Raw genomic sequence first — 461373 nt, forward strand, 5'->3', positions numbered from 1 at the left:
TTAATCGACGAGAAATATGCGAAGTCTCCAATGGCTCAAATTTACAAGGAGTTCAATCCAACTCGCGGAATTCGCGGATGTGGAGAAGCTCAGACAGAATCTTGCACAACTGCATATTTTACAATAGAGAATGCTATAATGATAACAATAGGTAAGGCTATTTTGACTGTTAAGATACATGGAATCATTCTGAATTCACTGGGAGAAATGTGGATGAAATATGAAACATTAATAGAGAACTTTTCTAAGTTCGGGTTGTTGTTTATATAGTTCGCCTTTAAGAAGGCTATAATAGCTATTTATTTGATAACCTTAGAAAGCTTAGACCCTCATTATACCTTTTAACTATAACCAGATATTACTTTTAAGTGTTATGTAGATAATAATCCTCCATGCTAGAATCTAACCATTAGAGAAAGACATGTGGTTAATATGAGGAGGATTTTACATGTGCAATAGATTTCAAATCGTAGGCAGCCTGTTGCGTCCGTCGAATTTATTAGAATATAAACATCAGATTGAACATCGGGATGATATCAGTTACCCCTTTTACCAAGATTTCCAAGGGTATGAGCAGTGTGAAGCTGAGGCGATTCAGGCTGTAGTCGATAAAGAAATTAATAATGGGTTGTCCATTCTTACGGATGGAGAACATTCTAAATCTATGTGGCATTTGGACTTTGTCTGGGGCTTCCAAGGAATTAGCCGCTATATAGCGGATCATGGATATTTTTTCAGAGATACAGATGGGGCTTCAAAATATGAGACTCGAAAAGATATTGGTTTGCGCATCACAGGTGAATTAGGTGGGAAGAACCATCATTTTATTGATGTATTTAAGAAACTTCAAGCCCTTGCTGGCGACCGGGAAACCAAACTGTGCGTACCTTCTCCATCCCATATTTTTGGTGAGCTATCGTGGTCGGATAACATTGGCGGCACAGAAGCGGTTTATAAGGACAGACATGAGCTTAAAGACGGTCTGGTTAAGGCTTATAAGGAATTTGTTGCGGATTTTGCTGCTGCTGGAGGACAAATTCTTCAATTCGACGATTGCTTATGGGAGCTATTTGCAGATGATAACCCGAACTCTCCGTATACCGGCGAGAATATCAATCAAGAGGAAGTACAGGCTCTAGCTACAGAATTTATTGACATTAACAATACAATCATTGATTTTGGTCATAGCTTAGGCCTCAAAATGTGGACTCATAACTGCCGTGGTAACTATGATTCCCGTAATATGGGTGGTGGCTCCTATGCCAAAATTGCTAATCTGTTCTTGAAGCAGCTGAAATACGACCGCTTTTTCCTGGAATGGGATGATGATCGTGCAGGCTCCCTTGAGGCGCTTGCGGTGTTCAAAGATAAGCCTGAAACGGAAATTGTACTTGGATTGTTGTCTTCTAAGACCAATACGCTCGACGATGAGGCCCGTGTAGTTCAAATGCTTGATGAAGCCTCGAAAATTATTGATAAGGATAGATTATTACTTTCTCATCAATGCGGGTTTGCGTCCTGTGATGGCGGCAATGAATTAACGGAAGATGAACAGTGGGCGAAGATTAATCAAGGACAACAGATTGCCCAGCAATATTGGGGTAATTAATATTTAACTTAGTTAAAGAGGGGAGCAGGTCCCCTTCCTTAAGACTGTCGAAGATATTGTCGGCAGTCTTTTTATATTGGATTATCGGAATCCCGAAGGGATACTGTGTAAAAGGAAGCATGCTCCTATGGAACACAATGTCGCATTAATCCGGCTGCAATGTCGCAAAAGTACATGGAAACGAAGTGTGTGGATCGATTATACTCGCTTTATATAATATGATAATGAAAATCATTATCATACAAAAGGGGGAGTCAGCATGAACAGAGCAACAAAGAGGCAGGCAACCGGCAGCAGGATAAACGCCGCCCGAAAATGTGGACCATTAATGGTATGGATGCTGGCACTGGTACTTGTGCTGACGGCTTGCGGCAATGGAGGGGGCACCAATGCAGGCACAGCCGCACAATCGTCTGCTGCAGCTTCAGCCGAGCCGTCTCCAGCGTCGGAAACACAGGCTCAGACATCGCCGGAGGCGCAGGCTGCTGCAGCCTTCCCGGTTACCATCCAGCACATGAAGGGCGAATATACGCTGACCGGGAAACCGAAGGTGATTGCTGCGCTTGATGTGAAATTTGTCGATCAATTGATAGCGATTGGTGAGCACCCGGCAGGCAGCGTTGTGGCTGGAGGGAAGGACGCCAAGTTTCCAGAATATTTAAGCGACCAACTGGGTGAGGTGAAGGTCCTCGGTACACGCGATGAGCCCAATCTTGAGGCTATTGTGGCGTTGAATCCGGATCTTATATTGATGACCGACTTTCAGGAGCAGGTATATGACAGCGTCAGTAAAATTGCGCCTACAATAGTACTCGACTTCTACGAGGATTGGCGGGATACGTTGGCTACCATCGGTACGATAACAGGCAAGCAGGCGGAGGCGGAGGTAGTGCGTCAGGCTTACGAGGACAAAATCGTCGGACTGCGGGAGAAACTGTCGGCGAAGCTGGGCGACGAAACGGTAGCGCTGATTCGCCCGAGACCGGAAGGTATTCGGGTACATGGTCCCGAGCATCGGACTGGAAGCATTCTTTATGAGGATTTGGGGTTAAATGTCCCTGCATTCGTTCAGGAGATTAAAGATGACACCTCCGTTGAAATTTCGATGGAGAGAGTCGCTGATATCGGAGCAGATCACTATTTCCTGCTGTCGGATGAATTGTTTGCCAAAGAGGCAGAGGCTCTGTCGAGCAGTCCGGTATGGAAATCTCTTGATGCAGTCAAGAATAACCGTGCATATAACGTGAATTCAACGCTCTGGATCGCTTACTATGGTCCCATTGCTCTCAACATTATCGTAGATCAGGCCTCGGAAGCGCTGCTGGGATCGCATTGAAATGGACAACTATCTGTCGTCTGTCTCCTGGAAGCAAATGGCGGAAGAATACCGGCTGTGGCTAGGTGAGCCGCCTAAAGGCAGCGTCCGTACTATTGCTCTGAGCCAGTTGTATGAAGAAGCTGCATGCCGTGAATATGTAAGCTGGCTTAAGGATTATATCGGCGCGCCGGATATGCAGGTTGCCGCTTCCATGCTGGCCAAGCGGATCGGCTATCTGTGGATCGCGCCGCTTCTGACCGCTATGACCTTTCATAATCGGGAAGTCTCCTTCCCGCTGGACAACAGCTTCCTTTATCATCCGGCTTCCCCGGCTTTTAAAGTGGATACGCCTTTTCCTTTCCTGGCGCTGAACGGACTTCGGGCAGCGTCGCCACCGGAAGACAGGGAAGTGTGGCGGGAAGAGGTCGTAGAGGAGATTTTTGCGGTAAGACTTGCGCCGCTGCTGCAGACGCTTGCCGCCATTGGCCCCGTCTCTACAGCGGTGCTTTGGGAGAATATTATGGTGCGTATTGCTCCGCTGTATTCTCCTGGAGCAGACGAATCCAGACAAGAAAGGCAGCGGATACATGCAGATTTTACGTTCCTGACCCGGACGGCCCCCGGGCAACTGTTTGGCGAAAGGCGGAATCCGTTTACCCGTTTTACAGAGAACAATGATCGGGTTCAGGTTGCGAAGAACAAGCGTATCACCTGCTGCTTTTATTACCGGATGTCAGGAGAATATTGCGTAAAGTGTCCGAAAATTGACAATGAGAATGAATCTCAATTAAAATGACAATAGAAACATTGTCAGGAGATGAGAGGAATGCCGCTGCAAGAGCAGGCAAGTTTATGGAGTGATACGACAATCAAGACGCTTGACGTGCGCAGCGGTACTTTGCCGCCCGGCGGTGTTATGAGCGAAACGGGATTGGCAGCCAATCTGTTGCTGCTGGCAGGCGGCGGGGAAGGGGGGCTTGTGATGAATGGTGAGGTTTGCCATATCCGGGCCTCTTTTGCTTGTCACGCTGTCAAGGGATCAGCTTTTACTTTGACTGCCGGATCAGAAAACATTCATTATACCGTTATTATCTACAAGGCAATTCCTATGACGGGAGCCGCCCATGTTCTGTTCCCGCAGCGTAATCACCCGCTGCGCACTTCGTTTGTTCACTATCCTGTGCTCCCGGCGGAGCTGCATCAGGCGGCGGACAAGATCGTAGCCAAATGGGGTCGGGGAGAGGGACTGGAACGTTTCCATGCCAATGCGCTGCTGCAAGGAGTGCTGTATGAACTTATTATGGAGCATGAACGCGGCCGGGGCGGCGCAGAGCCGGACATGGTGGATGTTGTCGCTGCCTATATAGCGGGGCATTATCGTCAGGAGCTGAAGCTTAAAGAGCTGGCTGCGCTTGCCGGCTGCGGCGCGAGACAGCTGCAGCGGCGGTTCAAACAGGAGAAGCTGCTCGGACCGATGGAATATGTGATCCAGCTGCGGATGGAGAATGCAGAGCGGATGCTGCGTCATACGGACGCTCCCATCGGCGAAATCGCTGAAAGAACAGGCTACCACGACATGTATTACTTCAGCAGAGCGTTCAAGAAATATTATGGAGTTCCCCCACAGCTCTACAGGCGCACTGCCGCTTCCGGGACCGGTGCGCTCTCCGCTTGTTCCGGGCTGCCGGACCGCTTGGCCTGCTGGTACGAGTCGCTGCAGGGACCGGTGATATGCCATATGCGAGGCGAATATCGCGTTACCGCCTCTCCGCGGCGGATTGCCGTACTCGACGTTCAATATGCTGACCATTTGCTTGCGCTTGAGATGCTACCGGCAGGAAGTGTAGGACTAGGCAGTGCGGCTTTAAATTTCCCCCCATATATCAGGGACAGGCTTAAGGCAACGGAAATGCTCGGAACCTATGAGTACCCGGACCTGCAGGCTGTGGAACGGCTGCAGCCGGATTTGATTATCTGTACCGAGGTGCATGCTCAGCACTATGAACGCTTAAGCCGGATTGCTCCAACTATAATGTTTAAGCGTAATGAGAGCTGGCAGAGAATTCTGAGCCTGTTCGGCGAACTGACGGGCAAGCGGGCGGAGGCGGAACGTATTATTACGGATTACATTCGCCGGACGGCATTACTGTCAGAAGAACTTGCCCCGGTACTGGCGGGGAAGAGCGTGGCTCTGATCCGCCCGCGTGAGTCAGTGGTTCGGGTACATACTGCCTCTCATCGCACAGGCGCCGTGCTGTACCGGGACCTTGGTCTGCCTGCTCCGCTATTTGTCGCAGACACCTCCGATACGGCTTATCATATTTCAGTCGACAGACTACCGGCTGTGCATGCTAACCACTACTTTTTGCTTAGCAACGAGATGATGCAGGAGGGAATATCTGTGACAGAGCAAAACGTCTGGGGCATGCTGGATGCAGACAGGCGGCAGCATATATATCCGGTGGATGCCGCTACATGGATCGGCTGCTATGGACCGACAGGCATCAATTGCATTGTGGATCAGGTGGCCCGCGCCCTGCTGGCCTGAGCGGCAGCCAAGGAACCTCAGCTTAGTGCGGAGCCACGGAATAAATTTGTTATTCATTCACAAGCACCTGTCATTGGCAGGTGTTTTTGAGCTTCTCACATACGAACATTTGTGCTATGATACCATTTGTGAATATATGGAAAGCGGTGGGTTTATGACAAAAAGGCAATGGGTCACTAAATTTATGCTGATGCACAAATGGGTACTTGTATGCGGATTCATAATCACTACATTAATGACGATGATCAATCTTATTTATCCGTTCCTAAACGGGAAAATCATCAATATCGCTTTTTATGATAAAGACATGAGCGCCTTTTTGAATTTGTGCTTAATCTATGCCGGCATACTTATTTTCAATCAGTTTGTCGTTGCGACGTTAAACAATCTCATTTCCTCGCAATTGATGACGGGTTTTGTCTTTGATATACGGCGGGCTCTTTTCAAAAAGATATTACATAAAAAAGGAAAAGACCTCTCCGGGATGTACAGCGGAGATATGATCAGCCGAATGAACCACGACGCCGCGGATATTATGAATCTCATTTTCTGGAGCGGACTTTGGGGATACTCCAACTTTCTGCATATCCTATTCGCTGTCTGCTTCATGTTTTACTACAATATATTTCTGGGGGCTTTTACGGTCGTGCTGGTTCCCGTCGTGTTTTTTACCTCAAAATATTTCAAGGCAAGAGCGCAGAAGGTCAACAAAGACATTGCAGCGGAACAGGGTAAACTATCCTCTTACTTATTTGAGATTGTGAAAAATTTGCGGGAGATAAAAATCCTTAACGCAAGTAAAAAAGTAAGGAGCGTTTATTTAAGAAAAACGACATCCATCAATAAAATGAACGTAGAAAACGGAAGAATCGAAGTGACGACAGAAAGGCTTAATTCGTTCATCACACTTATCGCACAGCTGTTGATATTTGTGATCTGCGCCTATTTCATCGTTAAGGGCCAAATGCAGCTCGGCGTTTTTGTAGCCGCCATAAGCTATTTCAATATAGCCGTGAACTACTTCAGCTCCATCAACAGCAAAATTGTCGATGTCTGGGGACAGACCGTCTCCTTACAACGTGTCGTGGATATATTGAATGAAGAGGAAGAAGATTACAAAGAAAACCATCCTCCAAAACAAATAAAGGAGGGCAAGATTGAATTTAACAATGTCACCTTTGGATACACCGAAGATAGACCTATTCTGAACGGATTCAATCTCCGCGTGGATGCAGGAAGCACGATTGGCATTGTCGGAAAAAGCGGCGCAGGTAAAACAACGATGGGGAACCTGCTCTACAATCTATATAACGTTGACAGCGGCGAGCTTCTGATCGACGGAATGAATGTCAATGAGTATAACCTGCATAGCTTGCGGAGCCAGGTGGGGATTGTCCATCAGGAGACCATCCTTTACGATAATACCCTGCGTTACAATCTTTCATTTACCAACAACAAGGATAATGATGACGTATTAATGGAAGCTATTAAGAAAGCCGCACTTTATGATGTTGTCCTGACATTCCCTGACGGACTGGACACGCTGCTTGGGACTGAAGGGCAAGAATTATCCGGCGGACAGAAGCAGCGTCTGGCTATCGCAAGGATACTTGTCAAGAATCCTAAGATTCTGGTCTTCGACGAAGCCACAGCATTCCTCGACAGCAAGAACGAAGCGCTTATCCGGAACATGATGAGTGAGATGTCACAAGATCGGACGCTTATTATCATTGCCCACCGTTTTTCCACCATTAAAAGCTGTGATAAAATCGCGGTTTTAGCGGATGGCGTTGTCAAAGGCTTTGATACTCACGACGTACTGATTAGAAACAATAAAACGTATATAGACTTATTCAGCGAACAGTGTTTAGGAGGTGAAGCTGTATGAAACGATTGGACACATTTAAGGCATTAACCCGGGATATAGACGGTATTAACAAGCCGTTGATTGCGCTGGGATTTTTCAAGCTGTGGAACTTAATTTTCGGTCTTATCCCTCTGTTCTTGTACTCGTTTTTGGTTAATCGCGTTTTAGTAGATAAGAATATGAACGAGCTGTGGCCGGTCATCAGCGGTTATCTGGCTGTTTTCCTGTTCACGACAATCGGGATTGCAGTCAGTAAGCGGTTCTCAAACCGGTTAATCCTGAAATATGATGTGAGAATCAAGAATAAACTGCTGAAAAAGTATATCAGCCTTGATAATGATGTGTATAGCAAATACAGCATTGGCGACGTTAGAAGCCGGCTTGAAAACGATTCCACTGTCGCCGGAAAATTTTTTACGACCCATATATTAGATTTTATTTACTATGTCGTTTATGCTGTTGCGCTGGCGGTTATTTTGTTATGCTACGACTGGCGAATCGCGCTCCTCAGTTTTGTTTTTGTTCCGGTCTCTTTATTTACGGTTAATTTTTTGGGAGGTAAAACGAAGACAACCGGAGAGGAACTATGGAAGCTGCAAATTAAATATGAATCCTTCCTACACTCGAATTTTCAGAACTGGAAGGATGTTAAGACCAACAACCTTGAAGACGCACAATTGGATGAATTAAACGGACACTACAAGAAAATAAGGCATATTTGGTTTCTCAACCAGCTCTATTTGCATCTGGGGATTACCTATTCATTCTTCACGAAAAACTTCATTACCCAGCTGTTTATCTATTTTATTGGCGGATTATTTGTAATTAAGGGCTACTCACAAGTCGGTGTGCTGCTCGTTTTTATCAGCTTTTACGGGCAGTTCTTCGGGTACATAGAGAGCATTAGTAATTCCATGATGAATTATAAGAATGATTCGGTGAACATCGGAAAAGTGATCGAGATATTAAATTTAGAAGCAGGCAAGAGGCCCTATAAGAAAATTGACGGGACAGATCTAAACGTTGAAAATCTGAGATTTACCTATGAGGGGAACGAATCATTTGCTCTTGACGGTATTTCATTCTCCGTGAGTAAGGGTGAACATCTGGCCATCGTGGGAGAAAGCGGCAGCGGCAAGTCTACAATTGCAAAACTGCTGACCGGGCAGATTAACCCGCAAGGGGGGACTGTACAGATTGGCGGCATTGATATCTATACGGTGAACAGCGAGAGCGTGTCAGAAAAAGTTAGTATAGTTGTGCAGGAACCCGTTCTTTTCAATATGACGATCAGAGAAAACTTATTGCTGGCAAAGGCCGATGCAACCGATGCAGAATTGATAGAGTGCTGCCGCAGAGCTAGTATTTACGACTTCATTGAAACCTTGCAGAATAAATTGGATACGATAATCGGAGAAAAAGGTGTACAGCTTTCAGGAGGCCAGAGACAGCGCTTATCGATTGCCCGTGCTTTTTTACAGGACAGGGACATCATCATTTTTGACGAAAGTACCAGCGCTCTTGACAACGAAAATGAGAATGACATCATTACAGAACTCAAGAGCCTTTCGTCGGGGAAAACCATGATTTCCATTGCTCATCGTTTATCTACTATTCTGGACTGCGACAAGGTAATGGTTCTAAAAGATGGCAGGATGGTAGCTTTCGATACCCATGACAACCTATATAACAGCAACGAAACCTATGATTTGCTTTTCCAAAGTCAGTATATGGCAGGTTAATTTAAGGGAAATAGAAGCTTAAGTAATAGGAGCGGGTGTATGCCCGCTTCTTTAGGCTGTATTTTATCAGATTGTCATGTTGCAATTTATTTTCCATCCAAAATGATAGAGTAGTTGCACAACGCCAGAGGAGAACTTTCTTGTATTAACCATTGTCAAATTCAACCTCTGTTTAATATCAATAAACAACGGTTTTCCTACTCCCAAAATGACTGGGTGAACAGATAATCTAAATTCATCAACAAGCCCTAAATTTATAAAAGTTGTAATAAGACTTGCTCCACCATATAGCCAGATGTCTTTGCCAGGTGTGTTCTTTAATTTATTTACTTCTTCAAGAATATTATCATTTATGAATATTGCTTTATTGTCAGTCCCTTTTTGTGTCCTGGAAAACACGTATTTTTCTTTACTATGAATTAATTCCCAAGTTTCTTTTTCAGTATCATCTTGTTCAATTCCTGGAGTATATTGTCCCCATAAATCATAGCTTGTTCTTCCATACAAAATAGTGTCAATCTGATTTAAAAAATGAATAAACCCCATCTCAGAATCCATAATGCACCAATCAAGTTCCCCGTTTGCCCCTTCAATAAAACCATCTAAAGTAACTGCTAAATCTAAGATTATTTTCCGTTTCATGATTTGTTACTGAAGCATGGGACAAAGAGAGCATTCGGAATATTTGATTAAATGTGTCTAAATTTAATAATAATTGGCAGACAATTACTATAAAAACCATATATGAGATATAATTGTTTAATACAAAATTTAAGGAGGTTTTTTTGTGGTTTTTATAAGCTTTTTAGAAATAAGGTCATGTATAACTTAGCAGCTGAAATTGTTCCACAAAGGAATTGCATCGAAAGCTAACTCTGAATAGAAACCTTGAATCTACCAAACAACTTTTCAGTTGACCATCTCATCTGCTAATCGGAAAATAATCATTTCTTTCATATCTTAAAATGAAAAGAGGAAGTGTTTTATGGTTAAAGTGGCGATATGTGATGAAAGTTATTTGTGTGAAATGATAAGGTCTCGTATAGATTTCTTTTTTAAAGGTGAAAATACGAAATATGAAATTAAAGTATATAAAGACAGTTTTGATTTTTTAAAAGATAATCGAAAAAATGATTTTGATGTTTTTTTTGTTAACCTCATTGAATTGGATAATGTTTTGAAAACGCTAATGGATTTTCAGTATTTTTCAGATAATAAGATTTCAATAATAGCTTTCTCATTAAATAATGATTTCAATGTTGCATTTGAATTTGTTAAAACTGAACATACGCTTGATGGAGTAATAGAATTTCTACTTAATAAACTAGATACAAATAAAAAATATAAATTTGAATTAAAAGATGGTGTTCAATATGTAAAAGCAGAGGACATTATGTATGTTTATAAAGAAGGTAGAAATGTAGCAATTAAATTAAAAAAAGAGGTGTTGATTTTAAAAAGTAGGTCATTGGAGGAAATCTATAAAACACTCTATGGTCATAATTTTGCAATGATTCATAGAGGAATGATTATTAATTTTAATTACGTTAAAAACGTAAAAAAGGTAGAAAGATTATTGAGTGTAGAAATGGAGGATGGACAAGTATTTTTTGTTTCAAGGAATCAATGTGATCCAATTAAAAGATTAATAAAAGACATATAATTTGCTCCTTCATGTGAAAAAATGTACAATTCAGTCCACGAAAAAACCTTTATATGCCAAAAATGAAAAATATACTTTGTTTTGTGCTAAGTTTGAATTAGAAATAACGCCATGAATTATTTAAACATTAGTCTATAGATAGGAGGAAGTAATTGATGAAAGTAAGTTATAACACTAATGGGTTAAGGCATTTAACTATTAAGGAAGCGCTTAAAACAGTTAGAAATCATAATTATGATGGTGTTGAATTATCATTTCATGAAAACCATTTACATCCTTTAATGACTACAAGAAAAGAAGTGGAAGAATTAAAAAACTTCTGCTCAGACCACAATATTATTATTTCTTGTATTTCTGCTGGTGCGGATAATTTATTGGGCGAGATGCCTTTTGAACCATCACTCATAAATCCTAATAAAGCATGCAGATCTATTAGAAAAGACTTTTTAAAGAGATCTATAGAAATTGCTAATAATTTGAATTCACCTTACTTAGTTTTTGCTAGTGGTAAACTGAAAGACAATATAGACAGGGGTATGGCCTATAGTTGGCTAATAGAATCGACTGAAGAATTGCTCAGTGAATGTGGCGGTTTAACTATGTTAATTGAACCAGAGCCTGAATTTTTAATTAGCACTAGTACCGGAGCCATTCAATTAATAAAAGATATTAATCATGAACATTTCAAAATGAATCTTGACATAGGGCACGTAAATTGTTGTGAGGACGACTACTTAAATGCCATTGATAAAGCACTCCCCTTCACAAAACACATTCATATTGAAGATATTAAAGATCGTATTCATTATCATGAAATACTAGGACAAGGTCATCTGGATTTCCCACAAATTTTCAGCATTCTTAGTAAACATAACTATGATGGATTTGTAAGTGTTGAACTATATAATCACACAGGCGTTCATCAAAAGGCATTAAAAGAAAGTTATGAATTTATAAATAACCATATTGAATTAGTTCCAAAAGGACAGTTAATTTGATGTTCAATGACAAGATTATATTAATTACGGGTTCGTCAAGGGGCATAGGCAGGGAAGTTGCAATTGAATTTTCTAAAAGAAAAGCAATTGTAATTATGAACTATAAAAATGACACAGATATGGCACGCGAGACCTTCGAAATTATTAAAGCCTTCTCTCCAAATTCGATTCAAATCCAAGCGGATATATCCGATCCTGAACAAGTTAAGGCAATGTTCGAGAACATTAAAAAGAAGTTTGGGAGAATTGATATTTTAGTCAATAACGCTGGGATTAGTAACGATAAATTATTTATCAATAGTACAGAAGAAGATTGGATTACATGCATAAACACGAATGTTATAGGTTTGATGAGTTGTTGTCATGCGGCTATGAAACGAATGATCAGACAAAAGGCTGGGAAAATCATTAATATCTCTTCAGTAAGTATATATGATAGTAAAATAGGTCAAACATACTATGCGGCTTCAAAGGCAGCTGTAGTAGCCTTTTCAAAAGCTTTGGCTAAAGAAGCAGCAAAATGGAAGGTTAATGTGAATGTGGTAGTTCCGGGTTTGATTTCTACAGATATGACCGATCAGACTATAAAAGATATGGATTCGGAATTAAAGAAGATACCCCTTGGAAGAATCGGAACTCCTCAAGATGTAACTTCGTTAATTCTTTTTTTATCCGGTGACCAATCAGACTATATTACAGGAGGGGTGTTTACGGTGGATGGTGGGCTGTCCGCATGAAAAAAATGATTGGAGGATTTGTGTTTCATCCAGGTTACCACTGCATTTCCACAACTTTGCAAAACTATTTTAATTATTGGGGATTTAACTTTACAGAAGCAATGGCATTTGGTTTAGACAGTAGTTTAGGTTTTTGCTATAGAAAGCACGATGTGTTAACTAGCATACCGGCATTCTATACAGGAGGTAGAAATTACACTTGGGTCGATAATATTTGTGAAGTTCTTGAGTTGAGTCACAAAAAATTATTTGAAACGAATGGTGAGAAAGCATGGGAAGATACAAAGGCTTCAATTAATAATAACATTCCAGTTATTGTTGAACTTGATAAATCTAAGCTTGATTACTGGAAAGGAATATTGAGAGAAGTTCCTTTCCATATGGTGCTTCTCGTAGGGTATGACGATAAGCATATTTGGCTGGGGGAAGTTTATGACAAAAAAATCAACGACAAAAGACAGTCAAATAATTTACATGTTACCTCAATTGAATGTGTTAAAAAAGCTAGAGGTGCTGATCTATATTGGGGTGATATCCATAATGCACAGCACATAATTGATGTACCTCAAAATTATAAATTGAGACTGAAAGAAGCAATATATAAAGCGATTAAAAAAAATACCTTGAGTTACTTAAAAGATACAAATGAAGGAAGTTATAGGGAGCTTCAATTATTTACCAATGAGTTAGAGAGTTGGCCTGAAATTTTACCACTAAAAAAATTTGATAGTAATAGACAGGCTTATGTTTCTCCCTTACGAGCACAACTTATTATAACTGGTAAAATGTTTGACGAAGTTGGTACTGGTGGAGGGAATTTTAGATCATTATATTCTAAGTATTTATATGAAGTTTCAAAAATATTCTCAAATGATCACTTGTTATTGAAGGCTGCAAAAATGATGCACCAATCAAGCCTAAATTGGATAGAGATATCAAAATACTTTCATTATTCAAGTCGATTAGATCATTCGGGAATCTTCATACAATTATTGAAGGTTAAAAAGCTGCTTGAAGAGACTGTTGAACTAGAGGCGAAAGCGTTTTATTTACTTGAACAATGGGAGGGAACGTAATGTGAGACAAAAAGGCTTAAATAGTAATGAGATTATGAAAGAAATACGTGATATTAGAAAAGCAGATGTACAATGGCCATTTGTTTTTAATTCAATTTGTTCCGAGCCCTTACATATTGGTGTGGAAGCTTTTATTAAGGGACTAGATACTAATTTGGGAGATAATAGAATCTTTAAAGGAACTGCTAAAGTCGAGAATAAAGTAATAGAGCTCTTGAAAGAGGTATTTCACGGGCCAGACATGGTTGGAAATATTGTCTCAGGGGGAACAGAAGCGAATTTTCTAGCTCTCCAAGTTGCAAAAAAGATGCGGCCGGAAGTAGAAAAACCTGAAATCCTATTTACAGCAACTACTCACTATTCTGTATTAAAAGCGATAGAATTTATGGGACTAAAATACAAAATTGTTGAGACTGATGAAAATTTCTCAATGGATATTAGTGATTTGATTCACAAAATTGGAAAAGATACGATTGCAATTGTTGTAAATGCCGGGAGTAGTGAGTTGGGTTGTATTGATCCTATAGAGCAAATTGCTGAAATTGCACGCGAAAATAAAATCTATCTTCATGTTGATGCAGCTACAGGCGGTTTCATCATCCCATTTGCCAAAAAAATAGGATATTCATTGCCGGAATTTGATTTTGCTATAGATGGAGTTAGTTCAATCACAGTGGATCCACATAAATATGGACTTGCTCCCATTCCTGCTGGCGGTATTCTCTTTAAGAACAAAGATATCCAAAACTACTTAACTTTTAATTCATATTTTTATGGGACACAAGCACATACAACGTTATCTGGCACTAGAGGTGGGGCTAGTGTACTAGCGGTATATGCAATTTTGGAATATTTGGGAATGGAAGGGTTCATCCAGATAACAAAAAAAAATTATGAAAGTACGGAATATTTGATTAAACGATTAGAACAGTTGGGTTATACACTAGTCTGCACTCCTCAATTAAATATCGTTACTTTTTATGTGGATAATGCACATAATGTGATGAATCAACTAGAAACAAAAGGGTTTATTGTATCCGTTTCAAGAAGATTTAAAAATGCATTAAGAATAGTTATAAATAATCATTTGAGTATAGATTTAATAGATAAGTTTGTAGAGATGCTAATAACAATAGATGTTAAGGAGATGAGTCAATGAAAAAAGAAAACACTATAAAAAGTTATTCCTCTCAAGAACTGGAAAAAGTGATTCATTATTTGGATGGTCCTTTAAGAATCGCGTTAAAGGAAAATGAAGCTGTAATTTTACATGCGGATCTAAAAGAAGGTGATTGTGTCCTTGATATAGGATGTGGAACTGGCTTTTTAAGTTTGATAGCTGCTCAAAAGGTTAATGCAAGCGGAAAAGTGATTGGAATGGATTCGAGACAAGAAATGCTTGATGTAATGCAAAAAAAAGCAGAGAAGCGGGGGCTTGATCATATTATTAAGCCTTGTTTAGGGGATGCTTGTTCTTTGGAGTTTTCTGATAATTTCTTTGATGCTGTAGTTATGTCCTATGTACTTCATGAAAATAGTGAACGTACTGAGGTTATATTAAGCGAAATCTATCGTGTTTTGAAACCTGGAAAAAAACTAGTGATCTCTGATTTTATTAAAGTAGCAGATCCTGAACGTAATAAGGAAATCGAAGCTTGGCATAAAGGAACGGATCCTGAATCAGATGCAGATGAAGTGCACTTGAAATTTTCACTATCCGACTATATTAGCTTATTTGAGAAAAATAATTTTAAAGATGTAAAGGGTGAGGTTTGGATTGAGTTTCAGGGAATTGTTGAAGGGAGAAAATAAGAATGCCAACTGTTGATTCACGTATAGATATGTTGAAATACAGTTTGGAGCTAAAACTAGAAATGATTGAATCATTAGCATCAGGAATTAACGAAAAAAAGAAAACTAACTTTTATGATTTCGAAGCCACATTTTTAGAGGGAATAAATTATTTTATTAACAACTCTGACTTTTATAAAAAATATTATGAACTTGATGCAACTCAGATAGTAAAAATAGAAAATATAAAACAATTTCAAAAACTACCTTTACTTCCTCGAAAAAAACTTGAAGAATCCTACCCTTTAAAGGCATTGTCAGCTAAAGTTTCGGATTTAAGTCACTATTCGGAATCAGTTTCAGCAGATTGCCCTATTTCCTTTTTTTATTCCAGACAAAGTTGGTTTCACGATCATATTACCGTTTCAAACGAATTACTGGGTAAAATTACACCCAAAGATATAGTTGTAGTGGCATCACCATATGAACTGTCTATTGCAGCCCAAGAGTTAGAGCGAGTATTTGAGATTTTAGGTGCTACGATAATTTCTTGTGGAATATTTAACGAAGTTTGTCCATGGGATAGGTTTTTTAACTTATTAGCTTCAGTGAAACCTAATGTGCTGGTTTGTTCAGCTACTCACTCTTTTATAATAGCGGATGTTGCAACTAAAATGGGGTTTGATCTAAAAAGGGATTTCAATATAAATAAAGTTATTAACGTATCAGAAAATATATGTAAAGCAAAACGGAATAGAGTTGCGAAGATATGGGATGCAACAATCTTTGATTTGTATTCAGTTGATGGGCTTCCTCCATTGGGTGTTTCAGATGAATATGGAGATATTTTGTTGATGGATGAAAAGTTTTATTTTGAGATTATAGATATGTACTCCAATCAAGTGTTAGGTGAAAAGCAAGTAGGAGAGCTTGTCATAACGTCTTTAGATAATGAGGCATTGCCTCTAATCAGATATAGAACTGGCGAATTAGCATCTTTATCTTATAGGAAAGATGAATTTGATAATAGTCGGACTGTTCTCAAACGTTATGGTAAATCGAGCAATAAGATCTCGGTCCATAATCAAACGCTCACCTATCAGGAAATTGAAAATATTTTGTTTAGCAGTGAGCTCCAAGACAAGTATTATGATGTTGAATATAACGAAGATAGCATATCAATTTATATGGATGTTATTAATCCAGAGCTGTTCGAAAGTAGTAAAGAGGATATATTATACCGATTTCCAAGCTCATTGAGAGATTGTGTGAAGCTAAAAGCTTATACACAAGATGAGCGAGAATTAAAGTTAGCAAGTATGCAAAATATTAATTCTAATCAGAAGTCCTTTAATTTTCATAAAATTCATTAAAAGGAGCTTAAAGATGATTAAAGAAATTGTTTTAGAAACGTTTTTGCAGGAGTCAACCCCAATTTATTTAGGTAGTAAGATCTGGGAAAGTGTTTTGCCCGAAAAAATGAATGAGTTAAAAACAGATAAGTATTTCTTAATAACAGATTTCAATATACTGAATATTTATGGACAAACACTTTATAATTTTTTAAGTAAGAATTATCCAGTGGAGTTAATTGTTTTGCCTGCAGGTGAAGTAAACAAAAATAATATGACCTGCAATTATTTAATTGAGGAGCTATTTGAAAGAAACGTAACTAAAAGTTCAGTGTTGATTGCTTTTGGAGGAGGAGTAATAGGGAATATAGTTGGGTTAGCCGCTGCTTTAATTTTTAGAGGAATAAGATTTTTTCATATTCCTATTACTTTTATGTCACAAACGGATAGTATACTGAGCCGAAAACAAGCTATAAATTCTATGTCTGGGAAAAATATGATTGGATCTTATTACACACCACTTTTTAATTTTGTGGATACTTCCTTTTTGCTAAGTGAACCTGAGAGACTTGTTAGGGGGGCTTTGGTAGAAACAATTAAAAATGGATTGATATTTAATAGAAATTTCTTTTATGAGATGAAAGAGAGAATAAATAAGGGGCTGGTCTTTAATGAAGAGAACTTATTTGATCTCGTTAAAATAAGTATCTTGTCAAAATTACCAATTATTAAAAATGATCCATCTGAAAAGGCTCTCGGAATGATACTTGAATACGGCCATACCACAGGGCATGCGATAGAAAGATTATTAAAGGGAAAATACTCCCATGGAGAATGCGTATCTATAGGGATGATAATTGCTGCTCGTATTAGTAATAAATTAGGTCTTTTAAGTCATGATGAAGTAGAAGAGCATCTCGATATATTACAGGCACTGGGAACTCCAACGAAAGTTCCGGATGTGCTTAATTCTGAGACAATAATGAGACGTATGGAACTAGACAACAAAAAGGATATTCATGGTATTAGATTTGTTCTGCTAAATGAAATAGGCTCCTGCATTGAGGGACCGGAACACAGTTATATGGTAGAGGTAAACCCGGAGATTCAGAAAGAAGCGATCAATGAATCCTTTTAATTTAGGAGGGCGCTCGGCTGATGATTACTAAAAATAGCATAGATCAACTTAAAAGGGAATCTGAATTAAAACTGGACTCCTTGAAAAATCTGGAGGATACACAAGGTTTATCTAAAGAACAAAAAAAAACGTATATTGAGCAGAAGCTGATTAAAGAAATTCATTATGCTGCTGAAAACTCGCATTTTTATTCTAAATTCTACAAAGATAACCTTATTGATATTGATTCTATTCAAAAGGAATCAGATCTGGAAAAATTACCATTCACAACAAAGGAGCATTTACGGGAACAATATCCATTTGGATTGTTGGCTTCTAGTCTTGAAAAAGTTAGTCATTATGCGGAAAGCACCGGAACAACAGGTGTTCCGACCTCTGCATATTTTTCTCAGAAAGATTGGTTCCAAAATAATATTTATGTAGCCTACAGACTAATGGATTTATTCTCAGAGGACGATATCGCCATAATTTCAGCACCGTATGAATTATCTGTTCCAGCCCAGGATCTTGAGAAGACATTTGATTTAATAGGAATTACTCAAGTGGCATGTGGTGTACTTAATGAATTTTGTTCATGGGAAAAGACAGTAGATCTTATATATAAAGTTCAGCCTACAATTATGGTGGCTTCAGGAACTAGAGTGCTGCTGCTGTCAGAAGTTGCTCAAAAAATGGGATACTGTGCGAAAAAGGATTTTTCCGTTAAAAAGATTTTAAACATCGGAGAAACAGCGAATCAATCCAAAGCAAAGAAAATTAAAGAAATATGGGGAGCCGATGTTTTTAATGCTTATGGAATGACCGAAACTTGTTCTTTGGCAATTACTTGTCATCATGGAAACATGCATATTATGGATGATAGATATAATTACGAGGTTATTGATGTTCAGAGCGGACATAACATAAAAGGTGAGGGCAAAGGAGAACTGGTTATAACTAGTTTGGAAAATGAGGTGATGCCCTTAATTAGATATAAAACAAATGACCAAGTGAGTATTAGCACTCAGCCCTGCGAATGTGGCAACACAGCGGATATTATGGAGCATTATGGGAGGATCGATGATGTAATTCGTATAGGTGAATGGCAGATTTCATATTTGAAATTAGAAGAGCTAATTATGAGTTGTGAGAGCCATAATAAGTTCTATCGTGTGGAATATGATAATAAGCAAATGAACATAACGGTTGATTTGAAAGAAAGCTATAGTGTCGATTTTATATCAGAAGAATTACAAAGTAACTTTCCTGAATCTGTTAGAGACAACATTATAATAAATATCTTCGATAAGGAAGAAAGGGAAGAATATATTGAATACTTGAAAAAAAGTTTAAAGCCATTCTCGAAAATGTTTGTTAAGAAGTGAATGAGGTGATGAAATGGTTAATGTGGGAATAGTTCAGTTAAATATTAATACCTACAAACAAGAGGAATTCTTTAATAAATGTGAGATTTATATTGAGGAATGCTCACGGAATAATGTGCAATTAGTATGTTTTCCAGAGTGTTTTAATTATCAGCTTGAATTGGGAAATTCGCTTAATAATCAATTCGATTCAGAAGATTCAAAGGAGTGTATTGATTTTATCCTTAAAATGGCAAGGAAATACAAATTATATATAGTCTGTGGCACTTTAATTTCAGAAAATAGTAAATTGTACAACACCGCTATTGTAGTATCTCCTGAAGGGGAATTACTCGGTATGCACAAAAAAATCAATCTTACTTTTTTCGAGAAGGAAATTATTACTGCCGGCGAAAATGTACATTGTTATGAGACACATGTTGGAAAAATCGGGTTATTGCTTGGCAATGATATTAATTCATTTACAATATGCCAAAAATTGTTGGATGAAAATGTAGAGGTTCTGATTTGTCTAGTTCAAATTCCATCAGAATTTTCGGACTCGTATTTATCGATAGTAAAAGCAAGGACAATTGATTTAGATTGTTTTATAGTTGTCGCTTCTGGTTGTGGGATAAAAGATAATACAAATTTAACTTTTAAAGGGATAAGCAATGTTTATAGTAATCCGCATCTATCCGGCAATAATAAATTATTTGAAATGGATCATGGAAAAGATGCCTTTTTTGAAGGAGTAGTTTATGGAAATTATGATTTGGAGTCATTCAGAAATAAAAGAAATCAAGTGTATAGACCAAATAAAATAACGATAAGTTAGGAGAATATAATCCATGCAGAAAAATATGTTTTTTCTAAAAGAACAAGATCTCCCTACTCAATGGTTAAATATAAAATCTGTGCTGCCAGACAAACTTCCTCCATTAAAGGAACCGAATGATGACAGAGGGTCAAGGCTGGATGTTATCAAGAAAATAAGAACAAAAGCTATGTTAGATCAGGATGGTACTGAAGAGAAGTGGGTCGACATTCCAGGTGAAGTATTAGATAAATATATACAAGTTGGCAGATCAACTCCGTTAATGAGAGCGATAGAATTAGAGCAATATTTAGATACCCCAGCAAAAATATATATAAAAAGAGAAGATTTTTTACCTACACATAGTTTTAAATTGAATACGGCAATACCACAAGCATACTACGCAAAAAATGAGAACGTAAAAGGATTAATAAGCGAGACCGGTGCAGGTCAGTGGGGGTTAGGTCTGTCATATGCATGTAACATGTTTAATATTGAAGCCATTGTGTTCTGGGTGAGAATTTCAATGGAGCAAAAACCATTCCGGAAATACTGGAGTGAAATGCTTGGGGGGAAAATATATCCTTCGCCTAGCAAGTTAACAAGTTCAGGACGGATTTTGTTGGAAAAAGATCCTAATAGCTATGGCTCTTTAGGAACAGCAATTGGTGATGCAATTAGTTATACGTTGGAGAATGAAGAATACAAATATGCGTCAGGGAGTAATTTAAATCATGTATTATTGCACCAATCTATAATAGGGTTAGAAACCTATAGACAATTGGAGATAGCAGGGGATATGCCTGATACAGTTATTGCTTGCTGTGGTGGGGGCAGTAATCTCGGCGGAATTATGGCTCCATTCATACAGGCAAAAGTGGAGAACCCTTCAAATATTAAACTATTGGCTGTAGAATCGAATGCTTCTCCAAGATTAAGCAAGGGTGAATACAAATATGACTTTTCAGATCCATTAGGAATTACTCCACTAACTCTATCCTATACAATGGGACATGATTTTATGCCCCCATCCTCTCATGTAGGCGGACTACGTCAACATAATGGCTCCCCTATGGTAGGTATGCTCAGAAATAAGGGAATACTTGATGCAGTTTCTTATGATCAAGAGGAGATCTTTGAAGCGGGAAGGTTATTTACCAAATTGTATGGCAGCATTCCTGCACCTGAAACTTGTCATGCGATTAAAGCAACGATCGACGAGGCACTTTCTGCAAAAGTAAATAATGAAAAAAAGACAATCTTGATGTGTTTTAGTGGAAATGGACTACTTGACCTAAATGGGTACATTGAGAGTTCTGATAAAAAACGGTGAGGGGTGATAATGTGAATAACCTCTCTTTAGTGATAGAATCCAAACAACAGCTAAAATGTATAAATAAACCAATTGATGATCATTTACTTCCAGATGAAGTGCTTATCAAAGTTCATTATGTGGCTCTTTGTGGATCAGATATTAAATTATATAAGGGTCAATATACGGCTCCGCATCGATACCCTATAATTTTAGGCCATGAATGGATAGGAGAAGTAGTTGCAACTGGCATAAGTGCAGAATCAAAATGGTGCGAAAAAGATTTAGTTACTGGAGACTGCTCAATCTATTGTGGCAGCTGCGAGCAATGTAAAAAGAATAAAAATTTATGTGAAAGAGTTCAAAAACGGGGAATTACAATAGATGGGGCAGGCTCTCAATATGTTAAGATTTCTTCGAAATATTTATACAAATGTCCTAAAACTGCTGTTACCCGGCCCTATGTTTTAACAGAACCATTGGCGGTGGCCGTTGAAGGAATTAAAAAAATAGGCAGTCAAAAATTATCTGAAGCCAAAGAAGTTCTTATTTTGGGTGCAGGTGGCATTGGTGCACTGAGTGCAATTGCACTAATTGATCAGGGAGTCTCCAATATTACAATCTCAGATGTGGAAGAAGTGAATATTCGTACTATTCAATCGATGGGACTGACAAATGCAACCCCTATTCATACAGATATGACCAAGAATGTATCTGAGTATGTAAACCACTTTGATCTTATTATTGAAGCATCAGGCAACGAAAATGCTATAGTCTCTTCACTTCACTTATTGAGATCAGGGGGGACTTTGCTATGCCTTGGCCATCAGAATTCTATTCATATAGACTTTGGGATGGTTATAAAAAAGTCCTTAAATATTATTGGAAGTATTGGTGGGACAGGGGGATTTCAAGAAGCTATTAGAATAATTGAACGGAATGAGAAATGTATTACGAAGCTGATCACAAGAATGGTGCCGATAGATTTAGTACAGCATTTCTTTTCAAAGGAACTGGACTTGCAGAAGAATGTTAAAATTGTAATCGAAATGAACTGAGGAGAGATAGAAATGACAATTCTTGAGTTGTTAAAGAGGGGCGTTGAGACAAAGAAAAATAATCTTGCACTAGTATACAGGGATCAACATATAACCTATGGTCAACTTTATGAGTCTATTCAACAGACGATCCGGGAGTTCAGAAAATTAGGCCTTAGAAAAGGTGATAAGGTTGTTCTTCTTGTAAACAGTGACTACTCATTCGTGAATTACTTTTTTTCATTAACTTCTCTAGGTTGTATAGTTATCCCATTAGATTTAAATATTAGAGAAGAATTGTATTCTATTATTCATGATTCCGAAGCAACGGCAATTGTCATATATGAAACGCTAGTGGACGAAAGGGTCATTTCCAAGCTTAGTAGTTCCAAGCTTAGATATATAATCAATGAAAATTATATTCATAGCAACTATAAAGACTACCAGATTTTAGGAAATACACTGTTGACTCATGATGGTATAGGTGAATCTGAAGAAGTTGTATCGGATGATCTGTTATGTTTTATTTATACATCGGGAACAATTAAAGAACCTAAAGGCGTAATGTTAACACATCATAATTTATTATTTAACATACAAGAGCTCAGAGATGTAATAGATGTAGATGAAAAGGACGTTTTCTTTAATGTATTACCCTTCTTTCACTGCTATGGATTATGTACAAATTTATTATTACCATTATCCATAGGGGCAACAATTGTCCTACATGAGAATAAAAACTTAAATGATATCGTTAGACATATTCAGAAATGGAATACTACTGTCTTTTCTTGTGTACCTACAATGCTCGAAAAAATAAAAAATATGATTAATCAAGATATGAAGCACATAAAGTTTATCTCTTCCGGTGCTCCATTGCCATATAGTGTTGTGAAATATTATTACGAGAAAAATGATATTCAAATTATTAATGCATATGGTTCAAGTGAAACTAATACAATAGCAGTTAACAAAAACTGTTATTACAGTAAGCAACATTCAGTTGGTACGTTGTTACCTTCATTGCAAACGAAGATTGTAGATGAGGATGGAAATGAATTGGCCTATGGTCAAGAAGGCGAAATATTACTGAGAACACCTAAATTAATGAGGGGCTACTATAATTTAACGAAAGAGACTGAAGAAGTATTAAGAGACAACTGGTTTTACACTGGTGATATCGGTTATGTCTTGGAAACTAGGGAATTATTTATCACCGGCAGAAAAAAAGAAATGTTTTGTGTGGCAGGAAAAAAAGTATTTAAGCACGATGTTGAGGAAATTTTAATGCAGAGTGGATACTTCAAAGATGTATTAGTTGAGGCGGAAAGCAATGTTTCAAGGGGAGACTTAATAATCGCTAAAGTTGTACTTAACGATGAAACAACAATAAATGAGGAACAAATATTAAGGTATTGCCGCAGGAAAATGTCAGCACATAAAGTACCTAAAAAAATTATTATATGTGAACATCTCATCAAAAAAAAGACCTGGAAAATGATGGTTTGAGAAATGGAGTGATGTTTCTGGCATGGAAGAAAATATAACACTCAATTTAATGGAGCAAGATGAAATTTTGAAATTGATTCCTCATAGAAGTCCGTTCTTGTTTGTAGATAACATAGTTGGTTTTACTCAAGAGCAAATTGTATGTGAGAAATTGTTCAGAGGTGATGAACAGTTCTTTATTGGGCATTTTCCTGGTAATCCAATTGTTCCCGGCGTTATTTTAATAGAAACCTTGGCTCAAGCAGCTGCAGTTTTAAATGCGATTCGATGGAACAAAAGCCAAGAGGGATATTTGATGAAAGTAAATCATTTTACATTTAGGAAATTTGTTTTGCCAGATCAGTTACTTCGGATACAAGTAAAGCATGTAAGAAAAATTAGCAAAAGTGATGTTTTTAGTGGTGAGATATATCGTAACGAACAATTAGTGGCAGAGGGAAGTATTACTGTTGTAATGAAGGAGGATTAGAAATGGGAAGAGCTGTTGTATCTGGTTTAGGTGTAGTATCTGCTCTTGGGAATGATGCCGATACATTTTTTTCACGCCTGGCTCAAGGAGTTTCAGGAGTTACAGAGAAATCCATTTCCATTTTAGGAGAAACAAAAACTTTCTTGTGCGCAGCAACAGATTCAAATCCTTTAGAGGAGCCTCTTAAAGCATTCAAGCTTGCTGAAAGCGTACTTCAGGATGCACTCAAAATGAGTCATCTACTAGATTCTTACAAGAACGGTGAACGGGTGGGTTTGTTTATTGGTACTGCTACTGGAATTATTCCTGTATTAGAAAGTGAAAGAGGATTAATATGTCATATTAATCGTTTGAAGGACAATTCTTTAAAACCATACAATGGCATCGCTGAATACTTAACTGGGAAACTACCCTTTAAACCTATGTTTGTAACTACTTTTACGTCTGCATGCGCATCTAGTACGATTGCCCTTATTGAAGCGGCTAAAATGATCAGGAAAGAAATGTTGGATTGTGTAATAGTGATTGGCACTGAGGCGTTATCCTCCTATGATTTTTTAGGATTCGAGTCTTTGGGGATTATTTCCAAAACAAACATTAAACCTTTTGATGACGATCGGGATGGGATAGTTTTAGGGGAGGGTGCAGCGGCCATAATTATTGAGAATGAGGAGAGCGTAAAAAAAAGAAAGATACCTTATCTAGTAGAAATAGCTGGAGGAGGGATTAGTAATGATGCATATCGTTTGGCTACACCGGATCCAGAAGGAACAGGAGCAGCCAAGTGTATGAATGCCGCATTACAACAATCCAATTTGAGTTATGGAGCTATTGACTACATCAACGCGCACGGCACCGGGACAAAATTAAACGATCGGATGGAAACAAAGGCGATTAAACAAGTGTTTAAGGAAAATTCAAAAGAAATTCCAATAAGCTCTTCAAAGTCGATGCTTGGACATACAAGAGGAGCCTCTGGTGCATTAGAAGGGCTGATAAGTATTTTATCAATAGTTAATGAATTTATCCCCCCTACGATTAATTACAACACTCCTGATAAAGAGTGTGACCTTGATTATGTACCAAACATTGGTAGAGCAGCTCCAATTCAACATGTAATGTCAAACTCGTTTGGATTTGGAGGGCATAATAGTAGTGTTATTTTCTCAAAGGTTTAATATGAAGAAGTTGGGAGGATGAATAGGTTGCAGGACGAAAAAATAGTTGTCACAGGTGTCGCTGCAATTACTGCTTCGTACCCTAGTTTGGATGATCTTATAGATTTTTATTTAAATCGGATAGAGAAGAGATCGTTGAAAATAACGGAATCTATTAATATTGATAATTTGAATATTGATGTTGGAAAATATATAAACAAATTCAAAATAAAAAAAATGAGTAATGCCTCTGTGTTATCAGTTATTGCTGCAGGTCAAGCCATTCATGACGCTAATGTTAAAAAGGAAGTTTTGGAAAATAGCGGTGTTGTATTTAACTCGCTTTTTTCAACTTTTGATAAAGCTATGGAGTTTTACGATATGGCTTGTGAAACAAAGTGTGAGAAGATTAATTCATCAAAGTTTGCAAATTCGACTAGTTGTGCTCCAACCGGTGAAATATCTGCCGAGTGGGGGATGAGAGGTTCAAGTATGATGCTTTCCGGAGATAAGGAATCGTCTTTCAGCGCTATTCGTCTTGGTTATAATAACTTGAGAGATTGTGAACAAACCCCCTTTTTTTTAGTTGGAGGTGTTGACGTTTATTTTAACAACAAAAGTTATTTCTATTCCAATGAATCCGGTACTGAAAAGGAGGAGGGGGTTGCTGCAATTTTATTAGAGAAAAGTACTAATGCATTTTTAAGAAGTGCAAAAGTATATGGTGAAATTCAGATTATAAATTCGAGCCATATTAAGGATAAGATAAATAATGGTGACTATTCATATGTTATCAGTAATGATTTCACTCTTAATGGGAAACTGGATACTAATAAATTAATGATGCTGGAGGATTATGAAGGAGCGACGGCAAGTATAGCTGTAGTTATAGCTTGCAAAATCGTTGAATCAATTAAAGTGAAACGGACGGTAGTTCCAGATAAACCGCTACAAGTTCTAATTCATTTGAAAGAAGGAAATACATGTATTTTAATTAAAGAGGAGGTAAGGTAATGGAGAAAAGAGATGTTGTTAGCAAATTAAAACAAATTATTGTACGAACTCTTGATGTTGATGTGAAGGTGGAAAATATAAATGATGATTCTTTGTTATATGACGAACTGGGGATTGATTCGGTAGACTCATTGGATTTGATCGTCAATGTTGAAGAAGAATTCAAATTAGATCTATCAGAAGAAGGGAATGATTTTTTATATTCTATTGATACTTTTGCTGAAAAGATATTATCCGTTTTGAAACCGGAGTTGTAATGAATGATGGAGTTTAACAGGAAGGTAATTGAAACCTTTGATAATAAGCCCGGTCAGCATTGTATAAGCACGTCACTCAGGGATATTTTTCAATACAATGGTTTTAGTTTCTCAGAAGAAATGATATTCGGGTTGGATAGCGGTTTAGGTTATCATTTATGTGAAGACACCCATAAGTTGGGTTCGCTGTTTGTAGGAGGTAAAAGCAATCTCTTTGAAGGTAATATTTGTAATAACCTAGGGATTAAGCTAATACAAAATGAACCTCAGGATGATATGTCTGCTTGGTTAGAGGTAAAAGAATATATCGATAAGAATACCCCGGTTATGGTACTTGCAGATATGTATTATCTTGATTATTTTCAAAAGAAACAAAATCCCTTTGGTGGACATATGATTGTTATTATTGGGTACGATCTGGAAAAAGAAGAGGTTTATGTATCTGAAAGGTTGGATGATCAGCTTATTGAAAAAGATCGGAATGAACTACTATCTATTAGTTTTTCTAATCTACAATTAGCACGTTCTTCAGAAAAAGATTATATAAGCAGACCAAACAGAAGGTGGTTTGTTTTAGAGTTTCCCCCGGAATTAAACATCAAGTTAGGTATAAAGAAATCTATTAAACAAAATGTCGAACGTTTTTTAAATTCGGAAGAAAATGGTATTAAAAATCTACACTTATTTCCTTCGAAGCTTAGAATTTGTCTCGATAGAATTTTAGAGAGTAGTCTGTCGTATAAAGAGCTAATCTATGAAACTAAAAAGCAGTTACTCTTCATATATGCTTGTATAGAAAAGAATGGAACAGGTGGAGGACTATTCAGAAAAATGTACTCTGGGTTTCTAAGCGAAATTTATAAGAACTATTATACTGACCCACTCATATATAAAGCATATCATGATTTAGTTGTTGCATCTGAAAAGTGGTCTGAATTAGCTAGTAATATATATAAAGATGTGATGAATTTAAATGTTAAAATTCCAAGGGATACGTTAGGAAGTAGAATTAACTCTATTTGTGAAAGTGTAAATATTCACATACGGGATGTTGAGAACATTGAAAAGCAGGCTTTCCTCAGTTTAGCACAGTGGATAGGAGGAGATCAATGAAAACAAACCATTCACAATCAAGTTTAATGGAGGTCCTTGGAAATTATAAAACTATTAAAAGCTCCCATTGTATTACTAAATCTTTAGCAGAAATCATGCTGAATTGTTCAAAGCTTATTCCAGAAAAACTATGTAATGATGCTATGATGTTTGGTTTGGATAGCGGTTTGGATTTCGTATATAGAGTTCTCGGAAAAGACAAGTATCCTCCGGTTTTTATAGGGGGGAGATTTTGCAATTGGATAGACAATTTTGCTGACACAACTTCAATTAGAATTAATAAAAAATCTACGAATAATAATGCTCATGCATGGCAATCATTGAAGAACTCTCTTGATTCAGGAATTCCTGTTATGTTAGAAGTCGACAAATACTGCCTTCAATATTGGAAACAGAAAGTGGGGTATGAAGATTATGGTGGACATCTTGTAGTGGCTGTCTCTTATGATGAGAATTATGTTTATATTTCTGATGAATGTGGTAAAGAGGAGAAATTTCAGAAGGTTCCTCTCGATGAGCTATCAGCAGCGAGAAATTCAACTTTATTCTGGAAGAAGCCTAATAATATATGGTATGAATTCGATTTCCCAAAAGAAATCCCTAGTATAGAAACTATGATTAAAACCAGCATAAAAAAGAATGTTAAAAGAATATTGAATCCTCCTAGAATAGAAGCACAAACTGGAATAAACGCAATGAGACAGTGTGCAAAGGATTTGTTATCATGGGTGGATTGGTTTGATTTCTCCATATACGTTCATAAAGATAAGATTGAAGTTCCGGCATTAGACTACGAATTATTCAAGATCATGAAAATTATTCATGGCGGGAATATAGGTGGGGGAGGGAATTTTCGCTTCCTTTATGCAAACTTTCTAAAACAATCCGCCGATATTATTCAATCTGATCGGGTTAGAGAAGCTTCGTATGATTTTTCTTTGTCAGGAGAAAAATGGATAAAAATACATGATATGATTAATAGAAATGAAGTTAGACCTCTCTGTTATGAGTATAAGCAAGAGCTGCTTGAGTCCATTAGTCAAGTGATCTTGGAGATTGCAGATATTGAAGAGGGTGCGCTTTGGAAGTTAAATGAAAAAATCTAATTAGGAGGCTTTACGATGAAGGAAAGAATTATTGAAACAGTGGATGGTATACAGGATATTGGTAGTGTTCAAAAGTATAATTTAATGCAGAGAGAAACCAGAGATCGTGGAAACATAATGGAAAAGGTGGATCGTTTAGTTAAAAATGGTCTTGTTAGTGGGCATGCATTAGAAATCGGTCCGGGTCCAGGATATTTTGGATTAGAATGGTTAAAGGTAACCGATAACTCGACGCTAACCGGAATTGAAATTAGTCAGCCGATGATTGCAATGGCTGAAGAAAATGCTGCTGAGTATGGATTGCAAAATAGAGTTAAGTATGTGCATGGAGATGCTAAGCAAATGGAATTTGAAGATGAAACTTTTGATTTAGTTATTTCATGTTTCTCTTTGCATGAATGGGAATATCCAGAGGCTATTATTAAAGAAACAAGTAGAGTGTTGAAAAAAGGCGGCCATTTCTTTTCTCTGGATTGGAGAAGAGATGTTGATTTAAACGCTATTAGTTTTATACCTAACAGTGTAAAAGATGATAAAATGCGGGAAGGTTTATTTCGCTCTATAGATGCAAGTTATCATGTTGATGAAATCAAACAGTTCTTCTCGATTACAGATAATCAATTGAGATTAAAGGTGTATGCAGAATTAATTTATGGAATGTATGTAATTGCTCAAAAAGTATAATCTACCTGTCCAAAATATTAAGGAAGGGGATTTAATATCTATGAAATGGGATTTATTTATAGATAAGGGATGGATTCCTTTGACAGATGAGATTGAACAAACATGGGGCGATATCCTTAATAAAAACACCTGCAACATGCAATGCCATATTGACGAAGTAATCAAAGATGTTTTGGGGAAGGTTACTGAAGATATAGCAGGGTTATGGTCAGATGTCAATCACCTCGCTTTTTATATTGGTGATTATTCAGAGAATAGTCAGGTTTATGAATTTGCTTCTTGTCTGAAGAAAAAGAAGGATAAAAGAGAAATTGTTGATTTTGATTATGGAGCCTCTCATTTAGCAGTTAAATATCACGGAACACAGGGTTGGTGGTTTTCAGTTAATGTTGATAATAACATAAAGCTTGAGTTGTTTACTTTTTTAAGATTCGGTGATTGGGCTGAAATCAATCTAAATATGAAAAGCAAACATATTTCACATTTTGCAATCAATGTTTCTAGTAAAGAAAACTTAGATGAAATAATAAACAAATGTAAAGATCCGAATATTGAAATTATTAGTTATGTTATTGATGATGAAATAGGCCATACTTATGCGCACTTTAGAAACATAAATTCAAGTGAATTAATAGAGTTCGTATTTGAACAATAAAAGGGAAAAAATATGAATAAGGAGAGAAGTATGGAGATCCGTAAGAAAATTGGTGTTTTGGGTGTAGGGAGGATGGGAAGGTGCATTGTTCAAGCTTTACCCCGATGTGAAAAATTAATTTTAGTCGATAAAATTGTTACCCCGCAGTTACAAACTATAGCTGCAGAAAAAGCAGCTCTTCTTTCTAATGACATTAAGCAATTAGATGAAGTGAATATTCTGATTATAGCCATACCATACAGTGAATTTTCCTATATAAAAGAAGATTTGTTGATGATCTCAAATAATAAACAAATCATAAATATTGCTACTTTGCTGAGAAGGCAAGAGCTAGAGTCGGTATTTCAATTTAATGAAATCCTGAATATCAAAATTATTGGTGAATCAACAGAGATCGAAAATGGAAATAAGGCAATATTAGTTGTTCAGGATATTAATTTAAGCGATGAGCAGAAGTTCAATATTGAATGGCTGTTTAAAGATTTCGGTGACATTATATATTCTGAGAATGATTTTGTTTCAGAGATTAATAGTTTCGTAGCAGAACAAACAATTAAAATGATTCTTCATGTTGAAAAGAAACTTAGCTCTGAAGACATAGATCCCAAGATAGTGGAAAAGGCAGTCAAGAATGTAATGAAGGGAACATGTGCTACATATCCATGGGCGGCGGATGATGACTTTATCAACCAAATCAAAGCCAGACTACCAAAATGATTTGAACATTAATGAGGTTTATAGATGAAAATAGTCACCTGTAGCGAGCTATATATGCTCATACAGGTGACTATTAATTTGTGGTATTATCAGTCAAATATTCTTTATTATCCTAGGATATTTGTCTTTTTCTTTATAGGAAAACAAATTTCCGTTAATAAGTTGGCAGCTTCGTTGGCCTCTTCAGGGGAGATATGATAAATATTAAAAGGGGAGCCGTTCAGTTCATAATCATTATCTAATATCCATCGAGCGACTGTTTCATTCACTTCACTAAGTTTGTTATAATTTCCTTCATAGATAAATGAAGCCACGGTTTGTTCTTTTTCTATTTTAATATTTGCTTCTTGCAGATTTTCATAATCCCCTGAAATGCATTTTTGGACTTCAATATCAATCCTTTGATTTTGAACATCCTCTTCGTAAAAAACTGTTATATTAAAATGCGGATAGCTTAGTCGTACATTCTGGCCATGAACGATCCTGGATAGTCTTTTCCATAGCAGAGTTTCATCCTGGTACTGCTTGATCTGTGCACGTAAATAAATGACCCGTCGTTGTGGAATTTTCTTTGCCGTTACTGTATATTTTGATGACTCTTTCTGAGCGTTTAGGTGTTTAATCATGGAGTTTATCAACAATATTTTATCTTGCTTCTCATTTATTTCCTCCTGCAATTGTGCCGCTTGCATATTCAAGAACTTCATCAGATGAATATCCTCATCATATTCATATAAAATCTTTTTTATTAGATGCAGACTGAGTCCCATGGTTTTCAACATGTTTATTTTGTTAGCTACTGCTAGCTGGTGTTCATAATAATACCGATAACCAGTACTTTCATCAATAAAGCCCGGAGGAAGTAAATCAATGTCAGCATAATGCCTAAGCATCTTAGTGCTTAACTGCGAAAGAATGGAAAAGTCACTAATTCTAAGCACCGAAATCCTCCCTAACATTGTCTAATTTCTGGTTTTCAATAAATGTAAAGCGAGCAGAAATGCCGAAACGCCCAAGATCAGAAATAGTAAGAAAGTACCTAATATAGAGTTCCAGTTGATAGAGTTCTGTAAAATAAGATCCCTTATACTATTTATAACATATGTGAAAGGATTTAACGATACCGGGATTTTGAAAGCGGCCGGGATATATTCATAAGACATCAATGAAGTACTCACAAAAAAGATGGGAAGGGTGAATGTATTAACAATGGCTAAAAAGGAATTTTCCGTTTTGAAAATCATACTAAGAGCATAGGAGAGGCTTGCTACAAAAAAAACGCAAAAGAAGATTAAACAAATAATGAGTAGGCACCCGAGTATTCCAGTTGCTATTTTGACTGACAGGAAAAAAGAAAAAATAAGGAGTATAAAAACTTCGACAAAAGTTAAAATAGCTGCATCAAAAATATGTCCTAATACAATAGAGCTTCTTTTCACAGGAGAGATGAATATCCGATAAAAAATCCCTTCTGATTTCCAGGAGTAATTTGAAATTCCGCTCATACCGGATGATGTAAGTGTTACGAGAATCAGAATTCCAGGAAGCGTATAAGCCGTATAGTTATCTCCAACATATGTTTCCGATTGGAATATCGTTGTAAATAATAGCAGCCAAATTAACGGCTGTATGAGTGTCATAATTATAGTTTCCATATTTTTGAATCGCCATTTTACATTTCTTAAGACAATGCTGAAGGTTCTCATTTTAATTCCTCCCCGTATAATCATTCAAAAGCTCATTTCTTATGGGCTTACTAGTGAATTTCAGGAAAATATCGGATAATGAAGGATTTTGAATTTCTATGGCACAAAATCCTATATTATTCTCGGTTAATAATAAATTTGTTGTAGCAAAGCCTTCAGAACTGTCATCTACAGAAATATATAATGTCTTTTCCTCGACTCTTATATGTTTGAAAAAATTCTGAGCATTCAAACGTTCTACAATAGCAGCAATATTTTCAACGGTATTAAGCTCAACTCTAATAACAGGCTCGCTGAAATATTGTCTAAGTTCTTCCATGCTGCCTTGAATTAGAGGTTGCCCGTCTTTCATGATGCAAATTGTGTTGCTTAATAATTGAGCTTCTTCCAAATAATGAGTTGTCAAAAATATAGTCGTGTTAAACTTCTCTTGAATTGTCTTAATCATTTGCCACAAAATCTGTCTTGATTCTATATCCAAGCCAACGGTCGGCTCATCTAAAAATAAAACTTTTGGATGGGATATCATACTCATTGCAATATCGAGCCGTCTTGCTACCCCTCCTGAATATTCGGATACATTGAAATCACAATATTCGGTTAGGTTGAAGGCTTGGATTAGTTCTTCACTGCGAGCGTGGATGGCGGTAGAATCTAGACCGAACAGTCTGCCTTGAAATTCTAAATTCTCCTTAAGTGACATGTGTTTGTCTATGGATGTATGTTGAGCGACACAGGAGATGCAGTTTCGGATGTTTTGGCTTTCATTCTTTAAATTATGCCCCATAATTGTAATTTCACCGGAAGTTGGTAAGATGAAAGTGGTAAGGATGTTAATCAATGTAGATTTTCCCGCCCCGTTTTGGCCAAGCAGAGAAAAAATTTCTCCTTGAGTGACAGTTAAGTTGAAATTGCTTAAAGCCTTTTTTCCATTTTTAAATATCTTATTCAGTTCCTTCACTATAATAGCTTCCAATTATTCCACTCCCTTACTGGTTATGTAAAGCGATCATAAACTATCCTACAATGGGAAAGTCAAGGGTCTATTTTCTTTAGTGTATGTTTGGGGAATTTATGTTTTTTCGGGGTTTTTAATGTTGTTAAGCTCACAGACAAGCTGCGGCTTATTCCGATATGATGGTGGCCGAGGAACAACATAGGGTTCGGGAGGGCTAGTATGAGGGGAAAATCGCTTCGAGGCATATGGATCATGTTTGTCGTATTTGTTGTTATTTTTATTTTGAATATGAGTGTGGTATGGGATATTAATGCAACACAGCGGATGTGGCTTGTAATGGATGTGTGGTCGCTTGTCCTTTCGATTGTTCTGCTTTTCCGGCATCGGTTGCCGTCGGCCAAGCAAATTTGTATCTCGTTGATGTTGGGTGGACTGGTATCCTTATCCTATCTTCAAGGAAGTGCCTACTCCATAATCAGCAGCTTCCTGATTACCGTGATGGCTGCACTTGCTGTATTCAGCACATTTGCAGTATATCGGGAGAGTCCGGTTCAATTTTTGAGAGTGAATGGAAAGGGCGGGGTGACGGGCAGCATTATATGGGGGCTGCTCTTCGGGCTGGCTTTGGGTGCTGTAAATGTGGGACTGATGCTCTCCAATAATGAGCTCGATTTTCAGCTTTCGCTGTCACGCTTTCTCGTATCGCTGAGTCCGGCAGTTCTTGAAGAGATCGCTATGCGAACCTTATTTTTTGCCTTTTGCTACAGCCTGCTGCAAGGGAGAATTGCTACGAAGGGGCAGCGATTTACCTGCTGGTTTATGATGGTCATTCCGCATGTGCTGATTCATACGCCAGAGGCCTTTATGAGCCAAGGCGTGATTTCGGGTCTTGTTAGTGTCATACTGTACACGGTCATTTTCGGGCTGCCTTTTGCTTATTTGCAATGGAAGCGGGATGTGACTTCAGCGATGATTGCGCATGGCGTGGTTGATTTTATCCGGTTCTGCTTGTTCGGCCTGCCATTTTAATATTTCATCTGACACGAATGGTGGGAATGCCCTCTCTTTTCCGCAAGTAGAATCAAGCAATGCAATTTCCATTTCTCTAAAATGACTATAGAGCGGTTGAAACGAGGTGAACGACGAATGTACGAGTGGCACAAGCAAATCCAAATAATCGTTGATGAAATTGACGAGTGTATTAAAAATCGTAACTGTGAAGCAATAACGCTACGATTTCTTTCTCGCAAGTTAGGTTATTCCGAATTTCATACTACGAGAAAATTTAAGGAAATATCGGGTATGCAATTTAGGGATTATCTGCGGCATAGAAAATTAGCCTTTGCACTAAAAGAGGTTCGGGATAGTGAAAAAAGCATTTTGGATATTGCTTTTGATTATGGTTTTTCATCACATGAAGCCTTTACCAGAGCTTTCAAGGGAACATATGGTGTAACTCCAAGTGAATACCGAAAAAAGCCTATGCCTGTCGCCCTTCGTACAAAAATAAACCCGTTCGACCGCTACTTTTTCGGATTGGGAGAGATTGGTATGATGAAATCTACAGATGATGTTAAAATTTATTTTGTAACCATTCCCGCACACAAATTTTTGCACATTAAAAACTATGAGAGTAATGGGTATTGGGATTTTTGGCAAAAGCAAAGCCTTATTCCGGGACAGGACTGCGAAACCATTTGCGGCTTACTCGATAGTATCAAGGGCAAATTGGATGACGATGGTGGGAGCGAATCTAACAGCGGCAGCGGTCAGATTATGGCGTACATTAACGACCCGGACGGCAGACTCTGCGATTGGGGTATTCCACGTACAGAGTGTCATGGTGCACGTCTTCCTTTTGATTATAAAGGCGAAGTACCACCACAAATGCTTATGATTGATGTTCCCGAAGCCGAGTATATTGTTTTTGAACATGGGCCATTCGATTATGAGCAGGAAAATCGTAGTGTGGAGGAAAAGATGGAAAAGGCAATGGCAACTTTTGATTTTGCAGGCACTGGTCACTGCTTTGATACTTCCCCCGGTAGAATAATTTACTTTTATTTTAATCCGGAACGGTTTTTTAAGTATATTAGGCCAGTACGGAAGTCATAATCAATAAAAGGCACCTGTCCAAATGCGGTAGGTGCTTTACTACATATGATAACCTCCTGACACTGCTCCTTCACAGATAACCGAACCGGACTGAATACGGGGCATTATTGGAACGATCAGAACGGTGAGGATCTAGAGGCTCTGGGCGGCGGTTTTAATGCGAATTTAGACACGTTGCAGGACAATGAGAAGCGGACAACAATTGCGGCAAAAATCAGAGAGCGGCTTTTTCTTGTCGCATGAAAGTTATGAGGAGTTGTCACTCGGCTTTATGACAATGCTTCTGTTAGGTTGGGGATGGCCCGGGTTATTTCTTGCTCTGGATGAAAAGCGCTGTCCCATTCAGGAGACAATACACCGAGCTGGTCGGCTTCATGAATCCATGACGCATAAGGATGCCCATTCCCCACATCCGTATACACATTGGGTAATTTACATAGGGTGCGTTTTAGATTGAACTTTATTGAGCAAAGAAGTTGCCTTTCACTAGGCGCTGGGGTATACCTTATCTGAGAATATGTAAGTAAAAATATCCCAATTGCGCTATGCTACGTCTAGTATGTTTGAAGATTTGGAGGGGATGTATATGAGAACTGAAAAAGAAATGTTTGATTTAATACTAGAAGTTGCTCAAATGGATGAACGAATCCGTGCGGTATACATGAACGGTTCGCGTACCAATCGTAATGCTACCAAGGATATTTTTCAGGATTATGATATTGTTTACGTAGTAACTGAAACTTCATCTTTTATAAAAGACGAGACATGGGTAAATGTATTTGGTGAATTGCTTATGATTCAAGAGCCTGATAAAAATAACCAGTCTATGGGTATAGATATGGATTTCACTCGGTCCTACGGATATTTAATGTTATTTACAGATGGTAATCGTATAGACCTTCACATAGAAACTAAAGAATCTATGCTTGAAGGATATGTTAGTGATAAATTGACAGTTCCTCTATTAGATAAGGATAACTGCCTGCCAAGCATTCCTGCCCCCACGGATATCGACTATCATGTTAAAGAGCCTACAGAGCAATTATATTTGGGTTGTTGTAATAATTTTTGGTGGTGCCTGCAAAATGTTGCTAAAGGAATTTGGCGTGATGAATTACCGTATGCGAAACAAATGTTTGAGCACGTTATCAGACCTCACTTGGACGAATTGATTTCATGGTGGGTGGGTACCAAAAATGATTTTCAAGTTTCTACAGGGAAAATGGAGAAGTATATAAAGAAGTATCTTCCCGAATCATATTGGGAAATGTATAAGGAAACTTATTCCGACAGTAATTATGAAAATATGTGGAACTCGATATTCGCTTCGTGTGAATTGTTTAGGGTTCTGGCCAAGGATGTCGCTGAGTATTTTGGGTATTTTTACAATGCCAAAGATGATGCCAATATGACTAATTATCTTAAGCGTGTTAGGGAATTGCCTATTGATGCAAAAGGTATTTATTGAATGTCATTGAGCCCATTCAGCGGATGATCATGAATAATGGGCGTCCGTATTTCCGACAGAGAAACCATTATTCTTTCAACAAAATTCATTGAATCGCTGGATCCACATTATTACTTTATTAATTTGTCTGTGGTATAGTAAAGGCAGATAAGGCGTACAATGCAAAGCGAGCCGTGCTGGTAACACGACTCTCTGCGCAATAGCCGCTTTTAAGGGCGGAGGCTTAAAGGGTTTATCCATTGAAATAGGACCGCTACCTTTGAGCAGGGCGGCCTATTTCTTTTTGCTGCCCATATAGCCTTCTATCGCTTCTGCTATTATACCATGTTGTTAAGTGTAAAGAACGTCTTGATTAGGCGTTCTTTTTTTTGCACAATAGATCAAATCCCGTACTCACCAAAAATACCCGCATACTTCTTTTCTAATATCGCCCAGCGCTTTTCGGTTCCGTATTTCAATTGCAGCTGCTTCAGATATTGCCCGGCGGCTTCTGTATCACCTGCTTGCACATTGGGGTAAGAATATAGTATATCTGGAGAAAGGACGCGTTGATGGATGAAGAAGAATGCCATTGTTCTATTAGTTGTCTTTCTGTTTGCAGCCACTATGGTGCTGTTGTTCGGATGGGTCTTGCCTGCAGTTTTACGAATCTATCTACATAACTATTACATAAAGGGCCTTACTTTGCTGGTGATCTTTACTGGGGTGGTGCTTGGTAAACGGTTTACGTGGAGTAACCATATTGTCTATGTCATCGCCGTAGTTACATTGGTGGGCATGATGTTTGATACTTCAGGCAACCCCATGTACAATAAGCCGCTTGAATGGATCGTGTCTCCTATCGGGGAATTGCAGGTCATGCAGGACGTAAATAATTATGCACCCGGTGAATATGCCATTTCTGATAACATAGCGATTCTGAAGCAGGATGGGGGGATCATAGAGCTCAGCACGGCATGGCTGTATCTGTACCGCTTTGTGCAGTATTTGGCTCTCTATTCGATTGTCGGGACCGTACTTGGGGCGGTTAACAGAAGATTGCCGGAACGCGATTATAAGTTAATTCAGACGGTAGACGAGACGCTGCCGGCAGACCTGGAGCAGAAAGTAGCCGCTGAACTGAAACGCAGAGAGGAAGCAGCCAGCGCAGGACGGATTCTACCCGATGAGATCCAAGCCTCTGTATGGAAATTGAAGCAGGACGGTAAGCTCATTCCGGCAATCAAATTGGTTCGCATGCATACTAATCTGTCTCTGGGCGAAGCGAAGCAATATGTTGAGAAGTTATAGGGAAGCGTTGAATCTCCCGGTAAATGCCTGTGACGATCCGTTACGGGTATTTTGCCAGCTGTAATATATTTCACAAATTCCGTCCTTACCATTTTCATTCCTTATCATTTATACTGAATAAAGTTATTACACATCTAAGGAGCCGCCGAACCCATTATGAATAAAAAAGAAGTCGCACACATACGCAAGCAGTTTAAGCTGGATCATGATCTGATGAACATCTACGATATTCTTAACGTGTATATTATGAAGGAAAGCAACGAGATCTATCATTGGGAGCGCCTGCCGTTTGGCCTCGTGGACAGAGAGAAGCAGGAACTGTATATGGGCAATTTCAAAAAACTGCTCACCGGTGAGCTGGACCATAAGCTGTTCGAGCTGAAGTTTCAGGAGGAAGCGGAGGACCCGACGCGGGTAATGCTTCACCAAGGCCTGGTGACAGGTGATGCTGAAGAATGGCAGGATCTGATGATGCTGCTCGTGGACAAGATGCTGGTAGATGTCAAGTATGAGAAGGATATGGTAATCACTTTTGTTCGCGGGCAGTATTACCGGCCGACTAAGGCCAGGAATGATGAAGCCGAAGAGAGCGGGAAGGACGAGATGTTCGCGCATCCGTTTATTCTGTGCAGCGTGAATTCCACGGAACAGCAGCGTAAAAACCTCATGTTCGATTATGTGGAGCGGGAATTCAAGTACAATATCATCGTCGATCCGATCATCAAGCTGAGTTCACCGGAGCAAGGGTTCTTTTATCCGAGTGTGACAGACAACTATTCTGATGTGAACCGCATTCTTTATTGTACGGGAAAATCGAATTATCCGGACCCGCAGTTCATTGAGCAGGTCCTGAATGCTGAGAGATCTGTAACAGCATTGGAAGAGAGAAGCTTCTTCGAAGATATCGTGAAGGAATTGGCGGGTGAACAGCTCGATACGACCACTCTCGCCCAGGTGTATGAGGAAATCCAGCAGGTCATCGAAGATGGTGCAGAGGAGGAGGAAGCCCCCAAGCTGGATTATAAGGATGTGGAACGCGTCCTGAAGGTAAGCGGCGTAGAGAACGTGACGGCAGAAAAGGTGGAGCGGGCGTTCGAAACGGTCGTCGACGATAAGTACTACGAAATGAAGGCAAGCAGTGTTATACCGAAATATACTTCAAAATCGATCAAGATCGAGACAAAGGTAGCCACCATTTCCGTCAGCCCGCAGGATCTAAGATATGTGAAGCAGGTGAATTATCAGGGGAAACGCTGCATCATGATCGAGGTTGACGAGGAAGTCGTAATCGAGGGTTTTACGCTCAGTACGGAAACATTGTAGACTCGTTTGGCTGTGCGTTGCCCACTTTTTTGAAGCAGGGGTTATCCATAAAGTCTTAGATAAAGCCTTGGGATAGCCGCTGTTGTATTTGTATTTAGTTACTTTTGGTGCTTAAAGATATAGTTGATATATTCTTTTGCACTATTATTAATTTCTTCATCGCTGGCTTGAAATGAAGCTCCGAAGACAGCAAAGTAGGGGAGTGCGACTGCACCTACATGTCGAGCACTGGCTTTGAAAGACGCGATTACTTCATCCACGGTAAAAGAAACAGAGCCCTCCGGCAAGTAATTCTCCTTTTTATCGCCGATGGACATGGCAAGCCCTAACCTCTTCCCTTTAAGCTTGTCACCTTTTGAACCATAAGCCCACCCGTAAGCAAAAACATCGTCAAACCATTTTTTTAATAGTGGAGGATAGCTGTACCAATACAATGGAAATTGAAAGATAATATGATTATAGGCTTCTAATAAATTTTGCTCTCCAGGAACATCTATATTCCAGTTAGGATACTCTTTGTAAATCTCATGAACTGTAATATCGTTTGGATATTGCAGCAATTCTTCTTTCCAGCGCTGGTTGACCCTTGAAGCCTCAAGGTTCGGGTGTGCCAGAATCACCAGTGTTTTCATTGGGAATCTCCCTTCACAGGCCTGTGTTTTTTTGAATATCATCATTATCTTGCAGGCCCCAAAAAAAGAAAATACACACAATAAAGTAAGATGCTTACTTCAAGGTACGTACTGGACTCGGAAAAAAATATATGCAACAATGATTTTTTAGACCTGTGTTATAAGACCTTCATTAACGAGGTGTTATTCAATGAAGCAATATCATCTGGGCATAGAGGCAACACTTGAAATCATCGGTGGAAAGTGGAAATCTCTGATCATCTGCTTACTGATGCCCGGTGCGAAGAGAACAAGCGAATTACAGCGCAATATTCAAGGCATTTCACAAAAGGTTCTGATCCAGCAGCTTCGGGAACTTGAGGCGGATGGACTCGTCAGAAGATATGTATACCCGCAGATGCCGCCAAAAGTCGAATATAGCCTCACGGAATATGGAGTTACAGCCAATAAGATCGTTGACGTTATGTGTACTTGGGGAAAAGAGAACATTAAAATGAGACAACGGCAAGGAGAAGATATCGTCTTGCTGGAGGATAAGTCACCGGAACATTTTGAAGATCGGAAAGATTACTAAAACCATATACGCCCACCTCACACCCACCCCGTAAACTCCAATATCGATGCCTTCGCCGACTGCGCTTCGGACTGTGCCCCTTTACGCCATTGTTTGGGCGACTCTCCCATGAGCCCGGAGAAGCAGCGGTTGAAGCTGGAAATAGAACGAAAACCGACCTGCTCAGAGATCGAAAGAATGGAATCATCCGTGCTTTTCAGCTGCTTGCAGGCCTCTTCGATTCGGGTGCTGCTCAGGAAATCGAGAGGTGCCGTTCCCATGATTTCATGGAATTTTCTGCGGAAATGCGTTGTGCTTAAGTGGCATAAATCCGCCAGGAAATCGATGGTGATGGGGGTCATATAGTTTTTCGTGATATACTCCAGAGCTGGCGAAATGGCGAAATAGCCCTTCATACTGTGCTCAGTTTCTTGTTCGGCCAGCGTTTCATTTGTGGAATGAATTCTAAGCAATTCTATATAGAGAGACAGTAACAATCCGTAAGCGCTTTCCTGGTAGTAAGGCTTTTGCTGCTTGAGCTCCTCTACGACCGACGTGGCAAGGGAATAGACCTTGGGATATTGCTCCTTGTTCAAAATACAGTTCTTTCCCTGCACTCTCCACAGGTTCGGCTCGAAGCTGCTGTAAGCACTTTTGAAGGAATGCTGAAACAGCTCCTCCGGCGAAAAAAAGAGATAGGACCACAGACTCGCCGTATCAGGCGAACTGTACGTGGTATGGGGCAGGTATCTGGGGAGAAAAGTCACATCTCCGGCTTTAAAGGGGACAGCTTCTCCTTTGATCTCCATAATGCCGCTATCTGAATAGCAGATACCAATCTCCAAATGGTTATGGAAATGGAGATGTTCGCTTTTGATATCGGAAATCCTCCAGCGGTCCCCGCTTAACAGCAGGACAGGGAAATGGATAGGCAAGCTGTAATGGCGGTACTCGATGACAGGTTTCTTTTTTTTTGGCATATTCGCTGCTCCCATTCCCTAACGTGAATTTGTGTTGATTGAAGGTGAATAATAGGTAACTTCAACTATATAGATTGAATTTAAGAATATAAACTTAGGGAAAAGTGGCGGAAGGGAATTTTGGAACTGTAGGAGCGATAGCGTCCGCCTTTAGGTTTGGATTTCTACCGCGAATCGCGGTTAAATTCAGGAAATCCAAACCTAACAGCGGCCGAAAGTCCAAACATTCTCTGGAGTCACTGCTAACCCCAAAGTAGAAAAACCACAAGTTCAATCTTTATAGCTCTCTTCAACAAATGGTTGAAATTGCGCAGTTTTGCTGCGAATGTGCTTAGATGTATACCATTATACTGCTTACAATAGAGTATATAAAGCGTTTACAATAAGACGGACGGCTCTAAAGGCGCCTTTGGGGGCGTGTGCGAAGGAGAGGGGAATAGAGATGCTTCAAATCAATTATGACAGGGAAGAAATATTAAGCGTTATCGACAAAGTCACCAGAAAAACACTCGCGATGGATTTAACGTGGGACTGGCCTTGCGGGGTGGCATATTATGGGGTATCCAGAGCCTATCAGACCACAGGAAATAAAGAGTATTTAGATATGCTTGTCCAGTGGGCAGATGAATATATCGAGCTGGGCCTGCCGGACTGGACGGTAAACACCTGTGCCATGGGCCACATGCTGATCACCTTGTATGAAGAGACTGGCAACCAGAAATATTGGGATATTGTGATGAGTAAGGTGGATTATATCCGCAGCAATGCGCTGAGGTTTGGGGACAATGTGCTGCAGCATACCGTATCCGTGTCTAATGATTTTCCAGAGCAGGCCTGGGCGGATACGTTGTTTATGGCGGCATTTTTTCTGCTCCGCGTAGGAAGCAAGCTAAATGATCAGGAAATGATCCAGGATGCCCTGAATCAATATTACTGGCATATCAAATACCTGCAGGACCCTAGCAGCGGTTTCTGGTACCACGGCTACAATAACATCAAGCAGGATCACATGTCCGGATTATATTGGGGTAGAGCGAATGCTTGGGGCGCCTACACCATGTCGCAGGTCAAGCCACTTTTGAAGGACTGGTATTTGTATCCTCAGTGTATGGACGTGGAGTGTTCACTCCGGGATCAGCTGGCGGCGCTCAAGCTTGTTCAGACGGCGAACGGTTTGTGGCGGACCGTGCTGGATGACGAAGAGTCCTATGAAGAAGTATCTGCTTCTTGCGGGATTGCGGCGGCTATGATCAATAACGGCAATCCGCTGCATACCAAATATGTGCAAAAGGCCCTGAAAGGTATCTTGGACAATATCAGCGAAGATGGGCGGGTACTGGGTGTATCGGGCGGAACAGCGGTGATGAAGGACCGGGAAGGGTATCGCAATATCCCCAAAGACTGGATTCAGGGCTGGGGTCAAGGCTTAGCACTCGCTTTTCTGTCCGATATGCTTAAATAGGAGGGAACCAGGTTGTCCAATCTAACCAAGGGAGCCTTTACCCTGCCGGGAGAATCCGGTTATGAGGCACTGACCCTGAAACTCGCTGAACGGTGGGGTGCCGATGTCATCCGTGACAGTGACGGCACGCAATTGTCCGATGAGATTATAAATGCAGGATACGGTATCTACTCTACAATCTGTATCATTAGGGAACATAATGTGTGGGCGTCACAAAATCCGGATAAGCTGCAGCAGTGTTTTTTAGTTACGAATCCGAAGGTGGCTGTACAAGCTTATGTATCCATCTATCTGATGGAGGATTTTTTTGCTGAACAATTCAGAGTGAATGATTCCAAAGAGGCATTTAAATATTGGCAGGTTGTAGACCGGACGACCGGGGAGGAAGTTCCGAGAGAACAGTGGAATTATGATCGGGAATCGGGAAATGTAGTCCTTACCAGAATAGATCCTTGGCATAAATACACGGTCAGCTTCATGGCCTACCGGATCTGGGAAGAGATCTCCATGTACAATCATACGACGAACAACTGGGATAAAGAGCATTTGATGCAGATTGATCCCATCTATCCGGAAACGCAGGCATATCTGCTGGACTGGATGGAAGAATGGTGTGTACAGCATAAGGAAACAACGGTTGTGCGGTTTACTTCGCTTTTTTATAATTTCGCCTGGATCTGGGGCAGCAGTGAGCGCAACCGCCATCTGTTCTCGGACTGGGGTTCATACGATTTCACGGTGAGTTCAAGAGCGCTTGATCTGTTCACTAAGAGATATGGCTATTCGCTGACTGCCGAGGATTTTGTGAATGGCGGCAAATATCGTGTAAGTCACATCCCGGCTGAGCAGCGCAAGCTCGACTGGATGGCCTTCATCAATGATTTTGTAATCGGATTTGGCAAGCAATTAATTGACATTGTGCATCGGCACGAGAAACTGGCGTATGTCTTCTATGATGATAGCTGGGTTGGCGTGGAGCCTTACAATGACCGCTTTGAGGAGTTTGGCTTTGACGGGATGATTAAATGCGTGTTCTCGGGTTATGAGGCACGACTGTGTTCAGGTGTAAAAGTGGATACGCATGAGATCCGGCTGCATCCGTATCTTTTTCCGGTCGGGCTAGGCGGACTTCCTACCTTTATGGAGGGCGGCAACCCCACGCTGGATGCCAAAAAGTACTGGATCAATATCCGGCGCGCGCTCCTGCGGGAGCCTATTGACCGGATCGGACTGGGCGGGTATTTGCATCTGGTAGAGCCTTACCCGGATTTTTGCGATTACATCGAAAAGATTGCCAACGAATTTAGACAAATTAAAGAGCTGCATCAACAAGGCAAACCTTATCAAATAAAGACGAGAGTAGCCATTCTCCACGCTTGGGGTAAATTAAGATCGTGGACATTGTCCGGCCATTTCCATGAAACGTATATGCATGATTTGATTCATATTAATGAGGCTTTATCCGGATTGCCGGTTGACGTGCAGTTCATTGATTTTGAAGATATCCGTCAGGGCGTACTACAGGATTGTGATGTAGTAATCAATGCCGGATCTGCCGGATCTGCCTGGAGCGGCGGGGACTACTGGAAAGACAATAAGTGTGTGGACCTGTTGACCAAGTGGGTGTATGAGGGCGGTGCTTTTATCGGGATTAACCAGCCTTCGGCAGTCGATGGCTATGACAGCTACTTCAGAATGGCACATGTTCTCGGTCTGGATGAGGATACCGGCTCCAGGGTCGCTCATGGAAAATGGGCTTATGAGACTCGGGACGAGCACAGCCTGGTGCCTGAAGGGGCCAGCATAACACCCAAGAATAGCATTTATCTTACCGACGGGTCAGCTGCAGTAGTGGATGAAACGGGTGGCAGGATCACACTGTCTACTCATGCCTTCGGTAAAGGCCAGGGGATCTACCTTCCTTCGTTCGAGTTCAGCTTTGCGAATACAAGATTGCTGCTGAATCTGATCCGCTATGCGGGCAATGAGTTACATGAAATGAAGTACATTACGGATAACTTATTTACAGAGTGTGCCTATTATCCGGAAAGTAAAATGCTGGTTGTGATTAACAATAGTGATCAGCCTCAAAGCACTATGATTGATACAGAGTATGGGCAACAAATGATGGAATTAGCTCCGTATGACACGATTATCTCAACGATTGGCGAATAAATAACATTCAAAAAGCTCAAGTCTGCGGCTATATGCCGATGCTTGAGCTTTTTGCTGCAATGCAGCGGTTCACCAGTGCTTATAAATAGTAGGGAGGGTACCGTTTCGGTCAACATTATTTCTGCTGTATACTCAAGGATCGGGCTCTATGAGAGTGAATTGTGATAGGATAAGGGTACATTTATTTTCCCCACGGGGCAAGAAAAGGGAGCAACATGAGAATTATTATTTCGCCTGCCAAAAAGATGAAGCCGGACACGGATGTCTTTACTAGCCGCCAGATGCCGCAATTTATAAATGAGTCGGAAATTCTGCTGGCCACATTAAAAAAGCTGAACTATGAAGAAGCAAAATCCCTATGGAAATGCAATGATGCTATCACCACGCTGAATGTCCAGCGGATTGAGAATATGGATTTAACCCGCAATTTGGTGCCGGCTCTTTTTGCCTACGAAGGGATTCAGTACCAATACATGGCACCGGGGGTGCTACAAACGGAGGAACTGGAGTATCTTCAGCAGCATTTGCGGATCTTGTCGGGGTTCTACGGGATACTCCGGCCGTTTGACGGGGTTGTTCCATACAGACTGGAAATGCAGGCCAAGCTGGCCGGACCGGGCTTCAGTTCGATTTATGGATTTTGGGGCAGAAAACTGGCCGATCAGCTTTTTGCGGAGAGCGGCTGCATTCTGAATTTAGCCTCTAAGGAATACAGCAAATGCATTGCCCCTTATCTGGGCAGAGATGTTCGAATGGTTACTTGTGTATTCGGGCAGCACATCGGTGGTAAAGTGATCGAAAAAGCAACCCTGGTCAAGATGGCCCGAGGTGAAATGGTACGCTTCATGGCTGAGCGGCAAATCAGGTGCGTGGAGGATATCAAAGGGTTTACCGGGTTTGATTTCGAATTTGTGGATGAGTTATCAAATGAGAACACCTATGTGTTTATACAAAAAGTTACGACAACTGGTGGGAATAAAGTCTGTACAGGAACAGGAAATTGATTGAAGGAATTAAAACAGTTAAAAAGCTCAAGCCTGCGGCTATATGCCCGGTGCTTGAGCTTTTTGCTGCAATAGACCCGTTCACCCTTACTTATTTATAAGCGCTTATAATGGATGTAATAGTGTATAATTTTGGTAATCGATAAATACATAGATATTGGGGAATTGACAGATGAATAATGACTATATTAATAGAATTGATAACGTAATTAAATACATAAAGGAAAATAGCAATCAAAAACTCACTCTCGATAACTTGGCCGGCATTTCAAACTTTTCGAAATATCATTTTGCAAGAATATTTACCTCTATAGTCGGTGTGACTCCAGTTGCGTTTGTAAATCAAGAGCGTTTACAAAAGGCTGTTTATCTATTGGCTGAAACTAACAAGACCATTTTGGAAATATCGAATCAATGCGGCTTCGAATCGGTATCCACCTTCAATGCACTCTTTAAGAAGCACTATAGCAAGACCCCGAGTGACGTTAGAAATAGCGTAAAGAAGAATCGCAATATTCCATTACACTTCAGCAATAAGCAAGAAGAGTTCCCTCCTCTTGAGGCTTACAATGGGATTGGGAGAAATCACATTCTGAAGAGGGCGTGGGAAAACGTGATCACAATCAAAGAACTTCCTGAATATGAAGTGGCATATGTTAGGCATGTCGGGAGTTACTTGGATACTCATGTTGCATGGGACAAGTTGGGACGTTGGGCAAGCTGGCAGGGACTTACTCCGAACCATTATTATTTTATCGGAATATCGTTGGATGATGGAAATCTCGTAGAAGAATTTGCTTGCCGATACGATGCTTGTGTCACATTGCCAAGCGGATTCGATAGATCCGGACATACAAAACATGTGGAATTCAAAACATTATCCGGTGGAAGGTATGCTGTATATCCATTCTACGACACAATCGATAAATTTGTTCTCGCCTATCAAAATGTATTCAGTCTATGGTTACCGGATAGTGAGTATGATGCCGACGATAGGCCATGCCTCGAATTCTGTATGAATGATCCTGCTAAGGATAAGGAAGGGAAATGTAAAGTGGATTTATATATACCGGTCAAGAAGAGAATTTAAATAATCATATGGAAGGAAGATGATGATTGGGATCTCCTATAGGGATCGTGGATTGGGTAGAAAAAAATGAAAAAATGGAGGAATTATTAAATCAAGAGAATACCTTGACCATACAGGCAATGGATCATGGATTTGAAGCTGAAGTCATGAAGATAAGTTCGAATAAAGAGAGCTTTGTATTGAAAGTATGGAATAAGAGCTCCAAGCCTGATGTTAGTTTTCAATTTTGTTTATTGAATGCCCTTTCTACACGAGGGTTATCAGTCTCTAAGCCAATAGGCTGGGGGATCAACCCCAACGCAGATAAAGTGCTGCTGACAACCTTTGACGGAATGCCTGTTCTTAAAGTGAATGACAAGAAAATGACTGATATCTCGAGGATATTATCAGGAATACATCAAGTCCGAGTAGAAGAAATCGGGGATATTCAGCTTCCCAAATACGACTTTATTGAATATTTTTTTCCTGGAGTAAGGGGGCACGATGACATAAACAGTGCATTGTCTGCTCTTCTTCAAATCATTCAAATCAAGCAGGACCGTATCATTCATGGTGATTTCCATGTGGGAAACATTGTAGAGGATAATGACCGGTATACCGTAATAGATTGGACGAACGGACAATTAGGCGATTTCAGATATGATTTTGCATGGTCGCTTATGCTACAAAGGATATACCTTTCAGATGAACATGCACAGGTGTTTCGTTCCGCGTATCTATTGGGAAATGTAATTTTGCAGAAAGACCTCGAAGCTTTTGAAGCGTTGGCTTGTCTTCGGTGGATATTGCTTAACAGAAACGGTGGTGTACCCAAAGGGCCCAATACGATAGAAAGGGTAAAAGGGTTAACAGCCAACAATTCATTCTTAAAAGAGCTGGAGTTTAGAGATTTATCAATTAAAAAGAAAACATGGAGCGGTGATGGAATGAACATTGAAGCAGTTTATGAGCAGTTTCCTAGCCTGAAGTCAGATGAATTCGTATTGAAAAAAATTGAAGATCATCATTTTAACGAAGTCTTTGAAATCTATAACAATGTAAAAGTATTTGAATACTGTGGCATAATACCCAAACACAATAAAGATACTGTGAGAAACATGATCGGGCATTTCGAGAGAGACTATAATAAAAGATCAAGGGTTAAGTGGGGGATATTCGCTAACCCCGAACCCGACCGGTTGCTTGGAATTATTGAAGCTGCCGAATTTAATCAAAAGGTAAATACTGTGACGATTGGCTACTTTTTGTCGGAAGCACATTGGGGAAAAGGTATTGCTAGCGAAGCGTTAAAAATATTGCTTGATTTTTTGTTTGTGGATGTCAACATCAACAGAATTCAAGCGGAAGTGATGCCTCAAAATGAGACTTCAAAAAAGGTATTGTTGAAGAATGGCTTCATCAAAGAAGGGACATTAAGACAAGCGACACTATGGGCAGGGAAAGGCATTGTCGATTTAGAAATATACAGTATTTTAAAAGAAGACTATGTAAAATGATAAAAAGCTTCTTCATTCGGGTTCCATGCCAGTGAAGACAAGCGGAAGCACCGGCATTTATGGCCGGTGCTTCACTCTGAAGGCCTGAGCCCAATCCCAGGCGGGTTTTACACACTCGGAAGATACCATTTCCATTTTGCAGTATAATAGGATGGAAAATGGAGGGGAATGGCGATGAACGATGCGATATTGATTATAGAAGATGAAGCAGGAATTGCCTGCATGCTGGAACTGCTGCTGTCCAGGGAAGGGTATTCTTCCGTCCTTACCGCTTCTACCGGGGCGGAGGCGATGATCCTGATGGACAGCCGGGAACCGGATATAATTTTACTGGATGTGATGCTCCCGGACTGTAACGGCTTCGAGCTGTGTCTGGAGCTGCGCAAAAAAACAAACGCCCCGATCTTATTCCTGACTTCGCGGGCTGCCGATTATGACAAGCTGACCGGATTTGCGATGGGCGGGGACGATTATATTACCAAGCCGTTCAACTCCCTGGAGGTGGTGGCGCGGATCAAAGCCCAGCTTGCCAGAAGAAGACTGTATCAGCAGGAGGCCCCATCTGCCTGTTACACTTTTGCTGATTTTGAAATCAGCAAGGATACCGGCGGGCTGACGGTGCGCGGCCAGCAGCTTCACTGTACGGCTAAGGAGTTTGCGCTGCTGCTGTTTTTTGCCGAGCATCCGAGCCGCCTGTTCACAACGGCCCAGCTCTATGAACAGGTCTGGGGTGAAATGCAACTGGGCGATGAGAAAACGGTTGTTATTTATATTTCCAAAATCAGAAACAAAATAGAGCAGGACCCGAAGCAGCCTCGTTACATTGTCAATTTCCGTGGATTAGGCTACAAATTTATTCCGAACCCCGTACCGACTGGTCAAATATGAAAGGGGTCGTTCGTGTTGGCTTGCGGCTGCTGCTTTTTTTGCTTGCCCTGGGTATAGGTGTTATCGCCGCCTGGCTCGTTCTGTTTATCCTTTTTATTTTTATGCGGCAAATGGTTCCATGGCTGAAGGGACTTGAGTACATACAGTTTCAAATCTGGAGTTTCCTGATCGTGTGCTTGTCTGCGCTTGTCTTCTATCTGTGGAGCCTGACGAAATCGATTTTTTATATGCTGACCTGGCTGAAACTGCTGGCAAAAGGTCACTATGCCGAGCCTCCGCGGAGCAATTGGCTCGGCCGCCCCATTCCCGGAAATCAGCTCACGCTGCCCTATGCTCTCTTTAAAGAAATAATCGGACAGTTGTCCACATTGACCCTTGCACTGCAGCGCACGGAGAAAGAAAGACATGAATTGGATGAGAAGCGCAAAAGCTGGATTGCGGGCGTGCGGCATGATCTGAAAACCCCGTTGGCCTATATTCGCGGTTACAGCTCCATGATTGCAGCCGCTGATCAATATGCCTGGTCTACTACGGAAATAATTCAGTTCGGCTCCTTAATGGAACAAAAGACGATCCAGGTAGAGCAGCTTATTGAAGATATGAATGCTTTCTATCAACTGGACGGCAGCGAGGTTCCGCTCTCGCGGGAATCTACGGAGATGGCAGGATTTATCAGGCAGATCGTTACCGATGTCGCTGATCATCCGCTGGCTGCACAGCATACCTTTGCCTTCAATACGGACGGGGAGAAATGCCTTGATATCGATCAACGTATGATTCGGCGGGCGCTGCACAATTTGCTGTGGAATGCCGTGGTTCACAATCCCGCGGGGTGCCATATTGAAACCGGGCTACGCTGGGATCAGTACGGACTGACGGTTGAGATTCGCGACAATGGGTCGGGGATTGATGCGGCGGCGCTAGAGCAGCTGAACGTGGCGGAGGACAATATGCTGTCGGCGCGGGCCAGATTGGCGGGCTCCGGCCTGGGCATGGCGCTGGCAAAGGGTTTTGTAACAAGGCATGGCGGCAAAATGGCTGTACATAGCAAACCGCAGCAAGGAACGCAAATCACACTTTTTTTTCTTTATTGAATGCAGGCCGGACATCCGCTTTTTTGTGGTGTTGGCCTGTTTTTTTTACTTAATTTTTACTATTCTTTACCCCGCTGCTACTTCCAGCGCCTATTATTGTCCCTATATCAAAGATATGAGGTGACAGGAGATGCCACAACTTATAGTGGAGACAAAAGGGCTGACCCGCCGCTTCGGCGAGCAGGTGTCGGTGAATGAGGTAAACCTGGAGGTTCCCGAGGGGAAAATATACGGTTTTCTAGGGCCGAACGGTGCAGGGAAAACTACAACGATCAAAATGCTGCTGGGTTTGCTCCGGGCCGATAGCGGGACGATCCGCATTTTTGGACAAGAGATGCCGGGCAACAGTCAGGACATTTTGCGCAAGGTAGGATCATTAGTAGAGAACCCTTCCTATTACGGGCATTTGACCGGGTACAAAAATTTGAAAATACTGAGCACACTGCTGAAGCTACCCGACCGGCGCATCGGTGAGGTGCTGGAAATTGTGCGGCTGACGTCAAGTGCAAACCGCAAGGTGAGCGGATATTCCCTTGGTATGAAGCAGCGGCTGGGCATAGCAGCAGCTTTGCTGCGGGATCCGCAGCTGCTGATCCTGGATGAGCCGACCAACGGCCTGGACCCGGCCGGCATCCAAGAAATACGGCATCTGATGCTGTCACTGGCCCATGATCAGGGAATGACGATCATGCTGTCCAGCCATCTGCTGAGCGAGGTGGATACGATTGCAGATGAGATCGGGATTATCAGCAGCGGCAAACTCGTCTATCAGGGAGCATTGGAAATGCTGGAGCGGCGCAGGGGAAAAGTCATGGAATTTGCCGTGGAGCGCCCGGAGGAAGCGCTTCGCACGCTAATGCTGCAAGGATTTGCCGTGGAGCGGGAAGGAAATATGCTGTCAATTTCAGCAGAGAATGTCAGTATGTCGCAGGCAGAATTGTTCAAACTGCTGGGCCCTTACGGGATTATGAATGTACGGGAAAGCAGCAAATCGCTGGAAGAGCTGTTCATGGAGTTGACCGGAAAAGGAGTAAGCTTATGATGTGGCGGGCCTTGCGGGCCGAAGGCATGAGGCTCAAACCTGCGGCCCGCTGGCTGCCGGTTATCAGCGCCGGGCTGTTCATCGCATTTATGTCGCTGGAATGGTATCTCTATTTCAAAGGCCCGGCAGGGGTATACAGCGTATTTAATGTGATGTATATGTTTCTAGGTTTCGTATTGCTGCTAAATACCGCGTTACTCACGGGTATGATTGCCGGTTTGGAACACGAATCCAACAGTTGGAAGCAGCTGCTGACCCTGCCTGTTTCCCGCTCTGTTCTTTATTGGGCCAAGGCGCTGTGGGTTCTTTTTCTGCTGTTGTGTACGGCCTTGCTGATTATTGCCGGCCTGATCCTGCTCTGGATTTGCTACACTTCCGAACCGCTGCCGTTCCAGCTTCTAATCAAGCAAATTATGTACAGCTTTCTCGCATCAACTGCGGTGCTGGGGCTGCAGATGTGGCTGTCTGTCCAATTCTCGAACCCGGCCATTCCGATGTCCATCGGTTTTCTGGGCGCTGTTTCTGGCCTATTCATAGCGCGGGACAGCGGAGCAGCATTGTGGACCTGGCTGTGGCCATGGGCCTATCCGACGATGTCCAGTCCGTTCATGGCCCATCCTGAGAGGTGGATTGGCATAAGTGCAGGTCTGGGAGCGGTGCTGCTAGCCGCCGGGGCCCTGCATTTTAAAAACAAACAATTTTAATTAACAGGGGTGTGATTATGGAAAATTTGATGAAAGCCGAACGAATGAAGCTGCAGTATCCCGTCATCTTCATCCTGTTCCTCCTCGGTGCGCTGGGAACTGTGATGCTCGGAATGAATAGTTTAAATTCGGAGAATTTTGTCGGTTTTTTTGAGCGCGGATGGAAAACCTTTTATCTGCATATGGCCAGCTTTCACGGGTTGTTTTTTTATCCGCTTTACGCCGGGGTATTAGCTTCTTTTATTTGCCGTTATGAGCATACAAACGGGGGCTGGAAACAACTGTTTTGCCTGCCCATTCCCCGTTCCCGTGTCTATTATGCCAAATTGGGAACGCTGATGCTGCTGATGGGGTTGATTCAACTGCTTTTTGCCGGATCATATCTGCTCGCGGGAGAACTGCTTCAATTGGGGAACGATTTGGATTTTACCGAATTGATCATGGGTACGGTTGGGGGATGGCTGGCCATACTTCCGTTTGCGGCGCTGCAGTTATGGGTATCCATGCGCTTGAAGTCGTTTGTTTCCTCCTTGATTTTATCGGCTTCGATCGTGATAGCCAACATTGTGCTTACCGGGCTTCATGCCTCGATCGGCGCCTGGTTTCCTTCTACAACGGCCTACTACGCGATGTATCCAAGGGGGACGGCTTTGTCGCCCCGGCTGGATGTGATCCCGTTCATTCTCATTGTGGCCGTAACCTCTGCTGCGTACATCTGGGCGGGGCGCCGTTCGCTTATGCACAGGGCCTAGCTATAGACAAATCTTAACCGGAGAATGTAATGCTGCAACCCGATAATTGGAGCGATATACATGATACTGTAAATAGGAAAGAGGGGAATATGAACCCCTCTTTTTTGTCCTGTTATCGTACAATGTTGATTTATTGAACAAAAATATGAACGCCGTCTAGGTTTACGTGGTCATATCATTGTTGTACTAAATATCCGATAGTTCAGCTATTCTGCTTGCAGTGTTGGACTATGAAAGAACATCCGCGTCTGCAGTTGGTCCTTCTCCCCCCTTACAGCCCCAATCTTAATAATCAATAAGCACCTGACGGAAATGGTAGATCGCCTGCTTCTCAGGTTACGATCTTAATTTACTACAGATGAGGCGGGAGTATTGGATTGGGCCAAGGGTTACGATTTCATATGACGTTAACATCGCGAATCGGTTTTTATTTGATAATTTGGCACTTTGCTTCCAGAAAAAATAGTGGTAACATGGAAATTATTTAAAAAAATAGAATAATAGAGGTGAAAGAAGCTTGTATTCAGTTCGGAAGGCATCTGAAACGAATCAGTTTAACCAACATATTCCATCGACGGTCTCCCTGATTTGGACTCAGCTTCGCCCAAAACAATGGAGTAAAAATTTGCTAGTTTTTGCTGCTCTTCTTTTCTCTATCGATAGGATGGAGATAAGTGAAATAGCCCTCTCCACTATCGGTTTCGTTCTTTTTAGTTTGGTATCGAGCACCATTTATATCATCAACGATTTCATAGACCGCGAAGCGGATCGCGTCCATCCGACCAAATGCCACCGTCCGATGGCATCTGGACGACTCAAGCCTGCCTTGGCCTTGTCCGTCGGAGCTGTACTACTTTTGTTTGCGTTACCAGTCTCCTGGCTATTAAATCCGTTATTCACGCTTCTCCTTGTAGTGTACATTCTGCTAAATATTTCTTACTCTCTTTATCTGAAGCATGTGGTCATCGTAGACCTGATGATCATCGCGTCTGGATTCGTGTTGCGCGCCATTGCGGGAGGATTGGTTATCAAAGTACCATTAACGCCATGGTTTCTTCTCTGCACGCTGCTGCTATCTTTGTTTCTGGCCATTGGAAAAAGAAGACACGAGCTAATTCTGCTTCACGAAGGCAAAGGTACGCACCGCAAGGTGTTGGAAAGCTACTCCGTGCCATTACTGGACCAGTTAAACAACATCGTCACTACAGCGACTATTATAAGCTACTCGCTGTTTACCTTTACTTCGGGGCACACCGTTCAGCTGATGTGGACAATCCCTTTCGTCATTTACGGGGTTTTTCGCTACCTTTATCTTATTCATATCTGCAACAAAGGAGGTTCGCCTGATCGCGTTCTATTTGAGGATAAGCCGATTTTAATCACCGTCATGCTTTATGCGATTAGTGTTGTTGCCATCCTCATGATTTTTGAAACTTGACCGAGTTCGGGAGAATACTTTTATGAAAACAAAATTTGCTTTTTGGGATGTTGATCACACTTTGCTTCGCGGGGATTCCATGCTGCTCTTTTTATGGTATGGACTTCGTAAAAAACCACTGACCGCTTATCGGATTGCCGTAGTGCTGTGGAGAACCCTATGCTACAAGTTCGGATTAATAACCGCTGAGCAGGCCAAGGCCGCATTCTTTTACGCAGTCAACGGTTTTTCTGACTCTGATCTGGAACATTTTTTTGATACCCAGCTTCGAACACGTATCTATCAGGACGCTTATGAGGAACTCCACCGATTGAAAATGGAGGGTTTTCGAATCTTGCTCGTGTCAGCTTCTCCCTATGCATACCTGAAGTTTTTCAAGAAACTTCCGGAGGTCGATTTCGTAATTGGAACGGAACTGATGAGAAAAAACGGTTGCTATGTTCCACTTATACAGGGACTTAACTGCAAAGGGGAAGAAAAAGTCGAACGGATAAGGCGCTATTTAGAAGATAAGTGCCAAACTATTGATTTCGAGAACTCATGCGCGTACTCTGATTCGTTGTCAGATCTGCCTATGTTTCGTCTGGTCCGTAATCGGTATCTAGTAAACGGCCAACATCCTGAATTAGAGGCTCGCCAATGGGACAATGTGAAAACACCCTATCTACATGCAGGGAAAATATATATGGTCCTCTCTGCATTTTTGACGGCAACGGGCCAACTGTTTTGGAAATGGGGATGGGATGCTATATCTTACTTTGCTCTCGGTTTTCTTTGCTATGGGGGTGGGGCTTTTTTTATGATTCGCAGTCTTTCGCTAGAAAAACTCTCTGTGGCCTACCCACTGATGTGCCTCAGTTATTTTTTTGCACTGGGTTATGGGTATTGGATACTTCATGAGCCTATAACTTGGGATAGGTTTTTGGCCGTAGTGCTAATGGGAATCGGGGTGTGTCTGATATCGTATGAACGATAAATGGAACGTCGTCGTCCTCGTCGTCATGACTCTATTGGGATCGCTCGGAGGAGTGTTGTTCAAGCTTCGCTCCGTTTGGGGAAAGCCGGTATATCTACTTTTCGGCACCCTTCTGTATGGACTCGGTGCACTCCTCAATATCTATTTATTGAGGTCGTTGCCTTATACGGTGGTCATGCCTGCCAATGCATTGACCTTCCTCTGGACACTCCTGTTTGCCAAATACGTCTTCAGGGAACAGATTGGAGCAGCTAAGATTACAGGTGTTATCTGTATCGGGATTGGCATATGGCTGCTGGCAAGGTGAGTGATTTCAAAATTAAGTTTATGAAATGAGGTTGAATCATCACGTGATCCGTTACCTATTGCAAGACCGGACCGACAATAAAACCGCACTCGGTCTGTTTATCTTTTTTGTCGTCCTATACATCGCAATTAATACTCCATTTCTGCTACTCATGGATCGTCAAGCCAGCCTTATAGCCGCTCACAATCCATTTTATGGCGTAAAATTTGGGCTCAACCTTTTTAACTTTGATCCTTCCATGTATTACGGTTACGATAATGTCTCTGTCATACATCCCTATAAAAATATCATTGCGGGTCCCCTTGGTGCTCTGGCTAATAACGGTCCGGGTAATAGCTTGTTCCTCATCGTTCAATCCGTGCTGAATGCAGGAGGGACAGCACTTCTGTACTATATCTCACGACGGCAAGGAACGGGGAGAGGGCCATCCGCTCTGATTGCGTCCTTATTTGGCATCAGTTCTTATTCTCTCTTCACATCGTTCATTCCGGATTCTTATCCGTATGCGCAATTTGGACTGGTTATCTCGGTATTTTGTCTCCAGTATTACCGTGACAGTAAACAATCTCCGATATTGCCGTTAGCCATATTGGGAATAGTGAACTTTGGAATAACGGCTACAAACCTCATTCCTTATGCAGGTGCATTAGTCGTACAACAAATGGGACGCCGGGTCCGGGATGCTGTTCGAACTCTGCTGTTGGTTCTGTGTTCTTTTATTCTACTAGCTATCCTCCTCTTGTTGATTCAACTGCTGTTGCCGGGCGGTGTCACCTGGGTCTCTCATTGGCAGGACGGATTAAAAAACGGAGGGTTCAGTTATATCGCCCCCTTTTCCTTCTCCCACCACTGGAAATCCATATATATGTTGGGGATTAGTCCGCTGCTAACTCCCGACGTGACCCTGGTCCATAAAGGAGTTGCTGCTATTGCGACTGACTTGTCGCAGTCCTATCCTATATATGTGTCTGTGATCGGATTCCTATTTCTCACCAGCGCGTTAGCGGGATGGATATTGGGAATCCGAAAGCGGGAAGGTTGGATTCCGATAATGTTCATCGGTTTTGCCTTCTGCCTTCACGTAATTGTGGGTTACGGACTGGCAACCTTCAACTATGACCTATATCTGTACGCTGGTCATTTCTGGTTTGCCTTCTTCCTGCTGATTTCTGTGTCTGTGAGGTCCATCAGCAATACCAAACTGTATAAAGCCATCGTTGGGCTACTGGTGGTGGTTGTGCTTGTAACTGCGGGACATAACCTTCTACATCATGCCCGGGTGCTAAAAGCTGTTGAGCAGGGATATGTTACACTGTCTGAAGAGAAGTAGGCAATGAAGAAAGACAATTCAAATCTAGCCCGTTTTAAGTACTATTGCGAAAATATCAAAAAAACCAATCCCACTATCTAAAATATATTTTCAAATCTATCGTCGATCTGGATCGCAAACTCAAAACCGGACTCAAAAAAAGTCTGAGGGGTCTCCGGTAGATTGAAAAGCAAGTCGAAGATGACGATTCGGTAAAAAGCGAAGTGACTCGAGATTACTTAGCAGTCACTCGCTCGCTTCTTCTGGAGGAGGGAAATCCTACACTGGATTTGCCCAGGGTTTCGGATTTATGAGAAAAGCGAGCCGTGAAACGGTAGCAGATTCTGATTCAGGAAACCTCACAGGTACTTGCCCTGGACACGGACCTTTTACCTGTTATGATTTGCCCTGGGGCCCTCGCGCGAATAACGACCATTAACGTTTTTTTCGTCAAATGAAAACGAAATATTGGCGAACTACGGGACACCGCAGTTGGAACGAACATATCCTCCGCTGCGGTGAGTTTGGTGTTCGTCGATGATGCCTTAAGACCGGAGCATCTGTTGACGAGGCTACAACAAGTTCCGTATGAGGCGTTTGACAAGGAACAACGCCGCTGGGCGAAACTACGAAACGTCTTTAACGTACCTCAAACAGATTGAAAAAAAGCTGTGTTAGTAAATCACTCAATCGTATGAAAAGTGCTTTTTATAACTCTTTTATAAATAAAGGAAATTTATGGTTGACAGTTATTTGAGATAGATTTACATTATTGGTAGTGAATTGTAAAAGTATTCACAAAATTTATTTAGGAGGATTACTATGAAACGTACAACGAAAACAGTAATGTCAACAATTCTAGCTGTTGCAACAATCTTTAGCGCATCGCCAGTATTTGCTTCCAGCGCAGCTCCTAAGGAGCTTACTCCAGTCTCGGGCATTATTACTCCTTTCGATGTTGATTACCCTTTTGATCAGATACGAGTTCTTGGAAATCCTGGAGCTAATAGAACTTTTAACGTTAAAGCCAATTATGGCTGGGTAAAAGTATGGGTTGAAAATAATGGGAATGACACCATCACTGTTACAGTTACTCAAGGTACAGTAGCCGGGACCCAAAAAATGCAATTTCAGGTTCCTCCAGGTGAACACGATTTTAGAACTGCAGATGTCCCTTGGTCATCGGGAAATCATGTTGTTAGTTTGAGTCCGTCTCAGGGTAATCCAGTAAACGCTAAACTTTCTGTTAAGACTGCAACTTCTGAGCCTGAACTCTAAGTTAATCAGACCGCGTCAAGGACGCTTTGGAAAGAAAAGATTAAGCAGACGGGGCATACATGAAAAAAATCATTCCTGTATTTCACTAGGCCCACTGGATAAACAGTTTTTCATGAAAAGAACGTGAATCCAAAAGACGACGATTATTCTGATTTCACAGAATGAACCGTCGTCTTTTCGCTTGCTCTCCCCTTATGTGGCTCCTGTTTACTCCATCAGTTTCAATAATCGTTTTCAATTGACCGTGAATATCGCCATGGCCTCCTGAACCTCCATTCCTAACAGCCCCCGACTCGTGACTTTGTGCAGCATCAGGAAACGCCCGTCCTGTTCAATCAACGCGAGAAGCGTATAGAGTTGGACCAGTAGTTTTAATTTATAAATATTTATAAGAATGTTCAACAACGGGTAACAAACGGCTTCAGGGTTACCCTTATTCTTTTTCAACGGTAGATGTATATAACCATCCGGCTAGACAATGTCGAAATTTGATGTAAAATTATAGATTTTTTTAAAGGGTATGGATAGATATATATAGAATAAAGTTTGGATGGAACAAGAACAGGTGAAGGAGGAGGACTTATGATTTTCAAAAAAGATCCAATGGATAAAAAAAGTTTGCTTAAAGAATTAGACTCACTAGGCTATTCAGACAGAATCCATAAAATTGCCACTCTAGGCCGTGAAAATCATGGATCCACCCAATATTCAAAATTGCTCGCTTCATTACTGGAAGGCGGTGTCTATGAGGCACAGCTAGCCTTAATGGGGGCTATTGCCACACAGGATGCAAAGATTATTGTGTCAGCGTTAAAGCATCCTATGGCTACTATTAGAAATCAGGCAGCCGGTCTTTTGGCCAAAGTGGCTTCAGATATTGATATTGAACGTGAACTCCCGGAGCTATCCCATGATTGCCGCCGCAAAGTACTGCGAAGTATTTCATTTAATCATCGTCAAGAATTGGCGGAGCGTTTACTGCCTGTTGTGTATGCCCGGTGGGGGGCGGAGGAGGCCTCTATTCTGCTGCCTGCATGTTCTAAGGAAACGGTCAGTAAATGGCTTGTAGAGATTGGATATATCGTTGTGAACTGGAAAAAATTATCCAGCCGTCATCTTGATGCCGTTGCGGAGTATTTTAAAACAACGTTAGAAGGCATCCCCCTTAGGGAAAAGGGATATGTGTGGTGGAGATTTTCATCAGCTATCGAAGCTTTATGCAATGTAAAGCCGGATTTAATTCTTGAATGTGCCATGAATCATGGACCCATGGGTATCATCCATCCTGCGCTTAAAAAACATCTGGGTACTTTAGTCCGAATCCATCCTGAAGCAGTGTACATGCTGCTAACCCGGAAGGAGTCGCGAAGCGATCTGATCTCTCATGGTGTGCCGGATGGCGTTTTAAGAAGGAAAAAATATTTTTCCATAGCTCAATGGATTGAATTAGCCAAGCTGCTTGCAGATACCCCCATACATTTAGCGAAATTGCTTGAGTATATGGCTCCTTCAAAGCGTAAAGTGATTTTTGAGTCGGTCTATGAAGAGGACAAGCGTAAAGAGCGCATTTTTCCAGAGACATTACTGTATCAGTTACCGCATATATTGCGCGACAAGGAAGCAACCCGAATGCTTGGTCTGCGTGAAATCTATGATAGCCGGGACAAAATGATTAGAATTACGGCTTGCCGTTCTATTCTACATTCAAGAGAGCTGCTTGAAAAAGCGGCATATGCCTCTAATGCAGACGAACGCGCAATGGCACTTGTGCAGCTGGTTAAAAGTACTGCGCTATCAAGGCAAGGTATGGATGAGACTTTGGTGTATCTAGGCCGCATCAAAAATGATCAGGATCCTGTACGCTCTGCAGTGATTAGAGAGCTTGCAAACAGCCCGGCATCTATGTTTACGGATGAGAATGTAAAGGAACTTACTTTACTCGTTGATAGTGTTATTGAGGCTAGAGATACTTCCTATGCTACAAGGTCTGCCACACAGGAATTAGCATTTGTGATTATGCGGTTTAATGCGGTACATCCGGGAAGTGAGATCTTTAAGTTCGCTTTAAGCACGATTGTAAAATTAGCCAAGCAGAGCGGACAGCTTTCACTTCCATCCTTCCAGGAAAATATCCCCCGGGGTATAGAAGAGCATTTATTTGAAGTGATTTATCCGCTGGCTGCGGCGGCAAATCAAAGAGAAGACTACAATTTGGTGATCAGCCTGGCGAACTCGTTTGGAAAAAGAGGCTTTGGCATCTCTAAACTTCAAAATTTACTAAGCGATGCGGTACAGGAGAAAACAGCTTCTATCGCAGTACGGGCGGCAAGGCATTGGCTTGCATCTCCTAAAACACGGGATGAGAGAGTCAGAGAATTATTAACCCTGGATAAGTCGTTTATTACCGTAAACGAAGTGTTCCTGCATCTGCATCTGAAACGTCAAGAATGGCTGGATCCATTTATTTCGGGTGAGATTATTAAAGGCAGGTTTTTAACGGGGAAAACCGTTTATGTTGTGCCGGCTACGGATGGGTTCCATAGGTGGCTGCCGCGTCAGCAACAATCTTTTAGAACCTCAATAGAAAGCATCGCGTCAGATGCCAAACGCAGTTTTTATGAACGTTCAACAGCTATAAAGCTAATGGCAAAAATGCCTGATGTCAGTCCGGATAAGCTGGTAAAGTATTTAAAAGATAAGGAAGTAGCTGTAGTAGAAGCTGCACTTTATGCACTTTCATTGTTGGAAGAACCCGAAAAGGCACTTCCCGTTCTACTGGAGAATTTAGATGGAGACAGAGCCCGTGTAGCCATTTACTCGATACCCAGATGCATTCGTAGAGTGAATCCGGCTATATTGTCTTCAATACTTAAAGAACTGTTAAACCGGGACAAACTTAAAATCACTGTCAGAAAAGAGGCCATCCGGTTACTGGGTGCTTATAGAAGCAGTGACAGCATTCCGCTATTGATGAATGAGTTTGAAAAGCCTAATGCTCATAAGGACGTAATCATTGCCATAGGGCATGCAGCGAGACAGCTTTTAGATGATGAACGCGGCTGGAAGATTCTAAGCAACATGGCCACTTCATCACAAAGTGATATTGCGAAAAGTGTACTATGGCAACAACCCAATGAACTTCCGGTAAACTATAGATCCCGGTATTTAGAATTAATCATTAGAATTGCCGGTCATGCAGATCCGGATGTTGGAAGATATGCTTTGAACAGTATGGTCCGTTGGACAAATGGACATGAAGAAATCATTGCGGCTGCCGCTGCAAAGGTTATTCTGGATTTAGAAGATAACGCCAGATGGAATATTGCAATGAACACGCTGACAGAAACATGCCGTGATGGCAAGGTCAATGAGAGGGTAATTGGTGTGTTTAAGGATTTGGCCAGTGTTGAAATTATTGAGGAATGGAATGCTAATGCCAAAAGAGATTTGCCTCATCGGCAACGTCTGTTGAAATTTGCTGACCAACTGACCTCTTTGCCAAAGAACACTCGCGTAAACCTCGTGCCTCTGTATATGGGTATTATTGACTGTCTGGCAGCGGATGAGACCTTAAAGCAGGTTGTAATGAAATTGTATGTAGCCTCAATAGATTGGAATAATGTTCAGGAATCCGTTGCTTGCCTAACTAAAATAGTTCATTGCATTTCAAATCAGCCACATCGTTTAGGCGATGCCTATAAGCAGGTTGCACAAAATTTAAAAGACAGCAAAGGCTACTGGAATCCAGAAACCCTATTAGAAATTGTAGATGTTATAGGGTCGGAAGGTAGTTACGAATCTCAGTTAATGGGACTTTCATTGCTTGAGGTTGCAGGAAGTGTTTTATTGTGGAGTCCGGATTGTGCCCGGATTTTAAGATTATATAGAAATCACACGAACCTTGCGATTCGCTCCCTTGCGTTAGACATTTGGACAGCAATCGATTAATTATGAAAAAAGAAAGCGTAAGAAGAGGGGCGTCGTTTCACATGGAAAGTGTGAGTGTGGATTGAAATTCCCTCTTGCCATGTTATAATAAAAGCAGAACAAGCGTACAATGCAAAGAGAGCCGTGCTACCAACACGACTCCCCATGCAATAGCCGCTTTTAAGGGCGGTAGGCCTCAACAAACAGGACACGGCAAATAGACCGCAAACCTTTGCTGGGAGGGCGGTCTATTTGCGTTTATTGGACAGCAGCGCTACGATAAGTAAATGGATAAGGCCATGAATTTCTACGTCAGTAGAGCTCATGGCCTATTTGGATATCGTAGTTATTCGCCGGATTGCCTGGGGGAAAGGCATTGCTGTCTACCGCAGATTATTCCCCTGCACCGGAGGCTGGAGGTTTCGTGATCGGCAATCCCGAGGAGGAGCAGGTCTACAATATCGTGTTCTTTTCACCCAAAGAAGGCATCAACATCAGCTATAACAACGGCTCCGGCACAAAATTGCAGGAAACGCGGAAGCTCGGAAACGGGCTCTATCTGGTGGCTGCAAGTACGATTACTTATACAGAGAGTCCTGTATCTTTGCTGGGTGTTGTTGTGTTTTTGCTGCTTTTTTATCTTGGTGTCCGGGGGAGAATCCGGTATATGCGCACTCTCGAACGGGGCACGCATACGCTGTACGCGACTGATTTTCAGGCTCGTATCCCGTTAAAATACAACAACGAGCTTACCACCATGGCTACCGCACTGAATGATATGGCCGAGCAAATCGTCGCAAGCCGGAGCAAGGAGAAGGATTTTCTGCTTAATATTTCCCATGACCTGCGCACGCCGTTAACTTCCATCATGGGTTTTCTCAGTTTGCTCAAAGAGAAATCGTATAGCAGTGAGCTGGAAAGGGAGCGGTACGTCGAGGTTCTGGAGGAGCGGACCGGGTACTTAAAGAAGCTGATTGATGAGTTTTTTGAAATTTCGAAGCTGAAATGGAAAACGCCGGTGATAAATAAGAGCTGGGTGAATATGCAGGAGCTGCTGCGCCAGGTTGCGGAGGGATACCATCCCCAAAGCAGGGACACGCATATCGAGACGGTTCTGCAGCTGCCGGATCAGGCGGTTTATGTGGAGGTGGATGCTGACCTATTCGTCCGGGTGCTCGAAAATCTGTTGTCTAACGCCTTCAAATACAGTCGAGCAGATACAGAGCTTGTCATCCTCCTCCGGGAACCGGTGGCAGAGAGCCGCCGCCAACTCCCGGTACGGCTGGAATTGTGGAGCACGCCGGCCCAAGCGATGGACAGCGCGGAGCTGCAACGGTTGTTTGAACGGTTCTACAAGCGGGATTCGTCGCGGGCTGGCGAAGGCGCGGGGCTGGGCCTGTCCATTGCTGCCGAGATCATCAGGCTGCATGGGGGCAAGCTGGACGCGCGGATCGAGGGAGAACGCCTAGGGATGATTATTGAACTGGAGCGTTCGCCATGCAACAGCTGAACTACATGAACGCTGGAAGACGCTCGGGGAATTGCTCCCCGCAGCGTCTTTTTTTTTGGATACACAGGCACTATAGGGCTTGTGATAGGCGGGGGACTTCGCCCCTTCCGACTTTCATTTAATATTCAGTTTGGGTGTTTATAATACGTCTATGAATCGGGGCAAGAGAATATAAAGCTGTGAAACTATTACGCATAGGAGGTTTTCCATGGTAAGGGGAACTCAAAGAATACTGTATATCCTGCTTGCTTTCTGTATAGGACTTTTTATCGCATCCTCCTTGTTTATCCGGGCAAAGTATACCTACTCTGTGTACGGTGACACCACGGTTCTGGAGAAACAACAATGGGTTCTGTTTATCCTGGCGGCCGCGGCCGTTCTGGCTGTAAGCTTTGTTCTGTACAGAATGTGCTTAAAGCTTAACCGGTACAGCAGGAAAATCGTAATTCCGGCTGTGCTGCTGTTTTCGTTTGCGATCCAGCTCTTGATCATTTTCCTGTTCCCCCGGCTGCCGACGGATGATTCGCAAACGGTGCTGTCGCTGGCGATGGATATGCTGTATGAACAGGATTATTCCTCTTTTCAAACGGGGGGATATCTGTATATGTTTCCGTTTAATTTCTCCATGGTCCTGTACCTGAAAACATTGCTGTTCTTATTTCCGGATAATTATCTGGTGATCAAAATATTCAACATCCTGTTCTCGCTCGTTACAACTTTAATGGTCTATTTGCTGTATAAAGAGCTTAATGTCCGGTCGAAAGAAAATGATTATGGGGTTTTAATAATTGCCGCAACCTATATTCCTTCCTTGTTCATGAGCAATTTTATATATAACGATGTGATTGCTACAGCTTTTCTGACCAGCGCTTTATATTTTGCCGTCAGGTTCCTCCGAAGAATGTCCATGAAGGATATCCTGCTGGCTGCCATTCTGCTGGCTATCGGTAACTATTTTAGAAGCACCGGGATGATCTTTCTGATCGCAGTCCTGATCTGCCTGCTCTTCAGCATCCGGACCCTTGGGCTTAAGAAGGCCTTAGCTTCTATAGGCATAACAGTATTGCTGTTCAAGGTGCCCGGCTGGACCCAGAATGCTGTACTGCAGGCAACGCATGTCGTAGATGAGCCGGTGAACAAGAATTCCGCTCCCGTCTATATGTGGCTGAATATGGGCATCAATCTGGAGACCCTTGGGTTCTGGGACAATCAGCAGAGCTACAATATATACCAGAGAGAGGCAAACTATAATAAAGTGGACAGCGTAGAGCTGTTCAAGGCATCCATCGGCGATAAGCTCTCTGAGGCCACTCTGGGTGAACTCGCGGAAATGTATTATAAAAAGCTGGTGTGGACCTGGACAGAAGGGACGTACCAGATGGAGAGATACGGCATTGGAAATGACGGATCGTCCAGAACCGGAGGGAGAGCGGGGTTTGTGATGGACCGCTATAGTTATACTACCTTTGCCACGGATTTGTTTAAAGGAGATTCGAAGTATAGAAGCGGTCTGCTCTGGGTGCTGTATGTCCAGAATTTCCTGATGTATGGCTTTATTCTCATTCGATTGATAGGCGGAATAAGGGCTAAAAGGTTTGAGGAAACCTCTACAATTCTGGTGGTTCTGGGTTTTATCGCATTCTATCTGCTGTGGGAAATAAAGTCCCGTTATATCTATCCGGTGTATCCGCTATTGATCGTGCTGTCGTACATGGGATTCAAAGACGTATATGATTATATGTTGAACAGAAAGAGGTGATTGAAGATGCGAACCAAGAGATACTCAATCTTCTTGCTTGCAGCAGTGCTGGGTTGTTCACTGGTGCTCACCTCATGCGAGGCCATAACCGCTCAAAAAATCACAAAAACGGACTCCGGCTCAAGAATGAACGGGTTCCCGGGAGTGAACGGCGGCACGGACCGGGGTGGGGCCGGCCAGGGAACAAAGGGTGGAGGTCCGGGAAGAAGCGGCAGTCAAGGGACGGACGGCGGGCAAGGCGGGAGACAGTGAGCACTCCCTGCCTTGTACTGTCCGCTGCGGGAGGCCGCTGAAGTCTCAAGCGTGATCCCAAGGCCAGCTATAGGGTTCTTCGGATGTCCTTCTTCTTCAGGCCGTTCTTCTTGGCGGTGGCGTTCCAGAAAGAGTGGGTCGCGGCAAACTTCCAGGCGAAGCGCGGGAAGTTTGGACTGAAGAGCATAGATTCATCTATACTTTGCGAATGTACATTATGAGCCAGGCTTTCCATTGCCTTGCCCAGATTCTTAAGCGGGCCCGTTCCAAGGGGAACCTTCTCGATAAAGTCCATCATTTCACCGGCGCCTTGACCGAGACCCTGCCCGAAAATTAGACCGGAACGGATGCACCAGTTCTGAATGATCTCAAGGGCAATGTGATTCTGCTTCCCTTCAAAAAAACCATTATTCATCAGGGTATAAACGTAAATATCCTTCTCACGCCGCGTTTTCATGTATTCCTCAAGGGTAACAAGCATTCTGAATAGATGTGACGGGACTCCATCCACATAAAGCGGGAAGGCAATAATCAATATATCCATGCCGCACAGTTCGCTGTATTGCCCGGGGGTCAGCGGTTTTTTGTTAATGTTATAATGGGTGATTTCATGCCCGGTGCTTATGAGCGGCTCCAGTGTCTTCAGCAGGTGGTCTGAATTGCTTTTTCGTAGCTTGGGGCTTCCGTTGATCATTGCGATGTTCATGCCAGTACCTCCTTGACGGCTTGCAGCCCGTTATGAAAATAGACCGAATTCCCTGAGGAATACAAATTTAAGCTATTTGCTGCGACCAGTTTTTGTGCTGTTCCCTTCTCGGCTTCAGTGATGTCTTCACCGTAAAAATGCACGGTCAGGGCAAATTCATGGTCATAACGGTTGCGGTGATGGGTTTCACCGTTTTTGGTTACAAAATAAGGCAGCACGTAGGAAATGCTCCGGTTCAACACATTGAGGATGAAAGGACTGTAGCTTCCATATTCACATTTACTGATAATCGTCAGTTCATCGCATTTCGAGAGAAGTTCCCCCATGTTGTTATAGCCGTCCTTCAGAACACAGACTCCAGGCGTCCGGATCCAGCACCCGAAGCAGCCGATACAATGACGGATAGTACCATTGTCCGAGATTACAGTTACGTCGGGGGTGTTGTCTTCAACCAATGCCGCAAATTGTTGCGGATCCAAGTCGTGAATAATCATTTTCATGGGTTATCCTCCTAAAATACAGGTTTGAGCGTAAAGATATCCCGCCAATCTCCGGAATACCGGACCCCGTTATTGGTGAGCAGTGAGGCCATTCCGTGCACCATTGACCATAGGGCAACCAGCTGCTTCGCATATTCTTCTTCCGGCAGGCCAAAGCTCTCAAACAACTGATAGGCTGTTGTGCGGAATAGAGCAAACGGCGGATAATTATCCGAATTATAATGGTCCAGGTCAATGGTGATGTCCGAATGGTAGAAAAGAAATTGAAAATACTGCGGATGGTCAACGAAAAAGTCAATGTAGGCCTGCCCCAGCAAGGAAATCGCCTCCTGAGTGCCCTCCTTTCCGTGAATGGATGTACGCAGTGTGTCCATAAATTGCGCAGTGACATGCTCGCCCATAGCGTAAATCAATTCGTCAATATTCTTAAAATGGCTGTACGGTGCGGTATGGCTGACACTGCATTTCGCTGCGACCTTGCGCAAGGAAAAGCTCTTCAAACCATCTTCATTAATAAGTGTGATGCCGGCTTCTATAAGCTGATTTCGCAGATTGCCGTGGTGATAGGGTTTGTCTTTCATGTGATGGATGCATCCTTCCATTAATCTTAGCGCTGTAAAGATTGTAGCATATAATCTTTACAGTGTTAAGATGTAAAATCAGTTTTAGAATACAGCTGTGTCAAACTCCGCCTTTATGAGAGAGGAGCGTTCTATACCCATAAAAAAATCCCTTCCAGGTTGTGCCTGAAAGGGATTATGACAGCTATAGAATAATGTCTGAGTTTGATTTAGTGGCTAAGCTTCCATTTTCTGCGCCGTATAAAGCCGGTAATAGTGGCCCTTGCGTGCTAGAAGCTCGTCATGCGACCCGCTTTCCGCGATGCCTTTGTTTGCGACATACATAATGCGGTCGCAGTTTTTTACGGTGGACAGGCGATGCGCGATAATGAACGAAGTGCGCCCCTTAAGCAGCTCATTGAGGCCCTTCTGGAGCAGACGTTCAGTTTTCGCGTCGATTGAAGAAGTCGCTTCATCCAGGATCAGAATGCGCGGATCAGCCAGCAGCGTTCTGGCGAACGAAATGAGCTGCCGCTGCCCTTGCGAGAGCTTGGAGCCACGTTCGTTAACCTCGGTCAGGTAACCCTGATCAAACTCACGGATGAATTCGTCGGCACAAACGGTCTTGGCCGCAGCGATCACTTCTTCCTCAGTAGCATCGAGTTTGCCGTAACGGATATTATCCAGGATGGTCCCGGAGAAAATGAAGCTGTCCTGCAGCATGATCCCCATCTGGCTGCGAAGGGACTTCAGCGTAACCTGCGAGATATCCTGTCCGTCCATAAGAATCCTGCCGCCGGTAAGATTGTAGAAGCGGGAGATCAGATTGACGACCGTTGTTTTGCCTGCGCCTGTCGGCCCCACCAGGGCGATGCTTTGTCCTGCCAGAACATCAAAGGAGATGTTCTCCAGAATGTTAAGCCCTGGATCATAGGCGAAGGTTACGTTGTCGAAGGTGACGTGGCCCTGTACAGGCGGCAGTGTCTTCGCATCCGGAATATCGCTGACGGTAACCGGCTCATCCAGCGTTTCGAAGATACGCTCCAGGTAGGCGACGGCATTGATAAAGTTATTGTACAGGTTCGAGAGATTCAGAATCGGCTGCCAGAAGCGGGCGGCATAGCTGCTCATGGCAAGAATCACACCAAAGGTGACATTTACAGGGTCCAGCGTCAGGAGACCCACCAGAAAGATCATCGTTGTAACGATGGTGCTCAGGTTGTCGACGCTAAACGGGATCAGCATGTTGAAACGCACCGCTGTTATCCATTCCTTGCGGAAATTGCCGGCCAGACGCGTGAAAATTCCCTCATTGCGCTGTTCACGGTTGAACATTTGGGTGACGCCGATGCCGCTGATGCTTTCCTGCAGGTAGGCGTTCAGATTGGAGCTTTTGTTGGACACCGCCTGCCATGCCCGGCGCTGCCGGGTTTTGATCAGCAGCATGATGCCGAAGAATACGGGCAGTCCTGCCAGGATAACGAACGAGAGCCGTACATCGACGGCGAACATGAATGCGGCAATAAAGACCAGATTCACAATTTCCAGAACAAAGTTGATAATACCGTTGGACAGCACATCCGAAACCGAATTGACGTAATTCACGACCCGGATCAGGATCTTGCCCTGCGGCCGGTCATCATAATATTTGAAAGGCAAATCCTGCAGATGCTTAAACAAATCCGTGCGGATGTCAAAAATAATGTCCTGTCCGACGCTTGTCATGATGCGTGAGCGATAGGTAGCCAGAATAACACTGACTACGATGGTCACAAGCATCAGCGCGGACCAGCCCAGCAGCGGAAGTTTGGCTTTGGCGGGAATGGTCACGTCGACGACATGCTGCATGATCAGTGGAGCGGACAGTGAAATGGCCGCTGAAATCGCGCTGAGCACAAACGCAAAGATCATGGGCTTTTTCTTCCGTTTGATATACACCATTGCACGACGGAAGTGTTTGATATTAAACGGCGATTCCAGATTCTCATCGACGTCGAATTTATTCCTTGCCATTAGCGGTCACCTGCCTTCCAATACCTTCGTTCTGCAGCATAAACACATCGTAGTAGTAGCCCCGTTTCGCCAGCAGTTCGGCGTGAGTACCCTCTTCAATCAGGCGTCCGCCATCCAGAATGAGAATGCGGTCAGCCTGCGAGGTAGTAGACACCCGCTGCGCGATAATGATCTTCGTGCAGGGATAGTCCAGATCGCGCAGACTTTTCTGAATGTGTTCCTCCGTCTCAAGGTCAACGGCAGAGGTTGTATCGTCCAGAATCAGAATAGGACGGTGGACCGCCAAGGCCCGCGCCAGCGCAATACGCTGCTTTTGCCCTCCGGACAGTCCAACCCCACGTTCCCCGACAACGGTGTCATACCCTTCGGGCATTTTGGAGATGAAGTCGTGGGCAGCTGCAAGCCCGGCATAGGCCATGGCCTCTTCCTCCGGAAGATCGGGGTCGCCATAGGCGATGTTGCCGTCGATGGTATCGGAGAACAAGAGTACATCCTGGGTTGCCATGCCGATATTGTCGCGGAGCTCATCAAGCTCAAGCTGGCGGACATCCACGCCGTCTACCAGCACACGTCCTGCGGATACGTCGTAGAAGCGGGGGATCAGGTTGATGATTGTCGTTTTGCCCGATCCCGTCGAGCCCATGATCGCTATCGTTTCACCGGGTTCAACTGTAAAGCTGACATCGTCCAGCACGGTAGCGCTATCATATTTGAAGCGCACCTGATCGAACTCAATGCGGCCTTCGTAACGGCGTTTCTGTATGGACTTATGTTCGTTTACAATATTAGGCCGGGCATAATAGATGTCGATGATTTTAGTCAAGCTGGCAAAAAAGCGCTGAATGTCGTTGATAATAATCCCAATGTTGCGCATCGGGTTGGATATGGCCCAGATGAGCGAAGAGAAGGCAGCGAATTCACCAAAAGTGATCCGGCCTTCCATAAGGAACAGCCCGCCAGCCAGCATCAGGATGACGTTGAAGCCCTGAGCGAAGGATTCCAGATAAGGAAAGTAATCAAGCCATACCAGGGCAGCCTTTTTGTTAGCTGTTGAATAGTTGACATTCTTCTCTGTGAATTTTTCGATCTCGAACTCCTCGCGGGCGAAAGCCTTGACTACACGGTTGCCTGAAATATTCTCCTGTGTAGTGGTGTTAAGCTGGGACAGCCGCTCGCGCAGGTCAATATACATTGGACGGACGCGTTTGGCGAAAATGAAGGCCACGATAAAAATCGGTGGCGACAGGATAAGCATCCACAGCGTCAACTCCGCATCTATCGTGAAAAAATAGATAACGGCAGCAAGGAAAATCGTTAACGATTCGATGATCGTCTTGAAAATCCATGCCATGGAGTGCCGGACCATGTCCAGATCGCCGGTCATCTTGGTCATGAGGTCGCCGGTGCGGTTATGGTCGTAATATTCCCTGTCCTGTCCCTGAATCTTGTTGTACAAATAAATACGGATGTTGTACATCATGTTCTGCGAGGACTTTTCGTACTGCATGGTTGTCAAATAAGCAAGACCTGTGCGGAGCAGGGAAAAGCCGATCATGCCCAGGCAGAGCGCGATCAAGAGCCCCCGCTCTTGTGTGAGATTCTGCTGCGCATTATCGCCGGCTATGAACGTGTCGACAATGCGCTGACTGATGTACGGATTCACGATCGTAAGACTTGAGCCTACCACCGAGAGGCAGAGCGCCAGAATGTACCGCGTACGGTTTCCCTCCAGGTTCTGCCACAGCCATTTTAGTTCGAACATCTAATCACCTGTTTCTGAATGTTCTTTCACTCTTGCTGGAAAAAGAATGAATAAATCAAGGTGATTATAACATTATCAAACGGCCAAGTATCGGCTACTGGAATATTTTCTTGTTACAATCAATTGAACTCTTTCGAAGGGGGTTTGATTGATTTTGCGGAATTAGAGAAGGAACGGGTTGAATATGGGTCCTTGACTTTGACGTCGCGTCGCACTTTACAATGACCCTGAGAGGAGGAGTCGCATGGAGCTTCAGACCATTAGCCAGATATCCAAAAGCTTTAAGCTCTCTACGCGCACCTTGCGCTACTATGAGCAAATCGGACTGATCCAAAGTACAAAGGTAGCGGAATATGCATACCGGACCTATGATGCCCAAACGGTGCTGCGTCTGCAGCAAATCGTGGTGTTGCGGAAGCTTAGGATTCCACTAAAGCAAATCATTGTGATTCTGGAGAGCAAGGATTCGGCGGAAATCATCGCAACGTTTGAACAGAACCTGAAGCAGGTAGCGGATGAAATTACAGCGCTCTCTACCATACGCACCATTCTGAACACGTTCATCGTCCGACTGAATGAAAGTACTCAGCTGAATCTGAAGCGGAATCTGCTAGATGATGTGTCCATCCTGCCGCTGTTCGACTCCTTAATCACAAGCAAAATCCATTTCAAGGAGGACAAGACGATGGAGGATTTAAATCAGGCGAACGACCGGTTGGAGAAGCTGACGGACAGGGAGGTGCGGATTCTTTATTTGCCGCCGATGTCGGTAGCCGCACTGCACATTATTGGGAAGACAGCGGAGCTTGAGGGGAAGGAACCGATTTATGAGTTTATTCAAAAAAACAAGCTGCCGCAGATCAAGCCGGATTTCCGCCATATCGGGTTCAATCATCCGGATGGACAACTGCCAGATGGGAGTGATCATGGCTATGAAAGATGGATCACCATTCCGGATGAGCTGTCAGTGGAGGCACCCTTTGTCAAGAAAACCTTTGCCGGTGGCCTCTATGCCGCCCATATGATTCCCATGGGAGCTTTCGACGAATGGGAGCGGCTTGGCGAGTGGGTGAAGAACAACGAAATATACGAGTATGCGGGAGGAGATCCCGAATACATGAGCGGTCTTTTGGAGGAACATCTGAATTACATCCACAAGTACATGCTTGCGGCGGATGACAGCACGATCCAGTTGGATCTGTTGATGCCGATCAAAGAAAAAGTGCGTAAAAACGTATAGGCGTATGATGTAAAACCATATTGAGATATTTGCTGGAATCTATAATGTAGAAGAGATGGCTGCTAAACTCATTAGGCAGCCTCTCTTCTTTAGTTATCTTGAAACCGTTATCATTTGTTGTTTGGGGTAGTCATAGAAAAACAGGAAAATAAAGTTTGTTCACTAGTGTACGCCGCACAGTACTGTGTGGTATTATAGTAGTGTAAGGGGGGATGGCTTTGGATATGTCGGAATGGATTTCTCAGGTGCGCCGGGGGCTGCTGGAATATTGCATCCTGCAGCTGATCAGCAGCCAGCCCCGTTACGGTTATGAGCTTGTGACGGCGCTGGGTCAATGGGAGGTGCTGGCCGTTAATGAAGGTACGCTTTATCCTCTTTTGCGGCGGCTGCTTAAGGAGAATTATTTAGAAGCTTTTTGGAAGGAATCGGAGACTGGTCCGCGCCGCAAGTATTATTCGCTCACCCCGCCTGGACGCGAGCTGCTTGCTTCCATGACAGAGGAATGGAGCAAGGTTGTAGGTGCTATCGGGCAAATTCAGCTGTATTGATTAGGTAATCAGGTGCGGCAAATACATGTTCAGTTGGAGGGAAACACAAATGGAAACAAACTCGAATGATTATCTGCGCAGGTTTTATGAGGCATTGGATTTTTTGCCTGAGGAGGAACGGGTAGATGCTGTCCGGGAAATTGAAAGCAGCATAGCCGACGGCATGGCGAGCGGCCAGCCGGAGGCGGTCATATTAGCTCGACTTGGCAATCCGCGCAAGCTGGCCAAGGCTTACCAAAGTGAATATATGATGGGCCGGGGCAGGAGCCTGTCGCTGAAATCCCTGTGGCAGATGGTGACTTTTTATTGCACTACCGGATTGCTAAGTATCATGATTATTCCGATCCTGGCTACTATCGCTTATGGCTTTGGCTTTAGCGCAGTTTTGATCTTGCTGGCAGGGGTGATCCGCAGCTTCGGCGTTTCCTGGATCAATATGAACCTGGGTAACGGCTACGAAGTTCCCTACGCGTGGAGCATCCCTGTTGCCCTTCTGTTCAGCCTGTTTGTTGGTGGAATTGCCTTCATCAGCCGCAAATACTTGCTGATCTATATGAAGTTTCTCTCCAGGCAATACAGCCGGCTGATTCCCCGCTAAACAGCAGGAAACACCGGTTGCCAAGATCATGATCCCTAAGCCTCTGAGTCTATTCTGTTATGAAAGTATGCAGTAATCTGCGCAGCTATTTTGTCAGGGTACTCAATACCCTTAGCCTTGCATATTTCTGCCGCGTCCACTTGAAATAGGGCTATGCTTTTTTTGACAGCAGCTTCTAAATCTTGAAATTCTGCAGTTGTATAATAGGCTTTCAGATGTTCTTGCTTCTCCTCGGGCACACAAAGTTTTACTTTGCTCTCCCAAGCACCCCAGTCCAGCGTATCATACCAGCTTAACAACAGGTCTACATGCGAATGGAACAACACATCCATGTTCTTGATGATTTTAAATAAATCCTTTCGCTTAAAGTATTTAATCAACATCTCTGTATGTAACCAGTAAGTATCCATAGCCCTTACAGTGTCGGGAAGATTATTATCTGTACGATAACCCTGATCAAGGAATGCTGCTGTTTCACCGGCTCTGTCAAAAATAAGCTGATCTCTTGTACAGCCTTTGCAATGCTGCCTGCACATCCATTCTTCAGGATAATCAGCGTTAATAATGAAGAAATCGAACTGGTGCAGCTGGCTGCCTATACGAAGCACACTACAGTAATTTTTGAAATACTCATTATTAAAGCTTTCGCCCCAAAAAATTAAAAGCTCATCTGAAGCAGCGGCAAGAACTGTGGGCACATCTGCGGCAAAAGATTCAAAGTCCTTATCCGCTACCAGAAAAACAGGATCATAATCCGAATAAATATCTTCTGCCCTTCTGCTGATCGACCCATAGTGCCAGCCGCCTTTGCAGCGCTGATCTTTTTTTAAAATCTCTACGACTTTGTTAAAGGCTGCTTCCAGATCCTTGTGCATGAAAAAACACTTCCATTCTTGGTTTATGCTGCCATAATACCACGACCTGCCCCGGAATTATTGCACTATTCCAACCTGTTGTTGTTCATTTCAATCATCTAAAATTGTCGTGTTTTTCGAAAAAATTAATATGAAAAGGCAGTGTGATCTAAATGAAATATGGGAAGATCATTGGTGAGGGTAATACGGCGACCGTATATGAATGGGAAGAAGGGAAAGTGCTTAAGCTTTTCGCCTCGGGTTATCCCCAAAGTGCTGTGGAAACAGAGTTTCAAAACACCAGAATGATCAATGATATGAGCTTTGCAAAGGCCTATGAAATGATTAGCTGCGAAGAGCGCATGGGCATTATATATGAGAAAGTGGATGGTGAATCCCTGTTGGATTGGGTTTTGAGGACAGGCGACCTTCAGGGCTGTGCTGAATATATGGCAAGACTGCATAAGACAATTCTTCAGAACAAAGTCAGTGATGTATTGAATTACAAAGAATTTCTAAAATATCATCTATTAAATGTTCCGTCGTCTAAAAGAATGGATCACGGACAAATATGCGGGATTCTGGATAAACTTAAGGATGGAGACACCCTTTGCCATGGCGATCTTCATCCCGGTAATATATTGCTCGTAAGCGGGCAGCCCGTTGTTATTGACTTCATGAACGTGTGTCATGGAGATTTACTATATGATGTGGCTAGAACAGTGTTTTTGGTACAGTATACTCCCGTCCCCGAAGCTGCTGACGACCGGGAGATGCTGTTGCGGTTCAAAAAAACACTGGCCGATTTATATCTTAACGAAATGAATATTAGCCGGCATATGATAGAAGATTATCTGTCCGTTATTACCGCGGCCAGAGCGGGAGAGTGCCCCGACGAACAGCCGGGGGAGCACTCTTCATAGTCTACTGGCGGTCAGGTTCATTACTAACTCAGCTTACCGTTTCGCCCGGTTATTGCCTCTTCTAATTCCTTATATTCACTAGACTGGGAGTCCACATTGCTTCCTGACAGTCTGAGCTTCTTCAAATGAGGGAGGTTCAGGAGTAGGCTGGGATCCGAAAATGAGGTTTTGCATAAATCCAGTGTTTCAAGCCCGGTCAGGGTGGAGATGAATTCCCATGATTTTGGCTTGAGCATAGTCAGATCCAGGTTGATTAACGACGACATCCCGGTCAGTGCTTCCAGATTCTTTACTTTGGTTCCCCATATCCAAAGCAGCTCCAAATGGGGGAATTGCTCCCGTATGCCTTCGATGGAATTCAGTTTTGTTTTTTCCAGATACAATGTTTTTAGGTTTGGACAAATCCCCATTTCTTGAAAACTCTCCACAGATGAGCCTCTAAGCCGTATTTCCTCAATGCTGTCATGCTGGTAGAAGGGACTTAGATCACTTGCGGCAGCAAAATTAGCGTCCAGAACCTTCAGTTTCCTCAGCTGTGAAACATATGAAAGATCCACAAGCTTTTTAGGAGCGATCAATCTGATTTCCTCTACATTTGGAAAAACCCTGAAAGAATCTAGGCTTTCCAGCTGACAGGTTTGCCCTCCCAAAGAAACCTTCTTCACACCCGCGGCGGGTACAAAGCCTGGCACAGCCTCAATCTCATCAAAGCTCATACTGATAGTCTCCAGGCTGTCCGGGAGAACGGTTTGACTGTCATAATTATGCTTGGAGAAACTGACCGACTTTAAGGATTTAAGAGGGGACAGCAATTGATCGGGCAACGTGTGCTGGACATAGAACATTTGCAGAGATTCCAGATGTTCAAGCCGGGAAAGGGTCTCTATATTCTTTTTAATCGTTGTTTTACTTATGAAGCTTAGATGTTCCAGACTCGTGGCGGAGTCCAGACCGGCAAGATCAGGCAGGGTCAGCCTGGAATTTGTGGTGCCGAATTCAAGATTCTTGAGCTTTGCGAATTCTTTTAAAGGCTCGTAGGTTGTGATCTGTTTGACCTGGAGAAGTTTCAGTGTGTCCAGCTCATAAATGGAGCGGGGCTGATGAAACCATGCGTACTTTTTATAGTTCTCGACGTATGAAGCTGCTTCGTCCGCAAGGGCAGCTTTTGACTTGGCGTAATCCATTTCACGGCCTCCTAGCAAAATAAAATGATATAAACAGATATTGCTAACTTAGCATACGGCCTCTCCTATAACAAATCACACGATGCCGGATCCGGTGTTCCTGCTGAGGCCCGGCGGGCCTCAACTTTGTATTTATGATAAACTAAACCATATACAGCCGCACCGGACAGCGTATTGAAAATGTACATAGAGTGATAACTGGCTTGGTCCGGATAGAGACAGGAGGATGAGGCATGAGCTTTGTTGCCGTAAAGGGTGAGTACAAGCGTTACAAGATGGGCGAGAATGTGATTGTCGCCAACGACGGGATTGATTTTGAGATTAATAAAGGTGAATTTGCCGTCATTGTCGGTCCCAGCGGCGCGGGTAAATCGACCGTGCTTAATATTCTTGGCGGAATGGATTCCGCTGACGAAGGCCAGGTCATTGTGGACGGTACGGACATTGCCAAGTTCAGTGCCAGGGAGTTAACAGGCTACCGCCGCAATGACGTGGGTTTTGTGTTTCAATTCTATAATCTGGTGCCCAATCTGACGACGCTGGAGAATGTCGAGCTTGCTTCGCAGATTTCCCCGCGTGCCTTGGATGCACGTAAGGTGCTGGAGGATGTAGGACTGGGGGCGCGGCTGGATAATTTCCCGGCTCAGCTGTCCGGCGGTGAGCAGCAACGCGTCGCGATTGCCAGAGCGCTGGCTAAGCAGCCGAAGCTGCTGCTCTGCGACGAGCCGACAGGCGCGCTTGACTACAACACCGGCAAGCAGGTGCTGAAGCTGCTGCAGGATACCTGCCGCAATACCGGAACTACGGTCATCGTAATCACGCATAATCTGGCGATTGCCCCGATGGCAGACCGGGTCATTGAGATCAACAACGCTAAGGTACGGAAGATGGTAACCAATCCTTCGCCGGTATCCGTTGACGATATCGAATGGTAAGGAGAAGGCATCTATGAAAAAACGAGCGCTATGGAAAGATATTTTTCGTGAAATCGGGCACACCAAGGCCCGCTTTATTTCAATATTTGCAATTATTATGCTGGGCGTCAGCTTTTTCTCAGGGATCAAGGCAGCCGGGCCGGATATGCTGGATACCGCGGGAACCTTTTACCGGGAGACGGGGCTGATGGATCTGAAAGTGCAGAGCACCTACGGTTTGACCGAAGACAACCTTAAACTGCTGAAGGATGTGCCGGGGATCGGTGAGATTCAGCCGGGTTATAGCGCGGATGTGTTCGCCGGAGACAATGCTTTGATCCTTAAGGTCTTTTCGTACAATACAGATGCAACGCTTAACCAATACCGCATGATCGAAGGACATCTACCGGAGCATTCCGGAGAAATCGTGCTGGATGACGTGCTGGCCGGAGAATATGCGCTGGGAGACAAGATAACGTTTAGCGGAAACGGTAAGGATACGGAGCTGTCAGACGACTTCGGGACACTGGATTATACCGTAGTGGGCTTTGTGCGGAGTCCCCAGTTTATTGAGAAGAACAACCGGGGGACCAGTACGGTTGGCAAAGGCACGGCGGATGCGTTCGCCGCTATCCCGGAGGCAGACTTTAAGCTGCCGGTTTATACGGAAGCCTATCTGTCTTTCACGGATACTGCCGGGCTGAAGGCTTATTCGCCGAAGTATGAGGTGCTGATCGAACAGCATACTCAAGCGGTAGAGCAGGCACTATCCGGCGTGCCGGAAGCGCGGCTTGCGGAGCTGCGGGCGGAAGGCGGGAAGGCGTTGTCCGGCGGCCCCCTGGAGGTGGCTGCTGCCAAGCAGCAGCTCGCAGCGCTGGAGCTGCCCAAGATCTATGTCACAGACCGGAATGTAAGTCCGGGGTATACCGAATATAAAGACAACGCTGACCGGTTGTCGGCGATTGCGAGCGTATTTCCGGTGTTCTTTTTCCTGATTGCTGCGCTGGTCAGCCTGACGACCATGACACGGATGGTTGAGGAGCACCGCCTGCAGATCGGAACACTTAAAGCGCTTGGTTATGGTAACCGTGACATTATGGCCAAATTCATGGTCTATGGCACGCTTGCCAGTCTGGCGGCTTCGGTAGTTGGGCTTGCTGTAGGCTTCACCCTGCTGCCTACCATTATCTATAATGCGTACAGTTCACTCTATAACCTGCCGGATATCGTTAAAAGCTTCTATCCTTCGTATTCCATCCTCTCCGTTATTGTGGCGCTAATTTGCACTACGCTCACGGCTTGGATTGCTTCCCGGGTAGAGCTGCGCAGCAACGCTTCTGTATTGATGCGTCCGAAGGCACCGAAGAGCGGGCAGCGGATTATATTGGAGCGGGTATCCTTTATCTGGAAACGGCTGAATTTTGTCCAGAAGGTTACCGCACGGAATCTGTTCCGCTACAAGCAGCGGATGTTCATGACTGTGTTCGGTGTAGCTGGCTGTACGGCGCTGATCCTGACCGGGTTTGGCCTCAAGGACTCGATCGGCAGCATCGCCGGAGAGCAATTCGGCACGATTATGAAATATGATGCGCTTGTAGCGCTGCATGATGATGTGCCTGCCGGTTCACGGGATGCCTATGAGCAGTTGATCACCGGTGAGTCCGCCATTACTGGGACGCTGAATGTGGCGCAGGAAACGATGACCGCACGTGCCAGCGGTGTAAATGACCAGGATGTGAATTTGTTCATACCAGCATCCGTTGATTCTTTATCCGACTATGTGGAGCTGCGGGACCGGACAAGTGGAGAAGGGCGGAAGCTTACGGACGAGGGGGCTATTGTCTCGGAGAAGCTGGCTAAGCTGTACGGGGTTGAGCCGGGCGACAAGTTGACCGTCGTGGACAACAAGAACGAAACCTTCAAGATTCAGGTCGCGGGGATTACGGAGAACTATGTGATGCACTATGTGTACATGACACCGGCGTATTATTCTTCTGTAATCGGGAAAGAACCGGTATTCAACACAGAACTGCTGAACTATGGCGTGCAGGATGCAGCCTGGGAAGACGGACTCAGTGAAAAGCTGACGGCTAGTGAGCGTGTTGCTGCGGTCAGCTTCTCCAGCAGTGTAGGCTCCGCCTTCGACGATACCATGAAGAGCATGGACGTTGTAACCTTGGTGCTCATTGTGTCAGCGGCGGCACTGGCTTTTGTCGTACTTTACAACTTAACCAATATCAATGTGTCCGAGCGGATCCGCGAGCTGTCGACGATCAAGGTGCTGGGCTTTTATGATAAGGAAGTAACGTTGTATATTTACCGCGAGAATATTCTGCTAAGTGTACTCGGCATTGTGGCCGGTTCCGGGCTCGGCATATTGCTGCACAGCTTCGTTCTGAGGACGGCTGAGCTGGATGCGACGATGTTCGCCCCAATCATCAAGTGGCCCAGCTATGTGTATGCCGCGCTGTTAACCTTGTTGTTCTCGGGTATTGTTATGGTTTTCATGCATATCAAGCTCAAACGGATTCATATGATTGAGGCGCTCAAGTCAGTGGAATAACGCTTGATAACAATATGAGCAAAGCCAGCCGATATCGGCTGGCTTTTTGTCAAATAAGGGACGATAATTTCATATGCAGGATAGGAAAAGGATTTCCCTGCCCATCCAATGCAGACCGGTCAAACACTTGAAATCCCATATGCTCGTAGAACCCTGCAGCTTGGGGATTCTGCTCATTCACGTCCACCTCGTGTACATCCAGTGCTTCAATAACCCGGGCAACCAGCTTTCTGCCGATGCCTTGCCCCATCGCCTCAGGGGCTACGAACAGCATCTCAATCTTATGATCCTGCACCCCTATGAAGCCCAGCGGCTGCTCCTGTTCATCGGTGAACACAAGCAAATGGCCGATTTCCCGGAGTCCTTCAAGAACCACAGGCCGAAGAGCAGCGATATCCTGTTCGGAGAGAAAATGATGGGTAAGGCGTACCGATGCTTCCCAAATGTCCAATAGACCGGATAGCAGAGCTTCCGTTCTGGTTGTGATCCGGCGTATGCGCTCCCGATCTTCCCCTGTCATCAGCTTGACGAGGACACCGCGGCAGCCGAAGCAACCGCAGCTGCGGTGATTGCAGTCTGCTGGGCAATGATGATGTTGGTAATGCTGGTGGAGAGCACCGTGTTCAAGATACCGTTTTGCACTTCATCCACCCCTTTAATCGCTGCCAGCGCAGCAGACAGCAGCAGCAGCTCCTGCTCGGTGATCGACCATTTGCCGAACCCCTTTTGCGTGCGGAGAAATTCGAAGGTCCCGGAGACATCGTTCACAATGTCTTCCCTGCTTAGGGGAAGCAGGGACAGCACGCCAAGCGAAGAGAGGGTGAATTGCTTGTCCATGCGGATGTTTTGTGCAAGGAAGGCATCGCGTAAGGCCAGTACTCGGTCCGCCGCCGCCTTGGCTTGATTGCCAAGAACCAGTACTTGTGTCAAGGCTTGCACGCTGTTGCCGGACCGGAATTCGGGCTTAAGCGTGGCATAAAGCTGCTCCATCCGTTCCACGCCGCTTTCGATATCGATATCGGACAGGCCGAGCATGGCGGCGAAGATGTAATCATCCTGCCCCGTGAGGAAACGGTGCTTCGCCTTCATGTAGTCATAAAACCGCTTTGCCCGCTCTACCGTGCGCAGATATTGATCCGGCGCTTGGTTTGCGGCAATTTGATAAGCCGCCACGACCAGATAATCGGAGCCATAGAATTTGATATCCTTCAACATGTCATATACGGACAGCGTGTTTCTAAGCTGTCCTTCCCTGTCGGCAGAAAGGGAGAGCAGGGCAGAAATGCTGATTGCAGAAGACCCCCTGAATGAGGAGAAGAGGCCGGTGTTCTCCTTGATCAGCTCATAGCTGGCGCGGATCGCCCCTTCATCTGCAACCTTATCCTCTGTTGTGTACAATAATGCCGCTAACCGGCTGACCAGCGCATTTTGCCAAGGGAACTCCTTTTTGATACTTTGTGCGTTTTGTGCGAACAGCACAAGCCTTGCTGTATACGGCTCCTTCATTAGCTTCCACCTCTCACTAAACTGTGTTTTATTTCCTATTAGATATTTTACTATACCATGCAAAAATGAAGAAAAACGAAAGCAATAGATGACTATATTTAAAGTCTACCTTGCCGGGTGCAGTGTACTCAGTCAATATTGAATTAGGAAAGTAAGCGGTACCCGAGAAAATTGGAGGGCGATGCTAGTAATGAAGGACTTTGTAATCCGAAATCCGAAAGAAGAAGATGCGGAGCAGATCGGGAGCCTGGATTTTGTTCTTAATATGACCTATCTGTATCATGGCGATCTGGATAAGAGAAATATGTTATGCGCAGTGAGTGGGGAAGATAAAATTATAGCAGTTGCCCACCTGATGGAGCATGAGACCTTTCATGCGGCTGGACATGATGAAGATAAGGATTTCATCCGATATCTAAAGTTTCAAATCCTATTTGCGGACGGTGTTGAGGATGAACAGATCAAAGATGCCCTGACGGATGCGTTAATTATACGGTCCAGAGAAATTAAAGCCGAGCATCTGGACAAGCGCATTGTACTGGCTGAATATTTAGATGCGGATAATCTCAAGGATTTGAGCTACTACCTGGCCCGCGGATTTACCATCCGGGACACGATTGTCGTATTTAGATTCGACCTCAGTCAGGACATTCCCCGCTATCCTTTACCGGAGGGGGTGCAGGTGCTGCCATTTCTACTAGATAACAGCGAGGCTTTGGAACAGTACCATCAAGCTGAGCTTGCTTCCTTTGACGGTGTCGCGTGGAGTATGAACCATTTACGCTGGATGCAGGGATCGCCGGAAATGGTCAATTTTTGTGCGTTTGCTGGCAATCAATTGATCGGCAACACGTCCACATGGCGCATCACGGATGAACGGAGCGCAACGGAAAGTGTTTTTGTCATACCGGAATGGCAGAAACAAGGCGTCGCCCGGAGCATGATATGCACAGCTCTGGAGCATCTGAAGCAGCAGGGCAAATCAATCGCCACCTTGGGCACGCATGGAAACAATCGGAAGGCCATTCGACTATATACTCAGATCGGCTACGAGCTGTACGGGTTCATCCTGACGATCGGCTATGCAATCGATTAAAATACGTAAAAAGAACATCCTGAAATGGACGTTCTCTTTACGTCGTATAAGAGTTAGAGCGATTACGCTTCAAAGCTGAATTGTACAACTGGGAAGCTGCCATCGTAAAAGTGGAGCAACCAGGCAGCGTGGTGCTTCCAGCCCAGTTTTTCGTCGGGATCATCCAAATTGGTTGTTCAGCTGGATGCGCTGGAATACTTGTGGAGGCTGCGGTTGAAGAAGAGTGTCGCAACTGTAAAAAGGATGACCATAAGTACGGCCCCTGCCGCAAGCATGAGGGGCTCAGCTTTCTGGACAAGTGCTTCAGCCGGAACCGATACGATGAACCCGACAGGCAGCACCCATGTCAAGACCAACCGGAGCGGGCGCGGATAGATGCCGATCGGATACCTTCCCGCTTGCAGGATATCTTCCATAATCCACAACATGTAGGTCCCTCTGTACCAAAAAGCGACAGAGCTCAGAATCAGCATCACGGAGTACAGAATTCCGAGTGAAATAACTAGTGCAAGCAGAAACTGAGCAGCGGCTAGGAGGGTAATTTCGCTGTTCATGCCGTCTATCGCGAAAAGGATTACACCTGTGGCAACGGCGATATGCAAAATCGACCAGAGAGACCATTCCCGCACACTGATATAATATTGGGTCGATATAGGTTTCAATAGGGTGTAATCAAACGTCCCGCTTTCAATCTCGCCGTCCATGCCGCCAAGCTTATTCATGCTGGGGCCGATCACAACATTTTTTACGGCTTGCACCAGCATGTAAACGCCGAGTACAGCCAGAGTCTCCGGCATCGTCCAGCCGTTAAGGACCTCATTGTTGACGTAGAGAATATAAATTCCCCCAATACCGCCTGCCAGACCTAACACCGCACTTAAAAAATTCATAACAAAGTTCAGCCGATATGCTGACTCATTCTGAAACGCCGCCTTCATGAAGGTAAAGATTAGTCTGAAATATCTCATGATTATCCTCCCACTGCCGAATATTTACGCTGGCCGTACCGGTTTACACCATAACACACAAGCATCAATACAGCAGTCCAGAGCAGCTGCATGGTGAAGCCCCGGATCATGCTCTCACGGTTTAATGTGCCCATAAGCGCCTCCACCGGGAAAGAGATCATGTACCTGTAGGGCAGAAAATGCGTAAGCTGGTTAAGCTGTCCGGGGAACAAGGCAAGCGGAGCCACCTGTCCGCCGAACAGAAAGATGAAGGTATCGTTGACGCTGAGCAGTGCCGAGGAATGCTGTGTCCAAAAAGCGAGAAGGGACAGGATGTAGGCGAGCAGAAAGCGAATCATGAGTGCAAGCATAAGGGCCGCAAGGCCGGCAGCTACGGACACAAATGTAAAACTGGCCTGCACGCCCAGCAATAACCCGAGCAGCGTAACCACAACCGCGACAAACGGGATGCACACCATTTTGACAGCTGCTTCTTGTCCGACCGCTCCATAAATAAGAGGCAACGGACGCAGCAGCGCTGAGGATATCGAGCCATTATGTATCGCTTGAGCCGTTGACCAGTGTGTCGTCGGATACGTCATTTGATTGATAAGGATGAGGCACAGATAGTATAGAACAAAGGCATTCCTGTCATATCCCCCGATTGTGCCGGATGACGCAGCCGTCGACCAGACGATCATATAGATCACAGGTCCGATCATCCAGCCGAGTGCAAGCGTCCAGAAGAATCCTTTTTCCGACATGAAATTGAAGAGCTGGCCCCGAATCATCGCTATTCCGCCGCGGATATTCATACAGTGATCCCCTCTGCGTATATAGTGTCAATCACTGATTCAATGGGGGGATCAGCGATTCCGAAATCAATGAGGATATACCTGCTCATCAGCATTCCGCTGGCCCTGACGACATCCTCTTTCTTTACCCGGAGGGTGTGTTCATTCCCGCTATTCTCAATCCATTCTGCGGGAATTCCATCTATCTGAAGGCTCTCCGGGCTCAGCGGAGGATTCTCTTCTTCAAGGGTCAGCTTGATGATCCGGTATGGTGTGATCTTGTCCGTCAGGCTGGACAGCTTACCGTCATAGACCAAATGTCCGCCGTTGATCAGCATCACCCTGGAGCAAAGCGAAGTGATATCGGACATATAATGGCTTGTCAGAATAACCGTTGTACCAAATTTCTGGTTATATTCCTTCATATATTGCCGCAGCCTTAATTGCATTGTCACGTCCATCCCAAGTGTCGGCTCATCCAGATACAGGATTTCCGGCTTATGCAGAAGGGTGACAATAAATTCGCATTTGGACCGTTCACCGAGCGAGAGGTTGCGTGCTCGTTTTTGCATAAGCTTACCTACATCGAACATGTCCCCAAGCTCTACAAGATGTCTTTTGAAATCCGCTGTGGGCACTCCGTAGATCTCTTTGAAAATGTGCATCGTATCATACACGGTGTTATTCCACTGCATTTGGCTGCGATTGCCCATGAGCATGCTGATCTTCTTGAGATATTGGGGTTTGCGCTGCCAGGGGGTAAACCCCGCCGCCGTTGCACTGCCCGAAGTCGGGTAGAGCAGCCCGGAGAGCATTTTGAGTGTCGTGGTCTTGCCTGCGCCATTCGGCCCGATGAACCCGACCATTTCACCGCGTTCTATGGCAAAGCTCACCTCGTCTACAGCCTTAACTTCATTAAACTGCGGACGAAACAAGCTGCCGAACGCCGAACGAAGGCCGGCTTCCCTGACTGGAATACGATATGTTTTTGTTAGTCCATTTGCTTCGATATGATACGCCATAGATTCATCCTCCTTTGATGACAGGAGTTTATCATGCCGGGGGAGGGGTGGTGCAAAACTGGAGGGTTCTATTTGATAGCTGTTGTTTTCTGTGGTATAACAGATGTATCTTTTTTCCAGAGGGAGTGGTTGCATGCCGGAACAGTGGGGACACTTCGATATTATTCTTGGGTCAGTCATGAGCAGGAAAGGCATTGACAGCGGGAAGCTGGCTCAGCTTGCGCACGTTCAGAGAAGTCAGCTGAATCTGTATATCACCAATGAAATCAAGCGTCCCGATCTTGGCGTTCTGGCCCGGATTTGCACAGCGCTTGCTTGTGACATTGGAGAGATTATGAAGTTTATCCCCGGTGAATCAGCCGCGAAGCCCAAGCCGATTCTTAATACATCCGGTGAAGCATTTTATAGGACAGGACAAATCGCTCAGGAGCTGGGCGTACATCCCAATACGATAAGGTTTTATGAACGAATAGGGCTGATCTCACCGGTAGAACGCACGGAAAACCGCTATCGGCAGTTTACATACAGACATCTTACACAGCTTCGGGTTTGCCGATTGATCTTCGGTACCCCCTATACCAACCGCACTCTAAGAAACACCGCCTTTTCGGTTGCAGCTGCCCTTAAATCATGGGATGTGGAGCTGGCGTTAACCAATGCTGAAGCCTATCAGCATCTATTGGAGAAGGAATATGCCTCTGCACTGGAAACAGCGTCGCTGCTTAAGAATTGGACCGAAAAAGGCCGGCTGCCCGGCACAGGGAAGGTGTATAGCCATAAGGAAGCCGCCTCTTTGTTAGGAGTCACACCGGAAGTGCTGCGCAATTGGGAGCGCAACGGGCTGATCTATGTTCCGCGGCAGCCTGATCAATCCCGCGTCTATGGAGATGAAGAAATTGCAAGGCTACGCATCATCTATATGCTCAGGCAAAATCATTACAGCATATCCGCCATCCAGCGCAGTATGCTCATTTTCGACAGTGGCAACAGTGCCGGAGCCGTTCTTGCGCTTAACCAGCCTGCGGCGGATTTGGAAATTGAATTTGTCAGCGCAGGCGATCATTGGCTGGACACCCTTGCCAGCCTGACTATAAGCGCAGCTGCAATCAAACAAATTGTAGTGGAGATTAGATAGGAAGGCTCCAATTGTTCACCACCCGATAGCCATCTCAAGATAGCAACCTTCACTTGCTGAGATTCCCGTGAGGAATAAAATCCATTGGGAATACCGTTTTCCTCATTCAGCAGCTTCTCGTAGAAACCCAATCCAACCGGGAACAATAAACAAGCAGGAGCCCAAGGTCTCCTGCTTGTTTTTATCTACATTTATTTATTGGGTATTAATCACAAATTCCACGCCTTCTTTGCGGTTTTTTGCATATTCAGCGGTTGCTGTGAATAGTAAGTCGGAAGATGAGTTAAGCGCAGTCTCGAAAGAGTCCTGCAGAACACCGATAATGAAACCTACACCAACGACTTGAATCGCAATATCATTCGGAATGCCAAAGACGCTGCATGCTAGAGGAATCAGTAAGAGCGATCCTCCGGCAACACCTGAGGCACCTGCAGCAGATATAGCAGACAGCACGCTAAGAACAAGCGCCATACCAAAATCCACTTCAATGCCGACCGTGTGAACAGCAGCGAGGGTCAAGACAGAAATCGTAACAGCTGCACCAGCCATATTAATCGTGGCACCTAAGGGAATGGACACAGAATACGTATCTGCATCCAGATTGAGCTTTTCACATAATCTCATGTTGATGGGAATGTTTGCGGCTGAGCTGCGAGTGAAGAATGCGGTAATCCCACTTTCCTTCAGGCAATGGAAAACAAGGGGGTAAGGATTTCTACGAATATTCAGATATACAATTAACGGGTTAATCACAAGTGCCATAAATAACATACATCCAATGAGAACAAGAAGTAGTTTACCGTAATCAAGCAGGGATGAAAGTCCCTTTGCTGTAACAGAATCAAAGACAAGACCCATGATACCTAAGGGTGCCAAGCTGATTACCCACTTGACGATTTGCGAGACAGCATCTGAAAAAGAAGTAAGCGTGTCTTTGGTGTTATCATTAGCATTTCTAAGAGCAAAGCCAAGTAATATAGCCCATGTCAGGATACCGATATAGTTGGCATTCATTAGGGCGTTTACCGGGTTATCGACTACATTAAACAGCAAAGCTTTGAGTACTTCTGCAATTCCATCAGGTGGAGTCAGGCCGCTCACACCCGTTACAAGTGATAAGCGTACCGGAAACATAAAACTTACGATAACTGCAATCAGCCCTGCTAAAAATGTACTTAAACCATACAGAGCAAGAATCGCTTTCATATTCGTTTGTTGGCCTTTTTTATGTTTGGATATGGCCGACATGACTAAGAGCAAGACCAATACAGGTGCGACTGCCTTTAATGCCTGTACAAACAAAGAGCCGAAAATGCTGACCCCTGTTGCATCAGGAATGGATACAGCCAAAATTATACCAACTACAATCCCCACAAGTATTCTTTGTACCAGGCTCACTTGGTTCCACTTGAGCAATGCTGTTTTCATTACTTCCCCCCGGTTTCAATATGGAAATATAACTAAGCCCTGACTCCTGCTTTATCGCGGCAGTGTATGTAAGCTTATCACGAAAAATGTCGATTGTGTGCAACTGTAAAAATTTGCACACCGTTATCCGATTCTCCGCAAATTGATAGTGTTCCGCTGATAATGGGCGGCTTGTCAGGTGCAAATGTCCATTTAGCCACTTACCCGATTGGGGGGAGTAAACGGGACTCTATGGCTTGCTCCAATAACGAGCTTAACGCTCTTCCTTCAATATAAAATCCGGTTTCAGCAAATAGTCCAGCAGGTAGAGATCCTCTCTCGAAGTGATTAATGCTTTGGATGAGGCAATGGAGAATCCCGCAGCCTGATCCACAAGCTCAAGAATAACAAAGGTATCTTTATACATTACCCGGGTTCCCCGCCGCGCTGTGTTTCTTCCACTTTCTGATTTTGGCGCGGAAGTTGGTGAACGGGGCGACTGAATTGATGTGAATCCAGCGGGCCATCGGCCAGTTGTCCTTGCTGCCGGTCCATTTGCGGGTGCCTTGGGTGAACAGCTCTTCTTCGGTTAACGTACCGATCCATTCCAGCCACTCCTGCTCCTTCTGGCGGAATAGGTCTCGCAGCTCGGCGAGGGATAATGAGGCATATTGCTCGTAGAAGGACTGGTAAAGTCCGCCAAGCTGGTTCCATTTATAGCCGGGTGACGGCATGTGTACCTCATGGCCTTCCCGTTCATCCTTGTCCCAGCCCATGACAAGCGGAAGCCAGCCAAGCTGGTAGGCGATAATTTCGGCGGGTGTTTTATCCACCTCAGGTATTCTAGCATCCCTCTGGCTGTCGTCAATCCCGTCAAATTCTGCATCCAGCAGCACATATTTGGAATGAATGGTCTCGATTAGTTCCTCTTTGGACGAATATTCATAGCTTGCCACAGCACACACCTCGTTTTTATTCTAGTTATACCATAGAGCAGTGACGGCAGTATGTCATATTTAACCAAAACAGGATCATAGCAAAATCTATATTCGTATATAATGAAGTTCATAGTAGTATAAAAGCCAGATTAAGGATATCGGGAATCAGCTCCGGTGAACCGACACGGCAACACAGCGTGGAGTAATATAGAAGAAGATTATCCATTGGCAGTCCCCCAGTATGGGGACCGATTCCCAAAGCAGGATCTGTAGAGCATCAGCGGGATAATCTGAACGTGTTTGATTTCGCTCTGACTGAAGCGGAAATGCAGACAATTTCGGGACTAACCTCAGCATCCGGGCGTATCGCGGATCAAGATCCGGCGACCTATGAGGAATTCTAAACGTACTTAACGCATGTGCATTCACAAATGCTATAGATCGGACAACCCTATCCGCAGTAATGGATAGGTTTTTTTATGTGCAGGCGGGCAAAAGGGTTCGATTCATAATTAAGCGGGCGCGGGCATGTAACCGATAAATAAGTATAGTTGAAAGGACACGGAGGATTTATTGAACGTTGAAAAATATACTCAAAGTCGCATCCACGATCATACTGCCGTTTGCTCTGCTTGTACTGGCGTATTTCTTTGCCAATAATACACATACCTTGTCCCAGCCGCAGCTGGAGCTTGTGAGGCTTGCCCCCTATCCCATCTTTCTGATCGGAGGCGTCCTCTCCTGGAAATTCAACCGCAGCCGGGAGTTTTTTCTGCTCCTTATTTTTACGCTCAGTCTGGCCTCACTGCAATATTTGCGGGAGCTGCCCGGCGCGGGTGGCGAGGTGTCGGTGTCCGATCTTCACTCCATTCTCTGCCTGGTGATTCCTGTCAATGTCCTGATCTTCTCTTTCTTTAAGGAGCGCGGGATATTCAGTCTATGGGGACTTCTCCGCATTGCATTTATATTGGCTCAGGCAGCAGCAGCCGTGTGGTTGTTGAACCCGGACCAAAGCGCCATTCTGCACCGGATCGGCAAGGATCTGCTGCCTGTAACGCTGCGTGATCTCACCCCATTGTCGCAAACCTCGCTGATTGCTTTTGTGCTGGCGGGGATAAGACTTATCATCAGGCAGGTTTCCCAGAAGTCATCGCAGGATATTTCTTTCATTGCGGTGCTGGCGGGAATGTTATATGTGCTGTATAGCGAGTATGATCCTATCCGGTATGCCATATTATGGGGCGTGTCGGGGATCATTCTGATTACCTCGATCATTCAGGATTCGTATTCGATGGCGTTCTCCGATGAGCTGACCGGACTTCCTTCCAGGCGGGCCTTGAAGCAGGATATGATGAAGCTGGGGATGAATTATGCGATTGCCATGCTGGACATCGATCACTTTAAGAAATTCAATGATACTTATGGCCATGATACGGGGGATGAAGTGCTAAGGCTGGTGGCTTCTACCTTAAGAGAGGTTGCCGGAGGAGGAAGGCCCTTCCGTTATGGCGGTGAGGAATTTACGATCCTGTTCCCGGGTAAAAGCATTCAGGATGCTTTGCCGCATCTGGAAGAGCTGCGCGAGAAAGTGGCTAAGCGTGCTTTTACACTGCGGGGGAAGAACAGAGGAAAAGGCAAAACAAAGCGCAAATCGAAATCTGCAAGCTCAAGATCAGCCAAGCCCATATACATAACGATAAGCATCGGCGTTGCCCAAAAAAATGAAAAAAACAAAACGCCGGATACGGTCATGAAGTCTGCGGACACCGCCTTATACCGGGCCAAGAAAAAAGGGAGAAACTGCGTAAGTAAGTAAATATTCTATTTCATAAGGCACCAAAGCAACAAAAACATGCATAGCTTAGCGGTTCTTAGACCAAGCGGAAACGGGGGCATTCGGTAAGGTTTAATGTTGGAGCAGGCAGGAGTATTCTTAGCAAAATTATAGTGATGGAGGAAACAACGAATGAAAAAGCTATTTAGTCTGCTGCTTATATTGTTAATGGTTACACCAGCCTTTGGCAGCACAACCTTTGCGGACAATGCGGTGAAGGCTAAGGTGGCAGAGAGCAGCACATTTTTTAATGGAGAAGAGAAGCAGTCTAACGGATTCGCGATACTCGGCAATAATTATTACAGCTTGCGTGATATCGCCGAACATTTCTCGGGAACCTCCAGCCAGTTTGATATTACCTGGAATAAGAAAAACAACGCGATTGAGATCATAACCGGACAAGCCTATACGCCTGAGGAGGGCGGAGGCAGCAAATATTACAGCCAGAGCAGCAGCTATAGCGCTACACTGTCTAATTCCAAGGTGGTGCTTGACGGGCAGTTGCAGTCTATTAAGGCCTACACGATTGACGGCAGAAATTATTTTCAGTTGAGAGATTTGGCCGCCAAGATCCCCTTTGAGCTTGAATACGACAATAAGCTGAACCAGCTGGCGATGTTCTCTAAGGTTCCGGACCATGCGTACCGCGTGAAGGCGGGGACTGCGATGGAGAGCAATGCCGAATCGTCTGATTTTCCCAGATGGAAAAGTACAGTAGAGTCCTACCTTGTCAACAATAGCGACGGGACTGTAAGCGTCATTGAGGCGGGCAAGGAGGTTGCGATTGAAACGTACAATGCTAAATATGAACTGACAGCAACTCAAAAAGTAGCGAATGAGCTTCCGCTGTTCGGCGGCTTCTACAGTGGTGTGAAGTACAACTATATTGCGTTTGGACAAGAGAACCGTGAAGAGGATAACAGCAAAGAGGTCATTCGCATCGTCCGTTATGATAAAAGCTTCAACCGTATCGACAGTGTGTCCGTTAAAGGCGGGGAGAGCTACACGGTAGTACCTTTTGATGCAGCCTCCGGAAGGATGGCTGAGCAGGGAGATACGCTTGTCTTCCACACCAGCCGTGAAAGATACACGACAGAAGACGGATTAAACCATCAGTCGCAGCTCACAATTATCGTGAACACCGGCACTATGACCGTGACCAATGATATGGGAAGATTTCAGAAAAATCATGTCAGCCATTCCTTCGATCAATATGTGCTGTTCGATGGAAGCAGCCATGTGCTTGTGGATCATGGCGATGCCTATCCCCGTTCAATCGTCCTGAATAAAGGCGACGGCAAGAGTTACAGCGAGGTGGACCTGTTCCAGATTCCGGGGAGAACCGGGGCGAATGCCACCGGGGTTTCGGTTGGCGGATTCGAAATGTCCGCAGGCAATTATATTGTCGCTATGAACAGCATCGACCATTCCTTGGTTAAAGACTACACCTCTTATGAGATGGTTGGGCTGGAGAAGGATCAGCGGGATATTATGCTGAATGTATTGCCCAAGAACAGCCTTGCCAGCGCTTCCGTTAACCATATCACCCTGGCTAAGTATGTAGGCACCGATCGTATTGCCTCCATACCGAAACTGGTGAAGATAACGGATGACAAATTCATGGTGCTGTGGCAGGAATTTGATAAGGACAATCATCCGGGTGATTTGAAATATGTATTCATCGATGGTTCGGGGCAAGCCGCAGGTGCGATCCAGACGATTAAGCATTTTGTATTATCCGAATGCAATCCGGTCGTCAGCGGGGGCAATATTGTCTGGTACACCAACAGTAATGGTTCGCGGCTGTTCTATACGATTCCGGTGAACTAGGCAGCAAATTATAGCGGGACTCTCTCCCGGCTCTAACAGCATCAGGCCGCATCCTTATTCGTAAGGGCGGCCTTTTTGTTGTGCCTTTTGCATTGGAATGGAAACAATCTTTCGTTTAGAGAGCCCAGTTCTGGTTACATAAAGAGATAAGAGTTGAATCATTTTGGACTGAGGAGGAATTTACGATGAGTGATCAATATACGATTCAGGACCCTGTGAAACAATATCAGAAAGCCACGCCGGAGTTCCAGCAGCAGCAGCCCGCTCCAGGACTGGAGAAGGCGATGCATCCGAAGCCGGATGACGGTGCGGAAACCTACCGCGGCAGCGGACGGCTTACCGGACGCAAAGCGATTGTTACCGGAGCAGACAGCGGGATTGGCCGCGCGGTGGCGATTGCCTTTGCCCGCGAAGGTGCTGATATAGTCCTGTCCTACATGCCGGAGGAAGAGGCTGACGCGAAGGAAGTGGTCAAGCTTGTAGAGGAAGCGGGGCGCAAGGCCGTCGCCCTGCCGGGCGATCTCAAGGATGAGGGCTACTGCGAGCAGGTGATTGCCGCAGCGGTCGAACAACTGGGCGGTGTCGATATTCTGGCCAATATTGCGGGCAAGCAGCAATTCGTCACCGATATCGCCGATCTCACTACGGAGCAGTTCGACGCCACCTTCAAAACGAATGTGTACTCGCTGTTCTGGCTCTGCAAGGCGGCGATCAAACACATGAAGCCGGGCAGCACGATCATCAATACTTCTTCGATTCAGGCGTATCAGCCTGCACCGATTCTGCTGGACTACGCAACCACCAAGGCTGCGATTAATACATTCAGCAAATCCCTTGCCCAGCAGGTGGCGGGCAAGGGAATCCGGGTGAACGTTGTGGCTCCCGGCCCGGTGTGGACCCCGCTTCAGGTCAGCGGCGGCCAGCCGGAAGAGGTGCTGAAGGACTTCGGGGCGAAGACGCCGCTGAACCGTCCGGGCCAGCCTGCCGAGATGGCTCCGGCCTATGTATTCCTGGCCAGCCAGGAGTCCAGCTACATCAGTGGTGAAACGCTGAATGCCAATGGCGGGATGCCGACGCCGTAAGTAGGATAGTCCAAAAAGCAGACGCCGTTATGTAATGCGGCGTCTGCTTTTTTCGTTATTATAGCTATGAACAATGGGGGATTTCACTCCCGTCCGTACTCTACACCCCGAACCTTGGCAAATATCATAGTATGTCTTAAAGTACCCGTTACATCACATTTGTCGTTCCGCAGCGTTCCTTCCAAGGTAAAACCTGAGCGCTCAGCGATTCTGGCACTCTGCACATTGCGGGAATCACAGCGGATTTCAACCCGGTTCGCCTGCAGCTCCTGAATCGCGTATTTCGTAATGGCATCTACGGCTTCTGTGATGTACCCCTGTCTGGCGAAAGCGGAATGAACCCAGTATCCAATCTCGAACTTGCGTGACTGCCAATCGATCCGGTGCAGGCCGCTGCTGCCGATTAATTCCCCCGTTTCCTTCCGGAATAAGAGCAGCCTCAGATCTGTACGCTCCAGGAATTCCAGCCGCGAGCGGCGGATGCTTGCTTCAGATTCCTCAACCGTAGGCACTTTGTTTGCCCAAGGCATCCACGGACGCAATTCCTCAATGCTTTCTTTGACGGCCTCGTTTACAGCAAGACCATCTCCCCAATGGGGGGCGCGGATCAGCAGCCGTTCACTTTCAAAGCTTTCAGGTATGGATAACATAATAAGGCTGCTATCTGCGGTGCCCATAGGTCCAACTCCTTGATTAGATTTCACTAGACTATATTCTATCGTAATTGTTCTATACTATGAATTAATGCACTCGAAAAAAAATAGTAACGATAAAACAACTATATAGATTGAACTTAAGGTTTTAGAGTACAGGATCAGTCGCAACTACGGTGAATATTTGGACTTCCGGCCGCTGTTGTCGTAAGAATTTCTTGATTTTAACCACTATTAGCGGTAGAAATCTGAAGACAAAGGCGGACACTACCGCTCCTCCAGTTCCAAAATCCCCCTCCGTTGCTCCTAGGTATCCCCGATCATCACGGGATATCTTCCAGAGACCTCTTAGATTTCTTCACTGCGATCGAACAACGGGAGCTTGAGGTAAACCAGTTTATGCTGCTGCAGAACGGAGTGGTAACAGCTGAGTTCTCGCGGACACCGTATCGCCCGGATTGCCCGCAATTGCTGTATTCGCTGAGCAAAAGCGTCACCTCCATAGCTGTAGGCATCGCCTGTGACGAGGGACTTATGGAACTGGAGGCCCCGGTGATCTCCTTCTTTCCGGACAACTCCTTAATCGTTATATTTAGGGTGTTGCTTGTCTGGTGGCTGACTGAACAGGTTGCCGATACTATTAATTATAGTAAGCAATGGCCGAACAACAATCAACCGACGGCACTAACTATTCCCGGAAGCAGTAATATCGAACTGACTATCGACAGAGACATTTACTCTCACCGTCTTAGGAGCTCTCCTAGACGGTTATTTTCTGTGTGAAAATAAAATCCTGTCTTCCCTCAGACAAGCGATCGAAAACCCGTTAAGGTCAAAAGTGTTATTTTGTCCTACCACAAAAGTCTACTGAGGTCAATACGCTAAAGGATACCTAAAAGTAGTCTTAGGTGCTATTCACAATGAATGGCAATACCGTTATCTTATATATTAAGAAGTGTTCTTTATTAAGAACTATTAAAATATAAACGCTGGAAAACTCCTGCCGGGTTTTAAGAGCCGAGTGGAGATTTTTTATACAGGTGGAGGCCACAAAATGAGCGCAATCGCCGGTATCTGCCAATTGCAGCACCATAATCTGAATCCTGATCAGGGACCGAGTCTTATGCAGCAGCTGAGCCGTTATCCTGCGGATGATGCCAGGGGCTGGCAGGGTCAGGGGATTTTCCTTGGTTGCCGTGCGCAGTGGATTACACCACAATCCTTGAACGAAAAGCTGCCGTTTTATGATCCCGAGCGGAGGCTGGCAATTACAGCGGATGCCATTATCGACAACCGCAGCGAGCTGTTTGGGCAGCTTCAGGTGCCCTATGAAGACCGGGACACCATACCCGACAGCTTGCTCATCCTGCTCGCCTACGAGAAATGGGGAGATCAGACACCCGTTCATCTGGTAGGAGACTTTGCCTTCATGATCTGGGATGAGCGCAAGCAAATCCTTTTCGGAGCCAGAGATTTCTCCGGCAACCGGACGCTCTATTTTCATAGATCCACTGAAAGTTTCGCTTTTTGCACAGTTATTCATCCGCTGCTGTCTATGCCGGGTGTAAGCCATAAGCTGAATGAAGAATGGGTCTCAGAGTTTCTGGCTATTCAGAATAGAGTCGATGCCACGGACTGCTTTTCAACGGTTTATCAAGCTATTGAACAGCTGCCTCCTTCACATTCCATGACCATCAGCGGGGAGAAAATTACATTCTCCCGTTACTTTATATTGCAGGCACCGCCTAAACTGCGTCTTGGCTCCAACGGGGAATACGAGGAAGCCTTCCGCGAAGTATTCGGACAGGCGGTCAAAGACAGGCTTCGGACCCATCTTGCCGCCGGTGCCAACCTGAGCGGGGGGCTTGACTCCGGCTCGGTAGTCAGCTTCGCTGCTGAAGAACTCCGTCGCCGCGGGAAACCATTGCATACCTTCAGTTATTATCCTGTAGACAGCTTTACCGGTTTTAATCTGGGCAAAAGGGTAGCAGATGAGCGTCCCTTTATTCAGGAGACGATTGATCATGTAGGGAATATTGAGCCGAGCTTTCTGAACTTTCCCGAGCAGAGTCCTTATACCGAGATTGACGAATGGCTGGATATTCTGGAGATGCCCTACAAGTTCATTGAAAATTCTTACTGGCTTAAAGGCATATTTGAACAGGCACAACAGCAGGGACTTGGTGTTCTGCTGAGTGGACAAAGAGGCAATTGGAGTGTTTCCTGGGGACCTGCGCTGGATTATCAGGCCAAGCTGATTCGTGAATTCCGGTGGCTCTCTTTCTACCGTGAGAATAAGCAATATAATCAGTCGATGGAAGCGAACCGCAGAAAGGTGCTGCAGATCGTCGGCAAAAAGGCCTTTCCGTCGCTTGAGCGGCTGCTGCCCCGCAAACGGGAGATGCAGCTTGAGCTGATTCATCCCGATTTTGCCAAACGAACGGAGGTCCATGAACGTCTTCGGGAATTCAATATGGACCGTAGACCCTCCTCGCAGACGGTTTATGATATCCGCCAGAAGCATTTTGAGCAGCCGCATATCTGGAATGTCAATGGAACCGTGGCTACCAAGATGTCGCTGAAGTACCGGGTATGGGACCGTGATCCCACGAATGATCTGCGCGTGATCCGCTTCTGCCTGTCCGTGCCGGAGGGACAGTTTGTCCAGAACGGTGTGGACCGTTCCCTGATTCGCAGAGCCATGGAGGGACGTCTGCCGGATGGAGTCAGAATGAACCGGAAGCAGCGCGGGGTGCAGGGAGCAGACGGGATTCTCCGGATGCAGCCGCAGTGGGACAGCTTCCTCGGAGAGCTTCGGGAAATGATTAAGGACCCCCGGACTGCAGCCTACTTGAACAACAATGTGCTTGCGGGATGTTTGGACCGGATTAGTGAGCCTAAACCGGAGATGATTTACAATTCGGAGTTCCGCCTCCTTACACGGGGACTTGTATTTTACCGCTTTCTGAAATCATTATCCTGATAGCAAGACGCCTGAAAGGGGGTGAAAGAATATGAAAAAGGAATACAGCAAGCCTGCTTTGGAAGTGCTCGACGTTAAAATGACTATGGCTGGACCAGGATTTAAACTCGCCGACTCCTTCCAAGATGATCCGGATGAGATCGTGCACTACTCCTAAGACTGCTTTTGGTCGTGCGGCCCTCATCCCCCTATGCTTGCTGAAGGGGGAGAAGGGCTATCTTTTCATCATCACCTTTTAGAACATGTGAATTTACAGGATGGAGTGAATCGTATGGCGAGTATCGTTCAAGGCTTGGCTTATAAAGCATTTGGTCTGCAAATTCATAGTGAATTTCCCTTGCCGGAGCTTCCTCTTACTGACCAGCCGGGGTTGATCGGCAGTGTGTCGGTCATTCAAGAAGACTTGTCGGAGCGTTGGCAGGCCATTCCGAAGATCACACCCAGCCTGGGTGTATCAGGGAACGAAGTTATGTTTGAAGCCAAGGACACCGCTATTTTCTCCATTCGGGACGGCAGTACGATTACAGTGTCACCTGCACCAGGTGCGGACGGTGACTGTGTACGGCTCTTTATTCTGGGAAGCTGCATGGGCGTTCTGCTGATGCAAAAAAAAATTCTCCCTCTTCACGGCAGTGCGCTTGTACTGGACAACAAGGCTTACGCGCTGGTTGGGCGTTCAGGGGCAGGTAAATCGACACTCGCCTCCTATTTGATGGATCAGGGCCACCTGCTGATCAGCGACGACGTTATTCCCGTTATGGTGCAAAATGGACATCCATTAGCAGTTCCAGGTTATCCGCAGCAAAAGCTGTGGCAGCAAAGCTTGGACTATTTGGGAATGAATTCGTCCTCTTACCGCCCGTTATTCGAACGTGAAACTAAATTTGCCGTTCCTGTGCATGACCGCTTCCAGGCTGAACCGCTGCCGCTCGCAGGTGTGTTTGAATTGTCGGCGGCCGGAGAAAGCCCGGTAACCCTACACGCCATCAGCGGCCTGGAACGGTTCCATACTTTATTTAATCACACTTATCAAAAGGCAATGATTGACCGGATTGGGATCCGTGAATGGCATTTTGGCATGTTGGCCTCTTTCGTTAACCGGCTGCCGATGTACCGGCTTACCCGTCCTGAAGCAGGCTTCAGTGCCCCGGCACAAGCTTCGCTTATATATGAAACGATCCAACATCAAGTGGAGGAGAGATGAACCTATGAATACTACAAATATTTTGTCCCTCGAAACGGTCCTTGTGCAGCGTGAGGGCAATATCGCCAGCGACATGGACGGCGAGAAAGTCATGCTGAATGTGAAGAACGGCAAGTACTACAATCTGGGCGAGGTTGGCGGAGAGATTTGGTCGGCCCTGGCATCACCGGTTACCGTAAGACGGATTGTGGAGACCATCCAGGAGATTTTTGAAGTTTCGGCGGAGCTTGCCGAGCAGGATGTGGTTTCTTTTGTGCAAAGTCTGCTGGATGAGGATCTTGTCGTAAATGTTAGCGGATCATGACAACCCTCCGTCGCATCCGCCTGTTGCTGACCGTTGACAAGGCTGCTGTGGCGCTGATTCCAGAGGCATTATGGAGGCTTTTTCTGGTGAGAATCCAGCTGCTTTTTCCGTTTGCAAGAACGGCTCCGCGGCTGGGGATACAGTCCCAGGAGACTTCCGCGGTGTCCAATGCGGCCGATATTCCCCGGATTAAGCATATTACGAAAGCGATTCGTGTCATCAGCCGTTATACGCCCTGGAAGAGCACCTGTATGGTCCGTGCAGTGGCTGGACTACAGATGTTAGAGAGACGCGGGATTGAAAGCACACTCTATATGGGGGTTGCCAGAGATAAGCAAGGTCAAATGATCGCCCATGCCTGGCTGCGCAGCGGAGCTCATTATGTCTCCGGCGATGATGCCATGCAGGGTTTTGTAGTTGTGGAGAAGTTTGCCAAAGTGTTACAAGCCGAGTAATCGAGGTGGGACCATGCAAGCCATAATCTATTACATCCGGCAGCTTCAGCGCTTGTCCGGAGTCAAACTGTACCTTAACCTCCTTGGCATGGTCATAAGCGGACTGCTGGAGAGCTCAGCCATTCTGCTGCTTGTACCGATGCTGGGAATGGCCGGGATTCAGCTAGGCGGAACAGGAGCGGGGTACAGTATACCTATGCTCGGTTTTCTGTCAGAGCTGCCGCAGACGACGGCGCTTGGGATTGTGCTCGGCGGGTATGTCTTTATCGTGCTCTGTCAAAATTTGATTTCGCGTTTCGTCGCGGTCCGTAATGTAGAGATTCAGCAGAGCTACAGCCGGCAGCTGCGGTATGATGTTTACAGCGCACTTTTGCGGTCAGAGTGGGCCTTTTTCCTCAAAAAGCGCACCTCAGACCTTATCAACGTAATGACCACGGAAATGGCGAGGGTGCTCGCTGGAATCAGCTGTTTTCTGCAGTTTCTCACCTCGCTCCTGTTCACACTGGTGCAGATCGGCTTCGCCTTCTGGCTATCCCCTAAGATGACTCTCTCTGTACTGGTATGTGCGGTCCTGCTGTCCTTGTTCTCCCGCAGATTCATCCGCAAAGCCAAGAGGCTGGGCAGTCGCAGCTCCCAGCTCGGCCAGATGTATTTAGCCGGAATCACGGACCAACTGAACGGAATCAAGGATATCAAAAGCAATAATCTGGAGCATTCCCGGTTGGACTGGCTTCATGGGTTTACCGCTGAGGTCAAAAAAGAGCAGCTGGACTATACAAGACTGCGCTCGAATTCCCAGCTGCTGTACAAAATGTCGTCGACGCTCCTGATCGCTGCGTTTATCTTCGTGTCTTTCCGGTTTCTGCACGCAGAGGGCCCATCTTTCCTGCTGGTTATCCTCGTGTTTGCCCGGCTGTGGCCGACTTTTGCTGCCCTTCAGTCGCTGATGGAGCAGCTCGCCTCTGTACTGCCTTCCTTCAAGCAGCTTCAGGCGCTACAGGAAGAGTGCCTGAAGGCTGCTGAACACGGTGCGGAAGGGGAAAGTGCGAAGCAAGTTACACCTATGGCTTTGAAGCAAAGCCTGGAAGCCCGGAACGTGAACTTCCGTTATGATCCGCAGGAGCCGCAATATTCGCTCCAGGGGGTAAATGTGGTGATTCCGGCTAACAAGATGACGGCGATTGTCGGACGTTCGGGCGCAGGAAAAAGCACGCTAGTCGATCTGCTCATGGGCCTGATGCAGCCGGAATCGGGCGAGATCTTGGCCGACGGTCAGTCTATTTCAGGAGACAACCTGCTGTCTTACCGGCGCTCCATTGGTTATGTAGCGCAGGATCCTTTCCTCTACAACGCGACGATCCGTGATAATCTGACGATGATCAAACCGGATGCCAGCGAGGAAGAACTGTGGGAAGCGCTGGAATTTGCTTCTTCGGCCGATTTTGTCCGCAAGCTGCCGGAAGGACTGGATACGCTGATCGGTGACCGGGGCATCCGCCTGTCCGGCGGCGAACGGCAGCGTCTGGTGCTGGCACGCGCGATTATCCGCAAGCCTTCCATCCTGGTCCTCGATGAGGCAACAAGCGCGCTCGATACCGAAAACGAGAAGCGGATTCAGGAAGCGCTCGAACGGCTAAAGCATTCCGTGACGGTAATCGTGATCGCCCACCGGTTGTCCACCATCCGGGGAGCCGATCAGATTCTGGTCATCGACCAGGGTCGGGTCATCCAGCAGGGCGTATTCGGCGGTCTGGCCTCAGAAAAAGGCGGCATGTTCAGCCGGTTGCTCAGCAGTCAGGAAGAGGCGATGTAGGCGACGCACAGTTTCGGGTTGAAGCTGGCGAGGCCTGTTGACAACTGGATATCTTAGAGGGATAGATAGATGACAGGGCGAATAGACAAATAGATGAGTAGACGAATGGACGAATGGATGAATGAACGAATGGACGAATGGATGAATAGGACGAATGAACGAATAGACAAATAGCATGGCCCCTCTCTACCGAAATCGGCAGGGAGGGGCTTTTGGTGTCACATCTATCAGCCAACTTGGCATGAAGCTTGAAAATGATTGCACTTTGTACAGCAGAATTCAACCGAAAGCAGGTACATTTCGATTCTACTGCACTTTGTGCAGTAGAATTTCGCAGAACCGCCGATATGCAGCTATGTTTGAGAAATCTAGTGTACTAAATACAACGGAATGCTATTTGAGCTCCAAAAGAAAGGAATCTAGTGTATGAAGTACACCAGATTCCTTGATAGTTCTTACTAAAAATACTGAAAATGCTCTCTAAGCCCACTGACGCTATTAGCGGGCTTAACTGCCGCATACAGGCACTCGATGTTCGACCACCCATCCCGCACACGCGATGCTCGACTCGTCCAAACTCAGTTCGCCCAACATCCCGCACACGCAAAGCTAGACTTGTCCAAACTCAGTTCGCCCAACATCCCGCACACGTGATACCTAGCTCACTCAGTGCCAGCTAACCCAACGCCACACACATCCTTCTCTTGTGCCGTCCTCCGATTAAGCACGCGAAATCATCACTCCGCCGCAAACTCAAGGTTAGCTTATATAGATGAAGGTTTGATTTGGACAGCAGCCGAGTTAGATGTAGTTACTGCAGCTATTTGGTGCCACGGCGGTCGTTTCTAGGAGTTAGATGTAGTCTGTGCAACTAAAAACAGGAATTTGCTCACTTTTAGCTGAACTCCTCAAAATAGATGTAAAGAGTGCAATTATATCCATATCGAACACGAAAAGCTGGATTATAACTGTACGAAATAGAACTAACCAAAAAAAGGGGGCAACCCGCACCCGCATTATGAACTCGCACCCGCATTATGAACTCGCACCCGCATTATGAACTCGCATCCACACTATGAACTCGCACCCGCACCACCCAAACCCAAACCACAGGTGTGTATCTCCGTCCACGTTGTACAATTGTATTTGGCCCGCCTTGTAGCAGCTGCCTTATCACACTTATGTAAATATGTTAATTTTCTTTGCCGGTTAGTTTCCGCCAAGTCCATAAGAAGGGGCGTAGGGGGAAATAAAGAAAATGCAGTGGCTTCGGCAGGGGCAGCGTTTTCTCATCTACCGCGTAAGGATAAAAGAAGCCCGCTGCATACAGGAACTGATGCCACGGCGTAAGAATCGCCGGCTGATAATATTTGTTATGCCGCTCCACCTCGGGCTCCAGGGGCGGATTGTGCAGATTAACCATACGTGCCACATAAAAGAGTGCAAGCTGTGCCAACCGGCGAGCCTTCGGTTTGTCCGTCAACCCGGACAGACCGGGAGCAATCGGCGCCTCTAGCAAATCCGCCGCGAGGATCAAGGCTTGCCCGCCAACGCTGTCGTAATTATAACGCCGGAGCAGCCCGGTCAACACGCCGGCGTCGGGCTCTTGCAGAAGCAGCTGCTTGATATCCAGCAGCCATCTCAGCCTCGACCAGCCATGCCTTGCCCCATGCGCAGCCAGAAACAGGAATAAATCCTCCCTGCCCAAGTAATGGACGTTTTGTCCGAGCTGGCTGCTTGTCCGTGCATGCTTCCAAAGCTCATCAAAATCCGGCTCCTTAGAAGGCCCGGGACTTAATCGCCAATGAACCTCAACCTTGATGTTTTTGGCGGGGTGATTGAAGGTGTTGTGATGTTCGCGCCACTTCCAGTCTCCTAATATGCTCTCGAATTCCTCCTCTTTCACGTAACCGAGAGAGACCAGCAATGCTTCCGTCTCGGTCAGCTGTTCCATCGGCACAATAAAATCGAGGTCACGCGAGGTGCGCAGCGAGATATCACCGTATAAATCCTGTGCAAGCACCGGACCCTTCAGAAACAGAGAACGGATATTCAGCCGGGCAAGCGATTCGCCGATATTCCCCATTTCACCGCTGAGCTGAAGCATTTGGACGGTATTTCTGCGGTACTCCCATTTCAAACGCTGGGTAACCAACGACGGTACAGATTCACCTTGCATGCGGCTAAGCTTGGGATATAAAAAAGGATAAACGCGGTGATGCAGCGATAGCCGGATCATCAGCTCCCAGTCGATATCCGCGAACCGCTCCGGATCCCGCTCCGCCATATCATCGATGCTGTCAGCTTTAAGAAGTGCAAGAAGAAGTAATACTTCCTTAGATAAGCTCCTTTTATCAAGGGTATACCGGTCAGTCATAGAGACTCTCCTTAGTGGAATGTGAACAGATCCGTTGGCGGATTTGTTCTATTTAAAGAACGCATTGTGAGCGTAACACCGTCATCCGAAATTTGTCAATTTTTAAGTTGGAGATGCGCATTGCACTTACATTGGGCATGTCTTTAATTAAACATACAATGTGCAATAGAAGCATGTAAGAAACTCTAGGATTGCCCAAATCCACAATGAAAATTCAAACACTGGAAGCGGTCTGCCGGACGGATTGGCCATTCTTCATCTCGTTGTAGAGCACCCGGATGCCTCTTTATAGATGCCGATTTCCTTCCCGGGAAAAGAGGCCTGTTCTACCGTTTGCCCTAATCCCTTCGATCCATTGTGCGGTATGGTCCACGTTCCAGGCGGCAGCTTCTTCGTGCTCTCCATAGAGATAGCTGATACGGAGCAGGGAGGAACCCGCTTTTCCGGTTTTGCCCAGATGGGTACGTACGGCCTCTACCCTGTTTATCGTTTCGAGAGGAATGGTTAAGCTTTTGTCCGGAAAATACATCTTGAACATCAGGGAATCTTTGGTCAAGGCCAGCCAGCCGTTTCCGCGGAATTGACCTGGGCCTAGGGAAGAAAGACCATAGAAGTTAGCCAAACGCTCAGAAAAAATGATCTCACAGGCGCTCATCTGCTTCCGTACCTGTAGGAATCTCAAGACTAGTCCGGCCAATGCAAGGACCGCAATGCAACCTGCTGCAATAACTGCTGGAATGAGTATCACCTTCTCCTATTTCATATTTCGAACAGATTAGGACTGCAGTGAATCCGTCTGCGCAAGTATTTTACCACTTTCATCCATTACAGGGGAATGAGATCCCCCACTTTTCGAGTGGATAATTCTGATTTTGGCCAGTTAATACTGCATTTCCAGTAGCGTCCATTTATGCTAAGATATTTATCCGGTGCCACAAGATGTGGAGAGTGACACTGACGTTGCCCGAACTGAATAAAAAATAGTAATAAGTAGAAGCTTGTTTGGGGAATCTCTGACTTCTAGATCTTAAGGGGGAGAGGGAATTGCATGAGGAACTAAGCGGAATTCACGGGGCGGAATCGTGGACAATCATTGAACCGGTACTTAAGGGCTGGTCGAAGGATAAAAAGTATTATGTCGAGGATGAGGCCGGGCGTAAGCTGCTGCTGAGGATCTCAGGCATTGAAGCCTTCCAGCGGAAGCAGGCAGAGTATCAGGTTGTAAAGCTGTTTAATGAGCTTGATTTTCCGATGTCACGGGTGATTGATTTCGGAACATGCGGCCAAGGCAGGTATACCTATATGCTGCTGACGTGGGTAGAGGGGCGTCCGCTGGAGGACGGTCTGCTTACGCTAACGGCTAAGGAACAGTATGAGCTTGGCGTGGAGGCGGGAAAGATATTGAAGCTGATGCACTCCATCCCGAATAGCAATGACCTTCCTCAATGGGAAGTACAGATGCAGGCGAAGATTCTGGCCCGGATCAAAGAATACGAAGACTGCCCGTATCATTTGGAGGGCGATGAGCAAGCTATTGCTTATGTAAAAGAAAATATCGGGCTTATCGATAATGTGAAAAAGGTCTACCAGCACGGGGACTTTCACATGGGCAATCTCATCTACACTCCTGAAGGCGGGATTGGAGTAATTGACTTTAACCGCTGGGATAACGGAGATTATGTTGAAGAGTTCTATAAGCTGCAGTTTTTTGACAGAGACCGGAGCGTTCCGTTTGCCGTAGGCAAGCTTGAAGGATATTTCGAAGGAACGCCTCCAGAGGAATTTTGGAACAGGCAGGCGCTGTACGTGGCCTACAGCTCGCTTTTCTCGATTAAGTGGTCGATCCCCTTTGGGGCAACCGACATTGAATGCATGATGACCCGCGGCAGAATGGCACTGGAGGATTATGATTATTTCAGTAGAGTCATTCCGCGCTGGTATCAGGCATAAGACACATCGAAGATGCCCGCAATCTATAGAAGACGAAGGCGATTCTGCAGGATTTTTTTTACGGCGTATTAATGTTTGGCCAAAAGATTGAAATCAAGGAGTGCAGTACGGTAGAATTGCACTATCAGCAGATTTAACCAAGAAGGGGATTGTATCGTTTGAATAATGAAGAAGTGAACCAAGAGCTGCCCGAGAATTACGAGGAGCTGAAGAAAGCCGCCGGCCGTTCGGCGGATTGGAGAGCGCGTCTTGCTGCAGTGGAAGAACTGGGACAGACGAAGCACAAACAAATTATCGATATTCTGAATCGCCTGATGATTAGCGATCCTGTATATACCGTTCAAGAAGCTGCGTATGAGAAGCTGAAAGCCTTCGGCGAAGATGTGAAGGTGCCGTCGAAGAATAAGGCAGAGCTGTTCAGAGGCGTATCCAAGATTGCGCTGCGCATCAAGAAGAGCCTCCCTAAAGACCATTCGTATGAAGAGTTTAAGGAAAAGCTGAAGAAGATGAGAATCGACGTCTACGATGCTTACGAAGGTGAGAAGGGCGAGGGTTTCGATCAATGGCTGGAGAAGTTGTGGATTTCAGCGACGAAATAGTTAGCAGTAATATAGCGGGGAGCCAAGGACTGGACAAGCCCTTGGCTCTTTCGTTTTTAGTTCCAGCAGCAATCTTTTCCTATATCAATTACACAAAGGATGACAACATGTACACTAACCCATCAACCGAACCGCTCTTTGAGCAATTTCAGGAATTTCTTAAGCTCTCCGGGGAATTACGCCCCAATTATATTGCCAGCCTGGGAAGCCGTCCGGAAGACGGTAACTCTTCAATCAGCAGCATCGTACCCGAAGTGCCGGAGCTTCTAGAAGTAATCTACAGCACGGTTTCCGGTACCGGCAGCGATGAGGAAGAACCGAGCCTGATTGAGTTCATACCGGGATACAGGCTGATTCATATCAAGGAATATAAGCAGGAAATGCAGGTGCTGGCAGGCATTCTGGAGGAGAAGGGCCACCGGACAGACGGAGTGATTCTTCCGGTCTTGACCAATTACGGCAGCGACTTTATTTGCTACTACCGGTCCACTGACGGAACGGAGCGGATTTGCGACCTGCTGCATGACTACGGCGACCTGATTGTGATGTATGATTCACCGCAGAAATTTCTGGAGACGTTATGCGAATTCTATAAGCAGGAAGTTTATTTTTTGGATGAGGAAGGTTATCTCGACTGCGATTTGGTCAAAGAAGGCGAGGTAGGTGCTGCCCTCAATCCGGCTGCGGAATATTGGGCGGAATAATTCAAATCTGTTGCAGGGTTTCTTCCTTTTTTACGGTCTAATGGACAGACTGGTAAAGGGAAGGTGCAGGTTAGATGCATAATCTATTTAGAAATAAAAACCGCCAAATCAGAGCAGGATGGGAGATACTGCTGCTGACAGCGGCAATATTTGCTATTACAATGATTGTCTCATTTGGGGTCTCGCTGCGGGTGGATTCCCGGCAATGGTTCGACCAGGACGGCTGGGTGCGGATATTCAAATCAAATGGTCTTTATATGTTGATCACCGTATGGTTTACGGTACGTGTCCTGCATAAACTTCCCTTAACCTCTATCGGACTCCCGCGGCCTGACGGAGCCAGATTCATTCAAGGATTCATTAGCGGTGTGCTACTCTTGACATGCATTGCTCTGCTGCTGTGGGGCCTCGGCTCAGCAACTTTTCAGGGGGAGTGGGCCAATCCTCAATTTATGCGGCTAGATATGGTTGATCTGGTCATCACCGCAGTCCTAGCTGGAATCTGCGAAGAAATTCTGTTCAGAGGATTTATTCAGCATCTGCTGGCCAGTCGCGTGGGCCTTTATTGGGCCGTGGCCATCACCTCTGTACTATTTTCACTTGCGCATATAGCCAATCCGGGCTACAACTGGATATGCTTTCTTAACATTGTGTTGGTAGCTCTTATCTTCTCAACGATGGTCATCCGGACAGGAAACTTATATTTTGCGATAGCCCTGCACATCTCGTGGAATCTGTTTCAAGGGTACGTACTGGGCATCGCAGTCAGCGGAAATACACCACATGGGTTGTATTCGCTGAAATTAACGGGGGCCGATTGGATGACCGGAGGAGAGTTTGGAGTAGAGGGAAGTCTTGTAACAACGCTTGTACTTGGGTTGGGTTTTCTTTTTATGCTATTAGCTGTCAAACGCGGAGCGGGGATGAGGAATACGATGGGCAAGGGCTTCAGTTCAGTTACTCGTTGATGTCGCTGCTGCGTTAAGCAGTCCGAATGATAAAATAGCTACTGTACCTGCAACAAAGAGCAGCCCGGATCCGGGCTGCTCTTTGTTAGGTTCGCACACTGATACGAAACTTAGCTACTGTTATCCATTACCCCTGCACGGACCGCTTTTCCTGTTCCCGCAGCTCAATTCTCCGTATCTTGCCGGAAGTAGTCTTCGGAAGATCCGTGATAAATTCAATTTTGCGCGGATATTTATAAGGGGCTGTCATTTCCTTGACATGACTCTGCAATTCCTTAATCAGCTCCGGTGTGCCTGCGCTATTGTCCTTCAGCACGACAAAGGCTTTTACGATCGAGCCGCGGATCTCGTCAGGGCTGGCCACAACTGCGCATTCTTTAACCATGGCATGCTTCATCAGGGCTTCTTCCACTTCAAAAGGACCGATGGTGTAGCCTGAGCTGATGATGATATCGTCTCCCCGGCCTTCAAACCAGAAATAGCCATCCTCATCTTTGCGTGCCCGGTCTCCGGTGACAAAATACTCCCCGTGGGAGCAATTCGCCTTGCGTTCAGGGTCTTTGTAATAGTTCTGGAACAGGGCAGGCATGCTCAAATGCACGGCGATATCGCCGACAACACCTGCAGGGACCGGCTGCCCTTCCTCGTCAATCACCTCGACAATGCCCGGCGCGATGGATTGGCCCATGGACCCTACACGGATAGGCTGATCCTTCAGCGCAGCGATGATCAGCGTGCTTTCCGTCTGGCCATAGCCGTCGCGGATGGTAATGTCGAAATGCTGTTGGAAGGTGCGGATGACCTCCTCGTTCAGAGGTTCGCCGGCGGATACGGCACAGCGCAGTTTGGACAGGTCATATTGCGGCAGCCCTTCCGTTTTGGCCATTAGACGGTATTCCGTCGGAGTGCAGCATAATACCTGAATGGCTTGATCCTGAAGCAGCTGCAGATACCGGTCCGGATGGAATGGGCCATTGTAGACAAAACCAGTAGCTCCATTGCCAAGTACACTTAAAAACGGACTCCAGATCCATTTTTGCCAGCCCGGTGCTGCAGTTGCCCAGACGGTATCTGATTCGCGGATGTCCAGCCATAGGGACGAGGTGATCCGCAGGTGTGCATATCCCCAGCCATGTGTATGAACTACGGCTTTAGGGTTGCCGGTAGTGCCGGAGGTATAAGCAAGGATGGCAATATCGTCGCGGCGGCTGGCTACGGCCGGGAAAGTATCCGGCTTGTCCGCCATAAGGCTTTCCAAACTGATCCAGCCTTCACCAAGGTCATCTTCATTTCCGGATACGGAGAGACGGTAATCCAAGGCCGGCAGATCTTCGGCGATTTTGTTAACTTCTGTGGTAACTTCAGACCAGACGATTACAGCTCTCGCTTCCGAATGGCGCAGGCGGTAGGATAAATCCTTCGCCCGGAGCATCTCGGAGGAAGGGATAACGGCGAGCCCGAGCTTCAGGCAGGCGAGATAGATTGCGTAGGCAATAATGCGGCGCGGAACCATGACCAGCACGCGGTCACCTTGTTGAAGTCCGAGTTCTTTAAGGCCGCCGGCAAGCCGGTTAGCTTGTCCTAGCAGCTCCCCATAGGTAATTTCCTCGTACCCGCCATCCTCATGCAACCATTTAAGCGCAATCTTATCGGAAGGATGCTGTTCCATTTCCGAAGTCAGATTGTAAAATTCCGGTGCGATCCAATGCTGATTGTCCAAATGAACCTCTCCTATATAAACGTAATGGTATATCCATACTCTATAGTATAGCACTTTACTTAGTACCAGATGCTAATTAGAGGTAATGAGAAGGTGGGTAAGAGAAGGTTCTGTGACTATTTTGTTATAATGCCTATATAAAGGATGACGGCGTGAGAGAAACGATCATAGAATTAATGTTTGTGTATAGTACCTTGGGGCAGGGTGAGCAGGATTGTGATTCGCTTGGGGCCAGCAGAATATGCTCGGCATTTGTGCAGGCTTGAGAGTTATTCGCAGATCCGTGCTTTGGTTATCCCCTCCTGAGCGAAGCGGAAGCCTGGAATTAGGTGTATCGCCATCTGCAGTTGCATTACAAAGACATCTGAGAGGAGAAAAATGTAATTTATAGTCATATTTTGAGAAAAATCATCAAAATTGAGACCATTCAAGCTTTGGAAGACTTATAATATATAGATTAAAGAACTTCACGAAAGATAAGGAGACTCCTGCATGCTTTTTAAACCGATCCCTGTTATAACGGGATTCTTAGCAATGTCCTGCTTATTGTCAGCCTGCAGTAGCCGGCCTGCGGCTGCCGGTAATCTTTCAGCGGATTCTTCGTCCATTTCGTCACCTTATGTTTCCCGGGTGGCCCAAGCTACTCCTGGCGCTTCCGTCATTCCGGCTGTTCCCGGACCGTCTAACTCAGCGGCGGAATCAAATGCACTCTCTATTCAATTAAAAGGAACGACTTATTTCTTCCCAGGCCACAATGTTGCGACGAAGCGTTATAATTTTGCGGCAGCAACCTCAACCGGGATCGTCTGGTCACCTGCTCCCCCAATGGAGGGGGAAGGTACTGATCCGGCAGGTATCCCGCTGGAGCCTTTCACCATTTATCTTAGCGATCCGGCGGATATCGAGCTGAATGCTGCGAAGGCCCGTAAGCTTTGGACGCTGGCATTGCCGGAGGCTTCCGATGAATATACAAAGCTCAATAGTCTGCAGGGTGTAGGTGAATATGTAGTCTACCATACGTACACCATGTTCCGGGGGGGGCGCACAGGCGTTGAGGAACCAGGCTTGGGCGCTGAAGACCGGCGATCCGGCGGTTAATATTGAAATTCTCTCCTTTCGTGCCGCAGGCGGTTACTTCTATAGTTGGGGAATCGAGGAACAGGACAAGCTATATGTATCGGTGAGCCAGCGTCCTGATGGCGATGGCAGCTATGAATATGAGGTGTATGTATATTCCTTTGAACAGGAACGGAAGACGCAAATGAAACAGTTTATGTTAGATAACGATATGATTAAGTTTCAATATAATGGCAGGTCATATTCCGTCAAGCTGCAGCAGGGCTAGACCTTTTGAAGCAGTCTAAACGATACACACTTTATCAGAAAGCAGGCAGTTGATTATGGGCCCTACAACCTTTGATGAGATATTTGGTATTATGAAATCTTCTTTTCCAGTGAGTGAAATCAGAACCTACAGCGGGCAGCGATCTTTGCTGCATAACCCTAACTACCGCCTGTTCACTGAGCAGGATGCCAAGGGGAGGACGCTCGCCTTTTTGGCGGCGTGGGAGTTTCCAGCTCTGCGTTTTGTCGAGCATATAGCAGTAGATCCCGGCATCAGGGGAGGAGGGCTCGGCAAAAAGCTGATGCTCAATTATATCGGCCGTTCGGACATTCCTATTCTGCTGGAGGTAGAGCCGCCAAGCGGGGAACTGGAGCAGCGGAGAATCGGGTTTTATGAGCGGCTTGGCTTTCACCTCAATGCCTATGAGTATAACCAGCCGCCGCTCCGTACAGGACAGGCTGATCTGCCGCTGCGCATTATGACGTATCCCCGCCCGATAAACCGGGAGGAATTCCATAAGTACAGGGAAATCCTGTACACTGAGGTGTATAAAGTTACAGCACCAGACAGCCGTCCATACTGATTCTTCCCATAAACAGCCCGCGCTATCGCTAAGATAGGCGGGCTGTTCTGCTTGGAAATCCTTCTTTACAATCCGGATACAAGTTAGAAACAAGTTCATGATTAAATTGAACTATAGCAAAGGACATAACAAACCAACTCGCAAGGGAGACGATATTCAATGAAAAGCAAAAAAATGATCATAGCAACGATGGTATTCGGTATGGCGGTTACGGGCTCGGCAGGTGTGTACGCAGGAACAAATCTGCAAAAGATTAGTGCCTATCTGAACCACAGCATTGGCTTCCAAGTAAACGGAGCGGCTTATATGCCGGTAGACGGCAATGGCAAAACACTGGCTCCTATTACTTATAATAATACGACTTACTTGCCTGTACGTGCGATGGCGGATGTGCTGAAGGTGCCGGTGGCCTTCGACGCCTCATCCAACCAGGTGATCCTGGGTACCAATAACAGCTCAGCTGTTACGTTGGCCGCCGTTCCATACAGCGCTGCGCAAAAACAGGAGATCACCAAGGCATTCGCAAACTTCCATGGTTTTGAGACTGCTTATGCTCCACTCAAAATGACCAGCGGAGATACTTTCCAGAAAGTTGACGGCAGCGGGGATGGGGTAAGCTTCCTGTTCAAACATATGAGAGTGGTTATTTCTCCCCGCGATTACTCTGATTCGTATGATGGAACTACAGTGAAGCTGTCGAACGGAACGGAAGGCAAATGGTACACACCTAGTGATCTTGCGATGATGACCTTCAAAGTAGCTGACCGCTATGTCACCATCAGCTCCCCGGATAAATCATTGAGTAAAGCACAGTTGGAGAATGTAGCCGTAAGCGTGGCGAAACTTAGCAAATAAGCACCAGTCCTTCGGATCTAAAGTCAATAAAGACCCTCGGCAAAAAAAAGGGGATATCTGTCAAAGCCACCGGCTCTGCAGACATCCCCTTTGTCTATTTATTTGTACCATGTTGTTTAGTTGGCAACGCTGCTTCTGGTGACCCCTTACCCCGGCGTTTGTTCTTCTCCGCCTTCCGCTGATTCTCCTGAAACTTCTCCACAAATTCGTGAGTATTCATACTGAACCTCCTAAAAGTATTGTAAGCATCCGCTTCTCGGGTCCACTTCGTACATAACTCGCTTCGGAAGCATAGGCCTTAACCAAACTGCTGTTTGTTACTGTAACCATATAGGCATCAAATCATTCACGTTGGGCGGTAAGTGTCTGTTAAACATGCAGTCGGTCTTTTCTGGAGCAATCCAATGGTTGACAAAACATTTAAAATGAAGCAAAGTAAACTAATAGTTTACTTAACAGCACTGTAGTGTAATAGGGGGCAGCGAAACCATTGGGAATCGATCAACGCAGGGAGAAGGAAAAACAGATCCGCCGAAATGACATCCTGGAAGCGGCGGAGCATGTCTTTTTTGCCAAAGGATACAATCAGGCGACCATGGACGATGTGGCTAAAGCGGCTGAGTTCAGCAAAAGAACCGTATACGTGTATTTCAACAGCAAGGAGCAAATCTATTTTGAAATTATGATTCGGGGCTATAGGCTGATGATCGGTTTGCTGAAGCAGAAAATCCAGAATGCAGGTGCAGTTACAGCTATAGAGAGTCTGAGGCAAATGGGAGATGTTTTTTACAGCTTCAGCAGGCAGCATCCGGAATACTTCAAGGCCATTATTGAATATGAGACTGCAGAGATCGATTTTGAGAGTGGGGTGACGGACGAGGCGAGGGATGAATGTTATGCACTGGGTGAAGAAATGACGGAATATTTGGTTGGACTTTTGCGTCAGGGGATGGATGAGGGGGAGATCCGCAAGGACCTGGATGTGGTAAAAACAGCGCTTGTACTTTGGTCTTGTGTAATTGGTGTGCTGAATACTGTGCATAAGAAGGAAAAATACATCCGCCACATGCATTCTACAACACCGGATGAGTTGGTTTCGGCAGCATTTACTCTCATGCTTGAGTCTATCCGTAACTAAAGGGGGAGAGAACGTGAAAGGGATAAGGTGGAGAAGACGGATGATTCTCATTCTTTCAGCGATTGGCGTTTTGATTGTCATAACTTTTGCTTCATTAATGTTCATTAGCGGATTCTTCCGGGAGCAGAAGTATCTGCAGCCTTGGAAGCCAAGCTACTCTGCTGCAATCACGGACCCGAGGGTGCAATTGGCGGCGCATGGGCTTTTGGCTGCCAGCAGCCACAACATGCAGCCTTGGAAGATCAAATTGGACAGCAGCAATCCACTGAAGTTTGCTCTGTATGCGGATAGTGAACGTTTATCGCCTGCAGTTGATCCATATGCGCGGCAGTTCATGGTTTCGCAGGGGACTTTTTTAGAATATGTCAGGGTTGCCGGAAAAGAGCTGGGTTATGAGACAGCGATTGAGCTGTTTCCGGAAGGTGACTATGATGAGAAGAGACTTGTGCAGAGTATGCGTACCAAACCTGTAGCGGTCATCACTCTCACCAGAATGAACTCCGTGAGCCATCCGCTCTACCCGTATTTATTCCTTTCGGACACTAACAGAGGGGCTTACCGATCGGATGCACTGCGTGCTGAGCAGGTGGATGAGCTGCAGGGTCTTCAAGAGAATAAGGATATTTCCATAAAAATTGCTCAAGATCCGGATAATAAGAAGCGGCTCGCAACATACATAACAGAAGCATCTATTGTTGAGGCGGGCGTCGAGCCGGTCATGGAAGAGTCTGCAAAGATATTCCGCTCTAATGAAAAAGAGAAGAATAAATATCGTTATGGCTTCTCCGTAGAGGGGCAGGGAACGGATGGGCTTATGCGTCATATGCTGCAAGGTCTGGTTACACTGTTTCCTTCGCTGAACAAGGGAGAGGCTGCTTCCAAGCAATTCATCACATCGACTGAAACTTCCGTAAACAATACGCCTGCCTTTGCCATGATTCGTTCTGCCGACAACAGCCGTGTGACCCAGGTACGCAGCGGAATGTTATACAGCAGGCTGGTGCTGTCCGCTCACCGTTTGGACCTTGCCATACAGCCCTTAAGCCAGGCGTTGGAGGAATATCCCGAAATGAGCCGGCTATACAGCGATATTCACCGCAGTTATGCAGCGGATGGAGAGACCATTCAAATGCTCGTGCGTATCGGTACTCCAGTAAAGGGAGCGCCTTTAAGCTTGAGAAGAGATGTGCACGAATTGCTAATCAGCGAATCTTCAGAATAATAAAGCTGAAAAGGGGTAATATAAATAAAGTGTTGCAATGTTCTGAAATACATGATATATTCTATTTCCGGCCGCGAAACATCAACGCCGGGCTCGAAAAGAAGTTAAAAAAAGAGCTTGCATTGATCGGCTGGGTGTGATATATTATAAGAGTTGCTGGTGACGAGATAATCGACACTGACAACAAGCTTGATCTTTGAAAACTGAACAACGAGTGAGTATGGAAATCACGCAAGTGAGATCCAAAATGGATGAGTTTCACAGCGTATTTATACGCTTTAGAAATTTCATCGTGAGAATGTAAATTCTCGTCAGATGTTTCAAATTGAGCAATCGCTCTTTTCAATATCTTTTTCGGATGGTTATTTTCTCGGAGTAATTCGGGTGAAGTAACCGCTCGAAAAAACCAATTTGGAGAGTTTGATCCTGGCTCAGGACGAACGCTGGCGGCGTGCCTAATACATGCAAGTCGAGCGGAGTTATGAAGGAGCTTGCTCCGGATTAACTTAGCGGCGGACGGGTGAGTAACACGTAGGCAACCTACCTCTTTGACTGGGATAACTACCGGAAACGGTAGCTAATACCGGATAATTCCTTTGTTCACATGGACGAAGGATGAAAGGCGGAGCAATCTGCTACAAGGAGATGGGCCTGCGGCGCATTAGCTAGTTGGTGGGGTAACGGCTCACCAAGGCGACGATGCGTAGCCGACCTGAGAGGGTGAACGGCCACACTGGGACTGAGACACGGCCCAGACTCCTACGGGAGGCAGCAGTAGGGAATCTTCCGCAATGGGCGAAAGCCTGACGGAGCAACGCCGCGTGAGTGATGAAGGTTTTCGGATCGTAAAGCTCTGTTGCCAGGGAAGAACGTCCGGTAGAGTAACTGCTACCGGAGTGACGGTACCTGAGAAGAAAGCCCCGGCTAACTACGTGCCAGCAGCCGCGGTAATACGTAGGGGGCAAGCGTTGTCCGGAATTATTGGGCGTAAAGCGCGCGCAGGCGGCTATTTAAGTCTGGTGTTTAAACCTTGGGCTCAACCTGAGGTCGCACTGGAAACTGGGTGGCTTGAGTACAGAAGAGGAAAGTGGAATTCCACGTGTAGCGGTGAAATGCGTAGATATGTGGAGGAACACCAGTGGCGAAGGCGACTTTCTGGGCTGTAACTGACGCTGAGGCGCGAAAGCGTGGGGAGCAAACAGGATTAGATACCCTGGTAGTCCACGCCGTAAACGATGAGTGCTAGGTGTTAGGGGTTTCGATACCCTTGGTGCCGAAGTTAACACAGTAAGCACTCCGCCTGGGGAGTACGGTCGCAAGACTGAAACTCAAAGGAATTGACGGGGACCCGCACAAGCAGTGGAGTATGTGGTTTAATTCGAAGCAACGCGAAGAACCTTACCAGGTCTTGACATCCCTCTGAATCCACTAGAGATAGTGGCGGCCTTCGGGACAGAGGAGACAGGTGGTGCATGGTTGTCGTCAGCTCGTGTCGTGAGATGTTGGGTTAAGTCCCGCAACGAGCGCAACCCTTGACTTTAGTTGCCAGCAGGTAAGGCTGGGCACTCTAGAGTGACTGCCGGTGACAAACCGGAGGAAGGTGGGGATGACGTCAAATCATCATGCCCCTTATGACCTGGGCTACACACGTACTACAATGGCCGGTACAACGGGAAGCGAAGCCGCGAGGTGGAGCCAATCCCAGCAAAGCCGGTCTCAGTTCGGATTGCAGGCTGCAACTCGCCTGCATGAAGTCGGAATTGCTAGTAATCGCGGATCAGCATGCCGCGGTGAATACGTTCCCGGGTCTTGTACACACCGCCCGTCACACCACGAGAGTTTACAACACCCGAAGTCGGTGGGGTAACCCGCAAGGGAGCCAGCCGCCGAAGGTGGGGTAGATGATTGGGGTGAAGTCGTAACAAGGTAGCCGTATCGGAAGGTGCGGCTGGATCACCTCCTTTCTATGGAGAATCGTCACCTGCAACGGTGACATTCAAATCGGAAGCTCAGCTTCCAAAACTCAGGTTTAGGCCTGTTACTCACTCGTTGGTCAGTTTTGAGAGTTTAAGCTCTCAAGTAGTACCTTGATCCTTGAAAACTGGATACCGAAACGAATTTGCGTTTTAGAACATCTTTTAGCTGAAACTTGTGTGAACAAGTTTTAATTAATAGTGATACTGAGCGAAGGTTTTGGATTGTGAGCGACTTTTGGCTTTAAACAGACTGGCGGACAGAGCGATCTGGAAGCGCTGTTTAAAACAAGATGAGCGAATAAGCCAAATACCAGAGCGATTGGTTAAGCTAATAAGAGCACACGGAGGATGCCTAGGCGCCAGGAGCCGACGAAGGACGTGGCGAACAACGAAACTGCCTCGGGGAGCTGTAAGCAAGCTTTGATCCGGGGGTGTCCGAATGGGGAAACCCAGCTGTGGTAATTCGCAGTTACTTCTCTCTGAATACATAGGGGAGATAGAGGCAGACCAGGGGAACTGAAACATCTAAGTACCCTGAGGAAGAGAAAACAATAGTGATTCCGTCAGTAGCGGCGAGCGAACGCGGAACAGCCTAAACCAAGGGGCTTGCCCCTTGGGGTTGTGGGACGTCTCACATGGAGTTACAAAGGAATATGGTAGGCGAAGAGGTCTGGAAAGGCCCGCGATAGAGGTAAAAGCCCTGTAGCCTAAACTGTGTTCTCTCCGAGACGGATCCCGAGTAGTGCGGGGCACGTGAAACCCCGTATGAATCCAGCAGGACCATCTGCTAAGGCTAAATACTACCTGGCGACCGATAGTGAAACAGTACCGTGAGGGAAAGGTGAAAAGCACCCCGGAAGGGGAGTGAAATAGAACCTGAAACCGTGTGCTTACAAAAAGTCAGAGCCCGATCTAGGGGTGATGGCGTGCCTTTTGTAGAATGAACCGGCGAGTTACGTTTAACATGCAAGGTTAAGGTGAGAAGCCGGAGCCGCAGCGAAAGCGAGTCTGAATAGGGCGAATGAGTATGTGGACGTAGACCCGAAACCGTGTGATCTACCCCTGTCCAGGGTGAAGGTGCGGTAACACGCACTGGAGGCCCGAACCCACGTATGTTGAAAAATGCGGGGATGAGGTGGGGGTAGCGGAGAAATTCCAATCGAACTCGGAGATAGCTGGTTCTCCCCGAAATAGCTTTAGGGCTAGCCTCGGTGAATGGAGTGGTGGAGGTAGAGCACTGATTGGGTGCGGGGCCCGCAAGGGTTACCAAGCTCAGTCAAACTCCGAATGCCATTAACTTCTTGCCGGGAGTCAGACAGTGAGTGCTAAGATCCATTGTCAAAAGGGAAACAGCCCAGACCATCAGCTAAGGTCCCCAAGTGTGTGTTAAGTGGGAAAGGATGTGGAGTTGCACAGACAACCAGGATGTTGGCTTAGAAGCAGCCACCATTGAAAGAGTGCGTAATAGCTCACTGGTCGAGTGACTCTGCGCCGAAAATGTAACGGGGCTAAACACACCACCGAAGCTATGGCTAGATACGATGTATCTGGGGTAGGGGAGCGTTGTATGCAGGTTGAAGGTGTACCGTAAGGAGCGCTGGACAGCATACAAGTGAGAATGCCGGTATGAGTAACGAAAAGATCAGTGAGAATCTGATCCGCCGAAAGCCCAAGGTTTCCTGAGGAAGGCTCGTCCGCTCAGGGTAAGTCGGGACCTAAGGCGAGGCCGAAAGGCGTAGTCGAAGGACAACAGTTTGAAATTACTGTACCACCGTAATCCGCTATGAGCGATGGGGTGACGCAGGAGGGTAGTGACGCGGACTGATGGATGTCCGTCTAAGCAGTGAGGCTGGTGTGTAGGCAAATCCGCACACCATTAAGGCTGGGCTGTGATGGGGAGCGAAAATTGTAGTAGCGAAGGTCATGATCTCACACTGCCAAGAAAAGCCTCTAGCCAGGAGAAGGTGCCCGTACCGCAAACCGACACAGGTAGGCGAGAAGAGAATTCTAAGGCGCGCGGAAGAACTCTCGTTAAGGAACTCGGCAAAATGACCCCGTAACTTCGGGAGAAGGGGTGCCTCGGTAGGGTGAATAGCCCGAGGGGGCCGCAGTGAAAAGGCCCAAGCGACTGTTTAGCAAAAACACAGGTCTGTGCGAAGCCGCAAGGCGAAGTATACGGGCTGACGCCTGCCCGGTGCTGGAAGGTTAAGGGGAGCGGTTAGGAGTAATCCGAAGCTGTGAACCGAAGCCCCAGTAAACGGCGGCCGTAACTATAACGGTCCTAAGGTAGCGAAATTCCTTGTCAGGTAAATTCTGACCCGCACGAATGGCGTAACGACTTGGGCGCTGTCTCAACGAGAGATCCGGTGAAATTTTAATACCTGTGAAGATGCAGGTTACCCGCGACAAGACGGAAAGACCCCATGGAGCTTTACTGCAGCTTGATATTGAATTTGGGTACGATCTGTACAGGATAGGTGGGAGCCGTAGAGGCAGGAGCGCAAGCTTCTGCGGAGGCGCCGTTGGGATACCACCCTGATCGTATCTAGGTTCTAACCTGGTACCCTAATCGGGTACGGGGACCGTGTCAGGCGGGCAGTTTGACTGGGGCGGTCGCCTCCTAAAGAGTAACGGAGGCGTTCAAAGGTTCCCTCAGAATGGTTGGAAATCATTCGAAGAGTGCAAAGGCATAAGGGAGCTTGACTGCGAGACCAACAAGTCGAGCAGGGACGAAAGTCGGACTTAGTGATCCGGTGGTACCGCATGGAAGGGCCATCGCTCAACGGATAAAAGCTACCCTGGGGATAACAGGCTTATCTCCCCCAAGAGTCCACATCGACGGGGAGGTTTGGCACCTCGATGTCGGCTCATCGCATCCTGGGGCTGAAGTAGGTCCCAAGGGTTGGGCTGTTCGCCCATTAAAGCGGTACGCGAGCTGGGTTCAGAACGTCGTGAGACAGTTCGGTCCCTATCTGTCGTGGGCGCAGGAAATTTGAGAGGAGCTGTCCTTAGTACGAGAGGACCGGGATGGACGTACCGCTGGTGCATCAGTTGTTCCGCCAGGAGCATGGCTGAGTAGCTACGTACGGACGGGATAAGCGCTGAAAGCATCTAAGCGTGAAGCCCCCCTCAAGATGAGATTTCCCAATTAGTAAGACCCCTTGAAGACGACGAGGTAGATAGGTTGGAGGTGGAAGTGCAGCAATGCATGGAGCTGACCAATACTAATCGGTCGAGGGCTTATCCAACAATTTAAGACGCAGATTTGTTTCGGATTCAGTTTTCAGGAATCAAGGTTCCTGAAGCATTTACGCTGTAAATGCCCGTTTGGTGGCGATAGCGGAGGGGTTCCACGCGTACCCATCCCGAACACGACCGTTAAGCCCTCCAGCGCCGATGGTACTTGGACCGAAGGGTCCTGGGAGAGTAGGACGCCGCCAAGCGGACAACCACACACACTGTGGTATTTTTTTTGCCCTTAATATTTGTATACGGTAGAAGGGCCTTTAGCTCAGCTGGTTAGAGCGCACCCCTGATAAGGGTGAGGTCGGTGGTTCGAGTCCACTAAGGCCCACCATTTTCCCTGATAGCTCAGTTGGTAGAGCACTCGACTGTTAATCGAGTTGTCACAGGTTCGAGTCCTGTTCGGGGAGCCATTATGGAGAGGTGTCCGAGTTTGGCCGAAGGAGCACGATTGGAAATCGTGTAGGCGCCACAAGCGTCTCGAGGGTTCGAATCCCTCTCTCTCCGCCACAAATTTTCAACAAGCATGGCCCGTTGGTCAAGGGGTTAAGACACCTCCCTTTCACGGAGGTAACATGGGTTCGAATCCCATACGGGTCATATCATGGAGGCTTAGCTCAGCTGGGAGAGCATCTGCCTTACAAGCAGAGGGTCGGGGGTTCGATCCCCTCAGCCTCCACCATAACATTTCCCTAAGAAGCTGAAGCTTCGCAATGGATTCTAGGTGTTTTTCTGGGACCGAAAGGGAACAATAACTTTTACTGACGCGGGGTGGAGCAGCCCGGTAGCTCGTCGGGCTCATAACCCGAAGGCCGCAGGTTCAAATCCTGCCCCCGCAACCAATTTGGAACCGTGGTGTAGTTGGCCTAACATGCCTGCCTGTCACGCAGGAGATCGCGGGTTCGAATCCCGTCGGTTCCGCCATTAGTATGGCATCAGGGATCAGAAGTATAAGCTTCGCAAGAATTACTTTGCAATCTCGCAACGAAGTGCAGAGTATCCGCCCTGTTCCGTGTTTTTAGCTAATTATAAATATTGGGGATTAGCCAAGCGGTAAGGCAACGGACTTTGACTCCGTCATGCATAGGTTCAAATCCTATATCCCCAGCCATTTTCATGAGAGCCATTAGCTCAGTTGGTAGAGCACCTGACTTTTAATCAGGGTGTCGAAGGTTCGAGTCCTTCATGGCTCACCATTTCTTTAAAGTGTGCGCGTGTGGCGGAATGGCAGACGCACCAGACTTAGGATCTGGCGTTTTACGACGTGGGGGTTCAAGTCCCTTCACGCGCACCATGTTTTTGCGGACGTGGCTCAGCGGTAGAGCATCGCCTTGCCAAGGCGAGGGTCGCGGGTTCGATTCCCGTCGTCCGCTCCATATAGATTTTGCGCCCTTAGCTCAGCTGGATAGAGCGTTTGACTACGAATCAAAAGGCCGGGAGTTCGAATCTCTCAGGGCGCGCCATTTTTAATATTAACGGGATGTAGCTCAGCTTGGTAGAGCACCTGGTTTGGGACCAGGGGGTCGCATGTTCAAATCGTGTCATCCCGATTGTACACCTATGCGGGTGTAGTTCAATGGTAGAACTTCAGCCTTCCAAGCTGATAGCGTGGGTTCGATTCCCATCACCCGCTTAACAGAATGAACCACAAAAAAAGCCTGCAATATGCAAGGCTTTTTTTGTGCTGTGTGCTCAAGAGTCATGCAGCAGCTACAGTCTAGTGAAATTAGCAAAGTTAGAGTGGGACATTACCCAGCGAATCATACGATAAAAACATTAACGTTATTGCAATCTGTATGCATATAGAAATTAACGACTTAATACTATACATAATAAGTTCCAATAAACCGATTATAAGTTATAATTGCCCAATTTTTCATGGGATAGTAATAAAGTTGAAGGGACGTAGTAATGGTGGATTCGAAATTTAATTTAGATGTATTATCGGGCAGTTCTATTTCAAACGATACAGAGATACATAAAGCGTATGGGCACCAAACTGCTTACTTTACTTTATCTGAAAGAGTTGAGAATACATTTGATCAATAGCTAATAGTAAAGGGAAAGCAAACTAATTAATAGTAGCTTGACGAACACGTTGGGAGATAGTTCCTTCGTGTTTTTTTGTCTGCCGGAAAGTGTGTTTCGTGACAGCCAACAGGTCTGTGAAGCTGGTATATTAGATTTACGATATCGGGCTTCAATGATCAGGAAGTATTAAGGAGCAACTCAAATGACAGATAAAGTAATTCGAATCTTCAGAATTATTAATGCGATTCAATCTAATCCTGGTATTACGGCGACAGATTTGGCTTTCAGATGTGATGTGAACGTTAGAACGATCTACAGGGATCTTGAGATCATCAGCCATTTTGCGCCCGTTACGAATGAGGGGAGAGGCACCGGCTATAAGTTTCTTGGCAAGTTCTTTCTCTATCCGCTTGATTTTTCCGAGCAGGAAGCGTTGGCATTCTCTCTATTGCCTTCTGTACTCAATGAGGACAAAATCCCTCCGGGTTTCCATACAGCTTATGACAAAGTAATGGGTACACATATGAAGGAGAAATCCAGGCAGAACGGGATTCTGGAGAACATTGCTGACATCATTCAGATGGGCACACCCGCCTATCGTAAAGAAAGCCGGAATTTTCTACAGCCGATTATAGGGGCGATTCTGGAGCAGCGGCGGATCCGAGCTGTATATCACTCGCAGTCGCGCGATGCGACAACGGAACGTGAGATCGATCCCTATTATTTGATTCCGCGTGATCAGCGCTTTTACCTCATTGGGTATTGCCACCTTAAAAAGGCCATCCGAACCTTCAGAATCAGCCGTTTTCTGGATGTGGAGATAATGGAGGCGGGCTTCGACAAGGGCAACTTCAATATTAAGAAATATTTGAAAAATACCTGGTCCATCGACCGCGGCAATAAAAACATAAAGTTCAAGGTGCGGTTCCAGCCGGAGATTGCGCGTTATATTAAGGAAGAGGAACTGTTCGTTCATCCGTGGATGAGCGATGAGCCGGATGGCAGTCTGCTGTTCGAAGTGACTGTGAACAATGAAAAAGAATTCATGAAGTGGATATTGCAATACGGGCCAAATGCAGAAATCCTGGAGCCGACATCGGCCAGAGTGGAGCTAAAGCACCGGCTGGAGCATTGGATGAGTATTTATAGGGAATAGGAGTAAAGTATCCTCTTGATCCTGATCTAAACACCGTCATTTTTAGGGCAACAAGAAACCCCGAACCTCAAGGTCCGGGGTTTTGCATATGATTTTATTCAGCTAGAGGTACAGGCAATCCCAGACCTTCGGCGATGCGCTGACCGAATTCAGGATCGGCTTTGTAAAAGTGGCCGATCTGGCGGATTTTGATCTCGTCGAACTCGACAGGAGTCATGGCACCGACAATATTGCGGACAAGACGCGTACGTTCCTCTTCGCTCAGTAGCCGGTAGAGGTCGCCGGCTTGTGTATAATGATCATCGTGATCATAAGGGACACTGTCTGCCTGACCGGAAACGTTGTATGGAGCTGGTTTATGCTGCGGAGATTCCGTTGCTCCGCCGAAGCTGTTAGGTTCGTAATACACAGAGCTGCCGCCGTTGCTGCCAGAGTTCATTGCACCGTCACGCTGATTGTTGTTGACCTCGGCAATAGGCCGGTTGATCGGCAATTGGTTATGATTCGCACCTACCCGGTAGCGGTGGGCATCGGCATAGGCGAATAGGCGGCCTTGCAGCATTTTGTCGGGGGATGCTTCAATGCCCGGAACAAAAGAACCAGGAGAGAAGGTAGCCTGCTCTACTTCTGCGAAATAATTTTCCGGATTGCGGTCCAGGACCATACGGCCAACCTCAATTAATGGATAATCCTTCTGCGACCATACCTTGGTCACATCGAATGGGTCGAAACGGTACGTGTCTGCATCCTCTACAGGCATAATCTGCACATGCAGTCTCCATGCCGGGAAATCTCCTTTATCAATTGCGTTGAACAAATCCTCTGTATGATAATCCGGGTTCTCCCCGGCAATTTGTGCTGCCAGATTTACATCAAGATTTCTTACGCCCTGTTCAGTTTTGAAATGGTATTTCACCCAGACAGCCTTGCCTTCGGCATTCACCCATTTGAAGGTGTGGCTGCCGAACCCGTGCATATGACGGAGTGTAGCCGGGATGCCGCGGTCGGACATAAGAATGGTTACCTGATGCAGGGATTCAGGAGATAGAGACCAGAAATCCCAAACAGCATTTGGATTCTTCAAATGAGTCTGCGGGTGACGTTTCTGGGTATGGATGAAATCCGGGAATTTGATCGCATCGCGAATGAAGAAGACCGGTGTATTGTTGCCGACGAGATCATAATTTCCTTCTTCTGTGTAGAACTTTACTGCAAACCCGCGTGGATCACGGACCGTATCGGAAGAGCCCAGCTCTCCGGCAACGGTGGAAAAACGAATGAACATTGGCGTGCGTTTGCCGACTTCGGACAGGAATGCTGCCTTGGTATATTGTGACAAATCCTGAGTGACTTCAAAATATCCATGAGCGCCGGCTCCTTTGGCGTGGACAACACGTTCAGGAACACGCTCCCTGTTAAAGTGGGCCAATTTCTCCAGCAGATGAACATCCTGCAGCAAGGTAGGTCCACGGGAGCCTGCGGTCATTGAGTTCTGGTTGTCTCCGACAGGGGCACCCCAGCTTGTTGTAAGTTTGTTATTGCTCTGACTCATGAATACAATCACCTCGTAATTAAGATTTGATATTAGATTTAGTATAAGTTCTATAATAACAAAGAAAACGGGAAAAGCAATTCTTTTTTATAATAATTTTAATTAACAATATGCGGAAATGGGTAGAATCATGATACTGGGACCGCATACAAATAACTCCCATCCGCAACAGCGGACGGGAGCAGGGGAAAGGCAGGATAGGCGGCTAAGGCGTCAGAAAAGTAGTATAGCTAAAGATTGGCGCTGAAAAATACGCCGCTTAGCCTTTGATATACATTCTGCTGTAATATTCATCCAGCATACGTTTGCTCGCGAATTCAACACGGGTGGTCTCGATGCTCTTGCGCATCATTTGTACCCATTTCTCCCGGTTGTCATAGAAGGTAGGGAGCACGCGGTTCAAGAGGGTGTCGTAAAGCGCGTCGCTGTCATGCTTGTCGAGCACTTCGAAATCGGTGGTCTCGAAGCCGTCGCCAATCTGCCAGCCATTCTCGCCGTCGATGCAGGCTTCCGGCCACCAGCCATCCAAAATCGAGCAGTTGAGGACGCCGTTCATAGCCGCTTTCATTCCGGAGGTGCCGCTGGCTTCCAGCGGTCTGCGCGGATTGTTGAGCCAGATGTCGGAGCCGCGGGTTAGCTGTGCCCCGATGGTCATATCGTAGTTTTCCAGGAAAACGACACTTTTCGGATATTTTTTCATCATTGCCACGAGATTGCTGACAATTTTTTTGCCGTTGTCATCCAACGGATGGGCTTTGCCGGAGAAGACGATTTGGATTTTTCCGTCCCTCAGGTAAGGCTCAATGACTTCCGGCTGGGAGAAAATCAGGTCACTGCGTTTGTAAGGAGCGGCGCGGCGGGAGAAGCCGATAAGCAGATTGTCCGCATTCAGGGCGATGCCGGAGCGTTCCTCGATGAACCCGACCAGCTCATTTTTAATTTCTTTATGCGTGGCCCAAAGATCCCCGTTCTCCTCAAAGGTGCGGGTAATCCGTTCGTCCACCCAGGTAGGGGTATGAATGGCATTAGTAATGCCGATGATCTCGGATCTGCCGGCAACTTCCTTCCACATTATGTTCGCAGTATCAGCGTGAAGCTGGGCCACTGCATTGGAAATGCGCGACAACCGCAGACCGGCTACGGTCATATTGAAAGGATCTCCACCGATACGTTCCATTTGATCGCGGGTTAAGCTATTGAATGCGCCCATATACTCGAGGCGGTCGAGCGGATGCGTTTCATTGCCTTCCTTGATGGGTGTATGGGTAGTGAACACAACCTCTTCACGGGTAGCTTTCCAGGCTTCCTCAAAGGTACTGCCGCCGGACATTTTTTCACGGATCAGCTCGATGGCGGCCAGTGCCGCATGTCCTTCATTGAAGTGATAGACATCAATCGGAATTTGCAATGCACGCATCGCTTTAACGCCGCCAATCCCAAGAACAATTTCCTGAGCGATCCGTTCTTCGCCGAACCAGCCGTACAGTTGGCCTGTAATCCAAGCATCGCTGTTCTCAGGAATATCCGTGTCCAGCAGGTACAGCGGATTGTTGCCAAACTGCTCAGTCTTCCACACTTTACAGACAACATCGATTTTTCTTACTTTAACCGTTACTTTAACCCCTGTATCTTCAAGAAAATCATAAACATAGTTGTGATAGGAGTCATACGGATTGCCGTGGGCATCAATCTTTTGATCCGTGTACCCTTGCTTCCACTTCAACCCGATTGGAATGATAGGAGCGTTGATATCCTTCGCACCTTTGATGTAATCTCCGGCCAGGATGCCCAGGCCTCCGGCGTACATTTTGAAATCGGAATGCAGACCATACTCCATGCTGAAATAAGCAACTGACGGTAATTGGTTCTCGTTCACTTGATAAGCCTCCTAATACGAATTAGATTATAATCTGGTATTGCTGTAGGCTCAATCTAAGGTGCAAACGTTTGCTCAAAATGATGTGGTCTTCCCTGGAAGCGATTGCACACCTATTCTAGCACACTTGCAGTCAAAAAGCATAACGAAGTTTTTGTGAAGAACAAACATAAGGATTAAAGAAAATACTAAACAGAAAAGTTTGATAAAGACGGCTTCAGGCCATAAGATAAGGAAGGGACAATATCACCCTTTGAAGTGATTGCTGCTGAAGCGGGCTATATGGATGTGAGAGTGACAGTTCAGCATGGTTCCGGCCGGAAGGATATTCAGGTTCTATACCGAAAGCGGACAAATTATGGCCGCAGCGGCTTAAGATAAGTGTAGGTTATAAATCCCGATTGTTCAAAATAACTAATGGTGGTGTAAAGCTTGAGTATAGTGGTGATCGGAAGTTTGAATATGGATATGGTGGTACGCACCAGCCGGGCCCCTGAAGCCGGGGAGACTTTGTTTGGACAAGGCTTCGCCTTGTCACCGGGAGGAAAAGGCGCCAATCAGGCAGTAGCCGCAGCGCGTCTTGGTGCCGAGGTAGCCATGATCGGAAGTGTTGGCCGGGATGCCTTTGGCAGTGAGCTGCTGGAGATTATGCGGCAGGAGCATATTGATGTCCGGCATATTGCCCAGAGTAACTCGCAGGCTACCGGCGTCGCGTCAATTGTGGTCGAAGGAGAAGGGGAGAACCGGATTATTGTTGTGCCGGGAGCGAATATTGAACTTGGTCCATCGGATATTCAGGCGCTTGAGCACGTAATCAGCGGAGCTGAAATGATCGTGCTGCAGCTGGAGACGGATCTTCCGATGTGTGAACAGGCGGCTTCCATTGCGCAGCGCCACGGCATTCCGGTCATTCTGAATCCGGCTCCGGCCAGAGAGCTTAGTCAGGATATGTTGAGAAATGTGACTTATCTGACCCCGAACGAAACCGAAGCGGGAATCCTGTCCGGCATTGAAGTAAACAATACGGAGACGGCTGATCAGGCGGCGCGTATTTTGCTGGGGAAAGGGGTGCGGAACGTCATTGTCACTCTGGGTTCCAAGGGGGCGCTGATCGTGAATGAATCCGGCAACGCGCAGCATATTGCCGGATTCCCGGTACAGGCGGTCGATACGGTTGCGGCAGGCGATTCCTTTAACGGGGCGCTGGCTTACCAGCTGACCCGCGGTGTGGCCTTGGAAGAAGCGGTGAGGTTCGCCAATGCAGTTGGTGCGCTGGCTGTAGGCAAAGAAGGGGCAATTCCGTCGCTGCCGAAGCTGCCGGAGGTCGAGCAGTTCCTGAAAGAAACAGCTGAACGGTAAGCCGGGGATAGATATAGATCGGATAGATGAGGAGCTGAAGTAAATGAGTGGCACTGTAACGGTTAAGAATGTGACTCTGGGCGAGGGGATGCCCAAGATTTGCGTATCGCTGATCGGAGCAACATTGACCGAACTGAAGGAAGAAGCGGAGGCACTGAAAGCTCTGGCACCGGATGTGGTGGAGTGGCGGAGCGATTTTTTTGCCGGAGTGGACAATATTGAGGCAGTTACGGAAGTACTGGAAATGATCCAGGCTATTCTTCCGGACCTTCCGCTGATCTTCACGTTCCGCAGCGCCAGAGAAGGCGGGGAGCGGCAGATTGCCACGGAGGATTATATCCGGCTGAATAAGGCTGCAGCCGCAAGTGGATTCGTCGATATCATTGATGTGGAGCTGTTCAATGAGGAAGCTGATGTGCAGGCGCTTATCGCTGCCGCGCATGACTGCGGGGTGTTCGTGATTGTGTCGAACCATGATTTCCAGGGAACACCTCCCGAGGAGGAGATTGTGTCCCGGCTGCGCAAGGCTCAGGAGCTGGGCGGAGACCTGCCGAAGATCGCCGTTATGCCATGCAGCGCGGCAGATGTACTGACACTGCTGGCTGCGACAAACCGGATGCAGGAGTTGTATGCGGACCGTCCGGTCATTACGATGTCCATGGCCGGAGAGGGCATAATCAGCCGCCTAGCCGGGGAAATCTTCGGCTCTGCGCTTACCTTCGGTGCGGCCCATAAGCCATCTGCCCCTGGACAGGTGGCGGTTGCCGAGCTGCGGAAGGTGCTGGAGCTGCTGCACCGCAGCCTATAGAACCGTTCATTTATTGTCCGGCAGCAATATAGAAACAATTAGAATGGGGTGTTCTAAGCCAGTGAAACGGCGGGAACACCTTTTTTGGATAGTTAATAGTTAAACATATATATGGTTCACACTATAAATCATCTTCAAGGTGCGGCGGGTTTGAATCAGCGCCCGGTTATGCCCTACAATGAAGGCAGCCAAGTAGTTAAATCATCCACTTGCGGAACGAAGAAAGGGAGAACTGCCAATGACGGAATCCATCCTGGTCGTGGAGGATGAAGAAAAAATCGCCCGGCTGCTGCAGATTGAGCTGGAATGCGAGGGCTATCGCGTATTTATTGCGGGCAGTGGCCATCAGGCGCTTGAAATCTATCAGGCACAGCAGCCGGACCTCCTTCTGCTTGATGTGATGCTTCCCGGGTTCAGCGGAATTGAGCTGCTGCGCCGTATCCGGGTCAATGATGCGCTTACCCCTGTACTGATGCTGACTGCCAAAAGCTCGGTGGAAGACAAAGTATCCGGTCTTGACCTTGGGGCAAATGACTATATCACCAAGCCCTTTCAAATTGAGGAGCTTCTGGCGCGTGTCCGCGCTGCGCTGCGGCTTGCATCTACCCGAAACATTGAGGAGACAGGCAACAGGCTTAAAGCGGATGATCTTGAGCTGAACGAAACCACGCGTGAAGTTGTTCGGGCTGGCAGAACGATTGACCTCACCCCGAGGGAGTTCGATCTGCTGGTGTTCTTGCTGAAGAACAAGCGCCAGGTGCTGAATAGAGAGCAGATTATGACCGCGGTTTGGGGGTACGATTATTACGGTGATACCAATGTCGTAGATGTGTATATCCGTTATGTCCGTAAAAAACTTACCCGAGGGGATCAGAGTGAGCTTATTCATACCGTCCGGGGTATCGGGTATGTCCTGAAGGACTCCCCATGAAGCTGCGGAGCAAAATTTATCTGTATTCCAGCGTGCTGTTTGCTGTACTTCTTGTCATTATGAACCTCGTCATTTACTTTATGTTCAGCCGGTTGTCGACAGATAATCAGCTGGATCAGGCCGCTGCCGAGACTGCCAAAATCGCTGCCGATATGCGAAGAGTTGGAACCGGTGTGGCTGCCCCGGAGCTGCTCCGGGCGTACGTACCGATTGAGGGAATGCTCCGGCTGCTGGCTCCGGACGGAAGCGGACCGGCGCTCGTGACTTCGGCGTCGGAACAGGAGATCAGCCGGCTGAAGCCGGTATATTATAAAGACAAGCTTAGTGAGATTATCAAGGTGGATGGCCGTTCCTATGCTTTCGTGACGACTCCGGTCATCTGGATAGACGGGATCGTGATGAATGTCCAAATGACCAAAAGCCTGGAGAGTACGATGAATACGCTCCGCGTGCTGCGGGTTGTGCTGGCGGGGGCAACCGCCTTTGCACTGCTTCCGCTGCTGCTCTCCAGCCGTGTGCTGTCCGGGCTGATTATGCGTCCTATTGTGCAAATGACAGCTACGATGCGGGAGATCAAGAACAGCGGAAAATTCAGCAGACTAACGCTGGAAGATACGTCCAGAGATGAGCTGGTTGAAATGGGGCGCACGTTCAACGATATGATCGCTTTGCTGGAGAGTAATTATTTGAAGCAGGAGAAATTCGTGTCCGACGCCTCGCATGAGCTGCGTACACCGCTGACGGTGATTGAAAGCTACGCCAGCCTGCTCAAAAGGCGGGGACTTACCCATCCTGAATTGTTCAATGAATCCGTTGAAGCCATCCATTCCGAGGCGATTCGGATGAAAGAGCTGACCGAGCAGCTGCTGCTGCTGGCGAAGCACCACGAACAATGGGATCTATCCATGAAGGTTGTTGATCTGCAAGAGCTGGCCAACGCATCGGCCAAAGTCTTCCGCAATGCATATGGCAGAGAAGTCACCGTCAATGCACAGGGGGAGGTTAAAGGGTACAGCGATGAAGCGAAGCTGCGACAGCTGCTGTTCATATTTTTGGATAATGCCCGTAAATACAGCGATGAAGCCATAACCATCACGCTTGGAGCCTCCGGGCAGGAGAGTCACATTGTCATTACTGACCGGGGCATCGGGATTCCGAGCGGGGAGCTGCCCAGAGTGTTCGACCGCTTCTACAGAGTAGGTGAGGCAAGAAGCCGCCAAGGCGGAGGAGCAGGGCTGGGGTTGTCACTCGCTGCGGAAATTGCCGAAGCCATTGGAGCCAAGCTGTCCATGGAGAGTGTGGAAGGTGCCGGAACATCGGTTATGATCCGAATTGCGGCTGAGAGCAGGGGAAGACAATGAAAATAAACAAACCTGAGAGCAAAAAATTCATATACAAAGCCGTCATTATTATTGCTGCCGTGCTGCTTCTGTCCATTGCTGCGTTTAAAATGTTCACAAATGAATCCGCACAGCTGTTAACGAAAGAGCAGGCGAAGCAGGCTGTGCTGAAAGAGTATTCCGGCAGCGTAGAGAACCTGACCCTGCAATCCGGCAACTATGTAGCGGAGCTGAAAACCGGCCAGGGTCTCTATGAGCTGGAGGTGGATGGGGCAACAGGTGAGATTGTTTCCATTGTCCTGCTGGAGCCAGCCGCTTCCGCAGAGGTCCGGCCCACACCCTTGCCTTCTTCGAACCCTTCGGCAGGCGGCAGCGCCCTGCCATCCCCTTCACCGACTGCTCCGCGTGCAGTGTCAGAAGACGAGGCAGTCAAGCTGGCGCTGCAGGAGGTGCCGGGAGAACCGGATGATGTGGATACCGAAATTAACGAATCAGGAGCCTTTTATCTGGTGGAAGTGAATACAACGGATGGGCGTGAAGCGGTGGTCCAGGTGGACGCGATCTCGGGAAACATTATGTCCGTGGCTTGGGAAGAACCGGATGAGGATCATCCTTAAGCAGAATTCTCATCAATTTCTAATGTTACTGCCGCCTTTCTCTCATTTGGGCCGTGTATATTGAATACATGAGCAGCACAGATTGAACTTGAGGAGGCGGCAATAAATGATGAAGATGAAATTATGGAGCAGTGTAGCGGCGGCAGCCATTCTGTTCGGGGGTGCATACAGCATCAGCGAGGTTCAGGGTGCTTCCGCAGGGTCAACTGCTTCACAAAGTCAAAGCAAGACACTGATTGGCGTGGATAAGGCGGAGGCGTATGCGCTGAAGTCAGCACAGGGCCGAATAGAGAGCATTGATCTGAAGGAGAGAATCAGCGGTTCGTATTACGAGGTTGAGATCCGTCATAACCATCAGGAAATTGACGTTCGGGTTGATGCCTACACAGGTAAAATCTTAAGCGTGCGCAAAGAAACCGATGACGATGACGATGACGATGATGACAACTACGCAGCAGCCACATCACAAAGCGGAACGATGATCAGTGCAGCTAAAGCGGCAGAAGCGGCCTCCGCCTCCGCAAAGGGTACAGTTACTGAAATTAACCTTGATGGGGACAATGGAAGTTTCGTATATGAAGTGGAGATCAGAAACGGCAAAGTGACGACCGAAGTGGAAGTCGATGCCTATACTGCGAAGGTTCTGTATACGGATGTAGATTCTGATGACGATGAGGATTGAATCCATGAAAATGCAGATGAATTAACACTATATAAAAGCGGGGCAGCCGGATATCGGCTGCCCCGCTTTTATAGATCATACAACTGCTGTATCACTCGGGCAAGCGGAGTGGAAGACTACTGCTTTGTACCTGTATAGACGTGCACAGCATCTCTCAGAAACTCGGCCAGACCCGGACGCCGCTTGTCATAATAGGAGGTAAAGCGTTCGTCATCCACATACATTTGTGCTACGTGGGCGTGAGCTTCTTTAGTATAAGTGTCCCAGTAGAAGGTGAGCCACTGGCGGTGCAGCTCAGCGGCTTGCTGCGCCAGCCCGCTGGCGGAATCGCCTTCCTCCATCGCCTGCTCAAGGGCTGCGAACATGTCTGCTTCAAGCTGCTGGATGGCGGCATACTGCTCTTCGGTCATATTTTTCAGCTTGCGGTTAGACTTCTCTACAGCTTCCTCCCCGTATTTGCTGCGGGCTTCCTGTCCGTACGTACGCTCATTATCGTCAATCAGCTTTTGCTTAAAGCCTGCAAATTTCTCTTCATTACTCATGGTTATTCTCCCTTCACTTTGGGCCAGTGTTTTTTCGACGTTTGCGATTAATTGATCCAATTGCTCTCTCCGCTGAAGCAGCTGGTCATGGTGCTCCCGCAGTGCCCGGGTGCCGTCAAAGGACGGTGCGGTCACGATTTCTTTGATTCCTTCGAGGCTTAAGCCCAGTTCCCGGTAAAAAAGAATCTGCTGCAGCCGGTCGACCTCGGCCTGGCCGTAGATGCGGTATCCCGAGGAGTTGATTCTCGCCGGCTTGAGAATACCAACCTCATCGTAATAGCGCAATGTCCGCGTACTGATGCCCGCCAAAGCTCCCAGCTTCTGCACCGTGTATTCCATAGTGGCTGTACCTCCCATAACTTGTTTCAGCGTAGTATTATTGGACCCAATTCCACACTTGTAAGCTGCGGCTTGCTGCTTACAAGATCACTCTACACCTTTACGCAACGGCAATGTCAAACACTCTTTTGTGGGGAATATCGCTCAAAAAAACAGCAGCTCCCTATAGTATGTCCACTAAGGAAACTGCTGTTAACCTTGTATTACACATGAAGCCGGATTATTTCTTGCCGACCTGTGCCGTGAAATATTCCCGCAGCTCTGCCAGCTTCCGGGGATCCGCCAGCGCATCTTCACCCGGGAAGTAATGTTCGGCGACCAGTTCCCAGGTGGGAACGATTTTTTGGGAGATCATTGCCTTGATGGCGATCTTGACTGTCTTGCGTTCTCTGGCGTTGGAGAAGGTGTCCTTGTAATGCTGGGACCGCTCAAAATCCAGGTCGTTAAAGACAGCGCGGAAAATCTCCGCGGTCATCTTGGCATCGTCCAGCGCCCGGTGAGCGGAACCGGAAGGCTCAAGCTCGAACAGGGTCATCGCACCTTCGACGCTGATATCATTGCTAAGGCCGCGGGCACGAAGCACGCCCTTCAAGAGGTCAAAGTAGGTTGCAGCCATCCAGTAGGAATCATCCATTTTGTGCATCCGGATGTCCTGAATGATCCGCTTCATATCCTCGCCGCCCCAGGTCAGAAGCAGCACTCCGTCACTGCTCTGATCCAGCCAGGCTCTAAAGGCGGTAATGACCTTGGGAAAACGGTCAGCGACGTCGATATCCTCTTGGGGAATGCCGGTTTTTTTCTTAATGAACGAATTCAGGGTGGAGAAGTATATAGGTTTAATTAAGGCTGAGAACTCATCCTTAACTTGCAATGAAGCGTCTAACCGGACGGCTCCAATCTCAATGACCTCCATAGGATGCTCGCTGGCAAATTTGCGGCCGTTGAATTCGATGTCCAGAATAATATAATCCACAGGTAATGCCTCCGTTTCAGTGACTGGCGCCTTACAAGCTGAAGAATGCGCCGACCCTTCTATTTTAGCAAAAAAAGCGGAGGAATGGGAAATAAGACGGGGAATTGCCGTCCAGAGTGTGCGGCTAAGGCTCTTTTTGTATTGAAGAGTGATGAGGAGCTACGGTAAACGGGAAGAAGGATAAGGAAGGGGGTTGGAAGAATAAGTAAGCATGATGGCGTGAATTGGGAAATTGCAATTGAATACTCACGAACAAGTTAAACAGTGGGAGAACGGAGAAGGGGTTGCTTTATTTCAAGGCTTAGGACTTGCAGAAGATGCGGAAATTTTGGACTACGGTTGTGGCTTCGGACACTACACCTTTGCTGCATCAAGAGCTCTAAATGGCCGGGGGACGGTTTATGCTGTCGATATTAATAAAAAATGCATGAAGGCTGTGGGTAAGGTATCCAGTGACAGGACTACACTTTGAATTTTGAGGCTCTGGAGAGAGCGCAAATACTCAATTTTAGAAAGAACAGCTGAATGCACTGAACAATTTGTTTCAGGGAGGAAAATCTTAAGTTGGAGCAGTACTTCGGTTCCTGATGTTGATTTGTACATTAAACACTGATAGGCAGTATAGTTTAGCTATAATTGTTTTTCCCTAGCCATGGAGTCTACTAGAGAGATATGCTAAGCAATAGGACATTTTTCCAGGGAGGGATATATCATGGACAGCAATACTTATTATATTTCTGAAGAAAACACTTTTATCATTGACTGTAAGGATGTAATTTTAAGAGAATTCAAAGTTGCTGATTTAGATAAGTTTCATTCACTTACATGGCAGCCTGAAATACATGAATACTTGCCAGGTTGGAACGTATCAAAAGAGCAAAGAGAAGATTGGTTAACAAATTACGAAATTCCAGAGAACAAGCAGTTTCTACATGCTGTATCGGAAGGTGGAGACATTGGTGAACTCCGTCTTCGTTTGGGAATTATATTGAAAGAGACGGGAGAGCTTATCGGCTGGTGCTGTACGGGATTAAAGGATGAATTGCCGCCCCCAAACCGAGAGATCATGTATGCCATATCAAAAGATCATAGAGGTAAAGGTTATACAACCCAAGCTGCACAAGGGATAGTCAAGTATTTATTTGAGAATACGAACGTCGGGGTGCTTAATGCAATTGCTCTATTAATTAACTTGCCATCGAGTAGAGTCATACAAAAATGCGGGTTTGACTTTCAAGGTGTTATCGGGATTGATAACGATAGATTTAATTATTATAAACTTGATAAAAAGGATTGGACAATCAAACGCTAAAAGTCGAACGCAGAACTAGAATGATTTTCATTCAATGGCACAGGAGGCAGACGATGAGCGGAAACGGATATAGATTTGTAATTGACGAGGCTACGTTTCAACTGCAGGAGGCCTACTCTTTTGATTGGCTGACGGCAATGGGGCGGGTGTTCCGGGTGTTTGATGAGCAGGATTCCGGAAATATCAGCTTTGGGGTTGAGCAAGACGGATGCAAGTATTTTGTGAAGTTCGCCGGAGCGAAAACAATGCAATTCCATGGTGATCCTGCGGAAGCGGTTGAAAGATTGATTCAGGCGGTTCCTCTCTATGAGGAGCTGCGGCATCCGTCGCTAATCCAGTTGTTATCTCATGGTCCTGTGGAAACGGGATATGCAGTGGTTTTTGAATGGACGGAAGGCGAGTGCCTGCATTCGCATTGGGCTTTTGGCGGAGCGGCCAAGTATAGTGATCCCGAATCGCCTTTTTACCGCTATAGGGCCTTGTCGACGGAGAAACGGCTGGATTCTCTGGAGGTCATCTTTGGCTTTCATAAATACATAGAGTCTAAAGGATATGTGGCTGTAGATTTTTATGATGGAAGCATTCTCTATGATTTCACTAAGGACCGTACAGCGATTTGCGATATTGATTTCTATCAACCTAAGCCCTTCTTCAACGGCATGGGAGAGCAGCTATGGGGCTCCAAACGGTTCAAATCACCAGAAGAGTACCTTCTGGATGCCCCAATCGACGAAATCACCAATGTATATAATATGGGGGCTACTGCTTTTGTACTACTGGGTGGAGAAAGTGACCGATCCAGAGATAAATGGGAAGCGGAACCGGAACTGTACAAGGTTGCGCTGGGGGCCGTAGATCCAGAGCGGGCTCAGCGTTACCGGAGTGTCTCGGAGTTCAAGGCGGAATGGGATAAAGCGAGGAAGGAAGCAAACGATGGATAATAAATCCACCACAAAACAAAAAGTTTTTTCGATAGCAAAGGCAATTATTATCGGAGTTATTTTGGGGTTAGCAGCAAAACTTGTGGATAATCCGAATATAAACCCGATATTTGACAATCTCGGAGGACGTCTTGGTATATGGGTATTTGTTGCAACACTTTTATCAGTTTTCAGTTATTCTCCCAAATTAGCGGCTGTAAAAATATTTGCCTTTTTTGGGTCGATGCTTACTGTTTATTATCTTTACACAACGTTTGTGCTGCATTTTTTCCCAGAAAGAGAAATTGTTTTTTGGGGGTTATGCGCAGTGGCATCTCCTGTTTGTGCTTATGTTATGTGGTATGCACGCGGGAGCGGATTGTTTTCTAATCTTGTTTCGGCCCTTCCAATCACAGTATTACTGTCAGAAGGGTTTGAATTACGTAACGCTTACTTACCCGTTCACCATCATTACTATTTAATTCCATGGCTTATGGGGATATATCTAATAATGATAGTTGTTTTGTTACTTACCATTCCGAAAAACAAAATTCAAATTTTGTCCATTCTGCCTATCGCCCTTATATTATCTTTTATCATGATCTATTTTAATGTTTTTGGCCGGATATTTGGTGGAATGAACGGTGTATTGTAGGGCCGGATTTCGCCGGGTACGAATAGTCGCAGAAAGAAGGATTACCAGTGCTTGAAAAAAAGGCTTAGGATACAAGGAACTAAACGCAATGTCCAAGCAGATCTGTGAACTGGAAGAGAAGCTGCTGAACACCGAGGTGCGCACTTCGCCGGATGAACTGTCGCGACTGCTGGCAGACGATTTTTTTGAATTCGGAAGCTCCGGGAAGGTATGGCATATGCGGGACTTGATGGGCGAAGAAGGAGCGGGCGAGGTCCGAATGACCCTGAGCGGGTTCGAACTTCATCCGTTATCCGGGGAGGCTGTGCTGGCCACCTACCGGATCATGAACGAAGAGACGGGGGGAGAGACACTGCGCAGTTCAATCTGGAAATTCAGGGATGGGCAGTGGCAGATGTTTTTTCATCAAGGAACCCCGGTGAGAGGATAGGGTTAACGACCCTCTGTTTATAGGTTATCTATGCCTAGTCCCGGATCACATGCCCCTGCCCAAGGGTGACTTCCATAAACCCGGCCATCTGCCGGGCTTGATAGCGGATCGGCTTGCCGCTGCCCATGATGATGATATTGCGGATATCGGCGGTGCCTTCCGAAGGGAGGGCAAAGGCCTTGATATAGGCGAATTCCCCGGCTAAAGTCGTGTGGATGGCCCCTATCAGGCGGTCCTTTTCGCTTCTGCCCATCAGGTTCATGATGATGGAGCCGCGGCTGTTCAGCTTGGAACGGGCCAGGGCGAAGAACTCACCGGAGACCAGATGCCGGGGAGTGCCGTCAGCGGTGAAAGCATCCAGAAGAAGGAAGTCATAGCGGCGTTCCGGCTCGCCCTCCAGAATGCGCCGTCCGTCCCCGACAACGACATTATCCTGGCTGTAGCCAAAATGCTGCCGGCTCAGCTTCACGACCTCCGCATTCACTTCGGCCACTTTAAAGCGCTTCTCCGCAAAATAACCGGCAATCGTTCCGATCCCATGTCCAATCAGGAATACATCTTCGAAATAAGGTTCGCCAGCCTCCATTAGGTGGATCATCGCCCGCGGATATTCAAAGACCACCCGCCGGGGGTGGTCCAGATCAAGGGCGCCCTGAATGGCGTCTCCCGAAAACTGCAGTACGCGGAATCTGCCTCTCTCACCATATAATTCTGTCGTTTCGTACACCTGGATTTCGGGGTTGTTCTTTGAGTTCAGGAACTCTGGATGCAAGGTATCATTCTCCTTAAACAAGTGAAATGCGTTTATATTCGTTCGGCGTAACACCGACAACTTTCTTGAACAGCTTGTTGAAATAAGCAGGGTCGGGATAGCCGACCTCGGTGCCGATCTCGTGCACCTTCAGATCAGGCGCATTCTTCAGCAGCTGCTTCGCTTTGCGGATGCGGATTTCAATTACATAGTCGGTCAGTGTCAGCCCGGTCTCCTGCTTGAACAGCTTGCTTAAATAGCTTGGCGTCAAAAATACCATACCGGCCAACATGTTCAAATCGGCATGCTGATTATAATGGGCCGCTACCCAGCGCTTGACCGTTTCAACGGCTGTACCGGACATTTCCAGCCGGTGCTTGCGGATTTCGTTCAGCGCGACCGAGAAGGAGGAGGTGAAGAGTTCCTCAATTTCAGCAAAGGCCATGCAGGCTTCGATTTGCTCTTCCAGCCGCTGGCTGCAGTCTTTTCGGTAGACCGCTTCAAATTCCTGCAGCTCCTTGCGGGCAGTATCTTCAACCTGCCGGCAGGCGCGCAGGATCAAGTCGGGATAAGCCTGCTGCAGCTCCAGCACAGAGAACAGCTTGTGCAGTCCTTCCAGCACCCCGGCCACATTTAGAATCTGCAGCTCATGGATCAGCGGCTCCCGGAATGGAGGGAAGGGATCACAGACAGCCTGCACCGGTGCCTGGAGTTCTTTAATCGTAACATAATGCAGCGGCAGCGGACTATAAATCCCTGCATCGCAGGCGAGCTTGGCTTCAAGATAGGCTGTTCTAAATTTGCCGGGATCATCGTAGGAGCGGCTGGCCCCCGCATGGAGACGCTGGCCCTTGCTTGCAATGCCGATAATCTCTCCGATTTCGTGTGATTCTTCAGGGGGGAGCGGCTGTGCGGAATAACAGATCCATGCCTGCAGCCCTTTCTGCACTTCCAGCGTATCGAGGAGGAACGCCTTCTCTTGCCGCAGACTGTCTGCAATTCCGCAGACTTTTTCCCGGGAGCTTCCTTTAAGGACATAGACCGTGAAATAAGGCTGGGGCAAGGTAAGGCCGCTTAGAAGAACGGCAGAGGGCTCTTCGATATGCAGCAGGGAGTGCAGCAGGCCTGTGCGCTGGCATTCTTCTTTTTCCCGTAACAGCTTCTGCTCCTTCTCCAGACTATACAGCACTTCGAAGAGCTGTTCTTTGTTGATAGGTTTGAGCAGATAATCTACCGCTGAACTACGAATGGCTTCCCGGGCATAATTAAATTCAACGAATCCGCTCATCAGCAGGCTGCGAATCCCGGGGTGGTTCGCTTTAAGCTGCCGGATCAGCTCCAGCCCGTCGATCTGCGGCATACGGATATCGGTTATAACAACGTCAAGGTGGAGCGAGGGGAGCGCATCAAGCAAATGTTTGCCGTCCGGATAAATACCGGCGACAACGAAGGTGCTGCTCTCTTTGCTGATCATTCGTGCCAGACCTTCGCGAATCAGAACTTCATCATCTACAATCGCAATACGCAGCAAGCCGAGTCCCCCTTTTTGGAATGATATTATTCTTCGCTGTGATCGTCCGAAAGATCCTCGATTCTTAAAGTCACACGGGTTCCTGTGCCAATTTCACTCTGCACGTGTAATCCGAAGGAGCTACCGTAATGCAGACGGATGCGCTCATTCACATTTCGCAGACCGATTCCGAACATTTCACCGTCTGCCCCGCCCATCAGACTGTTATTCAAAGCGCGCAGGGTATCCTCATCCATACCTATTCCGTCATCCTCGACGCAAAATACAGTTTTACCGTCCTCCTCCCAAGCCGTAATGTTCAGTGTACCCGGCCCCTCCTTAGGTTCAAGCCCGTGAAAAACGGCATTCTCGACAATCGGCTGGAAGACCAGCTTGATCACCGGCAGCGGCAGGAATTCCTCCGGCACATGGATATTGAGCCGGAATTTATCAGGAAAGCGGATTTGCAGCAGATGCAAATAATTACGCACATGATCCAGCTCATGCCGGATCGTAACGGTTTCTTCACTGCGGACAATGCCGTAACGCATCTGCAGCCCAAGCAGATAGGTGAGCTTCGCGACGCGGGGGTCATCACTGCTCTCCGCCAGCATGCGGATGGATTCCAGCGTATTGTAAATAAAATGCGGGTTAATCTGGTTCTGCAGCGCCCGCATATCTGCCTTTTGTTTGCGTTTCTCCGTAAGGGAGACCTCCTGAAGCAGATCCTTGACCCGGATAATCATCCGGTTGAAGTGGCTGCCGAGCATCCCGATTTCGTCATTATATTTCGGATGCAGCCAGACATCCAGATTGCCGTGCTGCACCTGCTTCATCAGACGGACCATCGACTTCAGCGGTTTGGTCAGTGCATAGGAAATAAAGGTGGCAACGACGAGCGCGAAGGCAATAATCGACAGAGTAGTGAAAATCAGCCGGTTGCGGTTCTTCTCCACCGGGGAGAGGATACGGTCCAGCGGAATGGAAACAATGGTCGTCCAACCGGTCTTCTGGGATACCCTGTACACTGCAAGAACATCAAGGCCATCCAAAGTGATTTGAAAGTGGCCATTGGGAGCGGTAACTTTCTGCAGCAGCATCTGTGCATGTTCCCGCTGTTTCGGGGTCTCTTGGCCGTCCACATGCTCACCGTCGTACATTAATTCGCCCTTGTCGTCCACGATCAGGGTATTGCCCTGGGTGACGGCGTTTACAGGATCAACGATCCCCTTGAAGAGGTTGTTGATGTCAATGTCGAAGACAAGGATTCCGATATTTTTGAGCGTGCTGACCGAAGTAATGGTGCGCAAAACGCTGAACACCTCTTTGTGGTCGCCGGAGTTTACACGGATCGTATGCCTGCCTTGGACTACCGGAGCTGCACCGGCCCCCTCGGTGAGGCTTTGCCACTGCGCCAGCCGTTCCGCCGGGAATAATTCATTGATGCCGGGAGCCCTGTCATAAAAGGTGGAACCGTATTTGTCCACTAAGTATACGGCAATAATCTGTTCTTTCGTATGGTTCAAATAGCTCAGGAACATCGACATGCTGGTGTTCTTTTCCCAATCGGTATTACGCTGCTCCAGGTAGAACTGAACATCGGTATTGTACAGCGGCAGCGCCGTGTACCGCTTGAGATCAGCAACATACCGGTCTATGGTATCCGAAGCGCTGTCTGCCATCTGTCCGGCACTCTTTGTGGAGCTCGACAGCACCGAGTTGAAGGTGGAGCGTGAAGAAAGATAGCTGACGTAAGTGATTGGCAGGGAGATCAGAAAAATAAATACGACAATCAGCTTTCGCTCCATCGGCAGGTTGGCCAGGAACAGCCATATGCTGCGCACAATTCTCCGGATGTAAGAGACCACTATGGTTATTCCTTTCTGTACCCCCTATTTGACGGCGCCGCTGGTTACCCCCTCAAAGATATAACGCTGCAGGAAGAAGTAAAGAATGACTGTCGGCAGCAGGATAAGCAGAATGGCTGCACAGATCAAATTCCAATCGGCCGTATTGACCCCCTGAAAACGCATGAGGACGGTGGTAACGACGCCGAGGCTTTGTTTTGGCATATATAGATAGGGGATGTACATGTCATTGTAGATGCTGATCGTCTTCAAAATAATCAGTGTTGCCGTCGCCGGTGACAGCAGCGGGAAGATGATCGAACGGTAGATTTTGAACAGGGATGCACCCTCAACCATCGCATTCTCATCGAGATCAACGGGGATGTTGCGGATGAACTGTAAATACAGGATGATCTGAATGACGTCTGCTCCGATATAGAGTACGATCGGAGCACCCAAGGTGTTGTAGAGGCCCATACTTTTGATGATGCCAAAGGTCGCTACCTGAGTAGTAATGCTTGGAATGATGGTCGCCACAAGATAAGCGCCGAATACAACCGGCTTCAACTTGAAAGAGAACCGCCCCAGTACATATGCCACCATTGTCCCAAACAGAATGTTCAGGGTCAATGTAATAATGATAATAATCAGCACGTTGCCGAAGCCGCTGAGCAGTCCGCCGCGCTGAAACACAGTCACGAAGTTATCGAAGTTGAAGAAACTGCGCGGCAGAGCCATGGAACTGCTGCTGTTAAACTCTTCGGTTGATTTGAAGGCGTTGACCACCACGACATAAGGCGGAAAGAGTACGACGAATACGCCGATAAGCAGCGTGAAGTATTTAAAAATGTCTTTTAGGCTAAGTTTGGAATGTTCCATGGCTACTTATCTCCTCCCCGGTTAAGAACCAGTTGCTGCAGCAAGAGCACGACAACGACAATGAAGATCAGGATAACGCTCATCGCTGAGGCCAGGCCGTAGTTATTAAAAGCAAAGGCGGTATCCACTACCCGCTGAACATAAGTCTGGCTGGCACCCGCCGGGCCGCCCTTGGTCAGCACGAACGGCAGATCGAACACTTCCAGCGCGCCGGTTACGGTGAGGAATAAATTCAATTGAATGACGGGCTTCATATTCGGCAGTGTAATTCTCCACAACGTCTGAAACGAGCCTGCACCATCAATTTTGGCTGCTTCATAAATGTCTTTCGGAATCGCCTGCAGGGAGGCAATGTAAATGACCATGTTGTAGCCCATGAACCGCCAAAAACCAGTGGAAGCGAGCGAGTAGTTCACCAGTCCTTCAGTACCGAGCCAACTGGTCTGTCCTAGTCCGGTGAGGCCGATGCTGTTCAGGAACATATTGAGTGAACCGTTGGTAGTATCAAACACATAGCCGAACATGAAGGCCACAGCTACACCGTTCATGATATAAGGCAGGAAGAGCATAATCCGGAACCCGTTTTTACCCCGCAGCTTGCTGTTCAGCACAACGGCGAAATAAATGGCGACAATATTCTGGACTATCCCCATCGCAAAGTAGGCAAAGTTATGGGTGAACACCTTGAAAATATCAGGATTGCCAAAAACCTCGCGGTAATTGTCCAGACCGACCCAAGGCTTCTCGGGGCTGTACCCGTCCCAGTTGGTAAAGCTGTAATAGACCAGTTTAATGGCCGGATAATAAGTGAATGTCGCCAGCAGGAGCAGTGGAATCAGCAGGAAGGATACAATGATAATGAGCTTTTGCTTGTTATAGGATAATGTTCCGAACATCGCTTAACCTTCTTTCTGAATAGCGCTTTGGTCAATGACGACAAAATGGATTATCCGGAGAAAGCGATAATCCATTTTGCGCCGGGGGATTGCTAGGTTCTAACGTTGCTGGTCTTGCTAAAGATCAATAGCCGAGGTCTTTTTTGGCTTTGGCCCAGGCTTTGTTCCATTTGTCGAAGACAGATTGCGGGTCCTTGGCCAGGACGAATTCCTGTACCATAGCCGGCAGGTCGAGCTGTGCCTTATTGGTGATTTCTGTTACCTTGGCATCATCCACTGTCCCCTCTTGCAGGGTTACGCCAGTCGCCTGGAATTCCTTCAGTTGAGTCAGCTTGGATTCTTTGCCTTTCAGCGGGGAGATAAATCCGGCGAAATCCTCATAACCGGAATCCTCGATCATCCATTTCACGAACGCTTTGGCAGCATCCAGATTTTTGCTGTCCTTGGCTACAGCATAGAAGAAGTCAGGGCTGAGCGGTGCAGTAAGGGTGCCCGAGTTATCATAAGGAAGCGGGAAGAAACCTACATTGTCAGAAGTAGTGCCGGCGCCGATGACTTGATTGATGACCCAATTGCCAAGGAAGTACATGGCGAATTTGCCTGAGGCAATGTCCTTCTTCGATTGTTCCCAGTTGGTGGAGTTGATGTCTTTTTCCAGATAGCCCTTTTCGTTCAGATCTCTAAGCAGGTTGAGTGATTTTCCGTAGCCGTTATCCATAGTGAAAGGTGTTTCGGAGGTCAGCTTTTCGTTCGGGAAATCCGGGTTACCTGCAATCACGCGGGGAACAGAGTACACCCAATCGTTAAGCGGCCATTTGTCCTTGAAGTTGGAGGCGAGCGGAACGACACCTTTGGCTTTAAGCTTTTCGCAGGCAGCGAGGAATTCATCCCAAGTCTTCGGAACCTCGGTGATGCCTGCATCGGCGAAGGCTTTTTTATTGTAGACAATCCCAGTGGTGGAGTTACCTGTGGTAATTCCGTAAAGCTTGCCTTCATAGGATTTGAAATCTTTAAAGGTGATCTGATCATTCAGGCCGAGATCGTCCAGGGAAGCAAAATATTTCGGAAGATCGGAGTTCGGAATGGAAGGAATGAACATCACATCGGGAAGCTCACCACTGGCCATTCTGACCTTGGCTTGCTGGTTGTAGTCTGTTTGGGAAGCTTCGAACTCGACCTTTATGTTCGGATACTTCTCGTTAAAGCGTTTAACATATTCGTCATACTCTTTGCCGATCATATCGGTTCTGTTGGTCAGGAAGGTAATCTTTCCGCTAATGTCGGAACCGCTTCCAGCCGCCGGCTCAGTAGTTGCTTCACTGCCGGAATTCTCTGGTGCTTTGGTTGCAGCCGGCTCATCTGTGGCTTTAGCTGCGTTGTTATTATTGTTCGATCCGCAGCCTGTCAGAGATAAAGAGAAAGTCATTGTGATAACAAAAAATAACGAAAATAACTTGTTTCTCATTGCATTGTCCCCTTTTCGTTTTGATGTTAGCGTTTACATTATCATTATAACGTCATTGATTCTAGCATTAAATGTATTCAATTATTATTTATTGTCTTTATTTGTTTTCTTTCTGGGTTTATAATTACTTTGTTGCTAACAATAAGATAACAAAATATAATGAAACAAATGAATTTTGCTGAAATAGGGAGGATTTATGAAATCATATCATCTTGAATTGACAAACTGGGAATTTAGAGCCTGCGATGATGAAACGTGGCTTCCGGCGGTTGTGCCGGGAACGGTGCACACGGATTTGCTCCGCAATGGACTTATTTCGCAGCCCTTTTATGGAAAGAACGAGCATGAGCTGCAATGGATCGACAAGAAGGACTGGAAGTACAGAAGCAAGCTGCGGCTGGAAGAAGAATGGCAGAGCCTGGCCATTACGGAATTGGTCTTTGCGGGCTTGGACACCTATGCCGATGTTTTTGTGAATAATGTGCATGCGCTTTCAGCAGACAACATGTTCCGGGCCTGGACTGTAAATGTCAAAGGGCTGCTGGTAGCCGGTGACAATGAAATTCTCGTGAAATTCCGTTCCGTAGTTAAGGAAGACCTGCCGAAGCTGGCGCAGCTGGGGTATGATCTGCCGGCGCCCAATGATCAATCAGAGCTGGGCGGACTGCAAGAGCAGCGGATTAGCGTATTTGCCCGCAAAGCGCCTTATCATTATGGCTGGGACTGGGGCCCGAGATTTCTTACCAGCGGAATCTGGCGGGAAGCGGTGCTGCAAGGCCGGGATGCCGCAGCCATTACGGATCTCTATATCCGCCAGAATGAAGTTAAGAGGGAAGAGGCGCGGCTTACAGCTGTCGTGGAGATTGAAACTCCGCAAGCTTGTGAGGGAATGCTGCGGATCACGACTGCTAATGGACAGGAATGGATGCAAGCGGTTTCTGTTCCTTCCGGCAAGCACACTGTGGAGATGGATGTTGTCGTTGACCAGCCGGAGTTATGGTGGTGCAATGGGCTGGGCACGCCTCATTTAACTACCTTCCGGGCAGAGCTGCTGGATAGCGCAACGGTATTGTCCAGTGCAGAAGTAACTACCGGGCTGCGGGAAATCAAGCTGATCCGCAAACCTGATGCGAAGGGCGCTTCATTCCAGTTTGAGCTGAACGGCGTGCCGGTATTCGCAAAGGGCTCCAACCATATTCCGAACGACAGCTTTACCACGGAAATAACGGAGGAACGTTACCGGCACGAGATTGCCACAGCGGTAGAGTCGAACATGAACATGCTGCGGGTGTGGGGCGGCGGGATCTATGAGGAGGAAGTTTTTTACCGGCTGTGCGATGAGTATGGGCTGCTGGTCTGGCAGGATTTCATGTTCGCCTGCAGCATGTACCCCGGAGATGAGCCTTTTCTTGAGAATGTACGGAAGGAAGCAGAATACAACGTGCGCAGATTGCGCAATCATCCCTGCATCGCCCTATGGTGCGGCAATAATGAGATTGACTCCGCCTGGTCGCAATATGAGGATAACATGGGCTGGGGCTGGAAGGAAGGCTACAGCGCTGAGATCCGAGAGACGCTCTGGGGTTATTATGAAGAAATCTTCCACCGGGTTCTGCCGGAAGCGGTAGCGGCTTATCATCCGGGTGCTGATTACTGGCCATCCTCTCCGCTTCGTGAACTTACTACTGATCAAGATCAGCATGCGACGCGGATCATGGGTGAGGGCGATATTCATTACTGGGGTGTATGGCACGGGATTGAGCCTTTTGAGAACTATAACGTCAAGGTAGGCCGCTTCATGAGCGAATACGGCTTCCAGTCCTTCCCTGAGCTGAAATCGGTGCTGAGCTACGCGGAGGAAGAGGATATGGAGCTGGAATCGGAAGTGATGCTGGCTCACCAGAAGAATGGACGGGGCAATTTGATCATTAAAGAGTATATGGACATCTACCTGCCGCAGCCGAAGGACTTCAGGTCATTCCTATATATGAGTCAGATTCTTCAGGCAGAGGCGATGAGAATCGCTATTGAAAGCCACAGAAGAAACAAGCCGTATTGCATGGGAACGTTGTACTGGCAGATGAACGACTGCTGGCCGGTGGCTTCCTGGGCTGGCATGGATTATTACGGCCGCTGGAAGGCACTGCAATATACGGTGCGCAAAAGCTTCCAGGAACTTCTGCTCTCTATTGAAGAGATGGATGGGGAGAACCTGCAAGTGCATGCCGTTTCAGATCTTCAAAAGGCACTGGCTGGTGAACTGGTACTCCGGCTGTATGACTTCAGCGGCTCGCTATTGCGTGAATGGACACAGCCGGTTCAGCTGGAGGCCGATTCGGCGGCGGTGGTCTTCGCGGTGCCGACTGCGGAACTGCTGCAGGGCAACGATCCGAAGCAGGTGGTATTCGTGGTTTCTCTGCTGGAGAACGGCTCCCTACTGGAGCGTAAGGAGCATTACTTTGCTGCGGCCAAGGACAGCAAGCTGAACCGGCCGGTTCTTACGGTGACCGGGATTCCGGGCAGCCTGGACTTTACGGTCAGCAGCGACGTGCTGGCCAGAGGGGTGTACCTGACGGCGGAAGAGGAAGGTATCTTCTCGGATAACTTCTTTGATCTGCTTCCGGGTGAGCCGAAGACCGTGCAGTTTATGCTGCGGGGCAATGGAGATCGGGACTTCATTCCGGCAGCGCCAAAGGGGCTTGAGATTCATTCGATGGCTGACTATGTGAAGGAAGACTACCTGGGGTAAAAACAGTAGAGAGAAGGAACCGGACCATGGCAATTTGGGTGGTATATGCCGCAGACCTGGACCAGCGACGACACCGACGCCGCGGAACGTTTGAAGATCCAGTACGGCACCAGCCTGGTGTATCCGGTCAGTGCGATGGGCGCGCTTGTCTCGGCGGTGCCGAATCACCAGGTTGGACGCGTCACGCCGCTGTCCTTCCGCGGGGATGTCGCCATGTCCGGCAACTTCGGCTATGAGCTCGACCTGACGAAGTTCACGGACGAGGAGAAGGAGCTGGTGAAAGAGCAGGTAGCGAATTTAAAGAAATTCGCGGCCTGGTGCAGCATGGCAATTTGTACCGGCTGCAGAGTCCGTTCGAGGGCAACGAGACGGCCTGAATGTTCGTCTCGGACGATCAGCGCGAGGCGCTGGTCTATTACTTCCGGGTAATGGCTGTGCCTTACCCGCCGCGCCGCAGCCTGCTGCTCAGCGGCCTGAACCCCGACTATGACTACACGCTTACAGACAGCGGTGAAGTATACGGCGGTGACCGGCTGATGCAGGCGGGGCTGCCGCTGCCGCTGCCGGACATCCAGCAGGACTATGTGAGCGGATGTTTCCACTTAAAGGCACAAGCATAAATAGCATTTAGGAGAACAGGAGAAGCCAGGGGGGACTTGGCTTCTTTTGTTTTGTTTGGGGAATAATGCGGAGGTGAAGATGCATCTGAAATCGGCGCAGACGGGCAATATGGGGAAATGAGAGGTAGAAGTGCATCTGAATTCGGCACATTTTTCTGAACGGTTACCCGCTGGAAAGCGCTAATTGTTCGTGTTTAATGTAACTTTCATGTGAGTTATTGCTTTTTTGTTGCTGAAAATACGATATTTATGTATAATAACAATTGCTATCGAAGGAATTGTACGATATTCTGTTTTCAAAGGTGGTTTCATGGCAGAACTGGAAAACAGCGAGCAGAAGAAGAAAATGTGCCAGATCTACAATGAGGTCTCTAAGGATTTGTTTGGTTTCGGGACGACCCTGCTCCGCGTTACTGTCGATCAGCGGGTCATTACCTTTCACGCCAAGCACCGCAGATCTCCCCGGTCGACCGCCCTTGAAGGTGAGGCGCCTGAACTTAAGCAGGAAGTGGATTTTCGGATGTCACTGCTGTTTAAGAAGAGATTTAAGGAAAGACTTGAAGCAGAGATGGGACTAACGATTGAGGTTCTGCTCAGGGATTACGACGCACCAACGGGGTGGGCCTTTACGAATATGATATTGGCCGGAGAATGACAGATTCAACAGGATATCTGCGGATTTTCGTTTTTGATCTATCTTAAGCGAAGACCGTCCTTCTATTACGGGTAGCTCTTTGCTTTGTTTATACAAAGAAAAGTGTTCTTGTTCCTACAAGAATGCTTTTCTTTTTTTTATGAAAAAATAAGGGAAATCAAGATTTTACTACCAGATGGAGGTGCTGCCAAACCGTTTTCCGCCAGAAGCTCACTGGAATGAAGAGAACTGAATTTGCCGCAACTATAGGATGAAGACTGGATTTGTACAGCATATTACACTTGGGAGGTTATTTACTAATGAAAAAAATAATGAATGCGGGCCTTGCCCTTACACTAACTGCTGTGCTTGCTGCTTGCGGCAACAATACCTCGACGAACAACACAGGAACTAATAACGCAGCTGCACCCGAAGCGGCACAATCGGGCGAGCCTACGGAACTGGTTGTCTCCACCTGGGGCTTTTCGGAAGATTTCTTCAAGGAATCGGTCTATGCGCCGTTTGAGAAAGAGCACAATGTGAAAATTGTGGTGGAAATCGGCAACAACGCCGAGCGTCTGAACAAAATCCGTCAAGGCAGCTCCGATGTGGATGTCATTTATCTGTCGGACTATTATGCGCAGCAGGCAATCAATGAAGGGTTGTTCGAAACGATCGACAGCAGCAAGATTCCGAATCTCCAGAACCTTTATGATATCGCCAAAGCCCCGCTGGGTGCAGAATATGGTCCTGCGTACACGATCGGACGCCTGGGAATTGCCTATAATCCGGCACTGGTTAAAGGCGACGTAACCGGCTGGAGCGATCTGTGGACGAAGTTTGAGAAAAACCTGGCGATGCCGGCAATTACAGCTACAGCAGGTCCAATGGTTGTAGATGCGGCATCTCTTGCGGCGGGCAATGCGGACTTCAATGAGGATACAGCATTCACGAAGCTGAAGGAGCTGGACAGTAACGTTGTTAAATACTACGCCCAGACTTCCGAGTATGTGAACATGTTCGGCCAGGAGGAAATTGCCGGCGGTCCGATTATGGAAATGTACTTCAAGGATCTGCAGGCTGCTGTGCCTGACGCCAAATTTATCGCACCGTCTGAAGGTGCTTATGCCGTAATGAATACAGTCAACGTTGTCAAAGACAGCAACAATAAAGAGCTTGCCGAAGAATTCATCAACTGGCAGCTGAGCGATGAAGTGCAGGCGGCATCCGCCAAAGCGAAGGTCGATTCCCCAGTCAATATGAACGTAATGCTGACACCTGAAGAAGCTGTGGGCGTAACGTACGGACCGGATATCATCGGCAAGCTGCGCAAGCTGGATATGTCCTTCGTGAACGAGCACATTACAGAGTGGACGGACCGCTTCAACCGTGAGATTGGCGGCTAAGGATGACGGGGCGTAAAAAAGTCATTCTGGACGTAGATACAGGGGTGGATGACGCGCTGGCGATTATGCTGGCGGTGACGAGCGGACAGCTCGACATTCTCGGCATCACCACGGTCAGCGGCAATGTCTCGCTGGATCAGGCAACCCTGAACACCTGCAAAATTCTCCAGCTGCTCGGCGTGTCCGGGCAGATTCCGGTATACCGCGGAGCGGACAAGCCGCTGGCCCGCGAAGCGATTTTTGAGCACCGTGTGCACGGTGCAGATGGCATCGGCGGTGCATTGGGGGATATGCCGGTAACACAGCAGGCCGAAGCAGAGCCTGCGGAAGACTTCATCATCCGCCAGGTGCTGGCGCAGCCCGGCGAGGTCACGCTGATCATGACCGCGCCGCTGACCAATCTGGCGCGCGCGCTGCAGAAATGCCCGGAGCTTACGCAGCATGCCGCCGAGGTAATCGTCATGGGCGGCGTGGTGCAGGGTTTCGGTAATATCACGCCGACGGCGGAATACAACATGTACGTCGATCCGGAGGCCGCGAAGCAGGTACTGGCTGCCGGGTTCCCCCGGCTGACGCTGGTCGGGCTGGATGTGACCCGCCGTGCGCTGCTTAGCGCGGAGGACATTGCGAAGCTGCGCATTCCGGCAATCCGCGATTATGTGGAGCAGAGCACCTCCGGCTACCGGGAGCGTTATTATGAGCGCAACGGTGTGCAGGCCTGTGCCCTGCATGATCCGCTGGCGGTTGGCGTGGCACTGAACCGCGGGTTCGTCACCGTGCACGATTATTATGTGGACGTGGAGACCCGCAGCGAGCTGTGCGACGGCCAGACCGTCTGTGATTTCCAGAACCGGCTGGGCAAGCCGGTAAATGCCGCTGTCTGCCTGGAGGTAGACGCGGCTGCTTTTCTGGAGTGTTTCATGGATAGCTTGAACCAAGAGCCGAAGAAGGACGGGAGTCATTAGAAAATGAAGAACAAAAGAGCAATGTATCTGCTGCTGCCGGGCCTCTTGTTCCTGGCGGCCTTCATGCTGGTCCCGATCACGCTGACCATTGCCTCCACTTTCGTGCAGGATGGGAAGCTGACGCTGGAAGGGTATCTGCATTTTTTCCGCGACGGGTACTTTAACCGCATCCTGCTGACTACGCTCCGGGTAAGTGTCGTGACCACGCTGGTCTGCATGCTGCTCGGGTATCCGGCGGCTTATTATATTTCGCGGGCAAGCGCACGGAAGAAGAGCCTTCTGCTGGCGCTGTCGATCTTCCCGCTGCTGACCAGTCCCGTTGTGCGTTCCTTCAGCTGGATGATTATTCTCGGCAAAAAGGGGCTGATCAACTCCTTCCTGGTCAACACCGGGCTGATCGAGAAGCCCCTGGATATTCTCTATACGCCTACGGCAATGATGATCGGGCTGGTGCATTTATTCCTGCCGCTGATTATCATCACACTGCTGGGGGTTATGGAGAATCTGGATCATGAGCTGGTCCGGGCGGCGCGCAGTCTGGGCGCTTCCCCGTTTACGGCGTTCCGCAAAATCACCTTCCCGCTGACAGTGCCGGGGCTGATCATCGGCGGAATTCTCGTCTTCGTCGGCAGTCTGACGGCCTATACCACGCCGGCGCTGCTCGGCGGTAAGGAACGGGTGGTCTCCACCTTCCTGTACCAGAATGCCATGACGCTGAATGACTGGCAGGCGGCTTCGGTTATTGCCGTAATTATGATCGTCATTACATTTGTGGTCGTGGGGCTGATGAACGTCTGGGCCAACCGATTAAATCCGAAGGGGTGAGAACATGAAGGAAGGAAACCGCGCGCTGTCGCTGTATACGCTGTTGGTCTTTATTTTTCTGCTGGGTCCGCTCATCATCATTTCCGTTACTTCCTTTGAGCCGGGCACAGTCCTGAAATTCCCCCCTGAGGGCTTTTCATTGAAGTGGTACAAAAATATCTTTGAGGTCAGCGCGTTCATGGAGACCTTCAAGACCTCGATTGTGATCTCGCTGCTCGGCAATCTGCTGGCGCTTCTCCTGGGTGTGCCTGCGGCCTACGCGCTGAGCAGATACCGGTTCCGCGGACGGGATACGCTGAATGCGATTTTTCTGTCCCCCGTCCTGATTCCCGGCATTGTTCTGGGCTTCACGCTGCTGCGCTACCTGATTGTAGTGTACGGGCTGCCGATTGTAGCCGGACTGTTAATCGGACATACGGTAATCATGCTGCCTTTTATTATCAGGGTAATTGCCTCGAGTCTGGAGAATTTCGATTTCGCTGTGGAAGAAGCGGCGCAGAGCCTGGGAGCTTCCAGATTGTACACGTTCTTTAAAGTGGTCCTGCCCAATATCCGTTCCGGTATTCTGGCGGCCATTCTGATTGCTTTTCTGGAATCCTTCAACAATGTGGACATTTCCGTGTTCATGACCGGCCCGGGGATCAGTACCCTGCCGATTCAAATGCTGACCTATGTGCAAAATTATTTCGATCCCACGATTGCCGCGATTTCAGTCATTCTGATGGTGCTGACGGCGGCGTTGATGTTCGTCATTGAGCGTCTGATGGGATTCGCTTATTTTACCAAACGATAAACGGAGGCATAACGCAATGTCACTATTAAGTCTTGATCATGTATCGGTTGCGTATGACAACCGTTTGATCCTGGAGGATTTCAATCTGTCGCTGGCCAAGGGGCAGCTTCTCTCGCTGCTCGGCCCAAGCGGCTGCGGCAAAACGACCACACTGCGGCTGATCGCCGGTTTTCTGAACGCGGAATCAGGAGCATTCATGTTCGGCGGGAAGGACTATACCAAGATTCCCGTGGAAAAGCGGAATTTCGGTTTTGTGTTTCAGAGCTACGCGCTGTTCCCGCATCTGTCAGTCTATGACAATGTGGCGTTCGGCCTCCGGCTGCGCAAGCTGAAGGAAGCGGAGGTTAAGAAGCGGGTTACCCGGATGCTGGAAATTGTCAGCCTGGGCGGCTTTGAGAAAAGACTGCCCGCTGCCCTTTCCGGCGGGCAACGCCAACGGGTAGCGATTGCCAGAGCGCTGGTCATCGAGCCGGACCTGCTGCTGTTCGACGAGCCGCTCAGTAATCTTGATGCCAATCTGCGGGTGAATATGCGGGTGGAAATCCGCCGCATCCAGCAGGAGCTGGGCATTACGACCGTCTATGTCTCCCATGACCAGGAGGAATGCTTCTCTATCTCCGATCAGGTAGCCGTGATGAATAATGGCAAGATCGAGCAGCTCGACAAGCCATCGGCGATCTTCAAGTATCCGGCCAGTGAATTTGTGGCCCGGTTCATCGGGTTCGGAAACTTCATTTCCTTTGAGGGCAGGAATGACGAGGGAGCGGATATCGAGCTCAACCGGGGAGCGCTGAAGTTCCTGGCGGCCAAACGGCCGGGCGGGGAAGGCAATACCGGATTGCTTGGTGCCATCCGCCCTGACGATCTGCAGCTGCTCGGCACTGCGCCTGATCCAAACACCGCCGGCAACACACTGCCTGGCACGGTACAGATCAGCACGTATCTCGGCCGCAGCTACCAATACCAGGTGGAGACGGAGCTGGGTGTATTCACCGTTAATCAGGAAATGGAGCAGCCTTTCATTCAAGGACAGCAGGTTACGGTTTATTTTCCAAAAGAGAAGCTGGTGCTGGTGCAGTAGCGCTTCATAAGGAGCATACATGATGATTACAGATCAACTTATACTGAACGCTAAAGTGTACAACAGTTACTATAAACGGTTCGAGACGGCGAATGTGGCCGTGAAGGAGGGGCGTTTCCTCTATGTGGGGGCGCTCGGCGCGGAGACGTTCACAGCCGGGGAAGTCATTCAGGCGGAAGGCCGATATATGGTGCCAGGCCTGATTGATATCCATCTGCATATCGAGAGCACGATGATTACGCCGGAGACCTTCTCCTACGGTATTCTGCAGCATGGGGTAACTACAATTGTTCCAGAACCGCATGAAATGGCCAATGTATTCGGCGTAGAGGGTGTACATGAGATGATCCGGGCCAGCCGGGACTGTCAGGTGGACATGTTCTATGCGATTCCAAGCTCGGTGCCGGCGACTCCGCTGGAGACAACGGGCGGCTCAATTGAAATTGCCGATATCGACGAGCTGATGGAGACGGAGCAGATGATCTGTCTGGGTGAAGTGATGAATTATGTTGATGTCATCCGCGACCCTGATTGCAAAAGCAACCGCATCATCCAGCATGTCCGCAGCCGTTATCCCGGTCTTGTCATCGAGGGGCATACGCCGAAGCTGCTGGACCTTGATCTGCACCGCCTGATCTATGCCGGGATTGATTCAGATCACACCCACCAGAGCATCGAAGGGCTGACCGCACGGATTGCAGCCGGGATGTTCATCGAGATTCAGGAGAAATCGATGACCCCGGATGTGATGGAGTATCTGATCAGCCATGCGGTCAGCGAGCATTTCTGCTTCGTGACCGATGATGTGATGACCGATTCCCTGGTGCAGACCGGGCACCTTGATCATCTGGTACGTAAAGCCATCGCCATGGGCATGACCCCGGAGGACGCAGTCTATGCGGCTACGTTCACCCCGGCCCGGCGGATGAAGATGGCTGACCGCGGCGTGATCGCCCCGAACAAAGCAGCGGATTATGTGCTGCTGTCGGATCTGGACAGCTTCGCTATTGATAAGGTCTACAAACGGGGCGTCCAGGTCTACGACCGTATGCAGCCGCTGCCTCAGGTAGAGCGGGGGCCGCGGTTCCCGGCTCATTTCTACCGCAGCGTGCAGTTGGCTCCATTGGCTGCAAGCGACTTCGCGGTGTCATCGGAGCTGGCGGACGGCCGCTATGGCTGCCGGGTGATGATGGTCAACAACGTGTCCACGTTTACCGAAGAGAAACACGCTGCGGCCGAGGTTAAGGGCGGCCAGCTGCAGTGGCAGGAAAGCGGCTATGGCCTGATCGCCACCTTTGAGCGTTATGGCAAAAACGGCAACCGCGCCTACGGCCTGATCGGCGGCGACACGATTAAACGCGGTGCCATTGCGACTACGTATTCGCATGACAATCACAATCTGCTCGTCGTAGGTCATAACCCTGAGGACATGATCCTGGCGGCGAATACAGTGATAGCTGCACAAGGCGGCTTCTGCGTCGTATGTGATGGCGAGGTGCTCGCATTGCTGGAGCTGCCGGTTGGCGGTATCCTGACCGAAGCACCGCTTGCAGAGACGGCTGAGCGTGTGCTCGCGCTGCGGACGGCGATGGAATCGCTGGGTTATAATCATTACAACCCGATTATGTCGATCAGCACCCATTCGCTCCCTGTCAGTCCTGCACTCAAAATCACGGACCACGGCCTGATTGATGTCGGCGCCGGACGGGTGGTACCGCTGCTGTTTCCGCTTGGAGAAGAGTAGTCTGTTATTCCTTTTATTTAGTGTAACTGAATGTGCCGGAGAAGGGGTACCCAACAGGGGTATCCCTTTTCTTGAAATACAGATGGTATATTTTGGACTAAGCTTTTTGGGTGATTGCACTTTCTGCAATAGAATGCTCAATGTTTGCTGATAAATCGTATTCTGCTGTATTTCCTGCAGTAGAATTCTGAATTGTGGAGCAAAGGTACCCGTTTCGCTGAATTCTGTTGTGCAGAGTGCAATAGAATCTGGTTTCCGATGGTTACAAGGGCTATCTACTGTACAAATTGCAATAGAATACGGCTTTATCAGAACTTGATATCATTTGATCAGATTGGCAGCGTATGCATCCATCGACGGCTTTTTCCCATAAGATTCGGCTTTTGCGATTGACTTGCGTATGACACGACCCTATGATGATTAATAATATAAAATATAAGCGGAACTGGAAGAGGAGAGAGCGAACAGCATGGCTATGGAAATCGAACGCAAGTTTCTGCTCCCGGAATATCCGGAGCGGCTTATTGAGGACGGACAGCTTACGATACTCACCCGGCACAGCATAGATCAGACCTATCTCGCGATTGAAGACGGGCAGGAACTGCGGGTGCGCAAAATTACCGATTTGGATTCAGGAGAGGTTACCTTCACACATACCTTCAAGGATGGCAAAGGGATCAGCCGCCAGGAGATTGAATATTACATCTCGGAAGGAATCTATAATCAGATGATTGATGCGGTCAAGGCTATTCCGCTGGTCAAAACCCGGATTACCGGCGTATGGAACGGTACTACGGTGGAAATTGATCTCTACACCCAGTTGGAGCTTACGGTGCTTGAGGTTGAATTTGATTCGCTGGAGGAAGCAGAAAGCTTCACCGCCCCGGACTGGTTCGGCGAGGATGTCAGCGTAGAGAAGAAGTACAGCAACAAAACCGTCTGGAAGCAGCTGCAGAATAAATAGTGCAGCCGGTTTAGCCCTGATTTTTTAAAATATAAGAATTTATATGCTTCACGCTATAAATTATCCTTCTATTTCTCGCTGAAACGGATACCGTCCTTTTGAGGACGGCGAAGCCGTTTCCACTTGTCGCAAAAGTTGACACATAAATAACGGACTTTAACGCTTAAACGTGTTACTATATAGGTTAAATAAAGAGGGGATCAGGAGGATGAGACAGGTATGGAGTATATAAGCACAAGAGGAAATGTGGAAGCCAGAGGCTTTATTGATACGGTTCTGATGGGGCTTGCGGATGATGGAGGGCTGATGGTCCCTTTTAAGATCCCGGTGATTTCCCCGGAAACGCTGGAAGAGTGGAGAAGCCTCAGCTTCCAGGAGCTGTTCCTGGAGATTTTCTCCTACTATACCAACGACGAAATTCCCTATGAAGATCTAAAAGAAATGGTATACACCAGCTACGGAAATTTCCGTGCGCCGGAGGTTACGCCACTACGCAAGATTAACGATTCGCTACATGTGCTGGAGCTGTTTCATGGTCCTACGTTTGCTTTCAAGGATGTGGCGCTGCAGTTTATGGGTGAGCTGTATTCCTATATCTCCAAGGTGCGGGGCGAGATCATCCATATCCTCGGCGCAACCTCGGGCGATACCGGAGCGGCAGCCATTCAGGGCGTTCGCGGCAAGGAAGGGATCAAGATCTGCATCCTGCATCCGCATGGCAAAGTAAGCAAGGTACAGGAGCTGCAAATGACGACGGTGGATGACAGCAATGTGCTGAACTTGTCCGTGGAAGGCAACTTCGACGATTGCCAGAAGGTAATTAAGGAGCTGTTCGCAGATCTGGATTTCAAAGGGCGTTATCATCTGCGGGCGATTAACTCCATTAACTTTGTACGTATCCTGGCCCAGACCGTTTATTATTTCTATGCCTATCTGCAAATTGAAGGCAGCGACGAGAAGAAGATCAATATCAGCGTGCCTTCCGGCAACTTCGGCAACATCTTTTCAGGCTATTTGGCTAAAAAGATGGGCCTGCCAATCAATAAGCTGATTATCGCCACCAACGAAAACAACATTCTCGAACGGTTCGTACTGACCGGCGAATACAAGCCAGGCAGTTTTACGGGCACTTACAGCCCGTCGATGGACATCCAGGTGGCGAGCAATTTTGAACGTTATCTGTATTATCTGTTGGACGAGGATACAGTGAAGCTGTCTGCATATATGTCACAGCTGCAAACAGACGGCAAAATTACGGTGGACGGCGAGCTGTTCAACCAGGTGCAGGCTGATTTTGCCGCGCTTGGGGTCAAGAACCAGCAATGCCTCGATACCATCGGCAAATACGAGCAGGAATACGGCTATCTGCTGGATCCGCATACAGCCTGCGGCATCGCGGCTTATGAGGCCTTCAGCGGTCCAGGCGAAACGGCCATTACCTTTGCAACGGCGCATCCGGCCAAATTCGACGAGGCGATTGCCCTGACCGGTATCAAGCAGGACTTCCCGGCGCAGATTTCGGCCTTGTTCGAGAAGCCGCAGCATATGACGGTAGTCGAGCATGACAAGGCGGAGATTGTGCGGCAACTGCAGGCTTTTTACGGATAAACAAGCCAGCTGCTGGCTGAACTGGACACCTTTGATTCATAGAACGCTAGGAGCCCCTTTCTTCACCAGAAGAAGGGGGCTCTTGGCGTTCTTAAAATGTAAGAATTTATAGGCTTCACGCTATAAATTATCCTTCTATTTCTCGCTGAAACGGATACCGTCCTATTGAGGACGGCGAAGCCGTTTCCACTTGGCGAAGTACACATAAGGCTGTGATCTGCTCATGCTGGGTTTTAGGTTTATACGCCACGCACCGCTGCCAACTGCTGTTCCCTGGCTTTCTCGCAGAAATCAGCGACTTTGTAGGAGACGTAATAGGCCAGCATTTTTTCCGAATCGGAGAAATCGGTATCCAGCAGTCTCGCGATATGATCTAATTTATATCTGAGTGTATTCCGGTGAACATACAGCTCGTCGGAAGCGAGCTGCATGTTCCGGTTGTTTTTGAGATAAACAAAGAAGGTATGGTACAAGGTGGACTGATGGGCGGCATCGTATTCCTGCAGCTTGAGCAGCTCCGGATGACGGTACACCTGCTCCTCGCCGGACATCACCTCGGCAGAAAGCAGTTCATAGAGCTGGACATCGGCATAGTAGGTCAACTGCTGCCCGGGGCAGAGAATCCGGCTGATGCGGATTGCGCTTAAGGCTTGCAGATAGTGCATTCTGCACTGGGTCAGACTGGAGAACATGCTGCTGAGACCTATGGTGATGCCAGTCTGGTCCAGAAATTGCTGCAGCTGCCTGCTGCGGGCAAGCTCTTTGGAGAGGTTTCCGTCATGGATCATCACGATCCGGCCCTCGTAATAGCTGCAGGGACTGCCGGGGAAAAGCTGTTGTAAACGCTCTCTTAAATAGTCGTCATAACGGCCCGATCCCTCATAGCGGGTTAGATCGAACAGCAGCACAAGCAGTTGTGTGCCGAACTTTAAGCCTGCCGATAACATCCGGTCCCGGATACTGCCGGGGTCCTGAGGCTGCTGATCCAGCAGTCCGCAGATGAAATCCTCCACCTTTATATTTTTGGCGTTGCGGTAGTAGCTGCTCTTGCCCATTTCTTCTGCAAGGATGGTGGCGGCAATCGCCAGCAGTTCGGGATCTCTGGGCCGGAAAGTGCTCTTGCAGCCGAGCAGCAGCACGTTGCCGACTTGCTTGCCGCCTACTTTTATTTTGGAGATCAGCTTGGTATTGGCAGTCTCCTCGCAGGTAACTTCATACGCAGCATCCGTTTGTTTGCCCCGCCTTACACTTTCCATTCGGTTCACAGCCGCAATGAAGTCATAAGAGCAGTAGCCCTTGCGGATATTCTCGTTCCACAGATAATCGTCGATATCCTCCTGGCCGGAGTGGGCCACAATCTTGAAGCTTGCGTCAAACACAATCACGGGATTTCCCAGCAGCCCTGCGGCTGTGTTCACAATTGCCGAAAGGCCTGCGCCAGAAATGTATGCTGTGAACAAAGATGCGGTATAGTGCTCAACTTCGATTGTTTCACGCTGCAGCTCATTTAAGGTAACATCCATTGGTATCGCCCCCTAATTATCATAGTGCAATTTGCACTATAAAGAAGTGATTTTTGGCGCTTGTAAATATATTCACAAAGTATCTGGAGCCTTACACTATAGGTGGAGGTGCTAAGCAGATGAAATATGAGAAACTGTTTGCAGCAGGAAAAATAGGACGTCTTACCCTGAAGAACCGGATTGTAATGCCGGCGATGGGCACGTCACTGGCAGCGGCCAGCGGTGAAGCCTCGGACGAAATGATTGCCTTCTATGAAGAACGTGCCGCCGGCGGCTGCGGCCTGATTATTACAGAGATTACGCGGGTGGACAACGAAACGGGTGTGGGAACTCCCAACCAGCTGAATGCAAGCGATCTGTTGTTCGTTCCGCGTCTGGAGAAGCTGGCCAGAGCCGTACACCGCCATGACAGCAAAATCTTTCTCCAGCTGCAGCATCCCGGACGGCAGAATCACGGGCGGCTGATCGGCGGCAAGCAGATTGTGGCGCCTAGCGCAGTCATGTCATCAGCCATTGGCGAAATGCCCCGGGAGCTGACTACGGAAGAGGCTGAAGGGCTGGTGCGCAAATTCGTATTCGGCGCGGTTATCGCCCAGACTGCAGGGATCGACGGTGTGGAAATCCATGGTGCCCACGGGTATCTGATCGGGCAGTTTCTAAGCCCGCTGACCAACCTGCGGACCGACAAATACGGCGGTTCACTGGAAGGCAGAATGCGGTTCCTGAGTGAGATCGTTCAAGGAATCAAGCAGACCTGCGGGGCCGGATTCCCGGTATCCGTGCGGATCGACGGGGATGAATTTGTGCCCGGGGGCATTACGCTGGAAGAAGCGCTGCTCACAGCGAAACATCTGGAACAGCTTGGTGTGGACTGCATAAATGTAAGCGCTGGCACCTATGAGTCATCCAATACGATCATTGAGCCGATCTCCTATCCGCAAGGGTGGAAAAAACATCTTGCTGCGGCCATGAAGCAGGCCGTTCAGATTCCGGTGATCGCTTGTGATGTAATCCGCAAACCGGAGTTTGCCGAGAGCCTGCTCCAGGAAGGAAATACGGATTTCGTGGCGCTCGGCAGAGCCCAGCTGGCCGATCCGGAGTGGGGGAACAAGGCGGCAGAAGGCCGCGAAGCCGAGATCAGAACCTGCATTTCCTGCCTGTACTGTATCCAGGAAGTGATGGAGTGCAAGGTCATTAAGTGCGCCGTCAATGCGCGGGTAGGGCGGGAGCTTGAATTCGCCGAGCCGCCGCGGGATGGCGGCGGCAAGGTTGTAGCCGTGATCGGCGGCGGTCCGGCAGGCATGGAGGCTGCGCGGATTCTGGCGCTGCGGGAGTTCAAGCCGGTGCTGTTCGAAGCGCGGGATGTGCTGGGAGGCAGCGTGGAGCTGGGAAGCCGCCCGCCGCTTAAGGAGAAGCTGAACTGGTTCATCGACAATATGCAGCATCAGCTGGAGCAGCTGAATGTGGATGTCCGGCTTTCAACGAAGCCTACGCTGGAGCAGCTGAAGTCGCTGAATCCGTATGCGGTATTTATCGCTGCCGGGGCACAGCCGATTGTGCCTGCTATTCCGGGAGTGGATAAGGCAGCAGTCTGCACAGTTGTCGACGTGTTAAGCGGAGCTGCTGTAATCAAGAACAAGCGGGCGGTAGTGATCGGCTCGGGCATGACCGGACTGGAGACGGCGGAATATCTGGCCGGCCTCGGCAATCAGGTCACGGTAGTGGAAATGCAGCCGCGGGTTGGCCCGGATGCGTATCTCCCGAACCTGATCGACATTGTCACCCGGCTGAAAAAGAGCGGCGTGGAGCTGCTGGCTTCGACGAAGCTGGTAGAAGTGCGGGACGGGGCCATTGTGCTGGAGAACAGCGCCACGGGTGAAACCTCAGTGAGGGAAGCGGATGCCGTAGTGCTGTCCATTGGAGTTGCACCTGAGCGTTCATTCACGGAAGAGCTTAAGCTGGCCCTGCCGAAGGTGAAGGTAATTGGCGATGCCGGCAAGCCCGGCAGAATCGGGCAGGCGATTCAGTCCGGCTTCGAGACAGCGTTTGTACTGAATTGATACTAAATAAAGGAGGATTCAATGATGGGGAGTTTTGTGAAAAGTTTGGCGGATATCAAGAAGTATGGAGGCAGACCGACTACCTTCTATGATGCAGAGATGCTTACGGTGTATTGGGAGACGAAACCGGAGATTATCGAACGCCTGCTGCCGAAGCCGCTGAAGCCTGCCAGCCGTCCGCTCGTCAATGCGTTTGTGGCCGACTATCCGGCAACGAACTTCTGCCCGCCTTACCGAGAAGCCGGATTGTTCGTGCTGGCCGACTATAACGGACAGCTGGGCAACTACTGTCTGTCCATGCCGATTACAAGCGATATCGGTATGGCGATGGGCCGCGAGGTCTGCGGCCTGCCTAAGAAGATGGCCGATATCCGCATGAACAGCTCGGAACATACCTTCGAAGGGGCGATCAGCCGGCATGGCGTTGACTTTTTCAACATAAAGGCCACTATGGAGGACCGCTTCAATGACGGCAAGGCCGGAGGGATTCTGGAGGAGTATTACGGCAAGGACATTCCTTTATACAACATCAAATATGCCAATGCGGTTGACGGAAGCGGCTTTGATCTGATGCCTGCGCTGGTGACCCAGCGGCTGGTCAGTGACGTCAAGGTGTATAAGGCTGCCGAAGCTTCGATTACCTTCCAGGAGTCTGAGCATGATCCATGGAGCGAGCTTGAAGTCGTGAACATGCTGGGAGCGGTCTATACCGTCAGCACGAATGTGCTGGAAAAAGGCAAAGTGCTGGAACAGCTCAATCCGATGGAGTTCCTGCCCTATTGCTATCTCCGCTGGGACTGGTGGGAGAACAAGCTGCAGCCGGAACATACCCCATCGTCCATATAAGTCGAGAACACGGCATTCTCAGAACAGGCTTACAAAACTATTAGGAGGGTTTACGATGAACAATCTTTTTGACTTAACGGGGAAAACGGCAATCGTGTCGGGCGCATCCAGCGGGATCGGTGTGGAGTTTGCGGAAATGCTCGCGGATCAAGGGGCTGATGTGGCGATATTGGCGAGAAGATATGACAAGCTGAAAGCGGTGGCTGAGAAGATCACGGCGAAGTATCCGGATCGCCGGATTATCCCGATCGAATGTGATGTAACCAAAGAAAACCAGATTATTGCTGCGGTTCAAAAGGTGATGGCCGAGTTCGGCAAAATTGATATCCTGCTGAACAACGCCGGTATCGTCGATTCTGTGCCGATTGAAGCGCTGGAGGAGGAGGCCTGGGACCGGGTGCTTGATACCGATCTGAAGGGCGTGTTCCTGATGTCCAAACATGTTATCCGCCATATGAAGGAACGGAAATACGGCCGGATTGTCAATACCGCCTCCATGCTGGGGCTTACCGCTTCGGCATCCATCCCTACCCATTCCTATAACGCGGCTAAGGGCGGAGTGATTCACCTGACCCGGGGTGTGGCAGCAACGTATGCGAAGCACGGAATTACTGTCAATGCGATTGGACCGAGCTTGTTCAAGAGTGAAATGACGGAGAATACGCTCTTTTCGGAGCAGGCTTTGAAAATGTACAATGCCGTATGCCCGATGGGCCGTCCCGGAAATCCCGGTGAGCTGAATGGAGCCGTGCTGTATTTTGCCTCGGATGCCTGCAGCTACACTACCGGGCAAACGTTGTTCGTTGACGGAGGCTGGACGATTATATAATTTAAAAGTGTTGTGAGGAGAAGCGCCTGCATTTATGCAGGTGCTTTTTTTCACATAGTTATCCTATCAGAATTTGTCGGAAATTACCCGTTAAAAGTGGACATGACCACCCTGACAGTGAGAAAATAGCATATAGAGATTAGTGAGAACAAAAAAAGGACGGGATCATCATGACAATTCGATTCGGGGTCGTAGGCACCAACTGGATTACAGACCGCTTTGTTCAGGCCGGACTGGAAAATGAGGAATTTCTCCTTACAGCCGTACATTCCCGCACAGAAGAGAAGGGCCGCGCTTTTGCCGCCAAATATGCGGGAGCTGCCATTTACACAGATCTGGAGGAGATGGTCTCCAGCGGTGAAGTGGACGCCATATATATCGCCAGTCCCAATTCCATGCATGCCGAACAGGCGCTGGTGTGCATGAATCATGGCAAGCATGTGATATGTGAGAAACCGGCCGCTTCCAACAGCACGGAGCTGCGGGCGATGATTGAAGCTGCGAACAGCAATGATGTGCTGCTGATGGAGGCAATGAAATCAACCTTCATGCCGAATTTCGGCGTTATTAGAGACAACCTTTACAAGCTGGGTCAAGTGCGGCGGTATTTCGCCAGTTATTGTCAATATTCGTCGAGATATGATGCATACCGGCAGGGAACGGTGCTGAATGCTTTTAATCCGGAATATTCGAACGGCTCGCTTATGGATCTGGGCATTTATTGTCTGTATCCGCTGGTGGCATTGTTTGGTAAGCCTGATTCGATTAAGGCTACGGGCATTATGCTTTCTTCCGGAGTGGACGGGGAGGGGAGTATGGTTATGCGCTATGCCGATATGGATGCGGTTGTCATGCATTCCAAGATTACCGATTCCTATTTGCCTGCCGAGATTCAGGGGGAGAACGGAACGATGGTGATCGACAAGATCAACCAGCCCTATCAGGTCAAGATTCATTACCGCGACGGTACGGTCGAAGAGCTTACGCTGCCGCAGGTATTCGAACCGATGTATTATGAGGTGCAGGAATTCATCCATCTGCTGAGGAATGGACACCGCGAGAGCAACACCAACAGCCATGCCAATTCGCTCGCGGTTGCGGAGGTTATGGAGGAAGCCAGAGCACAGATCGGCCTCCGCTACGCCTCGGATCTATAGTTGAAACGGCTGGGATTACAGAGGGAAAAGGGGAGCAGAACTTGAAGACTTTCAAAAAGGTGTACATCGAGATTACAAGCGTCTGCAACCTGGCCTGCAGCTTCTGTCCGCCCACGGAGCGGCAGAAGAATTTCATGAAGCTCGACACCTTTAATACGATTCTGGACGAGATCAAGCCACATAGCAGTCATATCTATCTTCATGTCAAAGGCGAGCCGCTGCTGCATCCGAAGATCGGCGAGCTGCTGGACGCCGCCCACGCTAAAGGCTTCAAGGTCAACATTACGACCAACGGCACGCTGATCCATAAGGCGGGGCCGAAGATTCTCGGCAAGCCGGCGCTTAGGCAGATGAACTTCTCGCTGCACAGCTTCGACGGACATGCTGGCTCAGAGAACCGCGAGGGCTATCTCCGGGAGATCATTTCGTTCGTGCGCGAGGTTTCTGCGCAGGGTGTGATTATCTCCTTCCGGCTATGGAATTTGACGGAGGATAACCTGACCAATCTGGAACGAAGCCGCAACCGCGAGACATTGGCCTTGCTGGAGGAGGCGTTTCAGCTGGATTTCAAGATTGAGGAGAAGGTTATGCCGGGCACTGGCGTCAAAATCGCCCCGCGCATCTATCTCAACCAGGACCATGAGTTCAAATGGCCTGCCCTGCACGAGCCGGAGGACGACGGCAAAGGCTTCTGCCATGCGCTGCGCAGCCAGGCGGCGGTGCTGGTCGACGGCACGGTCGTGCCGTGCTGTCTTGATGGCGAGGGTGTCATCAACCTCGGCAACATCCATGAGAAGCCCTTCTCCGAGATTGTCGAGGGCGAGCGGGCGAACAACCTGTTCTACGGCTTCTCCCGCAGGGAAGCCGTAGAGGAGCTGTGCCGCAAATGCGGGTACCGGCAGCGGTTTGGAACTTAAGCTTTTGTAGTTGCTGTATGCAAAAAAGAGAACCGGGACTTTCCGGTTCTCTTTTTTGGATGGAACAAAGACGTTTAACTTATATCTGCTAGTCCCTAATGATCACATCTGCCTGTATAAGTGTTTTTTCATAACTCGTGCCTGGATTGAGGATTCTCCACAGCAGCTGATCTACAGCTCTTGTACCAAGCAGCTCCTTATTGACATTAACGGTCGCCAGGAAGGGTATGGAAGGGTGCGTATTGTCAAAACCGGTAAACACCAAAGTGTCGGGTATAGCCATGCCCATAAATTCGAACGTCTCCATGGCGAACAAGGCGTAAATATCGTTTGCGCATACAAAGACCTCGGGCAGTCCGTGTTCGGTAATGGCAGCCGCGAAGGTTTCCCTGAAGTTATCAATTTCGGGTCCGTTAAGTGAAGGGAGCTGCTTAAGTTCGATATCGTTATCTTCGAGTGCTGCCCGAAAGACAAGGAATCGTTCATAAAAACTATGGGCATCACGTATGTTCCCAAGGAATTGATAGTCCCGGTAGCCCTTATTAATGACAAAATTCATCATTTCTTTCATGCATGACGGATTATCGGTAAAGATGGAATCGCAATGAAAGCTGGGGTCGGAGTGATCCACCATCATGACCGGAATGCCCAGACTACGAATCTCTACCAGAATAGGTGTTGAAATGGAACCTACCGTAATCACACCCATGATCGCTTCAGGGTTAAGAAGAGAAAACATCGAGTCGTCTTTAGGTTCCGTTAATGTTAATACGTTAATGCCCCGCTGATTCAATCTGGAAGAGATACCGTTAAATACCGGTCCCCAATACAAAGATTCCGGGTTCTGGTAGCGGATGTTTGGAAATAAAACCAGAACTGTGCCGGACCATTTGCGGGCATCCAGATCGACCAGCTCGCCTGGAGTTTGCGCAGACTTAGAGTCTTTAAAGTAACCAAGCTGTCCGGCAGCCTTGAATATCGTATCTCTCGTCTGTGAACTGACTCCGGGTTTGCCGGATAATGCCCTTGACACTGCAAATTTCGACAGCCCCGTAAAATCAGCTATGGATTGGATAGTTACTTTACGTCGCATACAAATCATCCTACTTTAATCAGATTATTTTGTAATTCCCGAAGACAATTACATTACAATTTTACATGAAGAATGAGTGGCTAACACTTGTTTTTTTGAATTTGGTTATTTGCTTCCTTGGGGATGATTTTGTTATTTTGTTTCAGGACTATAATTTTGTTTAGTGTTTTTAGATATTGTTATTTTTGTTATGCTAAAGATAACATCATTATTTAAAATATACAAGCTAATGACTTATTTACGATATAACTTGTCCTATTTCATGGAAAAAGTGAGATTTCGGGTAAAAAATGATTGACCGTTTTCTTGGATAATGGTAACATTTGTTATGTTAAGAAAAACAAAATATAATAACAAAAAAGGCGGTGATCCAAACACACGAAGGCAATTGTGCTTCTGTTATTTTTTTATGCAATAGTGTAAGCGCTTTATTGAGAAGGGGACAGCACTAACGTATTCATATCATTAACGGGAGGTTGGAGGAATGAGAAAGATAAAGGGGTATTCAGTTTTATTATTATGTTTTGTTTTTTTACTTACAGCCTGCAGTGGCGGAAACAATACTGCCAACAATACAAAAGCAAATGCGACTACTGAGCCTGCAGCTACAGAAGCATCAGTAGAAGCAACCGCAGAAGCAACGGCAGCACCGGTTGACATGGGCGGACGTGTAATTAAGGTAGCGGCTTGGTGGGATCTGAAGCCTGCAGGCAATTCTGCTTCCGAGAAGGAACGGCTTGCCAAAATTGCTGAAGTAGAGAAAAAGTATAACTGCAAGTTCGAATTTGTAAACGTCCCCTTTGAAGAGTTTATGCCTAAATTCACGGCTACCGCACTTACGGGTGAACCCTTTGCCGATATCGTTATTATGGAATACAACTCGGCATGGCCTGCAATTCTCAAGGGACAGCTGCTGAAAGTAAGCGAATATACTACAGCCGCTTCCAATATCAACAATGAAGCTAATCTATTGGTTAAGGCACCTCAAATTGCCAACGAGTACTATGCCTTCGCTGAACCCGGAACCGGCGGTGCGGGCCTCCATTACAACCGCGATTTGTTCAAAAAACTGGGACTTCCCGATTTGCAGGAGCTTTATGCCAATGGACAATGGAATTGGGATAAATTCATTGAAGTTGCCAAACAAGCTACTAAGGATACGGATAATGACGGTAAAATCGACACTTATGGATTCTCGGGCTGGGCTATCGATATCCTGCGTAACTTCTCCGCAGCTAACGGTGGGAAGATTGTGGACGAAGCCACAGGTACACAAGGTCTGACTGATCCCAAAGTCATTGAAACCGCTGAATTTATAAACCGTTTGTACAACGTTGAAAACGTTGTCAAAGTCAAAGGATCAGACAAAGTTGGCTACGATGAATTCAATACCTTCAAAGATGGCGATGTAGCGATGTTCCCGGCTCCGATTTGGAATCTGGGAGATTTGACTTTCGATTTCGGTGTTGTTCCGTTCCCGAATGGGCCCTCTGGCTCTCCTGAGCTTACCTATGCTGATAACGGCAAGAATGCATTTTTCATTCCTAAAGGTGTAAAAGATCCACAGGCTGTCTACCAGGCTTTCGAAGATACCTATGATATTACTCAAACCGGAGATTTCCCGAGCCAAGAGTGGCTGGAAAGCATCTACACTCATGAAGAAGATGTAGCTATGATGCATGAGCATATCAACAACACAGGCCAGATTCTTTTGGAAACCGCTTACCCGGAATTCCCGACCACCAATTTCATGAAGGACATTATTGTAAACAATCAATCGGTTACAGCAACAGCCGAGAAATATAAGCCAGAGGCGGAGGCTTCCATTGCCAAGCTAGGCAAGTAACAGAAGCGGTTCGTATCGTCATAAGAACAGGGGGATGTCTTGGCGGCTCCCCCTGTTGTATGAATATAAGATTTCACCACAGCACGTAAGCTCTCCCGTAAAAGAGGGATAACCGCTTGCGCTTGTAAGGAGGACTTCTGGTGATAAGTAAAATGCGTCAATCCAAAATAGCCAAGAATATAACGCTTGCTGCAATGGCATTGTTGATCACGCTTCCGGCAGGCTTAAATGTACAGGTAGATGCAAGCGCGCAAGCAACGTCCGCAGTGGAGCAAGTACCCAATGAAACAACGGCTACAGTGGAGACAGCGGCTTTTAATGAGCATAAATACGTATCCTATTTAACCGAACATGAGGGGGCTTCCAGACCTGATCAAGAAATTGTACTGGAGGCAGCTAATTATAGTCATGTTGAGGGCAATGGCTTCGAGAAGCTGCCGGATTACGAAGGCATGGCAGGCCAATCTCTATTAACGGGGGAATCCGGCAGGGTCGAATGGAATGTTCAAGTTGCGGAAGAGGGCTTCTATAATTTATCCATGCTGTATTATCCCGTTGAAGGGAAAAGCTCAGCGATTGAGCGCGCCTTATATATTGACGGCAAGCTCCCTTTTCGGGAAGCAGCTTTCTTGCAGTTTGACCGTATTTGGGTTGACCAATTGGATCAGCTGGTTCAAGACAATCAGGGCAATGATCTGAGGCCAAGACAGATTGAGAAACCGGGCTGGAGTGAAAAAGCGTTCCAAGACTCCAACGGCTATGAGAATGAGCCCTTTTTATTTTATTTCTCTAAAGGCTCACACACGATAACTTTGGAATCTTCCAGAGAACCAGTCGTTCTTCAGCAGTTGAAGCTGTTTAAGCAAGCGGAGCCGCTGCCTTATAAGGAAGTAAAGAAGCAATTCGATGCCGATGGTGTTCAGGCCTCCAGCGGTCAGCTCCTGAGGATCGAGGGAGAGGATGCGGCTGCCAAATCATCGCCGACCTTGTACCCGCTTAGCGAGCGTTCCAGTGCCGCGGTTCATCCTTACAGTTCTTCCAAGATCAAGATCAATACCATAGGCGGGCTGAATTGGCGAATACCCGGCCAGTGGATTGAATGGGAAATTGATGTCCCTGAGACCGGATTATATAAAATGGCCTTTAAGACACAGCAAAATTATGTCAGGGGGATTTATTCCACCCGGAAGCTGACCATAGACGGAGTAGTGCCGTTTGGGGAAATGGCAAAGGTTCCTTTTCGATATAAAAGCTCCTACCGGTTGGACATTATGGGTGGGGATGAACCCTATTTATACAAGCTGGAAAAGGGCAAACATGTTGTGAGGCTTGAGGTAAGCCTTGGCGAGTTCGCCCCTTTAATTCGCGAGGTGGAGGACAGCCTGTACAATCTCAATTCCATGTACCGCAAGATCCTGATGATTACGGGAACCAAGCCGGATGAATACCGCGATTACCAGCTGGATAAAAAAGTGCCTGACATGCTTGAGGTGTTTGGTGCCGAACGGGACCGGTTAACCGGGATTGCCAAGCGATTGGTCCAGTTGTCAGGACAATCGAGTGATCAGGAAGCGCTGCTCAAAACAATGGCACAGCAGTTGGGCGAATTAATTGATGATCCGGACACCATTCCAAGAAGACTGGCCGCATATAAGACGAATACCGGAGGACTTGGAACATGGGTACAGACAGCAAGAGAGCAGCCGCTTGAAGTAGATGCGCTTTACTTAGCTTCTCCCGATAAGAAGTTTCCCAAGAAAGGGATGGGTTTTGGCTCGAAGTTTAAGCATGAGACCGCTACCTTCTTCGCTTCCTTCTTTACCGATTACAACCAAATCGGAAATGTGTCGGAAGAGGATGACCAGAAATCAGTAACCGTCTGGATCGGAAGCGGACGGGATCAGGCGAATACGATGAAGGCCATGATTGATGAGACATTCACATCCGCCACGGGCATTAATGTCAACCTGAAGCTCGTCAACATGACGACATTGCTTCCGGCTACCTTAGCCGGGCAAGGGCCCGATGTAGCGATGCAGATCGGCAATGATCTGCCTGTTAACTTTGCAATGCGCAATGCGGCGGCAGATCTGACACAGTTTGCAGACTTTGATGAAGTGAGCAGCCGTTTCCGGGAAAGCGCAATTGTACCTTACAGATATGACAGCGGAGTGTATGCCTTACCTGAGACCCAGACCTTTAATATGCTCTTCTACCGGAAGGACATTTTGGAGGAGCTTCATCTGCAAGTGCCTCAGACTTGGGATGAGGTATCCACATTACTTGCTGTGCTCAGTAAGAACCATATGCAGTTTGGACTGCCGGTTGTGGTTCAATCCGCAGTCCAAGGGCAGAACATCCCGCCTAACTCGATGTACGCCGCTCTCTTATTTCAGAATGGCGGACAATTTTACCGGGATGGCGGACAGGAGTCAGATCTCGATTCGCGGACCGGGATGGAAACGTTCAAGCAGTGGACGGAGTTTTACACCGATTACAAGCTTGAGCGTGAATATGACTTTGCCAATCGGTTCCGCACAGGAGAAATGCCTTTCGGCATCGCCGATTACACACTGTATAACCAGCTTTCTGTATTTGCTCCGGAGATTCGGGGGATGTGGGGCTTCGTGCCGATCCCGGGAACCGTGCAAACAGATGGCACCTTGGACCGGACGGTATCCAGCGGGGGAAGTGCTGTCGTGATGATGGATAAGGCCAAAGACAAAGAGGCATCTTGGGAATTTATGAAATGGTGGACGAGTGAAGAGACGCAAACGGTGTTCGGACGTGAGATGGAAGGGTTGATGGGGGCGGCAGCCCGTTATCCGACTGCTAACATCAAAGCGTTGGACAGCTTGCCTTGGCCCGTTGCCGATTATGAAAATTTGAAAGCCCAGTTCGAGTGGGCCGAAGGTGTTCCTGAAGTTCCGGGCGGGTATTTCACGGGCAGACATTTATTCAACGCTTTCTACAAAACGGTAGTCGGCGGCGTGGAAGCACGGGAATCCATTATGGACTATGTCCAATATATTCAGGACGAAATCACCACCAAACGGAAAGAGTTTGGTCTATAGCGGTAAGGAGGAGGGTCAAGCGTGCAAAATTGGTGGAGCCTGAAGTGGCGGGAAATGAGAGCCAATAAGCATTCGTATATTTTGATGGCGCCGTATATGATATTGTTCGCCGTATTTACGGTCTTGCCTGTTTTGGTCTCGATCGTGCTTAGCTTCACATACTTCAATATGTTGGAGTTCCCGAAGTTTATAGGCTGGCAGAACTATACCCGCTTATTTCTGGAAGATGATGTATTTCTGATTGCCCTCAAAAACACGCTGTTATTCGCAGTGATCACAGGGCCGATTAGTTATATCGCCTGTTTTGTTTTTGCCTGGATCATTAATGAGCTGTCTCCAAAGCTTAGAGCTGTAATGACACTTGTCTTTTATGCGCCTTCCATTTCGGGAAATGTCTATTTCATTTGGCTCATGATCTTCTCCGGGGACCGGTATGGAATCATGAACGGATTATTACTGAAGTTTGGCTTTATCCTGGAGCCGATCCAATGGCTCAAAACGGAAGGCTACATTATGCCTATCATCATCCTTGTTCAATTATGGCTCAGTCTCGGAACAGGGTTCCTCACGTTCATTGCAGGCCTGCAGACTGTTGATGGAACGTTATATGAAGCGGGAGCTGTGGACGGGATCAAAAATCGCTGGCAGGAGCTGTGGTACATCACCTTGCCTTCCATGCGCCCGCAATTGATGTTTGGTGCCGTTATCCAGATAACGACCGCGTTTGCCGTAGCTGATGTTTCGATTGCGCTGGCAGGGTTCCCGAGCGTGAACTATGCAGCGGAAACCATCGTCACACATTTGATTGATTTTGGCACAACCCGATTTGAGATGGGCTACGCTTCAGCTATTGCTACCGTGTTGTTCTTGATCATGGTTGGATCGAACCTGATTGTTCAAAAATTGCTTAGAAAGGTGGGTGAATAGAGGCATGAATATCCCCTTTCAAATGAATGCAAAACAACGGTTAAGCCGGTCGATCCGAATGCCGAAAAAGCGGGTGAACCGTTCAGCATGGGGCACTTTATCTTTATTCGCCCTGCTCACCGTATTTGGAGCATTTATGATTCTGCCGCTTGTCTACGCTATTAATAATGCGTTCAAGCCGCTGGATGAAATTTTTATCTTCCCGCCGACGTTATTTGTCCGCCATCCAACGATGAACAACTTTATAGATCTGTTTAACCTGCTCGGAAATTCCTGGGTTCCGTTCTCGCGGTATATTTTCAATACGGTATTTATTACCGGCACGGGTATTGTCGGTCATGTATTGCTGGCCTCGGCAGCTGCGTACCCTCTTGCTAAACATCATTTTCCCGGCAAAAAGATATTGTTCAGCATCGTTGTCTTGTCGCTTATGTTTACGCCGGCAGTAACCGCGATGCCAAACTATATGATCATGTCCTGGCTCGGGTTGATTGATACTTACTGGGCAGTCATTATTCCGGCGTTTGCTTATTCACTGGGTTTGTATTTAATGAAGCAATTTATGGAACAGATTCCGGATGTGCTGCTGGAAGCCGCCAAGATAGACGGGGCAAGCGAATACCGCATTTTTTGGTCCATCGTTATGCCTAACGTAAAGCCGGCTTGGCTGACGCTCATCATTCTATTATTCCAAATTCTATGGGGCAGTGACGGGAACGGGTTCATTTACAGTGAACAGCTGAAGTCGCTTCATTTTGCGGCGGGCCAAGTGGTGGCCGGGGGAATTGCCCGTTCCGGTGCAGCGGCGGCGGTAGCTCTCATTTTAATGAGCGTACCCATTACGCTGTTTGTTTTTTCGCAGAGCCGGATTATAGAGACAATGGCTACTTCGGGAATGAAGGACTAAGGGGGGGAAGACAGTTGATAGCAAAAAAATGGCTGCCCGCGATTATGGCAGCATCCCTGCTGTTAGGTTATGCAGCTCCTGCGCCGGCGTCTGCTGAATCTACGCCCTATGAGAGCTACAACTATAATTACTGGGAAGAAGCGGTACCTGCTCCTGCTGCTTATGTACCTGACCGTACCCTATCCGGAAAGGAACTCGGTGTGGGTGATTTTCTGGATCCCGGCGATATGGTCGTTGCGGCAAGCGGACTGATCTATATTGCTGATAGCGGGAACGGACGGATTATTTGTCTGGATAGCGACTGGAAGGTCAATAAGGTCATTAGCGGCTTCGATAACAAGGGCAAAGCGGAAAAATTCAAGAATCCAAGCGGATTATATGTTAATCAGGAAGGCAATCTGTTTATTGCCGATACGGATAACGGGCGCATTGTTGTTCTGTCCCCGGAAGGGGACTTGCTACGAATGATAGAGCAGCCGAAGTCCGATATTTTACCGGCTGACTTCAAGTTTATTCCTGTTAAAGTGACCGTAGACCAGGCGGAACGTGTCTATGTCATCGCTAAAGGGATATTCGAAGGGATTATGCAGTTTGATAAAAACGGCGACTTTATCGGTTATGTCGGTACGAACAAGGTGAAGCGTGACTATACCGAATATTTATGGCGGTTACTCTCCACCAAGGCGCAGAAAGCGCAGATGGCATTGTTTGTGCCTACAGAGTTTTCCAATATTGATGTTGATTCTAAAGGGTTTCTGTATGCCACGAATATTGATCCGGGCTCGAAGGAACCGATAAAACGTCTGAATCCATCCGGTGAGGATGTGCTGAAGCGATTCGGATACTTTGATGTTAAAGGTGATATCAGGTTCCGCATCTCTATAGGACCTTCTAAGTTCACGGATATTAAAGTTCTTGCCAACGGGATGTACAGTGCTCTTGATGCTAACCAGGGCAAAGTGTTCACGTACAACGATGAAGGTGATCTTCTCTATGTGTACGGCGGTAAAGGCAACCAGGTCGGAACCTTCAAAATACCGGCAGCCATAGAATTCTCTGGCGGGAACCAGCTTGTACTTGACCGCGGCAAAGGAAACATAGTCATCTTCAAGCCAACCCGGTTTGGCACAAGTGTCAATCAAGCGGTAGGGTTTCACTATAATGGCGAGGATGCCCGGGCTGTCCCGGTGTGGAAGGAAGTTCTGAAGCTGAATTCCAACTATGATATCGCTTATATCGGCATTGGCAAATCATTGCTGATGGACAAAAGCAATAAAGAGGCGCTGAAATATTTCAAGCTCGGAATGGACCGCGACGGTTATTCTGTAGCCTTCAAACGGTATCGCAGGGAAGTCATGCAGGAGCACTTCGGAACATTTCTAACCGTGATAATGATCCTGGTGTCAGGATGGCTTGCTTTCAGGCTCTTTCGCTTCTGGAGAAGAAAGCGGCTGTCAGGAAGATCCCGGCAGGCTTCGCAAAACCTTAAGGAGGGTAAAGCCCATGAGGCAGGATTTCATTAAATTCCCGCTGCACCTCATTGTGCATCCGTTTGATAGCTTTTGGGATATGAAGTATGAAGGAAAAGGTAAAATCCGGGTAACGTTGACGATTTTACTGCTTGTAGTTATTTCGATGATTTTAAAAAATCAGTTCGCAGGATTCCTTGTCAATTATAATGATCCGCGTCATCTGAATAGTATCATACAATTATTAACGATTGTATTTCCCTTCTTTCTGTGGTGCTTATCAAACTGGGCGATCACAACTTTAATGGATGGGGAAGGGAAATTCAAAGAAATAATGATGGCCACAGGTTATGCGCTTGTTCCCATCGTGATCATTTATACGCCGATGATTATTGCAAGCCGGTTTATGGCGGAGGAAGAAACGGCCTTTTATTATTTGATGATGTCGATCTCCTCCATATGGTTTGTAGCTCTTTTATTCGTTGGTATTATGACCGTCCATCAATATACCGTGCTCAAAACAGTGGTAACGATGCTGCTCACGGTTGTTGTCATGGGAATTGTCATATTTCTGGGGACGCTCGTATTAAGTATGCTCCAGCAAATCATCGAGTTCTTCGTTAACATTTATCGGGAATTAACATTCCGTACGTAAAGGAGGCCGCACCTGTGAAAAATCGTAAAATGCTGGTTGCGGTACTCGCCTGTGCCGCAGCAATTCTAATTCTTGCCGGTTCTGCCCTGTTCTTCACATCCCGCGGAGTAAAGGCTGTTGAAGCCTCCTCCTATATGGAAATAACTGCTGAACTGGAAGCCGGAAGCGAGCTAACTGCACTGTCTGATTCGTCCAAGGGTGTACCGGGAATGCAACTGGTAGCCGACGATACGGAGCTGTCTTTATACTACAATCCTGAAACCACGGAAGTAGCGGTTAAGGATAAACGCCAAGGTCATATCTGGTACAGCAATCCTGTCAACCGCGAAGAGGATGCTCTGGCTTCGGGGTTCGAGAAAGAACTGCTGTCGTCGCAGTTAACAGTGTTGTTCCGTGATGCTGTAGGCACGCTGGAATCCTATACCAACTTCGCCCAGAGCATCAGCAGCAAACAGTTTACTGCCGAAAGCATTAAGAATGGGCTTCGTATTGTGTATACGATTGGAGATACATCGATCGGAATCGACGCACTGCCTAAGTATATAAGCAAGACGAGAATGGAAGAAAAGGTTCTGTCCAAGCTCGATAAACCCACGGCAAAATACGTGGGGCTCCGCTACTACCCGAAAGAGGGCGACCCGGAGGTGCTGGAGCGCATAGATGCACAAGTCTCCAAACCGCTGGTGCTGAGCAAAATGACAGCGGCCTTTACCAAGTCCGGTTATTCTGCAGAAGACCTGACTTTCGATAATCAGGAGAATGGAGTAGGGGCCGGGGCCGGAACGGTCAAGCCGAATTTTGTCGTTCCGCTGGAATACCGGTTAGACGGGGGATCTCTGGTTGTATCCGTCCCTGTGAACCAAGTCAAGGAAAGCGGGGACTATCAGATTCGCAGCCTTGAGGTGCTCAATATGTTCGGTGCTGCCGATCAGCAGACCAATGGTTATATGCTCGTTCCTGACGGTTCCGGCAGCCTGATCCATTTGAATAATGGAAAAGTGAAGGAAGAGCAGTATGTACAGCGTGTGTATGGCCCCGACCCGAATGATAACAGCTATAGACGCGGGCAAGTCAGTGAGAATGCCAGAATGCCGGTGTTTGGATTAAAGGCTGGTGATGCTGCCTGGTTCGCCGTGATCGAAAAAGGAGATGCCATAGCCAGCATAGCCGCCGATATCAGCGGCAAGAAGAACTCGTACAATTTCATTCACAGCAGCTACACCTTACGGGGTGAGGATGAGCTTGAGCTGTACACCGGATCTACCATTCAGGAAATACAACTCCTGAATGAGGAAATTTACAAAGGCGATATTCAAGTTCGCTACAGCTTCCTGAACAATGACGAGGCCAGCTATTCAGGAATGGCTGAGCTGTACCGGAATAAGCTGGTGACGGAGAAATCACTGCAGCCTTTAGAGGAGGAGCAGGGCATTCCTTTTTATCTGGAAATGCTGGGGGCTGTCGACAAACAAAAGTCATTTCTTGGCGTACCTTACCGGTCCGAGGTGGCAATGACCTCCTTTGAGCAGGCTGCGCAGATTGCCGATCAATTGAAGCAGGACGGCATTGACCGGCTGCTTATGCGCTATACAGGCTGGTCTTCCAAAGGCGTAAACCATGCTACACCCAATAAGCTGAAGACTGAAGATGTGCTGGGAAGCAAGTCGGAGCTCCTTACATTAACGGAAAAGTTGGAGCAATCAGGTGGAATATTATTCCCCGATGTGGCCTTCCAGCAGATTTACCATAATGATAGCGGCTTTACACCTTCCTCCGACGCATCCAGATTCGTGACAAGGGAAGAGGCAGAGCTCTATCCATACAATCGGGCATACAACGGGATGGATATGACGCTCGGAAGCTACTATTTATTGTCCCCTGCCAAGCTGCCTTATTATGTTGACGAGTTTATGAACAAGTATAAATCCTTCGGGATGAATGGCGTATCTTTGCGGGATCTCGGCAATGTACTCAGCTCGGATTTCCGGGTTAGCCGTGTTATACAGCGGGAAACGGCCAAACAAATCGTGGAAGAGCAGCTTAGTAAACTCGACCAGAACATCGATCAAACCATGATCGCAGGGGGGAATGCCTACGCATGGCCTTACTCCGATCATCTGATCAATGTACCGGCATCCTCCAGCGGATTTTTGCTGACCGATGAAGAGATCCCTTTTTATGAAATGGTTGTTCATGGTTTTATCAACTATGCAGGGACTCCGGTTAATCTGAGTGATGAGCAGGATCTCAAGCAGCAGATGCTCCGCTCAATTGAGCTGGGTGCAGCACCCTATTTCTCGTGGTCCTATGAACCCTCCTCCAAGCTGAAGTTCACTCATTTTGACAGCAAGTATGCGACCTATTACAAAGATTGGTACGATCAGGCGGTTTCGATGTACAAGGAAGTCAATAAAGTACTCTCCCCCGTACAGAATGCGCAAATCGTGAACCATATACGCCATCAGGAGGGTGTTGTGGAGGTGCAGTACAGTAATGGTATTTCGATTTATGTGAATCACACAGATAAGGATGTCACCGTCCATGGGTTCGCAATCGGAGCCGGACAATATGGGATAGAAGGTGAGCAGTCATGAGGGGAAGTAAGCTCAGCTTAAATCACAAGCGCTCTTTTCTGGGGATAGCTTTTATTGCGCCATGGCTGCTTGGGTTCGTATTCATGTTCGCAACTCCGCTCATTCAGTCCATCAAATTCAGCTTCAGTAAATTAACTGTAGATCCATCAGGCTTCTCCTTAGATTGGGTAGGCTGGTCCAACTTCAACAATGCTTTGTTCGTAGATGCAACCTTTAACCGGGTATTAACCGAATCTGTCAGGGATATGGTGCTTAACGTTCCGATGATCTTGTTCTTCAGCCTTTTCTCGGCAACGCTGCTGAATCAGAAGTTTCGGGGGAGAATTCTGGCCCGGGCCGTATTTTTTCTGCCGGTCATTCTTGCCTCCAATGCGATATCGGCGGCAGAAGCGTCCGGACTGATCAATCTGGTTGGTGATGCGACGGCTGTCAACGAATTGGGCCAATCGGGCTCACAGTACAATGTCATGTCGATGGTTATGATTCTGAGTGATATCGGGTTGCCGCTGTCGTTCGTGGATTATATTGTAGACGCGATCCTGCGGATCTATGAGATTATTACGAGTTCGGGCGTACAAATTCTGATCTTTCTGGCCGCGCTGCAGTCTGTTCCCGGGGCGATGTATGAGGTGGCGAAGATTGAAGGGGCAACGGCCTATGAATCCTTTTGGAAAATCACATTCCCGCTAGTGAGCCCGCTCATCTTGACCAACGTTATTTATACCATTATCGACTCCTTCTCTGGTAGCAGCGTGACCCAAATGATATTCTCAACCGCATTCACCACACAAAACTTCGGTCTCAGTGCGGCGATGTCCTGGATCTATACGCTGATTATCAGCCTCGTCCTGATTATCGTTGGTTACGTGCTGTCTAAAAGAGTGCATTACAACTAATTAATAGCAAAGGAGGGTACGGCTATGCAATCTCCTCAACCCGTTCACAGAGAAGCGAATCACTATAGAGTTCAGAAGGCCAGAGGTAAGGCAGTTGATATTTTGTATGCATTGTTCCGGTACGCGCTTGTCATCGGGATTTCATTTATTATTATTTACCCGTTGCTTATGAAATTCTCGATCGCCTTCAAGGATAAAGCAGATATTTATAATCCGACGATTTATATGATACCGGTCCACTTTACGCTGGATAACATCAAGATGGCGATGCAGATTCTGGATTATTTTCCGCTGCTGGGGAATACCTTGCTCTTCGTCGTAGTAACAACGCTGCTGACTACGGCTTCCTGCGCCTTGGCGGGTTATGGCTTTGCCCGGTTCAACTTTCCGGGAAGCAACATCCTGTTCGCGCTCGTCATTCTAACCTTGCTTGTACCTACCAGCACACTGATGGTGCCTATGTACCTGCATTTCCGAAGCTTTGATATTCTGGGGATTATTCATCTGATCACAGGCAAAGAAGGCATCAACCTGCTCAATACGTATTGGCCTTCCATTATTACATCAGCGACAGCGATTGGATTAAAAGCAGGCTTGTTCATCTATATTTTTCGCCAATTCTTCAAAGGGATGCCGAAAGAAATTGAAGAAGCCGCTTTGATTGACGGCGCGGGAGGCGTTAAAACATTCCTGCGGATCATGCTGCCTAATGCAGTCTCCCCGATGATCACAGTCATTTTGTTCTGCTTTGTCTGGCAGTATAACGATACCTTCTTTACCTCGCTCTTCATGAGTGAAGTGGCGCTTATGCCTACGAAGGTCAGTTCGCTGGCGGCTCAGGCCAATGCCTTGCTTCCGGGCTTACTTGGGATAGGTGCAGGCGGGTCTAGTATTAAGGCGGATCCAAACCATGTGGCCATGATTATTGATACCGGCATCTTGCTGGCCATTATCCCGCTGATCTTGCTGTATATGGTGGTGCAGCGTTATTTCGTAGAGAGCGTTGAGCGCAGCGGTATTATTGGTTAACAGAATACATTGCTTAATGGAGAAATGAAATGCTGGAGACCCGCGTAATGTGCCTCCAGCATTTTTTATTAGGAAGGGAGCCGGATAATGAAGCCTAAACGTTTGTTCGTCATGATTTGTATGTTGCTGCTGGCCGTGACGGCGACGCTACGGGTGAGGAAACTTCATGGGGGAACCCGAGTACAACCCAGGCATTTATTGACCAAATTGCTGCTGAAGGCTACAAAAGCATCCGCATCCCCATTACCTGGAAGCACCGGATGGGCGACGCTCCTGATTATGTGATCCAGAAAGAGTTTATGGCACGGATTCAAGAAGTCGTCGACTGGTCGCTGGCTGCGGATCTTCATGTCATCATTAACCTTCATCACGATACAAGCTGGGTCCTGAATATGGAGACGGAGCATGATGAAGTGGTTGCCAGATTCAATGCGGCCTGGACGCAGATTGCGGGGCATTTCAAGGATTATCCGGACACGCTGATGTTTGAGAGCCTGAATGAACCGCGCTTTTCCGAGGATTGGAGCAAGGACACCCCTGAATATTTTGCGATGCTGGATGAACTGAATGTTTCTTTTCATGCTATCGTTCGTCATTCCGGCGGGAATAACAATAAGCGTCCGCTCGTACTTTCTACTCTTACGGCTGCTCCAACCCAGGCCAGACTGGATGAGTTAGCCAAAACCATTACGAAATTAAACGACGATAGGCTGATTGCAACGTTCCACTACTATGGATATTATGCGTTCAGTGTGAACCTTGGAGGTTCGACCACGTTCGATAACACGGCCAGGGAGGATCTGATTCAGGCGTTCGACCGGGCTTACGACACCTTCACCGCCAAAGGGATTCCTGTTATCATGGGGGAATTTGGCCTGCTTGGGTTCGATAAATCGCTGGATACTGTTCAGCATGGCGAAATTTTGAAGTTTTTTGAATACATCACCTACTATGCCCGGGAAAAAAAGATGCCGCTGATGCTGTGGGATAACGGCCAGCATTTCGATAGGCGCACCCTCAAATGGGTGGATGAGGAGCTTCATCAGGTGATGAAGCAGGGCTGGAAGGGCCGCTCCTCCAATGCGGAAACGGATTCGGTCTATATTCTTAAAGATTCGGAAATTAAGGATGTGGTCATTCCCCTGAATTTGAACGGGAATACCTTCACCGCTCTGCTCAATCAGGAAAATGCGTTAGTGAAGGGAACGGATTATGAGCTTGACGGAGAAAACTTAATCCTCAAATCTGCATTGCTGCAAAAGCTTGTCACGAAGAAGTATGGAATGAATGCGACCTTAACCGCTACGTTCAGTGCGGGTGCCGACTGGAAAATAAATATTATTTATTATGACACGCCCAGCCTGATTAGTGCGCAAGCCCCGGAGGGGATATTCACGATCCCGACCTGGTTCAACGGGGACAGCCTGGCGACACTGGAAGCCGTCTATACGGCTGGCGGCAATGCCGGTCCCAATGATTGGACTCCCTTCAAGGAGTACAAACGTACCTTCTATCCGGACTATACCACTGGAGAGATCAAGTTCACGGACGAATTCTGGAAGGAAGTGAAGGATGGAGAAGTGCGGCTGAAGCTGCATTTCTGGAGCGGCGCAGTGATCCCGTATACGATTACAAAAGCAAGCGGGAAGATCGTAGGGGTATCCGCAGAGGAAGCGAAGAAGAGAGAGGCAGTAGAACAACAAGCAGTGGAACAAGCAGCCGAAACACCGGCAGATACACAGGCAGACTCTGGCGATTCAGCAGCAACAGCCGTTTCAGCACAGCCCTCCGGCGATGACTCCTCATCAGATGAAGGAAATCATATCCTGAGCATCCCGGTAGCGGTAGCCTCACTCCTGGTCTTGGCAGGTGCGGGGGTGTACTGGTGGAGAGCAAAGAGGGGATAATATCGCGAATGGAATGTCATTTGAATACAGCACAAACAAGTCTTCTTGCCAGGTTTTACTCTGGCAGGTTAGAATACGATTATCCTGCAGAACCAGTATAAATAAACGATACGACAAGCAGCAGGCCTCTCTTTGGAAGCTTGCTGTTTGTTGTATCGGCAAATTCTTCGGGGGAATTTGAAGGGTGGTCCGAAATGGCGAATACCATAACAAGATCAGACGCAGAGACGGATCAGGAGATTAGGTGTTCAAACGGCTTGTTTTCCGTAGTGATATCCGTACTTACACTGAGTGGATCGCGGATTGCAAGAACATCGGATGAGAAGGATTTCATTATATGGCTGGCCGAGCATGATCAATCTGTACTGGGAAGTGGTACCTGCGGTTTTACGATCTCGGAAATGCCATGGTCAAGAGACCGGATGCAACTGGAGAAGAGCTTTTTAGACACAACCATTGAGGGGGCCATCCGCTGCTTGGGATGGGGCATGCTCGATTATACGCCCAATGTAACCATGCTCGAACCCGCACTTAATCAGTTTAGGACGCTTGTAAACGAATTGCAGGAGACGGAAATCGATTTTGCTGTTGGCCAGTTGTGGCGGGAGGAGCAAGAAGCGGAACGGACCCTTCCGGGTGAATATCCTGTATGTGGTCAACATCATGTTCTTTTATGCTGGCATGGGTGTGTTGTTTGTCATGAGAACGCCGGAATACTTCCTGCCGATTCTGATTCAAATGGCCGGTAGCAGGGCTATGGTATAGAGAGAGTTGTTCAATTACATAGGGAGGCACACACATGCTGAAATCATTACAAGCGATTGAATCGTACCGTGAAGGGGAAGAGTTGGCCGCAGAGGTGTTTCCCTGGCTGAAATATATTGTTCAGGCTGAGCAAACCATTGTCAATCTGGAGCGGGTGGAATCGCTGCGCGAACTGGATGAACAGAATCCTGTGCTGGATTATGTGGAGCGGAGCTTACGCCTGCTGGACAGCCTGCCTTTATCCTACTGGATCAAGGAACTGGCAGAGGAGACACTGGTCTGGTCGGAGACGGCAAAAGGCGGAACTTCCCGCCAGCGCCGGATGTGGCAGCTGGAGGGCATTAATTGTTTCGTACATAATATTGGCTCGGCACAGCTGTACTGGCGGTATGCCGGGGGAGATCCGGCAACAGAGCATAAACCGCAAGCGGGCCAGCTCACGGCGGCAGGGGTAGCAGATGCGGAGAAGATGATGATCGTACACCGGCTGATCGAGACTCACGGACTGATCGGGCAGCAGATTCGCGGTGAGGTTCCGCCATCCGCTAACCGTCCGCTGTCAGCCATGGTGGAGGAAGGGCTTCTGACGGCAGATGAGCTGGAACGGCTGCTGTTCGCGCTGAACCATTGCATCATTTCCGCCGTTTCCCCTGAGCTGTGGCAGGAGGTGCGCGCGGAGGTTATGGAGCTGATTGCGGCAATCACATCAGGCGCTCGGGATGTCCCGCTGCCGATGAAGGAACGGCTGGAACGGATGCGATCGGGGCCGATTGCCAAAGGGGAGGATTTCGGCAGCGAATGGAGCAGGCTGGAGTCCGAAGGATTTCGGCCTTCCTTGCTGGAACCGCTGCAGCCCCTTACCTTCTGGTATGTGGAGTCGGCACTCCAGACCTTCTCGCTGGAGCAATTCCTGAAAGTGATAGCTTTGACAGCCTGCGGCGCCGAACTTTCCGGTCTGAATCATATCAGCTTTGAGGCTGTCATGAATTCGCTCCATTATGACTACAAAGGTGTGAAGAAGATCAATGTGTACAAGAAGCGGATTATCGAGAAGTATTTGTCGGAATTAACCTGGCAGGATATCACGAGCGGAACCATGTCTTCCGGTAATCCGCATCTTGCCCACCGGCTCCGTAGGCAGGCTCACTTGCCGGATACGGTGTTCTTTGATTTTGAATTCTCACCTGCGGCGGAGAAGCTGATCGAATTCTGTATGGAAGCCGAGAAGTCGGCCTTGTATGAACGGGCGGTGCTGCTGCTGTTCGATCTGTTTGATCTGCGCCGCGATGCCTTTGACCGGTTCCATAACGAGGACAGCTATTTGAGCCAGATGAATGATACGGGTGATTATAAAGCAGTGATTCTGGAGTATGTCACCGGCAGCAAGGTGCTGGATATCGGACCCGGCGGAGGTGTGCTGCTGGATTTGATTGAAGAGCGTATGCCGGATGTCACTCCGGTCGGCATTGATATTTCCAGCAATGTGATTGAAGCGCTGCGGCAGCGCAAGCAGCGGGAAGGGCACCGCTGGGAGGTACTGCAGGGCGATGCGCTGAACCTGAAGGATTTCGTGGACACGGGCAGCGTAGACACCGTCATTTTCTCATCAATACTGCATGAGCTGTATTCGTATGTGCCGCTGGATGGCGTCAAATTCAATCACGGGACAGTGGCCGCAGCTCTGCGCAGCGCCTTTGATGTGCTGTCGGCCGGCGGTGTGATCATCATCCGCGACGGGATTATGAGCGAGCCGGAGAGTGATCAGCGCCGCGTACGGTTTCTGGAGGAAGACGGGATGGCCTGGCTTGCACGTTACGCCAAGGATTTTGCCGGACGCAACATTCAGTATTCGGTGACCGGTGAACAAGAGGTGCTGATGCCTGTAAATGATGCCATGGAATTTCTGTATACCTACACTTGGGGAGAAGAAGCGTATATCCATGAGGTCCAGGAACAGTTTGGCTATTTCACTCCCAGCCAGTATGCCGATTTTATCAAGCGCAGTCTGGGCGAACGGGCGAAGGTTGAAGTGTTCCGGCACTATTTGCAGGATGGTTATACGGAGGCGCTGCAGGGCAGGGTGGTCGTTATGGACGAAAGCGGTCAAGAGGTGGCGTTGCCGGACAGTACCTGCTTTATTGTGATCCGGAAAGCATAAGTGCATTGATCTCAGGAAGGCTGAAGCAACGTGTGCAGCGTGTAGGAATGATGCGGAACGAATTGCCTCGCAGTGATGATCTAACTTTACAGATGATGTATTCAGATAGTATTATAATCAGCGTATTGTTGTGATGATCATGACCGGTGAAGGAGACTGTGTATATGGGCAAGCAGAACCAAGCGCAAATTGCATACGACAGCATTCTTCGGGATATCAAAGAGAACCAGCTAACCCAAGGCCAGCCCATTATAGAAGAAGAATACGCCAAGAAGCTGGATATGAGCCGGACTCCGGTAAGAGAAGCGATCAGACTGTTGTCCGTAGAAGGATTTGTGACCGTGTACCCTCGAAAAGGTGCGTATGTCAGTGTACTGACAGCAGAAGATGTGAAGGAATGTTACGAAATGATGGAAGCCGTTGAGGGGATGATCGCTTATCTGGCTGCACAACAGCCTTCTACTGAGCATGTTAACCAGCTTACGGAACTGATCGGCAGAATGAATGAGCAAAAAAGTCTGTCTAACTTCCATCAGTGGAAGGAATATGACATCGAATTTCACCGGACCCTGCACCGCATGTGCCCTAATAAGCTGCTCATTTATCATGTGGAAAAGCTGTTCCACAAAACCTACCAAATTCAGACCCGGTTTGTGGCCGGAGTCAATTTGGAGAAGGCGACAGAGGAGCATCAATTCATACTCGATGCAATCATCGCTAAAGATTCCGAGAAAGCCAGGCATTATACACAGCAGAATTGGAACAGAGCCAGAAATGAACTGGTGAACTACGGATACAACGATAAGCTGTAGGTATCCTGAAAGGTTCATTTTGCAGCTTACAACACATTGGTATCGTATGGACAAGCCATTTGTTGCGCCCTCGATGGGCGTAAACAAGTGGTTTTTTTGTTGTGTGTCATGTTATATTACACTTAATCCGATAAAAATATCTTTTCATCCCCATGATGTAACTTTTGTTGACAAGAACCATCCTTGTACGTATTATTGTATACAATAACAAAAACAATTTGTTCACAAAAGATCAAGGGGGATTACCATGACGATTGATATCAGCCGCTTGCCCATCATTGACGACCATTGTCATCCATTCATGCCGACCAGAGAGAAGAAGAGTTTCGATAATTGCTTCACCCTCTCATTGATCCCCCCCAAGAGCCGCGACACCCGAAACACTCTGTTATTCAAAATTGTCCGTAAAGAGATGATCCAGCTGCTTGGGCTTGACCCCCGCGTGACGGATGACGAACTGATCCTGCAGCGCAATCAGCGTTATCAAGCCAATCCCAAAGAATATGTAGACATGCTTTTCAAGGATGTAGGATTGGAATCACTGCTGGTGGACTACGGTTTCCCGGTTATGGGGTCGCGGTTGGCCCAGGATGAGCTTGACTGGTTCCATCAGACCTCGTCGTCCATTCCGACCCGCCGCATTCACCGGGTGGAAGCTACCTATCACCGGCTGTTCGAGGAGAAGGTACCGTTCGGGGAATTGGAAGAGACCTACATCCGGGAGCTGCGGGACGAGGTGGAGAATCAGGGGACTATTGCTTTTAAGACCGTAATTGCCTACCATACCGGACTGAAAATAAACAAGATCAGCAAGAGCCGGGCCGCAGCCAGCTACAGCCGGTTCCTGGAATCGCCGGACAATACTGAAGCCGAAAAAGATGTCCGTGACTATCTCGTATTGCTCGCGTTCGAGCTGTGCATGGAATATGACATTCCAATTCAGATGCATTCGGGAGCAGGCGATGCCCCGCTGCTGGATGTGAAGCTCGCAAGTCCGCTGCTGATGCACAGTATCGTCAGCGATCCGCACTATCAGGCTGTAAAGATTATTTTCATTCATACCGCATATCCGTTTGTTGAAGAAGCCGGTTACCTGGTCAATCAGTATCATAATGTGTATCTCGACTTGTCCTCCATGATTCCCTTCAGCAGCATAGGCGTGCAGCCGAAGCTGCGGCAAATCTTTGAAATGGCTCCTTTTACGAAAGTGATGTACGGCTCCGACGGTTTTACGATTCCCGAAGTCAGCTGGCTGGGTGGCCGGATGATCAAGAAAGAGCTGGGTAAAATGCTAACGGATCTGGTGACAGATGGAATTATTGATGAAGAATATGCTTATACTGCGGCTGGCCTGGTTCTCTCGGAAAATGCACGCAATCTGTATATCCGCAACTGGAGTGAAAGATCAAACGGTTAAACCAAGGGAATATACCATCATCTGAACGATAAGGGGATATGTGCGATGCGGAAACGGTTCTATGGAAAAGCTGCGGCAGGTATATTGACACTTCTGATTACGGCGACAGCCTGCAGTTCGGGCAAGGATGCTCCAGCGGCGGCAGCCACGGACAAGCCTTCCGGCGGCAAGCTGGTGGTCACCTCTTTCGGCGGAGCAATTGAAGAAACCCAGCGTGCCTACATCAAACAATTTGAAGAGGAGTACAATGCCGAGGTTGAAGTTGTAACGTTGTATTCGGCAGATGCGCTGGCCAAGATTCGTGCGGAGAAGAACAATCAAACCATTGATGTGGTGCTGTTCTCAGGCGGACAGGAGCAGATTGCAGCCAAAGAGGATCTGATTATGAAGCTCGACCCGGAGCAGATGGAGAACCTGGACCAGCTGTACCCGGAAGCGCGCAGTGCTGATGGCTATGGACCTACCTTCGGCTATGAAGCTCTTGGCATGATCTATAACCGTGATGCAATCCCAACTCCTCCAGTCTCGTGGAATGATCTGTGGAAGGAAGAATATAAAGGACAAGTCGGTTTGGTTGATATCTCCAACACCTACGGCAATCAGTTCCTGGTAGCCCTCGCCAAGATGAACGGCGGCGGAGAAGATAATATTCAGCCAGGACTCGATGCAATCAAGACTTTGCTGCCCAATGCCGCGGCAATTGTGAAATCCAGTCCCGAAGTCGGCAATTTGTTCGCCCAGGATGAGGCGGTTATAGCCCCGTTCGATTCCGGTTATGCCTATACGTTTGGCAAACAGGGGATTCCCATTAACTTTGCGATTCCCAAGGAGGGAGCCGTCGGCATCTATATTACTGCCCAAGTGGTGAAAGGCAGCCCTAACCCTGAGCTTGCCCGGAAATATATAGACTTCCTGCTGCGTCCGGAGATTCAGAAGCTGACTGCTGAGGGTGGCGGCTATTCCCCGACCAATAGCCAGACAGAGTTGTCCGATGATCTGAAAGGCATTCTTCCGAATGGCGAAGATACGTTTAACGGCCTGATTCATCTTGATTTGGCGCAGGTGAACAACAACAAGGCAGATTGGATGGAGAAGTGGAGCAAATTGATTTCACAGTAGCACTGCATCATTACTATTTGAAGGGAGCTGCAATGCCATGCTGAAACGCATTCCCCCTTACTGGATTCTGCTGGCTCCCGGGCTGATAATTTTCCTGCTGGTGTTTGTCCTCCCGCTTGCCCGGCTGCTGATGCTCAGCTTTTATCAAACGGACTCATCCGGAGCCATGAAAGCGGCGTTCGTCTGGCAGCAATACGGAAGATTCTTCACAGATCCGTTTTATCTGCAAATGCTCTGGCGTTCGGTGTATATCGGGGTTGCCGTAAGCTTCATCTGTCTGATTCTGGGATACTGCCTCGCGTATGGGGTATCCCGGGCTCAGCCCAAACACCGTTTCCTGCTGCTTATCTTAATTGCGCTCCCTCTGTTGACAAGCGCTGTGATCCGCAACTTCGGCTGGATTATTATTCTGGGCCGCAAAGGAATTCTGAATCAATTCCTGCTCGGAATAGGGTTGATCCAGGAGCCGCTTGAGCTACTGTATACTCCTGCGGGTGTGATTATTGCTTTGGTGCATGTCATGCTTCCTTATATGGTGCTCGTTCTTTACTCGGTGCTGGAAGGCATGGACCGCAATCTCGAAAGTGCGGCCGCCAATCTGGGTGCGTCAAAAACAAAGGTATTCTGGTTCGTCACCCTGCCGCTCTCCAAACAGGGGATTATTGCTGGAACATTGCTTGTTTTCTCAATTACATTAAGCTTTTTCGTCACTCCGTCCCTGATCGGGGGGGCCAAGGTGAAGCTGATGGCTACAGAAATCTACAACCAGACAATTAACCTGCTTAACTGGCCTTATGCTTCTGCTATGGGCGTCATTTTACTGCTGACCATGCTTGGGGTAACCAGTCTCTACAGACGGATGCTTAGCGGCAGGAAGCCGGGAGGAGTCGTTTGATATGAGAAGGAAATTTCCGCTCCTTACTATAGTAAATACTCTAATCTATCTATTTATTATGGCACCGCTGCTTGTCATTCTCATTTCATCATTTAATTCCGGTGAGTTTCTGGTATTTCCTCCCAAAGGCTTCTCCCTGCGATGGTATGAAGAGGTGCTGACAGGCGGGAGGTACACCGGACCCTTCCTGACCAGTATTAAGCTGGCTGTTTTGACTACGCTGTTTGCGCTGCCGCTTGGGACGATGATTGCCTACGCCATACAGCGGTTTGAATTTCGGCTGAAGAATGCGCTGCAGGGGCTGTTTCTGTCCCCTCTGGTTATTCCGACACTGCTGTTCGGCATCGGCCTGCTGATTTTCTTCAGCTATCTGGGCATACGGATGTTCTTCCTGAGACTGCTGCTCGCCCATATCATCTTAATTATTCCTTATGTCGTGCGGACCATGCTGGCCGGATTCTCGCGGATGGAACGGTCGGTGGAAGAGGCTTCAATCATTCTCGGCGCTTCGCCGCTGAAAACCTTCTTCCTGGTGACACTTCCGTTCGCCAGAACCTCGCTGCTCGCCAGTGCGTTCCTCAGTCTGGTGCTTTCCTTTGATGAACTGGTTATCGCCTTATTCCTTACGGGTCCAGGCATCAACACGCTGCCGATGACCATTTATTCAGACATTCAGTTCAATCTGTCACCTTCGCTGGCTGCGGTATCGTCCATTATTATTACAGGCACGATTCTGATCGGGCTGCTGGGGATCGGCATTATGCGGTGGGGCAAAAAAACATAGCGGGGAGGCACATCATGAGCCAACTGATCATCGAAAATCTCGTAAAAAATTACGGGCAAAAACCCGTAGTCAACAATCTGAATGTTACTGTAGAGAGCGGTGAGATGCTGTCGCTTCTCGGACCGAGCGGGTGCGGGAAAACGACAACCCTGCGCATGATTGCAGGCATGCATGATCCGACCTCGGGCTCTATCCGGCTGGACGGCAGGGAACTCACAAATATTGCTCCGCATAAAAGGAACATTGGGCTCGTCTTCCAGAATTATGCCCTTTTCCCTCACTTAAGCGTTTTTGAAAATGTAGCTTTTGGACTGAAACGTCACGGTGTGCCAAAATCGGAAATCAGGGAACGCGTGGAGGCGGCTCTGCATTCCGTGCGGCTGAACGATTATGCAGAACGGTTCCCCGCGCAAATGTCCGGCGGACAGCAGCAGCGGGTTGCGCTGGCCCGGACTCTTGTGCTTAAACCGCCGCTCGTATTGTTCGATGAGCCGCTCAGTAACCTAGATGCCAAGCTGCGTCAGGCGCTGGGAATTGAAATCCGCGTGCTGCAGCGGGAGTATGGTTTTACCGGGATCTTTGTTACTCATGACCAGGAGGAAGCGATGGTCATTTCTGACCGTATTGCCGTAATGAACGGTGGGAATATTGTGCAGACCGGAACGCCGCAGCAGATTTATATGCATCCTGCCGACCCGTTCGTGGCTGATTTTGTGGGAGAATCGAACTTGTTTCCGATCACCAATGTCATGGAATCAGAAGGCATGTGGCGTTTCGAACTGACGAAGGGAAACCCCGTTTCTGCGGAGAAAACCGGGAACGGGAGCGCTCCGACATATGTTATGGTCCGGCCGGAGGCTGTTTCTGTGCGGCGTCAAAGTCCGGAACCCCACCCGGTACCCGGGCATGGGCTGAATACGCTGACGGGTGAAGTGGCCTTTATCAACTACTCCGGTTCTTCCTATCTGATCGGAGTTGTAATCAAGTCTCTGGACCAGCAATTTATTATCCGGCTGCAGAACACGAGAAGAGAGCTAGATCTGCGGGTAGGCGAAGAAGCAGTGGTTGAGTGGCCGGTTCACGAAACGCTTACCTTCTGATATGTCAGGAAGGGAGCCGCATATCGCATGGTTCTGTAACCTTCAACGAGGCTCATTCATCTCACGGATACAGCTGCGACTGCCCGGCACCCTGTACTGCCCCCTTGCGGAACTCTGAAGGCGAACATTTCATCGCCTTGCGGAACACCTTAATGAAATAGCTGACGTTATCGAATCCGACATCCATGGCGATGTCGGATATTTTGCGGTCGCTTTGCTGCAGCAGATCTGCGGCCTGGCGGATCCGGTAGGAATTGATGTAATCCACCGGCGTCTTGCGGGTCATTGCCTTGAAGAAGCGGCAGAACTGTCCTTCGCTCATGGGTATAAGCTCGGACAAATCGCGGGTTCGTATCGGTTCCTGGTAATTGTCCTGGATGTAGAGGATGACCTTCTTCAGCCGGTTGATCTTGGTTGTATCCGCACCCTCCGACTGGGTATGGTTCACGGAGCGGCCCTCGATCGCGATCTGCGAGAGCATGATAAGCAAAGTCCCTTTCATAAAGGACTCAAATCCGGGCAATTTATTAGCATATGCCTCCATCAAACGTTCGAGATGGTGGAGCAATTCCTGCTGCCAGGCAATCTCCGGTGTAAGATGTCTGGGAAAGCTTTGGCGTTTCTCCTGCAGCGGCAGAATCACTGTATGCTGAATGGCATCATACTGGGCGCTGGCGAGCAGATCAGGGTGAAAGACAAGGGCACAGAACCTGCAAGGGCCTTCCTTCAGCACATAGGCGGCATGAATATCACCGGATTCGATGAATACGGCCTCACCGGCCCGGAGAGGGAAATAATCGGTATCGACCTGAAACAGAATCTCGCCTTCCAGCAGCATAAAGAACTCAGCCTCCTCATGCCAGTGCGTATCCAGGACATGGGTTCCGGCCGGAAGTTCGATCCAATAGGCGGCTAGCGGGAACATAACATCACCATGCACACGGTCTTCTTTAAGCAAACGTTGTGATGTGCGGTCCATAATTGGGCTCCTTTCGGTAAAAACATCATAATAGTGTTATAAATTAGCTATATTATATTAGTTTTGTATTTTTATTATCGTTATAATGCAACTATAAACACCAAATTGAAGGGTGGCAAGTCACACATGAAATTTACAGACGGCCTCTGGCTGGTTCGCGACGGAATCAACATCAACGGCGCAGTACAAAACTATGTAGTGGAAAAAACTTCTGAGGGTTTGACGGCAATTACTCAAACCACTCCAATTACAGGACGCGCAGCAACCCTTAACTCCACGCTGCTGACCGTAAAATTCCATTCTCCGCTTCCGGGTGTGGTAGGCGTGAAGATCATTCATAATGACGGCGTAATTGACCGCGGTCCCGCTTTCGAATTGACCAAGGGAACCGGCGACCACGTAGAAATTGAAGAAACTGATTCGGAAACCGTGCTGATCAGCGGCGGGCTGCGCGTAGTCATCCGCAAGGGCGAGCAATGGGCAGTGGATTTCTACCGCGGCGACGAGCGCATTACAGGCAGCGGTTACAAATCCATGGCTTACATCACAGATCAGGACGGCAACACCTTCATGCGTGAAGAACTTGATATCGGCGTAGGTGAATTCGTCTATGGTCTGGGTGAGCGCTTCACTGCTTTTGTCAAAAACGGACAGGTTGTTGATATCTGGAACAAAGACGGCGGTACAAGCTCCGAGCAGGCATACAAGAACATTCCGTTCTATGTAACAAGCAAAGGCTACGGCGTATTTGTGAACCAGCCTGAGCTGGTTTCGTATGAAATCGGTTCGGAAAAAGTGAAAAAGGCCCAATTCAGCGTAGCCGGCGAAAGCCTGGAATACTTCGTTATCGAGGGACCTACGATCAAAGAGGTCATCAGCAAATATACTTCCCTAACCGGCAAGCCAGCGCTTCCTCCGGCATGGACCTTCGGCCTGTGGCTGACGACTTCGTTCACTACCGATTATGATGAAGCAACCGTTAACTCCTTCGTAGAAGGCATGGCTGAGCGTGATCTTCCGCTGCATGTCTTCCACTTCGACTGCTTCTGGATGCGTGAATACCAATGGACCGATTTCCAGTGGGACTCCCGTGTATTCCCGGACCCGGTTGGCATGCTGAAACGCCTGAAGGAAAAAGGCCTGAAAATCTGCGTCTGGATCAACTCTTATATCGGACAACGTTCACCGCTGTTTGAAGAAGGCAAAAAGAACGGCTATCTGATCAAAAAAGCAAACGGCGATGTCTACCAGACTGACCTGTGGCAAGCAGGCATGGGGCTTGTGGACTTCACGAACCCTGCAGCTTGTGAGTGGTATGCCGGATACCTGCGCGACCTGGTGGATATGGGCGTAGACAGCTTCAAGACGGACTTCGGCGAACGGATTCCGACGGATGTTGTGTACTTCGACGGCTCCGACCCGCAGAAAATGCACAACTACTACACTCAGTTGTACAACAAGGTTGTCTTCGATGTATTGGAAGAGAAGCTTGGCAAAAATGAAGCGGCAGTATTCGCACGTTCGGCAACCGCCGGCGGGCAGCAGTTCCCGGTTCACTGGGGCGGCGACTGCTACGCAGATTATGAATCAATGGCAGAAAGCCTTCGCGGCGGCTTGTCCCTCGGTCTGTCCGGCTTCGGCTTCTGGAGTCATGATATCGGCGGCTTCGAGAATACGGCTCCGGCGCATGTCTTCAAACGCTGGCTGGCGTTTGGCCTCCTGTCCAGCCACAGCCGTCTGCACGGCAGCACCTCGTACCGTGTGCCTTGGGCTTACGACGATGAAGCAGTTGATGTTACCCGCTTCTTCACCAAGCTCAAATGCAGCTTGATGCCTTACCTGTATGATGTGGCCGGTCAGGCGCATGAAGAAGGCTGGGCTTCGATGCGGGCGATGGTGATGGAATTCCCGGAGGATCCGACCTGCGAAGTGCTGGATCGTCAATACATGCTGGGTGATTCCCTGTTGGTGGCTCCAATCTTCCAGGAGAACGGCGAAGTGAAATATTATCTGCCTGCTGGACGCTGGACACACCTGCTTAACGGTGAAACTGTGCAGGGCGGATCATGGCGCAAGGAAACACATGATTTCTTCAGTCTGCCGCTGTTCGTCCGTCAGAATTCGCTGCTTGCAACAGGCAGTGTAGATACCCGTCCGGACTATGATTTTGCCGATGGCGTGAAATTCGGATTGTACTCACTGGAAGACGGAGCGGCAACGACTGCAACCGTCCGTGATATCAAGGGCGCTCCTGAGCTGACCGTGAAGGCTGAACGCAAAGGCAATACTGTAACGGTAGCTGCTGAAGGCAGCGGCAAAGCATTCACGCTGGCAGTGAAGGATCTGGGCACTATCGCTTCCGTAGAAGGTGCAGACCAAGCGGATGCGACTACAGTGAAGGTAAACGCCGGAAGCAAATCCGTATCGTTCACCATTACACTGAAATAGGTTTATACAGCATATAATTTAAGCTCTCTGATGACAGGGGACCTCCGTCCCCGATTTCATCAGAGAGCTTTTTGGATGCTGAGGGTTACGTGATCAATGATGTGAAAGATAGGATAAATGCTGTGAAGATAGGTTGAATGCTGTGAACACACGGTAATTAATTTAAGAGGATCTAAGATATGCTTAAATAATGGAGGATTACATATGACAAGGATAATAGAAGACAATGGAGTGTACAGCCAGCCGGACTACTCTTCAGCTACAGCATTATCGAGCGCGGCCAACTATATCATGAACTCGCCGGAGCCGTTCACCCATACCTTCCGGACATACATCCGTTTGCGGGAAAATGGCAGCCTGACGCTTAAATTCTGGCACAGTAACAGCGTGGATTCGACTTGGGATCTGGGGCAGGAAGCAAACGGAAGCGAGCCGGGCGGGGAATGGAGCATTGAAGCGGCATACATCTCAGACGGAGGAAGTGTTCCGGATGGAACGGTAACCGCCGGTAGTTCGGTGCCGCTAACCTTTGCGGGCAGCCGCACGAAGCAGGTTGAAGCTGGAGAAACCTTCTGGAGCGATGAAGCAAGCCTGGAACTGCCGGAGGGACATTATTTGGCGTTCACCTGGACGATTAAGACATTATCCCCCGGCAAAACGCTGCCCTACAACGTGGAGGGAATTCTGGTCTCAGCCTATGACGGGCCGGGGAATCTGGCCGGGCAGGAATCGGCAGAGGCGTTTAGCTTGTCGGACAAGCTGCTGGTGCTGCCAAGCTATATCGGCTACAAGAAACAAGTAGCGAAGAAGCTGGTGTTCCTGGGCGATTCGATCACGCAGGGGGTACGGACAGAGAAGGATCAATACAGCTATTGGGCTGCGCGGATTGCTGCGGGGCTGGGAACGGATTACGGGCTGTGGAATATCGGCTCCGGCTGGGGACGGGCTTATGATGTAGCCGCAGATGGCCCGTGGATGAACAAAGCAAAGCAGGGGGATGAGGTGCTGATCGTGTTCGGGGTCAATGATCTTGATATCGGCCAGCGTTCGGCAGAAGAGCTGCTCAGGGATTTAAGCGATATTATCGCCAAGATCAAAGAGGCCAATGGAGGGGCAGAGATTATTCTGAGCACCGTGCCGCCGTTCAACTTTGCGGAAGAGCGGGAGCAAGCGTGGCGTAAGGTCAATATGGCGATCCTGACAAATCCGCCTGCAGGTGTCAGCCGCGTGTTTGACATCGCGTCCGTGCTGGCTATGCCGGCCCCGGCTGAGCACAGAATCAGAGCGGAGTACATGAGCGGCGAATATGACCCGCATCCGAACGGCACCGCCGGGAAGGCCGTTGCTGAAGCCTTTTTGGCATGGTATTGAAGCGGGGAGCGGAGTACTCGTTCAGCGTTGTCCGTAAACGTAGACGTAAGATAGGACTACGGGTGATGGGTGTAGCTGACGGGTGGCCGCCGCCGGGACAACAGGCAGCGACTTGAAGGCGGGCCTCCGCCGGGCATACAGGCAGCGGCTCGAAGGCAGGCCGCCGCGGGCATACAGGCAGCGGCTCGAAGGTAGGCCGCCGTCGGGACTACAGGCGTGGACTCGAAGGCAGGCCGCCGCCGGGACTGCAGGCAGCGGCTCGAAGGCAGGCCGCTGCCGGGATAACAGGCAGCGGATCGAAGACAGGCCGCCGCTGGGACTGCAGGCAGCGGCTCGAAGGCAGGCTGCTGCCGGGACTGCAGGCAGCGGCTCGAAGGCAGGCCTCCGCCGGGCATACAGGCAGCGGCTCGAAGGCAGGCCGCTGCCGGGACTGCAGGCAGCGGCTCGAAGGCAGGCCGCCGCCGGGCATACAGGCAGCGGCTCGAAGGCAGGCCGCCGCCGGGACTGCAGGCAGCGGCTCGAAGGCGTGCCGCTGCCGGGACTGCAGGCAGCGGCTCGAAGGCAGGCCGCCGCCGGGACTGCAGGCGGCGACTGGAAGGTAGGCCGCCGCCGGTGAGTATGGCCGCATACAGCAGGCGGCGCTGCGGCCTGGGTGCGGATTGCATCTATTGCGGGAATAGTGCCCGCTATTTCTTTGACTATGAGGTTAACTCATAGTGGAGCGGGAATTTCTCCCGCTAAATTTGCTGATTCAAAGTATTTCAGGCAACTTGCTCAAATTACCGGTAAATTTTTCCACTAATGCTCCCAAAAAGGGCATTTCGAGCAAAATAGCGGGAGGATTCTCCGCTAAGTGTATCGTATAGCCGGTTTCCTTGGGTACCGTCATCCATGGTCTCCGAATCTCACTTGGAAATCACTTGGACCTGACTGGGAACTCACTGAAATCTCATTGGAGTCTCGCGGCAATCTTACGAGATCTCACATAGATACACATGGGTTCTTCCCAGTTTGCATATTCCCGTTAAAGCGCTGAGTACCGACACCGATCGCATGGACAGTCAGCATCCGGAATCGGGCGAAATTCCCGGATAATGGTAGCTACAAAGAGCAAAAAGCTACTAAAAGCTGCTAAGAGCTGCTACGGCAGCTCCCGCAATCTTAAATATTTTTCTGGATACGGTAGTCCTTCGGTGAGCTGCCGACCTGCTTCTTGAATACCTTGCTGAAATATTTTACATCATGGAAACCGACCATTTCCGAGATTTGCGACAGCTTCAGGTTGGGATTCTGCAGCAGCAGCTTGGCCTTCTCAATGCGGACGTTGCCGATATAGTCCGAGAAGTTGATGCCATATTCCTGTTTGAATTTGCGGGAGACATATTCACGGCTAACGTAGAATTTGCCGGCTACCTCCTGCAGGGAGAGGTCGGATGCATAGTTCTGCTCGACGTACCGGACGATGTCTGACATCGGATTGCTCTCTTTGACCTGTCTTGCTGAAAGCTCCTGCGACAGGCGCTGCATCAGGGCAAAGGACCAATCGCGCCAGGCAAACAGAGAGAAAGAATATCCGTTGGTATAAGGAGCCGGGTTCAACTGGTCGGCATGCTCCAGCTCTGCCAGAGCGGCGTCTGCCCGTACGCCCAAAGCGTCACGCACCAGCCGGGTACGGAACAGCAGGACATCGGCCTTCCAGGCATTTAGCATGTCGGGAGTAACGACGCCTCCGCGGCTTAGTTCATGGGTCCAATGCTGCGCCGCGTCTGACAGCGCTTCGTTGTTTCCGCTGATCACAGCCAATTTCCAATCCTCCTGAACATGGGCGAAAATGACGGGAGCTCCGTGGCTGGCGCTCCCATCCCCGGATGGACTAACGGTCTTGCCGTGTGCATCGGTTGAAGAAGAGAAATGGCAATAATCCTCATGACTTAACAAATTCCGCCGGAGCAATGCTTCGGCGGCTTCTGTGCGTTGCACCGGCAGCCGGTGCGGCAGGCTTCCTGTATTGCTGATGCCAAAGTGCATCCGGAACTGCAGGGTACGGTAAATCCCCTGATTGATCCGGCTGATCAGCTCCACTACAGATTCCTGCACATCCCACAGAATGATTGCGATCTCCGGAGGCCCGCCCCAATAGCGAAAGGCGATGCCTTTGTTTTGCGGGTGCAGGAATTCATTGCAGATGTTCACAATGGCGTAATAGAGCAGCTCGCTGTCACCGCCGAACCGTTTCAGCAGCGGATTGTTCCCGCAGTCTGTCTGTACGAGAATCAGCCGGGAGGATTCGGCATTCCCCGGAATAACCCCCTCGCTTACCAGTCTGCGCAGCGAAGCTTCGGAATTGATGGGATCGTCTATCAGTGCCGAGAGCAGTTTCTCCCCGTAAATCGGTTTGATCTCGTTCAGCCGGATGCTCTGCTGCTGCCGCTGGCTGCGTTCCTCTTCCTCGGACCGCCAGGCGGCTACCGCCTTGGAGACCGCGGTATTGATCGCTTCAGCTTCAATCGGCTTGAGGATATAATCAATGCCGCCGTTGCGGACAGTCTGACGTACGAAGTCAAAATCATTATGCCCGCTGACCACAATGAATTTGGTGTTTCCGGCGAATTCATTGACCCAGGTCATCAGCTCAACTCCGTTGCCCGATTCCATCATCATATCCATGATGACTAGAGCCGGTTTCGCCTCACGAATGACTTCAATCGCTTCATTGCCGTTTCCCGCCTCCAGAATCTCATCAATATGATGAGCGTCCCAGTCAACCAGGAGCCTTACCGCTTTTCTGACTCTTGCTTCATCATCTACTATAAGCGCCTTCATATCCGTTCACTCTCCACTAGAATTTCAATTTCCAGTCTGACTATTACTCCGCCACTCTCCAGATTGTCCACGGTCAGGACTGCGTCATCCCCGCATACCAGCCGCAGCCGCGCCAGCACGTTCCCCAGGCCGATGCCTGCGCCGGGAGCATCACGTTTGCTGTCACTGCTTTTCAGTGTGGCGACGTCCAGTGAACCGGGCTGCTGAAGCTCCTTGCGGAGCATTTCCAGCCGGGCCGGCGGGATGGAGTGGCCGTTGTTCTGAATATTAATTTCCATCCGCCCGGACTCCAGCTTCGCTGCTGTGATCTCAATGAATCCGTCACTGCGGGACAGATTAAAGCCGTGTTTGAAATAATTCTCCACAATCGGCTGCAGAATCATCTTCGGCATCAGGGCATGGAGCAGCGATTCTTCCATATCGTAGCGGAAACTGAATTTATTTTCAAAACGTTCCTTCTGCAGCTCAATATAGGCTTTGACATGGTCCAGCTCATTCTGGATGGTCACGATCTTTTCATCATTATACATGCTGTACCGCATCATTTTGGCCAAGGCCGAGAGCAGGCCATAGATTTGCGGCACCTTCAATTCAAGCGCAAGCGTGCCGATAATCTGCAGCGTATTGTTCAGGAAATGCGGGTTGATCTGTGCCTGCAGTGCCCTCAGCTCATTGGTTTTATTGGACAGCTCCAGCCGGTATTCCCGCAAAATCAGGTTGTTGATCGTATCCATCATGTTGCGGAAATGTTCAGTCACCACGCCGATCTCATCCTTGCCTGTTGGGCGGATGTCAATCTCAAGATTACCGGTCTGAACTTGGGTCATGTACCGGCTGAGCTGCTTGATTGGAGCCGTGATCCGGAAAGAGATGAGGATCGTCAAGGCGATTATCATAATCATCAGCAGGACCAGCAGGAGGATATTGATTTGTGCCGCCTCTTTAGCTTCGCGGAACAGGTAGGATACCGGAATTTGCTTCACCAGTGTCCAGCTAAGACCGGGGCTTTCAATTTTTTGATAAATAAATACAGCCCCGCCTTCTTCAAAATACCCTTGATCCCGGTCATTCGCTGCAATCTGCTTATTATACCAGGTAGCATTCAGCGGTTTGCCCAGAGCGGCGGTATCGTGGCTGTAGACCAGTGTTCCGCTGTCATCCACCAGATAGACGTTCTCCTGATTCTGCTCATACAATTGATCCACAATGTCGGTAAGTGCAGTCAGTCTCACATCCACCGACAAATAGCCGAGGACCTTGGAGGACGGGATTTTCTCAATTCTTCTATGCATCGTGAACACCGGCTCTGAAGTGAACTGCGGAAACGGTGAAGTCACCCCGTAGGCGGTGCTCATGTGAGTGCTCTGCACAGCTACCTGGGAGACGCCGGTGTTTTGGGAATCAGCATAAGGAGCGGTTGCCTGCCAGCGTTTGGGTGTCGTATTTTGTGTCACCAGTGTTGCCTTGCCGTCTTTGACGCCGTACAGATACACCTGTGAAATATCCGGCATGGAGGTCGAGATGTAATTGAGCGAGGAATAGACCGAAATATCGGCAGTCAAGTCGTCGTATCCGGCTTCAAGCAAGCGGTAAAAGTCGGAATCCGAATAGGCAATCAGAGACAGCCGGCTCACTTCTTGGATCAGACTATTAATATTTTTGTAGCCTTGATACAGCAGGTTTTTATTCTCATCCACGGCCCGGGTTCTTAGAGACTCCGTCGTATAAGAATAGCTGATATACATCGTAGCCATAATACAGACTAATGTTGGCAGGAGTAAAAAAACGATCAGCTTGGTGCGGATATTGTTCCATTTCATCGCTTCTTGTCACTTCCGATCAATATTTTACACCTCAAAGATCACTTGCGTAGGTGTAAGGAGTCCGCAAAAAAACGGATAATATGTTTAGATCATAAACAAGTAAGTGAGTAAAAGAAAGGGGGGCGGGTAAATGCGCGGCAATAAGTTGTCCCAATTTGGTCAACAGCTTTTTTTCGTCGGACCGGCCTTATTGTTCTTTACCCTGATTACGATTATTCCATTTCTAATGGGGATGTATTATTCCTTTACAGACTGGAATGGCGTATCTGGTAATGTAAGCTGGGTTGGCTTTGATAACTTTAAAGCGATTTTCACAAATGATCCGGATTTCTGGTCATCCTTCTGGTTTACAGTAAGATTTACTCTGCTGGGGGTTATATTGACCAATGTAGTGGGCTTTTTCCTGGCCTATCTGCTAACAAAACCTTTAAAAACACGTAATATGCTCCGTACCATTTTCTTCATGCCGAATGTTATCGGGGGATTGTTGCTTGGTTTTATATGGCAGTTTATCTTCATCAAAGGGTTCTCAACGCTCGGGGGAATGACCGGCTGGTCCTTCTTCAATCTTCCTTGGCTCGGTGATGCAACAACCGGCTTCTGGGCGATTGTCATGGTCTTTGTCTGGCAGTCTTCCGGTTATCTGATGGTAATCTACATCGCTTCGCTCAGCAATGTGTCGAAAGAGGTGCTGGAGGCGGCTGAGATTGACGGGGCTTCCCGGATGCAGGTGCTGCGCAACATTATAGTGCCGCTGATCATGCCTGCTGTAACCATCGGTTTGTTCCTGGCGATTTCCTGGTCTTTCAAAATGTTCGACCTTAACCTTTCCCTGACGAAAGGCGGACCGTTCAAATCAACGGAATCCGTGGCTATGAATATTTACAATGAAGCCTTCCTGAACAACCGTTACGGTCTGGGTACTGCAAAAGCGCTGCTGTTCTTCGTAATTGTGGCGATTATTACTGTGATTCAGGTCCGTGTTACGAAGAGCAAGGAGGTGGAAGCTTAATGAACGCAAAGTCAAAAGGCAGATGGAATATCGGGATTGAAGTATTCATGATCCTGCTTGCACTGCTCTTCCTGTCTCCGTTTTATTTCCTGCTGGCGAACTCGGTGAAATCGTTCGGGGAAATCCTGAGTGACGCGGCAAGCTGGCCGGAAGTCTTCATGTGGTCCAACTATTCCAATGCATGGAAATTGGCCCGCTTTTCTGAAGCTTTCCGCAATTCGATCATAGTCACAGTCATCAGTGTTGTCTTTATCTCGCTGTTCAGCGCTATGGCTGCTTATCGTATGGTTCGCGCCAACACACGGTTCAATCAGATTCTGCTGCTTCTGTTCGTAGCGGCAATGGTGGTTCCTTTCCAGACGATCATGATTCCGATCCTGAAAGTCGTTAATATTATTGGAGTCAATAACTCCTTCGCCGGGCTGATTATCACCAATCTGGGGATCAGTGTTCCGATGGCGATCTTCCTGTTCCATGGTTTCATCAAATCGGTGCCTCTTGAGATTGAAGAAGCGGCAACCGTGGATGGCTGTAATCCGATCAGTGCTTTCTTCCGGATTGTGCTTCCGCTGTTGAAACCGATGCTGATGACGACGATCGTCTTGAATGCACTAGGTATCTGGAATGACTACCTGCTCCCGTCCCTGATTCTTCAGGCACCGGAACTTCGGACCATTCCGCTGGCAACCTTCTCGTTCTTCGGGCAGTACACGAAGCAATGGGATATGGCGCTTCCGGCGCTTGCGCTTGGTGTAGCTCCAATCGTAATATTCTACCTGTTTATGCAGCGTTACATTGTTGAAGGAATAGCGGCTGGCTCGGTGAAAGGTTAACACCGGGCCCCCGTTCCAAATATAAAAGCTAGTAAATTTATTCAAGGGGGAAATTAGAATGATGAAGAAACGTTCTGCACTGATGATGTCCAGCGTCCTGCTGATGTCTGTTGTGCTCGCGGCATGCGGTGGCAACAATAACAATACTGCTTCAAATAATGCTCAAAATGGAAGCGCTGGCAATAAAGGCGGCGAAACTAAAACGGTTAAGATCTTCCAATTCAAGACTGAAATCGTTGAAGGCCTCAATGAGCTGAAGGTTGAATTTGAAAAAGAAAACCCTAACATCAAGCTGGATATCCAAACTGTCGGCGGTGGCGCAGACTATGCAGCAGCGCTGAAGACCAAATTCGCTTCCGGCGATGCACCTGACATTTTCTCCAACGGCGGTTATGCCGAAATGGATCTGTGGGGCGATAAATTGGAAGATCTGTCCGACCAGCCTTGGGTGAAGGATCTGATTCCTTTGGCGGCTGAACCAATGACCAAAGACGGCAAAACCTACGGTATGCCAATGAACCTTGAAGGTATCGGTTATGTGTACAACAAAGATCTGTTCGAAAAAGCCGGCATTACTGAAACTCCAAAAACAATCACTGAGCTTGAAGAAGCAGCTAAGAAATTGCAGGCTATCGATGTTATTCCTTTCGGCAACGCTTATCAAGAGTGGTGGCTGCTGGGTAACCAAGGCATCAGCGTAGCTTTTGCACAACAAGACAATGTAGATGAATTCATCAGCGGACTTAACGCAGGTACCTCCACGATCGTGGGCAACCCAGTATTCAAAGATTGGAGCAACCTGCTTAAGCTGACTGTGAAATATGGACAAAAGAACCCATTGACTACTGATGCCAACACTCACCTGGCGATGTTCGCTAATGGCGAAACTGCTATGATGCAGGAAGGCAACTGGGCACAAACACTTGTAGACAACATTACACCTGACATGAACATCGGTATGTTCCCAATGCCGATCAATGATGATGCTGAGAAAAATGACAAGCTGACTGTTGGGATTCCTGCCAACCTGGTTGTGAACAAAGAATCCGGATCGAAAGAAGAAGCTAAGACATTCCTGAACTGGCTGGTAACTTCCGATATGGGTAAAGAATATATCACCAAAAAATGGAAATTTATCCCTGCCTTGTCCACAATCGAAGCTACTCCGCAGGATATCGGTTTGCTGGGTTCGGATGTATGGAAATATGTACAGGATGGCAAAGTGTACGGTCTGCAATCCTCTAAATTCCCTGATGGCGTAACACAGGAATTCGCAAGCGTCATTCAACAGCTGGTTGCCGATAAAGTCGACGAAGCCGGCTGGGAAAAAGGCATGCAGGCTGCTTGGGACAAGCTGAAGAAATAACGTCTCACCGTAAACAGAGAGCCCTATAAGGGCCGTAATTGGATAAAGTGGATTGCCGGACGTCCCCGTCCAACGCATCATTGATGTGAAGCGGGGGCGTCTTTTTGATAGGATGGAAAGTGGAAATGGATGGATGAGAACGGGAGGAGAGGAAGATATGACACTGAACAGTTATAACGCAGTGCAGGTCGGCGTCGATTATTACCCGGAACACTGGGATGAGTCCTTGTGGGCAGCGGATATTCAGTTAATGAAGGAAACCGGGGTCAAGGTGGTCCGGGTTGCTGAATTCGCATGGAGCCGTTTAGAGCCAAGGGAAGGTTTCTTTGATTTTGCCTGGCTGGACCGGGCTATGGAGCTGTTCCATCAGTACGGATTGCAGGTTGTGATCGGAACACCAACTGCCACTCCGCCGCGCTGGCTGACCACCAGCTATCCGGATGTACTTCCGGTCTTTGCCGATGGGCAGACGTTCCATCCTGGCGTGCGCGGGCACCGCTGTTATAACAGCGCTTCCCTGCGGGGATATGGCAGCCGGATTATCGAAAAGCTGGCCCGCCATTACAGCGGTCATCCTGCTGTGATCGGCTGGCAGACCGACAATGAATTCGGCATGATTGACTGCCACTGCGAGACTTGCAATGAAGTTTTTCGCAGCTGGGTTAGGCAAAAGTACGGCACGCTGGAGAACGTGAACGCAGCATGGGGAACGGTAGTTTGGAGCGGGGAGTACAGCGACTGGAATGAGCTGACGGTACCGCTGGGCGGCTCGCCGTTCCAGAATCCGTCGTTCCTGCTGGATTTTCAGCGTTTTCAATGGGATTCGGTTGTCCGGTTCCAGAAGACGCAGATTGATATTCTGCGGAGGATTTGCCCGGAGCATTTTATTACCCATAACTTTCACAGCTATCCGCAGCGGCTGGATATGTATGCAGTAGGCGCCGACCTCGATGTGGCGGCATTCGACTATTATCCGAACACCTCACCGGACAAACAAGAGACTACACCCTATAGCGGAGCGTTGTCTCTGGACGTCACTCGCGGGATTAAACGGCAGAACTTCTGGATCATGGAGCAGCTCAGCGGCTCACCGGGCTGCTGGATGCCGATGTGGCGGACACCGTATCCGGGTTTTATCCGCGCCTATGCCTGGCAGGCGATTGCCAGAGGTGCGGATACGATCGTGCATTTCCGCTGGAGAAGTGCTGTCGCCGGGGCCGAGCAATATTGGCATGGCCTGATTGATCACAGCAATGTGCCGGGCCGCCGATTCGCCGAGTTCAGCCAGCTCTGCGGAGAAGTAAACGGCCTCAGCGGCAGGCTGCAGGGGACTGTGCTGAAGCATGAAGTGGCGATTCTGCATTCCCATGAGCAGAAGGCCGCGCTGGACATCCAGCCACAGGCCGGGGGTCTGGACTATTACGAGAACATTAAGCAGGTTCACCGGGTACTTATGAAGCTCGGGATTGGCTGCGATGTAATCCGTGCCGGTGAACCGCTGGACGGCTATAAGGTCGTCATCGCGCCAAGCCTGTACGTGCTGGACGAGACGCTTGCGGAGCAGCTTGAAGCTTATGCGGCGGCAGGCGGTCTACTCATTCTGACGAACCGCAGCGGCGTTAAGGACAGCAACAACGTCTGCGTCATGCAGCCGCTGCCGGGATTGTTAAGCCATGCAGCAGGGGTCCGGGTTGACGAATATGATCCCGTCGGCCTGGAAGTCCATACCCTAGTGGACCCTGAAGGGAACTCCTTCGAATGCAGCCAGTGGTGCGATCTGCTGACGCCGGTCACGGCGGTGCCTGTCGCCTGGTACGGCGATGATTTCTACGCCGGAATTCCGGCTGTCACTGTCAACAGCTTCGGGAAAGGGCAGGTGTATTACTTCGGAACCCATGCCGAAGATCGCTACTGGTCACTGCTGCTGGCCGATTTGGCCGGCAAGTACGGAGTAACCCGCTTTGCGGGTCTGCCGGATGGCGTACAGGCCACAATCCGCAGCGGAGAGAACGGCAGCTTCCTGTTCCTGCTGAACCTGAACCGGATGCCGCAAACCGTGCCGCTGCCGGGCAGTTACCCTAGTGTGCTCTATAACGGCGAGATCCGCTTGGGCGAGCTGCAGATGGAGGCTTACGGGGTGGAGATTCTGGAGCTGGCGGAGTAGCAGGAAGGGTGAAAGCAACAGACTCGTTGTATTTTAGGCTCAGGGGAACGAGGTTGGCTTTCATTAACTATTTCATTGCAGTTTGTACAGTAGATTCCGCGTACAAGGCAGGGGCAAGCAAGTCAATTGCACTTTGTGCAGCAGAATTCAACCAAAGGGCTATTTGGATCGAATTCTGCTGAATCTGCTGCATGAAATGCAATAGAATCAGAATAAAGGCCAAATCGGGCCGGATCTGCTGCACAAAGTGCAGCAGAAGTAATTCTGGGCGGAGTGAGAGATAGGATTCATGAAGATAGCAACAGCTGAATGTCAGACGTTCCTCGGAGTGACTATAAATCTCCTCCCGCGCCTCACCAGTTTACCAATAGCACTACGCGCCTGTTAGCTGTTAGTGGAGCTTCCTAAATTGCTCCGGTGTAGTCGCCGACTGCTTGCGGAAGGTGGCCACGAAGTGGCTGACATCGCGGAAGCCGACCAGCTTTGAGATAGCTTTTACCGTCAGGTCAGGCTGGGTGACGAGCAGTTCCTTGCTCTTGCGGATACGCAGGCGGACGAAATAGGCGTAGGGAGACAGGCCAAAGGTCTGCAGAAACAGGCTGTTAAGATAACGACCGGATACCTCAAGCTGGGACGCGAGATCATAAAGTCCGATATCGGGATCGCCATAATGAACATCCATCCATTTGAGCAGCGGCTGCAGCTTGTCCACATTGCGGGAAATGGAAGTATTGTTATGCAGCCGGCCGTATTTGCTCAAGGTAAGCAGGAAGCGGTAAGCGTCGGTGGAGACGCCCAGGCTGAACATGTCGTCCGAAGCATCATGGCGGTCAAGCATCTCCTTCAGCATATGAGGAAGCGGTGCTTCGCTTTCCCACCGGTAGAAGGAATTGGCGCCCATGCCCAGCGACTCCAGGATGTGCCGGGCTGAGCTGCCGCCGAAGGTGAGATAATAGGTGCACCATAGATGTGGAGTGAGCGATTCATAGCGGTGCGGAGTTCCGGGCAGCAGCAGAACGCCGCTGCCTTCGGAGAGCGTGATTTGGTTGTTCTCAAAATATATAATGCCTTCACCCTGGGCCGTCTGAAGCCAGTGATAGGTGTCGTAGCCTTCGGGGCGGGATACTTTTTCCTGATCAGGGTTAAAGCCCATACTGTCCAGAGTAATGGGCAGCTGCTGTCCGCCCTCCTGGGCAAACACAATTCTGCGTACCGCTGTCGCTGGCACAATCATCATCTCCCGTAGTTCCATATTATTATATGTATGGACCTTAATTTTATATATAAAGCGACACGTTAACCGTTTAAAATAAATATATACTTATACTATAAAGGATGTGCAAAGTGTGATCAACGATAAATTGCCAAAGATTTGGTACGGTGGAGATTACAATCCCGAGCAGTGGGATGCCCCGGTATGGGCTGAGGATGAACGGATGTTCAAACTCGCGGGAATTGATGTCGCCACAATTAATGTATTCTCCTGGGCACTGATTCAACCGTCGGAAGACATCTACGATTTCTCCGGCCTGGATGAATTGATGGACCGCTTATATAAGAATGGAACCTATGTATGTCTGGCAACAGGAACCGGGGCACATCCGGCCTGGATGGCTCACCGTTATCCCGAAGTGACCCGCGTCGATGTGCAGGGCAGAAAACGCAAGTTCGGCGGCCGTCATAACTCGAATCCGAACAGTGCGGTATACCGCAAATATGCGGCTAAACTGGCAGGCAAGCTGGCTGAGCGCTATAAGGACCATCCGGGGCTTGTGGCTTGGCATATTTCCAATGAATACGGCGGCTATGACTATTCCGAGCAGTCCGCTGCTGCGTTCCGTGTCTGGCTGAAGGAACGCTACGGTTCCCTGGATGGCTTGAACAAAGCCTGGAACACCCGTTTCTGGGGGCATACCTTCTATGACTGGGAAGAAATTGTAGTACCGAACGAACTCAGCGAAGAATGGAACGGCAACCGCACCAACTTCCAGGGGATTTCCCTCGATTACCGCAGATTTATGTCGTACAGCCTGCTGGAATGCTACAAGATTGAATACAATGCCATCAAGGAGCATAGCACCAACATCCCTGTTACTACCAACCTGATGGGCTTCTATCCGGAACTCGATTATTTCGAATGGGCCAAACATCTGGACGTGATCTCATGGGACAACTATCCATCGCTGGATACACCGGTCAGCCACACGGCCATGACGCATGACCTGATGCGCGGCCTCAAGAACGGCCAGCCCTTCATGCTGATGGAGCAAACGCCAAGCCAGCAGAACTGGCAGCCGTACAACTCCCTGAAGCGCCCGGGCGTAATGCGCCTGTGGAGCTACCAGGCTGTAGCGCGCGGTGCTGACACCGTCCTGTTCTTCCAGCTCCGCCGGTCCATCGGCGCTTGCGAGAAATATCATGGCGCGGTTATCGAGCATGTGGGACATGAGCATACCCGGGTCTTCCGCGAATGCGCTGAGCTTGGCAAAGAGCTGGAGCAGCTTGGCGATCAACTGCTGGATGCACGCAGCCAGGCGCAGATCGGGATTATTTATGACTGGGAAAACCGTTGGGCGCTTGATCTATCGAGCGGACCATCCGTAGCACTGGACTATGTTAACGAAGTGCACAAATATTATGACGCACTGTATCAGCAGAATATCGAAGCCGATATGATTGGCGTTGAAGAGAACCTGTCCAAGTACAAGATTGTAATCGCACCGGTGCTGTATATGATCAAGCCGGGATTTGCCGAGAAGGTTGAGGCCTTTGTGAAGGCTGGCGGTACATTCATAACCACTTATTTCAGCGGCATCGTGAATGAAAATGATCTGGTTACGGTGGGCGGCTATCCTGGAGAGCTGCGCAAGGTGCTCGGCATCTGGGCCGAGGAAATCGATGCCCTGCTGCCGGGAATGAGCAATGAGATCGTGATGAACAAGGAATGGGGAACGTTAAGCGGTTCCTACAAATGCGATTTGCTATGCGATCTGATTCACTCGGAAGGTGCCGAAGTGCTTGCGCAGTACGGCTCAGACTTCTACAAAGGCATGCCGGTATTGACTGTGAACAGCTTTGGTGAAGGCAAGGCCTATTATGTGGCCAGCAGTCCTGAGGTTGGATTCCTGCAAGGGTTCCTTGCCAATCTGTGTAAAGAGAACGGCATTAAGCCGCTGGTAAGCGCACCTGAAGGCATTGAATCCGTTCAGCGTGTGAAAGATGGCGTGTCTTATCTGTTCCTGTTGAACCACAAAGAAGGCGATCTCAGTGCAGACATCGGCGCAACTGAACGCACCGACCTGCTGACCGGCAAGACCTTCAGCGGCTCCGCTGTTGTTCCAGGCCGTGGCGTCCTGATTTTGTCAGACAAGAACTAAACGAGAGTGCAATAAGGCTGTCTCCAAAGTGGATATTTCTACGTATGAGGCAGTCTGGTCATCACATCACAAAAACAGCAGAGCAGCAGTTCACCCATCGCGGGAGAATCGCTGCTCTGCTGTTTTTGCTTATGAGCGGCTCGGATCAGCATATTGAAACTCCATATTTACTCTTCAGTAGAAGAACCGAAGTCTGTTATTTTTAAGTCATATTTGAAACTTATCTTCGACCGGCTGAACGTATCGTCCCAATGCTCCTTAACCTTTTTCCATTCCGCAGGGTGTTGGATGCTGAGCATCTCGCCGAAGCCGGCGACATCCGCTTTATAATCACTTTGCAGCTTCTGCATCAGCTTTTGCATCATCTGCGCGAGCTTCTCCTTAAATATGCGGCCGACTTTTTCTGAATACTCAGCTGAAGTAGGATAACTCTTTTTGTTCCAGGTTTCTATCAGTCGACCCTCGGTACGAATAGAGACTTCAAATGAAATGTCGTCCCCGTCTACAATGGCCTTGATCTTGCTCTTCATTGCCTTCATTTCGTAGGTCATCGGCTCATTGTCCCAATCATAGGCTTTGATCGCACCGCTTGTGCCCTTACCTGTCAGCCAGGAGAGGCACTCCGTGTCCTCCTGTGACAAGTTTCCGATCCAGTGGCCAGTATCCCCTTTAATAATTGCAGCACCCGAAAACTCCGTATCTCCATCCGCTGTAATGAGGTTTTGCAGAGCATAACTCTTCTTGGAGTGCATGAGTGCATCCAGTTGTGACAAAATGACCGGACTCAGCACCTTACTTGTCCTGAATCGATTACTGATCATTTCTTTGATATGAAAGGAAGGGATTACACCGGTTCGCTTGGAGATGAGCGTGTCGTCAGCGCGGCCTTCACTGATAAAAACCATCGTACTCGGACGGATGTCATTGTCGCGGAGCACAAAATCCATAAGCTGATCCATCTTCTGCCGCTTGAGCAGATCAGTTGATACTATAATGACCTTGAGATGGTGCCCGATGATCGGACGTTCGTTGCGAATGGAGAATTGGCGGAAGATCTCAAGCAGGGAGTCGCCGGTTCCCGATATATTGACATAGGGAGCGGTCTGCTGGCTCGCCTGTTTTGCCATTGTACCTGTCGATTTAACCGGAACAATCTGTAACGTTACTGTAATCAAGTTCTGCTTGGAATAGGTGCCGCCATGCTCCTCCAGCGTTTGTTCCGTGGGAGTGAGCTTGCCCGTGTCCAAGGAAAGGCCTGAATACAGCGCCAGGTCTTCAATTTCTCTGCTGCTCCAGCATCCTGTCTGCGTAACCAGAAGCAGGAGCATGCAGAGGATGAGGGGAAGTGTCCGCTTACACATGCTGCTTCAATCCTTTCGTGCGAATAAGCCAAATCGCCGAGAGTAGTACCGGCAGCAAAAAGAACAGTACGATTCCCATTTTGCCGATAGCATCGCCAAGGGTAAACAGATCATTAATAGACTTAGGCACCATAGCGGAAATGAAAATGACCGGAACAAGCGCGAAAATAACCGGATGCATGGAAACCCGGAAGATTTGGGAGATGCCCAGAGAGGCCTGAAAGAAGAAGCTGCTGAAGTTGCAGAACATTTGCATCAGCCAGATCACCATAAGCGGAAATTCCATGCGTTCGAAGAAAAATCCCGTGATTTCAAAGCTTCGAATGAGATCAATGGTGGGCCAGGTGCTTGTAATAGCAGAATCTATCGAGATGCCTCCGATGACCATAACTACCGTCACAAGATATAGGCAGAGAGGGATGCTGATTCCCACCAGCATCGCTTTTAGCGCCTGCCGGGGATTCTGCATGAACGCCACAAGTGTCATGACGACTTCACAGCCTGTAAAGACAAGCACTGTTGATTTCAGGCCGCTGAGCACGGGAAGAATCCCGCTGCCGAGGACCGGACGCAAATGATTAATATCAAAAAGATTGAGGCTGAAAGCGTAAGAAATGAGCAGAATCATGATGCTGATCGGAAACACGATTTGAAAGACTCTGGAAATGGAATTAATGCCGCCGTACACGAGATAGGTGCCGACCCAGATAAAGGGAAGGATGATCGCCCATGTCGGGGTGCCTTCCAGCAGAAAAAACAGTGTGACCTCCGCGAGCGAGCGGATTTCAAAACCTGCAATGATGATGAAATAGATAATTAAAAGCAGGCAAAGAACACCGCCAGGAACCCGGCCAATGATCTTCCCGGTATACTGAAAAACCGTTTTTCCGGGGAACTGCTGGCTGATCTTCACCATCACCACAATCACCGCCATCACAATCACACCACCCAGCAGCACGGACAGCCAGGAATCCGTTGTCTTCACACTTTGACTCACGCTCCGCGGCAGCGTAAGGATCCCGGCGCCAAGCACGGTATTGTTCAGGAACACGGCAGCCTGTGAAGCGCTGATTTTATCATCTGTACGAGTAAACATAGGATGCCCCCCTTCATAAATGTGATCATGACCTCCGTTTGCTGTTTTTTGTTTTCATCATTGCAGGTCTGCGTTTCATCATGGCGAGCGGCACACGGAAGAATAAATCCTTCCAATCCCTTGGACGAAACGGCGATACCGGCGTCAGGTAGGGCACTCCGAAGCTCTTAAGCCTGGTAAGATGGCTGCAGATGAGCAGGAAAAACAGGATCGTGCCGAACATGCCGAGAATGGCGGCAAATATCATTCCGGCAAAACGGAGAAGCCGTAAGGTAATCCCGGCGCTGTACATCGGAATAGAGAAAGAGGATATGGCAGTGACCGCAACGACAATGACCAGGAATGGGCTGACAATCCCTGCATTTACAGCTGCATCGCCAATAATCAGGCCGCCGACGATGCCCATCGCCGGGCCGATGGGTTTGGGCAGCCTGATCCCGGCCTCCCGTAAAATTTCAATCGATATCTCCAAAATCAGCACCTCGATCAGTGAAGGGAAGGGCACACCTTGCCGGGTCTTGATAATCGTGATCGCCAGCTCCGTAGGAATAAGTCCCGGATGAAATGAAATGAAGGAAATGTAAAGGGATGGAGCCATGAGTGCCATAAATGCGGCGGAGAAACGCAGCATCCGCAGAAATGATCCCGGCAGCCACCGGTCATAATAGTCCTCCGGAGATTGCAGCAGCATACTGAATGTAACCGGCACAATCAGCGCGAAAGGCGTCCCGTCCAGAAGAATGGCGATGCGGCCTTCCAGCAGAGCAGTTATAACTCTGTCAGGTCGCTCGGTACTCTGGACCTGCTGGAAGGGACTTAGGTAGTTGTCTTCAATCAACTGCTCGATATACCCCGACTCAGCGAGAAAGTCGATGTCTATTTTGGAAATACGGGTCTGTACTTCCTCCAGCAGCTCCGGATTGACAATATCCTTGATGTAGGCAACCACCAAATCCTTTTGCACGCTGCTGCCGGCCCGGTACGTCTTCATTTCAAGCTGGTCGCTGAATCCCTGGCGGCGCAGCATGGAGGTATTCTCGCTCAGCACCTCGGAGAAGCCGAGTCGTGGTCCGCGCAGCAGTGCTTCTGAGACAGGTTCTGCTATCGCCCGGTTCGCACCTCCAGGAAGTTGGATTAGCAATCCCTTCGGCATTCCTTCAATCAGCAGAGCGGCATGTCCGAACAGGACGGATTTGTTGATCTTCCAGATTACTGGCTTCGCGCAAATTGCTGAAGGGCAGCAGATGTTCGGCGATGCCGGAGGCGGACAAGGAATCGGCGGTGGCCTCAAACATTAGAAACTGCATCATCTGCATATTAAGCAGCCTGTCGTTCTGCATGCCGTCCACATACATAAGCACTCCTTGAGTCTGCAGCTTCGTTAGCGTGAACTCCCTGAAGTGGAGATCACTGTTTCCGCCGATAGCCTCCTTAATGAAGTGAAGGTCGGCGGCGAAATCTCCGCTGAAGGCCGCTGCGGGAGGGGCGGTCTGCGGCAGGGCGGTATCTGATTGTGTTCTGCGGTTAGATACTTTCCCGTTGCCTAAGGCCTGCGGTCCTCTTCCGTTGCCTACATAGGAATGCAAGGTTTTGTATAGACGGCTGGTAATTATGGGGACCAGCAGAGCAATTCCAGCCTGATAAAAAACTCCCCAGCCCGGGATATAGGATAAGATCGATGCGAGCAATGAAATCAACCCCAGCTTTAAGAGTAAACAACTATGTAAATGAAGTTTTCCAAAGTTTGCTGCGGTTTAGTCATTTCTGTAAAAATATAATTCAACAACAATGGATGCCTCTGATTTCAGGAGCGCATCCATGTCTTCAGGAATATTCAACTAGCTGTCTGCCAGTACATTTCCGGTAAGGAATTAGCGGAGGGGAATGTTGTATAATGCATAATAAAGAGGAGCATCAAGATTACCCGTTCAGGAAAGAGGCAGCAGATGAAAACCTTACTGGTAACAGGGTACCGTGCGCATGAGCTCGGTATTTTTGACAGCAAACATCAAGGCATTCCCTATATCAAAAAAGCACTTAGAGGCAGGTTGACTCCCCTCATTGATGAGGGGCTGGAATGGATTATTACGCCCGGACAATACGGAGTGGATCTTTGGGCATGTGAGGTGGTGCTTGAGCTGAAAGTGCAGTATCCCGGACTGAAGCTGGGCATTATTACAGCCCATGCCGCACCGGAAGAGAAATGGAAGGAGGAGAAGCAGAATGAATACCGGCGGATCATTGCCGGAGCGGATTACTACGGGGCTGTAAGCAATGCTCCTTATGACGGAAGCTGGCAATTCCGGGCCAGGGATGATCTGCTGTTCCGCAAAAGCGACGGCATCCTGCTCTTCTATGATGAGGACGCTGCCGAAGGAAGCCCGAAGTATTTTAAGGAGCGGGCATTGAAGCTGCATGCGGAAGGGGATTATGGCCTGTTCCTGATGCATGCCGAGGAAATCCAGAATATCGCAGATGAAGAAAATCAACGTGAATATGAATGAGGAGGCAATGCCAATGAATTTTGTTTATGAAGAGGATATTTGTTATGTCATTCTGTTAAGCCCGACCGAACAGGACCGCAGGGATATGGAAATTATACGGGGTCATGTGCGCCATCTGCAGGAGCTGGAACGCAGCGGGCAGCTCGTGATGTGTGGTCCGTTCAGCGATGCTCCTGGCGGGATGGTCATTATCCGCGCAGAATCGCACGAAGAAGCAGTGGCCATTGCCGAACGTGACCCTTACATCCTCTCGGGCGTCCGCAGCTACGAGCTGCGCACCTGGGGCCTGTCGCATGAAGGCAATAAGCATATGGGCATAGCTGCGGATTAACGAAAGTGCCGGTTAGATAAAGCTGCGCAGCGAAGGTGCTTTACGGATCTTGTAATTCTGCTCGTATGCATATGCCAGCTTGATCAGCATAGGCTCCTGGTAGGCCTGCGCCGAGAAGGTAACGCCGAAAGGGGCGCCGGCTGATGTATAGCCGGAAGGCACGATGATGGACGGATATCCCGCTCTTGAGGTAATCCGCGCACCGAAGTCGGCCGGGAACAGCAGAGCATCCAGCCGGTGCACGCTCATGGTGGCGTCGATGCCCTGTTCCTTGCAGAGCTTAAGGTCAGTGGCGCGGTCGCGCAGGTATTGCGGTTCCGTCAAGGTGCCGGAAGAGGTGTATTCAGCATCAATCAGCGTGGCTTGCCCGAACCTTAGCGTCTCGACCGGATGGGCATGATTGAAGTCGATAATATCCTTCAGCGTGCGCATCGGAGCGCCTGGACCCAGGCGGGCAAGATAGGCATTGATGGAGGTTTTGAATTCATTCAGCACAACGGAGGAATATTTGATCTCGCGTGCGGTCTTAATCTCAGCCGGGTCGATAATTGTCGCTCCAAGCTCACGCATTCTCTCCACGGAAGCGTTGAACAATGCCAGCTGCTCTTCCGTTAATTCTTCGAAATAATAATCCCGCGGAATCCCAATGCGTGCCCCCTGCAGCCCGTTCGGGTCGAGGAAGGCGGTATAATCTTCATGCAGTCTGCCCGCGCTTGTTCCCATGGCGGCATCGCCGCTGTCCTTGCCGAGCATTGCATTCAGCAGCAGTACGGCGTCGCGGACGGTTCTTGCCATAGGTCCAGCAGTATCCTGTGTATTGGACAGCGGGAGGATGCCGGAGCGGCTGATCATGCCTACGGTCGGTTTAATCCCGATGATCGAGCCGAGATTACCGGGGTTGAGGATGGAGCCGGAGGTCTCCGTTCCTACGGACACTGTGCAGAAGCTGCAGGCTACCGCAACCGCAGAACCGGCGCTGGAGCCGCCTGTCGGTGTGGATATGTTATAAGGGTTCAGTACCTGTCCGCCCCGGGAGCTGTAGCCCGAAGGCATGCCGTTCGTCATGAAATTGGCGAATTCGGTCATGTTGGCTTTTCCCAGAATAACAGCCCCGGCTTCGCGCAGTTTAGTAACGATATAGGCATCCTCACCGGCAAAAGAATCCGCCAAAGCCAGCGATCCCGCACTGGTATGCATTTTATCCCCTGTATTGATATTGTCCTTCAGTAAGACCGGTATGCCGTGCATCGGCCCCCGGGGACCCTGCTGCGAACGTTCTACATCCAGAGATTCTGCGATAAACAGTGCATCCGGATTGATCTCCAGCACGGAGTTGATCGTCAGGCCATTTTTGTCATGGTCGGCTATGCGTTCAAGATACATGAGCACCAGCTGCTTCGAAGTGATCTCTCCGGCAGCAAGCGCAGTTTGAATCTCCGTTATTGTAGCCTCTACGATTTCAAAACTCATACAGGTTCACGCTTCTTTCTCTCTTTGGTTTGTCGTTCTCCTTCATCTAACCATAGTTTGCCGTGTCTTGACAGCGTTCTTTTTACGACTCCCGGGGCATGTGGATTTCAAATTGTTTTTGATAGGGTGATTAGATAGTTCCAGATGTTGGGTAATGAATGCTAACCAAACTTTAGCGTATGCTTTCGAAGCGATTTTTGTCGAAGTCAATTCAGTGAGGTAACGCGCACAAAAATTTAGGAGGACAACATCTTGAGAAAATGGACAACATTCGTACTAGGAGTAACACTGGCAGTCAGCCTGTCGGCCTGTGGCAACAATGAGGCTGCCGAAAAATCAACGAATGCTGCCGAAGCATCCGCCACTGCTGCTCCGGCACCGGAAGCAACAGAGAAGGCGGCTGCGGAGCAAACTGCTAATGAGGGGACTCCCACTGTAGAAGAGCTTATTCAGAAGACGGCAGATGCAAGCCAGGAACTGAAGAGCTTTGCGATGGAATCGCAGATTTCACAGAAGATGAGCATGACCCAAGGGGAGACGACCCAGGATCAAAACGTTGAAATAACCATGAAATCAGAATATATGAAGGACCCGCTGCAAATGCATCAGCTGATCCAGATAAATCTGGCGGGTCAGGGAGAGCAAAAGATGGAGCAGTACATTACTGATGCCGGCTCTTTTAGCTTGGTCAATGGACAGTGGATAAAAATGCCTGCTGAAATGACTGAGCAAGTAATGTCTGCTATGCAGCAATCGGCCAGTCCGGAGAAGCAACTGGAACAATTTAAGTCCATTGCAGAATTTACGAAGGTCACCGAGGAGGGTGAGGATTACGTTCTAACCGCTAAGGTATCAGGGGACAATGTGAAGGAACTGGCGAAAAGCTATATGAACCAGAGCGGCAGCGCGGACCCGCAAATGACGGCTTTAATGGATCAGATGGACATTAAGAGTATGACAATCGTCTATGGAGTTAATCAAAAAACGTACCTTCCGACCCACACAGATGTGGATATGGTCATGGATATGACCGCCGACAGCCAGAAAGTCAGCATAGATATGAAGATGAAAAATGGGATCGGGCAGCATAATGAAATCAAGGCGATCGAGGTCCCGAAGGAAGCTTTGCAGGCAAAGGAAATACAGACGCCTTCAGCAACAGCAGCATCAAAGTAACAACCGCGGCTGCAACAGAGTAAATAATAACAATCACAAGACAAAACAAAGCCCGGCAAAGGTCATAAGAACCTTTCCGGGCTTTGTTTTGTTGATTAAATAGGGGCGAATATATGTCTATTCCGCCGGGACAGGGACAAAACCTTCTTCCGCCAGATACTCTTCAGCTTCCTGGATTGTCTCGAAGGCCATCTCGAGCTGAAGCCCGGCGTAGAGGTACCAGAGATCTTCCTCCAGCTTCAGGCTTAAGGTATGTCCGTCTCCATTAACCCAAAGGGTATCGGCAACTGTGGCAGTTTTCTTTTTCTTTTTGCCCTGTGCAGGGACTTCCGGGATATACATGGACAAAGAGGTGATCGACGCATCCAGCAGCTCGCGCAGCTCAGACTCCGTATAGTCGCGGATATTCACCAGACCCTTGTCATCACTTTCGTAGCCCCGCAGGAGCCCGGCGAACACGTAGCCATTGCCGTTAGGATGCAGGTGGGAAGCGACAGTTTTCTTCTCATGGCGGCTCTGCTCGAAGTGATAATTCACCCGCCCAAGCGATACATTGCGTCGTTCAAGCTGGGGGTAGGAATCAAGAATAGCTAATTTCTGTTCAAAAGTAAGCATATACAGCCTCCGGTTCACGGTTTATTGTAAGTGATTATACCATGCGGAGGAGCGCCGGACTACTTCTTGCACAGGCTCTTGTCAGGGTGTCAAGGCGCCAGCGGCAGTGTCAGCACGAAGCGGCAGCCTTGTTCCTGGCTACTGCCCAGCACCAGTGTTCCGCCCATCGCTTCGGCGAGCAAACGGCTGAAGGTCAGACCGAGGCCCAGTCCGCGCAGCGTGCTTTGCTTGTCGTTGCTGCGGAAGAAGGCTTCGAAGACCTTATCTCTATTATCCGGCGTAATCCCTGTTCCATTGTCCGCCACAGTAATCTCGGCGTGTCCGGCTGGAGCCAATAGGAGGCTGATGGTGAGCTGGAGGCAGCTTCCCGGTTTCTTGGCCTGCACGCTGTTATTCAATAAATTGACGATAATCTGCTGGATGCGCAGCGGATCACCCCGCAGGAACAGGGATTTCTCCGGCATGTGCAGCAGAGGTTCGTTGACATCTGCGCTTTGTGTCAGCTTCCATTGATAGATGATTTCCTCTAGCAGTCGAACTGCATCCAGCCTGTCGTGGCGGACGGCGACAATACCGGCAGTCAGGGCGTTGTAGTCGAGCAGGTCAGCGACCATACGCTGCAATCGGCTTGCTTCCAGCAAAGCGATATCAAGAAATTCCCCGGCTTCCTCCCCTTCGACCACACCTTCACGGACGGCATGGACCAGCCCTTTGATCGAAGTGACCGGTGTCTTCAGCTCATGGGAGACTCCGGCCAGCATGACCGCGCGCGACTGCTCGAATTGCTGCAGCTTTCCCGCCATCTCCTGAAAGGACATCAGCAGCTCGTGAATCTCTCTTTCCTTGGCCCCTGTCTCCAGAACAATGTTATACTGGCCGCCGCTGATTTGTGCGGCGGCGGCAGCCACTTTCTGAATCGGTTTGGCCAGCTTGCTGGAGAGGAGATAGATGGTCAGCCAGCTTAAGATGATCAGAAAGACGACGAGAATAAAGAAGAAGGTAATCTCTTCCTTCGGGATATGGCGCAGGGAACGTTTGGACTGTAGGACAATGACCTGCCCCAGCGCTTCACCGTCTCCTTGGATTTGGGCGACAGCAGCCTTGAACTCCGGGCTGCGGGAATCGGTTAACGTATCATTGAGCTTATGCCGCATCGCTTCCTCGCTGAGCGGCGGCTCAGAGAACAGCAGCTGTCCCTCTTTATCTGTGATGATCACGCACATTTCCACCGTTAATTTGAAGAAGCGCTTGCGGTCCTCAACCAGCTTGCTCAGAGTTGGACTGATGTTCATGTTTCCGTCCGTCCCGACACTGCGGTCGGCGATCTCCTGGGCCAGCAGACCGGTGGTCTGCATGCGGTTGTTCATCGCTTCCTGCTGAATCCACCAGAAAGTGACGAGTGCGGTGAGCAGCAATCCTATGCTGATAATCAGCAGGTAGCGGACAGTCCAATAGAAGAGGATGGAAGTGCGTTTCTTCAGGTTGTCCATAATTGATACCCCGTTCCTCTGAGCGTGCGAATCTCCCCTTCATCCGCCGGCCAGTGTGAGAGTGCCTGGCGCAGTCTTTTGATCGACAGATCTACGGCACGGTCGCTGCCCTCATAGTCCATTTCCCATACCTGCTCAATCAGCTGTTCTCTAGTGCAAATTTGATTCGGGCGTTCAGCCAAAAATAACATCACCGACATATCGCGCGGGCTGAGGCTGACCTCGGCACCGTTCAGGAAGAGGCTGCGTGCTGAAAAGTCGATGAACAGACTGCCGAAATGGCGTTTACGGCTGCCGTCAGACCACTGGGAAGGGCGGCGCAGCACTGCGTTTACGCGGGCTACTACTTCTTCCGGGATAAAGGGCTTGGACATATAATCGTCAGCGCCGCCGTCTAATCCGGCCAGCCGGTCATTGATGCCGTCCCGGGCTGTCAGCATGATGACAGGGCAGCTGCTTTTCTCACGGATCAGGCCAAGCAGTTCGAAGCCGTCCATGTTCGGCAGCATAATGTCGAGCAGGATCAGAGCGGGAGGGGAAACTTCAAAGGCTTCCAGTGCGGCGCGTCCGTCGGCGGCGCGGGTTACGTGGAAGCCGGCTTTTTTGAGATAGGCACTAAGTACCCGGGCAATGGCTTCCTCATCTTCAACAATTAGAATCGACTTCATATCTAGTGCCTCCTTGAACACGTCCGGCAGGTTGACTGCCATACGGACAGCGGCTGCAGTTTAATTAAAATTTACGACAAGTTTACCACATTGTGCAGGCGTGTGCTTTGACTTATTCCCGACATATTGCTTTGTTAGAATGGGAAACAAGCCTAAGGGCGCATAGAAAATGGATGGAGGGAATAAGGATGAACAAAAAAACATGGGTCTGGATTGCCACAGGAGTCGTTATCATCGGAGCCGTTACGGCCTTTGCCTTCTTGAACAACAGTTTGGGCAATAACGTTGAAATCGAGTCTGTTATTCCTGCACAGGAACAGGGAACGAATAGTGCGGGCACGGCTGCCGCGAACGCAAATGCAAATGCGAGTGGAGAAACAGCTTCCGGTGCTGCTGTTACAGCGGAACAATTGAACGGGGCCTGGAGTATTGCTGACACTTCCAAGGTCTATTGGTCGGTGACGACCTCCAAAGAGACAGTGAATTTTGTAAATGAAAAAGTTCAGGGAACCTGGAATGTGAATCTTGAGGATGCCGCCGCAATGACCGGGGAAGGGACTCTGGAGATGAGCGCGCTGGATTCCGAAAACGCTCAAAGAGATGAGCATGTCAAAAGCGATGATTACCTCGCGGTAACGCAGTTCCCGCAGTCGACCTTCACCGTGAAGTCGTTCTCCGAACTGCCGGCAGAATGGACGGAAGGCACCGCGGTACCCGTGGAGATGCAAGGGACACTTACGGTCAAAGGGATTGAGAAGGACGTGACTTTCCAGTCACAGGCCGTATACAGCGGAGGACAGCTTCTGCTGTCGGGAACAACAACCGTAACGTTTGAGGATTTCGGCATGGTAAGTCCACATTCCATCGTACTGGATACGGAGAACAATCTCGAAGTACGCCTGGAACTTACACTTACTAAATAGAATATACAGAGTCTATCACGACTGTTTGTGCCTGTCGCTCTTATAAGTGGAAGTCTACTTCAGTGCAGGGCTGTAAAATGAAAAGAGCAGGGTTTCTCCCGTTATTGGAGAAACCCTGCTCTTTGTTTGTGGTTCAAACACTTGCTTTAAGAAGAGGAGGGGCTCGAACAAGTTGTCAAACTTTGAGAGTCACTTATTCTATCCCCGGAAATTTGCATCGTCTGAAGCGGCGAGCACGGGAACCCGGCGTGCAGCCCTCCAGCGGAGCGGCTTACAAGCTGGAAACTACGCGGATCCCGTTCAATCAAAGGTATATCTACCTTTGAATTAGCGATTCTGCGTGGATACTGCTCAATCAAATGTATTGCTACCTTTGAATTGGTTCTACCGCCCGGACCGACCTGCGCGTTACGGATATAAGGCCGGGCCTTCCGACTAATGCCCGTCTTCCGCTGCTTCTCCATCGCCGGTGGTCTTGTCAGCCGCATCTTCCTTAGGGGGAATGCTCTTCTTCGGTGTGCCGTCCAGGCCATATTCCCAATCGTACGCGTCAAAAATTTTGCGGGCAACCGGTGCGGCACTGCTGGAGCCGAACCCGCCCTCCGGAATAACAACCGCTACAGCAAGCTTAGGATTCTCGCGCGGAGCATAGGCAATAAATACCCCGTTATCACGCAATTCTCCTTTACCCAGCTGCTGTGAGGTTCCCGTTTTGCGGGCAAAGTCATAAGGGAAATCGTTAAATGCAGTAACATCACTGTTCATACCCTTTTTGATTTCATTCCAGTAAGATTTATTAAAGGTTGTTACTTCATCCAGTACCTCGCGTTTGAACTGTTTAACCACGTTGCCCTTGGCATCGGTGATTTTGCTGACCAGCTGCGGCTTGATCCGCACTCCTTCGTTCGCCAGTGTCGTTACGTATTGGGCGAGCTGCAGCACCGTGTAGCGTCCTTGCTGTCCGAAGGAAGCATACACCAGCGCAGCTTGGTCACTACCGGCAGCCTTGGTATCGGTATAGTTGATCTGTCCGAGATATTCATTGGGTAGTCCGCTTTTTGTAGATACACCGAGGCCGAATTCCTTCATATATTTATCCCAGACCTTGACACCTTTTTCATGGTATTTCTCATAAAGCTTTTTGCCGATCATTTCCACCATGAACGCATTGGAGGATTTCTCAATCGCTTTGGCAGGGGAACTAAAATATCCGTAAGCATGACCGCCGGCATTGCGGACGGTTGTTTCGTGTCCGGCTCTGCCGAAGGTCGCGCTGCCTTTGTCCGTGTAGGTCGTGCTTGTACTAATGAAACCTTCGTTCAGGCCGATCAATACGGTCAGCGGTTTGATGACGGAGCCCAGGAAGACTGTCGAATCGAAGTTGTGTCCGGACCGGCCTGATGCAATCGGCGAAATAGTGCCGTTACGATAGTTAAGCATCATCTTGTTCCACAGCTCATCCGGCATGGTTCCTTTAGTCCACAGATTGGTGTCATAATCAGGCATGCTGGCCATAGCTACAATATTACCGGTATCGACTTCCATGGCAACAGCGTAGCCGGTCTTGGCGTCGGGATGAACCTTTCCCTGTACTGGATTTCTGTGCACCCATTCAATCTGATCCAGGATAGCCTGCTCTGTCTTTAGTTGAACATTTTTGTTGATCGTGGTCCACAGGTCATTACCTTTGACGGGTGGAACCACTTCCTCAATGCCTTCGGCTATGTTCTGTGCATTAACGCCTACCATCAGATATCCGTTGCGCCCGCGCAGCTCTCTTTGATACTGGAGTTCAAGACCGTCGTACCCGACGAACTCATCGTCCCTGTAAGCCAGACCGGGGTCTCCCTCATTTTTCATCGCCGCCAGGATATTTCTATAAATATCCATGTCCGTTTTTTTGAACGGCTTGATATATCCAACCGTTTGTGATGCTACCGTATCCTTGTCATAATGACGTTCATCCTCTTCACTTACCGTGAGATTGGGGTATTTATCCTTGTGCTCCATGAAGTAGGCCACTTCTTTATTTGTCAGACCGCGTTTGATCGGACGCAGCATAAAGCCGGAATAAACTTTGGAATCCAGGTCCATTGCTTTCAGCACTGCTTCTTTGGTTAGTACTTCATCTTTAGGTACCTTGGCCCCATGTGTTGCGAAATCAGCTGCAAGATCGGCTGCAAGACGGTCTGCCTTGGCGACGGCCTCTGGAGTACGGGCAGTTTTTTTGGTCTTCTTGTCCGTCGAGGTTTCGGAATATTCTTTTGTTAAAGTAAAATATAAGGTCTGCACCGACGTCGAATAGGCCAGTTTCTCTCCAGCCTGGGCATAAATAGTCCCTCTGATTGAAGCAAGCGGTACACTTTTCGTATCCCTGCTTGTTTCCTCATCTTTGAGGGTAGGTCCTTCGACAAACTGTAGAATGGCAAGACGGACAATAATAATGCAGAATATAATAAACGTGCTGAAGAAAAACACATTGATGCGCAGACTAAGCGACTGGTTCGTTTTTTGGTCATCAGATAAAGAATCCGATTTGAAAATAGACTTCACATGCAGCCTCCCCTACAGATTAAATTGATCCTGTTTGCAGATAGATTATTGAATGAAAATAAGACTTTACCATATTGTACCACAATATACCATCTAGTTTAAAAACGGATAACTATAGGAGGAAAAACGATGATTGAAGTAGCAGCGGCGATTATACATAATAAAGAAGGGCAGATATTGATTGCCCGCAGGCGGCAGGGCAAGTCGCAGGCCGGATTGTGGGAATTCCCCGGCGGCAAGCTGGAGGCCGGCGAAGATGTCCCGCAGTGTCTGCGAAGAGAGCTGATGGAGGAGTTGAATATCACCATACGTCCCACCGGGGCTTACGGGGTCAATGAGCATAACTATGGCAGTGTGCAGATCCTGCTGATTGCCTGGAAAGCGGAGTTTCTGGAAGGGGAGATCAGTCTCAGCGATCATGATGAGTACAGCTGGGTGCTGCCTGCTGAACTGGAGAGTTTTGTTTTTGCTCCGGCCGATGTTCCTTTTGTAGAAAGATTGCTGGAAGAGTCCTGCTGATGCTGATCTGAGCCGATATATAATTGAAAGGGAATACTGGAACCCGAAGAATACATAGAATATTTGCGCGCGAAGTTGCGCGAAGAAGCAGCGGAGTACTTCAAGGCCGAAAGCGATGAGCATGCACTGGAGGAACTGGCCGATATGCTGGAGGTCATCCGTGCTTTGGCACAAACTCATGGAGCGGACAGCGAAGTTCTGGAGAACATTCGTGCAGAGAAGGCGGAGCGCCGCGGAGCATTTAAGGAACGGATTTTGCTGCTGCAGCTGGAGGAAGCACACTAGCGGACAAGGAGGGAGTTGCCGCATGATTTTTGGTGAGGAGGTACATCCCATGTTCAAAAAGAAAGTGACTTTTACGCTATGTATTATTTCTGCAATTATACCCATTGTGTTATACATCTACCTTTACCCGCGGATGCCCGATTTTGTGCCAATTCACTATGATGGGGATGTAGTTGACCGGTTTGTAGACAAAGGGAGCTACGAGGTGCTGCTGATCAGTTTGTTCGGCTGGTGCGGTTTTGTGTTTATCCGGCTGCTGCATTGGCTGCTGCGAAAAGTGTTCATGCGCAGCTACATTGAGAATCTCGCTGTAGTGCACCGGACCTGGAATGCGGCAACGCTGCTTGTGACAGTGGGTTGCTCCGTGATTAGTATATGTGCGCTGCTTGCTATGGCGTAGGCGCAACCCTAACTCTTTTACAGGAGAAGCGCAGTTTGATAGAATCAAAGGGACTAGCAATAGTCCCAAGGAGGAGATATTAGTGTCAGTAGATAACGCTTACAAAGTAAAATGGGGCATTCTCAGCACGGGCTGGATTGCCCACCAGTTTGCTACAGACCTGGCTCATGCCAGCAATGGGACCGCTTATGCCGTGGGGTCACGTACGCAGGCAAGCGCTGATGAATTCGCCAAAAATCACGGCATCCCCGTGGCCTATGCCACTTACGAAGATTTGGTGAGCGATCCGGAAGTGGACGCCATCTATATTGGCACACCTCATCCGTTCCATAAGGACAATGTGCTGCTTGCGCTGCGCGCCGGCAAAGCCGTGCTGTGCGAGAAACCGTTCACTGTGAACAGCAGCGAATTGGAAGAAATTGTGGCGTATGCCCGCGAACAGAAGCTGTTCCTGATGGAAGCCATGTGGAGCCGCTACATTCCTGCGAACGTCAAGATCAGAGAATGGTTATCTTCCGGCAGGATCGGTGATGTTCGTCTGGTGAAGGCAGATCTCGGCTTTCGTTCCGACTGGAATCCGGAAGGACGTCTGCTGAACCCGGCGCTCGGCGGCGGTGCGCTGCTGGATGTCGGCATCTATCCGATTTCATTTGCTTCAATGGTCTTTGGGCCTCATCCAGAAACCATCTCCAGCACCGTGCATATCGGTGATACCGGGGTGGATGAGCATTTCTCGCTGTTGCTGTCCTATGGCGACGGCAAAAGCGCTTCGCTGAATGGCGGTATCCGTCTCAAAATGCTGGAGGAAGCCCATGTATTCGGAACAGAAGGCCATATCCTTGTCAAAGGAACACTGGTAAATCCTAAGTCAGCTGAGCTTTACATCGGCGGTGAGCTGGTCGAGACCTTTGAGGATGACCGTACCTCGATCGGATATTCCTTTGAAGCCGAGGAAGTGGGACGCTGTCTTCAGGCCGGACTTACGGAAAGCCCGGTGATGACGCTCGATGAGTCCGTAGCCATCATGAAGCTGCTGGATCAGGTCCGTGGACAATGGGGACTTAAGTATCCTGGTGAATAAGAGAGCAATGCTGTTATAACAGATTGGCGGCCCCCGGAGAATGTTCACATCACTCCGGGGGCCGCTGTATATCGGGAGGCGGATCGGAGCGTTCCTATATACGGAAAGATTATCGGCAAATATACTTTTTGACATCCCGCACCTTCAGTACCTTCATATCTCCCTTGAGCAAAGATTTATCACTTATTATCCAGGTATGATCTTTGGAGTTCCTTCTGCGGATCGCCAGGAAATTGTAAGGACTTCCCGCGTAGATTTTAAATCCTTTGCGGAGGCAGCGGGAGCAGAACTTCACGCATTCATTCCGGTTTAGATCTGGAAAATCCACCTGCTCCAAAACAGCACGCTTGATGAGTAAGGTTGCCCCTTGTACCAGAGAAACATATTGATCAGCCCGTTTGGGATAACGGAGCAGGAGCAGTTTTTTACCGTTCAGGTACATGAAGTGGGCGCGTTTGCCGACAATATCGGCATTGGTATCCACCATGCTGCGGCGGCTGCCGGACAGATAGCCAGGGGCGTAATAATCATCATCGTCAAATTTGGCAATCAGCCCGTATCTGGCCATTTTCACGCCATAATTCAGGCAGGAACCCAGCGAGACATGCCCGGGCAGGCTATACACCCTCACATTAGGATATGTCAACGCGGCCCTTAGATAATCGCTTAGCTTGAGGCTTGGATGATTCAAGATCACGATCAGCTCTTTATTCCTGTAATTCTGTCTGTCGTAATTGTGGAAAAGGGTGTCCATATTTTGTCTCCGTTTGGTGCACGTAATGATCGAAACCGCTTCCTTCTCGTAAGCAAGATATGGGGAAATCATGAGCGGATATCCTTGGGCTTTTTCTGCACAAACTTTTTGTAATTTTTTACAGACGGAATCGTTTTATGATGAGCAATCAGTTCTTTGTCGCTGATGATCCAGGTATGATTGGAGGAGTTTTTCCGGCGGATGGCGACAAAGTTGTATTTTCCTGCGGAATACACCTTGAAGCCCATTTTTTTGCTCCTGATGCAAAATAGATCGTCTTCCCCAACATTTCGATCCGGAAATTTCACTTTGCTTAATACGTTGCGCTTAATGAAAAGAGTAGCTCCCGGGAGTTTGCTTACGGGCCGGTTCTCATCATGTGGAAAGCGGAGAATCAGAGTTTTGGAGCCCTGCAGATACATATAATGCGACCGCTTGCCAATTACGTCGGCTTTTGTTCTGCGCAAGGCCTGCAAACTATCCGTCAAATAATAGGGGGCGTAATAATCATCATCATCAAATTTGGCAATATAGCTGTATTTCGCCTTCCGCACAGCGAAGTTTAGACAAGCGCCGAGAGAGGTGGAGGCAGGGATCCGGAAAATGTGTACATTGCGGAGCTTTTTGGCCTGCTTATAATAGGACTCAAGCGGAATCTTATTGTTGTTCACGATGATGATAAGTTCTTTTGTCCGGTATTTCTGTCTATTGAAATTATTAAACAAGTTATGCAAATAACCTTGGCGGTTCGTGCAGGTGATAATGGAAACTCCCTGCTTGTTTAAAGAGGCTGCGGCACCGGCTTCCATTACATCGCTCCCTTTATCCGTGATCTTCCTTTACTATATATATGTGCACGGACAATGGCGGTAACGGCAGATGACGCGACAATGTACTGCCTATTAGGCATAACGTTAATATTTAGGAAATCATGCAAAGGAGGTACTGCAATGGAATTAGATATGGATCGTTATCAAGGCTGTCTGCAAGGGTTGGCGGTTGGAGATGCACTGGGGACCACAGTGGAATTCAAGGCCCCCGGCACGTTTGTGCCTATGGAAGATATTATAGGGGGCGGCGTGTTTGAACTGCTGCCCGGACAATGGACGGACGATACTTCGATGGCGCTTTGTCTGGCGGAAAGTCTGCTGGCGAAGCAGGGTTTTGACGCTGCTGATCAGATGCAGCGCTATACAGAGTGGTTCCGCGAGGGTTATCTGAGCAGCACGGGGGAATGCTTCGATATCGGCAACACCACACGGGCGGCACTGCAGCATTTCGAGGACACGGGTGAAGCTTACAGCGGATCGGAGGATCCCCGTTCAGCCGGGAACGGCTCGGTCATGCGCCTTGCTCCGGTGGTTATGTACTATGCTGAGCATCCGGCAGCTGCCATAGACTTTGCGGCACGCAGTTCAAGGACAACCCATGCCGCAGAGGAGTGTCTGAGCGCATGCCGCCTGATGGCCGCCTACATCCTTGCCGGGCTGCATGGCTGGCGTAAGGAAGAAATGCTGGCCCCTGATGCATTTGCCGAATGGCTTCAGCAGGACCTGCTGACACCGCATCTTGCCGACATTTATTCCGGTTCTTATAAGCGGAAGGAACCTCCGCAGATTCAAGGTACAGGTTATGTCGTTGAATCGCTGGAAGCGGCGCTGTGGGCTTTTCACAAATCGGCAAGCTTCGCCGAAGGTGCACTGCTCGCCGTCAATCTGGGGAATGACGCCGATACTACCGGCGCAGTCTACGGCCAAATTGCCGGAGCCTATTATGGTCTAAGCGGCATCCCGGCGGGCTGGGCCGGCAAGCTGGCGATGCAGGAGCTGATTAGCGACTACGCCGGGCGGCTGTTTGCAGAGCGCACGGGGAGATAAGCGGGATGGGCAGGAAGTAGAGAAGCCTTTGGCGTGGAAAAATGCCCCCCTGTCAGAAGAACAGGGGGGCATACGCATACCTATCGGCATGGAAATTCTTGTTTATATTATGTAATCCTAGATGTAATAGAGCATGTTTTCAAACTGGAAGAGCTCTGGGGAAGCAGGGATTTAGTATTGAAAGTAGGGCCCTAAAAGCCCGCAGTTGGTTCGTTTACCCGTAACGGACTCAGGAGGCGCTATGGAGAGTAGAATCCCTGTTTATTCTCTTTTGCGGACCCAGGCGACCTTATCTGCTCTGCATTCTATCTAAAAACGGTCAGCAGGGAGAAATAACTGCGCTGGAGTCCGTTGTCCTCCTGTAACAGGCTAAAAGCCCCAAATAAGTGCAACTCGGTCCGTTTGTACTCAGAGCCAGGAATACACTTTCCAGTCGCACACACAAGCCTTCGGAAGAAGAGCGAAGTCTTTGAAACCCCGAGACGTAAGCCTCCACCGAAAAAACTACCTAGTGGCGAAACGCCTTGCTCCGCATGTGATCAGAAAATGGTACAGTCCCATGATTCCTTAGGGCATACAGCGACAGATTTTGGCGGGGAAGTGGTTTGAAGACACTCCCTAGACTAATTGGTCAATCTGGCTGCCCGGAGGGATTTTTTCCTTGTTTGCTTCTGCATAGATCTGTATTTCCGGCGTAGATGAAGCGCCTTCGGCTGCCGGGTCCTTCTTGTCTTGCACGTCCGCAGGAGGTTCGTTCGGACTAACTGGCGAAGGGGCTGATTGTACAGCTTCTGTCATTTTATCCTGGGCGCTTTTAGCAATGTTCATCAGTTTCTGATCCAGATTGGAAGCTCTTTGGAATAGTCTTGCAGACTTTACAGGGTTACTGTTTTCTAAGGATTTCGCTTCAGTTCGCAAAGTGATTTGCGCCATTCTCACAGAACCGCTTTGCTTTAAATCATTATGGGCGGATATAACGCCGTTCAAGGTGTAGGTGGTATAGGCAAGCTGCTGTTCCTCAGGCGTTTGTTTGTCCGGGCTCCACGATTTTTGGGAAAGCTCCTCCTCCTTCTTTTTTTTAGTGTCTTCATCCAAACCCTGTGTCTTGCGCTGGTTTTCGAGAGAATTCATTCGAATTTGCTCGTCCAGCTGCTGAATTTGCTCATCCAGTGAAGCGAGCTCGGCCTGAACCGCTTCGGGACTATCCCCTCTTTTAAGGGCGTTGCCCACATACTCGGAACGTCTGTCGATTAGGGACTGCTTTTGCTCGGTCAACTGATTAATTAGCTTTGTCTGCGGATTTGCTGGAATCTTCATGTCTGGACCGGGCTTCTGTTCTGCCCCCTTTCGCTGTAGCCGGCCGTGATCGGCTAATGGAAGGGGCGAACGCTGAATAGAACGCGATACATTCATACGGAACCTCCAATTTGTAGATGTATATACTAAATAAAGTTAAAGCTATGTATATATATCGGTCTTATCTGCCGTTTTGTTAATTAGTAAAGGGGGCTTATAATGAGAGTAGCAGTTCAGGAATAATAGGAATCATAATGGCTTAAGCAGGGGATGAGAGGGTGTAAAGTGAAAACAATATTGCTAAAGTACCTGACCAGATTCACATCTCTTAATGAAGAAGAGCAACAGGCAATTGTTGAGGAAATTCATATTGAGGAATACAAAAAAGGGACAATACTCCTTAGACAAGGAGATGTCCCCACTAAATGTTATTTTGTAATGAAGGGCTGTGTTAGACAGTACTCCATAGATCAGGCGGGAAAAGAGTTCACATCTAATTTCTACACAGAAGAACAAGGCATTTCAAGTTTCAATCGTCATAAACATGATAAGTCATCTGAGTATTCTTTAACATGTCTGGAAGACTCCATATTGGTCGTTGGTGATCTTGATACCGAACAGGACATGTATCATAAACACTCCCAATTGGAGTCCATGACACGCAGGATGGTAGAGGCCAACTTTGGTGAAGTCCAAGAGGAATTCGCTGCATTTATCGGCTCTACACCTGAAGAACGCTACAAGACACTTTTACTGAAACGGCCTTATCTAGTCGATCGTGTACCCCAGCATCAGTTGGCGAGTTATCTTGGGGTTACCCCCGAGTCACTAAGCAGAATAAAAAAACGGATTAATCAGGAGAAGATTTAGGCAGAGATCATGCTTTCTTCGGGACTTTTCCGCCTTTGATCATCAGCCATATCCCAAACCCCAGTTCTCCAACAATCATTGGCACATTAAATACAAATTCAAGGACCGTAATGAACTCATCGTATTGTGGAAGAAACGAGTTGCAGAAGTGAATGATAATATATCCTGCTGCAGCAATTAACAATAAGATGCCAATGACTTTAGGGATGGTGTCAGATCGGAAAGCGACATAACCCACAATCATTAGATGCCCGCCAAAAATGATCAAACCGGCCGACCAGATCCATTCAAAAGCTTCCAAAAACAGCATCACATATCCCTGTAGTTGACCGGTTGTAAATAATGATAAATAGTCTGCGCCGCTCGAGAGAAGCATCACTAATAGCAAACTCAGTATGGCAATTCCCAATATAGCCGAATAGATAAGACGGAACCATGCACCGAGCAAGGACAGCTTTTTATCAATGGGCTTCAGGATAAGATAGAACGCCCAGGCAACTACGATGTCACAGATCAGGATGAGGAGCCAGCCAAAGATTTCAGCCCTGAAAAGCATATTGGATGACCTGAGATTGTTCAATGTAGCACTGGCATCGCCTTGTACAACCAGACTTCCATGAACATAACCATAGGAAAAATATGCTGCAATCGCCATGATGATAAGTGATATGCCGGCAGTTAGTGCTGTTTTCCGCAGTTCCAACCCTTCTTTAACTGGGGTAGTCATAATTTAACCTCCTTGTTTACATTGTTGATTTCATTGTAAACGGCTAATTATGACGGAGCATTGACTTAAATCAAGAGCTTAATGGAACTGCTTAATCACAACATTTTTAAAGACCGCGGTTCCGCCTTCTGAGAATAAGGTAATGCCTTGATCGTTTAATTCCGGGAAAATGAGACTGGAATGCACGATGATACCCTCATCAATAAAGACTTCGACGCTTGTTTTATCGACAAAAATTTTCAGATGAACCTTCTTCAGGCTGGCATCGAATGGAGACGTGCTTTCCAGATATTGTCCACTCGTGTCAGGATTTCCCGTATAAGCCCGATTGACGTAGGTGTAACCGCCCTCTACAGAAACTCCGACATCTGCATGACGGCTTTTATCGGTGGATTCCCGGAGTCTAACTCCCATATTGTTGAGCTCAGACCAGGAAATATCGGCCTCAAGCTCATACGAGTTTCCTGTGAATGGAAGTGTTGTAGAGCCCTTTACTTGGATTTCTTTATAGGAGACGGTTGAATCCGCCGCCTTACTTAGGGCTTCAAGCGGTTGTGAGGCCAGATGATAAATGCCGTTGCCAGTCTGCTTGAGTTCAATTTGACGAACAATAGAGTCCATTCCGTTAAAGCCTTCGTGCAGCGTCGGCGTATTATGGGGATATTCCCAATTGTTCATCCAGGCTAAAGCGTAACGGTGAGCAGGGGGACCGCTGTTAGTCCCGTCTTCAAAGGTTACAGCGCCATACCAATCAAAGCCATAGTCCAGCCACTGTGGTTCCTGCCGATCAGGGACAAATGTCTTTCCGTCAAAAGCTCCTGTCCAGTAAGCGTAGGTGTTCGGCTTTCCTGATGATTTCCCGTTGGCGCTGGCCCCAAGCACCCATTTAGAGGTCCCGTCGTCCGCAAGCATTACGTACAGATCGGGACATTCCACAAGCCCGATATTCTCCGTTACAAAACCGCTTGTATAGTGCCAGTCTTTTAAGTTAGGAGACTCGTAAAAACCTATTTTTGTACCTTCTGCCAAAGTCATGATCCATTTGCGGGAATGCTCATTCCACATGATTTTCGGGTCTCTAAAATCAGCAGTCCCCGGATTCGGCAGAACAGGAGCGTTGCTGTAAGCCTTAAATGATTTTCCCCGGTCGGTGCTATACCATAAATACTGCTCTTGTTCTCCCCCTTCGGCGGAGGGTTGCGTCACAATCGCGACCAGAGCGCCTTTTCCGAAACCCGAGGTACCTGCCTCGTCCACAACAACCGAACCTGACCAGACATCGCCATTCGGATTACTATATTTGGGGATGGCGATGCCTTCGTCCTTCCAATACACCAGATCTGTGGAAGTGGCATGCCGCCATTCCGTGCCATTCCCACTCGGATAATCACCGTTATACAAATAATAGTAATGGTAGGCTCCATCGTAATAAATGGGCCTTTGCGGGTCGTTTTTCCACTTGTCTGGCGTTGTGAAATGATAGCTGGCCCGTAAGGTTGGCTTTGGATCAGAACCATCGTCTTGCTTCAGTGGATTGCTCTTTGCCCAATAATAACCCGCTAATCCCAGAGTGATCACAAAGCTTAAACCAATGATCCCTATAACGAGCTGTCGTGTAAACGTCCGCTTATGGCTGCTCAAAGGGATACCTCTTAGTTAACCGTTAATTGTCCTTGTTCCAGAACGCTGTCTTTAACTACCGAGGTCTTCGAGCCTTTAATGTTCAACAGGAAGCTTGGGGCGAAAGTGGACTGCTGGTCCTCATACAAACCTCTGTTAGTCATATAGCTTGTGATTACCACGTTATTTCCTTTTGCTTGCGGGATCGCGAAGTGAGAGTAAGTCCAGGTAACATCACTAGGATCAAGGTCCATATGCAGTACAAGCCCGCTTTTGTTCAACGGTTTGTAAGGACCGGTCAATGAATCTGCTACATAACCGAGCATATATACATCATTAGCGCCGATTCCATCAATGGTCATTTTGGAGCCTCGGGAATCGGTGAACAAATACCACTTGTTATTCATTTCAAATAAGTTCGCACGTTCAATTTCATCCGTTACGGTATTGGAGGCAATTAGCGGCTTCATCACTTTTTTGAGCGAGTAATCATCATTCAACTCAATAATACCCAGTGCGCCGTTCGCTAAGGTCGCAAGAGATTTCTTAGGACTGGACAACAATTTATTTTTTTCAGCTTCGAAGAAGGGTTTGTTGCCTCCATAATAAGTGCTGATGTCTAACGATTGTTCTCCCTGGTAACCTGTTTCCGTTCCGGTATTGGCTTCAAAAACAAGATATTTATGACCGTTATCTTCCACATAGTGTGGGTCTCTTAACGTGTGGTTATCGTCATAGTTGCCTTCACCGAATGCTTGATCCACATTTTGATAGAACTTGCTGTCTCCGTCAAAGATTGATTTGAGATCTTCCACGCCATCCACTTTCAGCGTATCCGTATCAGGCTTGGACACATTCACTTGAGCAGTCGTCAAGGTTTGCTTGCCGAAAAAGTTATTCGCCGGATCCCAGCCTTGGCGGTTGGTATAGAACAAGCGGACTTTGCCTTCCTTGGTCAAGGTTGCAGAACCGGACCATTCTTCGGCTTGGTTATTTAGAATCGGATCGTTTGAAACGAATTTATCACTATTTTTAAATACTCTGCCGGCATTTTTCCAGCTGTCAATCGAGGTGTCGCCTACTTTTTGATAAAACATGTATACGAAGGTATCCCATCCTTTTTCAGGATCTCCCGCTAAAGCGAACACGATATGGTAGCCATTATATTCGGCAACGGTTCCGTCTGCGTTCTGAAGCGGCCAGCTGTCCCAAACATCCAGATCAAGGGTATTGCCAGACTCATCCACTATTTTTGCAGTAGGAATGTTTTTGATGGTGGAAGCATCAAACGAAGGAATTTGAAAATTCTCGCTTTTTTGTTGTTCCGGTATTTTCATCATGTCAGCGCGGGTAATGTGGGAAAAACCAAAGTCTTCTTTGTAATTCTTGCTGTTATCTTGTTTGGCCAAAGCTGAAGCCCCGCCACCTGTAAGTAAAGCTGCTGTAAAGGTTACTGCTGTTGCTTGTCTTACCATCTTTTTGATATTCATTCTCCCGGTCTCCTTTTAGTTACGAATTTTTGTTGTTTTTAAACAGAAAAAAAGACCTAAAAATACCATTGGGGATACGTAAAACGCATCGATTCCCAAACGGATTTTTAGGTCTTGCCTGCTTAACAGTAACAATCCCGACATATTTTGTTGTCGCGTTAATTCTATAATTTTATAACGGTAAATGGCTATAGACTGAAATTCCTATTTTTTTGAGGATAATACTAGGTTTATTTGATATCATTCCGATATCAAGGGTCTAAAGTCCCGTGTTATTTGATTTCAATATATTACCATCCATTGACCGTGTACAGATCCGATCAATTTCCATGGCGATAAATACCAGCTGGCTGTCGATGAAAGTATACCCGTAATCTTCTTCAACCTGATCGCCAACCTCCTTGGCCTGCAAGTAGGCCCGGGCGTAGCGTTCTTTGGCAATTCGTACAATTTCAGGGTTCAACTCATTGAGAAGCTTTCCGGTTTCATCAGATTTCAGGATGTTTTCAAGCTGAGTCACCAGACGCTCGTAAGTGGCGGAGCCTCGTTTGAGCGTAACGCCGGCAGCCTGTTCCACACCTTCAGCAATATCACGGATCATTGCCGCCATTTCGGTATCTGTTCCGTGAGCGCCGGCGTTTTTCCAGGCAGTATGGATATGCATGGCGATGTATCCGACCTCGTCCTCGGGAATTTCGACCTGCAGGGTTTCATGGATAATGTTTTTGGCCTGTTGTCCAATCTGGAACTCTCTCGGATATAAAATGCGGATTTCATCCAGCAGCGTATTCTGGATCATCGTTCCTTTCGCGATCCGCTCCAAAGCGAAGGAGAGGTGATCTGTCAGTGCAATATGAATATGCTCATTAAACGTCACTTCCAGTTCACGTTCAGCATACGAAATAATTTGTTCGGACGCGGTGATCTCTTCTTCAGGCAGTGTCCCCAGCATTTCCTGCAAATGGCCGTATTGATCCGGGTCATCCATAATGAACACTTTTTCAATAAGGGACGGATCTATAATATCGTTTTTCCCTTTCTGAAAAGCAATACCGGAACCCATGACAATCTTTTCCTCTCCAAGGTCGTTTACCACAACCGCGTTGTTGTTCAGAATTTTTTTGATTTTCATGTTATTCTCCTATGCTTGTTTGTTCCTTAAGAAATCGCTTGTCAACCCCTAGAATCCAGGTGGCCGTAAAGGCTGTTATTGCTGCCAGTAGAAAACCAATCAAATAATGGATAAGATTCAGCTGCCCGAGCTGGACGGTAAAGGCGATCATTGGAATCCCGGTTAAGCCGAACGAATCAGCTGCCACCTGATAATAAGCTACATAAGCCCCTCCGGCGGCACCTCCCAAAGCAGCGCCCAAGAAAGGGCGGCCAAGCTTCAGGTTGACGCCGAAGGTGACCGGTTCGGTGATGCCGAGAAAGGCGGTGATTGACGCGGGTAGGGCTATTTTTTTCAATGCTTTGTCACGGGTTCTGGCATACACGGCCAGTCCGGCGGCAGCTTGGCCGATATTCGCCATAGACCAGATGGGAAGCAGGAAATTGACGCCGACGTCCGGATTGGTGATCAATCCGATTTCAATGGCCTGAATGCCATGATGCAGACCGCTCACGACAACAGAGCTATAGATTCCGCCAAGCAGCAGCCCGAAAAACGAACTGCCGTATCTGAACACCACTTCCAGCAAGCTGCCAAGAGAGCTGCTCAGTTCGTAGGTGAGTGGACCGATGACCAGAATCGCAATGCTGCCCCCGGCGGCAAGGCTTAAAAAGGGGATCAGCATAACTGCAGTTGATGATGGAAGGATCCGGCGCAGCCACTTCTCAATTAGACTCATTAGCAATACCGCAAGAATCGTAGGAATTACGGCTCCTGGATACCCGAACTGCGGCGTTAATAATAAATTCTCTGAGCTTATCGGTGCTCCTCCGAATCCGGTGACCTGCAATAGATCAGGACGGGTCATGACAACGCCGATTGCAGCGCCGAGCGTAGGGATGCCTCCAAACCGCTTGGCCGTGTGATAACCGAACATCACAGCCAAAATCTGAAATGCTGAACCTGTCAGTAATGACAAGGTTCGGAACGGGACACTCTCCGGCTGCGCCCAGCCGAAGGCTTCCATCATACTAAGCAGGCCCAGCAGCAGGCCGACCCCGACAAAGAGTGGAATCATGGGCACGACGATATCGGAAAAAAAGCTTACCGCATCGACCATCTGTCTGAGCACACCTTTGACCAGGTTCTTTGACTTGGAAGACGAACCATCGGTGCCGGTGGCCGGCATGGAGGGTCTCCGTTTCCATACTTCAGACAAGAAAGGAAGTAGAGCCCGCTTGGACCCGGCAGTGCTGTCTTGGCTTATGGATTCAGAGGGTCCGGCAGACTGAACCTCTTCCTGCTGTGTTAGCCCGCCGTCTTGAAGGATGCGGACAACCTGGCGGTGCACCTTAAAGACGTTGGCTGATCCCAGTATAATTTGCAGCTGTTCGGCTCGAAAGAACACGCCCTGAACCTCCTGCATGCCGGAAAGGCCGGCTTCATCCACTAGGGAACTGTCCTGCAGTCTAAGGCGAAGCCGGGTTGTGCAGTGGATGGCTTCTAATACATTGCCGGATCCTCCGGACAGTCTAATCAGATGTACAGCCAATTCCCTTGCTGAACCGCGGATCTCCTTCGCAGTCTCTCCAGCCTGTTCCGGGCGGATATTCCCTTGCGTCATTACTGTGCCTCCCAACCATTTTGCTCAGCCGCTATCTCAGGAATCTAATTGTGACAATGATCGATTCTAAAATCAATGGTCAGGAATTACCACCTTATCAAGCAAAAACAGGTATTCCGCCTTAGTTTGAAACTTAGTGAGCCGAAAAACGCTCACTTTCCAAATGGAAAAGAAGAACTGCTCATTTAGAAACGGGAGGAATAAGTGAACATACGTTCTTAACTGTAAAAAAATACTATAAAAGGAGGTGTCGCACATGATCGTTCATCAAGCGTATAAATACCGCATCTACCCGAATACCGAGCAAAAGCTCCGCCAGCGGCAGCTCGGTCTTCAATAACATTACGGTTACCGGAGCGCCTTCGGGCTAGTTCCTGAATACTTCCACAAGCTTTACTGTTTCAGGAACGGGGAATAACTGGTAAGCAGTCAGGGCGATGAAAAGGTAGAACAGATGAGGCCGTCCTTTGCCGAGAAAGGTCTCCTCTGCTTGTTGACAGATATCCAGCATCTGGATACGATAGACTGAAATACAGCAACTCGAAAAGAGGCTTATGTATGTCACGAGGTTTTCGTTTCATCAAGTTGAGATAAGAAGACGCCTATCAATTTTTTGAATCCTGCAGCCAAGGATTTATTTGATTTGCCGTTTTTCAATCAACTGGTGAGATGGAGGCCTTTTTATGCCCGGATTTAGCGGCAGGGGACAGCTTTGCCTTTATATACAGATGCCCAAGCACCGGACGGCGGATTTTGCCTGTTTGTGGTTTGGGCTGTTTGGTTTGCCCTTATACCTCCGTCTCATCTGATTTCTAATTCTATGGAGGTACACTCGTATGAGAACGAAAGATTCTTTTACCCATCAAATACTTGAAATCGCAGCCAGTTGTTACAGCATAAGCAGCGGCCAGCTCCGTTACCTTGGAGGCAGCCAGAATATGGTTTGTGAGGCCCAGCAGGATAGCCATGACCGCATATTGAGAATCACTCCAAGCTCTAACCGTTCTAAGAAGCTGATCCTCGGGGAGCTGGACTGGATTTTGTTTCTGGCGAATGAAGGGGTTTCTGTCTCTACACCCCTATTGTCCAGGTATGGTGAATTAGTGGAAGTTATTGAGCAAAGAGATGGATCTTATATCTGCGTTTGCTTCGAAAAAGCCCGTGGCAGAACAATCAGCTACCCGGAATGTCTTCAAGATCATCATCATCTGCTGTATGAAAAACTGGGGCAACTAACTGGCAAACTGCATGCCTTGTCCAAAAACTATCAGCCGCAAGATCCTAAGAACCAAAGACAGGATTGGAGCCGGAATTGGTTCCTGCAAAATATGGACCTGATTCCTCCATTCCAGGCAGGCGTGCGGGAGAGCGGCTTCAAATTAGTGGAGACCCTTCGCGGCTTGTCCAAAGACCCCAATTTATACGGACTTATTCATGGGGATATCCATACCGGAAACTTTATGGTGGACGAACATGGGGAAATTACCCTTTTTGATTTTGATGAAGCCCAGTACAGCTGGTTTGCAGAGGATATCGCGGTTCAGCTGTATTATCTCGTCTATGTGTACGGTGGTGAAGAAGGAAAGGACAGCCGGGAGGACCAGGCCCGCCGGTTTATGGCTCATTTTATGAAAGGCTATACGCGTGAGAATACGCTGGAGGACTATTGGATACCCCAAATCCCGCTATTTCTAATGCTGAGAGAAATGATCGTCTATATCGGTGTTTTCCGCAATTACGACGGGGATGAATCCTTCAGCAGCTTAAATAATCAGTGGCTTAAGGACTGGATCGCGGAGAGTAAACAGAGAATTGAACAATCCATTCCCATTGTGGACATTTGGAACAGAGGAGAGAATACGAAATGAAATTGAACAACAAAAAACTTATTATTATTGATGGCATGCCGGGTTCCGGGAAAACGACCTGCGCGACGATGCTCTCAGATCAATTGTCCGCGTGGAATGTAACCAACCGGTGTATTCTGGAGCTTGAAGACAACCATCCTTTGTTCATACAGGGCAAATTCAGCTCCTTTGAGGATGAGGCACAGGCAGATCTATTCATAGAAGGGCTGCAAGCCCTGTTCAGGGCTTTTGTTCAGGAAAGGCTGGCCAGTACGCAGGATATCACGATTATTGAAAGTGTATTGTTTCAGGATGCCATTAACTGCGCGTATCATATGGGCATGAATCATGATAAATTGCTCAATTTCTCGTTGGCACTGCAGGAAATATTATCACCACTGGAACCGCTGCTCATCTACTTTTACCAAGTGAATGTTGAAGGGCGATGGCGGTTTATTTGCAGTGTGCGCGGGAACGAATGGGGGCCGGTGGCTCTGCATACGGATGATGATTTTAAGGAAGCTGCTGAGTTGTGGGGCGGGAGTCAGGCGTTTGTAAGAGCAATTGTTGATTCTTGGGACATCCCGAAATTAATTATTGAGAATCAGGATTATTTATGGGATGAATATGTTGACCGCATTAATCAATTTATAAAAGATAACCTTTAGTTAGCATTAGTATTCGAAACCACTCCGCCAAAGGAGTGGTTTTTCGATTACAGCCTGCTCTCACGGTTTGTCCAAGGATAAATGTTGATGATTTTTTCAGGATTTGAGTAGAGATCTCAAGGAGCCTTCTCAGGAGAGAGGGCTCCTGCCTTTATAGGGCGGTATGTCTTAACTATGCCGGCTTTGATTGAACCTTGTTTTCCTCCGAAAATTGCCTTATTTCTTCTTGAGATTCAGATGGAAGTAATCCACGTATCATATTATCCTTTGTGTGTATCTCCAGCAACACACGATTTGTGACCGTATTCAATTTGCCGAATTCGTAATAGCTGATAAATTCCAGGGGGATCATGTTCTCCTCTTGGGAGATACCATATTCTCCGATGTACATAAGCACTCGGTCATGGTTGGCGACAACCGGAAGAACCAGCATGAAAATATAGGAGAACCAATGATCCTCGATCACATGGTTGGCCTTGAACATGTACAACAGCCACAGAACCACAATTGTAATCACGTATAGCAGAGTGACCACAAGCAATAATTTATGTGGTTCTTCGGAATCCTGTCTGTTTAAGCTCTGAATTTCCCCATCCAGTCTGTGGCCCAGTCAACCAGAGGCCTTTGCGCTAGCAGCCGGATTTCGGCATTGCCGATGTGATGAATCTTGAGATTGATTTCCTGCTCATATTCATTCCCTAACGTGACAAAATCACTGTCATCCACCGCCTGGGTCGAATAAGTGAGCCACTCCCGCTTGCCGTCCACCAGAACTGCGCTGCTCTCGTCTACCATGTGCTTACCGGGGAAATTAGCCCGGGCTTCGGCCAGATGCAGGGAAGTATTCCTGTCGTGGCCGACGCCAACCAAGAGGACATAACCATTTAGCTGATAAATTTTGTCCAGTGGCGATCCGGCACCAAAAATATTGCTCAAATCATGGTCCGCCGTAATATAGGCTGCATGTCTGCCTACTGCCGCTATGGAGCGGGCGGGGTGATCTGATCTTTGGGCTCCCGGCCATTTGCGGAGCATTTCAGCCGCGGCACCCATGCCGATGGCCGGAGTAACCTCTTTATCATAGGCAGGCCAATGCGCCCGTATCACGGGCCACCATTCTGCCGGTTCCTGCCAGTGGACGCCTGTTGAAGGATCGAGGTTTTTCCAGGTTTGCGAAGGCATGACCAAAGTGCCGTCCTCCCCCACAATCTCCAGCAGCGCCCGGATTAAGGTTTCCGCACCTCCTACGACAAAACCCAGCTTGCTTAGCGAGGCATGAACAAACAGGGTTTGCCCTGCCGCCACTCCGCAGCCTTTAAACTGATGGATCAGGTCTTCCTTTGTTAAAATGGATCTTGTTTCCTGCAGCTCAGTCATAGATAATTCCACCTTTATACAAAAATAACCCCGCATAAGCTGCGGGGTTGTCTCCGGATGCTTCCGGAAAACAGTGCCCTTGAATTAAAAAATTTACTAAATTATACCACGGGAATACCACCTGGGAATAGCGGCTTAGTGGAAAGCCAAAATAATAAATTAAAAGGAATAGATCATTCCATACATTGCCAGGCAGCAGACAGTATGCTAGAATAAAATTATCCAATTTATGAAAAAGGTTCTTATAATCAAATGGGAAGGTGAAATGTTATGAGCGATAATGCAATCAAAATTGGCGTCTCCAACAAAGACGGTCAACTCGGTTTCTTGTCTGGAAGAGGCGGTCTCCGGGAGGGAGCAGGCAGGAAAGGCATCGGGTGCACCAAAAAGGTATCCCTGACGTTGCCGGAGAAGCTGTGGAACAAGCTTGAAGAAGATTGTACAGCTACAGCATTATCCCGCTCGGAAATGATCCGGAATATCATTACTGCTTATTATTCATAATCATTCACTACAAGGGACAGGTGAGGGCAATGCTGGTCAATGTGACAAAGGAATCACTGCTTCATGCTCTGCAGCATGTCCTTAAGGCTGTTGTTGCGAATAGCCCAAATCCAATTCTGTCAGGAATACATATTCAGGCTTATGAGAAGGCGCTGGTGTTCACTGCAAGCAATACAAGTATGACCATCCAGTACAGGGTTCCCGGGGATAAAGACTCGATGAATGTGCAAAGAACCGGCGGAATTGTGGTGCCGGCCCGTTATTTAAGTGAGATCATCCGCAGGCTTCATGCCGGGTGGATAGCTTTTGAGAGCGAAGAACCTTTTATCCTAAGCATCACTTCAGGCGATTCGCATGTCCGGTTATGCGGTTTGGACCCTGCTGAATTCCCGCCTGTACACTCCCCTTCCATTGATGCTGAGCCTGCCTGCAAGTTTCAAATCCAGAATGACGTATTGCGATCGGCGATAAGACAGGTGTGCGTGGCTGCCTCCACATCCGATTCCAGACCGGTACTGACGGGAGTTTCTTTTGAATTTACCGGGGAATATCTCAGCCTGATGGCAACGGACGGAATCCGTTTTGCTTCCCGCACGCTGCATACCGGGTATAACATAAACAACGGAACGAATGTTATTGTGCCTGCTAAAAATATAAATGAAATCGTAAAGATGCTTAGCGAAGACAAAGCTGCAACGGAAATTGCAGTGAGCCGACATCAAATCAGCTTCAATGCAAATGAGCTGCATGTACAGTCCGTCCTCATTGAGGGGGTCTTCCCCTCAGCCGTAAAAAATGTGATTCCACAATCCTGCAAATCCGAACTGCTCATTGGCCCCTATGGTTTCCTGCAAGCAGTTGAAAGGGTGTCCGTACTGGCAGGCGGAAACATTATTCGGCTTACAGCGACTTCCGGCAAGCTGGTTTTATTATCCGGTACGGCGGACATAGGAGAGGTCTGGGACGAAATTAGCCTGGAAGCCATGGAGGGGGATGACTTCACCATCACGCTGAACGGCAGATTTTTGCTGGATATCCTGCGCTGCCTGGATAGCGGGTCCCTCAGAGTAAGATACACAGGGAAGGAAAGCCCGGTGGTCATCCTGACTACAGACCCGCTTTCGCCAGCGCTGTTCCTGATCACTCCTGTAAGGACCCGTGATTGAGCCGCGTGCATAAACTTCATATCGCTGGCACCTTGACCTTGAAGTATACTTCAGGGTTTATGCTTTATCCGCAATCATTGCTGTTCTTCATTATGGAGAGCATAGATAAAGTGGAGGTGCTGTATTGTGAGAGGATTAGAAGTCATTGTAATCATTGTGGTTCTGGCAGCCGCAGCAGGAATTCTGTTTATGAAAAGAGACCGCCGGCTGAATATAGGGCTGCTGCTCAGTGTGATTTTGGTTATGACGCTGCATGGTGCGATAGATCATTACCGTATACAGATGGTGCCGGCTTACGCTGCGGCGCTGGGCCTCGGCATCGTGTTGCTCCTAAGACTGATTAAACCGAGCTTTATGAGTATAATGTCACAGGAGTAGGTATTCGCGCAGCCGATGCCAGCTTTGTACTCGACACGCTTGCGGAATGGAATGTGCAGGATCCGAATGGTTTGTTTCAGGGCAGAATGGATCTGGACCGGGCCGGAATATTTGGTCATTCCTATGGCGGGGCAACAACTGCGGAGGCGCTGGCACAGGACAAGCGGTTCAAAGCAGGCGTAAGTCTGGAAGGCGGATTCTGGGGGGAGGTTGCCCATACCGGATCGCAGCAGCCGTTTATGTACATGATGTCCGGAGGTACCGCTCAAAGTCTCGATCCGTCAGTGACGAAGAAGGACAAAGTATTTTACGAGGAGTTTGCCCCCGATCTGAAATCCGTTATGACGAAAAGCGCGAGCGACACTTATTATCTGACGGTCGATCATTTTATTCATCAGAGCTTCACGGAGATCGCGCTGCTGTCGCCGTCGCTGTTCGCTAAAGATATCGATCCGGTGCAAAATATTGATATTACGAGATCTTATGTGAGAGCCTTCTTCGATCAATATTTAAACAACGAACCACAATCTCTTCTGGACGGGCCATCAGCCGATTTCCCCCAAGTGAAGTTTGATCAAGAGTATACCCGCAAGAGAATGTAATCAGCAGATAAAACTGAGAAGGCAGGGGGGGCAGTCATGGAGGGCATGACACGCGGAGAGCTGGCGAAATTAACAGGGGTAAGCATGGCAACCATTCGCTATTACGAGGATAGTGGCATCCTGCCTGTCCCCGGGCGGGTAGCAAATGGTTACCGGATTTATACGGAGGATTATCTGGTGAAGATCAAGTTCATCAGGGATGCCAAATCCCTGGGGTATTCGCTGAAAGAAATCCGTGAAGTGCTGGGAATGCTTGGTCAAAAGATGGATGCTGAGACGCTGAAGGAACGGGTCCGCAATAAAATACTGGAAATCGATGAAAGAATTGCTGCAATGCGCTCCATTCAAAGCATGCTTGCAGGCCTGCTTGAGACGCCTCAGGAGGATATCCACAATTATTTGCAGTCGTTCCGCATTCACGATAAGGAATAGTTATTTGGACAGCAGTTCGTCAATCGTCACCGGGAATAATGCTTTCACAATCTCAAGTATGGCTTTGGCATAGTCCTGTATTTCCTTCTGGGCGTCATGCTCCAGCCGCTGATTCAGGAAATGCGCTACGGATTGCAGCGAAGCCGTCCAATACCAGCGGACATAAAGTCCATAGGCAGGCAGAAACAGCCTTGCCTGTTCCGCGCAGATTCCGTCTGCCAGCGCAGCCTCATATTTCTGAATCCCCAAATCCACATAGTTCATGAGCTCCCGGGTATATTTCTCTCCAAGCTCCCAGGCTACGATATCGCCGCTGCCTTGTTTGGAGTTCGCGGGTGCGCTTCGCCATTGCCCGGCGGCAGGAGTATAAAAAGCGGGTTCTTCCGTAATATACCTGCGGCTTGATTCATTCCAGGCCTCCAGGCTGTCACCGGTTCCTTCATAATGGGCCGAGCCGATGACGTATTTCCACCACTGTCTGGCGACCATAAGCGGAGCGTAGATTTCATATTGGATCACGGCATGGCGGAAGGGGGAAGTATGTCCTTCTCTGGCCAGAAATTGAATGAGCCGCAGATCTTTTTCGGTGAGTGCATCCGACTGTTTGGCATAGGATACCCGTGCCGCATTAACAACGGTGAGATCGGAACCCATATGATTCACCAGCCGGACATAACCTTTATCGAGAACATCAATATTCAAGAGCAATTACCTCCAATTTTTTTCTCTTATTCTAATTCCTCTGTGCAGGTGGCATTTCCTGCAAACAAGGCACCCTTAGGGTGTCTTTTGTGTTGCGTTCGTCCGTTACCACTTAATTTGAAATCACTAAAGATACATTCTCCATTGATTTGAAGTCCAAGTTGCTGGTATGGTGAGAATGAGTATGTAAATATTTGGAGTGCGAAGATGCTCTTCATAGCGATGAATCAGGGAGTGGTTCTGGAGGATGTACAAAATAGTGTTTTTTGATGTGGATGGCACGCTCTTAAGTGAAGTTGACGGATGTATGCCGTCCAGCACCAAAGAAGCGCTTGGAAAGCTGGCTGCAAAAGTATGGTGTCATTTAAATAGGGTTCATTTAGGGGAGAGATGATGGTGCGGATTAGACCAATGGCAGTAGCTTTCTTATTTAATGATAAACAGGAGGTGCTGCTTCTACAAAAGCGGTCTGGCAGCTCTTTTCTACCCGGATATCTGGTGCCCATCGGCGGGCATATGGAAGCCCGTGAAATCAATGATCCAAGGCAGGCCTGCTTACGGGAGGTTGAAGAAGAAACAGGATTGACAGAACAGGTGATGGACAGCCTGGACCTCAGATACATTATTCATAGAATCAAGGATGATAAAGAAATTCGTGTACAGTACATATACACCGGAAACGTTCGGGCAGATAGCACCTTAATTGAAAGCGAAGAAGGCCGGCTCTTGTGGGTGAATCGCAGTACAATTGCCGATCGGCATGTAACCGCCTCAACGCAAGAAGTGATGCGGCATTACCTGGAGACAGGGATTCATCACAACCATGTTTATGTAGGCTCGATGCACTCCTTCCATGGAGAACCTGCGATGGGCTGGAATGTGCTGGAGGACTGGGAGGGAAATAATTTATGAACGATATCGTTTCGATTCTAGGTGTTCCATTTTCCAAGCTGACGCTTGAGGAAACTACGCTTCGGTTAGCCGAGCAAGTTCAGAATAGACAGGACAGGCTCTTTCATCTAATAACGGCCAATCCTGAGATTACGTTAGCCAGTCAAACCGATGAACTGCTTCAGGAAATCATCAGCTCGGCGGACTTAATCGTGCCTGACGGGATCGGCATCGTACTGGCTGCCAGAAGAAAAGGCGAACCGATTCCCGAGCGGGTAACAGGCTATGACCTGCTGCTCAGGATGCTGGAGAAGGGGGATGAGCTGGGCTGGAGCTTTTATTTCCTGGGAACCGATGAAATCACCAGCAGACAGGCGGTAGAGAAGATCAATACCTCCTATCCGCAGGTGAAGATTGCCGGCAGACATCATGGATTTTTTAATGCAGCAGAGGAGCAGGGGATACTTGCAGACATTCAGCGCAGCAAGCCGGATGTTCTCATTCTTGCGATGGGTGCACCGTATTCGGATAAATGGCTGTATAAGCATAAGCAGGAGCTGACTGGCGTTAAGCTTGTTTTTGGAGTTGGCGGCAGCCTGGATGTACTCTCGGGAAAAGTGAAGCCGGCACCGGTGATCTGGAAGAAGCTTAACCTGGAATGGGCGCACCGGTTGTTGTTCGCTCCCGTTGCCAAAGGACAGAAATCCCGCTGGCGCAGGCAGTCCGCGTTGCCCAAATTTGTGTACCGGACCATGCTCAGAAAGTGACGGGGATTCGTAACCATAACAGATTGTGAGGGCGGAAGGAAGATGGATGAGACAGAATTTAATAAGATCCTGCAACTGATTTCAATGATTTCGTCGGGAGCGGAAGGTTATGTTAGGGCTGCTTTTGCCGAGCATACCTACCGCCGCTAGAAAGAGCTTTTGTTCATGATTATCGCTATTGTATTCGTTGCAAAGGAAGATGACCTATGAGTATAGATAACAGTAAATTGACCGAACTGATAAAAGATACAATATACTGCTTCATTTCCCCGGATATTCAGGTACTGGGTATTGAGAATATTCCTATAGGCGCGGGATCACAGGCAGTTGGATTGTCGCGTCATAAAATAAATTGGAAAATGACAGCTGAAAATGAAACCGGTCCCACCGGAACAACAACTATCTCTCTTGAGGTACCAGGCATCTACCTGTATTCCAAGCAAGCCACCTTTATTGAGCGGTCGGCACTGTCCAGATTATATTCACAGGCAGCGAATGTGCCGTATAGCTTGTCGAACCATCCGCTGAACGAGGGCCGCAGTTTGCTGGTTATTCAGGACGTGGACGTTGATACGGCTTACGCCAAGCTGGATATTGCACCCATTCAGGACAGAGAAATGTTGGCGCTGGCCTACATTCATCGGGCCAATATGGGATGCAGGGAAGATTTGCCGTGGCTGCCTATGGTTGATGAGGCCTATATTGCAGAAATAATCAATGAGCAATGGAGATATTCGTGGAATATCGCTAAGGACAATCCGGCATTTGAGAGGACGTTTGGGCTGGATGTCATCTCCGGAATAGAGGAAGCCGCCGATGGCATCGTTGAGGAGATGTCTGCTGTGATCAATGATGCAAGCACTCATACGATGATCCACAATGATCTTAATCCCGGCAACGTATTGGTGCATAACAATGAGAACGTGTATTTTATTGACTGGGAGGAAGCCCGCTACGGCTCACTGTTCATGGACATTCCGATGCGGTGCGGCAGCCTGCAGCAGGCCAGTGCTTACCGGACCTATCTGGGCAATTTCGGCTTAGACATTCCAGAGCCACGTTATGCAGAGCTGTTCTCCATAGCTTCCCGATACTTGGGGCTTCGTTTCATGTGCTGGAACCTTGGGGTGTGGGAGCATAATGAACAAGCGAAAGCGGATTTGCTAAAATACATGAAGATGGTGACCCAGCCTTTATTCAGTTCATAAGCAGCAGGTGGTGAATCCTCCTTAACCGTTCTGGGTAAGTATTAGTGTATAGATTGAGCTTGAGAATTACATTTAGGGAAAAGTGGCGGCCGGAAGTCCAAATATTTTCTGGAGCCACGGACAATCCCAAAATAGAAGAATTATAAGTTCAATTTATATAGAGGGAAATTAGGAGGGATACGTTTGGGTAATCCGCTGAAAGAACTTAAGAAAAGTATCGACGGCTTGAAGCAGTCGCTGGATGGTGTCAAATATTCGGTAGACGGCTTAAAGGAGCCGATGGATGAGATCAAGGCCAATATTCAGGAGAGTAAGGATGAGGTGAAAATGCGGTCGGATCGTGTGAAATCCGAGGTGCAGCGGATGAAGGCGTCCGTAGAAGGGACCAAAGAGGTGCTCGGTGAGGTTAAGGAAACGATTACGTAGGCCGCCGATGTTCTGTATACGCAGAAGCGTTATAAACGTCTGCTGAACCGGAAAAGAAAAGTAGGAAGCGGGAGCGCAGCACGCCGTAAGAAGGCTGCAGCTGTTTGGCGATCATAGATTTTTTTGGACAATCCCCGAAAAAGAAGACGTAAGAGACTAACGGCAATCCTCCGTTACTTTCTTACGTCTTTTTAATAGAAGTATTATTGGCAGCTTAAGGGAGGACTACACTCATGCTTTCCAAGGAGTCTGCCACGAACACGGGCAAGTATTGCATTCCTGTATCTGTCTCTGCGTATTCGAAACTGTTCAGGAACTGACCGCTCACCCGGGCTAACCCCGTAACCGATCCGGTATTTCCCTGAAGGACAATAAGACGTCCATCGGAGCTTGCAACGGATCTGCCCGAAGAATCAATATAGATATCGCAATGCAGGGTAACCTTCTCAAAGGGATGAAGCTCCAGCTCGGTAGCGGAAATCTGTGGATATTCCTGTTCCTGATGAATCTCGGAGAACTGGTAGACGCCCTCTATTAATCGGTATACCGCGGTCAGGCCGTCTCCACCATTGTCTACAATTGCATTTTCAACGAAAATAGCATGATCATCATCCGGCTGCAGCGTATAGCTGTTTCCGGCAAACGAGAAGAGCTGGGAGATTCCCTCCGGCTTAATCTGATAAGCGGTAAAAGAGGTGCGCCCATCCTCACGGCTGCTCTCGGCGACGACCACAGGCACTTCGGAGAGGGCAGACAGCGTATCATCAAAAGTAAGACTGCGGAGATTCCCGAAGCCCGCAATGACTTCGCCGGTCCTTGTCGAGACAATTCCGTCCTCGCTCATATCCGCGAAGTAGAGGACTCCGCTGCTGTCTGTTCCGGCTACAGCTACCTTGGCTCCGTATCTTCCGGTGACGGAGACGACATGGGCATATTTGCCCTGCTCCTCACCGCCCGGCAGCAGGCGGACAGGCTCCGCAGCATTCCAGGCGATCCTGGCAGCGGCAATGTCTTCTGCAGTGTCCTGAAGTCCGGTGAGGTCGCTGTACAGCCGGATCGCTTCAGCATATTGGCCGCCGCGGACCAAACGTGCAGCGCTCTTCATCAGCTTCGCTAAGCCGCTGTCTATTAACGTAAGCACCTTGGATGAATCAATACCGGCAGAGGCAGCATATTTGCGGTAGCTTACGGCATGCCCGGTAAAGGCGGCATAGGAATCACTGTCCAGATCGCCGCCGAGCATCTTCTTTGCGCTGGACTCAGCTTGCTCCTGTACCCATGAGGCATTATAGGTGTGGCTGTTGTAGGCATCCATCATGGACAAGGCGGAATTCAGCAGAACATCGAAGCTTCCGGCCGACGCCAGCTCCTTGAGTTTAACCGTATCATGAGTCTGGAAGGACCCGGCCAGCAGTTTCTCCTTGGCTGTGCTCCCTCCATAAAAGGCATCAGGAATCCGCAGCAGATTCCACTTGAAGCTGTCCCCGCTGTCTTCATTGACGCTGCCGCTTTGACTGGCCCCCAGTTCGGTAAGAAACTGGCTCTTGAACTGCTGGAACCCGGCTGAGAACTGGCCGGAAAGGCCTGAATCCGCCGACAAGCGGCGATAATAGGATTCATAAGACCCTCCCGGCTGCATATACTCAGTTTTCAGGCTAAGCAAAGCAGCATAACTCTCCATGAACCCGGTAAAATCCTTTGTATCCAGCTGCTGGGACACTTTTAATACCAGTGTCTTTAGTCCGCTGCGGATTGCTGTTATGGGGGCCAGCTCCTTGAGCTTCGCTGCAACCTCTTCTTCCTTATAGAGGATGGAAGGATTCGCGGCTGCCTGGCGGTACTGGTTCTCTGCGGCAATCAGATCGCCGGCGGCATACAGCCGGTCGCCTTCATGCACGGCCTTAATCTTGTCTTCGATTCTAAATGCCTTCTGTCCAAGCAGAATAAGGATGAATGTACACAAAATGATCAATATATTCCGCAGGGATATGGCTTGTTTAAACGTCATATTATAGTAGCCCCTTTCTCGCGGAGCCGGTACCGTCCTGACTTTGGACGGTGCAGCCGCTTCTTCTTGTTTAAAGTACTATTAAATATTGCAGTACTTTACTCAAGATTCAGGGTCCCACCGGTATTTGGCTTCACGGACTTCCGCCACCTTAAGATCCAGGCCGTTCCAGGCTTCATAGGGGCTGGCGGAGATCAGCCTGGATAAGCGCAGGAAACGGTCTTTGGGCAGATCCTGTATGTATCTTCCGATCATTCCGGAGTAGAGCAGCGCGTAACGCTTCAGGCGTACAGCCGCTCCGGCGACACCGACCAGGATGGCCGCACCTTTATCCATTTCAAGAATCTGAGCTTCATAATTCTTCACATAGCGCAGCGTACGGTCTTTGATAAGGTCAGGCCGGACCTTGGCGATTTCGCCGATATATTCTGCGAGTAGCGGCTCGAAATCCTTCAGCAGCAGCTGTTCAAGCTCCAGGTACATATCTTTACGCAGCTGGAAACCGTGCAGAAGGGCAATACGCTGGCGGGCAATCCGGTCGCCGCGCAGCAGGATGGAAATTTCGCGCAGCTTCTCGTAGGCCAGCACATCATTCTCGCGCAGTACGGATACAGCCTCCTGGCGGTTGATTTCCAGGCCCTCCTTGATGTTAATGATATTTCGTCCCAGCAGTTCATTGAGGGCATAAAGATTCTGGTTCTGCCTTACCTTCCGCTGCGTATAGAATAGAAGTCCGGCTAGAACGGCTCCTCCTGCAGCGCACAATACCATTTGCTGCAAGCTCTCGCCGAAATAGACCGAGACCAGGGTGAGCAGCAGGATGAGCAGCAGGCGGGTGTGCATTTTGCGTCCTGCGATGGAGGTGGCCTGCTTCTCCACCGGAGTCAGGGCGGCACGTCCGCATTTGCCGCAGCGCTCTTCGCCTAGTGCGGTATAACGTCCGCAATGGCGGCAGACGCGCAGGTTATCATGCGCATAACGCGGAGCCTTGAAGGGCCGGAAAGTTACGGGTTTCTTCTTATTCACGGGCAGGATCGCCTCCATTCAGTGCGGCGAGCAGCCTCTCGTCGATGTCGTCACGGGTAAGCGGCTTGCGCTGGCGTGAAGCATACAAGGAGATCTGAATTACGGCATATAGAAACGTAATCCCGAGAATGACGTATGAAATCATGGAACTCTTCCTTTCTTCTTGGAAGCACAGCGGTCTGGAGGGGCTGATAGAATGACGATTCTATGCACCCGGTTGCCGGTCCTGCGGTCCTAAAGTTGAAGTTTACAAGGTTTAATTATATCATAATGGCATACTATTTACAGATTTTAGCTATACCGTTACCCTGCCGCATAACCCGAATATAACACAAGAGGAGCCATCTTTATGCTTCGTACACATTTACACCTAAGAAGAACAAGTCCAACGATGCTGCAGCGTGTTGTACCTTTACTGCTGCTGATTCTGTTCATGGCCGCTGCGCCCTTTGCGTCATTGCAGGCCAGCGCTGCAACATCTGCCGCGCCATCTCATATTGACGCCGTACTGCTGATTGATGTCAGCAACTCCATGAATAAGAGTGACAAGAACAAGATCGCGAACGAAGCGATGAAAATGTTTATAGATATGCTGTCTGCCCAAGGCGATAAGGTTGGTATCGTAGCCTACACCGATAAGGTGCAGCGGGAGAAGGCGCTGCTGCAAATCAGCTCTGCCGGTGATAAGCAGGACCTCAAGGATTTCATCGACGGTCTAAGCCGCGGGGCGTACACGGATATCGCCGTAGGGATGGAAGAGGCTGTCAAGGTGCTGGAGAACGGCAGCGACCCGGGTCATGAGCCAATGATCGTCATGCTGGCTGACGGCAACAATGATCTGGATGAGTCAAGCGGCCGGACCCAGAGCCAGTCGGATCAGGAACTGGATGCTGCCATAGAAACAGCCAAGCAGAAAGGATACCCGGTTTATACTATAGGGCTCAATGCTGATGGCAAGCTGAATAAAGAAATTCTGGCAGGCCTGTCTGACAAGACAGGCGGCAAGGCATTCACAACGGATTCGGCCGATGATCTGCCGCAGATCCTGAGTGAAATTTTTGCCAGCCATTTGAAGCTGAAGGTCGTGCCTGTACAGTCGATTACGGCGAACGGAAGCTATCAGGAGGTTACGGTCAATGTTCCTAACAGCAGTGTGCTGGAAGCGAATATATCCATTATGTCCTCCCAGCCGGTTACCGCGAAGCTGAAGGATCCTTCGGGGAAGTCTATAGCTATCCCGTCGGACGATGTCCTGCTGTCCAAATCGAGCAGCTATAGCCTGATCAAGCTGATCTCACCGGAGCAGGGGGATTGGAAGCTCCAGGTGAAGGGTGTGCCGAAGGATAAGATCGATATCAATCTCGTATTCAACTATGATCTGGAGCTTAAGATTGATGCGCTGCCTTCCGCTGCAACTTACAAGAAGGGCGATAAAGTTGAGATTTCCTCGCACCTGTTCAGCAATGGTGCTCAGGTAACGCTCAGTAATTTGTATCAAGATATGAAGGCGGTACTGCTCGCCACGGATCTGGATACAGGCGATGTGCAGGAGATTCCGCTGGATAACTCCGCAGCGGTCTTCAAAGGCACCTTTGAACTCAAGGACAGCCATGAGTATGAGCTGAAGGTCCGGGCGGAGGAGAGCAGCTTCTACCGTGAGAGCGACGTGCTCAAGATCAACGCCAAGACGGGGACGGTTGCTACAAGCCCACCGGCAGCGGGAACAAAGCCGGGTGGGGAAGAACCTGCTCTGGAGAAGTCTTCTTCAAAGACGCTGTATTTTATCATTGGGGGCATCGTGCTGCTGCTCGCTGCGGCTGTTGCATTCTGGCTGTTGCGCAAGAATTCGACCCGAGGTTTTGTAGGGCAGATGGTGGTGGAGGTACTCGACGGGAATACCGGAGAGAAGACCTATCCGCAGTACAAGAAGCTGTCGGCATTCCGGGGGAAATTCACCCTTCACCAATTGCTGCAGCTGGCGCCGGAGCTGAAGGAGAGCGAGAAGCTCGTCTTCACACCGGGCAAGAATGACCGCCTGCTGCTGCGCGGCGGGGAAGGTATATCCGTGGAAAGATCGGGCCGTGTGGCCGATACCTCGCGCGGACTAGAATTGAAGAGCGGCGACCGTATTTCCGTGGCGCTGCAGACGGTAGATAAGACGATTTTGCTGGAGTATTTAATATAAGGCTGAGAAGTTAGTGGTATGGGGAGTTCCTGTAACTGGAATTTTTCAAATTGACTAGGGGGAAAACCTATGAAACCGGTAGTAAGAGAGCATATTCAGCAATTGGATGTATCGCTTGGCGGAGGGATCGTCAGCGACAAAATCAGAGTAGACACGATAGATAATCCGATCCTGATCATCGGCCTCGGCGGCACGGGCATTGATGCCCTGCTGCGCTTGAAATACCAGATCAACCGCCGCTTCAAGCTGCCGGAAGATCCGCTCTCCAAGAAGAAACGCGACAAGCCGGACAATGTGGAGTTTTTGGCATTTGAGACCAATGAGCAGGACCGCGGTAAAAAATACAAAGGCATCGGCCTCGATCCGCAGAATGAATTTGTGCTGCTGGCCAATGCCGAGATCGGCGGACTGCTGCAGAACCGCAGCATTCTCGACCCGTATATTACAGAATGGCTGTCACCGGAGCTGAGCATTACCGACGGAATGAACGGTGCCGCAGGGGTGCGCCAGGCTGGACGGCTGCTGCTGTTTACGAAGATCAATCAGGTTGTGGGCGCCATCGACAAGAAGATCAAGACGCTGTCCGTCGGCACCAGCAAGAAGCTGATGGTATTCCTGCTCACCGGACTGTCCGGGGGAACAGGAAGCGGCTCGTTCCTTGATATTGCTTATATCGTGCGCGGGATTATAGAACGCGACTACGGCGCGGCCGGTGTTGACCGGGTGAACACACTGGGATATCTGTTCACGCCGGACGTGAACCTGGCAAACAAGAGCCTCAGCGAGCATACACGCGAATATATCCGCAAGAACGGGTATGCGGCGCTCAAAGAGCTGGATTACTGGATGAATGTGGACAGCCGGGGTGAACGGTTCCGCCAGCAATACGGCAATATACTGACGGTTAATTCGCCGCTGCCTCCGTTCAATCTGTGCCATCTGATCTCGGCGACCAATACCGAAGGCAAGCTGCTGGAGAACGCCTACGATTATTGCATGAATGTAACCGCGGAGAATATCACGAACTTTATGGCCAGCGAGGAAAAGCAGTCGGGTGAGGAATTTGCGATCCACGACTATATCAGCAACATCCGCACGAACATTGCGCAGATGAACAAGACCTATCCGGCCAACTATGAATACAACATTATCGGGGCCTCTTCCGCCGTTCTGCCGATTGAGGAAATGACCACCTATCTGGCTTTCCGCCTGTTCGACAAGATGGACAAGATGTTCCAGCAGGCACCGGGGCAGGAGGATGTGGAGAAGCTGGCCCGCAAGCTGGGCATCGACCTCGACACCATGATCAAAACCTTTGAATCCCGCGTGCCGGAGCCGCTGCCCGGCTACCAGAACAGTGAACGTCTGGGCCATGCCAATGTGATCAAGAACCAGGTCGTTGACATGGATACGGAGCTGGAGCAGAACTTCCTGTCCCGGGCGCGTGAAGAATATATCAAGGCCAAGAAGCAGCTGCCGGGCGAAATCACCGGACGTTTCGGTGAGGAGCTGGAGCGTATCTTCCTTCATCCTGAGCAGGGACCGTTTTATGTCTCCCGCCTGCTTTATACCGAGAAGGGCTTCTGTATTCTGAAGCTGATCCAGTCCTATATCGAAGCGCTGCGCGAGAGCCTGCTGAGACTTCCGCGCGATATCGAGACGGCGCAGGAGAGTGCGGAGGAGAAGCTGGGAGATGCGCGGAGCGCTTTTGTCTCCAAGGAAAAGAAGAAAAATGCCTACATCGAAGCCAAAATCAACGAGTACTGGCTGCATGCCGATGTGGAGCGCACGGAGCAGATGATCGAATTCTACGAGGATCTGTTTGAGCTTTTGAATGAAGAAAACAACCGGATTTACGGTGTGTTTACGGAGATTCTCAGTGCGCTCAGCACGATCTTTGAGAAGAACGGCGATATTTTGATTAACGGTGATGAGCAGGCCGACCATAAAGGCAACAAAACCTACTACTGGAATATCGTCAATGTGCCGGATATTTCGGCGACGATCTCGAAGGTAATGGACCAGAAGGACGGCGATGACCTGATCCGTGACTTCACGCGGGAAATGCTGAAGCATTCCGGCCGCTGGGTCAAAGAACAGGAGATCGACATTGTGCGTTCCATCTCTGAATTCCTGAGTGATAAGTTCGGCGATCTCATTACCCGTTCGATGGAGGACTTCCTGGTCATGAAATACGGCCGCGAGGAGCCGCTGGATAAGTTCGTGGAGCGGATTATCGCCGGACGCCTGGATGAGGACGCTGTGCCGATTTTCCATCTCAGCAACAGCTCCGGCAGCCTGCACTTCCCGTCGTGGGGATTCGTATCTGTGCCGGTTAAGGCACCGGGCATCCTGAAGGGGATCCGCAATTATCAGAATAATGCGCTGGGCAAATCGCAGTTTACGATCAAGGAAAGCCAGGTGAAGAACCGGATTTTCTGGCTGAATACGCGCAATGGGGTACCGCTGTTTGTGTATACGCCGCTGCGGGTGTTCGAGGAGAACTATGAGCGTACCATCCTCGACAAGGAAGGCATCGGCCGCCATCTGGTGATGACTGACAAGAACAACTGGACCTACCTGCCGTCTCCGATTCCGGAAAAATCATGGGGCGATACCTATGTCAACGCCCGTGTGCGTGATTACAACGCCAGAGTTCGCGCCGATTTCGCGAAAGCACTGGAGAGCGGGGTTATTATCGAAAAAGGGCTGGATGAAAATACGAGCAGCCGGTTTTCGGTCGTATTCACCAAGCCGTTCGACTTGGCTAAATTCCTGAGCGGCTATGATCTGCAGCTTGACTCCTCGCGTCCGAATCTCGGGGAAGTGAAGAAGGCAACCGACGAGCTGAAGGCGCTGCGCCAGAATGGGCTGGAGCGCGAAGGGATCAAGGATATTTTTGGCAGCATTAATAAAGAACTGGCCCAGGAGAATCTGATCCGTTCCCCGCAGCTGATCACCCGTGTGCGTGAAGAGCTGGCGAAGTACGAGGCGCTGACCGCGAAGGCGGCTGAGCTTGAGGCACTGCTGCATCAATATATCGACGAAGACAAATGGCTGGATCAGTTCATCGAAGCCCTGTACACCGATACGATCACCAAAAAAGGCGCGCTTTACGTCTATGGCCGTGACGAGGACGAAGATGCCTGGGAACCCTTCGCCAACTTAATGAAGGAACGCAGCTATGTGGAGTATGCGGTATACCGCCATTTCCGCTCGCTGGATGAGAAGAGCCGCAGTCTGCTGCTGCGCAAGGCGGCCCGCCGCGCCGGTGAAATGACCGCTGCGGAGGATGTCACCCCGCTGCTCTACAAGCTGGAAGGCATGTATGTCTCCTTCCTGGAGGCGCGTGACAGTCTGGAATATGAGCGGGTGGAGCATGCGGACGGCGATGAAATGTACAGCTTCTACAAGAGCCTGACCGGCAAGCTTGGCAGCATCCGCAGAAAGCTGAAGTAAGCCTATGATTAAAGCACAAGCATTAAGTTATGCCCAGCAATATGCGGCGCAGGAAGAAGCGCAGCGCAGTAAAGGGGATGGACGCAGCAGCATCCATTATCCGGCCTTGTTTCTGTTCCTGGGCGACAAGGTATCACCGGCCATCGGACCGGTGCTGGACAGCTGCGAACGGAAATGGGATAATGCCGGCGGCGTGATGGCACTGCATGCAGCGCCTGCAGGCAGCAAGGAACAGGGCCGCAGTCAGGTGCAGGGTGGTGAAGGCGGAAGGGAGCGGGTGATGAGCATGGCCCTGCCGGAAACGGCGGGGCGTGATCCCCGCACGGTCCGCTATGACATCTACCGCGAATTTCACGAAGACAGCCGTTATTTGGCTGGGATGAACCGGACCCTCCGGCAGCTCGGCAACAGCATAGCGGATTATGGGCGGTTGTATTCTTCTTTTGACGTCATCCATTTGTCCATCATTACGCGGGTCGATGACCCGCTTAATGTGCTGCTGCCGGAAGTTGCCCTGCTGGCCCGCGCAGTGCTCGGGCAGTCGTTCAAGTCGGTGCAGACCGATCTTTACGCCCTGATCAACGAGCGGGAGCAGGGGGAGAATTTCGGTTATTCCAGTTCGGTAGGGCTGGCTTTTCTGCGTGAGCTGGACGGGATGCAGCTTACGGATTATACGTTCAAAGCGCCGCTGCTTGTAACCGAAGAAGGGCTGTCCATTCCGGTCGCCCATGGCCCCTCCGCCTTGTTTGATCTCGTCTATCTGCTCTCTGACAAGAACGAGCGGGGGATGATGTCCCCGCATGGCATGGACGATAATTATGAGATTATCGCCCATATCAGCCTGCTGAAGAACCGGGTGCGGCCCTCCACGGACCACGCCACCGGACATGGCGGCTATAACAATATGACCTTTAAGAGCGGCATCAGGGGCAGTACGGGAAGGCAGGGGTATGCGTCCGCCGGTTTTTCCGCCGTTCGCAGACCCAATAAGCAGATTGCGCTGACGGTGCTGTACCACGCTTTCCGCTATCTTGCGGAGGAACTGCGCGGAGGCGGCGCTGCATGGACTCTGCGTGAGCGGCAGTCGCTGCTTGGGCTAAACCCGGAGGCCTTGCGTGAACGTGCGGCGGCACTGCTGCCGGATGAAGCCGGAATTGCGGAAATGACCGGGCTGATGAGCCACGGACGACCGTCCTTCAGCGAACTGAAGCAGCTGTCACTGCGCGAAGCGGAGGACCTGCTTTTCGGTGACGGCGGGCAGGCTTATTTCCGCCGCAACTTTGCGGAGGTATCCGCCGGACGCACAGCAGCCGTAAATCCTGCACGTGAATGGGCCGCTGTTCTGGCGGCCCAGGAGACGGCGGTTCCGCCAGTGACGTTCTATCAGCTGGCGGAGTGGACCGCCGGGCAGGGCGAAGCCGGCGGCAGTGTGCTGCATGCGCTGCGCCAGCATATGAACGGCCTGCGCTCAGCGTTATCCTCCGCACAGGAGGAGCTGGAGCGGCTCTACGCGGAAAGCGTGGAGCGCCAGCCGTTCCAGCGGGTGCCGCTGCTGGATAAACGGACGGTGCGCAATTTCATTCATTATTTATTTGAACGGGTCTATGGCGGAAAGTACGAGATTCTGCGTCTTGAGAGCGAGCTTGCGCTCTGCCTCCGATATGATGCCGCACTGGAACAGCTGCACCTGGAGAGCAAGGCTAAGGTGCAGACGATGGAGGCGCTGGAGGAAGAACTGCGCAGTCTTGCGCTGAATAATATCGGCCGCAGCAACGAGACAGTGGACCGGAACATTATGGAGTATTACCGTACCGTCACGGAAGAGGTCATGAAGGACATGGAAGCGCGCCGTGGTGCCGGCATCTTCTTCAGCGAGCGTTTTATGGGCAGCCTTTCGGAACTGCTCAAGCAAGGGGGAGCGGCAGTCGCCGAACGGCTGATTGAGATCTGCCGGAGGGAACTGCTGGCGGCAGAGCCGTTCGCGCTGCCTTTCGAGGAAGAGCTGCTGCGGCGGGCCAATGTCGCGGCGGCTTATGAGAACCGCGAGATCGTGTCCAAGGAGGAGCTGTTCAAGCGGCTGTACCGGAGCCTGGAAGAGGAGGCGAACATCAATGTCCGCCTGTTCGAATATACGCAGGAGCACCGGCATGAGGAGAAATATTTCTTCGGCGACAGTGGATCCGAGTTCCTGCGCTACGCCTTCGGTGCAGACGAGACGACCCGCATCTACCGGCTCGGCTTCGTGCATGAGCAGCGCCGGAGCGGAGTCGAGAAGCTGAACCTGATGGGCGGTTTCCATCTGGAGGACCTGCTCTATTACCGCAACGGCAAGGTCTACTATGAGACCTACGCCACAAGCGGCTACCGGCTCCACGGCGTTGAAGCTGAGCAGCTCCCGGAGTTGCGCTAAGGCACGGGCACAGGCACAGGCACAGAATGGACGGCTGTGTATGCTTCTCTTCTCAGATGAGCGAGCGTTTCTATTGTAAAAAGTGCAGCAGAATCGGCTCATTTGGCTCACGTAAGGCGTTCTGTTGCACTTTTTACAGCAGACTTTGGTGAAATCGGGATTTGAGACGGTTTCTACTGTATTCTACTGCAGGAAGTGCAATAGAATTGAATTTCCAGCGTTTTGGAGGTAATTCTATTGCACATAGTGCAGCAGAATCGCTTGTGTCATCCCTTTACTGAATCAATCCAAGAAGAGACCTTTAGGAGTATGCTCCAGACTATACTTTTTTTAAAAAGATAAGAATTTATATGCTTTACGCTATAAATTATCCTTCTATTTCTCGCTGAAACGGTTACCGTCCTTTTGAGGACGGCGAAGCCGTTTCCACTTGCTAATACTGTAATTTCATAGCCAGGCTCATTGAGTATCATTACAATATACAAAGGGAGTTCCTTCGCCGCCGTTTTTGCCATGGACTAGAATGCCCACAGCATGACCGGCTGGCTGCTCCGGTAATTATAAATATCAAATTTTAGTTGTTCCCGGAAAGGATGAATAACGATGCAGCGAAAAATCAATCTGCTCCTGTTCTTCTTCAGCCTGCTGGGCGGTGGAGTGGCCTTTGTTCTCGGTGAGCTACTGCTTAGCCGCAGGCCCTATGACCTGCCGTCGATTGTGCTTGTCGGAATCTATTTTACCATTGTGGCACTTGGGGTTGGGCTTGGCTGTCTGATTGCGGAGATGATCTCTCCAAGGCTGAACGGCTTGTCCTGGAAGCAGCGTTATCTGGGCTTGTCCTGGAAGCTGCTCCCGCTGACACTCGTTCTAATGCTTGGAGTAGGCGTGTTAACAGAGTTTGTGTACGAGCTGAACTTCGGCGGAATCAAGCCGATCAAAAATGTCGTAATGGTCATTGATGACTCCGGCAGTATGATGCAGAGTGATCCTGACAACAGCCGCTATGCGGCTGCGGATGCGCTGGTGCGGCAGATGGACGAAGATAATCAGGTGGCTGTAGTAACTTTCAGCGACGAGTCTTCGGTTGTTCAGCCGTTGATTTCACTCTCCAGTTCGGCGAACCGCGAGAAAGTATCGGCTGTAATCAGCAGTTTGCAGACGACGGAGGGCGGGACAAATATCAGCGGCGCACTCACAGAAGCTATGAACGTTATTAACAGTGACGATAAAGCCGGCCGCGGAGCAATGGTAATCCTGCTGTCCGACGGATTCAGTCAGTTCAATACCGCTACGGAACTTAACGAGTACGTGGAGCGCGGCATCGCGGTTAATACTATTGGACTGGCGCTGGACGATACTTCCGGCTCCAATTTGTTGCTAGACATCGCTTCCGTTACCGGCGGGCAATACTATGATGTTACAGATGCGAACCGGCTGGGTGATGTGTTCCAGCAAATTTATGACCGCTTGGGAGACCGGACCTTGCTCACTGAGCGCAGTGATGCGACCGCCGATAGTCCGTATTATGCTGTAGTTCGTATTTTGGCACTTATGCTGATCGGCATAACTCTGGGCGTTGGCCTTGGTATTGTGTTCGATAACCGCCACCTTGCTAAAAGCTTCGGAGTAGGCGGTGCAGTATCCGGTCTATTCGCCGGACTGATCCTTGAATTCGGCCTCAGCGGGCATTCTTACTGGGATGCAATCATCCGTCTGATCGCCCTGCTTGTTCTGGCTGCGATTATCTCCTTGTTCACCTTTGTTGTGCCGGTTGGGGAGGGACGATTATCCCGCAGAGGTGAAAGAAATGCTGCAGCCTCAGCACCGTCATCGGAGGGCTTCCACTCACCGCGCAGAAACAGGGGCAGCAAGGGGTTCTAAAAGTATGGACAGCAGATAGTGAACATGCCAAACGATAGGGATAGTGAAAGGAGTTTACAGTCATGAGGTACGCCGAGGCTCATTCCTCCACGCCGGTTATTGCGGATGTGGTCTCCCGGGTGGAGGACCGGTTCTGTACGCTGCGATGGCGCTGGCCGGATGGCGTTCAGGCGGTCTGTATTCACAAGGCGTCTACAGAAGCGCCGGATAGCGGAGAGCTTCCGCCCTCCGGCATGAAGCTGTATACGCGCGAGGAGTACAAAGCGAATAATGGATACCGCGACAGGCTGGATGATATCGGCCAGGTGGTCTATACCATATTTGTCCGGCTCACCGAGAACGGAGAGACGCTGCTGGTGCGCCAGCCGGATGGCGAGAACCGTGCCTTGGTCAGTGCAGGCAAGGCGCGGATTTATTATTCCATCCAGCAGAAAAAAGCACTGTTCGGCAAGCTGAAAACAGTACATATGACGATTTCCGCCGAAGTGCCGGTGCCGAAGGATGTACTGTGCTACGTCAAGAAACGGGGCGGGCATCCGGCTTCTAAAGAGGACGGCATCCTTTTTCCGTTTGTGCAGGATTTCCCCGCCGGGAGAAGCGTCCTTCCGCCGATTGAAATCGGCAAGGAGGATTTTGTACGCATCTTTTTTACGGATGGCCGTAAGTACGGATTGTATTATGAGCTGGTGCCGGAGTAATCCGGTGTTGAGCTTGTAATTATGACAGGTTTAATTGTATTTTGTACATCTATATTTCGGGGAAGCCGGTAAAGTATGCCATTCGCTCTTCTATAATTGTACAAAGTGCAGGTAAAAGTGGAGCGGTGGGCCTGAGCGTTGATATAGCTGTACAAAGTGCAGTTATCATTAAGCTGCATGCGGACGCAGAGCGAGGCAGAGAAGAGTAAAGTAAAGTAAAGTAAAGTAAAGCGAAACAGTTACAGTAGATTAGACTACAGCAGGTCATAGTAGATCAAATTGTTGGAACTTAGTTTTGTAGGCACTTACTAACAAGTTATGCAGACAGAACTTTTAGGAGGATGAGAGATGTCTTTTTTCAGCCGATTTAAGAAGAAAAATCAGCCGCAGGCGCGGCCGCTTTTTTATGATATTGTCTGTCCGTACTGCTTCACCAAGTTTTCGCCGGAGGACGTTGTTTTTCGGGCCATGCACAGCCGTGAGGATGATGAGAACTATGCGCTCGGCGAAGATGATGCACTGAATAAATACCGTGAGCGTTTCGGCCTCGATACTGTCGATGATATGGAGGCTGTGCTTAATCCGGCTGATATTCCCGAGGAATATCACCACTATACTGATCATGTGCTGACCGGTCTCACCGACCGCTATGGTGTGCTTACGCGCAGACGGCTGTGCCAGTCCTGCCATAATGAGCTCCCTGTGACCGCAGGCAAGGTGCCGAGCAACATTATCTCGATCATCGGTGCTTCCCAGGTCGGGAAGTCGGTGTACATGACCTCGCTGATCCATACGCTGCAGCATACGACTGCTGGGCATTTCGACGCGGCCTGCATGCCGCTGAATGCCGAAATCAGCCGCAAGTTCCGCACCCTGTACGAAGAACCGCTGTTTGAGCGCGGCGATTTGCTGGCTTCAACACAGAAGGAGAAGATGCAGGAGCCGTTTATTTTTCAATTTGTGTTCAAGGATGAAGAGAAGCCGCCGCTGACACTGGTGTTCTTCGATGTTGCCGGTGAAGGCATGGTCGATCAGGATTACCTTGGGCTGCACGGCCAGCATATCAAGAACTCCGCGGGAATCCTGTTCATGGTCGATCCGCTGCAGATCCGCTCTATCCGGGAGAAGATCAAGATTAATTACGGCGACCGTCCCGGGGAATGGGTCTCACAGTATGATGAGCCGCGTGATGTGGTGCTGACGATGTTCGGCGATTTCATCGCCTACCAGGAGAAGAGCAAGACCGACATCCCGACGGCCGTCGTGCTTGCCAAAAGCGACATGCTGCATTCGCTGAAGGATGAAGATGGCGACTACATCAAGTCCAACAGCAATGTATTCAACAACTATGTGCACCGCAACACGCTGAACCTGGATGAATTCCAGAACATCGACGGTGAAATCCGCCGCTTTATCGGCAAGGTAGACCGTCCGTTCAAAGATACGATGGATGTGTATTTTGCCAATACGGGGTATTTTGCCGTCTCCGCGCTGGGCAGCAATCCGGTCAACCAAAAGATAGAGGGTGTCGTCAGCCCGATCCGAGTGGACGAGCCTTTTATCTGGCTGCTGCATAAGCTGAACTATATTGAGGGGAGCGACGGGCCGTGAACAGATTCTCAGGGTCCAGGATCACCCAGCAAATGTATACCCGCGAGCGGCGGGGCGTATACCGGGCAACCGAAGGATTCGATACTGTAGCGAAGTCGGAGAGCCTGGACAATAATTTTGTCAAAAAAATCATTCATCCTTTCTGCCTTTATGATGCCCCGGCTGAGCTGGCGGCGCGCGGCGAAAAAAATGAGGAGCTGTATCCGGCTGCGCTGCATTTATTCCATACGGAAACAAACGACACGGTGATCGGGCAAAGCCGCTATCAGGCGACTGATTTTACCGGGCAGCGGAGTGCTTTTTTTGCCCATAACTTTGTAGTGCCTCCGACACGCGCCGAGGAAATTATTCAGGGCTATGGGGATTGGCTGCATGCCGATTTTGCCGGGAGTTATGAAGGAGAGCCTGGAGGAACCTTGCCGGAGCTGGCCGATATTCCGGCTCTACAGCGTGAAGGACAGGCTGATCCGCTAACGGTGCTGCGCAGCCTCGGGTTCAGCGAAGCATTGTTCAAGGCGCTGCTGCAGGCGGTCATGATCTCTGTGGCAAGCAAGAAAAAAAGTTATGTTGCCCTCGATGTTCCCATCGCAGAGCTGTCGCAGCGGGCGCTGGAGCTTACGGAGATTATTTACGGGGCTTTGCCGTATGATTTCCGCCGCAGGCTAGGAGTACTCACCTATGCAAACGAGCCAAAAAGCCGCAAATATATCGATCTTACCTTTGTAGAAAAGGGCTCGCTCCGCCCCGGAGACCGCAGTATCGAGAAGGATTTCATCTTTGATCTGGCTTCAGGCCGGACCCTGAATGCCGATTTCGGCGACTCGCAGCAGCCTTATGCCGATCTGGTATGGAAAACGCTGAAGAACAAGGGCAGTTTAGATGACTTTGCCCGTTTTGCCGATTCGCTGCTGCTAGGTGAGAATGTGGACCGCAAGCTGCAACTGGCGCTCTATAATGAGCTGGCGGTTTTTTATGAGATTGAGCAGGGCAATGAAAGCTTGTACACGGAGAACAAAAATGCTGTGCTCAGCGGCCTGCTGTCCTACCTCAAGCCAGAGGGGGCGCTGGAGTCCCGGGTACGGCTGAACGATATGTTCCTGGAGTGCTTCGACCGTGAGTATGACCTGATCCGCCAAAAGGGGATTCCACAGCCGGAGATTATGGAGCGTTTTATGGAGTATTTTGTGCTGAAGGGCCATCATTACCGGGTCAAAGTGGTCGATTATTTCATCAACGGCATGCTGAATGCCCGGTCTGCGGGCCGGGATGATACCTTGGCGGCGGCTTACACTATCATTGAGAGCAATGACGAGCTGAGTGCAGCCTTTTTCAAAAGAGTGCTGGCCCAGCCTATTTTCCGCAAGGCGCTGCTGGAACCGTATATGGAATCCCGGCTGGCTGCCGCAGCCCAATCGTCTGACATTTTACGGTTTGTCGCCCACTGGGGCCGGTTTCTTCCGGAGGCGCTGCAGCAGTCGTTTGTCCGTGATACAATCAGCGATTATTTGCTGGAGAAGCTGCAGCGTGACAAAGATCCGGTTGCGGCGGTGGCCTCGATTCACGACTCTGTAGAGAAGGCGGAAAAAGAGCGCCGCAGAGGCAGCGGGTTCAACCCTGAGGCGCTTTCGCTGCTGAAGGAGCTGATGGCAGCAGCGGACCGCTTCCTGCTGAACCGGGTATCGCTCAGCGAGCTGACACAGGAGCAGCTGCTGGAGATTTCGTTCCTGCGCTACCGGGATACGGCGGACTGGCAGCCGCCGCTTGATTCCATCAGCAGGCAAAAATCCAATGCGCTGCGCGCTGCCTACCGCTGGTTCGGGGAGGAGAATCCGGATGAGGAACTTTTTGCCGGATTGTCACCAAAGGAGCTGGATGATGTACAGCTGCTCGGACGGCGCTGGCTGAAGGAATCGCGAAGTGTGGAGCCATTTGAGCGCTTGCCGCTCGCTTTCTATCACAATAGTGACCGCGAGAGCGGCCCGCTGGATTATGACGCGCTGCTGGATCTGGTGAAGCGCAAAGCGGACGGCGACAAAGAAACGGTATACCGTTTCCTGGCCTGGTCACAGAACAACAGGCTGTTCACGGTGTCGAAGAAGAAGCTGTACCCGGGCTACCGCCGGGCGATTCTAAAGTATTTCCTGAACAGCGACCGTGAAGCCTTCAAGAGCAGGGATTTCCGCAAAAGCTATGTCTCCGCTGCCGGGCCTGCCCTGCAAAATGTATATAACGAAGCCCGCTCCCAGCTGGCTTCGCCGCTGGCGCGGTGGGTTAGCCGCAGCCGATTTCAACTCCTGATCTCCGGCTCCATTCTGGGGATCGTACTGATTGGCGTCATTATCGCCATCAGCCTGCTGCGGCCGGACAGCCCGGACACAGCTCTGCCGGAGGGCAGCGCAGCACCGGACGGCGGCCAGCCGCCTGCTGCCGTGTATCTTAGCGGCAGCGGAGAAGGCACGGGCAGCAGGCTGGTGTTCACCTTTGCTGACGCTGAAGAATGCACCGCCTTTACTCCGGCGGAGATCAGTGTAGCAGCCTCCGGTGGGGATCCGGAGGTCTACAAGGTCACGGCGACGTCGAGCCGATGCCTGACTCCGTCGCCGGATGCGGGAGCCGCCGGCTTGAACGGCGGCAGTGGAACGGCAACGCCGGATGCGTCAGCCGGAACGGAAGCCGGCGCGACGGGGACCGCGAACGCCGGAACGGAAGCCGACGCGACGGGGACCGCGAACGCCGGAACGGAAGTTGACGCGACGGAGACCGCGAACGCCGGAACGGAAGCCGGCGCGACAGGGAACGCGAACGCCGGAACGGAAGCCGGCGCGACAGGGAATGTGAACGCCGGAACGGAAGCTGGCGCGTCCCCGGCTGTATCATCCTCGCCTTCGCCGGGTGTGACCGGGGGAGCATCGTACCAAGTCACTGTGGATCTGGAACCGGGGGCTAAGCTGACCGAAGGCAACATGATCATCGCGGGCGATTATAAGCTGACTCTGCAGTCGGATCCGGCACTTACGGCTGCCCCTACACCGAGTGCCCAGCCTACTGCAGCTGCGACTGCAACGCCTTCGGATGATGCCGGAGCAGCAACCGATGCTCCTGAGTAAAGCGATATAAATAGACAAAAATCCTGAACTGCATGTTTTGCCCGAAAGAGTAGGGTAGATGCGCGTTCAGGATTTTTTTTACACTGAGCTCCGGTGTTGGTTATTGCAGATCATACCCAGTAAAGGGGATATTTCCCTATATTGTGGACTATAGATTGAGAATAAGTGGTATAAGACGAAATATTACCGCTAAATTATCCGGTTGAGCCAGATGAGGCGTTTTGCGAAATAATAGCGGGTGTAAATCCGCCTAATCCTTATTAATGTGGGAGTAGCCAAAACTTAGCGGGCATTTTTTCCGCTACTAATGATGAACTGCGTGCAGACAGGCTGGGAGCAACGAAGAGTATGTTTGATGCTTTCGAAAAGGGATCAGCCGACAACGGGCGGCATTGGAACAGCTTTTCTATAGACATACAAGGGAATAGTGGATATGATTATGAATATTAAAATTTGATAGTCTAGTGAAAAGGGTGCAGATTCTATCCATAGAATTTGCTTAAAAGGGAAGGCCGGTGTAAGTCCGGCGCGGTCCCGCCACTGTAAATGCGGAGCGACTCTTAAGGGTGCCACTGTCCTGTGAAGCAAGGATGGGAAGGCGGAGGGAAGCGGTGAAGCATAAGCCAGGAGACCTGCCTTTTTCTTGAACGTTTCTATTCTTCGTGGGGTAAGAATGCGGAACATTACAAATGGACGTGGGCGCGGAGCTTGAGCACCGCCGTGCTTCATTTGTATTCTTCCGAGGCCGCCCTTAGCAGGGGCGGTTTTTTTGAGGGATGAGGATGAAGTATAAGTCAGTTATTGTACGTGTTCCTTCTCTCTCGCAGAAACGGCCCCGTCCTTTTGAAAGGGACAGCATAGCCGTTTCTTCTTGTTGTCCGCTGCTTCACTATTTTATTCACGGAAAGAGGTTAACGATGAAGACTCTTCTCTCTGCCAAGTCCTTTATGCTTGGCCTGGCTTTATTGCTGGTTATTTCGATTCTGGGAACAGCGCTTGTTCCTTCAGGACAAGTGTTTGCCGGGGCGGTCTCCGCTACCGCGTCCGGGGGAACGGAAAGTGTTACGTCTGCTGTATATGCAGCAGACGAGTCTGGTGCAGAGCCGGCTGCGGCTGCATTAACAGCGAAGCAGCAGATTACCGTTGCCGGAGCGACCTATGCGGCTGCCGAGTATATGCTCAGCAGCGGTGTGACGTCAGAATGGCAGGCGGTTGGCCTCGCACAGGCGGGCTACAAAGTACCGGAAAGTTATGTCCGGCTGCTGGAGCAAAAAGTGCGGGCGGCCAGCGGCAGCTTTGCCGCAATCACTGATTATGCACGGATTGTGCTCGCGGTACAAGCCGTGGGGGCTGATCCGGCGAATTTTGCCGGAAACGGCTCTGAGCCGGGTTATAATCTGGTTGAGCGTATCTATAACAGTGACAAAATGAGCGGCCAGACGCTGAACAATCCGGTCTATGCGCTGCTGGCACTGGATTCCGGCAATTATACCATTGGGGCGGATGCCAAATGGAGCAAAGCGGCGCTGCTGAGCGAGATCCTGTCCAAGCAGAATGCAGACGGCGGGTTCGCCTTGACTTCCGGGGCAAGCGAGCCGGATATGACGGCGATGGCTTTGACGGCCCTTGCTGCGCATAAGAGTGATCCGGCGGTTGCAACTGCCGGGCAAAAAGCAGTAGCCTGGCTGTCCGCTGCGCAGGACAGCAACGGTGGCTTTGGAGGCAGCAGCGAAAGCGCGGCACAGGTCATTATCGGCCTTGCCTCCTTCGGGGTAGACCCGGAAGGAGCAGAATTCACCAAGGGTGAAGCAGACCTGATAAGCAGACTGCTCAGCTTCAGCGTAGAGGGCGGCGGGTTTGCCCATAATCAGGGCGGAAATGTAAATGCATTTGCTACAGAGCAGGGGCTGCAGGCGCTGGTGGCCTACACCCTGTACAGCGGGGGCGGAAACGGCAAGCTGTATGACTTCACTAAGCCTGCGGTTCCGAATCCGTTAGTGTATGTGCCCCTTGTAATTGAAGGGCCGCAGAACACGCTGGGAGAAGGGATGGCATACGCAGGCAATGTCCTCGAGGTACTGGAGAAAGTGGCAGTCCAGAAGGGCCTTCCGATTAAGAATGAATCAGGCAGCTATGTGACGGGAATCGGCGGTATCCATGCCGGAATCTACGGCGGCTGGGATGGCTGGAAATATGCTGTGTCCCGGGACGGGGCATGGATTGATCCCGATGTAGGAATGAAGGATTTTAAACTTAAGGAAGCAGACCGGGTCCTCGTTTATTATGCGGGCAATGATACGCAGCTGGTGAATTCGCTGACGCTGTCCGCGTCGCAGCCGGGTGAGGAGGAGCCTTTCTCAGTCACGGTTACCCAGATAAAATGGGTATGGGACAATGCCACAAATATTTCGAGTCCTGTAACCTCAAGTGCATCTGGTGTGGAGGTGGCGGTCGGAGACTGGAAGGCAATAACCGGTGAAGACGGCAAAGCGGTATTTGCCGAAGGTGTTCCGGCAGGAGACTATACGCTAACCGTAACCGGCTATGTTGCGGACAATGCACCAACTATCGTTAAATATTCGCAAGCTGTAAAGGTAATCTCCAAGAATGTACCAGTCCATCTGTCGGTTGAAGGACCTGAGGGGCCGGTCGCTGAGGGAGCGCTGCAAGCATCCAACGCGCTGGCGGCATTGAAGAAGCTTACGGCATCCGGAAATATTCCGCTGGAGATTACGGAGTCCTCCTATGGCAGCTATGTGTCGGGCATTAATGGGATTAAGAACGGAACCCATGACGGCTATTGGAACTTCCTGGTGTCGCGCGGCGGGAAATGGATCTACCCAAGCGAAGGCATGGGTGATTTCAAACTGCAGGCGCAGGATAAGGTGCTTGTCTATTTTGCCGGTGCCAATACGCAGGTAGTTAATTCCGTTGCAGTATCTCCACCGCAGCCAAAACCGGGAGAAACGTTTAAAGTGACCGTTACCGGGGTGGAGTGGGTATGGAATAACACGACATTTGCTTCCGAACCGGTTATTTCACCGGGAGCCGGAGTGAAGGTAACCATTGGCGGTAAAACAGTCACTACGGACAGCCAAGGCGTTGCAGTTTTTGAAGGAGGCTTGTCCGGCAAAATATACACGCTGGCCGTAACCGGTTATGTTGCGGAAGCCACACCAAATATTGCCCGCTATACGGATTCGCTGAAGGTAGCTCCGGGCAATGTAACCTCCTATCTGTCCATTGAAGGACCACAGGGTCCCGTAGCTGAAGGCACGCTGGAAGCATACAACGCGTTTGATGCGCTGCAGCTGCTGGCAGATGCGAACAACATTCCGCTAAAGGTTACGGAATCTTCCTTCGGCATCTTTGTAGGGGGCATTAATGGAATCGAGAACGGAGCCTACAACAATCAGGGTTACTGGGCTTTTGCCGTATCGCGCGGCGGGGCGTGGATTTATCCGGATGTGGGCTTAAATGATTATATTCTGCAGACTTCCGACAAAGTGCTTGTCTACTATGCCGGAGAAAATACGCAGGTAGTAGATTCGGTACAGATTTCGCCTGCGCAGCCGAAGCAGGGTGAGGCATTCACCGCTAAGGTTACGCAGAAGAAATGGATCTGGAATAATGACACGTATACTTCTGATCCGGTGACTTCACCGGCTGCGGGAGTGCAGGTCACTGTTGGCGATAAAACCATCACTGCTAATGAGCAAGGGCTCGCAACCTTTGAGGGAGGCCTGCCTGCCAAAACATACACGCTGGCCGTGACCGGTTATGTCGAAGGCGGGACGCCTAAGATTGCCCGCTACACGCAGCCGCTGACCGTTACAGCTTCGGTAGAAGTGCCTGAGACGGCATCGGCCACGCTCACAGTCATTGGAGACACTACTAAGGGAACCATTCTGGCTGGTACCAAGATGACGCTGAACGAGGGAGAGACCGCATACAGCCTGCTGATCCGCCAGCTTGGAAGCAAGGTTGTCAGCGGCGGAAGCGGAGACAGTGTATACATTAAAGCGATTGATGGCTTGGCAGAAAGAGACCGCGGTGAGAAAAGCGGCTGGATGTACTCCGTAAACGGTGTCTACCCGGATTACAGCTCCGGAAGTTATAAGCTGAGCAGCGGCGATGCCGTAGCCTGGCGTTATACGGTTAATGGCGGAGATGATCTGAAGGAACCGGCTGGAGGTTCCTCCGGCACTGGAGGTGCAGCAGCAGGCACGGGCGGCAGCACGGTGAATGTGGATATCACCCCGGATAATACCCTTCCGCTGAATCAAGTAGGACAGACGACTGCTGTTTCGAACCTGAGCACCAAAATGACCCCGGCAGCAGCGGCTGCCCTTAAGCAGAAGCTGGCGGCAAACGTGGCTGTCTTCGAGCAGGAGGTCACTCCGGGTACGGCGGCAACCTTGCAGGACAGCGGCGGTGAAGTGAAGCTGCAGCTGCCAGCCGGTTCCGTGTCCGTAAATTTGAAGATCAGCGTACGCGAGACTAATTCAGAACGCGCTGAGCTGGTATCAGGACTTTATGATTTCAAACCGGATGGTACGAAATTTGTGAAGCCGGCAGATCTCTCGATTACAGTTCCGGTTACGGCGGTAAACCCTGCCAATCTGGCTTTGGCATGGCTTGACGAAAGCACCGGCCGCTGGATTCCGGTTCCCGCTGCGCTGGATGCGCAAAGTGGGGTAATCACCGGAAAGGTCAGTCACTTCACGGCCTTTGCCGTAGTGGACCGCAGTAAATGGGAGCCGCAGCCGCAGCAGCTGAAGAGCGATATTGCAGCTACTGCCAAGGCAATCACGGCAGCCGAAGAGATCAGCGATTGGCAGGCGATTGGACTCGCCCGTTCCGGCCACACAGTACCAGCCGCTTATTTGAACGGAGTGAAGGAGCAGCTTGCCGCGAATAAAGGGGAGTTCCGCAAGGTTACGGATTATGAACGTTTGGCGCTGGCTGTTGCCGCTGCCGGCGGTGATCCGCAGAATATTGGCGGGTATAATCTGATTGAGAAAATTTATAACAATGACCATATGGTAAGCCAGGGCAGCAACGGCCTCATTTTTGCCCTGATTGCCCTGGACAGCGGTTCTTATACTGTACCTGCGAATGCGCAGTGGACTAAGGAACGGTTGATCAAGTCCATCCTGGAACTGCAAAGCAAAGACGGCGGATTCCCGCTGACAGCTGGCAGCACCGATGATGTGGACATTACCGCTATGGCGGTTACTGCACTCTCATCCCATAATGACCAGGCGGAAGTAAAAGCGGCTGCGGATAAAGCGATCACCTGGCTGTCGCAGCAGCAGCTTGAAGGCGGCGGCTTCAAGCTCTCGGGAGCAGAAAACAGCGAGAGTACCTCACAGGTCATCATTGCCCTGAGTGCTGCCGGAGTTGGTCCTAATGACTCCAGATTTATTAAAGCTAAGGGCGGACTTCTCAGCCATCTGGCTTCGTTCAGACAAAGCACTGGCGGCTATGCTCATTCGGCTGGGCAGCCTGAGAACAGCCTGGCTACCGAACAGGCATTGCTGGCACTGGCTGCGTACAACCGGTTCCTGGCCGGAGAGGCGAAGCTGTTCAGCATCTCGCCAGCCGCTTCCGGCAGTGTGTCCTTTGCCGATGAGAGTAAAATTTCAGCCTGGGCGCTGGACTCCGTTCACAAGGCCTATGAGCAAAAGCTGATGGAAGGCGTCAGCGGATCAAGCCTGATTTTTGCACCGAAGCAGAATATTACCCGTGCTGAATTCGCTGCGCTGCTGCTGAGACTGACAGATCAGACACCTGCTGCAGCTTCGGCTGCACCAGTATTCCGCGACGTAAAAGCCGGCACATGGTATTATGGAGCTGTGCTTAAAGCGAAAGAGCTTGGATGGGTAGGCGGAGTTACGGATACAACCTTTAATCCGAATGGCTGGATTACCCGCGAGGATATGGCTGTGATGATTTCCAGAGCGTTCAAGCTGGAGAACGGTTCTGCGGCTTCGGCGCAGACTGCGAAGTTCACAGACGAGCGCCGGATCAGCAGCTATGCGCTTTCAGCGGTCCATGCGGTAACGCAGTCCGGTTATATGACCGGCTTCAATGGAGGGTTTGACCCATCAAGTGCCGTAACCAGAGAAATGGCGGCCGTCGTAGCCGTAAGATTGCCTTAAGTGTAATCTATCTTTAAGAAGGCGATTGAGCGGAGTAACAGGTTCATCGGACTGAAGCTTCAAAAGAAAACATAGAGTATAGGAACGGAACGGGGGAGCAGCAGGACAGCCTCCGTTCCTTTCCCTTTTTTCGGAGGTGTGAAAATTAATGTCCAAGCAATCCAAACGATGGTTGTTTTATCCCTTACTTCTTCTCTTGGCGGTGGTGCTACTGGCCGGCTGTTCTTCCGGCGAGCAGCAGTCTGCCGGTTCCGATCTGAACAGTGCAGCAAATACCACCGCTACACAAAGCCCCGCCCCTGATAACGCCGCGTCTCCGCAAAACGGAGACGCAGCGAACACGGCCCCGCCGTCAGAACCGGCGGGCAGCCCCGCTTCGCCTTCCGCGGCGGCGTCGGCGGCTCTTGAAGGAGCGGCGGCCTCTGCGCCGCTTGACACCGCTGCAGGCACGGTGACAAGTCCCGTGCCTGCAGGCACTACGGCGCCGGCTGCGCATAGCCCGGCAGCCGGCACCGCCGGAGCAGCCACCGCTCGTCCGTCTGCCGGCGCGAATAAGCCCGCAGCTACCGCTCGTCCGTCTGCCGGCGCGAACAAGCCCGCAGCTACCGCTCGTCCGTTTGCCGGCACGAATAAGCCGGCAGCGACCGCGCGTCCAGCGGCTGCCGTTACGCAGCCGCCGTCCGAAACGGCAGCGCCTGCGAAGCCCGCTGCTGCGGAGAGCACAGCTACCGTCTCCATCACAGGGGACGAGGAGTACGGCGTGATTTTGGCTCCGGCAGCCTTTGAAATTGAGAAGGGCGAAAGTGCGCTGGAGCTATTGAAACGGATTACCCGCAAGAACAAAATACAGATGGAATACCAGGGCTCCAAGGGCTTCGCCTATGTGGAGGGAATAGACAATCTGTATGAATTCGACCATGGCGCAGAGAGCGGCTGGATGTACAAGGTGAACGGGGAGTTTCCGGGCAAAGGTGCCGGAAGCTATACTGTACAGCCCGGGGATGCTATTGAGTGGCTGTACACCCTGGATCTGGGTAAAGATCTGGGAGCCAAAGCGCCATGAACAGCGGCTTCCGCTCCATGCATCCTTCGGTAGCCCTGCTATACTATGCAGGGCTGCTGCTGTTCGCTGCCCTGTTGTTTCATCCGCTGTTTCTGGTAACGGAAATTGCCGGCTTGCTTGGCCTTCTGCTGCTGCAGGGACAGGGACGGAAGCTGCTGCGGGGGCTGCCTTTTTACCTGCTGATGGCCGGCTCGGTGGCCGTGATTAATCCTTTGTTCTCGCACCGGGGCTCGCACATCCTGTTTTATTTTATGGATCAGCCGATTACGTTGGAAGCGGTGTTCTACGGACTGATGATGATGACCGTGCTGCTGACGATTTTTATATTGTTCATTTCTTACAACTACACGGTAACGGCGGATAAATTTATGTACCTGTTCGCCGGGGCAGCGCCTAAGACGGCCCTGCTGACATTGATGACGATCCGTTTTGTGCCATTGTTTCAGCGGCGGCTGCGGCAAATCTCCCTGATTCAGCAGATCAGAGGCATTGATGTAAGCAAGGGAAAGCTGCGCAAAAGAATGCGGGACGGCATGACCCTGCTCAAGGTGCTTCTGACCTGGTCGCTGGAGGAGGCGCTGCAGACGGCCGATTCGATGAAAGCACGCGGCTACGGCATCCGCAAACGCAGTGTGTACGGGATTTACAGGCTTGACCGGCAGGACAAGACCGTCTTGGCTCTGCTCTCGCTCAGCGGCATAATTCCGCTGTTTGGCTGGCTGCAGGGGTACGGCATCTTTGAGATATATCCGCGGATGAAACCTATGGCCTGGGGCTCAGGCGAGGCGGTCATGTATGCCGGCTTCTGCCTGTTCGTAGGAATCCCCCTCTGGCTGGAAGGAAAGGAGAAATGGTTATGGCGATCATCGCGGCGGAAGGATTTTCCTTCCGGTATCCCGATGCAGAGAGAGACACGCTCCATGAGCTCTCATTTACGATAGAGGAGGGCGAGTTCGTTGTGCTTCTCGGCCCTTCAGGCTGCGGCAAAACAACACTTCTGCGCCATCTGAAACGGGAGCTTGCTCCGGTAGGGTTGCACAGCGGGTCCATCAGCTATCAAGGGAAGCCGCTGACGGAATTGCCTGCGGAGACAGCAGCCGGGGATATCGGGATTGTATTCCAGAATCCGGATGCGCAGATTGTGATGGATACCGTATGGCATGAGCTGGCTTTTGCGATGGAAAATATGGGCTATCCGCCATCGGTCATGCGCAGCAGGCTGGCGGAAATCGCCGGGCTGTTCGGGCTGGAGCCGCTGCTGTACAAATCGGTGCATGAGCTCTCAGGTGGACAAAAGCAGCTGCTGAATCTGGCCTCCGTGCTGCTGCTTCAGCCCAAGCTGCTGCTGCTGGACGAGCCGACCTCACAGCTTGATCCTGTCGCTGCCCGCGAGTTTATCCAGACCTTGCAGCGGCTGAATGAGGAGCTGTCGATGACGGTCATCATCAGCGAGCACAGGCTGGAGGAGGTGCTGCCGTTGGCCGACCGGGTGCTGATGCTGGAGGATGGCGTTCTGCAAGCCCAGGACACTCCCCGCGGATTCGTGCGGGGAGCCGGGCAGGGACCGAACGCAAGTCATCAGGCCTACCTGCCGACAGCGTCGCGGTTATTCCTCGCCCTGTCACCGGAGGCCTCATCCGTTCCGCTGGAATCCATTCCGCTGACGGTGCGTGAGGGCAAACGCTGGCTGCATTCACACGCAGCAGCAGCGCCTGCTGGAGCTACGGCTTCCAGCGGCTCACACTCTGCTGCGGGCGTCCATCCGCCTGTGACCGCAGACTGTGCAACAGCATCACAAGACGGTGCAGCTTCACGCTTCACCGGCGAAGCCAATGCCGCAGCACCCCTGCTCAGCTGCCGGGAAGTCACCTTCCGTTATGAGAAGGACGGCCCGGAGGTGCTGCGCAAGCTGACGTTGTCCCTGCACCGGGGAGAGCTGCTGGCTATCATGGGCGGGAATGGCGCGGGGAAATCGACCCTGCTGCATGTACTGGGCGGGCTGGTGAAGCCTCAGCGCGGCAAGGTCGGGTCTGCCAAAGGGCTGAAGTCCGGACTTCTGGCCCAGAACCCGCTGCTCTATTTCAGCTATGACACGGTAGCGGAGGAACTGCGGCATATGGCCCGGTATGCAGGCATGTCTCCTGAGGAGGAGAAACGGGAGATAGAAGCCCTGCTGGATGTATTTCAGCTTCATCAAGTACTGGACAGCCATCCGCATGATATCAGCGGCGGCCAGCAGCAGAAGCTGGCGCTGGCCATGGTAATGCTGCTGAAGCCCGGCGTTCTGCTGTTGGATGAGCCTACCAAGGGGCTGGACCCCGGGGCGAAGGAAAAACTGGCAGCCTTGCTAAGGCAGCTGTTGGAGCAAGGCATAAGCATTATTATCGTGACGCATGATGTGGAGTTTGCTGCAAAATACGCAACCCGCTGCGCGATGCTGTTTGACGGAAGCATTACAGCAGAGGGAACTCCGGCGGAGTTTTTCAGCAGCAACTATTTCTATACAACGGTGGTAAACCGCATGGTGCGGGATTTGCTGCCGCAAGCATTGACTCTTGAGGATGTGATCAGAACATGGCAAGATTCCGGCTTCCGCTGTTAATTGCTTTAGGTGTATTTTTGGCCGGTCTGGCACTTACGTCAGCGCTGAAGGACCGTCATTATATGCTGCTCAGCCTCGTGCTGCTTGCAGCGGCATTGCTGCCGCTGTTTATCCGGCTGGAGCGGCGCCCGCTGGAATCGCGGGAGCTGGTGCTGCTGGCCGTGCTGTCGGCAATCGCTGCAGTCAGCCGGGTTCCTTTTGCCGCGTTGCCGAGTGTGAAGCCAGTGTCTGCTATTGTCATTTTATCCGCTTATGTCTTTGGGGCCGAGGCTGGCTTTATCATCGGGGCGGTAGCCGCGCTTGTATCCAATATTTATTTCGGGCAAGGTCCATGGACGCCCTGGCAGATGTTTGCCTGGGGGATGGCGGGCCTGACGGCGGGCTGGCTGAGGAATACCTGGTGGATGAAGAAACGAGGCGGCCTGCTTCTCTTCGGCTTCATCTGGGGGTTTTTGTTCGGCTGGATTATGAATATCTGGTACATTATCAGCCTGCCGGATGCATTTAGCTGGGGGCTTGTGTTATCCGCATACGTCTCGAGCTTTTATTTCGATCTGGCCCATGCCTTGTCCAATGTATTTTTCCTGGCAATTCTGGCCGGTGGCTGGACCAAGGTGCTGGAGCGGTTCCGCAAGAAATACGGGCTGCTGCAGGAATGATTAGGCCGCTGATCTCATGGATTCTGTTGCGTGAAATTACATTGGCATGTTATTTCAGTCATTAAGAGGTCTGAGTGTTCTTAAATTAGGATATTTTTCTGTTTATTTCGACATTTTTCGTGATTAATCATCATTATTTCGACCTTTTTCGCCGATGAATAAGATAACACAGCAAGATACAAAAAGGCGGGAATAGGACATGAGACATCTGAAAGTGAAATATAAAATGGCATTGTTTGTGGCAATTGTCGTTGCTATGCTGATCGGTCTTGGTACGATTGGTATTACTTCCACCCAAAAAATGGCCAAGCGATCCCAAGAAACCTATAGCGGGAACTTGCAGCCGATTTACCTGGTTACGGAGCTGCGGGCCAACAACCGGTCGATTGAATCTTTTTTGCTGGAAGCTTTGCTTACCAAGGAAACCGTCAAGAGCAAAGAGCTGACCGAGGGGATTAAGCAAAACATTGCAAAAAACAATGAGCTGCTGGGGCAATTGAAGTTAATTGCCTTCAAGGATGCTGAAATCAGCAATAAAATCAACGAGTATATGTCGTTGCTGCCGGATTACCGGACACAGCGCGATAATATCATTCAGCTTGCCAACAAGAATCTTAATACTGAAGGCTATCAAATTTTCTCGGGTGTGTCTTTTAGCGAGTCCAGGAAGCTGATGGTCAGTCTGCTTGATGATACATCCCGGTTGCTGGTTGAGGATGCGGCTGAGCATAATGAGCTTGCTTTAGCCGACGCTAAGACTTCCTCAACTGTGAGCACGATTCTGATTACTGCGGCATGGATTCTTTGCATTCTGATCAGTATTATAATCACCCGGCTGATTACGAAGCCGCTCAAAGAATTGCAGGGATTGATGAAGCGGGCAGAAGAGGGTGATTTGACCGTAGCTGCATCCTATACAGCCAAGGATGAAATCGGCCAGATCAACCTTTCCTTCAATTCGATGCTGGATAGTCTTAAAGTGATGATGCAAGGGGTCTCGGAAAGTGCGGAGATGCTGTCGGCCTCGTCGGAGGAAATGAGTGCCAGTGCAGAACAGACCGCACGCGCTTCGCAGATGATCGCCGAAACCTCGAATGAAATAGCCGTGGGATTTGATGTCCAGGTCGAGAACATCAGCCGCACGACAGCATCCGTGCAGAACATGACGGAGGATATTGCCGCCGTCGAGCGCAGCGGCAATGAAATGGCTGAACTGATGGCCGGGGCTGCCGTCTCGACAGACCGCGGCGCAGAAGCTGTTGAGCGAATCCTTGCACAGATGAAGGAAATTGACTCTAGTGTTACATCGAGTCAGAGAATAGTCAGCAATCTGGGCAATCTGTCCGGGGAGATCAGTACGATTATCACAACCATTAATGCAGTCGCCACTCAGACGAATCTGCTTTCGCTGAATGCGTCAATCGAAGCGGCCAGAGCCGGGGAGCATGGCCGGGGCTTCGCTGTTGTTGCCGGAGAGATCCGCAAGCTGGCGGAGGCTACAGGAAGCAGCTCGCTGCAAATTACCGGAATCATAACTGACATTCAGCAGCAAACCGCCAGTGCGGTAGATTCAATGGCACTGGGAACACAACTGGTATCAGAGGGTCTTGCGCAGAGTGAAGTGGTCTCGCAGGCGTTTGAGGAAATACAGTATTCAATTAATGATGCCGTCCGGCAGACGGAGGGCATCAGAGAGGCTGTCGGGCATGTCTCACAGGAATCGCAGGCCGTATCACAGGCCATGGAACACGCCAATGAGATTTCCCGCAAAGGCGCAGGGGAAGTGCAGGATACAAGTGCTGCCAGTGAGGAGCAATTGTCTGCGATGGGGGAAATGTCGCTTTCTGCCCAGTATCTTGCCACACTTGCCGAGGACCTGCAGAAGGAACTGGCCAAGTTCAAACTCTAAATACAGAGCTGCAGCAGATATAGGCTACATAAGGAGAGACCACCGGAACTTTCACGTTCCGGTGGCCTCTCCTTTTTATATATGTCCGAATGTTCATTTCATCGCCGGAATCACTCACCAGCGCTAACTGAAAGACATCTGAGATTGCGGTTAATGTTTTGAACATCCAGCAAAACAAAAAAAAGGCCCGCCCCGGATCGGATGACCGGAGTGGACCTGAATGTGTTGTCCAGCTTATCTTGTTCTTAAGCGTACCAGCCCCATACGAAGATGAACAGGGTTCCGAAGATGGTAACCAATCCGACGAACAAAGCGTAAGCGATATTGATATAAAGCTCTTTCTTGGTATCTGCGGATTCCCCGATGTGCATGAATACGAAGAGCTGCAGAGAAGCCTGGATAAGGGCTGTAATCAGCAGAACCGCCATATTTGAGCCATCGGACAGATCACCATAGATGACAACCAGCGCAGCGGCAGAAAGGACCAGAGAGGCCAGATAACCCATCACATGGCGAATTGGGAACAGTTGCTTCATCATGTCACATCAGTCCTTTCAGGTAGACGAAGCTGAAGATAAAGATCCAGACAACGTCCAGGAAATGCCAGAACAGCGAGAAGATAAAGGCTTTATTGGCGGTAGCCGGATTAATGCCCTGACGCCAGATCTGGATCATAATCGCTGCGCCCCACAGGAAGCCGAAGCTGACGTGGGCACCGTGCGTGCCGAGCAATACGAAGAGACTGGATAGGAATCCACTGGTTTGCAGTGTAGCCCCTTCATGAACATAGGTGAAGAATTCATCAATTTCTATGCCGATAAAGCCGAGGCCCATCAGCAGTGTGATTGCCATAAAGACCATCATGGCCTTCTTGTAGCCGAGACGCATAGCATGGATCGCAAGCCCGATCGTGAACGAACTCGACAGGAGCAGGAAGGTTTCAATCAGCACCGGGCCGATTTCAAACAGCTCGCTTCCGCTTGGTCCGCTGGCGAAACGGTCGACCATTACTAAATAAACGGTGAATAAAGTGGCGAAGAGCGGAATCTCAGCTCCGAGAAATACCCAGAAACCGAAAATCTTGTTGCTGTTCTCCTCTGTTGAATATTCCAGCGGCTTGGACGCATCTATTTTCATACAGTCTCACCCCGCAATTTCTTTTCAGTAGCAATAACTTCTTCAGCTGAAACGTAGAAGCCGTGATCCCGGTCAAAGGACATGGCAGCCAGCATGATGATGATGCCTATTCCGGCCACGATGGCAGGAATCCACATGCTGAATACTAGGAAGAAGCCCAGGAAGAAGAAGATGACACCCAGGATAAATGGCTTCCCGGTATTGTTTGGTAAATGGATTTTAGTAATTTTATCTTCAAAGAGCGGAATATTATCCTGCTTCGCGGACCAGAAGGCATCACGCGTCTGAACTTTTGGCACAATTGCAAAGTTATAAGCAGGAATCGGACTTGGTGTAGCCCATTCCAGTGTACGGCCATCCCATGGATCGCTTGTTGTGTCTCTCGGCATGTAACGTGTGCTCCAGTAGATGTTGTAGACCAGAATAACAAATCCGATCGCGAGGCCGACAGCACCGGCGAAGGACAGCATATTCAGCGGACCAAAGCCGGTCTCTTCTGAGTAGGTGTACATCCGACGGGTCATACCCATTAGTCCCAGGAAGAACAGTGGGAAGAAGGTGACATTGAAGGATATAATAATCCACCAGAAGGCATGCTTGCCCAGACGTTCATTCAGGCGGAAGCCGAATACTTTAGGGAACCAGTAATGGAACCCGGCGATAACGGCGAACACGGCGCCCGGAATCAGCACGTAGTGGAAATGCGCAACCAGGAACATTGTATTATGATACTGGTAATCGGCACTGGCCATTGCCAGCATAACGCCGGTAACCCCGCCGATGGTGAAGATCGGGATAAAAGCTAATGTGTACAGCATCGGGGTCGTAAAGGTTATTCGTCCTTTTCGGAGGGTGAACAGCCAGTTGAATATCTTAACCCCGGTAGGCACAGCTATCGCCATAGTCGTTATGGAGAAGAAGCTGTTGACCATAACCCCTTGGCCCATGGTATAGAAATGGTGAGCCCATACCAGGAAGGACAGCAGGGAGATGAGCAGCATACTGACGACCATGGATGTGTAGCCGTACAGATTCTTTTTGGAGAAGGTGGCGATAATTTCGCTGTAAATACCGAATGCCGGCAAAACAACGATATATACCTCCGGATGTCCCCACACCCAGAACAGGTTGGCCCAGAGCATATCCATCCCGCCGTTGGCCATCGTGAAGAATTGAGAGCCAAACAGCCGGTCGAACATCATCAGGGCAAGTGCCACAGTCAGCACAGGGAAGGCAAATACGATAATAATGTTCGTAATCAGTACGGACCAGGTGAACATTGGCATCTTCATCAGCGTCATGCCTGGTGCACGCATTTTAAGAATCGTCACGATGAAGTTAATGCCTGTGATCAGTGTCCCGATACCGGAAATCTGCAGCGCCAGGGAGTAATAGTTATTACCGACCGTAGGGCTGAATTCAAGACTCGCTAGCGGGAAGTAAGCCGACCATCCGGCATCCGGAGAGCCGCCGATCACGAACGAAATGTTAAGCAGCATAGCTCCCATGAAGAAGAGCCAGAAGCTGACCGCGTTCAGCCGCGGGAAGGCCACATCTCGCGCGCCGATCTGCAGTGGGATAATCACGTTCATTAAACCGATGATAAACGGCATGGCCATGAATAGAATCATGATCAGACCATGGGTGGTAAAGACCTCGTTATAATGCTGGGCATCGAGGAATTTCATTTCCGGCGCTGCCGTTTGCAGACGCATCATCATGGCGTCAACACCGCCGCGGAACAGCATAAGCAGTGCGGCCAGGATATACATAACCCCGATCTTCTTATGGTCTACAGTTGTAAGCCATTCGCGCCAGAGGTATCCCCATTTCTTGAAATAGGTAAGCCCAACGAGAATCCCGATGGTCGCAAGAGCGATACTGATCATTGCTCCGTATATCAGGGGTTCGCCGTGAACCTTAAATTTGTCTAAATCCATTAGGGTAGCTCCTTTCAGGTTGTTACATTAAACTGTGAGCGAGTTAGTGGCCCTCGTGTGTGTGTTCTTCTACAGGTGAGCTTGGAAGCGGCTGATTCAACTCAGGGTTGGGCTCGCTGTCAAATTCGGTCTGGCTGGACGGTTCAGGGGAAGGGTGGATGTCCTTGTTATCCTGATGATCCATATTTCCGTTATCCATATCCATTTCCGTACCATCCCCGCTCATATGCTCGCTATGGTCTCCCGGCGGCGGGCTGAACTCCAAATGGGTGGAGGAATAGGTTTTGCGTCCAAGATGTTCGGCAGCCAGCAGGCCTTTGAATTCATCCTCCGTAAGCTTAGGCGCGGTATCCTTAACCTCTTTGACCCATTCGGCATATTCTTTGTCGCTCATCACAAGCGCCTCGAATTCCATGTGGGCGAAGCCTTTACCGCTAAAGTTCGAGTTCTTGCCGATAAATGAACCTGCGGTGTCGGCGGAGAGATTAAGTTTTGTAAGCATGTCGCTCATCGCATACTTCTGCCCGGCAAGCTGTGGAATCCAGAAGCTGGTGATGGTGCCGAAAGAGTACAGTCTGAACTCTACCGCACGGTGAATCGGGAAATTGACGTAGTTTACGGTTTCAATTCCCTCCTCAGGATAGCTGAAATGCCATTTCCAGTTGGAAGAAGAGGCGAAAATAACCAAAGGCTTCTGGTCCTTGTATTCCTTCGCGACATTCTCAACCGCATGGGTTGATTTTACAGTCACTACTGACAAAAAGGTTACGATGATAATCGGGATAATAATCCAGATGGCTTCGAGAACCTTGTTGCCCTCCTCATGTTCTGGAATGTAACCTTCGTTGCTTTTCTTCGCCCGGTATTTCACCAGTACGAATATATATAAGATGTAGACAACTGCCAGGACCCCGATCATCACCAGAATGGACAGGATGATGGTGTCAGATAAAGTGCGTGCGGCCGGACCCTTCGGATTCAGAACGGTGAGCGAACTGCATCCCGGCAGAAGAAGGATTAGGCTGAGGAACAAAGCGTATAACGGACCCTTTTTTTTCATTATAGAACTCCTTCCTTCAATACTTCTTTTCATTGCCGTTCATTAGCCAAGAAACATTAACCTGTATCTATAGTAAGAACTACTTACCCATAATGCAAAATACATATTTTAACAATAAATCCACATAAGACCTTAATAATGGCGAACAAGTTAAATATATGTGATCGAATTGTTACAAATGTCGAAAGGTATGACAAAGATCACTGTAGTGGTGCGGTTTAAGGTAATTTTAAGGTTGTTCAAATTTCGTTCACTTTTTCACAAATGTTACTAATTTCGTCACAATTAATTTGTGCAATAAAGCCTGATTTTAACCGCTTTTTGTGGCCGTGACAGCTTTCGACGATTATTGCGATTTTTTGATAAATATTAAGAATATGTCTTTTGTCACTGTGAAAAAGTAACAAGATATTCTTTGGGCGGTTACAATCTCTCAAATTCAAATCTATCTATGTGTGATAAAGTATAGATAAATATACATAGATAGGAGATTACTGCTTGTGCGAATGAAAAAAACAATGCTGTTATTCATGTCTTTATTCTTATGTTTCGGTATTCTACAGAACACGGCAATCGCAGCCGGAACGAATGCCTCATTACGTCTTGGTGTGAACGACACACTGACGGAAATAGAAGCTGTTTCTGTAAAAGGTAACTATTATGTTCCAGTACGCGCTTTGGCGCAGAAGCTGAAGTGGAACATTTCCATGCTTCAGGAAGGGGTTCAGATCGCCGGAGGCGGCAAATCCCTTTTACTGCTCAAAAATGACGGAGGGGCCAAACTCCCGAATGATACCCTTGTTCCAATAAGTACCTTTGTGCAGAATGGATCGCTGATGGTTCCGCTGCGGATAAGTACTTATCTTGGGTATATGATAACCTTTGAGCCGGATAAATATTTACTAAGAGTGCGGGATACTTCAGCGGCTTTGGATGATGCGGCGTTCGTAAGCCAATTCAAGAGCGAATTAAAGCCGATTGTCAGCGCAAAGCCGGCTACGGAGACAACCCCGGGCAAGCAAGGGAGGATAGTGTATCTTACCTTTGACGACGGACCGTCGGCAACGACTTCGCAACTGCTGGATATTCTGGGCAAAAATGAGGTAAAGGCGACCTTTTTTATGCTTGGACCCAATATGAACCGGTATCCATCGGCAGTGAAACGAATTGAAGAGGAAAGCCACGGACTCGCACTCCACGGCATGACTCACCGCAAAGAGAAGTTTTATGCTTCTCCGGGTGCAGCGCTTGCCGAAATGTCAGCTGATAATGCAGTGCTGAAGAAGATCACCGGCTCCAGTACAACGCTGATCCGTCCGCCGTACGGAAGTAAACCTTATTTCACCAAATCCTTCAGGGACAGAGTGCTGAGCCAGGGTTTCCATCTGTGGGATTGGAATGTGGACTCAAACGACTGGAAATACAAGGAGAACAGCGCCAGGATCTATAATACGGTTATGGAACAGGTCCATAAACTGCAAAAGTCCAACAGCAATCCTGTTATCCTGATGCATGATCAGAAAGCTACACTGAAAGTGCTGCCGGACGTACTCAAAACACTGAAGAAGGAAGGCTATACCTTTGAGATTATTACGAAGGATATGGAGCCGCTGAATTTTTGGAAGGATAAGCGCTGATCGTCAGCGTTTACGGCAAGAGGTAGAAAGAGTGTAAAAAGCGGCTTAAGCAGATTGTTTTCTGCTTAAGCCGCTTTTTTTGTGCTGCGAGTTGGTTTAGGGGTCCGTATCTGTATGCCCGGCAGCATAGCCTTGTCATATGTACAAATACCCTACGAGCATACTGACAAGCTCCGACTTCAGCCTTTCGATTGAAATGCGGTGGGGCGAAAATGCAATCACGTCCACAATGGCGTTGATAGATTCAAACACGAGGATTGCAGCAGCTTCCAGATCGGTAATTTTAAGCTCATCCTTGCCCATTTGAAGATATTGAAGCGTTCTGATGCGGCCGGCCTCATATTGGGCATCCATCAGTTGCGTAATATCATCATCGCTAAGATACATAATGGAGAGTTCCTTATTGAATCCGATGTAAACCTCGTGGGAGAGCAGTAGACTGTCTACCAAATGGGTAAGCAGCGCGTGTTTATCTGGATTATGGAAGTTGATCTCGGACATATAGGCCTCAACCCGAGCCTGCAAGGTATCGTTATAGTCCTTAAGCACATCGATAAATACGGCCCGTTTATCTATGAAATAGGAATAGAAGCTGCCGGTGGATACACCCGCTGCAGCAGCAATCTGCTTCGTATTGGTCTGATGGTAGCCCTTCTCCGAGAAAAGCCTCATGGCGGCTTGAACGATGGCTTCCTTGGTCTTGATGCTGCGGTCCTGCCGCGGTGTTCTTGTCTTGTCTTCCATTTCACTCATGGTTAAAGCCCCCCCTTATAACCGATTGTAGAGGAGCAGTATTTGACTGTCAATAAAAGTTGAACTGGAGTTCAAATTTGTTATTGACAAACATGAACTTTAGTTCATATAATTCAAACATGAACTATAGTTCACATATGAGGAGAGATGAAATTGAGCATCAGAATGCGTAGGGTATTTTCTTTCACGGCAATTGTTTTGGGTTTTTTCATGGCGCTGCTGGATACGACGATTATAAATATTGCTTTGCCTGAAATGACGAGGCAATTTGGCGGCAGCGTATCGCAAATTTCGTGGGTGATAAATGGTTATAATCTGGCGTTTGCTGTATTCATTCTCACGGCTTCAAGACTGGCCGATCAATTCGGACGGAAGAAAATATTTATCACCGGTGTGGTGCTGTTTACTGTGACCTCGCTGCTCGCGGGCTTTGCTTCTTCACTTGGAATGCTCATTGGATTAAGAGTCCTTCAGGGACTTGCGGGGGCAATCATTGTTCCGGTTACCATTCCGCTGACAACCACAACCTTTCCAAAGGAGATGCACGGCTTGATCATCGGCATATGGGGAGCCGTTTCAGGCGTTGCGGCTGCGAGCGGGCCGGCACTTGGCGGGATTATTACGCAAAATCTGAACTGGCAATGGATCTTTTTTGTCAATGTGCCGCTGGGGGTGCTGAGTGTGGTGCTTACTTGTCTGTTTATACAGGAATCCAGAGATGACACTGCAGGCCGATCCATTGATTATGGCGGAACATTGGGAATAACCGGGGCGATGTTTTTTATTACCTATGCGCTGATTAAAGTTCAGGACTATGGCTGGAACTCCCGGATGACGCTGCTACTGCTGGCTGCAGGGGTTCTGTTTCTCGTCTTCTTTTTCCTCACACAGTGGAAAGGGAAGGAGCCGATGCTCCCGTTGTCGCTGCTGAGAATTCCCCCGTTCAACGGTGCAACGTTAACTATGCTTTTTGTTGGTGCGGGGCTGATGAATATCTCTCTGCTGACCTCTTTCTTCCTGACTCGGATGATGGGGATGACCGAACTGCGGGCCGGACTTGTACTTTCCATGCTTGCGGTGGGCTCGATCGTCAGCTCAGCCCTTTCCGGGCCGTTGTCCAATAAATACGCCAGCCAGCTGTTTGGGGCGGTTGGAATGATTATGATGGCCGGAGCGATGTATTCATTAAGCGGACTGCATGCAGACTCAACGCTTCCGGAAGTATTGATCCGTCTGGTTGTGGCCGGTATCGGCACTGGGTTCACCATGGCACCAGTGATGTCTTCAGCCGTGCGCAACGTGCCAGAGGAAAAGGTGGGAATCTCATCAGGGATTACGAATATGGCAAAGTCACTGGGGGGTGTGATCGGGGTAGCTATTATCGTTACTGTGCTGCAGCAAAATACCAGCGACGGGCTGCATGCGGCTTCCGTCCGTACGGTGAAGGCGGTGGAGAAGGATGCTGTGCTCCAGCCCTTTCTCAAAACAGTGATTGCTGATGCGGCGGGTTCATTGGCCAATGGGGAAAGCTCACCGGCTGAAACCTCCGGGAAGGTATTGAAGGAGGTGGAGCTTGCTGCTGCCCGGCTTGCCCCTTCGGATCAGCAGGCATTTGCCGCTGACCGGAGCCGGCAAACCCGGGAGATGGAGCTCGTCCTGACGCGTGCAGGAGAAGACATGAAACATGCAGCTGAACAGGCATACAGCAGAACTTACGTTTTAGCCAGCCTTATTATGCTTCCGGGTGCTGTATTCGCACTGTTCAGCGACAAACGCCGGAAACGGAAGGGGGCCGGGGTTCCTGGGGAACTTGCATTGCCGCAGCAATAGAGTTCTCCGTGTATATCGTGCATATATAGAAGAAAGACCCTTGGGGCTTTATAAGATTAGGTCAGCCGGTAATTTGTGGTTGGCCTAATTTAATTTGTTTTGAGGGTTGACATGTATATCTAACTGTACTAATAATAGTAGTACAGTTAATACACCTAGACACAGTTTGTGATACAACATCAGAAAGGAGAACTGTCATGTTCGAATTGGATGTCCGCAGCCGCAAGCCGATTTACGAGCAGCTGACCGGCAAGATCAAAGAGATGATAATGCATGGTATTTTGCGGGCAGATGAACAGCTTCCCTCGGTGAGGATCTTATCCTCTCAGCTCACCATAAATCCGAATACGATTCAGAAAGCCTACCGGGAGCTGGAGCGGGAAGGCTACATCTATTCCTTGCAGGGCAAGGGGAGTTTCGTGGCTCCGCTTCAACAGGGTCTGAACGAGAGCAAGAGGGCGGAAGTGCGGAATGAGCTGCTGCGCCTGATGGTCGAAGCCGTCTACCTCGGATTTACCGAAAGCGAGATAGGTGCGCTGTACCGTCAGGTGCTGGATCAGAGAGAGGGGGAGAAACATGATTGAAATTCGCGGCGTCAGCAAAATTTTTCAGGGAGAAAAAGCGGTTGACGGCATTTCACTGACTGTACATAAAGGAGCCATTTACGGACTGCTCGGATCGAACGGTGCGGGTAAAACAACACTGCTGAAGACGCTCGCCGGTATTTACCGGCCGGAAGAGGGCACGGTTAAGTTTGAAGGGAAGCCGGTCTTTGAAAACCCCGAGGTGAAGCAAAGGATCATTTTCATGCCGGACAGTCCTTATTTCTTCCCGCAGGCATCAATCAAGAGCATGGCCGCCTTTTACCGCTCTATTTATCCGGGGTGGAATGAGTCGCACTTTCAGGAGCTTGGGAAAATGTTCCGGCTCGATACAGGCCGCAAGCTCAGCCGGTTCTCCAAGGGTATGCAGCGCCAGGCGTCCTTCTGGCTCGCCCTAAGCTGCTCCCCGGATGTGCTTATCATGGATGAGCCGATCGACGGGCTTGACCCGGTCATGCGGCGGCAGATCAAGAATCTGCTGTTCCAGGAGGTGTCCGAACGCGGGATGACCGTCATCATCTCCTCACATAACCTGCGGGAAATTGAAGATCTATGCGATCATGTCGGCATTATGCACGGCGGCAAAATGCTGGTGGAGAAGGATTTGGACGATCTCAAAGCGGACACGCATAAAGTGCAGGTGGCGTTCCGGGATGAACGGCATGCATCGGTACTGACAGCCAAGCTGCAGATTCTTCATCAGGAACAGCGTGGCAGCGTTAATCTCTATATTGTAAAAGGGGACCGCGAGCGGATCGGGCAGGTTTTTCGGGTGTACGATCCGTATGTACTGGATCTATTGCCGCTGACACTTGAGGAAATCTTTATATATGAAATGGGGGATGCCGGTTATGACGCGCAGCCGATTCTTCTTTAACAGCAGCGTAATCCGCCAAAACTTGCGCCAGCACGGCTGGATTGGAATTATATACATGCTAGGCCTGATGTTCTTTCTTCCGCTCCAGATGTTCTTGAGCGGCAATCCGAATGCGGAGCCTGAGAAAGTCGAGAGTTTGTTCGGTATCGGCGGTGATATGCAAGTGTTCTTTATCGCTACACTTCCAGTGGTAGCCGGTCTATTCCTTTTCCGGTTTCTGCAGTCTAAGCCTTCATCGGATCTGTGGCACAGCCTGCCGCTGCGCCGGGAGCATTTACTTGCTGCCCATACATGGAGCGGCCTGATTCTATTGCTTCTTCCGGTCTGGCTGACTGCTGCAGTGACCGCAATCGTGGCACCGCTGGACGGCAATAGGTACATTTACCAAGGAGCGGACGTCTGGGAGTGGTGCCTGACGGTTACCCTCCTCACCTTGTTCCTGTTCGTTTTCACTACCTTCGTTGGAATATGTACAGGCCAAACTATTCTCCAGGGGGTTGTTGTTTATATCCTGCTCGTTCTTCCCTCCGCGCTGTTAATGCTGACGAGCATGCATCTTAATAGGTATTTGTACGGGTATTCAGGCGGATATAATGATGAGTATAGAATGGTCAATTGGTCGCCGGTTCTGCAGATTGTGAGACTCAGCAATGCATACGATAGGGTCAGTACAGGAGAGAAATGGATATATTTCGTGATCACTCTCTTAGTAATTATGCTGTCCTTTGTGCTTTACCGTAAACGGCATAGTGAAAAGGCTGGGCAGGCGATTGCCTTCACCTATTTCAATCCGTTGTTCAAAGCAGGGGTGATGTTCTGCGCCATGCTGGTTTCCGTGTCTTATTTTGGCAATGTGAAGCCGCAGCAGACAGGCTGGCTTATTGGCGGCTGTATTGCCGGAGCACTCATCGGCTATGTTGTAGCTGAAATGATCATTCGCAAGACATGGCAGATCATGACCCGCAGGGTATTCGCTGACTTCGCCGCCTATACTATCCTGCTGGGACTCCTGCTCTATGTTCCGGTCACTGGGATTACCGGCTATGAGAGCAGGGTGCCAGCAGCGGACAAAGTCACGGCGGCTTATGCCGGGAGCAATTTCTGGATGTTGACCGAACCAGGGCAAGGCCCGATGGGAGTTCAGAACCGTTCCTATGAAGAGAAGGAAGTCTTCAATGAAGACAAAAGCTATATTGAGGCTGTACGCAAGCTGCATCAGGCACTTGTCACTGTGCGGCCTGGCGAGGAAGAACGTTCTCTGGGCAATTCTATCGGCAGCAGGCAGTTCAGCATTGCTTACCAGTTGAAGAATGGGCGGCAGATGCTGCGGTCTTACTGGATTCCATCAGCCGGCTTCGAACCGGAGCTGAAGGCGATCATGGAGAACAAGGAGTTCAAGCGCAACGAATATATGCTTTCCCGGCTTGGCGATAATGTGGAGAGTCTGAGAATCAGCAACAAAAATAAAGCGGTTTCGATCTCCGATCCTCAAGAGGTTAAAGAATTCAAGGAAATTCTGAAACGGGAGATATTGAACATGTCCTATGAAGATCAGCTGGACAACCGGGTTTCCAAGGCTTCTATCCAAACGATAGGCAAGCCGGATGAAACGGGCTACCAGCTCTATTATGGCTATGAGTGGAAACCCTCCTATCATGAGCTTGAGGGCTGGCTGGCCGAAAAGGGATACGCGGATAAAATTCGTACCCAGACACAGGATGTGGAATCCGCCGAAATTATAAAGGATGGGTATATTGATAAGCTTGACGCGGCAAGCAGGAATAATATTGAGCGGTATTTTGAGCTGGCGCGCAGCGAAGGTCTTGCGGCGGTCACTAAGGATAAGAAAATTATCGGCGATATTCTGGGAAAAGAACGCTACTATAGCGGAAAAACCGGCGAATATGTAGTAAAGATGAAGTATAAGTACGGAGAAGTGACTTATATATCGCTGAGGAAACAAGACCTTACGCCCGCTATAAAATCACTGCTTCCTTAAGATTCTGGTTTTAGCTTCTGCGGGTTGACAGAAACTGGATGGGTGGATTATGCTTTTGGAAAATACAAGAACGGCAGGAGGTCTGGACAGATGATTGAACAAGGGAATAATCTACACTCGCATAATGCTATCATCTATCTTCCATTCATCTGTCCGCCTTGGGTTACTGTTCAGCGTTAGCAGCGTTTAGTTATTTCCGGTCAGCAGCCTGTGAGGCGGTTGCCGGAATACTCTAACTGTAGTTCTGCTATAAGATGGTGCCCGGCCATGGACGAATGGAGTCCATGGCTTTTTTTGTATTTCGGCAGAGTCCGAAAGGAGAATGAAGCATGTCTGAAATTCATCAATCGATCCTCCGCGAGCTGCGTGGCATTGAGGCGGAGGAGAATGTACGCATTCTGTATGCCTGTGAGTCGGGCAGCCGAGCTTGGGGGTTTCCGTCGAAGAACAGTGATTATGACGTCCGCTTTCTGTATTTGCGCCGCCCCGAGGCATATCTCTCGATCTTTGAGCAGCGGGATGTGATTGAACGGCCGATCAGCGAGTTGCTCGATATTAACGGCTGGGATCTGAGGAAAGGGCTGACCCTCTTCCGCAAATCCAATCCGCCGCTGCTGGAATGGCTGCAATCCCCCATCCGGTATGAGCAAAATTACACGGTGGCGGACAGTATCCGCAAGCTATCACCGCTCAGCTTCTCGCCCAAATCCTGTATCTATCATTATCTGCACATGGCACGGGGGAATTACCGTACCTATCTGCAAGGCAGCGAGGTCAAAATTAAGAAATATTTCTACGTTCTCCGTCCGCTGCTCGCGTGTGCCTGGATCGAGAAATACGAGGAGGTACCGCCACTGGATTTCAATGTGCTGGCCCTGGATCTGATTCCTGAAGGAACCGAGCTTAGAGAGGCTGTACTGGAGCTTCTACACCGTAAAATGTCCGGCGAGGAGCTGGATCTGGAGCCGCGTTTGGAAGTCATTAACGTTTATCTGGAGCAGCAGATCGCGCATTTCGAGCTTGCGGCTTCGCAATTTGGAAGCGGGGGCGGTGTAGCGGATGCTGCCCTGGATGAACTGTTCCGGGCCGCGCTGCTGGAAGTATGGGGAGAAGACAGCCGCTGGACTTCTAGCGGGGGAAATCAAAGCGAATCCTAAGGAGAGATCAACCTTATGCATTTAATTATCAAGGCGACAGGAACAGGAGCAGGAATGCTCTCTCATCTGCTTGCTAAAAGGAGCCGCTGGAGCGGATTCATGAATGCGTGCTTGCTGCTTTGGCACTGGAGTCTGAGCCGGTGGATCCGCGGTTGTAAGCTATAGGGATGGAATCCCATACGAAATTGATTATACGAAAGTGATTATAAGAGGTGCAATGTATGTTAAACCATAGCGCTGAGGTTTCGCTCAGCAAATTTATGACCAAGCTGCTTCGGCACACTCCGCAGCAGTATGGGCTATTTCTAGATCCGGAGGATGGTTCCTGTCTGCTGGAGGAACTGCTCGCAGTGATAAACGCAGCCCCGAAGTGGTCTCATATTACAGAAGAAGATATCCGCCAAACGGTCACGAACAGTGAGAAGCAGCGGTTCGCCATTGAGGGGGAGCGGATCAAAGCGAGATACGGACACAGCCACACCAAAGTTGCCTATGAACCGGGAACACCGCCGTCCGTACTCTATCATGGCACTCACCAGAATGCGCTGCCGGCGATTGTAAAAGAGGGGCTGCAGCCGATGGGAAGGCAGTATGTTCATTTATCGGAGGGGCTGCATTTCGCAACTCTGGCCGGAAGCCGCAGAGGCAAGCTTGTTTTGCTCGCCGTGGATACGGTTAAGGCTGTAGAGTCTGGTGTAACCTTCTATTATGCCGGGAATGAGGTATGGCTGGCTGAGCCGGTTCCGCCTGCCTGCATAGCGCCATTAAGTGCATCGGAAGAACAATAGCACCAAATCTCCAGTACAGGAGGAATGTGATATGGAAGAGGTGCCGGATCACCTGGATCACGGATTGCAGATCGTCTTCATTGGATTCAATCCAAGTCTCCGCTCGGGCGAGCTGGGGCATCATTATGCGAATCCGCGCAATAATTTCTGGCGTATTCTAGAGCAGTCAGGACTGACGCCGCGCCTCTATGATGCCTCGGAGGACGGTGAACTGCTGAAGCTTGGCTACGGCTTTACGAATATTGTAGCCCGTCCAACCCGCGGGGCCGAGGATATTACCCGCGAGGAGTATGCCGAGGGGCGGGAATTGCTTGGTGCCAAGCTGACGCTCTACCGGCCGGAGGTAGCCTGCTTTGTAGGCAAGGGCGTGTACACTGAATTCAGCCGTAAACCAAAAGCAGATTGGGGATTTCAGGAGCATACAGAACCGGTAGTGGATGGCGTGAGCGAGTTCGTCGCTCCGTCGTCGAGCGGACTCGTCCGGATGCCGATGCCGGAGATTGTGGCTATTTACCGGAGACTATATGATTTCACCCATAAGGATGACTGACTTAGAGTCGGATAACTGTATTCTATACAAAATCACACTATATTCCCTCCATTCGTGTATTGGTTATTTAATCAATTATTTTGACAATGTTGAAATAGAAACAAAAAATACTATATTATATTGTTAATGCACTGAGCGGGTGGGAGGACAGGTCGTGAACAAAGAAGAACAGGTTATAATGGGCTTCAGAGACGTATATAACAAGATGGTTTGGCTTAATAAGGATAAGATGGAGGACAGTCTTAAGGGTTATAAGTCTTCTGAAGTACATTGCATTGAATACATTGAAAAAAACGTAGATTCCAACGTAACAAAACTTGCGGAGTCCTTTTATATGACTCGCGGTGCCATAAGTAAAATGACTAAGAAGCTCATAAAAAAAGGCCTTATCGAAAGCTACCAGAAGCAGGATAACAAGAAGGAAATCTATTTTAGGCTTACTGAGCAAGGGAAAGTAATTTATAAAATCCATGAGGACCTGCACAAAGAGTTTCAAGAGCGGGATAAAGCCGTATTTGAGCAGGTAACCGAGGAACAATTCGACAGCATGCTTAGCTTCGTGGAAAAGTATAGTAGGCATTTGGATGCAGAAATAAAAAAACTGGGTATAGATTTTAAGTCCGAATAACTTTGAATAATGAAAATGAAACCATAGGCAGCCGGGCTCTATTGAGAACGGGCTGCCTTTTTTTGCTGTTTAATTTGTTGACAAGGAAACAAAACGGAGATATTATTTTGTTGACAAGGAAACTAAATAACAGCTTTTGAGGAGAGAATTTAAATGTCCATATTTAGATCAAACAATGAACAGAACATAGAAAAAACCGTAGATAAACACGCTTTAATATTCGGTCTTATCTCTGTGTTTCTTTGCGGAATAGGCTTCAGTATCATAATGCCTGTCGTCCCATTCTTAGTGCAGCCTTATACAAGCAAACCGGGAGAACAAGCTGTAGTTGTTACGCTGCTGACCTCTGTTTATGCCCTCTGCGTGTTTTTTGCGGCCCCCGTACTTGGGGTTTTGAGCGACAAATATGGCCGTCGTCCATTGCTCTTGGTATGCCTTTTGGGTTCCGCAATCGGGTACTTCATTTTTGGCATAGGCGGAGCTCTATGGGTACTATTTGCCGGGCGCATAATAGAAGGTATAACAGGCGGGAGCATAAGCACGATCTTCGCATATTTTGCAGACATCATTCCTCAAGAGCAGAGAACCAAATACTTTGGATGGGTGAGTGCGGTTGTAGGTGTAGGCACCGTTATTGGCCCAACTCTAGGCGGATTACTTGCCAAGTTTGGTTATGCTGTACCCATGTATTTTGGAGCAATACTAACTTTATTGAATGTTGTTTATGGATTCTTTTTTATGCCTGAGAGCCTTGGCAAGAATAATAGACTGAAAGAGATTACCTTTGTTAGACTGAATCCATTTACACAGCTTGCTAACCTGCTTTCCACGAAAAACTTAAAAAGGCTACTTGTCTCGGCGTTCTTACTTTGGATACCCAACGGATCTTTACAGGCAGTTTTATCCCAATTTACAATGGATACTTTCAGTTGGAAGCCTGCACTAATCGGACTTGTGTTTTCAATTATGGGCGCCCAAGACATCATTTCACAAGGTTTCATAATGCCAAAGCTTTTGACAAAACTTAGTGATAAGCAGATAGCAGTTCTTGGAATGATTTCAGAGATTATAGGCTACAGTCTTATTGCGCTATCTGCTTTGTTCTCACTTTATCCTCTTTTTATTGCTGGCATGTTTATTTTTGGTTTTGGTGATTCGATCTTTGGGCCTTCATTTAATGGGATGCTCTCCAAGTCTGTAGATTCTAGTGAACAAGGAAGGATTCAAGGAGGGAGCCAATCTATTCAGGCTTTAGCAAGAATGATCGGGCCTGTCATTGGAGGTCAAATCTATGTATCACTTGGGTCTGCCGCACCCGCTTTTATGGGTATGATCCTTATAGCAGCGGCAATACCAGTTTTATATAAGAGAACGCAGGTAAGTATGTAAAAAACATATAATAATAGGGTTTCAGAACTCAGGGACAAGTTCTGAAACCCTATGGGTCTACAGTCTGAAACACCCTGCATGTTAAGGGTGGTTTTCTTATTTCTGCGTTCGTACAAGCCCGGCAGTTTGAGTATACGCCGTCTGTTAAGTCTCGATCAGCAACAGGATGATGGAGGACAGCGACAGGCACACGCTGACCAGATAAAGCACGGCAACAACCTGCTTCTGGTTAAGACCGGCCTTGAGCAGGCGGTAATGCACCTGGGTGGCGTCGGCCTGATAGATCGATTTGCCTTGAATGAAGCGTTTGATGACGACAAAGATATTATCGAAAATCGGCACGCCAAGCGCTAAAATCGGGATGAACAACGACAGCACCGTTGCCTGCTTGAACGCGCCGTCCAGCGCGATCACGGCCAGAATGAAGCCGAGGAAGGTGGCGCCTGCGTCACCCATGAAGATTTTGGCCGGTGCCTTGTTGTAGCGCAGATAGGCAAGTGTAACTCCGACGAGAGCAATGGCCATGATTGCGGAAGTAGATTGCCCTTTGGTCACAGCGACAATAAACAGGGTGACTGCCGAAATGGCCGTGAGTCCCCCGGCTAATCCGTCCATGCCGTCAGAGAAGTTAATGACAGTAGTTACGCCGAAGATCCAGATGATCGTCAGCACGAACTGCAGAATAACCGGCAGGGAGATGTAATCCCCGGAGAACGGATTAATGAACCCGGTAAAGGCATTACCGGAGAGAAAAACAAGGATCGCCGCTGCAATCTGTACGATAAACTTGGGCAGTGCCGGGAAATCCTTGCCCTTGGTTTTGTACCAGTCATCAATGGTGCCTATAGTCAGCAGCAGCACACCGCCGATGAACAGGGCTAGTGTCTCCAGTGAGAAGTCACGGGCAAACAGCAGATATGTAATGAAAAATCCGATAAATATGGCATAGCTGGCTGTCAGAGGAATGGGCTCCCTATGTATTTTGCGTTCGACATCCTGACGGGGCTTGTCCACAAAATCAAGCCGGAAAGCCAGTTTGCTAAGCGGAGGAATCAGCCAATAGACGATGAAAAATGACACCAGAAACGATAAAACGTATAAAATGACAATCACCACCGTTGATTTTTTTAAGCAGGTCTGTCTAAATTATATCGCAGAAGCAGAACGTTTGTCGACGAAACATAAAACTGGAGGGGAATTATGAAATACGAGGTTATTTTATTTGATGCCGATGATACGCTGTTTGACTATGGAATGGCGGAAGGACAGGCTTTTCTAAATGTGTTTGCCCATTTCGGGTTGCCGACGGGGGCGGAGGAATATGGAGCCAGCTACCGCGAGATCAATCAGGCGCTGTGGAAGGATCTAGAGCAGGGGCGGATTAACTCGGCGGCGCTCAGGGTGGAACGGTTCAACCGGTTGTTTGCGCGCCACAAGCTCGAATACAGTCCGGAGGCCTTCAGCGAAGTCTACCTGCGCTTTTTGGGTGAGGGGACCTATTTGATTCAGGGGGCGGTGGAACTGTGCGGCGGGCTTACCGGCTGCAGACTTGCGATTATCACGAATGGAATCAAAGAAGTGCAGTTGTCCAGAATTCAAGGTTCGCCACTCTGTAACATGTTTGAGCAGATTATTATTTCCGAGGAGGCAGGCTCGCAGAAGCCGGAGCCCGGGATTTTCGATTATGCTTTTGCCAAACTTGGGATTACGGATAAAAGCAAAGTATTGATTGTGGGCGATTCTTTGACATCGGATATCCAGGGCGGGATGAATTACGGGATCGACACCTGCTGGTTCAATCCGTTGGAGAAAGCCAATGAAGCGGGGATTAAGCCTACATATGAAATCCGGGATCTGTCCGAGCTTCTTGGAATTATCGCCTGAAGTTGGAGGCTTGACAGGTTGAAAAGTTCTCCCGGTGTTAAATAGTATTAAGGCGCAAAGTTCAATTTCACATCATTCTAATATACGGGAGAGGATAGCTATGAATAAAAAATGGCTGATTGCCACAATTGTAGCCGGCATGGCCGTAACCGGTTCTGCTGGCGTATATGCAGGAAGTAAATTGCAGCAGATCAAGGCTTATTTGAACCATGGACTTGGTATTGTTGTGGACGAAAATCCCTACTGGCTGAAGGATGCCAACGGCAAAACCTTGGCTCCGATCACCTATGAGGGGACGACGTATTTGCCGATCCGCTCCATCGCAGATGCCCTGGACGTGCCTGTTGCCTATGATGCGGTTAATTCCAAAGTGAGAATCGGCAGCGGGGCCGAAACTGGAGCGGCGTCAGGAAGCTCTGGAAGCACCGGAGGTACTGCGGGTTCCGGAAACTCCGGCAGCGGCACAAGTACTCCGGCGGCGGGTGTGAAGCGGCCTGCTAATCTGCCGAAGGATTTCCCGATTCCGGCAGATGCCGTGGTTACAACAACTTTGGATACGGATTCGGGCGGAGTCATGAAGGCCTCCTTTACTTATATGACCCAGGAGACATTGGCTACGATGGGGTTCGTGTATGGTGAATATGCCCGGATTAAACGGTCGGAGAATGCATCAGAGACGGTAACTGCAACAACTGTAAAGATTACCGGCAAACTGGGCGGAATCAGCCCGGTCTCTATCTCAGGCCGAGCTTCGACAGCACAGCCCGGCTATAACGTTTTCACCGTTACCTGGTCGGAAGTATAAATATCCAGCTATAGAATTCAGCAGTATGAACAAAGCCGCATTCACAGAGAATGCGGCTTTGTTATATAAGAGGCGTGCCTCAGTATTTAAAAACTAACAGACAGCCGGATTAAGATTGCTGGCGGGTATCAAGCGGCTTCAGATGAGCTTCAATCTGTGCGCGCTTCGATTCCAGAAACGGCGGCAGGGCAAGCGATTCACCCAGGTGCTCAAGCGGTTCGTCCGTGGCAAAGCCCGGACCGTCCGTAGCCAGCTCGAACAATATGCCATTAGGCTCGCGGAAGTAGAGGGAGCGGAAGTAGAAGCGGTCAACGAACCCGGAATTGGGCAGCTGTACTGTGCGGATGCGCTCGATCCATTGCTTTAATTCCGCTTCGTTGTCCACGCGGAAGGCCACATGGTGTACACCGCCCCGTCCGAGATGTTCCTGGGGAAGGTCATTGCGTTCCTCCAGATGCACCTCTGAGCCGGAACCGCCTTCTCCGGTTTCGTATACAATGATGTCCGGCTGCCCGGCTGCGGGCGAAGGATAGCTGCCTTTGCGGCGGAAACCAAGCAGATCCTCCAACACTAATGCGGTGTGTTCCGCGGTTTCGACGGTTAAATGTGCGGGGCCCAGACCGACAATGGCATGCTCTGCCGGAACAGGACTCTTATCCCAGGGCTTGCCGCCGGCCACACCCTGATTGTTCTCGTCCGAGACCAGATTGAAACGCTGTCCCTCAGGATCGCGGAAAGCCAATGTCTTGCGGCCGCCCCGCTCAGTGATTTCATCATGCTCTACGCTGAACTCGCTTAAACGCTGTTTCCAATAATCAAGCGCTTTATCATCCGGCACACGCAGTGAAAGGGCAGAGATGCTGTTGTTGCCGTCGCGGTTGCGTCCAGCATTCGGAAGCTCGAAGAAAGTCAATTCTGTCCCCGGATTGCCCAGCTCATCCCCGTAGAACAAATGATACACGGAGATGTCATCTTGGTTTACGGTCTTTTTAATCAGGCGCAGACCAAGCACTTCGGTGTAAAATTTGAAATTTTCCGGTGCTTTCTTTGTAATCGCGGATACGTGGTGAAGTCCTTTTAATGTTAAACTCATGGTATATTACCTCCAGGTAGTTGCCTAAGCATGTATTGGAATCGTTCGGTTCATGTGGAAATCGGATAGAACACAACGGCGAGTATACAGATTTGAATATTTGTGAATATTATTAAGTTACTATAATTTTATCAGTTAATAACCTAATTTGCAATAGAGGATTTATGATCTGTACAATTTCGTGAAGGAGAGAAGCAAAAATGCATACCAAAGCAGGCTTGTCTGAACAGTTGAAGGCACTTGAAATCAACCCTTCGGGGACACTGCTCGTTCATTCTTCGTTAAAAAGCATCGGTGAGGTGCAGGGAGGCGCGGACGCGGTACTGGATGTGCTCAGTGAGTACATGAAGGACGGGCTGCTTGTGCTGCCGACACACACCTGGTCGTATATTAATGCCACTAATCCGCGATTTGATGTATTAAACTCCCCTGTCTGCGTCGGGATTTTGCCGGAATTGTTCCGCCGCCGTCCGGGGGTGATCCGTTCCTGGCATCCGACCCATTCCGTGGCCGCCCTGGGCAAGGATGCACAGGCGTTCATTGCCGGAGAGGAAAGCCGGGATACGCCTTGCTCACGGGATTCAGTCTATGGTAAGCTGCTCGACCGCAAAACCGACATTATGCTGCTTGGCGTTGATTTACGGCGGAATACGTTCATCCATGGCATCGAGGAATGGGTGGATATTCCCGGCAGAATGACAGATGACCATGAGCTGCTCTACACGGTTACGCCCGAAGGCGAAGAAATCGCCGTACCTTCCCGCAGACATTGCGGACTGTCCTGGTCGCAGCATTTTTGGAAGGTGGAGCAGGTGCTTCAAGAGGGCGGTGCTTTACGCAAGGGCAGCTTTGGGGATGCCGTGGCAATGATCTGCGGCACAGTAGAAACGACTGAAATCCTAAGCCGGATGCTGGCTGTGAATCCCGATCTCTTCTCGGATAACGAACCGCTGAACGGCGAAGCGGTGCCAGAGGCGCTTCCGAAGACCAAGCGTCAGATACCTTGATAACTACATAGTGGCTGAAAAACATTTGTCTGCGGATTTCAACCGCGATCTTAAGTTCAAACTATATAGCGGTTGACATCATCTGGAATAACATGGTAAGCTGGCAACAAATTTACGGGTCGGAATGGGCCTGGGGGGTGCAGGAACAATGATGATACTAAATCGCTTTGAACAGAATGATCAACCAGGCTTCAGCGAGAGAATTCTATCCGGTGATGAGCCATCATTTGTCTCCTATAGTGACGATACGATTGTATTGCGCAGCTCCCCCTTGCTCGGCAGTATGCAGATATAATCTGCAACTGCGCATAGAGTTTTCGGGAACCAGGCTGCGTATCTCGCAGCTTTTTTCTTTGGCCTTTTGACGGCTGGGGGAAGAGGCGGCGGGACGCAGTCTTTTTGTAAATATAAAAATTTATATGCTTTATGCTATAAATTATCCTTCTATTTCTCGCTGAAACGGATACCGTCCTTTTGAGGACGGAAAGCCGTTTCCACTTGTGTATGAGCTAGCTTTTCCTAAATTTAAGCATTCCAGCACGGTTGAACCCATTCGTGAAAGGAGAGAGAACCATGAACGCAGAGATGAGTTGGCATGAACAATTTATAAAAAAACAGAGTCAGGAAAAGAAACAGGAGCAACCGCAACCGCAACCGCAACCGCTACAGCTATCGCAGCCGCAGGATCCCGCCTGCCCGCTATATGCTGTTCATCGAGATGGGCGTTATGTTTACTTGTCCGGCGACATCTATCTTCCCGGCTTCTCTCCTGCGAGGCGTAAGGCAAGGGGGATTCCGATTGCAGAGCGCAGCATGGCTGCGCCGCTGCAGCTATGAGGAACAAGAGATGAGGCTGCCGGATTACGCTGGATTTTGCTGCTCCTGAAGAGGACGGCGAACCGCGTGAACCGGCAGTTTTTTATTTTGGGGTCGAAAAAAACTTTACGTTCAGGAGGAGAATGAAATGAATTGGAACAGCAAAACCCATGGCGGCAATCATTATGAGCTGGAGCTTCCGCACGGAGCGCTGCATGTGTTCGCCAATAAGGAAATTTACGGATCGTTTGAAGACAAGGTCTTTGAGATGGCTGATAACAACCTGCGGATTCCGCGCAATAAGTATATGGGGTACACCCCTGATGCGCATGTGGGCGTAGGAACCTGCATCGGCACCACGGCAGTCTGGAATATGAAGGACGGTATGGTCTCCCCTTCGATTGTCGGCGTGGATATCGGCTGCGGGATGCGGGTGCACACCACACCGCTGCACAAGAGGGATTTGCAGGACAAAGCGGTCCGCCGCAAGCTGATTGAAGCGATTGAAAAGTATGTGCCGACGAGCGAGCGCGTCAACAGCAATTATGCCGACATCGACATTATGGAGGTTGTGCGGAACGGCCTAAATGGCCTGCCCGATAAATATATTCCTTCGCCGCAGTGGATCACGCATGTGGAGGAAAGTAATTTCCGCTACGACCATGCGGCGCTGGAGCAGCTGCCGCCCAAAATCCGCAAGAACGCCCACGGACAGCTTGGGACACTGGGCAGCGGCAACCACTTTTGCGAGATTCAATATCTGGAGATTGCCGAGGAACATAAGGAGCTGGCGGCGAAGTGGGGGCTGTTTGACGGCGGGGTTGTCGTGATGATTCATTCCGGCTCCCGGGCCTGGGGCGCAATGGTGGGCCGGGAGCATACGAAAACTATTAAAGAAGCGATGCATCTGTGGGGCGTAAGTAATCCTGATCCGAACCTGAATTACGCGCCGATCAGCAGCCGGGAAGGGCAGGCCTACCTGAACCTGATGTACTCTGCGCTGAATTTCGCCGTAACCAACCGGCATATGATCGCTTTCGGGGTGCAGGAAGCTTTCCGGGAACTGTACGGGCCGCAGTTTGAAATGCCGGTGCTGTATGACCTGATGCATAACTACGCGCTGAAGGAATTCCACCGCGGCCAGCCGATGCTGGTGCACCGTAAAGGGGCAACACGTGCGCTGCCGCCGGGCCATTTCCTTAACACACCTGTGTATAAGGACACAGGACATCCCGCACTGATTCCCGGCTCCATGGGTACCTCCTCATACATCATGCTCGGGCGGGAGGAAGGCGTGAAGAACTTCTACTCCATCTGCCACGGCGCGGGAAGAGTGCGCTCCAGAAGAGCTACCCGGCTGGCAGTGACAGTTGATGAGTTCAGCCAGTCACTGAAGGTGGGCACGGAGGAGGAGATCATCGTCAACCACCGTTCCCTGGAGACGATTCTGGATGAATGCCCGCAAGCCTATAAGGATGTGGACCAGATCATCGACAGCATTACGGGAGCGGATTTAGCCGATGTGGTCGCGAAGTGCAAGCCGATGGCTGTGATTAAAGGAATTTAGCTTTATTAATGAGGTACTTACAAATTATAATAGATTTGGGTATTTACGATCTGCGTGCTTAGCGGGGATTTCTGATGATCCCGCAGTGCCCGCCATTGTATGGCCGGGTATACTGCAGAGCAGATCCGGGACTTATCCTCCTTCGGGGTTCGGGAGGAACTAATGTTAAATAAAATCACGATTGCTGCCGATGAACGCGGACTACTGTTCAAGAAAGGCAGCTACGACAAATATTTAGAGCCCGGTACATACTGGTTGACAGGCTTTACAGATCAGAAAATCGAAAAGTTGAAATTAAGCGAGCCGTTCAGCGTCCCTGGCAAAACGTTGAAAGTTTTCATGCAGGACGAGGCGCTGCTGCGAGACCTGGAGATTGTGAATGTAACCGATTATGAATATGTGCTGCATTATGAGGACGAAAGATTCCGAACCTTGCTTCCTCCTGGCCAGCATGCTTTCTGGACGAAGCTCAGCACGCACCGGTTCATCCGCGCCGATAGCCGCCAGCCGGAGATTCCGGCGGAGATTGACCGCTCCATCCTGCCGTGATTTCCATATGCGATTCAGAGCTTTGAGGTAGCCGCACATGAAATCGGCATTCTTTATTTCAATAACATGCTGCAGCGGGAGCTGCCGCCGGGCAAATATGATTTCTGGAGAGGTCCGGTGAAGGTGGCGGTAAAAACCGTTGACCTGCGCCAGCAGCAAATGGATATGACCGGTCAGGAGATGCTGACAGAGGATAAGGTTAGCCTCAGGCTCAATTTTGTCTGCCAGTATTCGATTGTGAATCCGCAGCGGACGCTGGCGATCAAATCGGTGGAGGAACAAATGTATATCAGCCTGCAGCTGGTGCTCCGTGAATACGTCGGCAGCCTGAAGCTCGATGATCTGCTGCGGATGAAGCAGGAGGTGGGGGCTTTTGTACTCTCCCGGCTGCAGGAGCAGAGTGAAGGGTATGGCGTACAGTTCCACTCCGCCGGAGTGAAGGATATTATTCTGCCGGGAGAGATCAAGGATATTCTCAATACCGTGCTGCTGGCAGAGAAGAAGGCACAGGCCAATCTGATCACCCGGCGCGAAGAAACAGCCTCCACCCGCAGTCTGCTGAACACGGCAAAGCTGATGGACGAGAACAAAACGCTATACCGTCTGAAGGAGCTTGAGTTTCTGGAGAAAATCAGTGAGCGGATCGGCAATGTCTCTTTGGTCGGGGGAGGTACGCTGGCGGAAAGGCTCGGCCAGCTGCTGATCCATAATGGTGAAGGGAAGCAGTAGTACGGCGTTATTATTCTGCATTTTCATTTTCCTGACTCCCGGATAACCTGCCAGCGGACTTTTTTCGTAGGCGGGTTATTCTTGTATAAGCATACAATTTATAAGTATAAATGGTGACCTCAAACTTAAGTTCTGCCGCACAATCTGGCTAGTCCCTATCAATGTATGGTATATTATTCTCACAAAAAACAAAGTAAGGAGATTGGAAATGGAAAAAACATTGATCTTTGGACACAAAAATCCGGATACGGATACGATTTGTTCAGCAATTGCTTATGCGGCACTGAAAAAAGAACTGGGCTGGGATGCCGAGCCGGTTCGTCTGGGAGAAGTAAGCGGCGAGACGCAATTTGCGCTCGATCAATTTGGAGTGGCAGCTCCGCGTCTGGTAGAGAATGTGGCAGGCGAAGCTAAACAGGTTATTCTGGTTGACCATAATGAACGGCAGCAAAGTGCAAATGATATTGATCAGGTGCGGGTTGTCGAGGTTATCGACCATCACCGGATCGCCAACTTTGAAACGGCTCATCCGCTGTACTACCGTGCCGAGCCGGTTGGCTGCACAGCAACAATCCTGAACAAGCTGTACAAAGAAAACGGAGTAGCGATTCCGAAGGAAATCGCCGGTCTGATGTTGTCCGCCATTATTTCTGATTCTTTGCTGTTCAAATCGCCAACCTGCACCGGAGAAGATGTGGCAGCTGCGCGTGAGCTGGCTGAAATTGCCGGTGTGGATGCAGACAGCTATGGACTTTCCATGCTTAAAGCCGGAGCAGACCTCAGCGACAAGAGCATTGCACAGCTGATTTCCCTGGATGCCAAGGAATTCAAAATGGGTGAATACAAAGTAGAAATTGCCCAGGTAAATGCGGTGGATGTGAACGATGTGCTCTCCAAACAGGTAGAGCTGGAAGCTGCGCTGAACACAATCATTGCTGACAAAGGACTTGATCTGTTCCTGTTCGTTGTTACAGACATCCTGAACAACGATTCCGTAGGTTTGGCTTTGGGCCGCGTTGCAGGTGCTGTAGAGCAGGCTTATAATGTAAAGCTGGATGATAACAAAGCCATTCTGAAGGGTGTAGTTTCCCGCAAATCGCAAATCGTGCCAGTGCTTACTGAAACGATTGCCAAGCTGTAACAATTGCATGGAAGACTGGACGTTATTGTCCTGTTCCTAATCATATGATTTCAGAGAAACCGGCTGTGCCATCCTTAACAGGACGGGGCAGCCGGTTTTTTTGGCAATGCACATCTGCCGCCGTTTGGATCTACCAAATGTTCGGCTATACTGTTTTCTAATATTATGCAACTAATTGCCTTCTGAAGGGTATAAACAGCATAGTCACAGAGAGGGGGAGCAAGAATGGGGAAGATGAAAAAGAAGGTTCTGGCAGCCGTTTGTATAACGGTGATTTCAGGCGGAACCATGCTTTATGCCGCGCCCGGCAAACCGGATATAGCGGTCTATTTGAACAATGTGCTGCAAAAACAAGCTGGATTATCAGTTGATGGAGAGACCTATCTGCCGGCCCAGCAGCTGGTTGGGGGGCTGCAGGCGCTTATGTTCTGGGACGAGTCCGCCAAGGCTGTCCGTGTCTATAAGCCGAATGTTAACATAGCGTTGCTTGATGATCAGGGGAAGATCTTTGGAAAGGTCAGAAGCGGTGTCAGCAATAAATTTTCGGTCTTGGTGCAGGTGGACAGCCTGAAGACGGATATATCGGATTTGAAAATAATCATCAGCGATCCGGAGGGCAAAACAGAAAATATTGATGCCGCGTCGGTCAAGGATAAGAAGGACAGCTTCTGGTTCAAATCTGCTGAATTCTCCAGCACCTTTAGTGCAAAGGGAAACTATAAGATCCAGGTGTATCTGAAGGATACTACTTCCAAGGAATGGGCGGTTGTTTCTGAAATCCAAATTTCTACAATCTAAAGAAACGTACGGATATCAAGAAATTTCCGGTTCCGCGAACGGCCAAGCTCTCCCGAGATCGTATTGCGATGCCGGCAGGGCTTTCTCTTTGCCAAAATTGGGGATGGGCTCTATACTAAGCTTACATGAATGTGCCGAAAGGAGCGGGAATAATGACAAAAACGCGAAACAGCGGAGCTCTTCAATATAAATCGTTTGGACTGGTATTGCAGGCGCTTGTGATCCTGGCGAAAAAGGGCGACACCTGTTCAAGCTGCGAGATCGCCGAGCTTCTCTCGTCGGAGGCAACGCTGTTGAGACGCACGATGGCGAATTTGACCAGAGAGCATATCCTGGTGACCCGGGAAGGCAGGGATGGCGGTTATTTGCTGAACCGTGCCCCGGAGGAGCTGACGCTCGCGGAAATATACCTGGCGCTGGAAGTGGGGGAATCCCGCAATAAAGCCGTAAAAGATACGATGTGCATCAATGCTTTTGGAGAGCAGATGAAGGCGGCCTGCGGAGATGTTTTGGAGGAAATGGATCGCAGTGTGATTGGCGTGCTGGAGCAGTATACGCTTGCCGATATGGTGCGCAAAGCAGGTTGTTGACAGGATTCATTTATTTGAATTATACTGTGCATATTAAAATACAGTTAAATGCATCATGATGAGTTGCCGCAGGGGAGAGTATATTTTTTTGCTTTTAACTGTGTATTAATAAACACAGAATATAAACCGGATTAGGAAGAGGAGGAGTAGTGTGATGTCAACGGAATTGAAAACGGAAGTGGAATTTAACAAGGTGATCCGCGAACGGCATTCGGTGCGCAAATATGATCCATCCTGGAAGATTTCCGAGGAGGAGATCAAGGAGATTCTAGGAGATGCGGTTCTGGCACCATCCTCCTCCAATCTGCAGCCATGGCGGTTCATCGTCATTACGGATCAGGAACTGAAGGCACAGCTGCTGCCTATCGCCAACAACCAGCAGCAGACGGTAGAAGCTTCTGCCGTTATCGCCGTGCTTGGCGATTCTGAGGCATACCGCAATGCAGAGGCTATTTACGAGTACGCGGAGGCTGCCGGATATGTGACTCCGGAAGTGGGGGCTGCCATGGCGAAGAGAAGCCGGGATGGATATTCCGGCATGCCGGTTGAGATGCTGAACAACATCGCGCGTGTTGACGGCGGCCTGGTATCCATGCAGCTTATGCTTGCAGCCAAAGCGAAAGGTTATGACACTGTGCCTATGGGCGGCTTCAACCCCGATGGCTTCAGAGAGCTGTTCCAGATCCCTGAGCGTTATCTAACAGTGATGCTGATTGCTCTGGGCAAGGCAGCGGTGGAAGGACGGCCAACCGTCAGATTGCCGCTGGAGCAGGTTACCCATTGGAACGGATTTCAGGGTTAATTAGTTTCACCTGTCAAGGGAAGCAGGGGCTGGTCAGCGTAAGCTGGCCGGTTTTTTTTGTTTTGCGGTGCTTTCTGCTAAAATATTGTTAGCAGATGCTTTCGAAGTCAGTTTTGTTCGAAGCAGATCTTTGAAGGAATGCTCACAAAACTTTCAGGAGGGGATCATTTGATTCAAGTCTATCCGGCACAATTTGCCCACCGTTTTGATCACGGCTGGCTGCAAGGCAGCCACAGCTTCTCGTTCGGTGATTTCTATGATCCCGATAATACCGCGTTTGGTCCGATGCGCGTCTGCAACGATGATACCATCGCACCGGGCAGGGGCTTCGGCGCCCATCCGCACAGCGACATGGAGATCGTGTCCATCGTGCTGTCCGGCAGGCTGCGCCATGAAGATAATTTGGGCAATGTAGCAGAAACAACCTTCGGCGGCATTCAGCGTATGTCGGCTGGAACCGGCGCTATTCATACGGAGCATAATCCTTCGGACAGCGAGCCGGTACGGCTGCTGCAGCTGTGGTTCATGCCGCGTACCCGCGGAACGGCACCTTCTTACAGCATCGGCCGATTTGATCCGGCGAAGCTTGAAGGAAAACTGCTGTCTGTGGTGGCTGCAGAGCCTTCGGAAGAGGTCGTGGGTATTGCCCAGGATATGACGATTTATCTCGGCCGGGCGGAAGCCGGCCAGGTATTATCTTTTCAACAGGAGCAGGGACGGCGCATTTTTATATATCTAATTGAGGGACGGCTGAAGCTGCAGGGGGATGTCGAGCTGCTGCCGGGGGATTCGGCACGGATTGAAGAGGTCAGTGCCTTAAGTCTTGCCGCTGCAGAGAATACCCTGGTTATGGTGATTGATTTACCGTAGCTGCTTACGAAGAACAGTTACAAGGAGGGACATATAATGGCGCAGCAGGAGAGAGTGCTGGTTAAGCATTCGGTAACAGGACGTTTGCTGGTCAGCAGCACGGACGGCCCTACCTATACGTTTGATCCGCAAGGCGCATTGACGGTAATTACGATCTGCGGGGTAGCTTCCGATAAAGGGGCAGCAGTGGTGGAGCTGAAGTCCGAGCTCAATGTGTTCCGCTTCGAGGAGCCTGCGGAGGGGCCGATTATCAAGCATTGGTATTATGTAGGCGATAACGCGGTAGATTACGACGCCTCTTCAGGATGTCTAACGATAGCGGTCCAGTCCGAGATTGAGTACCGGCCCGACCAATATTGGGAATAGCAGTGTCAATTCTATTATTTATTTCACTAATATCACATCAAAGGTAAAGTTAGTGTCTGGTATAGTCTTTTTTTTCAAAAAATCCACGGAGAGAGGACAAATGATATTGACAATCCGCTCCTGGTGTACTAGCTTTGTTATGAAACGTAACACGACCAAAGAGATGAGATAGGAGAAATGAATAAAATGGAATTGTTTGCAGCAATGCAGCGGGACGATTACGAAGAGCTGTTGTTTTGTCAGGATAAGGCATCAGGGTTAAAGGCGATCATTGCGATTCATGACACAACACTGGGGCCCGCACTGGGCGGAACAAGAATGTGGACTTATGCTTCCGAGGAAGCGGCGATTGTCGATGCGCTGCGGCTGGCCAAAGGCATGACGTATAAGAATGCTGTGGCGGGACTAAATCTCGGCGGCGGGAAGACGGTGATTATCGGCGACCCCAAAAAAGACAAAAACGAGGCGATGTTCCGGGCCTTCGGCAGATACATACAAGGTTTGAACGGCCGTTATATCACAGCGGAGGATGTAGGCACCACAGAAGAGGATATGGATATTATTCATCAGGAGACGGATTATGTTACCGGGATTTCGGCCACTTACGGTTCCTCCGGCAATCCTTCACCGGCTACAGCTTTCGGGGTGTATCAAGGGATGAAGGCCGCAGCCAATGCGGCTTTTGGCAGTGATTCGCTGGCTGGCAAGACAGTGGCAGTACAAGGTGTAGGCAACGTGTCCTTTACACTGTGCAAATATCTTCACGAAGAGGGAGCACAGCTTATTGTAACGGATATTAACAAGGAAGCTGTGGCCCGGGCAGTGGAGGCCTACGGGGCCAAAGCAGTTGATCCTGCGGACATCCTCTCGGTAGCTTGCGATATTTATGCCCCTTGCGCACTCGGTGCAACCATAAATGATGAGTCGCTGCCGGTGCTTAAGGCGAAGGTTGTCGCAGGTGCGGCCAACAATCAGCTGAAGGAGCCGCGTCATGGTGATGCCCTGCACGCTAAGGGCATTGTTTATGCGCCAGACTATGTCATTAACGCCGGTGGCGTAATCAACGTTGCCGACGAATTGAACGGCTATAATAAGGAACGAGCCTTTAAGAAAATTGCCAAGATCTATGGCAGCATTACCCGTGTGCTGGAGATTTCACAGGCCAATGGAATACCGGCTTATGCCGCTGCAGACCGCCTGGCAGAAGAGCGGATTGCCCTGCTGCGCACAAGCCGCAGCACGTTCCTGCGGAATGAGCATCATGCCATCAGCAGAAGATAGCGGTTGTTCTATATAAATAAGCAAAAGCCCTTTTCCGGATAAGCGGAGATGGGCTTTTGGCTTTCAGAGCAGATGAAACATCAAACTACTGTACCTTCTGCGGTTCCGGATAAGTGACGCCGAGCGTATCTACGGTAACCTTTTTCATCACCGGAGGTGCTTCCGGGCGGTCCGAATCGTCACGCGGCAGGTTGACGATGGACTCCACTACCTCAAGACCCTCTGTAACTTTGCCGAAAGCTGCATAGCTTCCGTCCAGGCTCGGATAAGCGGCTGCCATAATAAAAAATTGCGATCCGGCAGAGTTGACATCCTGGCTTCTGGCCATCGAAAGAACACCCTCTGTATGCAGCAGGTTGTTGGTAAACCCGTTGCCGGAGAATTCACCGGAAATGCTGTAATCCGGTCCGCCCATACCTGTACCATCAGGATCGCCGCCCTGAATCATGAAGCCGGGAATCACCCGATGGAATATGGTTCCGTCGTAAAATCCCTTTTTAATGAGGGAAATGAAATTATTGACGGTATTTGGAGCGACTTCCGGATAGAGCTCTGCTTTGATAATGCCGCCGTTATCCATCTCTATAGTTACGACCGGGTGGCTGGCTGTTGCAGAAGGGACGCCTTCGGTAGCCGCAGCAGCATCTTCTTTTTGCGGAGCGGGGCTGGCTTCACTGTTTGCAGTATTACCTGACGTTTTGTTGTTGCCGGAATTCACCGCTTCATTGCCGTTAGCCGGTTTGTTGCCGCATCCGGCTACAATGATCAGCAGCAGTGTCATCATCAGAAGGATGACGGTTTTTTTTCTTGTTAGCTTCACGTTCGTAATCTCTCCTTTTTCCTTGTTCATCTCATGTTCTTCCACATTATCATACCTTCTTTGTCCCACTTCTTGCAAAGTGAGATGCGAGGGCCGGGATTGGCACAAGTTCAAAAGAGGGGTAGAATAGGTAGATGCTTCCAAGGTATAACAGAAGGGGTGTGTGCTTCATGCAGTTTTCGTGGAAGCGGAACCTGGTCGTGCTTTGGGTGGGTGTTTTCTTTTGCAGTACGGCATATTCGATCTCAATTCCGTTCCTTTCGATTTTTTTGAGTGACCAATTAGGGGTCACGAGTCATTTGGAGATTTGGTCGGGGGTCAGCTTCGGCATCACCTTCCTGGCCAGTGCACTGATTTCGCCTTATTGGGGTTCACTGGCTGATAAATATGGCCGCAAACCGATGCTGATCCGCTCGGGCTTCAGTCTGGCGGCCTTATACTTAATTAATTTCTTCGTCCATGACCCATATGTATTTCTGATCGTACGGATTTTTCAGGGGCTGCTGGCGGGATTTGTTCCGGCAGCCATCGCCATGGTGGCCACCAATACGCCCGAGGATAAGACCGGTTATGCGCTGAGCATCATGTCGACTGCGGGAGCTACCGGCAGCATCATCGGACCGCTCATTGGCGGCGTGGTGAGTTATTATACCAGCAACCGCAGCGCCTTTTTGTTCTCGGCGGCGATCGTTCTGGTCTCGGCCCTAATCGCTACTTTCTTCGCCAAAGAGGAGAACTACGACCGCTCTGCACCCAGATCACGGGTCAGGGATGACATCCGGGAGGCGAGAAACAACCGCGCCTTTATTACCCTGCTGTCACTGGCCGGTATCAGTACTTTTTCGGTAATGATCCTTGAACCGCTGCTGCCGATTTATTTGCTTGATATGGGCATTTCCAAAAGCACCGCTACACTAAGCTCGGGAATTGTATTCTCCGCCGTAGGGGTTGCTACTGTGATTATGGCACCGCAATGGGGGAGAATAGGCAGCCGCAAAGGCTTCGGACTTGTCCTGTTTATTGGCCTGATCGGCGGGGGGATTGGGAACATCCTTCAGTATTTTGTCTCAGGTTATGTAGAGTTTGCAGTACTGCGTTTTGCCTATGGCCTGTTCTATGCCGGAGTGCTTCCTTCGGTTAACGCAATGATAGTCCAGACCATTGAGCCGGGATTCCGCGGGCGGGCATTCGGACTGAATCAGGCGGCTTCGCAGCTGGCAACGATGGCCGGTCCGATTATCGGCGGCTTGCTCGGCGCGTTCATTCCCATCCGCTGGGTGTTTGTCATCAACGGTGTGATGCTGCTGGTAGCGGCGGTGCTGGTGAAGACCCGTAAGCTGGAGGAGAAAGTCATCGCAGCCCGTCATTCTGGAGAACTGGCAGCGATGCAGAAATAACAGGCGGATTACGCTGCCGTGAGGTGCGGATTAAATAAGCTGTCGGCTTGGTCCATTGTTAATGGAAAAAGCGCCGCCGGAACAACTTCCGGCGGCGCTTGGCGTCATTCTTAAATTATTCTTCTTCCCCGTTCGATCCGTTCAGGACATCGGTCCCGGGCATTACATCCAGGGGAGGTGAGGCAGGGTCCACAGCAGTTCCTGGCTGAAGCTCGTCGGCGTCGGGAATATCCTCCAGTGGCAGATCCTCTTCCTCATCGTCCAGGATTTCGTCGTCACCGGCATAATCAATGACGCTGCCCGTCAGTCCTGCAGCTCCGGCGGCGAAGACGGCATCGGATTCAAGCAGCTCATCCCGCCCGGTTCCCGGTGAAGCGGTTATCTCTCCGTGCCGTTCAGCCCGCGGACGAAGAGCAGGTTCAGGTGCACTGAGGCCAATGTCAGCAGCCAGAATGTGGTCTTCTACGAGCGCCGGATCGGCACCGTCATCCACTACGCCATCGAAATCAATGGGAGCGGCACCGACGGGTTCATGGCTGGTAAATGCAGATTCGAGCGGCCGTTTATCTTCCTGATCCGTGCCGCTGCCGCTTGTGCTCTGTTCGGTAATCGTGCCGAGCGGGCGCAGTTCTTCCAGCGGAATATCCTGCTCCGGGGAGCGTTCTCCCATTTTTGTATAACGCTCATATGCAAAATCGGCTTCAGTTTTATTAAATTCATTACCCATAGCCGTTCAACTCCTTTGCTTAAGTCTGTCCCTTTTTAGGAACAGCATGGTCAATTGCTGCTTGCTGGTCGTCGTCCGGCAGGGCGCCGGGAAATGACCCTTCCTGAAACAGGCCGAACTGTTCATCGATATCCCGCTCAGTTACCAGCCCCTCCTCGTCAGAGGGTTGGTCCGCGGTGATGTTCTCCTTCTTGTCCATAGCCTATCCTCCTCGACATCTATAATAGTTCTTTACCCGTTTATCCGGCGCCGAATCTGTTACATCCCGGAGCAGCTTGTCCATTAGAAATCAGAACGGGTATAGAGGAGATTCTTAGCCTGATCTTAATATATTCAATCCAGGCGCCATTTAACCGTGTAACCAAGGGTAAACTACTTAATTCGAGGTTTTTTGCAAGATTAGGCAGGTATAGTGCGAAGGTTGTCGAAAATAAGAATCATATGAACTATATAAATACCACTAATGATTTATTGAGGAGCCAAGATGAAGTTGCCATCATCAAAGAGAGTAGTTGCGATATTCATGCTGCTGCTTTTGATCGCTATAGTGCCTATCGGTATCGTCATGGAGTGGGACGAGCGGTCAGGCGTTGCCTTGCCGGAATGGGAGCTGAAGTGGGGAAGTTCAAATATACAGGATGTTGAAGAGGCTGCGTCTGCACCTGATGAGGATTGGATAAAGCAGACAGCAAGTTCATCCAGGCCGCTCACCAATGAAGGGATGACAGGAGCCTGGATACGCTTCACTTTACCTCCGACAGCGGCAAATTCGGCATTGCTTATAGATAAAGTGTATGGAAATATGCTTAAAGCTTACAAGAATAACGTTCTTATTTACGATTCGGCAGATATGGTCAATTATAATGGCAGCAAAGTGCTGATTCCTTTGTCAGCAGAAGATAAAAGCGGCCAGCTTTATTTGTGGAGCAGCGGCGGCAGCAAAGGTTCCGGTATAGAAGGCGGCATCAGGGTAGGGAATTATGACAAGCTCCTTGCCCATTATGTTAAACAGGATCTGATCGATCTTATCATCGGTGCGGCCCTAATATTTATGGCTGTTGCGCTGTTGATGTGCCTGCTGTTTTTCAGGCTGGAATTTTTCTCGGGCGGCTTATGGCTTGTGTTTGTTATAGCTTCTTTCGGTATGCTGCTGATCACCTACTCACCTTTTTTGCAGCTCGTCTTGCACGGCCATGACCAATGGATTGAGGTTTGTTTTGATCTGGCTTTACTCACGCTGCTGCCGGCATTTACCTTGTATTTTGAACGGATATTCGGACGTGGAAAAAGCCTGTGGCTGGTCCGGTTTCGTAATTTTCAACTGGTTTATTCGGGATTCAGTCTCGGCTTTCTGCTGCTGAATATATTACTTTCCTACCGCTTGGATCACCTGTATAGACTGATGAGTATTCAAGTGATCGGCATCATGATGATCCTGCAATTCTTTTACTTGCTTGTCCTTGCGGTTATTCATGCTCTTAAAGGCAACCGGGAAGCTCTTATCTTCACGATAGGCTTTGTTATTTTCGCGATTCCTTCGCTTAGTGAGCTGATCCTGTACTTTTCATCCACACATAGATACCATTTGTATTGGTGGAAATGGGGAGTGGTTGGGTTCCTCCTTTCTCTGATCATAATCCTTGGGAGAAGGCTGGCCCGGAATTATGAACAGACCGTGGAATACTCCCGGGATCTGGAGAAATTCAACAACGATCTGCAGCGCTCGGAGAAGATGGAGATCATCAGTGAGCTAGCCGCTTCGGTTGCCCATGAGGTTCGCAATCCGCTGCAGGTAACCCGGGGGTTTCTGCAGATTCTGGGTGAACGCTCCGGCAAGAAGGAAAAAGAGTACCTGGAAATGGCCATGGAGGAGCTGGACCGGGCTTCCTTGATTATTACGGATTTTCTGACCTTCGCCAAACCGGGGCAGGAAACCGTGGATGTATTTGAGATTTCGGAGGAACTGAAGCATGTGTCCGGCATTTTGATGCCACTGGCCAATCTGCAGGGTGGTGAGATAGAGCTCCGCCTGCAAAGCGATCTTCAAGTGAAGGGCAGCGCCTCCAAGTTTAAACAGGCTTTTATCAATTTGATCAAGAACAGCATTGAATCGCTTCAGGAGGATGGGTTGATTCAAGTAACCGCCTGGAAATCAGGTCAGCATATTATTATCAGTGTGCAGGATAACGGGGAAGGCATGAGGGTTAGCGAACTTGCCCGGCTGGGAGAGCCGTACTATTCGAATAAAACCAAGGGAACAGGGCTCGGGCTCATGGTTACCTTCCGTATTATAGAAGCGATGGACGGGTCCATTCAATTTCACAGTACAAAAGATGAAGGTACCGAAGTGATTGTTAAATTGCCATCAGCCGGAAAAATTTAGAATTTTTTTGGTAAATTTCGTTTTTATGAAGGGATAGGCCACGGCCAGCGCGAAATAATACCAATACAGAACACTTTGTTTCTGAAACTTTCTTCTGAGGTGCTTACATGCGCTTGATCGTCAAAAGTTTACATATAGTAGCAGCATTTTTTTTACTTTTTATGATCTGCGGTTCGCTCACGGTATCAGCGGAAAGTCATTATGCTTCTAAAAAAATCACAAATTGGCAATTCAAATGGGGCAGCAAGGCGGGGGATACAGGACATCAAGTTCCTGTTTCCGATAAAGAAGAGTGGCTGAGCGCCGGATCCGGCCAGAAAACACCGGAGCTTCCAGACGGAATCTCTTCTGTATGGACACGCATTTCGCTTCCGGAATTCAAATATGTCTCACCTGCAGTCTATATCGATACGTTATATGCACTGCATGTTAAAGTGTACGTGGAGGATCGCCTAATCTTTGAAGCTGACCGCAGTTATATTAAGGATAATTATTCACTGCTCGTGCCCCTAAGCAGCGGGGACAACGGGAAGAATCTGTACATATGGACTGAAACGCTTAAGGATCGGATCGGTATCAAGGATCAAGTGATCATTGGGGAACACGGAGTTCTGATTAAGGACTATATCAAAAACGGGCTTATTGACGTTATTCTGGGCGGTGCCTTTTTGTTTGTGGCGATAGTCCTGTTTGTGTGCGCGTTTTATCTCAACAAGGATTACTTTTCGATAGCGGCCTCTTTATCTATCGTCATTGCCTCCACCGGAGTGCTGTCGATCACGTATTCCCCGTTTATTTATACCTTTTACAGCTATTTAGGTCCGGTGAGCATAGTCTTTCTGGATTTGGCGTTACTGTCGCTTCTGCCTGCGCTGACCTATCTGTTTGAGAAAATATTCGGCGGCGGAAGGTTTGGCATCATCCGTAAGTTCCGCAAATTCCAGACAGCCTATTCTTTATTCTCCATCGTTTGTCTAGTGATCAATGGACTGTCGGATAACCGCTTTGTTGAACTGTACTATTTTATATCAGTCACTATCATCGGATTTCTAATGATCCTTCAATTCATTCTCCTCATAGCCTGTGTCATTATCTATTCTTTGAAGGGAAATAAGGATGCGATCATTTTTGCCGTCGGCTTCGGAACTGCAGCCTTTACTGGAGTAGCCGAGCTGGTGTGGTATTATATCCGCCAAGGCAATTATGATCTGTTCTACTGGAAATGGGCGCTGGTTGTGTTCATTCTCTCGCTCATTATTATTCTTGGCCGCAGGCTGGCCCTGAACCATCAGCAGGTGGTCAAATATTCCCGGGAGCTGGAGCTGTTCAACAATGAACTGCAGCGTTCGGAAAAAATGGAAATTATCAGCGAGCTTGCTGCATCCGTAGCACATGAAGTCCGCAATCCGCTTCAGGTTACGCGAGGATTTTTGCAGCTGCTGATGGAGAAATCGAATGGAGATGAAGAGAGGTTTCTGTTCATGGCCCTTAGCGAGCTGGACCGCGCAGCGAACATCATTACGGATTTCCTGACCTTTGCCAAACCGGAATTCGAGCAGGTCTCGATTCTTAATGTTCATGATGAATTCAAGCATATCGAGAGCATCCTGCTTCCGCTATGCCATTTGAACGGGGGCAAGATGGTGCTGGACGTGAAGGAACATTGTTGGGTGAAGGGCAACTCCTCCAAATTTAAGCAGGCTTTTATTAATATCATCAAGAATAGTATCGAGTCTCTCGGGGAGGAAGGGACCATTCATATGTCGGTATATGCCAAAGGGGATAGGGTGTATATTCATGTGAAGGATAACGGGGAGGGAATGGAACCGGGCGTATTGAACCGGCTTGGCGAGCCGTATTTCTCGAACAAGTCGAAGGGCACAGGCCTGGGACTTATGGTCACTTTCCGCATCATTGAGGCCATGAATGGTGAAGTCCGCATTATAAGCAAAAAAGGAGCAGGAACCGAATCCATCATCATTCTGCCGCTGGCAGAAGCTCCGGATGATTCCAACTCCTTATGAAGTCTTAAGCCTGTAGTTCTACCAAGATCCGAGTGTAGTAACGTCTGTCTTCAGTATGCCTGAAGAAGGACTGGGGGGAATAACCAGATAGAACTCATTGGAGCCTTCCTCTACCGTCTTGAGCGTAATATGGTCGGGAAGATTGATGCCTAGTGCTTCTTTTAGGGCTGCTTTTGGATCTGTGAGCAGTTTCTGCTTGAAACTTGGATCTTCCCATGCCTTCTGGATCACTTGATTTCTTAGAATTGCTTCTGACAAAATAATCACCCTTCCCCTAAATGGTTATATTTACCTCATGAGCATAACATAGGATTATATATAAATCTATTGCTATTTCTATGACCATAATAGAGTCCAGTGAATATTATGTATTTCTATTTTTGGACAACCAGTAGCTGAGTCCTCCTCCCTGCAAAAGTTGTTTCTCCGCTTCGATAGCTGCAGCGATATGCTGGAGATTCTGGACCAGCACATGGTGGAAAGATACCAGATGGGGAGCCTTCAGCCGGTATTCGGCGAGTTTGCTGTGGTTGGCGAGCGCTGTTTCAGCGTAGGACGCCAGCCCGCCTTCCATAAAGATGAAATCTTTGACCTTCCCCGCTGTAAGCGGGCCTTGACCCTCCTGAAGCTGGCAACGGGCCAGAGACAACAGGCAATTATAGCTGCCCTCCGCCAAATCCTGCTCCCAATCCTCGTAATCATCAAGCATTTGCAGTGTAATCAGTACCTTATGCAGCATCTCTTCCGAATCCGCAATTAGAAATGCATGATCCGAAAGCAGCAGGACGGCTGTACTGCAAAGCTTAAGCGGACTGGCTTTGTGGGCAATTTTGACACGGTCGTTCAGGAAATAGTCACTGCTGGCCTCACCTGCCACACTGTCTGCCCATTCAAAAAGATAACGTTTGAAATAGGACCAGAACGAGGAGTCCGGGGCGAAAAGAGGCCGGTAAATATGGAGGAATTCCACGTACAGCAGGTTCGCCAGCGGCAGCTGCTCTGCGGCAGCCGGCTCTTTGCTGTCCATCAGATCATCCTGCAGGAAGAAATAGAGCATAATTAAGACGTTCCCAAGCGACATCTGATGCACTTGCTCTGACGTAAGACCGTATTCTGAGCGCAGCCAGAAGGGGAGTAAATAACATATGTAATTTTTGTGGCTTCCTGCTTTAAATACGTTAAACTGATGAAGATAGGCCAAACCTTGTGTACGAAGCGGTTCCGGAAATCCTGTGATGATGACACTGGCATCGCCAAATACCGCGCGGAGCTCCTCATCGTACTCATGAAGCCAATCCATAGGCTGCCCCCCTGTCAATATTTTATTTTTTTAGAAAAAATGGGGTTATCCGTCATGATTATAGTCCTACTAACCTGGGATTTCAATGACAATTTATGGGGTGATATAGTAATGGAGTACTATAATTCATCTTATCCACGGATCGAGAATTGTTAAAGGGGGATGAACATGGAGAAGATTGTGTTTGGACTGGTTGGCGGCGGCTGGCGGGCGGAGTTCTATTTGCGTATTGCCAAACAGCTGCCGGAACAATTCGCCGTGGGCGCTATGTTTGTGCGCAATAAGGAGAAAGCCGATGTCCTAAGCAGGGAATGGGGAGTGAAGGTCTACACTTCAATTGAAGAGTTTATCTCAGCGGGTACTTATTCCTTTGCGGTAATTAGTCTGAAACGCGAGGTCAGCAAAGCGTATATCATCCGGCTGGCGGAAGCGGGTATTCCGGTGCTTGCGGAGACGCCGCCAGCGCCCGATCTGGAACAGCTGACGGAGCTATGGAATAGGGTGGGCCGTTCCGCCGTCATCCAGATTGCTGAGCAGTATCTGTTCCAGCCGATGCATGCGGCAAGAATCAAGCTGGCCGCTTCCGGCAGGCTTGGCCCGATCAGCCAGGCCCAGGTATCGGCTGCACACGGATATCACGGAATCAGCCTTATCCGGCAGCTGCTGGGCATCGGCTTTGAGAATCCAATAATTCGTGCACAGAATTTTTGTTCTTCTATTATAAAGGGACCGCAGCGAAGCGGACCTCCGGTTGCCGAGGTGAGGGGTCAGACCGGGCAGACGCTGGCCACTCTGGATTTTGGAACCCGGCTAGGCGTGTTCGATTTCACCGGCGACCAGTATTTTTCATGGATCCGCAGCAACCGGATTTTGGTGCGCGGAGAGCGGGGGGAATTGTTGAACGATGAGGTGTCCTGGCTCCAGAGCTATGATACGCCGCTCTACTGCAAGCTGCGGCGGATGGATGCCGGGCATGGCTGAAACCTGGAGGGCTTTTATCTCAAGGGGATTATGGGAGACGGCGAATGGCTGTACCGGAATCCATTTGCCCCGGCCCGGCTCACGGACGATGAAATTGCCATTGCAGAGAGCCTTGTCCGAATGCAGAGACATGTTCAAGGAGGGCCTTCTTTCTACAGTTTGGCCGAAGGATGCCAGGATCAGTATTTGGCACTGCTGCTGGAGCAGGCGGCGGCGAGCGGAGAAACGGTGACTTCCCATAGCCAGCCGTGGTCAGAGCAGGGCTGAAACAGCGGATGTAATTCAAAAGCACGGCCGGGCGATGATGTTTCCCGCCTGCCGTGCTTTTTGGCATGTGAACGTACGAGCTTACAACGGCTGTGAACAGGATAGTTGTGCAGCTAATTGTGCATACTCGCCGCGCAGCCGGAGAAGTTTCGCGACACTCTTCTCCAAGCCGCCGAGCCGGTTGCGCCGGGTCCATAATTGCCGGTATTGATGCAGCAGGAGGTCGAGATCATGGATCTGATGGTCCACCAGTGCCGGATCAATCCCGGCAGGTTCCGCAGCCAGCAGCTGTTTGATGCGGCCAAGCTGCACGGCATGCTTTACAAAATGAATGCCGTTCTCAAGCTCTTGGATGACAAGCTCGGCATCCGTGCATTCCAGCGCAAGATCTTCAAGCTGATCCTCAATACGGCTGATGTACTGCTCCAGATTATCGAAATGCTCAGCGGTGAGTTTATTTACGATCCCCATGTTGTCCAGATTACTGCGCATCAGCATGGACATTTCTGAATCATTGGGGCGGGAAATGCCGGATTCAAGCTTGTAGTAATTTCCAAGATCGAGCAGCAATTGCCCAATCTTCTCCGAACGGTCGTGAAAGACCGAGGTATTCAGATATCCTGCAACATCGGCATCAAGATTGTTGTCGACATTCCAGGACAGCGCAGCGCCGTAGACAAATCCGGCATAACTCACCGGAAGATGCTGCCAATGGCCGAAATCACCCCAGTCCGTAATGAGGTAGCCGATAGCCCCGTTGTTCTTGCCGTGTACAGCAGCGTTTTTCAAGTTGGCGAGCATATTGCCGGTGCGTCCGGTAAGGGAATTCCAGGAGCTGGTTCCCGGGCAGACGTAGAACGGGATTTGCGCTTCGCGGAATTTCAGTGTGTCCGCTTCGAACGGGTGGTCTGCGCTGTAACCCCATTCCATGGCAATAATATTTTTTGGCAGCTGGGGGATCAGCTCAGGATGCTGGATGATAATATCACCCCAGAACTGCATCGTTTTTTCCCGATGTACAACGAGCTCATGAATCTTCTGCAGAAATGACAAGTAGAGCGTGCCTTTGCCTGCTGCAGCTGCTGCGGCTTTGCTTTTGCCAAGTCCCAGTTCATAAGTCTCGTCGCAGCCAACGTTGAACTGATTCGAGGTGAAATAAGGAAGAAGGTCATCATACATTGTGCCCAGCAGCTCGAGTACTTTAGGGTCTTCAGTATCGAAGGTGCCCGGCTCCATGAAAAGCCCGTCCGGATATAAATCACTGTCATACATATGGTCTGGCAGCATGAACCCCTCAGGACTTTCGGCCAATGCATTGAATTCCGGCCGGGTCAGCCATCCTTCCATATGGCCGAAGCTGTTCTGGTTGGGAACCAGCTCGATATAACGTTCGCGGCAGTAAGCATCGAGTTGCAGAATTTCTTCACCGGTTATAGGCGTTTCGAGCTCCCAAACCTGGGGAAACGACTCATAGGCAAAAGGAGAACCTTCTATATATAACTGCAGTTGGTTCAGCTTCAGATCGGCCATAAGATCAACGATCCGGCAAAGGGTTTCGAGTTTGGGTGTTTTGTTGCGGCTGATATCAATCATCAGTCCTCTTGCGGCAAAGTCCGGTTCATCCCGGATATGCAGACATGGCATGTTTCTGCCGGATTGTTCCAGAATCTGTTTCAGGGTTGCCACTGCATAATAGGCCCCTTCAGGAGAGCTGTAAGTAATGAAAATTCCATGCTCTTCGATGACAAGCTCATAACCACCTGCAGGCAGCATGCGGTTGTAGCTAAAGCTGCATGCTGAAGAAACGGCTGGACGTGTACCTACCGACAAAGGCAGACTGAGCTGGAGAGCTTGAGAAATGACAAGCTGAAGCTTACGGGCTGCCGGGAGAACGGAACGGTTCGCCTCACCGGAGAGAACAATGCTTGCTTTGGCCGGAAGGCGGAAGTAGCCTTCAGAGCGCGTGATTGTCCGTGGATGGGGAAGCAGCTGTAAAGTGCGAATTTCAGGCATAGTGTGGACACCTCTTATTCATGAGAATATGATCATGTTCCTAACAACCATATCACTCCAAAACAGAGGAAGGAATGCAAAGTACGTCCAAGGTCATGGATTATATAATCAGTCCTTACCCAGTACAATACGTCGATCGCAAGGTGAAACGGTAGAGGGACTTTTGGCCTCATTCGCAAGTGGATTTGCAGCTAAATGGCTCCCAGTAGGCAAAGGTAATATATGGTATAGGGTATTATAATGATCGTTTTTATTTCTCGGCAATTTTAGAGCATTTATATATAAGACGACATATTTCTTCTTTTGTTGCGGACAAATGTCGGATCATGCAGCTTTATGTTGACACTCGCAAAAATCAAATGTTATTATTTAGATAATATTAGTAATTTTTATGATAGTTCTTAAAGACTATGTTATGCCGGAGATGAAGCCATGAGAGAATTTTACTGCATCAGTTGCCGCAGTCTCCATAAGGTGGACGTACAAACAAACCGCTCCGTACGCATTCTGTCCACCGGGTATCATATCGTTGGCGAACAGCGCTATCAAATTTGTATCTGTAATCAAACTGAGTTGCATACATCCTTCCCAGCTGTAGCCGAATATAATGCGGAATGACTGGTCTAATGATGCACCTGATTCATATAATCAGCCGAACAGCCTGTCCACTCAGCGGACAGGCTGTTTAACGTGCCCGTCCACCCATTTTCGAAAGTAAATACGCTATTTTTTGGAAATATGGATATATCTGAGTGAAACTTCGAAAAAAAATGAGCGATATTCTGTTATTTATTTGAAAAGAAAACGCTGTCAGTAAATAGTGAAACTTGTTATTGTGATTTTTCTCATGTATGATGCTTTTAACAAAGCTTAAATAAGCTCGAATTTTCCAAAAAATGGAGAATAGGGTGGTGGGATGAAAATCAAAACAACTGCGGAAGACAAGATGATAGCATTTTACAGATACTTTTCTTTGTCCCTCACATCTCTGATGTACCTCCTGGACCACGCGGGACCTTCCGTAATTAATAAATCCCTTTTAATAATAATTTTGTTCTTATTTGCCCAACTATTCACTATGTATTACCGGAGGTTCCGGAATAAACCGCGTGTCCTTATGGTAGCTGTAAGTGTAGAAATGGCGGGTATTATTGCACTGACGCTGTTAACTGGTGCATACGACAGCTCCTTCAGACTGTATGTGCTTAATCCTGTGCTGATCGCTGCGGGTTCGTTATCCATCTATTTCGGATGGAGTTTGCTGCTTGGATACATTGGTATATTCGCTGTATTTTGTTATGTTTTTCTTAATTCTGCCGGAAAAACTTTAGCTGAAGCTGCATTGGCAAATGGCAACCTGTTTCTAGCACTGGTACTTACGGTTATAATTATGCAGATGGTTAACAGGATCAAGCGGCAGCGGGAAGAAGCAAACGCGCGGACCAACGAAACCATGGAGCACATTAAATCGCTCTATCATATCGTGGAAACATCAAGCCAGCATGACTTCATGAATATAGGCCAGGTTATCACGGATTATGTGGTAAAGCTTACTAAACTTGACAGAGCCTTGTTCTGGTTCGCCAAGAAGAGCGGTGAGCCTGCACCGCAGAGCCGGCAGACCGGCTGGCAGCAGGAAGAGGAACGTTTTCTTTTCTCAGAGCTGGAGAAGCATGAGCATGAATGGAGATTACAGCGCGAGCCTGTATTCAAGAGCCTGCCGGGGCTCGGAGATTTTTTGCTGATGCCGGTGAGAATGAGCACCCGCTTTGTTGGCATGATCGGCGTGAAGCTGGAGTCCTCGGAAGGCCTTGAAGGCCGCCGGTGGTATATCCAGCAGTTGATGTTTCTGTCGGAGCTTAGTGCAATTATTCTTGAACGCCATGAGCTGGGCGTCATCGAGAACCGGCTGATCATCACGAATGAGCAGAACCGGATTGCGGATGAAATGCATGACAGTGTCTCACAGAGTTTATTCGGCATCGTCTATGCCACTCACTCGCTGAAGCAGACCTGGCCGAAAATGTCTGATTCCGAGCTGGAGGAGCAGATAGAGCTTATCCATGATTCGGCGACCAAGGTGGCCAAGGAGCTGAGAATTACAATCTACAGTCTTAGCTCCAAGAAGAGCGGCGGTCCAACCTGGCTGGGTATGGTAAGGTCTCATCTGAAGAGCTTGTCCAGACTGAATGATGTGGAGATTGAACTAAAGATCACGGGCGATGACTTCAGTCTCCCGTATCCCTACCACAAGGCGCTTTTCCGGATTATCTCTGAAGCGACCGGTAATGCCATTCGTCATGGTGCGGCCAGCCGGGTAGATGTTGAACTGTCACTTAAGCCAAAATGGATAAGACTTTCCATAATCGATGATGGTGTAGGTTTTGATACGAGTCTGCTGTTGACGGAGTCTGAGGATAACACAGGCGGACTGGGGATGAAGAATATGCAATATCTGGCGCAGTCTCTTGGGGGCGATTTTCAATTGTCCAGCAGTGAGAATGCAGGCACAAAAATTTTAATTTCGATACCTGTCGGTGTGGCTGAATTAAAAAATGCATAAATTTTAGGCAGGAGGTCGTTCAAGTGAAAATCGTCATTGTTGATGATCATCCTTTGGTGAGAAGAGGATTGGCAGCTGTGATTTCAATGCAGCCCAATTTGCATTTTGCCGGCGAGGCAACGAATGGCCAAGAAGCTCTTCTTGTAATTGAGGAGACGCAGCCTGATCTTGTGCTGATTGATCTGAAGCTTGCCGATGAATCGGGACTGGACGTAATCAAAGCAGCGCGTGCTCACGGTTTGACCAGCAAGTTTATTCTGCTGACCTCATCGGCAAGCCGGGAGGATTTCCTGAAGGCAGAAGAAGTGCTGGTTGATGGATATGTGCTGAAAGAAGCGCTGCCGGAGGAATTGCTGTTTGCAATTCAACTGGTCCATAAGGGCAGAAAGTATTATGACCCCGGCCTAATGGAAGATAAAATGCGGATGAGCGGCAGCAGTCCGACAGATGAATTGACACCGAAAGAGAAGGAAGTGCTGATTGAGCTGGGTCAGGGGGCCTGCAACAGGGAAATCGCCTCGCGCCTGTTCATCAGCGAATTTACGGTCAAAAAGCATGTGAGCCAAATTTTGGCGAAGCTGCAGGTTGCCGACCGGACACAAGCAGCATTGTATGCCAATGCAGTCGGGCTGACCAAATATGAAATGTCATATGATTAAGATAAGCTATGATGGCTTAAAGAATGGAGCACGGACTTAGAGGTCCGTGTTTTTTTTTGCGAATTATTATTTTCCAGGTTCCGAGCTGCAGATGAACCGGGATACTTTACACGTAAACGGCTAAGCCTTCCTTTTGAAAAGGACGGTGAGGCCGTTTTTTCTTGGACGCTTTCAGCAAATTTGGTGACTTGGTGTAGGGGTTCCTTCCATAACTTGTTACAATTTACCAAGCGTATACTACTAAAGTATACCATATAGGTACACTTAAGTGCCAATAGTACTCACACGAAAGTGAAGATTAAAGTGATGGTATGACCCATGTGGCAAGTCGTATGGATTGATAGAATAAAAGTAAGATATCTGAAACTTTCATGATTGCTTTCAGAATTAATGCGGAAGGAGGGTTACTGTGGAAAAGACGATTTTGGATTACATTAACCTGATAAAGAAAAGGTTATGGTTAATCATGGTGTTTGTATTAATCTCCTGCGCCACCACCTTCTACGTCAGCAAGAACTTCGTCGTACCCGTCTACTCCGCCTCCGGACAGCTGCTGGTCAATAATACCGCAAATGTACCCGAGAGCAACAATCTAAACAATCTAAACTTCAGCCTTAACCTCATCGAGAGCTATAAGGAAATCATGAAATCCCCCACGATTATGAAGAATGTTGTAGCGGATCACCCGGAATTCAATCTGACGGAAGACCAGCTGGCGTCGAAGCTGCAGGTGAAATCTTCAGAGAAAAGCTCGGTCATCAATATCAGCGTGCAGGACGAAAGCTACAGTAAAGCAGCTGGGATAGTAAACGCGGTTTCACAGTCGTTCATCCGCAGCTTGCCGACACTGATGAAGCTTGATAATGTAACATTCCTGACGCCTGCTGACCCAACCGATGTTCCCGGACCGATCAACGGTGGCGCCAACATGAATATCATCATCAGTTTTGTAGTTTCGCTGATGGCTGCAATAGGGATCATCCTGCTGATGGAAACACTCAATGGAACGCTCCGGAGTGAGAAGGAAGCCGAATTTGACCTGGGTCTGCCGGTCATTGCAAGTATTCCTGCCATCCGCAAACGTGATTTGGGTAAAGCAGCAAATGCTAATTCGAGAGTAGGGGAGGGCGCTTATGTTGCGGCTGAATAAAAGTTTGATCACGGACTTGAATCCGTCCTCTCATATCTCCGAATCCTTCCGCTCGCTGCGCACCTATATCCGCCAGCTGGGACTGCTTGGCGGAAACGCAGGCAAAGTGCTGCTCTTCACTTCAGCGGAAGGCGGAGAAGGCAAGACGACGATTCTGGCCAATCTGGCGGTTTCTTTCGTTCAGGATGGCAAGAGGGTTGCTGTTGTGGATTGCAACCTGAGACATCCCGGACTGCATTCTGTGTTTGAAGTGGAAGGCAGCCATGGGCTTGCCGCTTATCTGGGCGGCACTGAGGAAACCAAAGATGTCGCAGTTTACGGAAATTTGGCGAATCTGGCCGTGATCCCTGCCGGGATTACCGCTGTCAGTCCGCCCGATCTGCTGGGTAACGACAAAATGGCAGCTCTGCTGGAAGAGCTGAGAACAAGCTTCGATCTTATCCTGCTTGATTCGCCGCAGGCAGTGGAGTTCAGTGATGCAAGAATCCTGGCCCCGCTGACGGACGGTGTCATCATCGTGGCAAGGCACGGCAAATCAAAGCGTGAAGCACTTCGCAAGCTGAAGGCGCTCATGGATCAGACCGGAACCAAAATTCTTGGCATTGCCATGAATCATAGTAAATGAGCTCACAAAACTTTTAGGAGGTAAGTGCGATGAAAAAGGTAAAAAAGGTTATTATCCCTGCTGCTGGGCTAGGAACGCGCTTCCTTCCCGCGACGAAAGCCATGCCTAAGGAAATGCTGCCGATCATCAACAAGCCAACTATTCAATACATCGTAGAGGAAGCCATCGCTTCCGGTATCGAGGATATCATTATCGTTACCGGTAAAGGCAAACGTGCAATTGAGGACCATTTCGACAATGCGTTCGAACTGGAATCCCGGCTGCTGGAGGACGGCAAGCTGGAACTGCTTAAAGAGGTTCAGCGTTCCTCTAAAGTAGAAATACACTATATCCGCCAAAAGGAACCAAAGGGATTGGGCCATGCGGTATGGTGCGCAAGACGATTTATCGGAGACGAGCCCTTTGGCGTTATGCTCGGTGATGACATCGTAACCGGACAGGTTCCTTGCCTGAAGCAGCTGATCGACCAATATGAAGAAACGCAGAACTCAGTGATTGGCGTTCAGGAAATTCCGGATGAATTCACTAACCGTTACGGGATTATTGAACCGGATCTGCAGGATGGAAGACTTTACCGGGTTAACAACTTCGTCGAGAAGCCGGCACTGGGTACAGCACCTTCCAATCTGGCCATTATGGGCCGTTATGTGTTCACTCCTAAGATCTTCAAATACCTGGACCTGCAGGAAAAAGGTGCTGGCGGCGAGATTCAGCTCACGGATGCGATCCAGAAGCTCAATCAAAGCGAGCGGGTATATGCCTATAACTTTGATGGTACGAGATATGATGTCGGAGAACGCCTTGGATATATTTTAACTACACTGGAATTTGCCCTGCAGAGTGAGGACTTACGCTATCCGGTAATGGATGCCATGTCTGAATGGCTCAGCAAGGCCGGACAAACCACACTTAGCTAAAAATGAGGAGAACCACAAAACCTTTAGGAGGAATGAGGAGAAATGAGCATGCAAAAACTGCCGGAAGACTATGAGGCCGTCCTGCCGAAACTTTACATGCTACATGCCAAAGAAGGAAATAAAGGTATGGATTCCTATCTGGTGATGAAGCGGATTATCGACATTTTTTTCTCCGCTCTTGGCCTTCTCGTACTGCTGCCGCTATTCACTCTTGTTGCTGTCCTGATCAAGCTGGAGGATCCGAAAGGCAAAGTGTTCTTCCGGCAAACCCGGGTAGGCAAAGAAGAGAAGCTGTTCCCAATGTATAAGTTCAGATCTATGGTGTCTAATGCTGAAGAGCTGAAGGCGAATCTGATGGCTTATAACGAAGTGAGCGGCGCAATGTTCAAAATCAAGAATGATCCCCGGATTACACGGACGGGAAGATTTCTGCGCAAGACGAGCATTGATGAACTGCCTCAGCTCTGGAACGTGCTGATGGGCCATATGAGTCTGGTTGGCCCCCGTCCTCCGCTCGTTGAAGAGGTGGCGCAGTATTCGGAATACGACAAGCAGCGGCTCATAGTTACACCGGGCTGCACAGGTTATTGGCAGGTAAATGCCAGAAACAGCGTCGGCTTCGACGAGATGGTGCAGCTGGATTTAACCTACATCCAGATCCGGAGCACGATGCTGGATCTCAAAATCATTGCGAAAACCGTCCTGATGCTGCTCGGGTCCAAAAATGCTTATTAAAAATATGGAAATTGGGTGAATGCCGATGCTTGAATACGGAGATGTACCTAAGATTTCCATCATTATCTGCACCTATAACCGATCGGTTTTGCTAGTCAAGACCCTTCAATCGCTGCTGTCATTGGAGAATCTGCATCAGGCAGAGATTATCGTGGTGGATAACCACTCCAAGGATGATACGGCATCCGTCACCAAACGTTTTATGGAGACGGAAGGAGCAGAGATGGATATCCGTTATCTTCTGGAACCGGTACAGGGGTTGTCGGCAGCCCGAAATACGGGGATTCTGGCTTCCAAGTCGCCAATCATCGCCTTTCTTGATGATGATGCGATTCCTTGCCGAACCTGGATAACAACGATTGTTGACAGTTTTGAACAACATCCGGAAGTGATGGCCATGGGCGGAAAAATCGCTCCGATCTTTGAAAGTAAGCGGCCTGAATGGCTCATTAAGCCATTTGAACTGCCTTACACGATTGTAGATCTGGGCGACCGGGTGAGGGAATATCCGAAACGGCTGCATCCCTGCGGAGCCAACATGGCTATGCGTAAGCTTGTATTTGACATCAGCCTGTTTCCTCTGGAGCTCGGAAGAAAGGGAGATTCACTTCTCTCCGGTGAAGAGACCTGGTTATTCGGTCAGATACAGGGAGAAGGACATTCCATTCTCTATCATCCTCAGATGGCGGTCGATCATTTTGTACCGGCAGGCCGTCTGACTGAAGATTGGATTATGAAAAGATATTACAGTCAAGGCATATCCAACGCTATGAAAAGCGAAGGTGTGAAGGGCAATCTGATCCTGCTGGTCAAGACGGCCGCCAAAGTAGTCTATATCATGGCGGATTCGATCCTCTCCAGAAGCAAGGGAAGAAAGCTTCTGAACAGATGCCGGCTGGAGAGTATTCGGGGAACTCTTCATATGATTTGGAACCGGAAGAGGCAATCTGCAGCGGGGTGAGGGAAGACAATGACTAATTTTGGGTGGGGCTCAAAAATCAACGCTTTGCCATACGGAATGCTCTACCTGGTGTCTGCCCTGTTCCTCGGAACAGCGGTCATTTACCAGCCGGCAATTGCGGTAGCTGCCGTACTCCTGATTATATTGCTGGTTGTCTCTCTCTCTCGTCCTGAACTGATCAGTTATTTCGTTCTGTTGACGACGGCGATCTCCATTAACTTCTTGTATAACGGCAGCATGTTCGGGATTGAAATTCTTTCCCTCTATAAGCTGGTTATCCTGATGCTTCTGGTGCCTTGCATTCTGGTCAACGGCCTGAAGTTCCGTCTCAGTCCTCCGCTCTGGGCCATGGTAGCACTGGTGTTCATCACCTTTGGCTTCTCGATCTGGCTACCGGAGATGAGCTCATCCATTGCCATAAAAGCCTTTATCGGTCTGTCGCTTCCCTTCGTGTTTCTCCTGATCAACTGGAAGAAAGAAGTGGCTGAGAAGCAAATCCGCATCATCACTTTGCTGCCGCTGGTCAGCGTGCTGGCTGGAGTGGTGCTGCAGGCGGCTCATATCCATTCATTTCTCGATATCGAGTTCACGGGCGCTATACGGATACAGGGGGCGAACATTCCAGCGCATCTGGCTATGCTGGCTTTTATGGGAGTGGGCATCGCATTTATTGAGGTGAAACGGAGCCCGCAGCATATCAAGTTTTTCTACACCGTGCTGGCGCTGAACTTTCTAATCCTGATCGGAACAGGGACGCGGGGACCGATATTAGCCCTGGTTTTGATGGTTCTCTACTATTTTTACGACATTTCCCGTCAGTACTTAAAGGGGAGAACGCAATATCTGATTCCGCTGCTGTGCTCGTTTCTCCTGATTGTCTCGGCTGTCTATCTGCAGCTGGACAACATCAAGAAGCGCTCCTTCGAACGGACGACCGAAACGGGTGTTGATTTGTCGGGACGGGCGGAGGCCTGGGAATATTTCCTGCACAAAGCGGAGGATTCGCCCCTTGCGGGCAGAGGACTCGGCGCAGTGACTGTAGCCAATGACGGGTCGCTGTATAAAGGCTTTGTGGTTCCGCACAACGAGTACATCCGGTTTTATTTCGATGGAGGATATGTCGGCGCCATCCTGCTGTTGCTTTCCTTATTGGCTGTGTTTCTTCTGGTTTACAGAGCTTTGGCACCGCCGGTCAAACCTTACTATCTGCTCTTTATTGCAGCGTTCCTAATTTATTCTTTTTCCGACAACACGCTGTCGACGGTCCAATCTATTATTCCGTTCTGTTGGTACCTGAACTGCCTGTATCGATCTTCACAGCCAACCGATTCCCCACAAAAAGAAGTGATACGATGAACCAAGTGAATATGTTCGATGTCAATTTCGATAACTACGATTTCATGGATCTGCTTGAATACATCGACAAGACCATTAAGGAAAGGAATCAATCCTACATCCTGACCTGCAATGTCGATCATGTGATCAAGCTTCGCAAGGACAAAGAGTTTAGGGCGGTGTATTCCGAAGCAGGTGCCGTAGTGGCGGATGGAATGCCGCTGATCTGGGCTTCGAAGATGCTGGGCAAGCCGCTGAAGCAGAAGGTCTCCGGATCAGATCTCTTCAGCCGCCTGGGTGACGCCTTCGAGCAAAGAAAGTACCGGCTGTTCTTTCTGGGCTCGGCGGAAGGTGTGCCAGAGCGGGCGACAAAGAATTTAAAGGCGGCTTATCCCGGCATGAACATTGTCGGCTGTTATTCTCCCTCCTACGGTTTTGAGCACAACGAGGAAGAGAATCAGCGTATTATCCAAATGCTGACGGAAACCCAGCCGGATATTGTATTCGTCGGTGTGGGCGCACCGAAGCAGGAGAAATGGATCTACCGGCATTACACCTCTTACCGGGCGCCGATTTCCATCGGCGTGGGAGCGACGTTTGATTTCCTCTCAGGCTCCGTCAAACGGGCGCCGGACTTTATGCAGAAAACAGGGCTTGAATGGTTCTGGCGTCTGAGCCAGGAACCGGGGCGCCTGTGGAAAAGATATCTTGTTGATGATGCCCAGTTCCTGGTCCTGCTGCTTAAAGAGCTGCGCAAGCGGGATAAGATCAAGGGCGGAAGATTTGAGTAAACATACGAAATTTGGATGGCCGTAGGGCGGAGGTGGGGAAATGAAGATGATGAGCCAGAATGAAAGCAACCGGACATTGCCATCCCTCACTTCGGTGAAGTCAGGCGTCATGATGACGCTGATCTGCGCTATGTGCCTGGGGCTTCCGCTGCTGATCGGCTTCGCCAGTGCGAAGCTCAGCTCTTCCAGCAGTCTGCAGGGGGTCATTCTGGCAGGAATTCTATTCCCCGCCTTCCTGCTGGCGCTGCTGAAGCCGAAACACCTGATCGCCTATACTCTGCTGATCTGGGCGGTGGCCCCGGAGCTGCGGCGTATCGCCGACTGGTACGAAGGGGTATACCACTCGGTATCCCTGCTCAGCCTGGCGCCTCTGCTGACGGGAGCAACACTTGCGATTCCGGTGCTGAAGGAAATCCACAGAATCCGGAAATCCTCCACGCGGATTATTCTGCTGTTCTCGGTAGCGTTGGCCTATGGCGCATTGATCGGTCTGGCGAAGAACGGCATAGGCTCGGTATACGATTTGGCTAACTACATCGTACCGCTGCTGCTGATTCCGTTCTTCGCGGTAACACGTTTCAAGCCTAAGGATATTGACCGGCTGCTGTACGCTTTTGCCAATATTGCAGTCCTGGTGGCGATCTACGGCATCATCCAATATCTGACGGTTCCTCCCTGGGACGCTTTCTGGATGAGGAATGCGGATATGATGTCCATCGGAACACCGTATCCGTTGGAAATCCGCGTCTTTTCTACTCTGAATTCTCCCGGACCGGCGGCGACCTTCCTGGTATTCGCCCTCGTCCCGATGATTCTGGAGAAAAGATGGCAAGGCACGCTGCGCTGGATCGGTGTCCTGCTCGTTGTGGTCTGTCTGCTGACCACGCTGGTGCGTTCCGCCTGGCTGGTCCTGCTCGTTATGCTGCTGGTGTACATCGCCTCTTCTCCCTCCAAAGGGAAGTGGAAAACCCTGCTTCAGCTGGGATTTGTCGCCGTAGCGCTGATCTGGATCGTTCCTAAGCTGCCGGGAGCAGAGGGGCTGGTGGCCCGCATGGAGACACTTACCTCCGTGCAGGAAGACCACTCCTATAATGAACGGCTCAGCTTATGGCAGAACATGCTGCCGATGGTAGCCGCTAATCCGGTTGGCCAGGGAATCGGCAGCGTAGGCCAGGGAACAAAGATTGGCAACGGCGGGGAGCTTGGAGAGTACGGCAACATGGACAACGGCGTTATCGCACTGCTGCTTACCTTTGGAGTACTGGGCGCCTTATTCTTCTTCGGCGCACTTGGGGCCGTCATTAAACAGATTGTGGTCAGAGTCACCAGCAAGGACAGTCTTCAGCCCTATGCCCGGCTATCGCTGGCAGCATGGATGGGGGCGGTAGTCAGCCTGGTGTCTGACAACGGATTCCCCGGACTCAAGGGATATCTGATATGGATGCTGATCGGCCTTGGGCTAAGCGCCAAAGAGATTATTGAGAGCAGAAAGAAGGGAACACCACATGCAGCAGTTGAACGCGAAATCACTTCCCACTAGCACAGTCTGGTCCTCGCTCAAGAAATTCACGAAGAGCAAGGATAACAGCTCGGCAGCCGTAAAAACCATGTTTGTCAGCGTGCTGATTCTGCTGGTTAACATGCTGACGGGTGTGCTGACTGCCCGCTATCTCGGGCCGACAGGCCGCGGGGAACAGACAGCTATGGTGAACTGGTCCCAGTTTCTGGCGTTCAGTATGAGCTTCGGTATTCCCTCGGCGCTGATCTACAACGCCAAGAAGAATCCGGATGAGGCCGGGGTGCTCTACCGGGTGGCGCTGATGATCGGCCTTGGGTTTGGCATGGTGGCCATGACAGTGGGAATCTTTGTCCTTCCCTACTGGCTGGATTCCTTCAGTCCGGAGGTGGTGGTTTTTGCTCAATGGTCGATGATCCTGTGTCCGCTGATTGTGATCTCGCAGATTAACAACGCTGCATTTCAGTTCAGAGGGGATTACAAGACCTTTAACTGGATGCGTTATCTGGTTCCTCTGCTGACGCTGGCGGCCATTGGCATTCTGATCCTCACGGATCATATGAATCCATTTACTACGGCACTGGCTTACTTGGTTCCATCCGTACCGCTGTTTATCGGAATGACATTCTTGCTGCTCCGCACCTACAGGGTGAAGCTGAAGGACGCATACCTGAATTTCAAAAGATTATTCACGTATGGCCTCGGCTCTTACGGAAATGACCTGCTCGGCCAATTCTCCGGCTATATTGACCAGATCATTATTGCCGGTCTGCTGCGGCCAGCCGATTTGGGACTGTATGCAGTAGCAGTGAGCTTGTCGCGGATGGTCAACTTCTTCTCAAACTCGATTACCGTGGTGCTTTTTCCAAAGGCCTCTGAGCTCTCGAAGGAGGAGGCGATCGCCCTCACCTTCAAAGCATTCCGGATCAGTACGACCTGCACCCTGCTCGGCGCGGTGTTCCTGATGCTGGTGGCCCCCTTCGTTATTCCGTTGCTGTACGGGAAGGATTTCAATACGGCGCTGACCGTATTCCGCCTGCTGCTGCTGGAAGTTACGATCAGCGGAGGCACACTGATTCTGGCTCAGGTCTTTATGGCGCTCGGCAAACCGAAATTCGTATCCATTCTTCAGGGAGTGGGCTTGATGCTGGTGATCCCGATGCTCTTCCTGCTGGTGCCGAAGTTCGGATTGTTCGGAGCAGGGGTGGCGATGTTGTCATCGGCTGTACTGCGGTTCTTGTTCATTATTCTCAATATTAAATACAACCTGAAGGTCAAGCTGCCGCGGCTGCTGATCAACGGGGACGACATTAAGTGGATGAAGACGACGATGAATTCCTATATTCATAAAAAACCCGCGGATACGAGCAGTTAGAGAGCAGAGGTACGATGCGAGCTGCTTAGCTGCTAAATAAACAAGGGACGGTGTGAGAGGAATGGAGAGAAAGTTTGGAGCTGTAGAAGCGTTAGCGTTCGCCTTTGTTCTCTGATTTCAACCGCAGCTGGCGGTTCAATAATAGAAATCAGAGAACAACAGCGATCGGAAGCCCAAACATTTCTCGTAATGACGACAACCACCGGACCATCAAAGCAAAGGAGGAAACCTTCATGGATTCAGTGACAAGCGTGCTTGGCGGCCCGGGGAGTTACCCGATATCTGCTGTCATCATTGCTCAGGATGACGAAATTCGAATATCCAAAGCAATTCAATCCTGCCGACTTTTCGCCGACGAGGTGGTTGTAATCGACGGAGGAAGCAAAGACGGGACGGTGCAATTGGCCGAAAGCCTGGATTGCCGGGTATACGTCAACCCATGGCCCGGATACGCGAAGCAAAGAGAATTCGGAGTGGAACGCGCCGTCCATGATTGGGTCTTCCTGATTGATACCGATGAAGTGGTCAGCGATGAGCTGGCCAAGGATATTCTTGAGCGCAAGCCGGCGCTGACGGACCGGGGCGTAGCTTACTCGCTATACCGGATCGGTGATTTTCTGGGCAGATGGCTGGATAAGGGCGAATATCTGGTGCGGCTGTACAACCGCAAGGAGTACGGCATCCGCAACTCCCTGGTGCATGAAATGCCCGAGGTGTTGGAGGAACGGACGGTTCGCTTGAACGGAACGCTCTGGCATCAGGGCTTCCGCAGCATCAATGACCATGTAACCCGGTTTAATAAATACACCGACCTGGAAGCGCAGAGCGCTTATGCGAGCGGCAAGCCGTTTAAGCTGAGAAATCTGCTGCTGCGGCCGCCGGCACGGTTCCTGCAGAAATATTTTCTGCATGGTTTGTTCAAGAAAGGCATTGCAGGGTTCGCGGTATCCGTATTTTGGGTGATGTATGAATTCATGGTCGGCTTCAAGCATTACGAATTGAACAGCTCCGGCAAGCTGGCCCAGCACAATGCACAGGGACAGGCCGAGAAGGAAAAGAAAGGGGAGAGAAGCTATGCCGTACAGTGACGGATTAAACATTATGACGACAGGCCTCAGTTGGCCTTCGTTACAGCCCGGCGGGCTTAACACTTATTTTAAATCCGTTTGCGAGCAGCTCTCCTCACGCAACCAGGTGCATGCGCTGATCTGCAGTCAGGAGACGCCGTCCACCTCGAAGGAACTGATTATTCATAACGCCGGTGATCCCAAGGAAACGATCTGGAAGCGTAAGGATGCCTTTCAGCGTAAAGCTGCAGATTTGATGGGCAGCGGGAGCGGGCGCATTGATATTCTATATACCCACTTCGCACCCTACGGCGTTGGGCCGGCGATGGAAGCGAAGAAGCGGGGGATTCCGGTGGTCATGACTTTTCATGGCCCATGGAATGAAGAGATGAAGATCGAAGGCCAGGGCATTAAACACCGGGTCAAAACAACGATTGCCAAATCTATTGAACGCAAGGCCTACAAGCTGGCCGACCAGTTCATTGTACTTAGCGAGTATTTCCGCGACATGCTGCACAGTTTGCATGGTGTGCCGCTGCACAAAATCATCGTGATCCCGGGTGCAGCCAATGTGGAGCGGTTCATCCCTGCCAGCAACCGGCTGGCTGTCCGCCGGACGCTGAATTTGCCGGAGGGAGCAACGACGGTACTGACAGTCCGGCGGCTGATGAACCGGATGGGGCTGCTGCAGCTTTTGGAAGCCTGGAAGCAGGTATCCGAGCGGTTTCCGAACGCGATTCTGCTGATCGGAGGCAAAGGTCCGCTGCGCGGAGAGCTGGAAGAAAAAATCTCCGATTATGGTCTCAGTAACAAAGTCAGGCTGCTTGGCTACATTCCCGATCATGAACTGGCCTCCTACTACCAGGCTGCTGACATGTTCGTGGTTCCTTCACAGGCACTCGAGGGCTTTGGACTTATTACCGTTGAAGCACTGGCTTCCGGTCTTCCGGTTATGGCTACTCCGGTCGGAGGCAATAAAGAGATTCTGCAGGGGTTCCGTCCGGAGCTGCTGTTCAAGGGTTCGACCAGTGATGATATGGCGGAGGGTATGATTCATATGCTCAGCAACCGCAAGCTGCTTCCCGGTCGTGACGAATGCAGAAACCATGTGCTGGAGAAATACACCTGGCAGCATGTGGGCGATCAAGTGGAATCGGTATTCCTTCAAACATTGGGAAAGGGTGTGGCTGCAGGATGCTAAAAGTTGCTTATATTGATCACACCGCCAAGTGGAGCGGAGGAGAGGTTGCGCTGTTCAACATTCTCACCAACATCGGCAAAGAGATTCAGCCGCTGGTCATCCTGGCCGAAGAAGGGGCGCTGGCTGAACGTCTGCGGGAAAAAGGCATCGACGTCCGCATCATCCCGCTTGATGAGAGCATCCGTAGCCGCGGCAGAAATGCCGTCAATCTAGGCGCTCCGGCTGCGGCGTTCAAGCTGCTGGCTTACGGCCGCAAGCTGGCGCCGCTGCTCAAACAGGAAAAGGTGGATTGTGTGCACACCAACTCCCTGAAATCCGCCTTCTACGGTGCAGTTGCCGCGAAGAAAGCGGGAGTGCCGCTGATCTGGCATATCCGGGACCATATCGGTGCCCCGTACCTGAAGCCGGTTGTCGCCAAGGCGATCCGGCTGCTGTCACGCCTGCTTCCCAATGGCGTGATTGCCAATTCCCATTCCACGCTGAATGCGCTGGAGCTGCCGCGCTCGAAGAAGACACTGGTGGTCTACTCCGCTTTTGCCAAAGCAATCGGCGAAAGCATCGGCAGACGGGACCAGAAGGATTTCAACGTCCTGCTGGTGGGCCGGCTGGCGCACTGGAAAGGCCAGCATATCGTGCTGGAGGCTGCCAAAGCGTTCAAGGATGACAGCCGTGTCCAGTTCTGGCTGGCCGGTGATGCCTTGTTCGGGGAAGAGGAATATAAACAGGAATTAATTCAGAAGATGCAGCAGGATGGGCTTACCAACGTCAAACTGCTGGGTCATGTGGATGACATACAAGGCCTTATGAAAACTGCTGATTTGCTGATTCACACTTCGATTACCCCCGAGCCATTCGGCCAGGTTATTGTCGAAGGCATGGCGGCTGGACTGCCGGTAATCGCCTCCAATGAAGGCGGCCCGGTAGAGATTGTGGTTCCCGGTGTAACGGGACTGCTGATCCAGCCTGGAGACCCAGTCGTACTTGCAGATTCCATCACCTGGATGCTGAACCATCCCGAAGAGCGAAGAAGGATGGCGGAAAGTGGAATGAAGCGGGTAAAAGAGCATTTTGTCATCGAGAATACGGTCAAGGACATCGTCGCTTATTACAAAGGATTGCTCGCCGCAACCTGAGCTGTTTTTCCGGACAATGCTAAAGCTTAAGGGCACCGTTCCTTCCATGCATTCACTACTTGATGATGCTGCTCCATAAAACTTTGAGGATGATTTACATGAAAATTGCGATAGCGCACGATTACTTAATCCAAATGGGCGGAGCGGAAAGAGTGGTGGAGGTCTTTCACCACATGTATCCGGAGGCTCCGATCTTCACGACGGTTTTTAACGGAAGCCGCCTGACCGACAACCTCAAAGATGCGGATATCCGGGCCTCCTGGCTGCAGAAGATCCCGGGAGTGAAGGCCAATTTTAAAGGGGTATTGCCGCTTTATCCGATGGCCATTCGTGATTTGGACTTTAGCGGGTACGATATCGTCCTGAGCTCCAGCAGTGCTTTTATGAAAAGCATAAAGGTTCCCGAATCCACGTTTCATCTATGCTACTGTCATACGCCAATGCGCTTTGCCTGGGATTATGACACGTACATGGAGCGGCAATCGAATTCCGGACTGTTCAAAAGACTGCTCAAGGTCTATATGCAGCGGCTCAAGACCTGGGATCAGCGGACATCCAAAAATGTTAACCAGTTCGTGGCTAACTCTTCCGTAGTGAAGACGCGGATTCAGAACTATTACCATAGGGATGCCGATGTGATCTTCCCGCCGATCAATACAGCCCGCTTCACCAGTTCCAGCTCTATCGGCGACTATTACCTGATCGTCTCCCGGCTTGTATCCTACAAACGGATCGACCTGGCAGTGGAGGCTTTTAGCCGGAATGGCCTTAAGCTCTATATCGTCGGCGACGGGCCGGACCGTAAGCGTCTGGAAGGAATGGCCAAAGATAATGTCACTTTTCTGGGCCGGCTGGAGGATGAAGAGGTCACGGGCCTAATGTCGAAATGCCGGGCGTTTATTTTTCCGGGAGAAGAAGATTTCGGAATTACGCCCCTGGAGGCGAATGCCGCAGGAAGACCGGTCATTGCTTATCAGGCCGGAGGGGCGCTGGATACCATAGTCCCTTATGTCAATGGCGTATTCTTTCAGAATCAGGAAGTGGATGATCTGCTGAAGGCTATCCACGAAGTGGAGTCCTATGCGTGGGACATCAGCAAGATTATGGGGCATGCGCATAAATTCGATGAACAGACGTTTATGGTTCAGTTCAAGCAGTATGTGGAACAGGCCTACGTTAATTTTCTTAAAGGAGGATGATTATATGAAGCTGGCAGTAATCGGTACCGGCTATGTCGGTCTTGTATCTGGCGTATGTTTTACACTTAACGGGAATCATGTCATCTGTGTCGATAAGGATGAGGAGAAAATCAATAAATTGAACCGGATGGAATCCCCCATCTATGAGCCGGGTATTGAGGCGCTGATCGAAATGAATCTCCGTGAGGGCAGATTATCCTTTTCGGCGGATCTGCAGGAATCGGTGCGCCTTTCTGATATCGTCATCCTCGCTGTAGGAACGCCTTCCCTGCCGGGCGGCGAAGCAGATTTAACGTATATCGAGGGAGCAGCCACAGAAATTGCGCAAGCGATGGAAGGCTACAAAATCATCATGACCAAGTCGACCGTCCCGGTTGGCACAAATGAAAAAATCCGCAATCTGATTGCTTCCCACACGAATCATCCCTTCGATATCGTCTCCGCTCCCGAATTCCTGCGTGAAGGCTCGGCGATCCGCGATACGCTTCATCCTGACCGGATTGTGATTGGTCTGGACAATCCGCTTTTGGAGCCAACGATGCGCCAGCTTCATCAAGGCTTCACTGAAAATATCTTCGTAACGGATATCCGCAGTGCGGAAATGATCAAATATGCATCGAACGCTTTCCTGGCAACCAAAATCTCTTTTATCAACGAGATTGCCAATATTTGTGAAAAAGTGGGAGCTGATGTAACCGAAGTGGCAGAAGGCATGGGGATGGACCGGAGAATCGGCTCAAGCTTCCTGCAGGCCGGAATTGGTTATGGAGGCTCCTGTTTCCCGAAAGATACCAATGCGCTGATCCAGATCGCAGGTAACGTAGACTATGAGTTCAAGCTGCTGAAATCGGTGGTTGAGGTGAATAAAGGACAGCGGTTTATGATTATTTCCAAACTTCATGAGTCGCTAGGCAGCCTGCGCGGCGCGGTTATCGGAATTTGGGGGTTGGCCTTCAAGCCGAATACCGATGATGTACGCGAGGCACCTGCCCGGGAAATCGTCGAAGCGCTGGTAGCGGAGGGAGCTACAGTGAAGCTATATGATCCGATTGCCGCCGATAACTTCAAAATGCAATACGATCATCCGCAGCTCCGCTGGTGCGGCCTGCCGGAAGAGGCGGCAGAAGGCAGCGATGCCGTATGCCTGCTGACCGACTGGAGCCAGTTCAAGGATATCGACCTGCATCGCTTGGCGGGCAGTATGCGCCGCCAGGTTCTGATCGACGGCCGCAACGTCTACTCCAAGGAGCAGATCGAAGGCACCGGCCTGGAGTACCATTCCGTCGGACGCCCGCAAATGGGCGGACTGAGCGGGTATTCGGCCAGCGTGGCTGGTGCGATCTAAGCCTCAAGCTTGCTCTGCTAAGTTCCCAGCTCTGTAAAGCACTTCGCTCTTACCTGCCGCCAAACAAGCGGCGATGCCGGATCTTTTAGCAGGGTGCTTCGCCTGCGGGTGAAGCGAATAGTTAGGCTGTTGGCAGGTACGGAGAGGAATTTTGGAACTGTAGGAGCGAATGCGTCCGCCTGAAAGCTTTCCGCAGGAAAGCTCGCTTCGGAAGCCTATGCAGTCTGCGGATTTCCACCGTGAACAGCGGTATAAATCAAGAAATCTGCAGACAACAGCGGCCGAAAGTCCAAACATTCCTTGCAGTGACTCTCATAACAGCTAAGTCTTATGCTTTTCACGTTTGAAGCAACCAATAACAATCCGATATTTTCGCGTCAACACATAATGAGGAGGGTTCCATATGAAACTGGTACTTCTATCAGGCGGTTCAGGTAAACGTCTCTGGCCATTGTCTAACGATTCACGTTCGAAGCAATTTCTGAAGGTACTTGAGAGTCCGACGGGTGAACCGGAATCCATGGTGCAACGGGTATGGCGGCAGCTGGAGGAAGCTAATATGTCGGGTTCGGCTTATCTGGCTACCGGCCGCAGCCAGGTGGAAATGATTCAGAGCCAGCTTGGCAGCGAGGTGCCCATCATCGTTGAGCCGGAACGCCGCGATACGTTTCCGGCGATTGCCCTGACAGCAGCCTACCTGTATTCCATGGAAGGCGTTTCGCCAAGCGAGACCGTGGCCATCCTGCCGGTCGATCCTTATGTGGAAGCCGCCTTCTTCGATACAGTTGTGCAGCTTGAGCAAACGATGCAGGAGAGCGGAGCGAACCTGGCGCTGATGGGTGTAGTACCCGAGCATGCTTCAGAAAAATACGGATATATCATTCCTACCAGCGCTGAGGCGGGAGCAAGCGGCTATCTGCAGGTAAGCCACTTCCAGGAGAAACCTGACCGTGAGCAGGCCGAGGAACTGATCAGCCGGAATGCCCTCTGGAACTGCGGCGTGTTCGCGTTCCGTCTGGGTTATCTGCTTGATATTCTGCAGCGCAAAGGATTGCCGCTGAACTACGAGGAACTGCAGAAGCAGTACAAACTGCTTGCTTCCATCAGCTTTGATTACGAAGTGGTGGAAAAAGAGGAGAAAATCGTTGTTCAGCCTTATGCCGGATTCTGGAAGGATTTGGGCACCTGGAACACGCTGACCGAAGAAATGAACAGCAACCACGTGGGCAAAGGGTTCGTGACGGCCGATTCCGAAGGCACTTGCCTGATTAATGAGCTGGATATTCCGATTACGGTGATCGGCGCGAAGGATCTGATTATCGCTGCCAGCCCGGACGGGATTTTGGTTACCCATAAAGCGGAGAGTCCGAGAATCAAGGAAGTGCTGAAGTCTTTTGAACAAAGACCGATGTACGAAGAACGCCGCTGGGGCCATTATAAGGTCATAGATTATGTGAAATACGATGAGGGAAATGAAGTGCTGACCAAACGGATTTTTATCGAAGAGGGTAAAAATATCAGTTACCAGCTGCACCATAAACGCAGTGAAATCTGGACATTTGTCAGCGGTGAAGCAAGCATTGTGATTAATGAGAAGATGCATAATGTGAAGGCAGGAGATGTGGTGCGTATACCGGAAGGCACCAAACATGCGATCCTTGCGCTGACGGATGTAGAGTTTATCGAGGTACAGACCGGTTCGGAACTGGTGGAAGAGGATAACATCCGCATCACCTTGGATTGGGAAGATATAGCTTTGCAACAGTTTATCTCTTAGGCCTAAATAATCTATTTAACCAATTTTTACAGATCCAAAACAGGTATTTAGAACCATTTATTAATTTATTTTTATTAATGCTCTAAATAAAAACTTCATAGGGACGATACTTACGGTAAGAGGGATAAATCCTTCCAAAACGACAAAGGCAAACCTAATCGAAAGATAGGGACGCAAAGCCATAGGGCCTTCGCAAGAGTGGCAGCCTGGCTACCGAAAGGAAGATCATTTTGAAAACTTACCGTAAGTCTCGTCTGCTGTCCGCCTTGCTGTCTCTTGCCGTATTGTTAACCGCTGTGCCTTTAGGATTTGGGCTGTCGCCTTCAACCGCAGAAGCCTCATCAAGCACAGCAGTGCCGGTTAATCCGGACGCTTCAGCCGAAGCTGTCAAGCTGCTTAGTAACCTCTATTCCATTACCGGAAAAGGGATTATCTCTGGACAGCACGATTATTTGGAGAGCCCGGATGAATTCAGCAACAAGTTGAAGGGAACAAGCGGAGAATATGCTGCTCTTCACGGATATGAGCTTGGCGTAATTAGCGGCCAGTCGGAGAGTACAGCTGCATCGCAGCGCAAGAATGTGATGAACAGCGCGATCAACTGGTACAAGAACGGCGGCATTGTCGTAATGACCTTTCATCAGAATCTGCCCGGGACTGCCTACCTCTGGTCCAATGTGCAGAAGCCGCTCAAACAAGAGGAATTTAACAAGTATGTAACGCCGGGCACGGCAGAATACGCCAGCCTGATCACGGATCTGGATAAAGTGGCGGTGTCGCTCAAAAGCTTGCGGGATGCAGGCGTTCCTGTACTTTGGAGACCTTATCATGAAATGAACGGCGACTGGTTCTGGTGGGGGAAGAAAAGTAATTTTGCTGAACTGTGGAATATTATGTATGACCGTTTCGTGAACGTTCATCAATTAAACAATCTGTTGTGGGTATGGAACCCCAATGCACCGAATGCCTGGTCTGATCCTTATGCGCTGACCTATCCGGGCGCAAGCAAAGTGGATGTTCTTGCAGCAGATATATATGATAACGACTATATGAATAAGTATTATGACAGTTTGCTTAGTCTGGCTGCCGGTAAACCGATAGGTATTGGTGAAAACGGTGAGATGCCCAGCACGGCCAAACTGAAGCTCTCCCAGAAAAATTTCGTTTTTATGATGAACTGGGGAAAAATGCTCTATGAGAAAAACAGCACAACTACGATTAAGAGTTTCATGAATGATAGCTATACACTGACCCGGAATAAATATAAGAGTTGGAGTGCACCAGCCGCTGCGCCAACACCGACAGCAACACCAACGCCGACAGCAACGGCAACACCAACGGCGACACCAACGCCGAAGCCGACGGCAATGCCAACGCCTGACTCTAATGATTCAGTGGAAGCGCCTGTGGTGAGCGGACTTAAGGGAGAGTACTTCAAAAACATGACGCTTTCCGGTACGCCCGCCTTGGTGCGCAATGATGCATTGCTTAACTTTAACTGGCGCCAGGGTTCGCCGGATCCTTCAATCGGTATAGATTCCTTCTCCGTCCGCTGGACCGGTCAAATCAAGCCAACGTATAGTGAGACTTATCAGTTTTTTACCACTTCGGATGACGGTATCCGCGTTTATATTAACGGTAAAGCTGTCATTGACAGCTGGATGAAACAGAGCGGAGCCGAGCGTACCGGAAGCATCGCTTTAACAGGCGGTCAGTTGTACGACATCAAGGTCGAGTATTACGAGAATGCCGGCGATGCGAATATCCGCTTAATGTGGCAAAGTCAAAGCCAAGTCAAAGGGACGGTTCCGGCCAGCGCATTGTTTGTGAATGCCGGGGCAGCTGCTGCCAGCCAGACAGAATTGGACAGTACACTCAGCCTGGTTGCAAAACCGGTTTTAGCGGCGACAGCAGCACCAGCCGCAACAGCAACAGCAACAGCAACAGCAACACCGACGCTTGCACCAACACCGGTGCCAACAGCAACAGCAACGCCGACACCTGCGCTGACAGCAACACCAACACCGGTGCCAACAGCAACACGGACATCTGCGCCAACACCGGTGCCAACAGCAGCACCGACGCCAGCAGCAACGCCAACACCGGTGCCAACAGCAGCACCGACGCCAGCAGCACCAACACCGGTATCTACGCCAGCATCAACACCGACAGCAGCACCTGCTGAGAATGGGCTAAAAGCAGAATATTTCAATAATATGCTGCTGTCAGGCACTCCGGCACTTGTACGTAACGACGCCATTCTTGATTTCAATTGGCGTCTAGGCACCCCGGATCCTGCAATCGGCATCGATTTCTTCTCCGTACGCTGGAGCGGCAAGATTAAGCCGCTCTACAGTGAAATGTACACAATCTATACTACTTCAGATGACGGCATCCGCGTTTGGGTCAATGACAGTCTTGTGATTGACAGCTGGATGAAACAGAGTGGAACCGAACGCATGGGAAGCATCAGCCTGAATGCCGGGCAGCTATATGATATTAAAGTGGAGTATTACGAGAATCAAGGGGATGCCAGAGCGCGTCTAATGTGGGAAAGCCCAAGCCAAGTGAAGGGTACTGTTCCTGCTAGCGCCCTGTTTCTTCCTTCCGCTTCCTAAGCAGAGCGACTGGTTAGCTTCTGTATTCACCGGCGGGTGCTGGTTAAGACGTTACAATTATAATTCCTAAAGTCCACTCTTAGTGGCCCTGCTTATCAGCAGGGCTACTAAGCTATAGCCCCCATTTGGCCTCGGGATGTATGAACCTGCATAGGGAACGCATCCTGTGTGCCGTGGCGGCATTTCGCTGGAGAAAGGAGATTACGATTTGAACACTTACCGCAAGTACCGCCTGTTTAATACGATTTTACCTCTTATATTAATATTTTCCCTGCTGCCCTGGTCAGAAGCGAGGAGTCTTCCGGTTCCCCGGACGATAGTTACACCTGCTGCTGCCATCACTCCCATCAATCCCTCAGCTTCCGAGGAGGCTGCCGATCTGCTCAGCTATCTGGTTGATCTTGGAGGCAAGGGAATGATATCCGGGCAGCATGACTATTTGGAGACCCCGGATGAATTCAACAATAAGCTGAAGCATGCAAGCGGACAATATGCCGTATTGCATGGTTATGAGCTGGGAGCGATTAACAACCAGCCGGAGGGCACCATCGTGAAGCAGCGCCAGAATGTCGTGAAGAGTGCGATCAAATGGCACCAGGGCGGCGGAATTGTGGCGATGACCTTCCATCAGAATTTGCCGGGCACCTCCCCGGAATGGGCTAATGTGCATATGAGCCTGAGCCAAGAGGATTTTGATGCTTATGTTACGCCGGGCACCCCGCAGTATAAGAACCTGATTGCTGAGCTTGATGATGTAGCCGAATATTTGGGAGACCTGCGCGATGCGGGAGTGCCTGTGTTATGGCGCCCTTATCATGAGATGAACGGCAACTGGTTCTGGTGGGGGCAGAAGGACAACTTCACCGAACTTTGGGATATTATGTATAACCGTCTGGTGAATGTTCACAAGCTGGACAACCTCCTGTGGGTATGGAATCCGAATGCGCCTAATGAGTGGTCGGATGGCTATGAGCCATATTATCCCGGTGCCGGGAAGGTTGACGTTCTGGCGGCGGATATTTATAACAATGACTATAGACAGTCTTATTATGAGAAGCTGCTGAAGCTGGCCGACGGCAAGCCGATCGGGATCGGTGAAAGCGGAGAACTGCCAGACCCGCTCATATTGTCCCGAACGCAGAGTAAATGGGTATATACCATGACATGGGGGAAAATGCTGACCGAGAAAAATAACCTCGAACAGATTAAGAACTTTATGAGCGATGATTATACCGTGTCGCGGGATGATTATAAATTAACGCTGGTCGGTAAAAACAATAACCCGGCCCCGGTATCGCGAACCGGATTAACGGGAGAATATTTCAACAATATGGAGCTGTCGGGCAAAGCCGTCCTGGTCCGCAACGACAATAAGATCGACTTCAACTGGCATGGAGATTCACCGTCTTCAGGAATTGGCGAGGATGCCTTCTCGGTGCGCTGGAGCGGCAAAATCAAGCCGGTTTACAATGAGAAATATACTTTCATAACCTCCTCGGATGACGGGGTACGTGTATGGATCGACGGCAAACTGGTCATCGACAGCTGGAAGAAGCAAAGTGGTGTCAGCCGTGAAGGAAGCATAGTCCTGGAAGCGGGAAGCTCGTACGACATCAAGGTTGAATATTACGAGAACAGTGGAGATGCCAGTATTCGCCTTATGTGGAAGAGCCCAAGCCAGAAGCAGGCGGTTATTCCCAAAGGCGCGTTGACTTCCAAATAATGAAATGAAAGCAATAAGTCATTGTGAGGCAGGCACCCCGGAAGAAAGCGAGGACAAGGAATGAGGACTAGAACTAAGAAGAACAAGAATAAACCTCTACATCTACTGTTAAAATTCGCAGCTTTAACCCTCTTGTTTCTATTGTCTGTTTCTATCTTCGGAGATGACGGGACGAAGAGGGCTGAGGTGGAGGTTGACATGTCCAAATTGTCCGCAGCGAAAGATGCAGGACCCGCATTGCCGGACGGAACTGTGCTGTGGCAACTGGGCAAGCACGACGGAACAGCCGGTGAATTTGCGGCTGCCGGCTCTTCAGCCGCTAAGGAGGCATTTAAGGTTGCCTCCGTTTCGGCCAAGACTGCGGAGCTCCAAAGTGTGCCCTCCGGTCTTAGAGGCGACACTAATCCTGAGCTGAGGATTATGTATAAGCTGGATAAGATCCCGGTCAACGGGGTCTTATTTCGCGTAAGCATCATAGATGCCTATAAATCCGTTCCGCAAATGAGCGTATTCTCCAACCGGCAGCTGTCGGGGATTATCCAGATTGCAGGTGTTGCCGGTACAGACAGCAAATATACGTTCCGCAAAACGTATGAGCTATATATCCCGAAAGAGCAGCTGGTGGCTGGAACCAACGAACTAAAGCTGCAGGCAGCCCGCGGGATCTATTCCTCCGATTTGGAGGATAAGTACAACTGGTGGACCTGGGATGACCTTAGTCTGGAGTCGCTGAATGCTCCAATCAAGGAGCCGATTCATGGCAGCTACACACTGACGGGCACCATGGTGAACAATAAGCAATTTTATTTTGACGAAGGTGCAGTTACGCATCTGCCTTATATTATGAAATGGCTTGGAGTAGCTTACAGCGGCAATATTATGCGCACCAGCTGTGCCAGCGATGTCGGCCGCTCCTGTTCGAATATGGAGGAGTACTACAAGGTGCTCAAGGATTACAACATGCAGGCCGTTGCGCTGTATTTATATACCGGTGATATTAAGCTTAAGGCGGATGGCTCACTGCCGGATGACGCCGAGAAGAAACTGACTGATTATTTCCGGAAGTACAGCCCGTACTTCCAATATTATGAGGTGGACAATGAACCCGGCCTGTTCAATCGTTCGAAGGCAGTGAACCTGGCGATTGCCAACTGGCTGAACGAGAAGGGCAAAACTATAGCTCCCCATCTGCAAACTGTGGCACCGGGTTGGGCCTATTGGCCGAGTTATAGTGCGGATTCCTGCGGCAACCAGAAAGGCACGCTTAAACAGTGCGGCGATCCGGACGGTTGGGAACGTGATTCGGAGCAACGCAACGAGCTGGAGGAAGTGACGGATTTAACGAATGGACACTCTTATGGCGAATCCTATATTTTCAGCCATGGAGGAAGCTTTACCGAGAATCTGAAAACCTTTGGCGGAACTGCGGACGGCCTCGGCAAAAAAATGCTGACGACGGAGTTCGGCACTTCAGACACACATGTAGATGCCTACCAATACGGGGCGGCTGAACGGACATCGGCGGTCTTCGACCGGATTATGCGCGGTCATATCGGCTACGCGGATATGTTCATCCAGCATGCCGCCTTCTTCAAGAATTTCAGTCTGTTCAAGTATGGATTCAATCTGGAAGAGCATGATCCGGCCAAAACAGAGATCTACTATACCAAAGAAGGCGAGGATTCCCGGGTCAGCATTATGAGAAGGCTCAGCCTGACTTATGCTACCCACGGAGCCCCGTTAAGTTATGAAATTATCAATAAGGATGATCTAGCCGACAAGCTGCTATATGTACGTGCTGTTGATACCTCAACACTTGAGCCTCAACCCGGAAGCAAAGCCACCTCCAACAAGGTGCTGGTCAATTTCGTCAACTTTGAGGATACACCGCAGACGGTTCATGTGAAAGTAAATATGCCGAAGAAAACCGTGTATGAAGGTGAACGGTTCGGCAGCGGTGATTCATACGAGGCGGCACGCAGCTATGTATCCGGCAAAAGCGCTACACCTGTACTGGAGTTTACCGAGACCTTAGCTCCGGGCGAAGCGGTGCAATATATCCTGCAGCCATCCTCCGAGGTGGCGGATGCTGCACCGCAGAGCTTTAGAGCTGCTGCAGTCAAAGGTTTGTCCGTAAAATTGAACTGGCTGGAGGCCCCTGGAGCAAGCTATGAAGTGCTCCGGGCCGACGGCTCAGGCACAGACCTGAAGGTTATCGCAACGGGGATAAAGGATACGGAATACACCGACAGCAAGCTGCAGGAAGGAACATTATATACGTACGCGGTTAGGGTGCCTAGTTCCAGCGTCATGTCGGAGAAGACACAGATTACAGCAACAGGACTGGTTCCTTTGGACCGTTCGCAGTGGAAGGTATCCTCCAATGTCAATACCGAGGCGTCCTATCCCGGAAATGCGATTGACGGAGACCGTCGCACACGCTGGGATACAGGTAAACATCAAGCCTCCGGAGAGTATTTGCAGGTAGATCTCGGGAAGGAACATAGTATAGAAGCGGTGGAAATGGATTACACATTATCTTCTTATGATTATCCACGGGGATATGAGCTTTATGTATCGGATGACGCCAGCAATTGGAAGCGCATAGCTTCCGGAAAAGGGAAGCTGGAGAAGACCAAGATTGAGTTTGCCAAGGTGAATGCGCGGTACATCAAGATTCTGCAGACCAGCTCGGGAGGAAATTACTGGTCCATTCAGGAGCTGCAGATTTTTTCAAGAGAATAGAGATGTTGGGATTGGGCTGGCCGCATTTTTAAGAGAACTGATGAGGGCATGAAGTTATAAGAAATTTATAAAGAAACCGAGGACTGCCCTGTTCCGTTCTTATCGAAATTGCGGCAAAGATTTATGAATTCACTTTCGGAGATATGTCCGTGTTTATACAGCGCGTGGAAGCTTTCTTTTAGGTCAATTGTGCCTTCGTGCTTCATTCCTAACTGGTTTAGCAAGCTGCGAATAGAAAATTCTAATCTCATCAACTAAGCTCCTCCGCGAATATCTAAAATTAGGTAATTCATGTAAGCCTACTTTACTACTAATTCAAAAAAAAGAATGTCACTATGTGTCGGTGATAAAACTAATATTTTAAGTACTTTTGACTCATTTTACTCGTTTTTGACTAGGCTGCAGAGGAATATGTTGAAATGTATTCAGCAGACTAGAGAAGTATACATAAGAATTGCAAGAGGAGCAGGAATAAAAAATAATCACGACAGCTCCCTTAACTAGCGGAACCGCCGTGATTATAATGGATATTGATTCATTGTTGATCATTGTCGCCAGAACCGGCGGCCGCCCTGTTCTGAACTACCCGCTCCAGCAGCATGCGCACAAGCTCTAAATCCTGCTCTTCCAAAGGAACACCGTCCCAATGCAGCTGATGCTGGTTAAGGATCTCTCTGGCATTGTTCGTGATTTCCATGGGGTCGGGGTTATCGGTAAGGCCGATGAGATAATCTGAGGTAGTGTGAAGCTTCTTGGCAATCAGTTGAGTATTTTCAAGGGTAGGCTGACGGTATCCGGATTCATACCCGGCATACGTACTTTTGGCGACGCCAACCGCTTCAGCAACCTCCTGCATGGAGAATTTTCTTGTTTTTCGTAGCTGTTTCAACCGTTTAGCAAACATCTGCATGCCTCCAATTGCGGGTTCCAACATGATTGGATATAGGCGTAATTCGTATTGAATCATTTTTGGATATTATACCATAAACATAACTGAACGAACATCCATCGCTTTTCCAACTGTCAAACCGCTTGGGAAACTCCCCCGCACATCCCCCGGTACTTTACGAGTGTTCTATTTTCAAGGGAGAAATATAGAATTAACAGTGGTCACCTGTTTGTTTACGGTTTTGCTCTGGAACGTGGAATTGTATACGGTGATTGTTCCCCCCACAGGTAAGTCAGTATTATAGATAGCCACTTTGCTGTATCCAACGGTAGAGGCCATGAATTTGCTGTTGTACACTTTCACCTTTGCATTCGACAATACCGCGATATCCGCTTTGGGATCACCGGTATAATTGGCAGAGCCGTTGTTCTTAAAGATTGAATTGACAATCGTTACCTCCGCATAATCTTCAACATGAACACCTTGTCCCCGGATATGAATAAAGCTGGAGTTTTTGATGACAATGTCTTTTGCGGACAAGGCAACGCCTACTCCAAATCCCGCCCAGCGGGAAGGGCTGGTGTTGGTATCAAATACACAGTTCTCGATGACCCAGTCACGGCTTGGGGCATTGATTTCAATCCCGTCACCTTTGATATTCACAAACCGGGTATTCAGGATCTTAACCTCGTAGCTCGGATTTATATTCGACAGAATGCCATAGCCGGAATTTTCGAACAGGCTGTTAAATACAGTTAGCCGGTTGACTGTTACCGCATTCTGAATCCCTTGAACGCTGCATTCGAATCTGACGTCAATAATGTTGATGTCGTCCCCGTTCGGCATAATGCCAATGCGGGCTTTAATCCCGATGCCTTGAACACTCTGTTTGCCGAGCAGGCGCAGGGCGGCTTCATCCTTGTTATCATTGCGGATCAAGGTAGCATCGCTTCTGCCTGCACCTAGAATGGATATATTTTCAGGGACATGAATAGAGTTGATTAGATAAGTCCCTCTGTCGAAATAAACCGTGCCGCCCCCCGAATCCTGCGCAGCCTTTACAGCCTTGGCGATACTCTCCGTATCATTAGTGACTCCGTTCCCTACGGCCCCGTAATCCTTCACCTTGAACATCGGAATGGCAAAATCCTGAACACTTCCTGCGCCCGTATCGCTGCTCCAGGCTTTTTCCGGAGCCTTATTCCAAATGAGTCCCACAGCCAGAGCTGCAGTAAGGACGGCAACCAGGGGCAAAGCTATTTTCCAGCGCATCATGAATCCCTCTCCTTAATGAAATGGTTTATGAGTAACTTTGAAAAACTTTTTTTCCTGAAAAGAAAACATTAATTGTTTACAAAGTTATTCTAAATGAATATAATAATTTTGACAAATACTCCTAATGAATAATATATGGCGATAATCATTCGATGTCAGAATATGTGAAGAATGAAAGGGAACATGAGAGGAAATGGGATAAGCGTCTTTTAAAAATATAAGAATTTATATGTTTCACACGATAACTTATCCTTCTATTTCTCGCTGAAACGGTACCGTCCTTAAAAAGGACGGCAAAGCCGTTTCCACTTGATAGAGATTAGGCAAGGAATATTTTTTTTAGTTACTTGGTCGCGATATGAATAACTTTATTTAAATTATTAAACATTTATTCTCGATGAGAACCATGAGAGGGAGGCCAGTCCTCTTTAGAGCGGCAGACGTCAACCTTCATTAGCATATGTGCCCCGCCAACTGTTGGTGCGGCAGCAACAGCGGACAAACGCTGAGATTCCGTAGATCATTGCCTGCATTTTTCGCAGGATCAAAGGTAATGCCTCCTGTACCTATATCACTGGAGACACTCGGTCATGCTGTGGGTGCTGATACCTTAGACGTTAATCGTCAAGGGTGTGACGTGAGGAAGGGTTAAATGCCCGCTTATTGCAAGAATTCAGTTCGTCAATAAAGAAACAAGGGATGTGTTCGGGATGAAAAAGGTAAGAAAGGCTATTATTCCAGCAGCTGGGCTTGGAACCAGGTTTCTTCCCGCTACCAAAGCAATGCCGAAGGAAATGCTTCCGATCGTAGACAAGCCGACCATTCAATATATTGTGGAAGAGGCGATTGCTGCGGGCATTGAGGACATTATCATCGTTACCGGAAAAGGAAAACGCGCCATAGAGGATCATTTCGATATCGCGTTTGAGCTTGAGCATACCTTGTTTGAGAAAGGGAAGCTGGAGCTGCTGGAAGAGGTGCGGCGTTCCTCCCAGGTGACTCTTCACTATATCCGGCAGAAGGAAGCCAAGGGGCTGGGGCATGCCGTATGGTGTGCGCGCAACTTTATTGGAGATGAGCCGTTTGCCGTGCTGCTGGGAGACGATATTGTGCAAAGCGACGTTCCGTGCACCAGACAGCTGATTGAACAGTATGAAAGCCTTGGGAGATCAGTCATTGGCGTCCAGACGGTACCTGCCGATCAAACGAACCGTTACGGTATTGTAGATCCGCTGCGGGCCAGAGGGCGGCTGTACGAGGTGGACCGTTTTGTGGAAAAGCCGGCTCTAGGCCAGGCGCCTTCCAATCTGGCGATTATGGGACGGTATGTGCTTACACCGGACATCTTTGATTTCCTGGAAAGCCAGGAGACCGGAGCAGGCGGTGAAATTCAGTTAACGGATGCCATTCAAAGGCTCAATACGGAGCAGGGCGTATATGCCTATGACTTCCAGGGAGTACGGTACGATGTGGGCGAGAAGCTCGGGTTTATTCTGACGACGATTGATTTTGCCTTGAGAAGACAGGATCTGAGGCATGAACTGTTAAGTGCTCTCGGGGAAATTGTGGATAGAGAACACACCAGTACGTATGCAAAGTCAAGAGGTGAATAATAGATGATACCTTCCAGTCAAAGAGAAGAGGAAACGGCCCTGTATGCTAAAAGGTACTATCCGGCAGTACGTCGTGCCGGAGGCAAGCCGGAGACATTATATCTATTTAATAAACGGGTCTTTGACATTGCGGCATCTGCGGCGGCACTCCTTGTGCTGTCTCCCCTTTTCCTTATTCTTGCGCTGGTTATCAAGCTGGAAGATCCCCGCGGCTCCGTATTTTTCGGGCAAACCAGGGTCGGGAAGGCGGGGCGTTTGTTCCGGATTTACAAATTCCGCTCGATGATTGCCGATGCGGAAGCGCTTCTGCCGAACCTGTTGAACCAAAATGAAATGAGCGGCCCCATGTTCAAAATGAGAAATGATCCGCGGGTGACCCGGGTAGGCAGATTTATCCGCAGAACAAGCATTGATGAGCTTCCCCAGCTGGTAAATGTGCTTAAGGGTGATATGTCGCTTGTCGGCCCAAGGCCGTCGCTTCCACGCGAAGTGGAGAAGTACTCGGAATACGACAGGCTTCGTCTATCGGTCACACCGGGATGTACAGGGCTTTGGCAGGTGAGCGGGCGGAGCGGACTGAATTTTAAACAAATGGTGGAGCTCGATCTGCTCTACATTGAGCAGAGAACGCTGGGTCTGGATCTCAAGATTATGTTTATGACGGCCTGGCAGCTGGTGAGATCGAAAAATGCATTCTAAATCATTTATAACGGGGTGAAGCGTATGGATCGCCATTCGAGAATATACGTAGCGGGGCATCGCGGTCTGGTCGGTTCGGCCATCGTCCGCGCACTTGAGAAGCAGGGCTTTCATAATCTTGTCCTCCGTTCCAGAACAGAACTGGATTTGCGCAACGGCGCTGAGGTGGACCGTTTTTTTGAGGATCAGGAGATTGAGTATGTATTCCTTGCTGCGGCCAAAGTGGGAGGAATTGCAGCTAACAACGAACAACCTGCGGAATTTATCCGTGACAATCTGCTCATTCAGACCCATGTCATTGATGCGGCTTACCGTAACGGGGTGAGCAAGCTGATGTTCCTGGGATCGACCTGCATTTATCCAAAGCTGGCTCCGCAGCCGCTCAAAGAAGAATATCTGCTGACCGGAGAGCTGGAGCCGACCAATGCGCCCTACGCAGTGGCCAAAATCGCCGGCATCAACATGTGCCAGTCTTATAACAGGCAGTATGACACCCGGTTCATTTCTGTGATGCCGACGAACATTTACGGGCCGAATGACAATTTTGATCTGTATTCGTCCCATGTGCTGCCCGCGCTGCTGCGCAAATTCCATGAAGCCAAGGAACAGGGCAGCCCTTCGGTGGAAGTGTGGGGCACCGGCAATCCGAAACGTGAATTCCTGCATGCGGATGATCTGGCGGAAGCCTGTCTCTATCTGATGGAGCACTACGAGGGCAATGATATCGTAAACATCGGTGTAGGGGATGACATTGCGATCAGAGACCTTGCACTGCTGATTAAGAAGGTTACCGGCTACGAAGGGGAAATCACCTTCAACACATCCGTTGCGGACGGTACCCCAAGGAAGCTGGTGGATGTGTCCAGAATCAACGCCCTTGGATGGAAAGCAAGAATTGGGCTCGAAGACGGGCTGCATGATGTGTACGCTGATTTTCAACATACGTATGCTGTGAAAAAATAATGATGCGGGGGAATTCATCAATGAAGAGAGCTTTAATTACGGGCGTTACAGGGCAAGACGGGTCCTATCTGGCGGAATTTCTTCTCTCCAAGGATTATGAGGTATTCGGACTGCGGAGAAGAACGAGCACGCCCAACTATGAAAATGTGTACTCTATTAAAGATCGCATTCATTGGATTTCCGGAGATTTGACCGATTTGGCTTCACTGATTGAAGCGGTGAGAATCGCGGACCCGGATGAGGTATACAACCTGGGGGCGCAGTCGTTCGTAGCCGCATCGTGGCCGCAGCCTTTGCTGACGAGTCAGATCACCGCCGTTTCCGTTACCAATATGCTGGAGGCGGTCAAGATTGTGAAGCCGACGGCCAGATTCTATCAGGCCTCAAGCAGTGAGATGTTCGGCAAGGTCGTAGAAACCCCGCAGCGGGAGACAACCCCTTTTTATCCGCGCAGCCCTTATGGTGTAGCCAAGGTGTACGGCCACTGGATTACCGTCAATTACCGGGAGAGCTTTGACATGTTTGCCTGCTCGGGGATTCTGTTCAATCATGAATCGCCAAGACGCGGACTGGAGTTTGTCACCCGCAAGGTGACTGACGCCGTTGCCCGTATCAAGCATGGGCTGCAAAGCGAGCTGCGGATGGGCAATCTGGATTCCCTGCGGGATTGGGGCTTTGCCGGGGATTATGTCAAGGCGATGTGGCTGATGCTCCAGCAGGAGGAGCCGGATGATTATGTTATTTCAACAGGTGAAATGCACACGGTCCGCGAGCTGCTTCAGGTGGCCTTTTCGTATGCCGGACTCGATTATGAGCAGTATGTGGTGATCGATCCTGAATTTGTCCGCCCGGCTGAGGTCGACCTGCTGCTGGGCGATTCCTCCAAGGCGCAAACCAAGCTGGACTGGAAGCTGGAAGTCGGCTTCCATGAGCTGATTCATATGATGGTGGATGAAGATATGAAGCGTGTCGCTGCTGAGATCCGCTACCACGATGCCTTTACTTTGGTGAACTAATATTTCGATACAGCATAGGTGATCTAACAGGGGACGGCGCTGCCGTCCTTTAATCAAATAGTGAAGGCTGAAAGCGGGTGAGTGCTCTGTGACCGCACTGAGATTGAGGCTGGCAGGGTTGAGACGCAATCGCGATTTCAATAACGTCATTTACAGCCTGCTTTCTTATTGTATTACTCCTGTCGTTCTGTTCATTTCAACGCCGCTGCTGCTCAGGCATCTGGGTGATCAGCAGTACGGGCTGTGGATTCTTATCCAATCGGTGCTTAATGTGCTGGCGGTATCGAATTTCGGTCTTGGCAATGCGCTGATCAAGCTGGGCTCCGAGAGTGACAGCGAAGAAAGATTTAATGCCCTCTTCCGGGTAACGCTTACGCTGTCGGTCATTCTGGCGGTGTCGGCGATTCTTTTTCTTCTTCTGTTCGGCACTTATATTTTTCCTTTGCTGGTGAAGGCGGAAGGGCTGGATACCGTGCTGTCCGTCTCCTATTTTCTTAGCGGAATCATCGGCATTCGGATCATCAACGGCATTCTTTCCGGTGCCTACATGGCTAAGCAGCGTTACGATCTGAACAGCAAGGTGAATATCGTATTCAACCTGGCGAGCTCGATTGGCTTCACCATACTGGCCGTCATGTATGGAGACTTGTATCTGCTGGTGCAGTGGATGTTCGTGTTTACGGTGCTGCTGGCGGTATGCAATGTCTTCGTTACACGCAAGGCGCTTCCCGGACTTCGATTTGCTCCCTATTTCGAGCGGGACAGCTTCAGAAGGCTGTTTCATTACGGGATTTATTCCTGGGGCCAAATGTTGATCAGCACGCTGAATGCCCAGATGGACAAATTGATTATCGGGGGATTTCTGGGTGCCAAAGTACTGGGGTACTACACGGTTTGCATGCAGGTGGTAGTGAAAATCCATGAAATTCCCGCTGCGGCCGGAGGATATTTACTGCCTAAATTCAGTTCACTTTCCAAGAGTGATGACCGCCGGGAAATCAGGAGGACCTATCATCAGTCACTGGTCATTGCTATTTCATTCGTAGGAGCTGCGGGTTTGGCAGCCTTTGTGCTGGCCAAGCCGATTCTGTCCCTATGGATCAGCCCGGAGTTTGCTGAAGCCCATTATGTGCTGTTCCAGGTGCTGGTATTGTCGGTATCTCTGGGTGCACTTGGTGTAGTCCCCTATTATTGTCTGAATGGAACCGGGTACGTCAGGCTTAATACTGCAATTTCGCTACTCACCACACTGGTGACAATGGGTCTGTTTGTTCTATTGATCCCGAGATATGGTGCCATAGGCATCGGCCTGGGTAAATTTGTCGGCATACCGCTGGTTGTCTTCTCCCTGTATTACGTGGAGAAAGTGGTTCTGAATGGCAGCAGTCAAAGGAGGGAACCGGTTCGTGAAGGGACGATGGAAAACATCTGAAGAGAATCATCAGAAGAAGTACCTGTTCTTTGATTTGCTGAATACCGGACATCATTATCAATATAATCTGGCTGTGATGAAGGGGGTATTGAAGGGGGCGCCCTCCAGTGAAGTCACATACTATTCCAGTAGACTGGAAGAGAGCAGGCAGGCGGAGCTTGAGGCAGCAGGGATCAGTTATCAGCGGGCGGTGGAAAGACGGTACCACCGCTATATGCCGTCCATGCTGGTCCGGGCGCTGCTTCTGCTGCAGGTGCTGCGTTTTGCTTACAAGCATAAGTCCGTTCTGCATCTGTTATATCTGGATACGCTGATCATTCCGCTGGTGTTCCTGATTCCTGCGCTGAGGGGGATGAAAATAACAGCGACGCTTCACTGGTATCCGCCAAGAGAGAGCAAGCGCAGGCTGCTGAGGAATCTGCTGCGGCGTCAACATCTCGACAAGCTTATTGTCCACGGGGATTATCTGAGGAAGCAGGTGCTGGAACTAACCAGCGTGGAGCAGTCAAGAGTAAGCTCTATCGTGTATCCCAACCTGCATCCTGCTGTGGTGCAGGAAACCGTTCAAGCGCCCGGCACCCATGCCAGCCAAGTGGCTGCGGAGTCCGTGCCGACCTTACTCTGCTTCGGCGGCCTGCGGTATGACAAGGGAATTGACCTGCTATTGGAAGCAGCCGGGAGACTAACCGGCCAGTCGTTCTCTATCCTTGTCGCAGGCAGGGAGCAGGATTTCACACGCGGCGATTTGGAGCAGATCATCCGCGACAAGGGACTGGAGCACAAGGTAGAGCTATGTTTGGAATATATCCCGGATCATGAGGTGCCGTTATATTTCGAGCGGGCGGATATCATTGTGCTGCCTTACCGCAAAATGTTCTCCGGCCAAAGCGGACCGCTGACCGAAGCGGCGGCCAGAGGCAAGGTGATTATTGGACCGAGCCACGGGGAAATCGGGTACTGTATTGAGCGTTATGGACTGGGGGTCAGCTTCCGGGCGGAGGATATCAGCGATCTTGGCGACAAAATCGTCTATGCCATACATAACATGGATGAACTCCGCCGGAAATCACAAAGCTCGGAGTATAAGGCGCTCCTGTCGCCGGGTATTTTCGAGCAGCGGTATTTCGAGGAGCTTGCCGGGTAGGAGGGAGGATAATGTAAATGGCGTTCGTTTTAAAAATCGGATTCCTGCTGGTGACCGCCTTTTTGATCAAGCCCACGGCTTTGGGAGAGAACTACTCCATGCTGGGAATCGCAGCGGCTATGCTTGCCCTTTTGTTTCATCTCATTGATTGCCGGGTGCATCCCATGAAGAAAATATCCATTCAGGGCCCTCATCGGCTTGTGCTGTTCCTGGTACTGCTGCTGTTCAGCTACCTGCTGGGCCACGCCATGCTGATGAACTCCATCTTCCTGCTGAATGTGTTGAAAGCGGCAGTGCTGAACTGCACCATAGTTCTCGTTGCGGCCTTCATCCTAAGCGAGGCAAGGGCCAACTATATTTTCTTTCGCAGCCTGGTGATCATTTTTATTGGATTCATTGTGTCCTACTATGTGACCATCGCGCTGGCTGTATTTGTGACTCACCTGGAGCAGCTGGAGTTATTCCGGATTCAAATCGGGGACTATCCCTCCTCAGGGATGACCTATTTCCCCTTCACCGTCATGTACGGCGTTTACACCGTAGACGGTATCCGGTTTCCGCGGCTGCTGGGGCTGTTCAGGGAATCGGGCATTCTGCAGATGTTCCTGATCTGGTCATTGTTCAATCTGAAGTCCATCCGGCTGAACCGGTTATGGATTAAAGGAACACTGCTGCTGGGGATTATCGCTTCGTTCTCAACGGCAGGGATTGCAATTCTTCTCGCCAACCTTGTGCTGTATCTCTTTATGAATAAAAAAGTGATGAGAGGCGTCGTCTTGCTCTGCTTAACCTATGTGGTGGTCATGTACGCCCCGTTCATCGGGATCAACGACAAGACGGAAACGCATGGCGCTTCCATCTCGGACCGTACCTTGGCTACAGAAGCAGGGCTGGAAGCGCTCGGGAACAATCCGTTCGGTGAAGGCATGTACAACACCCGTATTCCCAACGCGGGGATCAACCTGGTAGCAGCTTCTTCCATGATCGGCGTGGCCGGCGTTCTGCTCGCGATGCTTGTCTATCTGGTACCGGCGCTTGCCGCCGGGGACCGCAGGCGGTATTTACTCGCAGTCATTCCCATTATTCTGACTTCGCTGATTTCACAACCGCTGCTGGATGCCCCGCTGCTCTATCTGCTGCTGATGGCCCCGTACAAGGGCGAAGAGGAACCACAACCCGAAGGGGCGGCATTACTTGTTCAACCCGCTTTGGAATACATCCGTTAGGATCAAGAAAAGGTAGGGTCTTATGATAAAAACACTATTGATAGCCTATCAGATCGCCCCGTACCGTATCCCGGTCTATAACACGATCGACGCATCGGAGGATATCGATCTTACGGTTTGGTTTCTGGAGGAGAAGGAAGCCAACCGGGAATGGAATATTGATTATCAGGATATGCGATTCCGGTACAGCTGCCTGCGCGGGTTCCATTTGTTCATTCAGCGTATGGATTTCGGGGTGCATATCAACCCGGGTTTATTCTTTAAGCTGGTACGCCTGAATCCCGATGTGATTATCACTACGAGTTATGATGCGATTGGCTATTGGGTCAGCTTGTTCTACGCGAAGCTCTTCCGTAAAAAGTTCGTCGTCTGGTGGGGCAGCACGCTGGAGAGCAGCAGAGTGAAGAACCGGGCGATGAATGCGGTGCGCGGATTGTATTTCCGTTCGGCGGATTCCTTTGTAACCTATGGCTCGGACTCAGCAAGATGCCTGAATCACTACGGCATTCCGGATGAGAAAATGGCTGTCGGCTTCAATACGGTGGATATCCGCTATTACTACCGGAAGCGCCTGGCGGTTAAGCCCCATAAGGAAGAGGAAGGGCTGCTGAATCTCCTGTTTGTCGGTCAGCTGATCAAGCGGAAGGGCCTGGAGGAGACCATCCAGTCATTGGCCCGGCTGAACCATGAGAACTGGAGGCTGCGGATTATCGGCACGGGACCGGATGAGAAGAAGCTGAAGGAAATGGTCCGGCGGTACGGTATGGAAGAGAAGGTGCAGTTCGAGGGCTATAAGCAGAAGGAGGAGCTGACCGGCTATTTAGCGGCAGCCGACTGCCTGCTGGTCCCTTCGCTGATTGAGGTGTGGGGGCTTGTGGTCAACGAAGCGCTTGTCTCCAACACCTTTGTGCTGGCTTCCAAATATGCCGGCGTGACGAGTGATCTGATTGTCGACAAGGAGAACGGGATCATCGCCGATCCTCTGGACCCGGCCAGTATGGATGAAGCGATGCAGTGGCTGTTTGACAATGTATCCTATTTAAAAGCAGACCGGAAGATCAAGCTGAGCATGTGGAAGAAGCTGCATCCCACGACCTATGCCAAATCAGTGGTCCGGGCTATCCGGATGGCGAGCCGGCCCAGCCATTAAAAGGTAAGGCTAAGATTATTTCGAGAGAGGTGCAAGGCTATGAAGCCGAAAATTGTGTTCGTGATCAATTATTTTTACCCGGATTATGCTTCCACCGGCCAACTGCTGACCGAGCTGTGCCTGCATCTGCAGAATGACTTTCAAATTACCGTCATTGCTTCGCAGCCCGGCTATTCCGGGGAGGCGAACTCAGAGAAGAGAAGATTCATTACCGACCACCTGGAGAATATTGAAATTATCCGTATCCGTCTTCCTGTGGTCAATAAGCTGAATAAATGGAGTAGGCTGCGATATATCGTAACCTACTTTTTTTATGCCATTGTTGCCGTGCTGAAGCAAAGAAACGTGGATTTTATCTATACGATCTCACAACCGCCGATCCTCGGGGGGCTGATCGGGACGATCGGCAAGCTGCTGAAACGGTCGAAGCATATTTATAATATCCAGGATTTCAACCCGGAGCAGGCGAAGGCGGTCGGCTTCATGCAGAATGCCAGGCTGATGAAGCTGGCACAGTGGGTGGACACCCTGAACTGCAAGCTGGCGGATCACATTATTACGGTAGGCCAGGATATGCAGGAGACCCTGCTGAGACGGTTTGCCAACAAGAAAGTGACAGAGAATACCGTCATCAACAATTGGACCAATGAAGAGGAGATTATTCCTTTAAGCAGGGAGCATCCACAGGTGCAGGGCTTCCTCGAGAAGCATGGCCTGCAGAATAAATTCATTGTGATGTATTCCGGAAACCTCGGGCTCTATTACGATCTGGAGAACCTGATCAAGCAGACGGCAGCCTTCCGTCATCTCGATAATCTCGCCTTCGTCTTTATCGGAGAGGGTGCGGTGAAAGCCAAAATGCAGGAATATGTGGCGGAGCACGAACTCTCGCAGGTCTATTTTCTGCCTTACCAGCCGAAAGAGGATCTGGTGTACTCCCTGAACGCTGCCCATGTACATCTGGTAGTTAATCAGAAGGGAATCAAGGGTGTCTCCGTTCCCAGTAAAATCTACGGGGTTATGGCTGCAGGCAAGCCGGTGCTTGGTGTCCTTGAGAACGGAAGTGAGGCGTACCGGCTGATTCTGGAAAGCAACTGCGGTCTTCTCGTCGAGCCTCACAGTTATGAGGAAGTTGTCCGCAGCGTGCTGGCTTTTTATGAATGGGATCGTGAAGAGCTGGAGGCCTGCGGGATGCGGGGAAGAGCCTATTTGGAACAGTATTTAAGAAGAGAACTGTCTCTTGAACGTTATAGAGAGCTGCTGCTGTCTTTAAAAATCTCATAAAAAGGTGGGGGAATTCATGAAGCTGGTGTTATTGTCCGGGGGTTCCGGAAAAAGATTGTGGCCGTTATCCAACGATTCCCGCTCCAAGCAGTTTCTCAAAGTGCTGGAGAACGAAGAGAAGGAAATGGTCTCTATGGTCCAGCGGGTATGGGGGCAGATTGAGCGCAGCGGACTGGGTGCATCCACGTTTGTAGCTACGGGGAAATCGCAGATTGAAATGATGCACAGCCAGCTCGGCCCGCATGTGCCTCTGATCATCGAGCCGGAACGCAGGGATACCTTCCCGGCCATCGCGCTTACAGCGGCCTATCTGTATTCCTTTATCGGAGTGGATCCGGATGAAGTGATCGCCATTCTGCCGGTGGACCCGTTTGTGGAAAACCGCTTTTTTGATACCGTCAAGCAGTTAGAGGAGATTGTGTCGGCAACGAGAGCGGATCTTGCACTGATCGGTGTGCAGCCCACATATCCCTCTTCCAAATACGGCTATATCATCCCTGAAAGCGGTGAGGATTCCTCCGGCGGCAGCCTGAAAGTCAGCCATTTCCGTGAGAAGCCGCAGGAAGAGGAGGCCAAAAACCTGATTGCCCAGGGCGCCCTGTGGAACTGCGGAGTGTTTGCCTTTAGGCTCGGCTATCTTATCGATATATTGAGCGGGCAAGGCCTGCCCGTGAACTACGAGGAGCTGTCGGAGCAATATGACCAGCTGCCCAAGATCAGCTTTGATTATGAAGTGGTAGAGAAGGCAGCCCATATCACTGTGGTTCCCTATGAAGGCTACTGGAAGGATCTAGGGACGTGGAACACTCTTACAGAAGAGATGAAAAACAATCAAATCGGCAGAGGAACGATCAGCGGGGATTGCAGCAACACCCACCTGATCAATGAGATTGATATCCCCGTATCCATTATCGGTTTATCCGATATTGTCGTGGCGGTGAGCCCGGACGGGATTCTGGTCACAGACAAGAGCGAAAGCCCGAGAATCAAGGACTACATTGATTATAATCAGGGACCGATGTATGAAGAGCGTCAATGGGGCTGGGTGAGAATACTGGATGACCAGTCGTATGAGGACGGACGCTGTGCCGTTACCAAACGGGTATGCATTCTTGGCGGTAAAAGCCTCAGTTACCGGATGCACACCAGCCGGGAAGAGGTTTGGACCATTATTAAGGGAGAGGCAGAGTTTGTGCAGAACGGGAATTTCATGCTTATCGGCCCGGGCAATGTGCTGCATATTCCGATGAAGACATTGCATACGCTCAGAGCTTCTGCCGACCTGGAGATGATAGTGGTCCAAAGCGGGCAGGTACGGGAACCTAACCGGATGCTTGAGCTGTACCCTACATGGGATGAGATGTCACAGCATTGCTTCAAAACCTCCTGAATAGCCGAATCATCCTAACCCAAAGGAGGCCAACGCATGCATGCAATCGCCGATCAGCTGCAGGAAATCGTTCAGAGGCGTTATAACCGCTGGAAAAATGCAGAGCTGCCCGCTTATCTCAGCAAAGAGCTGAATGAGCTGAAGTCTGCGGAAATTATCGACCGCTTCTATCAGGATTTGCAGCTTGAGGATCATGGCATTTACGGAATTACCGGGGTTGGGACGAACCGGATGAATATATTTACGATCCGCCGCGTTTGCCGGGGACTGGCTGAGGAGATTAAGAGCCGCGGCTTTGCCGCCGGGCAGAGAGGCATAGCCATCGGCTATGATTCAACCTCCTTTTCCAAAGGGCTTGCGGAGCAGGCGGCGCTCGTTCTGGCGAATCATGAGGTGAAATGTTATCTGTTCCGCCAGCCTTCTCCCGCAGGTGAACTGGCCTTCGCCGTACGGTATTTACATGCTGCCGGAGGGTTGCTCATGTCGAGCGGGGGGGAGGCCTCCGGCTACAGCGGCTGCACCCTTTATGATGAGCATGGAATGCCGGTAGAGACGGAGACCAACCTGCGCTTGGCCCGTTACATGGAGGAGTGGGAAGATGGGCTTCATATCGGATTAATGAATGTAGAGGAGGCGGCCCGTACGGGCAGGCTCGTCTTTACCGGGGAGGAAGTCGCCAGCGCCTATCTGGAAGATGTGGACCGGATTCCGGTCTCCCGGGAAATCAATCAAATCATGGGCGCTTCTGTGCGTATCCTTTATATCCAGCCGGGGCAGGGGGAGGCAGGACTGCTGCGCAGCACGCTTCTGCGTTCCGGCTTTACCTCGGTACATGTCGTTCAGGACCCGAAGCTGCAGAGCGCGAAGTCATCCTCCCAATACTTTGAACTGTACGATTGGCGGCTGGCGAATGAGGCGGCTGCGGAGATGAATGCCGATCTGATTCTGGCGTTCAACCCGCAGTACAGTGAGCTGGCCTTGTCCATTAAGACGGAAATGGGCAAGTATCTTGTATTAAGCCACAGTGAAACGGCGGCGCTGCTTCTCCACTATCTTTTGCGGCAAAAGAACAACAGAGGGGGAAGCACTGCCGGTGGAGTGCTGCTTAAGTCTTTTTTTACAAGTGATCTTGCCTCGGCCATTGCCCGAAAAGAGGGGATTAAGACGATCAATGTTACCGGAGGCTTTGGCGGAGGGGCATCGCTGGGGAAATTTTGCCGCTCGGGCAATCTCCCTTTTCTGTTCGGTTACGATGAGGACGGCGGATTTGCGGTCGGGGGCTCCATTGCTGGCAGTGACGCCATTCAGTATGCTGTGCTGATTGCCGAGATGTCAGCCTATTTTAAGTCCAGGGGCAGAACACTTGGCAAAGAGCTGCTGGACTTGTATGCGGAGCACGGCTGGTTCGCAGATGACAGGATAGAGCTTACATACCGCGGACTTGAAGGCCGGCAGAGGGTAAGCTTTATCATGGGGCGGCTGAGCAAGGATGCGTTAAGAGTAGTGGGCGGATTAAAGGTTGAGCAGTTGTATGACTTCCGGGCCCGGGAGCATATCCAACTGGCCAAAGGCAAACATTTGGCGCTGGATATGCCGCGGTATGACGCGCTCAAGTTTATAATGGAGGACGGGTCCTGGTATGGTCTGCGGCCGGTATCTGCACAGCCGGGCATTCAGCTGTTCCTCGGCAGCCATGCTTCTGACAGCCTTGCCAGCAGGCGGAAGCTTGCAGCTATACGATCCGACGTGCTGTTCATGCTGGAAAGCATGCTGTGAACCTGAAAATTTTTATTTGTTTACAATGTTATTCGAAACGAATATAATTTAGTCGACAAATACTCTTATTGAGGTTTTTTTGAGAGCCTTAGAGACTGTCTGAAATTGCGGTATGTTGAAAATGGGTATGTAAAGAGGCATGGAAACGGGTTAAAGAAATAGTTTATGTCTTGTGGGTCGCGAATTGAATAATTATTATTTTTTTATTCGTTTTAATAATTCGAATGGAGGAATTTGAGTGGAGTTAAAACAGTATTGGACCGTAATCCGAAAGCGATTATGGCTGCTGGTCCTGCTTGTTGTTGTGATTACTACCGCCACGGGAATATACACGTATGAATACACCGAGAAGCAGTATACGGCGTCAACGAAGCTTATTGTAACCCCCAAGCAGGAGGTTGAGCTGCTTGGCGGCAAGCTGGATCTAAGCACCATCAACTCCAACATCCGGCTGATAGCGACCTACAAGGAGATCATCATGTCGCCGAGGATCATGAATCTGGTCGTCCAGCAGTATCCTCAGCTTGGCCTCACATCCGATGAAATGCTGAAGAAGGTAACTGTATCCGCCGTCGAGGAATCCCAGGTGATGTCCCTGGAGACAGTGGATACTTCTTACGCTCAGGCAGCTGCAATTGTGAATGCAGTGGCTGCCATATTCCAGTCAGAAGTGCCCAAGGTGATGAAAATAGATAATATCAGCGTCCTCAGCGAAGCCAATCCGGCTGATACTCCAGATCCCACATCACCGCAGCCGCTGCTCAATATGATAATCGGACTCGTTCTGTCCCTGATGATCGGAACGGGGCTTATGTTCTTGCTCGATTACCTGGACGATACGATCAAGACGGAAGCGGATATCCGCGATGTGCTGGGTCTCTCTACGTATTCGGCAGTCCCGGCGATTACACAGCGGGACCGGGTAGCAGCCCCGAGAAATACAGCCAAGCCGACGAGGAGGAAGAAGAATGTCACGTTCGAAGTCTAAGCATTATCTGATTGCGGATCCCAGTCTGGATTCCCCGGCTGCCGAGGCCTACCGCAAGCTGCGGACTACTCTTGATTATTCGCACCAGGATGAAGGCATCCAAACGCTTATGATTACTTCGGCATTAAGCGGCGAGGGCAAAAGCACGACCGCCGCCAATCTGTCGATGGCTTACGCGCAGTGCCGGAAAAAAGTGCTGCTGATCGATGCGGACCTGCGCAGCCCGTCCCAGCACTCCATATTTAATGTAGAGCAAAACCCGGGAATCAGTGCAGTTCTAAATGGCCAGGCTCTGCTGGAGGATGTGCTTGTGCCCGTGCTTGACGGAACATTGACGCTGCTTCCGGCCGGACCCCTCTCCGGCAACCCTGCGGAGCTGCTGACCTCGCCGCGGATGAAAGATTTGCTGGCTGAGCTTAGCGGGAAGTTCGATCTTATCCTGATCGATACCCCCGCACTGCTTACCTACAGCGATGCCCAGATCATCGCGGCCCAGTGTGACGGCGTCCTGCTGGTAGTCAAGCCGGGCAAGGTGAAGAATGGTGCCGCGCTTAAGGCCAAAGAGAGTCTGGCGCTGGTTAAGGCCCGGGTGCTTGGAGCCGTCCTGAGCAACGTCAACCGCAAAAATGCCGGCCGTTTTATCTACTAGAAGAAGAGTACAGGAGAATAGCTATGAATGCTTTCATTTATCTAGCTTTTGCATTGCTCCCGCTGGACAATTTCCCCTATATGTTCGGCGGAGCATACAAGCCGGTTTCTCTGATTTTTATCGTACTGTATTGTGTACTCAAGATTCCGGTACTGATCCGGATGAAGTTCCAGAGAAAGGAGATCTGGATCTTTATCGTTCTGGTATCAGCAGTCCTGATCTCCGCAATCCTGGGCCTGCAGAACAATTACTCCTTTGCGGGGCTTCAGGATGCAGTGGTTTCTCTGGCCGCCGGCATTATCATCTATCTGAGCTTCAGAATATATGTGCATTCGAGCGAACACCGCAAGGATTCATTCCTGACCTTGTTCCGCTGGATGTTCAGAGGATATTGGCTGGCCGTCATAATCGGTCTGCTCCAGCTTGTATATATGTATGCCTTTCATAGCGGCGCGCTAAGCAGTGTAATCGGTTTTTTCGTCCAGAGGGATTCTTACGTCACCGCAGGACGGCTGCATTTTACATTCTCGGAGCCATCCTACATCGGACTTCATACCAATCTGCTGCTGTTCCCGGCCTATCTTATCCTGAAGAAATACAATTATTTAACGAAATCCGACAAAGTGCTGTTATGGATCTTTATCCCGTTATCGCTGCTCTCCTTGTCTATCCGTTACTATCTGGATCTGCTGTTTTTTGTGGTCGTGTATGTCATTGTTACCAGCAAGCCCGAAAAGTTCCTGATGTTATTCATGAAGTTTATGATGTACCTTGCGGCTGCTGCTGTTCTGCTGAATATCGTGTTTGTTAACAATCTCTTTCAATTAAAATCCGATCATTACTATCGTATTCTGCATATCTACGAGGATCCTGCCAGTATTACGGAAGATAATTCATTCAGCATCAGAAGCACATACTCCAGCCTGGGTTTTCGATCCTTTCTCGATAAGCCGTGGTTCGGGTATGGAATGGGGAATTACTATTACGGCTTTATGCATAATTTGGACCATATTCCCGCTGACACCCTTGAAGAGAACGAGGAGCTTAGGGACGCTAAATACAATCTGACCCTACCGCAATATAACATGTACACCCGGCTGCTGTCGGAATTCGGCCTGCTGGGGATTATGCTGATTTTTTTATTGCTCTCTTTAGTAAGGCTCAGCCACAAGGGCAATTTCCCGAAGCTGATGGTCGTCCTGCTGTTGTATTCGCTTCTGCAATTTGATTCTTTTGCCTTCATCCAGGTGCTCTTTTGGGTGGCTATTCTGCAGAGCGAGGAGGTGTCCCGGCTGCGGATTGGCAAGGCGGAGAGCACAGAGAATAAAAGAAAGATGGCTAAGATGCATTCGGGCCCGTGGGTCCAGCTGCGGAGGTCAGAACATTATCCCAAGTGACAATGAAGGTGATCATAATGAAGAAAATCTGCATTATCGGCCAATTTCCCCCGCCTGTGCACGGATTGTCCAAAGCACTCGAGACACTTCTGAATTCCCGGCTTTTTAACGAAAAATACGAACTTACCCATGTGGATATCAAGGACAATAAGAAGGTTGCTGCTCATATGAGCATGATCAACCGCCAGGACACAGATATTTTTTACTTTACCATTTCACAATCCAAGTGGGGCAATCTGCGGGATATGTTTATTCTGGCCAATCTGTTCAGGAAGGGCAAAAAAGTGGTCATTCATTATCACGGCGGCTACTTCAGACAGTTGTACAGCCAGTTTAATCCCCTGCAGCGGGCCATCAACAAGAAACTGCTCGCGAAAGTGGATGTGATGATTGTCCTCAGCAAAAGTCTGGAATGCCTGTTTGCCGGGATTGTCGATGCCGGGAAAATCAGAATTTGCGAGAACTGCATTGAGGACAGCCAGCTCTTAACCTCGTGGGAATACGAGAGCAAAATCTTCAGGCTGATGGAAACCGGCAAGCCGCTTGAGGTGGTATACCTGAGCAATTTCATTAAGAGTAAGGGATACTTCGATCTGTTGATGGCAGCAGAACGGCTCAAGGACCGGGACATTCATTTTCATTTTGCCGGCAGCTTCTTCAATCGGGAGGATGAGGAGGAGTTCCTGGCCTACATTCAGCAGAACGGGCTGCAGGATAAAGTGTCTTATCATGGCGTGGTAACCGGGGAGCGCAAGAAACGGCTGCTGGAGCGCTGCGATATTTTTGCGCTTCCGACCTATTATCCCAATGAAGGGCAGCCGATCTCCATAATTGAAGCAATGGGCAACGGGCTGGCCATTATCTCGACGAAACATGCCGGCATACCCGACATCGTATCCGAGGAGAACGGCTTTCTGATCGAACCGCAGTCGCCGGAGGCGATTGCCGGAGTCATCTCCGGACTGCTTCAGGACCGGAGCGGAATGAAGCAAATGGCTGATGAGAACCGGAGTAAGATTCTACGCAGGTATAAGGAAGCGGACTATCTAAAACGGTTGGAACTAATTATGGATGAGGTCTGAACAATGAAGATGAACTTAGCGAAGTATGATCAATCCTGGTTCGTTAGAGGGAGAAGCGGCGCTGTAGTAATGCTGTGGTGGCTGATACAGGCAACCGTGTTCAGAGTGTCGCTGCACAATATGCATGGCTTCCGCAGCGCATTGCTGCGTCTGTTCGGCGCACAGGTAGGCAAAGGGGTAAGGATAAGGCCTTCGGCGAAGTTCACGTATCCCTGGAAGGTCAAGATCGGTGATTATTCCTGGATTGGAGACCATGCGGAGCTGTACAGTCTGGACAGCATCGTGATCGGGGACCATTGTGTGATATCCCAGAACGCCTATTTGTGTACAGGCAGCCATAAGCTGAATGATCCCTATTTCGGTCTCATTACGAAACCGATAGAGCTGAAAGACGGAGCATGGGTGGCTAGCCATGTCTTTGTATACCCCGGAGTAACAATCTATGAAATGGGGGTTGCAGGGGCAAGGAGCACCGTGATGAAAGACATTCCAGCGAACCAGGTTCATGTCGGATTTCCCGCCGTGTATTTCAAAGAACGATTCACAAGCTGAAAGGCTGCACCATTAAAGGAGAGTAGCAATGAGAATGATGAAGAAGGCCTCCGGCAAAAACTTTTCGTGGCTGTTCACCGGAAATTTAATTTATTCGTTATCCCAATGGGGAATGGTAGTTTTGCTGGCGAAGCTCGGAAGCCCGGCCATGGTCGGCCAGTATGTGCTGGCTCTGTCAATTACGGCTCCGGTCATTCTGTTTGCAAATTTCCAGCTTCGTGATTTCCAGGCTACCGATGCCAACAACCAGTATTCATTCCAGCAATATTTAACACTCAGACTGCTGTCGATGACGGCTGTATTCCTCCTCATTCTCGCTGTTACTGCATTCATTCCGCTATCCCTGAATACGCTTCTTGTGGTCTGGTTCGTCTGCGCAGCCAAAATGGTCGAATCCGTCTCGGATATTTATTTCGGATTATTCCAGCGGAATGAAAAGATGGAGTATGTCGGGAAATCCATGATTCTAAAAGGGGTGTCCTCTGTCCTTGTGCTTGGGATAAGCGTCTATCTGACCCAAAGCATTGCCGCCGGAGCTTTAGCGCTTGCGCTTGCCTGGCTAGGGATACTCTTGTTCTACGACATGAAGAACGGGGCTTCCATGCTGCACAGCGTTTCGGCGGAAGGGAGACTTAAGAAGGGCCGCCTGGTGAGTCTCTGGAAGGATTTCGGGAAAGGGGAGCGGTCTACGCTCAAGGGGCTGCTCCTGCTTGTATTGCCACTGGGTATTACCGCTACGCTGGATTCCCTGAACAGCAGCATTCCGCGTTATTTTCTTCAGCATATCGGCGGTGAGGAAGCGCTCGGCTACTATTCTGCGATCGCCTACATCATGATGGCGGGAGGCACCTTTGTCAATGCAATGACGCAGGCGTCGAGTCCGAGGCTGTCGCGCTACTACCGGGACAACCTGCAGCGGTTCAAACGGCTGCTCCTGCAGATCATGGGCCTATGTCTGCTGCTCGGACTAGCGGGTCTTTCCGCTGCCTATTTCATGGGTGAGTTTCTGCTCAGCCTGCTCTACAGTCCCGATTATGCCGCGTACAACAATGTCTTCATTATTATCATGCTGGCAAGTACGATCTGGTATATGACAGGCTGCCTCAGTGCAGCTTTAACCGTCTCCCGTTATATTAAGCTGCAAATTCCGGTATTTCTGCTGACCTGCTTATCCATTATCACAAGCTCCTTCCTGCTGATCCCGGTCTATGGGGCAACCGGTGCCGCGTGGAGCATATGCATCGGGATGGGGACAAGATTTGTCTGCAGCTTCGCGCTGGTTCTTCATGCCTTGTCCAGGCAGGCGGCACTTGCCAAACAGGCGGAGCAGCGGGAGGCGAGGATCGCTCTCGGTGATATCGCCAGGGGATAAGTTCTTCTATTTAAGCTCACAAAACTTTGATGAGGAGCAGAGACATGAACATTACTGTGATAGGAACAGGGTATGTCGGTTTGGTGTCAGGTGTATGCTATGCAGAGCTTGGGCATCAGGTGTATTGTGTCGATAAGGATGCGGAGAAAATTGAGCTGCTTCTGAGTGGCGGCATTCCGATTTATGAGCCGGGGCTTGGAGAGATGTCCTGCACAAATATGGAGGCGGGCCGGCTCCGCTTCACGACAGACCTGTCCGGTGCAGTGGCGGATGCAGAGCTGGTGATTATAGCGGTAGGAACGCCTTCGCTGCCGAGCGGTGAAGCAGATCTGCGGTTCGTGGATGCGGCCGTAAGGGAGATTGGCGCGGCCATGAACGGTTATAAAGTAGTCTGCGTGAAGAGCACCGTGCCGGTAGGCACCAATGACAGAGTCCGGGAGCTGCTGAGCGAGTTATACGAAGGGCCGTTCGATATTGCTTCGCTTCCGGAATTCCTGCGTGAAGGAACGGCTATCCGGGATACGCTGGCTCCGGACCGCATTATCATCGGGACGGACAGCCAGCGTGCTTCCAAGCTGCTGAGCGGACTGCATGAGCCGCTGAACACCAGAATATTGATCACAGATATCCGCAGTGCGGAGATGATTAAATACGCCTCCAATGCTTTTCTGGCTACCAAAATTTCATTTATCAACGAGATCGCCAACATTTGCGAGAAGGTAAAGGCCGATGTCACGGAGGTGGCCAAGGGAATGGGACTGGATACACGAATCGGGCCCTCGTTTCTGGGAGCGGGTATTGGCTATGGCGGCTCCTGCTTCCCCAAGGATACAACGGCGCTGATCCAAATCGCAGGCAATGTGCATTATGATTTCAAGCTGCTGAAATCAGTAGTAGAAGTCAATAAAGAACAGCGCTATAGTGTCATTAGCAAGCTACATCAGGCACTGGGCAGCCTGGAGGGCAGAACCATCGCGCTGTGGGGGCTGGCCTTCAAGCCGGAAACCGATGATGTCCGGGAGGCTCCTGCACTGGAGATCGTAGACAGGCTCATTCAGCTTGGCGCCACTCCTAAGGTATTCGACCCGGTGGCCATGGATAATTTCCGGCGGCTGCGGAATCATTCCGGGATTCAGTGGTGCAGCTCGGCGCTGGAAGCTGCGAAGGACAGCGACGCGTTGTGCCTGCTGACAGAGTGGAAGCAGTTTAAAGAGATCAATCTGGCCGAGGTAAAAGCAGCCATGAGCGGCACCGTCCTCATTGATGGCAGAAACGCCTTCTCGGAGCAGCAGGTAAGCGGATTGGGCTTCGGGTATTACCCGGTAGGCCGGCCTTCGCTCCAGGAGCCGTTTGAAATTCCGGAAGTCGTGTAGCTTTGCAAGGGGCGTTCCAGCCGGATCATGAAATGAATCCCTGCCGTAAGTGTGGCGGGGATTTTTTTGCGTTTCCATATCCCTGATTACTTAGTCTGGGAATGGAAATTGGATTAATTTAATGTAACCAGTAAATCGAGAAACTTTTAGACCGGTTGATGCGTCAAAGGGATAGTCAAGAAATTGGAATTATTATTTATTATCCAGGAGGGTGAGCTTGTGAAGAAGTTATTTATTTCGATTTTAGCGGGGTTGCTGGTGTTCCCGATGCTGCTGCAGTCCCCGGCTCAGGCAGATGCACCTATCAAAATTGTGATTGACGGTGTTCCCTTACCTACTGATCAACCCCCTATATCGGTGCGTGGACGAACGCTGGTGCCGCTACGGGCCATTTTTGAAGCCTTTGATGCCACCACCACGTGGAATAAGCAGACAAAAACAGTAACAGCAACAAAAGAGGATACAACGATTATATTGAAGCTTGGCTCCACACTTGCCACGATTAACAATAAGCCTGTTATCCTCGATGTGCCTGGTCAAAGTTTGAAGGGCAGAACGCTGGTTCCGACACGGTTCGTCAGCGAAGCTCTGGGTCAGGAAGTGGTATGGAATTCCAAAGCGAGAACAGTGTCCATAACAACTTCCGGAGGTAAAGGTGGAAACGTAAGTCCGGCATCCAATGTAGTCCTGCAGGATGTGAGTGACAGCGGTGACGGACGTGATCTGCAGGTCAGCTTCGTCCGGGCGGCAGATGAGTCCATTGTTGATCATTACAGGGTATTGATTGTGAAAGCGGGGAACACATTAAACTTGTCATCCGCCCAACAGATCGCACCGTCCAATTATTCTACTGTATTGTCTATCGGAGCTAATCCTACATTTAAACTGAACGCTGGGTCGAGGGACATCGGCGGTGAATTAATTAAAGTCAATCAGCCGTATATTGCTTATGTTTTGGCGGTAGGCAAAGGAAATAATACCAGTGCCCTTTCGAATAGTTCAGCAACGCTTACGTTGGTGAATAATATTGTATCCGCACCAACCAATATACAAGTGAAAGATGTCGGGGATAATGGGGATGGACGGGATTTATCTGTCAGCTTCAACAAGTTGGCGGATGAATCGAAGGTCAATTCCTACCGGATATTTGTAGTCAAAGCAGCGAACTATACAAATTTTAATGTGGCGGCAGCAAACGCAGTTTCCAGCTCTAACTACACCCAAGTCAGCAAGACGGGAAATAATCTTTCTCAGGTCTTGGCTTCAGGATCCAGGGATGTCGATGGAGCCCTTATAAAGTCGGGTGTGAGCTACCGGGTATTTGTTATGGCGGTAGATAGCAGGAATGCGGCCAATCAAGTACTGTCTCCTGCGTCATCCGCGATTACGTTGTCCACTACAGGAATCTCAAACTTCATCGTTAGTGATGTTAATGACTATGGAGACGGCCGGGATATGAAAGTGTCCTTTGTCCATCCCACAGCCGAAGCTAATATTAGCCAGTATCGGATTATGGTCGTACCTACAGCTTATTACAGCGGCTTCAGCGTATCTGAAGCGAATAATGTATCCAGCTCCAATTATACAGCGGTGAGTACATCAGGAAGCAGCACCAATCAAATCCTGACCTCATCAACCAGAGACGTACGGGGTAATTTGATCAAAAATGGAACTGGTTATCAAGTGTACGTGTTATCGGTTGGAAGCAATTCAAGTGCAAATGTGCTTTCCAGCGCTTCATCGGTTATTACGCTGCTGACTGACTTCAGTATGGGAGCCGTTTCTAATCTAACTGTAAGCGACGTTAGCGACAATGGTGATGGACGGGATTTGAAAGTATCCTTTACTCATGCTGCGGACGAAAGGTACATCAGCAAATATCTGATCATGGTGGTGCCAACCTCATATTACAGCAACTTCAGCGTATCTGAAGCCAATCGTATATCCAGCTCCAACTATACAGCGGTGAGCACATCGGAAAATAGCACCAGTCAAGTACTAAATTCATCCTCCAGAGATGTGCGCGGCAATTGGATCAAAGAGGGTACCCCTTACAAAGTGTATGTATTATCTGTTGGTAGTGGGAATTATTCAGGTTCTAATGTCTTGTCCCAGGCATCCTCGGACATTACGTTGTCGTCCAAAACCCCTGTGGTTTCTGTAACCAACGTCACGTATCAAGTGAACGACAGCAGAATACTGGCCCGCTTCACCAAATCGTCCAATGAGACTAATATTTCTGAATACCGGGTATTAGTAGTTCCGGCCAAGCAGGGTTTTGGCTTAGGTGATGCGCTTGGGGTGAGCTCTTCCTCTTACAAGTCGATCATTCCTAACGGAACGAACCCGGTAATTACAGCATCAACAATCGATGTCAACGGTAGTCCTATCATTAAAGGCAAAAAATATAAACTGTATATTCTTGCCGTGGCAAATAACAAGGGGACGCAGAATGGCGGCCTTTCAGATTCAACGGAGGAGTTTGAGTTATAATAGTCAATGTTAAATGAGTCCGTAAGCCTGACCTTCCAAGGTCAGGCTTTTGTTATGTAGGTAATAGAAGAGATGTATGATGTACGGCCGTTTGAGCATTATAAATTCAGTATGGAAGTGTAGATGACCAGAGCAGGGCACCCGGCAGTCTTTACCGCAGCTGACTCAAGAAAAGACTTTTGAGGTTAATAACGTAAATCACACAAGGAGCGGTAACGTCTGCTTGATTTCATATCAGAAGGGTGCGAAGTAAACGATGACTCATCTTGCAGATCAGATTATTATGCTGCTGGCGGTGCTGCTGCTTGTAGGAGTGCTTTCCACAAAATTCTCTACACGGTTCGGCATGCCGGCGCTCGTATTATTTATTGCGGTGGGGATGGTACTCAGCCACTTTGTCTATTTTAACAATGCATCCCTGACCCAGATTGCCGGGATTTTTGCACTGGTCGTGATTCTGTTTGAAGGCGGGATGCAGACCAGCATGAAGGATATCCGGCCGATTATGGCGCCTGCTCTGTCCTTAGCCACGGTGGGTGTGCTGCTGACTACAGCCATAGTTGGCATTTTCGCCAAATTCATACTGGGAGTGCCTTGGGCGGAAAGCCTGCTGTTCGGAGCGATTGTCGGTTCAACGGACGCAGCCGCTGTATTCTCTGTTCTGGGCGGCAAAAACATCGACAAAAGGCTGACCTCCACACTGGAGGCTGAATCTGGAAGTAATGATCCGATGGCCGTATTTCTGACCGTATCGCTGATTGGATGGATTCAGCATCCCGATACTGCCATCTGGAGCCTGCTGCTGTCCTTTGTATGGGAAATGGGGATTGGCCTGCTGCTGGGGATCATTATCGGCAAGCTGGCCGTATATCTGATCAACAGAATCAACTTGGATTCCACCGGTCTGTATCCGGTAATGGCTATAGGCTTTGCTGTATTGACCTATGGCCTTACAGCCATGGTACACGGCAGCGGACTGCTTGCCGTCTATGTGATTGGCCTGACGCTGGGGAATTCCGAACTGATGTATCACCGCACCATCATGAATTTCAATCACGGCTTTGCCTGGATGATGCAGATTGCCATGTTCATTCTGCTGGGGCTGCTGGTGTTCCCCCAGGAGCTTGCAAATATCGCTTGGGACGGGCTGCTGCTGTCCGTCATCCTGATGGTAATTGCCCGGCCGGTCGGAGTATTTATAAGCCTGCTCTTTGCCAAATTCTCTTTCCGGGAAAAAACACTGATCTCGTGGGCTGGCCTGCGCGGCGCCGTGCCGATTGTACTGGCTACCTATCCGCTGCTGGCGGGTCTTCCGCAGGGACGGCTGTTCTTTAATGTCGTCTTCTTCGTCGTCCTTACATCGGCTGTTATTCAGGGGACGACGATTTCACCGCTTGCTTCCAGACTGAAGCTGGTCGGGCGGGAAGAAGCGGGGCAGCCTTCCCTCATGGAGCTTGTGGCCCTTGGGAAGACGGACTCGGAATTCAATCATATTGGAATACAGCCTTCTATGCCGATTGCCGGGATGCAGATTGCAGAGCTGGGGCTGCCTGATGATATTCTCTTCACGGCGATCATACGGGATAAGAATATCGTCACTCCGCATGGCAATACCGTCATTCAGGCAGGAGATACAGTTTACGTGCTTAGTCCGAAGTCCAAACGCGACGAGATGCGGGCGATCTTCCGGAGCGGAAAAGGCAAGGCGGCGCAAGCGGAAACTACCTAGGTTTAAACCCTTGTATTTCATATGATTTTTTATGCCGCAATGATGTGATTTGTGTCAATATAGGTGCTTATGCTCCAATGTGACGCAAATAATAGGAGTATAACAGAAAGTTATGCTAGAATTTGCAGCAACAAAATCGTCGTAATCGTTGCAAAAAGTATAACTTCATGTTATATTGTATATAGATTTAGAACAAGTCTAAATACAATAACATATATACAAACCATAGGAGGCTATTAGAATGAGTACACAAGTAAAGAGCCAGACTGAACTGCACGCTGCTTTGAATCGCCAAACTGCAAACTGGACCCTGCTCGGAGTGAAACTGCATCACTACCACTGGTATGTGAGCGGATCGCAATTCTTCACGTTGCATGCCAAATTCGAAGAACTGTACAATGAAGCTGCAGGTTATGTGGATGAGCTGGCTGAACGCCTGCTCGCTATCGGCGGACAACCGGCCTCTACGATGACCCAATATCTGGCCCTCTCCGAGCTCAAGGAAGCTGTCGGCGGCGAAAGCGCCAAAGAAATGGTTACCCAACTCGTAAAAGATTTTGCCCTTGTTGCAGAAGAGTTGAAGCATTCCATCGCGGCAGCAGAAGAGCTGAGCGATCAACCGACTGCTGATCTGCTGATTGGTATCAGAAGCAGTGTTGAGAAGAGCGCCTGGATGCTGAATGCCTACCTGGCATAAGACCAAGTGACCAAGTAGCAACAATCAGGAACCGCCTGTGATTCCCGGTATAGAAGCTGTGGCCGGTTTTATGGGTTTTGTGCATTGTCTGTAAAATAAAGAGTGCCCTTGCGGGATACGCACGGGCACTCTTTTTGCTAATCAAGATTTATATTTATCCTTACTTGATAAACACTCCGCCGAATGGCAGCGCCTCACGGAGAAACCGTTTGATAATCCCGTCCTCATTGTTGTCGCGTTCAAAACGCCGGCTCTGGCGACCGGCTTGGAACAGCACGGGCCCGTGGCCTGTCATCTTCCAATGATAGCTCATATGCTGGCTGGCCAGATGATTGCCGTAGACGGTCAGCTCAAGCTTGGCATTCTCGGGGTAGGCAATGACGCTTCCAGCATCCACATACAGCGGATCGAAGGGATGCAGCTCCGCTTCGCATACCGTTCCCTCAGTCAGGATGCCGATGCTGCCCCGGCCGGAGAACTTCACCTTGATGACATCGCGCGTCACGAGCATATTCTTCATGCTGAGCACCCGGGTCTGCATCGTAACCCCTTTACTATAGAAGAAGAGATGCCTGAAATCATAGAGCAGATCGCTTTTTCCGTCGAGCTGCAGCGTTTTGATCCGATAACCGGGAGGAAGTGCGGCAACGAACCGGCAGGGCCCGGACAGATCCGAGCGGATCAGCTTGCGCTTGCGGTACATGCCCTTGACATCCATCAGCCGGTCCGCCCGGCCTGAAGAGGGACCTTGATAAGCAATAATCTGCTGCGGGTGCAGCACATGAACCTCTTCGTTCTCTCCAACAGTAAAGGCAACGGCTTGTCCGCTGCCGCTGTCGCCTTCATCCTGGACATCAACGTTCATAGCTTACACTTCCTTGTTCCTGTGACTTCTTGTTTCTGTGGGTAACGCTCTCCTTGCGGACTAACGCAGCCGGTCGCTTCTTCTGGACCGGTAGCGCATCGCAAAGCGAAGCAGCCGGGTGAGCAGGAAATAACCGAATATAAGGGCAACCCCGGTAATGACCGTAACTTTAATCCGGTTATAGTAGTTTTCCCGGGCTGTACGATCGTTTTTCAATTCATCTACCACCAGGCTTAATTGGCGGTTCTGCTCCTGAAGAGCCTCATTCTGGGTACGGTACGTCTCCATCTCCTGCAATGTCTGTCCCAAGGCTTGGGTCGTTTCGCCCAGCTCATTTTTGGTCTGCTGGAGCTCATCCACCGTTTGCTGGTAGCTTTCCTGCAATTGATTAACTTCACCGGGCAATTCCGAGAAATTCTGCAATCCTTTATATATATCGCTGAAGTAATTGGCCTGAGCCGCAGGAGCCGGCAGGGCTGCCGTTATCCCAAGCAGCAGCAGGGCCGAACTTAACAGCTTGATCAATTTGCTCATTACCTGTTTTTTCATTACATATCACCACCTGGTATAGGCTAATATTACTTTTATTTTAACATAGCCGGACAACTTCCGGGTACCTTACAGGGGGAAGCTTGGCATCATTTGGCGGAGAAAGCACATTTTTGTCCCGAGTTATGGATATAAAGGGACTTAAGCTTTTTTTACCCTGAGGCTTGCGGCCATAACCATAAAAGTAATACAGCATTAAAGACACTCAGGTTTCGGTTTTGCTACCACAGGTGTACAAATTATCGTATACTTTGAACGGAAAGGGGCTGATGTGATGAATAAATGGCTTAAGACGCTATTGTTTCTGGCAGGTTCTGCCTTTTTGACGCGATTAATTCCGTTTTCTTCCTTGTTCCGCAATCTGGATACGATGGTTCACGAGTTCGGCCATGCGCTCATGACCCTGCTGCTCTCGGGAAGTGTGCTGCGTATTGAGCTGTACGCCGATCACAGCGGGGTCACTTATTCGGCCATTGGTGCGGGAGCACAAGCGATATTGGTGTCGCTGGCCGGATATCCGCTGGCTTCGTTATTCTCTTTGCTGCTGTTCTATTTATATAGAAGAAACCGGCTGCAATGGGGGCTGATGCTGTCCACCGCCATAGCACTTATTATGCTGATTTTATATGTGCGGGGCGGATTCGGCATGATGTGGCTGGCCGGCTTTATTGCGCTGAATCTGGCAATGATGTTTCTCTGGCCTAAGATCAGCAAATATTATTACTTGTTTCTGGCGTTTCTCACGCTTGAGGAATCCGTAATGGGTACACTTTTTCTGGTATCGTCTGCGGTATTTATACCCTCCCGTGCAGGGGATGCGGCCAATCTGGCGAGGTTGACTCCTTTGCCGGCCATCTTTTGGGCAGTGCTGTTTCTTCTATTCTCATTGCTATGCGCCAAAGGGGCACTGGGTTTCTTGTTCAAGGAAGAGCGCCGGAACGGCAAGCTGGGGAATAGGTGAAATTACACAAATTTTTCGTCATCTTTAGACAAAAGAACGATCTTTCGCAAAGAGGCAATCCACTTTTTAGTGGAGTGGCTCTTTTTTTGTCGATATTCTAGGTCCGAACATATATTCCATGACAAGGAGTTGTCCGCCATTATTGGTACATTAATAGAAGATCCAAAAAAAGAAAGAGGTGGAAATATGCAAGCAAGTATCCAGCCCATATTTACATGGAGTCAAAACCGGATTTTTGCAGGAGCTGCTCGAGATGTAGTTTTGCTAGTCGAGTGGGAAGGCATGGTCCAAGGTGTGGAAACCCGCAAGAAAAGCCGCAAAGTTGTTGCCCGTGAAATCGAACTGAGAGTATGGCTTGAAGCGCATGTAAGTCTGAAGGCATGTTATGGATGTGTAGTGGAGGCAGGGGAAGGAAGATCGCTGCTGCTAAAGCTTGGTAAAATACATGCGGGAGGGAGGAAATATATAGCGCTGGAATTCACTATGGCGGCGATGCCAGCCGGAAACCATGAAGCACTCTGGCTGCAGTGGCAATATAAACAGCCCCCGGTGGAACGCATCCGCGAGCTCCCCTTGCATAAGTTAAGCCTAGAGTATACCCACCATACCGATGTGCTCGGCACGGTCAGCTGCTTTCATGTAGCCAAGCATTTGGAGCTGCTCAAGACAGCGATGGTGATGGAAGAAGCAGTGGCCTTACGTTCTAAGACATCCGACCCAGCTTCCTATGATAGGTTGCGCAGACAGGCGGATGATCTGCTGCTGCTGGCAACTCAATCTGGAGACATGCAGCTGGTTAAAGAGGCGGAGGCTGTGTACAAGCAGTTGGAGGTGGGGATTCAGGTCTGGTGACTCTAGGAATACACAGTTTAAGATCCATCAACCGGTAACTAGGGCACATACATAACTGCACTATTTCGCTGAGTGCAAACCAGAATAGCTGACAGATAGAGCGATATATTAATGTGGTAATATAGTAAAATAGTTCTATTATATTTTTGTAACGAGGTTATTACATCCCTGTTTTTAGATATATATAACTAATTTATTTAAAATAATGGGTCTATTTTACCATAAATCAAGGGGAACTGAAAATGACAGACCGATTAATCCGGCTGATGCGCATCATTACGCTAGTTCAGGCCAAACCCGGAATTTTAGCCCGTGAGCTGGCGGAACGCTGCGGCAACAGTGAGAGAACGATATACCGGGATATGGATGCGCTAAGTGCCATGCATATCCCTATTACCCACCTGGGGCACGGGAAGGGATATGCTTTTATCGGGAACTTTGCACTCTATCCTTTAGATTTGTCGGAAGAAGAATCGGCCGCATTTTCACAGCTCCGCGGCATTATGAATGACATTAAGCCACTGCTACCTGCGCATTTTGAAGACGCCTATGAAAAAATCATGGCTGCGGAATATAAGCAGAAGGCGGAAAGGGAAGAGAAGATGGAAAGCGTAAAAAAAGAAGCCGGGCAGCATTGGACAGAGAGGGGGACTTCACAGGGGGAGCCTTCGCCTTTTCTGACGGAAATTCTGCTGGCTATAATGAAACAGCGAAGCTTTCAGGCAGATTACAGTGAAAATGCCTATGAAGAGAAGGAGATGCAGATCGATCCGTACTGTCTGGTTCCGCTGGAGAACCGCTATCATTTAATCGGTTTCTGCCATCGCTTTGGCATGATCCGGGCTTTTCACATCAACGGGTTTTCGAGTGTCAGGCCGTTGAACCGTTTTTTTTCCAAGGAGCAATTTGATTTGCAGTCTTTTATGAAGCAGAAGTGGCATTTGGACCAAGACAGTCTGGAGATCGAATTCAAGGTGAAATTTTCGGAACGGATGATGGATTGGATCAAATATGAGGAGTTGTTTGTAAAGCCGAGCAAGGTGGACCGCCAGAGCCGCTTTCTCCACTTTAAGGTAGCTGTTGAACAGGATATTGGATTTGTTCGTTGGATCATGAAATTCGAAGAGGAAGCGGAGATTGTGGAGCCGTTTTACTATAGGGATATGATGAGGGTTCAACTGGAAAGGTGGCTATTGGTCTATAAATAGAGCAGGATCTTTTTGTTTTGTCATTAATTATACCCTTAAACCCTATGAGGTTAGTTAATCTTGTAAATTTTCCTTGTCTACCATGGTTTTATATAGTAAAATTATACAATAAATAACAACTATGTCGATTTGATACTAAAAACTAACTTATTATGTAAGATATTCGCGGTTGAATCTCTCTTTTAGAGAGATTTTCTTGTCTGTCATTTGACCTTTGTTCAATTTTTAATAGAAGAGAGGGTTCATTTTGATCCAGCCAATTTTGAGAATTGAGGATTTGCATACTCATTTTTTTACGGATCGTGGAGAGGTTCCTGCTGTGGACGGCATCGATTTGTATATTGATCCGGGCGAGGTTCTTGGAGTGGTTGGTGAATCGGGCTGCGGCAAGAGCGTCACTTCATTGTCCATCCTGAAGCTGGTTCCGAATCCTCCCGGCCGGATTGTAGGCGGCCGCATTCTATTAAAAGGGCAGGATCTTGTGCCGCTTAGGGAAAAAGAAATGCGAAAGATCCGCGGAGACTCGGTATCGATGATCTTCCAGGAGCCAATGACTTCGCTTAACCCGCTGTTTACGGTAGGTCAGCAGATTATCGAAACTGTGCGGCTTCACCGCGGCTTATCGAAAAGAGAAGCACGGGAGCATGCGGTCGAGATGCTCCGCAAAGTAGGAATACCGCGGCCGGAAGCGATCATTGATGAGTATCCTCACCAGTTGTCGGGCGGCATGCGCCAGCGGGTGATGATCGCGATGTCGATCTCCTGCAGTCCGGAGCTGCTCATTGCCGATGAACCCACAACCGCGCTGGATGTAACGATTCAGGCGCAGATTCTGGATTTGATCCGGCGGTTGAATGAAGAACAAGGCACTGCGGTCATGCTGATTACCCATGATCTTGGAGTTGTGGCGGAGATGTGCCACCGGGTTGCTGTTATGTATGCCGGCAAGATCGTAGAGGAAGGCTGTGTGCGCGATATTTTTAAGAATCCGCTCCATCCCTACACGAGGGGGCTTATACAGTCTGTGCCAAGAATGAACGAGGTCCGGGAACGGCTGTATTCCATTCCCGGCAATGTGCCGATTCTCAGTAAAGATATGCAGGGCTGCCGGTTTGCACCCCGCTGTCCGGATATGATGGACATCTGCCGCGAGTCGCTTCCTGAGCTGTCACTGCAGGAAGACCGGCACAGCTGCAGATGCTGGCTGCATGACAGCCAACAGGAGGATGCTGTATGAGCGAGAACCTGCTCGAGGTTATTGGCCTCAAGAAGTATTATCCGATTCATAAAGGTTTCTTCAACAAGCTGCAAGGGGCTGTCAAAGCGGTGGACGATATTTCCTTCTCCGTATACAAAGGCGAGACCTTTGGACTGGTGGGGGAAAGCGGCTGCGGCAAATCGACAACCGGGCGTTCGCTGCTGCGGCTGATCGAGCCTACAGCAGGGGAGGTCTGGTTCGAAGGCCAGGATATCACCAGGCTCACTCTGGAAGAAATGCGCAAGCGCCGGAGGGAGATGCAGATTGTCTTTCAGGACCCGTTCTCTTCCCTTGACCCGCGGAATACGGTGCAGCGTATTCTGGAAGAGCCAATGATTGTACATGGTGTCGGCGATGCCAGCCAGCGGAGGGATACTGTCGAGCGGCTGGCTGATGTGGTCGGCTTGGCGAAGGCACATCTCCAGCGTTACCCGCATCAGTTCTCCGGCGGACAACGGCAGCGGATTGGAATCGCCCGGGCGCTTGCCCTGCAGCCGAAGCTGATTATAGCGGATGAGCCTGTGTCCGCACTGGATGTATCCATCCAGTCTCAGGTCATTAATCTGATGCAGGATTTACAGAAGGAATTTGGACTTACCTACATATTTATAGCCCATGATCTCAGTGTGGTGAAGCATATCTGTGACCGTGTCGCCGTAATGTACCTGGGACGGATTGTAGAGATTACCGATAAGTACAAGCTTTATGCCGAACCGCAGCACCCGTATACACAGGCGCTGCTGTCGGCTGTTCCCGAACCCGATCCCGATATCCGCAAGAAACGGGTTATTCTGCAGGGTGAAGTGCCGAGTCCGGCCAATGCGCCTGTCGGTTGTGCCTTTAATACCCGTTGTCCCCGGGTGATGGACGTATGCCGCAATGTAAGACCACCGTTGATCGAGACCGGGCCAGGGCATCTAACCGCATGCCATTTATATGATGCTGCTGACACCCGGCTGGCTTAACAAGACTTGACGACATCTTAGAAAGACTCCGGCAGGAGTTATCTTAAAATATAAGAAATTATATGTTTCACATGATAACTTATCCTTCTATTTCTCGCTGAAACGGTACCGTCCTTAAAAAGGACGGCAAAGCCGTTTCTACTTGGTATTCAGAGCGAGCAACCATTCATGAATGCAATTAGTGGACTTGGTATATGGCAGCGCTTTGGCGCAGCTCCATATAGACGCTTTAATACTTTTAATGAAGGAAGGGAGTTTTCTAGAGATGAAGAAATGGAGTAGTCTTGCACTGGCAGTGACGCTGGGGGCGGTATTAACGTTAAGCGGCTGCGGAGGCAACAATAATGCAAGCACAGAATCAACTGCGGGGGGCAATACAGCGGCAACTGCCGCACCGGAAAGCTCTCCTGATTCTGCGGCAACGTCACAGGATACACTGATATTGGGGCGTGGCGGTGACTCGGCTTCGCTGGACCCGGCAATCGTAACCGATGGTGAATCATTGAAGATTGCCCATCAGGTATTTGACTCTCTGCTGGAATACAAACCGGGGACCTCTGAGGTGCAGGCTTCACTTGCAGACAGCTGGGAAGTCTCAGCCGACGGCTTAATCTACAACTTCAAGCTGCATCCGGGTGTGAAGTTCCATGATGGATCAGACTTTGATGCCGAGGCTGTCGTGTTTAACTTCACGCGCTGGAGTGATCCGGCAAGTGAATACAAATTCGAAGGCGATTCCTTTGACTACTATGACTCCATGTTCGGTCCGGACGGAAGCCGTGTCATTAAAGAGGTGAAGGCTGTTGATGCCACAACCGTGCAATTTGTGCTTAATCAGCCGCAGGCCCCTTTCCTGCAGAATATCGCCATGACCTCCTTCGGGATTGCCAGCCCTACAGCCATTAAGGAGAAGAAGGAAAACTTCAAGAATGAGCCGGTAGGCACAGGTCCGTTTGTGTTCACCGAATGGAAGCACAATGATTCCATTACGCTGGACAAGAATCCGGGCTACTGGAAAGAAGGGCTTCCTAAGCTGAACAAAGTTATCGTCCGCTCCATTCCGGATAACTCTGCGCGCTTCACTGCTCTGCAGAATGGTGAAATCGACCTGATGGAAGACCTTAGCCCTGATGATCTGTCCACACTGGAAGGCAACACCGGGCTGCATAAGATTGAACGCCCGCCGTTTAATGTCTCGTACCTCGGCTTCAACTTCAATAAGAAACCTTTTGACAACGTGAAGGTAAGACAAGCGCTGAACCATGCGGTGAATAAGCAGGCCATTATCGAAGCGTTCTTCTCAGGCCAGGCAACGGCGGCCGTTAACCCGATGCCGCCATCACTATGGGGCTATAACGATGCCGTGAATGATTATGAATATGATCTGGAGAAAGCAAAAGCGCTGCTGGCTGAGGCCGGATATCCTGAGGGTCTGCCGGATCCGGTAACCTTGTATGCTATGCCGGTCTCCCGTCCTTATATGCCTGACGGCAAGAAGGTAGCCGAGGCGATTCAAGCCGATTGGGAAAAAATTGGCGTGAAGACGGTAATCGAGTCCCCTGAATGGGCTACTTACCTTGACGACACAAAAGTCGGAGAAAAAGATGACATCTACATGCTTGGCTGGACCGGTGATAACGGTGACCCGGATAACTTCCTGTATACGCTCCTTGATAAAGATGCAATTCCGGGCAACAACCGTTCCTTCTATATTAATGAAGAATTGCATACGGTTCTGATCAATGCACAGAAGGAAACGGACCAAGCCAAACGCTCCGACCTATACAAGCAGGCTCAGAAAATCATCAAAGCAGATGCGCCTTGGATTCCGCTTGTGCACACGACTCCACTGCTGGCTGCCAAAGCCAACCTCAAGGGTTTTGTTCCTGGTCCGACAGGTACGGAATATTACAGCACAATCTACTTCGAATAGTAGGTGAGCTGATTTGAACTCCTACCTATTAAAACGTGTAATGGTTTTAATCCCGGTGCTGATTGGGATGACAATCATTGTTTTCTCAATTATCCATGCGATTCCGGGAGATCCGGCAGAGACGATTCTTGGACAAAAGGCAACAGAGCAGTCCAAGCAGGCGCTGCGGGAACAGTTGGGTCTCGACAAGCCGTGGCTGCAGCAGTATTTCAATTATATGGGCGATTTGCTGCAAGGTGATTTGGGCACCTCGATCCGTACCAAAACGCCAATCGCCAAAGAGATTATGCCTTATCTGGCCGCTACCCTGGAACTTACGGCGGCGAGTATGCTGTTCGCCACTGTTGCGGGAGTCAATGCCGGTATTCTAAGCGCCTGGCGGCAAAATTCATGGTTTGATTATACCGCAATGATTATAGCGCTCATTGGTGTGTCCATGCCGATTTTCTGGCTTGGTCTGATGGAGCAGCTGTTATTCTCGCTGAAATTACACTGGCTGCCCTCCATAGGCAGGATGGACCAGCGCAATCCGGTGGAGAGCATCACCAATCTCTACGTGATTGATACGATACTGGCAGGCCGCTGGGACCAGTTGTGGACGGTTGTTAAACATCTGATCCTGCCAAGCATTGCACTGGGCACGATTCCGATGGCGATTATCGCCCGGATGACCCGCTCCAGCATGCTGGAGGTAATGAATTCGGACTACATCCGTACGGCAAAAGCCAAAGGGTTATCGCAATTTCTCGTAGTATACAAGCATGCGCTAAAAAATTCGCTGATTCCTGTATTGACTGTGGTGGGGCTGCAGACAGGCGCTCTGCTCGGCGGGGCGGTGCTGACAGAGACGATCTTTGCTTGGCCGGGTGTGGGAAGATATATATTTGAGGCGATCAGCTCGCGTGACTATCCTGTGATTCAGACCGGTATTCTGATTATTGCTTTTATTTTCGTAATCATTAATCTGCTTGTGGATCTGCTCTATGCCGTCGTTGATCCACGCATCAATTACAAGTGAGGGGTGAATCTGTGGCACAGGCAACAGTTAATGTAACGCCCCCGAAGGTGCCTGCCGAAAAGGGCTCCGGACCTTGGCATGATGCGTGGAGGGCATTCCGCAAAAACAAGACGGCTATGCTCGGGCTCTGTATTATTTTGTTTTTCGTGCTGATTGCGCTGTTTGCCCCGCTTATCGCGCCGTATAGCTTCAAGGAGCAGGAGCTGGTGAACCGGCTAAAGGCACCGTCGGCTGACCATTGGTTCGGCACGGACGATCTGGGAAGAGATCTGTTTAGCCGGGTCCTGTACGGTGCCCGTATCTCGCTTTGGGTCGGGTTCTCTTCAGTAATCGGTTCTATTATTGTCGGCACGTTTCTGGGGGTTCTGGCCGGATTCTATGGCAAGTGGGTAGATATGCTGATCTCCAGAATGTTTGATATCCTCTTGGCTTTTCCGAGTATTCTGCTCGCGATTGCAATTGTGGCCATACTCGGACCCTCTTTGCGGAATGCGATGCTTGCCATTGCGATTGTTAATATCCCGACCTATGGAAGACTCGTGCGGGCCAAGGTGCTCAGCTTGAAGTCGGAGGAATACATCACGGCGGCAAGAGCGATCGGGATGACGAATACGCGTATTCTGCTGACTCATATTCTGCCGAACAGCCTGACGCCGATCATTGTACAGGGGACGCTGGGCATCGCAACGGCCATTATCGAAGCAGCAGCCCTCGGCTTCCTTGGCCTTGGTGCGCAGCCGCCTGATCCGGAATGGGGCAAGATGCTCTCCGATTCGCGCCAGTTCATTCAGAAAGCGCCGTGGACGGTCATTTTTCCGGGGATGTCCATCATGTTGACTGTACTCGGATTCAACCTGATGGGAGACGGACTGCGCGATGTGCTTGATCCGCGGATGAAGAGTTGAAATAATGAAGTCCAGGGAGGCTCTTAGGCGTTTACACGCCTGGGGGCTTTTTTGCTATGAAGCCGATTATAAATAGAAATGTATGTTGAGGTGTAATCTGTATCAATCATAACTAAATATAAGCAAACATAACCAAACGTATAGAAAAACGGAAAAAGTTATGCTAGAATATCATCTAAATATACAAGATATATAAATGGGAGGAATGGAAATGTTCAAGAAATTAGCGTTGGTTGTCATGACTGTAATGCTTGCTGTGGGCTTGTCGGCAATACCTGAGAGACAGGCAGAGGCGGCGAAGAAGAAAACCGAAATCATTGTATCTGCCGCAGCCAGCCTGCAGGACAGTCTTGACAAGATTGCCGTTCTTTATGAGAAGCAGCATCCTGATATCGACCTCGTCTTTAACTATGGCGCTTCCGGTACATTGCAGAAGCAGATTGAACAAGGCGCTCCGGCCGATCTGTTCTTCTCAGCAGGAGATAAGCAAATGACAGCGCTGGTGGATGGCAAACTCATTTCAGACCATACGGAACTTCTAAAGAATCGGCTGGTTCTCATTGTGCCTTCGGATTCCAAAGCCAAGATTACAACAATCACACAGCTAACAGATAAATTGTTCAAGAAGGTCGCTGTCGGACAACCGGAATCGGTGCCGGCGGGCCAATATGCGCAGCAGTCATTGACCGCAAAGAATATATGGGATACGCTGCAGAGCAAACTAGTATTCGCCAAGGATGTCCGCCAGGTGTTGTCCTACGTGGAAACAGGCAATGCTGATGCCGGATTTGTGTATAAGACGGATGCCCTAACCTCCAAGAAGGTGAAGATCGCCCTTACGGTAGAGGCACTGGTGCACAAAGCAATCAATTATCCGGTCGGGATCGTTAAGGATTCCAAACATCAGGCAGAGGCCAAAGCATTCTATAACTACGTGCAAGCCAAGGCGGCGAGTGATATTTTTACCGGCTACGGCTTTCAGCTGGCCAAGTAATTCTAATCGAACTTAAGCGGGGTGAAAGCGGATGGAGATTAATTGGACTGATTTTTTCGCCCCGGTCTGGCTTTCGGTCAAAATCTCTGTAATCACGAGCATCCTCGTATTCCTTCTGGCAACCTTCGCTGCCAAAAAGATGGCGGGCCGGAGGTTCCCCGGATACAGTCTGGTCGAGACCATTCTGCTGCTGCCGCTTGTTCTGCCCCCTACCGTGGTCGGCTTTGTGCTTCTGGTCATTCTGGGACGGCGGAGCTGGATTGGCAGGCTCTATGAGCAGTTCACAGAGCATACCATCCTCTTTACCTGGGGGGCTGCCGTTATTGCTGCGGTGGTTGTGGCCTTTCCGCTGGTCTACCGGACCGTTAAGGCCGGATTTGAGGATGTGGAAAAGGATCTTGAGGATGCGGCGCGTGCGCAGGGTGCCAGTGAACTGCAGGTGCTGCGTTATGTAACGCTGCCGCTTGCCAGCCGTTCTCTGGCTGCAGGGTATGTGCTCGGCTTTGCCCGCGGGCTTGGTGAATTTGGAGCTACGATCATGGTAGCAGGCAATATTCCCGGCCGTACACAGACGGTGCCCACCGCCATATATGTGGCCGTCGACGGCGGCGACATGACGCTGGCCTGGATGTGGGTAGGCTCGATTATCGTAATCTCAGCCGTTATGCTGATGTTTGTCAATCGCCGTTCTTGAATCGAACTATGCGGATAACCTCCGGTTTTGCCATCAAGCATCATGGTGAGACCGGAGGTTATTTACTATGATCATAGAGAGAACAGAACATTTGAGGACGGCTAATAAATGATTATGTGAAATTTCGAACAAAGCCTGGAGTTCATTCGTAATGTTAATTGAAAGGGTGGGCGGGGGCACATGATTACCGATAAACAACTCATTGAAGGGTGCCGGTCCGGCCGCCGTGAAATGCTGGGACTGCTCGTCGACAGATACAAGGATGATTTGTACCGGTTTTGCCGCCACCTTACCCTGAATGCCCAGGATGCCGAGGACCTGTTTCAGGAGGTGTGGGTCCGGGTCATCCGCAAGCTGGAGAAATATGATTGTGAGCGATCCTTTAAAGCCTGGCTGTTTCAGGTTACGGTCAATCTGCATAGGGACCGCTACCGCAGATGGAAAAAACTCCAGCATCGTTTTCTGGGTGTGGCGTCTTTCCAGGCGGATTTCCTGAACATCCGGGATTCGTCGCCTCTCACGGAAGAGGCCTTGCTGCGGAATGAACGGAACGCCGAGCTGGAGCAGGGGCTGCGTGCGTTATCCAAGCGGTATTTGGCGCCGCTGGTTCTCTATTATTACAACGAATTCAGTTATGAGGAGATTGCGGAGATGCTTGGCATTCCCGTGGGAACGGTCAAGTCAAGGCTCAATCAAGGGAAGAAGCTGCTGCAAACCTCCATGCAGCATGTAAAGGAGGAAACGTGATGAATGAAGAGGAAGCGCAGGATCAGCTGCTAAGCCAATATTTTAATGAACCGGCCCTGGCTCCTCCCCGGCTTGTTGCGGATACGCTCCGGAAAATAACGGCTGCAGAAAGATTGGGAAGAAGCATTATCGCTGTCGTGGGGATTCAAGTTATTGTGCTAATGCTGCTGGGAGCCTGCGTGCTGACGGGTCCTCTTCCCCTGCTATGGAAGCTGGCCCTGCTGCTGGCCTTCGGTCTCGTTCAGACATCTGCTGCCGCAGCGCTGCTGTTCTGCCTGTCCGGCAGATCGGGTGCAGCAGCCCGGGCATGACTTTTCAGGTATATGGGGCAGGCGGACACCAGACATCTGCATTATTCTCAAAGGAGGACGGCATATGACGAGACATAAGCCGCTTGGCAAATTGCTTTTTTGGGTTCTTACAACCGGCTTCTTGCTTACTCTGGCCTTAATGGGATATTGGATGTTTCCCTATATGTCGGATGTCTTTAGCGAGGACCGCGGCTGGTTTTTGTTTATGGGGCTGGCCGTGCTGCTGCTCATTGGTTTGAATGGAGCTATAGCCGTATTCATCTACAGGGATGCTTCGCGTATGGGGATGAACACATGGTTGTGGATGACTGCTGTAATCTACATGCCCAATTTAATCGGGCTGCTGATCTACTTTGTGGTCAGACAGCAGCACAAAAGAGACAGCGGCGTGAGTGCTAAAGAGGAATATTGCCCGCATTGCGGGCACTTGATTAGAACCGGGGAGTGAATGAAATGAACAAAAAGTGGAGCCTGCTGATACTCGCAGTACTGACATCTGCTTTGCTGCTTACGGGCTGCGAAAAAAGGCTGATGTTCGTTGGATCAAGCAGTGGTAAACAAATTAAGGCATCCTATAAGCTGCTGTCAGGTACGGAAACAAAGACGCTAAAGCTTAAAGAAGGGGAAACTCTGCTGCTGGACTATACCTCCAAAGTGGAAAAAGGTAAGCTGTCCATGAAGCTGTATGATCCCGATCATGAGCTTGTGAAAGAGCTTCGTACGAATGAGGCTGCAGAAGAGCAGGTGGAGATTAAAAAGGACGGCAAATACAAGCTGGAAATTGTCGGTGCCGCGACCAAAGGAAGTTATAAAATCAAATATTCCACTGAAGCCGAGTAGGAAGGACCGTCTGGCTGCGTTCTACTTAAGTCTCGTAAATGACCCTTCCGGTATCGGTAAGGTCATAGCCGTGAATGGAGCTGAGTTCGTTCTTGAAAGCCGATGACCGTAAAATGTCGATGACTGTCCCGATCCATTGCTCATGCTCCGGCTTCTTGATCATTACAAGATCATAACGCTCCTGAATGAGCGGAATGAATTCAATGCCGTCAATAATCTTGGCGGCTTTTTCTGTGCCGATGCCGACGTCAGCCCCGCCCCGTGCCACCATTCCGGCTACAGCCAAATGGCTGTTCTCTATAGTGTCATAACCGCTTAACTGGGCGGACTGGATACCGTGCAGGCGCAGCTGCTCGTCCAGCAGCACCCGCGCACCGGAGCCGCGCTCACGGTTAATCAGCCGGAGGCCCTTCTGCTGGAGATCCGACCAGTCATGGATGCCCTTCGGATTGCCCTTTAGCACGTAAAATCCTGCACTTCGCGCCAGCATATGCACCACTACATAGGAGAAGCCGACAAGCAGCTTGCGGATATAGGGCAGGTTATATTCTCCTGTATCTCCGTCGAGCAGGTGGGTGCTGACAATGTCGGACTCCCCATGATACATCGCAATCAGGCTGTCCAGACTGCCGGCATAGGAACGAAGCGGCCGGGAAGAGGGCTGGCTGCGCTCCAGGTGGGTAGCCAGAATGTCCAGCGACATATCCTGTCCGGTAATGACCACATTGACTCCGGCGGATTTACCGGTAAACGCAGGCGGCTGGGAAAAGTGAAGCGGTGCTGTAAAAGTGGCTGGCGGCAGCGTAAAGGGAGTGTGGGGCAATGCGGCTGCATCACCAGCAGGCAGACCGGCCGAAGCTCCGCTGCGCGAATTCTGCTTGTAGGCCTCCAGATCGGAGAGGTCGACACGCATTTGCTTACCGACACGGTAAGAGGGCAGCTCGCCCTTTTTGATCAAATCATAAACCTTGAGCTTGGATATCTTCAATAACCGGGCGATTTCCTCGGTAGTATAGGAAGTGTTCTCAGACATGGATAAAGCCTCCTAAAGGATGGACTGCAGCAGCGATCATAAAGTCATAATAATAGCTCAAGACTACCTTATTTTGAGGTCAATCGCAATTAAAGAGCCACGGAAAGGCCGGCAAAAGTATTCAAAAAGCAAGATGTCGGCCATGCTTCACCTGCTGTGCATCGGATAATTCAATCAGTTCGGAAACGGTGACGAACCGGAAGCCCCGTTTTGCAAGCTCGGGCAGGATGATTTTGAGCGCTTCGCCCGTCTGCGACTGTCCGTGTACATAATCATGGAACAGTACGATATCGCCGTTTTTTGCATTGCGGATGACTTTGCTGTAGATACTCCATACACCAGGACGGTTCCAGTCGCGGGTATCCTGATGCCAGGACCACAGCACCGGCTTGAGGCCCATATTGTTGGATACATCAATCAGCGTATCATCGTACATGCCGCCAGGCGGTCTGAACAGGCTGCTGTGTTTGCCTGAGATCTTTATGATTTCCTTTTCGGTCAACTCCAGCTCCTGCAGAATTTGCTGCTCGGAAATAGGCTTCTTGAAATACACATGGTTGTAAGTATGGTTAGCCAGCTCATGCCCCTCGGCAATCACCTGCTTGGCTACCTCGGGATAGGCGGCGATTTTTTTGCCGATAGCAAAAAAGGTGCATTTGGCATTGTATTTATGCAGTACATCCAGAATCTGAATGGTCTCGGAAGGATCGGGTCCGTCGTCGAAGGTCAGTGCTATTAATTTTTGACTGGTGGGAACTTCCCAGATCATGTCCCCGCGCTGCTCGTAATAATAGCGGTTTTTAATATTTGGACTGGCTAGTGTGCTGTTGGTAAGCCCAAGCAGAAGCATGAATGCTGTTATTGTGGTATAGGTTATTCTGCGGCCTGTTTTCATAAGATTCACCTTTCACTCCATACATGACCCCTGGCAAAGGAACCGGGTTATTTTGCTTTAGAATGCTCCATGCACCTTACAAACTATTCACAACGGCCGGGCAGTTGCTCAACTTTCTATTTTAGAGTGAAAGTTCTGCCGAAAATGACTTATAATGAAGTACTAAATACAGATCAATGGATAGGGGCAGCGGATATGACACTTATTGAGAAAAGAGAGCATCGGCAATATCCGGAGATTACCCGACTGGAAACCTCTAGAGCCGCATATGAACGCGATTATTCGCGCCTGATTCATTCGCCGACTTTTCGCCGGCTGCAAGGCAAATCACAGGTGTTCGGCGCCGGAACCGGCGATTATTACCGCACGCGCCTGACTCATTCCCTGGAAGTAGCACAAATTGCCCGTGAAGCCGCCAAGAGCCTGCTGCGCTCTTACCCGGAGGTGGAAACGGGGCAGGCGGACAACCCGGGTCTTGTAATCGATCCCGAAGTGGTGGAATGTGCAGCCATCGCGCATGATTTCGGCCACCCGCCATTCGGCCACAAAGGGGAAGAAGTGCTCGATAATATTTTGGAGCAGCTCGTGGCCAAAAAGACTGAGGAGGAAGCGCTAAAATCCGGCGCGGGTCCGCTGCAGAAGCAGACGATCCACGAAAATCTGAAACGGCAATATGAGCATTTTGAGGGCAATGCCCATAATTTCCGGCTGATCATGTTTCTGGAGAAGCGCGAGAACATTGACGGCCTGAACCTTTCCGACGCAGTGCTGCTGGGTATCAACAAGTATCCTTTTCCCGGCACGGTACTCAAGAAAGGCATGTATCTTCATGAATGGGATTATATCAGGGAAGTCCGCAAGGAATGGGGGGTGCCGGAAGGCAAGAAGACGCTGGAAGCCCAGCTTATGGACCTCTGCGACGACATCGCCTATTCCGCCCATGATTTGGAGGATGGCATAAAGGCAGGCAAGATCGAGGTCCATGAGCACTTTATGCATGATGCCTATATCCAGCGGCTGATCGTCGAGAAGATTACCACGCTGGAGGATTTGTTCTGGGAAGGCTGGAAGCCAGAGGCTATCCATGCCAAAGTCGAAGAGGTGCTGAGCTCATTCCTGCGGGTATGGATGGAGAAAATGCCGACCTGCGAAAATGATTACTCCCGCACCCGGCGTGAGGTTAAAGCCTACTGGGTCAGCACCTTTGTCGCCAGCTTAGGCGTGATTCACGACGGAGACTGGAAGAAGGTCACCTTTATCAAGGAGGGCAAAGAGGATGAGGACATGCTGCGGACGGTCAGTGTGCTCAAAAGCTTCGCCTGGGTCACGATGATTCGCGACCTGCGTGTGCAGCGGCTGCAGAAACGCAGCGAGTGGATTTTGCGGCGGCTTTGGGGCGCATTCCTCGATCCTGAAACGTCGAAGGCGATTATCCCGAGCGACTGGCTGCAGCGCTTTGAGAAGGATCAGCGGTCGCAGAGGCCGATCTGGACGTGGGAGCATATGGTGATTGATTATATTGCCGGAATGACAGATGCTTTTGCCGAGAAAATCTACAATGAGCTTTATGGTCTGAAGGTCGGTTCTATTTACGATCTGGACTAGGACAGGCAAAGCTTGGATAAGAAGACTAAAAACCTGAATATTGCGGGTCTCCATACGATAAACGCAAAGATCAAACTGTCGGGAGGCGCGGCTAAAGCGCGCTTGTTCATCAAGACAGGAGCTGGCTGGGTATGGTCGGACAGCGGAGCGCCCCTAACAGTGGACTCCAAAGGGTATACAACTTTGAGCATTTCGTTACCGTCTGCCGCTGAAGCAGAAGCAGAAGCAGAAGCAGAAGGGGTTGACCTGACTGCCGTAAAGACGATCGGCATCAAGCTTGAAGGGATCACAAACGGCGAAGGAACGGCGAAGTTGTATCTGCAGGAAGTGATGCTTGCCGCAGCCGGGCTGGATATTGATTAACCGGTTTCAAATGAATAAGGCTAAAGACTCAAGGTGAAAGCCAGCAGACTCAGTGGCGTTGCAGAAGACCCAAAGCCCCTATACGGTGCGCTTTGGGTCTTTTGGTATGTTCTAAAGTGACAACAATGAATATCTTACGTTATATAAATTTCTCATTTCAATCTGCCGAAATATAAGGTAGATCTGTTTTTTTGCCCATTCTTGAAAATGAAATGTAACAGAATGGAATTTCATGTATTTTCGGAAAAGTTTGAGGAGGATGCGCAAATGAGAAAGGATCTGGGACTTAAGGGATCTGTACACAAATTCGTTAATGGGACATTGAAGGGGGTAACATCCAGGGGGAAGCAAAGCATCGGCTTCAAAATAGCTTCCGGGTACGTTGTTTTGGCTTTGCTGGTCTTGATTATCGGAGGAACTTCCCTCTATTTAATGAACGGTATGCAAAAGAATACCGGAAATATTGTTGAACAAATGGTCCCTGCGCTGGAAGAAATACATAATGTCAATTATTACACCGAACATATCATGGCGGTCAGTATGCAGCATATTTTAAGCACCGATGCTGCACAGAAAAAGAAGCTGGAAACAGAACGTGACCAATTTATCCGTAAAGTGGCCGAATCTATGACCAACTATAGAAATACGCTGCGGGACAAGGATCAGAAGGAGCTGCTGCAGTCGCTGAATCATAAATGGGATGAATTTATGACTATTAACAACCAGGCGATCAAGCAGAGCGGTGCAGGCGACGAAGAACTGGCACTTGAGGTCTCGCAAAAAGGGATTACGGCGTTTAATTCGATGCAGACCGATATGGATGCTCTGGTTGATCTCAGCCAGAAAGCCGCGTCTGAGGAGGGCGAGCGTTCCGTTGAGATTTTTCATACTTCCATTATTGTGAATCTGATTACTGTAGTGGTAGTGCTGGTTGTGATCAGTCTGATTAATATGGTTATCCGGCGGACAATCATCAATCCGCTGAAGCAGGTAACCGTTCATTTGCAACAAATATCAGGCGGTGATTTGACATCAGAGGATACCTTGATCGCAAATCAGGATGAAATCGGTTTGCTTGCCAGGACGGTAAACGATACGAACCGGACATTGCTGGAGATTGTGAATCAGATCCGTAGTGTTTCTGGTATTATCGCGCGGCAGGGGGATGAGCTGGTCCGCAATATTTCCGATACAAAGGAGGGCAGCCAGCAAATTGCCCTTACCATGGAGGAGTTGGCCAAAGCTTCTGGAAGCCAGGCGGAGGCAGCTGTAGAAGCATCCAAAGCGATAGAGGATCTGAATATGCTGATTGAGGCTTTTGCAGTCAAAGGTATGGATCTGTCGCTTCATTCCGGGCAGGTGCGGACAAAGGGTGACAGAGGCAAGCAATTAATGGAGAGCTCCGTGGCACAAATGGGGCAAATCGCTGAAGCCGTATCACAGTCCATGGAAACGGTGGAGGAGCTGAACCGCAAGAATGAGGGGATCTTCCGGCTGGTTGGCTCGATCCGCAGCATTTCCGAACAGACGCATCTCCTGGCAATCAACGCTGCGATTGAAGCAGCCAGAGCCGGAGACAGCGGGCGCGGATTTGCGGTTGTGGCGCAAGAGGTGCGGAAGCTTTCGGAGGAAGTGCAGCGGACGGTATCGGAAATTACCGGGATTACGCAAGGCATTCAGCTGGACTCCAAAGAGGTGGTCGAACATTTGCGTATGGGGGTCATGAGGACAGAAGAAGGCAGCCGGCAAATTGCTGAGACAGGCGAAGCTTTGAATGACATCAACAAATCGGTGCATGTTATGTCCGGCACCATTGAAGAGATGGGCGGTAATCTTCAGCAGATGACCGCAGCAAGCGAAACGATGAACGAGTTCAGCCAGCATATTTCAGCCCTTGCCCAGCAATCGGCGGCAGGTGTGGAAGAAACCTCAGCTTCGGCCCACGAGCAGCTCAGCGCCACCAATGAAGTTGCAGCTGGCATAGGGCAGCTGAAAACACTGCTGACCGAGCTTAGTGAATCGGTAACTCGTTTTCAGGTATAAGAAGACGGCCCCTCACGGGTTCATTTACGCAAGGAGTAAATGTGCCTGTGAGGGGCTGTTTGTGCTTGTACTTGTTATAAACGTGACGGCAGAAGCTTGCTGCACGTTGCTTGGCCGCCAGTCAATAGAGTGAGCTGCCGTCAGTACTGGCGGCTATAGTCAACCCTATTGCGCGAAGGGGCGCCATCTTGCAGATAGGACTGCAGGTTGTCTGTGAAAATATCAACAATGCGGTCGGCATACCGGTCTGTTGTGCCGGCACAATGCGGGGTGATTACCACCTGCTCCATTCCCCATAACGGATGATCCTGCGGCAGGGGTTCGGTCTCAAAGACATCCAGCCCCGCTCCGGCCAACTGGCCGCTCTTTAGCGCGGCCATCAAGTCTTCGGTATGGGTGGTGGCTCCCCGGCCGATGTTGATATAATAAGCGCCTTGCTTGCAGTTGGAGAAGATTTCCGCATTAAACAACCCTTGTGTTTCATCGGTGAGCGGCAGCGTGTTGATCACGAAATCGCCTTGGCGGACTGCGTCAGGCAGCTCGTCAGTGGTGTAGACCTGATCAAAATCGGCAACCGGTTTACCGGAACGGCTTATGCCGATGGTCTTCATCCGGAAAGCCTTGGCGATTCTTGCCGTTTCACTGCCGATGGAGCCGGTGCCGGCAATGACGGCTGTCTTGCCGGTTAATTCACTTTCATTGCCTTCCGAATGCCAGCGGCGGTTCTGCTGATTGCGTACGGCTGTATGCAAATTACGGGTGAAGAGCAACATAAAGCCAAAGATTACAGCTGTGATCGGCTCGGCGTGAACGCCGCTGGCGTTCGTGAGCAGGATTCCGCGCTCCTCCAAACGATCAAGCGGGAGTTTCTCAACACCAGCCGACCAAGTCTGAACCCAACGCAGCGGTGAATCCGGCCGCAGCAGCGTATCGCTGATGCCCTTGCCCCAGCCGATTACAATTTCTGCATTGGCCAGAAGCTCCAAATCCGGGTTTTTGGCGTTTCCCAGTGTGAGGGTATAACCTGGAGCGGCGTCGAGAATGAGCTTCTGCTGCTGGGATGTAAGGGGCTGTAAACAAACAATGGATTTCGTCATGATGGTTCCCTCCCGTTATACTTTTTTATAGGATTGGCTAATAATGTATAGAATAAGGATAACAAATCTGTCTGGAAAGGTGAAATTTTTATGGAACGTAATAGGTCTGAGCGAGATATTGAGCGCTTGTTTATTGCCGTAAAAGTCCCTCCAAACCTGAGTAAATTACTGGAAAAAGAGTCTGAAAAATGCTCCGAGAAGCTGAAATTTGCAAAATGGACACATTCTGAAGATTATCATATTACCCTGCAGTTTCTCGGTGACACACCCAGGAAAGAAATCCCTGCACTTCTTAAAGCGCTCAAGGAAATATCCGGAAAGAGCAAGCCGTTTCGATTAAGCTTGGAGGACTGGGGGACTTTTGGTCTTCCGCAAACGCCTAAGGTGCTCTGGGCAGGGGTTTCCGGCGAGCTTGAGAGACTTGCGGAACTGCAGCGGGACGTGGTTAATGCGACTTCTGGCTTGGGTTTTAAAGCCGAGACAAGGGAGTACAATCCCCATATTACTCTGGCCCGGAAATACCGGGGTGAGCAGCCCTTCAGCGCCGAAGAGCTGCCGGATTTACGCCACTGTGGAGGAGAAAAGGAGAACAATTGTTCGGAAAAGGACTGGACGGTAGATGCTTTTGTGGTGTATGCTACTAGAATGCATGCCATTCCTATGTATGAAATGATTGAAAAATTGACATTTTTCTAAATTAAAATCGACAAGAAAGTTTTCAAAGCTTCCATTTTCGGTTACATACAATAGGAATGTGCCGTAAAATAGGAGGTAAAAAATGGTTATTTTTAAACAAAATCGCTGTCTTGCGCTGCTCGTTGGCGTTATTCTAGTGTGTTTCTCTTCAATAAGCCTGATGAACTCCGAGCGTGTATCAGAGGGCAAAAATACAGTACCAATGAATAAACTACAGACAACCCATGCATCTGCCGCGTCTGTCCTGTCGCATCCTGCCACAACCGGTGCCAAGAGGATAACCGAAACACCCAAACCCATGCTCTACACCACAGTTGCCGATCTGAGGCTTAACTGGAACAGCAAGCCAGCCGTGAATTGGTTCACTCCCGATAAGCTGAAGCCGCAAAGCGCAGCCAAGAAGGTAACCATTCAGATTAAGGCTGCTGTGGTGAAGGCACCGCCTGCAACAGCGCAGAAAGCGCTCGGACAGGCGGCAGCCAAGGGGAGCCAGACCGTAAAACAAGCGAAAACGGCATCTCAGCAACATCCCCCCGCTAAATTGTTCTTCTCCCGGACACAGTTATTAAGCCAGGAACAGCAAGCGCAAGCAACCTGGAGCTACGCCGTATCCGATGAAGACCTGCTACTGCTGCAAAAAATCGTTATGGCAGAAGCAGAAGGCGAACCGTACCAGGGCAAGGTGGCAGTTGCCAACGTTGTTCTGAACCGGCTGCGGTCAGCCAATTTTCCCGACACCATTTATAAGGTCATTTATCAGAAAAGCCAGTTCAGTCCTGTGGCAAACGGGCGTCTTAAACGTGTCAAACCCAATAAAGACAGCATTAAAGCGGTAAATGCTGCGCTCTCTGGAGTTAAAGAGGTGACGGATGATACGTATTTCTTCCTGTCGCTGAAGCTGGCACAGGATCTGACGGTCCACCATTCGCAGGAGTACGCCAAGACCATCGGCAATCATACCTTTTATAAATAATTTGATTTCAAGTATAATACCGCAAAACTTTTAGGAGGATCACTCTATGAAAATCACCTATTACGGTCATTCGGCGCTGCTTGTTGAGACGGAGGAAGTCAAGGTTATTATTGATCCTTTTTTGTCGGGAAATCCGAATTCGGGGATCTCACCCGATGAGCTTTCGGTCGATGCGGTTCTGCTCACCCACGGACATTCCGATCATTTTGGAGATGCTCTGGAGATTGCCGCGAAGAATGACTGTCCGATCTTTGCTGTCTATGAACTGGCAGAATATTGCCGCATCAAAGGTGCGGAGGTCAAACACATGAATACCGGCGGCAGCCATTCCTATAAAGGAATCACCGTGAAGTATACCCAGGCCTTTCATTCCTCCTCCATTACAGAAGGGGATACCTGGATTTATGCCGGACAACCGGCGGGCATTCTGCTCACCATCGGAGGCAAAACCTTATTTCATGCCGGAGACACGGCATTGTTCGGAGATATGCGTCTGATCGGCGAACGAAACGCTATTGATATAGCGGCGCTGCCTATCGGGGACATGCTGACGATGGGGCCTGACGATGCGCTGCTGGCGGCAAGATGGCTTTGTGCGGACAAAGTGGTTCCGCTGCATTATAATACATTTCCGGCGATTGCCCAGGATGGCGCAGAGTTCTGTGACCGGCTGCGGCAGGAGGGGATTCAGGGCTATCCGCTGCAAGCAGGGGAAAGTGTGGAAATCTAAACTCCCGCTGACGGTATAATAAAAGAACCTCCAATCCATACTTTAACGGATTGGAGGTTTTTTGGCTTTGCAGTTTAGGCAGAACTGGCGGCAAACATTCGAGCTTAAGGGGTGATATAGACGGCCTCTTCATTGCGGGCCGGTGTCCGCGCTCCCCGTAAATCGGTTTTTCCGTCAGCCGGTTTGCCCAGCAGCTGCAGTACCGTAGAGGCGCAATTATGCGGTTGCTGGCGCTCTGGAGCCAGCCGGCGCTTCCGCTGCTCCTCCAGTCCGGCATATTCACGCAGCAGGAGGGAGAACCATTTGTCCACGACATTCGAATCCAGTACCTCGGCCAAGCCAAGCTCCACGAAATACTGGCAATTTTTCTCTTCCTGGCCGGGAATGGCGCTGTAGAAGAGCATCGGTATTCCTTTGGCCTGCCCTTCCGTGCAGGTCATTCCGCCGGGCTTCGTAATCAGCAGATCCGAGGCGTCCATCAGCTTGTTGATTTCACTGCTGTAACCAAGTATCCTGACGTTGGGATGGTTCAGCAGGGGGTTGGCCTGCATCTTGGCTACAAGCTTGTCGTTGCTACCCATGCAGAAGATCAGCTGGATATCATCCATTCGGGCCGTGAGCGAGTCCATAACATCCTTGCCGAACATGAGTCCCCAGCCTCCGCCCATAATGAGCACGGTAGGAACATCGGCGAGCCCGAGCTCCTTGCGGAGCTGCGTCTTGTTGGAACGCTCCCAGAACTTCGGATGCACCGGTATGCCGGTGACCGTCACAAGCTCGGGAGATACCCCGCGGCCGGTCAGAATTGATTTTACCCGCGGGGTAGAGACTAGATACCGGTCAGCTTCAGCGTTGACCCAGGTGGCGTGTGCGTCATAATCCGTTATGAGTGTAAAGAGCGGGACATTCAGCCCTTGCCGCTTCAACCTCGAAATGACGGCTGCGGGAATGGGATGTGTGCAAATAATTAAATCCGGCTTAAGCTGCTCGATAACCTGTAAGGCATGTGTATAAAAAACCCGGTGAAGCGCTAGCTTCGTCAACCGGTTCAGTGATTTATTGTATTGGGTCTTATACATCATGCCAACCAGCTTGGGCTGGCTGCTGACTGTTTTACGGTAAGCGGAAAGAATCCAAGGAGCGACCGTAGGATTCAGGAATTTTCCCAGCTCGATGACCCGGCATTGTACATCCGGATTCAACAGCTTTATTCCTTCGGCGAGAGCATAGGCTGCCCCTGTATGGCCCGTGCCGAAGCCTTCCGAAAACAGCAGTACTCTTTTCTTTCGCATAAGTTCACCTGCTACTTTCCTTCATAGGTAGAATTGCGGGTTCTCTTCTTTGGCGGATTGGAGATACCTCTATAATCATCTCTTCTATTATACAGCGAAATTAGCTGTTAATCTCATAATATAAGACTATGTGTGTCCGGCCATTCTATTCTTCCATTTCCCGCAGGGAAACCGCCCTTTTCAAAGACAAGACAGACGTTTCTTCTTACATTATACAGATAAGACGTAAATAGAAAGTTAAATCACTGCAATAAATTAAAAAAATATACATTGGTTAAAGTATTGCAAACGCGGAGGCATCATGTTAAAGTAAGTAATGACCGAATGACCGGATTAGTAAAATGGTCAAAACGCGGTTACAGCGATATTTCTGAGGAAAGGGAGTGTACGGGTGGCTGTGGTAGATCGAAGGCAGCAGGTGCTTAAAGCCGCGACGAAATGTTTTTCATTATTTGGCTATAAGGCAACTACAATGGATCAAGTCGCCAAGATTGCGAATGTGGGAAAAGGAACGATTTATACCTTTTTCACGAATAAGGAGCAGCTGTTCGATGAAATCCTGCGTGATGTCATTGTCGAAATGAAAAAAATCGCCGAGCGGGAAATCAAAAAGGATAAGCCTTTTTTTGATAACCTGCACAGGGTTCTGGATGCTTTGCTGGAATTTCGAAGCGAACACGAGCTGTTCATTAAGCTTTCCCAGGAAAGTCGCGATTTCGGAACGCCGCAGGCTGGTGAAGGACTCGACAAGATCGAGAGTGTTGTGCTTGACTATTTGAAACGGGAGGTGGAACAGGCGATTCGTCAAGGCGAAATCAAACCTTGCGACCCCAAGATCGTATCTGTTGTAATGTTTAGACTTTACATTGTGCTGACTGCTGAACTTAACAAGGTGCATGTGCCTTTGAACAAAGAGCAAATCAAACATTATTTTCACTTGTTCTTGTCCGAAGGACTGGCAACAGCAAAGTAAGGTTTGGAGCTGGAATAGGGATGGCATCGTCAACCGTCTGCTTTCCCTGGATGTTCTTTTACTTAGGCGGCAGTGGTAACAAAAACCGGAAAGTTTTTTTTTACCCCGGACTGACCAATTGGGGAAAACAGTCAAGTGTTATTACTGTAACTTTCAATACAATAGCAAGAATTGAAGATTCATAGCATTTTAAAAGAGAGCAAACGATTATAAGGAGAGAACCAGAATGAAATCTTTATCCGTGTTTTTTAAGGACCTTGGGGCAGTGCTGAAGAATCCTAAAGTGCTGATCCCAATGTTTGTTGTCCTATTCGTTCCGGTGCTGTACAGCGGGTTGTTCCTGAAAGCATTCTGGGATCCCTACGGTAAAATGAATGAACTGCCGGTCGCTGTCGTAAATGAAGATAAAGGTGCCGACTACGAAGGCTCAAAGCTAACTGCCGGGAATGACCTGATAGAAGAACTTAAGAAAACCGACGGGTTCGAATGGAATTTCGTAACCCGTGACCAGGCGGAAGCGGGACTGGACGACAGTACTTATTATATGGCGATCATTGTGCCTGAAGATTTTTCAGCAAATGCAACAACCCTGCTGGGTACTGATCCCCAGCCGGCCAAAATTATTTATGAACCGAACGAAGGCTTCAATTTCCTTGCCGGCCAAATTGGCGGAACTGCGGTAAAGGATATTAAGACAAAAGTATCGGCCAAAATAACAGAAGCTTATACAGAATCCGTATTCGATAAAATTACGGAGATCTCCAGTGGGCTTGGCGACGCCGGAAACGGCGCAACAAAAATTGCCGATGGCGCAAGCAAGCTGGATGACGGCGCGCTGAAGCTGAAGGATAATCTGGTAGTACTGACTGAGGGCACAGGTAAACTGCTCGATGGTGTAGCGCCGCTTACGAAAGGTGTGAGCGATCTGAACACGGGTGCCGCCGCCATACACAACGGCAGCAGCACTCTGGCAGGCGGACTCCAGCAATTGTCCGCTGCACACAAGAAACTGCAGGCTGGTGTATCACAGACTGCAGCAGGCAGCAAGCAACTGAGTGAAGGCCTTAAGAAGACGGAAACCGGAGCAGCTTCACTTCAGGCTGGTACAGCATCAGCTGTAGAAGGTACGACTAAGCTTCAAGCCGGCACGAAGTCGGTTGTCGATGGCAGTGCGAAGCTGGAAGCGGGACTTACTTCTTCCGTCGAAGGCAGCGCCAAGCTGGAAGCCGGTCTGAAGGCTTCCAAGGATGGCAGCGCGAAAGTGAGTGCGGGAGCCAAAGCAGTGGCCGATGGCCTGCAGCAGCTGGCCAAATCGAATCCTCAGCTTGCAGCCAGCCCTGATGTGCAGAAGCTGCTGGCTGCAAGTACGGCAGTCGCTCAAGGCAGCGCGCAGCTGGATCAAAGCCAGCAGCAACTCGTGGAAGGCGCATCAGCGCTCCACAGCGGGCAGGAGCAGCTTGTGCAGGGTGCCGGACAGCTGCATACCGGTTCTGAGCAGCTGGATGCTGGAGTCAGTCAGCTGCATGACGGAGCGCAGCAGCTGAATGCCGGCAGCACGCAGCTGCTGGAAGGACAAAAACAGCTCGTGGCCGGTGCAACGAAGCTGGAAACCGGCGGCACTACACTTGCCGCAGGAATGAAGCAGTTCGGCGCGAAGCTGGACGAAGCAGCAGCTGGCGGTGCGAAGCTGGCCGATGGCGGCAAGGCGCTGGAAGCCGGAACTTCGAAACTGCTGAACGGAGCCGGACAGCTGAGCAGCGGCCTGACCTCTGTAGCCGATGGCTCGAAGAAGCTAAGCGATGGAGCAGGCCAGCTGAAGGATGGTCTTGATGATCTGAAGGCCGGTTCAGGAGAACTTGCAACGAAGCTTGGCGATGCCGCATCACAGACCAGTTCGGTGAATAAGACCGACGCGTTGGTATCGATGTTCGCTCAGCCTGTGGAGATTGAAGAAGTTAAAGTGAATGCCGTGCCAAACTACGGCACAGGCTTTGCGCCTTACTTCCTGTCCCTTGGACTGTTTGTAGGTGCACTGATCAGCACGATTATTATTCCAATGCGCGATTCCGAAGTGATCGGTGCCAGCCGGTTCAACCGGTTTGTCAGCCGTACGCTTACATTCACGATGATGAGTGTGCTTCAGGCGCTGCTCGCTGCAGTTATTGTTCTGTACGGATTGGGTCTTGAAGTGCAGAATGTACCGCTCTTCTATGCATTTATCTTCATTACCAGTCTTGCCTTCATGTGGATGATCCAGGCGATTGTAACCTGGATGGATCAGCCGGGACGTTTTGTGGCCATTGTCATCCTTATCTTCCAATTGACGACAAGTGCAGGTACGTTCCCGCTTGAATTGATTCCGAACTGGATGAAATTCTTCAATCCGCTTCTTCCTATGACCTACAGCGTCAGAGGATTCAAGGCAGTAATTTCCACGGGAGATACGGGTGTAATGTGGAACGATGCAGGACTGCTTGCGATCTACGGCCTTGTATTCCTGGCCCTTACGTTCACCTATTTCATGACCCGCAGTCATGAAAGTGAAGCTGCTATGAAAAGTGAACAAGTTTTGACTGTATAATCGGTTAGTGGCAATAATATAACAATAAGCAGAGGACGCTCCTTAAGGGGCGTTCTTTGCTTATTGTGGAAATGATATGCGACATTAAAATGACATGTTATGGAAAGAAAACAAAATAAGCGTTTTCATTGCATAAGAACTTATTCGGTTTTAATGCATAATTATGCATTGTAAAGATTTTTTACGCTTTTATTCACTAAAGCTGTACCGCAAAAGCAATTGTTAATCAAACTCATAAAAAAGTTTAAATTGCGCTCATGTCAGGTCGATGATAAAATAATATAACCAATCTGCCTTGAATAATTATTAAGATTTTTCTCTGAAATATTTTCCTGTAAATATAATGTAAGTAGAGCTTTGCGCTTTGCTTTTTCCTTATATTTTTTGTGAAAGTGATGCCGCCATTATGCAGATCGGCAAGCGGGTTCTTCCGATGATAACTTCTACTTTATTATAGAAAGGTTGCGTACAATGAGACACACTGAACTGCCCGGCAAACAGGGCCTTTATGATCCCCAGTTCGAAAAAGATGCATGCGGCATGGGATTTGTTGCCCATATTAAAGGCACACCGTCCCATGATATTGTAAGTAACGCTTTGACTATGCTCTTCAATATGGAGCATCGGGGGGGCCAGGGTAGCGAGCCGAACTCCGGTGACGGAGCCGGCATCATGCTGCAAATTCCGCACCGTTTCTTTGCAGGGGAAGCCGCTAAGCTTGGTTTTGAACTGCCGGAGCAGGGCCGCTATGGCGTGGGTATGATCTTTCTGTCTCATAACGAGGAGATCCGGGCCCGCCACGAGGCGCTCTTGAGCGACATTATTGCAGAAGAAGGCCAAGAGGTGCTTGGCTATCGCGATGTGCCTACCTTTGACGAAATGCTGGGCAAAACTGCCAAGGCAGCGAAGCCTTATGTCCGTCAGGTATTCATCGGCCGTTCCGCAGGCGTCAAGGATGAATTGGCTTTTGAACGCAAGCTGTATGTAATCCGCAAACGCGCAGAACTTGCAATCCGCTATGGCGGTACCGAAGAGGGTGAGTCCTTCTACGTGCCAAGTATGTCCTGTCGTAAGATCGTATATAAAGGCATGCTCACAACTGAGCAGGTAGGCCAGTTCTATCTGGATCTGCAGAACAAAGCGCTGGAATCCGCGATTGCGCTTGTCCACTCCCGGTTCAGCACCAATACGTTCCCGAGCTGGGAGCGTGCCCATCCCTACCGTTTCATGATCCACAATGGTGAGATCAACACCCTGCGGGGGAATGTGAACTGGATGCATGCCCGCCAGTCGCTGTTCAAGAGTGAAGTATTCGGAGAAGACCTCAGCAAGATCAAGCCGGTTGTTAATCCGGACGGTTCCGACACCGCCATGTTCGACAATACGTTCGAGTTCCTGTATCTCAGCGGACGTTCCTTGCCGCATGTGGCCATGATGATGGTACCTGAGCCTTGGAGCAACCATGACAGCATGGATGAGCAGAAGAAGGCATTCTATGAATACCACAGCACCTTGATGGAGCCGTGGGACGGGCCTGCTGCGATGGGCTTCACCGATGGTGTGCAAATCGGAGCCATTCTTGACCGTAACGGTCTGCGTCCTGCCCGTTATTATGTAACCAAAGACGATATGATTATTTTATCCTCTGAAGCAGGAGTTCTTGATATACCGGCAGAGAATGTACTATATAAAGACCGCCTGAGACCAGGCCGGATGCTGCTCGTGGATACGAAACAGGGCCGGATTATTTCTGACGAAGAAGTGAAAGCGTCCATTGCTTCCGAGCAGCCTTACCGCCAATGGCTGGATGAGCATCTGATCGGACTTGACGAGCTTCCGGATGCACCTGAGCTGCCGAACCCGAAACATGACAATGTGCAGCAGCTGCAGCAATCCTTCGGCTACACCTTTGAGGATTTGCGCAAGGTGCTGGAGCCTATGGCTTCAACCGGTGCCGAAGCTGTCGGCTCCATGGGCTATGATGCTCCGCTGGCTGTGCTGTCGGATCGTCCGCAGCGTCTTTACAACTACTTTAAACAAATGTTCGCACAGGTAACCAATCCGCCGATTGATGCAATTCGTGAAGAATTGGTAACGTCAACCGCTACGACAATCGGACCGGAACGCAACCTGCTGAAACCAGAACCGGAGAGCTGTCGACAGATCTCGCTGGAATCGCCGATTTTATCGAATGAGGATTTCGCCAAGATCCGCCATGTCCGCCGTGCGGGCTTCAAATCGATGTCCATTCCGATTCTGTTCCCGGCTGAGCTTGGAGCGGAAGGACTGCGTATCGCACTGGAGCGCATGAATGAGGCTGCTGACCGCGTAATGGCCAAGGGACATAATATTCTTATTCTGTCCGACCGCGGTGTGGACCGCGAGAATGCGGCCATCCCGGCGCTGCTGGCTGTATCTAGCCTGCATCACCATCTGATCCGCTCGGGAACACGTACGAAGGTCAGCATTTTGCTGGAGTCCGGCGAACCCCGTGAAGTCCATCATTATGCGCTTCTTCTGGGCTATGGCGTAAGTGCGGTCAATCCGTATCTGGCCTTCGAAAGTCTGGATGACATGATCAGCCAGGGCCTGCTGCGCGGAATTTCGCATGAGAAGGCTGTGAAGAACTACATTAAGGCTGCGACAAAGAGCGTAGTGAAAATACTGTCCAAAATGGGTATCTCTACTATTCAATCGTACCGTGGCGCACAGATCTTTGAAGCTGTCGGACTGAATTCGGAATTCGTCGACCGTTACTTTACCTGGACGCCTTCCCGTATTGGCGGTATCGGCCTTGAAGAAGTGGCGGCAGAAGCGCTGATTCATCATAACCGCGCCTTCACCGACAAAGACGGCAACGATAAAGTGCTTGATTCCGGCGGCGAGTACCAATGGCGCAGTGACGGGGAAGAGCATCTGTTCAACCCGCAGACCATTCACCTGCTTCAGCACTCCGTGCGGAGCGGCGATTACAATATGTACAAGAAATATGCAGCACTTGTTCAGGGTGAAAGCGAGAAACATCAGACGCTGCGCTCCATGCTGCAATTCAAATCGACAAATCAGCCAGTTCCGCTGGAAGAGGTGGAGTCGGCAGAATCAATTATGAAACGGTTCAAGACCGGTGCGATGTCCTTTGGTTCGATCAGTAAGGAAGCACATGAGACGCTGGCAATCGCCATGAACCGCATCGGCGGCAAAAGCAACACCGGTGAGGGCGGCGAAGATCCGGCACGCTTTATTCCGGACAGTAACGGTGATTCCCGCCGCAGTGCAATTAAACAGGTGGCATCGGGACGTTTCGGGGTAACTTCGAACTATCTCGTGAATGCGGATGAAATTCAGATCAAAATGGCACAGGGGGCCAAACCTGGTGAAGGCGGACAGCTGCCGGGCCGCAAGGTATATCCATGGGTGGCAGAAGTGCGCGGCTCCACAGCAGGTGTAGGTCTGATCTCACCGCCGCCGCATCATGATATTTATTCCATTGAGGATTTGGCAGAGCTGATCTACGATCTGAAGAATGCCAATCCGCGTGCCAGCATTAACGTGAAGCTGGTGTCTGAGGTAGGCGTCGGAACCATCGCTGCCGGTGTAGCCAAAGGCCGTGCCGATATCATTCTGATCAGCGGTTATGACGGAGGAACCGGCGCATCGCCGATGAACTCTATCCGCCATGCCGGTCTGCCTTGGGAGCTTGGTCTCGCTGAGACCCATCAGACACTGATGCTGAATAACCTCCGCGACCGTGTAGTGCTCGAGACAGACGGCAAAATGCTTAGTGGCCGTGACCTGGCAGTAGCAGTATTGCTGGGTGCTGAAGAATATGGATTCGCTACTGCTCCGCTTGTAGCCGTAGGCTGCATCATGATGCGGGTGTGCCAGATGGATACCTGTCCGGTCGGTGTAGCAACACAGAATCCGGATCTGCGTAAGAACTTTACGGGCGATCCACAGCATGTTGTTAACTTCATGACGTTCGTGGCGCAGGATCTGCGTGAGATTATGGCTGAGCTTGGTTTCCGCACCATTGAAGAAATGGTTGGACGCACCGATTGCCTCGACGCCGTACGCGCTTCGAGTCATTGGAAGAAGAAAGGCGTCGATCTGAGCAGCCTGCTTCATACTCCGGCAATGCCGGAAGGAAGCACACGTTTCCGCAGCAAACGCCAGAACCATGGTCTTGAAGAAACACTCGACGTTTCGAAGCTGCTTGAGCTGGCCGCACCTGCATTGGAATTCGGTACGGTGGTTGAAGCTTCGCTGCCAATCACGAACGTGAACCGTGCGGTAGGAACGATTCTGGGCAGCGAACTGACGCGCAAATATGGTGCGGCAGGTCTGCCAGATGATACGATCCGCCTGCATTTCAGCGGATCTGCCGGACAAAGTCTGGGCGCGTTCATGCCGAAGGGGATTACGATTACAGTCGAAGGCGACTCCAATGACTATGTGGGCAAAGGGCTGTCCGGCGGCAAGCTGATTATTAAGCCATCGCCGAAGGCAACCTTCGCTGCTGAGGACAATATTATTATCGGGAATACGGCGCTTTACGGAGCGACCGGCGGCGAAGTTTACATCAGCGGCATCGCCGGCGAACGGTTCGCCGTCCGCAACTCCGGTGCGAATGTCGTCGTAGAAGGCGTGGGCGATCACGGCTGTGAATATATGACCGGTGGACGCGTAGTTGTGCTCGGTGAAACCGGCCGCAACTTTGCAGCAGGGATGTCCGGTGGTATCGCTTATGTATACGATCCGAACAACACCTTCATCAAACGCTGCAACCTGGAAATGGTGCTTCTGGAGCGGGTCGAAGAACCGGACGAAATCGCTGAACTGCACAGTCTGATTGCCCGTCATACGGAGCTTACTGACAGTGCTGCGGGAAGACGGATTCTGGATGGCTGGGAAGCGGCTCTGCCGAATTTTGCCCGAGTGATTCCAAAGGATTACAAACGAATGATGGAGCAAATCCGCAAAGTTGAGCAAACCGGCTTGACTGGCGAAGCTGCCCTAATGGCAGCCTTTGAAGCCAACATGCGTGAGCTTGCCCGTGTCGGTGGCTAATCTTTAAGCAATTGTCGAAGAACAAGGGACCGTAGCCTTTTGTAATGAGAGGCTACGGTCCCTTTATTATGTAATGTAGTTTTCTTGATTTTCATGAAAAAGGTAAGTTGTGGTAATATAGAAATGCAAACTAATGAAAGGAAGTGAAATAATGACAAATATGGCAGAAATGTCGAAGCCTGTAGCCAGCCTAATGGGCGTCACCAAAAAAATTGGTTCCAAAACGCTGGTCAGCAATTTAACGCTGGACATTCCGTCCGGTCAAATTTTTGGGTTTCTTGGACCAAACGGCGCCGGGAAAACGACGACGATTCGCATGATGGTAGGGCTTATTTCGATCAGCCAGGGAGACATTCTGATCTGCGGCCGCAGCATCAAGGATCATTTCGAAGAAGCGGTAGCCAATATCGGTGCCATTGTTGAGAATCCGGAGATGTATAAGTTCTTGACCGGATACCAGAATTTGCGCCAATATGCGCGCATGGTACCGGGTGTAGACAAGCAGCGGATCAATGAGGTTGTGGAGCTCGTCGGGCTTGGACAGAGAATTCATGATAAAGTAAAAACCTATTCTCTGGGCATGCGCCAGCGGCTTGGTGTCGCTCAGGCCCTGCTGCATCGGCCGAAGCTGCTGATTCTGGATGAGCCGACAAACGGGCTTGATCCGCAAGGGATCCGTGAGCTTCGCGATTATTTGCGCCGTCTTTGCCAAGATGAGGGAACAACGGTGTTTGTCTCCAGCCATTTGTTGTCCGAAATGGAGCTGATGTGCGACAGTGTCGCGATTATCCAGAATGGCCGGCTTGTAGATGTGAAACAGCTGAAGACAGTGGGAGACGCAGTGATGCCAGCTGGGGAAACACTGTTTGAGGTGAGCGATCCGGATGCGGCGTTTAGCCTGATTGGCCGCGGAGTATTGAGAGAAGGCGGTCTAGCCATCGTGGCGAGCCGTGAGGAAGTGGCCGAACTGAATGCGAAGCTGGTGGCAGGCGGCATCAAGGTCTACAGTATCAAGGCGCTGTCCCGCTCACTGGAAGATCAATTCTTGGAAATTACAGGAGGTGAAGGCATTGGGTGAGTTCGCTGCTCTCATACATAATGAGAATATCAAGATTTATAGCCGTGTCCGTACATGGATTATGTTGTTCATTCTGGCTTTAATGAGTGCGCTGTTTCCGGCACTATTCTATTTTACCAGCAGTGGTGATATGTCCAGGATGGGACTATGGGCGAGCTTTCAGACGACCGTGAGCATTGCCTTTTTCCTGAATACAATCTTCACGGTTGTAGTTGCATCCGACTCCGTGGCGGGCGAATTTTCCTGGGGAACAATCAAGCTTTTGCTGATCCGCCCGTGGAGCCGCTCCAAAATACTGCTTTCAAAATATATTTCCATGATCCTCTTCAGTCTGCTCAGCACAGCAATATTAATTGCTTTCGCTTATGGTTCGTCATTGATCTTCTCCTCTTCAGCGGAAGCGGGGGCGTCTAACTTCGGAAATTGGAGTCCGGTTGAATACTCCTTCCTCGATGTGCTCTGCCGCTATGTTGAGCTGTTTCTAACCGCTGCGCTTGCCTTTATGGTATCCAGTGTCTTCCGGGCAAGCGGACTGGCGATCGGTCTGTCTTTGTTTATTATGTTTACCAAAAATTTATTTATCGCCATCTTTAGCCCGGAAAGGTATGAGTGGGCTAAGTATCTGATCTTTACCCACATGGATTTGCGGGGATATATATTGAGCGATGCCGGTCCTGGCGGTGTAACCCTTGGGTTCTCTGCCGCCGTGCTGGCTGTATATTATCTGCTGTTTCTGGCGGTTTCCTGGATCGTGTTCCGTAAAAGGGATGTCGCCGCTTAAGACCGTACGTAGATGGACTGTGAGGCGGGTGCATATGGGAAGCTGCGGGATGAGCCTAGACAGGTTCAAACCGTTTAGCCGGCTTCCAGCTTGCTCTGCGCCTTGGAGGCACGTTTACCTGCCTTGTCCTTCTTCTTATTCTCCTGCAGTCCGCCCGCTTTCTCCGGGGCGGGCTGTTCTGCCATGCCTATGGAACCGTTAAGTACACTTCCCTCCATAATGCTGAGCGTCCCTGCAAGGATGTTGCCGTGGAGTTGTCCGGTTCCGGTCATGGTGAGGCGGCGGTCGGCGGTAACATCGCCGAACACTTTGCCGGCTATAATGATCTCCTGAGCTTTAATGCTGGAACGGACCGTTCCTTGTTCACCCACGGTCACTGTCCCCTGGCACTGAATTTCCCCGCTGAAATTGCCTTCAATCCGCAAGTTGGTATCACACAACACCTTGCCCTCCAGTGTACCACCAAGACCGATCAGCGAGTCAGTAGACTTAAAGGTTGCCTGCAGCTTTGGTTTATTCCACACTATTAATTCCTCCTTAGGGTTTTACATAATTGAGCGGATTCACCGCCTTGTTCTGTTTTACCACCTGAAAATGAAGATGGGGACCTGTACTGCGCCCCGTATTGCCCAGCATTCCGATTTGCTCGCCTTTGTTCACCTTGTCACCGGCTTTGACGGTCATTCCGTTCAAATGCATATACCAGGTCTCCAGCCCGTTCGGATGCTCGATAATAATGTATTTTCCTCTTGCACCCATCTGATCGGAGGCGGTGACCACCCCGGCCATTGCTGCATAGACAGGATCACCGATATCACCGGCAATATCAATGCCGGAATGATAGGCGGAAACGCCCTTGAAAGGGTCTGAGCGGTAGCCGAAGCTTGAGGTGATCACATTGGAATGGGTGGGCCAGATCACGGCCGGTGCCAAGCGGGCTTTTTCGGCGAGCGCTTTTTTGGCCTGAAGGTTGGCTTGAACGCTGTTTGCCCTCTCGGCTTGGGTAATCGTGGTGGAGATGCTGTTCACCATCTCTTCAAGCATGCTGCGGATTTCGGCAAAATCATCTTTAGTTTGCCGGACCAGCTCCAAGGGATCCTCCTGATAGACCGCGATATATTCACCGCCTACCTGTGGGGTTACCTTACTGCCCAGTACCAATGAAAGCGCCCCGATCCGGTAGCTTATACCGGACAGAGAAGAAGAATTGGAAGCCGCTGCAGCCGTGAAATTCACACCTTTTAGCGCTGTTGCAACGGCTTGAGCAGATCCGTCTACGGTGTCCAGTGAAGCTGTGGCATGAGAGAGTGTCCCTGATGACGCATTGGAGGAGGATGTCTTTTCGGTATCGGAGTCTGTGCCTGTACCTTTACCTGAGTCTGTTCCAGTGGTGGAACCGCTCTCCTTGTCAATCAGCGACTGGAGCTGCGCTTCCAGCTCACTGACACTTTTTAGCTTGTCTTTGATGTTCTCAGCCTCCTCCGACAGCTCAGTCACCTGACTGCGGAGCTGCTGGAGTGTCTGGTCCTTGTCGGCGACCTTCATTTCCATTCGAAGATTAGTCAGGGATAGCGCCGCTGCTTCCGATTCCAGCTCCGCAATCGAGCGGGAGGCATGAAAATGCATGGAGGTGACCAGACTGGAGATAGACAGGGCGGCTGCGGCCGGGAGGGCCAGGGCAAGCGGCCTCGATAGCTGAAGTTGTCTGACCGGACGTCCGGCTTCGCGGACGACGAGCAATGTAATCCGGTTTTGATCGGGCTGACTCTTCATAGCTACTCCTTTCTGCGGCTTGTGCGGCCGCCTCGTGGTAACTAAAACTCCGTGCCTGCGAGTGTTAGCTATTAAATGGGCTCATCCGAATTGTCCTACTACTCTATGTATTCCAGGCCTTTGGTGAACATGACAACGGTTTGGTTGAATAAAGAAGGAGAGTTACGGCAAAACCTGTACTAGAATTGGCTTGGGTGCAGCTAATTCCCGGTTTTTCATGGTGAACAAAGTGATGCGGGTACCAAAGCCCGAAACCGGCTTGTACGAAGCTCAGGCAGGAGACAGCTATTATAGACTTTCAGGAGGTGTGCGCCTTGAGAATATTTGCAATTATTTTATGTCTTTTTATTCTGCAGATTGCCGTAATACTGCTGCTGGAGCACCGCCGTCCGCAAAGAGCGCTGGCCTGGCTGTTTATTACATTCTGCTGTCCGCCTGCCGGACTGTTGTTCTATTATTTTTTGGGCCATGATTATTGGCAGAACCGCAGGATCGGCAAACGCTGCACGCCGCTGCTACGTGAAATTCGCGCCCATGTCTCCGGCAAAATTCAGATCGTGAAAAATACTTCAGACACAGGCAACCCGGAGTTTGAAGGCCGCGATGTACTGCTGCATCTGCTCTCCGGGCTCTCGGAAAGTCCAGTTACCGGACACAATAAGTGCCGGATACTTTCCAGCGGCCAAGAAGCCTATGAGGATATGCTGGAAGCGATGGAAACGGCGCGGGAGAATATTCATCTGGAGTTCTATATTTTTCGGGATGATGTCACCGGTGAGCGGTTTCAAGAAGTCATGATCCGTAAGTGCCGCCAGGGGGTTAAAGTGCGTCTGCTATGCGACGGCCTCGGCAGTCATAAGCTGAGCCGCAGATTTATCCGCACATTGAGAAATGCAGGCGTAGAAGTCCATTTCTTTCTGCCGCCGCTGACCTCACTCATGGACCGGCGCTTTAATTACCGCAATCACCGCAAAATTCTGGTTGTTGATGGTCTAATAGGATATACGGGCGGATTGAATATCGGGGATGATTATTTGGGCAAGGATCCCAAGCTGGGCTACTGGCGGGATACCCACCTGCGGCTAGAAGGAGATGCAGTTTATAATCTGCAATACGTGTTCCTCAAGGATTGGAGATTGGCGGCAGGAGACGCCCTGAGCCATCCCCGCTTTTTTCCAAAGCACAGCTGTGAGGAACAGGAGTCTGTGCTGATTGTGGCAAGCGGGCCGGATGGAGCAATAGATGCCTCACTGGAGATGTATTTTGCCTCATTATGTGCAGCCAGGCAGCGAATCTGGATTGCTTCGCCGTATTTCATTCCCGATCCTACGATTTGCCGGGCACTTAAGAATGCCGTGCTCAGTGGTGTGGATGTGAGAATTATTATTCCTGCCACACCAGACAACAGGCTGGTTTATAATGCTTCTTTATCCTATCTGGAGAATCTGCAGGATGCCGGGGTGAAATTCTACCGCTACAAGAAGGGATTTATGCATGCCAAAGTCATGATCATAGACGATCTGCTGGCTACTGTGGGCAGTGCCAATCTGGACATGCGCAGCTTCTACTCCAACTTCGAGCTTACCACTGTGCTGCTCCAGCCGGAGAGCATTAATACGCTTAAGTTAGCGTTCGAGAATGATATCAAGCATAGCGAATTTATTGACCCTGCAAAATTTAGCAAGAGGGGACGAAATGTCAAGTTGATTCAAGGGCTCTGTCAGCTGCTTTCGCCGCTATTATGACGGAAAAAGGGTCAAAACCTTAACTTTTCGAAGGCGCGAACATGTTCCGTTCCTTATTTGAGCTTCTTTTATGATATAATATAGGTATAAGAAGAAATTTAAGAAAGTATAGCTTAACAATTATGCTTTCGATTATTCTTGTTTATACTTTTTTATAGGGGGAGTTCTATGACTGTAAGCCAAAAAGTCTTTACGAGTGAGGAACAGAAGAAACCGCAGAAGTCGGGGGCTTTGAAGACCGCCAGACTGGCCCAGCGGATTATTATGATGGTGCTCGGGGCGGGTATGATGTCTGTTGCACTGGAGATTTTTCTTGTTCCCAATCAGTTGATTGACGGCGGAATTACGGGTATTTCTATTATGCTGTCCGATATTTTTGACATCCCGCTCGGGATTTTGCTGACGCTGCTTAACTTGCCGTTTCTGGTTGTGGGTTATAAGCAGATTGGCAAAACCTTTGCCTTATCCACATTATTTTCCGTAGTAGTAATGTCCATCGGTACTCAACTGCTCCATCCTGTAAATCCCATAACGGTGGAACCGCTTCTTGCCGCAGTGTTTGGGGGCGTCATTCTTGGCGTGGGTGTAGGACTCGTTGTACGTTACGGGGGATCACTGGATGGTACAGAGATTGTCGCCATTCTCGTGTCTAAGAAGCTGCCGTTTTCCGTAGGTGAGGTAGTTATGTTTTTCAACCTGTTTATTCTTTCAAGCGCAGGTTTTGTGTTCGGCTGGAATAATGCGATGTTTTCTCTAATTGCTTACTATATTGCGTTTAAGCTGATTGATATTACGCTTGAGGGGCTTGATCAATCCAAGTCGGTATGGATTATCAGCGATAAATTCCGTGATATCGGCGAAGCGCTGACCGAGCGTCTGGGACGCGGCGTTACCTATCTTGATGGGGAAGGCGGCTTCTCCGGTGAGAACAAGAAAGTGATCTTTGTGGTAATCACCCGTTTGGAAGAAGCCAAACTGAAGTCGATTGTTGAGGATTGGGATTCCGATGCCTTTATCGCAATTGGCAATATCCATGATGTTAAAGGCGGCCGCTTTAAGAAAAAATCAATCCACTAGCGATTCTCACAACCTGAGCGCTATCCGAAGGAAGGTATATTTACGAAAGTCAGAGTAATCAATAGGGCGGTTGCGTTTGGCAGCGCCGTATTCTCATATATAATACCTTCCGTCCAAAAGCTGGACGCCTGATAAGCCCGCAGCCTGAAAAGGCAGTTGCGGGCTTATTGCTGTTTCAGAATCAAGGGAGCCGGGAGATAATGTTCTCTACCGGCTGAGGCGGTACACCAACAATTAAATCGCCCATGCGGCTGAGGCGTTCCTCAATATTCAGCAGATGAAAATCTGCAGGGGAGACATTGCGCTGCACCTCTTCCCATAAGAGGGGAGTAGAAACAGTGGCCAGCGGTCTGGCACGCGGAGTATAAGGAGCGGCAAGGGTTTTGCCTCCGTAGTGCTGAAGATAATCAAAATAAATTTTGTCGCCGCGGTGTTTCTTCAGCCGCTCCAGGGTGAACAGATCGGGACGTTTCTCGGTGACATAACGTCCCACAAAATGCCCAATCTTGCGCAAGTCATCGAAAGTAACACCAGGCCGGATAGGAATGATGATCTGCACACCTGTGGCCCCCGAAGTCTTCGGAACGGAAGCCAGTCCCAGCGATTTCAGCACTTCACCGACAGTGGCGGCCGCTTCCATGATCCGCGGCTCCACCTCAAGGGAGGGATCAAGATCAATCATCCATTCACAGGGAAGCCCGCTTCCCGCATAATGCAGGGAAGGGTGAAACTCCAGTGCAGCCAGATTGCCCAGCCAGAGCAGCTCAGGCAAGCCCTGAAGCACGATATAGTTGATTTTGTCCTGTACCGCCGTTCGGACAAAGTCCGGCAGGGGGTCCGGGGCGTTTTTTTGATAAAAGGACATGCCGGAAATGCCGTGGGGGTAGCGAATTACCGTCAGCAGCCGGTCCCGGCAATAGCGCAGCAAATAAGGGGAGAGTGCGGCCAGCTTTTCCAGATAGATCCGTTTGGTAATCCCTGCCTCGGGCCATAATGGTTTATCGGGGTTCGTTATCGTAATTTCTTGTCCGGCTACAGTAATGGAGCCTTTGATCGTTGCCGGCATGCCGGATCTCCTCCCTTCCCTTCCTCGTACATAGCTGCAGCGCACGCCTTTTGCGCTTAATCCCTTGTTTCTAATTACCCCTTCTGCTCTATCCGGCAAGACTGCGGCGGCAAATCTACTTGTGCCTGAATGACTGGTTGGCGAAAGGTACCTGAGCTGTTCCATTCCAAAAAATGAAGCCTGAAGACCAGCTCGGGCTTGATCCATACCGCATCCTTGCTGCGCTGGGGCAGGGCTGCAAAAGGCATCTTCGGTAAGGTGAGGCGGTGGGCTGCCGCAGTCACGTTCCGCCAATCCGCCGCCGTCATTCTGCCCGCACCGGCATGACCGATGTAATGCAGCTTCCCTTCGTCGTCGTACAGGCCAAAGAGCAGCGCATTTACAATCCCGTCACGAAAGGTTACCCCGCCGGCGACGGCAGTTACATCGGAAATGATTTTCCGCTTCTGCCAGCGTTTGTCCTTCCCTCCCGGCGCGTAAGTACTATTCACGTCCTTGCATACGATGCCTTCCAGACTGCCGCTTTGGGCTGCGGAGAACAGCTCCGCCGGATTGGCATAGCTCGGCACATTTTGGACGTGGGGATGGGGCAGCAGCATTTCATTTAAGTACTGCTGCCTCAGGGATAAGGGCTGATCAAGCAGCCATAGTCCGTTGCAATACAGGATGTCAAACACCATATATAGAACCGGAACCTGCGGTCTAACCGCCCGGATGGCAGCTTCATTCTTCAGGCTGTCGCGGCGCATGACCTCATGAAAGGAAGGTTTGCCGCCACTGAGCGCAATGACTTCTCCGTCCAGGATAAAAGAGCCGGCCCGGCAATAGCTGCTGGGATCGGCCAGCTCGGGATACTGCGGCGTGCGGCGGTTGCCCCGGCGGTTAATGAGCTCCGCATGGCTGCCATCGTAATAAGAAAGCATGCGTACACCGTCCCATTTGATTTGTGCGATCCACTCGCCGCCGGACGGAAGCTGCGCGGCCAGTACAGGCTCAAATGGAATGACTGGCTGCAGCTTCATAGCAACCCCTCCTAAAGAAAATATAGGCTAATAATCTTAGGAAACTGTGTCTTTGCTCTTGGCGCTGCGGCGTTTCGGCTTAGGTGAAATGACCGGAATCGGTCCGGTTGCTTCGTTAAGTACAGCGGCTGCAGGAGCAGCGGCTGTTGTTTTGGCCTTTGCGGTTTTTTTCTTGGCAGCGGCTGTTTGCGGTTTGGCCGCAGAACCGGACGGGGAGAGTCCGGGGTCTGTCGGGATATGCTGAACCGCTTCGATGCTGGCCTGCAGCGCGGCCATCAGGTCGATTACATTGCTCTCCTGCCGCGCCGGAGCAATATGGAATTCTTCACCGGCAATTTTATGGGAGATTAGATCCAGCATCCGCTGGCGGTAATCATCGGTATATTTTGCCGGCTCGAAGGGTGTAGACAGCTGGGATATGAGCAGTTTGGCCATATCCAGCTCCTTGTCATTAACCATTCCGGCTTCCGGCAGGCCTGGAACCTGGGAGACGGGCCGCACCTCGTCGGGATAATAGATGGTTTCAATCGCCAGGCAGTCCGACAAGACGCGGATGGCGGCGAGACTGCTTTTGGAGCGGATGGAAATTTTGGCAATGCCGATCTTTCCGGTCTGGCGCATAGCTTCCATCAGCAGCCGGTAGGCATTCATCCCGGCCTGATCGGGAGAAAGATAATAGGTCTTTTGAAAATAAATCGGGTCGATCTCCGTTAAATCCACAAAGTCCAAAATGGTGATGCTTTTGCTGCTCTCCTCGGTAAGCTGATCCAGCTCCTCTTTGTCGAAGAGGACAAACTTTCCCTTCTCATACTCATAACCTTTGCCGATTTCTTCCCAGGCTACTTCCTTGTCACACACGGGACATTTGCGCACGTATGACAGCGGACTGCCGCATTCCTTGTGGATATAACGCAGGGAAATGTCCTTATCCTCCGTGGCGGAGAACATTTTGACCGGAACATGTACAAGCCCGAAGCTGATGGCTCCTTTCCAAACGGTATGCATGGATATCGCCTCCTGATAATAAGTGCTTTGGCTTAGTATGGGGCGGCGGGGCTTTTTCTAGCCGGATGCATTTTTTGCGAAGCATGGGAAAAAATAAAGTCAGCAAACCTTGAAGGATGAAAAAAGAATCAGGAACGCAGCGGAGGTATTATATGGGGCGTGGACCGAATGAATGGATTGACAGCTTATCGGAGCAGGACATTCCGGCAGAGGTCGTGGATTGGGAGAATATTATTGCGGTACGGGAGGACAATGGGTTAAGTGATGAGTCAGAGCACCTCGATGCCGTGGCGACGATTGGTGAACCGCCTACTGCCGAGGAGGAGACAGAGGAACATTGACCTTAGTGTGATGTTGTGAAGGAATGGAATCAAGCTAGGGTGCAAAAAAGCGTATATTTACAAAAAATAAAGAGCAAGCTTCCCGAAGCTAGTTTTGTACGATGGTAAATCAATGGGGCATCTGCTCACAAAACTTTAAGGAGCCAAAAAAATGGATGTACAGCGGGCGAAGGCTATTTATGACTCCAAAGAAATGATCTCCGTGCATTTGGATGGAGAGCCGGTATGGATTGAGCATGTTGATGCGGGCAATGGCATGGCTACGGTGCAGGTCGGCTCTCGGCCGACCAATACGCATACCGTCGGTGTGGAACGGCTGGAGGAGCAGGGAAGTTAGAATTAATGGCAGGCAATGAACCCAACCGGTTGAAGGGATAACCCCTATTCAATCGGTTTTTTTGTATTTGCCAATTGTCGCTGCATTCGGATTATGAAACCGTTAGAATAAGTGGACTCGCATCACCTGCGCTCCCTGCGCACGGGAAAGGATAACTGCACTTGCAGTATAAGAAAGACCTTCAACGGGGGCTTTGCTGCCGAGGGAAAGGAGTAGAGCGGGTTGTTGCGGTAGCAGTACCATACCGATATAATTAAGAGTATTGTTACCGGCAAGGTATATTCTAAAAGGTGGTAGTTGCAGCTTGGACAATAATGTTGAAACGGTGTTTACTTACCGTTCTTACAGCTTGCAGGATACGGAGCGGCTCGCTGCCGCTGTCGCCGCTGCTTCAACGGCGGGGATGGTTATCGGCCTGGACGGCGATTTGGGTGCGGGCAAAACGGCATTCTCGCAGAGGTATGCCCGCCATTTGGGCGTACAAGGGATTGTAAACAGTCCTACTTTTACAATTATTAAAGAATATGAAGGCAGATTGCCGCTGTATCATATGGATGTATACCGGATTTCGCTTCAGGAAGCGGACGAGCTGGGGCTGGATGAATATTTTTACGGACAGGGCGTTTGCCTGGTGGAATGGAGCAGCATTATACAAGAGTTGATGCCGCCGCGGCATCTGCATATATACATGGAAACAACCGGGCCGGACGAACGACTGATCACGGTTACCGGAATCGGAGAGCCCTACGGCGAGGTCTGCCGGGCTCTGATCCAGAAGTGGGGTAAAGAAAGATGACGAATGAAAATAAAGAGCCGCGCAAGCGGTTTTTGTCGCTGGATACATCAACGGCTGTCCTGGGTGTGGCCATCACCGGAGACGGCAGGCTTTTGCATGAAATTAATGCATCCGGGGAGCGGAACCATTCGGTTCATCTGCTGCCGATTATTCAGGAGGCGCTGCAGGCTTCGGGGACTACCTCAGATATGCTGGCTGGAGTCTCCGTCGGAGTCGGGCCTGGTTCGTATACGGGAACGCGCATTGCGGTTACAGCAGCGAAGACGCTGGCCTGGGCCTGGAAGGTTCCGGTAGCGGGCGTGTCGAGCCTGCATGCACTGGCCTGGGGCGGCCTGGGCGCCGCTCTTGCGCAGCAGCACCCGGAAGCCGGAGGACAGGTGCCGGAGAAGGCCGGGAACGGCCCGGACTGGATTATTCCGCTGCTCGACGCGCGCCGGGGCCAAGCCTATACGGCGTTGTTTGCCGCCAATGGCGATGAAGCCCCGAAGCGGCTTGAGCCCGATGCGATCCGCCTTATGGCAGACTGGGTGCTGCAGCTGGAAGAACGGCATAAGCAGGCAGCGGCAGAGGGCGTAAAGCCGCGTATCCTGTGGTTTGTCGGGGAGACCGAGCTGCACGGCAGCGAGGAGAGCCTTCGTACATTGATGGAAGAAGGTTGTGTGCGGGCCGTGCCTTATGAGCTGGAAGGCCGCTGGACAGGCTTCCTCGGTGAGGAACGGCTGCTGGCGGGGAGTGACGATATTCACGGGTTAATCCCGAACTATACCCAGCTTTCCGAAGCGGAAGCGAATCTGCGCCGGAGCAGTGAAGGGAGCCTGAACAAAAGATGACGGAATCGGAGCCAATTAGAGACCAGGGGAGCGAGCTTATTTTCCGCCTGATGAAGCTGGAGGATATTCCCGAAATTCTTGTAATTGAGCGGGAAGCCTTCACTATGCCATGGACCGAGGAAGCGTTCCGCAACGAGCTGACGCATAATCATTTCGCTAGATATATGGTTATGGAGCTGGAGAGCCATATTATCGGGTACGCCGGAATGTGGGCAATTGTGGACGAAGCCCATGTGACAAACATCGCCCTGCTCGAGGCCTACCGGGGACGCAAATGGGGGGACAGGCTGCTGGATGAACTGATGAAGACAGCCGCTTATTTAGGCATGAAGTCGATTACGCTGGAGGTGCGGGTCACAAACGAGGTAGCCCAGAATTTATATCGAAAAAAAGGCTTCCGGCCCGCGGGTACCCGCAAGGGCTACTATTCGGACAACCGTGAGGATGCGCTTATTATGTGGGCGGATCTGCCGGAGTACGAGGAGCATGGAATGATGGAAGGAAGCGTGGATCTGAAATGAAGACAGAAACGGGCGGAGCTCAGCCTGTACTTATATTAGCCATTGAAACCAGCTGTGACGAGACATCGGTCGCGGTCATCAAGGACGGCAGCGAGGTGTTGTCGAATATTATTTCAAGCCAGATTGAGACACACCGTGCGTTCGGCGGTGTAGTTCCTGAGGTGGCTTCACGCAAGCATGTCGAGGTTATAACGCTGGTGATCGAAGAAGCATTGGCAGCGGCGGGTGTTGAGCCGCAACAGCTGACCGCAGTTGCCGTAACGCAGGGTCCTGGGCTGGTCGGCGCGCTGCTGGTTGGCGTAGTTGCGGCCAAGAGTCTTGCGCTGGCCTGGGGCAAGCCGCTGATCGGCACGCATCATATTGCCGGGCATATTTATGCCAACCGGCTGGTCAAGGAATTGCAATATCCCTGCATGACTCTTGTTGTGTCCGGGGGACACACTGAACTCGTGAACATGGAACGGGAAGGGGAATTCCGGATTATTGGACGCACCCGTGACGATGCAGTAGGCGAGGCTTATGACAAAGTGGCGCGGGCGCTTGGTTTTCCTTATCCCGGCGGCCCCCATGTAGACCGGCTGGCCCGGGAGGCGGAGGAAGCTGTGCCGCTGCCGCGGGTCTGGCTGGAGCCGGATTCCTATGATTTCAGCTTCAGCGGTCTGAAGTCGGCTGTGCTGAATGTAGTCAACCAGAGCAAGATGAAGGGGCTCACACCGGATGTTGCCGGCATCGCCCGCGGTTTCCAGGAGTCGGTTGTCGAGGTGCTCGTAGAGAAAGCCGTGCGTGCCGTAAAAGCCTGCGAGGCCAAACAACTGCTGCTGTGCGGCGGGGTTGCCGCGAACAAGGGCTTGCGTGAAGCGTTGATTGCCCGTTGTGACAGGGAAAAGATCGAACTGATCATCCCGCCGCCGGTGTACTGCACCGACAATGCGGCGATGATCGGCGCGGCGGCCTATGTCAAATGGATACATGACGGAGACACACCGCTGGACATGGTGGCCGATCCCGGCTTGTCGCTGGAGAAGTGGTCAGTAGCCGCCTATTGACAGCATCTGGAGGCGCGGGTATAATCAAGAGCAATTAAACGAAACAAACGCGATGAATGGAAGCAGTAAGGAAACTCCGGGATAAGAGAACTGCGGGCAGGTGCGACGCAGTCGAAGGAGCCCTGAACTCGTCCGGGAGCGGAGCGGTGGAAGCAGGGACCTCCTGTTCACAGGAGTGTTGAACGGCGTGCAGGATTGCCGTACCTTTCGTACACCGTTACGGGTTACCTCCGTGAGAGGGTGGTCGGGTAAGACAGGCGGAATTATTATGAGGCCGGATGTTCTTGCTTGGCTATAAAGTGGATATCTTAGGATGGCAGAGGTTTGGCTGATCCGTGATATCAACAAGAGTGGTACCGCGAAGGTTAACAGCCTGTCGTCTCTTGAATGAGATGGCAGGCTTTTTTGTATGGATTTTCAGGGATTCAGAGGTCAAAATCAATATCAATACACGCAATGAACGGGAGCAGTAGATGACGAAGGTGAACAGAGAGCTGCGGGGTGGTGCGACGCAGTCACCGGAAAACATTGAATCTCGCCCGGGAGCGGAGCGGCGGAAGGGCATGAGGTACGCCGCAACGGTTGTCCCCGTTAACAGACCTTCATGTATCGCGGTTGGTTCCTTATGGAGCGAGCAGGTACGGGATACATGGGGAAGAGCTGGACGCAGCTGGGCTTGGCATTACCAGGAGCCTATGCGTCAAAAAGAGTGGTACCGCGGAGGGGTGACCCGCCGTCTCTTTATTGAGACGGCGGGTTTTTGCGTTGTTCAGGAGGTGAACGGGGAACCGGACACCTCCGGTAACGGCGTTTGAGAGTGACGGCTTTCCGCAATGCTGCGGGAGGTCCACTCTCTACTTGCTGCCGGCAGCAGTGGGCGGGAAATCAGCAGGGCCGCAAGTCGACGTGCGGTTCTGCGCGAAGTGCCAGGGAAGAACACGTAAGACCAGACTGGAAGACAAAGTGTGAGACAGACAGGATGACAATGTGTTAGACAGACTGTAATACAAACTGTAATACAAGCGGAAATGCAAAAAATGTAATCCAAAATGTAATACAAAAGCTCAGACCATCACGCTGGCCAACTCAGCAAAATGCATACTCACACTAAGGGGATGCGGTCAATCAACCCACTTTCAGGAGGTTATTCCATGATTATTCCGGTGAAGAAACGTATACAGATTTTTGACACGACACTGCGAGACGGTGAGCAGGCCCCCGGGGCGAGCCTGACTCCCGAGCAAAAGATAATATTGGCCTACAAGCTCGCCGAACTGGGTGTCGATGTGCTGGAGCCGGGATTCCCGGTCTCGAGTCCGGGTGATTTTGCAGCGGTGGAGACGATTTCCCGCAAGGTGGAGGGCGTAGAAATTTGCGGCTTCGCCCGCGCGGTCAAGGGTGACATCGATGCCGCAGTCCGGGCAACCCGGGATGCGCAGCGCCGGCGGATTCACCTGTTCATCTCCTCTTCCGACATTCACCTGCGCCATCAGCTGCGCAAAAGCAGACCCGAGGTGGTTGCTGCCGCCCGCGAAATGACAGCCTATGCCCGCCAGTTCTGCGATGTCGTGGAATTTACCGCCATGGATGCCGCACGGACAGGGATCGACGATCTGATCGAGATGGTGGAAGCGGTCATTGAAGAAGGGGCGACTATTATTAATCTGCCGGATACAGTCGGCTATGCGCTGCCGCAGGAATACGGAGAGATGTTCCGCCGGGTGCGGCTGGGTGCCAGAGGCGGCGGGAACGTGAGCTACAGTGCCCATTGCCACAACGATTTGGGCCTTGCTGTAGCGAACAGCCTGGCAGCGATCGAGGGCGGCGCGACCCAAATCGAGGTCACGGTCAACGGCGTTGGTGAACGTACTGGCAACTGTGCATTGGAGGAATTGGTTATGGCTCTGGAAACCCGCGGGGACGTCCTTGGTGCAGAGACGGGAATCGTTCTCGAAAAACTGTACGATACTTCCCGGATCATCAGCGGGGCGATGCATTTTCCGATTGCCTACAACAAGCCGGTTGTCGGCAGAAACGCCTTCCAGCATGAATCGGGGATTCATCAGGACGGCCTGCTGAAGGACCGCAGCACCTATGAGATCATGGACCCTGAACGGCTGGGCATTCCGCGCAGCATGATCATTCTGGGTAAGCACTCCGGCAGACATGCGCTGAAGGACCGGGCAGCGAAGTACGGCATTGCCTTGGATTCGGCAGAGCTTGATGCGCTCTACGAATCGTTCAAGGAGACTGCTGACCGTCAAAAGGCCGTCAGCGACGACGAACTGCTGCGAATGGTCAGCAGCACAACAGGGCAGCAGGCGCAGGTCTATGGGCTGGGCGAGGTTCAGGTGCTGGCCGGCAGTGCGCCGCGCCGTGTAGCTGCCGTTACGGTGAATCACCTGAAAAGCGGCAAGGAGACCTCGCATACCAGCACCGGCAACGGTCCGCTGGAGGCAGTCATTGCAGCGATCGCGCAAGGCATCACTGAAGAGATCCGCTTTGACGGTCTGGAGCTGCATTCACTCGGCAGCGGTGAGAACGCCCAGGCTGAGGCTGCTGTAATGGTGGAATGGGCAGGCTGCAAATTCCGGGGGACAGCGATCCATCAGGATATTGTAATGGCGGCGGGGATTGCCTACATTGCTGCGTGTAATTCGGCGCTGTTGTCTGCCGGGGAAGAGGCTGATCCGGTGGCAGCGGAATTTCAGGCCGCGGAATCCTAAAGGAGCGCGAAGAATCCTCTCCAGGCCGTTGAGTTTTCTGACTGAGGAGAATATGAAAAAGCCCTCATCCTGTGCACAGCAGGATGAGGGCTTTTTACTGCGGAGCACCTCTAATTTTTTTGGCGAAAAAGGTAGAAAATTAGCGAATGCATCTTTTGTCAAGATGTGGACAACGTTATCCACATATTCTGTCCGGGTTGTGTAAAAACCGTGTAAAATCAGCAATAACGCCCTTTTTTTGAAGCCTCAAAATGCTGATTTCTCCAGAGGACATTTCTTGTGGAAATTGTGGATAATGTGGATAATTCGGTGGATAAAAAGTCCTTGACAACGAAAATAGCGATTTTACGCCTAAAAAAAGGCCCCAAGGGCCTTTTTGAAGCGTGAGTTATACACGAAATCTGTGGATGAGCTTGTGGATAAGTATTTTTGAACAAATCAGAAACACTTAAAAAATATTTATTTAACGCATTTACATTATTCGTCAGCAAGGTTTTCCCATTCGCTAAATAATTCTGTAAGATCCGCTTTCTTGCTCTTCAGGTCGCTTTCATGTTCTTGAAGCGCCATATAGTCCTGATAAACTTCAGGTTTGGTCATTTCATTTTCGACACGGGCGATGTCTTCCTCAAGCCGGGCAATGTTCTCTTCCAGCTCGGAAATCCGCCGCTGGCGGTTGCGTTCCTCGCGTTTGGCCTGTTTGTCGGCTTCATAGGAAGAAGCGGTGCCTTTTTCCGCTGCTGAAGCTTCGATGTCAGCATTCCGGGACGCTTTGGCAGAGGCAAGTTCGGCTTCCTCCAGTGCGATGTCTTCAAGCTCCTTCTTCTTCTCGACATAGTCGTCATAATTTCCGAGATATTGGTCGATGCCGCCGGGGTGAAGCTCCAGAACACGCTCGGCCATTTTATTAAGAAAATAACGGTCATGGGAGATAAAAAGCAGCGTTCCCTCGAAATCGATTAGCGCCGATTCCAGCACTTCACGGCTCACCAGATCCAAATGGTTGGTCGGCTCATCGAGAATGAGCATGTTCGCACCGCGCAGCATGAGCTTGGAGAGTGCTACCCGTGCTTTCTCGCCGCCGCTGAGGGCAGCGACTTTCTTCAGGACATCCTCGCCGCTGAACAGGAAGTTGCCGAGGATAGTGCGGATTCGCGCTTCTTCCAGCATCGGGTACTCGCTCCATAACTCTTCCAGCACCGTATTGCGCGGATTCAGCCGGGTTTGTTCCTGGTCGTAGTAAGCGATTTTCACTTTTGTTCCCCAGTTGACCGTTCCGGCCGAAGGTTCGCGCGTGCCAGTCAGGCACTGCAGCAGCGTGGATTTTCCGATCCCGTTCGGGCCAATCAGCGCCGCAGTTTCGCCGCGCCGCAGCTCGAAGGAAGCGTGCTGAAACAGCGGTGCCGATTTTTCGCTGAAGGCCACAGCGACGTCACGGAGCTGCAGCACCTCTTTGCCCGACATGAAATCAGGCTCGAAGGAGAAGCTGGCCTTCTTGAGATCACCCAGCGGTTTGTCGAGGCGGTCCATTTTATCGAGTGCTTTGCGGCGGCTCTGCGCACGCTTGGTGGTGGAGGCGCGCACGATATTACGCTGCACGAAATCCTCCATCCGCGAGATTTCATCCTGCTGCTTCTCATATTGCTTCATGCGGATTTCATACTCCGCAGCTTTCAGCTCCATGTAGCGGCTGTAGTTTCCAGTGTATCTCCGGGACTGATGCCGTTCGATCTCAACGATGGTCGTGACCAGCCGGTCGAGGAAATACCGGTCATGGGAGACGACCAGGATGCCGCCGGCATAGCCGCGCAGGTAATCCTCCAGCCAGGTGAGCGTCTCGATATCCAGATGGTTGGTCGGCTCATCCAGCATGAGCAGATCCGGAGCCTGAAGCAGGATACGGGCCAGTGCCAGCCGAGTCTTCTGGCCGCCGCTTAGCGTCGCGATAGGTGTCTCCGGTGCAAATTCACCGAAGCCCATACCATGAAGCACGCTGCGAATCCGTGTATTCATCTCATATCCGCCGTGGTCCTTGAACCAATCCGAACGTTTGGCATACCGTTCCAGCAGGTCCTCATACCGCTTGGGATCCTCCGCGAGCAGGGGATCGGCGATACTGGCTTCCAGCTGCCGCAGCTCGGCTTCCGCTTCAATCAGCGGAGCAAAGACAGCCAGCATTTCCTCCTGAATGGTCTTGTCCGACTGGAGGCCGCTGTTCTGGGCCAGGTAGCCGATTGTGGTTTCCTTGGATTTATGAATTTGCCCGCTGTCAAAAGACATCTCGCCTGCGAGAATCTGCAGAAAGGTGGATTTGCCGGCGCCGTTGACACCGACAAGCCCCACTCTTTCCTTCTCGTTTACTTGCAGGCTTATGCCGTCCAGCACGCTTTGTATCCCATATGATTTCGTAATTCCTGTCGCTTGAAGAAGCATACCGATGAAACCTCCGCCCTTGCTTATTTCGCCTCGGCTTTGAACGCTTCGGCCATATTACATACTTATTCTATAGTTTACATGAAAAGCGTTTGCGGCGCGAGAGGTGGACCCCAGCGTCTTAAGTGGAAATTCGGGTAATGGAGCGAAAAATAGTTGGGTAATGATTCGTATAACAACGTGATTCAAGCTACCTTGGCGAACCGGGGGGAAGAGTGGTAAACTGAGTTTACAAACTATGATAAGCTAGGTATATGAACAAGAGGAGGCGGCTGCCTATGACGGGCCAAAAGCTCCCGCTAGCTGAGTGGAAGCGGGAGCTTCGCGCGGAGAAAGCCGCTCTCCGTGACAGTCTGTCCTTGGATCAGAGGACGTCCTGGTCTTCTCTGGCCTGCAGTCATGCATCAGAATGGCTCCGGCAGGAAGGAGCATCTTCATTCATGGCCTATGTTTCGTTCCGCTCGGAGCTGGATACACGTCCGCTTATCACTGCGGCTTGGGGGCAAGCGCGTAAGGTATTGCTGCCCCGGGTAATTCAGGCCAGCGGAAGAATGAGCCTGCATGCGGTAGCTTCCTGGGAGGATTTGGCGCCGGGAGCTTACGGGATTCAAGAGCCGATTACCGGCGCTATAGAGCTCCAGTGCCCTGAGGGAGTGCCGGATGTTGTATTCGTGCCGGGGCTGGCCTTCGACTCCCGGGGCGGACGGCTCGGTTACGGGCGCGGCTACTATGACCGCTTGCGGGCAGCTTGGGAAGCGGAGCTTCCGGAAGCCGCCAGACCGCCGGTATGGGCCGGACTGGCGTACGGACTGCAGCTGGTGCAGGAAGTGCCGATGGATGACCATGATGCCTATATGGACATGCTGATTACGGAAGACGGCATTATTCATTGCCGGAAGGAGAGAGAGCTGTGGAGTTAACCCATTTCAATGAGCAGGGCAGAGCGCGCATGGTGGATGTCAGCGACAAGGAAATTAGCAAGCGGACAGCTGTCGCGCGGAGCAAGGTGCAGATGGACCCGAACACGCTTGCGGCCATTAAAGCGGGCAAGATCGGCAAAGGCGATGTTATGGCTGTTGCCCAGGTTGCCGGAATTATGGCCGCGAAGAACACCTCCAGCTGGATTCCAATGTGCCACCCGCTGCCGCTTACCGGTGTTGATATCAGCTTCTCGGATAACAGCGAAGATGAACTCTATATAGAAGCAACCGTCAAGACGACCGGAAAGACCGGAGTGGAGATGGAGGCGCTGACTGCGGTTTCTGCGGCGGCGCTGACTGTATATGACATGTGCAAGGCGCTGCAAAAGGACATGATCATCGGTCCGACGATGCTGGTATCCAAGAGCGGCGGGAAAAACGGAGATTACGCGCTGGAAGCATAGCAGTGGCAATAGGCTTAGCGCAACAACAGATACCTGAGTGTCTTTCAGAGCAACACCCGAGGCGTATTTATTTGCTAAAAAGGGCGGCGCAGCCGTTCTTCTTGGCGGAAAGTGCGAGAAGGCAGCACATTGCAGGCCTTCCATACATAATACATAGAGAGGGAGGGACAACCTATGGCGTGGAAAACAGCAATCCTGACGGCCAGCGATAAAGGGGCCAGGGGCGAACGGGAAGACACGAGCGCCCAGGTTATTCGGGAGCTGGTGGAAGAGGAGCTTGGCGGTGAGATTATTGAGTACCGGATCGTGCCGGATGAGCAGGATGAGATCATAGCTGCTTTGATTGAACTTACGGATTATTTTCAGGCGGATCTGGTGCTGACTACCGGAGGGACTGATTTGGCGATTCGTGATGTTACGCCGGAAGCTACACGGCGTGTAATTGAGCGGGAGGTGCCCGGCCTCTCTGAGGCCATGCGCAGTACCGTCATGCAGAAGAACCGCGCGGTTATGCTGTTCCGCGGTATTTGCGGCATTCGCGGGAGAACGCTGATCGTTAATTTGCCGGGTACACCGAAGGGTGTCCATGAGAATCTGGCAGCGATTATGGATCAGCTGCCTGAAGCGCTGCTCATGGTAACCGGCCAATACCGTCAATAAACTTGTCAATTCCAGTAATGTCACAGAAATCACCCCGGATAACAGATGGATGTGTGACATAAGTTATGGTATTATTAATTTATTGTTAACGATATCATGAACGGACAAAGTAACAAGGAGGAATGACTATGCTAAACGGTATTGGTGCTCCCGGAATTATTTTACTGGTCATTTTAGCGCTATTGCTCTTTGGCCCCAACAAGCTTCCTGAGCTTGGCCGGGCAGTCGGGCGGACCTTCCGCGAATTTAAGGACGGGGCGCGTGAAATTATCAGCGAACCTGAGCCGGCCAAGAAGAGTGAGGCTCCTGTTCCGCCGGCCCCGCACATATTAGCAACAGAACTCCCGCAGGACAGACGCCTGCCGGAGTAATACCATCCATTACGCGGGGGCGTTTCTCTCAGTTCTGTTTCAGACTGGGAAGACGCCCTTTTTTTCTGCCATTAATCATGCTATACATATGTCAAATGGGTGGTGTCTGTCATGACTCTGGAACCGGAAGAAATGTCGGTAGTTGAACATCTCACCGAACTGCGTAGGCGGATTATCTACGTGCTGATTGTTTTTGTAGTGGGTCTCATAGGCGGACTGTTCGTCGCCAAACCGATCTATTTATACCTGATCCATGCGGACCATGCCCAGGGTTTTGTGCTGCATGCCTTCTCTTTCTGGGATGGCATTGGCATGTACATGAAGATTGCCATGGCAGTTTCGCTAACGGTATCCCTGCCTTTCATCGTCTATCAGCTGTGGGCTTTCATCAGTCCCGGGCTGCGGCAAGTGGAGCGGAGTGCGGCTTTGCGGTATGTGCCCTATGTGTTTATCCTTTTTCTGCTGGGCATTGCCTTTGCCTATTACATTGTATTTCCGATGGCGCTGTCGTTTACCATCTCGATCACCCGCGGCATGGGACTGGAAGAAACCTACGGAATCGCACAGTATTTCAGCTTTATGTTCAGCCTGGTGATTCCGCTGGCTCTGCTCTTTGAGCTGCCGCTGCTTGTTATGTTCCTGACGAAGCTGAGAATTCTCAATCCGCTGCGGCTGCGTAAGATGCGGAGATACGCCTATTTTGCGCTCGTCTTCATCGCAGTGGTCATCACACCACCCGATTTCATCTCGGACTTTTTGGTGACGATCCCGCTGCTGGTGCTGTATGAGTTCAGCGTGTTTCTGTCTGCGTTCGTTTACCGCAAGCAGCTGGCTATGGACAACGAGCGGGAGGCACGCTACGTCAGGAAAGAGTAGGCCCGGCGGGGAGAAGACTCCCGCAGGGCTGCTCTGCGGCTGTGGCCGGCTGCTGCAGTTGGGGCTGGCTTCTGCCAGCGGGATACTAGGGCATAGCCTATTGAAACTGCATACTAACAGCCGATTGGCGAGGCCCGGCATCCGATTGGCGGAGAAACGTTCGTTGCGCTGACAATCCGCAGCATATTTTATTTTCTGCTGGATAGAATGTAAGAGAGTATGTGTCGGACAACCTCCGAAACCATATTTTTTCCAAAAACAGATCACAATTTACGTAAAAGGACTTGAAATCCGTCCTCAAGTTGAGTATCATAAAAATTGTTGTTAGCACTACAGAGGGTTGAGTGCTAATGCTGCTCGAAAATATGGGATTAGCGCTTAAAAGCTGCGCTTAAGACGATATTTTCATAACTGCCGCATGAATCCTTGGGATTCACCGGTACCCTATCTATGTTTTCAAGGTAAACAACATAATTTCAAAGGAGGCTATTTTTCATGATCAAACCACTAGGTGAACGCGTATTGGTAGAACCAAGCGAGCAAGAGGAAACCACTTCTTTCGGGATTGTGCTTCCGGACTCCTCTAAGGAGAAACCGCAAGAGGGTAAAATTATCGCTGTAGGCAGCGGTGTATTGAAAGACGGAGTGCGTGTACCACTCGAAGTTAAAGAAGGCGACCGCGTGATTTTCTCGAAATATGCCGGAACTGAAATCAAATACGAAGGTAAAGAATATTTGATTATGAAGGAAAGCGACATTCACGCGATTCTTGACTAAGAAGACCGTTCATAAGTTATAGCTAAATTACTTACACAAAACTAAGCGATGTTTTCAAACGCCAGTTTTGCACGATACCGATTCAAGAAGTAACGCTCACATAACTTAAGCGTGTGCTTTCGAAGTGATTTTTGTCGAAGCCAATTCAGTGAGGTAACGTTCACAAAAATTTAGGAGGTTAATTACACAATGGCAAAAGAAATTAAATTCAGTGAAGACGCTCGCCGCTCGATGTTGCGCGGTGTTGATGCTTTGGCAAATGCGGTAAAAGTTACACTCGGACCTAAAGGCCGCAACGTGGTGCTTGAGAAGAAATTCGGCAGCCCGCTGATCACCAATGACGGTGTTACCATCGCCAAAGAAATCGAGCTTGAAGATGCATTCGAGAACATGGGCGCACAGCTCGTTAAAGAAGTTGCTACCAAAACCAACGATGTAGCTGGTGACGGTACTACAACTGCAACTGTTCTGGCACAAGCCATGATCCGTGAAGGCCTGAAGAACGTAACTGCAGGTGCTAACCCGATGGTTATCCGCAAAGGGATCGACAAAGCGGTTAAGGCAGCTGTTGCTGAACTACAGAATATTGCTAAACCAATCGTAGACTCCCAGGCTATCGCTCAAGTAGCTGCTATCTCCGCTGCTGACGATGAAGTGGGCCAACTGATTGCTGAAGCTATGGAAAAAGTCGGAAAAGACGGCGTAATCACCGTTGAAGAATCCCGCGGATTCCTGACTGAGCTTGAAGTGGTAGAAGGCATGCAGTTCGACCGTGGCTATATTTCCCCTTATATGATCACTGATACGGACAAGATGGAAGCTGTTCTGGAGAACCCGTACATCCTGATCACCGACAAAAAAATCAGCAGCACGCAAGAAATTCTTCCGCTGCTTGAGAAGATCGTACAACAGGCGCGTCCGCTCGTAATCATCGCTGAAGATATCGAAGGCGAAGCACAGGCGATGCTGATCGTGAACAAACTGCGCGGAACATTCAACGCTGTTGCTGTTAAAGCTCCTGGCTTTGGCGACCGCCGCGAAGCTATGCTGCAGGACATCGCTGCCCTGACTGGCGGCCAAGTGATCACCGAGAAGCTTGGACTGGACCTGAAAAGCACTTCTATCGAACAACTGGGTAACGCCCGTCAAGTGCGCGTAACCAAAGAAAACACTACAATCGTAGACGGAAGCGGCGACAAAGCGGACATCAATGCACGCGTAAGCCAAATCCGTTCCCAACTGGAAGAAACCACTTCCGAGTTCGACAAGGAAAAACTGCAGGAGCGTCTGGCTAAATTGGCCGGCGGCGTAGCCGTTGTTAAAGTAGGCGCTGCAACTGAAACAGAACTTAAAGAACGCAAGCTTCGCATCGAAGATGCCCTGAACGCAACCCGCGCTGCGGTTGAAGAAGGTATCGTATCCGGTGGGGGTACTGCTCTTGTGAACGTATATGCTGCTGTAGCTGCTGTGAATGCAGTAGGCGACGAAAAAACAGGCGTGAACATTGTACTGCGCGCTCTGGAAGAGCCTGTCCGCACAATCGCAGCAAACGCTGGTCAAGAAGGTTCCGTAATCGTGGACCGTCTGAAAAAAGAAGCTATCGGCATCGGCTACAACGCTGCTACCGATGAGTGGGTGAACATGTTCGAAGCAGGGATCGTTGACCCTGCCAAAGTAACTCGTTACGCGCTGCAAAACGCAGCATCCGTAGCTGCAATGTTCCTGACCACCGAAGCTGTCATCGCTGACAAACCGGAGCCTGAAAAAGGCGGCGGAATGCCAGATATGGGCGGTATGGGCGGTATGGGCGGCATGATGTAATTCGTCTACACAACCTTATTTATCCAAAGAAACGGGACCTTCACAGGTCCCGTTTTTTTGTTGTCCGGATACAGCAGGAATGATTAATAGTTCAGGTGGAAGGCGAGCGATTCTAACAAAATACTATTTTACCCAATCAAAATTATAGAAAAAGAATAGATTACAATATACGATCTTCCGGCTCGAAGCATGATATATCTTGTGCCGAAAGGTTGGACAGGTTGAGCAGATAATGCTTAGACCCGGAAACAACAGGAATCTCAGACCAACAACGAACGGGGGGATGATGATGGATTTGAACGCATTGACTGGCCTATTCAACGACAACAGCGGTTCAGTCGTGCTCAATGTCCTTCTCTCTATTGCATTAATCTGGAGCGTTAGGCAGTTAGCCAGTAAGGAAAAGATCATTCAGAACTATCAGAAACGCGATGAGGAGAACGAGAAACAGCTTAACCAATACAATCGTACACTCGTCAAACTTCTAATAGAAAGAGGGAGCACCGATAAAACCAATGGTGAGGAGGTCGTCGACAAGTGAAGCTCCTCGATATATTCAGAAAGAGCGAGATCAAACCCAGTCGTGTAAAACGGGAGATTGAAAAACTAGGCAGAATCCAGGAAGCCTATGAATCGAATGATATCGAAAGCCTTATTGACCTGCACCGTTCCGGCTTAGGCAAGAGAGGAGATGACCTACATGGAAATTATTAATTTAACTATATTCACACTGGAAGCCATTGCATTTTTCGTGTTCACCGCCTATGTGATCCGTTACAGTAAATATTTCATCGGACGCGGCCCGCAGCGGAGTTATAATTTGTATCTCCGCAGTGTATGGGTGACCTACATTACCGTCGCGCTGCTCTGCCTCAATCTGATGTGGGGCCGGTTGAATATTGTTTTTGGATACAACATAGAGAGTACTTCCAATAGTTTCAGAGAATTTGTTATGATCCTGACACTGCTTCTTCTAGTGCATGCAGGTTGGACGCATAAGGACATTTGGGACAGCAATAAAGACAAATAAGCCACCGGGAGGTGGCTTTTTGTGCTGTATTAGCTATGATAGATTGGCTTGGGCGGTATGGGCGGCATGATGTAATAAGCTGGGGCCAGCTTCTTCGGCGCCCCGGTAATCAGCGTGACCCAGAGGCTAGAGAGGTTGATGGTCAGCAGCGGAATATCATAGAAGGTTCTGTGCTTGTGCATCACCTTCGCCATTCTCTGCATCATCTCTTTGTAGGTCATGCTGTCAGGGCCGCCTACATCAATCGCACGGCCGTTTAATGCGGCGTTGCCTATACTCTTTCTTCAAAGCAAGCAGTACGTCTGACAGGGCAATGGGATGGGTCTGGGTGCGCATCCATTTCGGCAGCACCATAACGGGCAGACGCCGGACCAGCTTCGCCAGGATGTGGCTGAAGTGAAAGGTTTGTGCTGTCCGTTACCCTTTTTTGCGCGGCTTCAACCGGAAGCGGCAAGCGTTCTTGGAATATGGAACAGAACGACCTCCACTTGAAACAGAGCGCTGTCATAGGTAATATCCAGCAGGCCACCCCATTCCTCCACAGTTTTCCGGATGTTTCGCAGTCCGATGCCATGCGACCGTGTATCGGCCTTGGTCGAGGAGATTTCACCATAACGGTTGGTGCTGATTTCATGGGTATACGGATTCTGAATTTTTATGAACAAGCTGTCATTCAGATAATGCATATGGATCAAGACATAACGTTCCTGATTAAAGGTCTCCCGGCAGGCTTCAATTGCATTGTCCAGGGTATTGCCGAGAATGACGCTGATCACCGTAGTGTCCAGCTCAAGCTGCGGCGGAATGTTCAGCTCTAAGCGAAAGGGGGTGTCATAGCTGCCTGCGGTCTGCTCCTTGTAGCTGATCATCGCATCAATGACCGGGTTTCCGGTATCGCAGCTGCCTGCAGGCTGTCCAATTGTGCCCAGCAGCCGGTCCAGTTCATGGACGGAAGTTTCTTCATCTTTGGCAAGCCCGGCGCGCAGGCCAAGCAGAATGTTTTTGAAGTCATGCTGAAATTTGAAGGCTTCCTCCTGTTTGTCCCGGGTCATCAGATATTGGTTAACATAGTAGGTGTTCTGCTGTTCCAGCAGCAGACGTTTGCTTCTCTCGGACTGCACACACAGGATATGGTCGCTGAGCACAAAAATCAGGCAGTTGATCGCCAGCAGCAGGGTAGGTACCACGGGGAACAGGTTGGGATACGCCTGGAAGAAGAAGTTGTCCGACAGCGAGACCAAAGTAATAACGCTCAGAACAGGGCAGATCAACAGCAGACTCCAGTACCATCCCGCTAAATTACCGCGTCCTTCCCCTTTGGTGATTCGCAGCAGAAGGTATACGAGTGACAATACCAGCAGCTTGGAAAGAAAGAGGTTTGTTATGTATCCGCTATCCGTATACGCAAACGGCATCACGGCTTCGCCAAGAAAGATGAGAGCCGTAACAAAAAAGGCGGAATACCCTCTCCACAGGTTATCCCCCCGGTAGAGCAGTGACAACAAGAAGATCAAGCCGGTATTTGCGGTGAGCAGAACCATGTCCGGAAGCTGGCTGTGATGCAGCGCGAGATGACAAGCCATATAGAGAGCGTAGATCAGGACAAGATAAGGGTTGCTCTTGATCCGGCAGGTGAAGCTGCGGCTGAAGAAATAATGAAGGATTACAGGAATCAGCGGAAAAGTGATGAGATACAGCAGCTCTTCCCGCAGCATGGTATTCATACGAGCGTCCCCCTAAAGCTGAGGTAGGCTTTCCGCACGGATAAGCTGTGCTTCTCGCTGACCGGCAGCTCCTTGCCGCTGACTAGCGTAATCCTCTTCGCACTGATTTCTTTAATAAAGAAAAAGTTCACAATGTAAGATTGGTGAATCCGCACGAAATGACCGCCGGGCAGCTTGCGCTCCTCATCCTTAAGCATGCCGTAATACTGGATCTCCCTGTCCTTCGTGATAAGGGAAACCCGTCTGATGCTGCTCTCCAAATAGAGGATGTCCCGAAAAGGGATCAGCAGCTCCTTGCCTTTTTGCTGTACCGGGAGGAAGTTGGTTTTGCCCTGCTGGCGGGTACGTACGGCCTTTTGCAAGGCGGGAATAAGCTTATGTATGAATGCTTCCGGTTCAACCGGCTTCTTAATAAAACCCGACGGCCGCACATCGAACAGCTGCAGATGATACTGCTCATGGCTGGAGATATAAATCAATTGTACAAGATCATTTCCGTCATCTTCCCGCAGCACTTGCCCCGCTGTAATTCCATCCATTGCACCCATTTCAATATCCATGAAAATAAGGTCAAAACGGTCTCCGTCCTGAAGAGCCTGGGCGAAACTTTCCCCGGAGTAATAGAGGGATACCTCCAGCTCTTCCGAACATTGGTGCCGTGCATCTAAAATCAGGTTCTCAATCTGTCCTGCAGCCTGCAGATCGTCGTCACAAACGGCGATATGAATCATGCCTTCACTCCGTTCCGTATTTATCGCTCTATTATACATTTCCAGGGAAAAACGGGCCAGATGTTATGGAGTACTCCTTAAAAACGACAATAACCTGCCTAAAAATAGCAGACGGTGTGGCCGGACCGCTTATCCATGATAAGGTTGGCCAGTATACATATCAGCCAGATGAAGGAGTGTTCTGATTGAAACCGCTTGTGTTCGAAACCAGAGAGCTGACTAAAAAGTATGGCTCCGCGTTTGCGCTTCAGCATTTGAATATGACCATTGAAGAGGGGGAGATCTACGGATTTGTCGGGGAGAATGGTGCCGGAAAAAGTACGCTGATGAAAGTGATCGGCGGGCTTGTACACCCGACAAGCGGAGAAGTTTCACTGTTTGGGCAGCGGGAAAAGCAGGAGCTTATCCATGCCAGGCGGCAGGTTGGGTTTCTGATTGAAACGCCGTCTCTTTATCCGCATATGAATGCCGAGGAGAACCTGGGTTTTTATTGCCGGATCTTCGGAATTCAGGATAAAGCAAGAATCGGGGAGGTGCTGCAGACTGTAGCGTTAACGGATGCCGGAAGCAAAAAAACCTCGCAATATTCCCTCGGCATGCGCCAGCGTCTCGGCCTCGCCATCGCGCTGCTTAATCATCCGAAGTTCCTTGTGCTGGACGAGCCCATCAACGGGCTGGACCCTGTGGGGATTGTGGAAATGCGGAGGATTCTGGAGCTGCTGGCGCATGAGCAGGGGGTAACGATTTTGATCTCCAGTCACATTCTGGGTGAGCTTCAGCTGCTGGCGACTAAATACGGGTTCATACATAGGGGGCGGCTGATCAAAGAGGTCTCTGCCGGTGAATTACTGCAATCGGCACAGTCAATGATTTCAATTTCAACACCTCATCCGGCTGCTGCTATGGCTCTTCTGAAGGAGAAGCTGCAGCTTGAAGACATCTCCATCAATACTGCCGGGGCCATTGAAATTCCTAAGGCAGCCGCAGATTTGGAGCAGCTGATGACGGTTCTCCTGCACCAGGGAATTCCGGTTGAAGGGTTCAACCTGTCCGCGCCTAATCTGGAACACTATTATATGGATCTGATTGGAGGCAAAGGTCAATGAGGAATTTTTTGCAGGCTGAAATTTATTATTTGCGAAAAGATCTGGCGTTCAAAAGCATCAATGCTGTGTTTGTGCTGGGATCCATTCTGCTGGTTGTGATCATCGGGAACCATGGCGGGCATGAATTAAGCAGTCCCATGCAGCCCTTAAAGCTCGCCGGTTCATTCTCCCTGTTCCTATATCTGGTTATCCCGATGCATGCCTGCTTTTTCTCTACAGAAGGTTTTGAATACGGTTCGGTACAGAATATAATCGCTTCGGGGCAGAGCCGGCCGGGGTATTATATGGGTAAATATATGCTGGAGCTGCTGGCGATTTTTTGGTGGCTGCTGCAATTTTTCGGACTCTTCTCCATCTTATATCTGGCTGCGGCGCTTGTTACCGGATCTCCTATCGGGATGGAGAGCTTAAGAGACGACTCCATTCAGGCGGTCAGGACTTTCGGGTTGAATATCTTGTATTTGGCGGCTTATTGCGCCGTAATCATGATGCTGGGGGTGCTGATCCGTAAAGCGGCTTCCGCTGTGGTGGCAACCTTTTTCTTTATTTTCGGTAATTTACTTCTTACAGGTTATCTCAAGGATTCGTCTTCGGCATTCTTGAAATGGGTATCGGATCATTCCCTGATGACGCAAATCATGAAATTTTCCGGGATGTATGTAGCGGACTCGGAGCAGATCCTGCTGTCGGGTGCGGGAGATTACATTCAAGCGGTGCTCATTCCGGTTATTGTTATTCTCGTTTGCTTGCCGGTGGCCCTGATTTCTTTGGAGAAGCAGGATATTCATATATAATGAAATTCCAGCATGGACGGATGATGAAGTGCCTGGACTAAATTCGGAGGGAGTTGTTCTGGATGAATGGAGACAAAGCTGTACAACAACTCGCCACCTTCGCCGGCGGCTGCTTCTGGTGTATGGTCAAGCCGTTCGACGAGCTGCCGGGCATTGTTTCGGTGGTGTCTGGCTATACCGGCGGGCATACAGTCAATCCGACTTATGAGGAAGTGGGAACAGAGACGACAGGGCATATTGAGGCGGTGCAGATTACCTATGAGCCGGAGCTATTCCCGTATGAGCGTCTGCTGGAGATATATTGGCAGCTCATAGATCCTACTGATAAGGGCGGGCAATTTATGGATCGGGGCTATTCCTACCGGACGGCGGTCTTCGTGCACAGCGAAGAGCAACGGGAGAAGGCGGAAGCCTCGAAGGAGGCGCTGAAGGCAAGCAAGCGGTTCAAAGCTCCGATTGTGACGGAGATTCTGCCTGCGGCCCCGTTTTATCCGGCGGAGGCTTTGCATCAGGATTACTATAAGACCCACCCGATGGATTATAAAATGTACCTGAAAGGCTCGGGCAGAGGCGAATTCGCTGAGCAGCACTGGAACAACCGCGAAGACCGGGAGCGGCTGCGTAAGCAGCTGACCGGACTGCAATACGAAGTCACGCAGAACAAGGGTACGGAGCCGCCGTACCAGAATGAATATTGGGACCATTTCCGTGAAGGGCTGTATGTTGACGTGCTGAGCAGCGATCCGCTGTTCAGCTCAGCCGATAAATTCGCTTCCGGCACCGGCTGGCCCGCTTTTACCAGACCTATTGAGGAGGGGCTGATCCGCAGGGAAGCGGACTACAGCAGCGGTCAAGTACGGACGGCGCTGCGGAGCAGGCTGAGCGGAGCCTATCTGGGACATCTGTTCCACGACGGCCCGGAGCCAGCGAAGCAGCACTACCGCATCAACTCCGCCGCACTGCGGTTTATTCCCAAGGAGGAGCTGGAAGCAAACGGCCTGGGACGGTATTTGAGTCTGTTTGAGTAGCGGGTGATCGAGGGACGCAGGAATGGAGTAGGAGTGAGGAAACGGCGCCGGAGGATTAAAGCATCAGCAGGTGAGCCGGTGATTGGGCCATTAGGCAATTAGGCAATTAGGTGATAAGTGCGGAGTGAAAGCGGCAATAGTAAGGTTAACAACGGTAGTATAAATTGGAGTGAGTGCAGAAACATTAGCAGTTGAAGTCTGCTAAGTGTACTTCGTACAACTAAATCCAGGGGGTTTGAAGACAAATTACAGATAGTTGCACTCCGTACACTTATTTTTGCGCGATCTAGCGTAAATGACTCGAATTGCGAATTTTAAGTGTACGAAATACATCTAACTCCTGAGAGGGGCGTGATTTGTGCGTTTTAGCTGCACAGAGTACAACTATCCTTCTGAGCATAGCCACAGCCTTTGAATGCAGCCCTCAAGCACAGTCCTCAGGTCCAGTATGTATCATTCATAGCTCCTGAGCTGTCCTGCAGCCGCAAAGTGCAGCATGAATATGTAGGTTTCAAACTAATGTACTCTGCGCAATAGAATCGGCTGCTAGCTTGCGGAATTTGGATTCTGCTGTACTTCATACAGTCAAATTGCTCGAAATTGCCTCAAAACCTCATCCTGCCTAGAATCTACTGCAGGAAATGCAGCAGAGTCATTTTTTGGCTGGAGAATGAGCAATTCTGCTGCATTTTCTGCAATCATACAAGTGGGGGGAACATACCTTAATTGAGATCTAGTAGGCGACGGGTGATACCCGTAAGGCGTAGGGCTCCAGCCTGAACCTCTGCTTTTTACTTGTATAATCCAGTACTGCCTAGCATTCCGGGATTCCAGATGCTTGATTACGTTATTCCTCATTGCAGCGAAAGTCGGAAATCATACGCAGAAGCTATAACAAAACGCAGAAGCTATAGCTACACCAAACAGCCAGGCTCCGGGAAGCCTGGCTGTTTGGCGTTAATTTGTACGTATACTTGAATCTGCTTAATGAACTATTCGTTTTCTCTTGCAATCTGATTAAAAATTTCATGAAGAGCTTTTATGGCTTCGATCCAATCTGCCGCAGTTGCTTCGGTGTTGTTTATAACGGCTTTGGCAGCAGTTACAGCTTCCGCAAGGCCGGGATGAGTTGAGCCATCCAGCAGCATTTTATCGGCTAGTTCAACAGAATCAGGCAGCGCGGTGAATACACTAGGGACCGTAATAATAATTTCTTTGGTAACCGCGGAAAAGTCGCGTTTTAATTCCAGTTTGATGCTATAGTCGACAGGATCTGCGGTGCCGTTGTAATTCATGTACCATACCGCGTAATCTCTTAGGATGTATACATCATCAGTCACTGTGGATGGGCCATCATAATTCAACACAGTTACGCGGAGGTCCCTTGGCAGCGGCTGCTGTGGATCAGGCAGATAAACGACATCTCCCACAGTCATTGTGCCAGGCAGTACTTTATCCTTAAATGAAGCGGCGACCGTTGTTTCCAGTTCGGCATATTGTGCTTCCGAGTAGACAGATATAGGTACAGCATGGCTCTCCGAATGGTTCGGTTTCTTTAAGGAAATATAGACAGTGGTGCTGTCTGCACCGAAATCAAGACCTGTCAGCTTAACGCTGGTTGAGCCTTCGGCCACTGTGGCAGTTTGCAACAACTGGCTATGGTCAATCTCGTCTGCGTAGACAGAAACCACATCTCCGGGTGCAAGGCTTCTCACATTTACAACGTCATTGGCACCGGCATGATTTTCTACACTCAGGAAGTTTGTATTAACAGTAGGACTCTCAGTATCCTGACCATTGTCTTGATCAAGATCAGACTTTGGAGCCGTGTCTGTCAGCATGTTCTTGTCCACAAAGGTCAATTCGCTGCCGGATATGTTCATATCAAAAACGTACCAGTATAGCATCTTGGTGTCTGTAACAGGAATGTGGTACGTTTTAACAGGCGTAGCATTGTGGCCGTTGTAAATTTCTACTTTGGCACCGGAAGCGGTTAAAGTGTTCGCTTGGGCTGAGCCGTTTCCGCTGAAGTTGTGAACGAAGAAGGTGTACTTTCCATCCACACGTTTACGAATGGTGGTCGTCTCCGGGCCGTAAGAATTTACATCATCATGGTCCAGATCGGCATAAGTTTGATTATTATAACTATATACTTTATCGCCGTACCAGGTATGGAATGACTTATTATTGGGTGCAGCACCAATCAGATGTGAATCTTCATCCAGCGGAAGCAAGTCCCAAGTGAGTACAATTCGAATTTCGTCGCTGGCAGGGATTTTGATTGCTGTGGCATTCTGGTTAATATTCTTATGAGTGCTCAGCGAAGCACCAACAACGTGAGTAGTAATAAATCCGGATTTCGATAATTCACCGGTATAAACGCCAGGGGCCAGATTGGCAAAATATTTACCTGCCGCATCCGTAACCACAGTTGCTGCGATTTCGCCTGTAGTTGCTCCGAGGCCTCTACGGAAATGGATCGTCATATCTGCTACGGGCTGATCGTCAACATCCGTAATTACGCCTTCGAAGCCATACACTGTCTCTGTCACAGTGCCTGGATTGCTGCCGTTTGAACCGCCGTTTGAACCGCCGGATGAGTCACCAGATGAACCACCAGATGAACCACCGGACGAACCGCCGGATGAGCCGCCTCCGGAAACAACCGGAGTGCCGATGACAGCTGTAGCATTATTGCCGTAGTTTACATGCTCAGGAGTCTGGGCAAGAGTTGAACCGTTGGCATTGATTGAGGCAGTGCCAATGGAGCCTGTTCCGGTTACTCTGGCAATGGCATTTAGAATTAGAGCATTGATGCGGGCTCCGCCTGTAATGTCAATTCCCGTATTTCCGGCGCCGGGAGCCACTTGAAGCTGGCCGATCGAACCGGAACTCAGGTTTACTTGAATGGAGGTTGCCATAACATCCACCGTCTCGAAGGATCCGGCTAAGGATACCTGTGCATTTGCCGGAATTGCTGCGGAGAGATCGACATTGCCGAAGCCGCTGCCTGTGCCGCTGCCTTCTTCCAGTAGCGCGCCGGATTGCAGCGTGATCTGTTCAACCGAGCTGGCACCTTCAGTAACGATTCGGATACTTCCGTCTTTTTTATTGACAATGACGGTTACCAGGACTGAATCCACTACGTGGATACTGTTTTTACCGCCTCCGGCAATGGTAGTGGTGCCTTTAACAGTGACATTCTTTAGCGTCACATCACCTTTGCCAACGCCTTCACCAATCACCAGATCACCTGTGATAAGCGTGTTGTTCAGTACAACTCCGGGCGCTTCAATATATACCGAACCCTTTACTGTAGTAAGACCTGTCTCCGGGCCATAGCTCCCGGCTTTGTCATAAACGACCTTCTCAGAGGATTTGGCCGCTGCAAACTTCAATGCCCGGTCAAGCACACTGACTGCTTCTGCTCTGGTGGCTGTGTCGAGCGGTCTGAATTTTTGATCATTTCCACTCATAAGGCCGGCTTGAGCAATGGCATTAATCTGGAGCTTGCTCCACTGGTGGCCTACAGCTGTATCCGAAAATGCAGCAGGTGAATCGGTGGCGCTCAGCTTAAGAATAGAGCTCACAATGGCTGCCATTTCTTCACGGGTAAGCGGCTGGTTAGGTCTAAACGTCTGATTAGTGTATCCTTTTATGTATCCTGCGGCAGTTGCTTTTGCAATATCCGCGTAGAACCAATTAGATGCTTTAACATCTTTATAAGCAATTTCCGCTGTGTTTGTATAACCGAAAGATTTGTTAATCAATGCTGCAAATTCCGCGCGGGTAATCTTGTGGTCAGGCTGAAGGGTTCCATCCTGATAGCCTGAAAGTAACCCTTGCTGCTGCCATTCTTTTAAGACATTCTCTGACCAGTGGCCGGATATGTCCTTTGCTGCAACGGAAGTCCCGGAAGCACCGGATGCGGCAAAAGCTTGACCAAAGGACATTAGATTCAAACAAATACATAGTAGTACAATAAGAGTATTTCTGCGTACCTTGTTCTTCCTTCTCAATACGACACCAGCTTTCGTTTAATAGTACTTTTGTAAAGGTGAATAGTTAGGAGACTACCCCTCCTTTGAAAAAAATAGGTCTACCTAAGTGATATTAGCTTTTTATTGTAGATAAAAGTAGTTTTTTGTAAAAAAATAGGCATTATGAACGATAAAATTGCGCAAAAGCGAAGGATAATATAGGTTTTTATTATTAAAATATTAAAAAACATATTCTCTTAATTCAAAACAATGGCCTATAATATGGAATAAATATTCCATTTCAGGCGGAGGAGGGATAACCCCTATGTACATAAGAGTTCTTAATTCCGCTGATGCGGAAATATACCGCGAGATTCGGCTGCAGTCGTTGTTGAACCATCCTGAGGCTTTCCTCAGCTCCTATGAAGCGGAGTCGGGAATGCCGATAGAGAAAACCCGGGCCAGGCTTCAGGAGGTGGACGGCAAATTCACACTTGGCGGCTTTAATGGGCGGGAGGAACTGGTTGGTGTAGTCACATTTGTCCGTGAGAGCAGAGACAAGATCAGCCATAAAGGCAATGTGTACGCCATGTATGTGAGTCCCTCGGCACGGAAGCAGAAGCTGGGGCATGTGCTGATGATGGAGCTGATTGTGAGGGCCAAGCAGTCTCCGGGACTTGAAATCCTTAATTTGGCAGTGTTCTCAGATAACCTTCCAGCCATCCGGCTGTACCAATCGCTGGGATTCACCTGCTACGGAACGGAGCGGAATGCGGTGAAGCTGAACGGCAGTTATCTGGACGAAGACCTGATGACCTTGCCGCTGATCCCGTCACCCTAGAGAAAAATCAACAAGCAGACATAATGAAAGCTGCCGCAAGCATAAGCTTGTCTAAAAGGTCCTGTCCATAAAAGGGGTTGAAGACTTGGCGACTGCGCTGCTTGGCAGCTTTTTATCGGCGATGGCGACTGTTCTCGGAGTGGTTCCCATCCTGTTTGTGAAAAAACTTTCCGAGCTGTGGAAGGATGTGCTGGTCGCCTTCACCGCCGGAATTATGGTTTCCGCGTCTACCTTTGGCCTAATGCCGCAGGCGATGAGGGAGTCTGGGATCATCGCTCTGACGCTGGGACTGATTACCGGTGTGCTGCTGCTCGATCTGATCGAGAACAACATCCCGCATATCGACGTGGAGAACAAACCCGGATTCACCAACATGGATTCCAAGGCGCTGCTTGTTTTGATCGCATTGTTCATCCACAACATTCCCGAGGGTCTCAGCACAGGTTTCAGCTATGCCAGCGAGCAGGCCAGCCTGGGTCCTATGGTGGCAATTGCCATTGGTGCGCAAAATATGCCGGAGGGACTGATTCTGGCCATCTTCCTGATGAATTCGCAGGCAACCCGGCGAAAAGCGCTGTTCATGGCCGGTTTAACCGGACTTATGGAGATGGTGTCGGCAGTCATCGGCTATTGCACGGCCAGCTATTTGCATAATAATGCCGTAGGTTACGGACTGGCTTTTGCTGCCGGAGCCATGCTCTTCATCGTCTATAAGGAGCTGATTCCCGAGAGTCATAGTCATGGCTATGAGCGGCCCTCCACCTATTCGTTTATCTTCGGATTGCTCGCAATGCTGTATATTACACAGTTTTTTGGCTGACGTAGAGGACATTATAGACATTGGCCCAATTCAGCAGAGTTCGATGAAGAAGAGGCTATCCCGGCTGCGGCAACAGTCAAGGGATAGCCTCTTCTTCGTGTATGGAATTAAAGGTGTACAGTGTAGCGGTTTGGTTTGCTTACGCGACGGACGGCCTCAAGCTCCTTCGGAGAGAGCGGGGAGGCTATGGCGGCCGCAATATTCAGCTGCAGCTGCTCCAGACTGCTCGCGCCGGGGATGATCGCGGCCACAGCGGGATGCGCCAGCGGATAGTGAAGCGCTGTTTGCGTCAGGGTGCGGGAACCGGTGGATTGCTGCATCAAATGCTCCTGTAGCCCAGGCAGTTCCCCGGCTTCATAATCAAGGTACGCCTTGCCTGTCCGGCTGTGACCTTGCTCGGTCAATATACCTCCGGCCAGCGGCCCCCGGGCGATCAGGCTGATTCCATGCTCCGCCAGTAAAGGCAGGATCTCTTCCTCGGGCCGTCTGTCCAGGATGCTGTATTGGCTCATCACACTAATAATAGCGGAGCGCTTCACGTATTCCCGGATCACATTGGGGCGGATCGAGGAGATCCCGTAATAACGGATGAGGCCTTCCTGCTTCAATTCTTCAAAGGCCTCAATCGTCTCGTCGATGGGGTCCTGGATCGTTCCTCCGTGCAGCTGATAGAGATCGATATAATCTGTCTTCAGCCGGCGAAGGCTCTCTTTTACTGCTGATTTAATATAGGCCTTGGAAGGGTCCCAGCTCCAGCCTTCTTTGCCGGGGATTCTGCGGTTGCCGACCTTCGTAGCCAGGATGACATCCGCACGCCGATGGCGCACCGCGTTGCCGATGATTTCTTCATTCCGTCCCTCATCATATAGATCCGCAGTATCCAGGAAATTAATGCCCAGCTCCAGCGCTTCATAAATGATCGCCGCAGCATGAGTCTCATCGGTCCCTAGGGACATGCAGCCAAGGCCCATGGCACTTACATATAAATCGGATTGGCCCAAACGGTTTTTGTTCATTCTGCAACCCTTTCTGTGCTGTTTTTGTGTCCATTATACCATTCCTATGCCAAAAGACGGCCATCGCGCGCCGTCTAGCCTGCTGGCTGTATGGACGCGATTGCCGTCTTTAAGAATAAGCTCCGGGTTATCCCTGCAAAATCATTTCGATTTGCTTCAGCTCTTCCGCACTTAGCTCAGGGGCGTTCAAGGATGCCACGGCATCTTCGATCTGGCTTACCTTGCTTGCGCCAATCAGTGCCGAGGTAACTTTGCCGCCGCGAAGCACCCACGACAAGGCGAGCTGCGACATCTTCTGGCCGCGTGCGGCTGCCAGCTCATTCAGCTTGCGTACCTTAACGATGACCTCTTCGGTAATTTCCTTCTCCGAGAGGAATACGCTGGGGCCGGCTGCGCGGGAATCCGGAGTAATTCCGTTCAGATAACGGTCGGTCAGGATGCCTTTTTGCAGCGGTGAGAAGGCGATGGTGCCGATGCCTTCTTCGGCAAGCACATCCTGCAGGCCGTCTTCAATCCAGCGGGACATCATGGAGTAGTTGGGCTGGTGAATCAGGCAAGGTGTGCCCAGCCGGCGGAGGATTTGAGCGGCCTCGCGCGCCTGCTCGGCACTGTAGTTGGAAATGCCGACATACAGCGCTTTGCCTTGGCGCACCAGGAGATCCAGCGCACTCATGGTTTCCTCCAGCGGCGTGTTCGGGTCCGGACGGTGATGATAGTAAATATCCACATAATCAAGGCCCATCCGCTTCAGACTCTGATCAAGACTTGCGACGAGATTTTTCTTTGAGCCCCATTCGCCATAAGGGCCGGGCCACATATAATATCCGGCTTTGCTGGAAATGATCAGCTCATCACGGTAAGTGGTGAAGTCCTTCTTAAGAATTTGGCCGAAACTCTCCTCGGCAGAGCCTGCGGGCGGACCATAGTTGTTGGCGAGGTCAAAATGGGTAATTCCCAGATCGAAGGCCCGCCGGACCATTGCGCGGCCGTTCTCAAAGACGTCATTGCCGCCAAAGTTATGCCACAGCCCGAGCGAAATGGCAGGCAGGAGCAGGCCGCTTCGGCCGGTGCGGTTATATTTCATCTGGTCGTAGCGTTCAGGATTCGCGTTGTACAATTTGTTTTCCTCCTCAAAGGTTTGTAAGCATCAGCTTCCTTGTGCCACTTCGTACAAAACTTGCCTCGGAAGCATAAGCTAAGTTTTATGGAGCATTACTTTCATACATCCTTCGCAATAAAACTCGCTTCGGAAGCGTTTACTACATTGCCGGGTACGTTCCTATTGTAGCGAAAGCACGGCGACAAACGTATGTCAGCAAGGAAGAAGTTTATAGAACAATGTCATTATCGGCATGCTGGAGGCGGTATCCTTTGGGGGAACAGCCCTTGACCTTCTTAAACATGCGGGAGAAGAGCAGCGGGTCCTGATAACCGACGGAACGCGAGATCTCACCGATGGTACAATCGGTTTCCATCAGCAGCTCGCAGGCCTTGGCGATCCGGTAATTTAACAGATACTGCTGCGGCGGAAGGCCAATGGTCCGTTTAAATAATGCGGATACGTATTTGCGGTCCAGCCTAAGGGAAGATGACATCATCTCCATCGTGACATTTTCACAGTAATGGGCATGCAGGAAGTGGAGACATTGCTCGACGTAAATGCTTTTTTGGCGCGGAATCGGGAATACATCCCTGGCCGCCGGTACCTTGCTCAGCAGGAGAGAGAAGAACTCATACATGATTGCTTTGAGCGGCAGATTCAGGCAATCACTGCGGTCCGCTGCCTCTGTCAGCCGATCATACAGTGAGGGCATAAGCAGTTCATCCATCGGAAAGACGGGATGCTCCGGCGACAGCGAGGTTTTGGACAGCAAGTGTTCAATTTCTTCTCCGGTAAAAGCTATCCATGAATAATTCCAAGGCGTATCCAGGTCAGCCGCGTAATAAGTCACGATATGCGGATAGGCCAGAAAGGCCTGACCCGCCTGAAGTGTATGTGTCTCTTCACCGACGGCCACCTTTCCGGTACCTTCGTGGATGAAATGGATTTTGTACAAATCGCGTACACAAGGTCCAACGGTATGACCGGGGGCACACTGCTCCCGTCCCCAATAATGAAGATGCAGATCGGAATTCCCCCGGAACGGACGCTGTGAATTATATTTGAATATGGCCATGCTTCAGCCTCTTTCCTGTATGAGGTTGTCCTGGACAACGCCCTGGATATGCTCCCATTATACAATAGATTCGAAACGGCGGATAAACCGCAAAAAGTCCCAGCCCCCTTTTGGAGGGGGGAGGGACTCGCAGAGCAGGCTGGATTATGCCTCCATTTTCAGCATCACCAGCTCTTCCACAGGTTCGCCGTTTACCAGATGCTCTTCCACGATGCGCGGAACATCGTCTGTCGTCACATTGTAGTACCAGATGCCGTCAGGGTAGACGATAACAAACGGTCCGTTGCCGCATAGCCCGAGACAGCTGGTTTTGTTGATTTTAACCGTTTTATGGATGCCTTGCTCTACCAGCTGTTCCTTGAATGCCTGCATAACTTCCTCTACCTCCTGATTGTTGCAGTGCTCGCTGCAGCAGAAGAGCAGATGTTTTTTTAACACCTTTAAACGCATATTCATGGTTAAGCCTCCTCGATCTTGTGGGAATTGTGGACTTATCTTTAGGAGGAGTATAGTCTCTTTTGCAAACTCTGTAATGAGGTAGAGAGCATTGTTCTAAAAGGCTACATATATAGGATAAATCCGGGAGATTAGTGTTAGATTAGTTGACTTTCCAAGCAGATGTTTGAACAAAAAGTGTCATTTCCCTTATTTCCCAGAGTATTTCCTGTTTGAGAAATATAATTGAGGACTCTCCTTTGAATTTAAAGTAAAGCAGTTTAGCGCAGGATCGATTGGTTAATTAAGAGCTATGAAAGAATGATTATGCAACATCAAACTTTAACTATCAGGAGGGAATCGTTATGAATAAGAAAATAGTAGGTGTATTTTATACCGAGCATGAAGCTTCACGGGCAATTGAAGACTTGAAGAACCAAGGATTTCTGACAGAGGATATCTCCGTGATTGCCAGAAACAAAGAAGATGTTGATGCGATTAATAATGAGATGGGCACCAAGGCGCCAGAAGGTATGGCATCCGGTGCGGCTACCGGCGGTTTGCTGGGCGGTATCACCGGGCTTCTTGCAGGAATCGGGGCGCTGGCCATACCGGGAATCGGACCGATACTCGCCGCAGGACCGATTGCCGCGACATTGGCAGGAGCTGCTGTTGGTGCAGGAACCGGCGGACTGGTTGGTGGACTGATTGGTCTCGGCATTCCTGAGGATGAAGCGGAAAGTTATGATAATTATGTAGATGAAGGTCGTATTCTGGTTATGGTGGATGCGGATAATACACGGGCCGAAGAAGCATATTCTGTGTTCCGTAGCCACAATTCAGCCAATGCCGACCGTTATATGGATGATAATATTGCAGCAGGAGATGTTACGGGGACGGCCCGCAATTCTGTAACAGACACAGTGGATGCTGCATTTAACGGATCAGGGCTGGAGGGACGTCAGGATACGGGGCTGGATACAATGAATTCTGCTCCTGTTCATGATCTTCCTGAAACACGGGCGCTGGATGATGTGAACCGGCCGGGAATGACAGGGGATGTATATTCCGGAACTCCGGATGGCATAGCGAATTTGGATCGAACCGGATCAGATCCATTCACAGATGAGGACGAAGCCCGCAAGCTGCGCCTGCGTGAGGAACAGCTGGATGTGTCCAAGAACAAGGTGCAGACGGGTGAAGTCCAGGTGCGCAAGGAAATTATTGAAGAGCAGAAGACGATCAATGTACCGGTTACCCATGAGGAGATTGTAATTGAGCGAAGATCTGTCAATAATGACTCTACGGATACCCCCATCGGAAAAGATGAAACGATCCGCATTCCTGTAAGTGAAGAGCAAGTGGAGGTTCGCAGGAACACGGTAGTTACCGGTGAAGTGGATATTCATAAACGTGAAGTCCAAGGCACTGAACAGGTTAAGGATACAGTGAAACGCGAGGAAGCCCGGGTGGACAAAACAGGCAAGGTGAAGCTCGATTCCAGCGATGAGCTGCTGAGAGACCACAGCCGGATGCATTAAGCGAAAGTTTCCTGCTTAACACCGGTCACTATAATTGAAAACAAGGTTTCCCCAAGGTCCTTTTCGGGCCCCGGGGAAACCTTGTTTTGATGTTATGAAGGAATATCCTCTGCGCTACAGGTTAGGCTCTTTACATAAAAGCCGCATTCGGTCTGGCCGAGTAGCCCTGCGGAATCTCCTTGCCGGGCAGGAAGTGGATGCTGCGGATATAACGGATCGTCCGGCTCTGTGACCGCATGATGACCGAATGTGTCTCGGCGCGTTCCTTGCCGATGAAGCGGACTCCATTCAGGAATTCACCGGAGGTGACCCCGGTGGCGGCAAAGATAACATCGCCCGTCCCGACCATATCCTCCATGGACAGAATGCGTGTCGGATTGTCGATGCCCATATGCAGGCAGCGCTGCATCTCAAAAGGGCCCTCCGGCAGCAGTCTTCCCTGGAGCTCTCCGCCGAGGCATTTCAGCGCAGCGGCAGCAAGCACGCCTTCGGGCGCCCCGCCGGAGCCCATGTACAGATCCACGTCGCTGTCCGGCAGCGCGGCGGCGATAGCCCCGGCCACATCGCCGTGGCCGATCAGCTTGATCCGAACGCCCGCTTCGCGCAGGCTGCGGATAAGCTCTTCATGCCGCTTGCGGTCAAGCACCATCACCGTCAGCTCGGAGAGCGATTTGCCGGTGATCATGCTGGCCTTGCGCAGCGTAACCCCGGCAGGATCTGCGAGGCTGAGCCTGCCGGCCAGCTCGGGGCCGCAGGCGAGCTTCTCCATATAAATGTCGGGAGCATGCAGCAGGCTGCCCCGGTCGGCAATGGCAATCACCGACTGGGCGTTGTGAAGTCCGCAGGCTACCACCTCGGTGCCCTCCAGCGGATCAACAGCCACATCAACGGAAGGGCCGCTTTTGTTCCCGACCCGTTCTCCGATGTAGAGCATCGGTGCCTCATCCATCTCGCCTTCGCCAATGACGACAGTCCCGTCAATGGAGACGGAATCGAACATGGAACGGATAGCAGTCGTAGCAGCATCATCCGCCGCATGTTTATCGCCCCGGCCAATCCAGCGGGCCGAGGATAAAGCGCCCAATTCAGTTACCCGTACAATCTCCAGTGCCAATTCGCGTTCCATATGCTTTCCCTCCATTACATTTTTAGTGTGGATGTTTCCGGTGTTTCCGGAGAATCGGAGATATACCCCATAATAATTCCCGCTGTCTCCTCAATGGCTTTGTTCGTAATATCTATGACGGGGCAGTCCAGCTTGGCAAAAAGCCCTGCTGCATACTCCGTCTCTTCCTGAATGCGTTCAAGGCTGGCATATTGGGAGCCTGCCGGCAACCCCAGCACCTTAAGGCGTTCCGAACGGATCTTCAGCATAGTTTCCGGCTTCATCGTAAGGCCGATGATCCGGTTCGGCGGCAGACTCATCAGCTGCTGCGGCGGGCCGATCTCGGGGACCACAGGGTAATTGACGACCTTCTTGCCCCGGTGGGCCAGAAAAATACTGAGCGGAGTCTTGGAGGTGCGGGACATACCGAGCAGTACAATATCGGCCTTAAGCATCGCGCCAAGATCGCGTCCGTCATCACTGGCAACCGTGAATTCGATCGCTTCGATCCGCTGGAAATAATCTTCGTCGAGCTGATGCAGCAGTCCCGGCCGGGCCTGAGGCGCATCGTCGAAAGTGTCGATGAAGGCCTGCATCATCGGGCCCATGATATCGACAATCCTCAGGTCAAGCCGGACAGCCTCTTCGCGGATCATCTCCCGGAGCTCCGGCTGGACCAGTGTATAGGCGACAAAACCTTGCAGCTGCGCCGTTTCCTCCATCAGTTTCCGCAGTTCGTCCTCATGTCTTACATTGCCGTATCTTCTGATGGTAACCCGCTGATTCTGAAATTGGTGAATGACAGCCTGCACAACCGCCTCCGCCGTATCTCCTATCGAATCTGAGCAGATCGTAATGAAGTGTGAAGATTGCTCCATGCGTTTCGATTCCTCCGTTATCCTTTGGCTTCTAGATCGAGGAGAAGCTTTACGATGGAGGTTTTGGTCAGGCGCCCTACCACGTCAAGCTTGGGGCCGGTTTCCTCCGTGCCGCTGGGCACAACCACCGGCAGACTGTCTACCTCGTGAACAATCATTTTATGCGCGGCCTCAAGCACCGGGTCATCGGGAGAAACGGTTACTACCTTGGGCTGGCGGGTCATTACCATACTCACCGGCATGGATACTGCGCCGGGATTGCCGAGCGTTACCTTCAGGAAATCTTTGCGTGAGGCGACACCGGCCAGTTTGCCGTCGCCATCGCAAATAATAAGCGTGCCGACATCCTGCAGGAACAGCGTAACCACGGCATCCTGAATGGTTGTCGTCTCGCGGATAATAATCGGGATACTTTGGATATCCCTGACTCTGGTTTCCTGCAGCAGAGAGCTGCTGCCTTGACGCTGAGCTGCTTTCTTGCCGGGGAAATATCCGACCTTTGGCTTGGCATCAATGTATTCCAGCATGACCAGGATGGACAGGTCGTTGCGGATGGTCGGCCGGCTGAGATTCAGGGTTTCCGCAATTTGGTCGCCGGTAATCGGCGCTCTTTTTTTTACAATGTCAATGATTTGCATTTGACGGGATGTCAGTTCAATCACAGGTTTCCTCCACTTTCCGGATACAATCAGGTGCTCCTCTATAGAAAAGGAGTTCTGTTAAGCAAGATCCCCCTTTCAATTAGACGTCCTAATGGTAATAAAATCCCCTAACTTGGTTATATAATACGCAATAATAATCAATTATGCAACATATAGTATGTCATATATAATGTTTTTTTTGAATTTTCATTTCAGCCATGAGGAACAGTAATGGACTGAGCTGCGTTGAGAAATAGGGAAGGACAACAACAGAACAGCCTGGAGCCCATTTTTTTCAGGGGTCCAGGCTGTTCTGTTGTTTAGGAAATATACAATATTTATTCCTGTGGAAGAGCCTCAATGCTTCCTTTTTGAAGAATCGGGGCAGGCGGTTTTTGTTTGAAAATCAGCTGCTTCAGCGCTCCCGCATTCACAAGCACGGTTCCGGCAATGATGATGAATACCCCGAGGATGGTTATCCAGCTTACAGCTTCCCCGTAGAATACAAGACCCACACCGACGGCGATCGGCGGCGAAATATACAGCCAGGTCGACGGAAAGACGGGATTCGTCTTGGCGACGAGCCAGTAGAATAAGGTGTGTCCAACCATGGAGCCGATAACGGTCAGGTAGAGCAATGAGCCGGCGGTTTTGAACGAGAGCAGAAACCCGGGATGCACATTTTCGGTGAAAAGCGACAGGATGAACAGGAGCGCTCCGCCGTATATCATTTGTGCTGCATTCAACGCGACGGGTGAAACCTCGGAGAAGGTTGTAGTTACTTTTTTGGAGTAAATGGCCCCCGCTGCATAGCAGCATTCCCCAATCAGCACAGCAGCGCAGCCGATGAGCCACAAGGGGGAGACATCAATCGCCAGACTGGGCAGAACCAGCAGCAGAACGCCGGTGAAGCCGATGATACAGCCGTAGATCGAATACGACGGAGCTTTTTGACGGAACAAAGCGGTCTGCAGCAGCAGAATCATCATCGGCCCGGTAGCTGACAGCACAGCGGCAAGCCCGGAGGATACATGTTGCTCTGCCCAGTACAGCCCGGCGAAGGTTCCGAAGGTCAGCGCGGCGCCGGTGAACAGCATCTCTTTGCGCAGCAGCAGAGAGAAGCTTGCTTTGCCTTTCCAGACCATCCAGAGGAACAATATTGCTCCTGCCATAAAGAAACGGATTCCTGCTGAGAAAAAAGGCGGCGCTCCGGCATCCACACCAATTTTAATCGCTAAAAAGGTAGTGCCGAAGATCAGACAGACAAGAGAGTAAGCCAACAGAATCATATCCAGTTCCCCTTTGTAAAGTTAATATGGCAGCCCAGTAGAATCATTTTGTTAATCATATAGGGGTGGGGACAGAACAGATTGCAGACAGCAGAACAGATGAGAGGAATAATGAGGTACAATACGGGAAAGAAGATTGGCAGAAGAGGCTGCAATATGCGGTTATCACAGGGAGGGTGGATTACGATGAAAAAAGCTACGGGAGCGGACCAAAGCCATCCCTTGTTCCGCCAGGTCTGCGAATTCATCCTGAACCGGATGGAACGTGGAGAATGGAAGGCGCATGATAAGCTGCCCTCGATCCGTCTGCTGGCGGAAGAGCTGAAGGTGCACCGGCTGACGGTATTCAAGGCCTACCGGGTGCTGACTGAGGACGGCAAGGTCTATGTGAAAGACAAATCCGGTTATTATGTATCTCCGGGCGACAGGGCGCTGGGCGGTGGTTCAAGCGAAGGGGCAGCGGTAGCCACTTATTCACTGACGAATCCCTTATCCGATATCCAGCGGATGCCGGTCCAATACCAATTTTCGCAGGCGCTTATTGATCCGAATCTGCTGCCGAACCTGTTCCTGTCCGATTATGTGAAAAAAGTGTTCGACCTTTATCCGAAGGTCATGGGAACCTATTCCTCTGTTCAGGGCGATGAGGAGCTGCGCGAAACGCTGGGCCGCCATTTCCACGATCAGCACCGGCTGCAGCTGTCGACCCAGGAGCTGCTGATCACCTCGGGTGCGCAGCAGGCGATCAATCTGATCGCCGGTATTGTGCTCGGGCCGATGGACAATGTGCTGGTGGAGCGCCCGACGTACAGCGTGGCTATGGATATTTTTCGCCGGGCCGGTGCACGGCTTATACCAGTGGAGATTACACCGCAGGGCTATGATCTGGAGGCGGTGGAGGAGCTGATGCGCAGGCATAAGCCGCGGATGTTCTACATGAACCCGACCCATCACAATCCGACCGGATATACCGTTCCGGCGCGGCAGCGCAAGCTAATGGTCGAACTGGCGGAACGTTACCGCTGCCTGCTGGTGGAGGATGATCCCTTCCGCGATATGTATTTCGGAGAGAAGCCGCCGCCACCGTTTTTTGCCTATGATACGGAGGGCTGGGTCATTTATATCAGCAGCTTCAGCAAGTATGTCGCTCCGGGGTTGCGTATCTGTGCGGTCGCCTGCCGTTATCCGTTTATGGAGCGGCTGATTACCGCCAAATCACTGGCTGATAACGGGACTCCGCTGCTTAACCAGAAGATTTTCCTGCACTATTACACCTCGCCGCGGCTGCAGCGGCATCTCGGCAAGCTGCGCATTGCGCTCCAGGTGCATAAGGAAATTGTGGAGGAGGAGCTGGCGTCTGCCGGCTGGGAGTGGACAGCGCCGGAGGGCGGGCTGAACCTGTGGGTGAAGCTGCCGGAATCCATCTCTGTGGCAGCGTTGTTTGACCGCAGCATGGAACAGTCGATCTCCTTCATACCGGGAGAAATCTGCGATCCGCTCGGTGAAATGAAATCCTGGCTGCGGCTCAGCTATTCCTTTGCCAGCGAAGGTGTGCTGCGGGAGGGCATCCGCCGTCTGGTGATGCTTGCCGGACAATTAGAAAATGAACAAGAGTATAAATGAAAGCACATGATGAAGGTGTATGCAGAAGAGTGTGAGCAGGTGCGTAGTAAAGTGTGTATAAGAGCACTATGGAGAAGTGTGTATAAAGAGTACCATGGAGAAGTGTGGATAAGTGTACATTGAAGTGCGCGTGGCGTCGCTTGGTGATGTTCACGAGGAGTCATATTGGAGAAATGAAATGTGAGAGGAAGCACAGAAGTTAGCGTTGGGAGTAAAGCGATTTGTGCCGCGGGGTTTTAATAGTAGCCTGCTGCTGCCGAGTATGTATAACTCTAGACGGACTCCAGCGGCGCTATTTGTGCTAAAAGCTCCATTTCAGGAGTGTTGCGGACTCCAGCGCCGTTATTGGTCTGATTTCCTGCTGCTGATTGGTTTTATCCAGCAAATAACGTCGCTCCAGTCCGGAAGGGATGGAAAAAGGCCAAGCCAGGCACAATAGCGGCTTTCCTGCCCGCTTGGAATTGTAAGGGAACAGAAAAGACAGGTTCGTGGGGGAAGGTAACAAAAAATCCACAGTAGCAGAGTCTGACTCAGATAACACTAAATGCACCGAAAGCACTGAAAGTACCTGTGATCAGTTGAAGAAAACACAACAGCAGCGATAGCCTGACGTACCATAAGGCAGGCATCGAGAAGCGCATTAGTGTCTCAACTAAATAGGCGCCCAGGAATTAGTGTCTCAACTAAGCATGCCACCAGAAGCGCATCAGTGTCTCAACTAAGCAGGCCTCCAGAAGCACAACAGTGTCTTAGTAAGTGGGCGGCCAGGCATTAGTACCTCATCCACAAGCATCCAGACCCAAAGCGCCCTGTCCGAGCAAGCAGACAGGGCGCTTTGGGTCTATTTATTAAGTGTAGGCAGAGTCCCGCTTCGTGTTAGCCAGGACCATATCTCATTCACGCTTTCCTCCGGCGTCTGCTCGGCTGTGCGGAGCGTTAACTCTGGGCTGACAGGCGCCTGGTAAGGATCAGAAATGCCGGTGAAGGAGGGGATTTCGCCCCGGCGGGCCTTGGCATACAACCCTTTGACATCCCGCGACTCGCAGATTTCTAAAGGGCAATCTACATAGACTTCTGCGAAACCGGGCAGCGACTGGCGGGCATAGTCGCGCATTTCCGCATAAGGGCTAATGACCGAGACCACTGAAATGACGCCATGCCGGTTCAGCATTCCGGCGACGTAGACGGCCCGGCGGATATTCTCGAACCGGTCTTCCCGGCTGAAGCCGAGGCCTTGTCCGAGCGCGCGCCTCAGCTCATCTCCGTCGAGCCATTCGGCAGCCAGACCCTTTTCTCTCAGTCTGTCCGTCAGAAGCGAGGCAATCGTTGATTTCCCCGCCCCGGACAAGCCGGTGAGCCACAGAGTCTTACCGCGACCTGAACGAATCCCCGCACTTTTGTGCACTGCTCCAAACTCGGAGTCTTCGTGCTTTACTCCAATTCCAGCACTTTCGCGATTTGCTCTCATCTCTGCACCTCCGCGATTCCGTAGGGTATTCGTTCCAGCAGGCCGGAGCCGTAAATCTGCTCCAGCCGGAGCCCGGGCATGTGGATGTAACCGATATAGCAGTCGCAGAAGTTCATGCGGCAGCTCCGCTCCGCAGCGAGGCCTTCCAGTCCGTCACGGTAGAGGTTGCCGATGACGCCCCTGTCCTTATAGCAGCGTTTTACTATACCGGGTCCCTGCACATAAAACACATTGCTGCCGGCGTTGCAGAGTTTGCCCAGGCTTTCATAGTCGACTGTGTTGATATGGAAATGCGGATCAATGCCGCCGAGAAAGGCGAGATCTTCCGGTGTGTAATAATCCGGTTTGTCTTTGTAAGCATTCACCCACAGATAGACATCATCCGGCAGGGCGGCCCGCAGCGAAGCAATTGCCGGAAAGGCGCTGCGCAGGCCCACACTGCCGACACTGAAGGGAATACCCTGCTTATAGACAGCCATACATTGGGCCAGAAACCTCTCCTCCCGCACCTGTCCCGGGTGATAGGTCGCCCAGAAGGCAGCCGTGGCCGGGTTCAGCTCCGGGATAAAATCCAGGCTGGCCGACAGGTTGGTCTGGATAGCCACCTTGTCCACATGGGGGAGATGGGAGAGGGTAATCAGCGCTTCTTTATACCAGCGGTGAATCAGTCCTTCACCGTAAGGATTGAAGAAGATCGACAGCCGGTGGCCTGCCGCGCCTTGCTCCGCAGCCCAGCGGACAAAGGTCTCCAGTCCCTCGCGGTCCTTGGCAAGCGTAGTGGCGCTGTCTCTCGTCTTGCCGAACGGACAGTAGGGACAATCATAATTGCAGGAGGTGAGGGCCCCGCGGTAGTAGAGGACGGCATTCATGGCAAAATGAATCCTTCCATACGTTCCCTGATTTCACCCGAGATGAACCAGTCGCCGATGGAGTCCGAGTAGCCCAGACCCTCAGGGGTTAACCGCAGGATACCTTCCGCTACTTCGCCCAGACCACTTTGAAGCAGCAGGTCAAGCTCAGGATAATCATTCCACAGCGATGCCGAGAAACGTCCGCTGTAGTCGGCCAGCTTCAGCCCCTCACTGTGCAGCACAGCTTTTAGAATAAAGCGCCGTTTCTGTTCTTCCCGGCTCAGCACAATGCCGTAATCGGCCGTGTCATAAGACTCGGACGACACATAATCGGCAATGATGCTCTCCGTTGCCTTGCGGCTGACGCCGTAGCGGGAGGCGTAGTGCACCTCCCGCGTATAGGAACGGGCACCGCAGCCGAGGCCGACCATCCCCTCCTCCTGACAGCTGTAGTCGAGGATGGCTTTGCTGGTGCCTGCCGTTTCCTTAGCGAAGCGGCGCATGGAATACTGGCGGTAGCCGTGCTCTGCGAGGAGCTGGCAAGCGGCAGTATAGCAATCATGGCGGAGATCCTGCTGGCGCAGCAGATCTCCCGGCTTCACAATCGTATGCTCGCGGGTGTAGAGCGGATAGAGAAAAATCTCCTCCGGTTCATACAGGAGCGCCTGATTCAGCGAATAGAGCCAGGACTCCACGCTCTGGCCGGGAAGCCCGTAGATCAGATCCAGATTCAGGATGGGGAATTGATATTTCCCCAGCAGCTCAAGTGCCCGGTATACCACCTCAGGGTTCTGCGGACGGTAGATGGC

At 49.3% G+C, this 461373-nt stretch carries 393 protein-coding genes, 14 tRNA genes, 3 rRNA genes, 5 pseudogenes, 2 riboswitches and 1 other annotated feature (2 of these 418 running past the window's edge); of the genes and pseudogenes, 309 read left to right on the forward strand and 106 right to left on the reverse strand.

Going from position 1 to position 461373, the window contains the following annotated elements; genetic code table 11:
* The 7 genes from NSS79_RS03735 to NSS79_RS03765 form a co-directional block, all read left to right on the forward strand.
* On the forward strand, nt 1-270 hold the 3' portion of the coding sequence (locus NSS79_RS03735; protein WP_342438326.1) for a hypothetical protein. 96 nt of this gene lie to the left of the window's left edge; 270 of the gene's 366 nt are visible here — the last part of the coding sequence; its start codon lies beyond the left edge, outside the window; the stop codon is at nt 268-270.
* A 178-nt stretch (nt 271-448) separates the two neighbouring features.
* Nucleotides 449-1609 carry a cobalamin-independent methionine synthase II family protein gene (locus tag NSS79_RS03740; protein WP_342438327.1) on the forward strand — a complete coding sequence of 387 codons (1161 nt, stop codon included), beginning with the start codon at nt 449-451 and terminating at the stop codon, nt 1607-1609.
* Nucleotides 1610-1868: 259 nt separating this feature from the next.
* On the forward strand, nt 1869-2945 hold the full coding sequence (locus tag NSS79_RS03745) for an iron-siderophore ABC transporter substrate-binding protein (protein WP_342438328.1): 1077 nt from the start codon (nt 1869-1871) through the stop codon (nt 2943-2945).
* A 1-nt stretch (nt 2946) separates the two neighbouring features.
* The gene (locus tag NSS79_RS03750; RefSeq protein ID WP_342438329.1) at nt 2947-3723 is read left to right on the forward strand and encodes an IucA/IucC family C-terminal-domain containing protein; all 777 of its coding nucleotides are present in this window, start codon (nt 2947-2949) and stop codon (nt 3721-3723) included.
* 30 nt (nt 3724-3753) lie between these two features.
* Nucleotides 3754-5475 carry a helix-turn-helix domain-containing protein gene (locus tag NSS79_RS03755; protein ID WP_342438330.1) on the forward strand — a complete coding sequence of 574 codons (1722 nt, stop codon included), beginning with the start codon at nt 3754-3756 and terminating at the stop codon, nt 5473-5475.
* Between the two features lie 154 nt (nt 5476-5629).
* Nucleotides 5630-7363 (forward strand): ABC transporter ATP-binding protein, encoded by a 1734-nt coding sequence (locus NSS79_RS03760; RefSeq protein ID WP_342438331.1) that lies wholly within the window; start codon nt 5630-5632, stop codon nt 7361-7363.
* Nucleotides 7360-9084, forward strand: a complete 1725-nt coding sequence (locus NSS79_RS03765; RefSeq protein ID WP_342438332.1) for an ABC transporter ATP-binding protein — start codon at nt 7360-7362, stop codon at nt 9082-9084. Before NSS79_RS03760 ends, NSS79_RS03765 begins: the two co-directional genes overlap by 4 nt.
* A 66-nt stretch (nt 9085-9150) precedes the next feature.
* On the opposite strand, the gene NSS79_RS03770 is transcribed toward NSS79_RS03765, so the two are convergent.
* Nucleotides 9151-9726, reverse strand: coding sequence for a dihydrofolate reductase family protein (locus NSS79_RS03770; protein ID WP_342438333.1), 576 nt, complete (start codon nt 9724-9726; stop codon nt 9151-9153).
* A 343-nt stretch (nt 9727-10069) separates the two neighbouring features.
* Here NSS79_RS03770 and NSS79_RS03775 point away from each other — a divergent pair, with 343 nt between their 5' ends.
* From NSS79_RS03775 to NSS79_RS03880, 22 genes are all read left to right on the forward strand, one after another.
* Complete coding sequence (locus tag NSS79_RS03775; protein WP_342438334.1) at nt 10070-10747, forward strand: LytTR family DNA-binding domain-containing protein; 678 nt, start codon at nt 10070-10072, stop codon at nt 10745-10747.
* Between the two features lie 155 nt (nt 10748-10902).
* Nucleotides 10903-11745 carry a sugar phosphate isomerase/epimerase family protein gene (locus NSS79_RS03780; RefSeq protein ID WP_342438335.1) on the forward strand — a complete coding sequence of 281 codons (843 nt, stop codon included), beginning with the start codon at nt 10903-10905 and terminating at the stop codon, nt 11743-11745.
* Nucleotides 11745-12482: a 3-oxoacyl-ACP reductase FabG gene (gene fabG, locus NSS79_RS03785; RefSeq protein WP_342438336.1), complete on the forward strand. Its 738-nt coding sequence runs from the start codon at nt 11745-11747 to the stop codon at nt 12480-12482. Before NSS79_RS03780 ends, fabG begins: the two co-directional genes overlap by 1 nt.
* Nucleotides 12479-13558 (forward strand): BtrH N-terminal domain-containing protein, encoded by a 1080-nt coding sequence (locus NSS79_RS03790; protein WP_342438337.1) that lies wholly within the window; start codon nt 12479-12481, stop codon nt 13556-13558. Before fabG ends, NSS79_RS03790 begins: the two co-directional genes overlap by 4 nt.
* A gap of 1 nt (nt 13559) precedes the next feature.
* Nucleotides 13560-14717, forward strand: coding sequence for a tyrosine decarboxylase MfnA (gene mfnA, locus NSS79_RS03795; RefSeq protein ID WP_342438338.1), 1158 nt, complete (start codon nt 13560-13562; stop codon nt 14715-14717).
* Nucleotides 14714-15370 (forward strand): methyltransferase domain-containing protein, encoded by a 657-nt coding sequence (locus NSS79_RS03800; protein WP_342438339.1) that lies wholly within the window; start codon nt 14714-14716, stop codon nt 15368-15370. The genes mfnA and NSS79_RS03800 overlap by 4 nt, the downstream gene beginning before the upstream one ends.
* 2 nt (nt 15371-15372) lie before the next feature.
* A complete protein-coding gene (locus NSS79_RS03805; RefSeq protein ID WP_342438340.1) occupies nt 15373-16722 on the forward strand; it encodes a hypothetical protein in 1350 nt (449 codons plus the stop codon).
* A 13-nt stretch (nt 16723-16735) separates the two neighbouring features.
* Nucleotides 16736-17839, forward strand: a complete 1104-nt coding sequence (locus NSS79_RS03810) for a 2-deoxy-scyllo-inosose synthase (protein WP_342438341.1) — start codon at nt 16736-16738, stop codon at nt 17837-17839.
* Between the two features lie 20 nt (nt 17840-17859).
* On the forward strand, nt 17860-19203 hold the full coding sequence (locus NSS79_RS03815; protein ID WP_342438342.1) for an AMP-binding protein: 1344 nt from the start codon (nt 17860-17862) through the stop codon (nt 19201-19203).
* A gap of 13 nt (nt 19204-19216) precedes the next feature.
* Nucleotides 19217-20020 carry a carbon-nitrogen hydrolase family protein gene (locus NSS79_RS03820; protein WP_342438343.1) on the forward strand — a complete coding sequence of 268 codons (804 nt, stop codon included), beginning with the start codon at nt 19217-19219 and terminating at the stop codon, nt 20018-20020.
* A gap of 13 nt (nt 20021-20033) precedes the next feature.
* Nucleotides 20034-21332 carry a TrpB-like pyridoxal phosphate-dependent enzyme gene (locus NSS79_RS03825; protein WP_087919702.1) on the forward strand — a complete coding sequence of 433 codons (1299 nt, stop codon included), beginning with the start codon at nt 20034-20036 and terminating at the stop codon, nt 21330-21332.
* A gap of 11 nt (nt 21333-21343) precedes the next feature.
* A complete protein-coding gene (locus NSS79_RS03830; RefSeq protein WP_342438344.1) occupies nt 21344-22369 on the forward strand; it encodes an alcohol dehydrogenase catalytic domain-containing protein in 1026 nt (341 codons plus the stop codon).
* Between the two features lie 12 nt (nt 22370-22381).
* Nucleotides 22382-23857 (forward strand): AMP-binding protein, encoded by a 1476-nt coding sequence (locus NSS79_RS03835; protein ID WP_342438345.1) that lies wholly within the window; start codon nt 22382-22384, stop codon nt 23855-23857.
* Between the two features lie 22 nt (nt 23858-23879).
* Nucleotides 23880-24326 (forward strand): 3-hydroxyacyl-ACP dehydratase FabZ family protein, encoded by a 447-nt coding sequence (locus NSS79_RS03840; RefSeq protein WP_342438346.1) that lies wholly within the window; start codon nt 23880-23882, stop codon nt 24324-24326.
* Nucleotides 24327-24328: 2 nt separating this feature from the next.
* Nucleotides 24329-25504, forward strand: a complete 1176-nt coding sequence (locus NSS79_RS03845) for a beta-ketoacyl-[acyl-carrier-protein] synthase family protein (RefSeq protein WP_342438347.1) — start codon at nt 24329-24331, stop codon at nt 25502-25504.
* A 27-nt stretch (nt 25505-25531) separates the two neighbouring features.
* Nucleotides 25532-26497 (forward strand): beta-ketoacyl synthase N-terminal-like domain-containing protein, encoded by a 966-nt coding sequence (locus NSS79_RS03850; RefSeq protein ID WP_342438348.1) that lies wholly within the window; start codon nt 25532-25534, stop codon nt 26495-26497.
* Complete coding sequence (locus NSS79_RS03855) at nt 26497-26754, forward strand: acyl carrier protein (protein WP_342438349.1); 258 nt, start codon at nt 26497-26499, stop codon at nt 26752-26754. The genes NSS79_RS03850 and NSS79_RS03855 overlap by 1 nt, the downstream gene beginning before the upstream one ends.
* A gap of 3 nt (nt 26755-26757) precedes the next feature.
* Nucleotides 26758-27867: a BtrH N-terminal domain-containing protein gene (locus NSS79_RS03860; protein ID WP_342438350.1), complete on the forward strand. Its 1110-nt coding sequence runs from the start codon at nt 26758-26760 to the stop codon at nt 27865-27867.
* The gene (locus tag NSS79_RS03865) at nt 27864-28973 is read left to right on the forward strand and encodes a BtrH N-terminal domain-containing protein (RefSeq protein WP_342438351.1); all 1110 of its coding nucleotides are present in this window, start codon (nt 27864-27866) and stop codon (nt 28971-28973) included. The genes NSS79_RS03860 and NSS79_RS03865 overlap by 4 nt, the downstream gene beginning before the upstream one ends.
* A 15-nt stretch (nt 28974-28988) precedes the next feature.
* Entirely contained in the window at nt 28989-29657 is a 669-nt protein-coding gene (locus tag NSS79_RS03870) for a methyltransferase domain-containing protein (RefSeq protein WP_342438352.1), read from the forward strand.
* Between the two features lie 40 nt (nt 29658-29697).
* Nucleotides 29698-30312: a hypothetical protein gene (locus NSS79_RS03875; protein WP_342438353.1), complete on the forward strand. Its 615-nt coding sequence runs from the start codon at nt 29698-29700 to the stop codon at nt 30310-30312.
* A 30-nt stretch (nt 30313-30342) separates the two neighbouring features.
* The gene (locus tag NSS79_RS03880; protein WP_342438354.1) at nt 30343-31029 is read left to right on the forward strand and encodes a hypothetical protein; all 687 of its coding nucleotides are present in this window, start codon (nt 30343-30345) and stop codon (nt 31027-31029) included.
* A gap of 107 nt (nt 31030-31136) precedes the next feature.
* Here NSS79_RS03880 and NSS79_RS03885 read toward each other — a convergent pair whose 3' ends face one another.
* Together NSS79_RS03885 and NSS79_RS03890 are read right to left on the reverse strand one after the other, a co-directional pair.
* Nucleotides 31137-31970 carry a MerR family transcriptional regulator gene (locus NSS79_RS03885; protein ID WP_342438355.1) on the reverse strand — a complete coding sequence of 278 codons (834 nt, stop codon included), beginning with the start codon at nt 31968-31970 and terminating at the stop codon, nt 31137-31139.
* 766 nt (nt 31971-32736) lie between these two features.
* On the reverse strand, nt 32737-33711 hold the full coding sequence (locus tag NSS79_RS03890) for an ABC transporter ATP-binding protein (RefSeq protein ID WP_342438356.1): 975 nt from the start codon (nt 33709-33711) through the stop codon (nt 32737-32739).
* 201 nt (nt 33712-33912) lie between these two features.
* On the opposite strand from NSS79_RS03890, the gene NSS79_RS03895 reads away from it, so the two are divergent.
* From NSS79_RS03895 to NSS79_RS03915, 5 genes are all read left to right on the forward strand, one after another.
* Nucleotides 33913-34722 carry a hypothetical protein gene (locus NSS79_RS03895; protein ID WP_342438357.1) on the forward strand — a complete coding sequence of 270 codons (810 nt, stop codon included), beginning with the start codon at nt 33913-33915 and terminating at the stop codon, nt 34720-34722.
* A gap of 117 nt (nt 34723-34839) precedes the next feature.
* Nucleotides 34840-35808, forward strand: coding sequence for a helix-turn-helix transcriptional regulator (locus NSS79_RS03900; RefSeq protein ID WP_038585853.1), 969 nt, complete (start codon nt 34840-34842; stop codon nt 35806-35808).
* 586 nt (nt 35809-36394) lie between these two features.
* Entirely contained in the window at nt 36395-37276 is an 882-nt protein-coding gene (locus NSS79_RS03905; RefSeq protein WP_342438358.1) for an aminoglycoside 6-adenylyltransferase, read from the forward strand.
* 555 nt (nt 37277-37831) lie between these two features.
* On the forward strand, nt 37832-38566 hold the full coding sequence (locus NSS79_RS03910; protein WP_342438359.1) for a hypothetical protein: 735 nt from the start codon (nt 37832-37834) through the stop codon (nt 38564-38566).
* Nucleotides 38567-38722: 156 nt separating this feature from the next.
* Complete coding sequence (locus tag NSS79_RS03915) at nt 38723-39889, forward strand: DUF4317 domain-containing protein (RefSeq protein WP_038585868.1); 1167 nt, start codon at nt 38723-38725, stop codon at nt 39887-39889.
* Between the two features lie 98 nt (nt 39890-39987).
* Here the strand turns inward: NSS79_RS03915 and NSS79_RS03920 are convergent, their stop codons facing one another.
* Nucleotides 39988-40521, reverse strand: a complete 534-nt coding sequence (locus NSS79_RS03920; protein ID WP_342438360.1) for an NAD(P)H-dependent oxidoreductase — start codon at nt 40519-40521, stop codon at nt 39988-39990.
* A gap of 190 nt (nt 40522-40711) precedes the next feature.
* Between NSS79_RS03920 and NSS79_RS03925 the strand changes: the two genes are divergently transcribed.
* Nucleotides 40712-41095, forward strand: coding sequence for a helix-turn-helix domain-containing protein (locus tag NSS79_RS03925; protein ID WP_342438361.1), 384 nt, complete (start codon nt 40712-40714; stop codon nt 41093-41095).
* A 17-nt stretch (nt 41096-41112) separates the two neighbouring features.
* On the opposite strand, the gene NSS79_RS03930 is transcribed toward NSS79_RS03925, so the two are convergent.
* Nucleotides 41113-42054 (reverse strand): AraC family transcriptional regulator, encoded by a 942-nt coding sequence (locus tag NSS79_RS03930; protein WP_342438362.1) that lies wholly within the window; start codon nt 42052-42054, stop codon nt 41113-41115.
* A gap of 442 nt (nt 42055-42496) precedes the next feature.
* On the opposite strand from NSS79_RS03930, the gene NSS79_RS03935 reads away from it, so the two are divergent.
* The 20 genes and pseudogenes from NSS79_RS03935 to NSS79_RS04030 all read left to right on the forward strand — a co-directional run bounded on the left by NSS79_RS03935 (nt 42497) and on the right by NSS79_RS04030 (nt 66517).
* Nucleotides 42497-43516, forward strand: coding sequence for a glycoside hydrolase family 88 protein (locus NSS79_RS03935; RefSeq protein ID WP_342438363.1), 1020 nt, complete (start codon nt 42497-42499; stop codon nt 43514-43516).
* A gap of 12 nt (nt 43517-43528) precedes the next feature.
* Nucleotides 43529-45691, forward strand: coding sequence for a 1,3-beta-galactosyl-N-acetylhexosamine phosphorylase (gnpA, locus tag NSS79_RS03940; protein ID WP_342438364.1), 2163 nt, complete (start codon nt 43529-43531; stop codon nt 45689-45691).
* 215 nt (nt 45692-45906) lie between these two features.
* Complete coding sequence (yaaA, locus tag NSS79_RS03945) at nt 45907-46695, forward strand: peroxide stress protein YaaA (protein WP_342438365.1); 789 nt, start codon at nt 45907-45909, stop codon at nt 46693-46695.
* A 172-nt stretch (nt 46696-46867) separates the two neighbouring features.
* Nucleotides 46868-47785: an AraC family transcriptional regulator gene (locus NSS79_RS03950; RefSeq protein ID WP_342438366.1), complete on the forward strand. Its 918-nt coding sequence runs from the start codon at nt 46868-46870 to the stop codon at nt 47783-47785.
* A gap of 119 nt (nt 47786-47904) precedes the next feature.
* Nucleotides 47905-48444: pseudogene (locus tag NSS79_RS03955) on the forward strand (aminoglycoside phosphotransferase family protein); the annotation flags it as partial.
* A gap of 267 nt (nt 48445-48711) precedes the next feature.
* Nucleotides 48712-49281, forward strand: a complete 570-nt coding sequence (locus tag NSS79_RS03960; protein WP_342440294.1) for a GNAT family protein — start codon at nt 48712-48714, stop codon at nt 49279-49281.
* 174 nt (nt 49282-49455) lie between these two features.
* Nucleotides 49456-50169, forward strand: a complete 714-nt coding sequence (locus NSS79_RS03965; protein WP_342438367.1) for a response regulator transcription factor — start codon at nt 49456-49458, stop codon at nt 50167-50169.
* Nucleotides 50166-51263, forward strand: a complete 1098-nt coding sequence (locus NSS79_RS03970) for a HAMP domain-containing sensor histidine kinase (RefSeq protein ID WP_342438368.1) — start codon at nt 50166-50168, stop codon at nt 51261-51263. Before NSS79_RS03965 ends, NSS79_RS03970 begins: the two co-directional genes overlap by 4 nt.
* A 130-nt stretch (nt 51264-51393) precedes the next feature.
* Nucleotides 51394-52305: an ABC transporter ATP-binding protein gene (locus NSS79_RS03975; protein ID WP_342438369.1), complete on the forward strand. Its 912-nt coding sequence runs from the start codon at nt 51394-51396 to the stop codon at nt 52303-52305.
* Nucleotides 52302-53009, forward strand: coding sequence for an ABC transporter permease (locus NSS79_RS03980; RefSeq protein WP_342438370.1), 708 nt, complete (start codon nt 52302-52304; stop codon nt 53007-53009). The genes NSS79_RS03975 and NSS79_RS03980 overlap by 4 nt, the downstream gene beginning before the upstream one ends.
* Before the next feature lie 17 nt (nt 53010-53026).
* Nucleotides 53027-53761, forward strand: coding sequence for an ABC transporter permease (locus NSS79_RS03985; protein ID WP_342438371.1), 735 nt, complete (start codon nt 53027-53029; stop codon nt 53759-53761).
* A 565-nt stretch (nt 53762-54326) separates the two neighbouring features.
* Nucleotides 54327-55199 (forward strand): decaprenyl-phosphate phosphoribosyltransferase, encoded by an 873-nt coding sequence (locus NSS79_RS03990; RefSeq protein ID WP_340899625.1) that lies wholly within the window; start codon nt 54327-54329, stop codon nt 55197-55199.
* Between the two features lie 22 nt (nt 55200-55221).
* Nucleotides 55222-56175 carry an HAD-IB family hydrolase gene (locus tag NSS79_RS03995; RefSeq protein ID WP_342438372.1) on the forward strand — a complete coding sequence of 318 codons (954 nt, stop codon included), beginning with the start codon at nt 55222-55224 and terminating at the stop codon, nt 56173-56175.
* Nucleotides 56165-56482: an EamA family transporter gene (locus NSS79_RS04000; protein ID WP_340894841.1), complete on the forward strand. Its 318-nt coding sequence runs from the start codon at nt 56165-56167 to the stop codon at nt 56480-56482. The genes NSS79_RS03995 and NSS79_RS04000 overlap by 11 nt, the downstream gene beginning before the upstream one ends.
* Before the next feature lie 43 nt (nt 56483-56525).
* On the forward strand, nt 56526-57812 hold the full coding sequence (locus tag NSS79_RS04005; RefSeq protein WP_342438373.1) for a hypothetical protein: 1287 nt from the start codon (nt 56526-56528) through the stop codon (nt 57810-57812).
* Nucleotides 57813-58613: 801 nt separating this feature from the next.
* A complete protein-coding gene (locus NSS79_RS04010) occupies nt 58614-59069 on the forward strand; it encodes a hypothetical protein (protein ID WP_340894836.1) in 456 nt (151 codons plus the stop codon).
* 582 nt (nt 59070-59651) lie between these two features.
* Complete coding sequence (locus tag NSS79_RS04015; RefSeq protein WP_342438374.1) at nt 59652-63017, forward strand: HEAT repeat domain-containing protein; 3366 nt, start codon at nt 59652-59654, stop codon at nt 63015-63017.
* Between the two features lie 355 nt (nt 63018-63372).
* Nucleotides 63373-64506, forward strand: coding sequence for a HAMP domain-containing sensor histidine kinase (locus tag NSS79_RS04020; protein ID WP_342438375.1), 1134 nt, complete (start codon nt 63373-63375; stop codon nt 64504-64506).
* Between the two features lie 208 nt (nt 64507-64714).
* Complete coding sequence (locus NSS79_RS04025) at nt 64715-66265, forward strand: glycosyltransferase family 39 protein (RefSeq protein ID WP_342438376.1); 1551 nt, start codon at nt 64715-64717, stop codon at nt 66263-66265.
* A 6-nt stretch (nt 66266-66271) separates the two neighbouring features.
* A complete protein-coding gene (locus NSS79_RS04030; protein WP_340894830.1) occupies nt 66272-66517 on the forward strand; it encodes a hypothetical protein in 246 nt (81 codons plus the stop codon).
* Between the two features lie 67 nt (nt 66518-66584).
* Here the strand turns inward: NSS79_RS04030 and NSS79_RS04035 are convergent, their stop codons facing one another.
* The 5 genes from NSS79_RS04035 to NSS79_RS04055 form a co-directional block, all read right to left on the reverse strand.
* Entirely contained in the window at nt 66585-67223 is a 639-nt protein-coding gene (locus NSS79_RS04035; protein ID WP_038585928.1) for a hypothetical protein, read from the reverse strand.
* Nucleotides 67220-67723, reverse strand: a complete 504-nt coding sequence (locus NSS79_RS04040; RefSeq protein WP_340894826.1) for a flavodoxin family protein — start codon at nt 67721-67723, stop codon at nt 67220-67222. Before NSS79_RS04040 ends, NSS79_RS04035 begins: the two co-directional genes overlap by 4 nt.
* Before the next feature lie 11 nt (nt 67724-67734).
* Nucleotides 67735-68304: a TetR/AcrR family transcriptional regulator gene (locus NSS79_RS04045; RefSeq protein ID WP_076110266.1), complete on the reverse strand. Its 570-nt coding sequence runs from the start codon at nt 68302-68304 to the stop codon at nt 67735-67737.
* Between the two features lie 216 nt (nt 68305-68520).
* Complete coding sequence (locus tag NSS79_RS04050; RefSeq protein ID WP_342438377.1) at nt 68521-70296, reverse strand: ABC transporter ATP-binding protein; 1776 nt, start codon at nt 70294-70296, stop codon at nt 68521-68523.
* Nucleotides 70283-72058 (reverse strand): ABC transporter ATP-binding protein, encoded by a 1776-nt coding sequence (locus NSS79_RS04055; RefSeq protein ID WP_076110268.1) that lies wholly within the window; start codon nt 72056-72058, stop codon nt 70283-70285. The genes NSS79_RS04050 and NSS79_RS04055 overlap by 14 nt, the downstream gene beginning before the upstream one ends.
* Before the next feature lie 244 nt (nt 72059-72302).
* Between NSS79_RS04055 and NSS79_RS04060 the strand changes: the two genes are divergently transcribed.
* The 3 genes from NSS79_RS04060 (at nt 72303) to NSS79_RS04070 (ending at nt 74444) form a co-directional block, all read left to right on the forward strand.
* Nucleotides 72303-73298, forward strand: a complete 996-nt coding sequence (locus NSS79_RS04060; protein WP_340894824.1) for an effector binding domain-containing protein — start codon at nt 72303-72305, stop codon at nt 73296-73298.
* A 224-nt stretch (nt 73299-73522) separates the two neighbouring features.
* The gene (locus tag NSS79_RS04065; RefSeq protein ID WP_052092434.1) at nt 73523-73846 is read left to right on the forward strand and encodes a helix-turn-helix transcriptional regulator; all 324 of its coding nucleotides are present in this window, start codon (nt 73523-73525) and stop codon (nt 73844-73846) included.
* A gap of 49 nt (nt 73847-73895) precedes the next feature.
* Complete coding sequence (locus NSS79_RS04070) at nt 73896-74444, forward strand: DUF1700 domain-containing protein (RefSeq protein ID WP_076110270.1); 549 nt, start codon at nt 73896-73898, stop codon at nt 74442-74444.
* Nucleotides 74445-74479: 35 nt separating this feature from the next.
* Here NSS79_RS04070 and NSS79_RS04075 read toward each other — a convergent pair whose 3' ends face one another.
* Nucleotides 74480-75319: an aminoglycoside 6-adenylyltransferase gene (locus NSS79_RS04075; RefSeq protein WP_342438378.1), complete on the reverse strand. Its 840-nt coding sequence runs from the start codon at nt 75317-75319 to the stop codon at nt 74480-74482.
* Nucleotides 75320-75471: 152 nt separating this feature from the next.
* Here NSS79_RS04075 and NSS79_RS04080 point away from each other — a divergent pair, with 152 nt between their 5' ends.
* A complete protein-coding gene (locus NSS79_RS04080) occupies nt 75472-76221 on the forward strand; it encodes an aminoglycoside phosphotransferase family protein (RefSeq protein ID WP_342438379.1) in 750 nt (249 codons plus the stop codon).
* A gap of 23 nt (nt 76222-76244) precedes the next feature.
* Here the strand turns inward: NSS79_RS04080 and NSS79_RS04085 are convergent, their stop codons facing one another.
* On the reverse strand, nt 76245-77405 hold the full coding sequence (locus tag NSS79_RS04085) for a hypothetical protein (RefSeq protein ID WP_342438380.1): 1161 nt from the start codon (nt 77403-77405) through the stop codon (nt 76245-76247).
* A 233-nt stretch (nt 77406-77638) separates the two neighbouring features.
* Between NSS79_RS04085 and NSS79_RS04090 the strand changes: the two genes are divergently transcribed.
* Together NSS79_RS04090 and NSS79_RS04095 are read left to right on the forward strand one after the other, a co-directional pair.
* On the forward strand, nt 77639-78340 hold the full coding sequence (locus NSS79_RS04090) for an ABC transporter ATP-binding protein (RefSeq protein ID WP_341089812.1): 702 nt from the start codon (nt 77639-77641) through the stop codon (nt 78338-78340).
* A 13-nt stretch (nt 78341-78353) separates the two neighbouring features.
* The gene (locus NSS79_RS04095) at nt 78354-80882 is read left to right on the forward strand and encodes an ABC transporter permease (RefSeq protein WP_342438381.1); all 2529 of its coding nucleotides are present in this window, start codon (nt 78354-78356) and stop codon (nt 80880-80882) included.
* A 49-nt stretch (nt 80883-80931) separates the two neighbouring features.
* Here the strand turns inward: NSS79_RS04095 and NSS79_RS04100 are convergent, their stop codons facing one another.
* Both NSS79_RS04100 and NSS79_RS04105 read right to left on the reverse strand, forming a co-directional pair.
* A complete protein-coding gene (locus tag NSS79_RS04100; protein WP_342438382.1) occupies nt 80932-81402 on the reverse strand; it encodes a GNAT family N-acetyltransferase in 471 nt (156 codons plus the stop codon).
* Nucleotides 81402-82388, reverse strand: a complete 987-nt coding sequence (locus NSS79_RS04105; protein WP_342438383.1) for a DUF4003 family protein — start codon at nt 82386-82388, stop codon at nt 81402-81404. The genes NSS79_RS04100 and NSS79_RS04105 overlap by 1 nt, the downstream gene beginning before the upstream one ends.
* Nucleotides 82389-82578: 190 nt before the next feature.
* On the opposite strand from NSS79_RS04105, the gene NSS79_RS04110 reads away from it, so the two are divergent.
* Nucleotides 82579-83484 carry a GNAT family N-acetyltransferase gene (locus NSS79_RS04110; protein ID WP_342438384.1) on the forward strand — a complete coding sequence of 302 codons (906 nt, stop codon included), beginning with the start codon at nt 82579-82581 and terminating at the stop codon, nt 83482-83484.
* A 176-nt stretch (nt 83485-83660) separates the two neighbouring features.
* Here NSS79_RS04110 and NSS79_RS04115 read toward each other — a convergent pair whose 3' ends face one another.
* From NSS79_RS04115 to NSS79_RS04125, 3 genes are read right to left on the reverse strand one after another with little or no spacing between them, the layout of a single operon-like run.
* A complete protein-coding gene (locus NSS79_RS04115; RefSeq protein ID WP_076110279.1) occupies nt 83661-84452 on the reverse strand; it encodes an ABC-2 family transporter protein in 792 nt (263 codons plus the stop codon).
* Nucleotides 84453-84454: 2 nt separating this feature from the next.
* Nucleotides 84455-85246, reverse strand: a complete 792-nt coding sequence (locus tag NSS79_RS04120) for an ABC-2 family transporter protein (RefSeq protein ID WP_038585969.1) — start codon at nt 85244-85246, stop codon at nt 84455-84457.
* Nucleotides 85243-86247 (reverse strand): ATP-binding cassette domain-containing protein, encoded by a 1005-nt coding sequence (locus NSS79_RS04125; protein WP_340894812.1) that lies wholly within the window; start codon nt 86245-86247, stop codon nt 85243-85245. Before NSS79_RS04125 ends, NSS79_RS04120 begins: the two co-directional genes overlap by 4 nt.
* A gap of 133 nt (nt 86248-86380) precedes the next feature.
* Between NSS79_RS04125 and NSS79_RS04130 the strand changes: the two genes are divergently transcribed.
* Nucleotides 86381-87382: a MerR family transcriptional regulator gene (locus tag NSS79_RS04130; protein ID WP_342438385.1), complete on the forward strand. Its 1002-nt coding sequence runs from the start codon at nt 86381-86383 to the stop codon at nt 87380-87382.
* Between the two features lie 195 nt (nt 87383-87577).
* On the opposite strand, the gene sstT is transcribed toward NSS79_RS04130, so the two are convergent.
* The 3 genes from sstT to NSS79_RS04145 all read right to left on the reverse strand — a co-directional run bounded on the left by sstT (nt 87578) and on the right by NSS79_RS04145 (nt 89745).
* Nucleotides 87578-88810 carry a serine/threonine transporter SstT gene (gene sstT, locus NSS79_RS04135; RefSeq protein WP_342438386.1) on the reverse strand — a complete coding sequence of 411 codons (1233 nt, stop codon included), beginning with the start codon at nt 88808-88810 and terminating at the stop codon, nt 87578-87580.
* A gap of 253 nt (nt 88811-89063) precedes the next feature.
* Entirely contained in the window at nt 89064-89216 is a 153-nt protein-coding gene (locus tag NSS79_RS04140) for a hypothetical protein (RefSeq protein ID WP_342438387.1), read from the reverse strand.
* Nucleotides 89209-89745, reverse strand: coding sequence for a ClbS/DfsB family four-helix bundle protein (locus NSS79_RS04145; protein WP_342438388.1), 537 nt, complete (start codon nt 89743-89745; stop codon nt 89209-89211). Before NSS79_RS04145 ends, NSS79_RS04140 begins: the two co-directional genes overlap by 8 nt.
* A 562-nt stretch (nt 89746-90307) precedes the next feature.
* Between NSS79_RS04145 and NSS79_RS04150 the strand changes: the two genes are divergently transcribed.
* From NSS79_RS04150 to NSS79_RS04160, 3 genes are all read left to right on the forward strand, one after another.
* Nucleotides 90308-91543: a GGDEF domain-containing protein gene (locus tag NSS79_RS04150; RefSeq protein ID WP_342438389.1), complete on the forward strand. Its 1236-nt coding sequence runs from the start codon at nt 90308-90310 to the stop codon at nt 91541-91543.
* A 150-nt stretch (nt 91544-91693) separates the two neighbouring features.
* Nucleotides 91694-93391 (forward strand): hypothetical protein, encoded by a 1698-nt coding sequence (locus tag NSS79_RS04155; protein ID WP_342438390.1) that lies wholly within the window; start codon nt 91694-91696, stop codon nt 93389-93391.
* A 185-nt stretch (nt 93392-93576) separates the two neighbouring features.
* On the forward strand, nt 93577-94473 hold the full coding sequence (locus NSS79_RS04160; protein ID WP_076110293.1) for an SDR family oxidoreductase: 897 nt from the start codon (nt 93577-93579) through the stop codon (nt 94471-94473).
* 83 nt (nt 94474-94556) lie between these two features.
* Here NSS79_RS04160 and NSS79_RS04165 read toward each other — a convergent pair whose 3' ends face one another.
* Nucleotides 94557-95150, reverse strand: a complete 594-nt coding sequence (locus tag NSS79_RS04165; RefSeq protein ID WP_342438391.1) for a GNAT family N-acetyltransferase — start codon at nt 95148-95150, stop codon at nt 94557-94559.
* Between the two features lie 375 nt (nt 95151-95525).
* Between NSS79_RS04165 and NSS79_RS04170 the strand changes: the two genes are divergently transcribed.
* From NSS79_RS04170 to NSS79_RS04200, 7 genes are all read left to right on the forward strand, one after another.
* Complete coding sequence (locus NSS79_RS04170; protein ID WP_342438392.1) at nt 95526-95909, forward strand: hypothetical protein; 384 nt, start codon at nt 95526-95528, stop codon at nt 95907-95909.
* A 271-nt stretch (nt 95910-96180) separates the two neighbouring features.
* Entirely contained in the window at nt 96181-98109 is a 1929-nt protein-coding gene (locus NSS79_RS04175; RefSeq protein ID WP_342438393.1) for an asparagine synthase-related protein, read from the forward strand.
* Nucleotides 98110-98140: 31 nt separating this feature from the next.
* On the forward strand, nt 98141-98266 hold the full coding sequence (locus tag NSS79_RS04180; RefSeq protein WP_038586022.1) for a paeninodin family lasso peptide: 126 nt from the start codon (nt 98141-98143) through the stop codon (nt 98264-98266).
* Nucleotides 98267-98380: 114 nt separating this feature from the next.
* A complete protein-coding gene (locus NSS79_RS04185) occupies nt 98381-99313 on the forward strand; it encodes an aldolase (RefSeq protein WP_342438394.1) in 933 nt (310 codons plus the stop codon).
* A gap of 4 nt (nt 99314-99317) precedes the next feature.
* Nucleotides 99318-99617, forward strand: coding sequence for a lasso peptide biosynthesis PqqD family chaperone (locus NSS79_RS04190; RefSeq protein WP_342438395.1), 300 nt, complete (start codon nt 99318-99320; stop codon nt 99615-99617).
* Nucleotides 99614-100072, forward strand: coding sequence for a lasso peptide biosynthesis B2 protein (locus NSS79_RS04195; RefSeq protein ID WP_342438396.1), 459 nt, complete (start codon nt 99614-99616; stop codon nt 100070-100072). Before NSS79_RS04190 ends, NSS79_RS04195 begins: the two co-directional genes overlap by 4 nt.
* A 13-nt stretch (nt 100073-100085) precedes the next feature.
* Nucleotides 100086-101885, forward strand: coding sequence for an ABC transporter ATP-binding protein (locus tag NSS79_RS04200; protein WP_342438397.1), 1800 nt, complete (start codon nt 100086-100088; stop codon nt 101883-101885).
* A 1192-nt stretch (nt 101886-103077) separates the two neighbouring features.
* On the opposite strand, the gene NSS79_RS04205 is transcribed toward NSS79_RS04200, so the two are convergent.
* Nucleotides 103078-104262, reverse strand: a complete 1185-nt coding sequence (locus tag NSS79_RS04205) for a nucleotidyltransferase family protein (protein ID WP_342438398.1) — start codon at nt 104260-104262, stop codon at nt 103078-103080.
* Nucleotides 104263-104548: 286 nt separating this feature from the next.
* On the reverse strand, nt 104549-104917 hold the full coding sequence (locus tag NSS79_RS04210) for a hypothetical protein (protein WP_342438399.1): 369 nt from the start codon (nt 104915-104917) through the stop codon (nt 104549-104551).
* Nucleotides 104918-105306: 389 nt separating this feature from the next.
* Between NSS79_RS04210 and NSS79_RS04215 the strand changes: the two genes are divergently transcribed.
* From NSS79_RS04215 to NSS79_RS04230, 4 genes are all read left to right on the forward strand, one after another.
* A complete protein-coding gene (locus NSS79_RS04215) occupies nt 105307-106212 on the forward strand; it encodes a phosphotransferase (protein ID WP_342438400.1) in 906 nt (301 codons plus the stop codon).
* Nucleotides 106213-106370: 158 nt separating this feature from the next.
* The gene (locus tag NSS79_RS04220) at nt 106371-106811 is read left to right on the forward strand and encodes a HEAT repeat domain-containing protein (RefSeq protein WP_076114491.1); all 441 of its coding nucleotides are present in this window, start codon (nt 106371-106373) and stop codon (nt 106809-106811) included.
* Nucleotides 106775-107515, forward strand: coding sequence for a hypothetical protein (locus NSS79_RS04225; RefSeq protein WP_342438401.1), 741 nt, complete (start codon nt 106775-106777; stop codon nt 107513-107515). The genes NSS79_RS04220 and NSS79_RS04225 overlap by 37 nt, the downstream gene beginning before the upstream one ends.
* Nucleotides 107516-107589: 74 nt before the next feature.
* Complete coding sequence (locus NSS79_RS04230) at nt 107590-108483, forward strand: CPBP family intramembrane glutamic endopeptidase (protein WP_342438402.1); 894 nt, start codon at nt 107590-107592, stop codon at nt 108481-108483.
* 127 nt (nt 108484-108610) lie between these two features.
* Here NSS79_RS04230 and NSS79_RS04235 read toward each other — a convergent pair whose 3' ends face one another.
* Nucleotides 108611-110152 (reverse strand): AMP-binding protein, encoded by a 1542-nt coding sequence (locus NSS79_RS04235; RefSeq protein WP_342440295.1) that lies wholly within the window; start codon nt 110150-110152, stop codon nt 108611-108613.
* A 543-nt stretch (nt 110153-110695) separates the two neighbouring features.
* Between NSS79_RS04235 and NSS79_RS04240 the strand changes: the two genes are divergently transcribed.
* The 4 genes from NSS79_RS04240 (at nt 110696) to NSS79_RS04255 (ending at nt 112986) form a co-directional block, all read left to right on the forward strand.
* The gene (locus tag NSS79_RS04240) at nt 110696-111301 is read left to right on the forward strand and encodes a hypothetical protein (protein ID WP_342438403.1); all 606 of its coding nucleotides are present in this window, start codon (nt 110696-110698) and stop codon (nt 111299-111301) included.
* Nucleotides 111255-111548 carry a hypothetical protein gene (locus NSS79_RS04245; protein WP_342438404.1) on the forward strand — a complete coding sequence of 98 codons (294 nt, stop codon included), beginning with the start codon at nt 111255-111257 and terminating at the stop codon, nt 111546-111548. The genes NSS79_RS04240 and NSS79_RS04245 overlap by 47 nt, the downstream gene beginning before the upstream one ends.
* Before the next feature lie 55 nt (nt 111549-111603).
* Nucleotides 111604-112131: a GNAT family N-acetyltransferase gene (locus NSS79_RS04250; protein ID WP_342438405.1), complete on the forward strand. Its 528-nt coding sequence runs from the start codon at nt 111604-111606 to the stop codon at nt 112129-112131.
* 159 nt (nt 112132-112290) lie between these two features.
* Nucleotides 112291-112986 carry a hypothetical protein gene (locus NSS79_RS04255; protein WP_342438406.1) on the forward strand — a complete coding sequence of 232 codons (696 nt, stop codon included), beginning with the start codon at nt 112291-112293 and terminating at the stop codon, nt 112984-112986.
* A gap of 94 nt (nt 112987-113080) precedes the next feature.
* On the opposite strand, the gene NSS79_RS04260 is transcribed toward NSS79_RS04255, so the two are convergent.
* Nucleotides 113081-113206 carry a DUF4023 family protein gene (locus NSS79_RS04260; protein WP_341089863.1) on the reverse strand — a complete coding sequence of 42 codons (126 nt, stop codon included), beginning with the start codon at nt 113204-113206 and terminating at the stop codon, nt 113081-113083.
* Between the two features lie 270 nt (nt 113207-113476).
* Between NSS79_RS04260 and NSS79_RS04265 the strand changes: the two genes are divergently transcribed.
* From NSS79_RS04265 to NSS79_RS04360, 20 genes are all read left to right on the forward strand, one after another.
* Complete coding sequence (locus NSS79_RS04265; protein WP_342438407.1) at nt 113477-114124, forward strand: TetR/AcrR family transcriptional regulator; 648 nt, start codon at nt 113477-113479, stop codon at nt 114122-114124.
* Between the two features lie 13 nt (nt 114125-114137).
* Nucleotides 114138-115346 (forward strand): hypothetical protein, encoded by a 1209-nt coding sequence (locus NSS79_RS04270; protein WP_342438408.1) that lies wholly within the window; start codon nt 114138-114140, stop codon nt 115344-115346.
* 408 nt (nt 115347-115754) lie between these two features.
* Nucleotides 115755-117310 (forward strand): 16S ribosomal RNA (locus NSS79_RS04275).
* Nucleotides 117311-117643: 333 nt separating this feature from the next.
* Nucleotides 117644-120570: ribosomal RNA gene (locus NSS79_RS04280) — 23S ribosomal RNA — on the forward strand.
* A gap of 78 nt (nt 120571-120648) precedes the next feature.
* Nucleotides 120649-120765, forward strand: a 5S ribosomal RNA gene (rrf, locus tag NSS79_RS04285).
* The 16S, 23S and 5S rRNA genes sit together here with 14 tRNA genes alongside, the layout of an rRNA operon.
* Nucleotides 120766-120822: 57 nt before the next feature.
* Nucleotides 120823-120899 (forward strand) — tRNA-Ile (locus NSS79_RS04290).
* A 3-nt stretch (nt 120900-120902) separates the two neighbouring features.
* A tRNA-Asn gene (locus tag NSS79_RS04295) sits at nt 120903-120978 on the forward strand.
* A gap of 4 nt (nt 120979-120982) precedes the next feature.
* Nucleotides 120983-121075: transfer RNA gene (locus NSS79_RS04300), tRNA-Ser, on the forward strand.
* A gap of 18 nt (nt 121076-121093) precedes the next feature.
* Nucleotides 121094-121165 (forward strand) — tRNA-Glu (locus NSS79_RS04305).
* A gap of 6 nt (nt 121166-121171) precedes the next feature.
* Nucleotides 121172-121247 (forward strand) — tRNA-Val (locus NSS79_RS04310).
* Between the two features lie 83 nt (nt 121248-121330).
* A tRNA-Met gene (locus NSS79_RS04315) sits at nt 121331-121407 on the forward strand.
* A 4-nt stretch (nt 121408-121411) separates the two neighbouring features.
* Nucleotides 121412-121489 (forward strand) — tRNA-Asp (locus tag NSS79_RS04320).
* A gap of 112 nt (nt 121490-121601) precedes the next feature.
* Nucleotides 121602-121676: transfer RNA gene (locus NSS79_RS04325), tRNA-Gln, on the forward strand.
* A gap of 9 nt (nt 121677-121685) precedes the next feature.
* Nucleotides 121686-121761 (forward strand) — tRNA-Lys (locus NSS79_RS04330).
* Nucleotides 121762-121775: 14 nt separating this feature from the next.
* Nucleotides 121776-121859 (forward strand) — tRNA-Leu (locus tag NSS79_RS04335).
* 7 nt (nt 121860-121866) lie between these two features.
* Nucleotides 121867-121941 (forward strand) — tRNA-Gly (locus NSS79_RS04340).
* 10 nt (nt 121942-121951) lie between these two features.
* Nucleotides 121952-122028: transfer RNA gene (locus NSS79_RS04345), tRNA-Arg, on the forward strand.
* Nucleotides 122029-122041: 13 nt separating this feature from the next.
* Nucleotides 122042-122115 (forward strand) — tRNA-Pro (locus NSS79_RS04350).
* A gap of 12 nt (nt 122116-122127) precedes the next feature.
* Nucleotides 122128-122198, forward strand: a tRNA-Gly gene (locus NSS79_RS04355).
* 600 nt (nt 122199-122798) lie between these two features.
* Nucleotides 122799-123752, forward strand: a complete 954-nt coding sequence (locus NSS79_RS04360; RefSeq protein WP_342438409.1) for a WYL domain-containing protein — start codon at nt 122799-122801, stop codon at nt 123750-123752.
* A 94-nt stretch (nt 123753-123846) separates the two neighbouring features.
* On the opposite strand, the gene katA is transcribed toward NSS79_RS04360, so the two are convergent.
* Together katA and glgP are read right to left on the reverse strand one after the other, a co-directional pair.
* Entirely contained in the window at nt 123847-125304 is a 1458-nt protein-coding gene (gene katA, locus NSS79_RS04365; RefSeq protein ID WP_342438410.1) for a catalase KatA, read from the reverse strand.
* A gap of 259 nt (nt 125305-125563) precedes the next feature.
* Nucleotides 125564-127180, reverse strand: a complete 1617-nt coding sequence (gene glgP / locus NSS79_RS04370) for an alpha-glucan family phosphorylase (RefSeq protein ID WP_342438411.1) — start codon at nt 127178-127180, stop codon at nt 125564-125566.
* A 441-nt stretch (nt 127181-127621) separates the two neighbouring features.
* Here glgP and rbsK point away from each other — a divergent pair, with 441 nt between their 5' ends.
* From rbsK to NSS79_RS04400, 6 genes are all read left to right on the forward strand, one after another.
* Entirely contained in the window at nt 127622-128539 is a 918-nt protein-coding gene (rbsK, locus tag NSS79_RS04375) for a ribokinase (RefSeq protein ID WP_342440296.1), read from the forward strand.
* A 43-nt stretch (nt 128540-128582) separates the two neighbouring features.
* The gene (gene aroD / locus NSS79_RS04380) at nt 128583-129347 is read left to right on the forward strand and encodes a type I 3-dehydroquinate dehydratase (protein WP_342438412.1); all 765 of its coding nucleotides are present in this window, start codon (nt 128583-128585) and stop codon (nt 129345-129347) included.
* 238 nt (nt 129348-129585) lie between these two features.
* Complete coding sequence (locus NSS79_RS04385) at nt 129586-130278, forward strand: response regulator transcription factor (protein ID WP_342438413.1); 693 nt, start codon at nt 129586-129588, stop codon at nt 130276-130278.
* Entirely contained in the window at nt 130275-131639 is a 1365-nt protein-coding gene (locus tag NSS79_RS04390) for a HAMP domain-containing sensor histidine kinase (protein WP_342438414.1), read from the forward strand. Before NSS79_RS04385 ends, NSS79_RS04390 begins: the two co-directional genes overlap by 4 nt.
* Nucleotides 131636-132235: a PepSY domain-containing protein gene (locus NSS79_RS04395; RefSeq protein WP_342438415.1), complete on the forward strand. Its 600-nt coding sequence runs from the start codon at nt 131636-131638 to the stop codon at nt 132233-132235. Before NSS79_RS04390 ends, NSS79_RS04395 begins: the two co-directional genes overlap by 4 nt.
* A gap of 106 nt (nt 132236-132341) precedes the next feature.
* On the forward strand, nt 132342-132917 hold the full coding sequence (locus NSS79_RS04400) for a PepSY domain-containing protein (protein ID WP_342438416.1): 576 nt from the start codon (nt 132342-132344) through the stop codon (nt 132915-132917).
* A 116-nt stretch (nt 132918-133033) separates the two neighbouring features.
* On the opposite strand, the gene NSS79_RS04405 is transcribed toward NSS79_RS04400, so the two are convergent.
* Nucleotides 133034-133798, reverse strand: a complete 765-nt coding sequence (locus NSS79_RS04405) for a MerR family transcriptional regulator (RefSeq protein WP_342438417.1) — start codon at nt 133796-133798, stop codon at nt 133034-133036.
* A gap of 220 nt (nt 133799-134018) precedes the next feature.
* Nucleotides 134019-134771 carry a 3'-5' exonuclease gene (locus NSS79_RS04410; protein ID WP_038586099.1) on the reverse strand — a complete coding sequence of 251 codons (753 nt, stop codon included), beginning with the start codon at nt 134769-134771 and terminating at the stop codon, nt 134019-134021.
* A gap of 238 nt (nt 134772-135009) precedes the next feature.
* Here NSS79_RS04410 and NSS79_RS04415 point away from each other — a divergent pair, with 238 nt between their 5' ends.
* The 5 genes from NSS79_RS04415 to NSS79_RS04435 all read left to right on the forward strand — a co-directional run bounded on the left by NSS79_RS04415 (nt 135010) and on the right by NSS79_RS04435 (nt 138088).
* Nucleotides 135010-135243 (forward strand): methyltransferase domain-containing protein, encoded by a 234-nt coding sequence (locus tag NSS79_RS04415; RefSeq protein ID WP_342438418.1) that lies wholly within the window; start codon nt 135010-135012, stop codon nt 135241-135243.
* 240 nt (nt 135244-135483) lie between these two features.
* Nucleotides 135484-136083, forward strand: coding sequence for a GNAT family N-acetyltransferase (locus NSS79_RS04420; protein WP_342438419.1), 600 nt, complete (start codon nt 135484-135486; stop codon nt 136081-136083).
* A gap of 53 nt (nt 136084-136136) precedes the next feature.
* Entirely contained in the window at nt 136137-137024 is an 888-nt protein-coding gene (locus NSS79_RS04425) for a serine/threonine protein kinase (protein ID WP_342438420.1), read from the forward strand.
* Nucleotides 137017-137658, forward strand: a complete 642-nt coding sequence (locus NSS79_RS04430) for a hypothetical protein (protein WP_342438421.1) — start codon at nt 137017-137019, stop codon at nt 137656-137658. Before NSS79_RS04425 ends, NSS79_RS04430 begins: the two co-directional genes overlap by 8 nt.
* An 88-nt stretch (nt 137659-137746) precedes the next feature.
* Nucleotides 137747-138088, forward strand: coding sequence for a DUF4440 domain-containing protein (locus NSS79_RS04435; protein ID WP_342438422.1), 342 nt, complete (start codon nt 137747-137749; stop codon nt 138086-138088).
* A gap of 34 nt (nt 138089-138122) precedes the next feature.
* Here the strand turns inward: NSS79_RS04435 and NSS79_RS04440 are convergent, their stop codons facing one another.
* The 6 genes from NSS79_RS04440 to NSS79_RS04465 all read right to left on the reverse strand — a co-directional run bounded on the left by NSS79_RS04440 (nt 138123) and on the right by NSS79_RS04465 (nt 145436).
* A complete protein-coding gene (locus tag NSS79_RS04440) occupies nt 138123-138860 on the reverse strand; it encodes a fused MFS/spermidine synthase (protein WP_342438423.1) in 738 nt (245 codons plus the stop codon).
* 13 nt (nt 138861-138873) lie between these two features.
* The gene (locus tag NSS79_RS04445) at nt 138874-140370 is read right to left on the reverse strand and encodes a response regulator (RefSeq protein WP_342438424.1); all 1497 of its coding nucleotides are present in this window, start codon (nt 140368-140370) and stop codon (nt 138874-138876) included.
* 26 nt (nt 140371-140396) lie between these two features.
* Nucleotides 140397-142217 (reverse strand): sensor histidine kinase, encoded by a 1821-nt coding sequence (locus NSS79_RS04450; RefSeq protein WP_342438425.1) that lies wholly within the window; start codon nt 142215-142217, stop codon nt 140397-140399.
* Nucleotides 142218-142241: 24 nt separating this feature from the next.
* Nucleotides 142242-143075, reverse strand: a complete 834-nt coding sequence (locus NSS79_RS04455) for a carbohydrate ABC transporter permease (RefSeq protein ID WP_342438426.1) — start codon at nt 143073-143075, stop codon at nt 142242-142244.
* Nucleotides 143076-143077: 2 nt separating this feature from the next.
* Nucleotides 143078-143971: a sugar ABC transporter permease gene (locus NSS79_RS04460; protein ID WP_038586119.1), complete on the reverse strand. Its 894-nt coding sequence runs from the start codon at nt 143969-143971 to the stop codon at nt 143078-143080.
* Between the two features lie 124 nt (nt 143972-144095).
* On the reverse strand, nt 144096-145436 hold the full coding sequence (locus NSS79_RS04465) for an extracellular solute-binding protein (protein WP_340894740.1): 1341 nt from the start codon (nt 145434-145436) through the stop codon (nt 144096-144098).
* Nucleotides 145437-145632: 196 nt separating this feature from the next.
* Here NSS79_RS04465 and NSS79_RS04470 point away from each other — a divergent pair, with 196 nt between their 5' ends.
* The 11 genes and pseudogenes from NSS79_RS04470 (at nt 145633) to thrC (ending at nt 158825) form a co-directional block, all read left to right on the forward strand.
* Nucleotides 145633-148185: a glycoside hydrolase family 2 protein gene (locus NSS79_RS04470; protein WP_342438427.1), complete on the forward strand. Its 2553-nt coding sequence runs from the start codon at nt 145633-145635 to the stop codon at nt 148183-148185.
* 39 nt (nt 148186-148224) lie between these two features.
* Nucleotides 148225-148805, forward strand: a pseudogene (locus NSS79_RS04475) (alpha-galactosidase); the annotation flags it as partial.
* A 310-nt stretch (nt 148806-149115) separates the two neighbouring features.
* Nucleotides 149116-149460, forward strand: a complete 345-nt coding sequence (locus NSS79_RS04480; protein ID WP_038586129.1) for a hypothetical protein — start codon at nt 149116-149118, stop codon at nt 149458-149460.
* 299 nt (nt 149461-149759) lie between these two features.
* A complete protein-coding gene (locus NSS79_RS04485) occupies nt 149760-150845 on the forward strand; it encodes an ABC transporter substrate-binding protein (RefSeq protein ID WP_342438428.1) in 1086 nt (361 codons plus the stop codon).
* 2 nt (nt 150846-150847) lie between these two features.
* Nucleotides 150848-151810 (forward strand): nucleoside hydrolase, encoded by a 963-nt coding sequence (locus NSS79_RS04490; protein ID WP_342438429.1) that lies wholly within the window; start codon nt 150848-150850, stop codon nt 151808-151810.
* 3 nt (nt 151811-151813) lie between these two features.
* Nucleotides 151814-152635: an ABC transporter permease gene (locus NSS79_RS04495; protein ID WP_342438430.1), complete on the forward strand. Its 822-nt coding sequence runs from the start codon at nt 151814-151816 to the stop codon at nt 152633-152635.
* Between the two features lie 4 nt (nt 152636-152639).
* Nucleotides 152640-153428: an ABC transporter permease gene (locus tag NSS79_RS04500; RefSeq protein ID WP_038586142.1), complete on the forward strand. Its 789-nt coding sequence runs from the start codon at nt 152640-152642 to the stop codon at nt 153426-153428.
* A gap of 16 nt (nt 153429-153444) precedes the next feature.
* Nucleotides 153445-154509, forward strand: coding sequence for an ABC transporter ATP-binding protein (locus NSS79_RS04505; RefSeq protein ID WP_342438431.1), 1065 nt, complete (start codon nt 153445-153447; stop codon nt 154507-154509).
* A 22-nt stretch (nt 154510-154531) separates the two neighbouring features.
* Nucleotides 154532-156253, forward strand: a complete 1722-nt coding sequence (locus tag NSS79_RS04510) for an adenine deaminase C-terminal domain-containing protein (protein WP_342440297.1) — start codon at nt 154532-154534, stop codon at nt 156251-156253.
* A gap of 469 nt (nt 156254-156722) precedes the next feature.
* The gene (locus NSS79_RS04515; protein WP_342438432.1) at nt 156723-157217 is read left to right on the forward strand and encodes a CYTH domain-containing protein; all 495 of its coding nucleotides are present in this window, start codon (nt 156723-156725) and stop codon (nt 157215-157217) included.
* A gap of 219 nt (nt 157218-157436) precedes the next feature.
* Entirely contained in the window at nt 157437-158825 is a 1389-nt protein-coding gene (gene thrC, locus NSS79_RS04520; RefSeq protein WP_342438433.1) for a threonine synthase, read from the forward strand.
* A 239-nt stretch (nt 158826-159064) separates the two neighbouring features.
* On the opposite strand, the gene NSS79_RS04525 is transcribed toward thrC, so the two are convergent.
* Nucleotides 159065-160348, reverse strand: coding sequence for a helix-turn-helix domain-containing protein (locus tag NSS79_RS04525; protein WP_342438434.1), 1284 nt, complete (start codon nt 160346-160348; stop codon nt 159065-159067).
* A 119-nt stretch (nt 160349-160467) separates the two neighbouring features.
* Here NSS79_RS04525 and NSS79_RS04530 point away from each other — a divergent pair, with 119 nt between their 5' ends.
* From NSS79_RS04530 to NSS79_RS04550, 5 genes are all read left to right on the forward strand, one after another.
* Nucleotides 160468-162408: an NAD(P)/FAD-dependent oxidoreductase gene (locus tag NSS79_RS04530; protein ID WP_342438435.1), complete on the forward strand. Its 1941-nt coding sequence runs from the start codon at nt 160468-160470 to the stop codon at nt 162406-162408.
* Nucleotides 162409-162429: 21 nt separating this feature from the next.
* Nucleotides 162430-163254, forward strand: coding sequence for an acetoacetate decarboxylase family protein (locus tag NSS79_RS04535; protein WP_342438436.1), 825 nt, complete (start codon nt 162430-162432; stop codon nt 163252-163254).
* 55 nt (nt 163255-163309) lie between these two features.
* Nucleotides 163310-164083 carry a glucose 1-dehydrogenase gene (locus NSS79_RS04540; RefSeq protein WP_342438437.1) on the forward strand — a complete coding sequence of 258 codons (774 nt, stop codon included), beginning with the start codon at nt 163310-163312 and terminating at the stop codon, nt 164081-164083.
* A 170-nt stretch (nt 164084-164253) separates the two neighbouring features.
* Nucleotides 164254-165240, forward strand: coding sequence for a Gfo/Idh/MocA family oxidoreductase (locus tag NSS79_RS04545; RefSeq protein ID WP_038586160.1), 987 nt, complete (start codon nt 164254-164256; stop codon nt 165238-165240).
* Between the two features lie 41 nt (nt 165241-165281).
* A complete protein-coding gene (locus NSS79_RS04550) occupies nt 165282-166157 on the forward strand; it encodes a radical SAM/SPASM domain-containing protein (RefSeq protein WP_342438438.1) in 876 nt (291 codons plus the stop codon).
* A gap of 88 nt (nt 166158-166245) precedes the next feature.
* Here the strand turns inward: NSS79_RS04550 and NSS79_RS04555 are convergent, their stop codons facing one another.
* Entirely contained in the window at nt 166246-167250 is a 1005-nt protein-coding gene (locus NSS79_RS04555; protein ID WP_342438439.1) for a LacI family DNA-binding transcriptional regulator, read from the reverse strand.
* A 484-nt stretch (nt 167251-167734) separates the two neighbouring features.
* On the opposite strand from NSS79_RS04555, the gene NSS79_RS04560 reads away from it, so the two are divergent.
* The 18 genes from NSS79_RS04560 (at nt 167735) to NSS79_RS04645 (ending at nt 191604) form a co-directional block, all read left to right on the forward strand.
* On the forward strand, nt 167735-169096 hold the full coding sequence (locus NSS79_RS04560; RefSeq protein ID WP_342438440.1) for an extracellular solute-binding protein: 1362 nt from the start codon (nt 167735-167737) through the stop codon (nt 169094-169096).
* A gap of 152 nt (nt 169097-169248) precedes the next feature.
* Entirely contained in the window at nt 169249-172170 is a 2922-nt protein-coding gene (locus NSS79_RS04565) for an extracellular solute-binding protein (RefSeq protein WP_342440298.1), read from the forward strand.
* Between the two features lie 54 nt (nt 172171-172224).
* Nucleotides 172225-173097, forward strand: a complete 873-nt coding sequence (locus NSS79_RS04570; protein WP_081966099.1) for a sugar ABC transporter permease — start codon at nt 172225-172227, stop codon at nt 173095-173097.
* Nucleotides 173098-173101: 4 nt separating this feature from the next.
* Entirely contained in the window at nt 173102-174004 is a 903-nt protein-coding gene (locus tag NSS79_RS04575) for a carbohydrate ABC transporter permease (RefSeq protein ID WP_083675587.1), read from the forward strand.
* 14 nt (nt 174005-174018) lie between these two features.
* Nucleotides 174019-175527 carry an NHL repeat-containing protein gene (locus NSS79_RS04580; RefSeq protein WP_342438441.1) on the forward strand — a complete coding sequence of 503 codons (1509 nt, stop codon included), beginning with the start codon at nt 174019-174021 and terminating at the stop codon, nt 175525-175527.
* On the forward strand, nt 175508-176128 hold the full coding sequence (locus NSS79_RS04585) for a YIP1 family protein (RefSeq protein WP_340894720.1): 621 nt from the start codon (nt 175508-175510) through the stop codon (nt 176126-176128). The genes NSS79_RS04580 and NSS79_RS04585 overlap by 20 nt, the downstream gene beginning before the upstream one ends.
* A gap of 14 nt (nt 176129-176142) precedes the next feature.
* Nucleotides 176143-178722: a DUF5696 domain-containing protein gene (locus NSS79_RS04590; protein ID WP_342438442.1), complete on the forward strand. Its 2580-nt coding sequence runs from the start codon at nt 176143-176145 to the stop codon at nt 178720-178722.
* Nucleotides 178719-179618, forward strand: a complete 900-nt coding sequence (locus NSS79_RS04595; RefSeq protein WP_342438443.1) for a sugar ABC transporter permease — start codon at nt 178719-178721, stop codon at nt 179616-179618. Before NSS79_RS04590 ends, NSS79_RS04595 begins: the two co-directional genes overlap by 4 nt.
* Before the next feature lie 24 nt (nt 179619-179642).
* Entirely contained in the window at nt 179643-180647 is a 1005-nt protein-coding gene (locus tag NSS79_RS04600; RefSeq protein ID WP_342438444.1) for a carbohydrate ABC transporter permease, read from the forward strand.
* Between the two features lie 116 nt (nt 180648-180763).
* Nucleotides 180764-182554 (forward strand): cellulase family glycosylhydrolase, encoded by a 1791-nt coding sequence (locus tag NSS79_RS04605; protein ID WP_342438445.1) that lies wholly within the window; start codon nt 180764-180766, stop codon nt 182552-182554.
* A gap of 194 nt (nt 182555-182748) precedes the next feature.
* Nucleotides 182749-183303, forward strand: coding sequence for a hypothetical protein (locus NSS79_RS04610; protein ID WP_342438446.1), 555 nt, complete (start codon nt 182749-182751; stop codon nt 183301-183303).
* A 50-nt stretch (nt 183304-183353) separates the two neighbouring features.
* Nucleotides 183354-185477 (forward strand): class I SAM-dependent methyltransferase, encoded by a 2124-nt coding sequence (locus NSS79_RS04615; RefSeq protein ID WP_342438447.1) that lies wholly within the window; start codon nt 183354-183356, stop codon nt 185475-185477.
* Nucleotides 185478-185641: 164 nt separating this feature from the next.
* Nucleotides 185642-186289 (forward strand): GntR family transcriptional regulator, encoded by a 648-nt coding sequence (locus tag NSS79_RS04620; protein ID WP_038586190.1) that lies wholly within the window; start codon nt 185642-185644, stop codon nt 186287-186289.
* Nucleotides 186290-186536: 247 nt separating this feature from the next.
* The gene (locus NSS79_RS04625) at nt 186537-187706 is read left to right on the forward strand and encodes an amidohydrolase family protein (protein WP_342438448.1); all 1170 of its coding nucleotides are present in this window, start codon (nt 186537-186539) and stop codon (nt 187704-187706) included.
* Between the two features lie 45 nt (nt 187707-187751).
* Nucleotides 187752-188825: an ABC transporter substrate-binding protein gene (locus NSS79_RS04630; protein ID WP_342438449.1), complete on the forward strand. Its 1074-nt coding sequence runs from the start codon at nt 187752-187754 to the stop codon at nt 188823-188825.
* 37 nt (nt 188826-188862) lie between these two features.
* Nucleotides 188863-189720: an ABC transporter permease gene (locus NSS79_RS04635; protein ID WP_342438450.1), complete on the forward strand. Its 858-nt coding sequence runs from the start codon at nt 188863-188865 to the stop codon at nt 189718-189720.
* Between the two features lies 1 nt (nt 189721).
* Nucleotides 189722-190504, forward strand: a complete 783-nt coding sequence (locus NSS79_RS04640; RefSeq protein ID WP_342438451.1) for an ABC transporter permease — start codon at nt 189722-189724, stop codon at nt 190502-190504.
* A gap of 14 nt (nt 190505-190518) precedes the next feature.
* Nucleotides 190519-191604, forward strand: a complete 1086-nt coding sequence (locus NSS79_RS04645; RefSeq protein ID WP_342438452.1) for an ABC transporter ATP-binding protein — start codon at nt 190519-190521, stop codon at nt 191602-191604.
* A gap of 61 nt (nt 191605-191665) precedes the next feature.
* On the opposite strand, the gene NSS79_RS04650 is transcribed toward NSS79_RS04645, so the two are convergent.
* Nucleotides 191666-192583 (reverse strand): AraC family transcriptional regulator, encoded by a 918-nt coding sequence (locus NSS79_RS04650; RefSeq protein WP_342438453.1) that lies wholly within the window; start codon nt 192581-192583, stop codon nt 191666-191668.
* A gap of 126 nt (nt 192584-192709) precedes the next feature.
* On the opposite strand from NSS79_RS04650, the gene yicI reads away from it, so the two are divergent.
* Nucleotides 192710-195031 carry an alpha-xylosidase gene (gene yicI, locus NSS79_RS04655; protein WP_342438454.1) on the forward strand — a complete coding sequence of 774 codons (2322 nt, stop codon included), beginning with the start codon at nt 192710-192712 and terminating at the stop codon, nt 195029-195031.
* A 204-nt stretch (nt 195032-195235) separates the two neighbouring features.
* A complete protein-coding gene (locus tag NSS79_RS04660; RefSeq protein WP_342438455.1) occupies nt 195236-196402 on the forward strand; it encodes an SGNH/GDSL hydrolase family protein in 1167 nt (388 codons plus the stop codon).
* Between the two features lie 1161 nt (nt 196403-197563).
* Here the strand turns inward: NSS79_RS04660 and NSS79_RS04665 are convergent.
* Together NSS79_RS04665 and NSS79_RS04670 are read right to left on the reverse strand one after the other, a co-directional pair.
* A complete protein-coding gene (locus NSS79_RS04665; protein ID WP_342438456.1) occupies nt 197564-199225 on the reverse strand; it encodes a helix-turn-helix domain-containing protein in 1662 nt (553 codons plus the stop codon).
* Nucleotides 199222-201045, reverse strand: coding sequence for a sensor histidine kinase (locus tag NSS79_RS04670; protein ID WP_342438457.1), 1824 nt, complete (start codon nt 201043-201045; stop codon nt 199222-199224). Before NSS79_RS04670 ends, NSS79_RS04665 begins: the two co-directional genes overlap by 4 nt.
* A gap of 133 nt (nt 201046-201178) precedes the next feature.
* Between NSS79_RS04670 and NSS79_RS04675 the strand changes: the two genes are divergently transcribed.
* The 4 genes from NSS79_RS04675 to NSS79_RS04690 all read left to right on the forward strand — a co-directional run bounded on the left by NSS79_RS04675 (nt 201179) and on the right by NSS79_RS04690 (nt 206423).
* On the forward strand, nt 201179-202060 hold the full coding sequence (locus tag NSS79_RS04675; RefSeq protein ID WP_342438458.1) for a sugar ABC transporter permease: 882 nt from the start codon (nt 201179-201181) through the stop codon (nt 202058-202060).
* Nucleotides 202060-202893, forward strand: a complete 834-nt coding sequence (locus NSS79_RS04680; protein WP_342438459.1) for a carbohydrate ABC transporter permease — start codon at nt 202060-202062, stop codon at nt 202891-202893. Before NSS79_RS04675 ends, NSS79_RS04680 begins: the two co-directional genes overlap by 1 nt.
* 58 nt (nt 202894-202951) lie before the next feature.
* Nucleotides 202952-204259 (forward strand): ABC transporter substrate-binding protein, encoded by a 1308-nt coding sequence (locus tag NSS79_RS04685; protein ID WP_342438460.1) that lies wholly within the window; start codon nt 202952-202954, stop codon nt 204257-204259.
* A gap of 157 nt (nt 204260-204416) precedes the next feature.
* A complete protein-coding gene (locus NSS79_RS04690) occupies nt 204417-206423 on the forward strand; it encodes a beta-galactosidase (protein ID WP_342438461.1) in 2007 nt (668 codons plus the stop codon).
* A gap of 391 nt (nt 206424-206814) precedes the next feature.
* Here the strand turns inward: NSS79_RS04690 and NSS79_RS04695 are convergent, their stop codons facing one another.
* Entirely contained in the window at nt 206815-207657 is an 843-nt protein-coding gene (locus NSS79_RS04695; protein ID WP_342440299.1) for an AraC family transcriptional regulator, read from the reverse strand.
* Between the two features lie 112 nt (nt 207658-207769).
* Between NSS79_RS04695 and NSS79_RS04700 the strand changes: the two genes are divergently transcribed.
* Entirely contained in the window at nt 207770-209800 is a 2031-nt protein-coding gene (locus tag NSS79_RS04700) for a beta-galactosidase (RefSeq protein ID WP_342438462.1), read from the forward strand.
* Between the two features lie 167 nt (nt 209801-209967).
* On the opposite strand, the gene NSS79_RS04705 is transcribed toward NSS79_RS04700, so the two are convergent.
* The 3 genes and pseudogenes from NSS79_RS04705 to NSS79_RS04715 all read right to left on the reverse strand — a co-directional run bounded on the left by NSS79_RS04705 (nt 209968) and on the right by NSS79_RS04715 (nt 213945).
* Nucleotides 209968-211161, reverse strand: a complete 1194-nt coding sequence (locus tag NSS79_RS04705) for a Ger(x)C family spore germination protein (protein ID WP_342438463.1) — start codon at nt 211159-211161, stop codon at nt 209968-209970.
* Nucleotides 211154-212257: a GerAB/ArcD/ProY family transporter gene (locus tag NSS79_RS04710; RefSeq protein WP_342438464.1), complete on the reverse strand. Its 1104-nt coding sequence runs from the start codon at nt 212255-212257 to the stop codon at nt 211154-211156. The genes NSS79_RS04705 and NSS79_RS04710 overlap by 8 nt, the downstream gene beginning before the upstream one ends.
* Before the next feature lie 25 nt (nt 212258-212282).
* Nucleotides 212283-213945: pseudogene (locus NSS79_RS04715) on the reverse strand (spore germination protein).
* A 258-nt stretch (nt 213946-214203) separates the two neighbouring features.
* Between NSS79_RS04715 and NSS79_RS04720 the strand changes: the two are divergent.
* The gene (locus NSS79_RS04720) at nt 214204-214761 is read left to right on the forward strand and encodes a DUF1273 domain-containing protein (RefSeq protein ID WP_342438465.1); all 558 of its coding nucleotides are present in this window, start codon (nt 214204-214206) and stop codon (nt 214759-214761) included.
* Nucleotides 214762-214774: 13 nt separating this feature from the next.
* Complete coding sequence (locus NSS79_RS04725) at nt 214775-215092, forward strand: YciI family protein (protein WP_342438466.1); 318 nt, start codon at nt 214775-214777, stop codon at nt 215090-215092.
* Nucleotides 215093-215104: 12 nt separating this feature from the next.
* Here NSS79_RS04725 and NSS79_RS04730 read toward each other — a convergent pair whose 3' ends face one another.
* Entirely contained in the window at nt 215105-216562 is a 1458-nt protein-coding gene (locus tag NSS79_RS04730) for an amidase family protein (protein ID WP_342438467.1), read from the reverse strand.
* 252 nt (nt 216563-216814) lie between these two features.
* Here NSS79_RS04730 and NSS79_RS04735 point away from each other — a divergent pair, with 252 nt between their 5' ends.
* Nucleotides 216815-217738, forward strand: coding sequence for a DUF6612 family protein (locus tag NSS79_RS04735; RefSeq protein ID WP_342438468.1), 924 nt, complete (start codon nt 216815-216817; stop codon nt 217736-217738).
* A 117-nt stretch (nt 217739-217855) separates the two neighbouring features.
* Here the strand turns inward: NSS79_RS04735 and NSS79_RS04740 are convergent, their stop codons facing one another.
* From NSS79_RS04740 to NSS79_RS04750, 3 genes are all read right to left on the reverse strand, one after another.
* Nucleotides 217856-218353 (reverse strand): hypothetical protein, encoded by a 498-nt coding sequence (locus NSS79_RS04740; RefSeq protein WP_342438469.1) that lies wholly within the window; start codon nt 218351-218353, stop codon nt 217856-217858.
* 89 nt (nt 218354-218442) lie between these two features.
* On the reverse strand, nt 218443-219843 hold the full coding sequence (locus NSS79_RS04745; RefSeq protein ID WP_342438470.1) for a HAMP domain-containing sensor histidine kinase: 1401 nt from the start codon (nt 219841-219843) through the stop codon (nt 218443-218445).
* On the reverse strand, nt 219831-220511 hold the full coding sequence (locus NSS79_RS04750; protein ID WP_342438471.1) for a response regulator transcription factor: 681 nt from the start codon (nt 220509-220511) through the stop codon (nt 219831-219833). The genes NSS79_RS04745 and NSS79_RS04750 overlap by 13 nt, the downstream gene beginning before the upstream one ends.
* A gap of 188 nt (nt 220512-220699) precedes the next feature.
* Here NSS79_RS04750 and NSS79_RS04755 point away from each other — a divergent pair, with 188 nt between their 5' ends.
* Entirely contained in the window at nt 220700-221434 is a 735-nt protein-coding gene (locus tag NSS79_RS04755; RefSeq protein ID WP_342438472.1) for a YceI family protein, read from the forward strand.
* A 435-nt stretch (nt 221435-221869) separates the two neighbouring features.
* On the opposite strand, the gene NSS79_RS04760 is transcribed toward NSS79_RS04755, so the two are convergent.
* Nucleotides 221870-223987 (reverse strand): penicillin-binding protein 2, encoded by a 2118-nt coding sequence (locus NSS79_RS04760; protein WP_342438473.1) that lies wholly within the window; start codon nt 223985-223987, stop codon nt 221870-221872.
* A gap of 129 nt (nt 223988-224116) precedes the next feature.
* Between NSS79_RS04760 and NSS79_RS04765 the strand changes: the two genes are divergently transcribed.
* The 4 genes from NSS79_RS04765 (at nt 224117) to NSS79_RS04780 (ending at nt 226272) form a co-directional block, all read left to right on the forward strand.
* Nucleotides 224117-224506 (forward strand): (deoxy)nucleoside triphosphate pyrophosphohydrolase, encoded by a 390-nt coding sequence (locus NSS79_RS04765; protein ID WP_342438474.1) that lies wholly within the window; start codon nt 224117-224119, stop codon nt 224504-224506.
* 63 nt (nt 224507-224569) lie between these two features.
* Entirely contained in the window at nt 224570-224791 is a 222-nt protein-coding gene (locus NSS79_RS04770; protein WP_342438475.1) for a nucleoside triphosphate pyrophosphohydrolase, read from the forward strand.
* 49 nt (nt 224792-224840) lie between these two features.
* A complete protein-coding gene (locus NSS79_RS04775) occupies nt 224841-225191 on the forward strand; it encodes a DUF1648 domain-containing protein (RefSeq protein WP_342438476.1) in 351 nt (116 codons plus the stop codon).
* Between the two features lie 82 nt (nt 225192-225273).
* On the forward strand, nt 225274-226272 hold the full coding sequence (locus NSS79_RS04780; protein ID WP_342438477.1) for a Gfo/Idh/MocA family oxidoreductase: 999 nt from the start codon (nt 225274-225276) through the stop codon (nt 226270-226272).
* Nucleotides 226273-226381: 109 nt separating this feature from the next.
* On the opposite strand, the gene NSS79_RS04785 is transcribed toward NSS79_RS04780, so the two are convergent.
* Together NSS79_RS04785 and NSS79_RS04790 are read right to left on the reverse strand one after the other, a co-directional pair.
* A complete protein-coding gene (locus NSS79_RS04785) occupies nt 226382-227098 on the reverse strand; it encodes a glycosyltransferase family A protein (RefSeq protein ID WP_342438478.1) in 717 nt (238 codons plus the stop codon).
* A complete protein-coding gene (locus NSS79_RS04790) occupies nt 227095-227835 on the reverse strand; it encodes a glycosyltransferase (protein ID WP_342438479.1) in 741 nt (246 codons plus the stop codon). The genes NSS79_RS04785 and NSS79_RS04790 overlap by 4 nt, the downstream gene beginning before the upstream one ends.
* A 141-nt stretch (nt 227836-227976) precedes the next feature.
* On the opposite strand from NSS79_RS04790, the gene NSS79_RS04795 reads away from it, so the two are divergent.
* Nucleotides 227977-228903 carry an ADP-ribosylglycohydrolase family protein gene (locus NSS79_RS04795; RefSeq protein WP_342438480.1) on the forward strand — a complete coding sequence of 309 codons (927 nt, stop codon included), beginning with the start codon at nt 227977-227979 and terminating at the stop codon, nt 228901-228903.
* A gap of 618 nt (nt 228904-229521) precedes the next feature.
* Here NSS79_RS04795 and NSS79_RS04800 read toward each other — a convergent pair.
* Nucleotides 229522-230316, reverse strand: a complete 795-nt coding sequence (locus NSS79_RS04800; protein ID WP_342438481.1) for a muscle M-line assembly protein unc-89 Uncoordinated protein 89 — start codon at nt 230314-230316, stop codon at nt 229522-229524.
* Nucleotides 230317-230484: 168 nt separating this feature from the next.
* Here NSS79_RS04800 and NSS79_RS04805 point away from each other — a divergent pair, with 168 nt between their 5' ends.
* The gene (locus tag NSS79_RS04805) at nt 230485-231069 is read left to right on the forward strand and encodes a Crp/Fnr family transcriptional regulator (RefSeq protein ID WP_342438482.1); all 585 of its coding nucleotides are present in this window, start codon (nt 230485-230487) and stop codon (nt 231067-231069) included.
* Between the two features lie 7 nt (nt 231070-231076).
* On the opposite strand, the gene NSS79_RS04810 is transcribed toward NSS79_RS04805, so the two are convergent.
* From NSS79_RS04810 to NSS79_RS04830, 5 genes are all read right to left on the reverse strand, one after another.
* Nucleotides 231077-231772: a DUF4386 domain-containing protein gene (locus tag NSS79_RS04810; RefSeq protein WP_342440300.1), complete on the reverse strand. Its 696-nt coding sequence runs from the start codon at nt 231770-231772 to the stop codon at nt 231077-231079.
* 102 nt (nt 231773-231874) lie between these two features.
* Entirely contained in the window at nt 231875-233437 is a 1563-nt protein-coding gene (locus NSS79_RS04815) for a glycoside hydrolase family 32 protein (RefSeq protein ID WP_342438483.1), read from the reverse strand.
* An 11-nt stretch (nt 233438-233448) separates the two neighbouring features.
* Nucleotides 233449-234906 carry a glycoside hydrolase family 68 protein gene (locus NSS79_RS04820; RefSeq protein WP_342438484.1) on the reverse strand — a complete coding sequence of 486 codons (1458 nt, stop codon included), beginning with the start codon at nt 234904-234906 and terminating at the stop codon, nt 233449-233451.
* A 259-nt stretch (nt 234907-235165) separates the two neighbouring features.
* Entirely contained in the window at nt 235166-236038 is an 873-nt protein-coding gene (locus tag NSS79_RS04825) for a PRD domain-containing protein (protein WP_342438485.1), read from the reverse strand.
* Between the two features lies 1 nt (nt 236039).
* Nucleotides 236040-237641 carry a PTS transporter subunit EIIC gene (locus tag NSS79_RS04830; RefSeq protein WP_342438486.1) on the reverse strand — a complete coding sequence of 534 codons (1602 nt, stop codon included), beginning with the start codon at nt 237639-237641 and terminating at the stop codon, nt 236040-236042.
* A gap of 836 nt (nt 237642-238477) precedes the next feature.
* Here NSS79_RS04830 and NSS79_RS04835 point away from each other — a divergent pair.
* Together NSS79_RS04835 and NSS79_RS04840 are read left to right on the forward strand one after the other, a co-directional pair.
* A complete protein-coding gene (locus NSS79_RS04835) occupies nt 238478-239509 on the forward strand; it encodes a phosphotransferase (protein WP_342438487.1) in 1032 nt (343 codons plus the stop codon).
* A complete protein-coding gene (locus NSS79_RS04840; RefSeq protein ID WP_342438488.1) occupies nt 239506-240156 on the forward strand; it encodes a hypothetical protein in 651 nt (216 codons plus the stop codon). Before NSS79_RS04835 ends, NSS79_RS04840 begins: the two co-directional genes overlap by 4 nt.
* Nucleotides 240157-240328: 172 nt before the next feature.
* Here the strand turns inward: NSS79_RS04840 and NSS79_RS04845 are convergent, their stop codons facing one another.
* Both NSS79_RS04845 and NSS79_RS04850 read right to left on the reverse strand, forming a co-directional pair.
* Nucleotides 240329-240673 (reverse strand): hypothetical protein, encoded by a 345-nt coding sequence (locus tag NSS79_RS04845; protein WP_342438489.1) that lies wholly within the window; start codon nt 240671-240673, stop codon nt 240329-240331.
* Nucleotides 240674-240729: 56 nt separating this feature from the next.
* A complete protein-coding gene (locus NSS79_RS04850; protein ID WP_342438490.1) occupies nt 240730-241533 on the reverse strand; it encodes an AAC(3) family N-acetyltransferase in 804 nt (267 codons plus the stop codon).
* Between the two features lie 270 nt (nt 241534-241803).
* Between NSS79_RS04850 and NSS79_RS04855 the strand changes: the two genes are divergently transcribed.
* The 5 genes from NSS79_RS04855 to NSS79_RS04875 all read left to right on the forward strand — a co-directional run bounded on the left by NSS79_RS04855 (nt 241804) and on the right by NSS79_RS04875 (nt 244615).
* Entirely contained in the window at nt 241804-242037 is a 234-nt protein-coding gene (locus NSS79_RS04855; RefSeq protein ID WP_342438491.1) for a ribbon-helix-helix domain-containing protein, read from the forward strand.
* A gap of 29 nt (nt 242038-242066) precedes the next feature.
* A complete protein-coding gene (gene dnaN / locus NSS79_RS04860) occupies nt 242067-243203 on the forward strand; it encodes a DNA polymerase III subunit beta (protein WP_342438492.1) in 1137 nt (378 codons plus the stop codon).
* Between the two features lie 126 nt (nt 243204-243329).
* Entirely contained in the window at nt 243330-243581 is a 252-nt protein-coding gene (locus NSS79_RS04865; RefSeq protein ID WP_342438493.1) for a hypothetical protein, read from the forward strand.
* Nucleotides 243582-243652: 71 nt separating this feature from the next.
* Nucleotides 243653-244183: a prolyl oligopeptidase family serine peptidase gene (locus NSS79_RS04870; protein WP_342438494.1), complete on the forward strand. Its 531-nt coding sequence runs from the start codon at nt 243653-243655 to the stop codon at nt 244181-244183.
* 36 nt (nt 244184-244219) lie between these two features.
* A complete protein-coding gene (locus NSS79_RS04875) occupies nt 244220-244615 on the forward strand; it encodes a MerR family transcriptional regulator (RefSeq protein ID WP_342438495.1) in 396 nt (131 codons plus the stop codon).
* Here the strand turns inward: NSS79_RS04875 and thyX are convergent, their stop codons facing one another.
* Nucleotides 244616-245323 (reverse strand): FAD-dependent thymidylate synthase, encoded by a 708-nt coding sequence (thyX, locus tag NSS79_RS04880; protein ID WP_342438496.1) that lies wholly within the window; start codon nt 245321-245323, stop codon nt 244616-244618. It abuts the gene before it with no gap.
* A 241-nt stretch (nt 245324-245564) separates the two neighbouring features.
* On the opposite strand from thyX, the pseudogene NSS79_RS04885 reads away from it, so the two are divergent.
* From NSS79_RS04885 to NSS79_RS04905, 5 genes and pseudogenes are all read left to right on the forward strand, one after another.
* Nucleotides 245565-245660 (forward strand): annotated as a pseudogene (locus tag NSS79_RS04885) (HAD family hydrolase); the annotation flags it as partial.
* A gap of 68 nt (nt 245661-245728) precedes the next feature.
* Nucleotides 245729-246229, forward strand: a complete 501-nt coding sequence (locus NSS79_RS04890; protein WP_342438497.1) for an NUDIX domain-containing protein — start codon at nt 245729-245731, stop codon at nt 246227-246229.
* Entirely contained in the window at nt 246226-246975 is a 750-nt protein-coding gene (locus NSS79_RS04895; protein ID WP_342438498.1) for a WecB/TagA/CpsF family glycosyltransferase, read from the forward strand. Before NSS79_RS04890 ends, NSS79_RS04895 begins: the two co-directional genes overlap by 4 nt.
* A 206-nt stretch (nt 246976-247181) precedes the next feature.
* Complete coding sequence (locus NSS79_RS04900) at nt 247182-248183, forward strand: phosphotransferase (protein WP_342438499.1); 1002 nt, start codon at nt 247182-247184, stop codon at nt 248181-248183.
* Nucleotides 248184-248366: 183 nt separating this feature from the next.
* A complete protein-coding gene (locus NSS79_RS04905; protein WP_342438500.1) occupies nt 248367-248609 on the forward strand; it encodes a DUF948 domain-containing protein in 243 nt (80 codons plus the stop codon).
* 214 nt (nt 248610-248823) lie between these two features.
* Here the strand turns inward: NSS79_RS04905 and NSS79_RS04910 are convergent, their stop codons facing one another.
* The 3 genes from NSS79_RS04910 to NSS79_RS04920 all read right to left on the reverse strand — a co-directional run bounded on the left by NSS79_RS04910 (nt 248824) and on the right by NSS79_RS04920 (nt 251788).
* Nucleotides 248824-250617, reverse strand: a complete 1794-nt coding sequence (locus tag NSS79_RS04910; RefSeq protein ID WP_342438501.1) for a hypothetical protein — start codon at nt 250615-250617, stop codon at nt 248824-248826.
* Nucleotides 250618-250719: 102 nt separating this feature from the next.
* Nucleotides 250720-251643, reverse strand: a complete 924-nt coding sequence (locus NSS79_RS04915; protein ID WP_342438502.1) for a hypothetical protein — start codon at nt 251641-251643, stop codon at nt 250720-250722.
* A complete protein-coding gene (locus NSS79_RS04920; RefSeq protein ID WP_156130813.1) occupies nt 251636-251788 on the reverse strand; it encodes a hypothetical protein in 153 nt (50 codons plus the stop codon). Before NSS79_RS04920 ends, NSS79_RS04915 begins: the two co-directional genes overlap by 8 nt.
* Nucleotides 251789-252076: 288 nt before the next feature.
* On the opposite strand from NSS79_RS04920, the gene NSS79_RS04925 reads away from it, so the two are divergent.
* From NSS79_RS04925 to NSS79_RS04985, 13 genes are all read left to right on the forward strand, one after another.
* Nucleotides 252077-253828 (forward strand): vWA domain-containing protein, encoded by a 1752-nt coding sequence (locus NSS79_RS04925; protein WP_342440301.1) that lies wholly within the window; start codon nt 252077-252079, stop codon nt 253826-253828.
* Nucleotides 253829-253897: 69 nt separating this feature from the next.
* On the forward strand, nt 253898-257287 hold the full coding sequence (locus NSS79_RS04930; RefSeq protein ID WP_342438503.1) for a tubulin-like doman-containing protein: 3390 nt from the start codon (nt 253898-253900) through the stop codon (nt 257285-257287).
* A 4-nt stretch (nt 257288-257291) separates the two neighbouring features.
* A complete protein-coding gene (locus tag NSS79_RS04935) occupies nt 257292-259697 on the forward strand; it encodes a transcription initiation factor TFIID (protein ID WP_342438504.1) in 2406 nt (801 codons plus the stop codon).
* A gap of 603 nt (nt 259698-260300) precedes the next feature.
* Nucleotides 260301-261578: a vWA domain-containing protein gene (locus NSS79_RS04940; RefSeq protein WP_342438505.1), complete on the forward strand. Its 1278-nt coding sequence runs from the start codon at nt 260301-260303 to the stop codon at nt 261576-261578.
* Between the two features lie 62 nt (nt 261579-261640).
* Nucleotides 261641-262276, forward strand: a complete 636-nt coding sequence (locus NSS79_RS04945; RefSeq protein WP_038586373.1) for a hypothetical protein — start codon at nt 261641-261643, stop codon at nt 262274-262276.
* Nucleotides 262277-262624: 348 nt separating this feature from the next.
* Entirely contained in the window at nt 262625-263887 is a 1263-nt protein-coding gene (locus tag NSS79_RS04950; RefSeq protein ID WP_342438506.1) for a hypothetical protein, read from the forward strand.
* Nucleotides 263884-266994: a glycosyltransferase gene (locus NSS79_RS04955; protein ID WP_342438507.1), complete on the forward strand. Its 3111-nt coding sequence runs from the start codon at nt 263884-263886 to the stop codon at nt 266992-266994. Before NSS79_RS04950 ends, NSS79_RS04955 begins: the two co-directional genes overlap by 4 nt.
* Before the next feature lie 454 nt (nt 266995-267448).
* A riboswitch (cobalamin riboswitch) is annotated at nt 267449-267649 on the forward strand.
* A gap of 262 nt (nt 267650-267911) precedes the next feature.
* Entirely contained in the window at nt 267912-273158 is a 5247-nt protein-coding gene (locus tag NSS79_RS04960) for a DUF4430 domain-containing protein (RefSeq protein ID WP_342438508.1), read from the forward strand.
* A 148-nt stretch (nt 273159-273306) separates the two neighbouring features.
* Entirely contained in the window at nt 273307-274221 is a 915-nt protein-coding gene (locus tag NSS79_RS04965) for a DUF4430 domain-containing protein (protein ID WP_342438509.1), read from the forward strand.
* Nucleotides 274218-275162: an energy-coupling factor transporter transmembrane component T gene (locus NSS79_RS04970; protein ID WP_052091827.1), complete on the forward strand. Its 945-nt coding sequence runs from the start codon at nt 274218-274220 to the stop codon at nt 275160-275162. Before NSS79_RS04965 ends, NSS79_RS04970 begins: the two co-directional genes overlap by 4 nt.
* On the forward strand, nt 275078-276823 hold the full coding sequence (locus NSS79_RS04975; RefSeq protein ID WP_342438510.1) for an ATP-binding cassette domain-containing protein: 1746 nt from the start codon (nt 275078-275080) through the stop codon (nt 276821-276823). Before NSS79_RS04970 ends, NSS79_RS04975 begins: the two co-directional genes overlap by 85 nt.
* Nucleotides 276796-277482, forward strand: coding sequence for an ECF transporter S component (locus NSS79_RS04980; protein ID WP_038586381.1), 687 nt, complete (start codon nt 276796-276798; stop codon nt 277480-277482). Before NSS79_RS04975 ends, NSS79_RS04980 begins: the two co-directional genes overlap by 28 nt.
* 199 nt (nt 277483-277681) lie before the next feature.
* A complete protein-coding gene (locus NSS79_RS04985) occupies nt 277682-279391 on the forward strand; it encodes a methyl-accepting chemotaxis protein (RefSeq protein WP_342438511.1) in 1710 nt (569 codons plus the stop codon).
* Nucleotides 279392-279636: 245 nt separating this feature from the next.
* On the opposite strand, the gene qoxD is transcribed toward NSS79_RS04985, so the two are convergent.
* Genes qoxD through qoxA form a run of 4 tightly spaced genes read right to left on the reverse strand, consistent with a single transcriptional unit; the run spans nt 279637 to nt 283528 of the window.
* The gene (gene qoxD / locus NSS79_RS04990; RefSeq protein WP_342438512.1) at nt 279637-279930 is read right to left on the reverse strand and encodes a cytochrome aa3 quinol oxidase subunit IV; all 294 of its coding nucleotides are present in this window, start codon (nt 279928-279930) and stop codon (nt 279637-279639) included.
* Between the two features lies 1 nt (nt 279931).
* Nucleotides 279932-280528, reverse strand: a complete 597-nt coding sequence (qoxC, locus tag NSS79_RS04995) for a cytochrome aa3 quinol oxidase subunit III (RefSeq protein ID WP_038586387.1) — start codon at nt 280526-280528, stop codon at nt 279932-279934.
* Nucleotides 280525-282468: a cytochrome aa3 quinol oxidase subunit I gene (gene qoxB / locus NSS79_RS05000; RefSeq protein WP_342438513.1), complete on the reverse strand. Its 1944-nt coding sequence runs from the start codon at nt 282466-282468 to the stop codon at nt 280525-280527. Before qoxB ends, qoxC begins: the two co-directional genes overlap by 4 nt.
* Nucleotides 282469-282511: 43 nt before the next feature.
* Complete coding sequence (gene qoxA / locus NSS79_RS05005) at nt 282512-283528, reverse strand: cytochrome aa3 quinol oxidase subunit II (RefSeq protein ID WP_342438514.1); 1017 nt, start codon at nt 283526-283528, stop codon at nt 282512-282514.
* Nucleotides 283529-284034: 506 nt separating this feature from the next.
* Here qoxA and NSS79_RS05010 point away from each other — a divergent pair.
* Entirely contained in the window at nt 284035-285165 is a 1131-nt protein-coding gene (locus tag NSS79_RS05010) for a polysaccharide deacetylase family protein (protein ID WP_342440302.1), read from the forward strand.
* A gap of 135 nt (nt 285166-285300) precedes the next feature.
* Here the strand turns inward: NSS79_RS05010 and NSS79_RS05015 are convergent, their stop codons facing one another.
* Complete coding sequence (locus NSS79_RS05015; RefSeq protein WP_342438515.1) at nt 285301-285918, reverse strand: TetR/AcrR family transcriptional regulator; 618 nt, start codon at nt 285916-285918, stop codon at nt 285301-285303.
* A gap of 153 nt (nt 285919-286071) precedes the next feature.
* Here NSS79_RS05015 and NSS79_RS05020 point away from each other — a divergent pair, with 153 nt between their 5' ends.
* The 9 genes from NSS79_RS05020 (at nt 286072) to NSS79_RS05060 (ending at nt 295738) form a co-directional block, all read left to right on the forward strand.
* A complete protein-coding gene (locus tag NSS79_RS05020; protein ID WP_342438516.1) occupies nt 286072-287748 on the forward strand; it encodes an MFS transporter in 1677 nt (558 codons plus the stop codon).
* Between the two features lie 197 nt (nt 287749-287945).
* A complete protein-coding gene (locus NSS79_RS05025; protein WP_038586399.1) occupies nt 287946-288332 on the forward strand; it encodes a GntR family transcriptional regulator in 387 nt (128 codons plus the stop codon).
* Nucleotides 288325-289227, forward strand: coding sequence for an ABC transporter ATP-binding protein (locus tag NSS79_RS05030; protein WP_342438518.1), 903 nt, complete (start codon nt 288325-288327; stop codon nt 289225-289227). The genes NSS79_RS05025 and NSS79_RS05030 overlap by 8 nt, the downstream gene beginning before the upstream one ends.
* Nucleotides 289181-291226: a DUF6449 domain-containing protein gene (locus tag NSS79_RS05035; RefSeq protein WP_342438519.1), complete on the forward strand. Its 2046-nt coding sequence runs from the start codon at nt 289181-289183 to the stop codon at nt 291224-291226. Before NSS79_RS05030 ends, NSS79_RS05035 begins: the two co-directional genes overlap by 47 nt.
* A 329-nt stretch (nt 291227-291555) precedes the next feature.
* A complete protein-coding gene (locus tag NSS79_RS05040) occupies nt 291556-292383 on the forward strand; it encodes a nucleotidyltransferase domain-containing protein (RefSeq protein WP_342438520.1) in 828 nt (275 codons plus the stop codon).
* A 221-nt stretch (nt 292384-292604) separates the two neighbouring features.
* Entirely contained in the window at nt 292605-293171 is a 567-nt protein-coding gene (locus NSS79_RS05045) for an RNA 2'-phosphotransferase (protein ID WP_342438521.1), read from the forward strand.
* 31 nt (nt 293172-293202) lie between these two features.
* Entirely contained in the window at nt 293203-293721 is a 519-nt protein-coding gene (locus tag NSS79_RS05050) for a mismatch-specific DNA-glycosylase (RefSeq protein WP_342438522.1), read from the forward strand.
* A gap of 154 nt (nt 293722-293875) precedes the next feature.
* Entirely contained in the window at nt 293876-294349 is a 474-nt protein-coding gene (locus tag NSS79_RS05055; protein WP_038586414.1) for a MarR family transcriptional regulator, read from the forward strand.
* Between the two features lie 153 nt (nt 294350-294502).
* On the forward strand, nt 294503-295738 hold the full coding sequence (locus NSS79_RS05060) for an MFS transporter (RefSeq protein WP_342438523.1): 1236 nt from the start codon (nt 294503-294505) through the stop codon (nt 295736-295738).
* A 144-nt stretch (nt 295739-295882) separates the two neighbouring features.
* On the opposite strand, the gene NSS79_RS05065 is transcribed toward NSS79_RS05060, so the two are convergent.
* Complete coding sequence (locus tag NSS79_RS05065) at nt 295883-296842, reverse strand: MraY family glycosyltransferase (protein WP_341097558.1); 960 nt, start codon at nt 296840-296842, stop codon at nt 295883-295885.
* 96 nt (nt 296843-296938) lie between these two features.
* Between NSS79_RS05065 and NSS79_RS05070 the strand changes: the two genes are divergently transcribed.
* Nucleotides 296939-297622, forward strand: a complete 684-nt coding sequence (locus NSS79_RS05070) for a YjjG family noncanonical pyrimidine nucleotidase (protein WP_342438524.1) — start codon at nt 296939-296941, stop codon at nt 297620-297622.
* 100 nt (nt 297623-297722) lie between these two features.
* Nucleotides 297723-298427 carry a hypothetical protein gene (locus tag NSS79_RS05075; RefSeq protein ID WP_342438525.1) on the forward strand — a complete coding sequence of 235 codons (705 nt, stop codon included), beginning with the start codon at nt 297723-297725 and terminating at the stop codon, nt 298425-298427.
* Nucleotides 298428-298536: 109 nt separating this feature from the next.
* Here the strand turns inward: NSS79_RS05075 and NSS79_RS05080 are convergent, their stop codons facing one another.
* The gene (locus NSS79_RS05080; protein WP_342438526.1) at nt 298537-299520 is read right to left on the reverse strand and encodes a ring-cleaving dioxygenase; all 984 of its coding nucleotides are present in this window, start codon (nt 299518-299520) and stop codon (nt 298537-298539) included.
* A gap of 200 nt (nt 299521-299720) precedes the next feature.
* Here NSS79_RS05080 and NSS79_RS05085 point away from each other — a divergent pair, with 200 nt between their 5' ends.
* The 12 genes and pseudogenes from NSS79_RS05085 (at nt 299721) to NSS79_RS05140 (ending at nt 310036) form a co-directional block, all read left to right on the forward strand.
* A complete protein-coding gene (locus tag NSS79_RS05085) occupies nt 299721-300527 on the forward strand; it encodes an AAC(3) family N-acetyltransferase (RefSeq protein WP_342438527.1) in 807 nt (268 codons plus the stop codon).
* A 148-nt stretch (nt 300528-300675) separates the two neighbouring features.
* Entirely contained in the window at nt 300676-300822 is a 147-nt protein-coding gene (locus NSS79_RS05090; RefSeq protein WP_342438528.1) for a hypothetical protein, read from the forward strand.
* A gap of 278 nt (nt 300823-301100) precedes the next feature.
* Nucleotides 301101-301364 carry a hypothetical protein gene (locus tag NSS79_RS05095; RefSeq protein WP_342438529.1) on the forward strand — a complete coding sequence of 88 codons (264 nt, stop codon included), beginning with the start codon at nt 301101-301103 and terminating at the stop codon, nt 301362-301364.
* Between the two features lie 127 nt (nt 301365-301491).
* Nucleotides 301492-302910: an RtcB family protein gene (locus NSS79_RS05100; RefSeq protein ID WP_342438530.1), complete on the forward strand. Its 1419-nt coding sequence runs from the start codon at nt 301492-301494 to the stop codon at nt 302908-302910.
* Between the two features lie 162 nt (nt 302911-303072).
* Nucleotides 303073-304188: pseudogene (locus tag NSS79_RS05105) on the forward strand (slipin family protein).
* 208 nt (nt 304189-304396) lie between these two features.
* The gene (locus NSS79_RS05110) at nt 304397-305329 is read left to right on the forward strand and encodes a manganese-dependent inorganic pyrophosphatase (protein ID WP_038586438.1); all 933 of its coding nucleotides are present in this window, start codon (nt 304397-304399) and stop codon (nt 305327-305329) included.
* A gap of 225 nt (nt 305330-305554) precedes the next feature.
* The gene (locus NSS79_RS05115; RefSeq protein ID WP_342438531.1) at nt 305555-306127 is read left to right on the forward strand and encodes a copper amine oxidase; all 573 of its coding nucleotides are present in this window, start codon (nt 305555-305557) and stop codon (nt 306125-306127) included.
* Between the two features lie 152 nt (nt 306128-306279).
* Nucleotides 306280-306717 carry an Rrf2 family transcriptional regulator gene (locus NSS79_RS05120; RefSeq protein WP_342438532.1) on the forward strand — a complete coding sequence of 146 codons (438 nt, stop codon included), beginning with the start codon at nt 306280-306282 and terminating at the stop codon, nt 306715-306717.
* Between the two features lie 154 nt (nt 306718-306871).
* Nucleotides 306872-307519, forward strand: coding sequence for a nitroreductase family protein (locus tag NSS79_RS05125; RefSeq protein ID WP_342438533.1), 648 nt, complete (start codon nt 306872-306874; stop codon nt 307517-307519).
* Between the two features lie 168 nt (nt 307520-307687).
* On the forward strand, nt 307688-308389 hold the full coding sequence (locus tag NSS79_RS05130; RefSeq protein ID WP_342438534.1) for a pirin family protein: 702 nt from the start codon (nt 307688-307690) through the stop codon (nt 308387-308389).
* A gap of 36 nt (nt 308390-308425) precedes the next feature.
* Nucleotides 308426-308755 carry a hypothetical protein gene (locus NSS79_RS05135; protein WP_342438535.1) on the forward strand — a complete coding sequence of 110 codons (330 nt, stop codon included), beginning with the start codon at nt 308426-308428 and terminating at the stop codon, nt 308753-308755.
* 186 nt (nt 308756-308941) lie between these two features.
* On the forward strand, nt 308942-310036 hold the full coding sequence (locus tag NSS79_RS05140) for a Glu/Leu/Phe/Val dehydrogenase (protein ID WP_342440303.1): 1095 nt from the start codon (nt 308942-308944) through the stop codon (nt 310034-310036).
* An 85-nt stretch (nt 310037-310121) separates the two neighbouring features.
* Here NSS79_RS05140 and NSS79_RS05145 read toward each other — a convergent pair whose 3' ends face one another.
* Entirely contained in the window at nt 310122-310886 is a 765-nt protein-coding gene (locus tag NSS79_RS05145; protein WP_342438536.1) for a peptidylprolyl isomerase, read from the reverse strand.
* A gap of 140 nt (nt 310887-311026) precedes the next feature.
* On the opposite strand from NSS79_RS05145, the gene NSS79_RS05150 reads away from it, so the two are divergent.
* Nucleotides 311027-312253 carry an MFS transporter gene (locus NSS79_RS05150; RefSeq protein WP_342438537.1) on the forward strand — a complete coding sequence of 409 codons (1227 nt, stop codon included), beginning with the start codon at nt 311027-311029 and terminating at the stop codon, nt 312251-312253.
* 115 nt (nt 312254-312368) lie between these two features.
* On the opposite strand, the gene NSS79_RS05155 is transcribed toward NSS79_RS05150, so the two are convergent.
* Entirely contained in the window at nt 312369-312980 is a 612-nt protein-coding gene (locus NSS79_RS05155) for a hypothetical protein (protein WP_342438538.1), read from the reverse strand.
* Between the two features lie 19 nt (nt 312981-312999).
* Nucleotides 313000-313179 carry a hypothetical protein gene (locus NSS79_RS05160; RefSeq protein WP_342438539.1) on the reverse strand — a complete coding sequence of 60 codons (180 nt, stop codon included), beginning with the start codon at nt 313177-313179 and terminating at the stop codon, nt 313000-313002.
* A 291-nt stretch (nt 313180-313470) separates the two neighbouring features.
* Between NSS79_RS05160 and NSS79_RS05165 the strand changes: the two genes are divergently transcribed.
* Both NSS79_RS05165 and NSS79_RS05170 read left to right on the forward strand, forming a co-directional pair.
* A complete protein-coding gene (locus tag NSS79_RS05165; protein WP_342438540.1) occupies nt 313471-315363 on the forward strand; it encodes an ATP-binding protein in 1893 nt (630 codons plus the stop codon).
* Between the two features lie 107 nt (nt 315364-315470).
* On the forward strand, nt 315471-317387 hold the full coding sequence (locus NSS79_RS05170; protein WP_342438541.1) for a HAMP domain-containing sensor histidine kinase: 1917 nt from the start codon (nt 315471-315473) through the stop codon (nt 317385-317387).
* An 18-nt stretch (nt 317388-317405) separates the two neighbouring features.
* On the opposite strand, the gene NSS79_RS05175 is transcribed toward NSS79_RS05170, so the two are convergent.
* Both NSS79_RS05175 and NSS79_RS05180 read right to left on the reverse strand, forming a co-directional pair.
* Nucleotides 317406-317648 carry an NHLP leader peptide family RiPP precursor gene (locus NSS79_RS05175; protein WP_341097560.1) on the reverse strand — a complete coding sequence of 81 codons (243 nt, stop codon included), beginning with the start codon at nt 317646-317648 and terminating at the stop codon, nt 317406-317408.
* Nucleotides 317649-317751: 103 nt separating this feature from the next.
* On the reverse strand, nt 317752-318687 hold the full coding sequence (locus NSS79_RS05180) for a hypothetical protein (protein ID WP_342438542.1): 936 nt from the start codon (nt 318685-318687) through the stop codon (nt 317752-317754).
* Nucleotides 318688-318855: 168 nt separating this feature from the next.
* Here NSS79_RS05180 and NSS79_RS05185 point away from each other — a divergent pair, with 168 nt between their 5' ends.
* Complete coding sequence (locus tag NSS79_RS05185; RefSeq protein WP_342438543.1) at nt 318856-319668, forward strand: Gfo/Idh/MocA family oxidoreductase; 813 nt, start codon at nt 318856-318858, stop codon at nt 319666-319668.
* Between the two features lie 30 nt (nt 319669-319698).
* Nucleotides 319699-319935, forward strand: a complete 237-nt coding sequence (locus tag NSS79_RS05190) for a hypothetical protein (protein ID WP_342438544.1) — start codon at nt 319699-319701, stop codon at nt 319933-319935.
* Between the two features lie 81 nt (nt 319936-320016).
* On the opposite strand, the gene NSS79_RS05195 is transcribed toward NSS79_RS05190, so the two are convergent.
* The gene (locus NSS79_RS05195; RefSeq protein WP_342438545.1) at nt 320017-321948 is read right to left on the reverse strand and encodes a glycoside hydrolase family 20 zincin-like fold domain-containing protein; all 1932 of its coding nucleotides are present in this window, start codon (nt 321946-321948) and stop codon (nt 320017-320019) included.
* A gap of 1138 nt (nt 321949-323086) precedes the next feature.
* Here NSS79_RS05195 and NSS79_RS05200 point away from each other — a divergent pair.
* The 20 genes from NSS79_RS05200 to NSS79_RS05295 all read left to right on the forward strand — a co-directional run bounded on the left by NSS79_RS05200 (nt 323087) and on the right by NSS79_RS05295 (nt 349383).
* Nucleotides 323087-324511 carry an ATP-binding protein gene (locus NSS79_RS05200; protein ID WP_231578377.1) on the forward strand — a complete coding sequence of 475 codons (1425 nt, stop codon included), beginning with the start codon at nt 323087-323089 and terminating at the stop codon, nt 324509-324511.
* Nucleotides 324512-324534: 23 nt separating this feature from the next.
* Nucleotides 324535-325170 carry a response regulator transcription factor gene (locus NSS79_RS05205; protein WP_038586479.1) on the forward strand — a complete coding sequence of 212 codons (636 nt, stop codon included), beginning with the start codon at nt 324535-324537 and terminating at the stop codon, nt 325168-325170.
* A 409-nt stretch (nt 325171-325579) separates the two neighbouring features.
* Nucleotides 325580-326320, forward strand: coding sequence for a Wzz/FepE/Etk N-terminal domain-containing protein (locus tag NSS79_RS05210; protein ID WP_038586482.1), 741 nt, complete (start codon nt 325580-325582; stop codon nt 326318-326320).
* The gene (locus NSS79_RS05215) at nt 326304-326945 is read left to right on the forward strand and encodes a CpsD/CapB family tyrosine-protein kinase (RefSeq protein WP_342438546.1); all 642 of its coding nucleotides are present in this window, start codon (nt 326304-326306) and stop codon (nt 326943-326945) included. The genes NSS79_RS05210 and NSS79_RS05215 overlap by 17 nt, the downstream gene beginning before the upstream one ends.
* 29 nt (nt 326946-326974) lie before the next feature.
* Nucleotides 326975-327862, forward strand: a complete 888-nt coding sequence (galU, locus tag NSS79_RS05220) for a UTP--glucose-1-phosphate uridylyltransferase GalU (protein ID WP_038586488.1) — start codon at nt 326975-326977, stop codon at nt 327860-327862.
* Between the two features lie 42 nt (nt 327863-327904).
* Nucleotides 327905-328597 carry a sugar transferase gene (locus tag NSS79_RS05225; protein WP_342438547.1) on the forward strand — a complete coding sequence of 231 codons (693 nt, stop codon included), beginning with the start codon at nt 327905-327907 and terminating at the stop codon, nt 328595-328597.
* Between the two features lie 19 nt (nt 328598-328616).
* The gene (locus NSS79_RS05230; RefSeq protein ID WP_256718070.1) at nt 328617-329558 is read left to right on the forward strand and encodes a glycosyltransferase; all 942 of its coding nucleotides are present in this window, start codon (nt 328617-328619) and stop codon (nt 329556-329558) included.
* Nucleotides 329559-329567: 9 nt separating this feature from the next.
* Nucleotides 329568-330914, forward strand: a complete 1347-nt coding sequence (locus tag NSS79_RS05235) for an O-antigen ligase family protein (protein WP_038586493.1) — start codon at nt 329568-329570, stop codon at nt 330912-330914.
* On the forward strand, nt 330911-331684 hold the full coding sequence (locus NSS79_RS05240) for a WecB/TagA/CpsF family glycosyltransferase (RefSeq protein WP_038586496.1): 774 nt from the start codon (nt 330911-330913) through the stop codon (nt 331682-331684). Before NSS79_RS05235 ends, NSS79_RS05240 begins: the two co-directional genes overlap by 4 nt.
* A 109-nt stretch (nt 331685-331793) precedes the next feature.
* Entirely contained in the window at nt 331794-333224 is a 1431-nt protein-coding gene (locus NSS79_RS05245) for an O-antigen ligase family protein (RefSeq protein ID WP_331281767.1), read from the forward strand.
* A complete protein-coding gene (locus NSS79_RS05250; RefSeq protein ID WP_342438548.1) occupies nt 333190-334575 on the forward strand; it encodes an oligosaccharide flippase family protein in 1386 nt (461 codons plus the stop codon). The genes NSS79_RS05245 and NSS79_RS05250 overlap by 35 nt, the downstream gene beginning before the upstream one ends.
* Before the next feature lie 233 nt (nt 334576-334808).
* Nucleotides 334809-335663: a glycosyltransferase family 2 protein gene (locus NSS79_RS05255; protein ID WP_038586505.1), complete on the forward strand. Its 855-nt coding sequence runs from the start codon at nt 334809-334811 to the stop codon at nt 335661-335663.
* Nucleotides 335650-336843, forward strand: a complete 1194-nt coding sequence (locus NSS79_RS05260; protein WP_038586508.1) for a glycosyltransferase family 4 protein — start codon at nt 335650-335652, stop codon at nt 336841-336843. Before NSS79_RS05255 ends, NSS79_RS05260 begins: the two co-directional genes overlap by 14 nt.
* On the forward strand, nt 336837-337976 hold the full coding sequence (locus NSS79_RS05265; RefSeq protein ID WP_038586511.1) for a glycosyltransferase family 4 protein: 1140 nt from the start codon (nt 336837-336839) through the stop codon (nt 337974-337976). The genes NSS79_RS05260 and NSS79_RS05265 overlap by 7 nt, the downstream gene beginning before the upstream one ends.
* A gap of 98 nt (nt 337977-338074) precedes the next feature.
* Entirely contained in the window at nt 338075-339175 is a 1101-nt protein-coding gene (locus NSS79_RS05270) for a glycosyltransferase (RefSeq protein WP_038586514.1), read from the forward strand.
* A 4-nt stretch (nt 339176-339179) separates the two neighbouring features.
* Nucleotides 339180-340520: a UDP-glucose/GDP-mannose dehydrogenase family protein gene (locus tag NSS79_RS05275; protein ID WP_038586516.1), complete on the forward strand. Its 1341-nt coding sequence runs from the start codon at nt 339180-339182 to the stop codon at nt 340518-340520.
* A gap of 403 nt (nt 340521-340923) precedes the next feature.
* Complete coding sequence (locus NSS79_RS05280) at nt 340924-342297, forward strand: sugar phosphate nucleotidyltransferase (protein WP_341090052.1); 1374 nt, start codon at nt 340924-340926, stop codon at nt 342295-342297.
* Between the two features lie 137 nt (nt 342298-342434).
* Nucleotides 342435-342515: riboswitch (cyclic di-GMP riboswitch) on the forward strand.
* A 12-nt stretch (nt 342516-342527) separates the two neighbouring features.
* Complete coding sequence (locus NSS79_RS05285; protein ID WP_342438549.1) at nt 342528-344915, forward strand: PA14 domain-containing protein; 2388 nt, start codon at nt 342528-342530, stop codon at nt 344913-344915.
* Between the two features lie 208 nt (nt 344916-345123).
* Nucleotides 345124-346638: a glycosyl hydrolase gene (locus NSS79_RS05290; protein ID WP_342438550.1), complete on the forward strand. Its 1515-nt coding sequence runs from the start codon at nt 345124-345126 to the stop codon at nt 346636-346638.
* Nucleotides 346639-346836: 198 nt separating this feature from the next.
* On the forward strand, nt 346837-349383 hold the full coding sequence (locus NSS79_RS05295; protein ID WP_342438551.1) for a discoidin domain-containing protein: 2547 nt from the start codon (nt 346837-346839) through the stop codon (nt 349381-349383).
* A gap of 65 nt (nt 349384-349448) precedes the next feature.
* Here NSS79_RS05295 and NSS79_RS05300 read toward each other — a convergent pair whose 3' ends face one another.
* The 3 genes from NSS79_RS05300 to NSS79_RS05310 form a co-directional block, all read right to left on the reverse strand.
* Nucleotides 349449-349634: a hypothetical protein gene (locus tag NSS79_RS05300; RefSeq protein ID WP_038586524.1), complete on the reverse strand. Its 186-nt coding sequence runs from the start codon at nt 349632-349634 to the stop codon at nt 349449-349451.
* A 284-nt stretch (nt 349635-349918) separates the two neighbouring features.
* Nucleotides 349919-350287 carry a helix-turn-helix transcriptional regulator gene (locus NSS79_RS05305; protein WP_342438552.1) on the reverse strand — a complete coding sequence of 123 codons (369 nt, stop codon included), beginning with the start codon at nt 350285-350287 and terminating at the stop codon, nt 349919-349921.
* Nucleotides 350288-350464: 177 nt separating this feature from the next.
* On the reverse strand, nt 350465-351547 hold the full coding sequence (locus tag NSS79_RS05310) for a right-handed parallel beta-helix repeat-containing protein (protein ID WP_342438553.1): 1083 nt from the start codon (nt 351545-351547) through the stop codon (nt 350465-350467).
* Nucleotides 351548-352257: 710 nt separating this feature from the next.
* Between NSS79_RS05310 and galU (NSS79_RS05315) the strand changes: the two genes are divergently transcribed.
* From galU (NSS79_RS05315) to NSS79_RS05415, 21 genes are all read left to right on the forward strand, one after another.
* Nucleotides 352258-353160 (forward strand): UTP--glucose-1-phosphate uridylyltransferase GalU, encoded by a 903-nt coding sequence (gene galU / locus NSS79_RS05315; protein ID WP_076109987.1) that lies wholly within the window; start codon nt 352258-352260, stop codon nt 353158-353160.
* 3 nt (nt 353161-353163) lie between these two features.
* Nucleotides 353164-353859 (forward strand): sugar transferase, encoded by a 696-nt coding sequence (locus NSS79_RS05320; RefSeq protein ID WP_342438554.1) that lies wholly within the window; start codon nt 353164-353166, stop codon nt 353857-353859.
* A gap of 24 nt (nt 353860-353883) precedes the next feature.
* On the forward strand, nt 353884-354822 hold the full coding sequence (locus tag NSS79_RS05325) for a GDP-L-fucose synthase (RefSeq protein WP_342438555.1): 939 nt from the start codon (nt 353884-353886) through the stop codon (nt 354820-354822).
* Nucleotides 354823-354842: 20 nt separating this feature from the next.
* Nucleotides 354843-355838, forward strand: a complete 996-nt coding sequence (gene gmd, locus NSS79_RS05330; RefSeq protein WP_038586541.1) for a GDP-mannose 4,6-dehydratase — start codon at nt 354843-354845, stop codon at nt 355836-355838.
* Between the two features lie 118 nt (nt 355839-355956).
* Nucleotides 355957-357270, forward strand: a complete 1314-nt coding sequence (locus NSS79_RS05335; RefSeq protein WP_342438556.1) for an oligosaccharide flippase family protein — start codon at nt 355957-355959, stop codon at nt 357268-357270.
* On the forward strand, nt 357245-358414 hold the full coding sequence (locus NSS79_RS05340; RefSeq protein WP_342438557.1) for a glycosyltransferase family 4 protein: 1170 nt from the start codon (nt 357245-357247) through the stop codon (nt 358412-358414). Before NSS79_RS05335 ends, NSS79_RS05340 begins: the two co-directional genes overlap by 26 nt.
* 17 nt (nt 358415-358431) lie before the next feature.
* On the forward strand, nt 358432-359640 hold the full coding sequence (locus tag NSS79_RS05345; protein ID WP_342438558.1) for a hypothetical protein: 1209 nt from the start codon (nt 358432-358434) through the stop codon (nt 359638-359640).
* Nucleotides 359641-359662: 22 nt separating this feature from the next.
* Nucleotides 359663-360790: a glycosyltransferase family 4 protein gene (locus NSS79_RS05350; protein WP_342438559.1), complete on the forward strand. Its 1128-nt coding sequence runs from the start codon at nt 359663-359665 to the stop codon at nt 360788-360790.
* A 39-nt stretch (nt 360791-360829) separates the two neighbouring features.
* On the forward strand, nt 360830-362074 hold the full coding sequence (locus NSS79_RS05355) for a glycosyltransferase family 4 protein (protein WP_342438560.1): 1245 nt from the start codon (nt 360830-360832) through the stop codon (nt 362072-362074).
* A gap of 16 nt (nt 362075-362090) precedes the next feature.
* Nucleotides 362091-363464 (forward strand): sugar phosphate nucleotidyltransferase, encoded by a 1374-nt coding sequence (locus NSS79_RS05360; RefSeq protein WP_342438561.1) that lies wholly within the window; start codon nt 362091-362093, stop codon nt 363462-363464.
* Nucleotides 363465-363500: 36 nt separating this feature from the next.
* Entirely contained in the window at nt 363501-365240 is a 1740-nt protein-coding gene (locus NSS79_RS05365; protein ID WP_342438562.1) for a hypothetical protein, read from the forward strand.
* Between the two features lie 238 nt (nt 365241-365478).
* Entirely contained in the window at nt 365479-366228 is a 750-nt protein-coding gene (locus NSS79_RS05370; protein ID WP_038586558.1) for a Wzz/FepE/Etk N-terminal domain-containing protein, read from the forward strand.
* Nucleotides 366209-366877, forward strand: a complete 669-nt coding sequence (locus tag NSS79_RS05375; protein WP_342438563.1) for a CpsD/CapB family tyrosine-protein kinase — start codon at nt 366209-366211, stop codon at nt 366875-366877. The genes NSS79_RS05370 and NSS79_RS05375 overlap by 20 nt, the downstream gene beginning before the upstream one ends.
* A gap of 23 nt (nt 366878-366900) precedes the next feature.
* Nucleotides 366901-368274 (forward strand): O-antigen ligase family protein, encoded by a 1374-nt coding sequence (locus tag NSS79_RS05380; RefSeq protein ID WP_038586564.1) that lies wholly within the window; start codon nt 366901-366903, stop codon nt 368272-368274.
* A 17-nt stretch (nt 368275-368291) separates the two neighbouring features.
* Nucleotides 368292-369356: a glycosyltransferase family 4 protein gene (locus NSS79_RS05385; protein ID WP_342438564.1), complete on the forward strand. Its 1065-nt coding sequence runs from the start codon at nt 368292-368294 to the stop codon at nt 369354-369356.
* Between the two features lie 3 nt (nt 369357-369359).
* Nucleotides 369360-369908: a WcaF family extracellular polysaccharide biosynthesis acetyltransferase gene (locus NSS79_RS05390; protein WP_342438565.1), complete on the forward strand. Its 549-nt coding sequence runs from the start codon at nt 369360-369362 to the stop codon at nt 369906-369908.
* A gap of 28 nt (nt 369909-369936) precedes the next feature.
* Nucleotides 369937-371280 (forward strand): oligosaccharide flippase family protein, encoded by a 1344-nt coding sequence (locus NSS79_RS05395; RefSeq protein ID WP_342438566.1) that lies wholly within the window; start codon nt 369937-369939, stop codon nt 371278-371280.
* Nucleotides 371281-371324: 44 nt separating this feature from the next.
* Nucleotides 371325-372653: a UDP-glucose/GDP-mannose dehydrogenase family protein gene (locus NSS79_RS05400; protein WP_342438567.1), complete on the forward strand. Its 1329-nt coding sequence runs from the start codon at nt 371325-371327 to the stop codon at nt 372651-372653.
* Between the two features lie 219 nt (nt 372654-372872).
* Nucleotides 372873-375146, forward strand: a complete 2274-nt coding sequence (locus NSS79_RS05405) for a copper amine oxidase N-terminal domain-containing protein (protein ID WP_342438568.1) — start codon at nt 372873-372875, stop codon at nt 375144-375146.
* Nucleotides 375147-375402: 256 nt separating this feature from the next.
* Nucleotides 375403-376875 (forward strand): potassium/proton antiporter, encoded by a 1473-nt coding sequence (locus NSS79_RS05410; protein WP_342438569.1) that lies wholly within the window; start codon nt 375403-375405, stop codon nt 376873-376875.
* 241 nt (nt 376876-377116) lie between these two features.
* Complete coding sequence (locus NSS79_RS05415) at nt 377117-377572, forward strand: DNA starvation/stationary phase protection protein (protein WP_038586577.1); 456 nt, start codon at nt 377117-377119, stop codon at nt 377570-377572.
* A gap of 160 nt (nt 377573-377732) precedes the next feature.
* Here NSS79_RS05415 and NSS79_RS05420 read toward each other — a convergent pair whose 3' ends face one another.
* Both NSS79_RS05420 and NSS79_RS05425 read right to left on the reverse strand, forming a co-directional pair.
* Entirely contained in the window at nt 377733-378437 is a 705-nt protein-coding gene (locus NSS79_RS05420) for an AIM24 family protein (RefSeq protein WP_038586581.1), read from the reverse strand.
* 60 nt (nt 378438-378497) lie between these two features.
* Nucleotides 378498-378986, reverse strand: a complete 489-nt coding sequence (locus NSS79_RS05425) for a hypothetical protein (protein ID WP_342438570.1) — start codon at nt 378984-378986, stop codon at nt 378498-378500.
* 274 nt (nt 378987-379260) lie between these two features.
* Here NSS79_RS05425 and NSS79_RS05430 point away from each other — a divergent pair, with 274 nt between their 5' ends.
* The 14 genes from NSS79_RS05430 to NSS79_RS05495 all read left to right on the forward strand — a co-directional run bounded on the left by NSS79_RS05430 (nt 379261) and on the right by NSS79_RS05495 (nt 391672).
* Complete coding sequence (locus NSS79_RS05430) at nt 379261-379947, forward strand: M50 family metallopeptidase (RefSeq protein ID WP_342438571.1); 687 nt, start codon at nt 379261-379263, stop codon at nt 379945-379947.
* Nucleotides 379948-380133: 186 nt separating this feature from the next.
* Nucleotides 380134-380799, forward strand: coding sequence for a hypothetical protein (locus NSS79_RS05435; RefSeq protein WP_342438572.1), 666 nt, complete (start codon nt 380134-380136; stop codon nt 380797-380799).
* A gap of 242 nt (nt 380800-381041) precedes the next feature.
* Nucleotides 381042-382007, forward strand: a complete 966-nt coding sequence (locus tag NSS79_RS05440) for a WYL domain-containing protein (protein WP_340894566.1) — start codon at nt 381042-381044, stop codon at nt 382005-382007.
* A gap of 247 nt (nt 382008-382254) precedes the next feature.
* A complete protein-coding gene (locus NSS79_RS05445) occupies nt 382255-383244 on the forward strand; it encodes an ABC transporter ATP-binding protein (protein WP_340894565.1) in 990 nt (329 codons plus the stop codon).
* The gene (locus NSS79_RS05450; protein WP_342438573.1) at nt 383241-384230 is read left to right on the forward strand and encodes a dipeptide ABC transporter ATP-binding protein; all 990 of its coding nucleotides are present in this window, start codon (nt 383241-383243) and stop codon (nt 384228-384230) included. The genes NSS79_RS05445 and NSS79_RS05450 overlap by 4 nt, the downstream gene beginning before the upstream one ends.
* Before the next feature lie 265 nt (nt 384231-384495).
* Entirely contained in the window at nt 384496-386163 is a 1668-nt protein-coding gene (locus NSS79_RS05455; protein WP_342438574.1) for an ABC transporter substrate-binding protein, read from the forward strand.
* Nucleotides 386164-386176: 13 nt separating this feature from the next.
* Nucleotides 386177-387181 carry an ABC transporter permease gene (locus tag NSS79_RS05460; protein ID WP_342438575.1) on the forward strand — a complete coding sequence of 335 codons (1005 nt, stop codon included), beginning with the start codon at nt 386177-386179 and terminating at the stop codon, nt 387179-387181.
* Between the two features lie 11 nt (nt 387182-387192).
* Entirely contained in the window at nt 387193-388086 is an 894-nt protein-coding gene (gene nikC / locus NSS79_RS05465) for a nickel transporter permease (RefSeq protein WP_342438576.1), read from the forward strand.
* 211 nt (nt 388087-388297) lie between these two features.
* On the forward strand, nt 388298-389080 hold the full coding sequence (gene modA / locus NSS79_RS05470; RefSeq protein ID WP_342438577.1) for a molybdate ABC transporter substrate-binding protein: 783 nt from the start codon (nt 388298-388300) through the stop codon (nt 389078-389080).
* 31 nt (nt 389081-389111) lie between these two features.
* A complete protein-coding gene (gene modB / locus NSS79_RS05475; RefSeq protein ID WP_340894559.1) occupies nt 389112-389774 on the forward strand; it encodes a molybdate ABC transporter permease subunit in 663 nt (220 codons plus the stop codon).
* 180 nt (nt 389775-389954) lie between these two features.
* Entirely contained in the window at nt 389955-390521 is a 567-nt protein-coding gene (locus tag NSS79_RS05480) for an RNA polymerase sigma factor (protein WP_342438578.1), read from the forward strand.
* The gene (locus tag NSS79_RS05485; protein WP_342438579.1) at nt 390521-390832 is read left to right on the forward strand and encodes a hypothetical protein; all 312 of its coding nucleotides are present in this window, start codon (nt 390521-390523) and stop codon (nt 390830-390832) included. The genes NSS79_RS05480 and NSS79_RS05485 overlap by 1 nt, the downstream gene beginning before the upstream one ends.
* 64 nt (nt 390833-390896) lie before the next feature.
* Nucleotides 390897-391280, forward strand: coding sequence for a hypothetical protein (locus NSS79_RS05490; protein WP_342438580.1), 384 nt, complete (start codon nt 390897-390899; stop codon nt 391278-391280).
* A gap of 5 nt (nt 391281-391285) precedes the next feature.
* Nucleotides 391286-391672 (forward strand): hypothetical protein, encoded by a 387-nt coding sequence (locus NSS79_RS05495; protein ID WP_342438581.1) that lies wholly within the window; start codon nt 391286-391288, stop codon nt 391670-391672.
* Between the two features lie 25 nt (nt 391673-391697).
* Here the strand turns inward: NSS79_RS05495 and NSS79_RS05500 are convergent, their stop codons facing one another.
* Nucleotides 391698-392705, reverse strand: coding sequence for a helix-turn-helix transcriptional regulator (locus NSS79_RS05500; RefSeq protein WP_342438582.1), 1008 nt, complete (start codon nt 392703-392705; stop codon nt 391698-391700).
* Between the two features lie 121 nt (nt 392706-392826).
* Nucleotides 392827-393600 carry a polysaccharide deacetylase family protein gene (locus NSS79_RS05505; RefSeq protein WP_342440304.1) on the reverse strand — a complete coding sequence of 258 codons (774 nt, stop codon included), beginning with the start codon at nt 393598-393600 and terminating at the stop codon, nt 392827-392829.
* 195 nt (nt 393601-393795) lie between these two features.
* Here NSS79_RS05505 and dgt point away from each other — a divergent pair, with 195 nt between their 5' ends.
* The 3 genes from dgt to NSS79_RS05520 all read left to right on the forward strand — a co-directional run bounded on the left by dgt (nt 393796) and on the right by NSS79_RS05520 (nt 397611).
* Nucleotides 393796-395205, forward strand: a complete 1410-nt coding sequence (gene dgt, locus NSS79_RS05510; RefSeq protein ID WP_342438583.1) for a dGTP triphosphohydrolase — start codon at nt 393796-393798, stop codon at nt 395203-395205.
* A gap of 12 nt (nt 395206-395217) precedes the next feature.
* Entirely contained in the window at nt 395218-395568 is a 351-nt protein-coding gene (locus NSS79_RS05515) for a hypothetical protein (RefSeq protein WP_342438584.1), read from the forward strand.
* Between the two features lie 267 nt (nt 395569-395835).
* Nucleotides 395836-397611 (forward strand): HAMP domain-containing methyl-accepting chemotaxis protein, encoded by a 1776-nt coding sequence (locus NSS79_RS05520; protein ID WP_342438585.1) that lies wholly within the window; start codon nt 395836-395838, stop codon nt 397609-397611.
* A gap of 140 nt (nt 397612-397751) precedes the next feature.
* Here the strand turns inward: NSS79_RS05520 and NSS79_RS05525 are convergent, their stop codons facing one another.
* A complete protein-coding gene (locus NSS79_RS05525) occupies nt 397752-398708 on the reverse strand; it encodes a D-2-hydroxyacid dehydrogenase (RefSeq protein WP_342438586.1) in 957 nt (318 codons plus the stop codon).
* A 126-nt stretch (nt 398709-398834) separates the two neighbouring features.
* Between NSS79_RS05525 and thpR the strand changes: the two genes are divergently transcribed.
* The 3 genes from thpR to NSS79_RS05540 all read left to right on the forward strand — a co-directional run bounded on the left by thpR (nt 398835) and on the right by NSS79_RS05540 (nt 401107).
* Nucleotides 398835-399404, forward strand: coding sequence for an RNA 2',3'-cyclic phosphodiesterase (thpR, locus tag NSS79_RS05530; RefSeq protein WP_342438587.1), 570 nt, complete (start codon nt 398835-398837; stop codon nt 399402-399404).
* A gap of 82 nt (nt 399405-399486) precedes the next feature.
* Complete coding sequence (locus NSS79_RS05535) at nt 399487-400377, forward strand: cell wall hydrolase (RefSeq protein WP_342438588.1); 891 nt, start codon at nt 399487-399489, stop codon at nt 400375-400377.
* Nucleotides 400378-400423: 46 nt separating this feature from the next.
* On the forward strand, nt 400424-401107 hold the full coding sequence (locus NSS79_RS05540) for a metal-dependent hydrolase (RefSeq protein WP_342438589.1): 684 nt from the start codon (nt 400424-400426) through the stop codon (nt 401105-401107).
* A 104-nt stretch (nt 401108-401211) separates the two neighbouring features.
* On the opposite strand, the gene NSS79_RS05545 is transcribed toward NSS79_RS05540, so the two are convergent.
* On the reverse strand, nt 401212-402399 hold the full coding sequence (locus tag NSS79_RS05545; RefSeq protein WP_342438590.1) for a glycosyltransferase: 1188 nt from the start codon (nt 402397-402399) through the stop codon (nt 401212-401214).
* A gap of 391 nt (nt 402400-402790) precedes the next feature.
* Between NSS79_RS05545 and NSS79_RS05550 the strand changes: the two genes are divergently transcribed.
* The 5 genes from NSS79_RS05550 (at nt 402791) to NSS79_RS05570 (ending at nt 412879) form a co-directional block, all read left to right on the forward strand.
* Nucleotides 402791-403372 carry a TetR/AcrR family transcriptional regulator gene (locus tag NSS79_RS05550; RefSeq protein ID WP_038586643.1) on the forward strand — a complete coding sequence of 194 codons (582 nt, stop codon included), beginning with the start codon at nt 402791-402793 and terminating at the stop codon, nt 403370-403372.
* 226 nt (nt 403373-403598) lie between these two features.
* Nucleotides 403599-405953: a YhgE/Pip domain-containing protein gene (locus tag NSS79_RS05555; protein ID WP_342438591.1), complete on the forward strand. Its 2355-nt coding sequence runs from the start codon at nt 403599-403601 to the stop codon at nt 405951-405953.
* A 471-nt stretch (nt 405954-406424) separates the two neighbouring features.
* Nucleotides 406425-411020 carry a glutamate synthase large subunit gene (gltB, locus tag NSS79_RS05560; protein WP_342438592.1) on the forward strand — a complete coding sequence of 1532 codons (4596 nt, stop codon included), beginning with the start codon at nt 406425-406427 and terminating at the stop codon, nt 411018-411020.
* A 160-nt stretch (nt 411021-411180) separates the two neighbouring features.
* The gene (locus NSS79_RS05565; protein WP_342440305.1) at nt 411181-412098 is read left to right on the forward strand and encodes an ABC transporter ATP-binding protein; all 918 of its coding nucleotides are present in this window, start codon (nt 411181-411183) and stop codon (nt 412096-412098) included.
* Nucleotides 412091-412879 (forward strand): DUF2705 family protein, encoded by a 789-nt coding sequence (locus NSS79_RS05570; RefSeq protein ID WP_342438593.1) that lies wholly within the window; start codon nt 412091-412093, stop codon nt 412877-412879. Before NSS79_RS05565 ends, NSS79_RS05570 begins: the two co-directional genes overlap by 8 nt.
* A 74-nt stretch (nt 412880-412953) precedes the next feature.
* Here NSS79_RS05570 and NSS79_RS05575 read toward each other — a convergent pair whose 3' ends face one another.
* Together NSS79_RS05575 and NSS79_RS05580 are read right to left on the reverse strand one after the other, a co-directional pair.
* Nucleotides 412954-413403 carry a polymer-forming cytoskeletal protein gene (locus NSS79_RS05575; RefSeq protein ID WP_342438594.1) on the reverse strand — a complete coding sequence of 150 codons (450 nt, stop codon included), beginning with the start codon at nt 413401-413403 and terminating at the stop codon, nt 412954-412956.
* 13 nt (nt 413404-413416) lie between these two features.
* Nucleotides 413417-414652 (reverse strand): peptidoglycan DD-metalloendopeptidase family protein, encoded by a 1236-nt coding sequence (locus tag NSS79_RS05580; RefSeq protein WP_342438595.1) that lies wholly within the window; start codon nt 414650-414652, stop codon nt 413417-413419.
* A gap of 314 nt (nt 414653-414966) precedes the next feature.
* Here NSS79_RS05580 and cls point away from each other — a divergent pair, with 314 nt between their 5' ends.
* A complete protein-coding gene (cls, locus tag NSS79_RS05585; RefSeq protein WP_342438596.1) occupies nt 414967-416397 on the forward strand; it encodes a cardiolipin synthase in 1431 nt (476 codons plus the stop codon).
* Between the two features lie 168 nt (nt 416398-416565).
* Nucleotides 416566-417474 (forward strand): YitT family protein, encoded by a 909-nt coding sequence (locus tag NSS79_RS05590; protein WP_342438597.1) that lies wholly within the window; start codon nt 416566-416568, stop codon nt 417472-417474.
* A gap of 181 nt (nt 417475-417655) precedes the next feature.
* On the opposite strand, the gene ligD is transcribed toward NSS79_RS05590, so the two are convergent.
* The 3 genes from ligD to NSS79_RS05605 form a co-directional block, all read right to left on the reverse strand.
* Nucleotides 417656-418540, reverse strand: a complete 885-nt coding sequence (gene ligD / locus NSS79_RS05595) for a non-homologous end-joining DNA ligase (protein ID WP_038586661.1) — start codon at nt 418538-418540, stop codon at nt 417656-417658.
* Between the two features lie 74 nt (nt 418541-418614).
* Nucleotides 418615-419562 (reverse strand): DNA ligase, encoded by a 948-nt coding sequence (locus NSS79_RS05600; protein WP_342438598.1) that lies wholly within the window; start codon nt 419560-419562, stop codon nt 418615-418617.
* Between the two features lie 36 nt (nt 419563-419598).
* Nucleotides 419599-420567: a Ku protein gene (locus tag NSS79_RS05605; RefSeq protein ID WP_342438599.1), complete on the reverse strand. Its 969-nt coding sequence runs from the start codon at nt 420565-420567 to the stop codon at nt 419599-419601.
* A gap of 152 nt (nt 420568-420719) precedes the next feature.
* On the opposite strand from NSS79_RS05605, the gene NSS79_RS05610 reads away from it, so the two are divergent.
* The 7 genes from NSS79_RS05610 (at nt 420720) to NSS79_RS05640 (ending at nt 427164) form a co-directional block, all read left to right on the forward strand.
* Nucleotides 420720-420908: a hypothetical protein gene (locus NSS79_RS05610; RefSeq protein ID WP_342438600.1), complete on the forward strand. Its 189-nt coding sequence runs from the start codon at nt 420720-420722 to the stop codon at nt 420906-420908.
* 151 nt (nt 420909-421059) lie between these two features.
* Entirely contained in the window at nt 421060-421245 is a 186-nt protein-coding gene (locus NSS79_RS05615; protein ID WP_342438601.1) for an H-type small acid-soluble spore protein, read from the forward strand.
* A 325-nt stretch (nt 421246-421570) separates the two neighbouring features.
* Nucleotides 421571-422041 (forward strand): tRNA (adenosine(37)-N6)-threonylcarbamoyltransferase complex ATPase subunit type 1 TsaE, encoded by a 471-nt coding sequence (gene tsaE / locus NSS79_RS05620; protein WP_342440306.1) that lies wholly within the window; start codon nt 421571-421573, stop codon nt 422039-422041.
* Nucleotides 422038-422871, forward strand: coding sequence for a tRNA (adenosine(37)-N6)-threonylcarbamoyltransferase complex dimerization subunit type 1 TsaB (tsaB, locus tag NSS79_RS05625; protein ID WP_342438602.1), 834 nt, complete (start codon nt 422038-422040; stop codon nt 422869-422871). The genes tsaE and tsaB overlap by 4 nt, the downstream gene beginning before the upstream one ends.
* A complete protein-coding gene (gene rimI / locus NSS79_RS05630) occupies nt 422868-423392 on the forward strand; it encodes a ribosomal protein S18-alanine N-acetyltransferase (protein WP_342438603.1) in 525 nt (174 codons plus the stop codon). The genes tsaB and rimI overlap by 4 nt, the downstream gene beginning before the upstream one ends.
* Nucleotides 423389-424438, forward strand: coding sequence for a tRNA (adenosine(37)-N6)-threonylcarbamoyltransferase complex transferase subunit TsaD (tsaD, locus tag NSS79_RS05635; protein WP_342438604.1), 1050 nt, complete (start codon nt 423389-423391; stop codon nt 424436-424438). Before rimI ends, tsaD begins: the two co-directional genes overlap by 4 nt.
* Before the next feature lie 447 nt (nt 424439-424885).
* Nucleotides 424886-425182 (forward strand) — a binding site (T-box leader).
* A gap of 407 nt (nt 425183-425589) precedes the next feature.
* Nucleotides 425590-427164: a 2-isopropylmalate synthase gene (locus NSS79_RS05640; RefSeq protein ID WP_342438605.1), complete on the forward strand. Its 1575-nt coding sequence runs from the start codon at nt 425590-425592 to the stop codon at nt 427162-427164.
* A gap of 477 nt (nt 427165-427641) precedes the next feature.
* On the opposite strand, the gene NSS79_RS05645 is transcribed toward NSS79_RS05640, so the two are convergent.
* Nucleotides 427642-429597 (reverse strand): ABC-F family ATP-binding cassette domain-containing protein, encoded by a 1956-nt coding sequence (locus NSS79_RS05645; protein WP_342438606.1) that lies wholly within the window; start codon nt 429595-429597, stop codon nt 427642-427644.
* A gap of 278 nt (nt 429598-429875) precedes the next feature.
* Here NSS79_RS05645 and NSS79_RS05650 point away from each other — a divergent pair, with 278 nt between their 5' ends.
* The 10 genes from NSS79_RS05650 to NSS79_RS05695 all read left to right on the forward strand — a co-directional run bounded on the left by NSS79_RS05650 (nt 429876) and on the right by NSS79_RS05695 (nt 436516).
* Nucleotides 429876-430517 (forward strand): 5-formyltetrahydrofolate cyclo-ligase, encoded by a 642-nt coding sequence (locus tag NSS79_RS05650; protein ID WP_342438607.1) that lies wholly within the window; start codon nt 429876-429878, stop codon nt 430515-430517.
* A complete protein-coding gene (moaC, locus tag NSS79_RS05655; RefSeq protein ID WP_076113504.1) occupies nt 430508-430981 on the forward strand; it encodes a cyclic pyranopterin monophosphate synthase MoaC in 474 nt (157 codons plus the stop codon). The genes NSS79_RS05650 and moaC overlap by 10 nt, the downstream gene beginning before the upstream one ends.
* A 174-nt stretch (nt 430982-431155) precedes the next feature.
* Nucleotides 431156-431641 carry a MogA/MoaB family molybdenum cofactor biosynthesis protein gene (locus tag NSS79_RS05660; RefSeq protein WP_038586695.1) on the forward strand — a complete coding sequence of 162 codons (486 nt, stop codon included), beginning with the start codon at nt 431156-431158 and terminating at the stop codon, nt 431639-431641.
* A 128-nt stretch (nt 431642-431769) separates the two neighbouring features.
* A complete protein-coding gene (tatA, locus tag NSS79_RS05665) occupies nt 431770-432012 on the forward strand; it encodes a twin-arginine translocase TatA/TatE family subunit (protein WP_038586698.1) in 243 nt (80 codons plus the stop codon).
* Between the two features lie 111 nt (nt 432013-432123).
* Nucleotides 432124-432888, forward strand: coding sequence for a twin-arginine translocase subunit TatC (gene tatC / locus NSS79_RS05670; protein WP_038586700.1), 765 nt, complete (start codon nt 432124-432126; stop codon nt 432886-432888).
* A gap of 495 nt (nt 432889-433383) precedes the next feature.
* The gene (gene groES, locus NSS79_RS05675; protein WP_038586703.1) at nt 433384-433665 is read left to right on the forward strand and encodes a co-chaperone GroES; all 282 of its coding nucleotides are present in this window, start codon (nt 433384-433386) and stop codon (nt 433663-433665) included.
* 189 nt (nt 433666-433854) lie between these two features.
* Nucleotides 433855-435486, forward strand: coding sequence for a chaperonin GroEL (gene groL / locus NSS79_RS05680; RefSeq protein ID WP_342438608.1), 1632 nt, complete (start codon nt 433855-433857; stop codon nt 435484-435486).
* A 232-nt stretch (nt 435487-435718) separates the two neighbouring features.
* On the forward strand, nt 435719-436027 hold the full coding sequence (locus tag NSS79_RS05685; RefSeq protein ID WP_342438609.1) for a hypothetical protein: 309 nt from the start codon (nt 435719-435721) through the stop codon (nt 436025-436027).
* Nucleotides 436024-436200 (forward strand): hypothetical protein, encoded by a 177-nt coding sequence (locus NSS79_RS05690; RefSeq protein WP_156130817.1) that lies wholly within the window; start codon nt 436024-436026, stop codon nt 436198-436200. Before NSS79_RS05685 ends, NSS79_RS05690 begins: the two co-directional genes overlap by 4 nt.
* Nucleotides 436187-436516: a hypothetical protein gene (locus NSS79_RS05695; protein ID WP_342438610.1), complete on the forward strand. Its 330-nt coding sequence runs from the start codon at nt 436187-436189 to the stop codon at nt 436514-436516. The genes NSS79_RS05690 and NSS79_RS05695 overlap by 14 nt, the downstream gene beginning before the upstream one ends.
* Nucleotides 436517-436545: 29 nt before the next feature.
* Here the strand turns inward: NSS79_RS05695 and NSS79_RS05700 are convergent, their stop codons facing one another.
* The 3 genes from NSS79_RS05700 to NSS79_RS05710 form a co-directional block, all read right to left on the reverse strand.
* Nucleotides 436546-436737: a hypothetical protein gene (locus tag NSS79_RS05700; protein WP_342438611.1), complete on the reverse strand. Its 192-nt coding sequence runs from the start codon at nt 436735-436737 to the stop codon at nt 436546-436548.
* 216 nt (nt 436738-436953) lie between these two features.
* Nucleotides 436954-438240, reverse strand: coding sequence for a GHKL domain-containing protein (locus NSS79_RS05705; RefSeq protein WP_342438612.1), 1287 nt, complete (start codon nt 438238-438240; stop codon nt 436954-436956).
* The gene (locus tag NSS79_RS05710; RefSeq protein WP_342438613.1) at nt 438237-438971 is read right to left on the reverse strand and encodes a LytTR family DNA-binding domain-containing protein; all 735 of its coding nucleotides are present in this window, start codon (nt 438969-438971) and stop codon (nt 438237-438239) included. Before NSS79_RS05710 ends, NSS79_RS05705 begins: the two co-directional genes overlap by 4 nt.
* A gap of 185 nt (nt 438972-439156) precedes the next feature.
* Between NSS79_RS05710 and NSS79_RS05715 the strand changes: the two genes are divergently transcribed.
* The 3 genes from NSS79_RS05715 to msrA all read left to right on the forward strand — a co-directional run bounded on the left by NSS79_RS05715 (nt 439157) and on the right by msrA (nt 441899).
* Nucleotides 439157-440077, forward strand: coding sequence for an ATP-binding cassette domain-containing protein (locus tag NSS79_RS05715; RefSeq protein ID WP_342438614.1), 921 nt, complete (start codon nt 439157-439159; stop codon nt 440075-440077).
* Nucleotides 440074-440871 carry a hypothetical protein gene (locus tag NSS79_RS05720; protein WP_342438615.1) on the forward strand — a complete coding sequence of 266 codons (798 nt, stop codon included), beginning with the start codon at nt 440074-440076 and terminating at the stop codon, nt 440869-440871. Before NSS79_RS05715 ends, NSS79_RS05720 begins: the two co-directional genes overlap by 4 nt.
* A 62-nt stretch (nt 440872-440933) precedes the next feature.
* Nucleotides 440934-441899, forward strand: coding sequence for a peptide-methionine (S)-S-oxide reductase MsrA (gene msrA / locus NSS79_RS05725; protein WP_342438616.1), 966 nt, complete (start codon nt 440934-440936; stop codon nt 441897-441899).
* A gap of 992 nt (nt 441900-442891) precedes the next feature.
* On the opposite strand, the gene NSS79_RS05730 is transcribed toward msrA, so the two are convergent.
* Nucleotides 442892-445918 carry an S-layer homology domain-containing protein gene (locus NSS79_RS05730; protein ID WP_342438617.1) on the reverse strand — a complete coding sequence of 1009 codons (3027 nt, stop codon included), beginning with the start codon at nt 445916-445918 and terminating at the stop codon, nt 442892-442894.
* Between the two features lie 286 nt (nt 445919-446204).
* Here NSS79_RS05730 and NSS79_RS05735 point away from each other — a divergent pair, with 286 nt between their 5' ends.
* The gene (locus NSS79_RS05735; RefSeq protein ID WP_342438618.1) at nt 446205-446720 is read left to right on the forward strand and encodes a GNAT family N-acetyltransferase; all 516 of its coding nucleotides are present in this window, start codon (nt 446205-446207) and stop codon (nt 446718-446720) included.
* Nucleotides 446721-446805: 85 nt separating this feature from the next.
* Nucleotides 446806-447540, forward strand: coding sequence for a ZIP family metal transporter (locus tag NSS79_RS05740; RefSeq protein WP_341090179.1), 735 nt, complete (start codon nt 446806-446808; stop codon nt 447538-447540).
* Between the two features lie 107 nt (nt 447541-447647).
* Here NSS79_RS05740 and NSS79_RS05745 read toward each other — a convergent pair whose 3' ends face one another.
* The 4 genes from NSS79_RS05745 to NSS79_RS05760 form a co-directional block, all read right to left on the reverse strand.
* Entirely contained in the window at nt 447648-448556 is a 909-nt protein-coding gene (locus NSS79_RS05745) for an aldo/keto reductase (protein WP_342438619.1), read from the reverse strand.
* A 127-nt stretch (nt 448557-448683) separates the two neighbouring features.
* Complete coding sequence (locus NSS79_RS05750; RefSeq protein ID WP_342440307.1) at nt 448684-449640, reverse strand: aldo/keto reductase; 957 nt, start codon at nt 449638-449640, stop codon at nt 448684-448686.
* A gap of 244 nt (nt 449641-449884) precedes the next feature.
* Nucleotides 449885-450733 carry a helix-turn-helix domain-containing protein gene (locus NSS79_RS05755; RefSeq protein ID WP_342438620.1) on the reverse strand — a complete coding sequence of 283 codons (849 nt, stop codon included), beginning with the start codon at nt 450731-450733 and terminating at the stop codon, nt 449885-449887.
* A gap of 144 nt (nt 450734-450877) precedes the next feature.
* The gene (locus NSS79_RS05760) at nt 450878-451189 is read right to left on the reverse strand and encodes a (2Fe-2S) ferredoxin domain-containing protein (protein WP_342438621.1); all 312 of its coding nucleotides are present in this window, start codon (nt 451187-451189) and stop codon (nt 450878-450880) included.
* A gap of 344 nt (nt 451190-451533) precedes the next feature.
* Between NSS79_RS05760 and NSS79_RS05765 the strand changes: the two genes are divergently transcribed.
* Nucleotides 451534-452709, forward strand: coding sequence for a YsnF/AvaK domain-containing protein (locus NSS79_RS05765; RefSeq protein ID WP_342438622.1), 1176 nt, complete (start codon nt 451534-451536; stop codon nt 452707-452709).
* A gap of 130 nt (nt 452710-452839) precedes the next feature.
* Here the strand turns inward: NSS79_RS05765 and glpX are convergent, their stop codons facing one another.
* The 4 genes from glpX to NSS79_RS05785 all read right to left on the reverse strand — a co-directional run bounded on the left by glpX (nt 452840) and on the right by NSS79_RS05785 (nt 456622).
* Nucleotides 452840-453835: a class II fructose-bisphosphatase gene (gene glpX / locus NSS79_RS05770; RefSeq protein WP_038586750.1), complete on the reverse strand. Its 996-nt coding sequence runs from the start codon at nt 453833-453835 to the stop codon at nt 452840-452842.
* A gap of 14 nt (nt 453836-453849) precedes the next feature.
* Entirely contained in the window at nt 453850-454692 is an 843-nt protein-coding gene (locus tag NSS79_RS05775; RefSeq protein ID WP_342438623.1) for a pyruvate, water dikinase regulatory protein, read from the reverse strand.
* Between the two features lie 17 nt (nt 454693-454709).
* Nucleotides 454710-455330, reverse strand: coding sequence for a helix-turn-helix transcriptional regulator (locus tag NSS79_RS05780; RefSeq protein ID WP_052092453.1), 621 nt, complete (start codon nt 455328-455330; stop codon nt 454710-454712).
* A 341-nt stretch (nt 455331-455671) separates the two neighbouring features.
* Nucleotides 455672-456622, reverse strand: coding sequence for an EamA family transporter (locus NSS79_RS05785; RefSeq protein WP_342438624.1), 951 nt, complete (start codon nt 456620-456622; stop codon nt 455672-455674).
* A 186-nt stretch (nt 456623-456808) separates the two neighbouring features.
* Between NSS79_RS05785 and NSS79_RS05790 the strand changes: the two genes are divergently transcribed.
* On the forward strand, nt 456809-458245 hold the full coding sequence (locus tag NSS79_RS05790) for a PLP-dependent aminotransferase family protein (RefSeq protein ID WP_342438625.1): 1437 nt from the start codon (nt 456809-456811) through the stop codon (nt 458243-458245).
* 841 nt (nt 458246-459086) lie between these two features.
* On the opposite strand, the gene cysC is transcribed toward NSS79_RS05790, so the two are convergent.
* The 3 genes in view from cysC to NSS79_RS05805 are tightly spaced (each overlapping or abutting the next) and all read right to left on the reverse strand, a layout consistent with a single transcriptional unit that may run on beyond the window.
* Nucleotides 459087-459713 carry an adenylyl-sulfate kinase gene (cysC, locus tag NSS79_RS05795; RefSeq protein ID WP_342438626.1) on the reverse strand — a complete coding sequence of 209 codons (627 nt, stop codon included), beginning with the start codon at nt 459711-459713 and terminating at the stop codon, nt 459087-459089.
* Nucleotides 459710-460582 (reverse strand): STM4011 family radical SAM protein, encoded by an 873-nt coding sequence (locus NSS79_RS05800; protein WP_342438627.1) that lies wholly within the window; start codon nt 460580-460582, stop codon nt 459710-459712. The genes cysC and NSS79_RS05800 overlap by 4 nt, the downstream gene beginning before the upstream one ends.
* Nucleotides 460579-461373, reverse strand: partial view of an STM4012 family radical SAM protein gene (locus NSS79_RS05805; protein WP_342438628.1) — the 3' portion only. 597 nt of this gene lie beyond the right edge of the window; 795 of the gene's 1392 nt are visible here — the last part of the coding sequence; the start codon falls outside the window, past its right edge; it ends in the stop codon at nt 460579-460581. Before NSS79_RS05805 ends, NSS79_RS05800 begins: the two co-directional genes overlap by 4 nt.

Origin of the sequence: Paenibacillus sp. FSL L8-0436 (assembly GCF_038593025.1) — a bacterium.
Classification (GTDB): domain Bacteria; phylum Bacillota; class Bacilli; order Paenibacillales; family Paenibacillaceae; genus Paenibacillus_AQ.

Excerpts from the sequence above, each read along its gene's own strand:
- NSS79_RS05215 (WP_342438546.1), top strand. The coding sequence starts at position 326,304 with ATGTTGCGGCTGAATAAAAGTTTGATCACGGACTTGAATCCGTCCTCT.
- NSS79_RS04835 (WP_342438487.1), top strand. The coding sequence starts at position 238,478 with ATGAGAACGAAAGATTCTTTTACCCATCAAATACTTGAAATCGCAGCC.
- NSS79_RS05115 (WP_342438531.1), top strand. The coding sequence starts at position 305,555 with ATGGGGAAGATGAAAAAGAAGGTTCTGGCAGCCGTTTGTATAACGGTG.
- NSS79_RS04730 (WP_342438467.1), bottom strand. The coding sequence starts at position 216,562 with ATGAGTTTTGAAATCGTAGAGGCTACAATAACGGAGATTCAAACTGCG.
- NSS79_RS04260 (WP_341089863.1), bottom strand. The coding sequence starts at position 113,206 with ATGAATACTCACGAATTTGTGGAGAAGTTTCAGGAGAATCAGCGGAAG.
- NSS79_RS04930 (WP_342438503.1), top strand. The coding sequence starts at position 253,898 with ATGAAACCGGTAGTAAGAGAGCATATTCAGCAATTGGATGTATCGCTT.
- NSS79_RS05605 (WP_342438599.1), bottom strand. The coding sequence starts at position 420,567 with ATGCATACCGTTTGGAAAGGAGCCATCAGCTTCGGGCTTGTACATGTT.
- NSS79_RS04670 (WP_342438457.1), bottom strand. The coding sequence starts at position 201,045 with ATGAAATGGAACAATATCCGCACCAAGCTGATCGTTTTTTTACTCCTG.
- NSS79_RS04960 (WP_342438508.1), top strand. The coding sequence starts at position 267,912 with ATGAAGACTCTTCTCTCTGCCAAGTCCTTTATGCTTGGCCTGGCTTTA.
- NSS79_RS04085 (WP_342438380.1), bottom strand. The coding sequence starts at position 77,405 with ATGGATTACGCCAAGTCAAAAGCTGCCCTTGCGGACGAAGCAGCTTCA.
- NSS79_RS05785 (WP_342438624.1), bottom strand. The coding sequence starts at position 456,622 with ATGATTCTGTTGGCTTACTCTCTTGTCTGTCTGATCTTCGGCACTACC.
- NSS79_RS05545 (WP_342438590.1), bottom strand. The coding sequence starts at position 402,399 with ATGCGAAAGAAAAGAGTACTGCTGTTTTCGGAAGGCTTCGGCACGGGC.
- NSS79_RS04825 (WP_342438485.1), bottom strand. The coding sequence starts at position 236,038 with ATGAAAATCAAAAAAATTCTGAACAACAACGCGGTTGTGGTAAACGAC.
- NSS79_RS05535 (WP_342438588.1), top strand. The coding sequence starts at position 399,487 with ATGGTTATTTTTAAACAAAATCGCTGTCTTGCGCTGCTCGTTGGCGTT.
- NSS79_RS05325 (WP_342438555.1), top strand. The coding sequence starts at position 353,884 with ATGGATCGCCATTCGAGAATATACGTAGCGGGGCATCGCGGTCTGGTC.
- NSS79_RS05455 (WP_342438574.1), top strand. The coding sequence starts at position 384,496 with ATGAAGAAATGGAGTAGTCTTGCACTGGCAGTGACGCTGGGGGCGGTA.
- NSS79_RS04685 (WP_342438460.1), top strand. The coding sequence starts at position 202,952 with ATGATGAAGAAACGTTCTGCACTGATGATGTCCAGCGTCCTGCTGATG.
- NSS79_RS05555 (WP_342438591.1), top strand. The coding sequence starts at position 403,599 with ATGAAATCTTTATCCGTGTTTTTTAAGGACCTTGGGGCAGTGCTGAAG.
- NSS79_RS04240 (WP_342438403.1), top strand. The coding sequence starts at position 110,696 with ATGCTTTTTAAACCGATCCCTGTTATAACGGGATTCTTAGCAATGTCC.
- NSS79_RS05110 (WP_038586438.1), top strand. The coding sequence starts at position 304,397 with ATGGAAAAAACATTGATCTTTGGACACAAAAATCCGGATACGGATACG.
- NSS79_RS05025 (WP_038586399.1), top strand. The coding sequence starts at position 287,946 with ATGTTCGAATTGGATGTCCGCAGCCGCAAGCCGATTTACGAGCAGCTG.
- NSS79_RS04400 (WP_342438416.1), top strand. The coding sequence starts at position 132,342 with ATGATGAAGATGAAATTATGGAGCAGTGTAGCGGCGGCAGCCATTCTG.
- NSS79_RS05385 (WP_342438564.1), top strand. The coding sequence starts at position 368,292 with ATGAAGAAAATCTGCATTATCGGCCAATTTCCCCCGCCTGTGCACGGA.
- NSS79_RS04900 (WP_342438499.1), top strand. The coding sequence starts at position 247,182 with ATGAGTATAGATAACAGTAAATTGACCGAACTGATAAAAGATACAATA.
- NSS79_RS04925 (WP_342440301.1), top strand. The coding sequence starts at position 252,077 with ATGGCCGCTGCGCCCTTTGCGTCATTGCAGGCCAGCGCTGCAACATCT.
- yaaA (WP_342438365.1), top strand. The coding sequence starts at position 45,907 with ATGAGAATTATTATTTCGCCTGCCAAAAAGATGAAGCCGGACACGGAT.
- NSS79_RS05750 (WP_342440307.1), bottom strand. The coding sequence starts at position 449,640 with ATGAAATATAACCGCACCGGCCGAAGCGGCCTGCTCCTGCCTGCCATT.
- NSS79_RS05440 (WP_340894566.1), top strand. The coding sequence starts at position 381,042 with ATGACAGACCGATTAATCCGGCTGATGCGCATCATTACGCTAGTTCAG.
- NSS79_RS03805 (WP_342438340.1), top strand. The coding sequence starts at position 15,373 with ATGCCAACTGTTGATTCACGTATAGATATGTTGAAATACAGTTTGGAG.
- NSS79_RS04010 (WP_340894836.1), top strand. The coding sequence starts at position 58,614 with ATGAAACGTACAACGAAAACAGTAATGTCAACAATTCTAGCTGTTGCA.
- NSS79_RS05250 (WP_342438548.1), top strand. The coding sequence starts at position 333,190 with ATGCAGCAGTTGAACGCGAAATCACTTCCCACTAGCACAGTCTGGTCC.
- NSS79_RS04790 (WP_342438479.1), bottom strand. The coding sequence starts at position 227,835 with ATGGAAGCCGGTGCCGCAGCCTCTTTAAACAAGCAGGGAGTTTCCATT.
- NSS79_RS04015 (WP_342438374.1), top strand. The coding sequence starts at position 59,652 with ATGATTTTCAAAAAAGATCCAATGGATAAAAAAAGTTTGCTTAAAGAA.
- NSS79_RS04130 (WP_342438385.1), top strand. The coding sequence starts at position 86,381 with ATGCCGGAACAGTGGGGACACTTCGATATTATTCTTGGGTCAGTCATG.
- NSS79_RS04750 (WP_342438471.1), bottom strand. The coding sequence starts at position 220,511 with ATGAAGTCGATTCTAATTGTTGAAGATGAGGAAGCCATTGCCCGGGTA.
- NSS79_RS04490 (WP_342438429.1), top strand. The coding sequence starts at position 150,848 with ATGACGGGGCGTAAAAAAGTCATTCTGGACGTAGATACAGGGGTGGAT.
- NSS79_RS05155 (WP_342438538.1), bottom strand. The coding sequence starts at position 312,980 with ATGGGTAATGAATTTAATAAAACTGAAGCCGATTTTGCATATGAGCGT.
- NSS79_RS05710 (WP_342438613.1), bottom strand. The coding sequence starts at position 438,971 with ATGATTCATATCGCCGTTTGTGACGACGATCTGCAGGCTGCAGGACAG.
- NSS79_RS05260 (WP_038586508.1), top strand. The coding sequence starts at position 335,650 with ATGCCGTACAGTGACGGATTAAACATTATGACGACAGGCCTCAGTTGG.
- NSS79_RS03970 (WP_342438368.1), top strand. The coding sequence starts at position 50,166 with ATGAAAGGGGTCGTTCGTGTTGGCTTGCGGCTGCTGCTTTTTTTGCTT.
- galU (WP_076109987.1), top strand. The coding sequence starts at position 352,258 with ATGAAAAAGGTAAGAAAGGCTATTATTCCAGCAGCTGGGCTTGGAACC.
- NSS79_RS03835 (WP_342438345.1), top strand. The coding sequence starts at position 22,382 with ATGACAATTCTTGAGTTGTTAAAGAGGGGCGTTGAGACAAAGAAAAAT.
- NSS79_RS04965 (WP_342438509.1), top strand. The coding sequence starts at position 273,307 with ATGTCCAAGCAATCCAAACGATGGTTGTTTTATCCCTTACTTCTTCTC.
- NSS79_RS05305 (WP_342438552.1), bottom strand. The coding sequence starts at position 350,287 with ATGTTTGCTAAACGGTTGAAACAGCTACGAAAAACAAGAAAATTCTCC.
- NSS79_RS04675 (WP_342438458.1), top strand. The coding sequence starts at position 201,179 with ATGCGCGGCAATAAGTTGTCCCAATTTGGTCAACAGCTTTTTTTCGTC.
- NSS79_RS04070 (WP_076110270.1), top strand. The coding sequence starts at position 73,896 with ATGGAAACAAACTCGAATGATTATCTGCGCAGGTTTTATGAGGCATTG.
- NSS79_RS03770 (WP_342438333.1), bottom strand. The coding sequence starts at position 9,726 with ATGAAACGGAAAATAATCTTAGATTTAGCAGTTACTTTAGATGGTTTT.
- NSS79_RS05390 (WP_342438565.1), top strand. The coding sequence starts at position 369,360 with ATGAAGATGAACTTAGCGAAGTATGATCAATCCTGGTTCGTTAGAGGG.
- NSS79_RS04105 (WP_342438383.1), bottom strand. The coding sequence starts at position 82,388 with ATGAAGGAGCCGTATACAGCAAGGCTTGTGCTGTTCGCACAAAACGCA.
- NSS79_RS03820 (WP_342438343.1), top strand. The coding sequence starts at position 19,217 with ATGGTTAATGTGGGAATAGTTCAGTTAAATATTAATACCTACAAACAA.
- NSS79_RS04395 (WP_342438415.1), top strand. The coding sequence starts at position 131,636 with ATGAAAATAAACAAACCTGAGAGCAAAAAATTCATATACAAAGCCGTC.
- NSS79_RS05125 (WP_342438533.1), top strand. The coding sequence starts at position 306,872 with ATGTCAACGGAATTGAAAACGGAAGTGGAATTTAACAAGGTGATCCGC.
- NSS79_RS03740 (WP_342438327.1), top strand. The coding sequence starts at position 449 with ATGTGCAATAGATTTCAAATCGTAGGCAGCCTGTTGCGTCCGTCGAAT.
- NSS79_RS05235 (WP_038586493.1), top strand. The coding sequence starts at position 329,568 with ATGACTAATTTTGGGTGGGGCTCAAAAATCAACGCTTTGCCATACGGA.
- NSS79_RS05085 (WP_342438527.1), top strand. The coding sequence starts at position 299,721 with ATGCATACCAAAGCAGGCTTGTCTGAACAGTTGAAGGCACTTGAAATC.
- NSS79_RS04645 (WP_342438452.1), top strand. The coding sequence starts at position 190,519 with ATGAGCCAACTGATCATCGAAAATCTCGTAAAAAATTACGGGCAAAAA.
- NSS79_RS05450 (WP_342438573.1), top strand. The coding sequence starts at position 383,241 with ATGAGCGAGAACCTGCTCGAGGTTATTGGCCTCAAGAAGTATTATCCG.
- NSS79_RS04775 (WP_342438476.1), top strand. The coding sequence starts at position 224,841 with ATGTTCAAAAAGAAAGTGACTTTTACGCTATGTATTATTTCTGCAATT.
- NSS79_RS05245 (WP_331281767.1), top strand. The coding sequence starts at position 331,794 with ATGATGACGCTGATCTGCGCTATGTGCCTGGGGCTTCCGCTGCTGATC.
- NSS79_RS03875 (WP_342438353.1), top strand. The coding sequence starts at position 29,698 with ATGAAATGGGATTTATTTATAGATAAGGGATGGATTCCTTTGACAGAT.
- NSS79_RS05050 (WP_342438522.1), top strand. The coding sequence starts at position 293,203 with ATGGAAGAGGTGCCGGATCACCTGGATCACGGATTGCAGATCGTCTTC.
- NSS79_RS05195 (WP_342438545.1), bottom strand. The coding sequence starts at position 321,948 with ATGCCTGAAATTCGCACTTTACAGCTGCTTCCCCATCCACGGACAATC.
- NSS79_RS04080 (WP_342438379.1), top strand. The coding sequence starts at position 75,472 with ATGAAATATGGGAAGATCATTGGTGAGGGTAATACGGCGACCGTATAT.
- NSS79_RS05610 (WP_342438600.1), top strand. The coding sequence starts at position 420,720 with ATGGGGCGTGGACCGAATGAATGGATTGACAGCTTATCGGAGCAGGAC.
- qoxB (WP_342438513.1), bottom strand. The coding sequence starts at position 282,468 with ATGGATTTAGACAAATTTAAGGTTCACGGCGAACCCCTGATATACGGA.
- NSS79_RS04235 (WP_342440295.1), bottom strand. The coding sequence starts at position 110,152 with ATGGAACAGCATCCTTCCGATAAGATTGCGCTTAAATGGTTGCATGAG.
- NSS79_RS05415 (WP_038586577.1), top strand. The coding sequence starts at position 377,117 with ATGAGTACACAAGTAAAGAGCCAGACTGAACTGCACGCTGCTTTGAAT.
- tatC (WP_038586700.1), top strand. The coding sequence starts at position 432,124 with ATGACTCTGGAACCGGAAGAAATGTCGGTAGTTGAACATCTCACCGAA.
- NSS79_RS05095 (WP_342438529.1), top strand. The coding sequence starts at position 301,101 with ATGAACGCAGAGATGAGTTGGCATGAACAATTTATAAAAAAACAGAGT.
- NSS79_RS05760 (WP_342438621.1), bottom strand. The coding sequence starts at position 451,189 with ATGAATATGCGTTTAAAGGTGTTAAAAAAACATCTGCTCTTCTGCTGC.
- NSS79_RS03840 (WP_342438346.1), top strand. The coding sequence starts at position 23,880 with ATGGAAGAAAATATAACACTCAATTTAATGGAGCAAGATGAAATTTTG.
- NSS79_RS03895 (WP_342438357.1), top strand. The coding sequence starts at position 33,913 with ATGAGGGGAAAATCGCTTCGAGGCATATGGATCATGTTTGTCGTATTT.
- NSS79_RS04040 (WP_340894826.1), bottom strand. The coding sequence starts at position 67,723 with ATGAAAATGATTATTCACGACTTGGATCCGCAACAATTTGCGGCATTG.
- modA (WP_342438577.1), top strand. The coding sequence starts at position 388,298 with ATGTTCAAGAAATTAGCGTTGGTTGTCATGACTGTAATGCTTGCTGTG.
- NSS79_RS04920 (WP_156130813.1), bottom strand. The coding sequence starts at position 251,788 with ATGATTTCATACGTCATTCTCGGGATTACGTTTCTATATGCCGTAATT.
- NSS79_RS05800 (WP_342438627.1), bottom strand. The coding sequence starts at position 460,582 with ATGAATGCCGTCCTCTACTACCGCGGGGCCCTCACCTCCTGCAATTAT.
- NSS79_RS05495 (WP_342438581.1), top strand. The coding sequence starts at position 391,286 with ATGAACAAAAAGTGGAGCCTGCTGATACTCGCAGTACTGACATCTGCT.
- NSS79_RS05400 (WP_342438567.1), top strand. The coding sequence starts at position 371,325 with ATGAACATTACTGTGATAGGAACAGGGTATGTCGGTTTGGTGTCAGGT.
- NSS79_RS04195 (WP_342438396.1), top strand. The coding sequence starts at position 99,614 with ATGACAACCCTCCGTCGCATCCGCCTGTTGCTGACCGTTGACAAGGCT.
- NSS79_RS04680 (WP_342438459.1), top strand. The coding sequence starts at position 202,060 with ATGAACGCAAAGTCAAAAGGCAGATGGAATATCGGGATTGAAGTATTC.
- NSS79_RS04170 (WP_342438392.1), top strand. The coding sequence starts at position 95,526 with ATGCTGCTGCAGAACGGAGTGGTAACAGCTGAGTTCTCGCGGACACCG.
- NSS79_RS04535 (WP_342438436.1), top strand. The coding sequence starts at position 162,430 with ATGATGGGGAGTTTTGTGAAAAGTTTGGCGGATATCAAGAAGTATGGA.
- NSS79_RS04620 (WP_038586190.1), top strand. The coding sequence starts at position 185,642 with ATGGGCAAGCAGAACCAAGCGCAAATTGCATACGACAGCATTCTTCGG.
- NSS79_RS05580 (WP_342438595.1), bottom strand. The coding sequence starts at position 414,652 with ATGAAGAGTCAGCCCGATCAAAACCGGATTACATTGCTCGTCGTCCGC.
- NSS79_RS04545 (WP_038586160.1), top strand. The coding sequence starts at position 164,254 with ATGACAATTCGATTCGGGGTCGTAGGCACCAACTGGATTACAGACCGC.
- NSS79_RS05500 (WP_342438582.1), bottom strand. The coding sequence starts at position 392,705 with ATGTCTGAGAACACTTCCTATACTACCGAGGAAATCGCCCGGTTATTG.
- NSS79_RS03960 (WP_342440294.1), top strand. The coding sequence starts at position 48,712 with ATGAACATTGAAGCAGTTTATGAGCAGTTTCCTAGCCTGAAGTCAGAT.
- NSS79_RS03980 (WP_342438370.1), top strand. The coding sequence starts at position 52,302 with ATGATGTGGCGGGCCTTGCGGGCCGAAGGCATGAGGCTCAAACCTGCG.
- NSS79_RS05685 (WP_342438609.1), top strand. The coding sequence starts at position 435,719 with ATGCTTAGACCCGGAAACAACAGGAATCTCAGACCAACAACGAACGGG.
- NSS79_RS04045 (WP_076110266.1), bottom strand. The coding sequence starts at position 68,304 with ATGAAAGACAAACCCTATCACCACGGCAATCTGCGAAATCAGCTTATA.
- NSS79_RS04525 (WP_342438434.1), bottom strand. The coding sequence starts at position 160,348 with ATGGATGTTACCTTAAATGAGCTGCAGCGTGAAACAATCGAAGTTGAG.
- NSS79_RS04725 (WP_342438466.1), top strand. The coding sequence starts at position 214,775 with ATGAATTTTGTTTATGAAGAGGATATTTGTTATGTCATTCTGTTAAGC.
- NSS79_RS03880 (WP_342438354.1), top strand. The coding sequence starts at position 30,343 with ATGGAGATCCGTAAGAAAATTGGTGTTTTGGGTGTAGGGAGGATGGGA.
- NSS79_RS05640 (WP_342438605.1), top strand. The coding sequence starts at position 425,590 with ATGATTATTCCGGTGAAGAAACGTATACAGATTTTTGACACGACACTG.
- NSS79_RS05365 (WP_342438562.1), top strand. The coding sequence starts at position 363,501 with ATGCATGCAATCGCCGATCAGCTGCAGGAAATCGTTCAGAGGCGTTAT.
- NSS79_RS04720 (WP_342438465.1), top strand. The coding sequence starts at position 214,204 with ATGAAAACCTTACTGGTAACAGGGTACCGTGCGCATGAGCTCGGTATT.
- NSS79_RS05520 (WP_342438585.1), top strand. The coding sequence starts at position 395,836 with ATGAGAAAGGATCTGGGACTTAAGGGATCTGTACACAAATTCGTTAAT.
- NSS79_RS04115 (WP_076110279.1), bottom strand. The coding sequence starts at position 84,452 with ATGAGATATTTCAGACTAATCTTTACCTTCATGAAGGCGGCGTTTCAG.
- NSS79_RS04175 (WP_342438393.1), top strand. The coding sequence starts at position 96,181 with ATGAGCGCAATCGCCGGTATCTGCCAATTGCAGCACCATAATCTGAAT.
- NSS79_RS05775 (WP_342438623.1), bottom strand. The coding sequence starts at position 454,692 with ATGGAGCAATCTTCACACTTCATTACGATCTGCTCAGATTCGATAGGA.
- NSS79_RS05395 (WP_342438566.1), top strand. The coding sequence starts at position 369,937 with ATGAGAATGATGAAGAAGGCCTCCGGCAAAAACTTTTCGTGGCTGTTC.
- NSS79_RS05160 (WP_342438539.1), bottom strand. The coding sequence starts at position 313,179 with ATGGACAAGAAGGAGAACATCACCGCGGACCAACCCTCTGACGAGGAG.
- NSS79_RS04425 (WP_342438420.1), top strand. The coding sequence starts at position 136,137 with ATGAGCGGAAACGGATATAGATTTGTAATTGACGAGGCTACGTTTCAA.
- NSS79_RS04390 (WP_342438414.1), top strand. The coding sequence starts at position 130,275 with ATGAAGCTGCGGAGCAAAATTTATCTGTATTCCAGCGTGCTGTTTGCT.
- NSS79_RS04110 (WP_342438384.1), top strand. The coding sequence starts at position 82,579 with ATGAAGGACTTTGTAATCCGAAATCCGAAAGAAGAAGATGCGGAGCAG.
- NSS79_RS04855 (WP_342438491.1), top strand. The coding sequence starts at position 241,804 with ATGAGCGATAATGCAATCAAAATTGGCGTCTCCAACAAAGACGGTCAA.
- NSS79_RS04465 (WP_340894740.1), bottom strand. The coding sequence starts at position 145,436 with ATGAGAAACAAGTTATTTTCGTTATTTTTTGTTATCACAATGACTTTC.
- NSS79_RS04935 (WP_342438504.1), top strand. The coding sequence starts at position 257,292 with ATGATTAAAGCACAAGCATTAAGTTATGCCCAGCAATATGCGGCGCAG.
- NSS79_RS05480 (WP_342438578.1), top strand. The coding sequence starts at position 389,955 with ATGATTACCGATAAACAACTCATTGAAGGGTGCCGGTCCGGCCGCCGT.
- qoxA (WP_342438514.1), bottom strand. The coding sequence starts at position 283,528 with ATGAAAAAAAAGGGTCCGTTATACGCTTTGTTCCTCAGCCTAATCCTT.
- NSS79_RS04180 (WP_038586022.1), top strand. The coding sequence starts at position 98,141 with ATGAAAAAGGAATACAGCAAGCCTGCTTTGGAAGTGCTCGACGTTAAA.
- NSS79_RS05355 (WP_342438560.1), top strand. The coding sequence starts at position 360,830 with ATGAAGCCGAAAATTGTGTTCGTGATCAATTATTTTTACCCGGATTAT.
- NSS79_RS04570 (WP_081966099.1), top strand. The coding sequence starts at position 172,225 with ATGAGAGCCAATAAGCATTCGTATATTTTGATGGCGCCGTATATGATA.
- NSS79_RS05780 (WP_052092453.1), bottom strand. The coding sequence starts at position 455,330 with ATGCAAATCATTGACATTGTAAAAAAAAGAGCGCCGATTACCGGCGAC.
- galU (WP_038586488.1), top strand. The coding sequence starts at position 326,975 with ATGAAAAAGGTAAAAAAGGTTATTATCCCTGCTGCTGGGCTAGGAACG.
- NSS79_RS04185 (WP_342438394.1), top strand. The coding sequence starts at position 98,381 with ATGGCGAGTATCGTTCAAGGCTTGGCTTATAAAGCATTTGGTCTGCAA.
- NSS79_RS04980 (WP_038586381.1), top strand. The coding sequence starts at position 276,796 with ATGGCAAGATTCCGGCTTCCGCTGTTAATTGCTTTAGGTGTATTTTTG.
- NSS79_RS05700 (WP_342438611.1), bottom strand. The coding sequence starts at position 436,737 with ATGACCTACAAAGAGATGATGCAGAGAATGGCGAAGGTGATGCACAAG.
- cysC (WP_342438626.1), bottom strand. The coding sequence starts at position 459,713 with ATGAGAGCAAATCGCGAAAGTGCTGGAATTGGAGTAAAGCACGAAGAC.
- NSS79_RS04430 (WP_342438421.1), top strand. The coding sequence starts at position 137,017 with ATGGATAATAAATCCACCACAAAACAAAAAGTTTTTTCGATAGCAAAG.
- NSS79_RS03860 (WP_342438350.1), top strand. The coding sequence starts at position 26,758 with ATGATGGAGTTTAACAGGAAGGTAATTGAAACCTTTGATAATAAGCCC.
- NSS79_RS05035 (WP_342438519.1), top strand. The coding sequence starts at position 289,181 with ATGAAATGGGGGATGCCGGTTATGACGCGCAGCCGATTCTTCTTTAAC.
- NSS79_RS05180 (WP_342438542.1), bottom strand. The coding sequence starts at position 318,687 with ATGGATTGGCTTCATGAGTACGATGAGGAGCTCCGCGCGGTATTTGGC.
- NSS79_RS05185 (WP_342438543.1), top strand. The coding sequence starts at position 318,856 with ATGGAGAAGATTGTGTTTGGACTGGTTGGCGGCGGCTGGCGGGCGGAG.
- NSS79_RS05040 (WP_342438520.1), top strand. The coding sequence starts at position 291,556 with ATGTCTGAAATTCATCAATCGATCCTCCGCGAGCTGCGTGGCATTGAG.
- NSS79_RS03930 (WP_342438362.1), bottom strand. The coding sequence starts at position 42,054 with ATGCCAAAAAAAAAGAAACCTGTCATCGAGTACCGCCATTACAGCTTG.
- NSS79_RS04830 (WP_342438486.1), bottom strand. The coding sequence starts at position 237,641 with ATGACGCAAGGGAATATCCGCCCGGAACAGGCTGGAGAGACTGCGAAG.
- NSS79_RS04075 (WP_342438378.1), bottom strand. The coding sequence starts at position 75,319 with ATGCACAAGGATCTGGAAGCAGCCTTTAACAAAGTCGTAGAGATTTTA.
- NSS79_RS04480 (WP_038586129.1), top strand. The coding sequence starts at position 149,116 with ATGGCAGAACTGGAAAACAGCGAGCAGAAGAAGAAAATGTGCCAGATC.
- NSS79_RS04575 (WP_083675587.1), top strand. The coding sequence starts at position 173,102 with ATGAATATCCCCTTTCAAATGAATGCAAAACAACGGTTAAGCCGGTCG.
- NSS79_RS04050 (WP_342438377.1), bottom strand. The coding sequence starts at position 70,296 with ATGGCAAGGAATAAATTCGACGTCGATGAGAATCTGGAATCGCCGTTT.
- groL (WP_342438608.1), top strand. The coding sequence starts at position 433,855 with ATGGCAAAAGAAATTAAATTCAGTGAAGACGCTCGCCGCTCGATGTTG.
- NSS79_RS03995 (WP_342438372.1), top strand. The coding sequence starts at position 55,222 with ATGAAAACAAAATTTGCTTTTTGGGATGTTGATCACACTTTGCTTCGC.
- NSS79_RS04895 (WP_342438498.1), top strand. The coding sequence starts at position 246,226 with ATGAACGATATCGTTTCGATTCTAGGTGTTCCATTTTCCAAGCTGACG.
- NSS79_RS04065 (WP_052092434.1), top strand. The coding sequence starts at position 73,523 with ATGTCGGAATGGATTTCTCAGGTGCGCCGGGGGCTGCTGGAATATTGC.
- NSS79_RS05280 (WP_341090052.1), top strand. The coding sequence starts at position 340,924 with ATGAAACTGGTACTTCTATCAGGCGGTTCAGGTAAACGTCTCTGGCCA.
- NSS79_RS04405 (WP_342438417.1), bottom strand. The coding sequence starts at position 133,798 with ATGGAATACACGGTGCAGAAGCTGGGAGCTTTGGCGGGCATCAGTACG.
- NSS79_RS05490 (WP_342438580.1), top strand. The coding sequence starts at position 390,897 with ATGACGAGACATAAGCCGCTTGGCAAATTGCTTTTTTGGGTTCTTACA.
- NSS79_RS04625 (WP_342438448.1), top strand. The coding sequence starts at position 186,537 with ATGACGATTGATATCAGCCGCTTGCCCATCATTGACGACCATTGTCAT.
- NSS79_RS05350 (WP_342438559.1), top strand. The coding sequence starts at position 359,663 with ATGATAAAAACACTATTGATAGCCTATCAGATCGCCCCGTACCGTATC.
- NSS79_RS05135 (WP_342438535.1), top strand. The coding sequence starts at position 308,426 with ATGGCGCAGCAGGAGAGAGTGCTGGTTAAGCATTCGGTAACAGGACGT.
- NSS79_RS04690 (WP_342438461.1), top strand. The coding sequence starts at position 204,417 with ATGACACTGAACAGTTATAACGCAGTGCAGGTCGGCGTCGATTATTAC.
- NSS79_RS05375 (WP_342438563.1), top strand. The coding sequence starts at position 366,209 with ATGTCACGTTCGAAGTCTAAGCATTATCTGATTGCGGATCCCAGTCTG.
- NSS79_RS04190 (WP_342438395.1), top strand. The coding sequence starts at position 99,318 with ATGAATACTACAAATATTTTGTCCCTCGAAACGGTCCTTGTGCAGCGT.
- NSS79_RS05615 (WP_342438601.1), top strand. The coding sequence starts at position 421,060 with ATGGATGTACAGCGGGCGAAGGCTATTTATGACTCCAAAGAAATGATC.
- NSS79_RS04435 (WP_342438422.1), top strand. The coding sequence starts at position 137,747 with ATGTCCAAGCAGATCTGTGAACTGGAAGAGAAGCTGCTGAACACCGAG.
- NSS79_RS03920 (WP_342438360.1), bottom strand. The coding sequence starts at position 40,521 with ATGAAAACACTGGTGATTCTGGCACACCCGAACCTTGAGGCTTCAAGG.
- NSS79_RS05705 (WP_342438612.1), bottom strand. The coding sequence starts at position 438,240 with ATGAATACCATGCTGCGGGAAGAGCTGCTGTATCTCATCACTTTTCCG.
- NSS79_RS04510 (WP_342440297.1), top strand. The coding sequence starts at position 154,532 with ATGATTACAGATCAACTTATACTGAACGCTAAAGTGTACAACAGTTAC.
- NSS79_RS04095 (WP_342438381.1), top strand. The coding sequence starts at position 78,354 with ATGAAAAAACGAGCGCTATGGAAAGATATTTTTCGTGAAATCGGGCAC.
- NSS79_RS04460 (WP_038586119.1), bottom strand. The coding sequence starts at position 143,971 with ATGTTCGGAACATTATCCTATAACAAGCAAAAGCTCATTATCATTGTA.
- NSS79_RS03790 (WP_342438337.1), top strand. The coding sequence starts at position 12,479 with ATGAAAAAAATGATTGGAGGATTTGTGTTTCATCCAGGTTACCACTGC.
- NSS79_RS05150 (WP_342438537.1), top strand. The coding sequence starts at position 311,027 with ATGCAGTTTTCGTGGAAGCGGAACCTGGTCGTGCTTTGGGTGGGTGTT.
- NSS79_RS05145 (WP_342438536.1), bottom strand. The coding sequence starts at position 310,886 with ATGAACAAGGAAAAAGGAGAGATTACGAACGTGAAGCTAACAAGAAAA.
- NSS79_RS04030 (WP_340894830.1), top strand. The coding sequence starts at position 66,272 with ATGCGAACCAAGAGATACTCAATCTTCTTGCTTGCAGCAGTGCTGGGT.
- NSS79_RS05425 (WP_342438570.1), bottom strand. The coding sequence starts at position 378,986 with ATGAAAAAACAGGTAATGAGCAAATTGATCAAGCTGTTAAGTTCGGCC.
- NSS79_RS04950 (WP_342438506.1), top strand. The coding sequence starts at position 262,625 with ATGTCTTTTTTCAGCCGATTTAAGAAGAAAAATCAGCCGCAGGCGCGG.
- NSS79_RS04470 (WP_342438427.1), top strand. The coding sequence starts at position 145,633 with ATGAAATCATATCATCTTGAATTGACAAACTGGGAATTTAGAGCCTGC.
- NSS79_RS04420 (WP_342438419.1), top strand. The coding sequence starts at position 135,484 with ATGGACAGCAATACTTATTATATTTCTGAAGAAAACACTTTTATCATT.
- aroD (WP_342438412.1), top strand. The coding sequence starts at position 128,583 with ATGAGTGGCACTGTAACGGTTAAGAATGTGACTCTGGGCGAGGGGATG.
- NSS79_RS04785 (WP_342438478.1), bottom strand. The coding sequence starts at position 227,098 with ATGATTTCCCCATATCTTGCTTACGAGAAGGAAGCGGTTTCGATCATT.
- NSS79_RS04200 (WP_342438397.1), top strand. The coding sequence starts at position 100,086 with ATGCAAGCCATAATCTATTACATCCGGCAGCTTCAGCGCTTGTCCGGA.
- NSS79_RS05790 (WP_342438625.1), top strand. The coding sequence starts at position 456,809 with ATGAAAAAAGCTACGGGAGCGGACCAAAGCCATCCCTTGTTCCGCCAG.
- NSS79_RS05345 (WP_342438558.1), top strand. The coding sequence starts at position 358,432 with ATGGCGTTCGTTTTAAAAATCGGATTCCTGCTGGTGACCGCCTTTTTG.
- yicI (WP_342438454.1), top strand. The coding sequence starts at position 192,710 with ATGAAATTTACAGACGGCCTCTGGCTGGTTCGCGACGGAATCAACATC.
- NSS79_RS03780 (WP_342438335.1), top strand. The coding sequence starts at position 10,903 with ATGAAAGTAAGTTATAACACTAATGGGTTAAGGCATTTAACTATTAAG.
- NSS79_RS04540 (WP_342438437.1), top strand. The coding sequence starts at position 163,310 with ATGAACAATCTTTTTGACTTAACGGGGAAAACGGCAATCGTGTCGGGC.
- NSS79_RS03910 (WP_342438359.1), top strand. The coding sequence starts at position 37,832 with ATGAAGAAGAATGCCATTGTTCTATTAGTTGTCTTTCTGTTTGCAGCC.
- NSS79_RS05645 (WP_342438606.1), bottom strand. The coding sequence starts at position 429,597 with ATGCTTCTTCAAGCGACAGGAATTACGAAATCATATGGGATACAAAGC.
- NSS79_RS05100 (WP_342438530.1), top strand. The coding sequence starts at position 301,492 with ATGAATTGGAACAGCAAAACCCATGGCGGCAATCATTATGAGCTGGAG.
- NSS79_RS04600 (WP_342438444.1), top strand. The coding sequence starts at position 179,643 with ATGCAATCTCCTCAACCCGTTCACAGAGAAGCGAATCACTATAGAGTT.
- tatA (WP_038586698.1), top strand. The coding sequence starts at position 431,770 with ATGCTAAACGGTATTGGTGCTCCCGGAATTATTTTACTGGTCATTTTA.
- NSS79_RS03750 (WP_342438329.1), top strand. The coding sequence starts at position 2,947 with ATGGACAACTATCTGTCGTCTGTCTCCTGGAAGCAAATGGCGGAAGAA.
- NSS79_RS03965 (WP_342438367.1), top strand. The coding sequence starts at position 49,456 with ATGAACGATGCGATATTGATTATAGAAGATGAAGCAGGAATTGCCTGC.
- NSS79_RS05540 (WP_342438589.1), top strand. The coding sequence starts at position 400,424 with ATGAAAATCACCTATTACGGTCATTCGGCGCTGCTTGTTGAGACGGAG.
- NSS79_RS05045 (WP_342438521.1), top strand. The coding sequence starts at position 292,605 with ATGTTAAACCATAGCGCTGAGGTTTCGCTCAGCAAATTTATGACCAAG.
- NSS79_RS05080 (WP_342438526.1), bottom strand. The coding sequence starts at position 299,520 with ATGAGTTTAACATTAAAAGGACTTCACCACGTATCCGCGATTACAAAG.
- NSS79_RS04360 (WP_342438409.1), top strand. The coding sequence starts at position 122,799 with ATGACAGATAAAGTAATTCGAATCTTCAGAATTATTAATGCGATTCAA.
- NSS79_RS04875 (WP_342438495.1), top strand. The coding sequence starts at position 244,220 with ATGGAGGGCATGACACGCGGAGAGCTGGCGAAATTAACAGGGGTAAGC.
- NSS79_RS04385 (WP_342438413.1), top strand. The coding sequence starts at position 129,586 with ATGACGGAATCCATCCTGGTCGTGGAGGATGAAGAAAAAATCGCCCGG.
- glpX (WP_038586750.1), bottom strand. The coding sequence starts at position 453,835 with ATGGAACGCGAATTGGCACTGGAGATTGTACGGGTAACTGAATTGGGC.
- NSS79_RS04890 (WP_342438497.1), top strand. The coding sequence starts at position 245,729 with ATGGCAGTAGCTTTCTTATTTAATGATAAACAGGAGGTGCTGCTTCTA.
- rimI (WP_342438603.1), top strand. The coding sequence starts at position 422,868 with ATGACGGAATCGGAGCCAATTAGAGACCAGGGGAGCGAGCTTATTTTC.
- NSS79_RS03905 (WP_342438358.1), top strand. The coding sequence starts at position 36,395 with ATGAGAACTGAAAAAGAAATGTTTGATTTAATACTAGAAGTTGCTCAA.
- NSS79_RS05170 (WP_342438541.1), top strand. The coding sequence starts at position 315,471 with ATGCGCTTGATCGTCAAAAGTTTACATATAGTAGCAGCATTTTTTTTA.
- NSS79_RS04125 (WP_340894812.1), bottom strand. The coding sequence starts at position 86,247 with ATGGCGTATCATATCGAAGCAAATGGACTAACAAAAACATATCGTATT.
- NSS79_RS05420 (WP_038586581.1), bottom strand. The coding sequence starts at position 378,437 with ATGAACGTTGATGTCCAGGATGAAGGCGACAGCGGCAGCGGACAAGCC.
- NSS79_RS04035 (WP_038585928.1), bottom strand. The coding sequence starts at position 67,223 with ATGAACATCGCAATGATCAACGGAAGCCCCAAGCTACGAAAAAGCAAT.
- NSS79_RS05565 (WP_342440305.1), top strand. The coding sequence starts at position 411,181 with ATGGCAGAAATGTCGAAGCCTGTAGCCAGCCTAATGGGCGTCACCAAA.
- NSS79_RS04970 (WP_052091827.1), top strand. The coding sequence starts at position 274,218 with ATGAACAGCGGCTTCCGCTCCATGCATCCTTCGGTAGCCCTGCTATAC.
- NSS79_RS04945 (WP_038586373.1), top strand. The coding sequence starts at position 261,641 with ATGAGGTACGCCGAGGCTCATTCCTCCACGCCGGTTATTGCGGATGTG.
- NSS79_RS04985 (WP_342438511.1), top strand. The coding sequence starts at position 277,682 with ATGAGACATCTGAAAGTGAAATATAAAATGGCATTGTTTGTGGCAATT.
- NSS79_RS03915 (WP_038585868.1), top strand. The coding sequence starts at position 38,723 with ATGAATAAAAAAGAAGTCGCACACATACGCAAGCAGTTTAAGCTGGAT.
- NSS79_RS05600 (WP_342438598.1), bottom strand. The coding sequence starts at position 419,562 with ATGAAGCTGCAGCCAGTCATTCCATTTGAGCCTGTACTGGCCGCGCAG.
- NSS79_RS03925 (WP_342438361.1), top strand. The coding sequence starts at position 40,712 with ATGAAGCAATATCATCTGGGCATAGAGGCAACACTTGAAATCATCGGT.
- NSS79_RS04055 (WP_076110268.1), bottom strand. The coding sequence starts at position 72,058 with ATGTTCGAACTAAAATGGCTGTGGCAGAACCTGGAGGGAAACCGTACG.
- NSS79_RS05190 (WP_342438544.1), top strand. The coding sequence starts at position 319,699 with ATGGGAGACGGCGAATGGCTGTACCGGAATCCATTTGCCCCGGCCCGG.
- NSS79_RS03745 (WP_342438328.1), top strand. The coding sequence starts at position 1,869 with ATGAACAGAGCAACAAAGAGGCAGGCAACCGGCAGCAGGATAAACGCC.
- NSS79_RS04205 (WP_342438398.1), bottom strand. The coding sequence starts at position 104,262 with ATGACTGACCGGTATACCCTTGATAAAAGGAGCTTATCTAAGGAAGTA.
- ligD (WP_038586661.1), bottom strand. The coding sequence starts at position 418,540 with ATGCCGGCAACGATCAAAGGCTCCATTACTGTAGCCGGACAAGAAATT.
- NSS79_RS04225 (WP_342438401.1), top strand. The coding sequence starts at position 106,775 with ATGGCTGGAGAAGTTGTGGATTTCAGCGACGAAATAGTTAGCAGTAAT.
- NSS79_RS04640 (WP_342438451.1), top strand. The coding sequence starts at position 189,722 with ATGAGAAGGAAATTTCCGCTCCTTACTATAGTAAATACTCTAATCTAT.
- NSS79_RS05735 (WP_342438618.1), top strand. The coding sequence starts at position 446,205 with ATGTACATAAGAGTTCTTAATTCCGCTGATGCGGAAATATACCGCGAG.
- NSS79_RS05435 (WP_342438572.1), top strand. The coding sequence starts at position 380,134 with ATGCAAGCAAGTATCCAGCCCATATTTACATGGAGTCAAAACCGGATT.
- NSS79_RS04745 (WP_342438470.1), bottom strand. The coding sequence starts at position 219,843 with ATGGACAACCTGAAGAAACGCACTTCCATCCTCTTCTATTGGACTGTC.
- NSS79_RS04530 (WP_342438435.1), top strand. The coding sequence starts at position 160,468 with ATGAAATATGAGAAACTGTTTGCAGCAGGAAAAATAGGACGTCTTACC.
- katA (WP_342438410.1), bottom strand. The coding sequence starts at position 125,304 with ATGAGTCAGAGCAATAACAAACTTACAACAAGCTGGGGTGCCCCTGTC.
- NSS79_RS04585 (WP_340894720.1), top strand. The coding sequence starts at position 175,508 with ATGAGGCAGGATTTCATTAAATTCCCGCTGCACCTCATTGTGCATCCG.
- NSS79_RS05745 (WP_342438619.1), bottom strand. The coding sequence starts at position 448,556 with ATGAACAAAAACCGTTTGGGCCAATCCGATTTATATGTAAGTGCCATG.
- NSS79_RS04210 (WP_342438399.1), bottom strand. The coding sequence starts at position 104,917 with ATGAGCGCCTGTGAGATCATTTTTTCTGAGCGTTTGGCTAACTTCTAT.
- NSS79_RS05505 (WP_342440304.1), bottom strand. The coding sequence starts at position 393,600 with ATGAAAACAGGCCGCAGAATAACCTATACCACAATAACAGCATTCATG.
- NSS79_RS03935 (WP_342438363.1), top strand. The coding sequence starts at position 42,497 with ATGCTTCAAATCAATTATGACAGGGAAGAAATATTAAGCGTTATCGAC.
- NSS79_RS05320 (WP_342438554.1), top strand. The coding sequence starts at position 353,164 with ATGATACCTTCCAGTCAAAGAGAAGAGGAAACGGCCCTGTATGCTAAA.
- NSS79_RS04705 (WP_342438463.1), bottom strand. The coding sequence starts at position 211,161 with ATGTGTAAGCGGACACTTCCCCTCATCCTCTGCATGCTCCTGCTTCTG.
- NSS79_RS05695 (WP_342438610.1), top strand. The coding sequence starts at position 436,187 with ATGGAAATTATTAATTTAACTATATTCACACTGGAAGCCATTGCATTT.
- dnaN (WP_342438492.1), top strand. The coding sequence starts at position 242,067 with ATGCTGGTCAATGTGACAAAGGAATCACTGCTTCATGCTCTGCAGCAT.
- NSS79_RS03845 (WP_342438347.1), top strand. The coding sequence starts at position 24,329 with ATGGGAAGAGCTGTTGTATCTGGTTTAGGTGTAGTATCTGCTCTTGGG.
- NSS79_RS04595 (WP_342438443.1), top strand. The coding sequence starts at position 178,719 with ATGAGGGGAAGTAAGCTCAGCTTAAATCACAAGCGCTCTTTTCTGGGG.
- NSS79_RS05295 (WP_342438551.1), top strand. The coding sequence starts at position 346,837 with ATGTCCAAATTGTCCGCAGCGAAAGATGCAGGACCCGCATTGCCGGAC.
- NSS79_RS05070 (WP_342438524.1), top strand. The coding sequence starts at position 296,939 with ATGAAATACGAGGTTATTTTATTTGATGCCGATGATACGCTGTTTGAC.
- NSS79_RS04975 (WP_342438510.1), top strand. The coding sequence starts at position 275,078 with ATGGCGATCATCGCGGCGGAAGGATTTTCCTTCCGGTATCCCGATGCA.
- NSS79_RS05360 (WP_342438561.1), top strand. The coding sequence starts at position 362,091 with ATGAAGCTGGTGTTATTGTCCGGGGGTTCCGGAAAAAGATTGTGGCCG.
- NSS79_RS04500 (WP_038586142.1), top strand. The coding sequence starts at position 152,640 with ATGAAGGAAGGAAACCGCGCGCTGTCGCTGTATACGCTGTTGGTCTTT.
- NSS79_RS05765 (WP_342438622.1), top strand. The coding sequence starts at position 451,534 with ATGAATAAGAAAATAGTAGGTGTATTTTATACCGAGCATGAAGCTTCA.
- NSS79_RS05275 (WP_038586516.1), top strand. The coding sequence starts at position 339,180 with ATGAAGCTGGCAGTAATCGGTACCGGCTATGTCGGTCTTGTATCTGGC.
- NSS79_RS05200 (WP_231578377.1), top strand. The coding sequence starts at position 323,087 with ATGGCGGGTATTATTGCACTGACGCTGTTAACTGGTGCATACGACAGC.
- sstT (WP_342438386.1), bottom strand. The coding sequence starts at position 88,810 with ATGAAAACAGCATTGCTCAAGTGGAACCAAGTGAGCCTGGTACAAAGA.
- modB (WP_340894559.1), top strand. The coding sequence starts at position 389,112 with ATGGAGATTAATTGGACTGATTTTTTCGCCCCGGTCTGGCTTTCGGTC.
- NSS79_RS05660 (WP_038586695.1), top strand. The coding sequence starts at position 431,156 with ATGGCGTGGAAAACAGCAATCCTGACGGCCAGCGATAAAGGGGCCAGG.
- NSS79_RS04255 (WP_342438406.1), top strand. The coding sequence starts at position 112,291 with ATGAAAAGCAAAAAAATGATCATAGCAACGATGGTATTCGGTATGGCG.
- NSS79_RS04485 (WP_342438428.1), top strand. The coding sequence starts at position 149,760 with ATGAAAAAAATAATGAATGCGGGCCTTGCCCTTACACTAACTGCTGTG.
- NSS79_RS03800 (WP_342438339.1), top strand. The coding sequence starts at position 14,714 with ATGAAAAAAGAAAACACTATAAAAAGTTATTCCTCTCAAGAACTGGAA.
- NSS79_RS04755 (WP_342438472.1), top strand. The coding sequence starts at position 220,700 with ATGAACAAAAAAACATGGGTCTGGATTGCCACAGGAGTCGTTATCATC.
- NSS79_RS04610 (WP_342438446.1), top strand. The coding sequence starts at position 182,749 with ATGGCGAATACCATAACAAGATCAGACGCAGAGACGGATCAGGAGATT.
- NSS79_RS05255 (WP_038586505.1), top strand. The coding sequence starts at position 334,809 with ATGGATTCAGTGACAAGCGTGCTTGGCGGCCCGGGGAGTTACCCGATA.
- NSS79_RS05590 (WP_342438597.1), top strand. The coding sequence starts at position 416,566 with ATGACTGTAAGCCAAAAAGTCTTTACGAGTGAGGAACAGAAGAAACCG.
- NSS79_RS04665 (WP_342438456.1), bottom strand. The coding sequence starts at position 199,225 with ATGAAGGCGCTTATAGTAGATGATGAAGCAAGAGTCAGAAAAGCGGTA.
- NSS79_RS05430 (WP_342438571.1), top strand. The coding sequence starts at position 379,261 with ATGAATAAATGGCTTAAGACGCTATTGTTTCTGGCAGGTTCTGCCTTT.
- NSS79_RS04695 (WP_342440299.1), bottom strand. The coding sequence starts at position 207,657 with ATGATTGTGCCAGCGACAGCGGTACGCAGAATTGTGTTTGCCCAGGAG.
- NSS79_RS05485 (WP_342438579.1), top strand. The coding sequence starts at position 390,521 with ATGAATGAAGAGGAAGCGCAGGATCAGCTGCTAAGCCAATATTTTAAT.
- NSS79_RS05270 (WP_038586514.1), top strand. The coding sequence starts at position 338,075 with ATGAAAATTGCGATAGCGCACGATTACTTAATCCAAATGGGCGGAGCG.
- NSS79_RS04090 (WP_341089812.1), top strand. The coding sequence starts at position 77,639 with ATGAGCTTTGTTGCCGTAAAGGGTGAGTACAAGCGTTACAAGATGGGC.
- NSS79_RS04230 (WP_342438402.1), top strand. The coding sequence starts at position 107,590 with ATGCATAATCTATTTAGAAATAAAAACCGCCAAATCAGAGCAGGATGG.
- NSS79_RS04765 (WP_342438474.1), top strand. The coding sequence starts at position 224,117 with ATGATTGAAGTAGCAGCGGCGATTATACATAATAAAGAAGGGCAGATA.
- NSS79_RS04850 (WP_342438490.1), bottom strand. The coding sequence starts at position 241,533 with ATGACTGAGCTGCAGGAAACAAGATCCATTTTAACAAAGGAAGACCTG.
- NSS79_RS04910 (WP_342438501.1), bottom strand. The coding sequence starts at position 250,617 with ATGACGTTTAAACAAGCCATATCCCTGCGGAATATATTGATCATTTTG.
- dgt (WP_342438583.1), top strand. The coding sequence starts at position 393,796 with ATGACACTTATTGAGAAAAGAGAGCATCGGCAATATCCGGAGATTACC.
- NSS79_RS05650 (WP_342438607.1), top strand. The coding sequence starts at position 429,876 with ATGACGGGCCAAAAGCTCCCGCTAGCTGAGTGGAAGCGGGAGCTTCGC.
- NSS79_RS03870 (WP_342438352.1), top strand. The coding sequence starts at position 28,989 with ATGAAGGAAAGAATTATTGAAACAGTGGATGGTATACAGGATATTGGT.
- NSS79_RS04160 (WP_076110293.1), top strand. The coding sequence starts at position 93,577 with ATGAGTGATCAATATACGATTCAGGACCCTGTGAAACAATATCAGAAA.
- NSS79_RS05300 (WP_038586524.1), bottom strand. The coding sequence starts at position 349,634 with ATGAGATTAGAATTTTCTATTCGCAGCTTGCTAAACCAGTTAGGAATG.
- NSS79_RS03825 (WP_087919702.1), top strand. The coding sequence starts at position 20,034 with ATGCAGAAAAATATGTTTTTTCTAAAAGAACAAGATCTCCCTACTCAA.
- tsaB (WP_342438602.1), top strand. The coding sequence starts at position 422,038 with ATGACGAATGAAAATAAAGAGCCGCGCAAGCGGTTTTTGTCGCTGGAT.
- NSS79_RS04455 (WP_342438426.1), bottom strand. The coding sequence starts at position 143,075 with ATGGAACATTCCAAACTTAGCCTAAAAGACATTTTTAAATACTTCACG.
- NSS79_RS04495 (WP_342438430.1), top strand. The coding sequence starts at position 151,814 with ATGAAGAACAAAAGAGCAATGTATCTGCTGCTGCCGGGCCTCTTGTTC.
- NSS79_RS04140 (WP_342438387.1), bottom strand. The coding sequence starts at position 89,216 with ATGTATAAAGATACCTTTGTTATTCTTGAGCTTGTGGATCAGGCTGCG.
- NSS79_RS03950 (WP_342438366.1), top strand. The coding sequence starts at position 46,868 with ATGAATAATGACTATATTAATAGAATTGATAACGTAATTAAATACATA.
- NSS79_RS04250 (WP_342438405.1), top strand. The coding sequence starts at position 111,604 with ATGGGCCCTACAACCTTTGATGAGATATTTGGTATTATGAAATCTTCT.
- qoxD (WP_342438512.1), bottom strand. The coding sequence starts at position 279,930 with ATGATGAAGCAACTGTTCCCAATTCGCCATGTGATGGGTTATCTGGCC.
- NSS79_RS05090 (WP_342438528.1), top strand. The coding sequence starts at position 300,676 with ATGATGATACTAAATCGCTTTGAACAGAATGATCAACCAGGCTTCAGC.
- NSS79_RS04515 (WP_342438432.1), top strand. The coding sequence starts at position 156,723 with ATGGCTATGGAAATCGAACGCAAGTTTCTGCTCCCGGAATATCCGGAG.
- NSS79_RS04840 (WP_342438488.1), top strand. The coding sequence starts at position 239,506 with ATGAAATTGAACAACAAAAAACTTATTATTATTGATGGCATGCCGGGT.
- NSS79_RS03815 (WP_342438342.1), top strand. The coding sequence starts at position 17,860 with ATGATTACTAAAAATAGCATAGATCAACTTAAAAGGGAATCTGAATTA.
- NSS79_RS04635 (WP_342438450.1), top strand. The coding sequence starts at position 188,863 with ATGCTGAAACGCATTCCCCCTTACTGGATTCTGCTGGCTCCCGGGCTG.
- NSS79_RS03775 (WP_342438334.1), top strand. The coding sequence starts at position 10,070 with ATGGTTAAAGTGGCGATATGTGATGAAAGTTATTTGTGTGAAATGATA.
- NSS79_RS03765 (WP_342438332.1), top strand. The coding sequence starts at position 7,360 with ATGAAACGATTGGACACATTTAAGGCATTAACCCGGGATATAGACGGT.
- NSS79_RS04660 (WP_342438455.1), top strand. The coding sequence starts at position 195,236 with ATGACAAGGATAATAGAAGACAATGGAGTGTACAGCCAGCCGGACTAC.
- groES (WP_038586703.1), top strand. The coding sequence starts at position 433,384 with ATGATCAAACCACTAGGTGAACGCGTATTGGTAGAACCAAGCGAGCAA.
- NSS79_RS04000 (WP_340894841.1), top strand. The coding sequence starts at position 56,165 with ATGAACGATAAATGGAACGTCGTCGTCCTCGTCGTCATGACTCTATTG.
- NSS79_RS03855 (WP_342438349.1), top strand. The coding sequence starts at position 26,497 with ATGGAGAAAAGAGATGTTGTTAGCAAATTAAAACAAATTATTGTACGA.
- gmd (WP_038586541.1), top strand. The coding sequence starts at position 354,843 with ATGAAGAGAGCTTTAATTACGGGCGTTACAGGGCAAGACGGGTCCTAT.
- NSS79_RS04740 (WP_342438469.1), bottom strand. The coding sequence starts at position 218,353 with ATGCTTACTTTTGAACAGAAATTAGCTATTCTTGATTCCTACCCCCAG.
- fabG (WP_342438336.1), top strand. The coding sequence starts at position 11,745 with ATGTTCAATGACAAGATTATATTAATTACGGGTTCGTCAAGGGGCATA.
- NSS79_RS05230 (WP_256718070.1), top strand. The coding sequence starts at position 328,617 with ATGCCGATGCTTGAATACGGAGATGTACCTAAGATTTCCATCATTATC.
- NSS79_RS05310 (WP_342438553.1), bottom strand. The coding sequence starts at position 351,547 with ATGATGCGCTGGAAAATAGCTTTGCCCCTGGTTGCCGTCCTTACTGCA.
- NSS79_RS05240 (WP_038586496.1), top strand. The coding sequence starts at position 330,911 with ATGAACCAAGTGAATATGTTCGATGTCAATTTCGATAACTACGATTTC.
- msrA (WP_342438616.1), top strand. The coding sequence starts at position 440,934 with ATGAATGGAGACAAAGCTGTACAACAACTCGCCACCTTCGCCGGCGGC.
- NSS79_RS04710 (WP_342438464.1), bottom strand. The coding sequence starts at position 212,257 with ATGTTTACTCGTACAGATGATAAAATCAGCGCTTCACAGGCTGCCGTG.
- NSS79_RS05525 (WP_342438586.1), bottom strand. The coding sequence starts at position 398,708 with ATGACGAAATCCATTGTTTGTTTACAGCCCCTTACATCCCAGCAGCAG.
- NSS79_RS04615 (WP_342438447.1), top strand. The coding sequence starts at position 183,354 with ATGCTGAAATCATTACAAGCGATTGAATCGTACCGTGAAGGGGAAGAG.
- NSS79_RS05140 (WP_342440303.1), top strand. The coding sequence starts at position 308,942 with ATGGAATTGTTTGCAGCAATGCAGCGGGACGATTACGAAGAGCTGTTG.
- NSS79_RS04795 (WP_342438480.1), top strand. The coding sequence starts at position 227,977 with ATGGAATTAGATATGGATCGTTATCAAGGCTGTCTGCAAGGGTTGGCG.
- NSS79_RS05410 (WP_342438569.1), top strand. The coding sequence starts at position 375,403 with ATGACTCATCTTGCAGATCAGATTATTATGCTGCTGGCGGTGCTGCTG.
- NSS79_RS05030 (WP_342438518.1), top strand. The coding sequence starts at position 288,325 with ATGATTGAAATTCGCGGCGTCAGCAAAATTTTTCAGGGAGAAAAAGCG.
- NSS79_RS04025 (WP_342438376.1), top strand. The coding sequence starts at position 64,715 with ATGGTAAGGGGAACTCAAAGAATACTGTATATCCTGCTTGCTTTCTGT.
- NSS79_RS04060 (WP_340894824.1), top strand. The coding sequence starts at position 72,303 with ATGGAGCTTCAGACCATTAGCCAGATATCCAAAAGCTTTAAGCTCTCT.
- NSS79_RS03810 (WP_342438341.1), top strand. The coding sequence starts at position 16,736 with ATGATTAAAGAAATTGTTTTAGAAACGTTTTTGCAGGAGTCAACCCCA.
- NSS79_RS03760 (WP_342438331.1), top strand. The coding sequence starts at position 5,630 with ATGACAAAAAGGCAATGGGTCACTAAATTTATGCTGATGCACAAATGG.
- NSS79_RS04800 (WP_342438481.1), bottom strand. The coding sequence starts at position 230,316 with ATGAATGTATCGCGTTCTATTCAGCGTTCGCCCCTTCCATTAGCCGAT.
- NSS79_RS03900 (WP_038585853.1), top strand. The coding sequence starts at position 34,840 with ATGTACGAGTGGCACAAGCAAATCCAAATAATCGTTGATGAAATTGAC.
- gltB (WP_342438592.1), top strand. The coding sequence starts at position 406,425 with ATGAGACACACTGAACTGCCCGGCAAACAGGGCCTTTATGATCCCCAG.
- NSS79_RS05120 (WP_342438532.1), top strand. The coding sequence starts at position 306,280 with ATGACAAAAACGCGAAACAGCGGAGCTCTTCAATATAAATCGTTTGGA.
- NSS79_RS04100 (WP_342438382.1), bottom strand. The coding sequence starts at position 81,402 with ATGACAGGGGAAGATCGGGAGCGCATACGCCGGATCACAACCAGAACG.
- NSS79_RS04555 (WP_342438439.1), bottom strand. The coding sequence starts at position 167,250 with ATGCGACGTAAAGTAACTATCCAATCCATAGCTGATTTTACGGGGCTG.
- NSS79_RS04650 (WP_342438453.1), bottom strand. The coding sequence starts at position 192,583 with ATGGACCGCACATCACAACGTTTGCTTAAAGAAGACCGTGTGCATGGT.
- NSS79_RS04505 (WP_342438431.1), top strand. The coding sequence starts at position 153,445 with ATGTCACTATTAAGTCTTGATCATGTATCGGTTGCGTATGACAACCGT.
- NSS79_RS03755 (WP_342438330.1), top strand. The coding sequence starts at position 3,754 with ATGCCGCTGCAAGAGCAGGCAAGTTTATGGAGTGATACGACAATCAAG.
- NSS79_RS03985 (WP_342438371.1), top strand. The coding sequence starts at position 53,027 with ATGGAAAATTTGATGAAAGCCGAACGAATGAAGCTGCAGTATCCCGTC.
- NSS79_RS04120 (WP_038585969.1), bottom strand. The coding sequence starts at position 85,246 with ATGAATATCCGCGGCGGAATAGCGATGATTCGGGGCCAGCTCTTCAAT.
- NSS79_RS05075 (WP_342438525.1), top strand. The coding sequence starts at position 297,723 with ATGAATAAAAAATGGCTGATTGCCACAATTGTAGCCGGCATGGCCGTA.
- NSS79_RS05265 (WP_038586511.1), top strand. The coding sequence starts at position 336,837 with ATGCTAAAAGTTGCTTATATTGATCACACCGCCAAGTGGAGCGGAGGA.
- NSS79_RS05720 (WP_342438615.1), top strand. The coding sequence starts at position 440,074 with ATGAGGAATTTTTTGCAGGCTGAAATTTATTATTTGCGAAAAGATCTG.
- thrC (WP_342438433.1), top strand. The coding sequence starts at position 157,437 with ATGGAGTATATAAGCACAAGAGGAAATGTGGAAGCCAGAGGCTTTATT.
- NSS79_RS05755 (WP_342438620.1), bottom strand. The coding sequence starts at position 450,733 with ATGGCCATATTCAAATATAATTCACAGCGTCCGTTCCGGGGGAATTCC.
- tsaD (WP_342438604.1), top strand. The coding sequence starts at position 423,389 with ATGAAGACAGAAACGGGCGGAGCTCAGCCTGTACTTATATTAGCCATT.
- NSS79_RS05060 (WP_342438523.1), top strand. The coding sequence starts at position 294,503 with ATGTCCATATTTAGATCAAACAATGAACAGAACATAGAAAAAACCGTA.
- NSS79_RS05225 (WP_342438547.1), top strand. The coding sequence starts at position 327,905 with ATGAGCATGCAAAAACTGCCGGAAGACTATGAGGCCGTCCTGCCGAAA.
- NSS79_RS04565 (WP_342440298.1), top strand. The coding sequence starts at position 169,249 with ATGCGTCAATCCAAAATAGCCAAGAATATAACGCTTGCTGCAATGGCA.
- NSS79_RS04165 (WP_342438391.1), bottom strand. The coding sequence starts at position 95,150 with ATGGGCACCGCAGATAGCAGCCTTATTATGTTATCCATACCTGAAAGC.
- NSS79_RS03865 (WP_342438351.1), top strand. The coding sequence starts at position 27,864 with ATGAAAACAAACCATTCACAATCAAGTTTAATGGAGGTCCTTGGAAAT.
- NSS79_RS04820 (WP_342438484.1), bottom strand. The coding sequence starts at position 234,906 with ATGAATATCAAAAAGATGGTAAGACAAGCAACAGCAGTAACCTTTACA.
- NSS79_RS05380 (WP_038586564.1), top strand. The coding sequence starts at position 366,901 with ATGAATGCTTTCATTTATCTAGCTTTTGCATTGCTCCCGCTGGACAAT.
- NSS79_RS04940 (WP_342438505.1), top strand. The coding sequence starts at position 260,301 with ATGCAGCGAAAAATCAATCTGCTCCTGTTCTTCTTCAGCCTGCTGGGC.
- NSS79_RS05015 (WP_342438515.1), bottom strand. The coding sequence starts at position 285,918 with ATGAGTGAAATGGAAGACAAGACAAGAACACCGCGGCAGGACCGCAGC.
- NSS79_RS03975 (WP_342438369.1), top strand. The coding sequence starts at position 51,394 with ATGCCACAACTTATAGTGGAGACAAAAGGGCTGACCCGCCGCTTCGGC.
- NSS79_RS04630 (WP_342438449.1), top strand. The coding sequence starts at position 187,752 with ATGCGGAAACGGTTCTATGGAAAAGCTGCGGCAGGTATATTGACACTT.
- NSS79_RS04560 (WP_342438440.1), top strand. The coding sequence starts at position 167,735 with ATGAGAAAGATAAAGGGGTATTCAGTTTTATTATTATGTTTTGTTTTT.
- NSS79_RS05010 (WP_342440302.1), top strand. The coding sequence starts at position 284,035 with ATGAAAAAAACAATGCTGTTATTCATGTCTTTATTCTTATGTTTCGGT.
- NSS79_RS04155 (WP_342438390.1), top strand. The coding sequence starts at position 91,694 with ATGAAAAAGCTATTTAGTCTGCTGCTTATATTGTTAATGGTTACACCA.
- qoxC (WP_038586387.1), bottom strand. The coding sequence starts at position 280,528 with ATGAAAATAGATGCGTCCAAGCCGCTGGAATATTCAACAGAGGAGAAC.